The sequence below is a fragment of the Caballeronia jiangsuensis genome (genome assembly GCF_046030135.1).
GTDB classification, from domain to species: Bacteria; Pseudomonadota; Gammaproteobacteria; order Burkholderiales; family Burkholderiaceae; genus Caballeronia; species Caballeronia jiangsuensis.
Genome location: NZ_JAQQDB010000001.1, coordinates 1 through 442,321 on the forward strand (window position 1 = coordinate 1; position 442,321 = coordinate 442,321).

Genomic DNA, 442,321 nt, shown 5'->3' on the forward strand with positions numbered 1-442,321 from the left:
GCTATCCCCAGCCTAAGCACTTCACGCCGGCCGCGGCACAGACGATTGGCCTAATGGCCCGGCAGTAGCGCGTGCCCTCGAAGGTCTCGCGGGGTTTGGACCGCGCACGGTCTGACTCATCGCGCCACACAAGAAACTGGTTCAGCACCAAATGGCTCCGGCCCGCTACGCGGCCGATGGGTCAATCGGGTTTGCGCGCGCTCCTTCTTCGATGGTTTCCCTCGCATACCCGACGGCAGCGCGAAGCGCTGTGCCGAAGCTCTTTTGTGCTGAACCAGCGCGCTAAAACATTTGGGGTGGCAGACCGTGCGCGAGCCAAGCCCGGTTGGTCCTTCGAGGGCGACACTTAGGCGAGTGCCATTGTCGGCTGGCAAGCATGGCCAACGTGCGTGTGACCGCGGGCGGTGAGAAGCTGCTTTCTTTGGTTACTTTCTTTGCAGCAGCAAAGAAAGTGACCCCCGCCCCGGGGAGGGGCAGTGCCAATAGACCACCGCGAATACGGGATCCAGCGAAAAGCCAGAAGCGCGTCACGCGCTCTCTCCAAGAATCCTGCATTTCTTAGAAAAAGCACATAACACGCGCCAGCGTTCAGTTCGACGTCTGACCGTCCGCTGCTCCGCCGTAACCCGTTGCCGCAGCATGCGCTTGCTCTCGCGCCTGAAAGGCGGCCTTGTTCCGTGCGATGGCGCCCGCGTTCGGCGGATAGTCGACGCCGTTCGCAGGCAACAGACCCTGCGCTTCGGCTTGAACCAGTTGTTGCTTGACTTCGGCGCGCGTGATTCCGCTGGTCTGCGCGGACGCCTGCCCCGCCACACCGATAGCCAATGAAGCGAGAAGAAGCAAAACAGTCTTTTTCATGATCTTAATCCTTAAGGAGTGCGTGAATATAAGCCTATGACTCGACTAATGTGATTCGATTGAATGAGTTTCGCGGCGATGCCGCTTCACAAGTCATTGCGCGCCTGCGCTACCCACTTGATGCGCGCCGCCCTGATCGCCGCCATACGCGGCGTTGTGGCCTTGCATCGCTGCGACTTTCGCCTCGGCGGACATGAGCGCATTGGGATAATCCGCGTCATGCGTGCTCGGCCGATATCCGACCGCTTCAAGTTGCGCGAGATCGGCCCACACTTCGGCGCGTGTCACCTGCCCGCCCGTGGTTTGCGCGAAAGCGCTGAACGGCAGCAGCGTTGTTACTGCCAGCACGACACATGCGATAGCTTTCATGGTGTTCCCTCTCCGAAATAGAAGACGAGGGTCTTGCCCGAGTGCAATTTACCCTCGCGACACCGGCTTCAATGAATGCCGACGTTGAAGTTATTCTGGATTCGGAGCACTGCCGAAAGTCTGACGGTGACGTTACAAGTTTGAAATCTGAGATCGTGAAATGCTGCCGCCTTCGGGCAGATCAGACGCTTCCACGACCGGGAAGGTCAGTATGAACCGCGTGCTGCGCGCATCGCTTTCGGCGTGCGCACGGCCACCATGCAGGTCCATGATGGTGCGAACGATTGCAAGTCCGAGCCCCGCCGATCCCGCAGTCGTTCCCGATGCACCGCGCGACGGATCCGCCCGATAGAAGCGATCGAAGATCCGTTCGAGCAAGGAAGGATCAATGGGCGCGCCTTCGTTCTCGACGCATACGCGGACCCGGTCTTCCGCGCTGTGGATCGACAGCGTGATCATGCCTTGCGCCGGCGTGAATCGCATCGCGTTGGCAAGCAGGTTGCTGACCGCGCGCCTGAAGAGTTCCACATCGACCCGCAACATCGCGGACCCGCACGCGACGATGTGAACACCGGCATCGTCCGCCAATCCCTCGAAGTAGTCGGCGATATGCTGCAATTCCTTGCCGCCATCGATGATGCGCATGTTCTTCGCAAACTGCGGATGCTCGGCGCGCGCGAGGAACAGCACGTTCTCGATCATCCGCGAAAGCCGCTCGCATTCTTCGAGGCCGGACTCGAGTGTCGCCTGATACTCCTCGACCGGGCGTGGCCGCGCGAGCGCCACCTCCATCGCGCCGCGCATGTTGGAAAGCGGCGTGCGCATGTCGTGCGCGAGATCGGCGGTGAACTGCGAGAGTCGTTGAAAGCTGCTCTCCAGTCGGGCGAGCATCCCGTTCAGCGAGACGACGAGCGGTTCGAGTTCAATGGGGACGCGCGACGCTTCGATCCGGGTATCGAGCTTGTCCGAGGTGATGCTGGCTGCGTTGACCGCCATTTCACGCACCGGCTGCATCGCGCGGCGCACGAGAAAATAGCCGATGCAGAATGCCAGCAGAACGCCGAGCACGCCCGCCAGTTGCAGCTTGTCGCGGTATCGATCCAGCAGCAGCCAGCGATCGTGCATGTCGCGCATGACGACGATGGTCGCGATCGTTCCGTTCTGCAGCGCGGCATCGACGGCGAGCGCGCGAATCGGCGCACCGGTGGCGATGGCGAGCGGCGCGATGGCACGCTCCGTGATCTGGGCGTTGGCAGGCACCGCGGCGGTGGGCATCTCGAGCGTGCCGATCGCCGGATCGACGTTGTGTTGCACAAGCGTCTTTCCGGCCGAGTCCGAGATTCGCAGCGATAGTGCTTCGTTGCCGAGCACCTGGCTTTCAAGTCGTTCACGATGCCGCAGAATATCGCCGTAGTCGGTCAACTCGTCGGCGAGGCGGCGTGTATGCCGGGCCGCGAGCACGATATCGAGATCGTCCTGAACCTTGACCTGTTGCTCCAGCGCAAGGTAGACGAATGTGCCGACAAGCCCGAATACCGCCAGTGTGGTCGCCGCGAACGCCAGAGCAAGTGTGGTGGTCAGCGAACGCGGCCTGATCACGCGGAGTCTTCCAGCGCGATGACGTAACCCACACCGCGAACGGTCTGAATCAGTTTGGTGGCGAATTCGTCGTCGATCTTCGCGCGGAGTCTTCGTATCGCGACTTCCACCACGTTGGTGTCGCTGTCGAAGTTCATGTCCCAGACGTATGACGCAATCTGCGTGCGGCTCAATACTTCGCCGTGCCGCCTCGCGAGCAGTTGAAGCAGGGCGAATTCGCGCGGCGTGAGGTCGATGCGCTTGCCGGCGCGCTTGACGCGCCGCCGCGTGATGTCGATTTCCAGATCGCCGAGAACGATGAGGTCGCTCTCCCGAGGCGGACCGCGACGCGCAAGTGAGCGCACCCGGGCGAGCAGTTCGACAAAGGCGAACGGCTTGACCAGATAGTCGTCGGCGCCCAGCTCCAGGCCGCGCACGCGGTCCGCCACGTCATCGCGCGCGGTCAGAAAGAGAACGGGCGTCGACTTTGACTCGCGCAGGTTCTTGACGATGGACCAGCCGTCCATCGACGGCAGCATGACATCGAGAACGATCACATCGTAGTTCTCTTCCTTCGCGAGAATGAGGCCCTCGGCGCCGTCGCCGACGACGTCGACAAAGTAACCCGCTTCCTCGAGGCCCTTTTTTATATAGGCGCCCGCCTTTTGCTCGTCTTCGACAATGAGTACCCGCATTCTGGCAGTCCCGTTTGCTCCAGTTCGTCTGCAAGCAATTCTACGCGCGCCTTACGCAGGCTGAATTACAAATCTGTTATCTGGGGATGATTCAGTCAGACGATATTCCTGCGAATCTCGATGGAGAACAAAATCCGGGCAACCGCCGCGCGGCCATTTCTTACTCCCGCGAAGCACAACACTCCTTATGAAATCCTTAACAACGACCACATCCGACGAAAAATAAAGTACGCAGAAGACAGTCAAACGAAAGCCCTTGTTCATGGACACGCCGCAATTGCACCGCACATTGATAGGCCTCTGCGAAAGCTTCATCAATTGACAACAAGGTGAGACATGAAGAAGACGAACAGACGCACCCTCAGGCACAGCCCTCTCGTCGTCGCGATTCTCGCGGCGGCTACATTCAACGCGTCGCATGCAAGGGCGGACGACCGCGATCATCGCCGTCCGGATCATGATGACCGCGCCGTCGCGAAGCATGTGATTCTTATCAGCTTCGACGGTCTGCACGAACAGGATGTCGCGCGCTGCGTGGCATCCAATGCGTGTCCCAACATCGCGCTGCTCGCCAGGGACGGGGTCACTTACACCAACGCTCACACGCCGGGGCTGTCCGATTCCTTTCCCGGTCTCGCCGCACTCGTGACCGGCGGTTCGCCCAAGACGACCGGACTCTTTTACGACGTGTCGTACGACCGCACCCTGTACGCCCCGTCCGATACCAGCTGCAGCGGCGCGCAAGGCTGGAACGTGGTCTTCGATGAAACCACCGGCATCGATGCCCAGAATGGCGGCGCACTCGTGCATCTCGACGGCGGCAATGCATTCAATCCGCAAGCGATTCCCCATGCGAAAGTCGATGGCGTCTGCAAGCCCGTTTATCCGCACGATTATGTGAAGACCAACACCGTCTTCGAAGTTATCAAGGCGCGCGTGCCGCAGGCGCGCACGGCGTGGGCCGACAAACATGCGTGGGGTTACGACTGGCTGAACGGACCGTCGGGCACGGGCGTCGACGACCTCATGCGCACCGAGATCAACGCGATCGACCCGAAGACGAACACGAACTACACCGACATCTACACGCATACCGAAGTCTTCGACGATCTCCATGTGCAGGCGCTCATCAACCAGATCGACGGCAAGAGTTCGGCAGGCGACGCCGCGCCCGGCGTTCCGACCATCTTCGGCGCGAACTTCCAGACGCTGAGCGTCGCGCAGAAGGCCACGGTGGCAACGAACGGCGGCTATCTCGACGCGAGCTTCACGCCGGGTCCGCAGGTGAGCGCAGCCATCGCTTATGTCGATGCATCGCTCGGGCGCATCGTGTCGGAACTGAAGCAGCGCGGCCTGTATCGGTCCACGGCGATCATCGTGACGGCCAAGCACGGCCAGTCGCCGACCGATCACAGCAAGCTCGTGAAGAATGGCGATACGGTCGCGGCGCTGCTTCAGGCGAACAACTATCTCGATCCGAAGGGCAACTACGGCCAGAATGCGACGAAGACCAGCAACCTGAACGATGGTAGCGGCCTCGTCGACACCGGCTTCGTGCAAAGCGACGATGTCAGTCTCATCTGGCTGCGCGATCAGCATCAACTGGCGCAAGCCGTCAAGTCGCTCAAGGACAATCTGAGCTGTAACGCGCCGGGCATCTGCGCGGACGGGCCCCATGCCTATCTGCTTTACGGTCCGCGCATCGCAGCCGCATTCGGCGATCCGCGCGAGGGGCGCACGCCGGACATCATCGTGCAGCCGAATCCGGGTGTGATCTATACGTCGAGCGGATCGAAGGATGAAGAGCACGGCGGCAACGCACCCGACGACGGTCACCTCGGCCTGATCGTGTACGCGCCGGGCGTGAAGCACGCGGGCCGCACGGTCGATGACCGGGTGCTGACGACGCAGGTCGCGCCGACCATGCTGAGACTTCTGGGCGTCGATGCAAGGCGTCTGCATTCGGTCGAGATCGAAGGGACGCAGGCGTTGCCCGGTTTCGAAGGCGACCGCTTCTAGTTGAGCGCACGCGCCGGCTTGCTAGGGTCGTAGCATGTTCGCTCCGAGGACAGCCAGTAACGCACTCAACGTTACCGGCTTTCCAATATGCGCATCGAAGCCGGCGCGCATCGCACGCGCAGCATCCTGATCGCGCCCGAACCCCGTCAGCGCTATGGCTGGAACTTTCGCGGTATTGGGTTGCTCGCGCAGTGTTTCGATCAATTCGTACCCGTTCATGTCGGGCATGGCGATGTCCGACAGGATCAGATCGAACTGACCATCCATCGCCAGAGCAACCGCTTTTCGCGCACTCGACTCGGCGGTGACTTCGGCGCCTTCGAGTTCGAGCAGCGCGCCGAACGCTTCGATCCCTTCGATCGAATCGTCCACGAGCAAGACCCTCAGCCCCCTGAGGATGCTCGGATCGGCGACGCCCCTCATCTTCGCGCGTGTGGCAAAAGGCGAATTCTTGGGCAACCACAACCGGAAACAAGCGCCTCGACCGATCCCGGCCGATTCCCCTTCGATCCTTCCGCCATGCATTTCCGCCAGTTGCTTCGTGAGCGACAGACCGATCCCGAGTCCGCCGCTGTCACGTTTGACGCTCCCTTCTGCCTGACTGAACATGTCGAAGACCTTGGGCAGGAACTCCGGCGCTCCGGTCACCTGCGAAACCGGCATGCGCGTGACGCGCCGCAGTACGATGTCGGCCTGACTTTCGTGCGAAGGAGAGAGGTGAAGCACGACCACGAACGTCATGCCCGGATCCCGTGGCATGTGTTCGAAGAACCGGATCAAGGCCTGAATGCCGCCTGCCGAGGCACCAATGCCGACAACCGGAAAGTCGAGCGCAGGCCTCGCGCGGTGCGCTGCGATCTGGTTGCCCGCGGCGTGATTCGGGTTTTCCATCTGACGAAGAAATTGAGGTAGGTCTGAAGGTAGTTTAAGCCGATCCGGCGTGCGTGGGAGCAGACGCGGGTTCGTCGCGCTGTGGCCGGATATCGGCGGCGCCTCAGAGACCGCGCATGCGTGAAGCATGCGAATCGAACGCGCCGGTAAACGAAAAGCGCGCGCACATGGCGTGCGCGCGCATCGATAAGCCGTAGCGGCAGGCTTTGAACTCTGCGCTAGGGCGCCCCGCCCGGCTACCCGGCCGCGGCGGCTTGTGACGCGCGATACGGACGTGCGATACCAATGCGGGATCGTGTGCGAATCGGGGCGCGGCGCTCGGTTGCTTCTGCGCCTTCTGTTGCGTCCTCTGTACGTCAGATCTCCTCGCGCAAAAGCCCGTCTCTCGCACATTACTTCGATATCCGAACTACCTAACGCACGAAGAGACGGGCCGCGCGGCGAAACTTACGGATTGATGACGAGAATATCGGTCGATACCCGAAGCGGCGAATTCCATCCGATATTGATGCGGAACTCGGTACGGCCCGGCTTCACCACGATGTTTTGCACGGTGTAGATGGCAGAACCCATGAAGCGGTTGCCGCCGTTATCGCATTCGCTGACGGACACGAACACGTGTGATCCTGCCTGGATCGGGCCTGCGTTGAACCCGAAGGAGACCTCGCCGTGCAGCGAGGGCCACGCATCGTAGCGATACGCCACGCCAGTCATGGTGCCGGACAGACGAGTCTGAACGACGCCGTGATGGTCGGCGCTCACTTCATGAGTGACCGCTTGTTCCGGGGACGGATCGTGCGCTTTCATTTCCATGCTTCGCTCCTTCATTGCTGGTGGATTGCGCGTGCCGAATATCGAGGTCAGTCGACGAGCACGCTCGATATCGCACATCTTCGTTCAAGGCGACACCGCTTGCGTGCCACGCCGAATTTCGTGCGATTGCATGAGCCTACAATCCGCGGGATATCGAACCTATCGGCTAGACGGTGTACGTCGAAGGTCGCAGGGAATCTTGATCGACAGGGATCGAATAACCACGTCCCAGCCGTAAACCGCGTATAAAGTTATTCGAGTACCGTCAGGGAGACGATGCGATGCGCGTGCTGCTCGTCGATGATCACGAGCTCTTCAGAGCCGGTTTTGCACTGCTCATCAAGGAGCTTTTTCCGCATGTCGAACTGCTTCATGCGAGCACGCTGTCGCATGGCGTCGATTCGGCGATGATCGATCATCCGGACATCGTGTTTCTGGACCTCGAACTTCCCGACGGGCACGGTTGCGACGCGCTGGTCCGCCTGAAAGACGCACGACCGTCCCTGCCTGTGGTCGTGGTATCGGCCGATGAGCGCATGGAGACAGTCAGTCGATGCCTTGCACTGCGCGCGATGGGCTACGTGCCGAAATCGTCGTCGCCCGAAGCGCTCCATGCCGCGATCGTCGCCGTGCTTTCGGGCGGCGTCTACCTGCCCGCGGCGAGCATCGCCGGATTGAGGCGCACGATCGACATGGCCGAGGCGCCGGCACGCGAATCAGGGCATGCACAGCCGACGCACGATGGCGCGGCACGTTGGGACGCGCCGGATCTCGGACTCACACCCCGCGAATACGAAACGCTCGCGTGGCTCGTGCGCGGCCTCCCGTCCAAAGCCATCGCGTCGAAGATGGGGCTCGAAGACATCACGGTGCGCAAGTACATCAGTCATCTGCTCGCGCACTTCAATCTGCGGCGGCGCACCGAACTGATCGTGATGCTGGCCGACAAGGGCATCAAGCTCGGGACACTGCCGGCGACAGATCCGTCGCGAGATCGGGATTCATCTGCCGATGGGCGGCAACGAAGCGGCTGATCTCCGCCAGCAAGTCTTCCGGCGCCGACGACTTGCGCAGCAGCACGAACGGCTCGGGGAAGTCGCGCAACACCTGAACGGACAGCAACTCGCCGGTGATAAACGCGACGGGAATCACGCCGGCCCACGCGAAGTGACGCCTGATACGGTCTGCGACTTCCTTGCCGGAGACGCCATCGCGCAGCCGGATATCGGTCACGATGAGATCGGGAATGCGGCTGTCATCGGCAAGAATGGCCTCGAACCCGGCCAGCGATTCGGCGGCCTGCACGAGCGCGCCCGCGCTCGAAAAGAGGCGTCGCAGGCCTTCGAGGACCATCGGTTCGTCGTCGCACAGCAGCATGAAAGTGCCGTCGAGATCGGGGCTGTGGCGCTCGCCATGCTGGATCGTCGCGCCAGCCGGCTTCGATGCCGAAGTGCTCGCGTAGAGCGAAAAGCGCGATCCGCGCCCTTCGACCGACGCGAAACTCATGGCGTGTCCCGGAAGAATACGAACCACCCGCTGTACGATCGACAGCCCCAGTCCCAGCCCTTTGGAACGATCGCGTCCCGGATTGTTGATCTGGTAGTACTCGGCGAAAATAGCTTCCCGATAGGCCGGTGCAATGCCGATTCCCGTGTCCCATACATCGACTCTCAACCGGTCATCCACCTGCACCCAGCCGAGCACGACGCCGCCCGACGACGTGTTCTTGATCGCGTTCGATACGAGATTGGATACGGCCCGCTTGAAGAGCGACCGGTCGGTCTCGATGGACGGCGGCTCGACTCGACGCCTCGCGAGTCTCAGATCGATTCCCCGCGACTGGGCCGTCTCCCGATATTGCTGGAAGACTTCGGTCAGCAGGTCGAACGTATTGACCGGCACAAGGCGGGGAACCTGCGAGCCCAGCTCGCTGTAGTCCTGGATCTCCTTGAACATGTCGAGAATCTCGGAAGCGGTCTCTTCGATCACGTCGAGATCGCGATCCACCGCGTGTCCGTCCCTGATCCTAGTCCGGGCGCTGCGGATGAAGAGGTTGATCGCGGCGAGCGGCTGCTGGATGTCGTGATACGCCGACGAAAAGAACCGCTCCTTCTCCTTGACGAGCTCCTGCATGCGTTTGTTCTGCTCGTTGATCGCACGCGACGTGGCTTCGACGCGCGCCTTGGCCGCGCGCAAGGTGCGCCGGTACATGAATTCGCGCCGTGCCGAACGTTCCAGCGGAATACTGACGAGCAGGCCGATGGCATACGTCAGCGGCAGACTCGTGCCATGCGCAATCACCGACGACAGGTGCATACCGAACTTCTCGCCCGGAGGCTGGAGGAACAGCATCAGCAGATAACTCGCAATGCACAGCCCGACCAGCCACGCCGTGGTGACCACACGTAGCCGGAACGCCATGAAGATCGTGAACAGCGTGAGCGTCAGGATCGAATAGTGTTCGTGCCACGGCAGGTCCACGATCTGCAGCAATCTCAAGGTGGCGAGCCACGCACTGAGCGTCCACAGGCAGAGCAGCCCGACGGCCCAGCGTTCATCGAGTGCGCGCGGCGTCCACAGCACGACGGCCACGCTCATGCCGATGGCCGCTGCGCTTCTCGCGAAGATGATTTCGTGGTGGTGCAGATGGGCGGGATCGAGTATGTCGATCCGCCCGAAGTCACGGATCGAAAAAACGATCCACAACGCGGTGAAGATCGCGATGGCGAGTCTTCGCTGTCCGGACATGCGCTGCGCGTAGTCCCTCAGAAACGCCCGTTCCTGAGCCGCCGATCTGAACCTGCGCACCCAGAGGTCTGACGATCTCATCGCGATGCCCGATCCGGAAATGTCGCCGTCCGCGAATACGGCAGCATGACATCCAGACAGAATAGCAGGACCGCATTCGAATGCGGATATACAAATGTAGCGGTACGAATGTATCTGTCCGCTTAAGAATAGCTACATCTTCGCGGCGCGATTTCGGGCGCTCGCCTACCTACGTGGGTGTCGAGGGCGTCGGCACTGGCCGACAATCGATACGACGGTGCAGAGAGCCGAGACTTGACCTGTGTTTAGTAACGGCCGCTTTGCACCTGAATCTACTGCCCGGCATTTACGAGGAGGTTGTCATGAAATCAGTCGTTATCGCGGTCGCCGCAGCGTCGGCGCTTTCCTTGCCTCTCGCTGCGTTCTCTCAGACGGATCCGGCATTGACGCGTGCCCAGGTGCGTGCAGAGCTGCAACAGCTCGAACAGGTCGGCTATGATCCGGCCAAAAGCGCGGATGCAAGTTATCCGGGCGACATCCAGGCGGCTGAGGCACGAGTATCGACCGATCACGCGACAGAGTATGGCGGCATGCCATCCGGCTCATCGACGTCCGGATCGCGCACCGTCGTTCGCCCCGCCTCCGACGAAGACATGAAGCACCTCTATTCTGGCGGCCAGTAGCATCCCGTAATCGTCGAGCGCTCAGTTCTCTATGCCGGCGAGCAGCTCCATGAACTGCTTCATCCGCCTTAATGCAAGCTCTGGACGGATCAGCACGCCGGAAGCATCGGCTTTACGAAAGACGTCCGCGTAATGAAGTGCCGATCGCGCCGATTGCATTGCGCCTGCCATCGAGAAATGGTTCTGGTGTCCGTTGAGCCATGCAAGGAATACGACGCCAGCCTTGTAGTATTGAGTCGGCGCGACGAAGAGTTCGCGAGACAGCGTGACCGTCGGCGCCATTAGCGCGTGATAGGTGTCGAGGTCGTTTCGGGCCAGCGATGCCAGCGCCTTCGACGCAACCGGCGCGATCGGATCGAAAATGCCGAGCAATGCATGTGACTTGCCTGTGCTGTCACCGGCGATGAGTTCGCCATAGTTGTAGTCGTCGCCGGTGAACATGACGACACCTTCGGGCAGCTTCGAGCGCAACTGCCGTTCATACTCCGCGTTGAGCAGAGAGATCTTGATTCCTTCGATCCTCTCCTTTTGATGACCGATGATGTCGAGCACCGTGGCCATCGCGGTATCGACATCGCTGCTGCCCCAGTAACCGGCGAGCGCCGAATCGAACGCATCTCCGAGCCAGTGCAGCACGACCTTTTCGCGCGACGCGGAGATGACTTTTTCGTAGACGTACTTGTAGTCGTCGGCGGAGCGGGCAGCGGCGCAGAGCGCGCGGCTCGCCATCATGATCGGACGGCCGCCCGCAGATTCGACAACCTCGAACTGGTCGTTGTAAGCGGCAACGATGTCGTCGAGAGAATGCGCTTTCTTGCTATCGAGATGATCGGTGCCCGCACCGCAGGCGAGATCGGCGCCGGGAATCGACTTCGCGTGAGCGATGCTGCGTCGGATCAATTCGGCCGCGACAGGCCAGCCGATGCCCATGCCGCGCTGGGCAGTGTCCATCGCTTCGGCGACCTTGAATCCGAGACTATAAAGGTACGTACGGAATGCCAACGTGGCGTCCCAATCGACAGCGGGTGCATCACCCGACGGCTCGTAAGCAGAACGCGGATCAATGACGACGTGCGCGGCGGCATACGCGATCCGGTTGAACGTCGGTGCACTCGATCCGGGAAGCTGGTTTTCCATATTTTGTAGCGAGTACGCCCGGACGGTCCCGTCCTGCAGTGGCAAATTGATGTTCATGTTGTACCTCTCAGTGTCTGGAAGGAATGGCGAAGTCGGGCAGGTGCGTGACAGGTGCAACCGTAGGCGCGGCGATGCTCGCAGACGCAGATTGAATGATCATGTCCGCTGCTTTCTCGGCGACCATGATGGTCGGCGCATTGGTATTGCAGGAAGGCACGAAAGGCATCACGGACGCATCGACGACTCGCAGCCCATCGAGACCGATCAGCCGCAAGTCGGGCGTGACCACCGCGTCCGGATCGTTTGCCTGTCCCATGCGGCATGTCCCCACCGGATGATGGTCGGTCTTCGCATTTGCGCACGCGTACTCGAATAGCTCCTGATCGCTGTTGGCCCGCGATCCCGGAAGAACTTCGTTCTGCACGAAGCGACGCATGGCGGGCGCGCTGAGAATATCGCGTGCCAAACGCAAGCCCTTGATTGCCATATCCCTGTCGTGCGGGTCCGACCAGTAGTTAGGATCAAGCAGCGGCGCATCGGCGGGATCACTGCTCGCGAGACGAACCGTGCCGCGCGACCGTGGCCGAAGATAAGCCGTGTTCAGCGTCACGCCCGCGTTTTGCAGCCTGGCCATACCCGCCTCGATTCCCGAACCGAGCCCCAGATGGAACTGGATATCGGGCGAACGGCCGCGGTTGGGCGCGTCACGGTCTGCGTACCAGAACCCGCCGGTTTCGAAGAGACTCGACGCCACCGGGCCTTTTTTCAGAACGAGGTATTGCAACGCGGCCCACGCGGCGTGATGCAGCTTGTTGTATTTGTCGTAGGTGTGATCGCCCGTGCATTCAGAAATGACGAACAGATCGAGGTGATCCTGAAGGTTTTCGCCGACGCCGCGCAGATCATGGACTGGTTTGATCCCGACAGACCGGACATGCGACGCAGGTCCGATGCCCGATTGCAGCAGTAGCTTCGGCGAGCCGATCGCGCCGGAAGACACGATCACTTCTCGCGCGGCTCGAATGATTTGCGTATCGCGGCTGTCGCCGACGACTACCTCGACACCCACCGCGCGATGGCCTTCAACGATGACGCGCAACGTGCGCGTGGCCATTTGCACGGTGAGGTTACGCCGTCCGAGAACCGGCTTGATGAAGCTCGTCGCTGCCGACGAACGACGCGCGTCAAGTTGCGTCAGTTGATAGTACCCAAGTCCCTCTTGCGAAGCGCCGTTGAAATCGGGGTTGAACGGAATGCCTAACTCCTGCCCGGCCTGGAAGAACGCTTCGCAGATCGGAAGCGGGCTGATCGGATTCGAGACGCCCAACGGACCGCCGTAGGCGTGGAACTCATTCGCGAAGCGCTGATTGTTTTCGGAGCGCTTGAAATACGGCAATACCTCGCGATAGGACCAACCCGTCGCTCCGGCCTTGCTGACCCATTCGTCATAGTCGGCGGGCACACCACGCGTATAGAGTTGCGCGTTGATCGACGATCCGCCGCCGATAACCTTCGCTTGCGTGAAGCGCAGCACACGATTGTTGAGATGCTTCTGCGGCACGGTATGCCAGCCCCACGACCCGATGCCTTTTGTCATCTTCGCGAAGCCCGCCGGCATCGCAAAGAACGGGTGACGATCCGAACCGCCCGCTTCCAGGAGAAGCACGTTCACCGCGGGGTCCACGCTCAACCGATTCGCCAGCACGCATCCGGCCGAGCCGCCGCCCACGATCACGTAGTCATATGTCGTCGTATTCATGTCCGTCACACTCAAAATGCAGGGATCGAAAGGCCGCCGTCGACGTGCAACACGCTGCCAGTGCAGAACGGGAGAGATCCATCGGCGAGAGTAGCGACCGCGCGAGCCACTTCCTCGCATTCGCCCCAACGAGCCGCGGGGACCAGCCCTTCCTCGAATCGGGCCTCGTACTTCTGTGCGACGCCTGCCGTCATCGGCGTGCGGATGATTCCGGGCCGTACTTCGAAGACGCCTATGTTCGACTTCGCCAGTCGCAACGCGAAAAGCTGCGTAAGCATCGGCAAGGCGGATTTCGACAGGCAGTATTCCGCTCGCTCCGTCGAGGCCATCTGCGCCGAGACCGACGAGACCGTCACGATCGAGCGCGCACGTTTCGATGGCGTCGCGATCATGTGCCGCGCGACAGCTTGCGTCATGAAGAACGTGCCGCGAAGGTTGATGCCGAGCACGGTGTCGAACGCGTCTGAACGAACGTCGAGGAGGTCGCCGCGACTTGGCGAGCCCACGCCCGCGTTATTCACGAGGCACTCCACACTGCCTTTGAAACCGATGGCGGCGTTCAGTACCTCCGCACGCGATTCGATATCGCTCAGGTCGCTGCGAACGAAAAGCGCATCTTGTCCCGCGTCGCGGATAAGGTCGCACGTCGCGTGCGCGTCTTGGTCGTCGGTCACGTCGGTCAGCACGACATCGAAACCGCGCCGTGCCAGTTCGACACAGATCGATCGGCCGATTCCTCTGCGTCCGCCCGTAACCAGCGCGGTCGGGCATGGTCCATTCGACTTGCTCATAAGTCCACCGTCCCAGTCATCGATCAATGAATGCGTGCTTCCGTGTCTTTATCGAACAGCACCAGCTTCGACAGATCGACACGCAAGTCGCAACGTTCACCCGACTCGTGCGGCATGTCCGGACCGAGCCGCGCGGACACTTCCATGCCGCCGAAATCGAGGACAGCGAGCGTGTCCGGTCCGGTGGGCTCAAGCACGTTGATCCTGACGGGCACAGTTCGAATAGCAGACGCCGCGCGCTCGTTCTCTACCCCAATCGCCTCCGGCCGCAACCCTGCGATGACTTCCTTGCCGTCGTAGCGATCCACGGCTTGAGATTGCGGCGGAAGTTCGAGATCCAGCGCGTCATTGCCCTGACCGATTTTCAGATGCAGTGAACCGTCCCTCCCCTCGATGCGCGCGGGAATGAGGTTCATCGACGGCGACCCCATGAACGTCGCCACGAACGTGTTTGCGGGCGTGTTATAGACCTCGGCCGGCGTGCCGAGCTGCTGGAGAATGCCGCCTTTCATCACCGCGATGCGGGTTGCAAGCGTCATCGCTTCGATCTGATCGTGCGTCACGTAGACGATGGTTGCGCCCAGCCGCTGGTGCAGCTTCTTGATTTCCGTGCGCATGTCCACGCGCAGCTTCGCGTCGAGGTTGGAGAGCGGCTCGTCGAACAGGAAGATCTTGGGGTGGCGCACGAGCGCACGGCCCATCGCGACGCGCTGGCGCTGACCGCCCGAAAGCTGACCCGGACGACGATCGAGCAGATGTTCGATCTGAAGAAGACGCGCCGCATCCTGTACGGCCTTCTCGCGATCGGCCTTCGAGACTTTCCGCATCTCAAGCCCGAAGCTGATGTTTTGTCCCACGGTCATGTTCGGGTACAGCGCATAGCTCTGAAAAACCATGGCGATATCGCGCTCGCTCGGATGCAGGTCGTTGACCTTGTCGTCACCGATGCGGATTTCGCCGCCCGACAGCGTATCGAGTCCGGCAATGAGCGAGAGCAACGTCGATTTGCCGCAACCCGACGGGCCGACGAGCACGAGGAAGTCGCCATCGTCCACGTCGATATTGATCTCGCGAAGAATTTCCGTAGAGCCGTAGGCCTTGCGCACGTTGCTGACATGAAGTGAAGACATGATGATTACCCCTTGACCGAACCAGCCATCAAACCGCGGACGAAATAACGACCTCCAACGACGTAGACGAGCAGCGTGGGCAGCGCCGCGATCATCGCGGTGGCCATCTGCACGTTGTATTCCTTGACGCCGGTAGAAGTGTTGACGATGTTGTTGAGCGCTACCGTGATCGGTGCCGATGCGCCCGTCGTGAACGATGCGCCGAACAGGAAGTCATTCCAGATGTTCGTGAACTGCCAGATCACGGTGACGGTGATGATGGGCACCGAGTTCGGCAGGAGGATCCGAAAGAAGATGCGGAAGAAGCGCGCGCCGTCGATCATCGCGGCCTTCACGAGTTCATCGGGAAACGCGATGTAGTAGTTGCGGAAGTACAGCGTCGTGAAGCACAGACCGTAGACCACATGCACGAAGACGAGGCCGGTGATCGATTGAGCGAGACCGATCTTGCCGAGAAACGTCGCCATCGGGATCAGCACGATCTGGAACGGGATGAAGCAGCCGAACAGGACGAGCGCAAACAAAACGTTGTCGCCCTTGAAGCGCCACTTCGTCAACACATAGCCATTCAGCGCGCCGATCAGCGTCGAAAGGAACACTGCTGAAAAGACCATGCGGAACGAGTTCCAGAAGAAGCCTTTCACGCCGGAGCAGTCGAGACCGACACAGGCCGAGCCCCAGGCTTTCTCCCATGCAGCGAGCGTCCATTCGTGCGGGAGCGCGAGAATATTGCCCGCATACACTTCCTGAAGCGGTTTGAACGAGGTGAGCAACATCACCACGAGCGGCACGAGATATACGAGCGCGACGATCAACAACATCGAATAGATGACGATGCGCGATACGTTGTTATGCTTTCCCACCACCATTTGCGGCGAGTCCCAGGTCTTGGCAGCCATGCTTGTCTCCTTCAGGCTACGTGGATAGGTACGGATTGCTTCAGTGACCGCCGCCGGAACGACGGGGGCGCATTTCCGAGTAGAGGTAGGGCACCATGATTGCGGCAACGGTGCAGAGCATCATCACGGCGCTCGCGGCTCCCATACCCAGCTCGTTACGTGTGAACGTGAACGAGTACATGAACGTCGAAGGCAGTTCGGTCGAATAACCGGGGCCCGCACCCGTCAAGGCGATTACCAGCTCGTAGCTCTTCACGGCCAGGTGAACCAGAATCACGAGTGCCGAGATGAAGACCGGGCGCAGTTGCGGAATGATGATGCGGCGATAGATCGAGGGCATGCGCGCGCCGTCGATCGACGCTGCCTTGATCTGCTCCTGGTCGATGCCGCGCAAGCCCGCAAGGAACATCGCCATGACGAAGCCGGACGCTTGCCAGACCGCCGCGATGACGACGGTGTAGATCGCCATGTCGTCGCTGATGATCCAGTCGAACTGGAAGCTCGTCCATCCCCAATCGTGGAAGAGCTTCGTCAGGCCGAGCCCCGGATTGAGAATCCACTTCCACGCGGTGCCGGTGACGATGAAGGACAACGCCATCGGGTACAGGAAGATCGCGCGCAAATAGCCTTCCGCCCGAATGCGCTGATCCAGAAGGATCGCGAGCGCGAGGCCGATTGCAAGACACAGGACCACATACAGCGACGCATAGATGCCGAGGTTCTCCACGGCGACGTGCCAGCGAGGGTGTTCCCACACGCGCGCAAACTGTGTGAATCCAGCCCATTTGAACGTGGCGAATGCGCGGGAACGTGTGAACGAGAGCACCGTCGTCCAGACGATGAAGCCGTAGACGAACACCAGCGTGATGATGAGTGTCGGGCTGAGCACGAGCTTCGGGAGAAGCGCTTCGAACGCGTTGCGCGCAGAACGCTTTTTCCCGACTTTCTCCACTCGGGCGGGGGACTTGGCCGGGTCTATGGACTGGGCACGAGAGTGTAAGAGCATGATTTCACCTGCACGTCGAGAACATCGAACACGAGAGCGGAGCGGACGCTTGCGGTCCGCCTGAGCGGTCAGATCGTCACTTCGAATTCTGGATAGCCGTGACGAGCGCCTTAACAGCGTCGGCCGACGACTGATTCGAATTGAAGAAGTGCGTGACGACGTCATAGAGCGCTGTCTTCGATGCTTCGGGCATCGCCTGGCCGTGGGCGAAGCTGCCGACCATCGTCCCGTTCTTGAGCGCCGTGCGCATGTCGGCCATCGACTTCTGACCACACTCGTCGAAGCCATCGGCGGGCACATCGAGTCGTGCCGGCACCGCGCCCTTGATCTGATTGAACTGGGCCTGAACCTTGGGGTCCATCACGGCTTCCGCGAACGCGTACTGTCCGGCCTGCCGGTCGCTGCCCGCCTTGAAGGTGGCGAACTGGTCGGTTACGAAGATGAAGTCGCCCTGCGTGCCGGGGTATCGCATGCAAAGATAGTCCACGCCCGGCTTCTTGCCCGCGTTGGCGAATTCGCCTTTCGCCCAGTCGCCCATGATCTGCATCGCGGCCTTGCCATTGATGACCATCGAGGTAGCGAGATTCCAGTCCCGGCCGGGGAAATTCGGATCGACCATGCCACGCAACGCACGCAACTGGTCGAACGCCTTTTCCATCGTCTTCGAGCCGAGCGCCTTGGCATCGAGCTTGACCAACGCATCGTTATAGAACTTGGGGCCACCCGCCGACATCACTGCACTGTCGAAAATCGTAGCTTCCTGCCACGCCTGTCCGCCGTGAGCCAGCGGGATATAACCCGCCTTCCGAATCTTGTCCGCGTCGGCGACGAGCTCTTCGAAGGTTTGCGGCGGCGTGAGCTTGAGTTCATCGAAAATCTTCTTGTTGGCCCAGATCCAGTTGTCGCTATGCACGTCGATGGGCACGCCATACCAGTGTCCATCCGACTTGGAGAAACGCTGCAGCGGAGCAGGCACCTGCTTGTCCCAGTCGCCCTTCTTGGCGATGCTGTCGAGGTTCGTGAGCAGGTCCTGCTCCGCGTAATCCAGCACGCTGAACCCAAGCATCTGCACCGCGTCGGGCGGATTGTTCGAAGCTATGCGCGCGCGCAACACCGTGCGCGCCGCTTCGCCGCCGCCGCCCGCGATCGGGCTGTCTTTCCACGCATAGCCTCGCTGCTTCAGGTTGTCTTTCAGCACGCCCAGCGCTTTGGCCTCGCCGCCGGAGGTCCACCAGTGCATCACTTCCACTTGCTTGTCGGCGGCGATCGCCGAGAGTGCGTGGCACGCGAACAATCCAGCCGCGACGGCGGCAATACGCTTCTTGAACATCTTCGTCTCCTTGTTGATCGCCCCGCGACGGGAGCGTTCGTATATGACTGTCACTTGGTGGACTGCGGCAGCCACCAGTTCTTGCGTGCGCCGATGTGCAGCTGGATGGTTTTGGTTTCGGTGTAGTCCTCGACCGCCTGCTTGCCGAGTTCGCGACCGACGCCGCTGGACTTGAAGCCGCCGAAGGGCAGTTCCGGGTAGCCGTCGAGGAACGTGTTGACCCATACAGTCCCTGCGTCTACGCCGCGTGCGACCGTGAGGCACGTGTTGATGTCGTTGCTCCAGACGGCGGCCGACAGTCCATACGCCGAGTCGTTGGCGATCTCGATCGCTTCTTCGACGTCCTTGAACGTCACGATCGAGAGAACGGGACCGAAGATCTCGTCGCGCGCGATGCTCATCTCGGGCGTGACATCGCTGATGATGGTCGGCTCGAGGTAAAGACCCTTGGCGTCGTAGCGCTTGCCGCCCAGACGAAGGCGCGCGCCGGCGGCTACGCCCTTGTCGATGTTCGCGAGAATTTCCCCAAGCTGCGTTTCGCTGACGATGGCGCCGATCTTGGTATCGGGGTGCAGAGGATCGCCCACCGGAACCTGTCGCGCGCGCTCGACGACAGCCTGCGCGAACTGCTCTGCTACCGACTCGTGAACCAGAACACGGCTGCCGCTATTGCAGCATTCGCCCGCATTGAAATAGACGCCGAAGACAACGGCATCGACCATCGCGTCCCAATCGCAATCGGGGAAGACGATCTGCGGATTCTTGCCGCCGAGTTCGAGCGCCACCTTCTTCAACTGCTTCGACGCGATGCCGCCAAGCAGTCCGCCCACGCGCGTCGAACCGGTGAAAGAAAGCATGCCGATGGCCGGGTGTTCGGCAAGCGGCTGGCCGACCGTAGGCCCCTTGCCGGTGACAACGTTCACGACGCCCTTCGGAACGCCTGCTTGCTCGATAATTTCCGCGAGGATGACCGTCGTGCTCGAAGTCAGTTCGCTCGGCTTGATGACGCACGTGCAGCCCGCGGCAAGGGCAAACGGAAGCTTCTGCGAAAGAATCCAGATAGGGAAATTCCAGGGCGTGATAAGCCCGACCACGCCGATCGGCTGACGCAGGACGATCCCCAGCATGTCTTCGCCGAGCGAGTCGTAGGCGTCGCCGCTCGTCGTACGGGCGAGGCTCGCGGCGTACTGCCAGAGATCGACGCAGCCCGAGACTTCGCCGCGCGCTTGCGTGAGGGGCTTGCCGGTCTCCAGCGATTCGAGCAAGGACATCTCTTCGACCCGCGCCTTGATGCCCTCGGCCACGGCGAGCAGCACGCGGGCACGCTCGACACCCTTCATCCGGGGCCACGGGCCTTTCCTGAAAGCGACATCAGCGGCCTGGATCGCGGCTTCGACATCTGCGCCCGTGGCTTCGGGAAAAGAACTCACCACTTGACCGTGAGCCGGGCTGCTGCGCTCGAAGCGCTCGCCGCTTGCGGCCTCCTTCCATTGGCCATCGATGAACATCTTTCCGGCGAACGCCTCGTGTTGCAGCGGCTTTGCGTTCTCAAGCAGCGCCGTTGCGGTGGGAACAGCAATCTGACTCGTCATTTCATTGACCCTCGTATTGCGCCTTGCGGCGTTCGCGGAAACTGGCCATACCCTCGCGGGCGTCTTGCGTCGTGGCGGACAGCGCGCCGGCCATCGCTTCCAGCGTGGCGCCGGTATTGAAGCCTGCGGCTGCGTTGATCAGTTGCTTCGTGAGTTGCGCGGACACGGGCGCAAGCGTCGCGATCTGCCCGGCGACGGCGATCGCCGCATCGAGCGACTTGCCCGCTTCGGACACTTCGTCGACGAGGCCGATTGCATAGGCGCGCTGCGCGTCGATGCGTCGTGCGGTGAGCGCCATCGACTTCACGTGACTGGGTCCGATGAGGGACACGAGCCGCTGCGTTCCTGACCAGCCAGGACAGGTCGCGATGCTCGCTTCGGGCAGCGCGAAGGTCGCGGCCGGATCGGTCACGCGAACGTCGGCGACTGCGGCGAGTTCCAGACCGCCGCCGAACGCATGACCGTTGATCGCAGCGATCACGGGCAGGCGCAGTGCAGCCCAACGATCGAAGATGCGATGTCCGCGCGTGACCCAGACACGCCACATATCCAGCGGCGCGAGGGCGGACCATTCATTGATATCCGCACCGACACAGAAGGCACGTTCACCAGCGCCTGTCAGCACGACGGCGCGCAGACTGCTGTCCGCTTCGAGTTGCGCGGCGGCATCTTCGAGTTGTCCAAGCATCGACGGCGTGAGCGAGTTGAGCTTGTCGGGCCGATCGAGCGTGACGACCGCAACCGGACCGCGCTTCTCGATGCGGATAAGGGCTTGATCAGCCATGACGCGCCTCCTTGAGCTTGAGTCCGAACGGCGCGTCCGTGAAAATCGCGGGGTCCATCGGCTTGAGCGAGGACGACACCTTCAACTCGACATCGCACTGATCCAGCACGTCCCTTTGCAGATCGATACCGGGAGCGATCTCGATGACTTCAAGCCCGTCTTTGCCGAGCCTGATCACGCATCGTTCGGTGATGTACAGGACTTCCTGATCGCGGGCTTGCCCCATGCGACCGCTGAAGGTCACGTGATCGACATCGGCAACAAACTTCTTCTTGCCTTCCTTGACGATCGAAAGTCTTCCGTTGCCGACTTCGAATTGCGCGCCAGCCGTAAAGTAGCCGCTGAAGACGAGGCGCTTCGCGTGCGTCGTGATGTCGATGAAGCCGCCGCACCCTGCCGTCAGATACGGCTTGCTCGGGAGCCTCGACACGTTCACGTTGCCGAAGCGATCGACCTGCATGAACGAGAGCAGAGACACATCGAAACCGCCGCCCTGGAAATAGACGAACTGGGACGGCGACGGCATGATGGCGTCGGCATTGCCCGAACAGCCGAACGCGAATCCCAGCAATGGCACACCGCCCACCGCGCCTTGCTCGATGGCCCACGTCACATCGTTCGGATAGCCTTCTTCGAGCAAGACGCGAGGCACATTCGCGGAGATCCCGAAGCCAAGGTTCACTGCGTCGTTCTGCGCCAGCTCCATCGCGGCGCGCCGGGCGATGATCTTGTCCGGATGCCATTGCGCAAACTCGAACGCGCTTTCGGGCAACTTGATTTCGCCGCTGATCTCCGGGTCGTATTCAATCTGCGTGGTCTGCTTTTGAGCCGGATCGACCACGACGTAATCGACCAGATTGCAGGGAATGTGCACCGATTGCGTGTGCAGCGATCCCGCTTTCACGACACGCTTGACCTGCGCGATAACGATGCCGCCGTTGTTGCGCACCGCAAGCGCCTGATCGCGCCCGCCCAGCAGCGCGCCTTCGTGTTCGAACGACAGGTTGCCGCGCTCGTCCGCCGTCGTGGCGCGAACGATGGCAACGCGCGGGACGAAGTTCCGGTAGTGCAGCCACTCGTCGCCGGCGAAAGTCACCTTCTCCACAATGGGGTGTTCGGCCGCGCTGGCGTTCATTGCGCCGCCCTGGCGCGACGGATCGACAAACGTGTCCAGTCCGACCTTGGTCAACACGCCGGGACGCTTGGCGGCCGCCTCGCGGTGCATATCGAACATCACGCCGCTCGGCAGGTTGTACGCACGAATCTCGTTATCGACGATCAGATGCCAGATATCCGGCATCGGCAGGCTCGACGGACCGCTGGGGAACGAGCCGGCTATGACCGTTTTGATGAGCCCTTTCTTTGCGATGTGATCGATGCCCTTGATCCCGTACATGTCGCCGGCGGCGATAGGATGGAGCATCGTCAGATTGCGCGGATGCGCTTGCGCGTCAAAGCGCGCGCCGATCGCGGCGAGCATCGCGTCCGGACAGCCCAGGCCGCTCGACGAACTGACGGTGACGACATCGTCATCGTTGATGAGGCTGGCGGCTTGTGCGAGGGTGATGACCTTGCTGGAACTCACGGTGAGTCTCCTGATAATGCGGTTCTGGCTGATTTATTCGGCGTAGCGACGCGACACATCGACATGTCCGCGGGCTTCTGCTGCCTGTGCGACCGCGAGGGCCGTGATCAGCGAGCGATATCCGTCCACGCCGCTGGCGGCGGGGCTTTGGCCTTCGCGGATGGCACGGTGAAACTGGGCAACGCCGGTGTGGTAGAGGTTTGCGTGTTCCACCTCGATCGATCGCACGCCGTTCGCATCGCGAAGTTCGATCTCGCCGACTGCGCGCTGGGTCATCACGTCTTTTGCGATCAGCGAACCGTCCGAACCATGCACTTCGAGTCCGGTCGCCGCGAATGGCACGGTGAAGGCGTCGTGGAGTTGCGCGAGAACGCCATTGTCGAAACGCACGATCGCCATGACGCCGTCGGTGAGACCCGCGTTGCTCATCGTGCCGGTGGTCGTCATTGCACTGACTTCGATCGGCTCCGCGTTCAGCACGAAGCGCAGCGTGTCGACGTCATGAACGGTGATGTCGAGCACGACACCGCCGCCAGCGTCCTGCTTTTCGATGCGCCACCCGCGCAGATGCGGCGGTAGCGACACCGCATGAAAGACGCGGGCAAAGAGCGGCGTTCCGATCGCGCCTTCGATGATGAGTTCGCGCAGCTTGCGGTGCGTGGCAGCATTCCGGAGATGGTGGTTCGTTCCGAGAACGACGCCGTGTTCAGCGCAGGCCTCGATCATCCGGGCTGCGTCTGCTTCGGAGAGAGCAAGCGGCTTCTCGCAGAGAACATGTTTGCCGGCGCGCGCCGCGGCCAGAACTTGCGGGAGATGTTTCTCGTTGGTGCTGCTGATGTACACCGCGTGGACTGCCGGATCGGCGAGCACGGCATCGAGATCGGTGGAATGCCTGGCGATGTCGTGCTTCGCGGCGAATTCCTGTGCGCGCGCTGCATTGCCGCTGACGACGGTTTCGATCGTGGCGTGAGCCTGGACCCGGATGGCGTCGACCATCCACTCGTCTGCGATCGTGCTGGCGCCAACGAGCGCCCATCCAATACGTGCCGCCATGTTTGTCTCCAGTGTCGGTCAAGTAGAACGTTCCACTAGCGGCGGGAAAGAAAACGCGCTTTGCGCGTTCCTGGCTATCGTGGCCGCTGGTGGATCGTTCCACTAAGCTGCTGAAAAATTCGGCGTCTTGCGCCGTTCTTTGTGGTGGATCGTTCCACTTAATGTAGTTCGCAGGCTTGGGTGAGTCAACTAGAGACGAACCCTGATCCCTTCGATAACCGGGCACGCAAAACATCCGACTATTCAAAAATTCAGTGGAACGTTCTAGCGGCGGTGATAATCTTCCGGTGAGCAAGCCGTTCCCGAGCCCCGTCCCACATGAAAAGCAATCCAACCATCCTCGACATCGCCAGAACCGCGGGCGTGTCGAAATCGACTGTGTCGCTGGTGTTGCAGGAGAACCCGCGTATCCCGGCAGACACCGCGGAAAAGGTGCGGCAGGCCGCGCGCCAGCTCGGATACGTGTACAACCGGGGCGCGGCGGCGTTGCGCGGTCGACGCAGCGCCACGATCGGCATGGTCATCAACGACCTGACGAACCCCTTTTTCGTCGAGTTGCTGGTGGCCATCGAGCGCGTGCTTGCCGAGGCGGGTTACACCACGTTGATGGCGCATACGGCCGAAAGCGTCGCGACGCAAACTCGTGTGCTGCGCTCGATGCGGGAACAGAATGTTGCCGGCTTGATCATGTCGCCCGCACTCGGGACGGACGATGCGCTTCCGGCGGAGATTCGATCGTGGGGCATTCCGCTCGTGCTGGTGATGCGTCCGATGGGCGACGACGTCGATACCATAGGCGTCGATAACGCTTTCGGCTTCGCGCTCGCTACTGAGCACCTGATCGCCCAGGGACATACGCGCATCGCGTTCGCCGGCAATCGCAAAGGCTACGCGGTGGCTAGTCAGCGTCGCGAGGGTTATCTCTCGACGATGAAACAGCACGAACTTCCTGTTGCCGACGAGTGGACGATCGACGTCGAACTCACGCCACAGGGCGGCCAGAAAGCGGTGCGCGCGATCTTTGACATGGCGCTCCGTCCCACGGCCGTGCTCTGCTACAACGACCAGGTCGCGATCGGCGTGCTGCATGAACTCGATCGGATGGGCAAACGTGCAGGCAAGGATCTGGCGGTTGTGGGTTGCGACAACATCGTGGCGGCCGAACATACGAATCCACCGCTTACGACGCTCTCGGCAGGCTCCGACAAACTCGGCGCGCTTGCAAGCGAGACCCTTCTTTCGAGGTTGGTCGAAGGCGCCGTGACGGATGGTCCGGCAAAGCAATTCTTTGCGGTGCCGGAACTCATCATCCGTGAATCAAGCGAGCATGCGATCGAAACAGAGGACGCCACGCACGGCGTCCGAGGCAAGCAGCCCGGCCGCAAGCGTGTAGCCCGGGCTTCTTGAACGAACCGATGCGCGCGCTGCATTGCTTTCGATTCCGCTCGTTCCAACTCACACAGGCGCGCAGTGGATGTCGAACTTGATCAGCTTGGTCGGACCGAAGGTATTGCTGATGGCGACATCGGCGGCATCGCGACCTCGCGCCATCAGCACGCGGCCAATACGCGCCACGTTGTTGCGCGGGTCGAAGGTCTGCCATGAATCGCCCACATAAGCTTCGAACCAGGCAGCGAAATCCATCGCGCTATAGGGCGGCGGCACGCCGACATCGCTGATATAGCCGGTGCAATAGCGCGCCGGAATATTCATCGCGCGGCACAGCGCCACGGCCAGATGAGCGAAGTCGCGACAAACGCCCTGTCGTTCCTCAAACGCCTCGAACGCGGTCTTGGTCGGTCGTGCGAATCCGTATCCGAACTTGATGTGGCCATGCACGTAGTCGCAGATCGCCTGCACCCGGTCACGCCCTGGGGCAGTCGCGGCGAACAGTTTCCACGCGATGGCGGACAACAGATCGGTTTCGCAATATCGGCTGCCGAGCAGAAACACCAGACATTCATCCGGCAGCGTCTCGACGGGATGCTGATGCCCGAGCGGTTCGCGCGTCTCGGGTTGGTCGGAGATTTCGAGTAGTGCGCTGGTGGACAGCGAGATCAGCCCCGCCGGTGCGACGATGCGGCTGCACAGATTACCGAAGCTGTCGCGATACTGCGTGATCGGCACGGGTGGATCGACCACTAGCAGATCACCCGACAGCACGTCTTGCGCGCGGGAGAAGTGCGTGTTCAACATCAGCATCATCGGGGTCGGCTGCGGACACTCGTAGATCAGTTCATAGCCCACGCGGAGTTTCATCGAATCATCCTTGCATTGAGAAGTCATTGGCGCGGGGCGCAAAGATGTTTCCATCAGCTGTCTTCGGTGACGCTCACGTCTACGTCGAGGCTCCGGAACGAATGCATCGCGCCGTGCCAGGTTCCCCACAGCGGCAGCGCCTGATCTGAATTCCAGGCTACGGCGACACGAATCAGATGCCGGTTTCCGATGATGCTGTTGGTCGGATCGAAATCGACCCAGCCGGCACCGGGCAGATAGATCTGCAACCATGCGTGCGTCGCACCGCCGCCCAGCGTGGTGTCGTGGTTCGGCACGAAGATATAGCCGCTGACAAACCGGGCTGCGAGGCCCAGCGAGCGGACCGCATCCATCATGAGCACCGCGAAATCCCGGCAACTGCCGCTGCCCAGCCGTAGCGTCTCGGCGGGTTGATTGACGCCCTTCTCGACTCGTCGCACGTACGTGAAGCTGTTCTTGATCTCGAGCGTCATGCTGCGTAGCAAGGTCATCGTTTCGGTCGAACCGCCCGGTCCGATGAAACGTCGCGCCCATGCGTCCACATCGCCGGTAAGAATCGGCCGGCTTCGCGCGTTCACGAGATTCGACGCCTCCTCGCTGGTGTACGCGAAAGGCCACTTCGATGCATACCCTTCCAGCGAATAATCGGGCAACGGCGCTTCGTAGTGTTCGAGCGTCACCTCGCTTCTGAAGATCAATTCGGACGCCTCGCCCGAGAACGTCGCAATTGCGACCGAATTGTCGAATACGTCATGCAGCCAGTGCAGGCGATCGGGCGTCGGGCTAATCATCAACTGCGTACTCAGAAGACGCAGATCATGACTCGCACGCGGACGGAACATCATGCGATGCTCTCCGAAGCGCACCGGCTCCGAATAGCGATATGCACTTTGATGTCGCACGGTAAGACGTTGCGGGCCGCTCATTGCGGCACGCAGCGGAGAGACTGGATCACTATTTCGCTCCCAAAGGGTTAATCCGCGCGGAAATGCGCGAATGAATCAACCGAGACTCGGAAGCGTGTCAAATAATCCGAACATCGAATGAAAAGCCAGGCATGAAGTAAGACTGACTCACGTACACGACCATGCAAGGCATGGCGGCAATCGGCTATTTCTTTTTGGCGGCGCTGGTTGACCCCGTAGTCTTGGGAACCGGGATCTTGAACGGATCGGCGACTGGCGCCGACAATTTTTTGGCTTGTTTGGGCTTCTTTGCCTCGCGATTACTTCGCATTTGACCCTTTGCCATTTTGCGCCCCTGTGTGGCGGCCACGGAATGGGCCGCTAATTATCCTATTCTGAGCGCATTTTTAATTGCTGTCGCGATCTATTTAACTGGCTCGACGACGAGCGTTGAGAGGCGCGTCCGCAGCTTTCCTCGATGCATCGCCCCGTCGAAGTCTGACGATTGTTCTTGCTTTGTTTCGCCATGCGGCGCACGCTCGCGTGGCTAACGTTCATCGACCTTCCTTTTTTGCGGACATCAACATGCTGAAGCGAATCCCGACCGACCCCGCTGCACCGTTTCGAAAGCAGGACCTTACGGCAACTCAAAAGGCGCGCGTGGAAGCATTGCGGCAGGCAGAGTCCGACCGCGCCGAAAAGCGACTCGAGAACGATGCGCGCATCGACGTCAACGCTGCGAAGTGGCGTTATGTATCACCGACGAACTAGTTCGCCTCGAAGTTTCCCTCTGACGGGGTATCGCGGCATGGCGTTTGATTCGGATTTCTGACTATTCTGGCGAGATGCGCGGCTGGCATTTGAACACGTATCAGATGAGCCCGAAGTCGGCGCAAAGCACTTTGATCGGTGAGCGGGAGCCATCCCTTTGTTTCTGAGTCGCTATCCCGACGATGTGATTCAGGTTCACACGCAGGACTTCGCTGTCCTGCGACACCGACCCGTCCGAGCCGAAACACGGTCGAGGCATTCGCGCGTGACCTGCACCTGCAAGCGCTTGTTCTGGATCGTCTGGCTGAAGAAAAGATCGCCGTCTGACCGAAGGAAAGGACGATTTAAAGACAGAGCCTCGGAAGCAGCGGCTTGCTGCAAACGAACGCCGCCTCTTTTTGATCCGGTCAACGGATTACGTTCGAAGCAGCCCGGGCATACGAAATAAATTCCGAGGCTATCGATGGCTGGATGCGCGTTGTGCCGGGATACATCGACTTTGCAGTGCTTGCAGTTCCACATGGCGACCTCCGCGTCGTCGATGCAAGCAAACAGGTTACGCGTCGTCTCGTGCGCTTGCGAGACTTCATTTGTAAAAGCAAGTCCGGCCCTTTTGATTTGTCGCGCAAGAGCTAACGCCTTATTCTCACCGCCTGGCGTCGCGCGTGAGCCGAGCCGCCTTCATAGGCCTCGTCCTCGGTCTCGAAGCGAAGATGACTGTCGTAACGGATCTCGCTGACGTTCGAACTACTCAAATCCACATCGACACATGCGTAGGTGAAGCCACCGGCAGGAAGCGGTTGAACCACAACATGGAATTCATGGTTTCCAACTTTCAACATGCGTGACATCGAGAACTCCAGTAGTGGTGAGCCATCGTACCACGCGATGAAGAACGAACCCGCGCTCGTGTCGCTGGGGCTCGGGCATTTGTGTTCACTGCATCAAAATGATCAGGCGTGCTATTCATTTCGATGGTAATACCAGGATGAAATTTAATTACCCCAGATACGAAACTGCCGGTTCCGCATGCGGAACCGGCAGGAAGGCTACTCAGATCGGCGTGATGTTCGCGGCCTGTAGACCCTTGGGGCCGCTCTTCGTCTCATAGCTGACTTTCTGATTTTCCGCGAGCGTCTTGAACCCTTCGGCGCGAATCTCCGAGAAATGCGCGAACAGGTCATCGCCGCCGCTGTCGGGTGTGATAAACCCAAAACCCTTACTGTCGTTGAACCACTTGACGGTGCCGGTATCCATGAAACTCTCCAGAAGATGAACGAACAAATGGGACCGCGAGAGGGGTCCCGGAACAAAGGATCAAGGAGGGAGAGGACAACGAACACCGCAGGCTGCGGTCAATGATGAGCAGCAATCGCGCTTCTTGAAGACTTCATTAAGAAAATTACGCCTCGCCTCGAAAACCGTCAAGATCTTTCGGCCCGCGGCACGGCAAGCGATTTGTCTAACTGCTCGTCTCGCCCCGACGGGCCTGCGTGTCCGGAATAACGCAAACCGTTTACCGCGCGACCCCGGCGGGCTTTACGGGTATAGTGGATCTTCATTCTCGAGGAGACGTTCATGCCAGCATTCCCGCCACTTTACAAGGGCTTCGAACTCCATCCTCTCGTGTTCTCGCGCGCATTCAGCCGCTTCGACAGGCATTCTCGCTACGACGAAGGCTACGATGTCGCGATTCGCATCTGTCGCCCGGAGATATCGGGCGAGGCCGGCACGAGCCGCGTATTCAAGCTCGATCGGCAAGATGTGTTTGTGGACTTCGGAATTGCCCGGCGCGCCGCTCGTCAACGCGGTGAAGATATCGTCGATGGAAAGGTGGAAGGCTCGTCTGTCGCCGATATGTGAGCCTTATTCCTGGTGTACCTGGTGTAAGCAGCTATTCGATTGGCTCGTTCACCAAGGTGGTCGTCACGCCACTGCAATTGCTGGCGAATTTCTTTATGCCGCGTGAGCCGCGCAGGGGACTGCAAACTTTCCATCTTCCCGGCTCGCATAGCGCGACGCCGGCCTGGCGAGACCGAGATGATCGCGTAGCGTGCGGCCTTCGTATTCGCTTCGAAAGCGTCCGCGCCGCCGCAACTCGGGCAGCACCAGTTCGATGAAATCGTTCAGCGAATCGGGCAGCAACGCGGGCATCACGTTGAATCCGTCCGCGCCGTAATGCACGAAGCGCTCTTCCAGCGCATCCGCGATCTGCGCAGGCGTGCCGACCAGTTGCCAGTGTCCGCGCGCGCCCGCAATGCGACGATAAAGCTCGCGAATCGTGAGATTTTCCCGGCGCGCAAGCTCGATCATCAGCGTCTGACGGCTTTTGCTTGCGTTGGTCTCGGGCAGTTCTGGAATCGGTCCATCGAGCGGATAAGCCGACAGATCGAAGCCGCCCGTCAGCATCGAAACCATCGCGAGACCCACGACCGGATCGATGAGCGCCTGCAGTTCGTCGAACTTCGCACGCGCCTCGGCTTCCGTGCGGCCGACGATCGGCATCACGCCCGGCATGATCTTGAGCGAGTCCGGATGACGGCCGTGGCGCGCCATGCGGCCTTTGACATCGGCGTAGAACGCGACGGCGTCGTCGAGCGTCTGTTGCGCCGTGAAAATCACCTCCGCGGTGCGGGCGGCGAGTTCCTTGCCCGCCTCGGACGAGCCCGCCTGCACGGTCACCGGGTGTCCCTGCGGCGAGCGCGCGACGTTCAATGGCCCACGCACGTTGAAGAACGCGCCGCGATGATCGAGCACGTGGCGCTTGTCCGGATCGAAGTATCGCCCTGACGACTTGTCGCGCAGGAACGCATCTTCGTCGAAGCTATCCCAGAGGCCCGACACGACATCCGCGAATTCGTCCGCGCGCTCATAGCGCGTCGCGTGCGCGAGATGCTCGTCGAAGCCGAAGTTGCGCGCCTCATGCTCGCTCGATGATGTCACCAGATTCCATCCCGCACGGCCGCCGCTGATGTGATCGAGCGACGCGAACTTGCGCGCGATGTGATAAGGCTCGTTGAACGAGGTCGATGCCGTGCCGACGAGACCGATGCGCCGCGTGATTGCCGCAAGCGCCGAAAGAAGCGTGATCGGTTCGAACTGCGCGACGTAGCTGTGGGCGGTGCGGCTCAGGAACTGCGCATCGTCGCCGCGCGTGCCGGAGCCATCGGCGAGAAAGATCAGATCGAACTTCGCCGCTTCCGCCGCCTGCGCGAGCTGAACGTAATGGGCGAAACTGCTGCCCGCATCGGCGCTCGCATGAGGATGCCGCCATGCGGCGATGTGATGGCCCGTGGGATAGAGAAACGCGCCGAGATGCAGATGTCCGTTCCGTTGAGTCATGTCCGATGGTTTCTCGTTGTGCGTGCGGTGCAGGTTATGCCTTGCCCGCTCAGTGGCAATACAGATCGTTCTGGGCGTTGAACATATCGAAGGCGAGACGCGTCGCCTGATCTTCGCGCACCGTCGAGAGCCAGCGTTGCCGTCGCCAGCCCTCGACGATCCGTTCGATGAACGCCGTGCTCGCGACATCGCCAGTGCGTGTCGCGATGAAGGCAGGCGCAGGCGCAACCGTGCCGGGCAGACTCCGGTAATAGGCCCAGTCGGGCTGCTTCAGCAACTGGCGGATCACATACTCGTCCTCCACGAGCGCGGCGCATTCGCCCGCCTGAAACGCCAGCAACGCATCGAGCGGACGGTCGAACGCCTGTATGTCCGCATGCGCGCGGCGGGCGGCCTCGGTCGCGAACGGACTGCCGCGCGATGCGCAGATCAGGCCGCCCGCGAGATCGCTCCAGTCGCGCACCGCGCCGCGCCGAAGCACGAGCGCCATGCCGCGCCCGGACGTATAGGCGCTCGGCGCATAGGCGATCGACGGTTCAGCGCCGAAGCCCAAGCCCGCGACAGCGACATCCGCGCGGCCCGATCGCAGCGCGTCGGCGGCTTCGCGCGGTCCGGCGAGCAACAGGGTAACGGGCACTCCCGCGCGCCGTCCGATGTCTTCGGCCAGCGCCGCGGCAAAGCCGTCCGCCACGCGCGCGAAGTGATCGACCCGGCCGACGTTGAGTGTCGGCGCAGGTCGCGACGGCACCGCGACGATCAGCGTTCCGCGTGCGCGCGCGGCGGCGAAAGGCCGGTCATCGTCCGGACGATTGCGCCATGCATCGCGCAGCGGCAACGACGAGAGCGCCACCATCGCCATGACTGCAAGGGCAAGCCAGCGCAGCCGTTTGCCGTGACCCGGAGGCGCCGCGAACGCGCTCCTAGCCATTTTGCGCGAGCCCCACGCGCCAGCGCAGCAGACGCCGTTCGAGCAGGGAAAGACTCTTGTTGATCAGCAAACCGAACAGCGCGAGCAGCACGATGCCCGCATACATGTCGGGAATCTGGAACGTCTCCTGCGAATTGAGCGTGTAGAAGCCGAGACCCGAGCGCGCGCCGATCATCTCCGCCGCCACCAGCGCCGTGATGCTGTACGCGCCTGCGAGCCGGATGCCGGTGAGGATCTCGGGCAACGCGGCGGGCAGCACCACCTTGGCGAAGATGAAGCCTTGCGAAGCGCCCATCGAGCGCGCGCAATCGATGAACACGCGCTCGACCTGCTTGACGCCCGAAATGGTATTGAGCAGCACCGGCCAGAACGCGGCCCACACGATGATCGCGATCTTTGACGACTCGCCGATGCCGAGGAACAGCATGAACACCGGGAACAGCGCGAACGCGGACACCTGGCGCAGCAGTTGATAGAGCGGATCGATGATGCGTTCGGCGCGACGAAACCATCCCAGCGCGAAGCCCGACAGGACGCCGCCCGCGATGGCCAGCAAGAGGCCAACGATGGAGCGCAGCGCGCTCGCGCCGAGGTGCTTCCACACGTCGCCGCTATCGAACAGGCGCGCGATGGCGAGCGCCACTTGCGAGGGCGGGCTCAGATACGCCGGGTTCACGATGCCCGCGCGCGGCAGCACTTCCCACAGCAACGCAAAAACGATCAGCGCGATCGAACGCTCGAACGCGTAAGAGACGTTCATGCCGCGCCCGCGCTTTGCCTTACGCGCAACGTCCCGCTTCGCGCCGATCAGCACGGACAGCTTGTTCAAGGTCTCTTGCTCGGCCACTTCTCATGCCCCCGTCAGTGTTTCGGCTTCAAGCACACGCGGTGCGCCGCGCGCGTCGTCCAGTTCATGACTCAGGCTCGCCCACGCGCGCTGCCGCAGCGCGACGAACGCGGCGCTGTGTCGTATCGATGCGGAACGCGGACGCGGCAGATCGACATCGATGATCTCCTTGACGCGCCCCGGCCCGCGCCCGACGATAGCCACGCGATCCGCCAGGAAAATCGCTTCGTCGATGCTGTGCGTGACGAACACGACCGTCTTCGCGCTCTGCTCCCAGATGCCCAGCAACTCCTGCTGCAAGGACTCGCGCGTCTGCGCATCGAGCGCGCCGAAGGGCTCGTCCATCAGCAGGATTTCGGGGCCGTAGGCGAGCACCCGCGCGATCGCCACGCGCTGCCGCATGCCGCCCGAAAGCTGATGCGGATAGTGATCGGCGAAATCGAGCAGGCCGACCAGACGCAAGAACCGTTCGGCCTCGCTGCGGCGTTGCGCCCGTTTCACGCCGCGAATCTCCAGTCCTGTTTCGACGTTCTTGCGCACCGTGCGCCACGGAAACAGCGCATAGCCCTGAAACACGAAGCCGAGTTTGTTGCGCGCCGCGCCGACAGGCTCGCCGTCCACGCTGATGCGGCCCGAGGTCGGCGCGGTCAGGCCTGCGAGAAGGTTGAGCAGGGTCGACTTGCCGCAGCCGCTCGGACCGAGCACGGCGAGGAACTCGCCCTCGCGCACGCGCAGGTCGAAGTGTTCGAGCACGGTATGGCTCGACGCCGTCGCCTCGTTGACGTAAGCGAGCGACAGATCGCGAACGACGATCTTGTCGGGTGCCGTGCGTGTCGCGCTCATGATGGTCTGCCGTTCGCGACCGGCGTGGCGTTTGCCTGCGACTGCTTCGCGGCCAACGGGTTGTACTCGTTCGTGTAGACGTCCTTCACCTGCACCTTGCCCTTCGGAATCTTGCCGGCCTGTTCGAGGATATCGATGTAGTACTGGATCGGCGGCTCGGTCACCACGAGATCTTTCACGTAGGCATAGCGCTCGACCAGCTTCACGTCGATACCGAGCCGCTCCGCCGTGAGCTGGCGCGCTTCGTCCGGATGCGCGTTGACCCAGTTGCCGGCCTTCGCGATGGCCGTCACGAAATCCTTCACCGCTTGCGGATGCGCGCGCGCGAACGCGCCGTTCACGCTGTAGGGCGCCATGCCGCCCAGTCCGCCGTCCTCGTCCCAGTCGCTCCACAGCTTGTGCAGTTGCGGATCGGCCTCGGCAGCGCCGGAGAAAGGCGGATGAATGATGGCGATATCCACGTTCTTCGTGACGAGCGCCTGCTGCGACTGGTTGTCGGGCACGACGAGCCAGTTGACCTTCGACACGTCCACGCCGTGCTGCGACAGATACTTCTTCGTCACGAATTCCGCACACGCGCCGAAGCTGTTGAACGCCACAGTCTTGCCCTCGAAGTCCTTCGGCCCGCGAATGCCCGAATCCTTGCGCGTGAAGTACTTCATATGCGGCGCATCGGGCAGCGTCTCGCCGCCCGCGGAGACGACCTTGATATCCGCGCCGCTCGCGATCGCGGAGATGACGAGCGGCACCATGCGCGTACCGAAATCGATCTCCCCTGTGCCGACGAGCGGAATGATCTGCGGCGCGGATATCTTGCCGACATACTTCGGACGCGTGCTCGTGCCTTCGAAATAGCCGAGCTTGTCGGCGAGATAGACGAGATCGAACGCCGGGTTGTCGGGATACTTGAAGTACGTCACTTCCTGCCGGCTGCTCTGCGCGACCGGCGACGCCGACGATTGCGCCTGCTCTTCATGAGGCTTGCAGCCGCCCAGCAAAACAAGCGCGGCGGCCGCGCAGGCCGCCAGAGTGAGCTTTCCGGCAACGTATGGCCGGCGATGCGAATTGGACGCCTTCATGGGATCGGAATGAGAAGAGCAGCAAAGGGAAATGGTCAGGCACAGCGCGACCGGCCATGCGGTGCTCAGGCATTCTCACGCCGCGAGCGACACGCGCGAACGAAGGAAATATGCATAGCTCTTGCGATGAAAACTGAAATGCAATTCAGCCGATGCGCGATGGCATTAGCGGCATCGGCAGATATGAACACTGCAAAGCAAAGAACAATAAAACGTTTGTCGACGCGCCATTCGGCGGCTTCTAATAAGCAGCTCTCCTTCTCGACTCGCGGATAACTTTTATCGCAGCGCCCATCCTTCATGGCTGATACGGAAATGAAATGGCTGACCTGACTTCCACCCGCAACAGCTATGTGTCTTCGCATGCACCTCGCGCGGGCATATCGAAAGTCGTGCTCTATCGATGGCTTTCGTGGACCATTCCCGCGATCGTCGTGCTCGTGTGGGAAGCGGCATCGCGCATCGGGCTGATCGCGCCTCAAGTGCTTCCCGCCCCGAGCCGCGTCTTCGACACCGCCGTGAGTCTCGCAAGGAACGGCGAGCTTTTCGTTCATCTCGGCGTGTCGCTGTTGCGTGCCGCGGGAGGCTTCGTCATCGGTGGGACGATCGGGCTCGCGCTGGGCGTCGCCGTCGGCTTCTCGCCGTTCGCGCTGGCGCTCTTCGATCGCTCGATCCAGATGGTGCGCGCAGTTCCTTTTCTGGCGATGCTGCCGCTCGTGATCGTCTGGTTCGGCGTCGGCGAAGTCGCGAAGATCTTTCTGGTCGCGCTCGCGGTGCTCTTCCCCATCTACATCAACACGATGCTCGGCATCCGGCAGATCGATCCGAAGCTGATGGAACTCGCACGCGTGATCGGCATGGACCGGCTCGCGATCGTGCGGCGAATCATTCTTCCCGGCGCGATGCCTTCCATCCTGACAGGCGTGCGCTATGCGCTCGCGCATGCATGGCTCGCGCTCGTCATCGCCGAGACGCTCGCGACGACGAAAGGCATCGGCTTTCTCGCGATGGATGCCCGCGAATTCCTGAACACCAACGTCATCCTGCTGACCGTGATCATCTACGCGATCATCGGCGTCGTTGCGGATGCGCTCGTGCGCCTGCTCGAAGCCCGTTTCCTCTCGTGGCACGCGAACTATGCCAAAGGAGCGCGCAAGTGACGCAGAGCACTGTGTTGTCGCACGAGCGCGTGAGTTCGTCATCGGCGCTGGCCGTATCGGTGCGCGGACTGCAACGGCGCTATGGCAGCCGTGTCGTCATCGATGCACTCGACCTCGACATCCGCAAAGGCGAATTCGTCGCGCTGCTGGGTGAAAGCGGATGCGGCAAGACCACGCTGCTGCGCGCGCTGGCGGGGCTCGATCTGCCCGACGCCGGAAACATACGCGCGCCGGAGCGCCCTTCCGTCGTGTTCCAGGAGCATCGGCTGCTGCCCTGGGCGACGTTATGGCAGAACGTCGCGCTCGGTCACGAGAACACGATCGGCCGCGAAGGCGCGGCGCGCGCGCTTACCGAAGTCGGACTCGCCGGACGTGAGGACGACTGGCCGCGCAATCTGTCGGGCGGTCAGGCGCAGCGGGTGGCGCTGGCGCGCGCGCTCATTCACGACCCCGCGCTGCTGTTGCTCGACGAGCCCTTCGCGGCCCTCGATGCGCTCACTCGCATCCGGATGCACGGCCTCGTCAAGGAACTCGTCGCGCTGCATCAGCCCGGCGTGCTGATCGTGACGCATGACGTCGACGAAGCGCTCACGCTCGCCGACAGGATTCTCGTGATGCGCGCCGGCCGCATCGCGGCCGCGTTCCAACCCAAGGACCACGCGCCGCTGGCGCTGCGGCCCATCCTGCTCGCGGAGCTGGGCGTTCGAACGCACTGACCTCTCACTGACCTTTTTCCCGCACAACCAGAAGGACCTCAAAGGATGACCGATTCTTCGCTGACCCGCCGCCAGTTGTTACGCGCGGCAGGAGGCCTGCTGGCCGGCGTCGCCACCAGCGGACTATTACCCGCGCGAGCCGCCGAGCCGCGCAAGCTCACGCGCAATACCGACACGGTGCGCATCGGCTGGGGCTACGGCAGCCTTCCCGACATCGCCAGGCAACGCGGCGTGTTCGAAAAGACGCTCGCCGCCAAAGGCATCAAGGTCGAATGGATCGGCCCGTTTCCGAACCATGCGCCTTCGATTCAGGCGGTGGTCGGCGGCAGCGCCGACTTCGGCTTCTGGGGATCGACGACCCCCGCGCTCGCCGCGATGCTCGCCGGCTCGCCGATCGTCTTCAACGCGTTCGATATCTATTCGCCCCGCTCGACGGCCATCATCGCGAAGAAGTCGAGCGGCATCGATTCGGTCGCCGATCTGGCGGGCCGCAAGGTCGCCGTCAACCGTTCGGGGCTCGGCGAATTCCTGCTGATCGCGGCGCTGGAAAAGCATCGCGTCGATCGCGACAAGGTCCAGTTCGTCTATCTGAATCCGCCCGACGCCGCGCCGGCTTTCGCGCAAGGCAAGGTCGATGCATGGTCGATGTGGTCGCCCGGCGTGGACATCTCGCGCTTCTCGAATGACGCGAAGGACATCTTCAACGAAGGCCGCGATCTGGATTTCCTGATCGACTACAGCTCGCTCGTGACGCGCCGGAAGTTCACCGAAGAGAACTCCGAGCTGATCCGCGCGGTGATCGATGCGTACCGCGTAGAAGGCGCATGGCAGTCCGCGCATTCCGCCGACGCCGAGCTTCTCGTGCAACGCGAAGGCAAGTATCCGGACCAGGTGCGCGACTATCTCGCGAGCCTCAAGCGCGTGAATCAGTTTCACGAGCCCGACGATGCCGCTTTCATTGCGCAATTTCAACGCGCCGCCGACTGGCTCGCGGAACGCAAGATCATCAATTCGCGCATCAGGGTCGCGGATTACAGCGTCAAGGTCTGATTCGAGGAAATGCAAGATCATGTCTGAACTCACCAACCTTTCCAGCGCCGGGCCCGCGCTCGTATCGCCGCTGTCGGCAAGCCTCGGCTTCGCGCAGATCATCGACGATATCGCCACGAGCGCCGCCGAGCGTGAACGCGATCATCGCCTTCCGCGCGAGGAGATCGCAAGTCTCAAGGCGCTCGGCTTCGGCGCGCTGCGTCTTCCCGTCGATGCCGGCGGACGCGGCGTGTCGCTGCGCGAATTGCTCGTCATCGCGCGCGATGTGGCCGCGGCGGACTCGAACATCGCCCATGCGTTCCGCAATCATCTGTGGCAAGTGGAAGCCGCGCTCAGAAGGCGCGAGCATCCCTTTCATGCACGCGTGCTGGAACTCGCCGGGCAGAAGAAGACCATCGGTCTGAGCTTCGTCGATAGCGACGTGACGGCGGCAGGCGCGCGCCCGACGAAGGTGCTGAGCCGGCTCGAATGGGACGCGTCCCGCGATGTCTACGTCGGCTCGGGCGACAAGGTGTACGCGACGGGCAATCTGTACAACGACGCGTTCATCGGACTCGCGGTGGAAAGCCGCGCGGGCCGCACCGTGCAATACGTGCTGGATCGCGGCGAAGGCGTAAGCGATGACGACGACTGGCAAGGTTTCGGGCAGCGCCTGACCGGCTCGGGCACAGCGCGGTTCCGCGACGTGACGGTGCCCGCCGCGCATCTCTATCCGACGGACCCGCCGAAGTCCGATGAAGCGGCGCCGTGGGGCTATACCTTCCATCAGGTCTATCTGACCAACTGCATCGCGGGCATCGTGCGTCGCGTGGCGCTGGACGCCGTAGACGTGCTGCGCGCGCGCGGGCGCAATTTCTATCACGGCGAAGCGGCGCATCCCGCTGATGAACCCGCGCTGCAATCGCTGCTCGGCCGTATTCGCGCGTACGCGGCGAGCGTCGAGGCGACCGCGGACCGCGCGGTCGTTGCCTTGCAGCGCGTGTGGGATGCGCAGGGCACGCGCGACGAGTACGAGACCACGCTCGCCGCCACCTTCGCGGCTTCCGAAGCCAAAGTCGTGATCGACGATCTCGCTCCGCAGATCGCGAGCTGGCTGATCGATCTCGGCTCGGGCTCGGTCGTCTCGCGCATCGGCGCACTGGACCGGCACTGGCGCAACATCAAGGTGATCGCCTCGCACAATCCGCGGCTCTACAAAGAGCGCCTGCTCGGGCAGAACCTGCTGACCGGGCAACTGCCGCCCACGGGCGCGTTCTTCTGATCATGCGTAACGGGTCCGCTCGCGCGCCGCTGAAGGCTTGGCGCGACGAGCGGACCGCGTGCTCAGCCGCCCAGCAGACGGCGCACGCGCGGCATCACTTCCTGCGCGAAGCGGCCCATGTCGGCCTCGAATGGCTGGAACTGCAGCATGAACAGTTCGATGCCTGCCCTATGAAATTCCGCGATGCGTCGCGCCACCGTATCGTAATCGCCGACGAGATCCGCCGCCGTGCCGCCATTCGATCCGACACGCGCCGAGCGCGCGAAGGTCTGGTGCATCACCGCTTTCGGATCGGTATTGGCCTTCTGCCGTTCGCGCAGCGGCTTGTCGAGTTCCGCCAGCGCGAAGAGACGTTCGAGATGCGCCTGCGCTTCATCCTGCGTCTCGCGTGCGATCACGAACGCCGACAAGCCGAAGCGCAACGCCTCGCGTCCGGCCGGTCGCGCGCGGGCGGAGACATCGGCGATCAGGGCGGCCACGTCGTCGTGCGGCTGGCCGTTGATGAACCACACGTCGCCATGCGCCGCCACCAGCGAACGCGCCGGCTCCGATTCGCCGCCGACATAGATGCGCGGACGCGCGCGGAACGGATCGGCGGGACGTAGTCGATAGTCATCGATACGGAAGTGGTCGCCGCGATGCGTGACGGCTTCGCCGCGCAGCAACGCCTCGACGACCGCGATCCACTCACGGCCATAGGCATAGCGCTCGTCGTGCTCGGCAAAGCCGATGCCGGCGCGTTCGAGCTCCGGACGGTTCCACGCGTTCACGAGGTTGATCGCGAAGCGCCCGCCGCTGATGTGCTCGATCTGCTGCGCCATCTTCGCGAGCACGACCGGATGATAGAGATAAGGCTTGATGGCCGCGATGATCTCTATGCGTGAAGTGAGCGCCGCCAGTGCCGCCGACGCCGTCCACGCTTCGAGCTGATCGAGCGAGGGATCGTGCGGATTGATCGTATGCTGCGCGACGAGCACGGAATCGTAACCGAGGCGTTCGGCCTCCAGCACGAGCGCCTTGTTGCGCGTCCACGAGGCGTCGTACGGCTCCTCGGGATCCTGCAGCGCCGCGCGGCTGCCATGCACGAGCGCCCAGACGCCGAAGCGGGGAAATTTGGACATCGCTTGAATGAACCGATAGACAGAGTGGGAAGGATGCTCATGCTAACGCCGGGCGATCACATGGCGATCCAATTTCTATCGATAAGGAATTGCCATATCGGCATTAGGCGCGCGCGGACTTGCTGCGCTGATCGATCCAGAGCCGGGCCCAGCGCGCCGCATATGCGATGGCGTGATCGGGCTCAAAGAAGTAGTCGAGCGCATCGAAGGTGAAGGATGCGCCGCTCGTCGCCGTGGGGCTTTCGATAATCAGGTTCGCCGCATACAGGCCGCTCGGCAATGCATGTGCGGACGGTGCCACGTCATATCCCTTGTATCGCATGAAGTTTTCCTGGAAAGCGCCGGAGCGTGAAAATCATCTCTGGCGCCCGATGCTAAAGCTCGATGCCCGCATCGCCAACGAATGCTTTGAAGAAAGCAAATCAGCGCTGGCCTCAGTTGCATCGCGCGAATGCTTTGGATTGCCAATTACATTGACGAGGCGATGAACGCTCGATCAAAACCGCGACAGTTAATTAACCGCTGCAATATGATCCGTCGGCTTGGATATCCCGCCGCATCGCCTATACTGAAAGTGAGCCGCGCGGAAGCCGGCCCCTGACGAAAGACGAACGAGAAACCGTTCATTGGGGCGCGGTAGCGGGGCCACGGAAACGCCTGCGTTCAGCGCGGGCGTTTTCTTTTGCGGGCCTCGGCCGCACTCACTCACGCCTGCTTTCGAATGTCGGTGCACAACTCGATTACATCGAGCAGGGCGCGCTTGATCGCATTTTCCGGGCCGCACGAGGCAAGCCCGATGCCCGACGTGTGATCACGCAGTTCGAGCGGCCGGGCCACGACCTTCGGCGGCAGCGCCATCGCCGCGGCAGCCGGAATCACGCCGATGCCGAGCCCTGCTGAAACCAGCGCGAGCATCGTCGAGAATTCGCCGAGTTCCTGCGCGATGTTCAGATCCACGCCCTCGCGCTTGAGCGCCACCAGCATGTCGTCGTGAAAACCCGGCGCGTAACGGCGCGCCAGGACGAAAGCCGGAAAACCCCGGAGATCGGGCGGATGAATCGACGTTTGCGCGGCGAGCGCGTGATCGTCGGGGAGCGCGACAACGAACGGTTCTTCGAGCACCACGCGGATGTCGAGGCCGCTGACACTCACCGGCAGGCGGATCAGGCCGAAGTCGAGCTGATTTTCCCGGAGCGCGGCGATCTGATCCGGCGTCGGCATATCCTTCAGTTCGAGCGTGATGAGCGGATAGCGCGTGTGCATTTCGCGGATGAGCGACGGCAGCAGCTTCGGCAGCACCGACGACACGAACGCGATGCGCAACGTGCCGATCTCGCCGCGCGCCGACAGCCGCGCGATCTGCTCCGCGCGACCCGCCTGATGCAGCGTGGCGCGCGCCTCGGGCAGAAAAAGCCTGCCGGTCGCGTTCAGAACGACCTTGTGACGGTCGCGCTCGAACAGGCGCACGTCGAGTTCCTCTTCGAGCGCCTTGATCTGCATGCTCAACGCCGGCTGCACGATGCACAGGCGCTGGGCGGCCCGGCCGAAGTGCAATTCCTCGGCGAGCGCAACGAACGCGCGCAGATGCTTCAGCTCCATGAAAACCCCCGGCTCGCGGGCGTACGGCGCCCGTCATCACGATTCATGATAACAGCGTCATGAAAGACTATTGGCGCGACGGGCGTTCTTCGGGTGAACTAGGCGCATTCGGAGACAAACCGCATCCATCAACGAATGGGGCGCTAAAAAATGGACGAGACACTCAAACTCTTCAGCCTGCACGGCAGGCGCGCGCTGATCACCGGTTCCGGGCGCGGCATCGGGCTGGCGCTGGCGCGAGGGCTCGCGGGCGCCGGCGCCGCGATCGTCATCAACGATCGCAATGAGCAAAAGGCAGCCGGTGTCGCAGCAAGCCTGCGCGACGAAGGCTTCGACGCCGCTTACGCGGTCTTCGACGTGACCGAGCGCGAGCAGGTCGTCGCGGCGATCGATCGCGTCGAGAAAGATATCGGCGCGATCGACATTCTCGTCAACAACGCGGGCATCCAGCGCCGCGCGCCGCTCGAAGACTTCAGCGAGCGCGACTGGCACGACCTTCTGCGCGTGAATCTCGACGGCGTGTTCCAGGTCTCGCAGGCCGTCGCGCGGCACATGCTGGCGCGCGGGCGCGGCAAGATCGTCAATATCGGTTCGGTGCAGAGCGAGCTGGCGCGGCCGGGCATCGCGCCCTACGCCGCGACCAAGGGCGCCGTCCGCATGCTGACCAAGGGCATGTGCGCGGAATGGGCGCGCCACGGCATTCAGGCCAACGCCATCGCGCCCGGCTACTTCGAGACCGATCTCAATCGCGCGCTCGTCGATGATCCGGCGTTCTCCGAGTGGCTCTGCAAGCGCACGCCTGCGGGCCGCTGGGGCCGCGTCGAGGAGCTGTGCGGCGCGGCGGTGTTTCTTGCGTCGGCGGCGTCGGATTTCGTGAACGGCCAGACGCTTTTCGTCGATGGCGGATTGACCAGCGTGGTCTGAGCCCAAAGGAGACAACAAGATGCTTGATTCACTGGCAAACCGAAGCCGCCGCGTCCGGGCGCTCGCCGGTCTGACGATGGCCCTCGCGGCATGCGCTGCACAGGCGTCCGACTGGATCGTATCGGGCAACGACGCCAAGTATCAGCGCGTCGAAGGCCGCGACACGTACCCGGACAACCCCGCGGCGGACACGCTGACGCTGCTGGACGCGAGCGTCTTTCCCCCGCGGGTCAGGATGCAAGTGGAAGTCGAGAACGGCATCCAGGGACCACCGCAGGCGGTCGCCATCACGCCCGACGCGAAGCTTGCGCTGGTCGGCGCACCCACGCGCTACGACTACGCCGCGAAGAAACTGCTGATGGATTCGTTCGTGCAGATCGTCGATTTGCAGGCGACGCCGCCCGCCGTGACCCGGCTCGATATCGGCAGCCATCCGCAGGGCATCGCCATCGACCGGAGCGGCACGCTCGCGCTCGTCCCGTGCGTCGATGGCAGCGTGGCGGTGCTCGGCATCGACGGCAAGCGCGTGACGCTTCTGGACACGCTGAAGATCGCGCAGAAGCGGCTTGCCGGCGTGAGCTTCACGCATGACGGCGCGCATGCGCTCGTCGCGCTGCGTGACGAACAGGGCGTCGCCGTGCTCGACGTCGCCAATGATCACGTGACCGATAGCGGCACGCGGCTTTCGAGCGGCGTCGCGCCCTACACGATCGACGTATCGAGCGACGGCAAGTGGGCCGTCGTCAGCGATGTCGGGCTGGCCGGCCTGCCCGGCTATCCGGGCAAGCTCGCGGGCGATGCCGATACGGTGACGCTCATCGACGTCTCGCGCACGCCGTTTCGCGCGGTTCAGCACGTGAGCGTGCCGTCGCTGCCCGAGGGTGTGGCGATCTCGCCCGACGGCAAATGGATCGGCGTGCAGGCGATGGACGGCTCCAACCTGACGCCGGACAACCCCGGACGCCACGCGCGCGGCAAGGTGCTGCTGTTCGCGATCCGCGATGGGCAGGCCGTGAAGGTCGCCGAAGCGCCGGGCGGCGAAGCGGCGCAGGGCATCGTCTTCACCGCCGACAGCAAGCATCTGATCGTGCAGTTCAACGTCGAGAAGCAGCTCGCCTTCTACGCCGTGAACGGCGGCCATCTGCGCGACACCGGACAACGCATTTCACTGACGGGCGGACCTTCGTCCTTGCGCACTACGCCGCGCTGACGCGCCAGTCTTTCACGCAACGAACATCAGGAGAGAAGCATGCGTACGCCCAGCGCCGAACGCAGGAACGTGGTCGTCTTTCGAAAACTGCCGGACGATCTGCTCGACCGGATTCAGACGAGACACGACGTGACCGTCGCCGACCCGCGACGCGCCGATGAACTGCCGCGCTTTCGCGAAGCCTTGGGCGACGCCGACGGCCTGATCGGCTCCAGCTTCAAAATCGGCGCGGACGACCTCGCGCGCGCCCCGCGGCTGAAGGTGATTTCGAGCATATCGGTCGGCGTCGACAATTACGATCTCGCGCATCTGAAACAACGCGGCATCACGCTCTGCCATACGCCCGGCGTCCTGACCGAAACCACCGCCGACACGGTGTTCGCGCTGATCATCGCGAGTTCGCGCCGCCTGGTCGAGTTGTCGAATCATGTGCGCGAAGGGCGCTGGACGCGCAACATCGGCGAAGACCTGTTCGGCTGGGACGTGCACGGCAAGACGCTCGGCGTGCTCGGTTTCGGCCGTATCGGGCAGGCGGTGGCGCGGCGCGCGGCGCTCGGCTTCGGCATGCCGGTGCTCTTTCACGATCCGTTCGATGTGCCGGTTCCCGCGATGCTCGCCGGGCATGCAACGCGCGCATCGTTCGACGAGGTGCTCGCACGCGCGGACATCGTCGCGCTGACGCTGCCGCTCTCGGACGACACGCGCGGCCTGATGGACGCGCAGGCGTTCGCCGCGATGAAGCCCGGCGCGATCTTCGTGAACGGTTCGCGTGGCGCGATCGTGCGCGAGGACGCGCTATTCGCCGCGCTCGAAAGCGGCCATTTGCGTGCGGCCGGGCTCGACGTGTTCGCCGTCGAACCGCTCGCGCAGGATTCGCCGCTGCGCACGCATCCGAAGGTCACGCCGTTTCCGCATATCGGATCGGCGACGCACGAAACGCGCCGCGCGATGGCCGAACTCGCCACCGACAATCTGCTGCGCGCGCTCGATGGCGTTGCGCCCGTCGCCGCGTTCGATCTCTCGAAGCACTGACCGAGCATTCCGACCATGCCTCATTCGATTCCTTCCCTGTGCGGCTCGCTCGCGGGCCAGCCCTTCACCTTCAACGTCAAGGTGCATAACGCGGCCTATCGGGCGCTCGGCGTGGACTACACGTTCGTCAGCTTCGGTGTGGAAGATGCAGCCGGCGCGATCGACGCGATGCGCACGCTCGGCATCCGCGGACTGAACGTGACGATGCCGCACAAGCAGGCGGTGATACCGCATCTCGACGCGCTCGACGAAACCGCTCGCGAGATCGGCGCGGTCAATACCATCGACAACCGCGACGGGCATCTCACGGGCTACAACACGGACTGCGTCGGCGCCGTGCGTGCGCTCGAAGAAGCGACGCCGCTCGACGGAAGGCGCATCGCTTTGCTCGGCGCGGGCGGCGCTGCCCGCGCGATCGCGTGGGGCCTGCGGCGCGCCGGCGCGCGGGTCACCGTGTTCAACCGCACCGCGTCGCGCGGGCAGGCGCTCGCGCACGACTTCGGTCTCATATACGGCGGCGATCTCGGCGACTTCGATCCGAACGCGTTCGATGTCGTCGTGAACGCGACCGCCGCCGGATTCCGCGCGCCGGACGTGAATCCATTGCGTGCCGGACAGCTCGCGCCGCATCTCGTCGTGATGGATGCGGCCTTCATCCCGGTTCGCACGAAGCTGATCCGCGATGCCGCCGAACTCGGCTGCCGGGTGATCGACGGAACGCGCATGTTGCTGCATCAGTTCTGCGGCCAGGTCGAGCTTTACACGGGCAAGGAGGCGCCGCTCGAAGCGATGAGCGCCGCCCTGCTCGACGAAATCGCCCGGGTGGGCTAGCGCCCATTCGCTTATCAGGAAGAGCCGGCGGTCCCGCATTTCGCGCGAAGACGAAGACGGGACGGCTGCCAGTAGTCGCAGGAACGGAGAGAGACACCATGAAACACCAGCCAACCATCGCGGCCGCCGACGGCGGACTCGCGCGCAACGCCAGCGCCGGCACGAACCGCGACGAGGTCACGACAGGCGACCTGTATCGCGCCGCGTGGGCCGCATCGCTCGGCAGCGCGCTCGAATACTACGACTTCGCGCTCTACAACCTCGCGTCGGCGCTGATTTTCGGGCCACTGTTCTTTCCGTCGGCCGATCCCGCCATCGGGCTGATCGCGAGCTTCGGCGCGTACTTCCTCGGCTTTGCGATCCGGCCGGTGGGCGGCATCGTCTTCGGTACGCTCGGCGACCGCTACGGCCGCAAGTTCGTGCTGATGGCGACGATCCTGCTGATGGGCGTCGCCAGCACGCTCATCGGCGTATTGCCGACGTATGCGAGCGCCGGCATCTGGGCGCCGATCCTGCTGGTCGGCTGTCGCCTGCTGCAAGGTCTCGGCGCGGGCGCGGAACAGGCCGGCGCCGCTGTGCTGATGGCCGAATACGCGCCCGCGAAAAGACGCGGCTACTTCGCCGCGCTCCCCTTCATGGGCGTGCTGCTCGGCACGGTGATGGCGGCCGCGATCTACTTCGCGCTGGTGCGCGTCGAAGATATCTCGCAGAGCTGGCTGTGGCGCGTGCCGTTCCTGCTGAGCGTGCTCATCATCGCGGTGGCGATCTGGATCCGGCTGAAGCTCAAGGAATCGCCGTCGTTCGCGAAACTCGAAGCGCGTCATCAGATCAATGACAGCCCGCTCAAACATCTCATCAAGCATTCGAAGCCGACGCTGCTCAAGGTCATCGGCATGCGTATGGCGGAAAACGGCGGCTCGTCGATCTATCAGTCGCTCGCCATCAGCTACATGGCGACCGCGACGGGACTCAAAGGTCCCATCGGACCGATCGCGCTGCTGCTTGCCGGCGTATCGGGCGCGGTGATCATTCCGCTCACCGGCAAGCTCAGCGATCGCTTCGGGCGCGTGCCCGTGTATCGCGCCTTCGCGCTGTATCAGTTGCTGCTCGCCTATCCGACGTGGTGGGTGCTGAGCCAGGGCAATGCGGCGGCCAGCATCGCGATGCTGTGCGTCGCGCTCGCGGGCGTCTGGGGCATGTTCGCCACGCAAGGCGCGCTGTTGCCCGAACTCTTCGGCGCGCAGCATCGCTATGCGGGCGTCGCCGTGGGCCGCGAGGTGTCCGCGGTGATCGCGGGCGGGGTCGCGCCGCTGATCGGAGCGTCGATCATCGCGTGGGCGACTGCGCACTGGGGCGGCAGCGAAGGACGCATCCTCGCGTGGATTCCGCTTGCCAGTTATGTCGCCATTCTGAGCCTGATCGGTGTCGTGACGACGTACTACACGCCTGAGACGCGTGGCCGGGATCTCGATGATTTGCGCGATGCGGCCGATGCTGTTTAGTCGGCGACGTCGTCACGAACCAGGTCGAACGATCGTTAGACGGCAGGCCGCGCACCTTCCCAGGCACGCTGCAACAGTGCTCGAAGCGGCTTTTCCTCCACCGGTCTCGGGTTCCAGTACGGGTTCGACAGCGCCACCTCGCAGGCATGATCGAGATCGGCTTCTTTCAAACCGATCTCGCGGAGACCTTGCGGCACACCAAGCTCCTTGTTCAGTTTATAGAGTCCGTCAGGTGCGGATTGCACGTTCAGTGCGCGTGCAATCCGCTCCATAGCATCGCCCGCGACTGAGCTGTTGTACGCGAGCGCGTGGGGCAGGACGATCGCGTGCGTCTCGGCGTGCGGCAGGTTGAACGTGCCACCCAGCGTATGGCAGAGCTTATGATGCAGCGCCATGCCGACATTGCCGAGCACCATCCCGCACAGCCACGCGCCGTAAAGACACTCGCTTCGCGCCGCCTTGTCCTTTTCGTTTTTCTTCACGCCACGCAGACCCGTGGCAAGAGCGCGAATGCCCTCCTCCGCCATCAGCGACATGACGGGATTACCGTCCTTCGCATACAAGCCTTCGGCAGCATGGGCGATTGCGTTGAGTCCGCTCACGATCGAAAGCCTGACGGGCAAGCCCATCGTCAGTTCCGGGTCGTACAGAACCGTCTTCGGGATGACCCTGGCGTCGCGGCCTGTCTTTTTCAAGCCCTTCTCGGTTATCCCGTAGATGGGCGTCATCTCCGACCCGGCATACGTCGTCGGTATTGCGATGATCGGCAGCGAAGATTCCAGCGCGATCGCCTTCCCGAGTCCGATCGTCGAACCTCCGCCGATGGCCACCGCGCAGTCGGCATCCACTTCCTTCGCATGTTCGCGTGCGCGCCGAGCGTTCTCAATCGGAACATGCATCTGGGCGCCATCGAAGACGCCCGCGCTCGAAGGACCGAGGAGGGACGAAACGACTTCCGCCTGAGCCTTCTGCTCCGGCGTACATAGCACCAGCGCGCGCCGTGCGCCCAGAGCCTCGACTTCCTGTTGAATAAGCTTCATGCTCCCTGCACCGAATACGACTCGGGCTGAAGGCGTGGTATAGGTGAATTCATACATGAGAGTGGCTTCCTCGCTCGTCAATCGTCAAACTCGCTCAGATGTAATCGACCTGATGACGAGCGATACGCACATCACCGACGACTTCCTTCACCCGCAGATGCTCCGGATGCGAGGCGTACGCGTCGAGCAATTCCTGGGTTTCGAACTCCGTGTATAAGACGACATCGCACGCGTAGTCGACAGCGCTGACATCGAGGCCAACTTCGAGCTTCGTAAGCCCGGGGATCTTTCCGCTCAGACTTTCAAATGCGGACTTCACGAGCATCGCGGATTCCTTCTTCTGCTCGGGCGTGTTGCCGCGAACGTCCCACATCACGATATGCTTGACCATAATCATTTCCATTGATGATGCTGAAAAACAGGCCAAATGTTCGAGATGCAATCTCGTGATTCAAGTCTGCATGTCGGCGGAACCTCACCACGCAACCGGTCCCGCCGACTTCTGAATCTGGTCTGCTGTCGAAACTGGGCTTTATGCCTTGTTCTTGTTGTAGACATCGACGAACACGGCGGCGAGCAGCACGATGCCCTTGATGACCTGCTGATAGTCCACGCCGATACCCATGATGGACATGCCGTTGTTCATCACGCCCATGATGAAAGCGCCCACTACCGCGCCGACAACCTTTCCGACACCGCCAGAGGCCGATGCGCCGCCGATAAAGCACGCTGCGATCACATCGAGTTCGAATCCAGTGCCGGCCTTGGGCGTACCGCTATTCAAACGCGCGGCGAAAATCAGGCCCGCGAGCGCAGCGAGAATGCCCATGTTCACGAATGTCAGGAAACTCACTGCCGGCACGCTGACGCCTGACAGACGTGCAGCCTTTGCATTCCCGCCAACTGCATAGATGCGACGTCCAATGGTCGTGCGGTTCATGAGGAACGTGTACACGCCGATCAGCACGCCCATGATGACCAACACCGTCGGCAAGCCGCGATAAGATGCGAGCAGGTAGCAGAACCCCACGATGAGCGCTGTGAGCACGACGTTCTTCGTAACGAACATCGTGAACGAGCCACTCTCGACGCCATGTTTCGCCGCACCAGCGCGATGTCGAAGCTCGATCACGAAAAAGAGCACTCCGACGAATACGCCGAGAAGGATGGAGGTGAGGTGAAGGGCCTGGCCGTGAAAGACGTCCGGGATAAAACCCGAGCTCACCGTGCCGAACCCTTCGGGAAACGGTCCAATGGACTGTCCCTGGAGCACGAGATTCGTCATGCCGCGGAACACCAGCATGCCGGCTAGCGTTACGATGAACGACGGCATCCGCCAGAAAGCAATCCAGTAACCTTGCATAGCGCCAATGAGCGCGCCGGCGGCGATACAGATGATGGTCGCCCACACGTAGTTGACTTCATACTGCACCATCAATACGGCGGCCAATGCGCCCACGAGCCCGGCCGTCGAGCCGACAGAGAGGTCGATATGACCCGAAACAATCACCATCAGCATGCCGAGCGCCATGATGACGATATAGCTGTTCTGCAGCACAAGGTTGGTCAGATTGAGCGGCTGCATCAGCACGCCGTTCGTTGCGACCTGGAAAAACACCATGATGATGACGAGCGACAGCAGCAGCCCATATTCGCTACCGATACGCTTGACCATTCCGAATACTTCGCTTTTCTTGACCTCGGCGCCTTCGGCGGCTACCGGAGAGAGTGCCTTACGCATTTTGAATGTCTCCATTTCGCATGATCGCTCGCATGATGCTTTCCTGCGAGGCTTCTTCCGCGGTTAATTCGCCGACGAACCGGCCTTCGTTCATGACATAGATGCGGTCGCACATTCCAAGTAGCTCGGGCATTTCCGAAGAAATCATGACCACGCATTTGCCCGCTGCAACCGCCTGATTGATGATGTTGTAGATCTCGTACTTCGCTCCGACGTCGATGCCTCGCGTGGGCTCGTCGAGAATCAGCACCTCGGGTTCGGAAAACAGCCACTTGCTGATGACGACTTTCTGCTGATTTCCGCCTGACAGGTTTCCTACTACATGCGTCACGCCTTGCGCACGAATTCGAAGCTTCTTGAGAAACTCGGTCGCGACCTTGATCTCCTCATGCTCATCGACGACACCGAGCTTCGAAACACCGGACAGGTTGGCCAGCGTAATGTTTCGCTTGATGTTGTCGTCGAGCAAAAGGCCATTGCCTTTGCGGTCCTCGGTGACATAGGCGATGCCCACATTGATCGCCTTCTTCACCGATGATGTGTCGACCTGCTTTCCGTGCATCAGCACCTGGCCTGTGATGTCCTGACCATACGTGCCCCCGAAAACACTCATCGCAAGCTCGGTGCGCCCGGAACCCATCAGGCCGGCGATACCCACGATTTCGCCCTTGCGTGCCGTCAGATTCACGCCTTTGAGGACCGCGCGGTCGCGCTGCGTGGGATGCTTTACGCGCCAGTCCTTCACTTCAAAAATCACGTCGCCGATATTCGGCGTACGCGGCGGATAGCGGTCGGACATCTCGCGGCCTACCATCGCCTTGATGATGCGGTCTTCACTCACGGCTTCAGTGCTGCAGTCGAGAACATCGACCGTCGATCCATCGCGAATCACGGTGATGCCGTCCGCGACACGCGAGATTTCGTTCAGCTTGTGCGAGATGATGATCGACGTTACGCCGTTCGCCTTCAATTCGAGCAGCAGCGTAAGAAGCGTGTCGCTGTCTTTCTCGTTCAAGCTCGCTGTCGGTTCGTCGAGGATGAGCAGACGAACTTCCTTCGACAGCGCCTTCGCGATTTCCACAAGCTGTTGCTTGCCGATCCCGAGCGTGCCAACTGCAGCGTCGGGAGAATCCGTGAGGCCGACTTTCGCCAGCAGTTCTTTGGCTTTCGCACGCGAGATCTGCCAGTCGATAACCCCGCGCCTGGATTGTTCGTTACCGAGAAAGATGTTCTCGGTAATCGATAGCATCGGTACGAGGGCGAGTTCCTGATGAATGATGATGATGCCGACCGCCTCGCTATCGGATATATCGGCGAAGGCTCGCTCCTGGCCGTCGTAAAGGACGTCGCCACTGTACGAGCCGTGCGGATAGACGCCACTGAGAATTTTCATCAGGGTCGATTTTCCTGCGCCATTCTCTCCGCAAATGGCGTGAATCTCGCCCTGGCGCACCCTCATATTCACGTTATTCAGCGCTTTGACAGGGCCAAAGCTTTTCTGAATGCCGCGCATCTCCAGAATGGTATCCATGGTCAAACTTTCTCCGATTGGTCACGCTCCGAGGCGTACCCGCGTGGCGGGGCCTTGCCACACACTCCGCGCCACGCTGACGTTCAGGCGCCTTACTTGACCTGGGCCTGCGTGTAGTAGCCGCTCGTGACCAGTTCCGACTGATAGTTGGCCTTGTCGACCAGAACGGGCTTCACGAGATAAGTGGGAACAACCTTCGCGCCGTTGTTGTAGCTCTTCGTGTCGTTGACGGGCACCTGTTTGCCGGCGAGCGCGTCGTTGACCATATCGGCTGCGACGCCGGCGAGCTTGCGCGTGTCCTTGAACACAGTGGAAGTCTGGTCGCCGCGAACGATGTTCTTCACGTTCTGAACATCCGCGTCCTGTCCCGTGATAATCGGCATTGCTTGTTGAGCCGAACCGTATCCCACGCCTTTGAGCGACGAGATGATGCCGATCGCCAGCGCGTCGTTCGGCGCCCAGACCGCATCCAGATGGTCCTTGCCGTAAAACGCGCTCAGCAGGTTATCCATGCGGGACTGCGCGGTCGCCCCATCCCAGTTGCGCGTCGCGACTTTCTCGAAGGCAATCTGCTTGCTGCGAATCACGAACTTGCCGCTGTCGATGTACGGCTTGAGAACCGACATGCCGCCCGCGTAGACCATGTGAGCGTTGTTGTCATCGCTTGAGCCGCCGAACACTTCGATGTTGAACGGCGTCTTGCTGCCCGCTTTCTGCCATGCACTGACGATGCTCTGCGCCTGCAGAACGCCCACGCCGTAGTTGTCGAACGTCGCGTAGTAGTCGACGTCCTTCGTCTGGCTGATCAGACGATCGTAGGAGATAACCTTGATGCCCTTCTTCTGGGCGAGAGCCAACGCGTCAGAGAACGTCTTTCCGTCGATGGGCGCGATGACCAGCGCCTTGACGCCCTTCGCGAGCATGTTCTCGACCTGGTTGACCTGCGTGGGAACATCGTAGTTCGCGTACTGAAGGTCCGACGAGTAGCCCTTCGCTTTCAGCGCGTCGACCATGCTCTTCCCGTCGGTAATCCAGCGGGATTCCGTCTTGTCCGGCAGCGAGATGCCGACGACGCCCTTATCTTCTGCAAAAGCGGCATCCGAAGCTGCTGCGAAAGCAGCCGAAGCTGCGAGAACCACCACGACACTCTTCAAAATCTTCATGACACTGTCTCCTGATTAGGAATACGAATTTACGTTCCCGATTTATGATCTACGGATTCTTTGACTGACGCTATTGAGCGTCAGTCTTGCAAGCAGTTATCGGATAAAGACCTCTGCGCCGGCTTCTTTCGAGGAGGCGAACATGGCCTCGATAACTCGGCTGATGTTGTACGCCTGCGTCGCCGGCACGACCGAAGGCGTGCCATTGCGCAATGCGTCGACGAATGCGTTCGACTCGCGGTCGAAGTACACCGGATTGCCGATTTCAGCGATGTCCGGCGAATACTCCGTCTTCTTCGTCGCCCAGATTTCGGGGAAGCTGGTCTCCTGCCACTCGGTCCAGCCTTCCGGATAGTCGCCTTTGCCCGCGTCATAAATCTTGTAGCTAGAGGGCAGCGAGCGGGATGACATGATGCCTTCGGTGCCGTAGGCCGTGATGTCCCAGCTTTCCGTCCACGGCAAAACGTCCCAGGACATGAAGTCGACGCTGACGATCTTGTCTTCGTAGTTCAGCACCGCACCTGCCGCGTCTTCGCGCGATTCATCGCCGTGGAAGTTCGGGAACTTCGTGATGCGCGCGTTCACCGAGCGCGGCAAACCGAAGTGCAGAAGAATGCGGTCGATAAGATGGCAGCCGATAACGAACACGGCACCGCCGATGTCGCCGGGCTGGGTCATATGCGGCGTGCCCGCCTCGTCGTGCGAGCATCCGCCGTGAGCGCGCACCTGAACGACTTTCCCGAGACGGCCGCTCTTGAGCGCCGCCTGCATGGCGTCCACGGAAGGCGCGAAGCGCCAGCAATAGCCGACCTGCACAAGTCCGCCGGTACGCTCCACCGCGTCGACGATGCGCTTCGCATCCGCCGAGCTGCGTCCGGCCGGCTTTTCGCACAACACAGCCTTGCCGGCTTCGAGTGCTTCGATGGTCAGGTCGGCCATCTTCTCGCTCTTTGAATGAACCAGCACGACATGAACATTCTTGTCCGCCAGAATGTCTTCCTTCGAGCGGGCTTCGAGGCCGAGTGCATCGACGAACGGCGTGAGCAGCGGGCTCGTATCCCACGCACCGAGCATCTTCGCGTCGGAACGGCGGGCAATCGCCTTGACTCGCCCGGACGTGTGCGGGTGAGTGATGCCAAGACATGCCACACCGAGCGTTTCGTTGGGACCAATCTTTCGTGTCATGACGTATCTCCTCCCGATTCTCGGTTACACCTTGACGGCTTTGCCCGTCAGCGCGGACTCGAGTGCGGCATCCGCCAGGCGCAGCGCCTTCAGCCCGTCCTGAACCGACGTCGGCAACGGGGACTTCGTGTTCAGCGCATCGACGAAGGCTTCGAGTTCGGCCTTGTACGCTTCAACGTAGCGTTCGAGGAAGAAGTTGAGGAGTGGCTCGCGCGCATCGGTGACGTCCTTCGACCAGCGCCGAACCGTCGACGGCCTGAGATTCTCTTGCAGAAGCATGCCTTTGGAACCGGACACTTCCATGCGCTGGTCGTATCCATAGACAGCCTCACGACAGCAGTTGATGTGGCATTGCTTGCCCGAAGCGGTGCGCAACTGAACCATCACCGTATCGAAGTCGGTCAGCTTTTCCAGCGACTCGTCGATGAGGCGGCTGGCCATGGCCATCACTTCGACCGGTTCTTCGCCCAGCAGCCAGCGAGCCATGTCCAGGTCGTGGATGACCATGTCGCGGAAGATGCCGCCCGAGTGCTCGACGTAATCGCGCGGCGGCATGCCGGGGTCGCGGCTCGAGATGATGACCTGACGCACTTCGCCAACATCACCCGCATCGATCGCCTTGCGGAACGCCTGGGACGTCGGATCGAAACGGCGATTGAAAGCGAGCATGACGCGGCCGCCCTGGCGTTCGACTTCGTTCGCGGCGGCGAGCGACTTTGCCATGTCGAGATCGATGGGCTTTTCGCAAAGCACCGCCTTGCCGCGCTTCACGGCTTCGAGCATGAACGTGATGTGCGTGTCCGTGGGCGTGCCGATGACCACCGCGTCGATGTCATTGCGCTCCAGCACGCCTGCCGGGTCCGTCGACGCTTCGCAACCGAGCTTGGTCGCCAGCGACTGTGCCGCGCTTTCGATCGGGTCCGCGACCACGACGAGTTTCGCGTTGGGGCTAGCGGCGACGTTGCCAGCGTGAATGCGACCAATGCGGCCTGCACCGAGTACGGCGATTCGAATCATGTGAGTCTCCAAAAGTACTTTGTCGTTTAGGGTGGGAAGCGCTTAGGCGGTAGTGGCGGGCTTCGCAGAGAACTGTGCGACGGTGGTGTCGTAGGCGCGCTTTGCCATCTCGTCGAGCGGGAATTTCCGGTGAACTTCGGAGATGAGCTCGACGCCGTAGTAAGGCAAAGTGCAGCCTGCTTGCTCCAGCGCATCGACGAAGGCAACGCAGTCGCCGGCACCTTCGCCGCAGAGCTGGCGGTTGAAGGTCGAGTCGTCGAAGAGCGTTCCCTTCACGTGTGCGGCAACGTCGTCCATCTCAACGCCTTTGATGAAGCGCGCCGGGATTTGCGCGACCTCGCTATACGGCGTATTGGCGCGGGCCACGTGCCAGTGGTCGACCATCAGTCCACCGTTGGGCTGTGCGGCCCCTTCCGCAACCTTCAGCGCCTCTGCGACGTTTCGGATTGGGGAGAAAGGCATGAACTCGATTGCGACCGTCGCGCCGACCGTCGCCACGTCCTGGCAAAGCTTTGCGAACTCGTCCGCCATGCGGGGGAAGTCGGGCGGATTCTTGTCGAACGGGCTCGCACCGATCTTCAGATTGCGCATGCCGAGTTCACCGCCTAATTCGATGAAGCGGCGGCGAGAGTGGTCCGACTTCGCACGCGCCTCACCGTCGAAGTACCAGTCCATCAGAATTTCGAGCTCGAAGTACTTCATGCCCGTGTCTTCCAGAATGTTCTTGACACCCGACAGGCCGTACTTCTCGATGCTGTATTCGAGGTCATCGAGGATGAGGCCGACGCCGCTCCATCCCGCCCGCATCGCCGCTTCGCAGCGGTCGCGCAGCGGGAACGGACTGATTTCATTTGCAGCACACGGATAGACGTCGCCGGCGAGGGTCCAGTACGCGGCCAGCAGTTCTTTCTTCGCATTCATGTGTAGTACTCCTGTGTCTCTCGATATCATCTGTGTTCATGCAGCACGTGCTGACGTGCCAAACGATTACGTGCTTCGCCGATGCAGGTTGCCGGATGTCGCGAGCGTGAAGTCCCACGACACTGACCAGAAGGGCGACGAGAACCCGACGCGCTTCGCCGCATCCGTGTCGTCGATCTTGTTGAATTCAGCGATAAGCTCACGCTTGACGCCGAAGACCGCATCCTCGGGCAAGTACGGGCAGTCCGGCGTAAAGATGTGAGTGATGACCGGGTCGAATCCGGGCGCAGTCACGATGAAGTGCAAATGCGCGGCCCGGTTGGGGTGCCGCCCCATCGCGCCGAGAAGCTTTCCGACCGGACCATCCGAGGGAATCGGATAGTGGCGCGGCTTGACGGACTTGAACCAGTAGCGGCCATCGGCATCCGACGTGAAAACGCCGCGCATATTCGAGTCAGGCTGAACGCCCTTTTGCTGTACATCGTAGAAGCCGTCATCGTTGGTCTGCCACACTTCGAGCTTCGCGTTCGGAATCGGATTGCCCTCGATGTCTGTCACGCGGCCTTCAACGACCATGGGCTCACCCTTTTCGTCCAGGCAAATGTTCGTGCCGTTCGAATATTCGGGTGCATCGGCAACATAGAAGGGTCCGAGAATCGTGTTCGGCGTGGCGCCGCTCGGACGACGGTGATTGATCGCGTCGACCAGCATCGAAACGCCGAGGATGTCCGAGAGCAGGATGTACTCTTGCCGCCAGTCGGTGCACATTTGACCGGTCTCGGTCAGGAAGCGGATGGCAGCAAACCACTCTTCGTGAGTCGGTTCGATTTCCTTGATGGCGGCATGAAGATGCCTGACCAGTACCGACATCACTTGCGTCAGACGAGGGTCGGCGTCGTCGCTCATGCGAGCGTTGACCACGTCTGCCGAGCGTGCTTCATCGAAATACGGCGAGGCGGAATGAACTGCGGGGAATGCGCTTTGCATTACTTGTCTCCATCGATCTCTTGTGTAGCTTTGAGACCAGTCTATATTCGCCCTGGCTGGCAAAACAGAGCTAGAAAGGGAAAGTCTTTCGCGCTGAGTGGGAATACGCCTCAAGGGCAGCGCGAACCGGGCTCACGCCGTCCAGTGACGTTCGTAGTCGTTCTGCTGGAAGCGCTCCAGAAGCGCATCGATGAACAGTCGCACTTTCACGGGCAGATGCGCGCGGGTCTGAAACGCGATGTTCATGGTGAGCCGCGGAAGATCCCAATCGTCCAGCACCGGGATCAGACGGCCGGCCTTGAGGTCGTCGTAGACGATGTATTTCGGCTGCACAAGGATGCCCATGTTGTCGAGCGCGGCGACGCGGAGTATCTGACCGTCATTCGACTCGACCAATGGCTTCACTTTGACCACCACGTTCTCGCCGCCGCGGGTGAATGAGAGCTCGCGTGCATTGTCGGCGAGTTGATAGTTCAGCAACCTGTGCTTCACGAGTTCCGTCGGGAACCGGGGGCGCCCGTTCGCCTCGATGTAGCCCGGAGAAGCGGCGAGAATCCGGCGTGTCGATGCGAGCCGTCTGATCGTGATGTTGCTATCCGGTTCGAGCACTTTGGTTCGAATCGCGACGTCGATGCCGTTCTCGATAATGTCGTAGTAGCGGTTGGCCGCGACCACATCGACAGCGATGTCCGGATAACGCGCGGTGAACTCGGGAAGCATCGGCGCGATGTGCAGCATGCAGAAGGACAATGAAGCGGTGACTCGAAGCACGCCGCTCGGACGTACGACGGCTTCCTTGATGACGGCTTCGGCTTCGCCGAGGTCGGACAGTATGGATTTGCAGCGCCGATGAAATTCGGCGCCCGCCTCGGTCAGATAGAGGTTACGCGTCGTCCGGCGAACCAGTTGGACTCCGAGTCTCGCCTCCAGCGAGATCAGATACCGGCTCGCCGCGGAAATGGACAGGTCGACTGATTCCGCAGCGCGACTGATGCTGCCCGACTCGGCTACTTCCACGAATAACTGAAGTTCCTTGAACTGGTCCATGCCCTTGCACCATCACGCCTTTTGTTTCCGCCCGCATTCCGATGAAATGAGGAATCACGCGCGATCTCGTCGAATCATTATTTGGGTATCGCGCATGCATCATCATAGTGCGGCAGATCTATCTTGATGCTACAAAAACGCATCAATAATCTATCAGTTCGCGTTCAAGGTTATCGCGCTCTCATACGGGAATACCCGTGACCCTAGACAGCGCAATGCCTCTTTTTTTCGATGTAGGATAGCCCGGCATAGCTTTTCTGAAGTCTCATAAACACATCAAGAATCTATCTGTAGCGGAGGGTCGCAGTGGCTCACCGGTTTTTGATCAAGGAAATCGCCCTACAGGCAGGGCTCGGTGTGGCGACCGTAGACCGCGTATTGAACGGGCGTGCCAACGTCCGCGAGCACACTCGCCGGCGGGTCGAGCAAGCCATCAAGGAGCTGGAGAAGCAGGAGTTGAATCTCGCGACTACGGGACGAAAACTCATCGTCGATGTTGTCGTCGAGGCGCCTTTGCGGTTCAGCGATGAGATCAAGCATGCCCTCGAAGGTGAACTCGCTCTGATGCACCCCGCGGTCGTTCGACCGCGCTTTATGTTGCAGGAGACGATGACGACTTCGGAAGTCGTGGAGGCGCTTCGGTCGATTATTCGACGCGGAAGTCACGGTGTTTTCCTGAAGGCCCGGGACGTTCCCGAGATTGCAGAGGCGGTGGCGGAGCTTCAGCGCCACGGCATTCCGGTCGTCACGATCGTCACCGACATACCGCTGTCGGGGCGCATCGCCTATGCGGGGCTCGATAATCGCGCTGCCGGTGCCACGGCCGCGTATCTTCTTGGCCTGTTGCTGGGAACGCAGCCCGCCAATGTGTTGATAACGATGAGTGACGAGCATTTCCGGGGCGAAGAGGAGCGCGAGATTAGCTTTCGCCGCGCATTGCGCAAGCATCATCCGCGTCTGAAGCTGGTCGATGCGAGCGGTGGACATGGCCTCGATATGCCGACCGAGGACCGAGTCCGCAGCGCGCTCGGCGACGATACCCATGTCACAGCCGTCTATTCGATGGGCGGCGGCAATATCGCCATTCTTCGCGCGCTGGAGGCGCAGCAGCAAGCGCCGGTCTTCTTCATCGGACACGACCTCGACAGAGACAATGTGCAGTTGCTGCGCGATGGACGGATACAGGCCATTCTGCATCACGACCTGCGACAGGACATGCGCTCTGCCTGCCATCACATCATGCACTATCACAAGCTTCTTCCAGCATCATCCGTCGCGACTTCTTCTTCGGTCGTTGTCGTCACTCCGGAAAATGTCCCGGATTACATTGCCAGCCGCTTTCGCGACTGACTCGACCGCTCGCGGCTCGCTTCGTGAGCGTGCCATCAGAACCTCGTCGCCAGACCCGCAATCACGCCAAACTGGCTCTTCCCATAGTTGGGGTTAGTGCTCGACGGGTTTCCGTTGACCGGATCGTCATTCGTATTCGCACCGTACAGACTGCCGTCGAGGCCCAGGTTGGACGTCGAGCTGTTGCGCACGTAGGCGAGTTCAGTGTAGAGGAGCGTTCGTTTCGAGAGCGAGTAATTTGCGCCCAGCGTGTACAGCGTTGCGTTCCCGTTCCCTTTGTTCGCGTTGGCGTGATACACCGCGCCGGTGATAGCGAGCGCAGGCGTTGTCTGCCAGATCGCGCCGATCCATTCGTGATTGACGGTTGTTGGCAGGCCGGTACCCGATGGCAATGCCGACGGCGCCGCCGCACCGAAATACCCCGCGTTGGATGCATCGGGAGCACTCAGGTGCTGATAACCGAGATACGCGGTCACAGGACCGAATGCATAGGTCAAGCCAGTGAGAATCGAGCGCGACGTCAGATACACGTTGCTGAACTGGCCATTCGGGTCGCGGACTTCGTCGTAGGTCGCTTGCCAGAAGAGACCGCGATTCGCGTACGACAGTTTGATGCCATCGGAACGTCCCTGAGCGCTTCCAAGCCCGGTGGACGTGCCCAGTTGACCAGGCGCGCTGCCCGGGTTGCCGGCATTCCACGTCGGTGCGTTGGTCAGGTCATACTGGCCTTGCAACGTAAAGCCCGCGATTGTCGGTGATAGATACTCGACGCCATTGGCTGCCTGCGAGAAGATGCGTCCGCGAACCAGTGTTCCGATCGCGTACTTCTTCGTCTGCTGCGGATCGACATCGCCCGAATACTGGCTAATCTCCGCCGAGCCCATGTTTCCGAACTTGATTTGCCCCCACGTGTCGTTCTGCAGGCCCACGGTCGCCTGTCCTTCGAAGAAGCTCCCGTTCGCGAGGCTGCCGTTCATCGTGTTCAGCCGTGACTCGAGCTGGAAGATTGCATGCGTGCCGCCTCCGAGATCCTCTGCACCCTTGAGGCCAAATCTGGATTGCGCCCAGCCTCCGCTCTGCGCTCCGAATACATGACCCTTCGGCTGATTTGTCTCGTAGACGATACCGTTATCCACGATGCCGTATAGCGTGACGTTGCTCTGAGCCGTGGCTGTCGCCGTAGCTGACAACGCGAACACGCCGAACAAGAGCTTCTTCATTATCCGTCTCCATTCATTTAGTTATGCTACATACATACTTTGTTATCGCGGGCTAACTTGTGCCGCCATTTACGCGTGAACTGCTGACGCTCGCTTCTTTCGCGCCCGTCTATCGATCATCGAGCGTGGGGGACGATACTTCCGCATGTCGCCTTCTCCCGCACTGCTCTTGTGTATTTTTGGCGAGTCTATCTTCCCTATTCACTCGAACAAAGAGCAGAAGGGGGAATCTCTTTCGCGGAATCAGGGAAAGTGTCGTTTGAAGCTCGCGCGCAAAAGCACTTCAGCGCTATGCTGTGTTTATCCTCGCGGTTAACCCCCGTATCCCTTGCGACGCCTCATCGTTTACGGTTCGGGCGTTCCGATCAGGAACCAGTCAATTAGCGTTGAAGCAGTCTTCCGTCGCCAACCTACCCTATGCGGAGATACGTATGAACCTCAAGAAACTGTCCGTTTTTGCTGGCTCGGCAGGTATGGCTCTGAGCCTCGTCCTGATCCCGGCACTTCAGGCTCACGCCGCCGCCAGCGACGCGGACGCATCCGGCGCTACGATGTCGAAGCAGGAACTCAAGGCGCAAAAGAAAGCGGAAAGCAAAGCGCGGCGCGCAAAGAAAAACGCCGAGCTGAGCACGCTGGAAAAGAATGGGTACAACCCAGGAGGAAGCCAGACCAACTATCCGCAGAATCTCCAGAATGCCCAGCAGAAGGCGGCTGGACAGAAGCCAACGAACGCACCGGCAGTAGCGCCGTGATGCCGGGTCTACACGCTGACGCACATTGAGAGAAGATCGGCAAAGCGGCCGCTCAACGCGACTTGCCGGTCGCACGAGCGCGTCGCGATTTCGCTTTCTCGTTTCCCTGCAATTGTTCCGCGTCGCTTTGAAGCGCCATCGGCCGTTCCGCCTTCGGCAGTTCGATTGCGTGGCCCGCGAGATCTGCCACGGCCTTCGGCTTTGCGGCTTGGCGAAGTTAAATCGATATGTATGTCTAACTAAATAAAAGCGGCGCCACAGCAAGTGGCGCCTGCTTTCAGAACTGCTCAATCCCGATGTCCATCGCTCCAGCCGCTCCACGCAGAATCATCTCGCGAAGCGCGTGCGTCTTCGGCAGAATCTTCTCCATATAGAAACGCGCGGTAGCGACCTTGGTCCGGTGAAACTCCTGATCCTCTCCCGCTTCCTCGTTCGCCGATGCAATCAGCGCGGCGCGCGCCATCTGCCATCCGCCGCAGACATAGCCCGTCATCATCAGAAAGTCGACGGAACTCGCGAGCGCTTCATCGACGTGCGTGCTCGCTGCGCTGCACATCCACTTCGTGACGTCTTCGAGCGCTTGCACGCTCGCGGCGAAGGCGGGCGCCATCGGCGCGAGCCGCGCGTCGGCGTTGCGCTCCAGTTCGTGCGCGACGCTTCGCATCTCGGCGAGCAGCGCGGACATGGCGGCGGCGCCGTCCGATGCGAGCTTGCGTCCCACCAGATCCGCCGCCTGAATGCCCGTCGTGCCCTCGTAGATCGGAGCGATACGCGCATCCCGCAGATACTGGCACGCGCCGGTTTCCTCGATGAAGCCCATCCCGCCATGCACCTGTACGCCGAGCGACGCGATGTCGACACCCAGTTCGGTGCACCATCCCTTCACGACCGGAATCAGCAGATCGACCCGCGCCTGACGCAGCGCGCGTTGTGCGGCGTCAGGATGCCGATGCGCGCGATCCATGTCGGCGGCCATCACGTAGGCGAACGCACGCATCGCTTCGATCTGCGATTTCATCGTCAGCAACATGCGGCGCACGTCCGGATGCTGAATGATCGCGACCGCTCCGCCCGTACGGCTCGCCGCAAGACGTCCCTGCACGCGCTCCTTCGCATAGTCGCGGGCCTGCTGATACGCGCGCTCCGCGATCGCGAGGCCCTGAATGCCGACTTTCTGGCGCGCTTCGTTCATCATCGTGAACATATGAGCGAGGCCCTTGTTTTCCTGTCCGACGAGATAGCCGATCGCGCCTTCCTTGTCGCCGAAGCTCATCACGCAGGTCGGGCTCGCGTGGATGCCGAGCTTGTGTTCGAGCGACACGCAATGCACGTCGTTGCGTTGCCCCGGCGATCCATCGGCGTTCGGCAGGAACTTGGGCACGAGAAAGAGCGAGATGCCGCGCACGCCTTCGGGCGCATCCGGCGTGCGCGCGAGTACGAGATGGATCACGTTGTCGGTCATGTCGTGATCGCCCCACGTGATGAAAATCTTCTGACCGTGCAGCCGATAGTGATCGCCCTCGGGCACGGCCTTCGTGCGCACGGCGGCGAGGTCGGAACCGGCCTGCGGCTCGGTGAGATTCATCGTGCCGGTCCACGCGCCGCAGACGAGCTTCGGCAGATAGCGTTGCTTGAGATCGTCCGAACCGTGGTGCCGCAATGCCTCGGTGGCGCCCGCGTTCAAGAGCGGACACAGCGCGAAGGCCATGTTCGACGAATTCCACATCTCCACCGCCGCCGCGTGCAACAGTTCCGGCAATCCCTGTCCGCCGAATTCGGGATCGCCGCCGAGGCCGGTCCATCCACCTTCCGCGAATTGCCGGTAAGCCTGCGCGAAACCGTCGGCGGCGATCACGCCACCGTCGGTGAGACGCGCGCCCTGTGCATCGCCCGTCTTGTTGAGCGGCGCGAGCACTTCGGTGGCGAATCTCGCGGCTTCTTCGAGTACCGCGTCGGCCAGTTCTGGTGTGGCTTCTTCGAAACCGGGCAGCGACGATAGCGCGTCGAGGTCCGCAAGTTCGGTCATCACGAAGCGCATGTCGCGCACGGGTGCAATGTAAGTGCTCATTGTTTGTCTCTAGTCTGTTTGGTTTTAAGTTCAGTACATACGGCGGACACGGATCGCGTCGTATCGTCCGGTGAGATCGATTTGTGCGTTGCAATGCGATGCACGCGATCGAGACTCGCGTATCATCGGGTGAGCAGTGCCTCGCACTGCGCCGTTGCCAGGCTGCACGCCGATCTCCCCTATGGGAATCCATGGTCTCCCAGCGTGGTGCCGCGCGATATCCCCCGTACAGGGGAGCGCGATTCGCATAGGCGGGAGATGGCAGCCGGGTGTCACCCGAGGACCGCAGCCGCCGACGCATATGACCGAAGTCATCGAGCCGATCAGGCCCACCCTTCTGCTCGCCACGAAGCTCCTTCCGCCACGTCTCCCCGCCGGGCTGATCGATAGGCCGCGGCTCGTCGATCTGGCGGCGCAGGCCGAAAACAGGCGTCTCACAGTCATCAAGGCGCCCGCGGGCTTCGGCAAGACTTCGCTTGCGCTCACGTGGCTCGGCTGGCTGCGCGAGCGCGGCGCGCTCGTCGCGTGGATTTCCATCGACGCGGACGACGACGAACCCGCCCGCTTCCTTCACCATCTCGCGCAGGCGTTGCGGCAGGCGTGCGGCAACATCGGTGCGTCCGCGATCGCGCTGACCGCCGATGCGTCGCTCGTGCCCGCGCAATCAATCGTCGCGACGCTGATCAACGAGCTGATCGAAGTCGAGGACGAGCTTTATCTCTTTCTCGACGACTATCATCTGATCGGCCTGCCGGTCGTGCGCGAGGTCGTCGCGTTTTTCATCGAGCATGCGCCGTCGCATGTCCACGTCGTGGTCTGCACCCGCGACGACGCAACGCTGCCGCTCGCGCGCCTGCGGGCGCGCAACGAGCTGCTGGAAATCGATGCATCGGCGTTGCGCTTCAACTTCGACGAAACGCGTTCCTTCGTCGAGCGCGAATGTCCGGGCAAGCTGAACGCGTCCACGCTCCGCTCGCTCTTCGCGAACACCGAAGGCTGGGCCGCCGCGCTGCGCATTTCCGCGGCGGTGCTGGCGCGCGAGGAATCTCGCGCGGACGCCGAATCGCCGATGCCGTCCGGCGCGTCCCGGCCGTTCGCGGCCTATCTGCAGGAGATGCTGAAGCGCCTGCCCGCCGAGGTGGTCGAGTTCATGCTGCGCACGTCGATCGTCGAGGGGCTGAACGCGTCGCTGTGCGAGGCGATCACCGGCGTCGCGGACAGCCAGGGCATGCTGGAGACGATCGCCGCGCGCCAGCTCCTGCTGGAACCGATGGACCTCGAAGGGCGCTCGTTCCGTTATCACCATCTGATGCGCGACTATCTGCGCCAGCGGCTCGACACGCTGTATCGCCGTCAGGTGGCGGACCTGCACCTGCGCGCGTGCCGATGGTACGCACGCGAGACGCAATGGACCGACGCCGTCAGGCACGCCCTCGCCGCGGGCGCGACCGACGAGGCGCTCGCGCTGATGAGCCGTTGCGCGATGACGCTGGTGATGAAAGGCGATCTGCTCACGCTGCTCGGCTGGCAGCGCGAGTTCCCGGCGAATCTGATGCAGGCACAGTTGCAGGTGAGGCTGGCGATCGCGTGGGGCATGGCGCTCGCGCTGCGTTTCGACGATGCCCTCGCGATGATCGACGCTCTGGAGCGCGATGCCGACGGCGTCGCCATCGCCGCCGAGGCGGAGCAACTGCGCCGGGAATGTCTGGCGATCCGCTCCGTGCTGGCGGGCCTGCAGGACGACCCGCAACGCGCGCTCGAGCTCGCGCAGACCTGTCTCGAACGGCCGTCGAGCGATCTCTGGACGGTCAACGTCGTCTCCAATGTCGTACGCTTCGCGCACTGGAGAGCGGGCAATCTCGAGGCGCTGTATGCGACGCCCTGGATTCCCTGCGCCATCGAGGACGATCAGCGCAATGTGGTTACGCCGGTCTATCGGCTGTGCCTGCTCGGCCATACGGAAATGCAGCAGTTGCACTTCCCGCTGGCCGAGCAGTACTTCACGGAGGCGATGCACATGGCCCGGCGCTACGCCGGCCCGCAGTCCGTCTCCGCGGCGTTGTGCGCGCCGATGATCGCGCAGTTGCGCTACGAGCAGGGACGCCTCGACGAAGCCGAAGCGCTGCTCCTCGACCTGATGCCCGTCGTCGATCTGGCGGCCATGCTGGACAGCGTGCTGAGCGCCTATCGCGTGCTGATCCGGATCGCGATCGCCCGTTCGACCCCGGCGCATGCCTACGCGCTGCTCGACCGCGCGCAGACGCTCGGGCACAAGCGCGGCTGGCAACGCCTTCTTGCCGCGGGGCTCGTCGAACGCACGCGGCTGCATCTGCGGGAAGGCAGAACGATGGAAGCGTCGGCATGCGTGGCCCAGCTCGATGCGCTCGCCGCGCACGGCGCCGGGCCGGGCGCGCCCGTGTCGGCGGAGATCGAGAATTATCGCGCGCTCGCGGCAGCCTGCGTCGCGATGAGCCAGAACCGCAGCCTCGAAGCCGTCGATCTACTAGAGGAGGCGCGGCAAAGCGCCGGGCGCCGGCACAACCATTACCTGGGCTTGCGCTTGCGCACCATGCAGGCGCTTGCGTGGATGAGCGCTGGCATGCGCGGCGAGGCGGTTGAGGTCATCGGCGAAGTCGTGAGGATGGCCGCGCCCGCGGGGCTCCATCAGTCGCTGCTCGATCAGGGCGAGCAGATCGGACCATTGCTGCAGGCGCTTCGCGACGACACGCGCAACTCGGCGCAGACCCGCGACGTGCTGAGCTATATCGACCGTCTGCTCGATGGCTGGCGCGCGCAATACCAGCCCGACGGCGCATCGCGCCGTGACGCAGGACGCGAACCGCTGAGCGCGAGGGAGCGCAACATCGTCGAGCTGATCGCGCAGGGATTGTCGAACAAGGAGATTGCGCGCGACCTGGGCGTGACGCCCGAGACGATCAAATCGCACGTCAAGAACATCTTCGTGAAGCTGGCGGTCGACAAGCGCGCACACGCCGTCGCGCGCGCGCAGGCTTTGGGGCTCGTGCGCCACGGCTGACTAGATCGCGTAATGCGCCACGGCGAGCGTGCCAGCGTGAAGCAGCACGCCCGCGATGCCGCCGACCAGCGTCCCGTTGACGCGCACGAACTGCAGATCGCGGCCGATTTCCGCCTCGATCTTCCGGCTGACCTCGGTTGCGTCCCAACCCTTGACGACCTCGGTGATCAGTTCCGTCAACCGGCTTCGGTAGCGCACGACGAGTGCGCGCGCCACTTCCAGCCACCACGCGTTGAGCGTGTGCTGAAGCGCGGGCGAGCGCGCCACGCCGTCGCCGAGCGAGACCAGCATGGAAGTCGCGATGGCGCGTGTGACGGAGCGCTCGCGGGCGGCATCGTCGGCGACATGGCGGCGAATGCGCCTGAGCACGATGCGCGCATGCCCCGCTCGCCTGACCTGACGAATGCAGTCGCGCAGCAACGACTTGCCGAAGCGGCGATGCGTATCCGATGTCTGCAACTGCTCGATGAAAGTCAGGAAGGCGCGGTCGATCTCGCGGCGCAGCGCGTGATCCGGCGTGGCGGCCACTTCCTGCACCAGCGCGACGATGCCCGCGACGAAACGGTCGACGACATAGGCGTCGAAGCGCGCGGGCGTGTATCGCGAAGCCTCGCTGAACTTCGCATTCAGCACGCCCGCATGACGCACGAGCCAGCGTTCGAGCGCGCGAAGTCCGTGTTCCACGAGCGGCCGATGCCGGTCGCCCTCGGCGAGCATGCTCAGTACGCGGCCGGCCGCGCGCGACGCGTCGAAGCTGCGCAGACGCGGCAGCAGCATCCATTCGATGAAGCGCGCGGCTTCATTCTCGTCGATGGTGTCCAGCACGCTGGGAAGCGATTCGACGAGCGCCGCCGCGATGATCTCGCTGTTCGCGCGATTCGACAGCGATTGCGCCAGCGCCTTCGCGGCATTGTGACCGCCGAGTTTCGCGACGATCAGTTCGGGCTCCAGGAAATTCTCTTCGACGAACCTGCCGAGACTCTCCGCGATGCGTGGCTGATTCCGCGCGATGATCGCCGTATGCGGCAACGGCAACGCGAACGGATGCCGGAAGAGCGCGACCACCGCATACCAGTCCGCGATTGCGCCGACGGTTCCCGCTTCGGCGAACGATCGCAGCCACGCGAGCCACGGATACCGCTCCTCGAGAACGACGCATGCGAACAGCAGCACGGCCATGCATCCGAGCAGACCGGTCGCCGCGCGTCGCATGCGGGTCATCCGGCGTTCCTTCTCGCTTTCCGTCGCGGCGGACGCGTTCGCGGCCGCCCCTCGCCCGTCGCGAAACGGCAAGCTCAACCCGGCTCCTGACGCAGGAACCTGCGCACGACCGGCGCGACGTCCTTCGCGCGCGTGATCAGAAACAGATGACCGTCGTCGATCACATACAGCACCGATTGCCGGATGCGCGCAGCCAGAATCTTCGCGTTGGACAAAGGCACGATCGGATCGTCGTTGCCGTGCATGACGAGCGTCGTCTGCGGCAACGTGCCCAGCCAGTGCAGGCTGGTCCAGCCCCAGGCGGCCATCAGTTGATAGAGATATCCGCGGCCGCGCGGCGGCTGGATATGGCGGCTGTGCTCCTTGAGAAGCTCCGGATCGCGCCGGTACGCGCCGCCATAGATTTCCGGCCCGACCTGCTGAAGATACGCCGGATCGGTGTAACGGCGCGGGCCGATCAGCTTCGACAGAACGGAAAGCCGCGCCGGTATCATGAGCACGCCCGCCGATGTCGAGGCGAGAATCAATCGGCGGCAGCGCTCGGGATATTGCCGCGCGAACTGCTGCGCGAGCGCGCCGCCCCACGATACGCCGAGCACGTCGACGGGCCCATCGTGTCCCAGCCGCTTCAGGAGCTTGTCGGTCAACACGCAGAGCGTCGAGAAGCGATAAGGCGCGATTGGCACGGGCGAACCGCCGACGCCGGGAACATCGAAAATGATGACGCCGACATCCCCCAGCGCCTCGACGAACGGCTCGACGAGTTCCAGATTCGCGCCGATGCCGTTGAAGATCAGAAGCGGCGGCGATGCGTCGCTTCCATGCCGCACGCCGACGCGCACGAGCTGACCGTCGAGATCGACGGTCTGGGTTTCCATGATGCCGACAGACTCGGAAGTGTTATTCATTGCTCTCATCCAGACCTGATCTCGTTGATGCGCCGCGCGGGACGCGTTACTTGCGCGGTTGCAGCAGCGCCCTCAACTCCTCGACGTTCTCCGCGACGCGCTTCGAAATGACCGCGTAGCTGTCGGAGTGGGCGCGATACGCCGTGCCGAAGAGTTCCCGCACGTCGGAAAGCGTCGTGTAGAACGCCTGCTGCACCGCTTCGCTCGCGGCGGCCGGCCGGGCCTCCTGGCCGGGTTGCTTGCCGGACAGCGCGCGGACCCGCGTCATCGTTCCGGAGAGGATTTCAATCTGCTTCTGGCCGAGCGACTGGATGCCCGTCAGCGCGGTGGTGCCGACGGTCGCGAGCGCTTCGACGTCCTTGCGGCGCGAATCCAGAATGGCGTTGGCATTGAAGCCGGACACGCGCAAAGGCTTGATGAACTTGAGGCATCCGTCGAAGAAATTGCTTTGATTGGTCGATTCCATGATCCGTTTTCCTTTCGATGAAAATAAGTCGATGCCAGCCGCGACGCGGCCGGCGCATCGAAGTCAGTCCTGCAGGACGTAAGTGCCCGGCGCGGCCGCGAGCGACGGATGCCGTTCGTTGCCGAGCGCGGCGGGCGCCGCGCGGCGTTTGCCGGAGCGCGCGGCGAGCCACACGCTCCAGTCGTTCCACCACGAATCCGCTTTCGGCTCGGCAGCGTCGAGCCAGGCGTCGGCGCTCGCGGACAGCTCGGGGTTGAGATAGAACTTCGCCTTGGGATTGCCCGGAGGATTGATCAGGCTCTGGATGTGACCACTCGAACTCAGCACGAAGCGCGTCTCGCCGCCGAAGAGACGCGCCGTGTCGTAGACGCCCTTCCACGGCGTGATGTGGTCCGTGATGCCCGCCACCATGTATTTGTCGCAGGTCACGTCGTTCAGGTCGATCGGCGTGCCCAGCACGCTCAGCGCGCCGGGCTTCGTGAACAGATTGTCCGTGAAGATGTCGAGCAACTGGCCGTGCAGCTTCGCCGGCAGACGCGTCGTGTCGTTGTTCCAGTAGAGGATGTCGAACACGGGCGGCGTGTTGCCCATCAGGTAGTTGTTGACCCAGTAATTCCAGACGAGATCGTTGGGCCGCATCCATGCGAACACGCGTCCCATCTCCTCGCCGGCGAGCACGCCGCGCGATGTGCTCGCATGCTTCGCCGCCGCGATGGCCTCGGGCGTCGCGAAGAGCCCGAGCTGCGAGTCCGCCGTGTTGTCGAGCACGGCCACCATCAGCGTCGCGGCGTGAACGGATTTATCGCCACGGCTTGCCAGAAGCCCGAGCAAAGCCGAGATGGTCATGGCGCCCGAGCATGCGCCGTGCAGGTTGACATCGTCGCTGCCGGTGATGTCGCGCACGGCCGCGATCGCTTCGAGAAGCGCCGTCACGTAGGTGTCGAGATCCCAGCCGGATTGCGCCGCGGTCGGATTGCGCCAGCTCACGACGAACACCTGAAACTCGCTCTTCAACAGATGCTCGACGATGCTCTTGCCAGATGAAAGATCGAACACGTAGAACTTGTTGATCTGCGGCGGCACGATCAGTTGCGGCCGGCTATGCACGTTCGCGGTCGCCGGCGCGTACTGGATCAGCTCCAGCACTTCGTTGCGAAACACGACAGCGCCCTTCGACGTGCCGAGATTCTTGCCGACCTCGAATGCGGTCCGGTCGACCTGGGCGGGCATGCCCTGATTCTTCACCATGTCCGTCACGGCGTTCTTCAGGCCGCCGATCAGGCTCGCGCCGCCCGAATCGACGGCTTTCTTGAGCGCGGCCGGGTTGCCGAGCAGGGTGTTGGTCGGCGACATCGCGTCGGTGAAGAGGGACATCACGAACTGCGCGCGCTCCTTGCTCTTCGGGTCGAGCGCGGAGCGGTCGACGAAGCCGGAGAGCGCATCGCGCCACGCGAAATAGCCCTGCATCGTCATGCGATAGAGCGCGTTGTCGCGCCACGCGACATCGGCGAAACGCTTGTCGCTCTGCGGCGCGCCCGGCGCGTCGCCGCTCAGCGCGGCGATCAGATCGCGGACCAGCGCGGCTTCCTGTTCTACGATCAGCGCGGGTTGCCGCCAAGCCTGCGCGCCGATATGACGCGCGGTCGCGACGACGTCGCAAGGACGCAATCCGACGAACGGATTCGGGCCCGACATGCCTTCCGTCGCCGAATGCACGAGGTCGTTCGCTGCCGCTCCGCGCGCCAGTCTTTTAGTGCTTACCGCCATTTTGATGCTCCTCCGACTTGCTCTCAGGTTCTTCGTTATGTTTGCTTACGCGATCAGCATCGCCAGCGTCTCGGCGATGAGCGCCGGCTTGTCCTCACCTTCTATCTCCAGCTCGTTCTTCGTCTTGACGATGACCCGGCCTCCGCTCTTTCGCTCCACTGACAACAAGCTCACGCGGTTGCGCACGCGCGCGCCGGCCTTCACCGGCGTCATGAAGCGCACCTTGTCCAGCCCGTAGTTGAGACCGGCGGACGCGTCCTCGGGAATGACGCCGATCTCCATTGCGAGCGGCGCCAGCAGCGACAGCGTCAGATAGCCGTGCGCGATGGTTCCGCCGAACGGACTTTCACGCTTCGCGCGTTCCACATCGACGTGGATCCACTGCGTGTCGCCGGTGCAGCGCGCGAAGTCGTCGATGCGCGCCTGATCCACGACCGTCCAGTCCGACACGCCCAGCTCCCGACCCACGAAATCCTCGATCGATGCCACGCGGTATTCCTTGATGCTCGACATTGCCTGGCTCCTTGTGACCGATCAGACGAACTGGGCGCGCAGCCACTTCTTGTTCACCTTGCCGACGCTCGTCTTCTCCAGTCCTTCGACGAACCTGACGACTTGCGGCACCGCGTACTTCGAGATGCGTCCCGATGCGCTGAACGTCAGCACGTGACGCTTGATCTCATCCTCGGTGATGACCGCGTCCGCGCGGACCACGACGAGCGCGACCGGCCGCTCGCCCCACTTCTCGTCGCTGACGCCGATCACGGCGACTTCGGCGACGCCGGGATGCATCGAGATCAGGCTCTCGACTTCGAGCGACGAGATCCATTCGCCACCCGACTTGATCACATCCTTCATGCGATCCGTGATCAGAAGGCTGCCGTTCGCGCCGATGCTCGCGATGTCCTGCGTATGCAGATAGCCGCCGTCCCAGAGCTGTCCGGATGCCTCGGGGTTGTTCAGATAGCCTTGCGTGAGCCACGGCGCGCGGACGACGATTTCGCCGTTGGCCTTGCCGTCGTGCGCGACGTCTTCCATGTTCGCGTTGACGATGCGCAGATCGACGAGCGGAATCGGCGAACCGGTTCGGCAGCGCAGGCGCACTTGCTCGTCGAGATCGAGAGATTCGTCGCCGGGTTTCAGTTGCGCGAGGCTCAGCACCGGGCACGTCTCCGACATGCCGTAGCCCGTGAAGACATCGATGCCGCGATCGAGCGCGGCGCGCGCCAGCCCGTGCGTCAGCGCGCCGCCGCCGATGACCACCTTCCATCTGCTGAGGTCGGCCGATTTCGCTTCGCCGCAGGTGAGCAGCATATGCAGGATCGTGCCGACGCAATGCGAGAACGTCACGCCTTCATCGTGCAGCAGCCGCACCAGCCGGTCCGGCACGTAGCGTCCCGGATAGACCTGCTTCACGCCGAGCATGGTGGCGATGTACGGCATGCCCCACGCATGCACATGGAACATCGGCGTGAGCGGCATATACACGTCGCCGCGATGAAAGCGCTGACCCGTTTCGGGGCTCGCCAGCGCGGCCATCACGGTGATGGTGTGCAGCACGATCTGACGATGCGAGAAGTAGACGCCCTTCGGCAGACCCGTCGTGCCGGTCGTGTAGAAGGTCGTGGCGCGCGTGTTTTCGTCGAAGTCCGGGAAATCGTAGTGATCGGCAGCGGCGGCGAGCATCGCCTCGTATTCGGTCGCGAACGACATGGCGTGCTCGCAGGTCTCGCCGTCCTGTTCGTCGATCAGGATGAAGGTGCGCACGGTTTCGAGCTGATCCCTGATCGCCGCCAGCACCGGGAGGAAATCGGTATGGACAAGCAGAACTTCCGCGCCCGCGTGATTGATCGTGTACGCGATCTCCGCATTCGAGAGACGCACGTTGACGGTCTGCAGGACGGCGCCCATCATCGGCACCGCGAAGTAGCATTCCAGATAGCGGTGGCTGTCCCAGTCCATCACGGCGACGGTGCTGCCGTGCTGTACGCCGAGCTGGCTCAGGCCACCGGCGAGCCGCGCGATGCGCTCGCGCAGGCCCGTGTAGGTCATGCGCGTCCGGCCCCGGTAGACGATCTCCTGGTCGGGCGCCTGAAGGAATGGCGTGTGCAGCAGTTGCTTGATCAGCAACGGATAGGCGTAGGCCGAGGGCGCGGCGGCCTGGAGGTCGTCCCGCATCTGTGTCTCCTTGTCTCATTCTGTTAGAGGGGCGGACATCGCCGGCTGGCGGCGGTGTCGTTTCCGGTAAGTGAATGATCGAAGGGAACAGGATTCGGAACCATCCCCTGAACGGGGGAGCGTGCCGTGATAGAGCCCGCTCAGTCCTGAGACTTCAGGGGTTTGTACGTAAGGGAAACCCCGCTCGCTTCGCGAGACGCGAGCGGCGAGCGGTCCTTTGGGTCATCGAACGCGGCATCGCGGCCGCGATGCCTTCACTTGACCTCTTTTCTCTCAATGTTCTTGCCGGTCTCCTTGTTGTAGCGCTCGACATACTCGTCGGTGAGCTTGCGGATCGCGCGTCCGATCTTCCGATAGTCGGACTCGTTGAGATTCGCGAGCGACACGCGCCCCGACGGATGCTTCGTGCCGAAGCCCATGCCCGGCAGCAGCACGACACGCGCATCGGTGGCGAGACGGAACAGCAGCTCCGACGCCTCCGTGTGCTTGAGCAGCCAGTCGACGAACTCGCGCCCGTACGCGCGCTCCCCGAAATATTCCATGTCGATGATCGAGTAGTAATCGACCTGGTTCGCGTCCTTCTCGTCGAACGCAATGCCGATCTCTTCATAGAGCGCGCGCTTGCGGCTGCGGATCAGGCGCTTGAGCGCGTCCTTGTAGGCATCCGGCGTATCCATCAGCGAGAACAGCGAGAAGAGCACCATCTGCACCTGTTGCGGCGTCGACAGGCCCGCCGTGTGATTCAGCGCGACGGTGCGGCTGTCCGCAACCAGCCGGTCGATGAACTTCAGCTTGTCGGGCTCGGTCGTGATCGACTCGTAGCGATGATGCAGGAGCTTCTTCGTGTCCTTCGGCAACTCGGAAATCAGCTTGTCGAGGACGTTGTCCTTGTGCGTCGCGATCGTGCCCAGACGCCAGCCCGTCGCGCCGAAATACTTCGAGTACGAGTACACGAGAATCGTGTTCTTCGGCGCGAGCGCGAACAGCGACACGAAGTCGTCGGCGAAGGTGCCGTACACGTCGTCCGTCAGCAGGATCAGATCAGGGCGTTCCTTGACGATCTGCGCGATGTATTCGAGGCTCTCGTCGCTGATCCTCACGGAAGGCGGATTGCTCGGGTTCACGAGGAAAAACGCCTTCACCTTCGGATCGCGCAGCTTGTCGAGTTCGGCCTTCGAGTATTGCCAGTTGTTCTCGACGTCGGCATCCAGATTCACGACATTCAGGTCGTACTCGCCGAGCGTCGGAATCTCGATGTACGGCGTGAAAATCGGACGGCCGAGCGCGATCGTGTCGCCCGCCTTGATCAGGTGGTTCTGCTTCATCGTGTTGAAGATGTACGTCATCGCGGCCGTGCCGCCTTCGACAGCGAAGATGTCGAATTCGCCGACGAACGGATACTTGCCGATCATCTCGCGCCGCAGGTATTGCCCGACGATGGTCTCCGAGAGCTTCAGCATCCGGTCCGGCACCGGATAGTTCGACGCGAGAATGCCTTCGCACATCTCATAGAGGAAATCGTTGCCCGACAGGCCGAGCTGATCGCGCACATACGACACGGCGCCCGCGAGAAAGGCGATGCCCGGCACGCCCTTGTTTTCGCGCAGGAACAATTCGAAGCGCTCGGACAGCCCTTCGCGCTTCGGAAAGCCGCCCACGCCCTCGGGCATGTACGCGAACGAGCGCTCCGATTCGCGCATCGCAAAGAGCCCGAGCTGCCAGAAGCCGTGGCGCGGGATCGTCGCGAGAAAGTTCGGGTTGCCGCGCCCGGCGTTGAGCATCGAGATGTTGGCCGGACGTTCGACTGCTCCGCCGCCCGCCGCCTTGATCAGCTCGTCTTTCAGTTCGAACGGACTCAATGCCTGCAGCGCTGCCTGATCCTTGCTCTTGTTGGCCTTTGCCATGATGCGTTCTCCAGTGAAAGATTCAAACCAGGCCGACGACGAGCGGCCCCAGTAATGTGAGCAGCACGTTCGCGATCGCATAGGTGATCGCGAACGGCACGGTCGGCACGGCGCTTTCGGCCTTGTCCAGCACGCCGCCGAACGCGGGGTTCGCGCTGCGCGAGCCGGACAGCGCGCCCGCCAGGATCGCCGCGTTGTCGTACTTCAGCACGTAGCGGCCGAACAGCATCGTGAGCAGCAGCGGCAGCATCGTCACGACCACGCCGAGCAGGAAGATCGTGACGCCGAGTTCCTTGATCGTCGTCACCGCCTGCAGTCCCGAGTTCAGACCGACCACCGAGACGAACGCCGCCAGCCCGAAGTCCTGCAACAGGCGCGATGCGGCGGGCGGCATCACGCCGTACATCGGATGCTTGCCGCGCATCCAGCCGAACACGAGGCCCGCGAGCAGGCAGCCGCCCCCCGACCCGAGCGTGAGCGGCACGCCGCCGATATTGACGACGACCAGCCCGATCAACAAACCCACGACCATGCCGACGCCCATATAGATGAAGTCGGTCTTGATCGAGTAAGGCAGCTCGTAGCCTGTCGCCGCCACCGCGCGCTTCGTATCTTTCGCGGAGCCGAAGTAGGTGAGCACGTCGCCGTGTTCGAGCTTGGTTTCGGGCAGGATCGGCACCGGTTGCCCGACGCGCGTGATGCTTTCGAGGAAGACGCCGTGACGCAAGTCGCGGTCGACGGTCTCGCGCACCTTCTGGATCGTCGTATGGTTCAGGCCCTTCGCCGTGAATACGGCCTGGCGCGTCTGCATGACCGCGCTGACATCCGTCACGTCCGACACTTCGGTGCCGATCTTCGGCGCGATGGGCACCATGCCTTCGCGCCGCCCGACCACGAGCACGACGTCATCGGCGGCGAGCACGACATCGGGCCCCGGCTCGACCTCCTTGCCCGCGCGCCGTATCTTCTCGACCGACACGAAGTCCTGCGCCGCCATTTCAATCTCGGAGACCTTGCGCCCCGCCGCCGCCCCGACCCTGAACGCCCGCCCGACCAGTTCGGGCAGCGCCGCCAGTTGCCCCGGCGCGCGCGACGGCGTGCCGCCCGCGAGCTTCGCTTCGGCGTCGAGCGCGGCCGAGCGCAGATCGCGTCCCATGAATTTCGGCAGGATGTTCACGCACACGATGATCGCGCCGAGCGAGCCGAACACGTACGTCACCGCATACGCAATGGCCACGTCCGACTGCAGCGACTTCACTTCTTCCGCTGGCAGGCCGAGCCGCGCGATCGCATCGCCCGCCGTGCCGATGATCGCCGATTGCGTGAGCGCGCCGCCCGCGAGCCCGGCGGCAAGGCCCTTGTTCAGATGGAAGATCTTCGCGCAAATGATGACGGTGACGAGCGCCGACACCGCGAGAAACACCGCCATCGCGATTTCACGCAGCGTCTTGCGGTTCAGCGAGTTGAAGAAGCCCGGCCCCGAGTCGTAGCCGACCGCGTAGATGAACACGGCAAACATCACGGCTTTCACGCCGTTGTCGATCGACACGCCCGCCTGGCTGATCACGACGGCCGCCAGCAGCGAGCCGCCGACGCCGCCGAGCTGGAACTTGCCGAAGTTGATCTGGCCGATGAAATACCCCACGGCCAGCGACAGGAACAACGCTATCTCGGGTGACTTGTGAAAGATGTTGTGTATCCAGTCCATCGTGCCCTCTCATTGAAAACGCGCTTGGGGTCCGCCACGAAACGCGGCGGACGACATGGCACTACCTTCCCTTGCCCGATCGCAAATCGGCGCCTGCAACGCGATCGACGCGGTTGCGTCCATTGCGCATGACGCCCTTCAGCCCTTGAACTGCGCGGCGAGGCCGACCACCACGGGCCCCATCAGCGGCAGCAGAATGTTCGAAAGCGCGTAGGTGATCGTGTAGCCGATGACCGGCGTCGAATTGCCCGTCACGCCGACGAGCGCGCTGATCGCAGGCGTGCTGCACTGCTGGCCGGCGATCGCGCCGAGCAGCATCGGCGGATCGAGCTTGAGAAACGCCCGGCCGATCCACAGCGACAACAGCCCCGGCACCAGCACCAGAAGAATCCCGGCGACGGGCAACGCGAGACCGTACTGATGCACGAGCTTGATCGCGTCCGGCCCCGCCGATAGCCCCACGGCCGCGATGAACGTCGCGAGCCCGAAGTCCTTGAGGATTTGCGCGGCCGCCGGCGGCAGCGAACCGACGATCGGATGGAACGAGCGCAGCCACCCGAACAGCAGCCCCGACAGCAGACACCCGCCGCCCGTGCCGAGCGCGAGCGTGACGCCTCCAAAGGTGCCCGACAGCCGGCCGATCGCCATGCCGACGAGCACGCCCAGGCCGAGATACACGAAGTCGGTTTTCAGGGTCGCCGGCAGCAGGTAGCCGAGCCGCTTCGCGCCGCGCAGCACGTCGGCCTTCGCGCCGACCAGCGTCAGCACGTCGCCGCGATTGAGTTCGGTGCCCGGAAGCGCGGGTATGCGGTTCTCCAGCCGCGTAACGGCCGCGATGTAGATGCCGCGTCCCTGCTCGGGGTCCGCGCGCTCGCGCAGTTGACGGATCGTCGCGCCGTGCGCGTCCTTGCGCGTGAGCACGACATCGACCATGTCGGCGAGCGCCGTCGAAAAATGATGGCCCGACGCGACCTCCTCGCCGAGCGCGGGCGCGGCCTCGATCAGCGCCTCGCGCCGTCCGCCGACCAGCACGAGATCGTCCGCGGCGAGCACCAGGCCGGGCGCGAGGGCTAGCGTCGCGCCGCCGCGTTCGATCTCCTCGATGGTCAGGTTGTGGCCGTATTGCGCTTCGAATGCGCCGACGCTCAGGCCCGCCGCCCGGCCGACGCGAAACGCGCGTCCCACCAGCGCGGGCGCGGCGAGCCGCTCGCCTTCGCCCAGCGAATCGCCGCCGCCGAGCTTGCGCCACACGCGCTCGGCTTCTTCGCGCAGATTCACGCGCAATAGCAGCGCCGCGAACTGACTCGTGAAGAGCACGATGGTGATAAGTCCGAACAGATAGCTGACGCTGTACGCGGTGACGATATTCGCCTGCAGGCGCACCGTGTCCGCGTCGGGCAAGCCGAGCTTCGCGACGGCTTCCGACGCCGTGCCGATCACCGCCGATTCGGTCGCCGCGCCCGCCAGCAGTCCCGCTGCCGTGCCGGGATCGAGATGCAGCACGGCGACGGCGATCATCACGAGCGTGAGCACCGAAACGATTTCGACGATCGACAGCACCCCGTAACGCCAGCCGCGCCCGACATTGGCGAAGAACTGCGGGCCGCCCGTGAAGCCGAGCGCGAAGATGAAGAGCGCGAACGCGATGTTCTTGAGGTCGGGCGACAGACGCGCGCCTGTCTGGCCGAGCAGCAGCGAAACGATCAGCGTGCCGCACACGCCGCCTAGCTGGATCGGGCCGATCTTGAAAGAACCGATCAGATAGCCGAATGCGAGACTCGCGAACAACGCAATTTCCGGCTGAGATCTGAACAATTCGGCAATCATCTACGCATCCCCGGAAATTGCGCCGCTTCGTATGGATTGCTCTGAATCTCGAACGGATAATTCAGCCGTTTAAAGAGAAACTTCCGACAAGTCGCGCTGGCGAAGGGTCGTGGCTTAGACCGATAATATAAATCGCCGCTTTGGGTAGTCGATTAAATTTATGAGAAATGCTTTTCTGATAGATCCCTATGTCTTTCAAGAAAGCATTCGCCGTGCGGAGAGGTCCAAAGGCGCTATCTGAAAGCTTCCCGGCGTGGCTCCGGCAGAACCTGCGCTTGCGCTGTCGCGCCAAATGAGTCGAGTTTTATACCGATTCATTCGATCGATTGCGCTTTGGCAATACGAAACTGATCCCTGAGTTTCTCGCGCTGATGGCGCCAATATCGTAATCGGGATTACCGGTTTTTACCTCGAATTGACGAAACACCATCGATGAAGTTTCGTATTGACCGAATACGAAACCCGCGTCGCCGACCGGTCAGCAAATAACGGCGCCACGCGGACATCGCCACAACCGAATCCGAAAAACCTACGGGTCAACCCCGAGTTGAGCTTTCCTCAACGCCGGCCTGAAAAAACGTCGGTTCCTGCTCGCGCGAGCGCCGCCGCAGAATGCCCTTCATCCACCGCGGCGGTGGCGCAACCGATTCTCTCTGACGAAAAAACAGGAACGTGGCAATGGAAAAGACTCTCTTCATCGGCGAAGGCTTCGAAGGACCGGGCGTGAACCTTGCCCACATCAACGTGCTGGTCGGACCGCGCAACGGCCCGGCCGGTCAGGCATTCTCGACCGCGCTCGCGACACCCTCGGCCGGTCACGCGCCGTTCGTCGTGATCGCACAGCCGGGCGTGCCGACCAAGCCGCTCACGCTGTATGTCAACAAGGCGCAGATCGACGGCGACTTCCACGGCAACGCGACGTGGGGCGCATCGCAGGCGGGCATCGCGAAGGCGGTCGCGGAATCGCTGGAAAACGGCACGCTGCCGCCGGAAGCGGAGAACGACTGGGTCGTCGTGTCGGCGAACTGGGTCAACCCGAAGACCGACGATCTCGACGCCGTCTACGAGAACAACTATCGCGCGTGCAAGAACGCGATCATCGCCGCGATGGAAGGTCTGCCGCGCAAGGAAGCGGTGTTCAAGGCCGCGCGCGAAGTGTCGAACCCGTTCTACACGCCGAAGAAAAGCTGAGGAGTTCTCGCAAATGGAATACGTGCGTCTCGGCCAGTCCGGCCTCAAGGTTTCGCGTCTGTGCCTCGGCACGATGAACATGGGCACGCCGCAATGGAAGCCCTGGATTTTCGATGAAGCGCAAAGCGAGCCGATCGTGAAGCACGCGCTCGATCATGGCGTGAACTTCATCGATCTGGCCGATTTCTATTCGACGGGCGTCGGCGAGGAAGTCGTCGGCCGCATTTTGAAGCGTCTCGTGAAGCGCGACGAAATCGTCGTCACGACGAAGGTCGGCTACGACATGGCGAGCCACGCGAACGCGGGCGGCCATTCGCGCAAGCACATCATGGACGGCATCGACGCGTCGCTCAAACGTCTCGACATGGATTACGTCGATGTCTACATGCTGCATTTCTTCGACGTGAACACGCCCGTCGAGGAAACCATGTGCGCGCTCGACGACATCGTGCGCGCGGGCAAGGCGCGTTATATCGGCGTATCGACGATGTACACCTGGCAGTTCGCCAAGATCATGCAGGCATGCGAGCGCCACGGCTGGCACAAGCCGGTCAACATGCAGTTGCAGCTCAATCTCGCGTATCGCGAGGAAGAGCGCGAGATGATTCCGTACTGCATCGATCAGGGCGTCGGCGTCTCGGTGTTCAGCCCGCTCGCACGCGGCCTTCTGACCTGCGATGCGAAGTCCAACCGCAATCAGACCGACTTCTTCACCGCGCAAATGTACGGCGACCATGCCTCGCACGAAGTCTCGGCGTCGGTGGCGCGCGTGGCGGCGCGGCGCGGCGTACCGGCGGCGCAGATCGCGCAGGCGTGGGTGCTGAGCCGTCCGGGCATCGCGAGCATGCTGGTCGGCGCGGACTCGGCTGCGCAGTTCGACAGCGCGCTCGCCGCGCTCGACACGCGCCTCGACGCCGACGAACTGCACGAGCTGGAGCGCAACTACACGCCGTGCGATCTCATCAACGACTACACGGCGGGACGGCGCATCGCGCGCGAGGCGCGTGCCGCGCAAGGCGTGTTCGACGACACCTTGGAGCGCGCAGCATGAAGACCCTGTTGCAGACGAATCACTATATCGACGGCCAGTGGCGCGAGAGCGCGAGCACCTATGCCGTGCGCAATCCGGCGACGGGCGAAGTCATCGCGAACGTCGCGCGCGGCGGCAGCGCGGAAACCCGCCAGGCGATCGACGCCGCCCGGCGCGCCTTCCCGGCCTGGCGCGCGCTGACCGCGAAGGAACGCGGCGCTCGCGTGAAGCGCTGGGGCGAACTGATGCTCGCCAATCGCGACACGCTCGCCGAACTGCTGACGCGCGAACAGGGCAAGCCGCTTGCCGAAGCTCTCGGTGAAGTCGCGTATGCGGCCAGCTTTTTCGAATGGTTCGCGGAAGAAGCCAAGCGCAGCTACGGCGACGTGATTCCGAGCCCGAAGCCGAATTCGAAGATCATCGTGACGCGCGAGCCGGTCGGCGTCGTCGCGGCGATCACGCCGTGGAATTTTCCGCTGGCGATGATCACCCGCAAGGCCGGTCCGGCGCTCGCGGCGGGCTGCACGATGGTGCTGAAGCCGTCGGAGGAGACGCCGCTGTCCGCGTTCGCGCTCGGCGTGCTCGCAGAGGAAGCCGGCATTCCGCCGGGCGTGTTCAATATCGTGTCCGGCGACGCCGTGGCTATCGGTCAGACGCTGACGGAATCGCGCGATGTGCGCAAGCTGTCGTTCACCGGCTCGACGCGCGTCGGCAAGCTGCTGGCGAAGCAATCGTCGGATACGCTCAAGAAGCTGTCGCTGGAACTCGGCGGCAATGCGCCCTTCATCGTTTTCGACGACGCCGATATCGACGCCGCCGTGCAGGGCGCGATCGCATCGAAGTTCCGCAACACCGGACAGACGTGCGTCTGCGTGAACCGCTTCTACGTGCAGGACGGCGTCTACGACGCGTTCACGCAGGCGCTCGCGCGCGCCGTGCATGCCTTGCGCGTCGGCAACGGTCTGGCAGGCGAGTTCGATCAGGGTCCGCTCATCAACGAAGCGGCGCTCGCGAAGGTGCAGGTGCATGTCGCCGATGCCGTGAGCCACGGCGCGAAGATTCTCACCGGCGGCAAGCCGCACGCGCTCGGCGGCACCTTCTACGAACCGACGGTGCTCGCGGACGCAAAGCCATCGATGCTGATCGCCGGTGAAGAGACCTTCGGTCCGGTAGCCGCATGCTTCCGCTTCGAGACGGAAGAGGAAGTCATCGCCGCGGCGAACGACACGCCCTACGGCCTGTCCGCGTATTTCTACACGCGCGATCTGGGCCGCGCATGGCGCGTCTGCGAAGCGCTGGAAAGCGGCATGGTCGGCATCAACGAAGGCATCATCTCGACGGAAGTCGCGCCCTTCGGCGGCGTGAAAGAGTCGGGACTGGGCCGCGAAGGATCGAAGTACGGGCTCGATGAATACATGGAGCTCAAGTACATGATGATGGCCGGCCTCGGTCGCTGAGGCATCACCCCCGCCGCGCACGCACGAACGATAAAACCATCGCGTGCGCGGTTTTCATGCGGTGCGATCCGCACCGCTGCACTCCGAATGGAGGAGATACTCTTGGATACTCGAAGCATGAGCGCGGACGCGCTCGCTGTGCATGCCGCCGCGCCTTTCGCCGGCACCCCCGATCGCGTCGCGCTCGACGACGTTCCGCTGAACCGCTTTCACGTCAAGATCGCGGGTCTGACCTTCGGTGCGCACTTCACGGAAGGCTATGCGCTCGGCACGATCGGCTATGCGCTGACGTCGCTGAACAAGCAGATTCCGCTCGATGCATTCTGGATGGGCCTGCTCGGCTCGTCCGCATTGATCGGCATCTTCATCGGCAGTCTCGTGTTCGGCTGGCTTTCCGACAAGCTCGGACGGCAGAAGATCTGTCCACGAGTATAATAGTTCGCACCGAATAGGCTCGCAAGTGTTTGATTCTTAGAGCACCGGAATGGCACCACGAACAATAGTTTGTACCAAACCCGCCATCCTAGGCGTCGCTCGCGGGGATAATAGTTTGTACGAGCCCACTGCTATTGGGCTAGCGAGGGCTTAGGAACGTTCCCGGAATTTCAAGGCTGCTCGGCAGTCAGGAAAGCGCCCTATTCAGACTGCTAGATGGTCGCGGCTGGTATATCGACACGGAAAGTGGTGTTTGAGGATGTGGCTGCCAAGCCAACGACGAAGTACCGCACAGCCTAGACCCTACGGCAACGCTTCCTGCGTGCGAAACAGACTCCGTCTCGGCTATGCCTCGTCGTCTACCAAGATGTCGGCAGCAGCAACTCGTGTTCTTCCTGGACACGATAGACGCGCTCGACGTGCAACCACTTCTCGGTGACAGCGTGAACTTGAGGGTTGTTCATCCGACAAGCTGGGCAACGAATTTTGCAACGTCTGGCGCAATTTTGTTCGTCGCAATCGCAGCCTTCGCTAATAGCTTGGCCCGCGTAACAACGTCACCGGCGTGTCGCATCTCCGCAACAGCGTGTCGGAGACGGCGGCATTGGAACGATTCGACCGACTCCTCGTATTGCTTTAGCTTGGATTCGAAGGTCTTCATTTGACGAATTTCGCGTCCGTCGACAGTAACGGGGAGTTTGGCCATATGCAGAAGTTCAGTCTTGCTAGCGCGCGCTAGGGGAACCCGCTTTAAGATGACGTCTTTTGCGGCGGGAAGCAATTTCGCCCATGCATTGGAGCGCTTCTCCCCGTCAATCCGCCCCTCCTTCACAGCCCCATCACATGGTTGCACATGCAATCGACGGGAAGTCCGTTGCCCTGACGCTCGAAGCCAATCATGGTCATGTATATTAAGCTGCCGATAGAGCTTATTGTTCAAGGATTTTGCTGCTCTGTGACCGGCCGGATAGACCTTCTTGAGCAGTCCCTCCCATTCCCTTCGCATTCGTTGAACATCAACCTTTGTCGGCGGAGGAATCGCGGGCTCGCGATGCTCTGCGCTTCTTCCGATTGCTTTGACAGCGTTAAGTGATAGCCCCATCTGATTCGCAATTTGCCTCTCGGTCAACCCGGTTCTTCGATGTTTGAGGTAGACCGCAAAAAAGGAGTTTCCATAGCGAATCACTCTCTCGACCTTCAGGTAGTCTTTTTCATCTGCCTCAGTTGCTTTGAACCTGAACCCGCATGAGCAACTACATGAGGCAACGAACGCCCCGTCCGTTACCGAAAACGCGACCTTCTCAATCGCATGACCGGCGCCATGCGATGCTAAAAAATTTGGACAAAGATACTTGCAGTCCGGACGCAACGAAGCGCCACCTCGATGAATCAACTCATCGTCCTTCCCATCATCGCGGGAGTTTGGGCTTGGGCGAGTTCCGCCTCCGCCGCCTTGCAAAACCAAACCTAACATCAAGTATTGCGCGGGTTGGAACACGGTATGTTCAGAATAGAACATCTTGCGAATCCACGACTCATGTTGCCCGTCTTCTATAACGAGCCCCAGTCTCTTTATGACTTCCTCGCCAAACAGCTCGATAACAGCTTCATAGACCGACTGCACATCAACCTTTCCTGAAGGCAGGCAAAATCCCGCCTCCCATGCTTTGGCTTGCAAGTTAAGCGAACCGTCAGCACGATAAAGACTTTCACTTGAGTTGAGAACATTTGCCGCGGCGCCCGACAGCGCCCTTATTGCTATTTCTTGAACCGACGAAGTCGTCGACAGCTTCATCTCCGTCCCGCTAGTGACAAAGTCACCGGCATCGTGCCACTCAGAGTCACGGCGAGAACGGTAGAGAGCATTAGACTCATACAGGGGACATCCATGAAGGGGACAAGTGAACGCGCCGGCCAGTTGATGAGAACGTCGCCAATAGGCTCTTCCTGTACGCCTCTTATCTGTCAAAATACACTCCGGACAGTAGCGAAGATAGTCTGGCTCTTTTACCAATGAAGCAGCTAGCCCCAGCCTGGCGTTGAACCCTGACGTGCCTCCTTGGAGGCAATCCTTTGCGACCTCCGCCACGACCACTGGAGGGCGAAAGGCAGCGTAATAGGGAAAGACGGTAAGACGCGTCAGTATCTCTCGACCAGTCATCTCCCAGCATATTTGCGTGGAGCGCGCAACCCCATCCAGCGAAACAGGAATGCCTGCTGTCGCATGCACATGCTGGCCGAAGAGATTTCGAATCGCAATGGTGGGGTTGGGACAACACGTATCGGCCAAGTAGTATGCAATCACGCTGTAGAGGAGCTCGTCATCATTTGGCAAATCAAGCAGCACGTTCATGGCGACCTCCGCGTGCGTTCAGCGCCGTCAGACCTTTGTCCAGAAGAGCGGACTTCACGCCCCTCCCGTTCCGGTGACGTTCGCTCACAACTGTCGAAAGCGGTTCGACCGTCGGCGGCGAAGTCCGTTGAGCTTGACTTTCTGTTCCTATGAGTTCAAGCGCCAATCTGACCGTGGTTGCGACGGACGCCCCAGGGTTCTCAAAGAGGACCTGAGATACGGCATTGGAAGCCGCAAGTTGCGGGACATCGAGGGAAACTATAGTGGACACAGCCGAATTCTCGACCGCGTTGATTCTCTTCGTCGCTGCAGCGGCATCAATCACTGCGCGCTTCCCTGCGGTGTCTACCGCGTTCGCTGCTGAATTCAGCGTCTCCGCAAGCAAGTCGTCGAATTCGAGAATCTTCTTTGTATTGTTAGAGCGTAGTGCGGCGAGCATAGGTGCAATCGGAGAAAATCTCTCTTTTACAACCTCTCGGAGGAGATTCTCTGTGATTGTCTCCTTGCCAGTCCGAATAGCAGAAATCTGTGTAAGTTGAAACAACCTAATCACAACTGCTGGTACGCCTTGGCTAAGGTCGTACATCACCTGATAAAAATCCTTCGCCTTCACAGGGTGAGTTACCCACTGATATTCGAACATTTCATCCATAAACAACTTCCACTCATCCCCGAAAATCAGCCTCCTGAAAATCGACACACCTTGGTCACATATACGACGCGAGACTCGAAATATTTTCGAGAAAAGCTGCAACGCCTTTGGATTGCCAATTGTGAAAACCGGAACCTGAACGACGTTCGAGAAAGTTAGAAAGAAGTCGATTGCTGAATCACCAGCGCGGTTGACCGCCTTGATAACGTTTTGGATTTCGTCGACAACGATGAGACCGGTGTGATAACGGACGCACAGCGCTGCCACGGAGTTCATCAACTCCTCCGTCGTAGCTCGCTTGCCCACTTCGTCCTCGTGCTTTGTACCTAGTATGTGGTCGAACTCGGCCACTATCCACCGACACATTTGCTTCAAGCTCCCATTTGGTGGGCAATCTACCTTGAGCCACACGACTTGGAACCGGCTTCCGATGCCTGAGCGATGGCGAACAACTTGTGGAACAAATGAAAGTGCGCGGTTAACCGCAACGGTCTTGCCTGTTCCTGACGTGCCATAGATTCCAAACCACTCTGCATGACCTGGCTTCATCGGTACAATTGGAACGAGTTTCCCAGCCATACTGGTCTTATAGTGCTTGTGTCCGTCTTGCTGCCGCATTTTCACAGGCGGGCGACGCATATATCCTTGTGCAATGACTCGTGGTATCGCTTCCAGTACTTCCACGTGATTTGACATTAGATGCGTATAGAGAGACAGCTTTCCCACCGAGAGTATTCTCGCAGCCTTGCTAAGACTTCTCTCTTTTGTCGAAAAGTTCGGTGTGCAAGCAAAAGAGCGTGCGAAAGCTTCTGTGTCGAAAAGCTTTGCGGGTAGACAATTTATGCGGTCGTTCCCGGAATGCTCCGGAATCAACGGCTCACGGATAATCGCGTCGAGAATTACCACCTCGGCTTTTCTTTCGGTATCCTCTGCAATTTCTATCATTTTCCGCTCCTACGTTTATACAGTCTTTTGACTAGGTTCAGCGCGTACTCGTCAGTGTCGCGTGAAGCTTTGCCTGCTTCGGTTGATTCGTCGGGTCCGTTCTGAACATCCTGCGCGTTCGCGGGACGCGATGAGCTTTCAGCAATTGCGTAGCTCTCCGTCTTGGTGACAGTTGGGGGAAACGACTCGCCCTCTCTATTTGCCGCCACCTCCTCGCCGCGCGCTCCTCTAATGTTGTCACGCTCAGGGTATTCCCTCCCTGCGGCTTCTAAGGCCGCACGGGTCTTTTTCTTCCCTTCCTGCGTGATGCGCTGCATTTGGAGGTCTGCGTTGACGCGGACCTTCGTATGTTCCTTTTCTTCTTCGCGCTTATTTTCTGAATCGGTTTCCTCAATTTGCAAGAGTTCAGCCAGCGTCTTGCCAGCTACATTGCGTTCAATGGGGTTGGTTTCTCTTAATTTACATAACTCAAACTTATTTCCATCACATAGATAAATGGTTTCTAAGTCACGAACATCATACGCAATCCAGACTTTCCATTGCTTCACTCTTGCCCTTATGAACCAGTCATCCTTTAGCGCTCGCTCGTTTTCATAGAATCCGCCGTTGGGCATATAGATTCCCTTCGGCGTAACAGTCGCCATCATTCGCGGCAAAACATTCCTCTTGACTTCTTCAACCGTAAATTGCCGTGGGGTTCCGCCTCTGTTGCGTACGCCCCAATCCCAAAGCTCCACGGGCGAAGGTGCCTTCCCCTCTGCGACCATCCCAGGCGCAGTCTTGTATGTCTCAAGCGGAGCCTTGTTCGCAACGATTACCGCGAGGATGAGCAGACGAGTAAATTCAGTCAAAGTGAGCGCTGCATCTTTTCTGTAGTCTCGCGAACCCCTAACGAGATAGTCTTTATCGACGTACCCGGGAGCCCACTTCTTCCAGATGTGAGGAACCATCCCGAATCTTCTTTCGACGACAGCCTTCAACTCCGGCCTAGAGGCGCCGGTGTTCTCGATTTGGATGACCAATCCTTCCGTAACCCCTTTGCCCTGCCTGACGTTGAGAAGCTCACCGCGGTCGGCCAAGATTCTTGCTGGCATGAAGTGGCACGGCCATTCCCACTCCTCGATATCGATTCCGTACTGCTTGCAGAATGAAACTTTCGGCGTCGCAACGTTGACCAGGACCATCATTGCTGCGACCCAAGAAGGTGGTTCGAAGCCAACATAAATTCCAACGATGAGCCGGCTATACACGTCAACGGCAAAATAGACTGTTGGTCGTCCAACGAGAAGCGTTCGGTCGAATTCTGATACAAGATAGATATCTGCGATGGTCGCATCAATCGCATAGCAGGCACCTGGGCCGCCGACGTGTCTATCGGCCACACCACGCATATCTCGTGCAGTCAGTAAAAAAGGCTTGTCTCCAAGTCGTCGCCTTCTTTTGATTGCGTAAGGACGTTGAGTTCTCAAGTAGTGCTTCAGCTGGTGAATCGTCAGTACTTCTTCCGAGGTTGCTTTCTTTTTCGTTGTTCGCTTGCTTGGCGGAACTCGCGCCATTTTGTCGGGAAAGAAAAGCCCCAAAATGTAATCTAGAGCTTGCTGAACGGTAACCCTAGGGCGGTGCTTGACGTAGTAGTCGGCGGCGATTCCGAGGAATCCGCGGAATGCATCCGACATCTCCAGTCCTTCACGCGAAAGCTTTACTTCCTTGCCAGAGTGTTTCCAGTTTTTTGTCTTCCCCGGATTACCGACTCCACTGTAGTCCCTCGCTACAGCCGATGAAGTCATTCCTCTTTTCCAGTAAGCCTTAACGAGTCGCGTCAAGCGTTGGCGCGAACTGCCTACCTCTTTCGCTCGTCTCACAAGCGCCTGGTTCCGCGTCTTGTCGTTTAAGATTTCCCGAGGATTCGATACGAGTGGTTCGATGTCTTTCCAGTTCTGCTGGGTTACGAGGTCTTCTTCCTCCGTATGGCCGTCCGACTCCCCCGGCTGAACCTTCGGAGGCACCCGTGTCAAGCGGTCGGGCGCTTGACGATTGAGATACGGATGCTCTGACACAAACGCTAGTCCATCTGGTCCGTTGTAATCGGAAGCAAGTCGTTGACATAAGCTGTCGGTCAACTGAGGGAACGGCCAAGACTTAGGGTCATTGACATCGCAGAGAAATGTGAACGCGCTACCAGCGCCAGTCGCCACTACGCAGAACGTCTGCTCGCTTTGGCAACTGCGAATGAGCATGCGTTCCGCCAGGAAAGTGGGATTGCGGAAGTAATTGTCATTGCCCTCAATAGAATCCGCGACTGCAGTGTCGACCGTTGCTGTGCCCATGACGTTGCCCGTCCTGTCACTCAGCTCGAGAATCAAGAATCTGGAAAGATTCGACCGGCAAATCTAGTATCTGCCAGACCTCCAAATCGCACGCGACACGCTGCGTGAGAAGTAGTTGGCGCAACGCCCTAATACCGTCTCCTCCACGTAAAGCCCGACGCCGCTCAACCTCCTTACACGCTGTTAAGATTGCCTCAGCACCACCGCGGTCAATCCTAACGAGGAGCGCGTTCGCGGCGTCGACTTCTCTGTCCGTGAGCTCCCGACAGCCGATGTCATTCTCTGTTTCGAGAAGCATCATTAAATTCTTGCTCGTGTTTGCGTTTAAGCCCTCATTGGTGGCCAGTCCCCAATGTATGCCCTGCTCTTCCCAGTACACCCTTTCAATTTCTAGTTTTTCAAGTACTCGGTCTTTGAGCAGTTCCTTTTCGTCTTTGGCAGCCACTGGATGAACAAGGGTCTTACCATCCAGCTTTTTAATAACAACCAAGTCCGTTGTTTGAACTAAGAGGACCCCACTTCGGGAGTCTCTCGGATGCTTGACCCCGAGGCGCGCAGCGATGGAGACCGTCTCTTTCAACGGCAATGGGTACTGTTCTTTTACGTCTCGCGTGTTGATATCCCACCACGCCTCTAGAAATGCCGCGCATTCGTTGTCGGAAAGAAGATGATGCGTACGCCACCCGGTAAGCGCACAGGCCAAGCGATGACTTCGTCCACGCGATGGCACATCGGATACCGTGAAGTACGGGCGGTAGTTCGGCCCATCGCCTTGACCTCGCTTCTCACGCTCGAAACGACGTTGCTTCGCTTCGGTCATCGTGTAACGGCCATGTGCCATGACGCCTACTCCAAGTCGCCGCCTTCCATCATTCACTCGCGCAACGGAAGAACGTGGTGGCGTCGGCGGAGTATGTCTGCGCCGACTTGCCCGTGACGGCCTAAACTTTTCGCACCTTGCGTGTCTAACGGTCTCGTTGTTCACCCACCTAAAATTTTCTGCATATGTTTTTCTAAAATTTTCCTTGCTTTTCTCTAGCAATGTTTTAGACTAAAAGCAAATAGGAGAAGTGGAATTTCATTGAGTAAACCTTACTCAATGGGTAGACGTTTTTCAAAGGTTCGTTAGTAATACTTGAGCGCGTTACGTGCTCAAGCTAGTTATTAAAACGACCGATTTATTTAACAGCTTTATTACCGCGATTTGCGATATTGCGCGTTCTCAGACGGCGCTTTGCTATGTCTCTTAGAAGTAGACAGAGGACGCGCTTGTGCCGAACCCGAAAGCCGCTTCGGCGATTCATGAGGTGAGACGTCGCGTCACTTTCAGTCTATCGATTGACTTCATCGGACAGTTGCCCAGTCATCGTCGGCATCGTCTGTGTATCCCTCAGCACCCTCTTTTAATTGCCGGCGTGGGTCGACGTGATTGGGCCCGCGGTCAGTTGCCCGCCATCTGTAGCAGGTCGCTCGGTCATCCCTGCTGCCAGTGGCTCGTCGGGCTATTCCCCTCGATGAAGAATGTCCCAGGCACCCGCACCTTAACGGCGTGCGCCCCGCACTCCTCTATCCGTCACGATGTCGTGACGCAACAATACGGCAGTTATACTTATACGTTTAGTTGGGCATGCACGAGCGCCCCGAGGCGCTATGCCGACGTCGGATAGCGGCTCAGGGTCAATAAATATGCGATTTATTTCGCACAATCACTGTACGCGATGTTAGCTAGAAGTGCAAGAGGTGTATGTGACTGACGCGGAGAGAGCCTGGGCCGACCTCGCGTCTCGTGTTGCACGCGTCGCCCTTACCCGCAAGGACATCTCTTACGCCGCTTTGGTAGAAGCACTTGCGACCATCGGGATTGCGGAGAGCGAGCGGGCAATTGTGTCGCGGGTCTCGCGCGGGACTCTTCGGCTGAGCATGCTTCTTCAGATTCTGTCGGTGGGCGGCAACCGCCTCCCGAGGCTTTGGCTTCAGGCATTCACAGCAGTCGACGACTGGCCATCAGCGGCGCAAGCCGTTATCCGCGCCGAGCTCTCGCAGCGCTCGGATGCTGTAGGCCCACCCATTGTGACCACGAAAGAGCTTGTACATCGACTGCAGAGCTTCGGCGCCCCCGTGACCCTGCCTACCCTAAGCGCTCACGTAGCATCAGGGACGATGCCTCTGGCCCTATTTCTCCAGTGCATCACTGCGCTCAATAGCCGTTCGCTCGACGACTTCATTGATTTCGAAGACTTGCTCGCCGTTGCACAGTCCAAAAAGTGATTCGACGCGCGGTGCATGCAGTGGTTTACCCTGCTCTCGTACGCCCTCACTTGCCAATCTTCTCTCAGGCACTATCTTAGAGAAAATGCGATTTAAATCGCATTTCTTCCGGCTACCCTCCGTGGGGTTCGCCGGATGATTGCCCCTTGACCTCAGCGGGAGACGACTGCCATGACGACCCCAGAAGAGCGCATCCGGGCCCTAACGGAAACTCGGAGCTTCCTCGAAACTTTGGTCGACGGTCGGAACATTGATGTTCGACCTAATCAGGCGGTCGCCGCAGGGTTGCTGCGCTATTGCCCGAATTGCGATGATTCGGCCGCGTTAGCCGCGAAGTTGTGTCCGACGTTTGGGCTTCGCCCTTGGAGAAGGCGCATTTCTCCCGGACGCTGCCCTGAGTTGCTGAGCCAACGGAAGTCGCCTTAAATCATGCCCACATGGCCTACCACCCCCGCAACGATTGAGCCGCGAATTTTTCTTGAGCAGTGGTTTGTCTTCGAGACCGAGCCCGCGCGAGGCGAGCGGCATCTTCTTGGCATGAAACAGGATGCGGGATATGCCCGCATCAGCTCACCAATCAAAAATTTTGACCGCAGCACCATGCGCGGCGTCACGTCAACCGGCCGCTGCTATCAACTCGTTGGCCCCCCAGGTTGGACTTCGGACATGTCCTACCTGTTGCTCAGCTGGTGCGAAAAGCATCGTGTGACGCAAATGACCAACGTCACAGCGGAGTATGCTCCCGCAACTGCGAGCTCATGAAGTACCACGGAGGCAACTAGCGATGACGCATCCTCAACAGAGGGAAAAGGCGCTCGCTGATGCGCGCCGATTTCTCGAGGCGCTGTACGAGTCCGAGCAACCGTTGATGTGGGACCTAGTACGCACCGTAGCGATGAATGTGCTTCGCCACTATCCGCGAGACGATGGCATCGCCGAACCTGCGGCTGGCGAGACGCCTGTGCTACCGAGCGTCCTCGTCGCTGGCACCCCCTGCCCACAAATCGATTCGGCTCGCGTCGGTAAAGCGACGGCTCTGAGCCCAGTGAGCGACCTACCGCCGCCGGTCTCGCCGCATTTACTACAGGCGTACTCGCTCCTATTGTCGCCACAATGGCGCGGCATGCCGCCAATCTTGAGCGCGCTCCATGCGTTGGATTGCATCTGTCTCTGTTGCATAGCGCTGGCCGCGCCTATGGGTCTCGCGGTGGATGCGCTCGACGATGTCGACAAAGAGGTCGCTCAAGCGACGATGTCTGCCGCGAAGATGCCGCTTGACGATATCGATAAGGTGCTCGCGGTCGTTGGATGGTGTTATTCGCCGGGTGCCCCCGAAGCGCTGCCGTGCGAGCAATTCGTCCTTTGGGACATCGCTGAGCGGATGTATCTGAGGGCGCTTGCGTGTGCGGCCGGTCATCGAAATGACGGAGGAAGCCGTGGTCACAACCTCGCTCGATGAGTACGCCGACGAGCCCGCGCGGCGCGCCGAACCCTACTCAAATCCGGACGACGACGAGTTTGATTCGCCTCCGCTCGTCATAGTCGACATGTTTCAGGGCAGCGTAACAGACGCGCTTCCAAGCCTGCTATCGATTTGCAAGGTGGAGGGCAGAGTCGACTGCTGCAATCATCCTCGGCTTGCGCTCCTCGAAGAGGCAGCGAAGTTGCTTGAAATATGCGCTGAGAAATACTGCTCGACGCCGATGCCAAACGGGCACATGACGGCCACGATTGGGCGATATCAACGCAGACTGGCCTTTCCTCTCTATCGAATCGACGCTGCCGCCGATAACGGACTCCTCTTTGCAACACTTTATTCAATCGACGATACCGAACAAAGCGTCCGCCGAATTCGAGTTCCGATGGATGATGACGACGTCATCCGCTTGCTCGAGCGAGTCCTGCGCGTCTTCGCGACGACACAACTGTGACAGGCTCGCATGCATCACCGCAACTCAGCACAACCGAGATGACGATGGAGGTTTTCGTGCTCTTGGTCACACTCGAACTCCTGCCGCTTGGTAGCGAAGAGCACCGAAAGACCATCGGGCAGATACGCATCATCAACATTCGCCGTGGCCCGGCTTACGGCAACTACTCTATCGAGCTCACGGAAGACCGAGTCAACGCGGTTAGAACGGCCAGCGTCATTGATTATGCGAGGCACGCAGGCAGCACCTGGGACCTGGTCGCCAGAGCAATAGCTTTAGTGCTTGCCGGCAGTGAGGAACTGCCGCCGCGACCTGTACATTCGTGGAGGCAGGGACTGGGAGTGACTCGCTGTTGCTGCCACGCCGTTGTTGCCATATTGGTCGTGTAACAGACAGGTGACCCGGATGTACGAATGTTCGCCGGACTTCGATATGCCCCCACCACGCTCTCGCGGCGGAAAGGTTGTCTTTCTTGATTTCGATGGTTGTACCCATCCGTCGGAGGTCTACTGGCGCCCCGGAATCGGGCCGTTTCTTTTCAACTATCCCGGCCACACCTTGTTCGAGAACGTTCCCGTTATTGAGCACGAGCTAGCACCCTATCCCGAGGTTCGCATCGTACTGTCAACCAGTTGGGTCGTGCGATACCACGGCAGTCTGCGCCGTCTCGCCGCCAAGCTCGGCCCCTTGTTGTGCAAAAGAGTAGTGGGCGCAACATACCACTCACGCATGCGCGAACTCGAGTTTCGGCAGATGTCACGTGGTCAGCAAGTTTGTGCCGATGTCGCTCGGCGAAGGCCTGAGAATTGGATGGCGCTCGATGACGACGAACTCGGGTGGCCTCTTTGGTGCGAACGCCGGCTCGTACTGACTGACCCCGTGTTCGGTATTGCGGCGCCGGCAGCGCTAGCCAAGTTTCGAATCCGACTTCAGGAAATGCACGGCACGCTTCCTTAGTGGACTGTTTGCATCCAAAGAGACTCGCTCCTCATGCCATGAATATCGACCAAGTATTACGTCGTTTGCGCCGCGCACCCGACGATGCAACCGTCCTCCTCCTTCCGGCATACGGCGTGGTGAGCGAATGCGAAATCGTCCGCGCGGTTTCAATCCCAAGACGCCCTTGGGTACATGAGCAACACCGCCGCGCTGATGGTCAGGTCGACCACCTTTTTCACCCATGGGCCGAGGCGTGGACGGAGGGCTTCGACGGACCGGCTGACCAAGCGTCGCTCGAGCGGGTCGTAATACTGGTTGCAGATGAGGAGAGCCTGAAGCATGGAATAGCGGACGCCGCTCCCAAGGGGCGCATCTCAATGGAAGAGCTCCGAGCAGCCGAAGCTCAAAACCACCATGAGATGCGGGCAAGTAGTCAGCTGCTGACCGAGGAGGACTTTCGAGCACGGCTGGGTGTGAGCAGAAAGCGTCTCGCCAATATGCTCGAAGAGGGCAGCGTGTTCGCTCTCAATGTCGACCGTGCGAGCGCTTTTCCAGCGTTCCTCTGCAACAAAACCCTTGATTTGAAACGTCTGTGGGCGGTCGCAAGAATCCTGGTGCCAGCGCCCCCGACATCCCGCCTCGACTTGCTAACACGCCAATGCGGCGCGCTCGGCGGCCGCGTCCCGCTCGAACTGCTCGAAGACGACCGCGACTACCGAAGCCTGCGAAGGTTTGCGAAGGGATGGGCGAGCGAGTTCAGCCGGACCGTCGTGAAGTGCTACGACGCCGAGCAGTCCGACAGCACACCTCAGGTTGACCCGCTTTATACGTGCGCCACTGAAATAGACCCGCGACGTCTCCTTTGGAAGCGTGCGCTTGACGCGGTTAAGTCGCCGGGCTATCGATTTCCGCATGAGATTCCGCGTGCACCATTAACGCTACTCATTTGCGTCGAACGAGCAACCGCCGGCGAAAGCGGCGATGTCCTTGAGGCGCGACTTGTGTGCGAGCTCAGCGGTCGAAATCTGCGGGCGTCGGTGACGACAGCGGACGGCGACGAGCCAGCAATTGTTCACAAACTCAAGCTGGCGACAAAACGCCCGAGCGTGACCGACCTATGCGATGCGGTCTTCAGCATGCTAAAGAAGCTGGCGCGGGGGCAAACAACATGAGAAGCGCTCGGATACACGGCGACCTATTGAACACCGATGAACGAGATGCGATGCGCGAAGTCCGGCGAGCACGGCTCCGGATAGTTGAGAAGGGATTCCTGCTGACTGCGGAGGAATTTTGCCGTCGCTCCGGCATCTCCCGCGCTCGGCTCTCGAGGCGGCTGAAGCAGAGAACCATCTTTGCAACCAAAATCGGCCGCGACTACTTCTACCCCGCGCTCTTCATCCGACGAGACCGGCTTGGGTCGAGATTAGCTCGGGTGACGCGCGCGATGAGCGCGATGAATGATGCATGGGCCATGTTTTTCGAACTCGCCTACCCGTTTGAGAGTCTCGGAAATCGAACTTTGCCACAGGTGATGCGGCGCGCAGTAGGTTTTCGCGCGGCGATGCGGTACGCCCGGCAACTGGCAGCAGAATAACGGGGGCTCCCATGGAAGCCGATACAGTGTGTCATCTGTGCGTGTTTGCAAACATGGATTCGTTGTGGCTCGCTTGCGGCGACCTCTCGCTCGTCGAGGACGGCACCGACCTGATGGCATCGAGCTTCCAATATGACCGTGCGTATGTGCGAAAACCCGGAACCTTTTCGATTGACCCCGTGAGCCTCCCGATTGCCGGCAGACACTCTGCGGTTGGACGGCGCGCATCTCCGGCAAGCGACCTTCCATATTTCGGTGCGATTCGCGATGCCACCCCTGATTCATGGGGACGGCGTGTTATCGAATCGAAGCTGGGTGCGCCACTGAACGGCCTGCCCGAATTGCAATATATCTTGAACGCGGGAAGCGACCGTGTTGGGGCGCTCGACGTTCGCTCCGATGCATCTTCGCTGCCGTTGCGTGGCAAAGACTCCTGGGACATTCTCCCCAATCTCGCAGAGGCCGCCGGATTGATTGAACGTGGACTTCCCATTCCACAAGAGTTCGCGAACATATTCGTGCAAGGCGCGGGCCTTGGTGGCGCTCGGCCCAAAGCCAGTGTTCGCGATGAACGAGGAACGCTGCACCTCGCCAAGTTCTCGAGCGAAGGCGACCGGTTCGACGTACCCGCGGTTGAGTATGCGACGCTTCGCCTCGCACGAATGGCCGGCCTGCGTGTGCCAGAAGTGCGTCTTGAGCTCATCGAGGGCCGCAATGTCCTGCTCGTTCGCCGTTTTGACCGCTACTGGGCAATCCCCGGCGACACAGCGCCACAAGGCGATGGCAGATTCGTGCGCGGCAACGCCCCAGCCGGTTCGGTTGAGCACCGCATCCCCTTCGTCAGTGCGCTCACGCTTGCCGCGTGTGACGAGATGGACTCGCGGCATTCGTCGTACGGGAATCTCGCCGGCTGCCTCGAGAGGTACTGCCGCACACTCCTCGCCTACGACGGAGCAGCGGAGCTATACAAGCGGATGATTTTCAACGTGTTTGTGAGCAACTGCGACGACCATCTTCGAAATCACGGCTTCTTGTGGGACGCTGAACTCAAGAGTTGGCCCTGAGCCCTGTCTATGACGTACTGCCAAGTCCGTCGCATGCATACGAGCGCTACCTACATCTTGCCGTCGGGCAAGAGGGTCGACTGGCGACATTGAACAACGCCGTTAGCCGCTGCAGCGAGTTTTGCTTGAACCGGCGAGAGGCCTGCGATTTGATTGCGGAACTGTGGGCCGTCGTGCGTGACTGGAAAACCCACTTCCGAAACAGCGGTGTTAATGCCGTGGACGTGGACAAGGTCGCGAGCGCATTCAGGCACATCGATGACATCTCGAGCGAGGAACTCCGTCGCGAGATGCCTTGAACCTCGCGATGCAGAATCACAGTGACCTGCCTACAAAGAGGGGGATACGTACCCGGGGACGCTTGAGAGCGATGTTGAAAAACAGGCCAAAGTTCTCCTCGAACGCTTTATGCTGCCGCGCAAGCAATAATCCTCCATCCCGCACCAAAGTACGACGCGCCTCGCAAAAGAATCAGCGGTCAGTTGCAGCCGTAGCCTGTACGACGATTCCACCAGCATATTGCTTCACCTTCGGTGCAAAAACGAACATGCTGCCAACTGTGTCACATTGAACAGTTGTCTGCCGACGACCATTTGACGTCGGACTATCTCTTGTCAGCTCCGAGTCTGATGACGCGACTGCGCTCTCTATCGCTGCGCGAACCTTCGCGGTCCCCTCGGTTGGCTTCTTTGTCGCAGGCGCGACGGTACACGCAGACATGAGGGACGTCAGACAAATCGACACGAGCAAGCGGTTCGCCCTCATCGAAACCATGGTCTCCTCCCACTCCTTTGCAGACGCCCGTTGCGACTCACATTCTGAACGCCAAAACTGCCATAGCGGACATGGAACGATTCTATCCCCGCGTCTGTGATGCAGTTCCAAAAGACCGTTCGAAGATGCTAGGGAAACACCCTATCCGTCCGCACTTCACTCCCTTAGGAGCGTTTTTGAACCGCTCTGTCCTTTGCGACCAGCGCTTCGCTGAGGCTGTGAGTAGAGCAGCGATAGAGCGGCCGATACGGCGCTGCAACAACAATTCCTATGGACTGACGTCAACGTCACAGCTCTCCGGGCGTTAATCAAGCAAGGCGCACAGCCTTACTCTTCCCGGAGAATAGCTATGAACAAGATTATCGCAGTCGCTGTCGCAGCATGTTTCTCGGTCGGAATCGCGTGCGCCCAAACGACCGCGCCTTCTGCCGCGACAGCCAAACCTGCGCCGACGGCGGCAGGGTCGAGCTGTGAGTCCCAGGCAATCGATAAGAACGGAAAACCGCTGGCCGGCGCAGCAAAGACTTCCTTCATCAAGAAGTGCGAAGCTGGCAACAAGAGCAATGTCTCCGCTGCATGTGCGAGCAAAGCGGTCGGAAAAGACGGCAAGCCACTCGCGGGCGCTGCGAAATCGTCGTTTATGAAAAAGTGCGAGGCGGACGCCAGCAAATAGTCTTTGAGCTGAAGAAGGCTGGTCTGATTGCCGTTGCGTGTGCGTCCGGCTTTGAGCTCGCCAGCCTTCTTCGCCGTGTGTCGGCTTATGGAAGTCGAATACCGACGCCCCTTCTCCGTGGCTTCCGCCCCCGTTCCCGTATCTCGCTCCTCAAAAATCTCCTCTCGCCCCCGCGAATAAACTGATTGAGCTCCCGATACAAGCAAAGGTATTTCGGTACTCTTTTCAAGAATGCTGTGTCATAGTTCCTTGTGCTACCACACGGAGGAGAACATGACTACCCTTGAGAACATTCAGGCCCGTATGAAAAAGCTTCAGGCGCAAGCGGAGACCATTCTTGCAAAGCAAGCACAAGCCGCCGTCGACCAAATCCGCGAATTGATGCTCAAACACGGGCTTACTACCGCAGACATCGAAGCCAGAGCAAAAGCAAAAAGAGACGCCAAGGCCAACGGTCGCGTTGCGGTCGGTCGAGGCTCCAAGGCGCCAATCGCCACCAAAGGAAAGTTGCCCGCGAAATACTTGAATCCAAAAACCGGTGAGACGTGGAGCGGCCATGCTCGACCGCCCGCTTGGATTAAAGACGTGAAAGACCGGACGAAATTCTTCATCGACGGAGTCGGTACCGCGTCTTCAGGAGGACCCGTCGGAGCGTCCAGCGGAAAGACTCCCGCTAGCAAAGTGCAATCAAAAGGTGCGCTGCCTGCAAAATACAGAGACCCAAAATCGGGAGCAACCTGGAGCGGTCGTGGTCCTGCTCCTCAGTGGTTGGCGTCGGTAAAGGACCGAACCAAGTTTCTGATTGAACAGGCTCCTGCCGCCAAGTCGGATTTGACAGCGACTCGCAAGGCGACCACGTCGAAAGCTGCGCCGAAGGCCCGTGCTGCGAGCAAAAAGGTCGGCGCCAAGAAGGTCGCGGTATCGAAAAAGCCTGCGGGGGTAAAGAAGGCTGCGACGAAGCCTTCGGCAACGTCAACCGTCACTCCAACGAAGGTCTCTGCTCGCAAAACAACGTCCCGGAGAGTTACGCCCACGACGACGGCGGCGACAACGCCGACGCCTGAAGCAGCGCCTATCGTTTCGACGTAAGACCAGAGTCAATGTGCGGCGTCAGCCACTAAGCACGGCCATAGGTGAACCTGAGCCGCATCCCGTAGCGTCGTGGTGTCGCCGTCGACGCCGCGCATGCGCTTGTGAGAGCATGGCGGCTCGAACGCCGGCCGCGGCGTCGGCTAGACCGACTCAAAGTACGCAAAACTGCATTTCATCGATGACATCATCACCCTGCCCCTTCTGCGAGATTTCGGAGTCACGCATCGTTGGTCAGAACGAGCACGCCTTCTGGATATACGATGGCTTTCCGGTTTCGCCGGGACATAGCCTCGTTATACCGAAGCGCCATATTGGCTCATTCTTCGATGCAACTAAAGACGAGCGCGAGTGCTTATTCGCCCTCCTCGATGACGCAAGGGCTGCAGCGAACTCCTTTTATAGGCCGGACGGACTCAACATCGGCATCAACGATGGTCCCGCGGCTGGGCAGACGGTGCCTCACCTTCACATTCATCTAATACCGCGCTTTGTGGACGACGTTGCAGACCCTCGCGGCGGGATTCGGTGGGTAATACCCGCGAAGGCAGACTACTGGAGCCAGCGCGATTGAGCACAAGCCTACCGCCACCATCCCCGGAAGCGCAGTTAGCTTTCCTCGCGAAGCTTCAACGACTGTTCGCGGAAGGCGACTTCACTGCGACCTACAAACTCGCGCTCCTGATTGCATTTGCAGAGCTGGCGGTCGAACATGGAACCGATGACGGAGCAGAGCTCGACTTGACCGTTCGGCAGATTGCTGAACGGTTCATATACCTATATTGGAAACAAACGACGCCATACGGGACAGGCCGTGTAGGATGCGAGCCCGGAATTCTGATTCAAAACCTGGGCGTCCAGGCCGCTGTAGTAAGCGCTATCGCGGAATTCCGCGCCAGCTCGCCTTACTCCTCTGCTTTGCAAGCCTCCAGTCTGCCCCAATATGCCTCGTTGGTTTCAAAGGTCGCTGCGGTAGTTTCTGCGCAACCTCTGAAATACCTGCAAAACTTTGCCGGCGCGACTGATTCGTTTCTGTATGAGAGACAGTCGCGTGGTCTGGTCACATTGAAGCCTGGCGTAAGCTATTGTCTGCGCCGCTTTTACACCCTCGTTGAACAGATGGCACGGACGAAGTGGGTCGCGCATATCAAGTCGAACCGCCGCAACCATCCGATTCTCGGGAGCTCCGACGACCTCGCTGACTTCCTATTCTCGTCGTCTCGACAGTCGCTTGCCATCATCGGTGCCGAATTGCGCATGCTCGATGGACCGAAGTGCTTCTACTGTGGGGAGGGTCTGAACGAAGCCGATGTCGACCACTTCGTACCGTTCTCGCTCTACTCGCGTGACCTTGCTCACAACTTCGTTCTGGCGCACGCCGCTTGCAATCGAAGCAAGTCAGATACGCTTGCGGCGAAGCCGCACCTCGAACGTTGGCTCGAAAGGCTCGTGCACAAACAACAGCAACTCGCTGAAATTGGACTGCTAGCCGGTGTTTCAGGCGACAAACGGATTGTCCAACGCGTAGCAACGTGGGGTTACACGGTCGCGAGCGATACGGGCGGACGGGCATGGTTATCCCCTGCCACATACGAAGACGTCGATTCGCTCTATCTCACTTTGCTCTTAGAGGCCTAGACGATGTGTAGGTCCGATGCAGGTGCTCTACGCTCCCCTGTCTGGCACGGTAAGCGCCTCTGACGACCCGTTCGCTGCAAATAGCTGCGTCGAACGCTTTGCGTGCTGACTGCAACTAAGACATTATTGCTGCGAGGAGCAAGAAACCTACGCACACGTCTCGAGTGTTCTGGCAAGTGACGGAGCAATCAAGCCGCTTAAGCTGCTCAAGCGTGACAGTGACCGAGAAAGTGCCTCCCCGAAGCACTTCGGCTATTGGTAGTCGAACCAGCTTACTACCCGTTCCGTGGAAATTTCATCCAATTCCTGTCGCCCGCAGTCTCGCGCGATGATGACCGCGCCCACTGGCGCAGACGTGCTGGCTGACAGACGACGCGGGGCGGAGAACGTAGTTCCTACGCTTTGGAGCAGAATCCGGTCGCTGCGATTTTCTCCAGGCACAATTGCTTTGACACGGAGCAACCGCTCCCCGAGTGCGCCGGCAATGTTTTCCAGCCAATCGAGCGCCCCATCCCATGACACTTCTTTATGAAGCTTTGCGCGGAAGACGCGGACTCTCGGATGGAGCAAGCGGCGGCGCCCAGAAGTGCTGTTCGACACATCGCCGGTGACCGGAGCACCGTTGCTTTGTGGCTGAAACGCTCCGCGGGCACGGACCGTCGCTGAGAATTCGTTGACAACATGAGCCATCGGATTAACGGCAGCAACTGCTCGCAATGCTTCGTCGCGTTTCCCGCTAGGAACGAGGTCGACTTTTGTAAGCACGATTGTGTTGGCACCGACAAGCTGGGCAACAGCGTCTTCAAAGTCGCCGGTCTGCATCGCGGGACGACTGCAGTCATACGTTGTTATTAGGTGCAGCTTGAGCCGGAGTTCAGCGAGTTCCTGCAACGACGAGACGATTGGACCTGGCCGCGAGAGACCGCTGCACTCCAATACAATACGAGAAAAAAGTTTTTTGCCCGCGGCCCTACGAAATTGAACCAGGTCCTGAACGGTCGTGACGAGGTCACTCGTCATCGAACAACAGACGCAGCCGTTGCTGAGCGTGGCCATCGACATGCCACGCCCCGATTCGGAGAGTACTGCTCCGTCGATATTTATCTCGCCGGCTTCATTGACGATGACGGCTGTGTCGGAAGCGTCCTCGCAAGCGAGCAAAGCCTCGAGAAGCGAGGTCTTCCCGCTGCCGAGCGCCCCGGAGACAATAACAAATTGAGGCCCAGATTGCATAATGACCTCACTTTGTGCGCGAATTCTTGGACGCTTCCGGCCAGGTCCCTGCCACCATCTCGCGAACGTCTGAAAGCAGCTCGTCGACGTCGTACACCATCCCTCCTCGAATCGTCTTTTGAAGGCACCGCTTGAATTCAGGACCGTTCGTCTCCTCATTCAGTCGGACCGCACCGGTGCCATACAGCAGCTTAAAGTCGGTGAGCGGATTCTGGTCGTGAACCAGGATGTCCGCACGTTTGCCGACTTCCAGCGTGCCGGCTTCGTCCTCAATACCAAGGAGCTCCGAGGCGTGTGACGTCGCCGCGCGCAAGACTTCGAGCGAAGAGAAGCCGGCCTCTTGGAATAACTCAAGCTCACGAACAAAGCCGAAGCCGTAAACCTGATACATGAATCCTGAGTCGCTCCCCGCGCAAACGCGCCCGCCGCGATTCTTGTACTCATTGAGGAACGTCATGAGAATGCTGAAGCTTTCCTTCCATTCGACTTCGTTCTTCACCGACCAGCGATAGAAGTACGCACCGTGTCCGCCGCGTTGGGGCTGAAAGTACTTCCACGTCGTGCTGTCCGTGTACTCGTCGTGCCAGTCGGCGCGACGTGCACGCATCAGGTCACGATTGCTGTCGTACACGTTCATCGTCGGGACAAATGTGTGGCTTGCTTCCAAGAATGCTTCGATGACCTCGTTCCACTTGGCGCTTCCTGGTCGCGCTGCTTGCAGGAAGGTCTGCCCGGCGGTCGCAAACCGCATGTACTCGTCGTTGTAGTTGTAGTCGTCAGCGACGCTCTGAAGTGTGCGACCATCGAACAACGCTTCAGGGATGCCGTACGCGTGCTCGGTACTCGTGAGGCCCCAGCGAGCCGTGCGTAGCGAGTTCATGCGACCAACTGAAAGCTGCGCATGGTGACAACACGTCCGCAACCCGAGCTTCTTACTTTCGTCGAGTGCCGCTTGCATGATTGCCGGCGGTGCTCCGAAGAATTTCACGCCCCGCGCGCCTTTCGCATGGGCCTTGCGCAGCCATTCGCGACCCTGCTCCGGCGTGTAGATGGTCTTGAGATAGTCGTTGACCGCCGGGAAGTAGACATACGGATAGAGCGTCGGCGCGGCAATCCTGCCTTCATCCGCAGCGACAGCCTGCTGCTGCGTCCACGCGAGGCCGTTCATCGTCCCGGCTTCGCGCACGCTCGTCACACCGTGCGCGAGCCAAAGCTTGTAGATATAGTCAGCCGGCAGCATCTCGCCGTTCTCGGCATGGAACGGCGTACCGATATGCGCGTGGCAATCGATGAAGCCAGGCGTGACGAACTTGCCGGTGCAGTCGATTTCGTGGGCACCCGCTGCTGGTCGACGCGCCGAGTTGATGGGTAGTCCAGGGACACCGACCGCCGCGACCTGAGTAATGCGCCCGCTTTCAACGACGATGTCGGCCGGTCCCCACGGCGGCGCACCGGTGCCGTCGATGACCATCGCGCCACGCAGCACGAGCCGCTTGAAGGGGCCAATGCCGCGGTCTCGCGTCGTTGCTGCCTGCACTTGTCCCAGTCCCTTCTTGGCGAAACCTGCCACCATTTCTTCGCCAACTTCAATCTCTGCTGCGGGCGTGCTCATGCCGTCTCCATCAATAAGGTGCCCTGTGCGGGCGTTTGATGTTCCTTAAAACACCTTCGTGCCAGGCGCCACGTCGCGCTCGGGCTTCAGGTACACGACCGCGCCTTCTGCGTTCTCGACACCGAGCATCAGCACCTCAGACTTGAAGCCGCCAATGCGGCGACTTCCGAGATTGACTGCGCAAACGACCATCTGGCCTACGAGCTCTTCAGCCTGGTACAACGCTGTGTATTGTCCGCTCGTCGCCAGCTCGCCGAGTTCGCCAAAATCAATCCAGATTTTGTACGCAGGCTTGCGTGCTTCCGTATTCAATTCGACTCGCGCGATACGGCCGGCGCGCATGTCAACCATTGAAAACGCTTCGTAAGGGGATGTCTCGCTCATGTTGTGACTATTCAAAAAAGTTTGCAATCTAGCGCGCGCTTACCGGCTGAGCGGCTAGGGTTCGAACCTCTCACCCGTATCTGACAGATTCAGCGAATCAACGGTCAAACACGTTGTGTTGGGAAGTTCTGAAAACTGGTGGAACCGCACGACAGGCAGAAGTGGCCCCTCAAGCTCCTCGACGCATACACGCATCGATGGCTTCGCATGGTCTATGACGATTGGTCGAAGCAGACGCCCATCAGGGTGGGGTTTTCCACACCGAAGCATCGCACCCTCGAACAGGGCGTCTTCGACCTGCTCTGATATCAATGCAGTCGCAATGTCATCTATGACCGGTCCAATGTCCGTTTCATCATCAAGCGGGTCACCGACGCGCAGACAGCTCAGCTTGTCGACAAGCGCTGAGATAAAAGAATCTGCCACGGAATCGTGTATGTACAGACACGATATGCGGCCAGCGCAAGATTGCAGCCGTCGCAGGAACACGCAATTGACTAACGCATCGCATGTTGCTTGGATGTCGGCTCCGGCGTGGACTACAAGGGGAAGTCGTTCGCTGCTAGAAATACTCACAGGTACCACTGCCTCGTAGCATGCATTCGACACGAACGCTCCGACCTCGCGGCTCCCTTTGAAGCGGACCTCGGTAACTTGCCAACTCATCAGGGCCGCGCGGAGCATTCCGACAGCGTCAGTAGAAGGTACAACGCACAGGAGCGCGTCCACCTCGTCACCCTCGTGCCAAAGCTCCGCGAGTGCTCGCGCCGCTAACGGCGCTCGGGACGAAGGCTTGATGACTAGAGCTCGCCCGGAGCTCAGGACCGTCGTGACTCCTCGCACAGTTGAGAGCAAAGGGTCACACCAGCTCGCTATGGAGAATGCTGAATGCGCCGCGACCCAGTCGCGCACGAGCGATATCGGCGGACAGAAGATGCAGGTGTCCAGCGCCGCCAGGGCCGAAGTTAGCTCCAGACGGGCGAATCGTATGGGCTTTCCCGTCTCGAGGCTGATGATGCGAGCCAGCTCATCGCGCCGCGCATCAATCTTTGTTGCCCATTTCCGAAATCGCTGTTGAACGGGCAGAGTGTTTCGGAGCGCTCGCGCCGCTCGCGAGCCCTCATCAAATCTTAATGCGAGGGTGCTGAAGTCGACATCGAGTGCGCGACCAACGACGGTCTCATCGTAGGGGCTCAAAACGTCGAAACAACGCACGGCCCTCGACGCCGCCCTGCCTACCGCAGCGGGCGCATTAAGTTCCAGTGCGTCGTTCGGTCCATCGGACATGCTTAAGCTGCTTTCTTTGCGGCGGCAACCGCACGCCCGAACATGCCCAGTGCATCGGAGACGTCTTGGTCAGAGACGGTCAGGGGCGACAGGAAGCGAACAACATTTCGCTCGACGCCGCACTTGATGATGAGCAACCCTTCTTCGCGTGCGGCGTCGACGATACGTTGGACAAGGGCGCCGTCGGGCGTCTTCGTTTGAGCATCGGAGACGAACTCGACAGCAACCATTGCGCCTGTCTGACGGATTTCGCCCATTTCCGGGTAATCCGCCTTCAGCGCTTCGAGGCCGGCGCGCAGCTGCTCGCCAATCTTGACGCTACGCTCAAGCAGGTTTTCCTGTTCGAAGATGTCGAGTACGGCGTTCGCTGCGGCACAACCAAGCGGGTTACCGCCATACGTGCCGCCGAGGCCGCCCGGCTGCGGCGCGTCGACGATTTCAGCGCGACCGACCACGCCCGAGATAGGCAAACCGCCGGCAAGGCTCTTCGCCACCGTCACGAGGTCCGGCTGAATGCCCGAATGCTGGAAGCCAAACATCTTGCCGGTGCGACCGAAACCGGTCTGAATTTCGTCGCAAATGAGGACGATGCCGTGCTTTTTCGTCAGTTCGCGCAGGGCCTGCATGAACTCGGCCGGTGCAGCGAGGAAGCCACCATCGCCTTGAACCGGTTCGAGAATGATTGCAGCGACTCGGTCAGGCTGAATCTGAGTGCTGAAGATTGTCTGCAACGCTTTCAGGGCGTCGTCCGAGCTGATGCCGTGGTACGCGTTCGGATACGGCGCATGGTAGACGTCCGGGGCGAATGGTCCGAAGTTCTGCTTGTAGGGGGCGCTCATACCCGTAAGCGACATGCCGAGGAGCGTGCGGCCGTGGAAACCACCGCGGAACGCAATCACCCCCGGGCGGTTCGTGTACCCGCGTGCAATCTTGATTGCGTTCTCAACCGCCTCAGCGCCCGTCGTCAGGAAGACCGACTTGTAACCTTGGCCAGGAGCAACCAGTTCCGACAGGCGGGCTGCAAGGCGAATGTATGGCTCGTAGCCGACGACCTGGAAGCAGACGTGCGAGAACGATTCGAGTTGCTGCTGAACAGCCGCAACGACCGCCGGATGGTTATGGCCCACATTCAGCACGCCAATGCCGCCGACGAAATCGAGATACTTCCGACCCTTGTCGTCCCACAGGTAGGCACCGGCAGCACGAGTCGCAACGATGGGGTGCGCCGTCGCCACTCCACGGGCGACGTAGGTTTCACGAAGCGCAGCGGCGCTCTGGTTGTTGTCGAGTTCCTTGTTCATTCAATCGCCTCCTGAGATGAAGGCCATAGTAGGAAGCCAGAAAACTGGCCGATACCTACTAAACATAGGAATTCGACGACTCCTTTTCGCTTTCTTTGACGCAATTCGTACTCGATGTACTAATCTGAAAGCATCCGTTCCTACGAAACATGGGTAGTTAAGCGATTTCTGGCTGAGTTCAATGGGATACGGCTGGTTCCTGACCGGGGGCCACACCGACCTTTTGAAAAGGCCTTAGGCACGTATCGGGAGCGGAGATGAACACAGTAAATCTGGCAGAAAACTACGTAGACGAGAAATCTGCACGACGGCGCGCCATTGTGGCAACCGTTCTGGGGAATGGCTTTGAGTGGTTCGACTTCATGGTGTACGGCTTCTTCGCCATCACCATCGCGAAGCTGTTCTTCCCGACCGGCAACGACCTGACTTCGCTGATGCTTTCGGTCGCGACGTTCGGCGTCGGCTTCCTCGTGCGTCCCTTCGGCGGGATTCTCATTGGCATCTACTCGGACCGCGCAGGCCGCAAAGCTGCCTTGTCGCTGACCATTCTTTTGATGTGTGCCGGTACGGCAATCATCGGTCTGGCTCCCACTTACTCGCAGATTGGCATCGCCGCGCCTTGCCTGATTGTCTTCGCGCGTCTGTTGCAGGGCTTCTCAGCGGGCGGCGAGATGGGTACGGCGACTGCGTTCCTGACGGAACATGCGCCCAAAGGCAAGAAGGCCTATTACTCGAGCTGGATTCAGACCAGCATCGGATTCGCTGTGCTCTTGGGTGCCTGCTTCGGCACGGGCATCACACTGGGCCTCTCCACTGCAGACATGGAAGGCTGGGGCTGGCGCATCCCGTTCCTGTCTGGCCTGCTCATCGGACCCATTGGCTTCTTCATTCGTCGCAACCTGGAAGAAACGCCCGTCTTCCTGGATGCCGAAAAGTCTAAGACGCCGTTGGCTGACGTTCTTCGTGACTATCCGTGGCAAGCCTTCGCAAGTTTCGCGATGGTCGTGCTCTGGACGGTGTGTATCTATGTGATTCTGTTCTACATGCCGACGTTTTCAGTGAAGGTCCTGAAGCTTCCGCAGTCCGCGTCCTTCATTGCGGCAATGGTGGGCGGCGGCGTCATCACGGTCTGCTCCCCATTCACTGGCTGGTATTCGGACAAAGTCGGCCGCAAGTGGCTCTTGGGCGGTGCGTCGGCCGCGATGCTTGTTCTTGCGTGGCCGCTGTTTGCAATGATTGTTAAGTCGCCGTCCGTCGCAACGTTGTGCGTATTCCAAGGTGTGTTCGGCGTGCTCATCGCGATTTACACGGGCCCCATCCTGGCCGCACTTTCGGAAACTTTCCCGACCAAGGTGCTTTCGACCGGTCTGTCGGTTGCCTACAATCTCGCGGTCATGACGTTCGGCGGCTTTGCATCGCTCATCCTGACGTGGCTTATCAGCACGACGGGAACGCCCATGGCACCGGCGCTCTACGTCATCTTCGCCGCCGCGTTCAGCTTGCTCGGCGTGCTGTTTGGTTATCGCCAGCCCAAAGAGGCTTAATTGCTGCCGCGGTGTCACGCTGATGCCGCGGCGAAACTATTCGCCGCTATGAAGCTAGACACCGCTATTCGTGAAACTGTTCTACGCGAAGCAGAAGTCGTCGCTGGTGAGGAAAATCTCCAGCGCGAAATCACCTGGGTTCACATGGTTGACCACCCGGACATCGTCAACTGGGTGAAGCCTGGTGAGCTGCTATTGACAACCGGCTACAACTGGCCGAACGATGCCGAAACTTCGCGACGCCTCGTTCGTGACTTGAGCCAGGTCGGACTCGCTGGCGTTGTGCTGGCCGTCCCTCACTTTCGAGACCACTTTCCTGAAGAAGCAATCGACGAAGCGCGAAGTGTCGGCTTTCCGCTTCTTGAACTGCCGTGGGCCGTGCAGTTCAGCGAAGTCACTCACGAAATTCTCGCAAAGATAATCAATTTCCAAGCGCAGATTATCGAGCGCTCGGAGCAATTACATCGAGCGTTGACTAATGCTGCGGTAACAGCAAGCAGCCTGAGCGACATCGCAATCACGCTGAGAAAGCTTGTAGGCCGTGAGGTCTCGTTCACCAATGTGTCCGGCGAGTTGCTCGGCACTTCCGCACCGGAACCTGAAGCGCAGGCACTCGAAGCCCAATTCGTCGCCTCTCTATCAGAGTCACCCGTCAACTCCAGCGACTCACCGAGACCCACCCGCGTGAGCTTTAAGCTCGCCGGCCGGGCAGTCTACCGATTGCGGCTCTCCGTTCGCCTGCATGACTCGCTCGTTGCTGTCATCTGGCTCGACTTAGAAGGAGCGGAAGTAGACGAACTTGACGCTCGAGCGATGGAACACGCGAGCGTCGTTGCAGCGCTACACCTGATGCATCAGCAGCAGCTCGCGCAACAGGAAGACCGCTTAGGTTACGCGCTTGTCGCTGGTCTGCTCGATGGCGAATTCACCGCAACGCCGAGCGCGCTGGAGCGCGCGCGAGTGTGTGGCTGGAGCCAAACGAATCAATATCGCATCTGCCTTGTGCTTCTTGACGAGCCCATACCGCTCACCACGGAAGGACTGAACCGTCGCGAACGATGGGTAGAGGCGCTCAAGCATCAACTTCGAGTCACCGAGCAGCCTGAATTGCTCGCAATATGGTTGAACCAGATTAAAGTTATTCTGCCTGCGGAAGCTTCGCCTGAAGCCTTATGGGAATCGGTCACAGACCAACGTGCGGCGATCGCAGTCAGTCGCGTGCATTCAGGTATCGAGGGCATGGCGACAGGTTCGAAGGATGTCGACGCATTGCTACCGACCTTGCGCCCCGGAAGGCTGCATCGATTCGACGAGATTCTCTTTCCCCGTGCACTCTTGGGCGACGCCAATGCCCGCGACATGCTTATCGAACGGCTCGTGACGCCTCTCGTCTCACGACCGCGCGGTGAGTCACTATTAGAGACCCTTTGTACGCTGGCCGACGAAGGTTTTCAGTTGGTCAATGCGGCTCGCTCGCTTGGCATACACATCAGCACGATGCGCTATCGACTCGAGCGAATCGAGGAAATTCTCAAGGTCACATTGGAAGACCCCAAGATTCGTTTCCAAGTTCAAGTAGCAATGGCGCTCTACCGCCTTCGCGAAGATTGACCCTATCTTTCCTACTTTAAGTAGGAAGACTTCAGCATTGTGTCGCGTTTTAATTTGGAATGACGCGGGACGTTTTGGCCAACGCGCAGTTCGCGCCCAGCCACGGTCCCGCCGCTTTTTCCGGATTTCGCGACCACATGAATTCGAACTCGTCCTCCACACGCCCCGACCTCAACAAGCTTCTTGCACTTCAGCGCCAGCTCGCTCAGACGACGGATGCGGAGATTAGGTTCGATGCTGGGTCTCGAGCGGCGTATGCCTCGGAGGCCTCGAACTATCGGCAGGTTCCGATTGGCGTTGTCCTGCCGCGAACGGTCGAAGACGTCGTGTCCGTAATGCGTGCGTGTCATGACGCGAACGTACCGGTGCTCACCCGTGGCGCCGGCACTTCGATGTGCGGGCAGGCGGTGAACGTCGCGGTCATTATCGACACGTCTCGTCATCTGACACGCATCGAGCAACTCGATGCCGCATGCCGCACTGCGGTTGTTCAGCCGGGAGTCATCTGCGACCAGTTGAAGAGCGCCGCTGCTCTCAAGGGGTTGACGTTCGGTCCCGACCCTGCCACGCATAGCCGTTGCACGATTGGCGGCATGGTCGGCAACAACTCGTGCGGCGCACACTCGGTGATGGCTGGCAAGACGGCCGAAAACATCGAGTCGATGGAAATCCTGACCTACGACGGGGAGCGATTCTGGGTTGGGCCGACCGACGAAGAAGCGTTTCAGGCTCATCTGACTGCAGGCGGCCGGCGCGCCGAGATTGTTCAAGCGCTTCGCGACTTGGTAGACCGTCATGCCGACGAGATTCGCGCAGGTTTTCCCAAGCTGAAACGTCGCGTCTCGGGCTACAGCCTCGACCAGCTGCTGCCAGAGAATGGCTTCAACATTGCTCGGGCGCTCGTCGGCTCGGAGGGCACATGCGTGTCGGTCTTGCGAGCGACCACGACCCTCGTGCGCAATCCGACCGCACGAGTTGTTACGGTTTTCGGCTTTCCCACGATTTTTGATGCGGCCGACTGCGTTCCGCAACTGCTCCCGCTCGAGCCCATTGCAATGGAAGGGCTTGACACCGGCATCGTTGGAGGTTTGCGTGAACGCGGGCTGGCGCTTGCTGACATCGCTGAATTGCCTGATGGCAACGCGTGGCTCATGGTCGAGTTCGGCACCGACAATCTCGAATCGTCCCTGAAGCGGGCACAAGCTGCTGCAGACATGGCCGACTCGTTGCCTGGTCGCCCGAACGCACGAGTGGTTTCGGATGCGGCGATGACGAAGCGTCTTTGGTCAATTCGAGAGACCGGTGCCTCAGCTACGTCTATCGGCGACGACCCGTCGAAGCCGGACCCGGTTGTCGGCTGGGAAGACGCCGCAGTCGAACCTCGCCTGCTTGGCGCTTATCTGCGCGAGTTCTCCGCGTTGGTCGAACGATATGGCTACACGACCAACATGTACGGCCATTTTGGCGATGGTTGCATCCACTCCCGTATCAACTTCGACCTTCGGAATAGCCAAGGCATCCATACGTGGCGCAACTTCCTGGAGGAAGCGGCGAAGCTCGTCGTCAAGTATGAGGGCTCGCTCTCGGGTGAGCACGGCGACGGCCAGGCCAAAGGCGAACTGCTCTCGCTCATGTACTCGCCCGAGCTCATGGACGCGTTCCGTGAGTTCAAGACCATCTGGGACCCGAAGAACCGCATGAATCCCGGCAAGCTCATCGACGCAATGCCTGTCGATGAGAATCTTCGCCTTGGACCCACGTACCGCCGCGTGGAGGTCCCCAGTCACTTCTCGTTCGGCAACCTGCAGAGTCCGGACACATTCGCGCGCGCCACTGAACGATGCATCGGCATGGGCAAGTGCCGGTCTCTGGACGGTGGAACCATGTGCCCAAGCTACCGCGCGACGCGCGAAGAGAAATACTCGACGCGCGGACGCAGCCGCCTGCTCTTCGAAATGCTCAAGGGCGAGGTCATCACTGACGGCTGGGACAACAAGGAAGTCAAGGACTCGCTGGATAACTGTCTGGCATGCAAGGGCTGCCGTAGCGATTGCCCAACCCATGTCGACCTGGCCAAGTACAAAAGTCACTTCTTGTACGAGCACTACCAGAAAGCCAAGCGTCCCCTAATGGACACGATGATTGGACACATCGGAACATGGCTGCCAATCGCCACTCGGGTCAGCGGCGTGGTCAACACTGCCATGAAGTTGCGGCCGTTCCGTGTGGTGGCAGAGAAGTTCGGCCTCGCATCTCACGTGAAGTTTCCTGCCGTTGCATCAACGGCCTTCCGAAAGGGAGCGACCTGCAGGGGCCTCTTGGACGACACGAGCAAGCTGGATGCTCAATCTGCGCGTGCAAAAACAGTCTTTCTGTGGACGGACACATTCAACAACGGATTCTCGCCCGAAGTTCTCGAAGCGTCCGTCCGCGTCCTGCAATCTTACGGCGTCACTGTACGGCTCATGAGCAAGCAGATTTGCTGCGGGCGTCCCTACTACGACGCTGGGATGCTGGACCACGCCAAGCGCAACTTGGTTGACATCATGGCTGAGCTGAAAGACGTCATCGCACTGAAGCAGCCGGTGGTTGTGCTCGAACCTAGTTGCCTCTCCGTATTCCGCGACGAACTCCGTTCACTCTTCCCGACCGACGAAAAGGCCGCGGCGCTTGCCGGGTCGGTGAAAACGTTAGCCGAATACCTCGAATCGGAAGGCTTCGATGTGCCGAAGCTGGATGAAAGCGTCTTCGTTCACGGGCACTGTCACCAGAAAGCCTGTGGCGGGGTGCAAGCAGAGTCACGACTGGTCGGCAAAGCGGCGCGGTCAGGGGCCGTGCTGCAAACAGGATGTTGCGGTATGGCTGGAGCGTTTGGCTATCACACGAAAACGGCGGACGTCGCACGCTCGGTTGCTGAGTCCGAGCTTGTTCCCAAGATTCAGCCGCTTGATGAAAACGCAGTGCTGGTGAGCGACGGATTCAGCTGTCGCTCACAAATTCGAAACACCACGGGACGCTCGGCGATACATCTCGCGCAGTGGCTCGATGGCAGAGCAAAAACAAATCCGGCGCGTCGCCGGGCCAAATCGTCCAAACAGGAGGAAACCGTATGAATCGCAGAGATTTCGCCAGTCTTGCCGCGGTCGGCGCTTCCGCATTGTTCCTTTCGCGGGCCGGCAATGCCGCAACGAGCGCGAATGGCAGTGACTTGTCGACAACTCTTGCCCAAGGTCAAGCCGCGATTCGCCAAGGAACCTCGCGAGACGAAGCGATTCAGGCATGGCTGGAAGTGGTGAAGCCGAACCTCTCATTCGTTCAGGTGACCGCCCTAGTCTCTCGTCCGAAGCCTGACGCACCGAAAGAACTTGGCGCCGTCCGGCGCATTTACTCTACGGTGCCAAGCTCCTATCCGGTGGGCGGCTGGAAGCAACTTTCCGGCTCTGACTGGGCTCGGAAAGTACTCGAACGTGGCGAAGTCCTCGTGGCGAACAACGACTCCGAGCTCGAACGCTACTTTCCTGACCACAAGCTGCTGAAGTCTCTCGGCACGACAACGCTCGTCAACATCCCAGTCGTTGTTTGCAAGCGGACCGTCGGAGCATTTGCCTTCCTGTGCGCCGACGTGGTTCCGGAAAGCGCCGTCACGGAGGAGATTCGGCTGTTGACCGCCCTCACGGCTCCGCTGTTCTCTGACGACCTTGTACCGGCCGCCTGATGTAACCAGCAGAAGATGCGGCGCTAAGCCCCAATTCGGTGGGACTACGCCGCTACAAGCATGTCGAGCAAAACCAAATGCCGCAAGCTCCAGATACTCTAAGGATAGGCCGAACCCTATCAAGGATTGTGAAATGTCTCTAGCAACGCTTATCGATTCCGACCGGAAGCACCTCATCCATCCCGTCGCAAACTACCGCGCACACGAGAAGCGTGGGGTAACGGTACTGGAGCGGGGCAAAGGCGCATGGCTTTACGACGCACAAGGCAATGAACTGCTCGACGCGTTCGCTGGTCTTTGGTGCGTGAACACCGGCTATGGCCATGAAAGCATCGTCAAGGTGGCGGCTGAGCAGATGTCGAAGTTGCCGTATGCAACCGGCTATTTCCATTTTGGCTCCCAGCCTGCTATCGAACTCGCCGAGCGGCTCGTCGAGCTCTCGCCAAAAAATCTGCAGCACGTCTACTTCTCGTTGGGCGGGTCGGACGCAGTGGATTCTGCATTGCGCTTCATCACGCACTATTACAACGCTATCGGGCGGCCGAGCAAGAAGCACTTCATTGCTTTGGAGCGTGGATATCATGGTTCGTCCTCTGTGGGCTCGGGCCTGACTGCTATCGCGAGCTTCCATCGCAATTTCGACGTGCCGCTCCCCACTCAGCATCACATCCCCTCGCCCTATCCGTATCGGAGCGAGACGCCCGACGATGCACAGGCCATCATCGCGGCATCAGTCAAGGCGCTTGAGAACAAGGTCGCCGAGCTCGGCGCGGACAATGTCGCTGCGTTTTTCTGCGAACCTGTTCAAGGTTCGGGTGGCGTCATCGTGCCGCCAGCCGGATGGCTCAAAGCGATGCGCGATGCGTGCCGACGTCTGGATATTCTCTTCGTCGCGGATGAGGTGATTACCGCGTTCGGCCGGACTGGTCCGATGTTCGCATGCGAAACAGAGTCCGTAGAGCCGGACCTCATGACCATTGCGAAGGGTTTGACTGCAGGCTACGCCCCCATGGGCGCCGTATTGATGTCTGACGCTGTGTACCAGGGCATCGCTGACGGAAGCAAACCTGGCGAAGCGATTGGCCACGGACAAACATACTCCGCGCACCCGGTGAGCGCTGCTATCGGTCTCGAAGTACTTCGTCTTTACACGGAAGGCGGTCTTCTGGCGAATGGCCAAGCCCAGGCACCTAAGTTCGCGCAGGGTCTGGACAGTTTGCTCGACCATCCGCTCGTTGGCGACTCAAGACATGCAGGTCTTCTGGGCGCGGTGGAACTGGTGGCAAATAAGTCCACGCGAGCGCGCTTCGACCCGGCGTTGCATCTTGCTGACCGCATCTTCGATGCAGCAGCCCGCAACAAAATTATCTTCCGCGCGTTCGGCGACAACATCCTTGGCTTTGCCCCGGCGCTCTGCTACACAGCAGCCGAGGTCGAGACGATGGTGGAGCGTGTGCGCAAAACGCTCGACGACGTCCTGGAAAGCGCCGATGTGCGCCGCGCGATTAAGGCTTAAGCCCGTTTATGTGGGTTGAACGGGAAACGAGTGACGAATCCTTCGAAGGTATCGAGCATGGAACTGAAACTGAAACGTGAAGAGCTTCTGCGTCGGCAGAATCTGATTGGTGGCGAATGGACTGATGCCGTGAACGGCGCGCGCTATCCCATCACCAACCCGGCTACCGGGGGCACCATCGCTGAAGTTGCAAACAGTAGCAAAGCAGACGCGCGCGCCGCAACGGATGCGGCAGCGAAAGCGGCAAATGCATGGAGTAAGCGCCTGCCGAGAGAGCGCGCAGAAATTCTCAAGCGCTGGCACGCACTGATTCTCGCCAACACCGGCGACCTCGCTGCAATCATGTCGATGGAACAAGGAAAGCCGCTAGCGGAGGCCAAAGGCGAAGTTGCTTACGGTGCGTCCTACGTCGCGTGGTTTGCCGATGAGGCGGCTCGCATCTACGGTGACCTCATCCCGCAGCAGCAACGCGGCAAACAGATGCGCGCCATCAAGGAGCCGGTCGGGATTGTGGCGGCAATCACCCCGTGGAACTTTCCGCTTGCGATGATTGCCCGCAAGATTGCTCCGGCGCTGGCTGCAGGCTGCACCGTTGTCGGCAAACCCGCGGAAGACACTCCCCTGACGGCACTCGCACTGGCGGCTCTGGCCCAAGAGGCGGGTGTTCCTGCCGGCGTGCTCAACATGCTGAGCGCGTCGCGCGACCATGGTATTGAAGCTGTCGGCGACTGGCTTGCCGATGAGCGCGTCCGCAAAATTACTTTCACCGGCTCCACAGCGGTCGGCAAATACCTAGCCCGCGAGTCGGCCGGTACATTGAAGAAGCTGTCGCTCGAGTTGGGCGGCAATGCTCCGTTCATCGTATTCGACGATGCCGACCTGGATGCGGCCGTAGTTGGTCTCATGGCCGCCAAGTTCCGCAATGGCGGTCAGACCTGCGTCTGCCCGAACCGCATCTACGTGCAGGCTGGTGTGTTCGACAAATTCGCGGAACTACTCGCCGCGCGAGTGGACGCACTAAAGGTTGCTCCGGCGACTGACCCGCAAGCGCAAATTGGGCCGATGATTAACGCCAAGGCCATCGACAAGATTGACCGACATGTCAATGATGCTGTGTCGAAGGGTGCAACCGTCTTGACTGGCGGCAAACGCCTGACGGAAATGGGGCCGAACTACTATGCCCCGACGGTACTCGCGCACGCGACCAACGAAATGCTCGTCACCTGCGAAGAGACCTTCGGTCCTGTGGCACCGCTGTACCGATTCGAATCCGAGGAAGAGGCGATTCGCTTGGCCAATGACACGCCGTTTGGCCTCGCCGCTTACTTCTATACGCAGAACATGGGACGGGCCGAGCGCGTGTCGCGGGCCCTTGAGGCAGGGGTCGTAGGTCTGAACGAAGGCGCAGTAGCGAGCGAAGCCGCACCATTCGGTGGGGTGAAGGAGTCCGGTTACGGTCGGGAAGGTTCGAAGTACGGCCTCGACGACTATCTGTCCATTAAGTACATCTGCCAGGGCAATCTCGACTAAGTCATCAAGCTCAGTCGTGAGACCATCGTCCCAAAAGGACGATGGCCTTTTTCTTCCACATTCAGAAGGATTGGCGCACACCTACGCGCACGACGACCTGATTACTTGTGCTCGACGGCGTGACGAAGGCCATGGCCGCAACTGCCGGTTTGCCCGTCGAATCTGTGCCAATCGCATGCTCCCACGCAGCGATTGCATACAGCATCGTCCGTTTCGACAGGTCGTACTCCGCTCCGACGTTGACCTGGCTGTATTTCGCCGTCTCGGCCTTCGTATAGTTATAGGCCGCACCCACCATGACCGCGGGCGTGATTCGGTACGTGGCGTTGGCCTCAATACTGTTGAATGTAGCCGTGCCGGAGAACGGTGTTGAACTTGTGGGAACCACATCCTCGAATCGGGTATTCGTATAGAGGACCCCGATGACGGCGTTGCCGACGGAATAGTTCAGACCGCCGCCGGCAATCTGCAGCGTATGGGCCGAGACGTAGCCGCTGAAGGTTGGATTAGTAATCGGATTCGCGAACGTGGCGCCAGCCTGAGGTGTTTCCGTCGCATCGTACAGTGAGGTAGCCGGGTTGTTCAGTCGAAGCAGCGCCGCCGATGCCGTGATTGGACCACCGGCATAGGTCAAACTCAGTCCCTCACCACGACCTTGTGAGAAGTTTCCCGCGACGCCCCCGAGACTATATAACGCCCCAAGTTTAAAGCCTGCGAAATCCGGCGTGTAGTACTTGATGGTGTTGCTGACCGAGTAGTCACCCCAAACATTGTCTACATCACCCGCTCGAGTCGTGAGAACACCACCGAACTTCAGCGACGATGCGAGCGGCATCAGCGAGTCAGCAATGAGGTCGTACTGGCGGCCCAATCGCAGGCTACCGAACGGCCCGTTCAACGCGACATAGGATTGACGTCCAAACAGGCGACCGCCGTTTCCGAGCTTGCCGCTGTTGATATCGAAGCCGTTCTCGAGCACAGCTACGGCATTGAACCCGCCCCCGAGGTCCTCGACTGTGCGAAAGCCCCATTTGCTGCTGCCGCGTCCACCGTTCACCATCTGGTAGTTTTGAGACCCCGCCTGATTGTTCGTGAACGAGAAACTGTCGTCTATGGCCCCGTAGAGAGTGACAGAGCTTTGAGCCATACAGTTTGCACTACCAACGAGCATAGCAGCACACAATACTTCCTTTTTCATTTATCCCCTCCTGCCTATCGAAAATACGTGACCCACCCGGACATGCCGTCCCCGTAGCACGTTCGACGATAGAACGGTCGCACGATGCGATAACGGGAGACATCCGCCTTTACGGAGGTCAGTATTCACTCAATGGCTTTTGACACCAATCGACGAAAGGTAGGAAAGAGGTTCCTTCGCTTCGAAGGTTAAGTACAGGGGACGGATTGATGCGGGTGCCGGAAGGACTGACGTACCGGGTCCGGGCATAGACGAATTGACGAGCTGAACGATGTGAGATGCAGATGCGAGCTTGATTCAGCTTCGCAATACCACAGGCGCCGAAGCACACCACTTCCGGAAAGCGGTCGCGCGACCGTAGTCCACGTGGTACCCGACAGACAGGACGGCTCTGTGGCTCAAAAGGCACTGTTTGCAATCAGACCACCGGACATCGCGCTCGGTGTCAATCTCCCCGGTGGCACCAACCTGCCAGAGCAGCTTTGTTGCCTTGTCGAGCCGCGTTCCAAATAGATGCGCAACTTGTTTCATGTCGAACCAAGCCGCATCCTGGTCCATCCTACCGTGGAGAGTTCTGCTGGTCGTCGCACAGACGTACTGTACCGTCGTCATTGTTCCAATACTCCATTAGTCGTCTTCCGACAGCAACTTGTCGAGCGGCACCGATTGCTTGACGAAAGGTGACCGAATAACGATATAGCTGAAGTACTTCTCGATTCCGATGTTGCGGTCAACGAGCTTTTCGATGACATCCTGATAGTGACCGATATTCTTGACAATCGACTTCAGCAAGTAGTCGTACCCGCCGCTGACCAAGTGGCATTCCGTGATTTCGTCGAAGTCGCGCAGGTTTGCTTCGAAGCGTGTGAAGTCCTCGCGGCGATGGTCGTGAAGCATGATTTCGGTGAACACCGTTACCGTACTGGTCAGCTTGGCCAAGTTGAGGTGGGCCCCATAGCCCGAGATGATGCCCGCAGCTTCGAGCCGTTTAACGCGTTGCAGGCATGGACTCGCGGACAGGCCGACGGAATTCGCGAGGTTCGCGTTCGTCATGTTGCCGTTTTTCTGCAACTCGGCAAGAATCTTGATATCGGTCCGGTCAAGCTTCTGTCGCATATCGTGCGTGTTCGAATTGGCTGATGTCTCAATCAAAGGCGACTGCCCTAGCCGCGAGCAGGTCTTCGTGATGCGCTTTGACCAGCTGGGCCATGCTCGTGAACTTGTAGTCAACCGAAGGTTCGACGGAGTACCTCAAGTTCGCGCCCGAGCCACGCTGCTCATAGCGGCGCTGAATCCAGCACGAGCGGAGGCCGAGCTCGCTGGCAGGTTCATGGTCGTGGTACACGCTATCCGCGACATGCAGTGTATCGTCCTTCGTGATGCCCATCCCAGACAACGTAGAGAATAGATACTCGAAGTTGTTCCGCGACGGCTTGTATGAGCCCACATCTTCCGCGGTCACGATTGCGTCGAAGTCGACGGCCAGCTTCTCATTGGTTTTGCGAAAGCTGCGGTTGTCCACGTTGGACACGACAACAATCTTGAAATACTTCTTCAGGTACTGAAGGGTGCTCGCCGAGTCCGGAAACGCGGGCCAGTCGCCGACCGATGCGCCATATGCTATCGCTTCGTCCCACTCATACTGCACGTTCCACTCTTCAGCGAGTCGTTTGAAGACGACTTGAAGGAGCCGGTCGTAAGGCATCGCCGGTGTGACCTTCTGCTGATGCGCTTCATGGCGAGCGTGGGCCTCGAGGATTTCATCCCGTGCCAGCGGGACCGTCGCTCGAGAGGCCAACTCCGACAAATTTGATGCGATACCGGATTCCCAGTCAATGAGCGTCCCATAGCAATCAAATGTGAGTGCCTTGAAATCCGTCAAAGCCACAACGCCCCCTTTGTTCAGTCATGTGATACTCGAATTCATCCGGAGCAATGGTCTCGTCCGCACCGGACTGTCGCGACCGACAGCGCCGCCGATGCCGACGAGACACCGTTGTCTTACTTCTTCGCCAAAGCTTCCTGATGCGCCTTCGCGAGGTCCATCATGCTGTTGAAGCGGAAGTCGATGTTCGGCTGCGAACCCGGGTCCATCGTTGCGCCAAACCCCGGTTGAGCATGGCGGCGATAAATCCAGCACGACGCCAGGCCGTGCTCGTTCGCGGGCTTGTGGTCATGGAACAGGCTTTCGGCCGTGTGAAGGATGTTTTCCTTTTTGATGCCACGTGCGCCGAGTTTCTCGAGCATGTATTCGAAGTTGCGCGGCGACGGCTTGTACGAGCCCACGTCTTCAGCCGTGATGATGGCGTCGAACTCGACATTCAGCTTGGCGTTGCTGTAGGTGAAGCTCTCGTTGTCGATGTTCGACAGGATGACGAGCTTGAAATGCTTCTTCAGGTATTGCAGGGCTTCGGCGCTGTCCTGAAATGCCGGCCAGTTCTGCACCGAGCGGCCGTAGGCCACGCACTCTTCGTGGGTGAACGACAGACCCCATTCTTCCGCCAGACGCTTGTAGACGATGGGCAGCAAGTCCTGGTAACGCTTTGCCGGAGTGTACTTCTGTTGCGACGACTCGTGACGAGCATGAGCCTCGAGAACCTGGTCACGGGTGAACGGTGTCTTCGCGCGCTCAAGCAACGGCTTGAGTCCTTGGAAAATGCCGGTTTCCCAATCAATCAAAGTGCCGTAGCAGTCGAAGGTAAGCGTATTGAAGTCGGTCAGTTCCACAGTAGCTCCTCTGAGATGTCCATGATGGAGAACACAGTGTATTGAGGGCGAGCGGCAATCAGAACTTTTCTCCGCCGACCCGGCAGCAGCTTTTGCCGCATCGTTCGGCTTTCGCAGCAGTTTCTGCGGACGGCTCCGGACACCCTCCCCTGTCAAGGGTTTTCCCGGACTTTTCGAATTGGTTTCGCCAAGTAGTTTGCGCCGGGGCGTCCTGTGTCGATACATCCGCCATACGGCGGGTTTCGCGCTTTCCCTGTTAGAAAAGTACGAAATTATGGCCCTTCACTTCTACCTTGCGCAGGAAGACAGCCAATAGTTGGCGGCCTGAACATCTAAGCATTTCGAGGGAGAGCACCGATGGCCGTACTTGGCGTCGCACTGACGGTCTTAATGTGGAGCACGCTCGCCACGAGCGTCGACCTTCTGCATGGGACGCCAACCCTGTTCGTGAATGGAGTAGCGTTGACGCTCGGAGGTCTGCTCGGACTGCCTTGGGCAAAGAACTGGAAATTGCCGATTCGTCTCCTGCTCTTGGGTGGCGGGCTGATGTTCATCTACCACGTCATTTACTTCTTCGCGCTTCAGCTGGGAGACCCGATTGGCGTTAGCCTGGTGCATTACCTATGGCCCGTTATTATTGTGTGTCTTTCTGGGAGCTTGTCCGCTGGAGGTAGCGAGCGCAGGACTATGCTTCTCAGTGCGCTTCTCGGTTTCGGAGGTGCAGCGGCCGCCTGCTGGTCAGTTCAGCAGCCGTCAACAGCGAGCGCCGTTATCGGCGTCGTCGAACGACATCTGTTCAATGAAGTCGTTGCCTATCTCCTTGCGCTCGTCTCTGCGTTCGCATGGGCTGCGTACTCGGTCCTCGGCAAACGCTACCGCGAGGTCTCAAGCCTCTCTGTTGGAGCGTTTTCGCTTCCTGCGGGACTGGCGTGTCTCGCCCTGCACTTCGTTTCAGGAAGAGCACCTGCACTGAACGTCCAAGACTGGGCGGTTCTCATCTATATGGGTCTCGGACCAATGGGGATGGCTTTTTATCTTTGGGATTTCGGCATGAAGCGAGCGAACACAGGATTGACGACCGCATTGAGCTACGCAACGCCTGTCCTATCCACTGTGTTCCTTGCGCTCAATACGACTCAGCCTTTACCGGCCACGCTATGGGTAGGCGTTGCAATGGTCGCTGCCTCGGTAGGCGTGGCACGCGCTGGAAGGAAGAAAGTCACCTCCGCTGCAGCGGGCGATGATGCTCCGGTAGGGGTCTGAGCTAGGTTGCCGGAATCTCTGCGGAGTGGTCCGCAGCATCAAAGCCTTGCGTGGTGCAAGCGAAGCCATTGCTGGCGCTTTCAATGATGCATTCTCGCCGCCGCTTAACTTCGAGAGTGAAGCGTTCCCTGTGGCCCGAGCAGAGGGGTGTCCGCCACAAGCTGACCAAGCCACAAGCAGCCGAACCTAATGTGAGCGCCCGGCGCCGCGCATCAAACGCATCACCGGCCGCTGAACCCTCGAATCCATATCTGTGCCATTGAAAGTGTTGACAGCTCTTGCGGACGGAGCGGACGCACGGCGCGCTCCGCCGCTCGAACATCAGAAATCAATTAGTGGTTGACTCGCTTCGCGAAGGTCGATATTGCGTCGGCCATTGCTTTCGGCTGCTCCGGCGCCATGGCATGACCTGCGTTTGGTAGCACCACAACAGTCACTCGGTCTCCGAGCATGTTCTTGAGCACTTGCGAGAACCGGCGAGGCGCCACCGCATCGTTCTCTCCTTGCAGGTCGAGAATCGGTGCAGTGCCGGCTGCAAAGTAGTCGTCGACGGGAGTAGTGTTACGCGCATGTCCCTCTGCTTCGTGGGTCTCGGGGTGCCAGCCACCAAGCCACACGCTGGGGTCGTTCCCAGGTGCGAAGAACGCTTCCTTCAAATACTGCAGCCGTTGGGCTTCGGGAAGCGTAAGGTCTCCTGCACCGTCAATCGCCTTGCGCATTTCAGCGCTGATAGGCTTTTCTGTCGAACCCGGCGGAACTTTGCCTGCCGAGGCGGCGGCCACCACGACCCCCTTCACAAGGTCCGGGCGGTCTGCAGCCAATTGACGTGCGGCGAAATTACCCCACGCGTGCCCGACCACGACGACCGGGCCAGCCTTCTTTTCGTCGATGACCATCGCAACATCGGACGCAAAATCGTGAACGCTGAGATTCTCCATCGGTCCGTTGCTCTTACCAACACCGCGAGGTTCCGGGCGCAGCACACGGAACCCATCGGCGACGAGATATTGCGCCACTTGGTCGTAGTCGCGCGCCGAGCGTCCCAAGGACGGAAGAATGACGACGGTCGGCCCCTTGCCTTGGCTCAGGACTTCAATCTGAACATTCCCATGTTTGACAACGTCGTCAGTGATTTTTGCACCGCCGGCTGCCGCAAAGGCGCTTGCGGACACAAAGAGAATGATTGCTGCCAGACCACATTTCGAGAATTTCATTAGGGCGATTCCTTGACTTAGTTCACAGAGTTGATTCGTAGGCGCCAGCTGCCGCTTACTGCATGTACATCCGGTGCGCAAAGCGCGCGATGGCGTCGCTCATAGCCTTCGGTTGCTCAGGGGCCATCGCGTGGCCTGCATTCGAAACCACCTCCACTGTTACGCGGTCCCCCAACATCGGCTTGAAAACATTGGCAACAACAACAGCGTCGTACTGACCTTGAAGGTCAAGAATCGGAACCGTCCCACCCGCGAAATACGCATCGACCGCGGTGACATTTCTCGCGTGCGCTTCGGCTTCATGAGTCGCGGGGTACCAACCGCTCAACCAAGGCCGCGCATCATGCCCCGGCGCGAAGAACGCTTGCTGCAGATATTTGAGCCGCTGCGCCTCCGGTAGTGAGAGATTTCCGGAGCCGTCAATCGCGTCCCGAAGCCTACCGTACGGTTTCTCGTTTGAACCGGGAGGTAGTTTTCCAGCCGACGCGGCCGCCATGACTAATCCCCGAACGAGGTCCGGACGGTCCACGGCCAACATGCGTGCTGGTTGACTTCCCCACGCATGCCCGACAACGACGACTGCGCCTGTCTTTTGCTCATCCAGCACCGAGGCGACGTCGCCAGCAAAGTCGTGCATATCGACGTCAGTGAGAGGACCTATGCTCGCGCCGATACCTCTCGGCTGAGGCCTCAGCACCGTAAACCCGTCACGCTCGAGGTATGCAGCGACTTCATCAAAGTCTGCCGCTCCCCTTCCAAGGGATGGGAGAAGGACAATTACCGGCCCCTTACCTTGACGGATAGTCTCGATTGTTACGGTGCCGTGCGTAGTTACCAGATGCTCGGGCGCAGCGCTCGACGGCAAGTGAGAAGCGCACCCGAATGCAAGACACGTACACGCAAGAGCAATGAAATGCCCACTTACATTCATCAGGTTATCTCCCATTTCTAGTAGTTGTACTTATATTGTTACGTGGCTTCCTATCGGCTCGTTGCTCTGTCTCTCTAGTTCGCCGTTGCCTGTGCTTGCGACTGTGGCTGCTCAAGTCCGGTGCTGTCGAAGATAGCCACCGCATTCTTCGACTTCAAATACCCAATGAAGGCTTTTGCGGCTTCAGCCTGTTGGGCGTTCTTCGCGATTGCGGCAGAAATGACACTGACCTTCTGAACTTCGCGCGGGAGAGGGCCGACGAATTGAATCTCCTTGAATGCTTTCAGTTCGCTGATTTGCTGAAGTCCCAGGTCGGCATCTCCTCGCTGAAGCGCTGCCCCAACAAGTTCGCGCCCTTTGATAAGTACACTCTTCTGCTTCATCTGCTCAGCGATACCGAGCTTTGGAAAGAGCGTTCCCGTAATGTAGGTTCCACTCGCACCCTCAGAAAAGGCGACAGACTTGGCCGACAGCAGAGCCTGCTTCAGCTTCTCCGGCGTCGATACGTCCGGCTTTGGAATGCCGGCACGTACAGCGACCCCGACTGCTGATTCGGCAATATCAGCCTTCGTGTCCGGAACGAACACTCCCTGTTTGATTTGCTCGTCGAGCGCGGCGCCAATCATGAAGCAGACATCCATCGGCTCTCCGCTCTTGATTCTCATGGGCAGAGCGTCTGGTGAGGTTCCATAGGAGGGACCCCACGAGATTAGAAGGTGATTCCCAGTATCGCGTTCGAACGCGGGTACAAGTTGCTTGAAGGCGGCGGAAAGTGCGCCCGTTGCAAGCACGTGTATATCCTCGGCGTGTGCTGTACCGCTCAACGTGGCCGCGCAAGCCAGCGCCAGCATTGATGCACGGATAGCCCATTTTTTTGTTTCGATTGCCATTGCTTGTCTCCTTACCTTGTGGATTTTCGATTCAATACTGCTCAGACGGCGCCACGCGTATTCACGAACAGTGCGTACACGGAGGTCGTCGATGCCATAAACAGGCGATTGTTGTCTCTGCCGCCGAAGCATAGATTTGCGCAGCGCTCAGGCAGCGCAATGTGTCCGATGGGCGTACCGTCGGGCGCGAAGACTCGTACGCCGTCAAGCTCATCGCTGCCGGTACCCCATCCGCACCAGAGGTTGCCGTCAACGTCGACTCTGAAGCCATCCGGAGTGCCGTCCTTCGCATCGATAAGGACCCGACCGCGCCCGAGCTTGCGGTTATCAATAACGTCGAACGCCATAATTGTTCGCGGCCGAGCTCGTGATGCGACGACATACAGCGTTCGCTCGTCCGGCGAGAAAGCTAGCCCGTTCGGACCTTCGATGTCGTCTGCGACGCACTCAATCTGACCGCTCTGCGCGTCAATCCGATAGACACAAGCCGGCAAATCAGGCGTCCCCTGTTTCCCCATGTAGTCGCTCACAAGGCCAAACGGTGGGTCGGTGAACCAGACGGAGCCGTCACGTGTCACGACGACATCATTTGGCGAGTTGAACTGCTTCCCTTCGAACGTATCGGCGAGCACGGTGACGCGCCCGCCGTATTCAGTGCGAGTGACGCGCCTTGTCCCATGTTCACAAACGATGAGTCGGCCTTGACGGTCGCGAGTCATGCCATTCGCTTTGCTTGACGGCGCCCGCCACGTGGAAGCCTGCTCCGTGGCTTCGTCCCACTTCAGGATTCGGTCATTCGGCAGGTCAGTCCAATAAAGGACGCCAGCGTCACCGAACCACACGGGTCCCTCTGCCCAGCGACACCCTGTCCACAGGCGCTCAACCTTTGCATGCGCCAGGCGGTAATGTTCGAATCGCTTGTCCAGGATGCGAATTGCTGGGTCGGGGGTCCTCAAACTTGGCTGCCACGTATTCATCTTGCGTCCTTCCTCTTCATAATCACCAGCAGAACAACAGTCAGAAAGGTCGCCAGGACAAGCATCGCGCCCATTCCGATGAGACCAGCCTTGAAAGAACCCGTGGTGTCCTTCAGCCAGCCGACCATGTAGGGGCCAACCAGGCCGCCAAGGCTACCGACCGAATTGATGAACGCCAGCCCTCCGGCTGCTGCTTCTTTTCCTAGAAACGTCGCCGGAATGCTGTAGAAGCACGTACGCACCGATGAGAGGCCAATCAGTGCGATGGTCAAGCCGACCATCGCAGGCACCAGTTCATCGGAGACCACTGAACAGAAGAAGCCAATTGCAGCCAGTCCGCAGGTCAGGGCGAGATGCTTGACGTAGCGTTGCGAGCGCGCCAAAACCCTCCCCCAGAGAAGCATCCCCACGCTCCCGACAATATAGGGAAGTGCGGTCAACAACCCGATTTGCGTGTCGCTGAGATGGTGTGTCTTCAAAATCGTCGGCAACCAAACGCCAATGCCGAGAATTCCGATGATGTAGCTGAAAAGGATGGCAGTGAGCAGCCACACGCGCCAATCCAGTAGCGAGCGCATGAAGTGCTTCTCTGCGTTCGCCGGGCGTTCTCGCTCGACAGCGGTCTGCAGAGCCAAGCGCTCTTCAGGTGTCAGCCACTTCGCCTTGTCGGGCGAGTCACTCAAAACTTTGAGACAAAGGACGCCCAGCACGCACGCCGGAAGACCCTGGAGGATGAATAGCCACTGCCAGCCATGCAGTCCGAGCCACCCCTCAAGCTTCAACATCGAAACGGACAACGGGCCGCTGAATACCGACGACAGCGGCACTGCTGCCAGGAACCACGCCATCATCTGCGTGCGATAGCTCGCCGGAAACCACAGAGTCAGGAAGAAGATGACGCCGGGAAAGAATCCTGCCTCGCCGATGCCTGCGAGCAGGCGAAGCAGGGAGTAACTCACCGCACCGGTCGCAAAGCTGGTTGCAGCGGCGAACAAGCCCCACGTAATCATGATTCGAGCCAGCCATCTCCGCGCACCGAACCGGTAGAGCGCGAGATTGCTGGGGACCTCGAAGAAGCAGTAACCGACGTAGAAGATACCGGCAGCTAATCCGAACTGGGACGCCGTCAATCCGAGGTCGCGATTCATCGCTAGCGCGGCGAAGCCGACGTTCGTCCTGTCCAGGTAGTTGATAAAGTAGGCAAACGCCAGCAGCGGAACGATACGCAAAGCCGCCTTCCTGCACGCAACTTGCTCGACGCTGCGCGCTGTCTCCTGAGTAATTGTCGTTGTGCGCATGGTGTTCCTTACAGATAAAGCCGTCGCGGATTGTGGACAAGCACCGAATCCGCCGCCTCGGGGTCGCCGCAGACCTCTTCGACAAAGGCGAGAAGCTTTGAATCATCCGGCACGTCGCCTTGAATGTTCGGATGAGGCCAGTCACTGCCCCAGATAGCCCGGTCCGGCGCTGCCGCGAGCAACTCTCTAACTTGAGGAAGCGCTCGGGACCACGGCTCGTTCGACCCACTCATCATGCGGTCGATACCGGAGAGCTTTATCCAACGGCGCTCGCTATCAAGGTATCTGTGCAGAGCCACAAGCCCCTCTCTGTCCGTCTCGAGAGCAGGGTCGGGACGTGACATATGGTCAATTACCAACGTGGTGCGCAAACTCCGCCAACTGTCGAGAATGGGCAGAATCTGCCCGAGCTTGCCGTGGAGCAGGACGTGCCAACCTAATGAGCCCACACGCTCCGCCAGCGCCTTGAGTTCGCTTATGTTCTGCCCTTCGGCGAGGTGTCCCATGAAATTGAATCGGATACCGCGAACCCCTCCGGCGTCGAGCGCCTCCAACTGAGTGTCGCTTTCAGAGCCGTTGAGCAGCGCTACGCCTTTATATCGCCCCCCCGTGCCGGCAATCGCGTCGAGTAACGCGGAATGGTCTGTCCCGTAGCAGGCTGCTTGCACCAGGACACCGTGGGAAATGTCCAACTTTCGATGCATTTCGAGAAGTGCAGCCATCGGCGCTGCTGCAGGCCGATACACTGCGCTTTCTGGAAGCGGAAAATCTTCCCAAGGTCCATAGATATGTGTGTGGCAATCCCAGCGGCCACCGTTCACGTGGAGGCTGTCCATCAGTCGCACCGTGCCGTCATGCCGCCATCTACGATGATTTCCGTGCCGGTGACAAACCGAGCCTCGTCGGAAGCAAGGAACAACGCGGCGTTTGCCGTATCGCGGCCGTCACCCATGAAGCCCAACGGAATGCGCGCGACCCGGGTCTCCAACAACTTGTCGACGTCGCCGCCTGTCCGCTGACCCGCCAGCCGCGCTTCTACCATCGGCGTGTGCAGTTGGCCCGGGACCACGGTGTTGACGCGGATGCCCTTCTTCGCATACTCGACTGCGACCACCTTGCCCAGTTGAATCACGCCAGCTTTGCAGGCTGCATAGGCAACTTGCGCCGAGCCCGTCCAGCGGATACCGGAGGTCGATGCGGTGTTGACGATTGAACCGCTGCCTTGCGCTTCCATAACGGGAAGGACGTGCTTGCAAGTGAGATAGACACTCTTGAGATTGAAGGCAACCTGAGCGTCCCAGGCCTCTTCAGAAAGGGCCACGGGTCCGCCGGCCGCCGAGCCGCCAACGTTGTTCACCAGAACGTCGACGCGACCGTACTTCTCGCGACATGCCTCGACCATATCCTTAACTGCGTCCGAGTCCGTGACGTCACAACCGTACGCCGTGATGTCGCCACCGACTTCGCGCACGCGCCGTACGGTTTCTTCCATCGCGTCCGGATTTTTGTCGACAGCGAAGATGCGGGCGCCTGCCTGGGCGAAGAGCACCGCAACCGCGCGGCCGTTTCCCCATCCAGAGCCGACGCAGCCCGCGCCCGTGACAATGGCGACCTTTCCATTTAGGCGTCCTGAATTCACGCCATTTACGAGATTTTGTGAAGTTTCCACTTGATGTTCCTCAGTTCGATTCTTGGGGGAGTTCCGGTGTGGCGCCTTCCGGGGGCGGCACTTCGAACACTTTGATGGTCATCGAAATCAACGTGTAGTAGCCGGCAACGCCAACGAGGTCGACTACGCCATCCTTCCCGATTTCATTCACCAGCTCTTGGTATAGAGAGTCGGGCACTTTGCGCTGTTCATGCAGTTCGGTGAGAAAGGCGAACACCAGTTCCTCATCCCGTTTCGCGAAGGGAGGCGCCTTTCCATCCCGGATTGCGTCGATGACTTCGTTCGAAACGCCGGCCTCGAGAGCGAAAGGCTTGTGCGCGGCCCATTCGTATTCCGCGAGCCAGTACCGGCCCATGAACATGATGGCAAGCTCCGAGAGACGGGCCGGGATGCTGCTGTCATACCGGCAATAGCGACCCAAGGCTTGGGAGCGGTCGGCAAGTTGCGGTCGGTGCAGCCAGATTGCGAGCGGGCCTCTGACGCCTTTTCGTGGACCGCTTGCGATTGCGTCGTAGACGGCGCGTTGCTCAGGGTCAAGTTGCGCCGGGTCGATGGGTGAAAGACGTGTCATTTGGGTCGATTCTCGGTAGTTCAATGAGACTGGGCAGTCGCAGTGGTTGCAGCGCTCTTGTCTTGCTGCAGGCAGAACCGACGGGGCCTTGCACCAGTCTCCTGTTCGAAAGCCTCTGCGTCGAAAGCACCTTCCCAGCGGGCGATGGTGAATACCGCGAGGGTGTTACCAACCACATTCACAAGCGCAGTAGCCGTGGCCATTACGCGGTCGATGCCGAACAAGAGACCCAGGCCGCTCAGAGGGAGCGTTCGGACCGATTGGAGCGTTGCTGCAAGCTTCACGAAGGCACCGCCTGCGACCGTGGTACCGCCCTTCGAGGTGAGGCTCAGAATGGCCAACAGTCCAAGCTGCTGCCACAGGGAAAACGGGGTGTCGGTTGCCTGAGCAATGAAGCCGATGGCAATCGCCATGTAAATCGACGTACCGTCGAGGTTAAAGCTGTAGCCGGCTGGGAGAACGAAGCCAACCACCGCTTCGTCGCAACCAGAACGCTGCAGTTTCTCGATAAGGCGAGGCAGTGCAACTTCGCTGGACGCCGTTCCAAAAATCAGCAGCAGTTCGTCGCGAATGAGCCGCAGGATGCTAAAGAACGGCAGACCAATCACCCAACTAATGCTGCCAAGCACACCGAACACGAACAGCAGAGAAGCGGCGTAGTACAACACGATGACCTTCAGAAGGTACATAAGCGTCACACTACCGTAGCTACCAATCGCTGCTGCCATTGCACCAAAAGCTCCCAGCGGCGCAAGTCTCATGATGAAAGCGAGCATGCGAAAGAGAACCGATTGCGCTTCGTCGATACCTCGAAGAAGGACCGAATCGGGACCGACCGCCATGTTGAGTGCGAGACCGGCCAGCAGCGAAATGATGAGAACCTGGACGATGTCGCCCTTTGCGAACGCGTCGACCAGAGTATGGGGAATCAGGCTTAACAGATAGTCGACAGCAGAGATTCCGCCAGCGCTCGCAGTTGCCTTGACGGCTGCTTGGCTTTCGGCGATGTTCGTCGCATGGAGACCTGCACCCGGCTGGAACACGTTCACCATCACAAATCCGAGAATCATTGCGACAGTGCTGACCACCTCGAAATAGACGAGCGATTTGACGCCCATCCGTCCCAGCATGCGCAGGTCTTTGACGTGTGCGATGCCCTGAACCAGCGTGCAGAAAATGATGGGCGCCAGCATCATCTTGAGCAAGGCAATGAACCCCACTCCAAGAGGCTTCATTGCCACCGCCCAGTCAGGCTTTGCCATCCCTAACACGATTGCGCAAGCCAAGCCGATAAGGACTTGCACATGTAGTTGCTGTAACCGCCTCATCTCGTCTCCTACGTTCGAATCGAATGTACCTTGGAGATGACGCGTGACCGCGTCATCTGCCCTCGGACCAGTACCGAAGTTTTGTCTTGAAACTGGAAGAAGCGGAGAAGTCCTGGTCCGCGACAGCGCCGGCGATACGGCCACATCGCGAACAACGCCGGTTCAGGTTGAGTTGCCCAAAAGCAACTTAGCCACGCCGGTGAGGGGAACGTCACACTTGCGTCTCCGTTCAATTTTTTAGTTCTGTTCGTTAATCCAGAGCATAGGTGAGCGGAGATTGCTTGACAAAGGCCGAGTTTTGATACCAAGCTATGCTCCAACGGCATAGGACTTGAGCATGGACATTCGCGAGCTGCGCAGCTTTATCTATGTTGCTCGCGCGGGCAGTTTCAGCCGGGCGGCAGCTGAGTTGTACATCGCCCAGCCCGCGTTAAGCAGGCAAATAGCGAAGCTGGAAGAGGAAATTGGGGTCGAATTGCTGGCACGCCATGGTCGAGGTGTTCGGCTCACGGCGGCCGGCGCTCGCCTGCTCGAACGAGCAGAGATGATTTCCAACATGGTGAGTGAAACCGGGGAACACGTCCGCGCGACTGCCGACGAGGAGCGCGGCTACCTAGCCGTCGGATTGCCGCCGACGATGGGAGCCCTCATTGGCGCTGAGCTCGTGCGGGATTTTCGCGAAGTGTATCCGCGTGTCGCGCTTCACATCCGAGAGGGACAAAGCAGTTCGTTGCAAGAATGGGTCGCCGACCGCCGTGTCGACTTAGCAGTCGTCTATAACCAACCACCCTTGGACGCCTTTCAGGTTCGGCCGCTTTACAGCGAGCCAATGATTCTAATCGCTCCGCCAGGAACGCCGATTCCCAAGGATGGGTTTCAGATAAGAGACCTCGCCAGCCTCCCCCTCATTCTTCCCGGGATGCCGCACAGTAATCGGCGAGTCATCGAACACGCCGCAGTGCAGAACAGCATTCGTCTTCGCGTGGAGCTCGAGGTCGACAGTGTCGCGCTCACGAAGAAACTCGTCAAAGCAGGTGTTGGATATTCCATTCTCACGTCAATCGCGATTCGTGATGAAGTGGCAAGCGGCGACCTGGTTGCGGAAGCCATCACGCGCCCGTCTATACGGTCCACCGTCGCAATAACTACCCTGCGTGAAAACCCGCTATCGAGGTTTGCAACCGACTGGATGGCGATGCTTCGAGAGAAATTAACGGGGTTTGTGGGTAGCGAGAAATGGAAAGAAGATATTGTCTGGCTCGATAGCGACATAGCCAGCCAGCCGCACTAGCAACACGCTCCGACATCCAGCACAGCCCACCGATGCGCCTGCAACGAAACAATCAAAGGAACTATGCGGCGCAGAGTCCCTCGGCTTCAGCGGCGGGAACGTTCAAAGACATCTTCCGCGGAACACCTGGTCGCGGCTCCGCCAAACCTCTGAAACTCTGGCGTGTCCCCAAAAAAGCACCCGCTCAGTAGCGGGCTGAATCCATGTCAGTGGAGACATGGCGGAGACGAGGTCAGTATAAACCCTGATTCGCGATTTGCAACCACCTCCGTCGCCTGGCCGCTCCACGGCTGAATATACAGATGCAAAACCTGCTTACTCTCGTGATGAGTTCAATCAGTTAAGAGTCCAACCAACAACTATAAGAAATTTCTTTTGCTTCCTGGGTTTGCAAAAGGGCTTCACTGGCGTGTGAGTCTTTTTAGAAGCATAAATAACAAGTCTAAACGAGCGGCGACCACAAAGTAGTTCGACGCTAACTCGGCACGTGCTGCCAACGCAACGAGTGTAACTTTTGCGTTTGCGAGGTGATGCTCGAAGTCCAAATTCGTTGACCTCAATACAACGTCGCGATTGTTCAGGCCGCACTCTCGGGTCAGCGCAAGCGGAATGGCGCCAGCCACTTCGCTCCGCTAAACCGAACCGCCCGCTTCCCTCGCTTCTGCCAGATTTGCTTCCGGCCAAGTCTGTCAGCAATGCGCAAGTCACTGGGCCCGGGGGAAATGCCGGAACGACCTGTCAGACTTGTGCGCGGAAACAGTTGAATCGTCCTATACGGGAGCGCCCATCTCGGACTATTTCTTTGACTCCACGAGGGAAAACAACAATTATGTCCGAAGAACTCAACTTTAGGCGTATCCGTAGGAACGAGCTTGCGCGCGCACACCAGCTATCTGCAAGTCTTGGCTGGCCACATCGGATAGAAGAATGGCGCTTCGCCGCGGAGACAGGACATGTGCATGTGGCGGAGCATTCCGGACGCGTTGTCGGAACTGCCGTTCATTGGGATTGCGGCGCTAGCGCGGCAACGGTCGGACTGGTAACTGGGTCAACCGAGCTGAACAAATCGAAGGTGGAACGTCGCCTGATGGAACATATAGCTGGCGCGACGCTGGGAAAGACCGTAGTTCTCAACGCCCCGGAGGCAAAGGTGCGGGACTACGAACAGCTGGGCTTTCGGGAAATTGGTCACGTTGAGCAATATCAGGGTGCAGTTCATCACGCGCCAGAATGCTTTCCGACGAAGGGTCTTCGGTTCCGGCCGCTGTGTGCCAGCGACGCCGCGCGTCTTGCTGAACTATCATCGCAAGCGAGCGGGCTCGACCGGCGCCAACTGCTTCCTTCGGTGCTTAAGACCGCTAATGGCATAGCGCTAGACAGTGACGGCGTTCTAATCGGCTTCGCCTTAATTCGACGTTTTGGTCGGGGGTTCGCGATTGGGCCAGTCATTACGTCCACCAGTTGTGACTCGACGAACGGTATGATGCTAATCAACTACCTGCTTCGGCGTTACACGAGTAAGCTTGTCCGTATCGACATACCTGGTATCCAAACTCTCGCTGACCAGGTGAGAGGCCTCGGTTTGGAACATGTCGATACTGTTATCAAGATGTCGAGGAACGGCTTGCTTCCGTCCGACCCGCAAGTAACGCAAGTCGCAATTATTAGTCATTCCCTTTGCTAAGGAGCAAATCCTATTATTCTGCGTCGGGCAAATCGACATATGCGGCATCCATATCCGACGCTCTGCCTCCGTGAGGCGTGAAGCAAGCGGTGGACAACGCCGCGCTCTTGACCTGCGGTCCCGTCTTGACATCCTGAGTCGTCGAGCAACCGGAGAGGAGAACCAAGCTCGATACCGCAACTGCCAAGGAGATAAACGCGCGCATTTTTTTGTTCTGAAGTTGAAGGCGCTCTGAATTACGGCGGTTGAACGACCAACTTTAATCGGCTAAGGGTTCGCGTTAGGATGCCGCCTTCTCTGAAGTGCGCCGCGACCGGGCCCGACAGCTGCCCATAGAGCCACGACTGTCGCACCATATTTTCTTCCTAGGAAGTGGGTTGCGAGGTTAACCGTGCTGGTTACACATTTCGTTTTGTGAATGCCCCTTGGTGAAGTAGAGCCCAGCATTATCCTAAGCCAGGCCTTCAGACACGTTCCAAAGCATCGTGAGATGCCCCTCGGAGCCAGCGTCGCCCGTCAGCCGTTCGTCTCAGGGCGCTAACTTCGCCACCCTGTCCGGTGTCTCAAGACTATCCCACAGTACCGGTTGTCCCATGACCGCTGCCGTTGATGTCCGACCAGCCATGCGGCAGCTGACCAAAGAGGTAGGCTGCCTAACGTATACGTCGCTGGAGGGGGCATCATTCGGTCGCGCGACTACTCGCTTCGAGAAACTGCGACCCTGCCCGCGAGATTTTCAACGAAATATTTTTTGAGCAGCAGAGCAATACGAGCAGTGGGTACGGGCCAGAGCCCGCCTCGTCGAATTTCGACCGTTGCCCATCGGCTCGAGGTCGCTTCGGAACAGGACCTCAACGAACAAATGCGCATTCGATAGCGGGTTACCGCACCGGAATAGCAATGAGCCCGCGCGATTGCTCAGACGGGCTCATCAACATAACCGCTTGTGGTTGAGAGGCATTTAAGCGCCAGGCGCGACCTGCCGTATGCTAGCCACCGACGCCGCGAATGTCCAGCGCCGACGACCTTGGTAATCAGACAGGTTTGATATTCGAGGCTTGCTTGCCCTTCGGACCCATCTTCACCTCGAAGCTCACTTTCTGGTTTTCTTGCAGCGACTTGAACCCCTCGGCCTTGATTTCGGAGAAGTGCGCAAACAGGTCTTCCCCACCGTCGTCCGGGCTGATAAAGCCAAACCCCCTTCGCATCGTTGAACCACTTCACTGTGCCGGTTGCCATTTGTAACCTCTTCAGATTAAGCACTAACTCGCAGCGATTTGAGGCTGCGGCTCACCCCGCGACGCAGCAAATCGCGCGAAATCACGCCGTGAATGACTGCCGCATCTGCGTGTCAGCAAGGAGCATGCAAGGTCATAGTTGAGTCGGGCATGGGCCTCTCGCGACGCTCTGACTTCTGCGGACGGACTGCTCCGACACCGGCGAAGCGGTCTTCCAACAACTGGTATCGCTCGGCAAGCGGCACGTCGATGTTCGCGTTGAACCGCTGCATCCACGCTCGGGCCTCGCCCTGGTCTGCCTGTATCTCCGGCGAATTGGCCGTGTACAACTCCCCTGCCAGCATCTTCTCTTTCTCCGTTCGGACCATACGTACCTCGCCTTCAAGGCTCGCCGTTCGCGACCGCGGCGTCATTGGCATAACGCCAACGAAACGCTTGGAACCTCACAGTGAAACTGAAGCCTGCGGCGTGGCGTGCAACGCTGACGCTATCGTCCAGGTCCCCAAAAAAACGACTCCGAAAAAAGAAAAGCCTGCGCGAACGCAGGCTTGAATCCAAGTCGGTTGAGACATGGAGGAGACAAAACCAGTATAAACCCTTATAGGTGGTTTGCAAGCCTGTCAGATGTCGACATCGTTCGGCGTCGCGCCCCAGTACTGTTATCCCGTCGCGGGGCCGTTGCGCGGCAGCATCGGAATACCATCAATACAGCATCATGTCCACTCGCGTGGGTTGTGGTCCGAAGGTGAACGAACGGCGGCAACGTACCGACTATCGGCAGCATGACAAACGGCAATCGCACTTTTGTATGCCGCGCGTCATGAACGGTCAGCACGGTGTTAATCACGATGAACCTGCCAGGCTCCGCAGAGCCAGTAACGCGAATCGCGTGTTACGAGCGCTACTGGCACAATTCACGCACATCCGGTCGAGGGACACTGCGCTAATTCGCGTCCACAGCCGATGCCGGTTTTTGCTTTTTATGAAAGAACGAAGATTTCCCAGCGCCTGAGGCGGGACGATGGGTATTGGCCTTACGGGAAGGCGGAAGCGGCGCGCCTGGCGTCCATCCTTGCGTGTCGCTGTGGGCTGCGCTAGCTCCAGCTTGTCGGGGCGGTTTCGGGTTCTGCTGCGGCTGCGCATTTGCTAATGTCGAGCAAATCACAAACGCCGCTCCCGCAGCCAAAATCTTCTTGCTCATCAACGTCTCCTCGTTGTCGTTCAAAAACTGCGCCACAAGGGCGCTACACCCCTAGGTTGGGGAAATGGCCCGCCAGAGCGGGCTAAGGGTTTTCATCGCATGTATATCCAACACTGTCGTCGCTATGCCACGAGCTAGTTCCCGAGCAATAGGTCTTGCGTGATAGCCGCAGCAGTCGCAGAACTTCTCGAGCAGGTCGGCCTCAGTCATCGGACTCTCGACGCTGCCACGCGGTCGTTCTACTGTCACGCTCCTGGTTCGTCCGTCCTTGGTCGCAAGACTCACCGTTCCGCTAAGGGCTGCCTTGAAATCTGCGCCCGTATCAATCTTGTAGCTCATTCTTTCTGTGAGCGAGAGGACGAGCGGGTCCGCAAGCCGTTCTGCTGAAAAGCTATCGAGGCCGACGCGCCGATGAACCATCGCTGATGCCGTGACAAACGGGATGCTGAATTTGGCGTCAATCGCGGCTACGGGACGTTGCTTTTGCTGAAACGGCTCGCAGAGCATTCGGGTCAACGAATTAGCGGTCAGCTCCACGCCTACAACATTGTCGAGGGCGAGGTCGTCGTTGCGGACAAGTTCAAGCGCCGCCTCAATGAAAGGGTGGGTACCTCGACATGACGGCCAGGGCTTGTAGCTCACAAACGCCCCTTCGAATCGTTGCCCAATGTCCTTAACGATGCGGTCCCTGTCGAAACGCCCTTCTGCATACATCGCGAACCAGCCCGCGCGTCCCTCCAGGGGTTGGGCAAAACCATTGACACTATCCCGAGCGAGGAGCGCGGCGACAACACCGGCTTGCGCCGCGAAGCCATCCCTTACGGCCCGAATGGAGGACTGTGCGTCGTCCTCGAATTGAGCCGTGAGAACTGACTGGCTCATTGCGAGTGAAAGCGCCGCGACAGTCTGTTCTTCCGTCAGCCGAAGCAAGCTCGCCGCGGCGGCGGCGGCACCAAACGCGCCCAGCATTGGCGGGTGGTACCAGCCCCGGTCATGTGGGTTTGCCTGCAATGCAAGACCAAGACGACAAACTAGGTCCGCGCCCACTGCGATTGCGGTTAGCAAGTCCTCCCCGGTTGTTGCTTCCGACATCTGCGCTACTGCCAGAGCCGCGGGAATTACCGCAGCATTAGGATGCAGCACCGCACCGTCGTGGGTATCCTCGAAGTCGACCGCGTGTGCCAGCGCCCCGTTGGCCAACGCCGCTAACGGCGCTGGGACACGCTCGCCGGTGGCAAGCAGGAGACAATCCTGCCGACCACCCAAAGTACGAGCGAGATTGAGAAATGGTCCGCAGGCATCAGTTAGGCCAGTTGCTGCAAACATCACGCCGAGTGCATCCAAAAGACTGAGTTCGGCCGCTCGGACGGCCTCCAGCGGAAGATTCGCGAAGCGCGTATTTGTGACGTTTCGCGCAAGCACTCGCGACTCATCCATTGATGGACTCCCTTTGCTGCGCCAATCGGGCCTCGGATAGGGTCGTCAATAACACACGACCTTCAGACAGTGTGAAGCCCGTCTCAAATCCGGCATACGCGTTAGCCTGCTCTAAATAGTCGACGACTCTATGGAATCGAGGGTCAGCAGCCACAAGCAGTGTTGGCCGTGAATGTTGGCTAATGAATGTTGGCAGCAACGAGACTTCGGCCACTTCTCCCTCGCTAATGACCATGCGAACTACGACAGTCATCTGTGAATCGGGCGGGAAGGTGTATGAAGCGTCCGGGTCCGGGTGCCATTCGGGGTTAAGTGACTGAATCTCCTTGAACGCCTTGCTCGCCATCATTTTTGGGCTTAGCGGCACATCCAGCGCGAAATTGCAGAGGCTGTAGAAGATGGGCTTCCCGCGGTATAGCTCTACTCCTTTCAGGATATGCGCGTGGTGGCCAAGAATGACGTCGGCTCCTTCGTCGATTGCCGCCCGCGCGACTTCTCGCTGATAGTCCGCAATGGCAAAAGGAATAAAGTGGATGCCCCAGTGCATGGACACTATGACTACGTCAGCCGTCTCACGCGCTGCCCGAATGTCGCGCCGCATTGCTTCCAGGTCGTCGCGGTTTGGGTAGGTATGAATTCGCGGAGGCGTTCCAGGTTGGTCCTTTTCGACCTGCTCGTAGACCGTCCATGCACGCATCGGCACGCAACCCGCCCGGTTCTCGTCGGCCCAGAAGCCCTCGGGGAGAATACTGCAGTATGCGAGGAGCGCGACCTTGGTTCCCTTGCAATCGACGAACACTGGCTTCCGCGCCTGTTCTATGTCTGCGCCCGCGCCGACCGGAGAGATACCTGCGTCCCCCAATGCAGAGAGCGTGTCGTCGAACGCATCTCGGCCCCAGTCCATGCAGTGATTGCCAGCGACCGATACGACGTTGAAGCCACATTCCCGGATGGCGTCGGCCGTTTCGCGTGGCGCCTTTGTGGTATGGCGAACCTGCGGAAGCCTTTGACCCCGCTCGGAGAGGTTCACTTCGAGCTGGCAGAACCCAATGTCGGCTCGACGCATTTCTTCGCGCACGTCTTCGAATATCGAACGAGGGTCGGCCCTGCATGGGCCAACGTCTCCGACGGCCAGGAGCACAATGTCGTTATCGTTTTTCATCGTGGTTGTCTCAAATTCACCGGCCGGCTTCAACTACGGCGACAGCACCGATGACTTTGCGCAAGGGGAGAAGAAGGACGAAGCCCACAGCCATCGCGGCAGCGAGAAAAAGTGTCGGTTGCACGAATGACCCGCTCGCCTGACGCAGCCAGCCGATAACGTTCGGGCCGACGAGGCCGGCGCTATTTCCGACAAGGTTAATGAGCGCCAACCCGGCAGCAACGGCTGAACCACTCAGGAAACCAAGCGGTATTGTCCAAAAGATGCCTTGCGCTGCGCCAATCCCGCACCCTGCAATCAGAAGACCGAGCATGTTGTATGGTGCCGGTGCTCCTGCGCCGATGACCAGGCCGACAGCGGCGGCGAACATTCCTCCGCCCACGTGCCATAGTCGCTCCTGGTGCCGGTCTGAGTGCCGGGCATTGAAGTACATACCCAAGCCCATCGCCACCCACGGAATCGCACTGAGGACGCTGACGCCAAAGTCCGTTTGCTTCGAAACCTGTTTGAGGACAAGCGGCAGCCAGTAGAGCATCCCGGTGAAGCCGAGAATAAGCGAGAACAGTGCGCCAGCGGCGGCCCAAACGCGTGGGCTGAAGAACACCGAACGCAGTGACTCGATGCCGCCTGCGGACCGAACAGAACTGTGTTCACGTTCGATTTCCGCGGTCAACCAGCCTCGTTCGTCGTCGGTGAGCCATCGCGCGGCCGCAGGACTATCAGAAATATAGAAAAGGGATACAACGCCAAGCAAGATGGTCGGCAACCCTTCAAGAAGGAACATCCACTGCCAACCGGCAAGTCCCGCCCCGGAAAATGAGAGGAACCAGCCTGACAGGGGTGCGCCGATAACTACAGACACAGGCGCGGCGAGGAACGTGCTGGAGATGGCCGTACCACGGTAGCGCTTCGGAAACCAGTTGTTCAGGTAGTAGATGATGGCCGTACCGAAACCGGCTTCCGCTGCGCCGAGAACGAAGCGCAAGACGAAGAACATCTCTTTGCTGTTTGTGAACGCTAACCCTGCGGACGGCAGACCCCAGAGAACAAGGGAGCCCCCGAGCCATACCTTGATACCGAGCTTCCGGATAAGCATGGCGCTCGGCAGCTGGAGGGCGAGATAACTCACGTAAAAGAGACTGACGCCCATGCCATAGGTCTTCGCATCAAAGCCCAGGTGGTTGTTCATCTGGAGCGCTGCGAAGCTGATGTTCACACGGTCGAGGGCGAAAAGCATGTACAGCACGAACACAAAGTAGATGATGCGAAGTCTCAGTTTGCGTAACGTAGATGCTTCGAGTGTCATTCCTGTCTCCTGTCCAACTAGCATTCAGACCGAGGCCGTCTTTCCAATGGCCCGCAAAATATCCGCCTAACAAAATCAGAACCGCGTTCTCAAGCCGACGCGAACGGCCGTCTGATTTCCGGAAGACGATGGCCCCAGCATCCCAATGATGTACGCATTGGCCAGGCCGTCGCCACTTGCGTGTTGATAGAGGACGCTCGCGTACACGCCCGTACGGGGTGAAATTGAATAGTCGAGCGTGGCGCCGACCTGATGAGCCTTGTTCTCGTCGAGCACCTTGTTTCCCTGCATAAACTGATATTCGACGTGAAGATTCAACGCCGCGCCAATGGGAAACAACGCGCCGATTTCGTATACATCGATACGAGCGCCGTTGTCAGTGTTTGCCGTGTTGGTGTAAAGCGCGTCCACGAAATTCTTTCCGATGGCGTATCGACCACCGAAGCCGTAGTTCCGAATACCCTTGCTGCCATTCGCGATGGTCGGGTACTTCTGGTAGGTGTAAGCGGCGTCGAGCGCGAGCGGACCGTTCGCGTAATCGATGCCGAAGCTCTGCGAACTGTTCAGACCGAACGACCCCGGTTGACCGCCAAAGCCATACATGGCACCGGCTGTCAGGCCGTTGATGACCGGACTTTGATACAGCACCGAGTTGTTCATCCGAACAGTTCCTGCGGTTCGGTCAAAGTCAAACATCCCAAACGGCCCTGGAGCATTCAGCTTCGAGAACGGACCCGCTTGCGTCATGAAAGGCGACACGTAGAGAATCATCGGCCCCCAACGCCGCGACGCAAGCGAAGTGAGCATGAAGTCATACTGGTTGCCCGCGGTGACCGTACCCCAATTGTCGTTCTGGATTCCGACCCACGCCTGGTGCGCGAAGATGCCACCGCCATTCATGGAACCCGTTCCCAGGTTGTAGTAGCCCTCAAGTTTGAAAAGCGCTTTCGTCCCGCCTCCCAGGTCTTCAACGCCCTTCAAGCCCCATGGGTCTGGATTGTTCACGCCCGACTGGAAGAACGTATTGCTATGGCCGCCCTGGTTCGACGTGTAGGTGATGCCGGCATCAATCGCTCCGTACAGCGTCACGCTGCTCTGCGCATGAGCAGCGCCGCCAGTCAACGCACAAGCCAGGAACGCCATCGCTTTCTTTCTCATTGAGTGTCTCCACAAGCTGTTTTTCTAGTCATCCAAACGGAAATCCGCGAAGCTCCCGGGCCGATACGTAGCCGCTGAGAACCTCGGCAATCGCTGCAAATAAATTCGTTAACATTCTTAACGATTGCTATACTAGGACCAACGGCAGGTGCTTAGCTAATGTCGAAACTGGATGACGAGAATCCGTTTTTGACATATCCGGGAAGCCCCTGACGCAGTAGCCGCGTGGTGGAGCGCGACGGACGCGCTCAGCTGATTGCGAAACGAACACTGACTGGAGGGTGGCGCGAACGGCTGCCATCCACGGTACGCTCAGACTCGGAGGGATGTCGTGCAAGAAGGGAAGACAGAATCGGAATTCAATCCTCTTTACGAAGAGACGTTTGACAACTCGCACGCGTACTACACGGAGATGCGTGCCAAGTGCCCAGTGGCGCATAGCAACGAGTTCGGTGGCTTTTGGGCGTTGTTCAAATACGACGATGTCATCCGTCTTCAGGAGGACACTGAGTCGTTCAGTACGGCCGAGCAGAACATCGTCCCACGCGTAACGCGCAAGGACGGACCTCGACCGCCTCTCCACTTCGACCCGCCGGAACACAGCACCTTCCGAGACCCTATCAATCGCATTTTTCGAAAGTCGCGTATCGACAAGCTGGAGTCTTCGCTCCAAAGCTACGCACAAGAGTTGCTGGTTCCCTTGGTTGAGCGAGGACATGCAGATTTCACCAAGGACTTCGCTGAATATTTTGCAGCGCATGCTTTCGGCGAGATATTGTCTCTGCCGCTTGAGATGATGCTGCGCGCACGGGCGGTGGGCGTGCGCTACTATCGCGCGACGACGTCGATGAATCAGGACGAGATGATTCAGGCGAGCACCGACCTTTACGCTATCGCGCGCGAAATCGTCGACGCTCGGAAGCACGCCTTGTTGAACCCAGATGAAGACTTGGTTTCCGCGCTTTTACTCGCTGGCGAGCGAGGCACGGCCATTCCTGAGCAACTCGTTGTCGCCAGCATTCGACAGTTCTTGTCGGCAGCTCAAGCTGCTCCCGGCGCAGTTCTCGGCAGCATTGCCGTCCACTTGGCGCGCGACCAGGAACTCCAAACAAACCTGCGGACTAATCCAGAGTTACTTCCGCGCGCCATTGAAGAGTTTCTTCGGATGTATGCGCCGTACCGGGTATTTGCTCGAACCGCAAAGCAGGACGTCGAAATCGGTGGGCGCCGCATAAAGGCAGGCGAAGCGATAACGATGATTTTTCCATCTGCGAATCGTGACGAGGACGTGTTCCCAAACCCACACGAGTTCGACATGTTCCGACAGCCGAATCGTCACATCGCCTTCGGCCGCGGAGCACATCAATGTCCTGCGTCGTCGCTCGCGCGCCTTGAACTGAGAATCGGCATTGGAGCCTTGCTGCGTATGACCGATGGTTTTGACCTCGGCGGCGAAGTCAAGATGACTGACTGGGTCGAGTTCGGACCCTCGTCGACTCCGCTGCGGCTTACGTCAAAAGCCTAATCAGAGAAAGAGGAGCCCGTGCATGCACGGCTCGCTTGATTAGTCAGCATCTGGCGCTGCTACGTCGCCCGGCATGCTGCGCGTCTCGAATCCACCAATGATTTTGTCGAAGAGCTGGTTGAGCGCGCGCCTTTCTCCGTCTGAGAGCGGAGAAAGAATGAGCTCGTTATGCTGGTCGATGCGTTCGCGAAGCTTCTCCCACAGCTTCTCGCCCTTTTTCGTCAAGCGCAGAGTGTTAATGCGTCGGTCCTCCGCAGACTCTTTGCGGACGAGCAGCCCTTGCTCGGACATTCCGCGAAGAATCACAGCGAGTTGCGACTTCTTCAGCAACAGCGAGTCGCAAAGCTTTGTTTGCGTAATTCCGGGGTTAAGCGCGAGAATTGCTACCACGCTCGCGTCGCCGGGGAGGATGCCCACTTCATCGAAGATTCGTTGACTCTCACGTCGCACGAAGCCGCGAAGCAAACGAATTGAGAAAGGAAAATTGGACCGGAGAAAGCCGTAGTTCACCTGCCGCTCAGCTTCCGACGCCACTCTTGTTTCAGAGGACGCCCGCGTTGCACTCGTACCGCTCATGTCGCTCCTTTTCATGCGGTCGACTGGCGCCGACCGTCAACTGCCTCTCGTAGCTGAATATATCAGAGAGCAGCTGTCAGAGAAGAGCTAGCAACGCATAAGACTCAGAAAAGTCCAGCAATTCCGCCGCCCATGTGGGGTTTAAGGCAGGCATATGCGAAATCGTGGAAAGGTGTAGCTATTCCATGAACACGTCCTTTCCGGCAAACCAACCCGCTCAGTCCATCCAGTTCGAGACGACGGCCAGACACGAGGTCGTGGTGCATCGATGCAACCATGTCATCGTCGTGGTCGCGGCCTTCGCAGCAGCACAACCAGGAGATGAAGATACGACCAGGATACTTACGTTCTGGTCGAGGACCTCTCGCACCAACGCGGGCATCCGCGCCATGTCTCCGTCAGCCGTTCGGAACACGACGTCAAGCTTGCCGCCGTTCGAGTAGCCCGCCTCGGCTAGGGTGTCGAAAAACGCCTGATTTGTGACGGCCATCTTCTGGAATCCGCCCGCACCAGCCACGAAGCCGATGCGAGCCGGTGCTGAGCTTGCCGCCGGTTTGGTGCTTGAACAGGACAATAGACCGATGATTGTTGCGACCAGGACCGCGCATGTAATAAATGATTTCACGATAGGACCGCTATGCGAAGTTTGTCGGGGGACTACAGTCAGGGCTGAAGCCGCCGGCAATCGAGACAGCGAAATAAGCATCGCGCTCGACTGCCATAGCGACTTATTGCGACTTAGAACTTATGTCTGATGCCCGCGCGGACCGTCGTCTGGCGGTCGCTAGTGGAAGGCGTCAGGTTGTTAATCGCCGCAACTGCGGTGGCACCCGTTGAATCGGTGCCGGAGGCCTTTTGATAGACGCCGATTACATAGACGTCCGTTCGCTTCGACAGGAAGTAGTCGACCCCGAGGGCGCCTTGGTAATACTTTGCTCCTCCAGTCGAGCTCGTAGCGGTGGAAACACTGCCACCCTTCGTGTAATCGAATGCAGCTCCCAGCACCAACGCCGGCGTGGCCTGGTACTTGAAGCTCACTTCCGCATTGTTAAACGTTGCGTTCCCGGTGTACCCGCGAGGATTCGGGCCTGACGTGACTGTGTCGCCTAAGCTTTTAAACTGCACGTTAGAGTAGGTTGCGCCGATTGTTGCGGCACCGAACGTGTACGCCCCGCCAGCGCCGATGACTTGATAGGTGTGCGCGGACGCGTAGCCACTGTAGACGGGCGACGAGATGAAGTTCGCATTCGCCGCAGGCGCAGTACTTGCCCCATTGTCGCCAAAGAAGCCCACGTTCGGGTTCCGCGCGTTCAAGTAAGCTGCGCCGAGGACGAGCGGGCCACGCGTGTATCCTGCCCCAACGGACCACACTTGATTCCGCGTCGTCTCTCCTGCAATGCCGCCAAGGCTGTACACGCCGCCGAATCGGAGGCCGCTGTAGTCCGCGCTGGTGAATTTGATAGCGTTATTGACGCGGTAGGCATTGTTGAAGTTGTCGAGGTCGCCAGGGTGCGCGGCGATGTACCCGCCCCACTGCGTTCCAACTTCGAGCGGACCGACATAATCCACGACGGAATCGTACTGACGGCCAAGGGTCATCGTGCCATAGGGGCTCGAGAGACCGACATATGCCTGACGCCCGAACATCAATCCCTGAGTGCTTCCGCGATTCTTCTGGCCGAGCGAGCCGTTGTTGACGTCAAAGCCGTTCTCGAGCACGAAAATCGCCTTCAGTCCACCACCCAGGTCTTCCGCCCCACGCAAGCCCCACCGGCTACCTTGCATGACGCCGCTTGAGAGGTTGTATAGGCTTTTACCGCCAGAATTGGACGTCCAGTTAAATCCCTCATCGATAATGCCGTACAGCGTGACGCTGCTCTGAGCATGAGCGCAAGTGGTGAACGCGGCAAGGCAACCCGCGGCAAAGACGGTCTTCTTCATGACTTAGAGTCTCCAAAATACTTCTTATAGTTAGTCCAGCCTTCAAAAGGGTCTGGATGTGATTTCAAACACTATCGGTCTAGTCGACGTGGAATCTACTTGACCGAGACTTCCAATGACCTAACGCAAATGAGCCCACGACTGCATCGGGCAGCCGTGGTGATGGAAGGGGCCAGAGGAACCAAAGGTTTCGAAATGCGGAGTCGGCGACCAGGTCTTCTGCGAGAACACCGGGCTTGGAACGCCGATATCAGTTCGCGAAGAAGTCGGACACCATGCGGTTGAATTTATCCGCGTGTTCCCACTGCGCCCAGTGCCCGCAGCGGCTGAACACATGCAGGTCGGCGTTCGGCAGGCCCCAAACCAGACGCAGACCTACGTCCAGCGGAACGAATCGGTCGTCGCGGCCCCAAATCACCAGCGTCGGCGCTTTGATTTCGGAGAGACGATGGCCCACGTCCGGGAACTGCTTCGGATTCGCATCGAGGCTCTTCGCGAAGTTTTCGAGGTGTTCCTTGCGCGAAAGCATGTTGTCCAGGCGGGTTTTGAACAGGTCCTCGGTAAGGTTGCTCGTGTCGAACACGAACACATTCATCATGCGCTTCAGATTTTCGATGGTCGGCTCACGATAAAGCCCGTTCAGCAGCTTGATGCCTTCTGTCGGCATCGGCACAAACTGGCTCGGGCCGCCGGTGCCGCCACCCATCAAGACGAGCTTGCCAACGCGGCTCGGGTTTGCCAAAGCAAACGCGACGGCGCTGTGTCCGCCCATCGAGTTGCCGATGATATGGACCGGGCTCTGGATGTCGAGCACGTCGAGCAGGCCTTTTAGTGCCTTGGCGTTCAGCTCGGAGCGCGAGCCTTTGCTCACAATCGGGTCGCTCTTGCTCCAGCCCGGGCAGTCCATCAGGATGACACGATAGCCTTCTCCAACCAGCGGCTCAAGATTGCGGTTGAAGTTCGCCCAGCCGCTCGCGCCGGGGCCTGACCCGTGCAGCATCACCACGGTCTGGGGACCTTTGCCCATGTCGTTGTAGTGAATCTGAAGGTCGAGGTCACCCTCCTTGATTCGGGTGAACTTGCTCGTACCTGCTTCGGTCAATTCGGTTTGCGTGCTCATTCTCGTTTCCTCTGCATTACAGGATTTGTGGAGTCGGGAACGTGAAGCGCCAGCTTGCGCGTCACAATCTCGAGTTGAAGACTTACGCTTTGCCCAGAACCGTCTCGAGAGCAGTGCGCAGCAACTGCGACGCTTCAGCGTTATCGAAGACGTTCCCGCTTTGACGCCAGGCAACATATCCGTCCGGACGCACCAGCAGCGCTCCAGCTTCCTCGATATCGCGCTGACGCTGCCAATCGCAGTACGGGTCCTGGTAGCGTTCAGAGCCGACGACGACGGTCTTGAGGAAGGGAAGGTCCAACTTCGCAACAGCGTCAGCCCATGCCGTGCCGCCAAGGCCAGTCACAAGGGTGAACTTTCCTTTGCCCACGACATCGAGGGTCGAGATACGGTCGCCAGCCTTATTCACCAGCCATGCATGCGGCAACTTCGCGCCCGGGCGCGTCGTCGGCTGCAGATAAAGCTCGGGGTCTCGCGCCCACGCCTCCGGTGCTGACCCATCGTCGACAACGGCGCTCGACGAATACCGTTGGTTCATCTCGACTCCTTGAGCGTTGAATTCTTTGTTCTTCAATTCGAGCGCCTCCTGTGCGGCAGCGCGCGCTTTCATGCCCTCAGGACCAGGGTCTTTGAATCGGGCGATACCCGCAGCGACCGGGTTCTCTGCTCCTTCGACGCTGAATACTGCTTTGATGGGGGCGTAGTCCTTCCGGGACTGATTGGCTCGGAGCACAATTTGCTTTCCGACCGGTGTTCGCTCATCCGAGTAGGTCTCAAGCAACTGCGGAGTGGCGTAGCCGTTCAAAACATAGGCCAACTTCCACGCCAAGTTGAAGGCGTCTTGCACGCAGGTGTTCAGGCCAAGGCCGCTTGAGGGCGGATGCCGGTGGGTAGCATCGCCGCCGCAAAATGCGCGGCCACGCGAATAGGAAGTGGCATATGCTTGATTGACGTACCAGACCGACTTTCGAACAATTTCGACTTCCACGTCAGGGTCACCGACGAGGACTCGAATCTTTTCGAGGACAGTTTCCTCGCTCAAATCCGGGTCGCCCTTCGAAATATCGAACCCCCAACCAGCAATCCATTGCGTCCAGGGCTTGACCGCGCGCAGGAGCCCCAGACCGATTTCGCCGAAGCTGGCGTGCGGGCTGACAATCCAGTGAAGAATGCTCGGGCGATGCTTCACATACTGCGAGAGGTCTGCATTGAAGATGACGTACGCCGTGCCGGCACGCGCCATCTCGCCTTCAACTTTCAGGTCCAGCTCTTCTAGCACCCTAGAGCGCGCACCGTCGGCACCGACCAGATACTTCGCCCGCATCGAGTATTGGCGACCAGTGAGCCGGTCCTCGAGCTGCACGGTTACACCGTCAGAGTCTTGGGTGTGACTCAGGTACTCGGTGTTTGACGAGAACACTGCGCCTCGCTTTGCAGCATTGTTAAGCAGGATAGGCTCCATGTTCGGCTGGGTGATGTCGACCAGCGGACACGGACTACCTTTAACGTAGTCACCGTGACGCTCCTCTCCGGTTCCCCAAGCGCGGTGGCGGATGAGTTCCTCGCCTGCCAGCGACGTGGTAAAGAGGCTGTCGCCCATTTGGTCCCATGGCGTCGAATTGCGAGATACGTCCTCTTCAATGCCAAGGTCGCGGTAGACCTCCATCGTGCGCTGGTTGGTGATATGAGCGCGGGGGGTATCAGCCAGCCAGTTCCAGCGGGAAATGATGTGCGAGCGGATGCCGTAGGTCGCTAAAGCTAAAGCGGTCGTCGCGCCCATCGGGCCAGAGCCAACGACGACAACGTCGGTATCGAAATCAGTGGAGGTGTCCATAGTCTCTTCCTGTCCTAAAAGTTCTTTAACCGGCATCCATGGCCACTTGCCACTGGTTGCACGCACGCTTACAGAGCGGATGTGCCGTCTTCAGCTTTAGTCGAAGTTGAATTGCGCTGCCGTTCTTCGGCAACGTCGTGACATCAGGCCTGTTCAAGCCCATCAAGGTGTTTGTCTCGCACTCGCACAGCGCGCTCAGGGAAGGCGAAGGCAATGCAGAGAGCACCGATTGCGGACAAGACAGCGATGGCAATCACGCCTCCGTAGAGACTTCCCGTCACGGTCTTGATGTAGCCGAGCAAAGGAGGGCTCGCGAAGGCGCCGATGTTTCCGAGAGTGCTGATGAACGCCAACGCTACGGGTGCTGCCTTCTGGCTGAGATATCCCGGAGGAATGGACCAAATCAGTGGGCCGCTCGCGCCGGTCGCGAAGCTCGTTACGGCGAAAGCCGTCAGCATCAGAACGAGATTCTGAGTTGACATCGCTGCAATCAGTCCGAGGGAAATCAAGCAGAAGCAGAGTGCAAGGTGCCAGCGGCGCTCCTTCAGCTTGTCGGAACTCCAGCTGAGTACGACGGCGCCAACGAAACCCATGCCAAGCGGAATCGCCGTGAGCAAACCGATGTTGACCATCGATGCGACGCCACTCTCCTTGACAATCGTCGGGAGCCAGAAGAACAGCAGATAGTTGCTGCAGATAGCAGTAAAGAAAAGGAAAGCGACCAGATAGTTGAGTGGGTTTGCCAGAATCTGACGGACAAGACCTGCCGAATGGTCGGCCTGCACCGACACTTCCGATGCCAGGTCAGACTTGACCGCCGCTTTCTCTTCGTCGCTGAGCCACTCGGCGTCGTCCGGCCGGTCGCGCAGAACAATGAAAGTGATGACGCCCAGAACGCATGCCGGCAGACCTTCAACAATGAATACCCATTTCCAGCCGGCGAGACCCAAGAAACCGTTCAGTCCAGAGAGAATCCAGCCTGTAATCGGCGCAGCAATGGCGCCTGCAGCAGCGTTCGCGACGAAGATGACCGCTGTAACGCGTGCACGCATGGCCGCCGGAAACCAGTACGTGAGGTACAGGACGATGCCGGGCAGGAATCCAGCTTCAAACGCACCGACCAACAACCGCAGCGTGATGAGATGCCCGACGCTCGAGATAAAAGCCGTTGCGGCGGTCGCCAGTCCCCATAGGAACATGATGCGAACAAAGGTCTTGCGCGCGCCCCACTTGGCCAGGAACAGATTGCTCGGAATTTCGCAGAGTGCGTAGGTGATGAAGAACGCTCCCGCCGCGATGCCGTACCAAGTGGCATTGATGTGCAGGGCTTCACTCATCTGCAGCTTCGTAAACCCGATGTTGATGCGGTCGATGAACGCGACTCCGTAGCAAACAAAAAGCAACGGAATGATGTGCCACCAGATTTTTCGGTAGGCCCTGCGCTTCACGCCATCGGGCTCGTACTTGGGACTCAGTGTGCTGCTCATGTCTTCCTCCAAACAGGTATCTTTAGTTCTTGTTGTCCTTATCCTTGCGCCTGGCCTCACTAGGCCAGGCGTTCCTTTCAGTGCATGACCTCTCAGGCGGCGGCTTCTTGCTTTTGGCGCACGAGGTCAAGTGCAACGTCGACAATCATGTCTTCTTGACCGCCAACCATCTTTCGCCTGCCGAGCTCAATCAGGATGGTGCGAGTATCGAGGCCGTATTCTTTGGCGGCCGCTTCGGCGTGGCGGAGGAAGCTCGAGTACACACCGGCATAGCCCAAGCTGAGGGTTTCGCGGTCCACACGAACCGGGCGGTCCTGAAGCGGACGCACCAGTTCCTCGGCGGCATCCATGAGGCCATAGAGGTCCGTGCCGTGATTCCAGCCATGGGCGTCGGCTGCCGCAATGAACACTTCCAGCGGAGCGTTGCCGGCGCCCGCACCCATGCCCGTCAGGCTCGCGTCGACGCGAATCGCTCCGTTCTGGACGGCAACGATAGAGTTGGCGACGCCGAGCGACAGGTTGTGGTGTGCGTGGATGCCACGCTGGGTCTCGGGCTTCAGCACCTTGTCGTACGCCTGGAAGCGAGCGACCGTGTCGTCCATGGTCATTGCGCCGCCCGAGTCCGTGACATAGACGCAATGGGCGCCATACGACTCCATCAGCTTCGCCTGCTCTGCCAGCTTTTCCGGAGCCACCATGTGGGACATCATGAGGAATCCGGAGACGTCCATGCCCAAGGAGCGCGCGTATTCGATGTGCTGCCTCGACACGTCCGCTTCAGTGCAGTGCGTCGCGACCCGGACCGAACGAACGCCGATTTCGTATGCGTGCTTCAAGTCATGCGCGGTGCCGATTCCGGGAATCAGCAGAGTCGTGAGCTTGGCGTGCGTGATGACTTCCGCGACCGCCTCAATCCATGCCCAATCCGTGTTGGAACCAAAGCCGTAGTTGAAGCTGGAACCTGAGAGCCCATCGCCATGCGCAACCTCGATTGCGTCGACTTTTGCCAAGTCCAGAGCCTTCGCGATTGTGCGAATTTGGTCCAGGCTGTATTGATGGCGGATGGCATGCATGCCATCGCGCAACGTCACGTCCTGGATATACAGCTTTGTATTGGTATCGTTGCTCACAGCGCCTCCGCTTTGCTGTTTTCATGCGTCTGACGGCGCACGATGCGCTCTGCGGTCGACATTGCCGCAGAGGTCATGATGTCGAGATTGCCCGCGTAAGCCGGCAGGTAATGGGCAGCGCCTTCGACTTCGAGGAACACGGTGACTTTCATGCCGATGAAGGTCTGGTCCATCTCGGGAATGAAAAGCGGGTTGTCCTTCGTGTAACGGTGGAATTGAACGCGCTGCTTCAGGCGATAACCCGGCACGTATGCGCGCACCTTTTCGACCGTGGCTTGAATTGACGCTTCAATCGTGTCTTCGTCCGCGCCTTCGCACAGACAATAGACGGTGTCGCGCATGATGAGCGGCGGCTCGGCAGGATTCAGGACGATGACTGCCTTACCGCGCTTCGCACCACCCACGCGCTCGATTGCCTGCGAGGTCGTTTCGGTGAATTCATCGATGTTCGCGCGCGTGCCCGGGCCCGCTGAGCGCGAAGAAATGGAAGCGACGATTTCCGCGTAGTGAAGCGTCGCGACGGCGCTGACTGCGGCAACGATAGGAATTGTTGCCTGGCCGCCGCACGTCACCATGTTGACATTAGGCGCGTCGAGATTGGCCTCACCGTTCACGCACGGCACCGTGTAGGGGCCGATGGCAGCAGGCGTCAAATCGATAACGCGCTTGCCGTGTGCTTGCAAGATTGCGTCGTGCTTTTTGTGGGCGCCAGCGGAGGTCGCGTCGAATACGACCTGAATCTCACTGAAGTTTGGCATCTTCACGAGGCCGTCGATGCCCTCAGCGGTAGTTGGAACCCCCATGCGCGCAGCGCGCTTCAGGCCGTCCGACTCCGGGTCAATGCCGACGAAAGCGCCCATTTCGAGCACATCGGAAAGGCGAAGAACTTTAATCATCAAATCGGTGCCGATGTTGCCGGAACCGATGATGGCTACTTTGGTTTTTGACATGAGCAAACCTCGTTAAACGAATTTCGCCGTGACTTGGCCGAGTCCCGACATCTGGGCGACAAAGGTGTCGCCGGCGGTAACTGGAACCATGGGTCCCAGGGCGCCGGTAAGCACGACATCACCGGCTTTCAGCGGGCGGCCACGGCGAGCGACTTCGCCCGCGAGCCACACTGCTGCATTGAGAGGGTGGCCGAGGCATGCAGCGCCACTGCCGGTCGAGACGATATTCGGACCAGTGCTTGAACCGTCATCCGCGCGCTCGCGCGTCATCGTCATTTGGAGACCACGAAGGTCCAGGCTTTCGATTCGACGCGCAGGCCCTCCGAGCACATACATCCCGGATGAGGCGTTGTCCGCGACAGTGTCAAAGATGCGGATGTCCCATTTCGAAACGCGGCTGCCGACAATCTCGAGAGCCGGAACGACATACTGCGTGGCGCGAATAAGGTCAGCCACTGTCGGCGATTCCAGATTGAGGTCTTCGTCCAAAATGAGGGCAATCTCTGCCTCCACCTTCGGCTGGTGAAGCCGACTGACTTCAATCGGCTCGCCTTCGCCGGCCGCCATGTCGGCAAACAGCATGCCGAAATCCGGTTGGTCGACGCCGAGTTGCGCTTGAACAACCTTCGACGTCAGGCCGATTTTTCGTCCGACGAGGCGACGCCCCTGAGACTCGTAGAAACGCGTGTTCGCGTTCTGGATGGCGTAGGCGGTATCGACGTCGTTGTTTGCGACACGGTCACGCAGCGGTGCAATGGTCTCACCAGTTTCGAAGCATCGGCGGAGTTCCGCCGCAAGAGCTTCTACGTCCGCAGCACCAGCGACGGGCTGCTCAAGAGTTGCGTCAGACATGATGTTCCTTCGTGAAATTCGCTACGACTCAGGACACTGCGTCCACCTCAAGCGGGTGGTATGCCCCGCGCCAATGAAGTAACGGTGACTTATTCGACACTCGTGCGTTGAGCACGCGACCAATAAAAATCGTGTGGTCGCCGGCTTCGACTTGCCGCTCCAAACTGCACTCAATCCAGCCGAGGCAGCCAGACACGAGAGGCAGGCGCTCGACACCTTCGTAGGACTCGACAAGCGCGAAGCGGTCAACAGGCCGACAAAACGTACGCGAGACTTCTTCTTGGTCTGACGCCAGAATGTTCACCGCGAAGTGACTGGCCTGACTGAAGATGGGATACGAAAACGAACGAGTCGTCAGGCTCCATTGAATGAGCGGCGGGTCAAGCGACAACGACGAAAACGAACTGACCGTTGCGCCGTAGGGCCTTCCATCCACGTCTCGCGTCGACATCACGGTAATGCCCGTCGCAAAGTGCCCGAGCGCGCGGCGGAACGCAGTGCCATCCGCCTCCGTGAGACTCAGCACGCCCGCCTGATTGCTGGATTCCGACATGGTTTTCTCCTGTATCGCGCCGGCGTGTGCCGGCCGATTCGAAGTCAGTTCACTTCGACTTCAAGCTCAGCGCTTGATGGCGCCTGTTCATCGAACGTCTCAGCGGGGTCGCCTGCCAGTGCGAGAGCTTTGTCGACGAGGCGCTGCATGTCAGAATCACGGCTACCCGCGAAGTAGTTCATTGCGAGATTGCGGACCGGGTCGCCGGCGTAGTAGCGCTCGTACTGCACCAGACGTTGACCAAACGCTTCGCCGGCCAGGTCCCAGGCAAGTTTGAAGAGCTTCACACGCTCGACCGACGGCATGCCGCCGGCGCCTTGGTAATACAGCGCCATGTCATCAGCGAGTTCGGGTGCGCGGAAGTCGGCACCGCTCGGCATCAGCATGAAGCCACCAGCACCGATGGTCTGAAGCACCTCGACGACTCGCGGGTACGCGAACGGCAGCATCGTGCGAATGGCTTGCAGCGGCGCCAGCGAAGGACGCACCGTGCCAACGTCGGACGGCTCCGCTTCATATTCCGAGCGCACGAGCGCACTCTTCACCTGCTCGACGTAGCCGAGCAACTCGCCTAGCATCTGTTGCACGTGCAAGAACTGGTCGGCTTTGATGGACTTCGCAACTGCGATAGCGAGACCCACCGAGAACTGCATCTTGACGAGGGCACGCGTATTCGTCTGATGCGCAGTGTGGTTGCGCAGTGCCGTGTGCGAGTAGAGCTGATTCGATAACTCGACCTGGCGATAGCAGAAGACACGTTCCCAAGGGACAAACACGTTGTCGAAAATGAGAAGAGAGTCGTTCTCTTCAAATCGCGTAGACAGCGGGTGGTCGTAACTATCGTGGTGCTCGACGTAGTACGGGTCTCGAGCAATCTGGCGCAACCCCTTGATGTCCGTCGGAACGGCGAAGATGAGTGCGTGGTCTTCATCGCCTGCCTTGAACTGCGGCAGGTTGTACATAATCATCTCGTCCGATACGGGGCCGAGCGTCGCAATCATGCGCGCGCCGCTCACGTAGATACCGTCCTCGGCTTCCTTCACTACGCGTAGGTGCATGCTGGCCTGCTCGGAGGATTGCTTCGAGCGGTCGTTTTGCGGCGTAATCAGCGCGTGGCTCAAAAACAGGTCGTTGTCGCGAATGTACTCGTAATACTTCACGATGTTTTCGCCGAACTGCTCGCCGCCCTTCGCAAAATCCTTATGTGCTTCCCAGAACGCCAACAGCGTGACGTTCATGAAGTCCGGCGAGCGACCCATCAGGCCGAAGTTGGTCTCTGCCCAGAGGCGGTAAGCCTCGCGGCGTTTGCGCAGGTCGTCCGCAGACCTCGCGGGCATGAACGCCAAACCTGCGCGCTCTCCCGTTTCCGGGACGACATAGGTCACCTTGTCTTGCAGTTCCGGGTCGTGCTGGGTGTCGTAGAGCGCCGCAAGTTGCTCAACTGCTCCCTTGAACGCTGGGTGCGTCGTGACGTCAGTGACGCGCTCTCCACGAACCCAGACGTCACGCGGACTGTTCTTCAATCCGTCGATGAACTGCTGACCTGTACGAATGCCCATGTCGTAATCTCCTGAATATGTGCTCGCGCTATGCGCGGTCTGCTTTCGGTTCTGCGAACATCATTGCCATGCCCGCAATCCATCCCTGGATGGCCTCGTAATAAACGAGGTCAGCCTGATATTTGCCCTGCGTAGAGAGCGCGGCAAAAGCCGCAACCCATGCGAGAACCTCGGGACCGCCACGCCCAGCTTTTGCTCGGACGTCTTTCATGGCAATTGCGTCGAACGCCTCGAGGTCTCCGCTCTGGAGCTTCTCGATGAATGCGGCGTCCCAGTCGGGGTCGACAGGCAGTATCTCGGGCGTGCCATTCACGGCACGGGCCCCCGCTGCCAACACACGCTCAACCCGAGCACGCTGGACTTCCTCGGACGGATATCGACCGCTGATAAGGCGCTCTTTGACCTCGTCGGGTGCAGTGAGGATGCTTGGCGTGGGTGGGTCATGGGAGAGGCCACCAGACGCTGAAATCAAAACCCGCTTGCCGGATGCCGCAGCCCAGCGGCCGACTGCCTCGCCGAGCAAACGCGCCCGCTTAAACGTAGGCAACGGAGGCGCGGCGCTGTTAATGAAAATCGGAATCGTCGGGAAGCGGCTGAAATTCCCAAACATGCGTTCCCAGATTTGCACAAAGCCGTGGTCGACTTCCATGCGATAGGAAACCGCGACGTCCACACCCTCATGGAGGAGCATCTCGCTCAACTGAAGCGCGTCGTCGGAAACAACGGGAAGTGGACCCGTCGATGTGTCCCAGTCGCCGAGGGAAGTCGCGTTAATACCAACGCAGAAGCTGGGCATGACTTCATAGAAGAAGCCGTTGAAATGGTCTGGAGCAAACTGAATGAGAAGGTCCGGCGCGAAGTCTTCCGCCCGCTTCGCGAGGGATTCGAAACCCTGTTTAACGCTGGAGCGAACTTCGTCGTCAGCGATTCCGTCCTTCATCAACGGAGTGTGAGATGCACACAGCACAGCCAATGTCACGGCTCGTCTCCTTGTTCATGTCTGTAACCAAGCCAACTCGATGGTTGGCTGTTCGAGCGCTTGTCTGATGTCGCGGTGCGCTCGAAGACGTTGAACAAATAGTAGCGAGACGACTGTTATCCGAATAATGCGACTTTTCTATAAGGTCCATCCGAAACTCGGTTATCCGCGTTTTCCCTTATTTTTCGGCAAATATCTGCTTATATTCAGATAGTTACGTTGAGCACCTTTCGGTAATTCACCCCAATCTATTGATTCGGGCAAACCCCTATTCGGGGGCCAGCGGGGCTCGGACCTATAATCGTTTGGTGGATAACATGGCCCAAGGTTGGTCATAATGGGCCTAACGGAGACAAACGTGGACTCGCGTCTGATTGAGTATTTCTTGCGAGTTGCCGAGCTTGGAAGCATCAACAAAGCGGCGACGGACCTCAGGCTTTCCCAGCCAGCGCTATCGCGACACATTGCACTTCTCGAGCACCAGGTCCGAGCCAAGCTGTTTACTCGAACACAAGGCGGGGTGCTGCTCACGGAAGCAGGAACGTTACTGCTTGAACGCGCTCGCCCGATACTTCGCCAATTGACCAAGCTCGTCGAACAGGTTGGCGACCGCGCCGCAGGACAGCTTTCAATTGGTGTCGCACCGTCATGGCGGTATCTTTTCACCTCGAAGTTCATACCCCGTTTAGTCGCCGAGTATCCTGGTGTTTCCCTGCGCGTGCATGAAGGCGCAAGTCACGAACTGCGGGAAGTGATGCACTCTGGCATGCTGGACCTCGCAATCGTGCCGTTCGAGGGGTCACCGCCGCAGGGATATGCCCACACGCCGCTCATTCGTGAGCCGCTCATACTCGTCGGGAAAAAGGCAGATGAGCTGCAGCCGGACAAGCCCGTCGCCTTGTCGAAGCTGGACAATCTCCAGCTAGCCCTGCCTGGAAGGCCGAACGTCATCCGCACAACGATTGAGAATTCGATGTCGCGTCGAGGCTTCGAATTCAAGACGCTCTTCGAAATCGATGCGATGCACCTGTCGATGGAACTTGCGCGCCAGGGAGTGGCCGATACGATTACTCCATGTTGTGCGGTCAGCGGCAACCCCTACTGGGAAGAGTCGCTTTCCTGGAGTCCCATTCGTGGGGCATTCATGACTTGGGCTCTGTGCGAGAACACAGCACGGTCGCACTCACAAGCGGTCCGTGAAGGCCAGCGGCTGGTGCTTCAGGTCGTCAACGAAATCGTGGAAAGTGGTATCTGGCTTGGCGCGGAAAGACTCAAGAAGACAGCGGAGGCGCCTGCCATCGAGCTTTACGAAGAAACGTAAGAGCGAGGGTCTAGTACCCAACGATTACAGGCTGGCCGATGTTTCAGGGAATCGACCAGCCGCGAAAAAGTTAGAACAAAGTGCGCATACCCAATCGAAGTACGGTTTGATTTTGGCTGGACGATGTGGCAAATGTGCCGTTGACTGAGGCCACCGCACCGGCCCCGCTAGCCCGTTGGTAGATTGCGTTCACGTAGACGTCGGTGCGTTTGGACAGCAAGTAGTCGAAGGTCAGACCGCCCTGATTGGAGTGGCTGTTGTCCAGTTGGTCGTTACCCTTCGCGTAGATGTAGTTCGCGTAGAGGAAAGTGTCGGGCGCAAACTTAACCAACCAACCTGCTTCGTAGCTGTCGACGTGGCCATTCGTGAATGTATTGCGCGTGTTCGTATAAAGCACGTCCAAGGCAAGCATACCGAAGTCATAGCGACCACCGAACCCGTAGTTCCGAATGCCATGATGCCCATCGTCAATGCCGTCTTCCTTCGAATATGTATAGGCCGCATTCAGGCGTAACGGTCCATTATTGTAATTGGCACCGAAACTCATCAAGTTATTGCTGCCGGTCTGCCCGGCGATATTGCTAAAGCCGTACATCGCGCCGAAGTCAAAGCCTGCGTACGTCTTCGAGGTATATTTGATGGCGTTCGGTGTCGCTTCACCGCCTGCGATGCGCGTATAGTCAAAAGTGCCAAGCGGAGCTCCGAGCTTGGCAAATGGTCCGCCGGGCAGCTGGTAGAGGCTGACATAAGGAATCTGATGTCCCCAGCGCGCAATCGAGAGATTGTCGAACATATAGTCGAACTGGCGGCCCAGCGTCAGCGTCCCGTACGGCGACGCGATACCAACGTAGGACTCTCGGCCGGTGAAGGCGCCGCCGTTCTGCTTCCCGGTATTGATGTCAGGCATTGAGTCCATCACGAAGAACGCTTGAAGACCTCCTCCGAGGTCTTCAGTGCCGCGGATGCCCAGAAGATTCGGAGCCTGAATGCCCGAGGCCATCTGCACGAGAGAGTGGCCACTAGCATTACTGACGTAGGTTACGCCTTCGTCGAGCAGCCCAAAAAGCGTGACCGAACTCTGGGCGTAGCTCTGAAGCGGGATTGCCGCAAGCGCGACGGTGAGCAGTTTTTTTTTCATGCTCGTTCCTTATTTGGGCACACGGGTGCCTTTGCCCGAACTCCAAGGAGCTGGGCGTAGTTTTTGACTGGTTGGGATTGCGCGGGCGCGACGGCAGACGACCGCCTCACGGACAGCGAGGTCCGTGAGGCTCGTCCCTTAGCTTTCGTTACTTCGAGCCCAGGAGCACGAACAAAACCGTCGCTGGCTCTGCGCTGAGGTTGCGCCAAGCGTGGCGCGTGGCACGTTGCACGACGAAGTCTTTTGGTTTCAGCTTTCGCATCTGACCGTTATCCAACTCGAGGTGGATTTCGCCTGAAAGGACAACACCGTAATCGAGCGTCTGAGTCGTGTGCATGCCAGGGTTGTCGCCCTCAAACGCCTCGGCAAGACCCGGCAATTTCTCCATCTGCTCGCGATGTGCCGCCATGCCATCGAAACCGTCTGAAGCGAAGACGGCGTCGGGCGGGAACGTGACGAGCAGTACGCGACTTTCATCGGCCGCTGGTACCCAAGATTCTGGCCACTTTCCCGATTCCTCAAGATGTTCGATGGAAGGGGCGACAGCTCCGCCCGTCGCCCAAAGCATTGAAACTTCGAATCCGGGCACAGAAGCGAAAGACGCACACCACGGGGCGGGACCGTCACTAGCGAAGGTCGAGGCGCCACTTCCGTCGTGGCCAGTTACGACACGTCGAGTCATTTTGGCCTCCGGCTCAAACCAGCGTCGGATTTATGACGACGTTCGTGAAGCCACCATGCCGGTGGTTGACCGCCTCCAGTGCCTCGTTGATTTTTTCGAGCGGGAAAACTTCATGTTCGAACACGGAAAGGTCGAGGGTGCCCGAATCGGCCATGGCAGCCATATTCTCGCCTTCGGCCGGCGTGAACCAGAGCGAACCGATAAGCGACTTTTGTTGGCACATGAGCGGGAATGGCTCCAGCGGAATCGGGTCCGACACCCCGCCGACCGAGACCATTTTTCCGCCGCGTCGCATCGCAGAGAAGGAATCCAGTACGTTCGACACCGGTGCATTCGGTCCGAGGCATTGCAGCACTGCATCGACGCCGAACCCGTCCGTTGCCTCCATCACAACGTCGTGTACGGGACGCTCCCCGAGTGGCACGGGGTGGATTCGTTCAGGCGCGAGCTCTTTCAATTGAGCCAGGAGCTCCCGGTTCCGACCGGTCGCGAAAATCTTGCGTGCGCCAATGCCAAGGGCGCAGAGGGTGCCGCCCAACCCGAGCGTTCCGGTGGCACCGTCAATGACAAGAGTCTGCCCTGCCTCGAGCGAAGCCCGACGCAGTCCGGCATAAGCCGTACCGATGTAACCGAAGCGTGCTCCTTGTTCGAAGGAAATCGACTCCGGGAGCTGCACCAGATTGGTCGCCGGCGCAGTCAGATATTCGCCGAAGCCGCCGTAGGGGTAATCCTCGAAGAGGCGTTGTGAACCAGCGCCGAATCCGAAATAGCCCTGGAACGTGTAAGCGGGGCAGTTTGTGTTGTCGCGTCTACGGCATGCCGGGCAGCTGCCGCAAGAAAGACCCGGGTTGACGTATACGCGGTCGCCGGGCTTTACGCCTACGACGTGGCTGCCGACTTGTTCAACGACACCAGCCGCGTCAAGACCGTAGATTGCCGGCAGCTTGGGCAGAGGGAGGAAAGGGAACCATTCAGGATAGTGAGCAACAACGTTATGCAGATTCGGGACTACGCCACATGCCTGAACTTTGACGAGAACGTCCGTTGGGCGGGGCTCAGGAACAGGAATTTCATCGACACGAAAAGGGTCTCCGACCTTGTGCAACCGCGCAGCACGCATGGTTTTCATACATCGTCTCCGTTGAATATTCTATGTACAACTGATTGGATAGCGAGGTTCTTCAGCTTCGCTCCGAAACACGCCCGTGAATACGGACGTTGCCGGATGGGACTACCAACCGTTTCTATAAGCCAACTCAAACAACTGAGAATGACAGGCTGGCCGAACGCTTCGCATATCTCCGTCGAGATTAAGGTACCGCAGGCTTGATTGCTTCAGTTATGCAATCCGCCTATACCAGTTATTCAACGGGGTTCCTCAGTCGGTTCTGAAGTGCAAATAGGTGAAACTGAACACCAACGAAACGTTGCGTGCGAGCGATGAGCCCCGCATCGCTATCCGAGCTGCTTACTGAGAGATTACGACGTTCACAAATCCGCCTACACGACGTTCTGCGTCCGCAAGAGCCTCGTTAGCCTGCTCAAGAGCGTATGTGTGATGCTCGAATACGCTCAGGTCCAGCGTGCCCGCCGCGACCATGGCGGCCAAGTCCTGGCCTTCCGCCACCGAAAACCAAAGCGAGCCAATGAGGCTTACCCGCGCGCACATGAGTTCGTGCATGTTGACCGGCATCGGGTCAGACATCGCGCCAATCTCAACTAGACTTCCGCCACGTCGCAGTGAAGAGATGCAGTCAAGCGTGATTTGGTGCGACGCACCAGGACCGATGGCGTCCACCACTGCGTCAACCCCGGACCCTTCTGTCTCCGCAAGCACCCAGTCCTTTAATGTCCCAGAGCCATACGAGAAAGTGCGGACTCTCGTTGGGTCCAACGCCCGCACACGAGCAAGGTTCGCTTCGTTGCGCGCGACGCAAAGAATCTTCGTGGCGCCCATTGCACGAGCAATCTGAACGGCGCAAAGGCCGAGCGTGCCGGTGCCACCGCAAACCAACAGCGTCCGCCCGGCGGCCACGCCTGCCTTCCGCAAGCCTGAATAGGCCGTCCCTAGATAACCGAAGCGTGCGGCTTGCTCGAAGCTGACCTGTTCTGGCAATTTCACCAACCCGTCGGCGGGAGCCGTTGCGTACTGGCACAGGCCACCGTATGGATAACGCCGGTAAATCTCCTTCGAACGCGGGCCGAAACCAAAGTACCCTTGAAACGTGAAGGCTTGGCAGCTGATTCGGTCCCCAATCCGACAGGCGTGACACGTACCACACGAGCGTCCTGGATTGATATACACGCGGTCGCCGACGGCAAAGCCTGTGACATCGCTGCCAATCTCCGCGACGACACCAGCGGTGTCTAATCCGTAAATTGCGGGCAAATCGGGCACGGTGAGGTAGGCGCGTTCGCCGTAGCTGCGCATGACATTGCGCAGGTTCGGAACGATTCCCGATGCTTTCACTTGCACGACCACATCGGTCGCTCGTTCAACTCGCGGCCTTGCAATCTCGTCGAGCCGAAAGCTTCCACCGGATTCGTGTAATCGCATCGCGTGCATAGTGGCAGTGTTTTGCATAATCAGTCTCCGAAAATTGATTGCGGGTCGCACAGGCGACATCCGCATCGAACAAGTGCTACGAATAGCGTGTTCTCGGTCACGCCCGAATCACCTCGAACGAGAACATGCAAGAAAATAGGTGTACTAATGCTATGCGGCACGCGGGCTGGCTATCTGCCCACGCTTAGCTGAATCAGTTAGCGGTGTCGCTACCGCCCAGCTCGACCTGCAATTCGGCTTTTAGTTTGAGCAAGCGTTCCGCCATTTTCTGCTTTTGAGGAAGAGCACGGGCCGTGGGAGCCACAACCGCTACAGCATAATGACCGTGGACCGTATCGATTGCGACGGCCATGGACGAAACGCCTGCCATTGATTCTTCCGACTCCCATCCGAATCCAGCGTCGCGGGTTTCAGCTACGATGCGCCTAAACTCGGCGGCATCGGTCACCGTGGCCTCCGTCATCTTTTCCAAATCTGCGCCGAGCAGAGTTTCATCATCGACCTCCGGGTGCAGAGCCAATAGTGCGCGGCCGCCACTTGTGCAATGAAGTGGAAGGTCGCCACCCACACCTGGCGTTACCCTTAAAACGTGTTCCGCGACAACGACATGTACGTAGGCTAGACGCCGGCCACTCATGCGGCAGAGGACGACTGTCTCCTGCAGTTGCTTTGAGAGTAGTTCGAGATGAGGCCTCGTTATCGCAACGACGTCGGTGTGGACTCGTCCAATCATCCGCATTAGAGCAGGTCCCAGCTTCACACCCTCGCCACGGTCAGCCCGGACGAGTTCTTCTTGGCAAAGGGCAGACACGATACGCTGAACGGTTGAACGCGGAAGATTGACTATCCGCGAAATGTCTGCCAAACGCATACCTTCTGGTTCGTCGCTCAAGACGTTCAAAATCCTGGCTGCCCTCGCTATTACCTGAATCGAATTGGACTTGTCGTCGCTTAGTTCGTCGCTCATTGCGTTTACTTGCATCAAAGAGAAGTCAGGCTCTCGGCACATGCCTCAGGACCTATCCTAACTTTTAGTTTAAATTGAGGAAGCTCGGAATAACCCGCATCTCGGAACATGCGCCCGCATCGCGGGTTTTCCTCAACGCGGCGGCCCATCTGGGTGTTGCGACGTCGCGGCAATATCAAACGGTGAGAACGCATGTCGTTCGCCGACCTTCATAGCGACGTGGCACGCCTCCTTCCAAAAGCGCCCGCGTTTATTCTCGACGTCGGAGCTGGCAGCGGCAGAGACGCTGCATCGCTAGCCGAGATGGGCCATAGCATTGCTGCGGTCGAGCCCGTGGATGAGCTTCGCAACTGCGGCTCAACGCGCATAGGTCGAGTCGAATCGAGTGGGTCGACTTCAGGACGGTAGCCGAGCGATAAGCCACAACGGTCCGCGGGTTTTCCCTCTTCAAATCGCCTTGACAATGACGACTCTGAACTTGATTATTTGCTCTTCCACTGAGCATTTGTTCGTATGGCTGTTCTCGCCGGATAGCTGAGGCTGGGCGGCCAAGGCGCGTGGCGCGCCCCTAGCCGGAAAATCGACGGCGGCGTTGCACGGGTCGCTATAAGAGGCAAAGTCATTGGAACATTTGCAACCCTTAGCAAATTCGCATGCGAGCAACTTGGAGGGCATTCTCATGGCTGGAGAATTAAAGGGCAAGGTAGCGGTGGTAACTGGCGCCGGTTCAGGGATAGGTCTAGCAAGTACGCAGGCGATGTTGACTGCAGGTGCTCGGGTCGTGCTGGTTGACCGCGATGAGGCGGCACTGACTTCAATCTGCGGCGCGCACGGCGACCCGGCTATTCCTTTAGTCGTCGACTTGCTCGACCCGGCAGCGTGCTCGTCCCTTATACCCCGTGTGCTGGACATCACTGGGCAAATCGACATCCTGCACGCGAACGCTGGTACGTATGTAGGCGGCGAGCTAGTCGAAGCAGACACGGCTGCAATAGACCGGATGCTGAATCTCAACGTGAATGTCGTGATGAAAAACGTTCACGACGTGCTGCCGCACATGATTGCTCGGCGGACCGGCGATATTGTGGTGACCAGTTCCTTGGCGGCTCACTTTCCGACGCCTTGGGAGCCGGTCTATGCATCGTCCAAGTGGGCGATTAACTGCTTCGTCCAGACAGTGCGGCGCCAGGTATTTAAGCACGGAATCCGCGTCGGCTCTGTATCGCCCGGCCCAGTTATCAGCGCGCTACTGGCCGATTGGCCAGAGGAGAAACTGAAAGAAGCCAAAGAATCCGGGAGTCTGATTGAGGCTAGCGAGGTGGCGGATGCAATCATGTTCATGCTGACACGGCAACGCGGCCTAACGATACGAGACGTGGTCTTGATGCCTACCAATTTTGACCTGTAAGTTATTCTAGGCAGACCTCAATCGAGCTTCAGCGATGTTTCTCGGCATTGACCTCGGCACGACCGAGTTGAAAGTCCTCTTGCTCTCAACCGACGGAAGTATCGTCGGTACCGCTCGTCATCCGTTGGAAATCTCACGGCCGCGACATCGGTGGTCAGAGCAAGACCCCGACGACTGGTGGCAAGCCACGAGAATTGCGCTTTCAACGCTACGCAATAACCATCCCGATGCGTTTGCTAGCATACAGGCCATTGGCCTGTCAGGTCAGATGCACGGTGCTGTTCTGCTGGGCGCAAATGACCAACCGTTGCGCCCCGCGATACTGTGGAACGATATGCGGAGCGCCAGCGAATGCGCCGAACTCGAAGCACGCGCGCCGAGACTGCGCGAGATAGCAGGCAATTGCGCGATGCCTGGACTCACTGCACCGAAGCTGCTCTGGCTGGCGCGTCACGAGCCTGAATGTTTTCGAAAGTTGTCGTGCGTGCTGCTACCGAAGGATTACATTCGCCTGCGCTTAACCGGTGACAAGCTTACTGATGCGTCTGATGCGTCGGGAACGCTTTGGCTAGACGTTGAACGGCGACAGTGGTCCGACGAGCTTCTACATGCTTGTGACATCACACAGACGCAGGTTCCTCCGATTCTGGAGGGATGCCAAGCATGCGGCGGCGTCCTTTCAAGCGTTGCTAGCGAACTCGGCTTGCCGCCAAACGTATTGGTTGCAACGGGCGGAGGCGACACGGCGACAAGCGCGCTCGGTGTCGGAGCGACGGAGCCGGGAGAGGGCTTCTTGTCTCTGGGTACGTCCGGCGTCCTTTCCGTCGTCACCGAGCGTTTCCGACCGAGCCCGGAACTGGGATTGCACGCACTTTGCCACGCTATTCCAGATAGATGGCACCGAACAAGCGTCGTGCTATCCGCGGCTAGCTGCATTCGTTGGATTTGCAAACTCACTTCCGCTGACGAACTATGTTTGCTAGCTGAGGTCGAAACTCTCTGCGCAAACGCTCGGGCAAAAGCGCCCTTGTTTCTGCCGTACCTTTCCGGCGAAAGGACGCCTCACAATGACCCATACGCCCAAGGCGTGTTCTTAGGACTTTGCGATTCGACCGACCGAGCCACTCTTGCTTATTCGGTTCTCGAGGGCGTGACGTTTGCTTTGACGGACGGCCTCGATGCTCTCCGTGCGGACGGCACCCGCGAAACCTCAATCAGTCTCATCGGTGGCGGTGCACGCAGCACATTCTGGACGCAATTGATTGCTGACGCGTTTGGAGTTCCGATACGTCGTGTGCCTGATGCCCAGTGCATCGCTGCGCTCGGAGCGGCACGCCTCGGATGGTTAGCAGCTGACGGCGATTTCTCGGTCGTGGTCAGTCCGCCAACCGCATCGCAGGAATTCGTTCCGGACGTTGAGCGGCATTCGATACTTTCGGACCGGCTAGCGTCGTTCCGAACTCTATATCAGCAACTGCAGCCAGTATTCTCGACGCGAACTTGAAGCGTTTTGGTGGAGTCCTGCATTGCAAGGCCCGCCTGCACCTGCCTCCGGAGACGATACAGTACAGGAGACTCGCCCGACAGGTGGGTACGCGCCATCTTCAGCCCGGACACTTCAAAGCAGCTTACTCAGCGCCGTGAAAACATCCCTAGACCGAGCTGACTCTCCCTCTCACGCGCGCGTAAAGAGGCTTCTTTCCTTTCTTGTTTAGGAAGAAGCTTCCTCGTGGGTGCGAGCTCTTTATAAGTTCTAGCGAGACGCATTTATACAAGGGAGGCCGACCTACATACCAGCCGCAGCGAGTTCGCGGATGCCGGCCTCCCTGCGCAGCCACACGGATGCAATTTTCCGTCCGAGCGAACGGTTGCTGACATCAAAAGCTAGACGGCGCTTCAGACGTTTGGCGCCGCTAACACGCCGAGCAGCTTTTCAACAGCCATGCCAATGGAGAGCAGCCTCTTATCGCTCCCAACGGGGCCGTCGAGAGCCAATCCGACGGGCAGGCCTGAGGCGGTGCGGCCAGCCGGGACCGTGACACCCGGTATGCCGGTGATGCTGCCGGGGTCGGCATTTCTGATGAACGTGCCGAATTCGTCGACCGGAGGTCCGCCATTGACGCTGACGGTCGACGAACCGTTGACGGGGTCGATGGGCACAGCGGGGAGCGGTGTCATCGGGGCGAAGATAGCGTCGATTCGGTTCGACGCGAAATAGGCATCGAAGAGCGCACGCATCTGCGGACGATAGACGTTCACTGCGTCTGAGTAAGCCGCTGCGGATTCGGCGGACCCAACGTTCGCAAACCCGCCTTTGACGTCGGGACTAGCAATCGCGGCGGAGATTTGAGCGAGCGTGATATCGCTGCCACCACTAGCTGCCAAGTAACTCGGAATCTCGAGCGAGGCCTCGTGAAACACCACGGTGAAACCAACCTTCGCGCCCAGGTCGCGAATGGTGGGCGGGTCGACAGGGACGAATGTCACGCCAGCAGCCTGAAGTTTCGCTTTTGCTGCATTCATTATTTGCAGCACCTCGTCGTCCATTACGTCCCAGTACGTCGCCGGGATGCCGAATCGCAATCCGCTCAGCGAAGTCGCCGTCGGCACCTCGGTGCCGGTGATGACAGCGTCGAGAAGCGCGACGTCTTCGAGGGTGCGACCCATAGGCCCAACCGTGTCACGCGTATGGCTGAGCGGAAGCACACCAGTGCCGTCATAACGGCGCTCTGCGCCGCCATTGCCAACGGAGGGACGCAATCCCGCGATGCCGTTTAACGCCGCGGGGATACGAACAGAGCCGCCCGTATCTGTGCCCAACCCTACCGGTGCCATTCGGGCCGCGATTGCAACGCCCGTCCCACCTGAAGAGCCGCCCACCATCCGGTTCGTGTCATAGGGATTGCGCGCGAAGCCAGCGAATGGCGAGAAGTTGGTGGTTGTTATGCCGAACGCGAGCTCGTGCATGTTGGCTTTGCCAAGGACGATAGCGCCCGCCGCGAGCAGTCGCTGAAGAACGACCGCATCGTTGTTTGGCTGGAAGTTCTGCAAACGCGGCGTGCCGCCCGTCGTGGGAAGGTTCTTCGTGTTGATGTTGTCTTTGACAACGATGGGCAGGCCAGCCAATGGCGGCAGCTTTTGCCCGGCCGCACGTGCCGCATCGACCGCGCGTGCAGAAGCGATGGCACCTTGGTTGAGCGTGATGAAAGCGTGAAGGTTGGACAGCGAGCTTGCTCGTCCCAGCAGTGTACGGACATACGTCTCAGCCGACAGCTGGCCGGATGCCATCGCGGAAACGGCCTGCGTTGCCGTCAGCGACAACTGCTGTGACTGGTCGGTCGACAAGGGTGAGGATGAGTCGCTTCCTCCACCGCATGCCGAGAAGCCCGCCCCGACGGCGGGTGCTAAAGCGAGGGAACCTACGCGAGTAACGAAGGTACGTCGACTCATCGATTTGGGCTTATTCATTGACCGTCTCCAAGTCTACAGCTTTCCAGCCGTGTTGTTTAACCCGCTGCCGGCGCTGAGCCCTTAACAGGTAACGTTGCTTATATGTGGGTTAGAACGGATATTGGATGGGCTTGTCGGTGAGGCTGACCCATTGCGTTTGGGTGAACTCGTGCACGTTTGCAGGGCCACCGAAGCGACCACCGTTGCCCGACGCCCCCATCCCGCCAAAAGGAACGTGGAATTCGTTGTTCACCGTCTGGTCATTGACGTGCACCATGCCGGCGCGTATCCGCGCGGAGAGAGCAAGGCCACGCGACATCGATTGCGTGTGAATGGCGGCGGCCAGCCCGTACTGGGACGAGTTGACGAGTTCCACGGCTTCTTCATCGCTATCGAAGACAGTGATGGGCGCGATGGGACCGAAGATTTCCTGCTCGTACGCGGGCATCCCGGGTTTGACGCCTGCAAGGACCGTCGGCTCGTAGAAGAGGCCGCTATAACGCCCACCAGCCAGAACGGTTGCGCCGGCGCTCACGCTCGTTTGCACGATGTTGTCGATTCGGTCCCGCTGCTTCTGGTTAATCAGCGGCCCCAGATGCACCTGCTCTTTGGCGGGATTGCCGACCGCCAGACTACGAGCACGCTCGGCGAGCCGCTGTGCGTACTTCTCGGCGATAGAGCGATGCACAAGGTGACGACCGGTCTGCATGCAGATTTGGCCCTGATGCAGGAACGAACCCCATGCGCCGCTGGACGTTGCCGCTTCGACGTCCGCATCTTCCAGAACGACGAGGGCGTTATTGCCGCCGAGTTCGAGCGCGACTTTCCTCAGCATGCGACCGCAGATTTCGCCGATGGAGCGGCCCACCGCTGTCGAGCCCGTGAACGAAATCATGCCCACCTTCGGGTGACGCACGAGCGCGTCGCCTGCAGCCGGACCACCCGGAATCACGTGCAGCACACCTGCAGGCAAGCCCGCATCCTCGAAGACCTTGGCAAGCAATAGGCCACCTGCGACACCGCTCTGCGGGTCTGGCTTCAGGATGACGGCGTTGCCGAGCGCAAGAGCGGGCGCCACCGAGCGCATCCCGAGAAGAATCGGGAAATTCCAGGGCGCGATAACGCCCACTACACCCACCGGTACGTGGCGGCAGATATTCATGCGACCAGGAATCGAGGATGGGTAAAGCGCTCCCTCGGGCTGCATGGGAATCGCAGCCGACATCTGCAATTGCTCATACGTGGCGTGCAGTTCCCATTCAGCCTTCGGCCGCGTCGAACCGCATTCGCGAACGTTCCATTCGTTGATTTCCGGTGCACGCTCTTTCAAAAGTCGCGCTGCCTCTCGCATAACGGCCGCACGTTGGTCGAACGGCATTGCCGCCCAAGCCTCCTGAGCCTTCTTTGCCGAAACGACTGCGCTATCGATGTCTTCGGGCGAACCGACGCCAATCAATCCGATGTTCTCTCCAGTCGCCGGTTCGACGACTGCCTGCGTTCCGCCCGCCGCAGTCTTCCATCCGTCGGAAAAGATGCGCCCGTTCCAAGCTTGCGACTCGCCAATATTGCTCATGCTATTTCTCCGTGATGCATGTTGATGCTTTACCCTGGAAGCTCACTTCGCCTGCGACGCAAGCGTATGCACCGGAATCTCAGCGCGCACGCGGCGGCTTGAAATCAGTAAGACTGCGATGGCGGCAACGACTCCGGGCGCCGCAAATACGAGGAAGCTGAAGCTGATGGCGAATTTCTGGCTCAGGAGATATCCGCCAAGAGCGGGGCCAGCCATAGCGCCGAAGCGTCCAGCAGCTGCGGCCCAACCCACGCCAGTCGAACGGATGCCTGCCGGATAGAGCTGCGCGGCAAATGCATGAGCGATGCAGAGCGTTCCGATAGTCGTTGCGCCGGCTGCCATCAGCAGAATGTTCAAGACAATGGGCGACTGCCTGTAACCCAACAGCCCAATGGAAACGGCAGCTACTGCGAAAAAGAGAATCAACGTCGGCCTGCCACCGTAGCGGTCCGCCAGCCAGCCACTGCAGAGACCACCCAGGACCGCACCGATGTTCAGCGTAATCAGGAACGAGAGGCTCGAGCCCAAGGAGTAGCCGTTTGCAGCCATGAGCTTGGGCAACCACGTGTTAAGCCCATAGACCATCAACATGCACATTCCGAACGCGACCCACAGAAACAGCGTGTCCAAGAGTCGACCATGGGAGAACAGTTCGACTGCACGCACACGCGTTTGCTCCACGTCCTCTTCCCCAGCTGCCAGACTCGCAGCACTGCCTTGAAAGTCCGGGGCGTATCGGCGCAGAATCGGTTCTGCTTGTGCGAAGCGCTTTTGAGAAATCAGATAGCTGATTGACTCCGGCAGCCACTTGTAGAAGACCGGGAAGAACAGCAGCGGGATGCCAGCAATAAGGAAGTTGGCGCGCCAGCCGAATTCGGGTGTGATGGCTTTTCCGGTAAGAGCGGCAATGACACCACCCACCGAGAAAAAGCTCAACATGACGGTAACCATGATGTTGCGCTTGCTGTGCGGCGACATCTCGGTGACCAGTGCCACGATATTCGGCACCATGCCGCCAAGGCCTACGCCAGTCATAAATCGGCAGAGGGCAAATTCCGTCGTGTTGGTGCAGAAGGCGTTCCCGAAAGCCGCAATTCCAAACAGCACCAGGCAAAGGAGGATGATACGGCGGCGGCCGAATCTGTCAGAAGAGCTGCCCAATGTCAGGGCGCCCACCATCATGCCAAAGAGCGCGCTACTGCCGATGAAGCCTGCAGTGACCGGAGACAGCTCCCAATCATGCATGAGTTGAGGAAGGATTGACCCATAAATGACGAGGTCGTATCCGTCGAAAAGCATAAGCATCGAACACCAGAACATCACCATGAGATGGCGAGAGTTCAGGCGCGTGTTGAACAACGCGTCACCAGAGGGGGCGGGATGGTCCATCTTTGTCTCCAAATGAGTATTAGTTCTTAGCGGCTTATGATTAGTACAACGAATAGGTTAAAATTTATGCTAGTCCGACAAGGTGGTGCTCTTTTTAAACTAGGAAACGACTTACGGCGTCCTCGTTCCAGCGGATTCCAGCGCCGGCCTCGTTGCCAAAGTGGGCCTCGCCATCTTTGAAATGAAGGTCCGGCTGGAGAACGGGCCCCGCCATGTCCATCTTTTCGAGCAGATGGGCGGTTGGGCTCACCGCGAGAACGTGCGCGCTAAATTCCTGGAAGATGTGGCTCGACATCGGCAAGCCATGCTGCTCGGCGATGGCACTCGCCTTCACCCAGCCAGTCACGCCTCCGATTTTCATGAGGTCCGGCATGCAGAAGTCGCATGCGCCACTGTCAACGGCTTTTTGCATCTCGTCAGGGCCGAACCAGTTCTCACCCATTTGAATCGGAATATTCAGCGCCTCGCGGATTGACGCGTGGCCTGCATAATCTTGCTGCAGCGTCGGCTCTTCAATCCAAGATATGCTTTCAGCTTCCAAGGCTCGGCCACGACGCTTCGCCTCCGGTACCGACAGGCCCTGGTTGTAGTCGACCATCAACTGCGCGGCTTCACCTGTAACCGCCTTCAGCGCGCGCACGACTTTCAAGTCGTATTCGAGCGTCGCGTATCCGATTTTGGTCTTGACCGCCTTGAAGCCAGCTTCCACGGCGTCACGGGCGCGCCTTGTGCCCAGTTCCAGGTCGTCCATGCTGTGGCTGTCGTATGAAGGCAGCGGCCGTGCTTTACCGCCGAGCAATTCCACGAGTGGCAAGCGGTGGGCCTTGGCCTTCGCGTCCCACACGGCCATGTCGATGCCTGCGGTGGCAATACGCACGATGCCCGTGTTGCCGATGAGGCGGAAGCGAGCATTGAAGGCACGGTCGATGTCATGAGGTGACAGCGGCATGCCCTTAATCAGCGTCTCCAACTCGTCGACCATCTGAAGCGTAGGCTTCAGTGCAAGAGGGGTGTATGTGAACACGTACGCGTGTCCGGTGACGTTCGCGTTCGTGAGCAGGTCAATCAGTACCAGCGGGGACGTAGCGACAGTGCCGACTGCCGTCTTGACCGGGTATTGAAGCGGCACGTTGACAGCGCGCGCACGCAGGCCAGTGATTTGAATATCTTCCATGACGACAACCTTCTAAGCAGAGATGGAATCAGCGGTGCTGAAGTCACCGACTTTGCACTGACCGCCGTTCCATAAGAAATCAGAGTTCAACTGGCTTGCCGATGGGCAGCCGACTTGCGCCAGCGTCGTGTCGATTTCGACCTTGAGGAGCGAGAGGACTGCGTCCACGCCGGCTTCTCCACTCGCTGCAAGCCCGTACAGCGTTGCACGTCCAAGAAGAACGGCATCTGCACCCAACGCAACTGCCTTCACCACATCCGAACCCCGACGAATGCCGCTATCAATGAAAACTGGAGCGGAAATGGCCTTCGCGGTTTCCTGCAGCACTTCAACTGGTGCGATGGCGCTATCCAGTTGTCGGCCGCCGTGATTGGACAGAATCACACCGTCTGCCCCGAGCTCGATGCAGCGGCGCGCGTCATCAGCACGGCTGATGCCCTTAATCAGCAACTTGTGAGGCCATAGGTCGCGGAGCCACTTCAGGTCATTCCACGCAAAACTCGCGTCCATCTGCCGGCTCATCAGCGCTGCTTGCAGCTCAGTGTCCTGCACATCCTGGCTTGCAAAGTTCGCCAGTTGCGGCATGCCGTGTCTAACGAGGTCCAGCGACCAACGCGGATGAAGCACGCCGTCAAGGATGGTCTTCGCTGAATACTTCATGGGCATCCCGAAGCCGTTCCTCATGTCGCGCTCGCGTTTGCCGTTCACCCCAACGTCGGTGGTCAGAATGAGCGTCGTGTAACCCGCATTCAGCGCGCGCTTGACGAGCAACTCGGCGAGCTTCCTGTGAACTACATACAACTGGAACCAGATTTCGCCGGTCGCTGCCTTAGCCACTTCTTCGATTGAAGCCGTCGATGCGGTCGACAACGCAAACGGAATGCCGAACTTGCCAGCAGCGCGCGCGAGCGCGAGGTCCCCCTGCGGCCAAAAAATCCCGTTCAAGCCAGTCGGTGCAATAGCAAGCGGCGCGCTCGCCGCCTTACCGAGGATGTTCACCTGCGTGTTGCGGGTACTGACGTCAACAAGACGGCGCGGCTGAAACTTGATTGTCTCGAAAGCATCTCGGTTGTGACGAAGACCAATTTCGTCTTCGGCTCCTCCTTCGAGGTAGTCGAACACCATCCTGGGGAGGCGGGCCTTGGCGCTCGCGCGAAAATCTGCCACATTCACTAGCTTTTTCATGACAGGCTACCTCTGCGCCTTAAGCACGAGTCTCAACCTCGATAAGCACAGGCTTGTTTGAGGCAAGTGCTTGTCGAAGGGCAGAAGTGAGCGACTCAGCCGAATCTGCGTGGAGCGCCTCAACGCCGTAGCCACGTGCGAGCGCGCAGAAGTCCAGTCCAGGCACGTCCAGCCCCGGTACGTTCTCGGCCTGCAGCACGCCAGCGAACCAGCGCAACGCTCCGTAGGTGCCGTTCTTCATGATGAGGAAGATAGTCGGGATGTTGTATTGGGCAGCCGTCCACAGAGCCTGGATGCCATAGTTTGCAGAGCCATCGCCAATCACGCCAATCACGCGACGCTCGGGCTTTGCCAACTGGATACCGACCGCTGCCGGGAGAGCGAAGCCAAGACCGCCTGCAGCGGCGAAGTAGTAGCTGCCTTGTTCCGTCATGCGCAGGCGCTGCCAGAGGATGTTCGTGGTCGACGTCGACTCGTTCACGTAGATTGCGTCGCGCGGCGCTATTTCGTCGATGATGTCGAACACCCGCTCCGGAGCCAAACGCCCTGCTTCGGCAGGCGCCGGTTCCGGCCGGCGAACAGCTGCAGGCATCGGGCGAGACGTCTTCGTGACCGCGTTGTTCAGCGCTTCAAGGGTCGGTGCGATTTCCGCGATGATGGCATCGCCCATAGGAGCACGCGTTGCCTCGTTGATGTCACATGTGATTGCGATGAGGCGCGTGTTCTGGGGCAGAAACTCTCCAGGCTCGTACTGGTGATAGCGGAACACGGGCGCCCCGACCACGAGCACCAGGTCGTGACCTTCGAGCAGTCGACTGATACTCGCGATTCCTGCCGGCATTAAGCCACGGAAGCAAGCGTGGGTCGTCGGGAAAGAACAGCGTGGCGCCGAGGGGGCCATCCACACGTGCATGGCGAGTTTCTCAGCGAGCGCCACCGCGAGGCCATTGGCTTCAGCGGCGTCGACGTCCGGCCCGACAATCATCGCTGGGTTCTTCGCCTCCTCAAGCTGCTGTGCCAGGTTTTGAATAGTTGCGGGCGTAGGAACACCTGCCATCTCGACGCGACGCGTCGCGAGGTAGTCGACGCCCGGAGCCGCCTCTTGTTCCCAGTCGTCGTAAGGGACCGACAGGTAGACCGGCCCCTTTGCGCCGGTGCCGGCCGTGTGAATCGCGCGGCTCAGCGCCAGCGGCACCTCTTGAGCGCAGGACGGCTCCGAACTCCACTTGACGAGCGGCCGCGGCAGCGACGCGGCATCTACGTTCGCCAGGAGGGCTTCCACGCCGACCATGGCGCGAACTTGCTGACCTGCCGTCACGACGAGCGGTGTGTGCGAATTCCAGGCATTGGCGAGCGCGCCCATTGCGTTACCGGTCCCCGCGGCCGAATGCAGGTTGACCAACGTCGGTCGTCCGGTCGCCTGCGCGTATCCGTCCGCCATCCCGACGACTGCACCCTCGTGCAAGCCGAGAATGTAGTTGAAGTCGCTCGGGAAATCCTTGAGAAACGGCAGCTCATTCGAGCCGGGATTCCCGAAAAAGGTGGTCAGGCCTTGGTTGCGGAGGATTTCGTAGCAGGCTTGGTGAATGGTCTTCATGGCGTTAGTTCCGTTCGATGCACCTATGCTATGGGCGCAGACGGAATAAGACCAATCATCTCTTTTTTGTTCTTAAAATAGATAGCATCTATATAGGTCGTAACTATGAGCATTGACTTGAACCTAATTCGGACGTTCGTCGCAATCTATGAGACACAGAGCGTTAGCGGCGCAGCGAAACGTCTGAGCATTACGCAGCCGTCAGTCAGTTACTCGTTGAATCGACTGCGGGACCTCCTTCACGACCCGCTATTCACCCGTAGCCGGGACGGCATGGTCCCAACATTCAACGCGACGCAGCTGTTCAGCTCGTTTAAAGCCGCACTGAACAGCATTGAATCGGCCATCTCAGCAACGCGACAGTTCGACCCGTCGAGGTCGGAACGCACCTTCAGACTGGCACTCTCCGACCTGGGCGAGCTGTATTTCCTGCCCATCCTCGTTCGCGAGTTTCAGGCCATCGCGCCTTTCATCGGGCTTGAAATCGTACAGATTGACAGTAACCTTGTTGCTGAGTGGCTGCAGACCGGATATGTAGACGCTGTAATAGGAAACCTGCAGTTTGTTGGCGGCGAGGCGAGAAAAGCGACTCTGTTCAAAGAAAGCTATTCTTGCCTGTTGAGCGCATCGCATCCGAGCATCGGCGATACCCTGACCTTAGAGCAGTTCGTGGCGGCAAATCACGTTGTGGTGGCACCTTTCACGGGCCATCATCTCGTCGAAGATGTGCTCAGCGAGATGGGACTCAAACGAAGGATTGTCCTCCGGGTTCCCCACTTCACCAGCCTCTTTTCCTCGATTGCAACGACGGACCTGGTGCTCGCGCTGCCAACGCGAGTCGCCAGAGCATTCGCAAGCGAAGGACGCGTGAAGGTCCTACCGCTTCCGTTCCAAATACAGCCCTTCGAGGTGAACTTGTACTGGTACCCGCACGCCGAGGACTCGGGCGCTCAGCAGTGGTTCTGCGACACCGTAAGGGGTGCATTGAGTGACGTGTGAACCAGGGGAAGCCCACCTGAACAACAAGCCGTATTCAGGAGCAAACCGCCACGAAGGAGGGTCATTGCAGTCCCACACGCGACGCCGACGACTGTCTCGTCAACGAAGTACCCCTGAGCCTACAGAAGTCGAACGGGCGCGGCGGGCTACTCTTAAGAGCCGGAACTGATATGTCGAGCAATGTCTTAGGTACTGAAGGCTACGCTGAATACGCCGCTCAAATGATTGAGCGCTGGGAAAGAACTCCATTCTCCGACCTTCATGGCGACGTGGCACACCTCCTTCCAGAAGTGCCCTCGCTTATTCTCGACGTCGGAGCCGGCAGCGGAAGGGACGCGTCAGCGCTGGCCGAAATGGGCCACAGCATTGTTGCGGTTGAGCCCGTAGATGCGCTTCGCAATTTCGGGTCGACGCGCCATAGGTCGAGCCGAATCGAGTGGGTCGACGACAGTCTTCCGGACCTCAACGTTGTGCGCTCGATGAACCTCGCATTCGACGTGGCCATGCTGACCGCCGTCTGGATGCACATCGACGCGTCAGAGCGTGTGCGCGCAATGCGCCACCTGAGCTCACTTTTACTTCACGGAGGACATGTCCTGATGACGATACGGCACGGCCCGGCCCCCACCGGACGTCGAATGTTCGAGGTAGCTCACGAGGAAACCGTGCAGCTAGCTGCAGTTTGCGGCCTACGTTGTGTGCACAGCGACACGACCGGTTCCATTCAAGAGTCGAATCGAAACCAAGGTGTCACCTGGACGCGTCTCGCATTCAGACGAAACTGAAGCCCGCTCCGGTACAGGAGCTCAACGAACAAACGCGAATTCGATGGCGGGTCACTGCTTGTCTTTCTGTCGTCAACTCACGATTTATCGTGTTTCGCCCGTACGAATTCGAGCCGGATTACCTACCGCCGTCATCCCTGCCGGAACGTCGCGAGTAACGATGCTGCCGGCCCCAATCAAGGCGTCGTCACCGATGGTGACTCCCGGAAGAATGATGGCGCCTGCGCCTATCCAAACGTTCCGTCCAATCCGAATGGGACGACCGAATTCCAAGCCACCTGCTCGGACCGCTGGGTCGCGCGGATGGTCAGCGGTCAGAATTTGCACACCGGTAGCAATCTGCGTCATGTCGCCGATTTCCACTGCCACGACATCAAGAATTGTGCAGCCATAGTTCAGAAATACACCAGCCCCCAGCGTGATGTTGTAGCCGTAGTCACAGAAAAACGGCGGGCGGACCATCGAGTCCGCTCCGACATTGGCGAAGCGGTCTTTCAACAGCTGGTATCGCTCGGCAAGCGGCATGTCGATGTTTGCGTTGAACCGCTGCAACCACGCTCGGGCCTCAGCCTGGTCAGCCTGTATCTCTGGAGAGCTGGCCGTGTACAACTCGCCTGCCAGCATCTTCTCTTTCTCTGTTCGGACCATATGTACCTCGCATTCAAGGCTGGCCGTTGGCGACCGCGTCGTCAGGTAGCATAACTCCAACGAGACGCTTCGAACCTGACGGCGAAATTGAAACCTGCGTGACGGAGTGAAGCGCAACGCTGACGTCAAAGTCAGGGCCTCGAAAAACGACATCGAAAAAGAAAAAGCCTGCGTGACCGCAGGCTTGAGTCCAAGTCGGTTGAGACATGGAGGAGACGAACCCAGTATAAACCCTTACCAAGGGTTTGCAAGCGACGATTACTCACCGTTCCCGAGCAAACAACGCCGCTTGAACTTTGGCTCGAGTGGCTGCCTGCGTATCGACCAGGAACTCGTTACGGTCCTTGCCAGCAAGCCAGCCGGGTGCGCGCCCCCGTCCGCTCCAAGTTGACCCGGTCACCGGGTCTCGATACTTAGCTGAATGCTCATCAGACAGAGAGTTCGCCTTGCGGCCCATCAGTTCGTTGATGGAGATGCCGTACTCGCGCATCTTTGCCACGATTTCATTCAACGCTTGGCGCGTCTCGCGCTCTTTTAATTCAGCCAATTGTTTGTCTAATGCTTCCTGCTGGGCACGAAGCTGTGCGATTTCAGAACTTTGATATGCCATGGGTTCGGAGAACTGTCGGATTTCGATTGAAACGAGACCAATTAGTGGGATTGGAGATTATAGACCGCCATGCTTCGTGGTCCCTTTAGGCGGTGTAAGGTTGCGTACCAAATCACATCAATACGCGAAACCTCTCGTTCAAACGGTCAGTTACGGTGTTTGCCAAGGACCAGGCTCACAGCCGCGACACTCGATGCCTGCGGCATATGCTGAAAGACAGGACAAACAACCACGTGACGACAGCGGAAGCGGCCTCATCGTTTAAGAGCGTACGTCTCAGATTCAAATCTGCGTCGACGCTTATCGGAACTTTGATGCCCGCCGCCGGGGCTTCGATTCAACGCCTATGCGCGAATCACGCGAAAGAACGAGCGATGTGACACGGCGGGCGGCGTCCTCAAACGCCGGGTCGTTTTGCTTTACGCAAAGCCATTTCCCGAGGACCTGATGTGGCCGCAGTGCCGGAATTTCCCGTATTAAGGTTGCATGTCGTTCCTGGGATGTACATACCAGCAAACCGTTCCAAGGTTCATCCCGGTCAGCAACGACCAGGCATAGTAACCCATCGACATATGCCGCGTCACAGCCGAACATTTGCTTTCGGAAATACGTCTCGTCATCCTCGAGAGGTTCGAGAATCCAGAGCAACGAGCTTCTGACCTTGGACGGCATTGGATACTCAGCGCAAGAAGTTGCTGGTTCAGGCTCAACATCTCGTTGATATGTCGGAACAGTCCCGTTGACTCCCGTTCTCATGCCCCAACGCCAGGGGAGGCCGGGCGGCCGGTGCGTCATGCGCACCCCAGCTAATAGCCGCCACGACGCCGGTGCGTCCACGGCAACAAACACCCCTTGTATCAAGCTTATACCGGGGAGGTAACCGGGGCAGCGTACGATGCTAGGTAGTTCGCAGCTGCCCTTGTCGATGCCCTTAGAGACCGCTACGACCCAAGTTTGACATTGGCCAGAATGGCGTTGCGGACATTCGTTTCGTAGTCGGACGGGACTGCTCAACACTCAATTTTAAACAGGTCCTTGTGAGCCTTCCGCCGAGACGCGCTCAGCTTGTCCACGAGAAATTCGTCGCGCCCTATTTTCCGCTATCCAGCGGGATGCACGTCGAAGCCCATCATGAACAATCACAACGCCGCGCTCCCAGATTTTGTCACCGCGGCGAGACTCGCATTGTCAGTTCGAGGCCTTACGCGACATGCCCTTGTCGTCTGACGTCGTTTGTTGAAGGGACGTGGCCGATGCGTCGGTAGTTCGAGTTAAATCACCTGGAACCCGGTTCCATGGGCTCGAAACCGGCTCACTGTGAAAAGTCATCCCAGACGTCGCTGCGCCATGGGACCCGCCGCTGCCGTTTCCTCCGTTCCCGTTGCCACCCGCCAGAACGGGCGATGAATGCAATACAAAAAGGAGAGAAGCCGACAAACAGCTCACTCGGACATACTTCATAAACTTGACCATTTCGAATCTCCCGATGCACAGCATCAGATGTTGAGTCATCCGCGTTCGATTTGTCGGACAAATCGAGTTGGCGAACGTGACCCGCTCATCAATTTGTGGGTCACTGTGTATGCAAATACGACGCGGGTCGGTTTCTGGATGCAGAGATTGAAATTGCGCGAATGACGGTGCGTCGAAGTTCTCGTAGCCGACCTCGCCGATACCCGATTGACGAGGAGACACCCACGACCGACCTTAATTGCTCAATCGTCGATAGGCGTTCAAATGTCTGATTAAACCGCGGCGGTCGCCGCCCTTGTCTAACAAGATGGCGAGATTGTGATGGGCGTCGGCGTAGTCCGGATTTAGCGCCAGGCACTGCTCATAGCTCGTCCTGGCCTCATCAAGTCGCCCCATCGTGTCGAGCGCCACCGCTCGATTGAAGTGCAGCACTGCATCGTCTGGAAAATGCTCTAGCGCTTCGTCGAACACGCGCAGCGCCTCACCGCATTGATGTTCGTCCTCGCACAACAAGGCGCCGAGGTCGACGTACGCAGCGTAAAAGGGCTCGGGAGACAGCTCGATGGCGCGCCTGTAGTTCCGCTCAGCAGCGCCTGGGTCAGCCGGCAGCAACTGTTCAGCCAATTCGTATCGTTCCTGTGCCTGCGCAGCTGCTGTGCTCTTGCGCTCAGGCGTCGCGTCGAAGAGCACGACGTCGCCTCCGACCGTGGCCACTTCGAAGTCGAGCAGCATCTGACCTGTCACCGCGTCCCAGCGCGACGGTCCTGTCTTGACTACAATCGCGTCTCCCTCGGCAGCGATGCGGATGCCTGACAACGGAAGCTCGTCAGGAAGGTCGCGCTTGAGTCGAGCGAGCGCCTCTCGCAGCTTACGCGGCGTGGTCTTCGCCGTCCGCAACTGCAATGCCGTGCGCAAAAGGACGACATCCTGGAACGTGAAGCGCATGGCGTTGCGCGGTCCTCGTGTAGGCGTCACGAGACCTAACCCGATGAGGCCATCGACGACGCCGCGCGACACGCCAAGCATCGATTGAAGTTTGGCGAGTGACACGTAGTGCGATACGTCGCGCTTGCTCACTTTCGGGCGCGCACCTTCGCCGGAGTTTCGACGGCAACCTTTGGCGCTCGAGCGGCGGGTTTGCGAGTTTTTGGAACGACCGGCTCCTCCGCCGCTTTCGACGCGGTCTTCCGCTTGTCTGCCGGCTTCGCCTTCTCGCCGCTCTTCGCGAGACTAGCGCGCAGCGCTTCCATCAAGTCAATCACTTCGCCAGTTGGCGCAGCTTCGCCAGCCTCGGGCGCAACAATTTGTTTGCCTTCAATTTTGCGGTCGATGGCAGCCAGGACGCGCTTTTTCTCTTCGTCTTCATACGCTGATGCGTCGTAGTTGTCCTCGGCACCCTGCTCGATGATTTGGACTGCAAGCTTCAGTTCCGATTCAGACACCGCGGCATGTTCGATATCGAGGTCTCTAAGAGAGCGGACTTCGTCTGCAAACAGAAGCTGCTGGAAGACCATGCCGTCCGGGGTCGGACGAACTTGGACAATGCGAGTCTTTCCCTTGTACGCCCACTTCGCCAACGCGCAGCGGCCAGTTCGGGAAAGCGCCTCCTGTAGAAGGCTGTATGGCTTGCCACCGCGCTTGTCGGGAGCGATGAAGTACGCCTTGTCGTAGAAGAGTGGGTCGACGGACTTTTCAGGAACGAACGACACGATTTCTACAACGTGGCTCGCGCCTTCCTCCAGCGCCTTGAGTTCATCACCGGTGAAGACGACGTATCGGTCTTTCTCGAATTGGTACCCCTTCTGCATCGAGCTTCGCTCGACCACTTTGCCCGTGCTCTCGGAAACGTATTGTTGCTTCACACGCGAGCCGTCTGGCGCAAGCATGTTGAACCGCACTTCGGATGAGCTCTCCGTCGCTGAGTAGAGTCGGACCGGAATCGAGACCAGACCGAAAGAAAGAGAGAGCGACGCAATCGAACGGGCGACCATGGGCTTCTCCTAGACGGCGGCATTATTCGCCTGACGTAACCACATGAGCGAATCGTCGACCGCGACTTGCGGGCGGCGGGATGGTCAGAATAGCACTACACGTGCCGGGCCACGTCCGCGCACCGAGCCATGGGTTTTGGTTAACTTGACGTCAGTATCGTAGACGGAATGGCGGCGACATACCCCAAAGCGCGGTCAGCCGCTCGACGCGTCGCTTTGGCGGCACGCGATTTGCAGTAATCAGCCCATCGAAACGAGGGAAACCGCGATGGTTTCATCCCGCAAAAATGCAGCGGCTACGCCACTCGAGCGCTATCGGAATAAGCGCGACTTTGCCGCCACGCCTGAGCCGTCCCCATCGAATGCGAGTACGGCAAACCGAACGCCACCCCATGGCTGCAGCTTTGTTGTGCAAAAGCATTGGGCCAGTCGCCTCCACTATGACTTCCGGCTCGAACACAACGGCGTGCTGCTCTCATGGGCTGTTCCCAAAGGGCCGTGCTATGACCCGGCCAAGAAGCAGATGGCAGTGCACGTCGAGGACCATCCCGTCGATTACGCTAGCTTCGAGGGCACTATCCCTCCCAAGCAATATGGCGCAGGGACCGTCATTGTGTGGGACCGTGGAACGTGGGAGCCGGTCGGAGATGCTGACAAGGGTATGGAAGCAGGAAAATTGATTTTTCGCCTGCACGGTGAAAAGCTCGCCGGTTTGTGGGAGCTGGTACGGATATCAAAGCCTGGAGACAAGGCCGACCAGTGGATGATGTTCAAGAAACGCGATGCGTGGGCGCGTCCGCTCGCCGAATACGACGTCATCAAGGCACTCCCCGACAGCGTCATCGCGAATCCCCTTGGACCTGTCGAAGAACGCGAACCGCGCACTCCCCGAAGTCCGCGCGCCGAAGCTCCGGAGATTGACCTCTCAGCTGCAGTGACGGCGTCACTGCCGGCTAAGCTTGAACCGCAACTTGCGACGCTCGCGCCCTCACTGCCAGCAGGCGGCGAGTGGATAGTGGAGTCCAAGCTCGATGGGTACCGCCTGTTAGCGCGAGTCGACAAGAAGAGAGTGAAGCTCCTTACCCGCAACGGTCATGATTGGACGACTCGATTCCCGCTGCTCGTAGCCGAACTCAAAGAATTACAGCTATCCAGCGCATGGATGGATGGCGAAATCGTCGTGTTGAAAAACGGTATCCCGAGTTTCTCCGCTCTCCAGAACGCGGTTGATGGGCAATCGAACAAGGACATCCTCTACTTTCTTTTCGACGTGATGTTTCTCGACGGCAAAGACCTGCGAAAAGTGCCGCTGTGGTCAAGGCGTGCGTTGCTTGCACCGATTGTTGAAAACGCAGGAGAGCGGCTGCTGTACAGCCAGGACTTTGACGCTCCGCCAGCGCAGATATTCGAAGCTGCGACAGGCCTTGGTTTGGAAGGACTGATGCTCAAGCGGCGCAATGCAGTCTATGAGTCGGGGCGTACGCAAACTTGGCTGAAAGCGAAAGCTCGGCTGAGACAGGAACTCGTTATCTGTGGCATGACGGCGCGTGGCGGCGACGACGGAGAGGTCGGCAGCTTGCTGCTCGGCTATTACGTGGGAAGCAAGCTTCATGACGCAGGGAGTGTCGGAACTGGTTGGGATTCGAAGACTGCGCGCGACCTCTGGAAGCAACTTACGCCGCTCGAAGTCGACGCAACACCCTTTAACACGCCCCTCAAGAAACCGGGTCGATGGTCAAAGCGCGCAGCGGGGAGTGAGAGATGGGTAAAGCCTATCCTAGTCGCGGAGGTCGAGTTCACTGAGTGGACCGCCGATGAAGTGATTCGTCAAGCGTCGTTCATAGGCTTGCGTCTCGATAAGGACGCTCGTGGCGTAGTCCGAGAAGGCGGAACGACGCAGGCCTCTGAGCCTTTTCCTCAACTGAAGATAACGCACCCTGAGCGCGTGATTGACGCGTCAGCGTCGGTCACGAAGGCTGACCTTGTTCGGTTCTACGCCAGCGTCGCAGAGCGGATATTGCCCCACCTGAAAGACAGGCCCGTTGCCCTCGTGCGCGCGCCTGATGGTGTCGCCGGCAATCTGTTCTTCCAGAAGCACGCTGAACGCACCGCGATGCCTGGGCTTAAGGCGCACGACCGAGAATTGTGGCCAAAGCATCCGCCATTGCTGACGGTCGATACTGTCGACGCGCTGCTGTCCGCCGCGCAGATGAATACCATCGAATTTCATACATGGAACTCGGTAGTCCGACGCCTTGATGCGCCCGACCGGGTCATCTTCGACCTCGACCCTGGCGAAGGCGTTAAATGGAGTCACGTCCAGGAAGCCGCTCAACTTGTCCGCTTGCTGCTGTCGGAGTTGGGCTTGCGCGCGTGGTTGAAAACAAGCGGCGGTAAGGGCCTACATGTGGTCGTGCCGCTTGCTGCGCGGTTGGACTATACGACAGTCAAGGCATTCTCAAAGACATTCGTTGTGCATCTCGCGAAGACGATTCCCAAACGCTTCTCTGCGATTTCTGGACCGTCGAATCGGCTTGGAAGAATCTATGTCGACTACTTGCGCAACGGGAAGGGGCAGACAACTGCTGCAGCCTTCTCTGCTCGCGCTCGACCAGGTATGGGGGTCTCGATGCCAGTTGCTTGGGAACAACTTGCTGACCTCAAGAGCGGCGCTCAGTGGACTGTGCAAACGGCACGCGAGTATCTGAGCTTCCAATCTGGCGACCCATGGGCCGAATACTGGTCGACAAAACAGTTGCTGACCCGAGCGATGAAGCGACTGCCGTAGACTTGATTCAGCTGGTCGCTTCAAATCTACAACGGCACTTCAGTCGTCCACGCGAAACCCTGCTTTCAGGGTTACCTGCCAATGTGCAATCCTGCCGCCTTCCATATGACCTCGGGTTTCCGTCACCTGAAACCACTCGATGTTCTTCACGGTCTCCGATGCTTTCTGAAGCGCAACCTCGACTGCTTTATCGGATGACTCGGGTGAGGAGCCAGTGATTTCGATAAGTTTGTAAACATGGCCAGACATACGTGCTCCCAAGACACTACGTGCCTTAACAGTTGGTGGTTGTGCTGACTTCGATATAGAACTGGGCCTTGGACCGTCACTGCATGCGGTCAAACGGAGAGGCGCCGAAGCCCTTTGTCGAGCTAGCTGCGAGCTTCCGTGCCCTTCAGCTCGTCGTGCTTGTGCGAGTGAGTCGCGGCGTACTTCAACTCGAAATGCGCTCCCTTGCCGCTGCGGGTCGGTGGGAAGTGTTCGCCCTCTACGCAGGTCACCTCGAACGTATCTTTGCCATCGTCATGGACGACAGAATAGATACCGGATACTTTCACGCGCTCGCCTGGTTTGTATGCAGTATCGCCAGCCATAGTTTGCTCCTTGAGTAGATGACGAACGCTGGACAGCAACTACCGTACCTTTGCTGCGGGGGTTGGATTCAGATTCTTGCAGAGTGGCCACTGACGTTCCTATCGAAGCGGCCGCGGCACCGCCTGGTCCTCGAGTTTGCAGTAGCAGATGGCGTGGTATCGAGTGTCAAAAGAGGGCACAAGCGCGCCACGACGAGTAGCATGCAACACGTCCCGCCGAGGCGAAACGCGTCTTAATCAACGAGTTGTACTTCCATCCCTTGGCGCAGCCGGGCCGCGAGCCATACGGCCTCTTCCTCATCCTTCGCGAAGGTGATGAAATGGTCGGCTGGCCGTTCGGCGTGAGGCAACGCGATGCTCCAGACGCCGTCGCTCTCTTTGCGGACAACGACGCACGGGAAGACTTGCTGATTTTTTGTGGCCATTGTGCGCCCTCAAAAAGCGCCCTACGCCGTCGCGATGTTCGACGGGTCTGCCAGTGATTCGGCCTATTCGGATGGAAGGACGGAATTTCTTTCGCGGCCCAGGCCCGTAGTCGCATCTTCCTTGGAAAAGCGCCATAGCCCCTGTCGCTGCTCACCTGACTTACTGCGCTACCAGACGGACGCGAGTATGTTCGGAAGACTGTAGCCGCCGGGCACGTTTCAACGCGATAAGTTTCGGGCTAGTGACGGCAGCCGATGCCCCCGGGCATTGCGAGGAGATTTGATACGCCAGCCGCCGATATCGCTAGTGCGAATGACTTGCAACGTCGTGCGCGCCCTTAGTGTTCGCACGATTTCTACGCTCTCGACCTGGATGCCGGCTCCGTGTGTTCATTGTTGCACGCAAACCCTCGCCCACACGAGTTTTAAAAATCATTTCCATACTTTCCGACCAAGGCCGGTGTATTTGACCGAAAGTCTAAAAAGCAAATCCTTGGATTCGGCACTTGTGCTGGCATTGCACTCGGAGCCACGTCAGGTGCCGTCCGAAAAAGAGAAACCTAGAATCTCCCACTGACAGGTGTCTGTGGCTCTCTTCTTGCTGATTGACGGGAACAACCGCCACTGGACATTCGCATGACATCTGCTTCCCTAACTGTGCTCGTTCAACGAGAAGGCATATGGTCCTACGACGGGCGTGTGCTACTCGACGAGATGGCGGCAATGCAAGCCCTCTATTTGGGCGCCAGCGCAAAGTCACGCTTCTCGCAAAGTGAAATAAGCTCCGCCCGAGGGCGTTTCCTTATTGCTCGAACCGTGAAGGGTGAGGCTATTGGTTGTGGGGCGTACAGGCGCCTCGATTTCGATGTCGCTGAGCTCGTCTGCATATATAGTCGAATGCCAAACGCTGGCATCGGAAGAGCTGTGTTGGCGGGACTGGAGTCGAATGCCGCAAAAGCCGGCTACCATACTCTCATGGTCGAAATGTCGAGAACGAACCAGTCGGGAAAGCGGTTCTTCTGGCGCACGGGATTCGAGCCGGCGATTTCCACCAGCGCGGACCTCCGCCTGGAACAGCGCCTTTTTCTGGGGAAAAACGTGGTGTAGCCGCGCTAGCATCCCGTGCAGCAGTTTCAAGCACAGGTCCTCGACCAAGCGAACCGGCAAGAGTCGGCTAACGGCCTTCGAAGCGAGCGCCAATCAGGGTTCCGTATTCACTCTCTGATGTCGCGACAATTCTCCGCATCATCGCGTCCAGCCCCGTGTGGTTGGCTAGTTCGCGGACGAACACGCGAGCAGTGCGCAGAGTGATGGAGTCCGTTCGAGCCTCGGTACCGTCGTCCTCTACGAGAAAGTGGAAACGGTGCGACTCTTTGTCCCCACTCTCCGCGGCAGTGTGGGCTGTAATAGTTATTTTCATGGTCAGCCTTCGAGAATGAGAGCTAACCACATTCAGCATGATGCGAGCCTGATGCCATAGAAAACCTTTCATGCGGTTCTTCTAGGCAAAATCATCAGTTCCTCGTCGCTTGTTCGGGAGGGGCAACTCATCATGCAGCGTTTCTGAGGACTCTTCCGCAGGCAGGAGACGAATTTGAGCCTTCGGGCTTAATTGTCGTGCAAGCGACAACGCTTCGTCCTGGTCGTTTGCTTCCCTGACAAAGACGCCGCCTTTACGAGGAACCTCTACACGCCAGACCCCACCCGCGGCAGGTCGAATGATGATTTCGGCGTCATCAGCGCCCTCATTCGTCAACATGTTAACCCCGCCTTCTCCATCCCACCAGTAGTGCTATTTTCCCATGCCAAAAGGTAAAGCTGATGACTTTCCGCAGCAAGGTGATGTCTGAGATATACAAAGCAAGTTTGACCGACTTTCGTCGATTGCGCCGGCGCACTTAGCGCGCGCGGGAGCTTGCTAGCACAATCTTGCTCGGCAGCTCAAAAATTTAGGAAGAGGCGCAGCTGGGCGCAGTCGGGCGTTGCCCAGTTGCCATAAACCGCTTGATTACGCCAATATGTATCAGCAGAAATTGCGGCTCACCGTAGTGAGCCCGCCGAGCAAGTGAGACATGTCGACGAGTCTCTGCGCAACTAGATTTCGTACTTCGCCTTCGCACTGCCACGTCCCGTACACCGCAAGTAGCGCCGCACCAAGCGCTTCACGCCGAAACTTCTCAAGAAGTGAAGGCCAAACGATTACGTTCACATTTCCTGTCTCGTCTTCGATAGTCACGAACATAACGCCCTTTGCAGTACCTGGCCGTTGACGCACAGTCACGAGTCCGCATCCGCGAGCGAGCCTGCCATTCGGATAGGTCATAAGCGTTGACGCAGGCATAAGACGTTGCTCAAGAAGGATTGGCCGCAAGAGCGAAAGCGGGTGGCGGCCGAGCGTAAGACTCATGGAGTTGAAGTCAGCAATGATGTCTTCCGCTTCGGACGGTGCGCCGAGCGCGGGCGTTCCATCATCTACGCGCGCATCGAAGAGAAGGTCGCGGTCTGGCACAGCGGCGACCGACTGCCAGAGCGCTTCGCGGCGATTGCCGGCCAGTGATGAAAGCGCATTCGCGGCCGCAAGAACCTGGAGGTCTTTCCTGTCCAGTTGAGCGCGTTTTGCCAAATCACTGACGCTTGAGAACACCTGAACTGCTCTTGCGGCTTCGATGCGTTCGGCGGCGCCATCCTTCATTCCCTTTAGCAGAGACAGACCGAGTCTAACTGCTGGCTTCGCTCGGGCATCTTGGCACTCGAGAAATGAGTCCCAGCCGCAAATTGTGACGTCTGCCGGAAGGACCTTTACACCGTGTCGTTGCGCATCCTGGATGAGCTGCGAAGCCGAGTAAAAACCAAGCGGCATGCTGTTCAGCATCGCGGCGAGAAATGCCTCCGGCTCGTGGCATTTCAACCAACTGCTCGCATAGACGAGCAACGCGAAAGACGCTGCATGACTCTCAGGGAAGCCATACTCACCGAAGCCATGAATCTGCTGAAAGATTGACTCAGCAAAATCGCGCTCGTACCCTCGGTCCATCATGCCGTTGACGATGCGGTCGTAGTAGCGGTCGAGGCCACCCTTGCGTTTCCACGCTGCCATCGCTCGGCGCAGTTGGTCCGCTTCGCCCGGAGTAAAGCCAGCAGCCAGGATGGCGACTTGCATGACCTGCTCTTGAAAGATGGGCACTCCGAGTGTTCGACCGAGGGCGACCTTTAACGCGTCGCTTGGGTATGTGACAGGTTCGATTCCTTGGCGGCGTCGCAAATATGGATGCACTGCGCCGCCCTGGATTGGGCCTGGTCTCACGATGGCCACTTCGATGACGAGGTCGTAGAACTCCCGTGGCTTCATGCGGGGGAGCATGCTCATCTGCGCGCGCGACTCAATCTGGAAAACGCCCATCGTGTCTGCGCGAGAAATCATCTCGTATGTGGCGTCGTCCTCAGACGGGATGTCCTGCATCTCGAAGCGTTCGCCGCGTTGCTCTGAGATGATGTCAAGGGTGCGGCGAATCGCTGACAGCATGCCCAGCGCGAGCACGTCAATCTTCAGAAGACCAAGTGCCTCCAGGTCATCCTTGTCCCATTGAATCGCCGACCTGTCCGCCATCGCCGCATTCTCGACGGGTACAAGACGCGTGAGCTTTCCGCGACTGATGACGAAGCCACCAGAGTGTTGCGACAGGTGGCGCGGAAAATTGAGGATTTGCGCTGCTAACGACGCCCACAAACCGATGAGCGGATTCTCGGGGTCCAAGCCAGACTCCGCGAACCGTCGAAGCAGGTCCTGCGAATGGTCGAACCACTGATGTGACTTGGCGACTTTATCGACGATTTGCGGGTCGATGCCGAGCGCCTTGCCAGTTTCGCGAAGCGCGCCGCGCGGACGATACGTCGAAACAGCTGCTGCAATCGCCGCTCGGTCCCGCCCGTACTTCCGATAGATGTACTGGATGACCTCTTCACGCCGCTGATGCTCGAAATCCACGTCGATGTCCGGCGGTTCACCGCGCTCTTTCGAGATAAATCGCTCGAACAGCATGTTGCCGCGCGACGGGTCGACCTCGGTTACGCCAAGGCAATAACAGACCGCACTATTCGCAGCTGACCCGCGGCCTTGACACAGGATGTGCTGACTACGCGCAAAACGGACAATGTCGTAGACCGTCAGGAAGTAGGCCTCATACTGGAGCTCCCGAATAAGCTGTAGCTCATGCTCGATTTGCTCTTGAACCGCGTGCGGAATGCCAGCCGGAAATCGACGATGTGCACCGATATAGGTTTCCTGCCGTAGGTAAGCTTCATGCGTGAAGCCTTCTGGCACGAGCTCATTCGGATACTCGTATCGAAGTTCGTCCAGGGAAAAGTTGCATCGCTCAAGGATGTTGAGCGTCTCCGACAGGGTATGCGGTGGATAGAGGTTCGCCAGACGCAGTCGCGACCGCAGGTGGCCCTCGGCGTTCGGCGCAAGGTCGTAGCCGCAATCTGCGACGGGCTTCCCCATTCGGATTGCCGTCATCGTATCCTGCAGTGGCTTCCTTGAGCGAACGTGCATGACGACGTTTCCTGTCGCTACGACGGGCACCCGGTATTGGTCCGCCACGAACTCAACGGCACCGCGATGAATGTCGTCCATCGCGCGCTGGTGAAGCGTGAGCCCTACCCAGGCGCGTTCAGCAAAAACGTCGTTCATCCACTCGAGTTGCACAGCGAGCGCGTCTTCTTTTGCAGGGAAGTCGGGCACCAGGATAGCGAGGCAGTCCGGCATGCCTCTCAAGTGCGCATATTCTCTCTCGGGCCTTGAGATGTCATGCGGCGTCAGAAGGTACTCGCCCTTGGCTGCGCGCATGCGCCCTAACGTGATGAGCTCGGAAAGATTGCCGTAGCCGTTGCGATTCTGGGCAAGCAGGATGAGACCGAACGCTGGACTCTTGTCTGCGTTCACAAGCTGAAAGAATGACCCGATGACGAGCGGAAGCTTTTCCTCCTTCGCCTGGACATGAGCACGGACTACGCCGGCGAGCGAACACTCATCGGTGACGGCGAGCCCGGAGTAGCCAAGCTGCGAAGCACGCAACACCAGTTCCTCGCCATGGGACGCACCACGGAGAAAGGAAAAATTAGTGAACGCGAATAGCTCCGCGTAGTCAGGCAACGCCAACGATGGGAAGTCCACGACGACACCTGCTTACCCAAACAGACCGTGGAGGAACCAGCGCGTTTCGTCCGACGTCACGCTTGGTCGCTCGCGGTAAATCCAGTAGCAACTCTTGTCGGCCGCTTCGGCGACGTAATAGTCGCGGGTAACCAGTTCGCGGTCGTGCCATCCTGCTTCAATGCGCTCGCCTGTGGAAACAAGCTTGAGCGGTGAACCGTAGAACGGTCGATGATTCTTCACCATGAGGCGAACCGGTTCGTCGAGCAACCAGGTCGGCCGCGGCAGTCCTACCGGCGGGACGGTCGGCTTCGTCTCGTCCTGAACCGGCACCCATCGATTCGCGTGTTCGGGCCTATGGTCAGAAGTCGGCGCCGGCCGCAACACGTTCTCGGCACCGAGTCTTGCAACGAGGAGTTCGATGAGGCGGTTGTGGTCTTCGGAAGACCCGCCTGGGTCAGGAAACAGTGAGTCGCTCGGCGGCTCGGCCGGCTCTACTTTGGAGGCCGTCAGTCGAACGGCAAGCACAGCAGCCGGCAGTTCAGTGCGTCCGAGCCGCTCCTTGAGCAAGCGCACGAGATGCTCTTCATGCCAGGTCGGCTCAGCAAGAGCGATTTCAAGAGTGGTGGGCTCAACGGCTTGTCGGCCGCGTTCGTGCTCGAGGGATACAGTGGCGTGTGTCAGCGCGAGTTGCTGCGCGCTCAACCAGCCACAAAGCTGCACGATGAGACGTCGCGCGGAGAAAAGCACGGCTTCGGCGTGTTCGACGCGGTCGGGCAGTTCGGTTCGGGCGCTGAAGGTTGGAGGCACATCGAGCCACTGATACAGCTCTGGCGAAAGACCGTAGGCGCGGTCGAGAGAATCAAGCAAATCCACACCGCACCTCTTCTTTAGCCCTGCGCGCGGAAGGCGCCGGATGTCACTCAATGCTCGGCAACCGAGACCTTGAAACCAATCCGCAAACGCGCGGACCTCTTGCACGACCATGAAAGGAAGCGCATCGAGATTTCGTTCGAGCGTGCGCATCTTGAGCACGCGGCATCGGCCACGCTTTGCAAGCAGCCATGCACCTTGTCCTGTTGGTGCAACGCTCATGCGAGCCGTCACGCCTATCGACTTGACGACGTTTCGCAGCTGCGAACAGATACTGCGGATGCCGCCAAACAGACGCAGGCTCGCCGTCACGTCGACTACGATAGTTTCTTCGTCGCAAACGGCAACCTGCGGCGAGAAGCGCAATAAGCCGAAAGCGACTTCGCGCTGCATCTCCCGCTCGCGTTCTACACTTCTGTCGTAGACCGCCGCGTCAGGCGAGAGCGTGGTCACTCCGCCTCGCTTCATTCCTGGGAGCACCCCAGCTTCTCGCGCTGCTGAGTCCATCACAATCACCTTGTCGCGCTCCAGCACGACGCACCCGTGCTCAGTCGGCGGTGACCACCGCGGACGGAACACTTCCAGCGAAAGCCGGGGCAGGAAGATGGCGACGAACACGGCCATAAGGGCTGAGCAGAATCGGTGACGGTTGCAGGGCGACGGACAATGTTTCGGTTCGTGTCGGGCCTCGTCGCTTTACAACATCGACGACGAGGCCGCCGTCAGCCGGTCTGACTCCCAGCCGGAGCGTCGCCGGCGATGCGTCTTGGGCGCTGGCCAGTGGTCGGATTAGCACCAGCAAGGTTTCCGTTGCCTGCGCCGCAAGGTGAAGCCGTCTCAGTGCCTCAGCCCGGATGTGCTGCTGCCAGAACACGAGGGCGCCGCAGGTTTTGGCCTGAAGCACGCGCTCGGCGCACCAGAGCGCGTCCGCAGTCTTCGGCGCTCGCAGTCTCATCAACCTGTTCATTGGCAGCCCGAGAAACGAGAACGCCAACGCGTTAGGAACGTGCGGTGCCTGCAAAAGCACCACTGGTCGTGCGCTCAATTCGGAGAGCGCTGGCCTCAACAACCGCATCTCGCCTATCCCTGGCTGCTGGACGAGCAACTCCACCAACGCTCCAAGTGGCCAGCCGCCGCCAGGCAGCTCGGCGCTTAAAGCCGCATACCCCGTATCGACCGTCTTGCCGTACGCACGGGCGAGCTGAGACCCGCGCCAGAGGCTCGGATGAATCGACTCGATGTGTTGGGGCAAGGCAGCCATTTCGCGAAAGCACTGTATATTTATACAGTATCGTAACTCAAAATCCGAAGCAGTGAATTGCCCCTTTTTGGTCGTCAGAGCAGACGCGTTTGGATATGCTTGTGCGAAAGCACCCGATGCCGGAAATTGCGGATTTCGTGTCGAAGCTGCGTGACGCCTTCGGTGATGCGACCATTGACGAGGCCGTCGCACGTGGCAAGGCCGGAGAGCCGACCTTTTTCGCGCAGCAGGCTGGCCGAACGGTCGGCATGAAACCTGTTGACGATTTCAATCGCTGGGCAGTCGACGGCAGCGTGCGCGACCGACACTACTGCAAGAGTTGCGACGGCTCATGCGTCGGAACAGGTGTGCGATGCAGCAGCGCAGACGACGGGGCAGGCGCGATACGGTTGAATCTCGCCGCGTCGTCTGCAACTGTATTCAGATGAACCAAAGCCTCGAACGAAACAATGGAAAAACTCGATATTGATGACCTTCCAGGCGCGCGCGCCGACCTTCTATGCTTTTTGGTCGCAACAGTCGCTGCGTCACACACGCTGACGTATGAGTGGCGAATCGACCATCTTGTCGAGAGCTGTCGCATTTGGCTCGCGCGAAACGCCGCGGCGATGGACTGGCTCGACCGAGTGCTCCTCGGGCAGCTTGCGCTGAAGATTGCAAAGCGCGAGTTGCAGGACGCCGGCATCGCGGTTCGGCAGTGCGACGTGCCGGCACTGTTCACCCGCGAGATGACGCTCAATCGAGCAAGCACGGTGGTCCAGAAGATGATGAAGCTGTGCAAGGAATCGCTCTGAGCTGGCCAGCCAGCTAATCAACCAAGGAAGACCACGCATGTGTTATTCGGCCCAAATTCAAGCGGACTATCGCAAGTACGTGAAGACCTTCGGCGCGCACATGGACATCGAAGAATTTGCGCGACTCTACTTCGAACGAGCCGAGGGCAGCAGAGCAAAGATTCCGAAGGCGGTCGACGACAGTTTTCGCGACCCGCAAACAGATGAAGAGCGACAAATCAAAGCGTCTATCGACCGGTTCAACGCGGAGCAAACGACCAAGCTTGAGCAGGAGCTTTTCAAACAACGGACCCGCCTCGCGGACGCTGAGCGAACGCTGCAGACCAAGGTGACCAAGGCCGCAACGGAGAGTAAGCGCATCGCGGCAGACAAAATTGACACGTCGCTGCGCCGCCTCGAGGACATCAACCGAACCGAGGCGAAGCCACGCGACTCACGAATTTTTCCTGGAACCTACGCACCTGTGCTTGTCATGGTGAACGGCAAGTACGTGGTCAAGCCGATGCGTTACCAGTGCCGAATTGCTGGCAAACCGGCGAACTACGACGTGAAGTATCCAGGCACCTACAACGCACGACGCGACAACCTCGAAGGATTCTGGAAGCCGTGTTTCGGCTACACGCATGGCGTGATACTTGTTGATGTCTTCTACGAGAACGTCAGCAAAGCAAAGATGGAAGGCACGTTGCTGGAGACTCATGAGAAAGACGAGAATGTCGTCCTCGAGTTTCGTCCGAACAACGGCCAACTGATGCACGTTGCTTGCCTCTGGTCGAGATGGACCGCGCCAGGGCAACCCGACCTGCTATCGTTCGCTGCCATCACTGATGAGCCGCCGCCAGAAGTCGAGGCTGCCGGCCACGACAGGTGCATTGTGCCAATCAAGACTGAAAACATCGACGCGTGGTTGAACCCAGAAGCTTCGGATTTGAAGGCAATGTATGCGATTCTTGATGATAGAGACAGGCCGTACTATGAGCACCGGCTTGCAGCGTAACGACGCATCGGGCGAACGAAGGTGTTGGTATCGGTGCCAGCGCATCAAGGTCGAGCCATTGGCAGCCTCGACACCGTAATTCCCGCGCTTTGATTTGGCGATGCTCCCTGACCCACTAATCGAGCGATTTCTGAAGGCAAGCCGCATATCGACCCTGGGTCGCGGAACACCCCCAATGCGCTAGACTGGCTTAGATTCTCGACAGGAGACTCGGGTGATACGCAAGACGCTTAATGCTTCGCGGCTTCAGCAAGAGGTCGACCGTCGAATTCATCGACTGCAAGAAGTCGTCGAGGATGGAGTGAAGATTCGTGTGCCGCGGCCCCTGTTGCAAGAGCCGGATAAAACAGGCTGCAACTGGAACATGACCAACTTCGGGAACGCAGTCGGCTTCGAGCGTGACATCGAGCGCGTGCTCAAAGCTGCGCGCGCGGAGTACAACCTCAGTACCGAAACGAAAGACGCTAGCAACCCGTTTGAGGACTAGCCACAAAGGCCATCGGCTCCTAAATTTGCCGATTTCATGTTTTTCCCCGGGTTCATGCCTTCGCCGTGCAACTTCGCGTGCGAGCGCCACGTGACGTAGCGGTGCAGACGCTACGCCACGCGGGACGCATTTCCTCGAAGAAATAGGCCCATGCCTTCTCGAGGCTCGATAGTTACAGTTTCATCGACACGTGACCGGGAGCCGGGTCGGGCGTGTTCTCCAAAGTGTTCATCGAGTTGATAACGCCGTAGAGTTCAACGAGCGCTTTTTCTTTTTCCACATCATGCCCACCGACAACGCGGGCCATCTCAGTACGAGACAGTTCTTCCTCGTGATGCAGGTCAACAATAGTCAGTGTGCTCATTTCGATTCACCCTAAAAGTAGTGTGGGGCAAGGGACGGATTTTGATTGAGCGGTTCGAATTTTCGCTCGCTTAACCATATCCACGTTCTGTGCCAAGCGCAGCTCCGACACTACCGAGGGCCTAACTTTATGTTTACATGGAACAATTCCGGATTTCTCCTTTCTAGGATGTCGAGTCGCGGCGGCGACGTGTGTGATTGATTGCGACACACGACAAAGCTTCTGTTGGTCACGTTGAAACATTCCGGCCGTGTCTGTCAGACAGTGAGAGCCGCCCCACCCAGCGAGTCGCCGGGCACGGTCTGCACGCTAATCTCGGGTATGCGTGACGAATCTGAAATCTCCTCGTCGGGCTCGCAGCACGCTGTTGGTACCATTACGTCGTCGCATATGACTACAACCGACGAGGGTGGACGGGCAAGGAATGGATATTTTCTACTACTGGCAAAAACTCGAGCAAGACTTGAAAAGTAGTCGCGTCGGCTACTTTGCTTTCAACAGCCCCAAGATTGGTGAACTCAAGCAGCGGTTGCCCAAGCGCCTATGGGTTTTCAAAACGCCAAAGGGCATGAAGGGCTCGGTTCAACTGCTTGGCGCATTGCTGGTCAGTGATGAGCCCAAGGTTGCCGTGAACAGCGAGTATTCTCATCTGCTTTACTACGACCCGTTTTCACCGCAGTCGACGATGTTCACCGATTCGGACACGCGAGAGCGAATCGAGGGCGTAACCCGCCTCCTTCAGCATCGTCTCCTCCACGCATTCAAATCGAATTTTCAAGGTGACGCGGGACTGCAGGCACTGGAATCAAACGTCGTGCGCGAGCTGGAAGCAATGACGGCAGATTGGGCGAAGGTTCAGATGCTCGAGCGGGTAAAGGACCGAAAGAAGGTTCAGCCAATCAATCCATTCGCGCAACCGTCACGTTGATTTCAGTGAATATCGTCGCAGCCTTTAGAAGTCCGGCTGAAGTAGTAGCCTGACACCGTCAAGAAGGTTTGCGGTCAACTGAGCCCACGGCCTGGCGCAGCAGGCGCCGGAGCTATTGACGCTGGGGCACCGTGCGGGTCCGACGGGCTAACCGGGTCATTGAAGGACCAGTTGAAGGCCAACCCTATTGCCAACAGTTGCTGCAGGCACACTGGCGAAGGCGACTTCGGCTTGATAGCGCGGGTGTCAGACCTGCATCCTCAGCCACCTCGGGATGACTTAGAGACGACCGCTATCGGGATATCGCAGCGGCCTGACGGTAGCGCTTGCTTCGCCTAAAGTTTATGGCCACTCCTGCCGTAATCCTCGATGCCAACAATAAGATGGACACCGAGGAATCATGGCCTTATTTGGGAACAAGATTGCAGCACTGGGCAGCGGACTGAAGGATTCGTTGTCGGAGGCTAAGGCAAAAGCGGCTGCGCTCGCCGAGCGTGTGGAAATTCCCGCCGCGCTGAGTGACGTTACACAAGCAGCATCCAACAAAGCTAGAGACTACGCAGCGGCTAGTCGCGAGCACGCCGGAAAGCTTGTCGAAAAGGTGAGTGACCGTCTCGGCGACCTCGACTATGAGGAACTTCGTCGCCGCGAAACACGGGCGCCGGAAGGCCTCCGACTCCGCACATCGCTCCGCGGTAATTGACCGAACAGCCTCGCACTCGAGCCTCGCTCGTGATGCGTAGTTGATGGTGACTTCAGCGAGTGTTTAAAAAATTGCGAAGAAGATGCACAATGTCACCCGCTCGTCGTAGGGCTTCCTTTCTAATGTATCCCTTTATGTATTGGGCGCCCTCCACCTTCGCAGTTAAAAATTGAATCGACCGATTTATGCCGAATGTCGTCGAATTTATCGTCCCCAAAGCAAAAAAAGCTGCATTGGATTTCACGCTGAAGCCGGCCGATTTCCGTGCTCAGTTTGGACCAGCCGCTCCGCCGACTTTGCCATTGCCTAGCCCATCTCTTAGCAAGCCGCAACTATTAGCTGACGCTTTGGATTGTGGATACGGTAGAAACATTCCTCCAATGCCCAGCCTTTCTGCTGCTGAGCAAAGCGCGCTTCAGAAGCACCTCCGAACTCAGCTGAATTTGACACTCACGCTTTTAAAGCAGTCTCAGCCACCTCTCGGCGATTGGGTACTTCGACCGTTCGCGCCGATACTCGAAAAGACCGCTAAAACGACGGACTCTTTTGCACTGGGGATGCTGTATGCGCGAGTCGCTACGCGGCTGTGGGGCCAAGCTCGCGGCTTTGGCAGTATCGTAGAGTTCTGGCACTACGGTGTACTGGCCAGTAATGCGGCAAATTTTATGTCGGGAGTTCTGTGGGAGGAAGAAAACCCAGACTTTCTGGTTAAGTTCGCCAACGGACTCTGGGCTTGCGTAGAAGCGAAGGGGGCGCTGAGCGACAAAGACAACGCCGTTTTGAAGAAGGGGTTATCCCAAGCTTGCAAGTTAGCAGCAGTAAAGTGGCAGCATGGTAGTGCAGCGACTCCATCAATCGTTTATCCGGCGGAGCATGCCTGCTCGATGACGTACTTTGAGCCCACAAGCAATGCCCTGCAGGTCATGTTCATGGACCCTCCCGCAGAAGCCGTCGACGCACCGCCGGAGGAGCCCAAGGGTCCGCGGTTATTCAAAGACGGAGGTGATTTTCTGCGCTGGGCACAAGCTCTAGAGCAGTTTGAAGATTTGGCAAGCTCGTCTGACGCACCAGTTCCCGTGGAGCTGCAGCGATTGGGGGCGCACCGATTCGATTGGGCATCCTTCCCAGGTGAGCAAGACATGTGGGTCGGAATCCCCAGAAACATGCGTCAACATTCGGAGCAGTTGAATTCAGCTTTAGTCATCCTTGAATGGCTTGTTCCCTATCTAACTCGATGGAGGCGGGAACCAAGCGTTACGGTCAGGGGCGTCAATAGAAGGCTTTTGAACATGGCGCGTTACGCAGCCAGTCGAGCGAATGCTCCCACGCCGGGATGGTCAGACTCCGAGGCATACTTGTGGAGCCGCTTGGCGTTGTTCCTTAACGGATACAGAGAAGGAAATGGGGAGGTCTTCCAATGGTCGGACGTTCTCCGCGATATCTGGCGATGCGACTTGCTCCCGGGCTTAGATGCGGATTTGGACGTACCTGCCGACAAAAAAGGAACGTTTAATCGCCTCTGGAACGTGTTTGACCGAACAGCCCGGCGCGAACGCAGATACTGGCAAGGTCGAAGCAACCTGGAGCGTAGAGACGCGGCGAGCGCTCCTTTCGCTCAGACCTCTCACGGGCTACTCATCGTTAGCAGACGTTGGGCCTTGGTGGCAAATGAGAGTCCTCCTCGCGGAAGAAATCGTTCGTTGAATCGACTAGATGAGTAGATTGTGAGATAAAGAGCTGATAGCAAACGTCTGGCAAGTGGTCAGCCACTGGCGCGGAGACTTCGAGGAACACCGTTTGGCCCCATATGATATCGAGGTGGTCTCAAGCGCGTTTCGGCACATTGACGACCTGGCAAGTCGTGCGTTGCGTCGAAAGCTGCCATGATTCCCAGCAACATCTCCGTGTACCCGTGCTATCGATGTCACCAATGCGCTACACGCGGGGCTCTCGCACGAGGCACCACCACTCTGCAAAATGACCTATGTGGAAAAGTCGCCCGTGAAGTGCGCGTCACGCCGCTGAGGGAGCGGTGTCGAAACCGCAGTGCCTGAAAATTGCGGAGCGAGCGTCATCCATGATTCCGCTCTCCTGGACATCCTCCGGAAACGCAGAAAGGTCCACACGTTTGTGGCCGCACAATATACTGTGCGTAATGTTTGCGACGAGCGACCAGAAGATTAGGCAGTGGGACGCCGCATGATTCAGATGGAAGTAGATGTGCTTTTCTTCATCGGACCACAACGGCGGAAGGACGATGGAACTTCTGTCTCTGTCGTTGCGCAGTTCAGTAAGCCAACCGCGGTCGAGAAGGTATTGCGGAGAAGGTAAAACGAACAACGCTGGCAGTGATTTGCGCAACTCCATTGCGTTGTTTTGCCACGTCCTCTCCACGTCGGCCAAAGTGTATTTGGCCAGAATCTCGCCCTTGTATGTCAGGTCGTGAATGGACGGCAGGCCGTCGCAGGCTTGGAACTGTTCGTTCGCGATGGTCATCCCGGCACGACGCAGCACCTCCGCTTGAAACTCTCCAATCTCTTCGTGCTTCGCATTAACGGATAGCTGCGGAAGACCATCGGCCGCTTCACAGAGCACAACGAACCGCGACGGCGGATACACTCGCTCAAAAGCGTTGGCAATAGGCCCTCCGCTTAAAGCTGCATCATGGATTTCTTCGAAGGACGGATGTAGCGATAAATCGGCGATTGCGCAAAAGACAGCCATGCCGCGAATCATGTCGCGCTTCGCAGATGAGGACACGGAAGCTAAATGCCTAATCCCAGCTCCGTAGTGTGTGGTGGAGATTGACTGGATGGTCTGGCTGATGCGCTGCTGCAGCCAATCGCCTTGGTCAATCTTCTGGTAAAGGCCGTAATAAAGAAGCTGGTTGGCGGATGCGAATCCTTCAAGCAAGTCGTTGGTCTTGATTTTCTGGGACATGATTTTTCGGAGCGTCGCTTCTTCATCGTCGGAGCTAATTGGCACAGACTGCCGCCACTCATCAACGGGAGAGTCACTGAATGCCACTCTGAGAGCTTCGCCAGTGCGCAGCCGTTTCTTCACAACTTCGTCGGGCTGCTCAAATACAGATTGTCCGAGCTGCAGATTCCACCATTGGCTTCTAAAGCCTAGGAAGACCTCTTGCCGGCTGTATTCCGGCTCTTCCGCTAGCACAGACTTGGACGTCCTGATGAGAGGCAGCGCAGAAACGCTCGCAAAGCGTCGACTGAAAAGTTGCTGTATCAGCTCGGCACCAGCGGCTCGAGGAAAACGCTTGAACAGGTCCAGTTGTCGGCCGCGCAGTCTTGCGAGAAACGCGCCGATACTGGTTCCATGGCCTTGAATCCAGTGAGCGAGCTCGTGCTGGATGACGGATTCAACTTCTCGCACATCAGAAGGTTGGTCTTGCAATCCATCCTTCGCGTTCTGCGCCCAAGGACGGATGCGCTCCTTATTGAAGCCAAGATACTGCGAATGCGGCGAATAGAAGCCGTCTCCTGCAGCGGACCGAAGCGAGACTCTGGCGACGAGCGGCGACGGTTTGTATGCCATAGCGTGCCGCGCGTTGACGCGCTCGCTCCCTGAGTCGTCGTTCAATCGAAGACGAGCCCGCCAACGTGCCTATGAATCCGTGGGGAGTCGTCTACCCAGGCTACCCTTCTAGCCTTCCTCTTCGTCGGTTTTCTGCTCGACCTCTATCGACCTGTCTCGCGCAAGCTCCTTCAGCTTGTTGTACGCAAAGAGTAGGGTTTCCTGGGCAGCTTTCGTGATAACGGCTGTGATGATGATGTCCACCACATTGATGTCACGGAGAGGCTTGCGTGAGACCAGCGCTTCCTCGTCCTCATCCTCGGCAGGCTCAGCCTCGAGATGAACGTCCGGATAGGCCTCGCGAAGCGCCTCGAGGACGGCCTGCACGTCGATTTCAGCTCCCTTCAGCTGCCATTTTTCCGACACAGTGGCTTCATCATCGCTCATGCTGCAACTCCGCTGTTTAGTCGAACCGTCCAGCAATCCTGAACGAGACTTCTCGGATTTGCAAGCGACCGCCGATGAGAAATTTGGTCACCATTACGGGAGCGAGCTCCGGCGGCTGCGGAAAGAAATGGCAATTCATCGGTTGCCCGGGTGTATCTTTAAACACAGACCGACTGCCAATCAGCAGATGTTTGCGGCCCCAACTGTACGCAGCTGCCGAAAAGTCTCGAATTCAGCTTGACACAGCATCGACGGGCGCGTCTTCGGTGGTCGTGCCCTTGCGTACGCGACGTCCTGACGCCACGCCCCAGCCCGGGAAGTTGCTCTGTGCCGCCGCCTGCCTAGGCGAAGTCCTGCAAGTTCTCAATGACTCCAGCCAAGTCGCGAAGGTACGACGGTAATGCTTTGTCCGTGAATCGAGCGCTCAATTCTTGGAGGTGCCTGTCGGCCAGGCGCATCCTGCGTGTGGCCAGCGCCAACATGAATTCCGGAAGAGCTCCACCGCCGCCTTCGCCCCACGCTTCAAGCTCAGCGTCGATAACGTTGAACACTGCGGTACTGCACTCGTCGTCCACCGAGTACAGAAGTTCGGACGGACTCGCGGCACGTAGGAAAGCGGCGCGAAGAACCGCATCGTTGTAGTTCTCGAAGTTGGACGGACAGACCAGAACGTGACCGTACACACTGGACGTACCCAGTGCGCTACCCAACGGATTCGTCTTCTTCGCGCCCAAGCCTTGGTTATCCGCACGAACGCACGCAAGCATGTTCGACACGACAGCGTATATGTCAGCCTGCGAGATGCACTCGCGACGGTCTTCTGTATCCAAGTAGACGAAATCGCGGGCGATTGCCAACGCAGGTCTGCAGCCACTGAAGAACAATCCGTCTTTACTTGTTGCCGACGCATCGAGTTCTTGCAATCGAGCATCTAGCTCTGCCGGCAGCGCTTTCTCTTCGCTCATGCGCTGCAGTAGGTTGTACTCGTCCTCCCATGCGGTTGCCGACGGCGCAAGCACTGGAAGCATGAAATTGAGCGCGGAACGCACGGTGAACGTGTCGCGGCCTCTTTCGCCGTAGCTCAAGAACATCTCGAGTTCATCCAGTGCTTGACGAGTCTGGGCAACGGTAATGGCCGAGAGGTAGGCAACAGCGCCGCCTGGGACCAGCGTACGCATGCGTGCGTTGATTTCACGAGCGTGCGCGTGATTGCTCAAACAGCCGAAGACGACTAGCGCACCTCCCCCTGAAACGCTCGGCAGGCCCTCGAGGGAGCGAGTCACCGTAGCGGCTCCGACGACGGCTTCCAGCCTCGCTTCCGCGACCAGCTTCGCGAATCCGTCATCGGAGATGCCGACGAGCATGACGTAATCCAGAGGAGCAGGCGAAAATCTGCGCATCATGCGGACAAAATCCGTTCGGAGCAACTTGTCCGCTTCGAGGAGCCGCTCACCGTCGATTTCAGTTCCCGCAGACCAGACGGAAGGTCTGAAGCGTGTTACATCCAGGCGGCCTGTTCGGGCGAGTCGCTCTATGGCCTTTCTCGCATCCGGCGGTTGCGATGAACTGCGAACTGCCAGTCGCCTCACAGCCCGCTTTTCAAGCAGGAATTGGTCGCCCTCGAGTTGGGCAAGAAAATACCCGGCATTGCAATACGGGCAATTCGCCGCCTGATGGTTGCTGATTGGCGTATAGCCGTACAGACCGTCGTTCCGATAGGTCAGGTTACAGACAATTATGCCGTTGTACTCCGTAGCGCCCGCCTCAAGATAGAAAAGCGTGACAATGCGGTCCTCGCCGGCCTTGATGCCGGTGAGCCGTTGCGCCAGCCCACCTGAGGTCGAGGCAGAAACGAGGAACAAATCCGTCGGCCGCGTGCGCGGCAGGTTCTCGACCCCACCGTAAGAACTGAACGACTTCACGGGCGGCTGCTTCTCCCACAGTTCGTGCGTGATGGCCATGCGCGCCATCGCAAACGCCACGGCGATGATGGGGGCCGTGTCGACAAGAATGCGTGAAGGTGCCTTTCCGGTTGTCGCAGCAAGGGCGAAGAACGCGACTACGGCGCACGCCTCTGACGTCAGAAGCGGCGCACTTGCTCGCAAAAATTTGTTGGAGTGCCGGCCCGACAGCTTCCCGAAATGCACGCCGGGCGGTGCCTCCACCAAACCCCCTCCGCGGTGAAACAGGTCAAACAACCATCCGCTCGACAGTTTCGAGTTGAGCACTTCGGGCTCGCCCGGCGTCGCCTCTTCGTCGCTGTATTCGAACGGTGTCGCCAGAACTTGAAACTTTCCTGCAGGCTCCTCGCGGATAGACAGAAGACGAATCTTCCCTCCAATCCCTTCGAAGTAGCGACGGGCGCGCGCCACTGCTACGCCGCCCGCAATCAATCGAACTATCTCATCCGTCGCAACGAATGGCGCAAGCACGTAAATGTCTGCGGTCGCCGGATGCCGGTCGAAGATATTCCGAACGTCCTCGCTCAGCGTCGATTCGGTGAAGTCATACTCGTCATAGACCAGAAGGCTGGCTTCGCCCTCATATGCGTCTCGACGAAATCTTGTTGTTAGACGAAGCGCGCTCATGCTTTCAATGCAGGGGAACGATTACTCGGATAGACGAACCCACCAACAGCTCATGCCTTGTCGGGACCGTGACGATGCGCCGCTCAACGTCGAGGAGTTGCGGCTTGGGCATGCCGGGGCGTGTGAGCGATGTGGCGGGCTCCATCTTGAATTTAAGGTCGCCCTCCATGAAAGTGCGATACCCGAAGATTCTTCCTGTACGAACTTCGATTGCGCCTCGCAGCAACTGCAGTGCACGCAGAACCTCGTAGAGTCCCATGCCACGGTGCCCTGGCCTAAGGTCTGTGATACCCGGTTCGTAGTGGCGTTCAAGGCAGGCATGAACCACTTTCCATTCAAGGTCGAGCGGAACATCGTCCTGAATCGGTTTCCGTAGAAACGACGCGAAAAAGCCTGGGCCGGAATCGAAGATGGACAGCTCGAATGCGTCTATCTTTGCGGCTTCCTCGCCAGTGGCCTTCTTCGCAGGTTTATCGAGCTCTATCCGCTTCAAGACGATGCCTCGAATGCCGTTCTTCCGAATAGGAAGACCGGATAGCTCTGTTTTGCCATGTGTGTCGGAGTTCTCAAAGAGCTCCGACACAACCGTGGCCAGAGCAGAACTCCATTTGACTGCGGTCGACGTTGAAAAGTCTGTGCCTGCCTGCAGGGCGACCAGCTCTTCAAGTAAGGATTCGAAGTCATCACGGGCAATCATCCGGCCGCCATTGCCGTATAAATCCGGCGGCGTGCCACGCCCCCGACTGTCGGCGCAAACCACGACCTGCGTATCGGAAAACATGTCCGTCTTCAGGCGCTGTTTGAAGAGTCTACGACGTGCAGTCTCTATATCGGCGCTCGCCTGTTCCACATCCATCCCTTCAATCGAGTGATGGGCGTCTTCCAGCGTAATTGCTACCGCCAGCAGAGGAAAAAGGGACGGCGACGCGAGTACCCGCTTTGCAATCTGCGCCCCCCAGCGGAAATGGATATCGGCGTGGCGACTCAGAGTGAGCAGACGTTGAATGGCCAGCACCTCCGACCGCGCGACATCGTCGGCCATATCGGATTCGAAGCTGTCGGGTACGGTAATCTCCGCGGTCGTGTCGTGAAGGACGACGTCGCGCTCAAATCGTTCGCCAACTAGGTCGAACGGCAATCGAAAAGCTAGCAATCGAGGCTCAGCCATAGTGGACTTACTTGTGAAGAAGATTTCGCAAGTCGGACGTTGCGTTTGCGGTCTGACGGAGCTCTGTGAAGCCTCTCGGCGTCTTCGCCGTCATTCAGACCTTGATGGTAATCGCTTTCACCAGCGAGATGTGGGTTTCCGTGCCAAGCATGAATCTGCGAGTCACGGGACTTGCTTCGCCCGACAGCGGCCTCGCCATCCATAGCGAGCGAGCATGGGGACCGCAGTCGATATGTCCGAGCCGGCTACTCTGTACGTTGGACTAGCGCGATGGGCGACGAAGTCGAGAGGTCAGCCGTAACGGATTCTGGTCAACGCAGTTCGCATAGCGACGATTGCCGCCTTGCACGCCTTCGCATCGTTTCCGAACAACGCAAGAGCTACAAACGGTGACTTACCTCCGAGCGTCGTAAGGCTCTCTTCGATTTCACCAAAAATCCGCTCACGGTTTTTTGCGCTGTTGATATAGCGACCGGGCGGAAACCACCCGCCGAACTCGATATCACCTCTCTCCGCGCGGGTGTGCTGACAAGCCAAGCCCGCCAGAATTTCCACGACGTCGAAGTGCATATCGAACTCCGACTGAGATGTGAATTCGTGACCCACCTCGGTCCAAAGGGTTCGATGCATCCAGAGGCTGACCGGGACACGATGGCGTGCGAAATCCTTGAGCAGCTTCGCCGAGTCTTCCTCGGCAAAGAAACTTGGAGGCAATGCAACTGTGACGGGGGTGTCGTAGCCTCTTACTTTCACCTCGCCGTCAAATAGGGGGCGCATTGCGACCATGTTGTCGCCTAGCGATGCGCCAAGGAGCGCGGCGTAGGTAAGCAGGGTCGTAGGATAGTGCTGGAAGTCTATCCACGCGGGATATCCATCATGTCGTCGTATTGCCTCTATGCGCTCGCGTGCGCGCCGCAGCACGAGGGCGTTATCGCTGGTTCCCCATCGACCAACGACCGTCGCCACACCGACCAAGACTGAGCAAAGCGAGTCATAAGAACGGACTCTGGCCGTCACCGAGTCGACGTTCGGCATGGTATTCGTGTCCGCAAACGGGCCGTCTCGCAGTTTGGCCGCGAGGTCGTTCGCCAGCCCATCGACGAGGTCAGAGTAGCGGATTCGATGCTGCGGCTCGCTCAGGAAGCGCTTTGCCGACGCAACAGCGATGTCCTTAGAGAGTGGATGCGGTTTGTCGAACTCTTCGATGGACTCGATTTTCGAATGCAAGTCGTCGAAGAAGCTGTCCGCATCGCTAATCGGTAGAACTTGGCCGTAGCGCCCAGCAATCAGGTCACGTGCGGCCTGACCCGGTTCGCCTCTAGATGCCCAGTACATTGAGTAGCGGCGCGAGGGAGCGCGCTCGATACTTGCCCGCAAAGCTGTATCCCAATCGGCTGACCAACCGCAGGTCAGGACGCCGAACTCGTCGAATACTCGGTCCAGGAATCTGTTCATCTCCGCCGCATACTCTTCGAGCTCGGTCGGGGTGTTTCTGATGCGTGTGTCGAGGTAATCGCCATGCACCTTTACCACGCAACACCCGAGGTGAGCGAAAGGCGGAAGCCCTGCCAATTGGTCCGGTCCGCTCACAACGATGGGAGCAATGCCCTCGTCCTGGAGCGCGCGCTCGGTGAGCCGGTCGAAGTTCGTCGTGACGATAAGCCTCACGTAGCCAGCGCGCACGAGTTTCGCGATAGCTCGATGAGCCTTGGTCGGCATCTTCGCGCCGTCTTCGCGCTCTTGCTCGGTCGGCTCGAAGTAGCTCCGCAGGAGCGCTTGACGCTCGTTGGGTGTCTTCGCAACAGCGTCGAGCAACTCACCGTAGTCGGGCTGGCGTCCAAATCTCTCGACGTACCACGCAGCGGGGTCCGGCTCACAATTCGCGTTTTCCAGCCGTGCAACCTTTCTCACCAATTCGAGGACGATTTCCCAGCCGGTTGGGATACGCGATGAGCGCGAGACTCCTGAACCGAGTAGAAGCGCGTAGACGCCTCTGTTGGACTGCATGGAGAACGCGAGCGAGATGATTGGGTCGAGCAAAGCTGCTCTCCTTTGCCGTGGACGGAAATTTGAAGTTTACAGGGAGCTCGATGACAGCGCACCTGGTCTACGAGGTAAGCGGCAGGCGCCGAAAGCTGATTTTGGAACTCGGCGATTTAATCGTAGCCATCCACCTCGTCACAGTTCGTTGCGTTCGCTTTTGTACAGTAAACCTATATAGTCGTTTGCGACATAAACCTGTATCCGAGCAGAAATCGGGCGGAGACACCGAAGTGCATATTGCATCCATCTACATCAAGAACTTTCGAGGAATCAGCGAGTTGTTGTGGACGCCCCAGCCCGGCGTCAATTGCCTCATCGGTCCAGGGGATAGCGGGAAGACGACGATTCTCGATGCCATCGATTTGCTGTTCACGGAACGGCATAACGTCTCCATCGACGACCTCGACTTTTTGGACGCGTCGCCCGTCAACCACATCAGCATCTCTGCCGTCATCGTGAACCTTCCCGATGAGCTCCTGCGTGATAACAAGTATGGGCTCATGCTCGGCGGGTGGAATTCTGAGGCGAACGAGTGGCGGTCGGAACCGGGGGAGGCCGAAGGGTTCCGACCGGCGCTGACGCTCAAGTTGGACGTTGACGAAACCCTTGAGCCGGTCTGGTATATCCCAAACCATCACGACCCGGACGACAAGACGAGACGCGTGCGATATTCCGACCGCAAGCAGATGGCCCCCGCCCGCCTTGGTGTCTACGCGGACCGCCATCTGTCATGGGGGCGTGGTTCGGCTTTGTCACGGGTCGGGGAGCATCCGGAGCGCCTCCCAGCCGACCTGAACGAGCTGCTACGCGCCGCGCGCGATACGTTCGCCGAGCGCAGCTCGCATACTTTCGCAGACGTGATTGAGGTTGTCGTACCTGATATTGCGCGCTTGGGCGTGGAGATGAGGAATCGGCTCGCCGCGAACCTTGACCACACGAGCTTCTCCACCAACGCCAGCGGAGTTGTGCTGCATGACGGCAACGTTCCTCTCCGATGCATGGGTACCGGTTCTTCACGCCTTGCCGTTGCGGCGCTTCAGAGTGCCGAGTCAGCAGGCCGCAGCATCTTTCTAGTCGACGAACTGGAATTCGGCCTCGAACCGCACCGCATCTCCCTGCTCGTTAGCCACCTTCGAAAGCGCGTAGAGAGTAGCGGTCAGGTCTTTTTAACGACCCATTCGACGACGACCTTGCGCGAAGTCCGGTTCGACGAGGTGTTCGTGTGCCGCCGAGACGCCCGGAATGGAAAGGTCACGATGGTCGCGGTCAGCAGCAGCGTCACCCCGGTGCTATCCGCGAAACAGTACGTCCGCGACAAGGGCGAGGCGCTTCTTGCTCGGTCCATTCTCGTGTGCGAGGGGCAGACCGAAATTGCGTTGTTAAAGGGATACGCCGAAGGCACAGACAGGCCATTCCAAGCGAACAACGTCGCGCTCGTCGACGGCGGAGGCTCATCGGCCGCAGATGTGGCTGTGCACTTTCGCCACCTTGGTTATCGCACCGGTCTGCTCACAGACAGTGACATCCCGCCGAGTGCCGCACAACAGGCTGCTCTCGACAAGGCTGGTGTTCACCGCTTCGAGTGGGGTGACAACCGTTGCACTGAACAGGAACTGCTCCTCGGCACGCCCGTCGAGACTCGTCGGTTGCTGCTCCGGCTGCTGGCGCGCGAGAACGGCGAAGCACGAGTCATCGGTGAGATTTCCACGATAGCGAAGATGAAATTCGAATCGCTGGAGCAGATTGAAGGTTACCTTGGTGACGCAGAGAAGCTGCGCCAGATAGGGAAGCTTGCACATGCATCGAAATGGATGAAGCGCGACTACGACCTTTGCTTCGAGATTGGGAAGTCGTTGCTTGCGCCTTGGAGTCTTATCGGCGGTGGTGATACGGACGACCACATCACGCATATTTTCAGCTGGTTCGACGGCAATGCTTGAGGCCACCGTAGCACAGATGATGGCGTCGCGCGGCGGAGCCATTGAGGCGCCAGCCGGCACCGGCAAGACCGAGCAGATTGCGCTGGTCGCACGACATGTGCCGGGCCGATGGCTCATCCTGACGCATACCGTGGCGGGAGTCGACGCAATCCGCAGGCGACTTCGCCGTCTTAGCGTCCCCGCCGACAAATGGCAAGTTGATACACTGTCGGCATGGGCTCATCGGTACGCGATGGCATATCCGGATGGCTCGGGCCTTGCTCGGACGTGGAGTGCCCGCGACCGCGATTGGCCGGCGGTCATTCGTGCGGCCGCAACTCTTATTGAACGTGGGGCCATCAATAGCGTCCTTCGTGCGTCGTACACGGGCGTACTCGTCGATGAGTATCAGGACTGCACGCGCGACCATCATCGCCTCGTCTGTGCTTTGGCAGGGGTCCTTCGGTGCTACGTGTTCGGAGACCCGCTGCAGGCCATATTCGGTTTTCGCGCCGAAGAGATGGCTGACTGGGACAAGGACACTCTCACCCGGTTTCCGCTGGCTGGCCGACTCGAGACACCCCATCGATGGATAGCGGCAGGAAACGCGGAGTTGGGGAATTGGCTCATCGCAGGCCGCGCTGATTTCCGCGCCGGTCGATTCGACTTTACCCGTGCTCCCGAGTCGGTATCGTGGACACGGTCCGAGCAGAAAGCAGGGGCGAACGAACTCGCCCAGCATTGCTCCGTCCGGATGGAGGATGGGCATACGTTGAGCGTGCTTCACTCCAGCGTGAGCGACACACGACGCGCCGACCTGGCAAAGCTCATCCGTGCCACCACTGTCGAGCCGGTGGGCGGTCAATCTGAGCGTGAGTTTTATCGAGCACTCCGAGACCTTCAGGGCATGAATCGCATGGAGGCGGTGCTCACGCTCGCGGGGACCGTCTACAGCGGCGCGGATGTCTCGGGTAAGCGAAAGCGGGTTGACACCCTGCTCAAGAATACAAACCGTATGCGAATTCCAGCGTCTCCGGCCGAGTTGGCACTTCGAGCCGTCGCACAAGGCAACTCGCTGCGCAGCGTCGCCGACTTCTTCTCCTGTTTGGAGCGGGAGTTCGGGGTCACGGTGGTTCGGCCCGAACTGTCTTATTGCGTCGGCGCCGCGCTCCGGCATTGCATCGAGCATCCCGATGTCCACCTCGACGACGCCGCCTTTCAAATTGCGAATGCCCGTCGTGAGCGAGGCCGCATCATCCGAAATCGCTCGGTCGGCAGCACGCTGCTTGTGAAGGGCCTAGAGTTTGACCACGTCGTCATCACGCCAGATGCCTGCACCTCTCGGCAAAACTGGTACGTGGCGCTGACCCGCGCGAGTCGTTCCGTGAAAGTGCTATCGCCGAAGGCACGCTTCACCATCTGAGCTGTCAAAGAGACTTCTTCTTGGGTTACGGATAAGGCCTTGTAGTCGGGAAGAAGCTCTTTTCTCCTCTATAGCGTAAGAGATTTAAATGTGACCGTTTGCTTGCGGAGATGCCATCGCCTTCATTTGCGTACCTGAAGAGTGAGGGGCCGTTAGTCCAATCGACCTTGTTCGCCCAGTTCGACGAGCGTGTCGACCACATGACGTACCTTTGGCCGCAAATGCGCCACCTTCGGCCAAACGGCATGCACGTCAATGAGTTCGCTCGAGATGTCGTCGAGCACGGAGCGCAGCGCTCCAGATTCTAGGTGCGGTCGGAGTAGTGACATCGGCATCTGGCAGAGGCCCAGGCCAGCAAGTGCCGCCTCGACAATGGAGTCGCCATCACTTATCTGATGGGTTCCTGGGGGTGAGATGCGCTTCCCCTCACCGTTGACGTGTACTCGCCATGACAGAGGTTGCCCACGTCGGTATCCGACGATACACGAATGGGCCTCGATATCTTCAAGCCGGTTCGGTGTCCCGTGCTGTCCGAGGTAGGCAGGCGACGCCGCAATCACCATGCGCTGCCTGGACAATCGGCGCGCGACGAGGCCGCTTGAGCTTTGAAGTTCACCAAAACGGACAACAAGGTCGACGCCTTCCTCAATCGGGTCGATGAGATGGTCCGAAAACGTCATCGTGAACTGCAGGTCGGGATTCTTCCTCGCGATGTCCAGCAAGATTGGAACGAGTATGCGGCGCCCAAACGCTGCCGGCATGTCGATGCGTAGCCGACCGACAGGACGATGAAGTTCCGGTCCGAGCGCGGTTTCTGCCGTGGAAATTTCGTCGAGCGCGGAGGCGCACGCGGCGAAGTAGGCCTCGCCATCGGCGGTGAGCGAAATGCTTCGGGTTGTGCGGTGGAACAGCTGAGCGCCCAGGCGCTCCTCCAGCTTCGCTATCGCTTTCCCTACAGCGGATTTTGTCAGCCCAAGTTGCTCGGCGGCGTCCGTGAAACTGCGCGAACGTGCCGCCGTGACGAAGATAACAATCCCACTGAAACTATCGACCTGCGCCATGACCAGCCCTATTGAAGAGTTTGATTCCTCATATAAGGCGGCAAGCCGGCCATTGTCAACCGGGAGTGACCAAGCGGAGCACGAGGTGCCTGTGCCATCAGATTTTGACCGCGCAACCCGAATTGGCCGCCTCGATGGCCGCGTTTGCGATGCGCAGTGCGCGGATACCGTCCCTAGGCGTTGCCGGCATTGGTGCGTTCTGCTCGAGCGCCGTCAGGAAACGGTCGAGCTCGACTCTGTACGAGTCAGCGTGTCGCTCGAGGAAAAAGTTGAGGAGCGGCTCGCGCGCCTCCGTCCTTTCGCTCGTCCAGCGACGCAGGCTCGATGGGCGATGATTCTCGTTCAGTAGCATGCCCTTCGAACCGAAGACTTCAACACGCTGGTCGAAGCCGTACACAGCCTGACGCGAACCGTTGATATGGCACTGCTTGCCCGACGCCGTACGAAGCAACACCATCACGCTGTCGTAATCCGGAAGCTCTTCAAGGCCCGGGTCGACCAGACGGTTACCCATTGCCATCACCTCGACTGGGTCCTCGCCGAGCATCCAGCGAGCCGTATCGAAATCGTGGATGGTCATGTCGCGGAAGATGCCGCCGGAGTGGCGAAGATATTCGCGCGGAGCAAGACCCGGGTCGCGGCTGGTAATGATGACCTGGCGGACGTCACCGACTTCGCCTTCATCGATAGCCTGCTTCAGGCGCATTGCGTCCGGGTCAAATCGGCGGTTGAAGGCGAGCATGACCCGGCCATCGAGGCGCTCAATTTCCTCGACAGCCGCCAGTGCGCGGTTGATATCGAGGTCGATGGGCTTCTCGCAAAGCACGGGCTTGCCCAGCCGGACGGCCTGCAATGTCAGGTCGATATGGGTGTCGGTGGGGGTCCCCACAATGACGGCATCGACGTCCTCGCGGTCAACGACGGACTTGCAATCGAGCGAAGCATCGCAACCGAGGTCAGCCGCAAGTGCCTCGACAGCATCCTTGTACGGGTCTGCAACGGCGACGAGCTTCGCTCGACGGTCGGCAGCAACGTTGGCGGCGTGGATTTTTCCGATGCGGCCTGCACCGAGAACGGCAATTCGTAGCATTTGAGTCTCCAATTATTCGTCGACGCATCAACGTGCGTCGACTGTTCAAACCTGCTTTAAGAAGCCTAGGACGTCCGTCGTCGACTTGTATTTGCCCGTGTCTTCACCGGTGCCGGTGCTCCCAACCAACTCTCGTGTGGGTCAGAACCAGCGCCGTCAGCGAGTTGTCTGCTTAGACGTAGGATGTCGTCGAGGCCGAAGTCCTGGACATCGGGAAGCCGGTCGCCGCGCGCCGCGGCCACCGCTATTGCAATGCGCAACGCGTTGGAGCGCTCACGCATCAACAATTCCAGCGCTTCAACGAGAAACGCTCGCTCTTTGGACGACACATTAGAAGCAAGGAAGCGGTCATGAGCCGACATGCGCTGGTCCTCTGGGCAGTTCGTACGAGAAAGCCGTTCGCTATCCGGCCCGTTCAAATAAGGCTGCGGATACTGCCGCCGTCGACACCCCACACCGCAGAAGTGACGAAGGACGCGAGGTCTGAGGCCATGAACACAATCACGTTGGCCACTTCATCGGGCTGCCCCAGACGGTTGAGCGGCAAGTGCCGCAAGGACAGTTCATGCTCGACAGCGTCCTTGGGCGCCATGCCGTGGAACTTGCCCATGGTGTCAGCGAAGCCGCCTTCTTTCGTCCAGAACGGCGTCCAGACCGGTCCTGGTGCGACAGCATTCACGCGAATCTTCGGGGCCTCGGCACGAGCAAGACCTTTCGTCAGCGCAAGCACCGCAGCCTTCGATGCTGAATAGTCAATCGGCACCGGCTCAGGCTGCCGTGCCAAGTCCGACGCGTTGTTGATAATGACCGCCTTCTCACGGTTTCGCAGCACGGGCAGCAAGTAACGACACGTCCGCACGTAGCTCATGAAGTTGAGATTCATCGTGAAATCCCATTCTTCATCCGAGAGCTCGTCGAATGTGCGGACCTTCCCGGCGCCGACATTGTTGACGAGCACGTCGACCTGGCCGTTGTAGGACTTCAGGGCCGTATCGATACCGCCTTTGACCCCCTCTGCGGTCGATAAGTCCGCCTGTGCAATCGTAACGTTCGTGCCGAGCGCGCGGAGTTCGGACTCGGCTTCTTTTAGCGCGTTGCCGTCGATATCGATGAGGCAAAGCCGTGCGCCTTCGCGCGCAAACCCGAGTGCAGTAGCTCGTCCGATGCCTTGCGCGGCACCCGTGATGAGCACAATCTTCCCGTCAAGTCCTGTCTGCATGATGTCTCCGTTCTGATGTTATGTGTCGGTGCGAACTCTAGAAGTTGAAAGCGTCGCTATCCGGTTTGCCCTTCTTCGAGGACGAACGCTCCCCGCTCCTGGCTTACGGCGAGGAGCACTTTGAAACGCAATGAAGCAATGGTCTTAGCGGTTGTCTACCCGCTTGATGAATGGCCTGATATCGACCGAGGCCCAGATTCTTGCTTTGTTGAACGGGTCTGTATCGACGAAATTCTGGATTTCTTCGATGCCATCGGCCTCGTAAAGGAAGAAGCTGCCAATCATCGTTTGCCCATCCGACTTCGTCAGCGGACCGGAGATGAGTGTCTTCACCGGCGCTGTCTGCAGATACGCCTTGTGGGCATCGTAATTTTCAAGGCGACGCTCGACCATATTCGGATGGTCGAGGCAATAGACGGTGAAATGCATGTTGTCTCCTTGCTTCGGTTCTTGGGTCAGGCCGATGTCGCACTCGGAGCGACACCGTCAAACGCATCTTGCAATAGACCGAGCAGCGCGTCGTGCTCAATCGGCCGCGGATTCCAATACGGGTTTGAGCTGGCTATGTCTGCGGCCTTCGAAACGTCCTCAGCCGACAAGCCTACATCTTTGAGCGCGAGCGGTGCGCCGCAGCGTTTCGCGAGTTCGTAGATACCCGTCGCGGCGTCGTCTGAACCCAGCGCGCGTGCAATGCGTTTCATTGCTTCGGGTGCCGCTTGCCGGTTGTACGCGAGCGCGTGCGGCAGGACGATAGTGTGCGTCGGCGCGTGAGGAAGGTTGAAGCTGCCACCGAGTGTGTGACACAACTTGTGATGAAGGGCCATGCCAACGCTGCCCAATACCGTTCCACAGAGCCAGGCACCAAATTGCGCGTCGGCGCGAGCTTCAACGTCTCGCGAGTCGGCGACGATTGCCGGCAACGCGCGGGCAAGAGCGGCAATGCCTTCTTCTGCCATCAAGCTGGTCACGGGGTTTGCATCACGGGAATACAACGCTTCGGCTGCGTGAGCGATTGCGTTGATTCCACTGGTGACCGACAGGGCGACCGGGAGCGACATTGTCAGGTCGGCATCGTAAATCACGGTCTTCGGTAGAACCCTCAGGTCTGTACCGGTTTTCTTTAATCCTCCGTCGGTGATGCCATAGATGGGCGTCATCTCGCTGCCGGCGTAGGTCGTCGGCACCGCAAGAATTGGCAGGTCGGACTCCAACGCGATTGCCTTGCCAAGCCCAATGGTCGAGCCGCCACCAACAGCGATTGCGCAATCTGCCTTTAGTTCGCGCGCCAGCGCGCGAGCTTCCTTTGCCAACTCGAGCGGCACGTGCATGACCGCCCGGTCGAATACTCCAGCGGCCCGTGCACCTAGACGAGCCGCCACGGCTTCGCCAGTTTCTTTCTGCTCCGGGCTACACAATATGAGCGCCCGCTCCGATTTCAGCTCCAGCACCTCACGCTCAAGGTGCTGCAAACTGCCCGGTCCGAATACCACTCGACCGGCTCGTGCTTGATAAATAAACTCACGCTTTTGCATGAAAAAACTCCGCTGTACGCTCACCGCTCAGGCCAGCGTCTGCTTGGTAGTCAACCTGGAATCGCGCGGTGCGCAAATCGCCGAGTTCATTGCGTACGCGCAGATGCTCTGGATGAGACGCATATGCTTCTAACGATTCTTGGGAATCGAACTCGGTGACGAGAACGGCATCGCAGGCGTAATCGACTCGGCTATGGTCAAGGCCGACTTCGAGGTAGAGCATTCCTGGGATGCGACCGCGCAAATCTTCAAATTTGGTTTTGACCAGATTTGACGCGGCGAGCCGTTCCGCCTGCGTGTCACCAGCAACACGCCACATGACGATGTGCCGAATCATGCACGCACCTCCGAAGGGTTGAGCACGAAGTCATAATCGAGCGAGTACCACGGAACATCAATCCGCCGCCCGTCGGGGGCTAGGCCAGGCTCATGACGCTTCCACTCTGATATCAGCGACGAGCGCACTCCGAACACGACGTCCGAATCGAGATACTGGTCACCGTCCCGGAACACGTGAGTGATGAGCGTCTCGTAGCCGGGCGCTTCAATCATGAAATGCAGATGCGCAGGGCGCCAAGGATGGCGACCGACCGCCGACAGCATGCGGCCGACAGGCCCATCATGAGGAATGGGATACGCCTCAGCCAGAATCGAACGAAAGTTGAAGAAGCCTTCCGCGTCCGTTCTCAACCGACCTCGCGCGCTATGGACTACATTGCCAGCTTCATCTTGGTTCTGCACGTCATAGAAGCCGTCTTCGTCCGATTGCCAAACATCGAGAAGCGCGTTTCCAATGGCTTCGCCACCTGCGCCACGCACCTGGCCGCTTACATAGCAGGGAGCGCCTTTCGCTCCGTTCGAGATGTCGTCGCCGTTACTGTAGAGCGGCGCGCCCTCGACGAAGAAAGGCCCGAAGACCGTCGCTTCCGTGCAGTTCGCAGGCTTGCGATTGTTCTGGGACATGACGAGCATTGAGAGTCCCAACGTGTCGGACAACAGGATGAACTCCTGCCTCTTGTCGTCGGTGATATGACCGACTTCTGTCAGAAATTTGATTGCTTTGAACCACTCGTCCTCGGTGAGTTGGACGTCGCGGGCAAAGGCATGGAGATGTTGAACCAGACTCGTCATGACGGTCCTCAGCCTTCCGTTTTTGCAGTCGGCGAATGAGGCGATAACGGCTTGGGTAATGGTGTCTTCGTTGATGTTGCGCATCGTGCGTGTCTCCGTTGTGCGCTCAGGCGTATGAAGACGAAAGGTAAAGCGTCACCCGCGTAAATAAAATGCCCCCAAGTGAAATGACATTTCCTCTTGCCGGAAGAATAGGCGCGTCACGTGTCTGACGCGCCTCGTGGTCGCACTCTGCACTGCACGAATTGTAGAAATTGACTCTACAAACTGGCGATTTCGCGTCGGTTTATCTATTCAAGTCCGTGGGGCATATTGACCCGCAACGGGTGGAAGAATCCTGTTCGATTCTTCCACCAGCACCGGACGAGAGAGATACGATGGACCGCTGGACGCAATTGCAGCTGTTTGTGCTCACCGCTGACCTAGGTAGCCTGTCGAAAGCTGCCGAGCAGCTCGACATGTCTAATGCCGCAGCCAGCAGAACCTTAAGCTCGTTGGAGGAACATCTCGGAGCCCGGTTGATTGAACGCACGACACGGCGCATGTGGCTTACCGATGCGGGCCGCGAATACCATCGTCGATGCACGGCCGTTATATCTGAGCTCGCTGAAGCTGACTCAATCGCGTCCGAAGAGGCCGTCAGCCCAAGAGGAGTCCTGCGGGTCACCAGCTCCGTGTCGTTCGCGATGATGCACATCGCACCGGCGCTTCCCGAGTTCCTCAAGCGATATCCGAATCTGTCGGTGCAAATCGTCGCGGCGAACCAGTATCAAAACTTCATCGAAGCCGGAATAGACATCGCGATTCGCACAAAGGAGCACGAGGGAGACTCGGGCATTACCATTCGGCGGCTCGCTGAGACGCGACGAATATTGGCGGCCTCACCAGCCTATCTCGCCGAGTACGGTCGCCCTCAGAACCCCGAGGAGCTCGAGCAGCACAAGATGCTCGTCTACAACTTGGCCGTCGACCCGTATCTGCTCCATCTGCGTCGCAGAGGGGAAGAACGCAATATAGCCATCACCAGTGCCTTGGATTCAAACGAAGGCCAAGTCATCGTCGCGGCAGGTCGTGCGGGACTTGGCATCGTTGTACAGCCCCTCTACATCATTCACGACGACATCGTGTCAGGGCGTCTCGTTCCAGTGCTCGAGGATTGGCAGCTACCACGTCTGACCATCAATTTGGCGTATCAGAGCCGGCGTTACCAGCCTGCAAAAATTAGAGTTTTCACTGACTTCCTTATTGAGCGCGTGAAAAGCCTCAATCTTGAGGAACGCTGGATGACCTTTTCAACTTGAAGGAGGCTCACCGCGTGGGGTTCGGCGCATCACCGCCGAATCGCGTTCGACGATATTTCCGCCCAGCGGAAATATGATTTCGGCCCCAAGCATGTTTCTCGGCGGAAACCGGCCATACCCTATAAGCACAAAATCCCACTCAGGGAACCGGCGCCAATGATGCCCCAGGAGACACCGATGAATCATTCGCACTTCCTCGCCTCGCAACCGAGCGCTTCCTTTTTACCCGCCCGCTCCTAGTCAGTCGGCGCGGTAGGCACATCCACAACGCTTTCCATGTGCGGTAGACCCTTCGGTCTCTTCCGCCTAGGGCCTTGTTGTCTTCATTTTGAGGAAAAGATGAAAGCCGTTCGTTTCCATGGCAAGCACGACCTTCGTATTGACGACGTAGAAGAACCCGGCGAGCTCGCACCTGACCAGGTGCTTGTCCGTCCGACGTTTTGCGGCATCTGTGGCACGGACCTGCACGAGTTTGACCACGGTCCTACTTGGACGTCCGTAAGTTCGAACCCCTACAGCGGCGCCACGCTCCCACAGATTCTCGGACACGAATTCTCCGGCGAAGTACTGGCGGTCGGAAGCGCCGTGACGAGCGTCTCAAAAGGCGACCGTGTGTCCATCCAGCCTCAGATTGGTCCGCGCGAGGTTATTTCGGGCGTCGTAACCTGCCTTTCCTCGGCCCCAATGCCTCCGTTGTCGGTCTGAGTTGGCCCTGGGGTGGGATGGCTGAGAAGGCCATCGTCCAAGAGTCGAACGCAATTGCGTTACCTCCGGATATCACGGACCAGCAAGGTGCGCTGGTCGAACCTGCAGCGGTAGGCGTGCACGCGGTCGACCGTGCGGGTGTCAAGGCAGGGGACAGCATCCTGATTACGGGTGCCGGGACCATTGGCGCGATGGCGGCCCTCGCTGCGCGCGCGTCTGGCGTGACGACCATCTTTGTGAGCGAGCCCAACGCAAACCGTCGCGAGCGACTTGAGCGCATGGACATTGGAGTGACGGTCGTTGACCCTCTGTCCACAGATATCGCCGCACATATTCGCAGAACGACTCTTGAAGGTGTCGGCGTGGACGCGGCCATCGAATGCTCGGGCAATGGCCGCGCGTTCGATACCTGCATCGATTCGGTTCGTGCGCAAGGCGTCGTTGTTCAAGTCGGCCTGATGTCAGGAAGGGTTGAGGCCGACCCGTTCCGCTGGACGGTTAAGGACCTGACCATCAGGGGCTCGCTGAACTACCCACTCACCATCTGGCCGCGCATCTTCTCAATGATGCGCAGCGGACTCTTCCCCGTCGAAAAGGTCATTGATGCAGAAGTCGGCATGTACGACGTGAAGGAGCAAGGATTCGACGCGCTGCTGGCTCCTGGCAGCGCGAAGCTGAAGATTCTGGTCAGCGTGAATACATGACGGACGCGCAAGCGTCTACAGCGAGCAAACACAAGACATATTCCATAGGAGACAGACATGAAAGTGTTCATTGCAACGATGGCGGCATTTGCAGCCGTGGCGCTGTCATCGAACTCGATGGCGGCCTCAACCATGACCATCCCCGTGATTGTGAAGAATACGAGCGTGCCGTTCTGGCAGGCCGTCTTTGCAGGGGCATGCACTGCCGGAAAGAAGTATGGCGTGACGGTGCCCAGACTCGGCGCCAGTAGCGAAGCCGACATGTCCGGCCAAATCGGGATTTTTGAGAACGCCGTCTCTGGCAAACCGGCGGCGGTGGTCATCACCCCGGTTTCCGCCGAAGCACTTGGCCCGGCAATCGATGAAGCCGCGACCAAGATTCCGGTGGTCGTCGCGGACACGCCGTCCAACTCAAAGCAGGTCGCCGCTACGGTGATGACGGACAACGTCGCTGCAGGTCGGCTTGGTGCGGACACCCTTGCCCAAGAGATACAAAAGAAATACGGCAAAGCTGAGGGTCAAGTTGCGATTCTGCAGTTTCTTCCGGGCGTCAAGTCTGTTCAGGACCGTGTCGACGGATTTAAAGACCAGGTCGCCAAGAAGTACCCCGGTCTGAAGGTGGTCACAACCCGCATCGGTGACGGCTCCGTCACCGGGTCACTCAATACGACTCTCGACGTGCTTTCGACCTTTCCTCAACTTCGGGGAATCTTCGGGGATACCTTCTACAGCGGCCTCGGCGTAGGTCAAGGCATCGCAGAAACGAAGGCAAAAGACCGCGTAATGGGGGTCACCGTCGACTCGACCGATGAACTCGTCAAGCTCGTTCGAAGCGGTGACATGAAAGCAATGATTGTTCAAGACCCGTTCCAAATGGGCTACCTGTCTATCGAAACGGCTGTCAAGAAGGTCAAGGGCGAGAAGGTCAACACCTTCGTCGACACGGGAGTACATGTCATCCGCAGTGCCGACCTCGACACGCCTGATGGTAAGCGCCTGCTCAATCCGGACCTCAGCTGCCATTGACGCATGTCAGCGAACACAGGGAGATGCGACATGAACGAACCTCTGTTCACGCTACGCGGGTTGAGCAAAGTCTATCCAGGCACGACTGCGCCGAAATCGTTAGACCTCGAACTCCGCAAAGGCGAAGTCCATGCAATCGCAGGTGAGAACGGAGCTGGGAAATCGACACTCATCAAGATACTTACTGGCGCCGTGCAGAAGACGACCGGCTCGCTCGTCTGGGACGGCACGCCGGTCGAGTTCGCGGGTCCGCTCGACGCGCTAAAGCTCGGCATCGCTGCCATCCATCAAGAGGTGGTGCTGTGCCCGCATCTGAGCGTTGCTGCAAATCTCTACCTCGGCCATGAGGAAACAAACTTCGGCATGATGCGCCGCCGAAAGATGCTCGCAGACGGCCGTGCTTTGCTCAAGCGTGTCGGCTTCGAAATCGATGCTTCGAGGCGCCTCGGAGATTTGACAATCGGCCAGCAGCAACTTGTGGCTACAGCACGGGCCGCCTCCGGTGACACACGACTCATCATCTTCGACGAGCCGACGGCCTACCTCACACGAAGTGAGACTGACCAACTCTTCAAGCTCATCCGTGAGCTCAATGCGCGTGGCGTCACGATTGTTTATATCAGCCACCGGATGGAGGAGATTCTCGAACTGGCTGACCGCGCCAGTGTCATGCGGGACGGAAGCCTCATCTCGACGCACCAGGTCAAAGGTGTTGAAGCAGAGCCGTTGACGTCTCGATTGGTCAAGGACATGGTCGCTCGTGAGGTCGCGGATGTCCATTTTAAGGCCGAAGTACCCATCGGCGAGGAACTCATCCGAGTCGAAGGATTGTCTGGCGCAGGCTTCGAAGATATCTCGCTGACTGTTCGACGTGGCGAAATCGTCGGCCTCTACGGGCTGATTGGCTCCGGGCGCAGCGAATTCGTAGAAACGCTCTTCGGTCGCCGGAAACGAACTGCAGGCTCGGTCACATGGTGTGGGACGCCTCTTCGCATCCGGTCGGAGCGAGATGCAGTCAAGGCGGGTATCGCGCTCCTGCCCGAAAGCCGTCGGGACCAAGGGCTTTGTCTCAATCTGCCGGTTCGGCTGAATCTCAACCTGGCCAGCTACCCGTCGATTTCGCTCGGAGGGCTCTTGCGTCGTGGCGATGAACGCAAGAATGCCAACGCCCAAGTCAAGGCGCTCTCAATTCGTACGTCTGGCATCGAAGCAAACGCCTCGTCTCTTTCCGGCGGAAACCAACAAAAAATTGTCCTCGGGAAGTGGCTGATTCCTGGCGCAGACCTCTTCATCGTAGATGAGCCAACGGTGGGCGTCGACGTCGGCGCGAAGAGCGAAATTTACAAGCTCTTCGCAAAACTGCTGGAGGAAGGCGCCGGAATCATTTTGATTTCGTCCTATCTGCCCGAGGTCTACGACCTCGCCGACAAGTTGCACGTCTTTCGCAAAGGAAGGCTTGCGGCCAGCGATGTTCCGAGTGCCACGTCCCACGAAGCCATTCTCGCTGCCGCAATCGGCGCTTGATGCTTTCGTATCCAAACGTCTAGATTCAATCGAGGATGAAAATGTCGACCCTTCAAACCCCCGCGACCATGTCCCGGCTCGGTCGAATGACCTGGCTGCTGGACCTCACGCTGTTTCTTGTTCTCATTCTTCTGTGGGTCGCGTTGTCGGTCGCAACGCGGAACTTTCTCACTGAAGAGAACATCACGAACCTGATGCGGCAAGTCTCGTTCTGGGCCATCATCGCCATCGGGCAGACATTCGTGATGATTACCGCTGGTATCGACCTTTCCGTTGGTGCCGTCGTCGGCCTTTCGTCTGTCGTGGTCTCGATGCTGATTAAGAGCGGCATGCCTATCAGCGCCGCGATTGTCTTGACGCTGATGATTGGAGTCGTGATTGGCGCGTTTCACGGCTTTTGCACCACCAAGCTCGGTCTTCCGCCGTTCATCACGACACTGGCAACCCTTACGTCCTTGCGTGGATTCACGCTTCTCATCACCCGGGGCGAGCCGGTGGCGGGATTACCGATGGCCTTCACCTCGTTCGCCCGTGGCTCATTCCTCGGGGTGCCGACGTTGTTCTGGACCGTGCTGGTTGTTGCTGTTCCGGGGTATTTCCTTCTGCATCGTTCCAAGTGGGGGCGCTATCTTTTCGCCGTCGGCTCAAATAAGGAGGCCGTTCGACTCTCCGGTGTCAACGTCACGCTCGTTATTTACGTGGCCTATATCGTTTCCGCGGTATGCGCGGCGCTTGTCGGCATCCTGGTCGCGAGCCGACTCAGCATTGGGATGGCGACCACCGGCGAAGGATGGGAATTGCAGTCCATCGCTTCGGCGGTCATCGGTGGCGCAAGTCTCTTCGGCGCAGTCGGCAACATTCAAGGCCCGATTATCGGCGCAGCGCTCCTGACCACGCTCTCGCAAGGCGCGAACCTTCTGAACATCGACCCATTCTGGCAACGAATCGTAACGGGTATGCTGATTATCGGCATTGTCTTCCTCGACCAGATGCGCCGCAAAGGCCGCTAGAACCTCACGGCGGGCGCGAACGGCGTCCGCCTACCTCGATGCAAACAGCTAAGGCTATGTTTTCGGAGAACAAGATGAACCGACTGGAAGGGAAAGTCGCCCTTGTCACGGGTGGAGCGCAAGGAATCGGCCTCGCCGTGGCACAGGCGTTTGCTAGAGAGGGCGCGACGGTAGTCGCGGGCGACGTCAAAGCTGGAACAGAGACTGATGACATCGAACATGTGATGCTCGATGTGTCGTTAAATGGAGATTGGACTCGAGTGGTCGAGGAAATTCTTGCGAAGCACGGGCGTATCGACGTGCTCGTCAACAACGCCGGTATCGTCGCGTGCTACGAGCCTGTCCATGGAACCGACAGAGAAAGTTGGGACCGTGTCCTCGGGGTCAATCTCACGGGAAGCTTTCTGGGTATGCAAGCCGTGCTGCCGTCAATGCGGGCTGCCAAGCGTGGCTCAATTATTAACTTCGCTTCTATTTGGGGAAACGTGGGCGTACCTGGCGCGGCAGCGTACAACGCAGCCAAGGGCGGCGTTCGGAATATGACGAAGAATGCCGCTGTAACTTACGCACCTGAGAACATCCGTGTGAATTCCGTTCATCCTGGACTCATTCGGACGCCCCTCGTTGAAGCGCAGTCGGATGACATGAATGCTGGAATCATCAAGAGCACGCCGATGGGTCGGATGGGTACGCCGGAAGAGGTTGCTGCGGGTTGCATCTTCCTCGCGAGCGACGAGTCTTCGTTCGTAACCGGTAGTGAACTGGTCATCGATGGCGGATACCTCGCCCAGTAGTCGTAGGAGTTCGGCGAGAACGCGATATCGCGTTCCAGTTCCGATGCAGACGACGGGCATCGCAGTGCCACGACAAGACCGAATGCGTAGTCTCGCTTCATAAGACGAAGGGTCACCCTCGAGTGACCCATTTTTTTCTCTCATCGACCTCGAATCGGGTCTCGTCGAGCAACAAAGAGTCTCCTCGGCGAAGCATTTGACTCGCTTGACCTGAGCGGTTTGACGATAGCAAGGAGCGCGATTCCGGCCGCTCCGCACGCAATATGCTTAAGCGAGTGACCAGCCAAGACATGGTCCGTCGCCACCCAAATTGACGAATCGAACATTTCAAGCAGCTTCGCAACGCCGTAGCAGCAAATGAGGGCCCACCATCCGCTCGGGTTGGCGACCTTCCGCGAGATAGTGAATCCGACGACGGCGGCGAGGCCTCCATACTGAAGAAGCGCGTACGGCCACAGTTCTCCGAACCGAGCCCAGATGAGCGCCGTCAGCATGGCTGGCGCGACCAACGATGCCAACTGCGACCAGGGAACTCTTCGTCCTGTGATGGAGGTATAAAGCATAGCAAGGATGCCCGCGAAAATGACTGTCATCGGCAAGCGGTCCCATACTAATGTCGCATCTGTCGGACGGAGGTGATAGACCGCAGAACCGGCCGCGGCCATGACGAACCCCAGCGAGACCATTAGCATGCCGGGCATTTGAACAGCGTCAGAGGCCCGACGTCGCCAGCACCAACACAGATTCACTAGGCCCGCGGCGAGGATGGCAAGGTTGGAGAGAACATCCGCGCCGTTATGCACGCCACAAATAAGCCGAGTGTCGGCAAAATGATGATAATCCGCTGGCTGTACTAGCGGATACGCGAAGTGTAGTAAGCCGCCCAATACGAACGGTGCGGATAACGCCGCGAGAAATCGCGAGTTGTTCACGGCTGATTTGCCTAGCCGAGGAGTACGTAGGCGCCCCGCGCCTGATTCACTAGATAGTATTGCTCCCGCTTACACTGCGCAACGGCGAACCACCTCAACCCTTTCGACCGAGTTGCTGCCGCAAACTGGAAACTGTCCTGTGCGTGTTCTGCACCCGTCCCCGTTGCCTCTCGAACAGCCTGGTTATGAACGGAGAAATAGAAACGGCCGACGCGTCGAAAGCACGTCGGCCGTACAGGAGTATTGAAAGCGTTACGCGGCGGTAGTCGTCTTTCTCCGCGCGAATCGTTCGATTGAGGAAGCCAAGACTGCGCCCAGGCGGCCATCGAGCAGGACCACAATCAGAAGCAAGAGGCCGTTGACGAGGAGAATCTGTGTAGACGTCGCGTTCAACAAACCAAGCCCGTTGTTCAAGATGGTGAGAATTAGGACGCCCATTGCGACACCGAGTGGCGAACCGATACCGCCGCCCAGAGCCACCCCACCGACGATGGCCGCCGAGGCCGCCTGGAGCAGGATGTTGCTACCCATCGTCGCGGAGGCGGTCGCGAGGCTCAGTGAGAGCAAACCCCCGCCCAGAGCCGACAATCCACCCGAGATGACAAAGCCGACCGTCAGAGCCTTACCGACTCGAGCACCGCTCTGAATCGCCGCCTTTCGGTGTCCGCCGGATGCGTAAATGTCGCGACCGAGAGTGGTAAAGCGGAGGAACAGCGAAACCACGACAAAGCAGGCGATTGTGATGAGGCTTCGCGGCGAGAAGATGCCTGCCACGCTTTGGTCGAGAAAGTCGCTGACGTCGAGATTGCCGTAGCTCAAGACACGTCCCCCTGCGAGCCAGTACCCCACGCCGGTCAAAAACATCATCGAGCCAACGGTTGTCACCAGCGAGGAGACGCCGAGCCATGGCAACAAGGCTGCGTTCGCAACGCCCACCACCACGCCAAAGATAAGCGCGTACAGAATGCCCAGCAAAGCACTATCGCCGCCGAACTTCACAGTGATGAGCCCGGCCACCGTCGAGATGGCCGCCACGCTCAGGTCGAATTCGCCAGCAACCATCGTGACCGAAAGACCGAGTGCGATAATTCCAAGGAACGCAAACGCCTGAAAAATCGCGTACAGGTTGGCCTGCGAAAAGTAGTGATTGACGCTCAGGCCGAAGATGACGGGCATGCCGACGAGCAGGACGAGCCGAATCGCCAGATTGAGAAGTCGTTGAGATTGGTCCATTTCCGAGTCTCCTGTTATTTCCGTCCCGGACCGAGCCGGGCGAGCAAGGCGCCGAACACCACCGCCGCGAGAACCACGATGCCTTTTGCGACCAGTTGGTATTCGTAGCTCACGCCGCTGACCAACAGGATGTTGCTGATGACCGCGAGGAAGATGGCACCGGTGACTGCGTCCGAAATCTGTCCACGACCACCTCGAATCGAAATGCCACCGACCAGCACGGCGGCAATCGCGTTAAAGTCGAGGTCGATGCCATACGTCAAATTGCCTTGGGCCGACGACGAGGCAATCAATGAGCCGGCGAGTGCAGCTGCTGCCCCAGCGAATGCGTAACAAACGAGTATCGCGGCCATCGTCCGAAGTCCGGCAATGCGCGCAACTTCGGCTCGCATTCCGAGCAAGCGGATTTCACGCCCAATGCGCGACTTCTGGAGAATGAAGCTCGCGATTGCAGCAAAAACGACCAGCACCAGGATTTGAGTCGGCAGCCAGCCAAACAGCTTGCCTTGACCAAGCCAGGTGGCGTCGCCTTTACCGATGACCGTCAGGCCGCCGGTGTAGATGACACCTGCGCCGATGATGATTGACGAGGTGGCAATCGTCGTGATGATGGGGTTCGCTTTCCCTAGAGCGATGATTCCGCCCTGAACGGCACCCATCAGCAGGCCGCTCAATACGACAAGCAGCAGCGTCGCTCCCAAGCCCAAGTGAATGAGCGCGGCGAACATGACGGTCGAGACCGCTGCTGTCGCGCCCATCGACAACATGAACAGATTGCCGCTGAGGGTGACGAGCGCCATACCGATAGCCCCGATACCGACCGCCGCTACCGAATACATCAGCGACTGCAGGTTCCCGAACTCCGTGAAGTGCGGCACGATGGCCGCAGCGACGACGATGAGGACGAGCGTCGCGATTCGAATCGACGCGGCATGAATGCTCGTCGTTCCAAAAAGTGCAGATGCCCACCGTCGCAACGCAGTTGGCGACACTTGTGCAGTGGGCTCCAGAGCGGTCTTATGCATTACCCACCTCCGCAGGTTGGTTTCGGAAAGAGATATGTCCGTGAGATGTGTCGCTATCGCCCGCGACGATGTCGTGGAGCAGCGTGTCACCATCGATTTCAAATCGAGGTTTATGGCGGACCATCCGACCACGGAATACAGTGAGAACGGTGTCTGCGAGTTCCAGAATTTCTTCGAGGTCTGTCGAGTAGAAGACAATCGCCAAGCCCTCGTCCGCCATCGCGCGAAGCGTCGAATAGATTTCCGCGCGAGCGCCAATGTCGACGCCTCGTGTGGGTTCGTTCAAGAGCAGCAGGCGAGGCGCGAGCGCGACGGCTTTGGCGAGCGACACCTTCTGCTGATTGCCACCGCTGAGCGTCGACACTTCATGCGGAAGGCGCTTCGGGTCGATGGCGAACATCGACGCTAGCCGTCGAGCTTCTTTCTGCTCGCCAGCACGTCGCATGATTCCGGCCTTGCTGAACTTCGCCATGACGGAGGCCGTGATGTTGATAGCAATCGGCGCATCCAGAAACACGCCTTTATCGGCACGGTCCTCCGCGACGTATGCGATACCTGCCTTCAGGGAACTACGGATGCTGTCGAGCTTGTTGGGCTGTCCATCGACCTTGACAGCGTCGGAGATGTCGCCGCGCAGTCCGGCGAGCGCCTCGACAAGGACTTCGGCTCCAGAACCAAGCTGGCCGACGACTGCCAGGATTTCACCAGGCGCTACATCGACCGACAGGTCTTTGACCTTATCTGCAACCGTCAGGTTGGACACCGACAGCCGCGGCGCGACATCAGCGCGGCTCTCGGGCGGCTTGACCTTGCTATGCACAAGTTCACGCCCAATCATCGCCTTGACTACTTCAGCGGTCGTCATGTCGGAGGTACGTTGCGTCAGGACGTGCTGGCCGTTGCGGAAAACCGTGACCCGGTCCGTCAGCGCAAAAACCTCATCGAGCCTGTGGCTCACGAATATCATTGCGGTGCCTTGGTCGCGCAGCTTGCGCGCGACGTCAAAGACTCGAACAATCTCCGCGTCCGACAACGTGGCGGTCGGCTCGTCGAGCAGGAGCACCTTCGCCTGCCGCGACATGCCCCGTGCGATTTCTACGAGCTGACATTCGGCGAGGCTGAGTCGGGACGCCGGAGCGTCGAGCTTGACGTGTGACAACCCGACCGAGTCGAGATGCTCGCGGACGGAGTCGCGATATTGACTGCGTCGGTAGATTTCGCTCTGGTCCGCGCCACCGAGAAGAATGTTGTCGAGCACCGAGAGCGTCGGAACAATCGCGAGCTCTTGGTGAACGATGGAGATGAGTCGAGGGTCCGTGCGACTCCCGAGTTTCAGGTTGTGGCCATCGACGGTGATTTCGCCGTCGTCAGGCTGAACGAGGCCGCCGAGAATCTTGATGAACGTGCTTTTGCCAGCGCCGTTCTCTCCACAGAGCGCGTGAATCTCACCTGGCGCCAGTTCGAGGCTGACACCTGTCAGCGCCTTGACGCCGCCATAATGTTTTGTGAGATTACGAGCGCAGAGCAGACTCTGAGCAGCTACCGGCTCGGCGCCGGAATTCGCGTCTTGCAGCATTGTCTTCCTCCAAACGCGGAGACTCTTCGGTCCTCCGCTGTCAAGGGCTGATGCCTGTCACAGTCACCCAATTCCTGCGCGTAGCTGGCCGCGTGTGGGTGACGGCATACATCTCGAATAACGATGTCCTGCGACGATGCTGGGCAGTTTGTTTGCCACGGCTCCGAACGAGCCGAAAGAGGCTGCGGCATCAGCGACGCTGCTGCTGGTTGTCTTTGAGGAGAGGATTTGCAGGTAATCGCTGCGTGCGCAGGAATGCGCGTCGTCTCCAGCAGAAACTCGCGTCAGCGGCTTCGTTATCGTTGAGTCACAGGTTATTAGTTCGCCTGGGAAAGAAAAATGCGCTGCGGCGAAATGATATTTCCGGTAGAAGGAAATATCCGCGCTAACTATGGTCCACAAAAAAACGCGCGGAGGCGGAGCGTGATGCTCGACCAACCGCGCGTAACCTGAGCCTGTTGCTCTCTTAGAGAGTGATTCGCTTTCCCTGTGTTGACGACCGAATCGCCGCGTCGACGATGCGTTGGATTTCTTATGCCTCACGGAAATCCGGGAACGTGGGCGTGCCGTGCTCGATAGCTGCGATGAACTCGGCCATCTCGATGGTTTTCAAATCATTGAACCCCAGCTGGTGCCCGCCGGCGACGGTGAAATTTTCGTAGGGAGGATGAGCCGGACCCGCTTCGATACGGGTGAAGCCCGATGTCCGAGGGTCGCCACCGGCCTTGAAATACTGAAGCTCATTGAAGCGCTCTTGCGAGAAGCACAGTGCCCCTTTCGTTCCGTAGACCTCGAACTCGAGCTGCATCTTGCGGCCGGTCGCTGCCCAATTCGCTTCGATAGACCCTGAGCATCCTCGCTCAAACGTCACCATCAGTCGGGCGATGTCGTCGACCTTGACTTCACGCCGCTCGAACGACCCTGGCGCCACCGGTCGAGTTTTGTTGACGGTCTCGAGCTGCGCGTTGACCTGGGTGACGGTCCCGAGGAGGAATCGAGACATGCCGACGATATGGTTACCAATTTCAGCCAGCGCGCCAGCCCCGTTCTGAGGGTCAACTCGCCATCCATACGGAATCTCCGGGTCGGCCATGTAATCTTCAGCGTGGACGCCGCGAAAGCTTGTGATTTCGCCAAGCTCACCAGATGCAATCATCTGCCGCGCCAGCTTGAGTACGGGGTTTTTGATGTAGTTGTAGCCAACCTGCGTAACCATCTTCGCAGCCTCGGCAGCCTTCATCATCTCGAGTGCATCGGCGGCCGACGGAGCAATCGGCTTTTCGCAATGTACGTGCTTGCCGGCGGCAATCGCCGCCAGAGCCATTTCCCGATGTAGGCTGCATGGAGTCGTAATTGAGATGACCTGCACACCGGGGTCGTCCAGCAACGTGCGCCAGTCAGCCGTCGCTCGTTCGAAGCCGAAGTGCTCAGCCGCTTGCTGGGCACCTGCCTCATTCACGTCGGCCACTGCCACCATTCGCGGCTTTAGCGAATTCGGAAAGGCGTTTGGCACGGCACGATACGCCAGCGCGTGTGCCTTTCCCATGAAACCCGTGCCAATCACAGCTACGCCAATCTCTCGTCTCATCGTTGTCTCCGTTCATAAAACGAACGCGACCCCGTAGGGTCGCGAAAAACGTCCCGCCGCCTGTGCGACGGTCAACGCTGCAGCGCGCGTTACTTTTTCAGCGAATAGCAGACGTTGAGCGTCGCCTTGGTCGCAGCAGGGTTCGGCAGATACTGGATGGCTTGCGGCGCCTTGCCCGCCGCGAGGTCTTTGGCCGCCCGCGCAGCGTAAGCACCGTCGTCAAACGGGGACTGCTCGACCGTGGCGTATGCCTTTCCAGCAGCGATGGCTTCCACCGCACCGGAGTCGCAGCCGTGGCCGACGATTACAAGCTTCGACGGGTCGAGCCCAAGGCGCTGTGCGGCGGTCACAACGCCGCGAAGTTGCGAGTCGTTTTCCGTGTAGACGCCTTTCACGTCCTTGAATTGAGTGAAGAGCGCCGACGCTGCGGCTTCTGCCTTCACAGCGTCCCAATCGGCCGGTTGGGAACCGACGACTTCGATTCCAGGCGCATTCTTCTTGAGACCGTCCACGAAGCCTTGATAGCGCTGAACTTGAGGCGGCGTACCCATCGGTCCGTTGATGACGATGACTTTGCCTTTGTCGCCATATCCTTTTTCCTTGAAGCCCTGAATCATGGTCTTCGCGGCGACTTCGCCGTTGCTGATGTCGTTGGGGCCCGTGAAGACCTTCCAGTACTTGGAATACTTCTGGTCGGGCATCGAGTTCGAGACGACCAGGGGAATCTTGGCTTGGTCAATCTTGCGAATCGACGGGACCATGGCGCTCGAGTCCACAGGGATGAGAACGATGACATCGGGCTTCTGAGCAAGCGTCTGGTCGACCACAGTGGCTTGTTCGTTTGCGTCGTAGTTGCTTACCTTAACGTCGAGCTTGAGGCCCTGAGCGGCCGCTTCCTTCTCGAAGCCCTTCGCATAAAGCGCCCAATACTCGACGCTCTGCGTCGGCATCAGCAACGCAACACGGGGCTGCTCAGCAGCCTGAACGCCGGAGGCAAATGCGCTCGCGATGGCCGCGAGAGCAAGACAAGAGATGACGGATTTGCGGAAGTTCATGTTGGTGTCTCCAAATGGCCCATGAGGTGGAAGAGCCGGGTTTTGATGTTTTGTTGGAGGCACAGTAAAGCCTGGGGTCGGAAAGAAAAATGCAACCGAACGAAAAGTTATTTCCTCCCACCGGAAAAATCGCATTGACCACGCGGCGATTCGCGACGGGCCCTGAAGAATCGCCCGCAGAGGCCACCGCAGCGATGTTGGTAGGCAGCGCGGGGCATGCGATGGCCGATTGTGTACTTTCGCTCTACGGAAAGACGATTTGAGGGCTGTTTATCCCGTGCGCGTTCTACGTGATAGTTCGAGACATGAATTCAACGCGACGGCGCCACACAGCGCGGCGCCGTTACTTCCAAGAGGTTTCAAATGTCCAAATCCAAAGTCGAACTCGTTGCCGCTTACTTCACGCTCTCAGGTGACGTTTATCCGTTCGGTCCGACCGAAATCAGCCCTTTCAGCTTCAAGGACCGCGTTGAAGCCGCCGCAAAGGCGGGCTGGGACGGTATCGGTTTGATTCACTCGGATATCTACGCCACCGCCGACAAAATTGGATTCCCGGAGATGCGCCGTATCCTCGAAGCCAACGGTATGAAGCACGTCGAATTCGAGTTTCTTGTCGACTGGTATCAAACCGGCGAGCGTCGCCGCACCTCCGATAGCCAGCGCTACTACTACCTGAAGGCCGCCGAGGAACTCCGTGCGCGTATCGTGAAGGTTGGCCCCGGCATCGGCGACGACACCGCCAACGTCCCGCTCATGGTCGAAGAGTTCGGCAAGTTGGCTGAGGACGCTGAGAAGCGCGGCACGCAGGTCATGCTGGAAATCATGCCGTTCAGCAACGTTCGCACGATTGAAACGGGCAAGGCCATCGTCGAAGGTGCGAACAAGGCGAATGCCGGCTTGCTGCTCGACATTTGGCATCTGAGTCGCGGAAACGTCGACTTCAAGGAAATCGCCACGATTAAGCCCGAGTTCATCAAAGGTATCGAACTCGACGACGCAGACCGCTATGCAATCGAGCCGTTGTGGATGGACACGTGCCACAAGCGCCGCCTGCCGGGCGAAGGCGTGCTCGACGTGAAAGGTTTCATCAAGGCAGTCCAGGCAACGGGCTTTGATGGTCCCTGGGGCGTTGAAATCCTGTCCGAAGTTGAGCGCAAGCTCCCTCTGGAGGAGATGGCCACGCGTGCGTACAACGCGACGATTCGCCAGTTCGACAACTAATCGGCATCCAACGGACTGAACCGCCGGTCGGCCGCAGCCATGCTTTGCGGCCGTTCTCCTTTCGGGTTCGGGGCGTCGCTCGCTTGAAGAGATGCTGCTGAACGGCCCGCGTGCCCGTCGCAAATCAAAAGGACCACTCCCATGCTTTCCCTCTGCGTACGCTTCAGGCTCGTCCCCTCGACTAAGCTCTTGTTCATACCGCATCTAACTGAGCTAATGAAGACCATGGCAAAGGAGGCAACCTTTGTCAGCGCGGTGCTCAGCGAAGACGAAAAGTCAGAGGACGAGTTGGTTCTCTTCGAGGTGTGGAATGGTTCGAAAGACGAATGGCTCCGCGAGCAGCCCGAGAAGCCATACCGCGCCGACTATGACAATGCCACCAAGGATTTCATTGCCGACAAGGAAGTACGATTCCTTTCACCTGTCGCTGTCCAGAATTAGCCCAATGTGTAGTCGACTGCGTACGTGCCTTCAGTTGCAGTTCGTACTGACCGTGTTTCCGCTTCGCACCGACGTGCAATGCGTGCCCGTGCTGACCGTCGTGAGCGTCACCGTTTGCGGCTGACGCGCATTGACGGCTTGCATATAAGTCGCCCATGCGCTCACTGTGTTCGCAAACTGTTGATTCGCCACATGCTGCGCCTGAAGTTGGCGTTCTTGGTCCTGCAGCAATCGAGCTTCGCGGTATTGTCGGGAAGCATCTACGGCAGCCTTCCCGATTACATATCTCCGCTGTGCAAACTCACCGAACGTGAGCTTCTGTTGGTACAACGCCAGGATAAGCTCTCCGACCTTGGCTTCAGCTTCTTGACCGAAAGCACGCTCCTGCTTGATACGCGTCACATCTAGCGGCGTCGCATCCGCAGGGATGATATCAATGGCATTCTCACGCTGGATACAACCGTCTCGAATCGTGGCCCACTTCGCAATTAGCGGTCGGTCGGCGGCCGACGGGAAGGCGTCTAGGGAAGCGTACTGAAATGGTGGGGCGTCGTCGAACTTGCGGGAGAATTGAATCTTCGCTCGCAACGGGTCGAGCTCGGGCGTTGTCATGCCTGCCTCACACTGTTTCAACGCATCATCGAACTTCGCCGTCAATGCATCTCGCTGCGCTTTCCCAGCTTCGCGGTGGTAACTGCCACCTCCGTTCGCGTACCCTCGCGTTCCAGGCAGGCAATCGGCCCAGGGGATTCCAATCGCACAGTCAGCCGGGTGATTTGCGAGGCCCGGACCCACGCTGCTGCATCCCACCAGCCATGTTGTGACTGCGATACCGGCCAAAACTCGGACCTTCATATACTGCCTTCCCTCGTGTCCAATACGTCCTAGGATGGCTGCGACGCAACTCATCCTCAGGTCGATGCTGATTTGTGGCTGTAACTCTACGTGGCTAGGCGGCTTGCACTTCGGCCTCTCCAGCTTCCTCGTCCGCAATCGCGGCATCCAGGGCAATCTGTCGTCGGAACCACTTGTCGCGTTGGGCCGGGTCGGCTTCAATCTGGCGAGCAATGACGAGACTCTCGCGATATTCAGCCGCTGCCGCTGTCATCGTCCACGAAACGTTGAGACCCATTTCCTCAACCGTTGCTCGCAGGTCTGCCAAGCCGACACGGAAGAACTCCTTCCGCGGATTTACTTTATTGACCTGCGCTTCCAAGAACTTCTGGTGAAGCGTATGTTCAAGTTCGGGAGCGTTGTCCGACCAAATCATTGCATGCACGTCGAACGAGAACGGAACGCTCGCATCACCCAATTCGCGGACACGGTCCATGGGCTCAAGGCGTCGGGTGAGGCCGACCTTGTAAACATGGTCACCGAACGAGCCAATGTTCGAAATGATGTAAACGTGGCCTGCCCTGGTCTGCTGGGCCATGGACAGTGCACGTTGATTCTTCTCTTCCGCCTGTTGAAGTCTCCCAGCAAGTTCGGCGAGCTGAGCCTCGAACTGCGCCTTTTGCTCTTCGCTGGCCCGCGCTATCTGACCCTGCGCCTTCTCCATCGCTTTGCGAATCAGCTCCTCCTCCTTCGCGGCGTCACGCATTGCGCGTTCGTATTCGCGGCGAGCCTTCTCTTCTTCGCGCATCTGCTCACGAATCGCTCGCTGCTCTTCCTTTTCTCGCTCGCGGAGTTCGTTAGTCCGGACCGCCCAGACCAGCTCTTCAATTCGCGCGTCGACGTACTCTTTTAGAATGCGAGCGCTCCTAAACGCGGCGCCGTTGTGATTCACGAGAGCGGATGCGTCTTTGATTTCTTGCTGCAGCGTGCCGAAATTGTCCACCTTAGCTCTCGAGAGAATCGAATCGGTCTTCCCGTTGAACGCGTCGACAACGAACCGGATTGCGGTCTCCCTGCGTTGCTTTTCCACGTAATCGCAGTCAGCCGCGCGATTTTGCGCGGCCATAAGCTTGGAGTAGTCGCGAGCGAGCTTGAGTTGCTTGCCGGCCTCTGTGTGCGAATAGCTGTCTGCGAGTTCGTCCAGGAGGCTGTGAGCAGGAACCATGTACGCGTCTCCGTAACCTTCGATGACGTTTTTCATGGCGGCAGCAGTAGCGGAAAGTCGGTCAGCGTCTTCTACGGCGCGCAATGCGTCGCCGGCAATTTCCTCTGCGCGTTTGCGAGCGTCATCTATGACTTTCGCCGCTTGGGCACTCGCCCGCGAAACCATCTGGTCAGCCTCGGCGCGCTTTTGTTTCGTGTCGGCGGTGGCCTCGGTCGCCAAACGTTGGACGTCCGTTTGCGCAGCGGAAAGTAACGCTGCGCCTTCGCTCTGAGCGGCAGCCAGGGCTGCGGCAGCATCGGACTTGATGCGTTCGGCCTCGGCGGCGGTATCCCGAATGTGAACAAATCGCGCGAGCGAGTATCTATCAGCTTCCGCCGCCGACAGCTTCTCGTTTAAGGTGCTTATCTGATGCGCACTCGACGCATCGCTTTCGCGCTTTTCCGTCTGGAGGGTTGCAAGCTGCAGCGTCAGGCTGTCTCTCTCCGTCCGGAGAACGGACGCAGCCTTGCGAGCCACGATGTAACGCCACAGCAGCAACGTTACGGCGACGAGGAGAACCACCAAAGTCAATTTCATTTTTGATTTTTAGCGAGGCGTGGCTGGGCAGCCAGACGAGTTACGTGGACGGTCAAGTCGAGCAATGAGGCGGGGCGCCGTCAGACCCAACGGGCGGTCGACGTTGCACAGCTCATCTCACGCTGAATATCCGCATTTGCGGCGGGCTGCTTTAGGTCGTAGCTGACCAAAGTCCCACAGAAGAGAACGACCAGTGCGGCAGCGAGCCGTCTGTCGTGGTGCCGTGTCCAAGAGTTGGAGTCGCACGAAAGAAAAAGCCCGCTCATCGGCGGGCTGAATCCATATCAGTGGAGACATGGAGGAGACGAGGTGAGTATAAACCCTTAATGAACATTTGCAAGCGTCCAGTTGCCGCCGGTCGCCGGCGAAAGCCGTCACGACTACGGCCGTCCTCGGGCGCATCCGGGCCTACGGCGCGCGTGCCGACTCTGCATGAAAAATATCAAACAGCGCTGGCTGGCGGGCCGGTCAGCTCTTGATTCATTGAGCTTTTAGAGTCCACGGGGCTGTTTGCATCAAAAAACACATGCACACAATGGCGAACATGCGGTTTCGCCACGACGTGCATCGCCCTAATATTGAGCAACCTCGCACCGAAATGACGAGGTAACACCACGCGCTTCTGTTGGACGATGCCGGGGTGAAGATGGCAGAAGCCCAACGCAGTATCTGAGGAACCACGCATCATGGCCTCCGCGCTTGTCGGGGAGGCGGTGGTGAGGGACGACCCCGAAAGCAAAGCACACACGTCAGGCCTTCTCTACCGAATTGGTAACATCGTGGGGCACGTCAATCAATCGTATCTGCGGGCCCTGTTGAATGGACATCTTTTACTACTGGCAGAAGCTGGAAAGCAACCTGAAAAATCGAGAGCTCGGTTACTTCGGTTCCAACAATTCAAAGCTCACGGAGGTCGCCGAACGATTGCCCAAGCGCATCTGGGTCTTCAAGACGCCAAGAGGCATGAAAGGCTCAATTCAGCTTATGGGGTCGCTGTTGGTGTGCGAAGAGCCGCGCGTTGCCATCAAAACGGACTACCCGAACGTAGTCTACTACGACCTGTTCTCGCCCGAGTCTGTCATCTACACAGATTCAAATACGCCCGAGCGCATCGCAGAGGTTTCAGGTTACTTCCAGTACCGATTCCACACGGCGTTCAGCGCCAATTTCCAGGGTGACTCAGGACTCCAGGCACTGGAATCAAATGTGGTGCGAGGCCTGGAGTCAATAGTGGCGGGCTGGGACAAGGTGCAGATGCTTGAGAAAGTGGAGGAGCGCGAGAAAGTGCAGCCCATAAACCCGTTTAACCAGCAGACGCGGTAAGTGCATGCCCTCTGGCACAGAAAAAAGACCCGTCGCAAGGACGGGTCAAGATGAACCGCGCTCCATGCATGGGCGCTGAAGGGATGTTGGACTATCGGCCCTTTGCGTTCAAGTCGAAGGGTGAAGCAGTGCGTTTCGCCAATGTGAGCAATGGAAATCTGCGGCTTAGCGCTGAGAGACCAGCTTGGCTACAGAGGACTCACCGGACGTCGTTCAGTGAACGGACCTTCGAGCGAGCAGTTGGTCAAGGTCGTCGCGGGCGGCTTGCAGCTCATTGATTGCTGCGGTGAGACGGGCGAGCGGCAAGGTTGGCGGCGCCGTCTCGTCGGGGGCACTGAAGCGCTCCTCCAGTGCCACGGAGGCAGCCTGCACTTCCCGGGCAGCGCTCGCAACGCGTTCGATGGCAGCCGCTTCTTCGTTTTTGCTGTTGGTTTGTTCCATGCGCAGCGCCGCTTCTACTCGAAGGTCCCATTAGGTCAGTCCTTGCGGACTGGTGCGTTGCTAGCATAGTCCCACCGAAGTCCCTCTTGCACCACTGGTGACCACTTGCGCCAGCTGAAAAAGCTGCTCGGATGTCGCACGAAGAGCAGTTTCACAGGGCGCCCGGTCGCTGTGTGGACTGAACCGGAGCGCGCGCAGAACCGACCGACCTCTGTTGGATGGCGTCTCACCTTGCAGCTAATTCCATTTCGGCCTGCTATGAGCCGAAGTACGCTCGCAGACTCCACCCCGAACACAAGGCATTGTTCGATGCCTAATACATCAAACAGGTCCAACGCTGCGGCCCATCCCTTCTCGTAGTGGTGCGATTCTGGGCGATGCTTGGCCGAAGCCATGGCTTCGAGCACAAGATTGTGATAACAAACGGAAGACCATAGTGTCTGCTTCTGGGCGTCGCTCGGATTGCGCCGTTGAAATATCGCACGCTCAATATTTCGTACATAGCGAGATTTTTTATCGAAATCGAGTGCGTGATTACTGTGCGTGACGCGCAGACCAGAAGTCAGTGCATATCGCTTGTCGAACGCCTCGCCTTTGGACCAGCGGTACACGCTCTCACCGAGAAGCATCGTTTTGACGGCAGACCTTGAGAATTCGCTGCCCACCCAAGGCCACCATTTAATTTGCTGGCGGGTTTCAAAAAGGTGGTCAAACGACAAATCGAGGTGGTCCATGAGGTGCTAGTTATTTGTTTTGTTTGAGTACAAGGCGTTCGATTGCCATTACGCCTGCTTCCATCTTTGCGCGCGCGGCGCTGTTTGCAGAGTGTACGAAGATTTTTGGCGGCCGGAAACCTCTAAGCGCGACAGCTTCCTCTATCCAGAGGATGACGTCGTAGCCCGTTCCTCGCGAGTCGTCGCCGAGGTCGTGGTCGAGGCTTAGTTCTTCGACGGTCCCTGTTTCAAGCAGCCTGATTGCCTCCTGCGGCCAATACACGCGCGTCCAACCTTGCGGTGTGACGCGCTCGTCGTCCAGGAAGACTTTCATACAGCCACGCCCAGCTCCGACATATCGAATGCTTCCGATGTGCGTCGAGGCTCTGCGCAGCTACGGCAATACACAGCCAGCTCGCGCTCGTCGACAACTCGCGCAGAAACGAGCCACGGCTCTGACGCATCTTCAAACTGCGACATGCTCACGGAAACGTGCGGCGCATTTCTGTCGACAGCGCGCAAGCAAAGCGAACAAGGCACCGTCTTGGCGGTCGTAGGATACGCGGACGTCAGCGTCGAGGAAATGGCCGCTTCGGCGTAGTCGGCGCATTCCTGTCCGCAGAAGTCTGTCAGCACGTTGTCGTCTGAAACCAAGACGACACCAGGCTCGCTGCCCGTTACAGTTTGGCTGCGCTTCGTCAGGCTGAAGAAGCCGTGCGAGAGTTCGTGGTCACAAACGCCGCAGTAACGACCTTGGTATGAATTGCCCATGCTTGTCTCTCCGTCAATTGCCGAGCAGATGGAAGGGGCTCGTCTGATGGAGGGGAGTCTATCCACCGACTGAGACAAGCGACGTCTCGATTTCCCTCATGCGACTTTCCATTCCTCGAGAATCTGCTGGGCCAGATATTCACATGGGGGTCGTGCGGAACGGGCACTGCGGACAAGCACGACCTCGACCTCGTTCATCGCGGGAACGCCGTCGTTCTCGGAAAGTTGAACGAGATGCGCCGGGATGCTGCATTTGGCGAGAGGTGCAATGGCAAGGCCGGCCTCCACCATGCTGAGCAGGCCGAGAAAACTCGGGCTTTCAAACGACATCCGGAATGTGATGTTTTCTCTACGGAGCGCCCGTACAGCATGGTCGCGCGCCGTGCTGCCATCGGCAAAGACGGCGATTGGTAACGGACGCTCCAACCAAATCTTCCGCTTCGACGACCCAGTCCACACCATCTGCTCATGTCTGATGAACTCGCCCGCGATTCCCTTTCCTTTCGTGAGGCACGCAAGGTCGATGGTGCTGTCCTTGACCATAGGCATGAGCGCGGCGCTCGGTAGGCCAATGACGCGAATGTCCACCCGTGGGTGCATCAACGCAAACTTTGCTAGCACCTGTGGCAGCAACGAGGAAACATAGTCATCGGGGACTCCAATCGTCACCTGTCCTTCTACTTCGGGACGAACTATGGAGGCCCACGCCTCATCTCGCATCTCGAGCATCCGACGGCCATAGTCCGCCAGCCTCTTGCCTTCCGCGGTTGCTGAGACATTGCGCGTGTCCCGGACGAACAGTTGCTTTCCGAGCGCGTCCTCGATTGTCTTGATTTGCATACTGACGGCAGAGGGTGACCGAAACACGGTCTGAGCCGCCTTGGCAAACGAGCCCGAGTCCGCAACCGCCACAACCATTTCGAGCACATCAAAATCGAGCTTCTTCATATTATTCAGAAAATCTGACGAGTGCGCTCAGTTTAATTCGTTTCTCTTCATGGTCGCATGGTCCGACAATCGGTTCATCAAGATTTTTTGAAGGTGAAGCGCAATGCAAGACGCTGGGTCGATGTACCAATTCCTCGCGGTGGGCGGGATGCTCGCCATTACGCCTGGTCCGAATATGGTCTACGTGATGTCGCGTTCGGTCGCGCAAGGGCGCGCCGCCGGCCTGATTTCGCTTGCCGGCGTAATGCTGGGATACCTCTTCTACATGTTCAGTGCCGCGTTCGGAATCACGGCGCTGGTACTCAAAGTGCCAGATGCGAGTGCAGTTCTTGGCGCAGCAGGGTCGATGTACCTCATTTATCTTGCGTGGCAAGCAGTGAAGCCCGGAGGGCGTTCACCGTTTCAGGTACGTCAGTTGACGCAGGAGCCGCCGCTACGTCTGCTTGCGATGGGGGCGACAACGAGCCTGCTGAACCCGAAGTTGGCGATGCTCTTCATTTCGCTGCTGCCGCAGTTCATCGACCACACGCGAAATGATGTGATGGGCCAATCCCTCATGCTCGGCTCGTTGCTGATTGCGGCCTTCGCCCTCGCGAATGGTCTTGTCGCCGTCGGCTCCAGCGGGATGGCCAAATTTCTCAACGTTCGACCCACGCTACTGCTCGCACAGCGATGGGTCATGGGAGCAATGTTGACGGGCCTTGGAATCAGCCTGGGTGTGGATTCCGTGAGGTCTTTCCTCAATTCCTGGCCGCAGTGCGCGTTTGCTTGACGTCGGCGGTAGAAGCGCGACATTTCGAGTTAGCGCTTCTATTTTCGTTTGCCACAGTACTACCTGGCAGTTCGCGCATGCTTCTCTCCGGAATTCGCCAGTGCAATTGCGCGCTCGACCCGCTCCTCCACCGTCTCATCTCCTTCGAGCCGAATCACTCGGCACTGCCGGTCTGAAAGCCATGCCTCGTGAAGCGCAAGGCTTCTGCACGTGATGTCGCCCTCATCATATCGAGCAGCCCAGTCAAGGAACTTGGGTTCACAGTGCCCGTATAGCGCGATGTCGCGTCTCTCAATTCGCTCCAACCGAAGCTTGGTCGGGAGGGCAAGAAAAATTACAAGGTCGAAGCTGTCTTCGATGTCTCGCCCCCAGCCGCACAGAGAACCAGACACAACGGCCTCGAAGGCAGAAGTCATGCCTTTCTTGAGCATTGAGGCACGTTCGGCAGCGCTTCGCTTCATCGAGAACGGTGGAACTGTAGGCATCCAGTAAAAATCGTCCGCATCGAAGAAGGTGGAGCCGAGCCTCGCTGCAAGCGCCCTGCCAAGCGTCGTGGTGCCAGACCCGGACGCTCCCACAACGTTGATGTACTTGTAGGGTATCTCGCCCATCTTTTCGATGATTTGCCTTGTCTAGTGCCAGCGGTACGAAACCGGACTCTACGCGATTCGGAGGACCAATATACAGTCATTTTTCGCTGACTTAGGGCGACAGGTCAAGCGCCGGCAGTTGAGGCCCCCCACCAACTTGAGCATTCCCACTTGGCGTCGTCGTGACGCTCTTTCCTAGAGCTTCGCACCTGGCGTTCTCAAGCCACACGATGAAACAGTGCATTTCAGAGAGTGGTGCGTGCCGAGAAGCGAGATAAACAACCTTGTCGTTTTATTCGTCGTCATGCCCTCAGCGGGTGCTACGCGAGTGTCCGATGGTCACTTTAGGGGGTTTGCGAGGGCCCTTTCGCCGTAAGCAGGACATCGAATGCTTCGCGTGCCGACTGCAGCTCAGACATTCCTGCTGCCAACCTTGCGAGCAACAAGGTCAGAGCTGCACCATCTCCTGCGTCATGGAAGTGCTTCTCAAGGTCGGCCGATGCAGTCTGGACTGCCCGAGCCGCTTCGGCGACACGCAAGACCGCTGCGGCCTCCGCGGTCCTTCTCTCACTTGTCTCCATGTGTTCTGTCTGCAAGGTCGTGTGCAGGCGTCGAACGACGCAATTTCGTAGATGCTACGCCAGCCTGCGAGCGCTTGCTCGAAGAGGAATTGCAGCATAGACACGGATGCTTGCGCCGACCGTTGGATGCCGCGCACGCAGGAGCGAAATCTCTCGATATGCGCGCATGTACAAGTCGTCCGCTTATCGATTGCCCTTTGTAAGCACCCGAACACAACTCCGTGCTCTCAACCAAGGGACTAGCGAATAAATGGGCTTGCCTACAAGGATGCATGAACCAACCCGAAAACCGTGCCAAGCCGGCCAGCAGGCTCCCGTTCGCATCTACTCTGGAGGTTGGCCAGCTTCTCGACCTCCTCTTGGCCGACGCGATGAGCGATGTCGAAGTGGTCGCAAGAGAACTCAGCTTGCGAGACGAGATGCTAGAACGACTTCAGCGGTCGTTCGACCGATTGGTTTGCGCGCAGAGCCTCGCGGGAACTCTGTTCGATGATATTGCTGTCGATGCCCTAGACGACGGCACTTCGGACGAGGTCGACCCGATGGAGAGCGTCAGGGCTGCAATGGAAATCCTCGCGACCAGTTGGCCTCAAAACTACGGTGCAGACGCCGCCGAATGGCTCATGCTCGGCGAGCGCCGCTATTGAATTGCGATTCCGAGCTTGAGGTCATCCGTGCCGCCTACTTTCGAGAGATAGACCCTCTCACCCTCCCTCACTCGACTGCATTCCTCCGAAACCTGAGGTCTTGGCGTTGTATTTTGAGAGCAAATGCGGAAAGTGCCCTGTTTTAAGGCCGCTGGCGATTGCACATTGCCATAACGGTTGCTACGCTAGCCGCCAGCTTACGACGACGCATGTGCCGAGGGCTTGATGCTCCGGGGTGCTTCGTCTTAAGCAGAGTTCAACTTCAGGAGAGCCTCAATGGCAACGAAGAAAGCTGCTGCTACAAAAACTGCCGCACCGGCCAAGAAGGCCGTAGTCGCGAAGAAGGCTGTGGCTGCAAAGAAAGCCACCGCACCCAAGAAGGTCGCTGTAACCAAGACCGCCCCAGCGAAGAAGGCTGTGGCGGGCGCTACGCTCAAGCCGGTCAAAGACACGTTCACAAAGGCGTCGCTCGTCACTCATGTGGCTACGCAAGCCGGCGTCGAGCCGAAGCAAGCGAAGGCTGTGCTGGCAGCGCTCGAGGACACGATTCTGGGTTCTGTGAACAAGAAGGGCCTCGGCGAATTCACGCTGTCCGGGCTGCTGAAAATCAACGTCCAGAAGGTGGAAGCAAAGAAGCGGCGTTTCGGTAAGGACCCGTTCACAGGTCAGGACAGGTGGTTTGATGCCAAGCCGGCCACGGTGAAGCTTAAGGTGCGTGCGCTCAAGAAGCTGAAGGACGCAGCGGCTTAACGCTCACTCTTTGTCTTGACCGGAAGCCCGCTTCGTGCGGGCTTCTTCACCTCTGATAAAGCGGGCGGGTTCGAGCACGGTTCACCTAATGCCCTTCGTCCGTAAAGCACGGTGTCGTTTTGGGCGCGCTATCCATCGCCAAACGGAACACGGTCGAAACTAGCGGGTCCGGCAAGACCGGCCTTTCATTGGCAAATTCTCAAGAGCCGTAGCGCGCACAGTATATGGCAGCGCAAAGGTCTGCTCGTACCAAGCCTTCCGCGAGTTGAAGGAATTGGCCCTCATTGGCAATAGCGGCCACCGCTGCAGGGAACCAGGTTAATCGTCAAAGTGCCCATGGACTTGACATTTGCATCCTGGAACGACGTAGCGCTTCCTTTGAGCTGTATCGTGCCGCCGACTGTTGTCCCCTGATACTGGCCGACGGTTGCAGGACAGAGATGCACGGATGAGCCATTTGTTGGATTGAAGTTGTATGCAGTGTCCGCGATGAGGACAAGCGGGATACTGTTCAAAAAGTCACGCGATGGAAGCTGCGCGTCATATGTGCGTTCACCGGAAATCACCCGGGCCACAGTTCCGCTATGTGGGCTGGAAACATACTGGATGTGACCACACTCTACTTGTTGTAGCTGTCCTCCCACTTGCACGTCGCCGGCTCCGCTGGGCGCCAATGCTTCCAGTAGCACATCGACGTTGTGCTTCCCTACCATTGTCACCGTACCGTTTGCTCCTGAGGTGGAGTGCTCCGTGCCTGTGTTCCAGTCATGGATGACCCACCAAATGGTCGGCGCGACGGGTGTTGCATCGGTATCGGCCACTTCAGGTCGCCCAGTGGCGCAGGCTGTCAACAATAGGCAGAGCGAAAGGAACGCGCGCGCGAGGAAATTGGTTTCAAGCATCTCAGTGTCTCCGAGGGAACAACGGACAACTTGAGAATCGACGGCAAGTCGGTGCGCCACCGAGACCTGTCACTTAAGACCGAACGTACGTACCCTACACGTTCGTTGTCACTGCACCTCTCGAACGTGTGCGAGTTGCATCTTACGTCCGATAAGACCGCAACGGCGAACGGCGACGCATGTTCGACCATCGCCGCTCACATCGAACGTCAGCCATCCCAACGCAGAAATGCTGCCAGAAAAGCGGCTTGACGACGTCCAGATTGAGCGACTTCGGCGCTTGGAACGCGCATTCCGACGGCTGTGCTCCAACAAGGGGCGAGATGGCCAAGGCAGAGGAAGCAACGAGTGCAAGACAGAGAAGCTTTTCCGACCGCGTCGCGGGCGGACTGGTTTGGCCATCCACGTCTCCCCAAAGGACCAATTCTGATTAGTTGGCGGACTTCCAGAAACCTTTTAGTAATAGAAGGTTTTCTTCGCCGCAACACACGGCCGGGAAAAAATCTCGACGTAATAGCGAGCTGTAAAAATCAAGCAGACTTGTTAGAGGCTCTATGTCCTTTAAAGCCGAGGCGGCCCCATACGCGCCGTGAAAATCTCCGCCGACACCGTCAACCGCTATTGGCCCGAGGCCGGCCGCTGCGCTGCAAGCGGCGACGCAATCAACACCCGACTGCAAAAAGGGAATTCCCGCGCAAATCGTCTCGGCGTGGGTGACCTGTCCAACGCATCGCCAGATTGCTCAGGCTCTCCGAAATCGCCCGGGTGCGGCCGTACGCACATCGCGCTGTCGTAGACGTCGCCGCCCGTTAAGCACCGCTTCGGCAAAGACCCGTTCACGGGCCAAGAGTGTTGGTTTTATGCCAAGCCAGCAACGGTGAAGCGTAAATTCGCGCGCTCAAGAAGTTGAAAGACGCGGCGGCTCGAATCGTCAATACTTCTTCATGACGTGCCCGCGTTTGCCGGCCCTCTCTAACTCTGCCAACGATGACGCCCTCATCTTCGCTCGAGATACATCCTTCAGGTCGTACCGCTTCGTGCTCGAACGCCTTGCTTGAACTGGAACTCTTCTCTTGCCAAAGCAATTTCCTTATCAACACCAGACAGAAGTTGCTCTGAGCTTCCGTCGAAGCGACGTGTCGGTGCATTCGTCACAGGCCACCGTAGTTGGACGCCCGTCACCAGTGGTCTCGCACGAAGGATGCGCCTCTCGCTCTTGCCGTCGGCGTGAAGGAGCCACCACGTCTCGCACCCGTCGGTCCTGTCGGCTCTATGAGAAAGATACGGCCGTTGGTCAAGAAGGATTTGTCGAACTTGTTCCAGAGTCATTGCGTGAAGACAAAATATTGCTTTCTTTCGTCAGGCTCAGAAATCCAAAAGCACGCAGCGACAATTGCTCACCTTTCTCGTGGACAGAGGAGTAGTGCACTTTGAAGTCTGAGCGCAGCTGATAGGGGTGTTCCTGCACTCGCTAGTTACGAGTCGCCCGCGCACACACGCAGCATGTGTCTCGCTAGTCGATTCCGGCAGTGCCCGTAATCATGACGCGGGCGTCGTTGTTTTCAACCAGTGCACTGTCAACAATGATGGATTGTTCATCCTCATTCGCCAACTCAACGAGAGCCGCTGGGAGGACTTTCGACGGTTTGACGCCCAATTCGCGAAGCATTTCGGCCTGTCGAATCACATTTCCCTTACCAGAGACGAACTTGCCGTGCGCCGACTCGTACGAGGACTGGGCCTGTTTGAGCCGATTCCCCAAGCTTTCAAAGTCTCCGACGAAGCCGTAAAGCTTGTCGTACAGTTCGGCTCCCCGCCGCGCGATGTCCTGAGCATTTCGATTTTGTGCTTCCTGCCTCCAAAGATGCGCCACAGTGCGGACGACGAACAACAGAGTGGATGGACTCACCAGTAGAACGTCACGACTCAGGGCTTCCATGAAAATATCTTTGTCGTTCGTGATAGCCAACATGAATGCTGGCTCGATGGGCACGAACGCCAAGACAAAATCAAGCGATTTGCCGTAGAGCGCGTGGTATTTCTTGTCCGAAAGAGACTTAATATGGCTGCGAATCGACTCGACATGTTGCCGTAGGCTGATGGACCGTTGCTCTTCGGTCTCTGCCGATGCATACGCCTCGTAGGCGACCAACGATACCTTCGAATCAACCACCAGCTTTCGTTCTTCCGGCAAAAGAATCACGACATCAGGCTGAGCGCGGCTGCCGTCTTCCCAAGTCCGACTATCCTGTACAAGGTATTCATGCCCCTTCCGTAAACCAGACGATTCAAGGACACGCTCGAGAATCAATTCTCCCCAGTTGCCTTGAGTCTTCGATGACCCTTTCAACGCCGAGGTTAAGTTCCTCGCATCGTCGCTCAGTGCCTGATTCAGCGCATGCAATTGCCTCACCTGTTCCGCAAGGGCGCTCCGGTCCTTGGTTTCCTGAACATAAACTTCCTCGACCTTACCCTGAAATTCCTTGAGTCGGACTTTCAGCGGTTCAAGCAATTGGCCTAGACTGGTCTGATTCTGTTCGGCGAATCGTTTGGACTTCTCTTCTAGAATCTCCGTCGCCAAGGCCTTGAACTGCGCGCTCAGTTCCTCTTTGGCCTGTGTCAGCAACTTGAGCTTCTCATCTGCATGCTTGCGTTCTGCGTCGTAGCTTGTACGGAGCTCAGTCAATTCGGAACTCAAGCGCGCTACCTCGCCTTCCGCTAGCACCCGAGCGTCAGCCTCGGCAGTACGCTGTTCGCGGGCTAACGCGTGCGCGCCCTGCTCAGCTGCAAGTTCTGCTGTCAACTTGCCGTTGGAGCGCCCGCTAGACTCTCTCAAGTCGCTAAGCTGCTTGCTCGCTTCCTCTAACTGGGTTTCTGTTACTCTGAGCTTATCTTCAAGCGTCGGAATGAGTGCCGCTTGCTCTTCCAATGCAGCCTTCCGCTCATTAGCTTCATTTAGCGCGTGCCTGCATTGAGAAGCTTCTCGGTCCAGTCCCTCAACATCTTTAGAAAGCTCTGCGACTTTGGCTTCAAGGGAGGTTGCCAATTGTCGCTTCTGCGCCTCGCTTGTCGCGAGAGCGCGGCTCTCGTCTTCGCCCTCTTGAATTCGTTCAAGTAATCGCTTCAAGTCTGCCTCAAGCTGAGGGACGCGAGATGACCTCTCGGACAATCGCGCCTGCTCATTTCGACTCTGGTCCAGTTCAGAGCGAAGCTCACTGAATTCCTTCGCTGCAAGGTCTCGCGCGACGCGTAGTTTCGCGATTTCTTCGAGCGTCGCCCTGAGCCGCTCCTCTTTTTGTGCGAGGTCTATTTGCGATGCACTTTGTATCCGAACCACTGCAGCTTGGATTTGAAGCTGGATGCGCCCACGCATCAACAGCCATGAGATTACTGCGCCGACCATAACCCCGACAACGAGGAAGCCGAGATATACGAAAGAATTCATTCCATCCCCGCGAAACACGAAATTCTTGGAGCTTTGTACAAGGGCGAGACGTCTCGACCCACCTCATGGGCTCACTGGCTGACCGCCGGCGGCTTAGCCATCGTTCCTATACCGGCCACGCAAATCGGAGACTCTGGCGTCAAAGGCGTTTGTCAGGCACGGCATATCCGAGCAACCCTTCACGACCTGCTCAAGCCATTTCTCCTGTTCAATTCGCACACCGACGTCTTTCCCTCCAATCCGGGCCTGCGCCGACTCATACTCCCTGACTTCGAGGTCATACGCGGCCGCCAGAGTAACGCTTCTGCAAACATTGGCGCCAAAAAAAGACCCATCATCTACACATCCCACGCTTGAACTACTCATTTGCAGTGTCTTGTCGCGGGACTGCGCCGAGGCCACGCTCGGAGGAGCACTCGCGACTATCTGCGTGTCGACCGGAGCCACCGCACGTTCATTCGACCCGAGGGTCACGCCACTGTCGTTCTTTTGCGCTGCCGCAGGCGCGGGGTCCAATTGAACTAGCTCGCTAGATGCGGGCAAGGCTTCGCTGGCGAGCGCCGGCCGGGACGGAGTGACTCCAACAGCGCTTGTTGACGACGCTGGTTGTTCGGACGGAGAGGACAAGCTTAATATCGCTGACCCGACAATACAGATACCAATTCCGTACATCACGCGTTTCGCGGAACGTCTGAAATCACGGGTGTCAGGCTCGTTGTTTCGGTATCCGGTCTTGAACCGACGGTCAACCTTTCTGGTGTCGAAGAATCCACCAAAACCCACTAAGCCCATCAAAATTCCGCCCAGAAATAAGCCGCCCCCAAGCATTCCCATCTTTTTCGCAACGACAATTCCGTCGGCGCGCCCCGATAATTGATTGTGATTTATTGGTATCGCTCAAGCTAGTTAGCCGAGGCCACGAATCGCTGTCCGGTTCGGCCGTTCAGCGTCGCCGCACCATTCGGCTGCCTTCACCCGACGACTCGTTCTTTGGCACTATCTTCCTTGACGTCACGTAGACAAAAAACTTTAGCCGCCCGGCGAAACTATTTTTCTTCGCTTACCGAAGGGATGAAAGACGCGTCGCTGCGAAGCCTTCGAAACACTGAAAACGTTCCTGCGAAATCAATGGGTACTTTCCGCACTCGTCGCCTACAGATTGTTCGTAGGCCTGTTCCGAATTCGCAAGTTCAGGTGCAGCAGTTGGTCCGCCAGCAGCTTTAAGGTGTTTCAGATAGAGGCTGTGCTCCGCCGCCTGCGCGCTTCCACGTTTGAATTCGCTCGAAGGGTTGAGCTTTGACAAAGAAGACACGATTTTTTGCGCACCAGCGAGCGATTCGTCGTCGGTCGTCGCGCAGTAGAGCAGAGTCGTTGGACGGTTCGCCGCCAGAATAAAGGCGTATACACACGACTGCATTGCGGCGGACGATGATTGAGATATCCCTGCTGCGGCACCTCGAATCGCAAGCGCGCCGGACAGTTGCATCGGAGTGAGCAAAGCCGCGTTAGCGAATCCTGCTTTGGTGACCGCGTTGGCGTCACCCCCCAATTGGCGAATAACATCGTCCGGTTGCAACGCCCGGAGAGATTGAAGCGTGTTGTCAAACCACGACACCGGAACAAACCGGTCTCGCTGCGTAACCACACGAATTTGCCACGCGCTGTCCCCGCCAGCGACCACCGATTGACAGATACCGACCTCATCATCGGCTGCCCCAGGCATCGTGCAAGACGGGCTGTCGCCCGTCCACGGAAGCGTTGCTTTGAAGCGCAACGAGCCGAATCCTAACGTTTGCGCCTTCCACACCACCGCAGGCGGGGGCTTTGTCTCGGCCACTTGGGGCGCCGAGGCGGCCGGCGCGCTCGGACTCTCGAGAGACGAACTCCGGCCTGACGGGTTGTTCTGTTAGCCCCGGATATGAGCACGCCCGCCGCGACAGCAACCGCCAAACTGAAATACGCTGGTGCTTTACTTGCGGACATGATTCTACGATTATTATCATCTTAAGATGAATACTAACGCGCGGTCCTGAGGTTAGCCAGCACCGCATAGCGAGAAGACCATGAGTGAACACAACGACTTCGCCACCCAAGTGGCTTTTGGCACGGACAACTTCGCGGAGAACCCGGAACAAAGGTGTCCGTGCGTACTGGTACTCGACCGGTCCGGCTCGATGAGTGGCGAACCGATTTCTGCACTGAACGCAGGTCTCGTAACATTCAAAGACGAGCTCGCGGCAGACTCGCTGGCGATGAAGCGCGTCGACACCGCAATCGTCACGTTCGGCCCGGCAACCCTCGAAATGCCGTTTCATACGGCCTCGAATTTTTATCCACCGACGTTGACCCCTCAAGGTGACACGCCGATGGGCTCGGCCATCAACCTGGCACTCGACACTCTCGAAGCCCGCAAAGCCGAGTACAAAGCGAACGGCATCTCCTATTACCGGCCATGGGTGTTCCTTATCACTGATGGAGGTCCGACGGACGCTTGGCAGTCCGCTGCCGCCCGTGTACGTGAAGGTGAGGCGTCGAAGAAATTCGCATTCTTCGCTGTCGGAGTAGAAGGTGCCAACATGGACACGTTGGCGCAGATTTCGACGAGACAGCCGCTCTCATTGAAGGGCCTGAAATTTCGAGAGCTCTTCCAGTGGCTCTCCGCGTCGATGGCTGCGGTCTCGCGCTCTACCCCTGGGACAGAGGTACCTCTCGCTGCTCCGACTGGCTGGGCGTCGGTGTGAGCTGGAAGGTCATTGGAGCGTCTGCAGTAGGCACCTCGCACACTTCGAACTCGTCGCCCTGCCAAGACAGCTGCTTCTATCACGTTGCGTCAGACGCGACGGGAGCGAGCCTTTTGGTTGCTCTTGTTTCTGATGGAGCGGGAAGCGCACAGTTCGGCGAGGTCGGTTCCGAGCTTGCGTGTGAGGCCGCCGGAAAAATGCTTCTCGAAATCGCCGAAACGACTGGAGAAGACGGGTTGAAAGCGCACCTCGCGAGCGAACTGCTCGAGGTCGTCAGAGCGCGGATAAGCGAGGCTGCGCAAGCGCGAAGTGTCACCATGCGCGCGCTTGCCTGTACCTTGCTCGGCGCGGTTATTGGGCCGACCCGGGCGTTCTACTTCCAAGTCGGCGACGGCGCAATCGTGGCGCGCGACGCAGGAGCACTGGCGCCCGTTTTTTGGCCTGAATCGGGCGAGTACGCCAACATGACGTATTTCGTCACAGATGCGAACGCTGCAGAACATCTGAGAGTCGAGATTCGCGACACGTCGGACGAAGTATCGCTTTTCAGCGATGGAATCCAGCGGTTGGCCTTAGTGTTTGCTACCGAGACCGCTTACGAGCCTTTCTTCGAGCCAATGTTCAAGGCGTTACGTGCGTCGTCGGACGACCAGACGGACTCGCTTTGTGCAGCCCTTGAGCGCTTCCTAAATAGCGATGCAATCAATGACCGAACCGACGACGACAAGACTTTGATTCTCGCAACGCGTTCGCTGGGGGAAAGCAGTGTCAGTAGCGTTTGATGAACTCGGAAATCAGCTCCAGCTGGGCAAGAAGCTAGGTGAAGGTGGTGAGGGTGCCGTATTCGATACAACGCACAACGGCGAAAGCGTCGCCGCCAAAATTTACTCGCACGCTCTCCCCCCTGAACGACAAGCGAAGCTACGGGCAATGGCGCAGGTAGGTGATACCTACCTCAAGCAAATAGCTGCATGGCCCATCAGTGTATTACTGACAAAGCGACCAGGGCCCGTCGCCGGCTTCACCATGCCGAAGTTCTCTGGTTATCACGCGGTACACGAACTCTACGGTGTAGGGAGTCGTCGTCAGACTTTCCCGAAAGCGGATTTTGCCTTCTTGGTGGGAACCGCACGAAATATCGCAGCTGCATTTGATGCCATACATGCGCACGGCCACGCCATCGGTGACGTCAATGAGAACAACATCATTGTCAGTCATCAAGGAACGGTTAAGTTGCTTGACTGCGATTCATTCCATGTCAACACTTCGGCCGCCAGCTTTCCGTGCACGGTGGGTGTACCGCACTACACACCTCCCGAGCTACAAGGGCTGGGTTCTTTCCACGGCGTCACGCGGACGGCAAATCACGACAACTTTGGGCTGGCCGTTCTCGTCTTTCAATTGTTGTTCATGGCAAGGCACCCGTTCTCCGGAATCCCGAAGACCACCGGAGATTTGCCATTGGAGCGCTCTATCAAGGAGTTCCGATTCGCCTATGGAGCGGACCGCCTCGCGCGACTGATTGATATGCCACCGAAGGCTTTGAGCCTGGATTATCTACCCGCCGGTTTCGGAGACCTGTTCTGGCGCGCGTTCACTGAAACGGGTGTAAAACACGGCCGACCCAAGGCAAAGGAATGGGTTGCCGCCCTAGACGGTCTCCTTCGTTCGTTGCGTTCGTGCAGCGCCGAACCACGACATAAATTTCCAGGCCAGCTACACACCTGCATTTGGTGCGAGCGCGACAAGCAAGGAACGCCCTACTTCACTCCAGCCTCCGCGACCGGACCAACCATAAACTTTCAGGCCGCGAGTGCGAATATCGCCGCGCTCTGGTCACAAATTCAGGCCCTCAGCGCAGTACCACAGATGCCTGCGTTCGCGGCCCCGTCCTTAGCTTTGTCGGGACGCCCCGCCCCCGCGTCTAACGGCTTATCCGTAACCAAGATGCGCTTAATGTACGCCGGCATCTGCTTCGTCGCTTTCTTGTTGTCAATCAGTGAACCCAAACTCTGGTGGCTATGGCTAACTGTTGGGGGCTTTGCCACGCATGCCGTCAAGGCGGAATCGCCTGTCGAATTGAATACGCGCAAAAGCGCGGTTGCCGTCGCGCAGCGCGGCTACGATGCCGCACTGTCCGAATATGACAGGGTGCGCGGGGAGCACCCAGTTACCGATGCGTTCCGCAATCTTGGGCAAATCAAAGCCCAGTTGGACGACCTTCCTCAGGTCCTTGCGCTCGAGATGAAGCAACTGCAAGCCACGCTAGTCGCGCGTCAAATGCACGATTTCCTCGACCGGCACTTCATTCACGACTCGAAGATTTCTGGTGTCGGGGCGCAACGCAAACAGACCCTGGCGTCCTTCGGCGTCGAAACCGCCGCAGATATCACGTCCTCGGCCATCGGCGCCATCCCCGGTTTCGGTGAGGGTCTCACAAACAACCTTCTGGCTTGGAAGAGGTCTATCGAGCGAAAGTTCGTGCCGTCCGCCAACATTACCCCCTCCCCTCAAGACGTCAACTCGGTGAACGCGAGGGTCGCATCGATGCGAGCGAAACTTGAGCAGCAACTTCGGGATGGAGCGACATATTTTCAGACCGTCAGAAACGAGTTTCTGCTCCGTCAGAACAATGCGAAGGGAGCACTGGAAGCTGCCCATCACCATCTGGCCCAAGCACAAGCCGACTTGGCCGCCATGCAGAGGAAGCCGTGACAAGACTTCCCCAAATTCTTTCAACAGCGGTCATCACGGGTTGCTTCGCTGTTATCCTGGGCAGTTTCTCGATGTCAGGTCATGCGCAAGAAGCGCCGAATCCGGTGGGAGAATTTCTCAATGCCTTTCGAGGCAAACCTGTGGGGCCAGTAGCCCCCCCTCCGCCTAGCTCTATGCAAACTTCCGGCGGTCTATCTTCCGCCACGACGAGTGCTCCACTGACGCCAACGACAGCTCCCCAAGCACCCGTGCCAGCGCGTGAGCCTTCGTGCCCTCCGGGTGTCGACCGATTAGGTTGCCCACGGCCGCTTCGTCAGCAGTCGCAAAGCAATTGCCCAGCGGGCATGACCGCCGGTCCAACGGGCTGTGTTCCGATGGCGATGCCTCCAAATGCCCACCGAGTCTCCACAGACGGGCAATGGCAGTGCGACGATGGCTACATGAGGTTCGGTGCTGTCTGCATGGCACTTCAATCGACCCCCGCCAACGCACACCTAACTGGCACTGGTGGCGACTGGGAGTGTAATTCGGGATTCAGACGGGTTGGAAACACATGCGAAGCCGTAAGCCTTCCACCCAATGCTCATCTGGCCAATGCGGGGGACGGGTGGGAATGCGACGCCGGATTCCGGATGGTCGGTAACTTCTGCGTAGGACACTGAAGAGAGTCTAGAGGACATGAGGCTGAGCTATAGGAAGTCGATTTCCGCAGGACCGTTTCGCTTCAATGTTTCAGGAAGCGGCATTGGAGTTTCAGTGGGTGTCCCGGGATTCCGTGTCGGAACCGGTCCACGCGGGAACTACGTCTCGATATCGAAAGCAGGGTTCACCTATCGTGCGACCTTACCGTCTCCCGGAGGCAAGCCACAGGCTTACTCGCAGCCTCGGTCCAATTCGCCGGCAGTTCGCCCTGCGATTACTTCTCCTGGAACTGCAACCGTTGGCCCCATGACCAGCGCTGCATCAGCGACCGCTACTCTGCTAGCCTCGTCCACCGCCGACTCCGTGGTTAATGAAATCAATCGCAAAGCGGAGATGGCGCCACTTTGGCCATGGTGCGCAGCGCTCGCGTTCATTGGGGTCGTCTTCGCGGCACTCTCGTCAGATGGAGAGACACTCGTCGCCATCGTAAGCGGTGCCATCGCTGTCATTCTATCTGCCGCCGCGCTGTGGGTGTACTACTGGGATACAGCTCGCCGGGCAACCGTCCTCTTCTATGACCTCGACCCGACATCCGAACAAGCGTTCTCCTCTGCGGTCAACGGACTGATGCAACTTGCAGCTTCCGCAGGAAAGTGGAAGATTGATGCGTCCGGCACAGTGCTGAACAGAAAATATCATGCTGGTGCTTCGAACGTCGTTCAACGCAAGCCATTACAGATGGGTGTCGGACGATTCTGGAAGGTGAGGTGCAATCTCGATGTTCCGTACATCGTCGCGGGGACGAGCGCTCTCTACTTCTGTCCTGACCGCCTTTTCGTTATCACTGGACGGAAGGTCGCGGCCGTGCATTACGCCGACCTGCATATGAGCGATGGCTTGACCCAATTCATTGAAGAAGACTTCGTCCCGACTGATGCAGTCCGAATCGGCCGCACGTGGAGGTATGTCAACAAATCGGGCGGCCCTGACCGAAGATTCAAGGACAACAGAGAACTACCTATTGTCCGCTACGAAGAACTCTCGCTCACCTCAGCCTCTGGCTTAAATGAGCTCTTTCAGTTTTCCAAACCTGGTGCCGCAGCAGCGTTCCGTCAATCCGCCAAGGACCTAATGACCTTGCGTCCTGCGGCAAAACCATAGCACGGCTATGAGCCACGGTCTGACATGCGAGTATGTGACATCGAAAATGGCTCCGACGAGCAAGGGTGGGGGCTTCGACGGACCTTCGGAGGTTTCTCGTCGACTATCAGCGAATGCCTGACGGTGAGGTAAGACTCGAGTAGCGAAAGCCCGCTTTCGCGGGCGTGTCGAAACGACATCAGTTAGGAGCAGTAGCCGCCATTGTGATGCGAACCAGTCCCACCGTGGGGATGCTCACCCTTAGGACAAGCGTGGGCGACATTGACAACGCACAGCAGTGCGACAACGACAGCAGCGATTTTTTTCACGGAGTCTCCCAGTTTTAGTGCGCCGGCACTTTCGTTTCGACGGTCACAGTGTGACAAACCCGTTAACGGCAGCCTCCGTTTTCGCTTGAATCGTAGCCGCGCTGGAGCTGCTCTACGTTTGTTGCGCCCGTCTCCGTGCTCATATCGGGCGCGCAGAGCCATATTTGCCCATCATGAGATAGCAATCCTTGATTGCCCTCAAAGGAAGTCTTGCACTGACAAGCAACAGGGGAAATTCTCAACAGTTCCTGCTACTCGTGATAACGACGAGTTGCGGATAAGCTAGTTCGCCTCATCGCAGAGCGTTCTGCAGTCTAGGGTGAGACAACGCGGACCTACCCTCAAGTTTTCGAAGTCGCTGCCGTTAGAGCCAACGTACGGGCTGCAGTGGGAAAACCGCTGGCATCGAGAACACCAACTAAATTAAGACGAAGCGAGGGCATTGATGAAGGTCATTCTGGCGTTGTTAGCAGTGGCGAGCTTGGCAGGTTGCTCCACGTATGCGGTTCCGCGATATTCCATTAACGCGGACAACGTCGTTGCGATGAAGACCACCGTCGTCAACGGGGTGGGGGTTGGCCAATTCACTCAAGCGCCGATTCCAAACGAGAGCCCGAACCAAATCATGTGTCGTGCGGTCGGCCCAATCAAGACCCCCGACGGGGAGTCTTTCGCCGAGTTCGTGAAAGCCGGTTTCATCTCTGAACTCAAAATCGCCGGCGTGTATGCTCCGACCGCCCCCGTTCAGCTGACCGGCCAACTTGAAAACATTGGATTCTCGTCCGTCAGCGGCACATGGAATCTGGGCCTCACCATCAAGTCATCGAACGGGCGCAGCATGAGTATTGCCGAGGCCTACTCGTACACGTCCAGCTATTATGGTGAGACTGCATGCAACCAGACTGCACAGGCGCTCATGCCGGCGGTGCAGGACCTTCTCGCGAAGGTCGTCCAGTCGCCCGAGTTTCCCACGCTATTGAAGTAATGCGCCGCACCAAAGTTGGGTCCGGTGGCTCCTAGCGCACGGCCACACTCGGCCGCCGCGCGTCGAACCCCCGCGGATGTGATTGGTCGGTTCAGCGGCACTGTAAGCAAGCGCCGCTGGACCTTAGCTCTCTGTACCCGCTATTTGTTGCCGGCAGTTGGTGCGTTGCCGCGGCCGCCGCCGGATGGATTTCCCGTTGTGCTTGGCCAGTTTCCACCTGGGAACCCCGTCGGTGGTCTGCCGCGCCCGCTCGAGCTGCCCTGCGAGGCTCCGCTGCGCGCTCCGCTGGATTTGCTACCAGCAGTGCCTGCCTTGCCGCCACCGCTCCTGCCGCCATTGCTCATGATTGGCACCTCCAATTTCGGCAAGTCGCCGACCACTCCAGTATGGGCCGGCGCTTGCTCGCTCCTTGCACAGAGGGCATATTGTGCGCAATATCGCAAGCTAGGGAAACTCAGGCGGTCTCCGCATGCGTAGCGAAAGAAAAGAAGCGCCGCTTCGGCAACGACTCTTTTAGCAGGCTGTTGAAATACCCTCTGCGCTGGTCATCCGGGTTGGAGAGGCAAACGTTGATTGAAGGAATCGAACGACACTGAGACCGAAGCGATGCGCGGAGCGGACGGCTATACCGAATCGATGTTCACGATGTCCAGGCTGGACGATTTTGTGCCAGCTAATCACCCGTTGCGACCGATTCGACTGTGGTTGAACGATGCGCTCGCTCGCATGGACGCGGTCTTCTCGCGGATGTATGAGAGCGAGCTCAAGGGCGGTCGTCCGAGCATCGCGCCAGAGAAACTGATTCGCGCATTGCTGTTGCAGGTGCTGTATTCGATAAGAAGCGAGCGCATGTTGATGGAGCAAATCTCCTACAACATGCTGTTTCGCTGGTTCGTCGGACTCGCGATGGACGATGCGGTCTGGGACCACTCCACTTTCAGTAAGAACCGTGACCGACTGGTGGTTCACGATGTCATTGTCAGTCTGTTTAACGAGACGGTGGAGACCGCCCGCGTGCGCGGTCATCTGTCCGGAGAGCATTTCAGTGTCGATGGCACGCTCATTCAGGCTTGGGCTGGGCACAAAAGCTTCGTGCCCAAGACGAAGTCGAACGACGACTCGCCGCCCGACGGCGGTGCCGGTTCTCAAGAGAACTGGCATGGCCAGAAGCGTAGCAACGACACACATGAATCCAGTACGGACGCTCAGGCGCGTTTGTTTCGCAAGAGTCGTGGCACGGGCGCGATGCTTTGCTACATGGGTCACGTGCTGACCGATAATCGGCATGGCCTGGTCGTGAACGCACAGGTCACGCAGGCCAACGGCACGGCCGAGCGAGACACGGCGGCGCAGATGCTTGCAGACGCCGCGCGAGCCGCCGGTACGTCCATTACCGTCGGCGCGGATAAGAACTACGACACGTCGGGATTCGTGGCCACGTGCCGCGCAAATAATGTGACGCCGCACGTGGCACAAAACGTCGGCCGCGCAGGCGGCTCCGCCATCGATGCTCGAACGACACGATGGCCCGGCTACGCTATCAGTCAGCGCAAACGCAAATGCATTGAGCAGGTGTTTGGTTGGAGCAAGACAGTCGGGAGGATTCGGCAGGTGATGTATCGAGGTCTGAAGCGCGTCGACCAACTCTTTGTGCTGACTCAGACCGCCTACAACCTGACGCGCATGCGAACGCTGGCCGCTCGGGCGGAATGAGCGCGAACGCGCAGAAGAATGCGACATTAGCAGCACCTGAATCAACGAAGTTCGGCATCGAATTGGTTGGGACTCTACGCCGCGTTGGCTCTTTCGAGTGAACGAGCGCCCGTTCAAGAAGGGATATTTCAACAGCCTGTTAGAGGTCGAGAGCGCAGGTTTGATGTCAAGCCGGCAACCGTGTGTCTCAAGCTGCGCGCGTTGAAGAAGCTGATGGACACGGCGGCGTAAGCGTTCGCGTGCGGGCTTCTTCGCCTCTGCTTCTCGGACTGAGCGCTGGAGCGGCGTATTGACGCACGGCGTCTGTGTCTTAGAGACGACACAGGCTGGATGGTGCTCGCCAGTTCGTCAATGCGGTTCTCACTAGAAGCGGGCGTCAACGCCTAGAAGCTTCAAGGCCCGTTCCAGAACGGCAATCTCCCGCGCAAAAGACGGACTGGTGGCCTGGGTCACCTGCCCGTCCTTCTCCGCATTTTTCAGAGATTGAAGCACTTGCGCGATTTGCTGGGCAACTTGCTCCTCGCGCGTCAACGGCTGCAGCGTCACGGGCGCAGGCCGCGGGGGCTGAGCTACGAAAAGCGATGCGCTGGGAAACTGGTTCAGAAAAGCCGCGGCTTCTCGAAGTACAGCAAGAATGGCCTCACGATTTCCTGGTCGTGTATTGAGGACCTTCGGACTCGGGTGAGCACACGCGACCAACCTCAAATCAGGCCGGAGAGCGGCGACCTGCGGCTGCGCCTGTTGAGCGTTTTTGCCCATGAAGACAACCGCCCGAAGCTTCGGCAACATCTGAATGAGACGTGGAAGCGGCTTGAGCCCTTGTTCCAAGTCTTGCGGCGTCGCAGCGCGAATTCGAGCCCCGTCGCCTATGTACCACGGCACCACGTTCCAGAGAAGTGAGCGGGTGCGAGGGATATCCGCATCCTCGTGAAGGAGAAACATGTTCTTTGCCGTCTCGTCAGGATTATTGCGGGAGACGAACGTGGACGCTACGGCGCGAGCACCCGGTGCCTCCAGAAGGAACAAAATCTCGGCGCCCACTCCGGCATCCCATGGGTCGAAGTCTGGTACTTGTGCCCCGGGGCCTGCCTCTAGACGTAATTCTTCGACGTATGCAGTGAGAGGTGCGACGTGAGGTTCACGCAACTGCCGGATGCGGGCACCTTTGACCGCGGGGTCTCCGAGAGATTTTAGTCGGTCGACGCTTTCCCAGAGTTGTTCCATCGCGCGTTCCTCGTCGTGTTGTTGTTCGAAGCCGTCCGCTATTAGGCCATAGTGCTGCGCCGGTATGTGTGCCAGTCGATGACCACCACACGACTCTGCGCTTGCCAGTCGCAGGAGTCGGCACGTGCCGTAATCCGTGGGACCTCCAGACGCGCCCTCCCTCGTAAGCCACGCTTCATTTGCATTTCATTGCGGCAAACCCACTGCGAAGCGGAGATTGAGCGAAGAGGCTTCCGAGCCAGAAGTGCGTCGAGTGCATCGCGCGCTGCCTAAAGTTCAAAGATAGCTGCAGTCAGATGAGCAAGCAGCAATGTTCGGCTGGCAGTGTCCGTCCCGGCATCGAACTGCTCTTTGAGAGCCTGCGATGCCAACTGGACTTCTCGAGCCGCGTTCGCAACGCGCTCGACAGAAGCACCCTCGCTGCTCTTCTGCTCGGCCTTTCCCATCTGATTTTTGCCTACCGTTGTTTCGAGGACGTTCCGAGCTGCCCTCGCCACAGCTTGACCTACGCGGCCGACTTCAGCGCAACTGTATCTGGGACGTGTGCCTCGGGAAGTGGCCTGGCTTCGGCAAACTCCCAGTCGAGCCCATCTCGCACTACCGGTGCCCACTTCCGCCAGCTGAAGAAGCTGCTCGGATGCCGAACGAACAAAAGCTTCACCGCCCTTCCGCTCTTCGTGTGGACCAATGCAGAGCGAGCACAGAATCGGCCAACTTTCGTCGGATGTCGCTCGCAGTTAAAGTGCAGCCGTTCTTCGCGCGAGGCCAGCCGAAGTGCGTTGAGTGACTCTACTCCGAAAACCAAGCACTGCTCCACGCCCATAACGTCGAACAAGTCTAACGCGGCGGTCCATCCCGCTTGATATTGCTCCTCCGTCGGCCGACGCTTTACCGATTTCATAAAATCGAGCACTAGGTTATGGTAAGCAACGGATAACCAAAGCGATTGCTTCTGGGTATCGCTTGGGTTGCGCCTCTGGAATATTGCGCGTTCAATGTTGCGGACGTAGCGTGAGTCCCGGTCGAACTTCAGTGCATGGTTCTTATGAGTAACGCGCAGACCCGAAGTTAGTGCGTAACGCTTGTCGAACGCTTCGCCTTCGTTCCATCGGTACACGCTCTCGCCAAGTATCATTGTTTTGACAGCAGACTTTGAGAATTCGCTGCCCACCCAAGGCCACCATTTGATTTGCTGGCGGGTTTCAAACAGGTGGTCAAACGACAAATCGAGGTGGTCCATAGCAGTAGTTGTTATCTGTTTTGTTTGAGTACAAGGCGTTCGATGGCGAGTACGCCTGATTCCATTTTCGTCCGCGCCGAACTGTTCGCAGAGTGTACGAAGATTTTGGGCGGCTGGAAACCCGAAGCGCGACGGCCTCTTCAACCCACAGAATGACATCATAGCCCGTGCCGCGTTCATCGTCGCCGAGGTCGCGGTCAAGGCTAATCTCTTCGACGGTGCCTAACTCCAAGAGTCGGATTGCTTCGTGCGGCCAGTGAACACGCGTCCAACCGTCCGGCGTGACGCGCTCGTCGTCGAGGAAGACTTTCATACAGCAACGCCTAGTTCCGACTCATCGAATGCTGATGTGCGACGTGGTTCCGCACAGCCCGGGCAGTAGACGGCTAGCTCGCGTTCATCGACGACTCGAGCTGAGACCAACCAAGGCTGCGACTCGTCTTCAAATTGCGTCATGCTGACAGAAACGCGTGGCGACGTTCGGTCGACCGGCCTAAGGCAAAGCGAACAGGGCACAGTCATGTCGGCAGTCGGATACGGGGAAGTCAGTGTGGAACAGGCTATCCCCGTCGGGCGGAGGGGAGTCCGAGCGGGCCTTTGCCTCCGTCTTCCTTTTAAGGGGCTGGATGTGTGCATCTAGCGCCTCCAATGGGGCCGCGCGGCCAATCGTTGAATCACTGTCAGTGGCACTCTAGTTCGAAAACGAAGGATGGTAAGCTGATTTTTCGCGATGCAGCGTCCACGGTTGCGTCGCGCATCGCTGCGTAGTCAGTAGAGTCAGCCATGCATCGACACGCACGCACTCGCGAAGGCCCGACCTCATTGCGAATGTCTTTTCTATACAACTGTCAGTCGTCGGAATGACGTGCTACAAATCGGCTGTCGTCGTGACTAACATTGCCACCGACATATCTCTCCGCCATAGGCACGTCAACCGCATGCGCGACGTCGCGAGCGCCCCCCTCTCTCGTGGGTCCCTGAAAAGCTTCCGCTTCTCGGTTTTGCTGCGTCGCTCCTGCTATAGGCGAGCTTGATGGCTAGTCTCGCGCAGCAAACATTCTTTTGCATTTGAGGGCTCGGAACTCTCGAAATCAAACTTTGTATCGAGAAGCGCGTCTATCCACTCAGCGCCTCGGCCCTCTTCCATCCGAAACAACATGTCGACAAATGTCGCAATTATTGCTCTTGGAAATTTGCACAATTCTTCGCCGGACTCCCGGGACGCTACCCATAAGAACGCCTTCACGGCCACTTCGGGGATAGCCCGTTGTTCGTCTCCGAACGCATGCAACACGCGCAGCTTATTCAAGACTTGATGGAGCTCATCGGACCTCATCAAATCAAGCGACATGCATGGACGGAAGCAGTCGAAATACCGTCTCAATGGAAGGCTGGTCTCCCACGTGTGTACGCCATACTGGGGCGGAATGGCTAAGAAGATTCCGAGCGCGTCTATGGATTTATCGAAGGGCTCATGAAAAACTCTCGATATCTGGTTTTGATTCGAATCCTCGGCGTCGGTTGGGTCCGCGATTCGGTCGAGGTGACCTGCATCATCAAGACATACAATCATCCCAGCGAAACCAGCAAGCCCAACAAATCGTGCGAGGACTTGCACATGATTGAAGAGAGAAGTTTCGTCAGCGAAGGAAACGACGCCCAGAGCGGCTCGCGCATCCTTCGTTGACACCGTCTCTCCACGCATCCAACGCATTGAGTCGAACCGCTGTCGTTCGTTTCCGCGGATGCATCCTCGGCAATAGCACTCAATTACGCTCACGAAGATATGCCCATCTGGCATCGCCGTTAGTGGGTGCAGTTGGGCGTGGATGACGTCCTCGACCAACCTGCCCGACCCTTCGGCATCCGTCTTAGCGTGACTGATGAATTTGTCGACTATATCGACCAGTGCTTCCCCTTCCCGTGCTTCTTGGGTTGAGATATTTTTATATAATCTCGAGGCTAGCGAACTATCAACTTCAATCGACGAATCAGTGGCACCGCGTGTAGCGACGTCCATCTTCGCGACGACTAACCCGTGGCGAAGTGCGAATTCACGCACCAGATTGAGGCAGTATGTTTTTCCCGCCCCGGGAGGCGCGAGAATCACGCTCAGACAAGGGTGTCTACCGCGGACGCTTTGGACGTCGCGCCACAATGACCTCACCGCATGTCCTCTACAACAAAAGTGTTGAAGGCCGACCTCCGGTACTTTACCCAAACGAAGATATCGAAGGACCATATCGCGGTCGGCAGCGCTGATTGATTGCACAATTTTTCTCTCAAAAACGTCGACGGAGCGTCGATAACATCCGAACAGTGCGATTGGCGCACTGCTGCAGCACGGCGTTAAAGTCATTTTCTTTTTTCGCGCAGTCTCATATGCGTACTCGATGCGTTGGCTCCTCTCCACTTTAGTTCTGCCCCCCAAAAATACCAAGTTGATAGATAGATTTAAAAAAATCAATGACGCCGGCATTGACGGCCCATGAGCCTGCCAGTCTCCCGAATGAACGCTTCCGTATAAACTTTTATCCTCTTCAAGCATTTGGCCAAGGCTATAGTGGGTGCGACAAAAACTCAGCTTTTACCTGAACAAATAGAGGCGGCGCAAAAAGTAAGGGATTTCTACTATTGAGTTGGGCGAATCCGCAAACTGCATTCGGTAATCTGAACATGATGAATAAAGGCTGGTTCCGGTACAACCTTTTATCCTCTTAGGCGTTTTGGTACAGACTATTACCCTCACGTACAGACTATTATCCTCACGTACAAGATCTTCCTGCTGAGCTTCGTCATCATCACGGCGGCCGCCTTCGCGCAGTTCTACGCGACGACGCCCGCGATGCTCGTCGGCTTGCGCGTGTTGATCGGCTTCGGCATGGGCGGGGACTTCGCCGTCGGTCATGCGATTCTCGCGGAGTTTTCGCCGCGCAAGCATCGCGGCACGTTGCTCGGCTCGTTCAGTGTGATCTGGACGATCGGCTATGTGATCGCGAACGTGCTCGGCATGCATTACGCCGACGCCTCGCCGGACGCGTGGCGCTGGCTGCTCGCGTCGGCTGGCGTGCCGGCGTTTCTCGTGCTGATCCTGCGCATCGGCACGCCCGAGTCGCCGCGCTGGCTGCTCGGCCAGGGACGCAAGGACGAAGCGTTGCGCATCGTGCGCAAGCACTTCGGTCCGAATGTCACGCTCGGCGCCGATGCCGGCGGACACCACGCACCCGCGGGCGGTTTCGCGCGACTCTTCAAGCCCGATCTGATCCGGCGCACGATCTTCAACTGCGCATTCTTCGTGTGTCTCGTGATTCCGTATTTCGCGATCTACACGTTCCTGCCGAGCATTCTCACGGCGATCCGCGTGCCCGAAGGCTCGGGCGCCGATCTGCTGCTGAATGCGTTTCTCGTGCTCGGCGCGCTGCTCGGCATCTGGCTGACCATCAAGCTGTCGCGCCGCTCGTTCCTGATCGGTTCGTTCGCGGTGTGCTGCGCGTCGCTGCTTGCGCTGGCGGTGCTGCCGGCTTCGGCGAATCTCGGGATGATCGTCGCGTTCGGCATCTTCACGCTGACGATGTCGGCGTTCTCGAATCTCGTCGGCGTGTTTCCGCCGGAGTGCTTTCCGACCGAGGCGCGTGCTTGCGGCGTGGGGCTGTCGATTGCGTGCAGCCGGCTGGGATCGGCAGTCGGGACGTTTCTGCTGCCTGTCGGCATTGCGCAGGCCGGCATCCAGATGACGATGCTCGCGCTGGCCGCGGTGCTGCTGGTCGGCATGATCGTGTCGATTGCCTGGGCGCCGGAAACGAAGCATCTGACGTTGAACCAGGCAAGCGGCAACTGATCGCCCGCTCAGAGCTGCGCGGCCTTCGCCCCCTCGCCGCGCAGCCATTCCGCAAACGCCTGCACGCAATCCAGTCCCGCGTGCGACGGCGCGATATCCAGCCAGTAGCCATAAGGCCCGCTCGATTCCACCGGCGACAACTGCACGAGCGCGCCGTCATGCAAATCATCGACGATCATATTGCGGTCCACCACCGCGAGGCCCGAGCCCGCGCGCGCGGCATGGATCGCCTGATCGAGCGTGGAAAACTCGATGCCGTTCTCCGCACAAGCGCGCGGCAAACCGGCCGCATCGAGCCAGTTGGGCCAGAGCGTCAAGCGCACGTCGTTGTGCAGCACATGCAGCGTCGGCGTGCGTTCGAGCAGCGTTTCGACCGGCAGCCCGGCATATTTCTTCGCACCGACAAGCACATGCCGTTCGATGAACAGCAACTCCGAGCGATGGTCCGCGCGCGCCTCGTATCCAAAGCGAATGCTGCAATGACGATCGTCGGCGGCATCGGTGCGCACGGAAAGGTCGATATCGGGCACGGCGTCCATCAGCGCGCCGAGCCGCGGCGACAGCCAGCGCGACGCAAAGGTCGGCGGCGCGGTGACGGTCAGCCGCTTGCGTTCGCCGGGTTTCGCGCTGGACAGCGATCGCGTCACGCGCTCGATCGAATCGAACGCTTGCGCCAGGCACTGAAGCAGTTCCTCGCCTTGCCGCGTCAGGCGAATGCCTTTGTGATCGCGGTCGAACAGCTTCGTGCCGAGCGCATCCTCGAGCAGGCGAATCTGCCGGCTGACCGCGCCCGGCGTCACGCACAGCGCGGCCGCCGACTTGTTGAAGCTCATATGCCGCGCGCTTTCTTCGAAGAAGCGCAATGCGGTCAGGGATGGCAGACGGCGCACGGTTGTCTCCTGGTTTTTTTATTCGCGGCGGCGCTCCGGCCGCCCTTCTATTCTCTCGCGCGCAACGGCCAGCCGCGCTCCTGTTCTTCGATCTCCCGACGCAGCCAGTCACGGAACACGGCGACCGGCGGCGCGTCGTCCTGGCCGGTGCGCGTCACGAGCCAGTAGGACTGATGCCCGTCCACTTCGACGTCGCTCAGCGGCACGAGCGTCCCCTGCCGCAACTCGGATGAAATCATGTGGCGGTCGGCCATCGTGACGCCGAGCCCGTCCACTGCCGCGCGGATCGCGTGATCGAGCAGATCGAATTCGTGGCCGCCGCCAAGATCGACATCGTCGATATGCGCGGCCTTCAGCCAGTGCTGCCACGTCAGGTAACGCTGATCGCTGCTCGCCAGAACGTGCAGCAGCGTGAACGCGCCGAAATTCTCCGCCGCGCCCGTGCTTCCGCCGAGCAGCGACGGCGCACACACGGCGAGATGCCGCTCGTTCATCAACAACTGATTGTCGAGGCCGTCCCACTCGCCGTCGCCGAAACGCACTGCGCAGTCGAGCGAGCCCGATTCGACGAGATCGTCCTTCACGCTGGATGTCACGGTAAGTTCGAGCTCGGGCGCCGCCGCGCGCAGGGATTGCAGGCGCGGCATCAGCCAGCGGCTGCAAAACGTGGGCGGAACATTGACGCGCAGGCGCTTCAAGTGCGTCTTCTCCTGAATGCTGCGTACCGTCAGTTCGATGCGGTCGAATGACAACTTGAGCGCCTGCAACAACAGGCGCCCCGTCGCGGAGAGTTCGAGATGATGATGGCGGCGCACCAGCAGCGTCTCGCCGAGTTGCGTTTCGAGCTGGCGGACCTGCCGGCTCACCGCGCTTTGCGTGACGTGCAGCACTTCCGCGGCACGTGTGAAGTTGCCGGTGTGTCCGGCTACCTCGAAAGCCCTCAGCGCATTGAGGGCGGGCATTTTTCGCTTCAAGACGATCTCCTTTTCGCCGCCGGAGGCGGCTCCGGCACGCGACGCGCATTCGACACGCAAGTGCACCGGAGCATGCCGTTCTTTGACGGCATTTTACGAATCGAGGCAAATTATGCAGCTTCGGCGACGCGTACTCGCGCCGCGAAGCTCACACCGGCACGAGTTCCGCCGGCGTGGACGCCTGCGCGGGGTCGGCCTGCGCGTCTTCGAGGATCATGTCTGCGCCTTTTTCGGCGACCATCATCGTCGGGGCATTGAGGTTGCCGGACGTGATGTTCGGGAACACCGACGCATCGACGATCCGCAGCCCGTCGATGCCATGCACGCGCAGCCGCGCATCGACGACGGATGTGGCCGCATCCGCGCCCATCGCGCACGATCCGCACAGATGGTAGATCGAGCCGGACTGATCGCGAAAATAATGGAGCAGGGCTTCGTCGCTTTGCACGTCCGGTCCGGGCGAAATCTCCTCGGCCGTGATGCCGCGCAGCGCTTTCGAATTCATGATCTTGCGGATCAGCTTGCTGCCCTGCACGGCTTCATGCAGATCCTTTTCGGTCGTCAGCGCGTTGACGCGGATCGCCGCGGCATCTTCGACGCGGTTCGACGTGATTTCGATGCTTCCCCGGCTCGTCGGCCGGCACGGATTGAAGCACAGCAGAAAGCCCGAATACGGTTCCGGTTCGAGCTGCGCCTTGCTGCTTTTGGGAATACGGTACGACAGCGGATTGAAGTAAAGCTGCAGGTTCGGTTCCGCTTCCTGCGCGTCGCCCTTGAAGAAGCCGCCCGACTGGTTGACGCTCATCGACAGCGGCCCCTTGCGCGAGAGCAGATAGCGCAGCGCCGCCTTCGCCTTGCCCGCCAGCGAACGGAGTTCGTCGTTCAGCGTCTTGACCGTCGCGCGGTAGTAGAAGCTCACGCACAGATGGTCCTGCAGATTCCGGCCCACCGCAGGCATCGCGTGCTGCACGGCAATGCCATGCTTCGCGAGCAGCGCCGGTTCGCCGACGCCGGACAGTTGCAACAGCTTCGGCGTATCGACCGCGCCCGCCGAGAGAATGACTTCGCGCTTCGCACGGAACGTCAGCGGCTCGCCCTTGCGCGATGCCTCGATGCCCGTCGCGCGCTTGCCGTCGAACATCACGCGGCGCACGGTGACATTGCGCTCGACGCGCAGGTTCTTGCGCGACAACGCGGGATGCAGATACTCGAAGCTGCTCGACGAGCGCTCGCCGTTGCGCGCGTTGAGGTCATAGATGGCGGCGCCTTCGTAGTCCGGGCCGTTGATGTCGCCGGTAACCGGATAGCCCGCCTGACGCGCGCCTTCCAGGAACGTGCCGCAGATGGCATGCGCGCCGTCCTTCATCGACGTAATGGCGATCTTGCCGTCCGCGCCGTGATATTCGGTGTTGCCCGCCCAGTGCGATTCGACCCGCCGGAAGTACGGCAGCACGTCGCGAAAGCTCCAGCCGGGGTTGCCCGCGCGCGCCCAGTCGTCGAAATCGTGGGGCTGGCCGCGCACGTAGATCATCGCGTTGATCGAGCCCGAGCCGCCCTGCACCTTGCCGCGCGGACAATAAAGCTGGCGGCCGTTGAGCTGCGCTTCCGGCTCGCTGTAGTACATCCAGTTGTATTCCGGGTTGTAGTAGGTCTTGGTGAACCCGACCGGAACCCTGAACCAGAATGAACTGTCCGCGCCGCCCGCCTCCAGCAGCAAAACCGAATGCTGTCCCGACTCGGAGAGCCGGTCTGCGAGAATGCAGCCCGCCGATCCGGCGCCCACGATGATGTAATCGAATTCCATGATTCTGTCGCCTTCAGTGCCTTCGGTTCAGCCCCTTGCGGGCGCGAGGTCCTTTACGTCGAACGGCTTCGCCGCCATCTGCAGATGCAGCCGCTCGCCGGTGTACGGCGTGTGCGCGCGCACGACGTCCATGTTCAGTTCCACGCCGAGACCCGGCTCGTTCGACGGAATGATGTAGCCATCTTCCCAGCGAATGCCCGACTTGAGCACGTCGGCGTGGAAGCCGTCCCATGTGCCGATGCTTTCCTGGATCAGGAAATTCGGCGAACACGCCGCGATCTGGATGCTCGCCGCCGCGCCGACCGGCCCGTTGTAGAGGTGCGGCGCGATCTGCGCGTAATGGACTTCGGCGAGACTTGCGATCTTCTTCGCTTCGAGCAGACCGCCCACGCGTCCGACGTTGAACTGCAGAATCGACGCCGCGCGTGCTTCGAGCAGCTTGAAGAATTCGTACTTGGTCGTGAGACGCTCGCCCGCCGCGATCGGGATGCTGGTCTTCGCGGCGACCTGCGCCATCGCGTCTTCCTGTCCCGGCGGCACCGGCTCTTCGAACCACAGCGGATCGTACTTTTCCAGACGCTGCGCGAGACGGATCGCCGACGACGGCACCATCTGGCCGTGAGTGCCGAACAGCAGATCGGCCTTGCTGCCGACCGCCTCGCGCACCTTGCGGCAGAACAGTTCGCAACGGTCCATCACGTCGAGCGACACCTGATGTCCGGAATACGCGGTGTACGGGCCGGCCGGATCGAACTTGACGGCCGTGAAGCCGAGTTCCACGTTATGCGCGGCGCATTCGGCGGCGAGATCGGGATCGTCGTAATCGTATTCGCCGCGCGCGTTCTTCGGATAGAGATACGTGTACGAACGCAGACGCTCGTGCACGCGGCCGCCGAGCAGTTCGTACACCGGCTTGTTCGCCGCCTTGCCGATGATGTCCCAGCACGCCATTTCCAGGCCGCTGACAACGCCCATCATCGTGAGATCGGGGCGCTGCGTGAAGCCGCTCGAATAGCACTCGCGATAGAAGCGCTCGACATGATGCGGATCGTGTCCGAGCAGATAGCGTTCGAACACGTCCTCGATGATCGGCGTCATCGCTTTCGGATGGAACGTCGCGGAGTAGATCTCGCCCACGCCCTCGATGCCGCAATCGGTACGCAGCTTGACGAAGATCCAGTACATGCCGCCCACATGCGGCGGCGGCACGGCGACGATATGAGTTTCCAGCGCGGCGATTTTCATGCTTGAGCTTCCTGCTTGTCGAGACGATGCTTGAAGACGAGACCGGCGACACCGCCCAGCACGGACATGCAGGCGATATAGCCGAAGTAGAGTTGATAGCCATGCACGCCCGGATAGTTCTGCGTGAGATAGCCGTTGATGAGCGGCAGCACCGCATCCGGCGAATAGCCGATCACGGAGACGAGGCCGATGGCGAGGCCCATGGTTTCGGGCGGCACCTTGCACTGATCGAGCAGCGACCAGTAGAGGCCGCGAATCGCGTAGGTCATCACGCCGATGAACAGCACGACCACGGCGATGACCGCATGGCTGCCGATGGACGGCGCGGCCATCAGCACGAGCAGCGCGGCCGCCGCCGCGAACAGCGCGAACACGAGCACCGAGGTCTTCGAGAAGCGGTCGCCGAGAAAGCCGCCGCCGATGCCGCCGATCGGGCGCATCCACAGCTTGAGCGTCGTGATGAAGCCGGCCGCCACCACCGACAGGCCGATTTCCTGCTCATGCAGATACGCGGAGAAGCTGTAAGTCGCCCAGAACACCTGATAGCCGCAGAACACGATCGCGGCGAGCAGCCACAGTTGCGGGTTCTTCAGCAGCACGGCGAGATCGCGCATGACGTTGCTGTCGCGGCGCTTCGTTTCCTTCGCCTCGACAGCGGCCGGATCGCGCACGAGACCGAGCACGACGCCGAGCCCGATGCATAGAAACGCGTACATGTAGACGACGAGCCGGAAGCCCGCCGCCGTCGATTCGCCGTGCGTCTGCGTGGCCCACGCGAAGAGCGATATCGCGATGGTCGCGAGCAGCGCTTCGATCAGACCGCGCCCGCCATCGAGAAAGCCGAAGAAGCGGCCTTGTTCGTCGGTGCCGGCGATCATCTGCACGCGCTTGATGATCGCGGCCCAGAACGTGAGGCCCGTCGTCAGGCCCCAGCAACCGAAGATCACGATCAGCGAGCCGAATGCCGGCGCGGTGGAGTACCACAGGCCCAGCGCGCCCGTCGCGATCAGCGAGAAGCTGATGAGCACGCGCGGCGCGATGCGGTCCGCGAGCCAGCCGCTCGGCAGATAGCAGACGAGAAAGATCGTGCCGAGCGCGGAATACAGATAACCGAGTTGCGATTCGGTGATGTGAAAGACTTCGAGCATCGTCGGCTGATAAACCTGCCGCAGATACAGAATCGGATAAATGGCGCCGGCGGCCAGAACGAGCAAAGTGAGCTGGATATAGCGGTCGGCGCGCGAGCCTTCGCGTGACGCGGCGACGCTCCGGCTGGATTGAGCGGGATTCGATGACACGTTTGTACTCCTGAAAGGACAGCGGCGCGCGGCATGTGGACGCCGCGCGGCTGGCCTTCGATATGTTTTTATGGATGGACTTGTTGCTGCGAAACGGCCGGTTGCGTTTTGACAACCGGCCGCGAAACTCAGTACTTCATGACGACGAGACGCGTCTGCGTGAACTCCAGCATGCCGTGCTTGCCATCGTCGCCGCCGATGCCGGAGCGCTTCCATCCGGCGTGAAAGCCCTGATACGGATCGGCAGGCGTGCGATTGATATAAAGCTCGCCCGCTTCGATCGAATTGGCGACCTTCATCGCGTTGCGATAGTTCTCGGTGTACAGCACCGAAGAAAGCCCGAACTGATGATCGTTCGCCATCCCGATGGCTTCATCGAGCGTCGAATATTTCAGCACCGCGAGCACCGGACCGAAGGTCTCTTCCTGCACGATTTCCATGTCCTGACGACAGTTCGACAGCAGCGTCGGCGGATAGAAAAAGCCCTTGCGGTCCGGCACTTCGCCGCCGGTTTCGAGCCGGGCGCCGGCCTCGATCGCGCGGCGCACCATCGCATGGATGCCGTCGCGCGACGCCGCATTGACGAGCGGTCCCATGAAGCCCGCATCTTCGCTGCGATCGCCGATGCGCTTCGCCCGCATCTCGTCGCGCAGCATGCCGACGAACGCGTCGTGAATGCTTTCGTGCACATAGACGCGCTCGATCGCCGTGCAGAGCTGCCCGCAATGCGTGAGCTTCGATGCGACCAGTTCGCGCGCCGCCTTCTGCAAATCGGCGTCCGGCTCGACGATGGCAGGCGTCTTGCCGCCGAGTTCGAGCGACGGTTTCGCGATATTCGCCTTGCAGTAGTCCAGCACCTTGCGGCCCGCGTTGACGCTGCCCGTCAGCGTGATCATGCCGACCTTCGGATGCGTGCAGACGGCTTCGGCGGTGGCGTGATCCATCGCCAGGATGTTGACGACGCCCGCGGGCAACGCCGCGCGCTCGACGGCACGCGCGAGTGCGAAGGCCGACAGCGGCGTGTTGTTGCTCGGCCGCACGACCACGGTGTTACCCGCGATCAGCGCCGGCGCGATCTTGCGCATCAGCGTGTAGATCGGGAAGTTGAACGGGATCAGGCACGCGACCACGCCGATCGGCTCGCGATGCAGCACGAGGTTTTCGTCGGGCGTATCGCTCGGAATGACTTCGCCTTCGATGCGGCGCGCCCATTCCGCGTGATAGCGCGTGATTTGCGCGGCGTAGACGGCTTCGTTGCCCGCATCGGCGACGCTCTTGCCGGATTCCATCGCGAGCGCAGCGCCGATTTCGGCGGACGCGCTGGTGATCTCATCCGCGAGGCGCTGCATGTGCGCGCCGCGTTCGACGGCGGGCAGCGCGCGCCACAGACGTTGCGCGGCGGCGGCCTGCTCGACGGCCAGCAACGCCTGATCGCGCGACGCGTTTTGGACGTGACCCGCGATTGCTTCGGTCGCGGGATTCAGGATCGCGACGACGTCATCGCTCAAAGGGGCGATGAAACGCCCGTTCACAAAATTCCGTTCTGGCTTCATTGGCAGCGCTGTCCCGTGAGTATTTGCGGCTCATTCTTTCGCGCTTCGCAGTGCAGCAACAAGCGAAGAATTCGCGGGCGAAACATTCGAAAAACTCACGTTTGTCCTTCAACTTAATCCTTTGGCAGCCCTCGCTTGCGTGCCGCACAATCGCTCGCTCGCGGTCCCGGCGACGCTTGATGGCCGGGACTTTTGACGAAAATTAAAAGACTTGAGACTTTCATGAGAATCACAGCCATCTCGTTGGCGGCATTCGCCTGCATCGCAACTTCAGCGCATGCTCAAAGCAGCGTCACGCTCTACGGCATCCTCGACGAAGGATTCGATTTCACCAGCAATGTCGGCTCGAACCGGGCCTACGAACTGACCAGCGGCTATGCGTCGGGGAGCCGCTGGGGCATGCGCGGCGTCGAGGATCTGGGCGGCGGAACGCAGGCCGTGTTCCAGTTGGAGAGCGGCGTCAACATCAGCAATGGTGCGGCCGGACAAGGCGGCCGCATGTTCGGACGGCAGGCTTATGTCGGCGTGGCGAACGATCGCCTGGGTTCGGTCAAGCTCGGCCGTCAGTACGATTCCGTGGTCGACTATCTCGCGCCTACCACCGCCAACGGCAATTTCGCGGGCTACCTGTTCGCGCATCCGTTCGACAACGACAACACGGACAACTCATTTCGCGTGAACAACACGGTGAAGTACACGAGCCCGGCGCTCGGCGGCTTCCGGTTCGGCGGCACGTACAGCTTCAGCAACGACACGAACTTCGCCAACAACCGCCAGTACAGCTTCGGCGCGTCGTATGCGAACGACGGCCTGCTGCTCGGTGCCGCCTATCTGCGCGCCGACGGCACGGGCCTCAACGCCAATGGCGCGATCGCGACGAACGATGCGAGCTTCATCGCGCAACGTATGCAGATTTTCGGCGCGGGCGTGAACTACACCTTCGACAAGGCCACGGTCGGCTTCGCGTACACGAATTCCAGCTATCGCGATCCGGTCACGAACGGCTACATCGGCGTGCCGCTCGCGTCGGCGGGCAACACGCTCAAGAATCTCCGCTATCAGAACTTCGAAGTGAACGGCAAGTATCAGTTCACGCCGGCGTTCTTCATCGGCGCGCAGTATGTCTATTCGATCGAAACCTACGACTCGACCGCCGGCACCGTGAAGCCGCGTATCCATTCGGCCGGTCTGATGGCGGATTACTTCCTGTCCAAACGCACCGACGTGTACGTGCAAAGCGCGTATCAGAAGATCGCCGGCGCATCGACCGGTTCGGTTCTGGATCAGGCGTACATTCCGGGCGCGCAGGGTGTGTCGTCGAATGCGGAGCAGTTCATCGCGCGCGTGGCCGTGCGGCACGCGTTCTGAGGCTGCCAGGCACGCTTATCCTTTTTGCGACGGTATCCGCCATTGCACGTTCAATAGATGGTCGCGCATGCGCGCGGCGGCCGTCGCGCCGTCGCGTTTGATCATCGCCTTCACGACAGCCTGATGCTGCTCCGCAAAATGCCGCCGCGTATCCTGATCGGCGGTTTTTTCGCGTGCGGTGGGCTTCATGCGCATGCCGTTCACCACTTCCATCAGCGCGATGATCGCCGGATTGCGCGTGGCCTGCGCGATCAGCAAATGAAAGCGGTGATCCCACTGCTGCCACTCGTCATCGTCCTTCGCCGTGGCGTTGCGCCGCGCGCATTTCTCCAGTTCCGCGAGATCGTCCGGGCTCGCCTTGCTCGTCGCCAGTTCGACGAACGCCGGTTCGAGCACCAGCCGCATTTCCGCGATATCCGCCGGGCTCGACCCCGCGCGCAGACTGCTTAGCGACGCCGAAAACTTAAGCGGACGCGTGCCCAGATACGTGCCGCGCCCGACGCCGCGCCACACGCGTCCCGCCGCTTCCAGCGATGCCAGCGCCCCGCGCAATTCGCGCCGGCTCAGGCCGAGCGCCTCGGCGAGGCTGCGCTCCGACGGCAACGCGTCGCCGTCCTTCAGATTGTGTTGCGCGACGTAGTCGAGCAGTCTGTCGAGCGTGGGCTTTTCCATGATCTTTTTTGAACCAATGTGCATTGGTTCAGATTAGCAGATTGCCGGCTGAATCACACGGATTGCTTTACTTTTTATGATGATTTACGCTACGTGAAGCGCTTTCCATTTCGCATCACGATACGCGCATCGGCATTGAAAAACCGAACCACTCGACAATGGTTCAATCAACGGACGACAGTAATGAGCTTCACGACACGACCCGAACTGATCGGCACTTTCGGCATGGTGGCGTCGACGCACTGGCTGGCCAGCGCGTCCGCGATGGCGGTCCTCGAAAAAGGCGGCAACGCGTTCGACGCGGCAGCGGCAGCCGGCTTCGTGCTGCAGATCGTCGAGCCGCATCTGAACGGGCCGGGCGGCGAATTGCCCGCCGTGTTCTACAGCGCGAAGGAAGACCGCGTGCGCGTGTTGTGCGGCCAGGGCGTGACGCCCGCCGCCATGACCATCGAGCGCATGAAGGAGCTGGGCCTCACCGTGATGCCCGGCACGGGCCTCTTGCCCGCCGTCGTGCCGGGCGCGTTCGGCGGCTGGATGACCTTGCTGCGCGACTACGGGCAGTTACCGCTGGAAGACGTGCTGAGCTATGCCATCGGCTACGCGGAACATGGCTATCCGGTGCTGCCGCGCATGGCGTCGTCGATCCTCGCGATCCAGGATTTCTTCAAGCGCGAATGGCGCACGTCCGCCGAGCAATGGCTGCGCGACGGCGAAGCGCCGCGACCCAATCATCTGTTCGCGAATTCGGCCATCGCGGAAACCTACAAGCGCATTCTGCGCGAAGCGAACACGCGCGGCGACCGCGCGGAGCAGTGCGAGCGCGCGCGACTTGCGTTCTATCGCGGCTTCGTCGCGGATGCGATCGATCAGTACTTCGTCTCGACCGACGTGCTGGATACGTCGGGCCAGCGTAATCGCGGGCTGCTGGATGCATCCGATCTCGCGCGCTGGGAGGCGACCTACGAAGACGCCGTCTCTTACGAATACGAAGGCTTCATGGTTCACAAGACGGGACCGTGGGGCCAGGGCCCGATGTTCCTGCAGCAACTGGCTTTGCTGAAGGGCTTCGATCTCGCGGGCATGGACCCGCTGGGACCGGACTTCGTCCACACGGTCATCGAATGCGCGAAGCTCGCGTTCGCGGACCGCGACGTCTTCTACGGCGACCCGAACTTCTCCGACGTGCCGATGGACACGCTCCTGAGCGACGCCTACAACGACGCACGCCGCCGGCAAATCGATCCGCGCCGCGCATCGTTCGAATTCCGTCCAGGCAATCTGCTCGACAGCGAGGCGCGCGCCGCGAAAATCCTCGCCAACGCGGGCCGCCAGCAACCGGGCGGCTTCGGTCAGGGCGAACCCACGTTCGCACCGCTGCCCGAGTTGCGCGGCGACACCGTGCATCTCGATGTCGTCGATCGCTGGGGCAACATGGTGTCGGCGACGCCGTCGGGCGGCTGGCTCCAGGCATCGCCCGCGGTGCCCGGACTGGGCTTCAACGTGACCACGCGCGGCCAGATGTTCTGGATGGAAGAAGGACTGCCCTCGTCGCTCGGACCGGGACGCCGTCCGCGCACCACGCTCTCGCCGACGCTTGTCACGCGCGACGGCAAGCCGTATGCCGCGCTCGGCACGCCGGGCGGCGATCAGCAGGATCAATGGTCGCTGCAACTGCTGTTGCGGCACGTGCACTTCGGCCTGAATCTGCAAGCCGCCGTGGATTCGCCTTCGTTCCAGACCGCGCACTTTCCCGGCTCGTTTTATCCGCGCGACATTCAGCTCGGCAAGATGTCGGCGGAAGGCACCTTTCCGCAAGCCACGCTCGACGAACTGCGCGCGCGCGGCCACGAGCTCACGGTCGCCGAACCCTGGTCGCTCGGGCGCGTGTGCGCCGTGGGCATCCGCCACGGCCTGATGCGCGGCGCGGCCACGCCACGCCAGATGCAGGCTTACGCCATCGGGCGTTGACGCAGCATCCATCGGAAAACATCGATCATGTCCGCTGTCGCCGCCCGCCTCGAACGGCTGCCGCTATCCGGCTTTCATCGCAAGCTGCTGATCATCGGCGGAATGGGCTATATGTTCGACGGCCTCGATTCGTCGTCGCTCGCGTTCCTGCTTCCGGTCGTCAGCAAGCTGTGGAACCTGACGAGCGCGCAGACCGGACTCGTCGCGAGCAGCACGTATATCGGCTATTTCTTCGGCGCGTTCCTGTCCGGCGTGCTCGCGGACATCATCGGCCGGCGCCGCATCATGATGAGCGCGCTCGCGATCTATTGCGTCGCGTCGCTCGCGAGCGCCACCGCCAACGACTGGCATACCTTCTTCGCGCTGCGCATCGTCGCGGGCTTCGGTTCGGGCGCCGAAACCGTCGTGATCGCGCCGTTTCTCGCCGAATTCGTGCCGCGCCGCTATCGCGGCATGTTCTGCGGCGCATTGGTCGGCTTCATGTCGTTCGGCTATCTGAGCTCGTCCATTCTCGGCTATACCGTCGTGCGCAATTTCCCGGACGGCTGGCGCTATCTCGCGGTCATCACCGCCCTGCCCGTCGTCATGCTGCTGTGGTGGCGCCGCACGCTGCCCGAATCGCCGCGCTGGATGGAAAGCCAGGGCCGCGTCGCCGAGGCCGGCAGCATCGTCGACGATATCGAGGCATGGTATGCGCAACGCGGCATCGCGCTCGCGCCGCTGTCCGCCGTGGGCGCGATTCCGTCCGCCGCAAAGAGCAGCGGCAGCGCCTGGCAAAACGTGAAGACGCTGTGGTCGAAGCGCCTCGCGGGTACGACCGCCGTCAGCTGGCTGATGTGGTTCGCCGTGGCCTTCGCGTACTACTCGTTCTTCTCGTGGATCCCGAGCCTGCTCGTCAAGGAAGGGCTCACGATCACGAAGAGCTTCGGCTTCTCCATCGCCATCTACGGCGCGCAGATTCCGGGCTATTTCTCGGCGGCGTGGCTCAACGAGAAGATCGGCCGCAAGGGCGTGGTGGCGTCGTACATGACGCTCGGCGGCATCGCGGCGATCATGCTGTCGCTGTCGCATACCGGCGTGCAGATCATGGCGGCGGGCATCTGCCTGTCATTCTTCATGAACGGCGCGTTCGCGGGCGTCTATGCGTACACGCCGGAAATTTTCCCGACCGCCGTGCGCACCACAGGCACCGGATCGTCGTCCTCGTTCGGGCGCATCGGCTCGGTGAGCGCGCCGATTCTCGTCGGCATCGTGTATCCGTCGTTCGGCTTCTTCGGCGTCTTTGCAATGACGACCGCCGTGCTGCTCGCGGGCGCGTGCGTCGTGTTCTTCCTCGGCATCGAGACGCGCAATCGCTCGCTCGAAGACATCGAGATCAACGGCGCGATCGAGGACGATGCGCGCGATCGTCTCGCCTCCACCCATCTGCGCGGCTGAGCGCCTACACCGACAACGACATCATGCGCGACACCGAAGCACACACCACGCGCCCGTTGCAACTGAACGACCTGCAACGGCTCGCACACGCGATGCGCGAGCGAGCCCAGCCCGCGACGCTCTTCGACGCTGTCGCGGCGGTCGCCGCCGAGACCATCGGCTTCCGGCTCTTCACCATCATGGCCTACGATGCGCGCAATCACGAAGTGGAGCGCGTCTTCACCAACATGCCCGAGGTCTATCCGACCGGGGGCCGCAAGAAGAAGCGCGGCACCGCTTGGGCGACGCAAATCCTCCACGATTTGCGGCCGTTTCGCGGCGAGACCGCGCACGACATCCGCCGCGCGTTCGACGATCACATGACGATGGCGAACATGGGCCTCGGCTCGATCCTCAACATCCCGATCGCCTATGACGGCGAATGCATCGGCACGATGAATCTCACGCACGTCGAGCACTGGTACAAGCGCGAGCACGAAGACACGGGCGTGCTGCTCGGCTCGTTTCTCGCGCCCGCGCTGGTCGCCCGCATGCCGCTCTTCGCCGACGAGGAACCGCGCTCATGAATCGCGCTTCTCCCGAAACCGGGCGCTGGCTGATGGTGTTCGCGCTCGGCTATCTCGCGCTGCTCGTCGATGGCGCCGACGTGATGATGTACGGCCTCACGCTCACCCGCATCAAAAGCGAATTCGGCCTCACCAATGTCGAGGCGGGCGCGCTGGGCAGCCTCACGCTCGTCGGGATGGCGGTGGGCGGCATCCTCGGCGGCTGGGCAAGCGATACGCTCGGGCGCGTGCGCGTCGTCGTGTGGGCGCTCGCGCTCTTCTCGCTCGGCGCAGGCCTGCTCGGACTCACGCACACCTTCGCGCAATTCGCGCTCGTGCGCTTCATCAGCTCGCTCGGGATCGGCTGCATGGTGCTCGTGAGCACGCTCGTCGCCGAATATGTTCCGACCGAGCGGCGCTCGCTGATTCTCGGCATGTTGCAGACGGGTGTGTCGGCGGGCTATATCGTCGTGATCTCGCTCGCCAACTGGATTCTGCCGCTCTACGGCTGGCGCATGCTCTTTTACGTCGCGACGATTCCCGTCGTGCTGGCGCTGGCGATTCACTGGTCCGTGCCCGAGCCGCCCGGCTGGCGCGCCAGCGTGGCGAAGCGGCAAGGCGCGCCGCGCGTGCGCCGCCCTTGGCGCGAGAACCGCTATTACCTGATCTTCTCGGATCGCGAGGCACGCAGGATATTCATCCTGTGGGCGCTCGCATCCGTGTTTGCGCTTTCGGGCTTCTACGGGCTGAACAACTGGCTGCCGACCTATCTGGAGAAGGAACTGCACGTGCGCTTCGGCTCGATGGCGGGCTATATGATCGGCACGTACGTCGTCGCGTTCGTGGGCAAGATCGTCGCGGGCTGGGTCGGCGATCTTTGGAGCCGACGCGGCGTGTATGTGCTCGGCTGCATCGGCGCGGCCTTGTTTCTGCCGGTCATCGTGTTTCTTCACACGCGCGAGAACATCGTCTGGCTGATGCTGTTCTTCGGCTTCCTCTACGGCGTGCCGCTCGGAACGATGGGCGCGTTCATGTCCGAGAGCTTCGCCACGCGCATTCGCGGCACGGCTGTCGGCGGTTCGTATAACGTGGGACGCTTCTGCTCCGGCGCGGCGCCGGTCGTGATCGGCTATGTCGCCACGCAATTCACGTTCGGCGTGAGCTTTCTGATGGTCGGCGCGGTGTTCTTCCTGAGCGGCGTCTGCGCGTTCTTCATTCCCGACCGCCTGTACGATACGAGCGCGCAGGAACCGAACGATCCCGGCCTTGCGACGCCCTCGCGCGATGCAAAGGCCAATGAAGCCGCAGCAGAAGCATTGACGCCGCGTTGATGTGATCGCCGGGAAGCCGTCGCCTAGATGCGCTTCGCTTCCCGAATGCTTCTGAGAAACGCGCGGGTTCTGTCGCGCACGGGGTCGCCGAAAATCTGCTCCGGTGGTCCTTCTTCATACACCGCGCCGTCGCACAAAAAACAGACCTTCGACGATACCTCCCGCGCGAAGCCCATTTCGTGTGTGGCGAGCAGCATGGTCATGCCTTCGCTCGCGAGATCGCGCACGATGTTGAGCACTTCCGAGACGAGTTCGGGGTCCAGTGCGGAAGTGATTTCGTCGAGCAGCAGCACCATCGGGTCCATCGCCAGCGCGCGGACGATCGCCACGCGCTGCTGCTGCCCGCCCGAGAGCCGGTCGGGATATTCCTTCGCCTTGTGCGCGAGACCCACGCGCCCGAGCAGCGCCATCGCGCGTTCTTCGGCCTCGGCCCTGGATTGCCTGAGCACGCGGATCGGCGCGAGCGTCACGTTCTCCAGCACGCTCATATGCGGGAACAGGTTATAGCCCTGAAACACGATGCCGATGTCCCGGCGCAATGCATCCACGTCCACGCCGGGGCCGGTGATCGGGTCGCCGTGGACCAGAATCTCGCCGTCGTCGATCAGTTCCAGACCGTTGATACAACGCAGCAGCGTCGATTTGCCCGATCCGGACGGCCCGATCAGGCACACGACTTCATGCTCTTCCACCGTCATCGCGAGACGCTGGATAACCGGTACCTTGCCATACGACTTCGATATGTCACGGATGTCGATGAACGACATGGGCTCGTCTCCTCAGGCTTCGCCGGCACGCATACGTGCCCGGTCGCGTCGCATCATCCGCTCGACGAAGCGCGTCTGCGGGATCGATATCACAATGAACAGCAGCGCCACGGTGCTGACCGCGGACAGGTTGTAGTAGTTCGACGCGATCAGCATGGACTGATTGAACGAATCGATCACGCCGACCACCGACACCAGCGCGGTATCTTTCTGCAGGGAGATGAACGAATTGAGCAGCGGCGGAATGATCTGCCGCACGCCTTGCGGCACGATCACGAATCGCAGGGTCTGGAAGTGCGACAGGCCGAGCGAGCGCGCGGCCGCGCTCTGACTCCAGTGGATGCTCAGAATCCCGGCGCGGTAAATTTCCGCGACGTACGCGCCCACCGTCAACGTCAGCGCGACGATGACGAAGATCGTCAGCGAAAGGTCCTTGAGCACGGGGATGCCGGTCAGCGGAATGCCGAAGCCGACCAGATAGATCACGAGCACCGCGGGCACGGCGCGGAAGATGTCGACATACGCCGTCGCGATCAGACGCACCGGCTTGCCCGCCGCGCCCGGCGCGAACATCGCGAGGGCCACGATCAAGCCCCAGACCAGAACGAGTATCTCCGTGATGACGGCGATCTTGACGTTCATCCAGAAGGCGGCGAGCACCAGCGGAAACGTCTTGATCATCAACGGCACGGCGAAGAACGTCTTCGCCACCGCCTGATGATTGATCAGGAAAAACTGCAGCACGATGACCAGAACCAGTTGCGCCAGCGCATAACCCAGCGCGATGAAGCACTGATCCCTCGTGGCCGAGCGGGCGCCGCGCGCCTTCGCCAGATCGCGGCGCGCGGCGGCATCGCGGATGGCATTGGCGAAACGCAGCGCCCTGACGAGCGGCACGACGATCGCCAGGGAGAGCAACGCCAGCACGACAGCGAGCGCATTGACCGCCGCGCTGTCGAGCTGAGCGGCCAGCAGGGAGCTTCGCATCACGGCAATCGTGTACCAGCTTGCCAGGACGACGGCCACCACCGTCACGATCGACGTGCTCAGCAGGGACGTCGGCACGCACGGCATGCCGCCCGTCTTCAGGCGGCGGCCGTTCGTCACCGGAGCCTGCGCCGGTGACGGCGCCACCTCGCTCGTGTGTCGCGTTGCGTTGCTCATGGTTCACGCTCGCTCAGGGGTTCAGCACGGGCACTTTGGTCGGATCGGTGCCGAGCTCCGGCGTCAGGTACTTGGCGCTCAGCCGTTCGAGCGTGCCGTCCTTCTTGAGACCTTCGATCAACTGGTTGAAAGCCGCGAGATTCGGCGAATCCTTGTTGACCACACCGCCCCACTTCTCGCCCGTATCGAAGCGTCCGACCACCTGCAGTGCGCCATTCGAGTTCTTCGCGCGCAACAGCACGTTCGGCGTGTCGTAGATCACGGCGTCCACCTGTCCGGCTGCCAGCGCGGTGTACATCGACGGAGGATCGTTGAACACCTTGGGCTGCTCCGCGGGCTTGATTTTCTCCATGATGTAATCGTAGGCCGTCGTGCCGCGCTCGACGGCATAACGAAGGCTGCTCAGGTTGCTCTTGTCGACCTTGGTGCCCGCCTTCACGAGCACGCCCTGATCGGAACTGAAGTAAGGCTCGGTGAAGTTGACCACCTTCTTGCGCGCGTCCGTGATGGTGATCTCGCTCAGCGCGATATCGAATCCCTGCGATTGTCCCGTGAGGACCTGCTGAAACGATCGGCTCACCAGGACGACGCGATCGAGACCCGCACGATAAGCCATGTTGGCGGCCATGCAGTACTCGAAGCCATCCTTGATGGTCTCCAGCGAGTCGCCGTTCCACCAGCCGGGCACGCCGAGCACGGGGCGCACCGAGAGCGCGCCGGGAGTGACGGTCGTCAGTTTGACGGAGCCCTTGTCGCCCTTGACTTCGCAATTCCCATAGTCCGTCGCGGCGCTCGCCGCGACAGCGAACGCGCTCATCGCGATGGAAACGATCGCTCGTTGAAGCCGGAGTGCACCTGTTGTTGCGCGAGGCATACTGCTTTGCATCACGTTAGTCTCCTCTTGGTGGAATGAAGCACGCCTTCTACCGGCAACACGCTCAGTTCATGCACGGCGTCGCCGGTTGCGCGATGCCGCCATGAGGCATGCCGCCCGACACATCGCCCCAGAGGATCGCATGATCTTCAGGCAGCGCGCGCGAGTTGGGCACCGAAAGCCAGAGACGCATCAGCATCCTGTCCTGGCCGGTGCTCACGTCGTCCTTGAACGCGGTGCGTCCGTGATAGATGACGTGGTTGTTGAGTAGCTGGATATCGCCGGGCGCGAAGCGCATCTCGAAGCAGTGCTCCTGCGCAAGCTGCAGCAGCAGGCGAATCGCTTCGTGCTCGGCATCGGTCAATTTGCGCACGCCGGGAAGCAGTTGCGCGTTCTCGATGTACGTCAGCGAAAAGTGGCTCGTCAGCTTGCCGTCGCGCACGCCGAACACCGGCAGATCGTAGGCGACGTGTTCGCCGCCCGCTTCCTCGCCGAAGCGGCTTCGCGGAATGGGCCTGCAAAGCAGCGCGTGCAGGTCCGGGCGGCGTCTGAGCATTTCGTTGTAGATCGTCGCGCTGCTCGCGAGCTTGCTCACGCCGCCCTCCGACGCCTGGCGCACACAAAGCAATCCGACGACATCGCAGCGGTCCGTATGGAAACGCAACTCACCCGGCGACAGTGTCCGCGCACCCGACGAAAGAAACTCCTTCCCCGATGCGTCCACCGTCGAGCCATACAGCTTCGCACCGACGCCCGCGCCTTCGTCCCTGATCTCGCGCATCAGCTCGCCGCGGCGATTCTGGAACATCGGCGTGCCGAGATGCCGGCCCAATGCGTACCAGATGCGGCGTAGTTGTTCCGCGTCGTAGCGGCCGACATCGAGGCCACGGATCTTGACCATCCCGGAGCCGTCTTCCAGTTCGGCGCGCACGTCGTCGAAGAACGCAGCGGCGCCCGGCAGCGGGAAGTTATCGCGCGTGATGTCACGCCAGCCGGTATTAGCCGTCCTGGCGACAGCCGCGTCGATCTCGTCGAGCACGGCAGAAGGAATCTGTTTGATCCATCGCTGATTCTCCCGCATTTCGACGCCATTCCACACACACGCACCTTGCAGATATTCGGCGGAAGACATTTGCGCTCCAGTGATTTGGGACCTTGGGCTCGATGCATGCCGCGACGCGCCAGCGAATGCGCGCCTTAGGCAAATTGCACGCTTGTATATACAAGATTTGCAATCTAAACCCGCTCGGGTTTTCCATCAAGAAGATGTGACGGCCATGCGGGCAAACACCTACGCCGGTTTTATCGCGGCGGGTAGCGGTTCGGGATGGAGAAGAGGCGTATCTGGAACGATGCTCGACGGCCGCGCGGAGCGTGCGCGGCCGGTTCTATTCTTGCGAATTCTATGAATCGTCGAGTCTTGTCTAGACAAATTACCCGATCACGCGAGATTGCCAACGAAGAAACGGGCGCCACGCACGACGCCCGAATCAGAGACATTTCCTGACGCGACGATGCCCGCGCTCAGCATGGCTCCGTTGCGATACGTCGCTCGTATCGCCGCACGCCGCCGAGCCACGCCGATAGCAACACGATCAGCACGAACACCGCGGCGAGATTGAAGAACAGTTGCGCGACCGGCAGATGCATCGACAGCAGCACGCCGCCGAGCATCGATCCCGCGACCGAACCAAGCTTGCCGATACCGATCGCCGTGCCGACGCCGGTCGAGCGCAGCGTGGTCGGATACACCATGCCCGACACCGCATAGAGCGCGAACTGGCTGCCGATCACGCACACGCCGCTCGCGAACACGGCCGCGAAGAGCCACGCCGTCGGCATCTGCATGCCGAGCAATGCGGCGATGGGACAACCGGCCAGCGCAAGCAGCAGAATCACGCGCACGCCATAGCGATCCACGCAGCGGCTCAGCGCAAGGGCGCCGACGGTGCCGCCGACCGGAAACATCATCGCCGCCTGAGCCGCGCGGGCGGGCGCGAGCGTGCTCATGCTGAACAGGATCGGCAGCCAGTTCTGCAGGAAGTGCAGCGCGAGCGAATTGAGGATGAAGATCGCCCAGAGCAATGGCGTCACCTTGACGAGGCCATCTTGGAACAGCGCGGCCGGCCGCACGCGCACGCGGGTTTCATCATCCACGACATAGCGCACGCCTTCGCCCTCGGCCGTTGCGCCGAGACGCGCCGCGATGCGTCGAATCCTGCGAACGTCGCGCCCGTTCATGATGAGAAAGCGGATCGATTCGGGCAACAGCGCGAAGGACGCCAGCGCCACCACGACCGCCGCGACGCCGCCCAGCGTGAACAGTACGGGCCAGCCGAAGCGCGGCAGCAGCCACGAGGCGACCGCTCCGCCACCGCCCGCGCCGATCGAGAAACCGGAAAACATCAGCGTGATCCACGTCGCGCGGCGCGCTTTCGGCGCGTACTCGGAAACGAGCGCGACCGTGTTCGGCACGACCCCGCCCATGCCGATGCCCGCGAGAAAGCGCAGCAGCGTGAGTTGCCCGAGCGAGTCCGCATAGCCACACATGAAGGTCAGGATGCCGAACCAGAGCGAGCCGTAGATGATCGTGAGGCGGCGTCCGAAGCGGTCGCCGCTGAAGCCGAGCAAGAGCGAGCCGACGAGCACGCCGAACAGTCCCACGCCGAACACGCGTCCGAAGCCGGCCGCATTCGTGTGCCAGGCATGCATCAGCGCAGGCGCGGCGAAGGCCGCCGCGACCTGATCGTAACCGTCGATCAACACGATCAGGAAGCACCACATGATCAGGAAGAGCGCGAAGCCGCCGAGCTTCTGGCGCTCGATCAGCGCCGAAACGTTGATGGTGGTCTCCGGGGCGGCGACGTTGCTCATCGTCGTGATCCTAAGTGGGCTTCATGTCGCGGCGACATGCCGTCTCGGTGCATCTCTGTCTCCTTTATTTTTGCCGACGCACTTATGTTTCGGTATCCGAACTTATTCACAAAGCGCGGCGTCGATACGACATGCCTCGCTTTGGAAATTACGCGTCCTGCACCAGTGAACCCCGGCCCGTTTCAGCGCCGGCCCCAACGCCCGGCGTTTCGCCGAAGCGCTTGCGGTACAGCAGCGCGAGGATCGTCGAGAACACGGCGGCAATGAGGAACAGCACCGACGCCGCGTAGAAAAGCTGCGTGATCGGCAGATGCATCGAGAGCAGAAGACCGCCGATCACCGGCCCCGACACCGAGCCGATCTTGCCCACCGAAATCGCGCTGCCGACACCGGCCGAACGGAACGAGGTCGGATAGATCATGCCCGCCACGGCATACAAGCCGTACTGCGCGCCCACCACGCAGAAGCCGGTGGCGAAGACAGCGAGCATGAGCCAGCCCTGCGAGGAGCCGTGACCGAGCGCCGCGACGACCGGAAGACCGATGACGGGCAGCGAGATGATCGCCGCGACGCCGTGACGATCGACGAATCGGCACAGCACGAGTCCGCCGATCACGCCGCCGACAGAGAACATCATCGTGATGAGACCCGCGCCGCGCGGATCGATGCCCATGCCTTCCATCAGGATCGGCAGCCAGTTCTGAAGGAAATAGAGCGCCATCGAGTTCGCGATGAACACGATCCACAGCAAGGGCGTGATCGCGGCGAGGCCGTCGGAGAAAATCAGCTTGAGCACGAAGCGCTGCTTTTCGCGCACTTCGCCGGCGACGAACTGCGCATCGGCGGGAATCTTCAGATCGGGACGCAGGCGCGTGATGAGCTTGCGCAGCATCTGCGGATCGCGTTGCCGGATGGCGAGCAGCTTCGCGGATTCGGGCAGCGTGAAGATCAGCAGCAGCGCGACGAGCAAGGAGCCGACGCCGCCGACCGCGAACATGACAGGCCAGCCGAACCGGTGAATCAGCGACGACGACACCAGACCGCCCGAGCCCGCGCCGATCGAGAAGCCCGAAAACATCAGCGTGACCCATGTGGCGCGCAAACGCTTCGGCGCATATTCCGCGACCAGCGCGACCGAGTTCGGCACCACGCCGCCCATGCCGATGCCGGCCAGGAAGCGCAGCAGCATCAGTTCCTGCAGCGAGGTCACCCACACCGAGGCGTAGGTCAGCGCGCCGAAGAAAAGACTGCCGATGATGATCGCCCGCTTGCGGCCGAGCCGGTCTCCCAGGTAGCCGAAGATGAACGAGCCGATCAGCGTGCCGAACAGGCCCGCGCCGAAGACGGGGCCGAATCCGCCGCGCGCGACGTGCCAGTCCTTGATGATGGCGGGCGCCGCGAACGACACGGCCGTCTGGTCGTAGCCGTCCATCAGCATGATCAGGAAACACCAGAAGAGCAGACCGGCGGCGAAGCGTCCCGTCTTCTGCTCTTCTATCAATGTCGCGATGTTGAAAGTCCGGTCTGCTTGCATGTATGTCCCATTTACCTCGTGCCAAGGGACGCACCCGAGGGGCGCGCCCGCTTGCACTGCTGCTGAATGTCTCTCATGACGGCGCCGTGGCCCGAGCCACAATATAAGAGTCGGCCCCGCGCGGCTCAATCAAAAAGAAACGATGATGCGATCGAAATAAGTGATGAATCCGCCTCGCGCGCTCATTCGCACCCCGTTTGCACTATGTTTCACCGCACGATGGCCGCCCTCCGTGTCCTCAGAACATATGGTTGACGCCGATGCGCGCGACCGTCTGGCTGCCGCTCGACGAAGGCTGATAGCCGAACTGCGCGGCGCGCGCGCCGGGACCCGAAGCGCGCTGCAGGCCCACGCCGGCATAGACCTGCGTGCGCTTCGACAGATAATCGGTCAGGAACAGGTTGTACTGGTTGATCGTGAGTCCCTGAAACAGGGAGTGATCCGCGGACAGGCCGAGAACGAAAAAGCCCAGATTGCCGACCAGCTCCGTGTTCACGCCGGCCTGATAGTTGTTGAGCGTGGTCGAGCCCTGCGCGTTCTGGAGCTTCACGCCGGTGTACGTCACGTGCGGCGTGAAGATGCCGAACTTCACCGAGGCACCCGCGGCGAGCGTGCTGTAACGGCTCGCATTGAACATCGTGCCCTGTCTCAACGGCTGGCCGAGCAGCGAGTTGAGGCTGAAGGTGCCGAAGATGTCGGCGGTGCGGTTATGCGACATCGTGTACGCGACGCCGAAATTCACGGTGTCGCTCGAATACTGCGCGCCGACGCTGTACTGGCGTCCCGCGCTGAAGTCGCCTGCCTGATTGCCGAACGCGTTCATCGCGCCGGCCTGGAAGCCGTGGAAGTTGATCGTCTCGTACTTGACGGCGTTGTTCAGCGCATGCGTGTTCGCGAGGCCGTCGAGGTTGCCGGGCGTGTAGTACGACGAGATGCCCGGCACCGAGTTGTTCAGCCGCCCGACGTACTGGTAGATGTAGTCGTTGATGTTGCCGAAGCTCAGCGAGCCCCAGGTATCGTTCGAGAGCCCGACGTAGGCATTGCGGTTGAAGAAGCTCGTCGGGTTGATCTGCGCGCCGGTGTTGGTCAGGAAACCGGATTCCAGCCGCGCGAACGCGGAATTGCCGCCGCCCAGATCCTCCTTGATCAAAAGGCCCCAGCGATCCGGCGTGCGCTTGCCGGACGATTCCTGATACAGACGCTTGCCCTGGGAGTTCGATACGAAATCGACGCCAACATCGACGCTCCCATACAGCGTCACAGACGACTGCGCCCACGCGGGGCCAGCCAGGATCGCGGCGCAACCGCCGACCAGCAGACAAGTTCTCAACCGAAGTCTCCAATGTTTTTATCGTTGGCCGGTCGCTCGTCGGCACCGGCTTCTTGCATCGCGCAGTGCTGCTCTGCCCGATGCGGAACCGAGTTTAACTACTTCAATTCGGCTTTTGAATCACGAGTTATTTATCAATCAATCGAACATCCCGAATACTCGATCAAGGTATTTACTCATCGATTCCAAAAATGCCGATAACCTCATCGACAGATTGAATCGCCGTGCTAACATCCGCGACGTTTAATTCATCACCGATAAAACGGAGAGCACAGATGCATTTCAGCGCAGTACAGCCCAGGCGCATGATCGTGGGCATCAGCGGCGCATCGGGCGTCGTCTACGGTGTCCGCCTGTTGCAATTGCTCAGGCAACTCGAGATCGAATCGCATCTGGTGATGAGCCGCTCCGCGCAGGTCACGCTCGCGCACGAGTCGCCCTACAGCGTCGCCGATGTCCGCGCGCTCGCCACGGTCACGTATCCGAACACGGACATCGGCGCGGCGATTTCGAGCGGCTCGTTCCCCGTGATGGGCATGATCGTCGCGCCCTGCTCGATCCGCACCCTCTCGGAAGTCGCCACGGGCGTGACGAGCGGGCTGCTCACGCGCGCCGCCGACGTCACGCTCAAGGAGCGCCGCCGGCTCGTGCTGATGGTTCGGGAAACGCCGCTGCATCTGGGCCACTTGCGCAGCATGACGAGCGTGACCGAGGCCGGAGCAATCGTCTATCCGCCGGTGCCGGCATTCTACGCGAACCCCGAATCGCTCGACGAAATGGTCGATCACACCATCGGGCGCGTGCTCGATCTCTTCGGCATCGAATCCTCCGTGGTGCATCGCTGGGGCATGTGAGATTCACGCGCGCGCTCTCTCGCATTATCAATTTTCACTGATAACTCGTTCGAATTCTTTTGCTTCTTTAGCGGCTGACGTTCATTTAAAGTGGTTTTGTTTCAGAACGAAACCCCATTTAAAAGATTTATCGATCGAATCATAAATCTTCTCGATAAGAGACAGCGTTAATACGAAAGAGGTCGAATGAAGATCGTCATTGCAGGGGCCGGTATCGGCGGCCTGACGGCGGGAGCCGCATTATTGAAAGCAGGCTTTCACGTCACCATTCTCGAACAGGCCAAGGCCCTCGGGGAAATCGGCGCGGGCGTGCAGCTGAGTCCGAACGCGACGCGCGTGCTTTACGGAATCGGCGTCGGCGAGCGTCTCGAAAGCCTCGCGTGCGAACCGCCCGGCAAGCGCGTGCGTCTCTGGAACACGGGGCAGACCTGGCCGCTCTTCGATCTCGGCGCGGCATCGCGCGAAGTGTACGGCTTCCCCTATCTGACCATGCACCGCGCGGATCTCCACGAAGCGCTCGTCGATGCGGTGCGTGCGTTCAGCCCTGATGCGATCAGGCTCGATCACAAGGTCGAGTCGATCGTTCAGCACGATGACCACGTCGAAGTGCAGACCGTCTCGGGCGCGACGTTCGAAGCGGACCTGCTGATCGGCGCGGACGGCGTGCACTCGCGCGTGCGCCGTGCGCTCTTCGGCGCCGACGAGCCGGTCTATTCGGGCGTGATGGCCTGGCGCGGCGTGATCGACGCCACCAAGCTGCCCGAGCATCTGCGCACGCCCTACGGCACCAACTGGGTCGGGCCGGGCGCACACGTGATCCACTATCCGCTGCGCGGCCACAAGCTCATCAACTTCGTCGGCGCGGTGGAGCGCGATGGCTGGCAGGTCGAGTCGTGGTCGGAGCGCGGCACCATCGACGAATGTCTCGCCGATTTCGACGGCTGGCATGAAGACGTGCGCACGATGATCTCGGCCATCGACATCCCGTACAAGTGGGCGCTCATGATCCGCGAGCCCATGACGCGCTGGACATCGGGCAACGCCACGCTGCTCGGCGACGCCTGTCACCCCACGCTGCCGTTCCTCGCGCAAGGCGCGGGCATGGCGCTCGAAGACGGTTATCTGATCGCGCGCTGCCTCGCGCGCCACGCGAACGATCTGCCGCAGGCGCTCGAACGTTACGAGGCGCTGCGCGTAGAACGCACGGCGCGCATCGTGCGCGGCTCGGCGGCGAACACGCAGCGCTTCCACAACCCTGCTCTCGCGCATGCGGAAGGCGCGGCGGAATACGTCGATCGCGAGTGGAGCGAGGAGCGCGTGAAGGAACGCTACAACTGGCTGTTCGAATACGACGTCGACGCCATAGAAGTCTGAGCGCACAAAGCTCGCTTCATCAAGCCGCATCAAGGAGACACAGCATGTCCGACCATCTGCCGCCCGTGCGCGGCCTGCATCACTTCGCCTGGCGCTGCCGCAATGCCGAAGAAACGCGTCATTTCTACGAGGACATTCTCGGCCTGCCGCTGGTTCATCTGATCCGCCTCGACCGCGTGCCGAGCACCGGCGAGCATTGCCCCTATGTGCATCTGTTCTTCGAGATGGCGGACGGCTCGAACATCGCGTTTTTCGATCTCGGCGACGACACGGCCGCCGAGCCCTCGCCCAACACGCCGCCGTGGGTGAACCACATCGCGCTGCGGCTCGGCACGCTCGACGAGCTCGAAACGATGAAGCAGCGTCTCGTCGATCACGGCATCGAGGTGCTGGGCGTCGTCGATCATCACTTCGTGCGCTCAATCTATTTCTTCGATCCGAACGGCCTGCGGCTCGAACTGACGGTGCCCGTCGCGTCGCTCGAAACGCTCGCTGCCTATCGACGACAGGCGCGGCCCGCACTCGACGCGTGGGCAGGCGAAGGCAAGAGCGCCATCGCGGAGACGCCTCACGCATGACCGCGCTCAACTCCACTCACGATCCGGCCCGGCGTAGCTGGATCGACTCGGCGAACCTGCCTGAAGCAGACTTCCCGATCCAGAACCTGCCGTTGGGCGCGTTCGTGCGCGACGGCATCGCACGCGCCGCCGTCGCCATCGGCGAACATGCGGTGGACTTGCACGCGCTCGCGGACAGCGGCCTGCTCGACGCGGGCAGCGATGCGGCGATCGCCTGCGAAGCCACGCGCGGCGGCACGCTGAACCGACTGATGGCGATGCCGCCTCGCCATGCGAGCGCCCTGCGCGCCGCGCTGTCCGACCTGCTGAAGAGCGATGCGCCGCAGCGCGCGCGCATGCAGGCGCAAGCCGACGCCCTGCTACCGCGCATCGATACGCTCGAACTGCGGCTGCCCTGCGAAGTCGGCGACTACACGGACTTCCTCACGTCGCTGCATCACACCGAGCGGCACGGGCGCTACAAGGGTCTCGCCGATCCGCTTCCGCCCGCGTTCAAGTCGCTGCCGATCGCCTATCACGGCCGCGCATCGTCGTTGCGCGTGAGCGGCGGCGACGTGCGCCGCCCGCACGGCCAGTATCGCGATACGAACGGACAGATCGTGTTCGGCCCCGCGCCCGCGCTCGATTTCGAGCTGGAACTGGCGGCGTGGATCGGCGAAGGCAATGCGCTCACGCAACCGATTTCCGTCGACGATGCGCACGCGCACATCTTCGGCTATTCGCTGCTCAACGACTGGTCCGCGAAAAGCATTCAGTGGTTCGAACAGGTGCTCGGCCCGTTTCTCGGCAAGAGCTTTCATTCGAGCGTGTCGCCGTGGATCGTCACGTCCGAGGCGCTCGCGCCGTTCCGCAAGGCGCCCGTTGCGCGCGCCGCGGACGATCCGCCGCTCATGGCGCATCTGCATGGCGCGCGCGACCGGCAAGAAGGCGGGCTGCATCTGGAACTGCACGCCGATCTGTCGACGCGGCAATTGCGCGAAGCCGGACATGACGCCGTGCGCATCACGCACACGCATCTGGACAACCTGTACTGGACCTTCGCGCAGATGGTCGCGCATCACACGAGCAACGGCTGCAATCTGCGCAGCGGCGATCTGCTCGGCAGCGGCACGATTTCCGGCGCGACCGACGCGGCGCGCGCCTGCCTCACCGAGCTGACGAACGCGGGCCGCGATCCGCTGCGCCTGCCGAACGGCGAAACACGAACCGCGCTCGAAGACGGCGACGAAATCGTGTTGAGCGCGCGCGCGTCGAAGGCGGGCGCGGTATCGATCGGCTTCGGCGAATGCCGTGGCCGCATCGCGCCGGCGTTCGCATTCGCGTCGCGCGAAGCGGGAGTGGCGGCATGACGCAGACGCTCAACGGCTACGTGCAGGTCGGCCACGGTCCGCGCAAGGTGCTCGCGATGAGCGGCTGGTTCGGCAGCGCCGCCGACTGGCAGCCGCTCGTCCCCGCACTCGACACCGATGCCTTCACCTACGTGTTCTTCGACTATCGGGGATACGGCCGCTCACGCGAGCGCGACGGCGCCTTCACCTTCGACGAAGCCGCCGGCGACGTGCTCGCGCTCGCCGATCATCTCGGCTGGGGCACCTTCAGTCTGATCGGCCATTCGATGGGCGGCGTCGCGATCCAGCGTGTGCTGCTCGCCGCGAACGGGCGCATCGATCGCATGGCGGGCGTGTGCGCCGTGCCCGCGTGCGGTTCGCGCATGGATGAGACGCGCCTCGCCGGATTTCGCGCGGCGGTGGACGACATCGAGCGGCGCGCGGCGATCATCGCGTTCTCGACCGGCAATCGCCTCGCGCCGCGTTTCACCGCGCATCTCGCGCGCGAATCGCAGCGGCAAGCGCGCGCCGATGCGTTCGCGGGCTATCTGCCGCACTGGGCCGCGAACGATTTCTCGTCCGAGGTGATGGGCAACGCGACGCCGGTGAAGCTTTTCATCGGCGAACACGACCCGACGCTCACCGCCGACGTGATGAATCGCACCTGGCTCGCGTGGTATCCGCACGCGAGCGTCGAAACGATCGCGAACGCGGGACATTACCCGATGTACGAAGTGCCGGTCGCGCTCGCGACAACACTCGAAAACTGGCTGAAACAGGCCTGACGGCCACCGGCCGCGGGAGACTTCATGTACGAAACCCTTTACCTGCGCCCGTCCTCGCTCGACGAAGCGCTCGGCCTGCTGCGCGAACACGAGGAGGCCCGGCCGCTCTCGGGCGGCATGACGCTGATTCCGACGCTCAAGCAGCGCCTCGCCGCGCCGTCGCATCTGATCGACCTCACGCGCATCGAAGCGATGCGCGGCGTGAGCGTCGAAGGCGGTGTGCTGCGCGTCGGCGCGCTGACGAAACACGCGGAAGTGGCCGCATCGAAAGTGATCGCCACGGCGATCCCCGCGCTCGCGCAGCTTGCGAACGTGATCGCCGATCCGCAGGTGCGCAATCGCGGCACGATGGGCGGCTCGGTCGCGAACAACGATCCCGCCGCCGATTATCCGAGCGCGGTGCTCGCGCTGAACGCACGCGTGCTCACTTCACAACGCCGCATCGGCGCGGACGACTTCTTCGTCGATACCTTCGAGACTGCGCTCGAACCCGGCGAACTCGTGACGGGATTCGAGTATCCGCTTCCCTTGCGCGCCGCCTATGCGAAGTTCCGCCAGCCGGCGTCGGGCTATGCCGTGGTCGGCGTGTTCATCGCGCAATTCGACGATGCGATTCGTGTCGCGGTGACGGGCGCGGGCGCGTCGGTGTTCCGTTGGCTCGATGCCGAAGCCGCGCTGGCCGCCGATCTGTCCGAAGCCGCGCTCGCCCCGCTGAAGATGGACGCCGCCGCACTGCCCGACGACGCCAACGGTTCGTCAGCCTATCGCGCCCATCTGATCGAAACCTACACGCGCCGCGCATTGCGGGCGCTGCTGGCGCAGCCGCTGCGCCAGCCTGCCTAAACCGTCTTCAGGAGACAAAGAATGGAATTCACCGGATCGCAGACCATCGCCGCCACGCGCGAACAGGTATGGAAAGGCTTGAACGATGCCGCAGTGTTGCAGGCATGCGTGCCCGGCTGCGAGGAGTTCATCGGCGAAAGCGACGACGAATACAAGGCCGTGGTGGTCGCCAAGGTCGGCCCCGTGAAGGCGCGCTTCAAAGGCACGCTCGTGATTTCGGATCGCGACGGCCCGAACGGCTACCGGATTCTGGGCCAGGGCGAAGGCGGCATCGCGGGTTTCGGCAAGATGAACGCGACGGTCACGCTCGCGGACGCCGACGAGGGCGGCACGCTCCTCACCTACGTCGCCGATGCGCAAGTGGGCGGCAAGCTCGCGCAGATCGGTTCGCGCCTCGTCACGTCGGTCGCGAACAAGCTCGCGGCGGAATTCTTCACGCGCTTCAACGCGACGATGAGCGCGGAAGCCAGCGCCGCCGCCGCGCAGTAAGCACGCAGCAAGACGAACGAGGTGAATCATGGCTGAAATCCAACTACGGGTGAACGGCGTCGACGTGAAGCGCGAGGTGCCGGACCAGACGCTTTTGGTCGAGTTCCTGCGCGAAACCCTGCGCCTGACGGGCACGCACGTCGGCTGCGACACGAGCCAGTGCGGCGCGTGCACGGTGCATCTCGACGGCGCCTCGGTGAAGTCGTGCACGGTGCTCGCCGCGCAGGCGAGCGGCGGCACGGTCACGACGGTCGAAGGACTGCGCGACAACGAGAGCGCGCCGCTGCATCCGGTGCAGAACGCGTTCGTGCAGTGTCACGGTTTGCAGTGCGGCTTCTGCACGCCGGGCATGATCATGGCGTCGAGCTACTATCTGCGCCAGCAGCCGTCGCTCGATGAAGAAAGCATCTGCCATGCGCTCGAAGGCAACATCTGCCGATGCACGGGCTACGTGAACATCATCGAGGCCGTGCGGCATGCGGCGCGCGAGATGTATCCGTCACCCGGCGACGCCGCGACGGAGGAAGCCACGCGATGATCGGCCAACCCATCCCGCGCCTCGAAGACCGGCGCTTCGTCACCGGCAACGGCCAGTACACCGACGATCTTCACGTCGAAGGCCAGGTGCACGCCGCCTTCCTGCGCTCGCCGCACGCGCATGCCGCGCTGCGCTCGGTCGACGTATCGGCTGCGCGCGAAGCGCCCGGCGTGATCGCGGTGCTCGTCGGCCAGGATTATCTCGATGACGGCTTCCAGGGCGTCGATCACGTGCCGAATCCCATCGACGCCGTCGATGCCACGAAGAAAGCCTTCCTTAGCTCGCTGACCGGCGAGATCTTCAACCAGCCGCATGTTCCGCTGCCGATCGACCGCGTGCGATACGTCGGCGAACCGATCGCGATGGTGATCGCCGAAACCGCGCTCGCCGCGCGCAACGCGACGGAGATGATCGACGTCGACTACGACGAGCTCGACGCCGTCGTCAACGCGGCGGATGCGATGCAGGACGGCGCGCCGCAACTGTGGGACGGCGCGGCGAACAATCTGTGCTTTCAGACGCAGATCGGCGATCGCGAGGAAGCGCGCCGCATCATCGCCGATGCGCCGTTCGTGCTCACGCGCGAATTCCATCACAGCCGCGTCGTGAACTGCCAGATGGAGCCGCGCGGCGCGATCGGCGTGTTCGACGGCGAAAGCGGCGTCTATACGCTGATCTCGGGCAGCCAGGGCGCGGTGCGGCAGAAGCTCTGTCTCGCCGCCGCGCTGAAGGTGCCGCCCGCGCAGGTGCGCGTGGTCTGCCCCGATACCGGCGGCGGCTTCGGTCCGCGTTCGTTCATCTACGTCGAGCAGCTTGCCGTGGTGTGGGCCGCGCGCCGCATCGGCCGGCCGGTGAAATGGACGAGCGATCGCAGCGAAGCATTCCTCTCGGACTATCAGGGCCGCGACCAGATCGTGCGCGCCACGTTCGGCTTCTCGCGCGACGGCCGCATTCTCGCCATCGACAACGCGTGGATCGGCAATGTCGGCGCGCATACGGTGTCCTATGTGCCGATGTCGAACGGCACGCGCATCATGACGACCGTCTACGACGTGCCGCTCGCCGCCGTGCACATCAGCGCCGTGCTGACGAACACGGTGCCGACCGCGCCCTATCGCGGCGCGGGCCGCCCCGAAGCGACGCACGTGATCGAACGCATGCTCGATCTCGCGGCGGCGGAACTGGGCATCGAGCGCGCGGAGATTCGCCGCCGCAACCTGGTCGCTCACGAGAAGCTGCCGTATCACAGCCCGATGGGCCTCACCTACGACAGCGGCGAATTCGCGCGCAACATGGCCCGCGCGCTGGAACTCGCCGAATGGGACGGTTTCGAGGCGCGTCGCGCGGCTTCGCGTGCGAAAGGCATGCTGCGCGGCATCGGGCTTGCCAACTACATCGAGTCGCCGGTGGGCGCGCCGCGCGAACGCATCGAGCTGACGGTGCTGCCGGAAGGCCGCATCGATATCGTGTCCGGCACGCAGTCCACCGGTCAGGGCCACGAAACGACCTTCGCACAGGTCATCGCGCAGCATCTGGGCGTGCCGATCGCATCGATCGCGCTGCGCACCGGCGACACGGCGTTCGTGAGCGTCGGCGGCGGCAGCCATTCGGACCGCTCGATGCGCCTCGGCGGCATGCTGCTCGTCGATACCGCCGCGCAGATCGTCGCGCAGGGCAAGCGCGTGGCCGCCGAGTTGTTCGATGTCTCGCCGGAACGCGTGAGCTTCGCGAACGGCGTGTTCGCCGATGCGGCTTCATCGCGCGAGATCGCCCTCTTCGACGTGGCCGCGCACATCGCCCGCGACGGCATGCCCGGCGAGCGCGCCACGCGCAAGCTCTACGCGGAAGCGGAAGTGAACACGCGCGTGCCCGCGCATCCCACGGGCGCGGCCGTCTGCGAACTCGAAGTGGACCCGGACACGGGCGTCGTGAAGCTCGTCAACTACACGTCCGTCGATGATGTCGGCCAGCCGATCAATCCGCTGATCGTCGAAGGTCAGGTGCATGGCGGTCTCGCGCAGGGCATCGGGCAGGCGCTCTCTGAAACCTGTTATCTCGATCGCGACACGGGGCAGGTGCTGACCGGCTCGTACATGGACTACGGCATGCCGCGCGCCGGCGTGATTCCACGGCTCAATCTCGAACTCACCGAAGACCCGACGCACGGCAACCCGCTGCGTGTGAAGGGCGGCGGCGAGAGCGGCATCACGCCTGCCACGGCGACGATCTTCAACGCGCTCGCCGACGCCCTGAAGGAATACGGCACCGAAGAACTCGCGATGCCCGCCACGCCGAAAGTCGTGTGGGAATTCATCCACCGCGACGCATGAATACGCTCACCAAGGAGACCAGCATGACCAGCCCTCACGTTGCGATTCGACGCAACGGCCCGCTCGTGGACGTGGTGCTCGACCATCCCGGGAACGGCAACCTGATCGATGCATCGATGAGCGAAACGATCATCGAAGCCGTCACGACGCTCGACGACGAAGTGAAGCTCGTGCGCATCCTTTCGAGCGGCCCCGACTTCTGCAAGGGCCGCCTCTCGCCGATGCCGCCGAAGGATGCAAAGCCGTCCGCCGAAACGCTGCGCCGCGTGGTCGCCGCGCCGCCGCTCGCACTGTACGACGCGCTCAAGGCGGTGCGCGTGCCGGTGCTGTCGGTAGTGCGCGGCGATGCGCTCGGCGTGGGCTGCGCGCTCGCGGGCGTGTGCGACATCGCGCTCGCATCCGACGACGCCGTGTTCCAGATTCCCGAAATGGAACGCGACATTCCACCGACGCTCGTGATGTCGGCGCTGATCGGCCGCGTGCCGGTGAAGACCGTCGCGCACATGGTGCTGAGCCGCGTGCGGCTGTCCGCGAGCGAAGCGCTCCAGGCGGGTCTCGTGAGCCGCGTCGTCCCGGCCGCAAGCCTCGACGCCGAAGCGGACGCGCTCGTCGAAACCCTGCTCGGCTGCAGCGCCGTCACGCTGCGCGCGGTGAAGCAGTTCCTGCATCTCGCGCCTGAAATGCCGGCGAGCGGCGCGAGCGGCTTCGCCGCCCATCTCGCGGCGACGGCGCTTTCCGCGCGCTTCTAAGACACGCATCAAGGAACCCAGATTGAGACCCAAGACCGCCATTCCCTCGACCGCAGACGGCACGCCCGCGCCCGACCTCGAACGCTTCCGTCTGCGGCGCTTTCTCGAATCGCTCGACGAGACCGAACTCGAACGCCATGACGCGAGCGTCGATCTCGCCGATATCGCCAGCATCATGGAAGGCAATCCGCGCGCCGTGTGGTTCAGCCGCCCGTCCGGCGGCGCGATCTCGCTCGCGGGCAGCGTCGCCGCGAGCCGCTCGCGCCTCGCGAAAGCCTTCGACACGACACCGCAACGCCTGCTCGACACCGTGCGCGAACGCCTGCGCGCGAAGGGCCGGCTCGTCGAAGTGAGCCGCGAGGAAGCGCCCGTGCAGCAGGTCGTGCTGACCGGCGACGACTGCGATTTCACCGCCCTGCCCGTGCATCTCCAGCACGAACTGGATGGCGCGCCGTACATCTCGGCGTCGATCGACTTCGCGGTCGATCCCGAAATGGGCTGGACCAACGTCGGCATTCGCAGGCTGATGCTGCGCGGGCGTCGCACGGCCGGCATCGATCTCGTCGCGCCATCGGATCTGCGCGCGATCGCCATCGGCCATGCGAAGCGCGGCGAGCGCACGCCGATCGCGTTCGCGGTGGGCACGCATCCCATCGATCACGTCGGCGCGACCATGCGCATTCCCGCCGATGAACTCGAACTCGTCGCCGCACTGCGCGGCGCGCCGATGGGCGTGGTCAAGTGCGTGACGAACGATCTGCTCGTGCCCGCCGACGCCGAGTTCATCCTCGAAGGCTATCTCGACGAACGCGGGCACGCCGAGCCCGAAGGCCCGTACGGCGAATTCCTCGGCTACTACGGCGGCGTGAAGACGAATCCGCTGTTCCATCTGACCGCGATCACGCATCGGCGCGACGCGGTGTTTCAGACCTGCACGATCGGCGGCCGCTCGATGGCGCGCACCGACACCGCGCAGCTCGCCGCGCTGCGCACGGAAGTGACGGTCTGGCGCGCGCTCGAAACCGCCGTGCGCGAAGTGAAGTCCGTCTATGCGAACCCGGCCACCGGCGGCATGTTCAACGTGCGCGTCGCCATGCAGCAACGCGTGCCGGGCGAGGCGCGCAACGCGATCGCGGCGGTGTTCGCGTCGCTCGCGAACGTGAAGCATGTGTTCGTGGTCGATCCGGACATCGACGTGTTCTCCGACGAACAGATGGACTGGGCGCTCGCCACGCGTTTCCAGGCCGATCGCGATCTGGTGCTTCAGGACAGCCTGCGCGCGATGCCGCTCGACCCGTCGCTGCTCGGCGCGACGAAGACCGCGAAGGCCGGCTTCGATCTCACGTTGCCGCTGCTCGCGCCGGGCGCCGAGCGCGACCTTGAGCATCGCGTGCCGACGCCGCCTGCGTATCGCGGCGCGCGCTTCGAATCGCTCGACGCGGCGCTCGAAGACGGACCGAAGCGCTTTTCCGAGCTGATGGCCGCGACGGGCACGCGCGACGGCCGCGAAGTCGTGCGCTGGCTCGAAGACACGGCGCAACGCCGTGGGATCGCGCGGGACGAAGAAGGCCGCTACGTCCTCGCGTAACGCCCCGGCGGCTGCCGAACCGGAGTTCCAGGGTACGGCAGCCGCTGCAACGGACGGGATAGAATCGGGCTCCACGCGCGAAAAAGAAACGGCTGTCGTCAATGAACCTGTCCCTCAAACAACTCAAGGTTTTTCTTGGTGTCGCGAACGCGTCGAGCTTCACGAAGACCGCGCAGAGCATGCATCTGAGCCAGGCGGCGCTCTCCGCGATCATTCGGGAACTGGAAACGCAGCTCGATTGCCGGCTGCTGGAACGCACCACGCGCACGGTCTCGCTGACCGAAGCGGGCCGCCTTTTCTATCCCACCGCAATGGCGATCGTCGAGTCGCTGGAGAAGTCGGTCATCGAGCTCAATGAGCTGGGGCGTCAGAAGCAATCGTCGCTGCTGCTCGGCTGCACGCCGATGATCGCCGCGAGCCTCATGCCCTCGGTGCTCGCGCGCTTTTCGAGCGTGTATCCGAATGCGCAGATCGAACTCGTCGATCGCAATCCGACCGAGCTCGTGCAGATGGTCGAGGAAGGCCATCTCGATGCGGCGTTCGGCGTGTTCTTCTCGCAGCTTTCCGGCATCGACCGCACGCCGATTTTTCCGACGCGGCTCGTCGCGGTGTCGCCCGCGCAGGCCGGCACGCCGCTGCGCGGTCCCGGCATCCGCTGGACCGCGCTGGAGAATCAGCCGCTCATCACGCTTCCGAAGGACAATCCGCTGCAACGGCTGATCGAGGCCACGCTGTCGAAGGAGGAAGTGACGGTCAGCCGCCGCATCGTCGTGGGTCATCTTCAGACGGCCATCGCGATGGCGCAGGAAGGGCTCGGCACGGCGGTCATGCCGTCCTTCAGCGAACATATCTGCTACCGCTACAACGTGCGCGTCGATGCGTTGCGACCCGAGGTGCCGCTCTCGTTCTATCGCATCACGCGAACCGGCCGCGACACGCTCGCCACGCTCGATCAGTTCACGACTATGTTCACCGAAGCCGCGAAGGAAGACCCCATCGGCGTGGGTGACAACGACATCGACGAGGACGAGGACTGACACTCGCGCGAGGCGGATCGGCGCATCGGTCCTGCCGCTGCCGTGGCTTTGCACTTGCAACTGCCCGCGTGCATACTCTCTGCACTGAAGCAACACTGCCGTTGGGAGACGGCTTCCCGGAGAGTCGATGCGTTTCGATCTGCAATCGCTGAAATTGTTCGTCGCTGTCTGCGAGCAGGGCAGCATTGCCCGCGCGGCGGAGGCCGAGAATATCGCGCCTTCGGCTCTCAGCAAGCGCATGTCGCATCTCGAAGACACGCTCAAGACCGCCCTCTTCGTGCGCAGCAACAAGGGGCTGGAACTGACCGCGGCGGCAGCCGCCCTCTTGCAGCATGCCCGCGTGCTCCTGCGCGATATCCAGCAGATGGAAAGCGAACTGCTCGATCATGCCGAGGGCGTGCGCGGCCAGATCCGGCTGCATGCCAGCCTCTCGACCATCGTGCAGTACATCGCCAACGACATCCGCGAGTTCCTGGAGCTGCACCCGGGGCTGCGCATCGATCTTCAGGAAAGCCTCAGCCCCGCGGTGGTCCGCGCGGTGGCGGAAAACACGGCCGACATCGGCGTGTTCGGCGGCACGACCGTGACCACCGGACTACAAGTCTTTCCCTATCGCAGCGACCGGCTGGTGGTCATCATGCCGCCCGATCATCCGCTCAGCCACGCCGGTCGGGTGAAGTTCCGCGAAGTGGCGAAGTACCCGCTGGTGGGACCGCAAGCGGGCAGCTATCTGAACTCGCTGGTGTTGCGCGCGGCGGCGGACCTGGACCATCCGCTCAAGCTGTCGATCCGGGTCAACGGCTTCGAGCCGGTGCGCAGCATGGTGGAGGCGCGCCTCGGTATCGGCCTCGTGCCCGAGCATCATGCCGAACGCTATGTCAGCTCGGCGCCATTGGTCGCCGTGACGCTCGACGAACCGTGGGCCGAGCGGCACTGGAAGATCTGCGTGCGCGAGGCGGAATCGCTTCCCGCGCCGGTTCAGCTCTTTCTCAAGCATCTGCTCGCGAGCCAGAATGCGCACCCGGCATCGGGCGATCACGCGTAAGCCAGCTTCAGGCCGGCCTGCGGCCAGGGCAGAGTTCCGAGCCGCCCCGTGCCCGAGAGCGTGACGTAAGCCGTCTTCATGTCGGCGCCGCCGAAGCAGATGTTGGTCACCATGCCGTCCGGCACCATCACCTGCCGCAGCACCTCGCCCGTGGGCGCGACCACCGTGATGCAGCCGGTGACGAGCGTCGCCACGCAGATGTTGCCCTCCGCGTCCACGGCCAGGCTGTCGAAGCGCTGATAACCCGGCAAGCCGCACACCAGACGCCCGCCGTGCGGCGACGGATACGGATGCTTGCGCGCCCGGCCAGGCGCCTCCAGATCGAACGCCCACAGGCGCGCGGTTTCGGTCTCCGCCACATAGACGACGCTGTCGTCCGGCGACAGGCCCACGCCGTTGGCCGTCGTCAGCGGATAGGCGACTTCGACGATCATCGAACCATCGGCGCGCCCGTAATAGAGACCCGCATGATCGCGATCGCGCAGCCTGTTCTTGCCGAAGTCGGTGAAGTAGAAGCCGCCGTCGTGATCGAAGACGATGTCGTTGGGACCGCACAGAGGATGGTCGCCGCAGCGGTCGTACAGCGTCGTCAGCGCGCCTGTGCGCGGATCGAATCGCTCGATGCGTCCGCTGGTATAACCCGGATGCACGCCCGGCCTGGTGCGATTCAGCCCGGCTACCGTGCGGAACAGAAAACCTCCGTTGTTGCAGATGTAGAAGACACCTTCCGGTCCCATCGCGAGACCGTTGGGGCCGCCGCTCACCTGTGCGATCACGCTCACCGTGGCGTCGGCGGCCACGCGGCTGATGGTCTCGCGCTCGATCTCGACCAGCACGATGGAGCCGTCGGCCATCGCCACCGGTCCCTCGGGAAATTTCAGGCCTTCGGCCAGAATGCGGATGCCGCTCTCCATCGTCGCTCCCTCGCCAGGTCAGTGCTTGCCGGCGTTCTCGACAAAGCGATTGTCGTACGTGGCCTTCAGATCGATCGACGCCTTGCCGATGTCGGGATCGAAGGCGGCCAGCACATCGTGTACGGTATGCGCGGCGGCGTCCGTCATCAGGCCGTCGCGCGAAATGCAGCTTCGCATGTTGCCGTAGGCCCGGGCGAAGACATCCTTGTCGGCCAGCGCGTATTGCTGCGGCACGGCTGCCGCGACCTGCTCGGGCGTCGCCTGCGCCATCCAGCGTTCGGCTTCGAGTATCGCGTTGGTCACCGCCTGCACAGTGTTCGGATTTTTGGCGGCGAACGCTTTCGTCGTGTAGATGGCCGCTTCCGGATAGTCGCCGCCCAGCGTGGCGCGGGTGCCGGCCGGATCACGCATCACGGCAAGCGGAAAGAGATCGCCGCTGCTCTGAAGCACGGTCGCGACCGGATCGTTGCTCATCAATGCATCGATTTGCCCGCTGCGTGCCGCTGCAATCGCACCGGCGGACGATCCCACGCCGATGATCGACACATCGCCCGGCTTCACGCCCGACTTGCTCAGCAGGTAATTCACGCCCATGTGAAAGCTCGAACCGGGCGAGCTCACGCCGATGCGCATGCCCTTGAGATCGGCATACGTCTTGACCTTGCCGTGGCTCGCGCGAGTCACGCCGAACACCCAGCCGGGACAGGAGGCCAGCGTCACGAACGAGACCAGTTGCTGGCCTTTGGCGGCCATCGTGATCGTGTTGGAATAGGCGCCCGCCACGATATCGGCGCTGCCGCCCATCAGCGCCTGAAGTGCCTTCGCGCCGCCGCTGAACACGCCGATCTCGACATCGAGCCCGGCCTGTTTGAAATAGCCGCGGCTGTCCGCGATGACGAAAGGCAGATAAGGGAATCCCACGCCCGCGGCAGCCAGATGAAGTTTCGGTTTCTCCGGCACAGGCGCGGCGCCGGCGGCCGACGCATTCACGACGACCGCGCAGGTGGCCAGCACCGGCAACACCAGACGCCAAAGCGCTTTCACGATGGTTTGTCTCCCGGCTTCATGTACAGGCTCGTCTCAGTAGGTCGCGCGTCCGCCGGACAGGTCGAAGACCGCGCCGGTGGTGAACGAATTCTCTTCGCTGGCAAGCCACGCGATCATCGCGGCTGCTTCGTCGAGTTCGAGGAAACGGCCGCGCGGGATCTTGCCCAGCATGTAGCGGATATGCTCGGGCGACTGCTCCATCGCGCCGGGCGTGCGCGCCACGGCGGGCGTGACGCAGTTGACGGCGATGTCGTGGCTCGCCAGCTCCTTGCCGAGCGACTTGGTCATCGCGATGACCGCAGCCTTGGCCGAACTGTAGGCCGCCGCATTCGGGTTGCCCTCCTTGCCCGCGACCGAAGCGAGATTGACGATGCGGCCGTAGTTCTGGCCGATCATGCCCGGCACCACCGCGCGGCAGCAGTGGAACGTGCCGTTGACGTCGATATCGAGCACCTGCTTCCACACGTCGACCGGATAGTCGATCAACGTGGCATTCGGACCGACGATCGCCGCGTTGTTGATCAGGATATCGATGCGCCCGCAGGCTTTCAGCGTCCCCGAGACCGCGGCTTGCACGCTCTCGTAATCGGCGATATCGACACGTTCAAAATGGACATCGTGCCCGCCCAGTTCGGCACGGGCCTGCTCCATGCCCGCGGGATTGATGTCCCAGATCGCGAGCCGCGCGCCGGAGGCGAGCAGCCGCTGCCCGACCGCGAGGCCGATGCCCTGTGCGCCGCCGGTCACGACGGCGATGCGGTCCTTCAGATTGATCGCGTTGGTCTGCAAGATGGTTTCCTCGAAGTTCAGGCGCCCGCGGCTACGGTCTGGCCGGCGACGGGGCGCCAGCGCAGCAGATGGTCCTCGACCATCGACACCGCCGTATCGAGCAGAAGGGCGAACACGGTCAGCACCAGAATGCCCGCGATCACCGAGTTGATATCGAATACGCCTTCGGCCAGCAGAATCAGATATCCGACGCCCTTTTCCGATCCCAGGTACTCGCCGACGACGCTGCCCACGAAGGCGATGCCGATCGCGTTATGCAGGCTGGAAAAGACCCAGCTCGTCGCCGAAGGCAGATACACATGCCGCAATAGCTGGCGCGAATTGGCGCCCAGCATGCGGGTGTTGGACAACACCGTCGGGCTGACCTCGCGCACGCCCTGATAGACGTTGAAGAACACCACGAAGAACACCAGCGTGACGCCCAGCGCCACCTTCGACCATATGCCGAGGCCGAACCAGAGCGCGAAGATCGGCGCGAAGATCAGGCGCGGCATCGAATTCATGGCCTTGATGAACGGATCGAACACCACCGCGAGAAACGGGTTGAGCGCCAGCCACAGACCGAACGCCAGGCCGAACGCCGTCCCGATCGCGAACGCCAGCATGGTTTCGACCAGCGTCGTGTAGAGATGGCGAAACACCGAACCCGTCACGAACCAGTCGACGATGCGCAGCGCCACGCCGACCGGATCCCCGAAGAAAAACGGCGACAGCCATTTCTGACCGGTGCCGAGCCACCACAGGAACAGGACACCGAACAGGATGGCCAGCCGGGCGACCAGCACCGTGAATCGATTGTTGGGGTCAAACACGGTTGCGCGCATAGCTTTTCAGTACCTCGCCTCGAAGCACGTCCCAGATCTGGGTGTGCAGTTGCAGGAAACGCTGCGTCATGCGGATCTCCGACATTTCGCGCGGCCGCTCGAGATCGATCTCGAACTCGGCGATAGGCCGCGTACCGGGCCCCGCCGACAGCACGATGACGCGGTCCGACAACGAGATCGCCTCTTCCAGATCGTGAGTGACGAACATCACCGACTTGCGATCGTAGGACCACAGTTGCAGCAGCTCGTTTTCCATCAGATGCCGGGTCTGGATATCGAGCGCGCTGAATGGCTCGTCCATCAGGATGATGCGAGGGTTCAGCGCCAGCGCCTGCGCGAGACCCGCACGCTTGCGCATGCCTCCGGAGAGCTGGTGCGGGTATTTCTTGCCGTGCCCGTGCAGACCCACGCGCTTTAACCAGTCGTGTGCCACGCTCAGGGCCTCTTCGCGTGGCGTGCCGCGAAAGATCAAACCCATCGCGATGTTTTCTTCGGCCGTCTTCCACGGCATGAGCGCGTCGACCTGGAACAGATAGGCGGCCTGCCTGTTCAGGCCGTTCGTCAATTTCTCGCCGAACACGCTCAGGCTGCCGGAAGAAGGCCGGGTCAGTCCCGCCGCGACATTCAGCAGCGTGGACTTGCCGCAGCCCGTGGGCCCGACGATCGAGACGAACTCTCCATCGCCGATCGTCAGGTTCCCCCCAGCAATGGCGGTGTAGGTCTGCGCGTTCTTGCCATTGCCCGCGAAGGTGCATGTCACATTGTCGAAGCGCAGGGCTTCGCGCCGCGCGGCTTGTCCGCTATCGATCGGGATGCTGCAGGTCGCGGTGCTCATGGCTGGATCTCCGCGGCCTTCCTGACGAACCGGTTGTCATAGGTCGAGGCGAGGTCGATCTTGGCCGATGCCACGGTCGGATCGAACGCCGCCAGCACGTCGCGCACGGTCTGCGCGCCCTTGGCCGTGATCTCTCCGTTCTGCGCGATACAGCGGCGGCTGTTCGTGAAGGCCTCGGCATAGAGCGCCTTGTTGTCGCCCAGAAACTCGGGAGGCACGTTGTCCGCGACCTGCTCCGGCGTGGCCTTCGCGATCCACTTCTCGGCCCGCACGATCGCATTGGCGACGGCCTGCACCGTCTTCGGGTTCTTGTTGACGAAGTCCTGCGTCGCGAACAGGCTCGATTCGGGGTAGTCGGAGCCGAACACCTTGACGTTGCCGTCGGCGGTGCGCATGTTCTCCAGCGGCTTGAGGCTGCCGTCCTTGACGAGAATCGTGGCGCTCGGATCATTGACGATCAGCGCATCGATCTGTCCCGCCCGCACCGCCGCCACCGCTCCCGCCGCCTGCCCCACGCCGATGATCGACACGTCCGAAGACTGAAGTCCCGCCTTGTGCAGGATGTAGTTGACCGCCATGTGCGTGCTGGAACCCGGCGCGCTCACACCGATGCGCATGCCCTTCAGATCCTTCGGCGATTTGACCTCGGCCTGGCGTTTCTGGGAAACGCCGAAGATCCAGCCGGGACAGATGACCTGCGCCGCCACCACCACCAGATGCTGGCCCTTGGTCGCCATCGTGATCGTGTTCGAATAGGCGCCCGCCACCATGTCGGAGCTGCCGCCAAGAAGCGCCTCCAGCGTCTTCGAGCCGCCGGAGAAGGCGGCGATGGTCACATCGAGCCCTTCGTCCTTGAAGTAGCCGCGCGTCTTGGCGACGAGCATGGGCAGATAGGTGATGCCTGTCGAAGCCGCCGCGATGTGCAGGTCGGGCTTCTCGGGCACATCCTTGGCCACGGCCGTGGCGGAACCGAAGGCAAGCCCGAACGCTGCGCACAGCGCAATGCCAAGTTTCAGCTTCATGATCGTCTCCTCCCTTTCGCGGGATTTTCTGGTGCAACGAACTGCCTGGGATGACCGGGCCTCATGCCGAACCCGGTCCGCCTGATGCAATCCGACTAGGCCGCCTGCCTGTGAAGCGCCTCGACCACCGCATCGCCCATGTCGCGGGTGCCGACGCATTGCGTGCCGTCCTGGCGGATATCGGCGGTGCGGTAGCCTGCGGCCAGCACCGCGCGTACAGCCTGTTCGACGCGGCTCGCCGCATCGTCCATCTCGAAGCTCTCGCGCAGCATCATCGCGAGCGACAGGATGGCCGCGAGCGGATTGGCCACGTCCTTGCCGGCGATGTCCGGCGCCGAACCGTGCACCGGCTCGTACAGCCCCTTGCGCTCGTAACCCAGCGAAGCCGAAGGCAGCATGCCGATCGAACCGGTCAGCATCGCGGCGGCGTCCGAGAGAATATCGCCGAACAGGTTGCCCGTGACGATCACGTCGAACTGTTTGGGCCGGCGCATCAGCATCATCGCGGCGGCGTCCACGAAGAGATGGCTCAGCTCGACGTCCGGGTAATCCTGCCCGACACGCGTGACAACCTCGCGCCACAACTGGCTCGCCTCCAGCACGTTCGCCTTGTCCACCGAGCACAGCTTGTGATGACGACGGCGCGCCGCCCGGAACGCGGCATGCGCGACCCGCTCGACCTCGGATTCGGAATAACGCATCGTGTTGAAACCGACCCGCTCGCCCGCCTGATTGATCTCGAAGCCGCGCGGCTGGCCGAAATAGGCGTCGCCGTTCAACTCGCGCACGATCACGATGTCCAGCCCGTCGACCACTTCGGGCCGCAAGGTCGAAGCGCCGATGAGTTCCGGGAACATGTAGGCCGGGCGGAAGTTGGCGTAAAGGGTCAACGCTTCGCGCAATTGCAGCAAGCCGGTACCGGGACGGCGTTTGCGCTCGATCGCGGCTTCATCGGCCACGCCAACCGCGCCGAACAGGATGGCGTCGGCCTTGCGCGCCATCGCGAGCGTGGGCTCGGGCAGCGGCACGCCATGCGCCTGAATGCCCGCCTCGCCGATGGGCGCCTCCTGAGTCTCGGCCTGAGGCGCCACGACCCGCAGCACCTTGAGCGCCTGCGCCACCACTTCGGGACCGATACCATCACCGGGCATGACTGCAATCTTCATCTGTACTTCTCCTTGGTCGATTTCAGGAAGCGCGCGCCTTCAAAAGTCTCCGGCACGATTGCGCTCGAAAGCATCGATGCGGTCCCGATGCGAAAGCGTGTAGTCGATCTCGTCCATCCCGCGCAGCAGACACTCCTTTGCGAAGGGCTCCATGTCGAAGGCATGGGACGAACCGTCGGGCAAGGTCGCGGTCTGCGCGGGCAGATCGATGGCGATGCGGCTGCCGGGACTGGCCGACAGCGCCTCCAAGAGCGGCAGGACCACGGCCTCCGGCAACACGATGGGCAGCAGTCCGTTCTTCAGGCAGTTGATGAAAAAGATATCGCCGAAGCTCGGGGCGATCGCCGCGCGAAAACCGTAGTCGTAGAGCGCCCACACCGCGTGTTCGCGCGACGAGCCGCAACCGAAGTTATGGTTGGCGACGACGATGCGCGACTCGCGAAAAGGCGTCCTGTTGAGCACGAAGTCCGGCTGTTCCGCGCCGTCCGGGCCGAAGCGCAGCGCGCGAAACAGGAACTGGCCGAAATCGTCGGAGCGGGGTTTTTGCAGGTAGCGCGCGGGCAGGATCTGATCGGTATCGCAGTTGATGGCGACGATCGGCGCCGCCACTGCGTCGAGGTGCGTGAGGCTTTCCATGTCAGGCTCCCAGGAGGCGGCGCACATCGGTCAGGCGGCCGGTCACCGCAGCGGCCGCCGCCATCGCCGGGCTCATCAGATGCGTGCGCACGCCGGGCCCCTGACGGCCCACGAAATTGCGGTTCGACGTGGACGCGCAGCGCTGCCCGGGCGCGGCGATATCGCCGTTGGTCGCGAGGCACATCGAACAGCCGGGGAAACGCCACTGAAAGCCCGCGTCCTTGAACACGCGGTCGAGCCCTTCGGCCTCTGCCTGCGTGCGCACCTCGTGCGAGCCCGGCACCACCCACGCCTCGACGCCGGGCGCGATGTGGCGGCCACGCGCGACCGCCGCCGCGCTGCGCATGTCCTCGATGCGCCCGTTGGTGCACGAGCCGATGAACACCCTGTCGATCGCCACGCCTTCCAGCGCTTCGTCCGGGGCCAGTCCCATGTAGTCGAGCGCCCGCGACATCGCGGCGCGCAGATCGGGATCGGGCTGCATCGCGGGATCGGGCACGCGGCGGTCGATGGCGCAGGCATATTCGGGCGTCGTGCCCCAGGTCACCATCGGGGCGATGCCGGCCACGTCGATGTGCACTTCGCGATCGAACGTCGCGCCGGGGTCGGTGAACAAGGTGCGCCAGTGCGCCATTGCCCGGTTCCATTCGTCGCCCGAAGGCGCGTAGGGACGCCCGTCGAGATAGGCGAACGTGGTTTCGTCCGGCGCGATCATGCCCGCGCGACCGCCAGCCTCGATGGTCATGTTGCACAGCGTGAGCCGCCCTTCCATCGACAAGCCCGCGATCGCGGAGCCGGCATATTCGATCACGTGTCCCACCGCCCCGGCCACGCCGATCCGCGCGATCACGGCGAGGATCAGGTCTTTCGCGGTGACGCCCGCACCCGGCTCGCCGTCGAGGGTGACGCGCATGTTTCGCGACTTGCGCTGCCACAGGCATTGCGTGGCGAGCACGTGGGCCACTTCCGTCGCACCGATGCCGAATGCCAGCGCGCCCATTGCTCCGTGCGTCGACGTGTGGCTATCGGCGCAGACGACGGTCATGCCCGGCAGGCTCAGCCCCTGCTCGGGTCCGACGACATGCACGATGCCGCGTCGCGGGTCGTTCATGTCGAACAGGGTGATACGCGACTCGGCCGTGTCGCGTTGCAGCGCTTCGATCATGGCGCGCCGTTCGGGATCGGCGACTGCCGCGATGTCGTTTGCCGTGCTGGAAACGTAGTGGTCCGCCGTGCCGAAGATGCGCTCGGGCGAGCGAGGTTTGAGCCCGCGCTGGCGCATCAGGTCGAACGACTGCGCGGTGACGTCGTGGATGAAATGCCGGTCGATGAATAGCAGATCCTGTCCATCGTCGCGGGACATCACGCGGTGACTGTCCCAGATCTTGTCGTAAAGCGTCCGCGGACCATCGCTTTTCTGGTCGAGTTGCATTGCTTCGTCTCGCTCCATCGATCTGCCGGCTGCGGCAAGCGCGGGTATGCGCTATCGCAATCGGTTGTGGTTTGCGAGCATCATGGACCAGGCGAGCGCGGTTGTTCGTGGTCTTTTGGAAAGGCACCATCGCCGATCGCGATGACCATGCATCGCGCCGCGCATGCGCTGTCGCCTTCACATTATTCTCGAAGCGAGAATTGTGGTTTGCGCTATCGGGCCATTCCCCTATCCCGTCGGATTGGTCATGATCCTTCTATCGCATCGCAGCATGCGGTGCACGACATCAATCCCCATACGCGGAGAAGGAAGCATGACAAAGCAGGCGCTTATCGCGGTCGATATTCAGAACGACTACTTTCCGGGAGGCAAGTGGATTCTCAACGGAGTCGATGCTGCCGCGGACAATGCAGCCGCCGTGCTCGCGCAGGCGCGAAAGAACGGCGACCTCGTCGTTCATATTCGACATGAGACTCTGGCGAAGGACGCGCCGTTCTTCGTGCCGGATACCGAAGGCGCGCAGCTTCATCCGAAGGCGGCGAGTCTTCCGGGCGAGCGAGTGATCCTGAAACACCACATGAATCCGTTTCGCGAGACCGACCTTCAGCACGTGTTGAAGGCGAATGGTATCGAAACCGTTGTCGTCGTCGGGAACATGAGCCACATGTGCATCGACGCGGTCACGCGTCATTCGGTGGACCTCGGCTACGCGACCACCGTGATCCACGATGCCTGCGCGACGCACGATCTCGAATTCGATGGCGTGCATGTCCCGGCAGCGCACGTGCATGCGGCCTTCATGGCGGCGCTGCGTTTCGGGTATGCGAAATTGATGTCGGCGAAAGAGTTCACGCGCTGACCGATCCGGCGTGGCACTTCAGGCTGCGGGCGCACGCAAGGGCGCGGCAGGAACGACCGTCTCGATACGGCCGGTCTTGACGTCGTAGACGAGCCCCGACACGATCAGGCTGTCCGGCAAGTCCTTGTTCGCCCTGAGTGCTGCAACGTCGAGCGCGACTGCTTCGTAGGGCTTAGTAATGGCAAGCTCGTCGAGCGCGTCCGTTTCGACGCCGAGATGCTTCGCCAGCAAGGCCGGCGCATGCCTGTGACAACCGATGATCCCGCAGTCCGTATGCTGGAGCAGAACCAGATTGCGGGCGCCGTCCGGACGTCCGGCCGCTTTCGCGACGACGGCCAGCACCGCCAGCGTTTCGAGCAGCGGCTTGTTGACCCGGCCGCCGACATTGCGAATCACTGCCGCTTCGCCTTGCTTCAAACCCAGCACGTGCACCGGATCGACGCGAGGATCGACGCAGCCGACGATCACGGTTCCGGTCGACGGCATCATCTTGAGTTCGGCCGAGAAAGCCGTATCAGCGAATTCGGCATTGCGCTCGAGCATGACATCGTTGAAGTCCATTCTGCTCACTCCACGTTGTTCGGGCGAAGCCGCCCGATTGATTTCGTTTCGGCCATCGATACGCGCTCGCAGGAGCGCATGGCGCGTCAGGCGGAAACTTCCAGGTCCACGGGCGACGCCTCTGCCGGCGCGTGCAATGAACGTTCGATGACGTGCGTCTTCGGCGCCCGGTCGATCACGAGTCCGAGCACGTCGGGGCGGCTGTAATGGCCGCGCGAATCCATCATGCGTTTGCGCTTGTCGATCTGCCAGAAATCCAGATCCGCGATGATCTCGCCCTCTCCTTCACGCAGCGGCGCGCCGCCCATGAACTCGCCGTCCGGCGACACGATCGCGGTGAAACAGCCGCTCGATATCGGGCCGATCTGCGACGTGTTCGTATCGAGCAGAATCTGCTGTTGCTGTTCGGGCGTCAGCCACGCCGTCGCGTTGACCACGAACGCGCCTGCTTCGAGCGCGTGCTGACGAATGTTGACGGAGATCTGCTCCGAGAACAGATCGCCGGCGAATGAGCCGGGATACATGGCCGAATGGATTTCCTCGCCGTCCGCCATCAGCGCGTAACGCGCGAGCGGATTGTAGTGTTCCCAGCAGGCGAGCTGGCCTACGCGGCCGACGGCGGTATCGACCGCGCGCAAGCCCGAGCCGTCGCCCATCCCCCAGACCATGCGCTCGTGATAAGTCGGCGAGAGTTTGCGACGTCGCTGCACCAGCGTGCCATCGGCATCGAACAGCAACTGCGTGTTGTAGAGCGTGCGCCCGTCGCGCTCGTTGACGCCGATCGACACCACCATCCCCGCCTGTCGCGCTGCTTCGCCGATCGCGCGGGTCGTCTCAGACGGGACCGTCACGGCCTGATCGAGCAGCTTGTAATGCTCGGCGCCCATGGCGAAAGGAGATTCGATGAACGAGAAATACGGGTAGTAGGGAACGACGGTTTCGGGGAAGGTCGCGAACTGGACGCCCTGCCGGCCGAGTTCCAGAATTTTCTGGACGACCTTGGCGACGGTGCCTTCGCGGCTATAGAGGACGGGGGCGATCTGCACGGCTGCGGCCCGGATGATTTTCGACATGACGTCGTTCCTTGGCGGTTGAAGAAGTGCCTATACCTTAGCGCCGCGAGCCATTAGCATGTATGTCGTTGTTGCCACCATTCGTGCCATCCGTCGCGTGGGCGCGAGTCGCGATCGGGCTCGCTGGCAACCGCGTCCGGATCACGAAAGGCAGGAGTGGATATGCATCGGATCGGCTTCATCGTGCCGCAAAGATTTCAGCTGATGAGTCTCGCCGCGCTCACCACGTTCGAGCTTGCGAACATGCCGCCGCGAGGCCCGTGCTATGACATTCGCCTGCTGTCCGAACACGGCGGACCCGTCGTATCGTCCGGCGGAATGACGCTGCAAACCACGGCATTCGAAGAGACGGCATTCGATACGGTCATCGTGGGCTCGATCACCGAGATGCGGATTCCGCCATTCGATCCGGCTGTGATCGCGTTCGTGAAAGAGGCCGCGAAAGCGTCGAGACGCGTGGCCTCCATCTGTAGCGGCGCATTCGTGCTTGCGGAGGCGGGACTTCTGAACGGCCGGCGCGCGACGATGCACTGGGCGCATGCGTCGGAGTTCAGGGCACGTTTCCCCGATGTCGTCACGGAAGAGGACCGCATCTTCATCAACGACGGTCCGATATGGACCTCCGCGGGCATGACAGCCGGTATCGACCTTGCGCTGGCCCTGCTCGATAACGACCTCGGTCCCGATGCCGCGAAGCTGGTCGCGAGGCTCCTCGTCATGAATCAGCGCCGGCTGGGCGGGCAGATGCAACACTCGGCTTTGCTCGACATGACGCCGAAGTCGGATCGAATCGAACTGGTCCTGGCGCACATACGGCGCAACCTGCGCAATCCGCTCACCATCGACGAACTCGCGGATGTGGCCAACCTCAGCCCCCGGCAGTTCAGCCGCGCGTTTCTGGCCGAAACCGGTCAATCGCCGGCGAAGGCGGTCGAACAGCTTCGGCTGGAAGCGGCAAGATTCATGATCGAGCAAGGCCGGCATACGATCAACGTCGTTGCTCAGGAGACGGGCTTTGCGGACAGGGAGCGCATGCGTCGCGCGTTCGTTCGAACTTACGGTGTGCCCGCCGATGTGCTGCGCAGAAACGCGCGACGCGAAATAGTCGCGGACGCCTGAATCCGGACGCGCTCAGCCTCGAAGATTTTCCTCGCAATCGTCCCAGTATCGAAGCGGGTCATGATGGTCCGGATAGCGTTGGTCGAGCCACGCTTCAAGTCTGGGCCAATCCGGATGATTGACACCCGTGCGCGCCGACCAGGTCGAAGAGCGCTCGAGAATCCGGCCGTTCCCGCGATCGCGAATCAGCACGCTGCCGAGTCCGTTCGAGCTGTTTGCCTGCGATTCGATGAGATAGCGCGGCAGGATTCTGAGCTCGGCGTCCTTGGCCCAGCCGAATACGCCGCGGACCACGCCGGACGGATCCCGCAACTCGATGGGGCCGCTTTTCGGGCGAACAGCGGTCCATCCGTCGGGAAAATCGGCGACGACCTCGTCTTTGGTCTCCCTCACCCACTTCACGCGCCACGCTCGCGTGACCGCTTCGCGCAGGCGAGCCACCGACGCGTAGCCCGCAGGCAACTCGATGGCGATCGGGAGCGTAATCAGGCTGTCCTTCCAGAGGGCGGATTCGTCCTCGACGCGTTTGACGACGTCGGACGCCGCCGGTCCGAAAGGATTCTCGGGCCGGCTCGACACTTTCGCATTCGACGGGGGCAGCCCCTCGAAAAGGCGCTCGGCATCCTGACGCGTCAGTTTCGTCTTTCCCTTATTCATGGTCGTTTGGTGGCAAGGTTGGATCTGCTCGAACGTGCACGCGTCTCTTTGCTGTAAAGCGGTCTGTTCGAGCGATGGATGATGGCGCGCGTTTATCAATCATCTCACGATCCCCCTCGGACCGAACACCTGCGCGCGGCTTGTTCCGCCGGTGACGAGCCAAATCGAAATCTTTCGTTGCCTCTTCCTTGAAATCAGCCTATAACCATCCATATGGATGGTATCCGGAAGGCAAGAGGACTATATGGCAAAAGAACCGGTCGATCGCTCCCGAGGCAGCGATACCGAAAAAATCACGATCAATCTCGGCCCGATCGACCTGGGCCAGATCGATTTGCTCGTGGAGGAAGGCTTTTACTCGAACCGGACCGATCTCATCCGGACGGCAATCCGCAACCAGTTGTCCATTCACGCGCCGGTGGTCAAGGACACCGTGACGCGACGCGAACTGGTGCTGGGCCTCCAGTACTTTTCCAAGCAGGACCTCGAAGCGGCGCGCGCCGCCAATCAGCGGCTCAAGATCCAGGTGCTGGGTCTTGCCAGCATCGCCAGCGACGTATCGCCCGAACTCGCGCTGGCAACGATCGACTCGATCCTGGTTCGCGGCGCGCTGCACGCATCACCGGCAGTCAAGGCTGCGCTGGCGGATCGCATCCGATAGCGGCCTCACCCAATACTCGGCAATGGAAAACATGAAACTCAACGAAGGCTTTCTCGACTCGATGAAAGAGGCGTTTGCGCTCTTTCGCAAGAATGATCCCGCCGCGGCGGCTGAAATCGTGAAGCGCGCCATGCACGGCGAGCAGACGAACGTGGCACGCACGCACAACGACGCCGATATCGGTATCGACATCGACAAGGCGCGAACGCGCTTCACCGATGTCTTTCGCGCCCGGCGCCCCTCGCAGCCCGCTCGAACAGACGCCGACGTGCAGGATCGCGGGCACTTCAGCACCCGACACTATGCGAACGGCGCGGGTCAACGCAGCTACAAGCTTTACGTACCGAGCAGCTATCGCGACGAGCCGCTGCCGCTCGTCGTCATGTTGCACGGATGCACGCAGGACGCCGACGATTTCGCAGCAGGCACGCAGATGAACGCACTCGCCGAAACTCACGGCTTCATGGTCGCGTATCCGATTCAACCGCAAGGCGCGAATCCGTCCAGGTGCTGGAACTGGTTCAAGCCGTCGGATCAGCAACGCGATCAGGGCGAGCCTTCGCTGATAGCGGGCATCACGCGCGAGATCATGACGCAACACAACGTGGACCCGAAGCGTGTGTATGTGGCGGGCCTGTCGGCCGGTGGCGCGATGGCGGCAGTCATGGCGCAGCGCTACCCGGATCTGTACGCGGCGGCGGGCGTCCACTCGGGCCTGCCTGTCGGATGCGCACACGATCTGCCGTCCGCGCTCGCGGCCATGCGCGGCGGCAAGGCCAAGCCGAAGGCCGCAACATCGACATCCCGATGCCCGCTGATCGTCTTTCACGGCGATGCCGACGCGACAGTGCATCCCGTCAACGCGACCGAACTGTTGCGCGGATTCACGCCGAGCGAAGCCGAAGCGGGACATCGCTCATCCACCGACACCGGCGCACGCAAGCACGCAGTCCAGCGCATGAAATCGCCTGAAGGCACGCCCGCGGAATTGTGGACCATTCACGGCGCGCCTCATGCGTGGTCGGGCGGTTCCTCGAACGGCAGTTATACGGACCCCACCGGACCGAATGCCAGCGCGGAGATGGTGCGCTTCTTCCTTGCGCATCCTCGCGGTCACTGAGGCACGAGCGCCGGATCGGCATTGATAACTGGCGCACATCAATCGTTCCAAAAATAGCACTTATCGTGTCGCGAGGTTCGGGCGAGTATTCGGCAAACAATAAATCGCCCGAACACCGCAAGCCAAGAATATCTGGAGACACTTCGATGCACCCTTCCCCTACGCCCCTCGCTTCCACTCAATCGAAGGCATCCGCCGTGCTGCGCGTGACAGCAGGCAACTTCCTCGAACAATTCGACTTCTTCCTGTTCGGCTTCTACGCCACGCAGATAGCCTCCGTCTTTTTCCCGGCGGGAAGCGAGTTCGCCTCGCTGATGATGACCTTCGCGGTATTCGGCGCCGGCTTCCTGATGCGGCCGCTGGGCGCGATCATCCTCGGCGCGTATATCGACGAGGTCGGCCGGCGCAAGGGCCTGATCGTCACCCTGTCGATCATGGCGGCCGGCACCATCCTGATCGCGATCGTCCCCGGTTATGCGTCGATCGGACTCTTTGCGCCGGCGCTGGTTCTGATCGGCCGCCTGCTGCAGGGCTTCTCGGCGGGCGCGGAACTGGGCGGCGTATCGGTCTACCTTGCCGAGATGGCGACGCCCGGACGCAAGGGCTTCTTCACGAGCTGGCAATCCGCCAGCCAGCAAGTGGCGATCGTGGTCGCGGCGGCGCTCGGTTTCGCGCTCAACCAATGGCTCGACACGGCGACGATCGCCGCGTGGGGATGGCGCGTGCCGTTCTTCGTCGGCTGCATGATCGTGCCGTTCATTTTCATTCTGCGGCGCAATCTCGAGGAAACGCGAGAATTCAAGCAGCGCCAGCATCGTCCGGGCATGAAGGAAGTCTTCGCCACGCTCGTGCAAAACTGGACTGTCGTGATCGCCGGCGTCCTGATGGTCGCGATGACCACCACGAGCTTCTATCTGATCACGGTGTACGCCCCGACCTTCGGCAAGACGGTCCTGCATCTGAGCACCGCCGACAGCCTGCTCGTCACGCTGTGCGTGGGTATCTCCAACTTCATCTGGCTGCCGATCGGCGGTGCGCTGTCGGACCGGATCGGTCGCCGCCCGCTCCTTCTCGCGATGACGATTCTGGCGATCGCGACCGCCTATCCCGCGCTGTCGCTGCTTGCCCACGCGCCGAGCTTCGTCAACATGCTGCTCGTGCTGTTGTGGCTCTCGTTCATGTACGGCATGTACAACGGCGCGATGGTCGTCGCGCTCACCGAAGTGATGCCGGTCGAAGTGCGGGTCGCCGGATTCTCGCTCGCCTACAGCCTCGCGACGGCGGTCTTCGGCGGATTCACGCCTGTCATCTCGACCGCGCTGATTCACATGACCGGCGACAAGGCCGCGCCCGGCTACTGGATGAGCTTCGCGGCCGTGTGCGGGCTCGCTGCGACGCTGATGCTGTTTCGGCGCCGTCCTGTGGCGTTGCAAGTGGCGTCCTGACATATCGGATGCGTTCGAACATGAAATCCATCCTGCTGAAATGCTGCACCGCCGCGCTGCTCGGCTGCGCCGTCGCGGCGGCAAACGTACAGGCCGCCGATCTGCATGTGATGAGCTCCGGCGGGTTCACCGCAGCGTACAAATTGCTCGGCCCGAAGTTCGCGGCATCGACGGGCAATACGCTCGACACCGCGCTCGGCCCGTCGATGGGCAAGTCGCCGGAAGCCATTCCGAACCGTCTTCAGCGCGGTGAGCCTGCCGATGTCGTGATCATGGTCGGCTACGCGCTCGACGACCTGATCAAGCAAGGCAAGGTGATGCCCGATTCACGCGTCGAACTCGCGGATTCGCGCATCGGCATGGTGGTGCGCGACGGAGCGCCCAAGGCCGATATCGGGTCCGAGGCGGCGCTCAGGGAGACGTTGCTGCATGCCCGGTCGATCGCTTACTCGGACAGCGCGAGCGGCCTCTATATCGAGCGCGAGTTGTTCAGGCGGCTCGGCATCGAGGACCAGGTGAAGGCCAAGGCGAAAATGATTCCGAAGATCCCGGTGGCGTCGGTGGTTGCGACCGGCGACTGCGAAGTGGGCTTTCAGCAGGTGAGCGAACTGCTGCCGGTGAAGGGCGCGGCGTACGTCGGCAAGATTCCGGAGTCGGTGCAATCCGTCACGCGTTTTGCGGCGGGCATACCGGTCGGCGCACAGCATCCGAAGGAGGCGAAAGCGCTGCTCGACTATCTCGCGTCGCCCGCCGTTCAGCCCGAGGTGACATCGACCGGGCTCGATTCCGTCGCCACGCATTGAGGCGACGGCAACGATTCAGCCCGGCAGGTCGGCGGGCTGATCGAGCGGTTCTTCCGGCTCGCGCGCAACGCTCAACGCTTTCTTCAGGCGCGCCCGGTCACAGGCGCGCTCCCACGTCGATACGAAGATCACCGCGCAGGCGTTGCTGATCACGCTCGTCAGAGCGCGCGCCTCGGACATGAAGCGATCGATGCCGACCAGGAGCGCGACACCCGCCAGCGGCAGATCGGGGATGACGGCGAGCGTCGCGACGAGCGCGACCAGCCCGCTGCCGGATACGCCCGCCGCGCCCTTCGACGTGAACAGCATGACCGCGAGCATCGTCGCGATCTGGCCGGCGGAGAGTTGGACGTCGCACGCCTGGGCGATGAACATCGTAGCGAGCGTCAGGTAGATCGCCGTGCCGTCGAGGTTGAACGAATAGCCGGCCGGCAGCACGAGACCGACGATCCCTTTGTCGCAGCCCAGCGCTTCCAGCTTGACGATGAGGCGCGGCAACACCGGTGTCGTCGACGACGTCGCGAGCACGATGACGAGTTCCTCGCGAATGTAGCGCAGCAGCCGCCAGAGCGAGAAGCCATGCAGGCGCGCGAGCGGCCCGAGCACGCATACGATGAACAGCAGGCATGCCGCATAGAACGTCACCATCAGCATGCCGAGCGAGCCGATCGATCGGATTCCGAAGCGGCCTACCGTGAACGCCATCGCGCCGAATGCGCCGCCGGGCGCGAGCCGCATGATCAGCGCGAGAATGCGAAACAGCACGTGCGCGATGCCGTCGATGAATTCCTGTACCCGCTGCCCGGCGCTCTGGCTGGCGTTCAACGCGAAGCCGAACAGCAGCGCGAGCAACAGGACCGGCAGCACTTCGCCTTTCTCGAAAGCGCCGACGAACGTCTTCGGAATCACATGCAGCGCGAATTCGACGAACCCGCGCGGCTGCGTGCGCGGCGAATACTGCGCCAGAACGGCCGCGTCGAGATGGCGTGGATCGATGTGCAGTCCGGCGCCGGGTTGCAGCGCGAACGCCGTCGCGAGGCCCAGAACGAGCGCGGCGATGGTGAGGAAGTAGAACAACGCCAGCGCTTTCAGGATGGTCCGGCCGATTGTCGAGCCGCTCGACAGCGACGTGATGCCGGTGACGATCGTGCAGAAGACGATCGGCGCGATCATCATGCGTACCAGTGCGACGAACGCATCGCCGAGCGGTTTGAGCGCCGCACCGGTCTGTGGCCAGAAGTGGCCGACGGTCATGCCGAGCCCCATGCCGAGCAGTACCTGTACGTACAGCAGATTGAAGGGCCTTGGCAGGTTCACTTCGAGGTCTTCTTCGCCGCACGGCCCATGCCGCTGCGTTTCGCTTCGAGGATCATCTGATAGAACTGTTGCGCAGCCGGCGCGAGCGGGCGTCCCCGCCGCCTGACGATGCCAACCCGCCGCGTCACGACCGGATCGACGAGCGGCACGCTCGTGAGAATCGGATGGTCACGCATGGGCATCGCCATCGACGGCACGGCCGCTACACCCAGTCCCGCTTCGATCAGGCCGAGCATGGTGGTGACATGGCGAGTCTCGCACACGCTCGGCGCGGCCGGCGACACGCTGGTCAACGCCTGATCCAGCAGCAGACGATTGCCGGAAGTCTTGTCGACGGAAACGTATTCGTGTTCATAAAGCTCATTCCAGGACACGCGCGTCTTTCTTGCCAGCGGATGATCGCGACGGCACGCGGCGACGAACCGTTCCTGCAGCAGGACCTTGAACTCGACCTCGGTTTCCTGGCTGCCCATGAAGCTGACGCCGAAATCGGCTTCACCGCTGATCACCGAGCCGAGCACTTCGTTGGCGCTCGAATCGAGCAGCTTGATCCGGATCCGCGGATAGCGGCTGTGATAGGCGGCCACGACGCTCGGCAGAAAATAGTAGGCAACCGACGGCACGCAAGCGATGGTCACGTGACCGAGGCGGCTGCTGGAGACGTCGCGGATGCCGAGCAATGCGACATCGAGATCGTCGAGAAGCTGTTCCGCGCTGTGGGCGAACACTCGGCCCACGGTGGTGAGCATTACGCTGCGAGTGGTCCGATCGAAGAGCCGCACGCCGAGCGCCGCCTCGAGCTTCTCGATGCGCCGGCTTAGCGCCGGTTGAGAAATGCTGACAGCCTCCGCTGCCTTGCGAAAGCTGCCTGTCTCCACGACGGCTCGAAACGCCTGCAAATCGTTCAGGTCGAAATTAACGCCCACAAGCCATCCTCGCAATTGACGTGCGCGTATTTTGCATCATGCCGACGGGCGTGCCTATCGAAGCGGCAGCGCTCAAGCGTTAGCCCGCGATTTGGCGGCACAATGGTCGTCACGTCAGCCGCGGGTCGCTTTCGTTAGAATCTGTTTCTGAACGTCGAATTCGTAATTCAAAGGAGGCAAACGTGCCAGGGTTACTTCCCGATGTGGACCGCGAGGGGCTCCTCGAATATTCGGTCGTCTACACAGACCGATCGATCAATCACATGTCGCAGCTCTTTCAAGGCGTCATGCGCGACATCTCCGATGCCCTGAAAAAAGTCTACAACGCGAAGTCGGCCGTTGTCGTCCCGGGCAGCGGGACTTTTGGCATGGAAGCCGTCGCCCGTCAGTTCGCGACGAACAAGAAGTGCCTGGTCATCCGCAATGGCTGGTTCAGTTTCCGCTGGTCGCAGATTTTCGACATGGGCGGCATTCCGGCGGAATCGATCGTTCTGAAAGCGCGTCCGGTTGCTGAAGGAAGGCAGGCCGCCTATGCACCGCCTCCGGTCGAAGAAGTGGTCGCGGCGATCAGGGAAAACAGGCCGGATCTGGTGTTTGCGCCGCATGTCGAAACCGCATCCGGGATGATGCTGCCCGATGCCTACTTGCGCGCGGTGGCCGACGCGGTTCATGAAGTGGGTGGAATGTTCGTGCTGGATTGCATCGCTTCCGGCACGGTATGGGTCGATATGCAGGCGAGTGGCATCGATATCCTGATCAGCGCACCGCAAAAAGGATGGAGCGCGTCACCCTGCTGCGCACTCGTCATGCTCGGCCCGCTCGCCCGCGAGAGAATCGATTCGACAACCAGCACCAGCTTCGCCTGCGACCTTCGCAAGTGGCTCCAAATCATGGAAGCATACGAGAACAACGGCTTCGCGTATCACGCCACGATGCCCACGGACGGCCTCACGATTCTGCGTGACGTCATGAAGGAGACGGAAGCATACGGCTTCGACAAAGTGAGAGCGGAGCAGCTCGAACTCGGCAAGCGCATTCGCTCACTGCTGGCCGAGAAAGGTTTCAAGAGCGTGGCAGCCGATGGTTTCGAGGCTCCGGGCGTGGTGGTCTGCTACACGGACGATGACGGCATCCGTTCCGGCAAGAAGTTTGCGGATGCCGGCTTGCAGATCGCGGCCGGCGTTCCCCTTCAATGCGACGAGCCCGCGGATTTCAAGACCTTCCGCATCGGACTGTTCGGGCTGGACAAACTGCATGACGTCGAAGGTTCCGTGGACAGGCTTGCCAAGGCACTGGACCGTATTCTTTAACCTGCTGGACAAGAGACGGTTCTCGACCGAGAACCGTCCGGTCAGACGACCTACTTCGCTAGAACGATGTGTGTGGCTCGCTCCGTCGGAACATGCTCGATCGTCCGATATCCCAGCGCGCGCAGATCGAGTCCGCTGAAAAGCGATTCCCCCTGGCCGAGCGCCACCGGCGCGAACGCGAGGTGAATTTCATCCACGTGGCCGGCCTGAATGTATTGCCTCACCGTTTCGGCGCCGCCGCCAATCTTGATGTCCTTTTCGCCTGCCGCTTCGCGCGCCTTTTGCAGCGCAACCTCGATGCCTTCCGAGACGAAATGAAATGTCGTGCCGCCCAGCATCTCGATCGGCGCACGCGGGTAATGAGTCAGCACGAAGGTCGGCGCATGATAAGGCGGATTATCGCCCCACCATCCTTTCCATTCCTCGTCCGGCCATTCGCCGCGAACGGGTCCGAACATGTTGCGGCCGAGAATGAAGGCACCGAAGCCATCCATTGCGCGTCGCGCGAAGCTGTCATCTAGGCCCGTGTCGCCATCGTCTTTTCCCTGCATCTGACGAAACGTCCGCGTCGGGAAAAACCATTGAAAGAGCTCCGCGCCTCGCACACCCAGCGGATTATCCAGGCTCTGATCGGTGCCCGCCGCGAAGCCATCGAGCGAAACACTGAAGCCGGCCACTTTTACCTTGGTCATTCTTATCTCCGTAGCTGCTTTGAATCTTCATGACACGAAATCCGCACCGGCGGATTTTCCTACACGCGCTCACTTTACTACCGACGCTCCCTCGTTTTCTCACAACGAATAGTGAACCCCGGTTGCGGGTAAACGCCCATTTGACCGCCCGATCCGATGACTTACTGTATCGATACACTAAATCGATACAGTCGCGCCGCCTCGTGGTGTCGCACTGAACCCGTCCGCCCGCGCTCGGAGCGGCATCCAGGAGACAACACCATGCATTCGATTTCCCGGCGACGATTCCTTCAAACGGCCTCGGCGGCCTCGCTCGCGGCGGCGGGAGCCGGTTTTCCCGCGATCGTGCGCGCCCAGCCCACTGTCGCATTGCGGCTCTCGTCATCGATGCCGCCCAACGAAAACGCCGCGCACTACGTGTGGTATCAGAACCTCGCCGCGAACCTGAAGGCCAGCGTCGGCGACCAGATTCGCATCGACTATTTCCCGAACAATCAGCTCGGCAAGGAAAGCGACGTCGTCCAGCAGGTGAAGGTCGGCGCGGTCGACATGATGGTCACCGGCTCGTCGATCTGGGCGACCGTGCTGCCTGAACTCGGCATGCTCGATCTCGGCTACGTGTTCGACAACTTCGACCATGTCGGCCGCGCGATGGATGGCACCGTCGGCAAGTCGTTCGACACCATGCTGCAACAGCGCGCGGGCTGCTCGGTGCTCACGTGGGGCTATTCGTTCGGCGCGCGCAACGTGTTCACGAAGAAGCCCACGCAATCGCTCGCCGATATCAAGGGCGTGAAGCTGCGCGTGCTGCCCACGCCCGCCTTCATGGAGACCTTCAAGCTGATGGGCGCGGTGCCGACGCCGATTCCCATCGGCGAGCTGTATATGGCCGCGCAAACAGGTGTCGTCGATGGCTTCGAGCACGACTGCGCGACCGTGCTCGCGAGCAAGTACGACGAAGTCGTGAAGTCGTGCTGGCAGACGCAGCACGTCTTCAGCCCGCTCGTCGTCGCGATGGGCCGCCGCGCGCTCGCGAAGATTCCGGAGAACCTGCGCCCCGCGTTTCAGAAGGCGGCGCAGGACGCGACCGCGAAGCAGCGCGTCGCAGCCATCCAGACGGCTGCCAGCGCCGAGCAGGAGCTGAAAAAGCGCGGCATGACCTTCTATCCGATGTCGAAGGCCGACCGCGACACCGCGCGCGGCGAGATGCAGTCGCAGTTGTATGCGAGCTTCTCGAAGCAGTATCCCGCGACCGCGCCGCTCTTCACCGCCATCGCCGCCACGCGCGGCTAACGAGGCAGGCACACCATGACCACTTTCTCCGCGACGCCCGGGCCGGAGGCGCAGCTCGCCGCGCCGGGCTTCGGCCATGAGACCGTGCTCGCGCGCGGCCTCGTGCGCCTCATGCACTGGATCGAATACTTGTGCGCGGCCGTGCTGGCGGCCGACGTGCTCGTCGTGTTCCTCTCCGTGATCTACCGCTATTTTCTGCACGATCCGTTCGACTGGGCCGAGGAAGTCGCCGGCGCGCTGATGATCGTGCTGGTGTTCTTCGGCGCCGCCACGGTGCTCGGGCGCAGCCAGCATGTCGGCGTCGATCTGTTTCGCGGCATGCTGCCCAGACGCTGGCAGACCCCGCTCGTGCATGTCGGACACTGGGTGATCGCGGGCGTCGCGGGGAATCTGTGCGTGTCGTCGTGTCTGCTGCTGATCGATTCCTACGGACAGATGACGCCGAGCGGCCTGCCCGCGTGGATCAACGTCTATCCGCTCGTGATCGGCAGCGTCTTCATGACGGTGTTCGCGCTCGCCAATGCCGTCAACGGCGCGCGCAAGACCGTGCTCGGCACGCTGATCGGCTGCGTGCTGCTCGCCGCGGCCGTGTTCGCGTGGAACGCGTTCGTGCCCGGTCACGCGCTCAGGCCGGGCTTCCTGCTGATGGCCGGCTTCATAGGCGGACTCGTGCTCGGCGTGCCGATCGGCTTCGTGCTCGCGTTTTCGGCGCTGCTGTACTTCCTTGCTGAGCCGTCCCTGCCGATGCTCGTCTATTCGCAGCAGGTGATGGCCGGCACCGATCACTTCGTGCTGCTCGCGATTCCGTTCTTCGTGCTCGCCGGCCTGCTGATGGAAACCAACGGCATGTCCTCGCGCCTGATCGAACTCCTGCTGCGGATGTTCGGACGCGTGCGCGGCGGTCTCGGCCTCATCACGATCATGGCGACCGCGTTCTTCTCGGGCGTGTCCGGTTCGAAGCTCGCGGATATCGCGGCGGTCGGCGGTGTCGTGATGCCGGCCGTGCGCCAGAGCAAGGAAGACCCGAACGAAGCCGCCGCGTTGCTGGCCTGCAGCGCCGTGATGGCGGAAACCATTCCGCCATGCGTGAACATGATCATCATGGGCTTCGTCGCGAACATCTCGATCGCGGGGCTGTTTCTCGCGGGCGTCGTGCCGGCTGCGGTGCTGGCGGTGGCGCTGGCGATCGTCGCGGTGATCTTCGGGCGCCGCATCAATCTCGCCGATGCGCTCACCAACCCGCGCGCGTGGATGCCGCTTGCCGGCGGCGCGCTGGTCGCGCTCGTCATGATCACGATGATCGGCAAGGGCGTGACCTCGGGTATCGCGACATCGACGGAAGTGTCCGCGTTCGCCGTGGTCTATGCGCTCGTCGTAGGCTGGCTGGCGTTTCGCGAACTCACGCCGAAATCGGTCGCGCGCGTGTTCGTGCGCTCGGCGTCGATGGCGAGCAGCATTCTGTTCATCGTGGCGGCGGCGTCGAGCGTGTCGTTCGCGCTGACCATCGAGCAGATTCCCGCGCTCGTGTCCGATTCGATGATCGCCTTCGCGCATCAATACGGCCCGACGATGTTCCTGCTGCTGTCCGTGCTGATCATGATCGTGTTCGGCGCGGTGCTGGAAGGCGCGCCCGCGCTCATCATCTTCGGGCCGCTGCTCACGCCGATCGCGACGCAGCTCGGCATCAACCCGCTGCATTTCGGCACGGTGATCGTCGTCGCGATGGGCCTCGGCCTGTTCGCGCCGCCGGTCGGCCTCGGCCTGTTCGCGACCTGCGCGATCACGGGCACGGAAATGAAAGCGGTGGCGCGTCCTATGCTCAAATACCTCCTGGTGCTGTGCGTCGCACTGGTGGTGCTGATTCTGGTGCCGTCGTTTTCGTTGTGGTTGCCGACCCGGCTCGGCCTGTAGCCGGCAGAAGCAAAACCTTATGAGCACCATTCAGGATGTCGCCCGCGAGGCCGGTGTGTCCGTCAGCACGGTATCCAACGTGCTCAACGGCCGCACCGACCAGATGCGCCAGGAAACGCTCGCGCGCGTGCAGGCCGCGATGAGCGCGCTGCAATACCGGCCGAGCACGCTCGCGCGTCAGTTGAAGACGGGGCAGACGCCGCTGATCGGACTTCTGGTGCCGTCGATCGCCAATCCGATGTACGGCTATATCGCGCGCGAAGTCGAAACCTGCGCGCAGGAGCGCTACGGCTATCGCGTGATGATCGGCAATACGTATCGCGATCCGGCGAAGGAAGCGTCGTTCTTCGAAGACCTGCTTTCGCAGGGTGTGCGGCGCGTGATCGTGATCTCGTCGCTCGCGAACGAGCGCCATCTGGAAACCGCCGTCGAGCGCGGCATGGTCGTCGTCAGTTACGACCGCCGCGCGACCGAAGGCGAGACCACGCGCGTCGAGCACGTCACGCCGGACAATTTCGAGGCGGCGAGAATCGCGACCCGGCATCTGATCGCGCACGGCCACACGCGGCTCGCTTTCGCCACGCTGACCGGCATGACGATGAGCCGCCGCGACAAGATCGACGGCTTTCTCTCGGCGGCGAAGGAAGCCGGCCTGTCGAAAGACGCGCGCGTGCTCGACAGCGGCCCGGTGAACGAATACGGCGATTCGATGATCGCCGAGAACGGCCGCGCGCTCGCGCGTCTGCTCGCCAGAGACGATGCGCGTCCGACGGGCGTCGTCGCCGTCAACGATCTGATGGCGCTCGGCCTGATGGCGGGCTTGCGCGAATGCGGCTTGCGCGTGCCCGAAGACGTGTCGATCGTCGGCATGGACGGGCATTTCCTCGCGGCGATCTCGAACCCGGCGCTGACCACCGTCCAGCTTCCGGTGCCCGCGATGGCAGCCGCGATGGTCGAACGCGCGATGCGTCCGCACGACGAACCGATGCCCGCATCGGAACAAGCGCTTTTCACGGATATCACGCTGGTCGAGCGCGAGTCGGTCGCGCGGCCCGCGAAGCAATTCAGGACGAGGATATGAACAAGGTTTTCGTGAGTCATCCCCGGCACATGCTGGACCATTACTTCGGCGCGCGCGCATCGGCTGCGCTCGCGCGGTTTGCGGACGTCGCGTACAACGCCGAAGACCGCGAACTGACGAGCGCCGAACTCGCCGACGCCGCGCGCGATGCCGATGTCATCATCGCGTACCGGCAGACGCCCGCGCCGCGCGCATTGTTCGACGCGCTGCCCAAGCTCGCCGCCTTCGTGCGCTGCGCGGTGGATATCCGCACCGTCGATGTCGATGCCGCCAGCGAAATGGGCGTGCTCGTCACGCAGGCGAGCGCGGGCTTCGTGCCCTCCGTATCCGAATGGGTGGTCGGCGCGATGCTCGATCTCGCACGCGGCACGACCGCGTATGCCGAGGCGTATCACCGCCACGAAGCGCCCGTGCCGAAGATGGGCCGCGAGTTGCGCGGCAGCACGTTCGGCGTGATCGGCTACGGGCAGATTGCGCGCTATCTGTGCGATCTCGCGCTGGCATTCGGCATGCGCGTGCTCGTGTCCGATCCGTACGCGACCGTCGACGATGCCCGCGTGCATCACGTGCGCTTCGACGACTTGCTCGCGCAGTCCGACTTCGTCGTGTGTCTCGCGCCCGCCAACGCGCAGACCGCGAATCTCATGAACGCGCAAACCTTCGCCGCGATGAAACCCGGCGCGTACTTCATCAACGCCGCGCGAGGCGAGCTCGTCGACGATGACGCGTTGCTCGCCGCGCTGGAGCGTGGTCATCTGGCGGGCTGCGCGCTCGATGTGGGCCGCGCCGCCGATCAGATGCCCGCGCCGAAGCTCGCCGCGCATCCGCGCGTGATCGCCGCGCCGCATATCGGCGGACTGACGCCGGGCGCGATCGAGCATCAGTCGATGGAAACGGTCGCGCAGACCGAAGCGCTGTTTCAGGGCCGCGTGCCGGCCGGCGCGGTGAATGCGGCGCACGCGTTCCGCCTTTCGGGTTTCCACTTGCAGGCGGCCGCGCGATGAACATCGAAGGCGCGTGCGATTGCCACATCCACGTCTACGAGAAGGCTTATCCGCTGGCCGCGAGCGCGACGTTCACGCCGCCGCCCGCGCCTGCCTCGGCATATCGGGACGTGCAGCGCGCGCTGGGTTTCTCGCGCGCGATCGTCGTGCAGCCGACCGGATACGGTTTCGATAACCGCTGCACGCTCGCGGCCATCGCGCAGCTCGGCGACGGCGCGCGCGGCATCGCGGTCGTGCCGCCCGACGTCGGCGATGACGAACTCCAGCGTCTGCACGATGCGGGCATACGCGGCGTGCGATTCATGATGCTTCCAGGCGGCGTGTTGCCGTGGGACGCGCTCGTGGATATGTCGGCGCGCATCGCGCCGCTCGGCTGGAATGTGAATCTTCAACTCGACGGCCACACGCTGCCGCAACACGAAGCGATGCTCGCGCGCTTGCCGTCGAAGCTCGTGATCGATCATCTCGGCAAGTTTCTCGCGCCGGTCACGCCGGAAAGCCCCGGGTTCGCGTCGTTGTGCCGTCTGCTCGACGGGCCGCGTTGCTGGATCAAGCTGTCCGCGCCGTACGAAAGTTCGCGCGACGGCGCGCCCGGTTTCGATGACGTGTCGTGGCTCGTTCGCACGATTTCGACACGATTTCCCGAGCGCGGCGTGTGGGCATCGAATTGGCCGCACCCCAACGTCAAGCCCGTTCCCGACAACACGCGCATGCTCGACTGGGCGATGCGGCTCGTGGAAACGGACGAGACTCGCCGCAGGATACTCGTCGATAATCCGGCGGCGTTGTACGGGTTCTGATCGAATTCCTTTACTTCACCTTCGCCGCGGCGGCGAGCTTGCGCACGCCCTCCTTCGCGTCCTCGTTCGAGTTCATGAAATTCGTCACGACATCGGTGATTGCGCCGGCCGTCACCGGGGATTGAAGTTCACCGAAGGCCAGTGAAGGAAAGAATCCGCCCGACTTGATCGTCGCCTGTTCGTCCGCCCGCGATTTCTTCGCGCAGCTATCGAACTTGTCCATCGGCACATCGAGCCTGACGGGTATCGAGCCCTTGTTGAGACTGAACTGCTCCTGAAACTCGGGGGACATGATCGTCTTGGCCATCGCGAGCTGTCCCGGCGTCGCGTCCTTCTTGCCGTTCTGCTGAAAGAACACGAATGCATCCGCCGTGTACGTGTAGGCGTTCGATGTGCCCGGCGCGGGCGCGCAGATGAAATCGACATCGGCCTTCTTGTTCGCGTTGGCGAACTCTCCTTTTGCCCAGTCGCCCATGAACTGCATGCCGCCCGTTCCGGAGATCACCATCGCGGTGGCGAGATTCCAGTCGCGGCCGTGATAGGCCTTGTCGAAGTAAGTCCGGATCGTCTGCACGGTCTCGAAGACCTGCACCATCTTCGGCGACGTCAGCGTTTTCTGATCGAGATCGACGAGCGCCTTGCGATAAAACTCCGTGCCTTGCGACAACACCACCGTCTCCCAGATCGTCATGTCCTGCCAGGGCTGACCGCCGTGCGCGACAGGCGTGATGCCCGCCGCGCGAAACTTGTCGGCGAGCGCGAAAAACTCCGGCCATGTCGTGGGCGGCGCACCGCCCACCTTGTCGAGGTCCGCCTTGTTGATCCATAGCCAGTTGATCCGATGCACCGAAAAAGGCGCCGCCACATAGTGCCCGCCCGCCTTCACGTCTTTGTCGATCTGCGCGGGCGTATGGCTTTTCCAGTCCGATGCCGCCTGATCGATCGTGACGAGCACGCCCTGGTCGGCCCAGTCCTGAATCAGCGGCCCCTTGATCTGCGCAGCCGATGGCGCATTGCCCGAAATCACCTGCGTCTTGAGTGCCGTCATGGCCGCCGTGCCCGAGCCGCCCGCGACAGCGAAGTCCTTCCATTCGTAGCCCTGTTTGCTCATATCGTCCTTGAGCACGCGGATGGCTTTCGATTCGCCGCCGGACGTCCACCAGTGCAGGACCGAAATCTGTTCGGCGGCGAGTGCCGCATGCGTACCGGCGATGACGAGCGCGACGGCCGCTGCCGCCGACGTCAGTGAGTGATTCATTGCAGTCTCCGATTTTGTCTTTATGAGTGATGCGACGCGTTCTTTGCCGGCTACAGGTCGAGCCCGAGTTGCGCGCGTCCGAGCGGCGACAGATCGTCGACAGTCGCGCGGCCCGTGAAATCGGTTTCGAAATGATCGGCCGGAAAGTCGGGCGGGCTTTCGCCTTTCAGGAAACTCGGCGACTGCCGTTTGAGATAGGCATCGTTCTTGGCGCATGCGGGCGCGGAGGCGATATACATCACGTTGCTGTAGCCCGCGCCCTTGTGCTCGTCTTCGACTGCGTGGATGACGTCGCTGTGCCAGAACACCGTATCGCCCGCTTCCATCTTCGGGATCGACGACAGCGCTTCGAACAGCGGCGCGTGAAATTCCGGCTTGATCGAGAGCGCGCGTCCCGGCATCGCGCCGCACAGATCGTCGTCGGCGACATCGTCCTGCAGGGCGCGCAGGAGGATGTACACCATCGCGTTGGCGATGGGCACGAGTTGCAGCGTGCCGTCGCCGGGGCCTTGCGGCGTCAATGCGGTCCAGCCCTGGAACGTGCGGAACATCGAGCAGACGGCAGGCGATGCGATCTCTTCCACATCGGGGCGGAAGGCGGCATCGAACGGATCGTAATCGCGCCAGTCGCCCGCGAACACATGGCGATACACCTTGCGGAAATTGCCTTCGATCCAGCGTTCGACCGAGCCGCCATCGCAATGCGCCGACAGGCCGAGCGACGCCGAGCCGGGCGGCCGGCGGCGCAGACGGTCGGCATAAACGGGCACGCGTTCCGGATCGAAGTGAACGCGCCCGTCGCTTTCGTTGCGCCAGAGCTTGTTGAGAAAGACACGCGCGGCCGTGAGCGACGCCGACTGACGCGCCAGCACTTGCGGCTTCGACCAGTACACGCCGTAAATCTGCGGCTTGCTCGATGCCAGTTGCCCGAAGTATTTGTCTTCGGCGCGGTTCTCGAGGCGCTTGTCGAGATGGTTAAGCTCGACGTACTGCGCGATATCGTCGTCCCAGCTTTGCACCTGCTCGCGAGGAAAGACATTGCGGATCACGCACGCGCCGCGCGATTTGACGAGCGCGATTTCATCGGCGCTCACACGTTGTCCGGCGATGTCGGAGAACTGAATCTCGGGAATGACATTCTCTCCGCGACCGCGTTGCGCGGCGATTCGCTTCGCTTCTTCACCGATCGATGCTTCGACTTCGGCGAAGACTTCCCGGTAATTCGGCAGCGCCGCGCGCAGTTCCTTTTTCGCCTGCCGGATCGCGCTCGACAAGTCATCGATTTTCAGCGCCATGATCGTCTCCACGTAAATTTCTGTGCGAAAAGCATATGACGCCGGCGCAGGCGCGAGTGATACTATTCAGGCAATTCATTCGCACTTTCGGCCATGAAACCAGCGTACGAACATGTCGAGTTCGGCGAGGATTGTTCGGTGCGGGTTTACCATCGGCGGCTTCCGCGCATTCCGTTCGAATGGCATCACCACCCGGAATACGAGCTGACGCTGACGATGAACAGCCAGGGCAAGCGCTACATCGGCGACTCGGTCAACGACTATCAGGCCGAGGATCTCGTGCTCGTGCCACCGGATTTGCCGCATACATGGTCATCGAACCGGTCGATCGATTCCGGCTTGCCGCAGGTCGCCATCGTCATCTGGTTCGACGGCGAGTGGGCGCGGCGCATGGCGGATTGCTGCCGCGAATACGAGCCGCTTCGCAAGCTCTTGCGCCGTGCGGCGTGCGGACTCGCTTTCGAGCCGGCTGTGGGGGAATGGATGCGCGGCCGCCTCGGGCCCTTGCTCTCGAACGCGCCGCGCGAACGCCTGAGCGCGGCGCTCGATATTCTGTGCACGCTCGGCGAAGCGCCCGGCCATCCGCTCGCGTCGCCGAGCGCGTTCAATCAGACGAACGCGGGCCCATCCGGTCACGAACCGGAGAGGATCAATCGTGTTCTTTCGATGATCGATGCCCGCTTCGCCGAACCGCTTCGGCTCGCGGAGCTCTGCGCGGCGGCCAGCCTGTCGGAACGCACGCTGACGCGCTATTTCGTGCAGCATATCGGCGAGAGCGTCGGTCGGTATATCGCCCGGGTTCGCATCGGCCATGCGTGCCGGATGCTGGGCGACACGTCCTTGCCCATTTCCGTCATCGCTGCCCGCTCGGGCTTTGCGAATGTCGCCAATTTCAATCGGCAGTTCAAGGCCGCGAAGCACACGACGCCGGTTGAGTATCGGCGTCGGTTTCTGGCTGCGGGCATCGCGGAGAAGGACACGGCGACCAGCCTGACCGAACGGTCTCCGTCGCTGCAACGAAAAACGAAAGCCGCGCGGCGGCGAAACGGCGAAGCGGGCGCCGCCTAGCCGGTGTCAGCCATGTCGGCTGCAAACGAGCGTCTATGCACTCTGTGCGATGTAACTGATCTCGCGCTTCGCAGGCGTAAGCACGCGGACGGGCGTACCGCCTATCCAGGCTCGAATGTTTTCAACCGACTCGCCATAGTAGATGCGATAAGACTCATCGGTGACGTAACCGATGTGCGACGTCGCTATCACATTGTCCAGAGAGCGGAACGGATGCGTTGCCGGCAAGGGCTCCTGATCGAAAACGTCGAGCGCCGCGCCCGCGATTCGTTTCGCTCGCAAGGCATCGATCAGGGCTTGCTCGTTGACGATCGGTCCGCGCGCGGTGTTCACCAGCAAGGCGTGCGGTTGCATCGTGGCCAGCTCGGCTTCGCCGACCAGATCCCGCGTTCGGTCCGATAGCCGTACATGAACCGAGAGGATATCGCTGGAGGCGAACAGCTCCTCCTTCGGCACGTAAAGCGCGCCATGCTTCGCGGCCGACTCCCGGGTCATGTTCTGGCTCCAGGCGATCGTGCGCATCCCGAAAGCCTGCGCCACCCGCGCGGTCGCGCCGCCGGTGTAGCCGAGGCCCAGAAGTCCGATCGTCTTGCCATGCAGGTCGCCACCGACCGATACTTGCCAGCCTCCCTTGCGGAACGAAGCGACTTCGCTCGGGATGTGCCGCGTCGCCGCGAGGATGAGCGCCCAGGCAAGTTCCGCCGCGGCCGTTGGCGACGACGCGGTCCCGCAAACCGTGATGCCGAGTTCATGCGCGGCTTCGATATCGATGGCTGCGTTCCACGGCCCCGTGCTTGCCAGCAGCTTCAGATTCGGCAACCTGGACAGGATGCGTTGCGTGAACCAGGTGCGCTCGCGCATCACGCAAAGAATGTCGTAGGGTTGCAGGCGCTCGACCAGATCGTCCTCGTCACTGATCGTGTTCGTGAAGACGGTGATGTTGGCGTGTTCGCGCAAGCTGTCCCAGTCTCCGAATCGAAGCGCGGTGTTCTGGAAATCATCGAGAATGGCAATGTTGTGCATATGTCTCAGTCTGTTCCTGTCGAATCGAATTCGGCCGATACGTCCGTCATCCTGTGCATCGGTCCTCTCGTTGCAGATCATGCCTGCGCTTCGCCCCGGCCTCTGAAACCGAGCAACATGACGAGAATGCCCGCCACGAGTATTGCCGTCATCACGTAAAGGCCGCTGACGAGCGTGCCCGTCGCGGTCTTGAGCCATCCGATGACGAACGGACTGCAAAAACCACTCAGCAAGCCGATGCAATTGACGAAAGCGATGCTCGTCGCGGCCGCCGGAGAGCCATTCAGATAGTCCGCTGCGAGCGACCAGATGAGCACGTTCGTGGCGAAGATGCCGACGCAGGCAACCGTCAACAGCCCGACGGTCAGCGCGGGAGAATTAGTCGGATGCGACACGAGCAATAACGCGACGGCGCCTATGAAGCCCGCGATGGCCGCATGCCACCGGCGTTCGAGCATCCGATCCGAGCTTCGGCTTATCGCGACCATGCCGATCGCGCCCATGCCGTACGGTATGACGGAAAGCCATCCGAGCAGGGAAAGATTCGAAATGCCCGCGTCTTTCATGACGGTCGGGAGCCAGAACGTCACCGAATAGGTTCCGCAGACAAAGGCGAAATCGATGAACGCCAGCATATAGACTTTCGGATCCGAAAGCGCCTCGGCGAGCTTCGCATGACCATGCTGCCCGGCACTGCGCTTTCGCTCCATCTCCACTTCGAAGCCCTGACGAAGCACGTTCTTCTCCGCTTCGGTGAGCCATCTTGCTTTTTCGATGTTGTCGTCCAGCAGGAACAGCGTGACGAGACCCAGCACGACCGCGGGCAATGCCTCGACGATGTAGAGCCATTGCCATCCGGCGAGGTTGGCGACGTGCGCAAGACTCGTCATCGCCCATCCCGACACCGGTCCGCCGACGAGCCCCGCGACCGGGAAGCCGACCATGAAGCACGCGATGATCACGCCGCGCCTTCTCTCCGGAAACCATGAACTCAGGTAGAAGATCACGCCTGGGAAGAAGCCTGCTTCAAAGACGCCGAGGAGCAGACGGACGACATAGAACTGAGGGACATTCGTCACGAACGCGGAGCACGCTCCGACGATTCCCCAGCAGATCATGATGCGCGCGATGGTCTTCTTCGCGCCCATGCGCCTGAGCAGCATTGCGCTCGGCACTTCCAGCAGGCAGTACGAGAGAAAGAAGATGCCGGCGCCCAGACCATAGACGCTATCGCTGAAGCCGAGCGCATCCTGCATCTGCAGCTTCGCAAAGCCGACATTGATGCGGTCCAGGAACGCGACGACATAACACACGAAGAGCAGCGGCACGATGCGAAGCGTGACTCGCAAATAGAGCGCGCGCTCACGCGCGCTTGCGCTCGAGCCGGACTCGAGAGAATCGGCTGATGTCGGATCGGACTCTAGAACGGACTGGTTCACTCGCTGTCTCCATGTCTTGCGGCTTGGGCTAATGTGATCGGCTCGAGAATCCGGCAATCAGGTCAGTCTAAGAAACATCGATGCGCGAAGATAATGAAAAGTACCGATCAGGTGAGACGCCCGGGTTATATCGGTGATAACCAGTAACCGGCTATGCTCGAAGCACCCGTCGATCGGTTGCGTAGCGGCTCTATCTCTGCGACGATTCACCGTGCCTTCATGCACGCATGCATCGATCAGGAGACCGGCTTGAACGACACCCCACGGAACGACTCGCCCGATACCCCGCTTCGCTTCAACTTCGTCCTGGTCCACGGCGCCTGGCACGGCGGCTGGGTCTGGCGATCCGTCATGGACGAACTCACCGGGCGCGGCCATCGCGTAATGGCGCCGACGATGACCGGACTCGGCGAGCGCCATCACTTGATCGCATCGGCGACGTCGCTCGATGTGAACATCGCCGATATCGTCAACGTCATCGAAGCAGAGGAACTGAACGATGTCGTGCTCGTGGGTCATAGCTATGGCGGTCTCGTTGCATCGGGCGTCGCCGATCGTATTCCCCACGCGCTGCGCACCATCGTATTCCTCGACAGCCTGCTCGTGGAAAGCGGACAGTGCGCGTTCGATGTCCTGCCCGCAAGCGTGGTCGACGAGCGTCGTGAATCGGTGAGGGGAAGCGGCCAGTCACTCGGCATGCCGGTCAGCGGCTTGAAGGGCACCGGCATTCCGGACGATCATCCGCTTGCCGGCTGGGTTCTCCGGCGGCTCACGCCGCATCCGCTGGCGACCTATACCACGCCGCTTCTGCTCGAACATCCGCCCGGCAATGCGCTGCCTTGCACCTACGTGCATTGCGCGAATCCTTCGTACGACACGCTGGCGCACGTGCGCGAACACGTTCGGTCGCGGCAGCCGGACTGGGGCTGGGAGAGCATCGACACAGGCCACGATGCGATGGTACTCGCGCCCGGCCTGCTGGCCGATCTGCTCGAACGGCTCGCGACGGCGTCCTAAGCCTTCGAGCGACTCACGCGGTGATCGCCTCCCGATGCACGAAGGTCTTCGGCAATCCCGCGCGGGCGATCGCGCCCGTGAACGGCTCGCCCGGCAGCCATGCGGCGATCGTCTCGCGAATCGCCAGCAGTTCGTCTATATCGATACCTGTGCGCAGACCTTGCGCTTCGAGCATGAACACCGTGTCCTCGGTGTTGATGTTGCCCGTCGCGTTGGGCGCGAACGGACAGCCGCCCAGCCCGCCGAGCGAGGCATCGAACGCACGCACGCCCGCATCGAGCGCGGCCATGACGTTGGCGAGACCCAGACCGCGCGTGTCGTGAAAGTGACAGGCGACGGGCACCTGCCCCGCAAGCGCCAGCACCTGCCGCATGAGCGCACGCACCTGCGCGGGATTCGCATAGCCGACCGTGTCGGCGATGGTGATCTCCTGCGCGCCGGCTTCGATGAGCGTTTCGACGAGTCCCAACACGATGCTTTCGTCCACCTTGCCCGCGATCGTGCAGCCGAACGCGGTCGCCACGCCCGCGCCGAGCACGATATCGCGGCCCAGTTCGTCGCGCGCCGCCGCGATGCGCACGAAGTCGTCCACCGACTCCGCCGTGCTGCGCCGCACGTTCTTCAGGTTGTGCTCGTTGCTCGCGGACAGCACGTAATGCACCTTGGCGAGGCCCACGTCGAATGCCCGCTGCGCGCCCTTCAGGTTCGGCACCAGCGCGGCGGCATGAAGGCCGTTGATGGCAAGTGCGCCTGCCGCGACCTCGACCGCGTCCGCGAACTGCGGCACGATTTTCGGCGGCACGAAGGACGTCACTTCGATATCGGTCACGCCCGCATCGACGAGGCGCGCGCACCATTCGAGCTTCTGCTCGCTCGTGAGGATGGTGCGCACCATCTGCAAGCCGTCGCGCAAGCCGACTTCGCGAATCTGCACTTCTCTATCGTTCATGTGAGCTCCTGTTCAGATCGTCGCATCGGCGACCGCATCGCTGCTTTCATCGGTATGTCCGGCGGTCGCCGCGGCGGTCGATGTCGCAGGCGCGAGCACCACGGCGGCGATGGCGCCGAGCACCATCAGCAGCGCGATCGCGCCGAGACCGCCCGCCATGCTGTTCGTCATGGTCTTGATCGAGCCGATGATCATCGGACTGACGAAGCCGCCGAGCAGGCCGACACAATTGATCACCGCGACGCCGCCCGCCGCGCCGCTGCCGCGAATGTAATCGGTCGAGATCGCCCAGATGAGCGGATTGGGCGCGAGGATGCCCGCCGTCGCCACCGACAGCGCCGCCAGCGACAGCGCGAGGTTGCCCGTCGTGAACGCCGCGACGACGAGGCCTGCCGCGCCGAACACCATCGCGATGGCGCAATGCCAGCGCCGCTCCATGGTGCGGTCGGAATGACGGTTCAGCATGATGAGCGCGATCCAGCTCACGAAATACGGAATCGCCGAATAGCAGCCGATCTGCAATGCGCTCGACACGCCCGCGCTCTTGATGAGCGTCGGCAGCCAGAAGCCGATTGCGAACACGCCGGCGATCTGCGTGAACCACACGAAGCCCATCACGTAGACGCGGAAGTCCCTAAGCGCGCGGCCGAAGGTGTGCTCCGTGTGGGTCGTCGAAACGCTCGAACTCCGGCGAATGTCGTGAATCACGACGGCCTTCTCGCGCTCGGTGAGCCACTTCGCCTGCTGCGGACCGTCATCGAGAAAGAAGAACGCGATCACGCCGAGCACGCTCGCCGGCAAGCCCTGCACGATGAACATCCACTGCCAGCCATGCAGGCCGAAGTAGCCGTTGAAGTAGGTCATCAGCGCGCCCGACAGCGGCCCGCCGAAAAGACCCGCGATGCCGGTCGCGCAGGTGAAGATGGCGATCACCTTGGCGCGCCGCTCGACCGGATACCAGCGCGTCAGATAGAAAATCACGCCGGGATAAAGCCCCGCCTCCGCGAGCCCGAGAAAGAAGCGCACGGTGTAGAGATGCGAAGGCAGCGTGACGAAGGCCGTGCCCGCCGCGATCAAGCCCCACAGGATCATGATGCGCGAGAACGTGCGCTTCACGCCGATGCGCGCGAGCAGCAGATTGCTGGGCACTTCCATCAGCACATAGCCGAGAAAGAAGATGCCCGCGCCGATGCTGTAGGTGAGATCGCTGAAGCCCACGTCGTGCTTCATGTCGAGCTGCGCGATGCCGATGTTGATGCGATCGAGAAACGCGAACACGTAGCACAGGAACAGGAACGGTATGAGCCTGCGCGTGATCTTGCCGTAGGTCGCTTCGGCGTCCGGCCTGTCGAAGCTGCCGATGTCGGGTGTCATGTCTGTCTCCTCCGGTGAATCCGGGTTTCGGGTCGGCCGTGCCGTTATGGTCTAGCGGCCTTTGAATCGGGGTGAGCGTTTCTCGTTGTAGGCGCTGATGCCTTCGAGACGATCCTCGGTCGGAATCAGCCGGTTGTACGCTTCGATTTCCAGATACAGCCCGGTGCGCAGGTCGCCCTGCATGCCGAGGTCGATCGCCTTCTTCGCCTGCGCGACCGACAGCGGCGCGCTCGTGCAGATGTCGCGCGCCGCGTCGATGGCATCGGCCAGCACACGTCCCGGTTCGCACAGACGGTTGACGACGCCCCACGCGAGCGCTTCCTGCGCCGTGAACTTCGCGCCGCGCAGGATCAGCTCCTTCGCCCGCCGCACACCGATGGTCCGCGGCAATTGTTGCGTGCCGCCGCCGCCCGGCATGATGCCGCGCTTCACTTCCGTGAAGCCGAACATCGCGTTCGCCGTTGCATAGGCGAAGTCGCAGGCGAGCAGCAGTTCCAGCCCGCCCGCGACCGCCGAACCGTTGGCCGCACAGATGATCGGCACCGGGCAATAAGTGATCGCGCGGTTCATGCGCTCGAACAGATAGTGCTGCACGCCGAATTGCTCGTCGGTCATGCCTTCGCGTTGCTTGAGGTCCGCGCCGCCGCAGAACGCGCGCTCGCCCGCGCCCGTCAGGATCACGCAGCGATACAGCGCCGGGTTCGCTTCGAGCGCGCCGAATACGCGGATGATTTCGTCGCCCATCGCCGTGCTGATCGCATTCGAGACTTCCGGACGGTTCAGTTTGACGATGAGGATCTGTTCGTCGATTTCTTCGAGCGTCAGCGCGTCGAGCGCGCCAGCCAGTTGCGATGCAAGTTTCAAGATGTCTCCAGTGGCGTCTTCGCCAGCAGATGATTGTGTTCGCCGAGCTTCGGCGTGACGCCCGTGTGCGCGGGCCGCGCGCCGCCGAACGAGATCGGCACGCCGACGATCGTCGCCGCGCCGTCGTCGGTGGTGCGCAGCAGGTCGAGCGCCTTGGTCTGCTCGTGCTGCACCACCTGATCGATGGTCTGGATCGGTCCGCACGGAATGCCGGCTCGATCGAGCGCATCGAGCCAGTGCGCGGCGCCGCGCTTGGCGAATTCGACATGCAGCAGATCGATCAGCTCGACCCGGTTGCTCACGCGCGCGCCGTTGGTGACGAAGCGCGCGTCGTCGGCGATCGCGGGAATCGCGAGCACGTCGCACAGGCGGCGGAACAGGCGGTCGTTGCCGGCGGCGACCATGATGGTGCCGTCCGCGCATTCGAAGGCCTGATGCGGCACGATCGCGGCCGTCCCCGATCCCCAGCGTCCCGGCAACACGCCCGAGGCGAGATAGTCGGCGATCTGGATGCCTGCCCAACTGATCGCGGTCTCGTACAGCGACACCGACACGACTTCGCCCGCGCCCGTCGCCTGGCGTCTGAAGAGCGCGGCGAGCACGCCGATCGCGGCCCACAGCCCCGTGCCCATGTCGTTCACCGACACCGGGATGCGCGACAGCGGTTCGCCCGGCTGGCCGAGAAAGCTCATCAGACCGGACAACGCCTGCACGAGCGGATCGTAGCCGGGTTTGTCGCGCAGCGGCCCGGCCGTGCCGAACGCGCCGAGGTTGCAATAAACGAGCGACGGCTTCATGCCCAACATCTGTTCGCCGCCGAGACCGTACTTCTCCGTGCCGCCCGCCTTCAGGTTCTGCAGCACGACGTCGGCGCGGCGCGCGATCAGTTCGCGCAACGCCTGCGCTTCATCCGGATTCGACAGCGACATCGCGATGCTCTGCTTGCCGTGGTTCACCGCATGAAACAGCGCGGCCGCGCCATCGACGAAGGGCGGGCCCCAGTCGCGCGCGTAGTCGCCGTGCTCCGCGCTCTCGATCTTGATCACCTCCGCGCCCAGCGAACCGAGGATCATGCCCGCGTACGGCGCGGCGAGGCTGTGGCCGATCTCGATCACGCACACGCCCGCGAGCGGCAGTGTCCGGTTCATGGTTTCGTGCGTGCTCATGGCGCCGCCACTTCCATCGGCGCGTCGGCTGCCTGCTCCGGTGCCGCATGGTGACGCTGCCCATAGAGTTGCGCCGCCGCGTCCGCGCTGATGTAGCCATCGGCGACATCGGCGTCGATACGCGTCTGCTCGCGTTCGCCCGGATCGCCATAGCCGCCGCTGCCCGCGGGCTGCACCGTCACGCGATCGCCGCGATACACGACCGTCTGCCCGCCCTTCGCCGCGACCTTGTGCTCGCTGCCGTCCGCGCGCTCGACTACGCACTGAAAACGCGTGCCGGGCTGGCCGCCGAAGTGGCCTTCGGGCGCCGATCGTCCGCGCTCGCCGGAAACGGTGAAAGTGGCTTCGTCATACTCGACTCGATACACGCGCCGCGAGGTCAGCCCGCCACGCCGGCGACCCGCGCCGCCGCTGTCGGTGACGAGCGACCATTCCTCGACGAGCAGCGGCGAAGTCGCTTCGATCATCTCGACCGACTGGCTGCCCGCGTTGCCCACATAGACGCGCACGCCGCTCACGCCGTCCTTGCCCGCGCGCGCGCCCATGCCGCCCGCGTGGACGTCGTGCATCGTGACGAATTCCTGGCCGGTGCGGGCGACGCGCACCTCATCGGTATCGCGTCCGCTGAAAATCCCCGCGCACGACGCGCAGTTGCTTTGTCCCGTGATGCGCTCCGGCACCGCGGGCGCGAGCGCCTTGAGCAGCAGATCGATCACGCGCGGCGAGGTTTCCGTGTTGCCCGACACGACCGACGCCGGATAGCGGCAGTTCAGCACGCTGCCCTCGGGCGCGATGATCGTCACCGGCCGATAGCAGCCCTGGTTGATCGGGATGCCGGGATCGGTCAGCGCCTTCACGGTGAACCAGGTGCTGTTGCAGGTGACCGACAGCGGACAGTTGATGCCGCCGCGCGCCTGCGTGCCGGTGCCGGTGTAATCGAAAGTGATCTGGTCGCCGGTCTTGGTGATCTTCACCTTGAGCAGCGGGCGCTCCTGTTTCCAGCCCGGCGCTTCGATCGGATCGAGATACTCCTGCGCTTCATAGACGCCATCGGGAATGCGCGCGATCTCCGCGCGGATCAGCTTTTCCGAGTGATCGAGGCTCTGGCTCATCACGTCGCGCAGCGCATCGGCGCCGTACTTCGCCACCAGTTCGCCGATGCGGCGGTCGCCCACGAAGGTGCCCGCGTATTGCGCCTGGATGTCGAGCAGCAGTTCGTGCGCGTTGCGGCTGTTTCTCGTGAGCAGGTTGAGCATGTCCTGCACCGGCTCGTCGTTGCGATAGAGAAACACCGGCGGAATGCGGATGCCTTCGGCAAACACGTCCCAGGTCGTGACGGTATAGCTGCCCGGCGACTGCCCGCCGATATCGGTCCAGTGGCCGCGCGTCATCACGAACGCGACGATCCTGCCGTTTGCGAACACGGGCCGCGTGAACTGCACGTCCGGCTGATGATTGCCGCCGCCCACGTAGGCGTCGTTGCTGACGATGACATCGCCGGGGCGCAGGTTCTCGCGCCCGACCGCTTCGACCGACACGCGCGTCGAGATGACGGCCGAGCCGAGCATCGTCGGAATGTCGTTGCCTTGCGCGACGAGTTGCATGTCGGCGTCGAAGATGGCGGCCGACGAATCGCCGCTCGCGTGCATGAGCGGGCTGCCGGCGGTGCGCATCATCGCGATCTTCATTTCACGCGCGACCGCGAAGAGACTGCTGCGGATGATTTCGTAAGTAACGATGTCCATTATTCAGGCTGCCAGTTCGATGACGAGATTGAGATCGGGATCGACGCGCGCGACATGCGACGCCTTCAGCACCGCGCAACTGCTGTGCTCCTCGATGACCGCCGGCCCTTCGATGATCGCGCCGACCGGAATCTGCGTGCGCGCGAACACCGGCAATGTGCGCACGCCGCCATCGAAATACACCTCGCGGGTGCGTACCGGCTTCGGCAGTTCGCCGCCATCGGCGCTCGCGACACCGCCGCGCCAGCCGGTCGTCGTCACGAGTTGCAGGCGCACGTTGGCGACCACCACCGGCTTGTCCTTGCTGATGAAATTCCATTGCCGCAGATGCGCGTCTTCGAAGGCGCGCACGAGCGCCTCGCGGATGCCCTGCGCCTCGCCCTGCACTTCGACGGTGATGACGTCGGGCTGGCCCGCGTAGCGGCAATCGGCTAGGCGTACGGCTTTCACGCCCTGCGCTTCGACGCCGTGCCGCCGCAGCTCGTCCATGCCTTGCGCGGTCAGTTCGTCGAGCGCGGCGTGCAGGGTTGCGTCGTCGATCCTCGCGAGATCGCTTTCGAGCGGCCGCTGATAGTCGTATTGCTGGTCCGCGACCGTCATGCCGAACGCGCTGAAGAGACCCGGCAGCGGCGGGATCACCACGCGGCGGATGCCCATTTCGTGCGCCAGATCGACCGCGTGCACCGGCCCCGCGCCGCCGTAGCAGATGTAAGAGAACTCGCGCGGATCGTAGCCGCGCTCGACCGTCATGATGCGGATGGCCTGCGCCATCAGCGCGTTGGCGACCGAGCGCACGACTTGCGCGGCTTCGGGCACGGAGACGCCGAGCGGCCTCGCGATGACTTCCTCGACCACGCGCCATGCCGCCTGCGCATCGAGCTTGAATTCGCCGCCCAGAAAGCTGTCGGGATCGATATAGCCGAGCACCAGATTGCAGTCGGTGACGGTCGGGCGCGTGCCGCCGCGTCCATAGCACGCGGGACCGGGGTCCGCGCCCGCGCTCTCCGGCCCGATGCGCACGCCGCCGCCCGCGTCGATCCACACGATCGAGCCGCCGCCCGCGCCGACCGAATCGATGTCGATGCTGGGCGAGCGCACGGTATAGGTATGCAGCAGGCTCTTGTTGCGCAGTTCGGGCCGGAAGTCGCGGATCAGCGAGACATCGAAGGTCGTGCCGCCCATGTCGCCGAGGATCGCGTTCCTGAGTTCGCTCTTCTCGCAGTTGCGGATCGCCGCCGAGACGCCGCCCGCCGGCCCCGATTCGAGCAGCACGATGGGCTTGTCCGCGACCATCGCCGGGCTCGCGAGACCGCCGTTCGACTGCATGAAGAGGAACTTGCCCGCGAAGCCGTGTTGCGCCAGCGCGCTGATGAGCCGGCCGATGTAGCGTCCGCACACCGGCCCGAGCATCGCGTTGATGACGGTCGAGCTTGCGCGCTCGTATTCCATCGATTCGGGATTCACTTCGTGCGATGCGCAAATGAAGTGGTCCGGCAACAGACGGCGCAGCGTGTCGACGGCTTCGCGTTCATGGCTTGGATTGACATGCGCGTGCAGGAAGCACACGGCGACGGCTTCGATATCCGACGCCCGGATCTGATCGGCGAGCGTTTCGAGCTGCGCGTGATCGAGCGGCGTTTCGATGCTGCCGTCGTGGCGCAGACGCTCGTTCACTTCGAGCCGCCAGCGGCGCTCGACGAGCGGACGCGGGTTGTCGAACAGCAGATCGTACAGATCGGCACGATCGTGACGCGACACGCGCCTCAATTCGAGGATGTCGCGAAAGCCGCGCGTGGTGACGAGCGCGGTCTTCGCGCCGGTGCCTTCGACGACCATGTTGGTCGCCATCGTCGTGCCGTGGCCGAGGAACGAGACGTCCGCGCTGTCGGTGCCCGACAGTTCGAGAATCCTGCGGAAGCCTTCGATGGTGCCGATGACGCGATCCTTCGGCGTCGTCGGCACCTTGGTCGACCAGATGCGCCCAGTCTCATCGTCCACCATCACGACATCGGTGAAGGTGCCGCCGACATCGAGTCCGATTCTTTTCAATTTGCTTCTCTCCTGTGGATGCGTGATTTCTGGTTCGCTTGCTCATGCCGCGTGTGTTCCGGCTATGATCGAGCCGCGCCGCCGGGCGCCGCGCCGTGACGAACATCGACCGGGCCAGTTTAAAGAGGCATCGACGCGGCCAGATAATGAAACCTTCCGATCAGGTGAGACGTTGGAGTTATATCGGTGATAACCAGTATCGATGCGATATTGAGGCGGCTGCGCGGCAATCATGTCGCGCTGCTGATCGCGCTGGACGACCAAGGCTCGCTGCGCAAGGCGGCGCAGCAGGTGTCGCTCTCGCAGCCCGCGACGACCAAGTCGCTGCGCGAAATCGAGTCGATGTTCGGCACGGAGCTGTTCGCGCGTTCGCCACGCGGCATCGTGCCGAACGAACTCGGACGCTGCGTGATCCGCCATGCGCGCGCCGTGCGATCCGAGATCGGTGCGCTGCGCGACGAGCTTGCGGCCATCATGCGCGGCGGCGGCGGCATGCTCGCCATCGGCGCCGTGATGGGCTCGATGCCCGAATGGCTGGCGCCCATACTGCGCTCGTTGAGGGAAGTTCAGCCGGACGTGTCCGTCGAGGTCTGGGAGGACAACAGCGCGCGTTTGTTATCGATGCTCGATCAGCGTCTGCTGGATCTCGTGATCGGGCGGCCGAGCATCAGCGTGCATCCTGAAGCTTACGACTTCATTCCGCTCGAGGTGGAGGAAGTGTGTCTGGTCGTGGACGGCGCCGATCCGCTGGCGAGCGTGCAGCGTATGACGCTCGCGGAACTTGCCGACAATCCCTGGATCGTGCCGCAGGCAGCCCTGCCGATGCGCTCCCTGCTCGAACAGCTTTTCGACGACGCCGAGGTGCCCTTTCCGCGTTACGCCATCGAAACGTCTTCGACGTTCGCCACGTTGTCGTTGCTGCGAGCCAGCGCGGGGACCGTCGCACTGATGCCGTTGAAAGTCGCCCAGTACTTTCAGGTGCACGGAATGATGGCGGTGTTGCCGATCCGCATCGAGCGGCGCGGCGCGCCCTATGGAATCGCGACGCGTCGCGGGGCCACGGCGACCGCTCCGGTACAGCGATTCATCGAGCTGTGCAAGCAAAAGCGGGACGAACAGCTTCGCTAGGGCGTGCATCCTCCGACGACGCGTCGTGAAGCGTTCGAAATACCGCGTCCACCATCGTCCTTATCTGTGACGAGCGTAGATGTCGTCCTGACGCTCCGGCTCCGATGAATCCGGCCGGTCGTACAGCACCGCATTGCCCCTCTACGACTTTCGATGTAGGTCGTCCGGCTGATTTCGCCCCCCTCCTCCTGCCACTAATTTGTAAGCGCCGACTCGCAGGAACGGCTGCAAAGCCGAAGCGCCTCGGGCCACTCGCTTGGCAGCGAACCGGTCTCCCCAGGAGGGGCCATGTTCAAGAAACTCGACTTCACGGCGATGCATACGGCGCGCCGCGCCCCGGTTCCACACGATGCGGTGCCGTCATGGACGCACTGACCCATCAGGACGCCGGCGCCTTCGCGCGGGAGGGTTATTCGCTCGCCGACCTCTGGCATCGCCGCGCAAGCCTCTCGGACATCGAGATCGGGCATATCTACCGGCTGGTGCTGTCGACGCTCCGGTCCTACTACCCGCCCGAACTGCGCGGCCTGCACGAGGACAAGGAAGAACTGATCTCGCAGTTCTTTTTCTCGCGCGTGTTGCGGCTCGACTCGGAGCAGCGTCCGTCGCACGCGTCGGCGGAGAGCGCGCCGTCCACCGCGTATGCGCTGTGCGCGTACTTTCGCCGCTTTCTGATCGATTGCCTGCGCAGCGCGAGCCTGCAGCGCAATCTGTCGCTGGAAGTCGAAGGCGTGCAGGACGAAGTCGACTCCCGCGCACACGCACCCGACGATCCAGTCGAAGCCACGCTCGCCGACTTCGGGCTGAACGAGGCGCGTGTGCGGGCATTCGCACGGGTGTTCATCACGATGTGCGACGCGCCGGACCGGCTCATCCTCGCGGGCAGCCTCGGCGCGAGCAGCGAACGCAAGGGCGGCCTCAAGGGCGTCGCCGAGCAATACGACGTGCCTTCGTATCACTATCGCGCGCGCAAGCTCGGCGTGACGATGAAGAAGGACGCGACGCCGACGTGCTTCGCCGCGACGAAAATCGGCCGATGGATGGTGCAGACGCTCGGCATCGAGATCACGCCGGAGAATCGCGACGCAATCCTGATCGTGCTGAACTTGCTCGCGCTGGAAGCGCACGAATGAACGACGCGCAGCGATGCTTCGGGTCACGAAACGCCTATGCGCCCCGTTCCTTGTCGGCCTGCAGGCGGCCCGCGATGAGCTGCACGAGATAGAGCGCGAATTCGGGCTCCTGATAGTAGAGCCGAATCGCGTCGGCGGCCGAAACGGTGCGCATTTCGCAGTCGGTCTTGCATATCACCGTGGACGTGCGCCGGCGCTCCGGCGAGAAGAGCCCGATCTCGCCGAGCACCGTGCCCGCGCCCAGTTCGATGCCGAGCTCCGAGAGCCGCACGACGCCCGTCTCGACGTAGAACATCTGGCCGCTCGGGTCGCCCTTGCGAAAGAGCACTTCGCCGGCGCGAAACCGCTGGCTCTCCATCCTTCCGAGCAGGCGCGCGACCGGCAAGAGGCCGTTGACCGCATGATTGACCTGGGTATCGCGGATCTTTTCCATGCGCGCCGCGACCGCGCTCGCTTCGCCGCGGCTCGATACGTTCAGCGCCTTGAAGATCGTCGTCAGATGCGTCTTGACGGTGGCTTCGGCGCAATCGAGCTCGCGCGCGATCATCTTGTTGGAGCGTCCGCGCGCGAGAAGCGCGAGCACTTCGATCTGGCGCGGCGTCAGATGCAGGTCCGGACCGGGCTCGGCCGCGGTGCGCGGCGCGGCCCTTTCCGATGACGCGGACGGCGCGTCGCGCCCCGCTACGAGAAGCGAACGCGGCAGCGACACGCCGCCCGCCAGCACGAGACTCAGCGCACCGGTAAGCAGCTCCGCCGACGCGGATTTCTCGACGCATCCCGCGACGCCCGCCGCGATCAGTTCATCGACAAGTTCGCGCTTCGCTCTGGCGAGCAGCACGATGACGGGCGTGGTGCGTGCATGGCCGCGCACGACATCGAGCGCTTCGCTCGACTCGCTCATGGAGTCGCCGTCCATCACGACGCAATCGGGCTTGCGGCCCTCCGGCCATTCGGCGCCGAGACGCTCGCATCCCTGCACGTCGGCATCCGGCACGAACGCGCGCAGGAGCGCCGCAACGCCGTCGCGAAACAGTCCCGCCGGTCCGATAAGCAGTATGTACATGCGATGCATGCTATACCGACTCGCGCGGCCATGCCCGATATCTCGATGCGGTGGTGAGGGGCGTGGAGTTCGCGCGCCGTCGTGCGCCGCGAAATGAATCCGGGCGACGCGGCCGCGGTCGTCGATTCGCGCTTACGCGTGTTCGGCACGACCGGCCTGAGAGTGGTGGACGCGTCCATTTTTCCGCGCATTCCGGGATTCTTCATCGTCACGCCCGTGTACATGATCAGCGAGAAAGCCAGCGACGTGATCCTCGAAGACGCGCGACGCGGATGATCGCGGCACACGCCCCACGCGTCGTCTCCCTGACGTGACCGATCGTTCGCCGCGCGCGTGAAGGGTGCGTCGTCGGACCGGCAAGCGGCACATTTGTAGCGTCCGCTTCATCGTCGTCTGTCGCGCCTGCGCAAATCATTTCGATACAGCCCACTTAGGGCTAATTAAAAGCGCGCATATCCACGATAATCTAATAGGCCAGAGGAACGCTGGCGTCATGTAGTCCTGCCGATTCGACCCGTCGCCGATGCACGCGCGAGTCGCAGCGTGCCGATGTTGCGCACGCACGTCGGCACAGAGGAGTCGCTCGATGGATCCGCTTTCGACATGGCTTGGCGAGCTTGGCCTCGAACGTTACGCGACGGTATTCGAGGCCAATGGCGTGGACCTGGAATCGCTGCCGCTCCTGACCGATCGCGATCTCGCCGAACTGGGCATGCTGCTCGGTCACCGCCGGCGTCTGCTCGATGCCTTGTCGCACCCTCAACCCCAGCGCGAAGCCGCGCGGCAGGCGCCGCTGCCCTCCCGTGGTCATCGTGCGCCGGGCGAGCGGCGTCAGCTCACGGTGCTGTTCTGCGATCTCGCCGGCTCGACCGAACTCGCGCAGCGCCTGGACGCCGAAGAACTGCACGAAGTGATGCGGATCTATCAGGAGACCTGCGCACGGGTCGTCACGCGTTACGAGGGGCACGTCGCGCAATATCTCGGCGACGGCGTTCTCGTTTATTTCGGATTCCCGCAGGCGCGCGAAGATGCCGCCGAACGCGCGGTGCGCGCCGCGCTCGAAATCGTCGCCGAAGTCGGGCGGCTTTCCGCCAGCGCGCCGCTGCGCGTGCATATCGGCGTCGCGACGGGTGCGGTCGTCGTCGGCGAGCTGGAAGGCCACGAATCCTCGCCTTTCGATACCGCCGTCGGCGCGACGCCGAACCTCGCCGCGCGCCTGTGCGCCCACGCCGGCCCCGACGAAATCGTGATCGCCCCGAGCACGCGCCGCCTGCTCGGCAGCACGTTCGAACTCGAAGAGCTCGGCGAGCACGAACTCAAGGGCATCAGCGTGCCCGTCAACCTGTCGCGCGTCGCGGGCCTCGCGTACCGCGAAAGCCGCTACAGCGCATTCCGACCGATTCGTGCGACGCCGTTCGTCGGCCGCGAACACGAAGTCAATCTGCTCGTGTCGCGCTGGCGCACCGCCCGCGACGGCGAAGGCCAGGCCGTCTTGCTCATGGGCGAGCCTGGCATCGGCAAGAGCCGCATCGCCCATGTGCTGCGCGAACGGCTGAGCGGCGAGCAGCATCTGACCCTGCTCTACCAGTGCTCGCCGTTTCAGACCAGCTCGTCGTTTCACCCGATCATCGGGCATCTGTCGGAAACCAGCGGCTTCCAGCGCCAGGACTCGCCCGAAACGCGCCTCGACAAGCTGGAAGCGGCGCTGCGGCTCGAACCCGGCGAGCGCGCCGAGGTCGCGCCGCTGTTCGCCGCGCTGCTCTCGCTGCCGACCGACCGCTATCCGCCGCGCATGGATTCCCCGCAGCGGCTGCGCGAAGTGACCATCGAAGCGCTCGTCGAGCAGCCTATCCGGCTGTCGAGCGGTCAGCCGCTCCTGATCATTTTCGAGGATGCGCAGTGGGCCGACGCCGACACGCTCGAAACCATCGCGCGCTTCATCGAACGAATCCGCCACTGGCCGATCCTGATGCTGATCACCTGCCGCCCCGAGTTCACGCCCGCGTGGACCGCGCACGGCAACGTGACGCTCCTGCATCTGAATCGCCTCGCGAGGCGCCAGGGTGCGCAGATCGCGGCGGAGCTGACCGCCGTCAAGCCGCTTCCGCCCGACGTCCTGGAACAGATTCTCGAACGCGCCGACGGCGTGCCGCTCTTTGTCGAGGAACTGACGCAGACCGTGCTCGAAGCCGGGCTGCTGCGCGACGCCGGCGATCACTGGGAAACGAACGGGCCCGCCGCGCCGCTCGCGATTCCGTTCACGCTGCACGACTCGCTGATGGCGCGGCTCGATCACCTCGCGCCGGTCAAGACCATCGCGCAGATCGGCGCGTGCATCGGGCGCGAGTTCGATCACGCGCTTCTGGCCGCGATCGCGCCCGTCGACGATGTGCGGCTCGCCGAAGCGCTCGCGTCGCTCGAAGCGAGCGGGCTGGTCTTCCGGCGCGGAGGCGGCGACGACGCGATCTACCGCTTCAAGCACGCGCTCGTCGGCGATGTCGCCTATGACAGTCTCCTGAAGAGCCAGCGCGTGCGCATCCATGCGCGCATCGCGAAGGCGCTCGCGGACGTGTTCGCCGATCGCGTCAAGGTGAGTCCCGAACTGCTCGCGCTGCACCTGACGCGCGCGGGCCTGACCGACGAAGCGCTTGCACAATGGATCGCGGCCACGCGGGTCGCGATGGCGCGGTATCGTCATCGCGAGGCGCTCGCGCATGTCGATTCGGGGCTCGCGCTCGTCGCACACTCGAATCCGGCCCGGCGCGCCGACTGCGAGGTCGCGCTGCTGGTGATGGGCGCGGCGTGCCATTGGGCGCTCAAGGGTTACGCGTGCGAGGAATGCGCCGCGCTGTGGACGCGCGCCGAAGCGCTCCTCGACGGCGTGACGCAGGAACGGCTGCGCGTGCTGGCGCTCGTCGGCATCAACAATTTCGCCTATGCCGCCGCGGATTCGCCCAAGTGCGTCGCGACCTCGGAACGGCTGATCGAGCTTGCTTCCGGCACGCAGGATACCGACAGCAAGATCGTGGCCTATGCAGCGGTCGGGCCGATCCTCTATCAGCAAGCCCAGTTCGAGCGCTGCGCGACGCTCCTGCAATATGTGATCGATACTTACGACCTCGCGCATTCGACCGGCTACGGGCGTTTCAACGACGCGAAGGTGACCGCGTGCTGCTGGCTCGGCTATTGCGAGCTGTCGGCGGGCCGCTTCGGCCGCGCCCGCTGGCTCGCGCGCATGGCGATCGATCACGCCGACGCGCTCGCTCAGCCGTTCGTGCTGTCGCAGGCGCTGGCCGTCGGGGCGCGGCCGTTCGTCGAGATCGGCGATATCGGCGCGGCGCGCGAGCTGTGCCGCCGCTGCATCGACCTGTGCGATACGCAGCGTCTGCCGTTCTGGAAAGGCTGGGCGATGGTATATGAGGGCGTCGCGTCCGCGCGCGAAGGACAGCACGCGAGCGCGCTTGCACGGCTGGAGGAGGCGGTCGAGCATCTCGCGGGCAACGGCGGGCGCAACGACCTCGCCTATGTGCACGCGTGGCGCGCGCAGGCGCTCACGCATCTCGGACGCCACGACGACGCGCGGCAGTGCATTGCTGCGGCGCGCGCCGATTGCCTGCGCACGGGCCAGCGGACCGGCCTCGTCGATCTCTCTTACGCGGCGGGCGTCGTCGAGAAAGCCGATCCGCGCGCCGAGCCGGGTCGCGCGCTCACGCTGCTGCGCGCAGCGGCTGCCGACGCACGCGCGCAGAACCTGCGGCTGCTCGAACTGCGCGCCAGCATCGAGATTGCCGGCGTGCTGCGCATCGAAGGACGCGGCAACGAAGCGAGCGAGTGTCTCGAAGCGCTCGTCGCCAGCTTCGCCGAAGAGCAGGATTGCGCGCTTGTGACAGAAGCGCGGCAGTTGCTGTCGACATGCGCGACGCCGGAGTAGACGCCGTCGCGCGCTATCGCGGCACCGGCGTGTTCTGCACGATTGCGTTCGCGGCCGGCAACGCCGTCGAGCACGGCAAGCTCTGCCCGACGAGCTTACGCGTGCGGTCGTCCATCACCTGCGAGACGATCACCTGCGCGCAGCCGAGGTTGTTGGGGTAGAAACGGCCTTTGTCGAAGCCTATCGGGGCGACTGCGTCGTTGACGTACAGAAAGAGCCGCCCGCTCGACTTCGCGGTGATCTGCGACACGAGCACCTTGCGGCCGGCGGGCGTCGGATCGCCGCCCACGACACACGCGGCCTGCTGCGCGCCGAGCGGTTCCAGATGTCCGCCGCCGACGTCGCACAGCGGCGGCTTCGAGCCCGCGGCAATCACGCCGCTCGCGCGATGATTGTTCGCATATCGATACGATGCGAACGGCGCTTCGGGTTCGAGCACATATTCGTCGTGCCCTTTCTCGCCGATCCGCGCGATCGGCTTGAACCAGTCTTCGAACCACCAGCGCTTGAGCCCGGCTGCGGCGAAGTGAGCGGCCGTATCTGTCGGAAAACCGCCCACGTCCGCGCGCTCGCTCCGGTCGAGCCAGTCGCCGTCGGTCACGAGCCGGATTTCGTAGCGCGCGTCCTTGTCCAGCGTCACGCCCGAATCCCAGCACAGGTCCTTCGTGTGGAACGCGACGCCGGTCGGCTTGGCGGGATCGGCAGCCGTATCGCCGGCCTTCTGGATTGCGCAAACCTTGCCGACCGCGCTCAGCCCGTCGAACAGCGCGCGGTTCGCCACGGCGATGCCGAGCAGCCCGACAAACGCCAGGCACAGGCCCGGCAGAATCACGCATTCGATCTTCTTGCAGACATACCCGAATGCGCCGTTGTCACGCAGCCTGCGCGCGAGGCTCAGCGCGAATCCGCCTTTCATGGCCTGCGCAATCGCCGCTGGCGTGGCATCGCGCTGGTTCACCGCCCTATGGTTCCGGTCGAGCCGCCGCACGCGCACTTGTCGCCACAACGCGAGGGCGCATAGCGCGACGGCGGCCCCCGTCAGCTCCCAGCTGGTGCGCTGGTTCTTCAGCGTGCCCCACGCGAAGGCCGCGAGCAGTGCGAACAACGCCGCGCCCGCCAGCGTCATGTTGCGGCTGCCCGCCTCCGACAGCCGGCGCCATTCGAGATAGGTGAGGCAAAGCTTCGGATGCCACGCGAGAAATGCGCGGTCATGCACGCGCTTTCTCAGCACGCCGCCGAACTGGAGCGAGCCCAGCCAGACGAGCAGCGTCAGCACGAAGACGCTCGAATGTGCGCCGAATGCGCTCGTCCACGGAGAACTCCACGACGGAAGCATGCCCTTGATGAAGGTCAGCGCCGTGTTGAACATGTCGTCTTCGAGTTGCGCCGGATTCGAAACGCTCAGCGCGCCGTTGTGCCACTTCTCCAGCCATTCGATGCCGATCGTGAACCAGGGAAAGAGGATCAGCAGCGCCGATAGGATGAGCGTCGCGAGATACGCTGCGCGGCGCCAGAACACCGTGTCCCAGGCGAGGCCCATCGCCGCGGTGTCACGCTCCTTGAGCGAGGCGAGAGCCTGACGGAGCGTCGTTTCGTTCTCCTTTAGCCTGGCGGCGGCTTCGCCCGTAGGCCTCGTCGCGGCCTGCGCCGGACGCAGCAACGGCGGCGCGGCGATGCCCGGATTCGCGGGAACCGGTTCGAGCGTGCCGTCCGGCCTGAGCACCTGAAAGCTCTCGCGCAGCGCGACGGGCGCATAGCGGTCGGTGCCGAACGCGACGCGCACCGGCACGCTCCAGTGCACGATCGGCCAGAACGGTTTCCCATCCTTCGTCACGCAGGGCAACGCCAGCCTCGGCAGATAGGGATAACCGCCCGCGAGCCCCTTGCGCGAATCGTAGACGCGCGCGAAGGGCGACTGTGTCGCGACGATATCGGAGAGCGCCGAAGGCAGCACGCGAATCCCCACCGCGATCGCCTCGTTCAGGATCCAGTGCAGCGAGACGAGCGAAAGCTGATCTTCGGGATAGCCTCCGCCGACGTTGCAGTGCACGCCGGGAAACCATACCTGCGTGATGCGCCCCGGCTGGATGCCGCCGTGCGCGTCGCCGGTCTGCGGTTCGCCGGTTTCATCCCACGGCAGCGGATGGAAGGTCGAGCGCTCGTCGTCGAGCGACAGCGCGTGGCACGCGCGCTTCACATGCGGCGACAGCTTGAGATCGCCGAACATCATCGGCCAGATGGTCGCGTCGATCGCGCGCTTGAGCGGCAGGATCGGCACGCCGTACGCGGAGACCGTGTCCCACAGACCGAGGAATCGAATCGGTATCTGTTTCCGCTTCGCGACCTGCGCATAGAGCGGCCGCCGCCGCACCCGGTCCGATGCCCACAGCAAGCCGTCGCGCAATGCGCGCAGTCCCCAGACCAGCGGACTCTTCGACGGAAAGCGCGCGGAGCGGTAGTGACGATAAGCCCTGCGGGCATCGCGATCGAGATCTTCCTCGGAGGTCGGCTCGAGCAGACCTTCGGAGTCGATCAGGCCGACGAGCACGCGGATCGTGAAGGCGCCGCGGCTGAAGCCGAAACCGCTGATGTCGTCGCCCGGCCGATAGTTGCGGCAGACGAACTTGTAGAGATCGATGACGTTGCGCTTGAGGCCCCAGCCGAACGCACCGCCGACGAGCGCGAGATACTTGTTGGCCGATGTGCCGACGCCGTCGTCGTAGAACGCGATCTGATCGCTCGCCGATTGATCGAGCGCCTGGAACATGCGCCACACGTTGGTCTTCTGCGCTTTGGCGGAGCTGTTTCCGGTGCCGTCCGAAAGTACCACGATACTGGTCATCGCCGAGCTCCCGTCGATTGGGCAGGCACACGTGTCACGGTGTCTCGCGCCGATTCACTATGTGACAGACGCAGCATGTCCTCCCGACAGACGTTAGGAATGCTACGCCATCCGTCCGTGCTATTTCGGGCGGATCATGCCGACAAGACGAAGCGCGCGTGCCCGGTTTGAAAAGCCGGGCTGCCTTTCCGCATCAGAACCGATAGCCGACGCGCAGCGAGAAAACGATGGGATCGAGCGTGAGCTTGGCCTCGGAGCGCCGGGTGACGGGCCCGAGAGGCGTCTGGCTCGTGGTCGTGAAGTGTCCGGTCGTATGCAGCGGAATGTAGGACAGCGACATCACGCCAAACCAGTGCTCGTTGACGGCGTAGTTGAAGCCGATGTTGAAGATGGGCGCCCAGGTGGAGTCCGCGTCGGCGGTGGTCGTGCCGCCGAGCGCGCGCATTTCGAACGCCGTGTTGGTGATTTCCGCGTCGCTGAAGGAAGTGCGCGTGACGCCCACGCCGATATACGGCCTGAATTTCGCTTGCGGCTCGAAGAACACGTACTTGAAGATCAGCGCCGGGCTCCATTGCTTGACGGTGCCGAGCTTGCCGAAGCTTTCGAGCGACCCGGTGCCGGTGATATCGAATTTCGGCGGGATGCCGATTTCGAGCTCCGCCGTGATGTGACTGGTCACGAAGTAACCGATCGTGCCGCCGAACGTGTCGGCGCTCGACGCGCCCGCTCCCGTGTTGGGCTGCACGATGTTGACGGGCCGGCCGTTGACCGAGGTCACCGTGAACGGGCCGCTGCTGTCCTGCGGCGCCAGATGGAACCAGCCGGCGGTGACGTAGAGATTCTGCAGGGATTGCGCGTGACTGGTCATGGGAGACGAGGCAAGCGCGGCGCAGAGGACCATCAAACGGGATGCTTTCACTGGATGTGTCTCCCTGCATCGCATTCGCTCAGGAATATTGATCGTACGCGAGGGCATGTTGGATACGATTGGGATGACTATCGATTGCTTAGTGGGGCGCGGCGTGGTAACGCGTGGTGGGGGTGGGTGTTTGGGAAATAAGGGCACGCGATTTTGTAAATGATCGGGTGCCTGGTTTCGGGTACGCGGATCTTCCATCCTTCAATTCTGCAAAATCTTCGACCCTTTCATCGTGATATCCCCATCCGCCTTCACATTGATCTTCCCGCTTCCAATCACCGTAATATCCTTCCCCTTGATCTGAATCGTCCCATCCTTCTTCATGCTGAAACTCGCATCGCCAGTCTTGATGACCACCGACTCTCCCGCCTCGATGACGAGATTCTTCCCGACCTTGAGCGCATCGTCCTCGCCCACCTCCGTGGTGCGCCCCTTCCCCACCTTGCTCGCCTGCGCGCCGTCGATCGACTCGCTCGCGTCCTTGGCGACCGACACCGTCTGCCCGCCGCTCACGCTCAACGACTGATCCCCGCCCACGGTCGTCGCCTGCTTCCCGCCGACATTCACCGTCTGATCCGAACCCACCGTCACGCTCTGACTCGATCCGACACTCACCGTCTGACTCGCGCCGACGGTTTCAGTGTGATAAGCCCCGACCGTCACCGCCTGATAAGCGCCAACCGTCACCGCCTGAAACGCGCCGATCGTCACTTCCTGCGCCGCTCCGACGGTAATCGTCTCGTTGATGCCCACGCTATGCGTGCGTTGCAGCAACACCGTCGCGGTCTCGCTCGCCTTCACGGTCTTGGTCCGGTTCGCACCGATCGTGATGCTCTCGTTGACGCCCACGGTCTCCGTGCGGTTCATCGTCACGTCGATCTTCTCGTTGTTCCCGACCGTCTCCGTGCGATCGTGCTTTACGACGGTCGTCTCGTCGTGATCGATATTCTTCTTGCGGTCGTGCCCGACCCAGTGCGTCTCATCCTTCTCGACTTCGATATCCTGATTGCGCTCGGCATGCAGCAACACCTGCTCCGCGCCCTTCTTGTCCTCGAAGCGCAACTCGTTGCAGTTCGCGGCGCTGCCGCCCTTGCTCGAACGGCTCTTGATGCCGGTCTGCGTCATGTTGCCGGGCAAGTCGTACGGCGGCATCTGCTCGGCGTTGTAGACGCGCCCCGTGATGATCGGCCGGTCCGGATCGCCCTCCAGAAAATCGACGATCACTTCCTGCCCCATGCGCGGTATCGCCACCGCGCCGAAGCCCTTGCCCGCCCACGGCTGCGACACGCGAATCCAGCAGGAACTGTTCTCGTCGCGCTTGCCCTGACGGTCCCAGAAGAACTGGACTTTCACGCGCCCATATTGATCCGTATGAATCTCGTCGCCGCCGGGCCCGACGACCACCGCCGTCTGCGGCCCCTGCACGAAGGGCCTGCGCGTCACGCGCGCGGGGGTGAAGTGCTGCTTGGCGTCGATCGCGGAGAACCAGCACTCGCAGCGGTTCGACTGCGCGCCGTCGAAGGCTTCGTAGTCGGCGAGATCGATCTCGTAGCTCGTGCGCGTGACGAGGTACTGCGCGTTCTGATCGGCGCGCGGATGGCGCGTGAGCTTCAGCAGCGTGCCCGCGCGCACGCTCCTGCCGTTGCTGCGCGCATCGACCTGATGCCAGTTGATGGCGGGATCGTCGGTCACGCTGGCCTCGACGAGCCCTTCGTCCGCGCGCGACTTCGCCCGGCTCTCGCCGTGATCGGCCTCGACATAGCCGCCGGGATAATCGAAATGTTCGAGCCCGGAAAACGCGTCGAAGCCCGGCATCTGCTTGACGGCCTGCTTCTGCAAGGGCCGCGACGGATGCTTGAAGTCGTAATCGGTGAGCACCCAGTTGCGCGTCTCGATCATGTGATTCACGCGCCACTCGCTCACGTATTCCATGCCGGGCGCGGCGCTCATCACCGTGCCGTACGGCAGCGATTCGCAGCCCGCGACGCTTTCGTGCGCGGCGAGCGTGTCGGTGAGAATCAGCGATTCCTTGCCGTCCTTGTCCTGAAACCAGTAGTAGATGCCTTCGTCTTCGAGCAGCCGGCTCACGAAATTGAAGTCCGACTCGCGATACTGCACGCAGTACTCACGCGGCCGGTGCGCGCGGGAATTGGCCTTCCATTTGATCTCGCCCAGTTCGAGCTGCTTGTAGACCGGATCGGCGAAGACCGCCTTCACGATCTCCTCGACCGTCTTGTTCTGAAAGATGCGGCAGGTGCTGCGCCGCGTGAGCAGCCACAGCCACGGACGCACCGCCGCTTCATAGGCGTACAGACGTCCGCGCATGCCGGTCTGCCGGAAGCTCACCACATAGCCGCCGAACACACGCGGCTTCGCGCCGTCCACGCGCAGCGATACCTTCACGTGCTTGCCGAGTATCTTGCTGAAGTCGATATCGGCGCGCTTCGACACGAGCGTGAGTTCACAGCGCGGCATGCGCCCGAGCTCGGCGCTCGCGCGCAGCGAGAGAAAGCGCAAGTCGTCGGCGAGCGGCGTCTCGACGCTTGCGAGCGGCTGCGCCGTTGCGACATCGGTGGTGGACATCGGCGCACCCGCGTCTTGAGAGTCGGTTGCGAAGGTCAGCGCACTTCGGTCGTCAAGGCGTCGTAGCCGAACTTGACGGCGCCGCCCAGCGCGCCCTTGTCATCCTGCGGCTTGTATTCGAACTCGATGTCCGCATAGAGCAGGCTCACGTTCTCATGCAACTCGCCGCCCATGCCGCCGCCCATGCCGACGTGCGTCACGGTCACCTGTTTCATCGTGACGGTGAGGAATTCCTTCTGCCCTTCGCCCGACTTGCTCACGGTGAGCTTCGCGTTCGCGAGGTGCTTGCCGCTCACGCAGCTCTTCGCGAGCGTGGGCGAAGCCTTGTCGTAGAAGTGCGCGAACGTGAACATCCCGGGCTTCGCCTTGCCTTGACCGCTGCCGCCGCCGACCGCCGGACTGCCGGCGTTGGTCACGTCCCAGTCGAAGGACTGCACCTCGATCTGATTCTCCGCGCCCTTGTGCTTCGATTCACCTTCGATTCCGTCAATCTTCAGATAGCAGTCGATCGTTGCCATGTGGTCCTCCGTAGTGGTCCGGTTTGCGTCGCGCGAATTCGCGCTTGCAGGTAGGACGAACATCGGCGGAAAATTTTCAATATCGATCGCGTTCAAAATCGCAGCGCAGCCGCCGTCTTATGTTCGATGACCGTTTCCCGGACCAGGACGATGCCAAGCTCCGACACGCGCGAGCCGCGCCCGCACGACTGCCTCTCGCTCGATGCCCTTCGCCAGTTCGACGAGCTCGCGCTGCCCGAATCCAACGACATGCTGTTGCAGGTCGTGCCCAAGCGCAGCAACACGCCCGTGAAGGGCGAAGCGAGCAAGCGCGGCGACTGGGACACGCCGATGCAGATCCACGGCTGGCGCTGGGCGCAGGGCTACGACGCGGTACAGCACACCGCCGCGCTCAACGCGAGCGACTTGCGCGTGAGCTCGCTCGGCCTGATCCGCACGGTGGATTCGGCCTCGCCCGTCATCGCCAAACTGTGCGCGCAGGCCGAATTGCTCGCGCTCGCGCACATCCGCTGCTTCAAGTCGGCAGGCACCGATCACGGCGTGCAGATCGAGTTCCTGTCGATGAAGCTCGAACAGGCGTATCTGCGCAACTATCAGATTTTCACGAGCCCGCGTTTCGGCCGCCTGTGCGAGATCTTCGAGCTGTCGGCCCAGCAACTCACGATGACCTGCGCGCCGCAGACCGAAACCGGCGCGCGCGGCGCCGACGTGACCTTCGCACTCGACGTGTCCACGCGGCGCATCGGCTGAGCATCATGTCGATGAACGCACCCAGCGCCGCCGATCGCCTCCAGCCCACGCTGCTCGACCGGCTGATCGACGACGATCCCGCATCGCGCACCGATCCCGCCGGCGAGCGCTTCCTCTCGCATCGCGGGCTGCGCGCGGCGGTGCTACGCGACGTCTCGTGGCTCTTCAACACGACCAATCTCGGCAGCGAGATCGACGAGGACCAGTTCGCGCACGCGTTCGCGTCGGTGCTCAACTACGGTCTGCCGTGCCTGTCGGGGCGCTTCGCATCGACGGTCGATCCCGTCGTGCTCGAACAGGCGATCCGCACCGCGATCGAGCGTTTCGAGCCGCGCATCGATCCATCGACGCTGGAGATCGAACCCGTCCTCGACCGCTCCGTGCTCGACATGCACAACCAGATCGCGCTCGTCATTCGCGGTCTCCTGTGGGCGCAGCCGGTGCCGCTCGAATTCGCGCTGCGCACGCAGATCGATCTCGAGGAAGGCGGCATCACGGTGATGGAACTGCCGCGCTGATCGCGCGCAAAGGACGAAAGCACACTCATGGACCCGCGCCTGCTGCGTCACTACAACACCGAGCTCGCGCATCTGCGCGAGATGGGCGCGGAGTTCGCGCAGCAGTTTCCGAAGATCGCGGCGCGGCTCGGCATGAGCGGCATCGACGTCGCCGATCCATACGTCGAACGGCTGCTCGAAGGCACGGCGTTTCTCGCCGCGCGCGTCCAGTTGAAGCTCGAAGAAGAGTTTCCGCGCTTCACGCAGCAGCTCACGCACGTCGTGCTGCCGCAGGCCGCGTGTCCCACGCCCGCGATGCTGATCGCGCGTCTTGCGCCCGATCTCGCCAATCCCAATCTCGCCGATGGCTTCACCGTGCCGCGTCACACCGCGCTGTTTTCGCTGCGCACGCCCGCGCAGACGACGCCGTGCGAGTTCCGCACCGGCGCCGCGCTCACGCTCTGGCCCGTCGAGCTGACCGATGCGCGCTATCACGTGCAGACGCCCGATCTGCCGCTCGCCACGCTGCCCGCGACGCGCGCGCTCGCGCCGCATGTGAAGGGCGCGCTGCGCATCCGGCTCGCGACGCCGGAAGGCCTGTCGTTCGATGCGCTGCGTCTCGATGCGCTGAGCCTCTACTTCGCCGGCGGGGACGACATCGCGTTCCGGCTGCACGAACTCGTGCTCGGCCATACGCTCGCGATCGTAGTATCGACGCCCGAACGTCCGGCCACAACGCTCGCCGTGCTGCCGGGCGATGCCGTCGCGCCCGCGGGCTTCGCCGACGACGAAGCGCTGCTGCCCGTCACGCCCAACGCGTTCCAGGGTTATCGGCTGCTGCATGAGTATTTCGCGCTGCCGCAGCGCCTGCGCTTCGCGCGCATCGAAGGGCTCGCGGACGTGCTGCCCGCCTTCGCCGCGCGCGACATCGAACTCACGTTGCTCTTCGATGCGGGCGATGCCACGCTCGAACGCATCGTCACGAAGGAGAACGTGCTGCTCGACTGCGTGCCCGCCGTCAATCTCTTTCCGAGGCACGCGGATCGCGCGCTCGTCACCGATTCCAGCGCGCGCTTTCATGTGGTGCCCGACCGCACGCATCCGCTCGACTTCGAAGTGCATTCGGTCACGGGCGTCTCCGGCTACGGCGCGCACGACGACAGCGAGCAGACCTTCCATCCGTTCTACGCGGACTATCTCGCCGACCGCCCCGCCGAGGCCGCGTACTTCACGACCGAGCGCGAGCCGCGCCTCGTGCCCGCCGCGCGGCGCAAGAGCGGCGCGCGCACCGATTACGTCGGCAGCGAGACGTATGTGTCGATCGTCGATCCGCGCGCCGCGCCGTATCGCGGCTCGCTGCGGCAACTGTCGTTCGAAACGCTTTGCAGCAACCGCGACCTGCCGATGATGATGGCGGCAAGCGGTCCGGGCAGCGACTTCTCGCTCGACATCGCGGCGCCCGTCGCGGCCGTGAAATGCGTGAGCGGACCGTCGCGCCCCGCGCCCGCGCCGCTCGACGCCGCGCAGACCTGGCGTCTGATCGATCAGTTGTCGCTGCACTATCTGTCGCTCTGCAACGGTCCGCGCGAAGCGGCGGCGGCGTTGCGCGCCCTCCTGGCGCTGCATGTCGCGCCCGCCGATCACACCGGCCGCAATCAGGTCGCGGGCGTGGTCGCGGTCGATGCGAAGCCCGTCGTGCGCCGCCTGCCGATGCCTGGCCCGATCGCCTTCGGGCGCGGCCTCTCGATCGATGTCACCGTCGACGATCTCGCGTTTCAGGGCGGCAGCGCGTGGCTCTTCGGCTGCGTGCTCGACCGCTTTTTCGCGCGCTACGTGTCGATCAATTCGTTCGTGCAGACGGTGCTGCGCACCGGCGCGCGCGGCGAAATCCTGAGCCTGCCCGCGCGATGCGGCACGCGAGCGATCTTCTAGCCGTGGCGCGGCCAGCGCCCGCCGAAGCGCCCGCGCATACGCGCGCGCTGCTGGAGCTGTTCGACGCCGTCGCCGCCGAGCCGCATCGCCACGACTTCTATCGGCTGATGCGGCACATCGAGGCGCTCACGCCGGAGCTGCCGCGTCTCGGCGCGGGCGCGCGGCCCGCCGACGAACCGTTGCGGCTCGCGCAAGATGTTTCGCTCACCTTCGCGCCCGCGCCGCTCGCCGCGCTGGCACGCGACGACGGCGGTCATGCGCCGCGTCTCGCGCAGCGCTTCTTCGGCTTTCTCGGACCGAACGGGCCGCTGCCCTTGCATCTGACCGACTTCGCCCGCGAGCGCGCGCTGCATCATGGCGACACGGCCTTCGCGCGGCTGCTCGACACGCTGCTGCATCGCTTTCTGCTGCTGTTCTATCGCGCGTGGGCGCAGGGCCGCCCGGTCAACGGTCTGGACCGTCCGGCGCAGGATCGTTTCGCGTTCTATGCCGGCGCGCTGATCGGTCATGCCGATCCGGCGACGCATGCGCGCGACGCCGTTTCCGATCACGCGAAGCTGCATTTCGCGGGCCTCCTGAACATGCAGACACGTCCGGCCGACGTGCTCGAAGGCATCGCGTCCGCGCTGTTGCGGGTGCCGGTGCGCATCGAGCCGTATCGCGGGCACTGGATGACGCTGCCGCGCGCCGAGCGCACCGCGTTGCGATCGCGTGCGGCGCGCTTCTCATCGCGTTCGGCGGGTTTCGCGCAACTCGGCCACGGCGCGGTGCTCGGTGCGCGCGTGTGGGACCGTCAGCACGCATTCCGGCTCGTGCTCGGGCCGCTCACGCTCGCGCAGTACGAATCGTTCCTGCCGGGCGGCGCGGCGCTATCGACGCTCGTTGCGCTGGTTCGCCGGCATCTGAACGGCGAGCTTGCATGGGATGCGCAGCTCGTGCTCGCCGCCAAGGAAGTGCCGACCGCGCGGCCGGGGCGCTACGGTCGCCTCGGCTATTCGGCGTGGCTCGGCACGCTCGCGCGCAAGACCGATCGCGCCGATCTCGCGCTCGACGCCGATGCGCATGTCGCCTGAATCGATGCGCTTTGCAAAAACACCGCACGAGCGCCGTCTTATCGGATGAAGCCGCGCCTCCGGTCGGCGCGCGCGCGTTCAAAGGAGTCGGACGATGGCGGAGATCAGTCGTGTGGCGCTGTTCGGCAAGCTGGACAGGCTCGGCTACAAAACCGTGGAGAGCGCGACGGTGTACTGCAAGATGCGCGGCAATCCCTACGTGGAACTCGCGCACTGGCTCATGCAGATGCTGGAGACGCCGCGCTCCGATCTGCAGCGGATCATCGCGCACTACGACGTGGACGCCGCCGCGCTCGCCCGCGAGCTGACCGCCGCGCTCGACCGGCTGCCGCGCGGCGCGACGTCCATCTCCGACATCTCCGAGCACATCACCGACGCGATCGAGCGCGGCTGGGTCTACGGCACGCTGCTGTATGGCGCGAGCAAAGTGCGCACGGGCCATCTGCTCGTCGGCATGCTGAAGACACCGCGTTTGCGCGGCGTGCTCGTCGGCATCTCGCGGCAGTTCGAGCGCATCAGGCCGGAAGATCTTTCGGACAACTTCGCGCGCATCGTCGCCGATTCCGTCGAGGAAAGCGCCGATGAACCGCGCACGCAAGCGAGCGCGCCCGAAGGCGAGACCGCGCCTGCGAGCATGGGCAAGCAGGAAGCCCTGCACAAATACGCCACCGATCTGACGGACAAGGCGCGTCGCGGCGCGCTCGATCCCGTTACCGGCCGCGACGAGGAAATCCGCCAGCTCGTCGATATCCTCATGCGCCGGCGTCAGAACAATCCGCTTCTGACCGGCGAGGCGGGCGTGGGCAAGACCGCCGTCGTCGAAGGCTTCGCGCAGCGTCTCGTGCGCGGCGACGTGCCGCCGCCGTTACGCGAAGTCGCGCTCTGGTCGCTCGATCTCGGTCTGTTGCAGGCGGGCGCGAGCATGAAGGGCGAATTCGAGCAGCGGCTGCGGCAAGTCGTCGAGGACGTGCAGGCGAGCCCGAAGCCGGTGATCCTGTTCATCGACGAAGTGCATACCATCGTCGGCGCGGGCGGCGCGGCGGGCACCGGCGACGCGGCCAATCTGCTCAAGCCGGCGCTGGCGCGCGGCGACCTGCGCACCATCGGCGCGACGACGTGGGCGGAGTACAAGAAACACATCGAGAAGGACCCGGCGCTCACGCGGCGCTTTCAGGTCGTGCAGGTCCACGAACCCGATGAAACCAAAGCGGTGCGCATGCTGCGCGGCGTGGCGGCGGTGCTCGAAGGCCATCATCGCGTGCAGTTGCTCGACGAGGCGATCGAGGCGGCCGTGCGGCTGTCGCATCGCTACATTCCGGCGCGGCAGTTGCCCGACAAGGCGGTGTCGCTGCTCGATACCGCGTGCGCGCGCGTCGCGGTCAGCCAGCACGCGACGCCGCCGCAGGTCGACGATTGCCAGCGGCGCATCGAGTCGCTCGACGTGGAAGCGCAGATCATCGCGCGCGAGTCGAACGTGGGCGTCGATGTCGGCACGCGCGCGGCGGATGTCGAAGCGGCGCTCGCGCGCGAACGCGACACGCTCGCTGGCCTGGAAGCGCGCTGGAAGGACGAGAAGCAGGTCGTCGACGAATTGCTGGCGTTGCGGGCCGCGTTGCGCGAAAGCGGCGCGGCCGTGGATACCCCGGCGGAAGGCGAAGCGCCGCCCTCGCGCGATGAACGCCTCGCGCGTCTCGCCGAACTCAAGGCGCGGCTCGTCGAACTGCAGGGCGACGCGCCGCTGATTCTGCCGAGCGTCGATGCGAGTGTGGTCGCGGGCGTGGTCGCGGACTGGACCGGCATTCCCGTCGGCAGGATGCTGAAGAACGAGCTGGCCGCCGTGCTCAATCTCGCCGATGCGCTCGATCGCCGCGTGATCGGCCAGCGCCACGCGCTGGAGATGATCGCGAAGCGCATCCAGACGTCGCGCGCGCGGCTCGACAATCCCGACAAGCCGGTCGGCGTTTTCCTGCTTGCCGGCACCTCGGGCGTCGGCAAGACGGAAACCGCGCTCGCGCTCGCCGAAACGCTCTACGGCGGCGAGCAGAACGTCATCACCATCAACATGAGCGAGTTCCAGGAAGCGCACACGGTCTCGACGCTCAAGGGCGCGCCGCCCGGCTATGTGGGCTACGGCGAAGGCGGCATCCTCACCGAAGCCGTGCGCCGCCGCCCGTACAGCGTCGTGCTGCTCGACGAAGTGGAGAAGGCGCATCCCGACGTGCACGAGATCTTCTTCCAGGTTTTCGACAAGGGCTGGATGGAGGACGGCGAGGGACGCTACATCGACTTCAAGAACACGATCATCCTGCTGACGTCGAATGTCGGCTCGGAGCTGATCATGTCGATGTGCCGCGACCCCGCGAACGCGCCCGCGCCGGACGCGCTCGCCGCCGCGCTGCGCCGTCCGTTGCTCGACGTGTTTCCCGCCGCGCTGCTGGGGCGGCTCGTCACGGTGCCCTACTATCCGCTCTCCGACGCGATGATGGCCGATATCGTGCGTCTGCAACTGGAGCGCATCCGCAGGCGCGTGTCGGACAATCACGGCATTCCGTTCGACTACGACGACGACGCCGTGCGGCTGATCGTGTCGCGCTGCACGGAGGCCGAATCGGGCGGACGCGTGATCGACGCGCTGCTCACCAACACCGTGCTGCCGCGCATTTCCACCGAGTACCTGACGCGGCTCACCGAAGGCGGCGCGCTCGGGCGCATCCGGCTGTCGGCGAGCGCGAACGACTTCGTCTACGCGTTCGACTGAACCATGCTCACACTCACGGTGACCCGTCACAACGGCCAGCCGCCGCGCACGCCCCTCGCGGCGAGCTTCAGCGCCGAGGGCGGCACCATCGGGCGCGCGGTGACGAACCGGCTCGTGCTCGACGACGCCGAGCGCACCGTCTCGCGCATGCACGCGCAGATCGCGTGGCGCGACGGCGCGTACCGGCTGACCGATCGCGGCAGCAATCCCGCGCTCGTCAACGGCGTGCCGCTCGACCCCGGTCAGGAAGTGCCGCTCGCGCACGGCGACGAAGTGCAGATCGGCGGCTATCAGTTGCGCGCGCAAGTGTGCGACGAGGATCGCACGGAGACGTCGTTCGAGACGCCGTACGTGAACGCCGCCGCGACTCCGGACGATCCGTTCGCGGGCCTCTTCGATGCGCCCGCCGCAGCCGAACCGCTCGCCGCGCCCGAGTCCGGCGCGCCGCATGAGCGCTTCGACTTCGAGTTCGACGATCCGGCTTCGAAGCGTTCCATCGACGAGCTTTTCGGTCTCGCGCCGGGGGCGTCGAGTCCGCTGACGGAACCGCTTATCGATCCCATCACGCAACCGAACACCGCCCACGACGACGACCCGTTCGCGAGTCTGACCGGCGCGGCGCGGCCGGTCGCGCCGCCCGCCACGTTGTCCGACGCCGGCTCGGAGTTGCACAGCGCGTTCACGCCACCGTCCGCGCGCGCCACGCCAGCGCAGGTAGCCGCGCCTTCGCCCGCGCCTGCGGTGCAGGGCGATCAGCGCGCCCTCATCGCAGCCTTATTGCAAGGCCTCGACGCCCCCGGCGTGCGGATCGAAGCGCTCACGCCCGCGCTGATGCAGCTCATCGGCACGTTGTTGCGCGAATCGATCCAGGGCACGCTCGAACTGCTCGCCGCGCGCGCCGCGTTCAAGCGCGAAATGCGCACGGAGGCGACGATCATCGCGGCAGCGGACAACAATCCGCTCAAGTTCTCGCCGAACGTGGACGCCGCGCTCGCGCATCTGCTCAGCGGGCCCACGCGCGGCTTCATGCCGCCCGCCGCTGCGCTCGCCGATGCCTGCGCCGATTTGCGCGCGCATCAGGTCGGCATGGTCGCCGGCATGCGCGCGGCGCTCGACGGCGTGTTCGAGCGCTTCGAGCCGCAACGCATCGAGGCGCGTCTGCCCGGGCGCTCGCGGTTCGACGATCTCATGTCCGGCAAGAAGCGCCGCGCACGCTGCTGGGATCTCTTCACCGAGCTTTACGGCCAGTTGTCGAGCGAGGCGACCGAAGATTTCCACATGCTGTTCGGCCGGGCGTTCGTCGCCGCCTACGAAGCGCAGATCAGCGAATTGAAACGCCGCGGCCGCCCGTGACGCGCGCCGGAGAACCAACATGCAACTTCAAACCGCAAGCGTGAGCGATGTGGGCGGACGCTCGCGCAACGAGGACGCTTACGGGCAATGGCGGCACGCGGCGCTGTTCGCGAGCGTGGTCGCGGACGGCGCGGGCGGTCACGGCGGCGGCGACACGGCCTCGCGCATCGCGGTCGATACCGTGCTCGCCGAACTCGCGCGCGTCGCGCAGGCGGGCGTCGCGCTCACCGGGCCGAACCTGTTGCGCGTGCTGCTGCGCGCGAACGACGCCATCATCGATGCGCAGGAGCACGACGGCGATCTGGCGCAGATGCGCTCGACGGCCGTGCTGCTCGGCATCGACGAAGCGGCGGGCCTCGCGTCGTGGGCGCATTGCGGCGACACGCGGCTCTACTGCTTCCGGCGCGGCGCGACGGTCGTGCAGACGCAGGATCACAGTCTCGTGCAGAGCATGATCGATGCGAACCTGCTCGAAGCACGCGACGTGCGCAGCTATCCGCGCCGCAACGTGCTGTTCTCGGCGCTCGGCACGGCGGACGATCTCGATATCGCGGCGTCCGGAGAGCCGTTCCCGATCGCCGATGGCGACGCGTTCCTGCTCTGCACCGACGGCTTCTGGGAATATCTCGACGAATCCATGATGATCGAGGCGATCGGACAGGCGCAGACGCCTGCCGCATGGCTCGATCTGATGGTGACGCGTCTGCGCGGCAGCGCGCGGCCCAGACACGACAATTTCACCGCGAGCGCGGTGTGGGTCGGCGATGCGTCGGAAACCACGGTGTTGCGGATGCCCGCGTGAGGCGGGCATCGGCGATACGAAACATCTGAGCCGTTCAGGCCGCTTCCTTCTGCGAAGGCAGGCGCGAGACCAGCCGCAGCGACACCGTCAGCCCTTCGAGCTGATAGTGCGGACGCAGAAAGAACTGCGACGTGTAGTAGCCCGGCGCGCCCGGCACTTCCTGCACCTTCACCTCGGCGGCGGCGAGCGGCTTCTGCGCCTTGGTGTGCTCGGAGGAATTGGCCGGATCGCCGTCCACGTACTGCGTGATCCACTTGTTGAGCCAGATCTCCATGTCGGAACGTTCCTTGAAGCTGCCGACCTTGTCGCGCACGATGCACTTCAGGTAATGCGCGAAGCGGTTGCAGGCGAAAAGATACGGCAGGCGCGCGGCGAGCGCGGCGTTCGCGGTGGCGTCGGGGTCTTCGTACTCGAAGGGCTTCTGCAGCGATTGTGCGCCGATGAACGCCGCGAAATCCGAGTTCTTGCGATGGATCAGCGGCATGAAGCCATTCTTCGCGAGTTCGGCCTCGCGGCGGTCCGAGATGGCGATTTCCGTCGGGCACTTCATGTCGACGCCGCCGTCGTCGGTCGGGAAACTGTGCACGGGCAGCCCTTCGACCGCGCCGCCCGACTCCACACCGCGAATGCGCGAGCACCAGCTATAGAGCTTGAATGAACGCGTGATGTTCACGCCCATCGCATAGGCCGAATTGGCCCATGTGTACTTGGAGTGATCGGCGGAACCCGTTTCTTCCTCGAAGTCGAATTCATCGACGGGCTCGGTTTTCGCGCCGTACGGCACGCGCGCGAGAAAACGCGGCATCGCGAGGCCGATATAGCGTGAATCTTCCGACGTGCGCAGCGAACGCCAGCTCGCATATTCCGGTGTACCGAATATTTTCGTGAGATCGCGCGGGTTGGCGAGTTCCTGCCACGAATCCATCTGCAGGAGACTCGGATCGGCTGCGGCGATGAAAGGCGAGTGCGCCGCGGCGGCGATCTTCGACATCTCCCCGAGCAGTTCGACATCGGGCGGCGTCTGATTGAAGTAATAGTCGCCGATGAACGCGCCGAACGGCTCGCCGCCGAGCTGACCGTACTCGTGCTCGTAGATCTGCTTGAACAGCGGGCTCTGGTCCCACGCGACGCCCTTGAAACGCTTGAGCGTCTTGCCGAGGTCCTTCTTCGAGATGTTCATCACGCGAATCTTGAGCATCTCGTCGGTTTCGGTATTGTTGATGAGGTAGTACAGCCCGCGCCACGAGCCTTCCAGCTTCTGGAAGTCCGCATGATGCATCACTTCGTTCACCTGCTCGGTGAGCTTCTTGTCGATCTCGGCGATCATCGCCTGAATCGAGCGGATGGCGTCGCCGGAAATGATCTGCGTCTGCGAGAGCGCCTGCTGCGCGAGCGTCTGCACCGCCGTCTGCACCGCGGTCTTCGCCTCGTCGCTCTTGGGGCGGAACTCGCGGTTCAGCAGCGAGGCGAGGTCGTTGCCTTCGAGCGTCGCGCCCTGCAGTTCGGGTGCGGCTTCCGCCGTTTGAGGAATGTCGGACATGGTCGTTACCTTTCAGGGCTCGTTCGTGATGGCTTGCGCGATGTGCTCACTCGGCGGCGGGCGCGGCGGCTGGGGTCGAAGCGTCGTTGGCGGCGGCCTTGTCGGGCGTCGCGGTCGCGAGCGTCTTGAGCAGCGCGGGATCGTCGAGCACGCGCGCGATCAGTTCCTCCGCGCCGTTCTTGCCATCCATGAAGATGACGAGATTGGCGAGTTGCGTGCGCGCCTCCAGCAGCTTCGAGAGCGAGTCGACCTTGCGCGCGACGGCGGCGGGAGAAAAATCGTCGAGCGTATCGAAGGTGATATCGACGCTCAGATTGCCCTCGCCCGTCAGCTTGTTGGGCACCTGGAACGCGACGCGCGGCTGCATCGCCTTCATGCGGCTGTCGAAGTTGTCGATGTCGATTTCCTGGAACTTGCGCTGCTCGACGGGCGGCAGCGCTTCGGCGGGCTTGCCGGAGAGGTCGGCCATGACGCCCATCACGAACGGAAGCTGGATCTTCTTCTCGCTGCCGTAAGTCTCGACGTCGTATTCGATCTGCACGCGCGGCGCGCGATTGCGGGCGATGAACTTCTGACTGCTGGTTGCCATGAGGCCTCCTGTGCATGTGCATGAGCCACGCCTGGAAGACGATTCACGCGTGGCTTGTTTTAAAGCGGGTTGCGGCCCGCGCGGTCAACGCGGCCTGGTTCCCGCGATCAGATGAATCTGCGTGAGGCTCTCCGGCGCCAGGTCCTGCATCACGGAGAGGAAGTCCTTGCCGAGCCACCCGCGCGCGCGCCGGATCAAAAGCGGCGCGGGATGCGCAGGCTCGGTGCGTTCGAGAAACGCGCAGACCGCGTCGAGCAGTGCGATGGCGTCCTCGCGCGTCGCGATCTCGCCGGGACGCGCCGCCACGCGGGGCGCGCTTGCCGACGTAGTAGCCATCGCGCCGAGAGGAGCCGCATCGGCCGGCTCCGACGCATCCGGCTGCGCCGCCGCGCGCAACTGCGTGGCGATCCAGCGCGCCGTGTCCATCATCTTTTCGATGAGCGGCGTACGCTCCGCGCCGAGCCGCCCGGTCATGACGATGCCGAGCGTCTGCACCACGCGCGGCAGATCGATGCCCGCGGCGAAGACGTCGCGATCCTGCGCGAGCGCATCGGCGAGCATGCCTTCGACCCGCGCGGGCGTCGCGGCGCTCGCCCCTTCGGCCGCCATGAGCCTGCCCTGCGCGATCAGGATGTCGCGCACCGTCAGCCGCTCGCCGCGCGCGCGGCACACTTCGGTCTCGCGCAGGTCGTGCAGCAGGGTTTCGGCTTCCGCGAAGGGCGTGTAGGCGTCCGCGAGAGGCGCGAGCGCGTTGACGCGCAGCACGGGATCGTTGTCGTCGTCGGCATCGAGCGGCGGATAGAGGTTGTCCCAGTAGCGCTCGAACAAGCCCGTCAGAAGCCGCAGCCCCGCATGAAAACCCGCGAGGCCGTGCACGCGCGCGGCCGCCCGCGCGTAGACCACGGCGATGCGCAGATCCTTCGACTTCGCGAGCAGCGCCCGCGACTCTTCGAGCACATCGGGCCACGCGGTCGGTTCGGCGAGCGCCTCGAACTGGCGCTCGGGATTGCCGCGCGCGAGCGCCTCGAACGCGAGGAACGCCGGATCGTATTCGAGATCGACGCCGGCGGGCGGCATCGTTTCGGCTGGCGCGAGCAGCGGTTCTACATCGATCATCACGGCTCCGTTCTCAGAATTCGCCGCAGCCGTGCTGGCCGTTCACGACCAGACAGTTGTTCAGGTTCGGCCGCGAGCGCACGCGCTTCCATTCGGAGGCGAGCGAATCGGCGGGTCCTTCGGACTGCTGCAAGGCAAGGATCGGCTCGCTCGTGCCGACGCAGACATTGACGCCGCCGAGGTTGCTCTCGTAGACGAAGCTCTGCTCCTGCGCGGTGAAGAGCGGTTGCAGGCCGGTGCGGTTGAAGACCGCGCCTTCGAGAGGCGGGGGCGGCGGTGGAGGCGGCGGCGGGGGCGGGGGCGGCGCCATCACCGTGAGCGTGCCGGGAACGACGGTCACGTCGTAGCCCACGGCCGACGAGAACGTGCCGTTGATCGCGTATGTTCCGGGGGCCGAATTGCGGTTCGCCGGCGAACTCATCGAACCGGCGAGCACGTTGCCCTGCTGATCGCCGCTCAGAAAGCGCTGCCCTGACGAGTAGCTGAACGGCTGGTTATCCTGCCCGGCGTAACGATCCTGATTGCCGATATCGACGGTGATCGCCGGCCGCTGCGTGTACACGAAATGATTGCCGTTGCCCGACACGACATCCATCGACTGCCGGCCGTTCCAGCCGCACACGCCGCCGTAGACGCAGCCATAGAAGTTCGGCAGCGGGCCGCGCGGATCGATGCCATTGCGGTTCTCCCCTTGCCACGTCATGGCCCACACGCGCCACGCGTTGCCCGCGCCCAGCGTGCTCCCGTACGGATTGGCGAAGAATGCGTTCTCCATCACGAGGTCGATGCTCCCGCCCGCCTGCAGATTCAGCGGCGCGTTCGGCGCGCCGAGCGTGACCTGGCCGTTGTCGGAAATCGCGACGAGATTGCCCGTGAGCGTGCCCGGCTGGCCGCCGATCGGCACGACGCGGCCGTTCGCATCGACGCCGTTCGCGCTGCCGGCGCCGATCGTGAAGCTGCCCGCGTTCCTGAAGTTCACGGTGCCCGCGCCCGCGATGACAAGCGTATCGACGTCGTTCGGATCGAGCAGATTGAAGACGCCGCCGCCCGCGAGCACCAGCGTGCCGGCCTGAACGCCGCCCGGATCGCTGACCGTGCCGGTCGTGTCGAGCGCGAGCGTGGCGTTGGCCGGCAGCGCGATGCCGGAAGGCAGGTCGATGCCCTGACTGCCGGCGCCCGTGTTTTCGAGCGTGAGGCTCGTCGCGACCGCCGGACGCGTGGCGCAGCCCGCGCCGCCCGCGCACGGTCCCGCGACCGTGATGCGCTCCGTCTGCGTCGGCGAGCCGAGCACGAGAGTTTGCAGGCTGGTCGAGAAGGTCTGATACGTGGCGTTGTCGATGGAGAGGCCCGGCGTCGCGCTCGTGCCGAAGAGCGTGATCGGCACGCCATTCAGCGCGGTCACGTTGAAGCTCGACGGATCGACCGATCCAGCCGAGATCGCGAGCGTGCCGCCCTTCGGATCGATCGAGCCCGCGCCGACGCGGCCCAAGAGACTCGTGGCCGTGCCGTTGTTGGACGCCCGCAGCGAGATGACGCCGCCCTCACCCGTCGTGATCGAGAACGGCCCGGCCGTCAGCGGCGGGAAGCCCGGCAGCGGCACGGCGCCGTATGCGATGCCCGCATCGGCGCTGGGCGTCGAGCCGGCGATCGAAACCGTGCCGGACGGCGCGCTCGCGTTGATCGAGCCGTTCAACAGCAGCACCCCATAAGTAGGCGAAGACGCGCTCGCGCCGGTGATGTCGTAGACGCTCGCGCTGCTGCCGCGTATGTCGATGAGACCGCCCGCGCTCGTGATCGACGCGCCGTCCGTCACGGTCACGCCGGCATAGCCGGGGCCGCTGCCGGTGCCGTAAATGCGGATCGCGCCGGTGCCCGTGGTGATGCGCGCGGGACCGCCCGGCCCGGACTTGAACTGCGCGGCATCGCCCAGCACCACGCCGCCGCCCGGATTCACTCCGGGATTCAGGCTCTGCCCGACGAGGGTGACGTCGCCGCTGCCGGTCGCGATCGTCGCGTCGTTGACTTCGATGCCCGCGCGCGTGCCCAGGAACGATCCGGCGGCGCCGGCTGGCGCGGGCATGGTGCCGTGGATCGTCACGCCGCCGCCTGTTGCCGTCGGCGTGTCGTTCGCCGCGCCCGTGCGCGTATCGATGTCGGCCAGACGCAGCACGACGCCCGCGCCGGTGGTGCTGGCCGGGCCGTCCGACGTGGTCACGGTGGCGCCATGCCCGGTCAGCGTCACGTTGCCGCCGTTGGTCTGGATGGCGACGCGCGAAGCCGTGCCGTCGCCGCTCGCGAAACCGCCGACGAACACTTCGTTCAGCGCGTCGGCGACGAGGTTGAGCGCGCCGAGCGTCGAGGTGATGTTCGAGCCGATGGTGACGGAATCGGCGCTGTGCAGATCGAGCGTGATGTCGTGGCCCGATGCGTTCTGGAGCGGCGTTCCGATCTCGATATCGCCGCTCGTCGATGTGAGCGTCAGGTTGCCCGCGAGCGTCGAGCGGGTTGTGCCGTCGATCGTCCTGAAGGCGTTGGTGGCCGCATCGAATTCAGTTCCGCTGCCACTGTCGAGCGTCAGGCTCGTGCCGCTGAGAGACGTATTGCCGGTGCCGACGAGCGTGACCGGCCCGAAGACGTTGTTCGCGTTGGTCAGGGTGAACGTGCCCGGCCCGGTGAGCAGGAGCCCGACCGCGCCAATCGGCGCCGCTTGCGTCACGGGTCCGGCGGAATCGAGCGTGAGCTTCCCGCCCAGCGAAATGCCCGAGAGCAAGGAAATGCCCTGGCTGCCCGCGCCGCCGTTGGCGACCGTCAGATTGCCGAAGGTCGGCAGGCCCGCGCACGGCGCGGCGGCGCACGTGGCGCCGACCGCGATATGCCCGGTGTGCGACGCCGAGCCGATATAGATGTTGTCGACGCTCGTCGTGAAGCGGGTGCCCAGCGTGCTGTCGATGGTGAAGCCGCGCCCGGTCGCGCCCGCCACGCCGATGCTGATCGGCGCGGCATCGTCGGCGGCGATGTCGAACGCGGTCGCCGACACGCTGCCCGGCGCGAGCACGAGCGTGCCTTGGGGCGCGGCCAGCGTCGAGCGTGCATCGAGCGAGGTCGAGCCGGTATCGAACGCAATGGACGACGTGTTCGCGGGAGTGTTCGACGCGCGCAGCGTGAGCGTCTTCGTGGCCGTCGAGCCCACGCTGGAATCGATGATCTGCAGCCCCGCCAGTTCCACCGTCGCGCCGCCGGAGATGGAGCCGGCGAGCGTGATGTCCGAGCCGTCGAGGCTCGCGTTGACGAGCTTCACGCCCGAATGAAAGCGCGCATCGGCGCCCGACGCGGTGATTTCCGTGCCGTTGGTCACGCCGCGAATGTCGATCGGGCCACCGGTGCCGTTGCCGTTGGACGCGACGAAGAAGACGCCCCGGCCGCTGTCCACGCCGCCCGCCGAGGTCGAGACGCCTTCGTAGCCGTTGCCGCTGCCGTAGACGCGGATGCCGGGCAGGCCCGAACGCAGCGTGATGTTGCCCTCGCCCGCTCCCTCGATGGTCACGCCGCCGCCAAGCGGGCCATCGAGTGCGGCGTGGCCGCGAATGGTGATGCCGCCCGTCGTGGTGATCGGCATCCCGGAGAGCGAGACCCCGTCCGCGCGTGCGACCGATCCGGAGGCGAGCGCGGTGCCGTCGATCGTGACGTTGCCGGAACCCGGCTCGATGCTGCCCGATTGCGCCGAGACGCCGCCCGCGCCGCCGTGTCCCGTCAGCGAGAACGCGCCGCTGCGGGACGTAAGCGTCGCCTGATCGAGCGCGACGCCGATGCCGTCCGCGGAGGTGCCGTCGATGGTCACATTGCCCGTCACCGAGCCGACGTCCGTGCTCGAGAGCGTGACGCCGCCTGCGAGGCCGGTGCCCGTTACCGAGATTGCGCCGGCGGACGTGGAGAGGGTCGCGTCGCTGATGGAGACGGCGTTGCCCGCCGCCGAGTTGCCGATGACCGAGAGATTGCCGGTGGCGGATCTGAGCGCGCCGTCGGAAAGCGCCACGCCTTGCGAGGAGCCCGTGCCCGAAACCGTGATCGCGCCGCCGGTCGCATCGACGGTTGCGCCGTTGATCGCGACTCCGACGCCCGTGGACGAGTTGCCGGTGAGCGTGACGTTGCCCGTCGTCGTCGAGAGGCTGCCGCCGCTCATGGCCACGCCGGTGCTCGCGCCGCTGGTCCCGCCCGTGCCCGTCACCGTGATCGCGCCGGCGCCCGAACTCACGTTCGCGCCGGTGAGAACCACGCCGGTTCCTGCCGATGATCCCGTGCCGTTCAGGCTGATTTCGCCCGTCGTCGAAGTGATGCTGGAGGCGCGCGTGCTGTTGCCGGCGCTGCCGCCGACCTTCACGCCGCCCGTCACGCCGTCGCCGGTCAGCGCGATCGCGCCGGTCGTCGTTTGCAGCGTGGACCCGCCTTCGACATTCACGCCGTAGCCAAGGCCGCGCGCGTCGCCGACCGCGTCCACCGGGGCAGAACCATTGATCGAGATCCGGCCGCTCGGCGCATCCGTGCCGATCTGGACGGCTCCGTCCCCCGACAGCGTATCCGTGCGCGTGCGCGTGTCCATGTTGACGTTGTCGACCACGACGCGCGGCGCGACGCCGCCCGCCTGCCCGCCTATGGTGACGTCGCCGCCATTGGTGAAGAACTGCAGCGGCGCATTGCCTTCCGATCCGCGCAGCAGGACTTGCGCGGTGCCGTCGGTGTGACCCGCGGTGTTCGCCGTCAGCACGACCGACAGCGGGCTGGCCGGCGCGGTGCTTGCCTGCGACGAGATGATCCCCGCCCCGCCGCTTCCCTCCGCCGTGCTGTCGATGATGATCGAGCGCGCGGCGAGCAAAGTCAGCGTCGCCGCGTTGCCCTGAAACTTGTCGATCATGCCTTGCAGCGTGATATCGCCGCTCTGCGTGCCGCCCGTCCCGGTATTGATGGTGACCGACGTCCCCGCGTTCAAACGGTTGTTGATCGTGCCGACCGAGATCGTCGAGAGGTCCGACGACGCGGAAAAATTCGGCCCGCCGCCGCTGTCGATGCTGGTCGACGTGATCGTCACGTCGTACGGATCGAGCAGCCACGTCCCGCCTATGCCATGCAGTGACGATGCATCGATATTCGCGCCCGCCACATCCAGAAACCGCCCCGACGTCTCGATCAGACCGCCGTTGCCCGCCACGTTCCCGCCGCGCGCCGTGAGCGTGCCGTACACGCGCGCCGCGTTCGTGCCGTAGACCACGACGTTGCCGCCGTCGCCGCTGTCGAGCGCATCCGCGTGGATTTGCGCGCCCGGCCCCATCCACACGGCATCGGCGTTGTGGATATCGGTGGCCTTTCCCGCGGAGCCGCCGCCCACGCGCACGCGCCCGCCGCCCGCGCCGCCGCTCGCGTCGATGGTCGCGCCCTGCTGCAGCAATTTGCCCTCGTCATCGAACACGGGGCTCTTCAGTTCGACGTGATGCCCGGTGATATCGATCCTGCCGCCGGCAAGGCCCGCGCCGCCGGTCGCATCGACGCTGCCCCTCACTTCCGTCAGGCCCGCGTTGCCGCCATCGAGCACGATGCGCCCGTTGCGCTCCGCCACACTCCGCGCCCGCACCGTGCCGGTCTGGTTCAGCACGGTGGAGGCGAGCGCATCGGCGGTCTGCACCGACATCATCACCTGGCCGCCGTCGGCCTGAAGCACGCCCGAGTTGCTCGCGAGCGCCTGCGCCGCCGGGCCGTCGATCTTGAGCATGGTGAGGCCGTCGCCCGCGAAATCGAGCGTGATGTCGCTGCCCGCGCCCATCGCGACGGTGCCGAGCTTCGCGCTCACCGTGCCGCTGTTGTCCACTTGCGCGCCGAGCAGCGCGACCGTGCCGCGCTCGCTCGCCGTGATCGTGCCTTCGTTGCGCACGAGCCCGCCCGCGTTCTGCGCGCTCGTGAAGCGATACTTGCCCGCGAGAAAATCGCTGTCCGAAATGCCGAGCGTCGAGGCGACGATCGAACCCACGTTCACCGACGCGCCGCGCGTGAACAGCACGCCCGCCGGATTGACGAGAAACACCCGCCCGTTCGCGTTGAGATGCCCGGCAATGTTGCTCGCCTCGCCGCCCGTCACGCGATTGAGCAGCACCGCCTGCGGCGAGGGCTGCGCTATGTTCACCGTCTCGTTCCCGCCGATCGAAAACGAATTCCAGTTGACGATGCCCTTCTGCATGCCCTGCGTGATCGTCATCGTGTGCGGATCGGGCTGGCTGATGCTCACGTTGCCGGTCACCACCTGCCCGCCGCCTGGCAGCGCGAGTACGCCGGGCGCGGCCACCAGCGCGATCAGCGGCAACAGCGCGGCCGGCTTGACGTCGATGCCCGCATGGCGCGCCGCGCGCCTGGCAAGCCGCCGGATCGCTCGCTCCCACTCCCGGCGATGCCGGCGGGTCCGAAGGCTGATGTCGTCGCTCATGTCGAACTCCTGTCTGACCGCTCCGATGCGGCGTTGATCAGCTAAAACGATTTGGAAACCTGAACATATACGCGCGGCACCTTGTCATCGCCGGTGCTGTCGGCGCGGGTGGTGCGCCACGCCACGCTGGCGTCCACGGTGATGCCGTAAGGCGCGTTCCAGAAGAGGCCCAGGCCCGCCCCGCTGCGCGTGACGGTGTTGGCGCCCTGTCCCGGGACCGAGCGCGCGTTGTAGCGGCCCACGCCGATATCGAAGAAGGCGGAGAGCGTCAGCGTCGGAATCACGGCGTAGCGCAACGAGGCCGTCGCGACCAGTCCTTCGTCGACGATCGCCTCCGACGGCGAGTACGCGCGCACCGCCTTCGGCCCGCCGAGCGCGAAGCGCGACGAGCTGTCGAGGTTCTGGTTGGCCCACTGCCCCGACACGCCGACGAAGAAGCTCGTCTTCGGCGTGATCGCATTGAGGCGGTTGGCCTGCATGATCATGCGCACGCTGTTGCCCGCGGTATCGCGGCCTCCCGGACCCTGATCGATCAGCTGCCCGGCCGTCGAATCGATATTCAGGTGTGCGAAGGCCAGTTGCAGGTCGGCGCTGTTGAAGCCGCCGCCAAGAAAGCTGTCGCGGCTCTCGTACGACAGCCCGACGCTCGCCACATACAGCTTCTGCGGATTGTCGAAGTTGACGGTATCGATCTTGTCCGTGAGCGAGCGATACTCCAGCGCGCCGCGCAACAGCAGGTTCTGGCTGCGCGAGCGGATCAGCGGATGCGTGACCGACGCCGTGACCACATCGGCGTTGCCGTGCGCCTGCAGCGCCGAGAAGTCCTGCCCGAGGTAGTAATAGAGATGCGAGTACGCGATCCCGAGACGCGTGCCGTTGGCGTCGACCGGCGCGTCATAGCCGACGCGCCCGTAGAGCGTGTCCGCGCGCTCGGCGGCGAGCAGGTTCACGTCGAGGTTGTCGCCTATGCCGAACGGCGACGCCAGCCGGCCGACCGCGCCCAGACGCCAGCGTCCGGCGGGCGCGGAGCCGTAGTTGTCGCCGGCGAGCGCGAAGTCGTAGCGGCGCGCGGCCTCGACGGTCACGTTCAGATCGACGGTGCCGGGCGCGCTGCCCGACTCCAGCGCCGAGCTCACCTTGATGCCGGGCACGTCCGAGAGCAGCAGCATCGTGCGTTCGAGCTCGCCTTGCCTGAGCGGCTTGCCCGGCTCGATCGCGGCGAGCCGCGCGCGCACGAGCGACTCCTTGATCGGCGCGCCCGGCGCCAAGGTCAGCCGCACGCGCCCGATCTTGCCTTCGAGCACCGTGAAGGTGACATCGCCTTCGGTCACGTCCTGCGGCGGAATCACGACCTGCGCGAGCGGATAGCCGCGATCGCGATACACCTGCGCGACGCGCGCGGCCATCGCGTTGAGATCGTTGATGGACACTTCCTGACCGATCCTGTCGGCGACGGGCGCGAGCAGTGTCTCGGCGGGCAAGGTCTCGTTGCCCGCGAGGCGGATGCTCTTGAGCACGAACTTCTTGCCCTCGGGCACGGGCTCGGGCGGCGCGATCGGCGCGGGGAGCGCGTTGGCCCCGCCGCCGGGCGGCGGCGCGGTGACGGGCGGGCGCGGCTGCTCGTTGAGCAGCGTGCCCGCGCTCGGCACCTGCGCCGTGCCGGGCAGCGGCACCTGCTGCGCCCACGCCGTGATCGCGCTCGCGCAGGCGAGGCTCGCGCCCGCCATGCGCACGAGACGGCGCGGACGCAGACGCGAAGGCAAACGCCGGGCGGGAAGTTCGGTTTTCATGGCATGGTTCACGGCGACATCCTCATCGGGACCGGCGCGGCACGGCGTCGGACGAAACTCAGCGGGCGACCGAAAGCCGCCAGTTGCCCATCAGATCGAACGGCGCCCAGTAGAACGGATGGGCGAAACGGCTGTTGGCGAGCACCGCGAGCTGGGCGTCGCGCATCGCGTCGATCGCCTGCTCGCCCTTCGTGAGCGAGCCATAGAAGGTGCGCATCGTGAGTTCGGTCGATTCGTCGGCGACCGGCCACATCGACACCAGCAGCGCCGATGCGCCCGCATAGAAGAACGCGCGCGTGAAGCCCATGATTTCGTCGCCGCGCCCGACGCGCCCGAGCGCCGTCTCGCACGCGGACAGCGTGACGAGCGCCACCGTGTCGAGCTTGAGGTTGTAGATGTCGGCGGCGAGCAGCGGGTCGGGGCCATCGGCGGGCTGGCTCGAAGGCGCGAGCAGCACGCGCGAGTGCAGCGGATCGATGGTGTCCGCCTGCGCGTGCGTCGCCACATGCACGATGCGGCCGGCCGGCGCGTTGTCGTCGAACGCCTTGCGCGTCACGTCGCTGCGCAGGAAGGTCTCGTTGCGCGCGAACAGCGGGCCGATGGCGCGCACTTCCGCCTCCGCCGACGGCAGTTCGTACTCCGGCCCGATACGCGGATTGCCGAACGCGACGAGATTGCTCGCGATGTGCTGCTGGCGGCGCACGAGCTGCACCGCGACGCTCGCCGAAGGCGCGAGCGAGATCGCGTGACGCTGGATCAGAAAGCCCTGCGCATTTTTGAGCGCCTGGAACGGCATGTAGTGCAGCGCCCCGTTCGGCACGATGATGAGCCGCTCGTCGGCACGCAGGTCAAGCGGCTCGATCAGCAGCGCATCGAGCTTCGTGCCGTAGGCGATCGCTTGCGGCTTGCCGCGAATGATCGCGTTGCGGAAGTCGCTCACGGCGAGCGTCATGTCGTGGCGCTTGATCGGCAGCGTGAAGCCCGTGATGCCATCGGCGCGCACGACCCACGCGATCATCCGGTCGGGCAGCCCGTGATATTCGACGATCGCCTCGCCGGGCGCGAGCGTGGCGCGCACGTCGGCGAGCGAAAGCGTGCGGCCGTTGAGCTGCGTTTCATCGACGTTCTTGTCGAGCCGGTTGCGCACCACGTCGAGCAGCGCGCGGCTGCGGCTGCGTTCCGACAGCGTCCACGCGAGCGGATAGTCGCCGTCCTCCACGACCAGCGCGATGGTTTCCTCGAAGACCGTCTGCGTGTCGGAGAAGAGGCCGGTCTTGAACTCGTCGCTGCGAAAGCGCGCGCGGATCGATTCGGAATCGTCGAGCGCGGCGAGCCACGCATCGCGGGCTTCCTTGCGCTTGCCGAGCGCGAGATACGCGCGACCCATGCCTTCGTGCGCCCACAGATTGTCGTAGCTGGCATCCGAACCGCCGCCCTTCGCTGCGCTCGCGGAGAACGCGGCGAGCGCCTGCTCGGGCTTGTTCTCGGCGAGCAGCAGATTGCCTTCGATACGTTTCCTGAGCGGCGCGAGCAGCGTGCCATCGACATCGCCGGTCTGCTCGAAGGTCGCGCGCGCGCCCGCCGCATCGCCGCCCGCGATCTGCGCATTGGTGATCGACAGCAGCACCAGCGGCCGATAGCGCGGCGACGCCGCATCCAGCGCCGCGCGATATTCGGCAAGCGCCGCCGCCGCATCGCCGCGCCGCGCCGCGATGTCGCCGAGCACCTTGTGCGCGGGCGCGAGCACTTGCTGCGGATTCTTCTCGCCCGCGGCGAGCGCTTCTTTCGCGTAGCGCGCGGCGTCGTCGAGATCGCCCGCGTAGCTGTAGGCGATCGCGAGATCGCGGCGCGACAGCGCGGCGAGATTGGCGTTGTCCGTCTCCTTCGCGACGACGAGCGCGCGCGACGCCGCCTCGATGCTCTCGCGGAAGTCGCCGCGCTCCGCCGCCGCCACCGACATGCTGCAGTACGCATAGCCGTCGAGCTTGACCTGATCGCGCGCGAGCAGCAGTTGGCCTTCCTTCGAAAGCGTCGCGATAGTTTCGGCGTCGCGCACGCGGGCTTCGGCGTCGCGCGCCGCGCTCGTGAGCGGCGCGCCTTGCGCGGCATCCGATGAGGACGCGGCGTGCGTTTCCTTCGTGTCCGGCGCGTTGCGCGCACCTCGCGCGGGTTGTCCGGCAGGCGCGTCGTTCTGCGCGAGCTGCATGCTCGGTTCGTGCAGATCGTTCGACGCGAGCTGAAAGCTGGCGGCATCCGGCGCGCATGCCGATCCGGATACGCCCGGCGCGGCCTGCGCATGAACGGCGGGCGCACTCAGCGCCAGCATCGTAAGCAGCGCGAACAAAATGTCGACCCGTTTGGCCGCGCCGCTCATGGGCGCGTGTGCATCGGCCTCGATACAGGCCGACGCGATCCGCTCGATCGGTTTCACAGATGCGCTCCTCGATGGACCCCGGCTTTTGTTTCGACGCGAGCGGCAAACGTTCGCGGCGGTGTCACGAGTAGACGATCCATTGCGGCCGGTTTGAAAAATGCAGCGGCGCCGTTCGTCTGCTGCTGTGTTGGCAGGCATACGGACGAACCATGAGCAACGTCGAGCCGATTTCACGCTTCGGGCGCTTCATGCGCTTCATTGCCGCGCGCGCCGTCGCGCCCGTCGTCCTGATGTGCACATTGGCCGTCACGGCGTGCAAGTCGCCGCCGCCGCCTCCTCCCCCGCCGCCGACGATCGTGCATATCGACGTGAACGCCATCGAAAAGGTCAATCCGGATCGCAGCGGCCGTCCCTCGCCCGTGCTCGTGCGCGTGTACGAGTTGAAGGCGACCGCCGCCTTCGACAGCGCCGACTTCTTCACGCTCTACGGCAAGGATCAGGCGACCCTGGGCGCGGATCTCAATGCGAAGAACGAGTTCCTGCTCAAGCCCGGCGATAAGCAGAGCGTCGAGCAGCCAGTGCAGCCGGGCACGAAGTTCATCGCGGTCGTGGCGGCGTATCGCGATATCGAGCGCTCGCGCTGGCGGGCGACCGCGCCCGTGCCGCCGAACCAGACGACGATCATGAGCGTGAGCATCGACGCCGCCGATGTGTCGATCGCAGCGAAGCCCGCTCCCCCGCCGCCGCCGTCGAAGAAGAAGGCGAAGTGAATCCGCCCCGCGCCGCTTTGCAAATTCGCGCCGCTGGATCGTTCTATGAGCGGAGCGCTCGCGCCATGCAGCGGCAATGCGCGAGCGGAACGCCGAACCCACGCGAAGCGGATACGCCACCATGACCTGGCACCAACGCATGATCTGGTCCGAGGGGCTGTTTCTCGAACCTCAGCATTTCCAGCAGCACGACCGCTTCATCGAGCATCTCGTGCGCTCGCATGCGCGTGCGACCGAGGCGTGGTCGTGGGGCTGGGCGTCGGTCATGCTCGATGAAGTCGCGCTCGGGCTCGGCAAGATCGCGCTCGCGCAGGCGTTCGGCGTGTTGCCCGACGGCACCGCGTTCTCCTTTCCCGACGACTTCCCCGCGCCGCCGCCGCTCGACATTCCCGCCGGCGCGCGCGACGAAACCGTGCTGCTCGCGCTGCCGCTGGAACGCTCCGGCGCGAAGGAGTTCGATCCCGACGGCACGGCCCCGGCGCTCAACGGTCACGCCGACGCATTGCGCTATCGCACGACCGACACCGCCGTCGCCGATGTCACGACCAGCACCGACCGCGTCGCCGAGATGCGCGTCGGCGCGCCGAACCTGCGGCTCATGCTCGCCCGCGACGCCACCGACGCCTTCGCGACCATCGGCATTGCGCGCGTGCTGGAACGGCGCGCGGACAATCGCGTGATGCTCGACGCGCGCTATGTCCCGCCGATGCTCCACGCGCTCGCCGATGCGCGTTTGCTCGGCCATGCACAGGAAATCGCGGGGCTGCTGCATCAGCATGCGGACCGGCTCGCGCGGCACATCGCCAATCCGGGTCGCGGCGGCGTCTCCGAGATCGCGGACTTCCTGCTGCTGCAGACGCTGAACCGCTTCGAGCCGCAGTTCGCGCATCTGCTCCAGGTGCCGCTCCTGCATCCCGAACGCCTGTATCAGACGACGCTCGCGCTCGCGGGCGATCTCGCCGCCTTCGACGAGCGCCGCCGCGTGCTCGCCTATCCGCCGTACCGCCACGACGATCTCGCCAGTTCCTTCGAACCGCTCATGCGCGACGTGCGGCAACTGCTCGCGCAGGTGCCGGAGCCGAACGCCATCGCGATCGAATTGCAGAGCAGGAAGCCCGGCGTGCGTGTCGCCGTCATCAACGATCTCGAACTGCTGCGCACCGCCGGCTTCGTGCTCGCCGCGAGCGCGCAGATGCCGGGCGAGGCGCTGCGCACGCGCTTCCCGACGCAGGTCAAGGTCGCGCCCGCCGAAAAGCTGCGCGATCTGGTGAATCTCGCGCTGCCGGGCATCGAATTGCGCGCGATGCCGGTCGCGCCGCGTCAGATTCCGTTTCACGCGGGCTATTCGTACTTCGAACTGGATCGCGGCGGCGAACTGTGGAAGGAGCTGGAGCAGACCGGCAATCTGGCGATGTACATCGCGGGCGAGTTTCCGGCGCTGGAACTGGAGTGCTGGGCGATCCGCCACTGATCATTAGGTTTCCCGACGACATGACGAACGACGACGATCCCTTCGCCGGATTCGAATCCGACCAGACGATGATCAAGCCCAATCCCGGCGCGCGCCGCCGCACCGGGAACACGCAGGGGCCGTTCACGCCCGGCGCGGCATCGCCCGATGCAAACGCGCATGCCTTCGACGCGGCCTTCGCGCAGGGCGGCGCGGTCAATCCGCTGGTCGCCGCGTGCGCGCCGCTGTTGCAGCTCGCGCCGCGCATCCGCACGATGAGCGCGTGCGCCGATCCCGCCGCGCTGCGCGATTCGCTCGCGGCCGGCGTGCGCCGCTTCGAAGGGCAGGCGCGCGTGAACGGCGTCGCGGCGGAACAGGTGACGGCGGCGCGCTACATCGTCTGCACGATGCTCGACGAAGCCGCGTCGTGCACGCCGTGGGGCGCGGGCGTGTGGGCGCGTCAGAGCCTGCTCGTCACCTTCCATAACGAGGCGTGGGGCGGCGAGAAAGTGTTCCAGTTGCTCGCGCGGCTCGCGCAGAAGCCCGCGCAACATCTGCATCTGCTGGAACTGGCGAGCATGGTGCTCGCGCTCGGCTTCGAGGGACGCTATCGCGTGGCGGCGCAAGGCAGGCAGGCGCTCGATGCGATCCGCGCGCGGCTCTATCAACTGATCCGCAAGGAGCGCGGCGAGCCGGAACGCGCGCTCTCGCCGCACTGGGAAGGCGTACCCGCGGCCCGGCGCCGCACGACCGACGTGCTGCCGGTGTGGGTCGCCGGCGCGTTCGCGCTGCTGGTGCTCACGCTCGCGTATCTGGCGATGAGCTTTCGCCTGGGGCAACTGTCCGATCCGGCGTTCAACACGCTCGCGTCGATCCGCGCGGGCGCGCAACGGCCGCTCGTCGTCACGCAGGCGGCGCGGCCGCGTCTCGCCGAATTTCTCGCGCAGGAAATCCGCGATGGCCAGCTCGCCGTCGATGATCGCGTGGACCGTTCGGTGGTCACGCTGCACGGCGACAACGTCTTCAGGCCCGGCAACGCGGAAGTGTCGGACGCGGTGCGGCCGCTCATCGAACGGATCGCGGCGGCGCTCAAGGCGGTGCCGGGCAACGTGCTCGTCACCGGCCACACCGACGACCGGCCGATCCGCTCGGCGCGCTATCCGTCGAACTGGGAACTGTCGCAGGAGCGCGCCGCGAACGTGCGCGACCTGCTCGCGGCCACGGTACCGGCGGCGCGTCTGAAGGCGGAAGGCAAGGGCGAAGCCGATCCCGTCGCGCCGAACGATTCGCTCGCCGGCCGCGCGCGCAACCGGCGCGTGGAAGTCACGCTGTTCGCGAAGCCCGGGTCCTGACCATGAAGAAGCTTCTGAAGATCGTCTTCCATCCGCTGCTGCTGCTCGTCATCGGACTTCTGCTCGTTTCGGGCGCGATATGGATCGCCGGGCCGCTCGTGTCGATCGCCGGCAAGTATCCGCTCGAAACGCGCGATGCGCGCTTCATCGCGATGGGCTGCGTCGTGCTGCTGCTCGTGCTGCGCCATGCCTGGGTCGCGTGGCGCGCGCGACGCACGCAGGCCGCGCTCTGCGCCGGACTCGCCGCGCCGCCCGAGATCGCGCGAACCAATGCCGCGCCCACGCCCGGCGAAGCGGAAGTCGCGACGCTCGCCAGGCGCTTCGATGAAGCGCTCGGCGCGCTGCGCGATGCGCGCATCACCGCGTCGGGAAGAAAGCCGGGCTGGCGCGACTGGATCACGCTCTCGGGCAGACAGTATCTGTATCAGTTGCCTTGGTACATGTTCATCGGCGCGCCGGGCGCGGGCAAGACCACGGCGCTGGTGCATTCCGGCCTGCGCTTCCCGCTGGCCGAGCGCTTCGGCACCGACAAGATTCGCGGCGTCGGCGGCACGCGCAACTGCGACTGGTGGTTCACCGACGACGCCGTACTGATCGACACCGCCGGCCGCTACACCACGCATGAAAGCGACCGCGACACCGATCAGGCCGCATGGCAAGGCTTTCTCGCGCTGCTGCGCAAGACGCGTCCGCGCCAGCCGATCAACGGCGTGCTGATGACGCTCGCCGTGCCCGATCTTCTCGCCGCGACGCCCGCGAGCGCCGGCGACATGGCGGCGACGCTGCGCGCGCGCATGCGCGAGCTGATGCAGGCATTCCGCACGCGCTTTCCGGTCTACGTGCTCGTCACCAAGACGGACCTGCTGGCGGGCTTCACGGAGTTTTTCGCGGATCTTTCGAAGGATGAGCGCGCGCAGGTCTTCGGCTTCACCTTTCCGTACGATCCGAAGCGCCCGCTCAGCGAAGCCGACTTCGCCGCGCGCGTCGATGCCGAGCTGGATGCGCTCGAAGCACGCCTCGTCGCGCGTCTGCCCGAGCGCCTGAACACGGAGACCGGCATCGCGCAGCGCGCCGCGATCATGGGCTTTCCGCAGCAGTTCGCCGCGCTGAAACCGGTGCTCGCCGAGGCATTGCGCGCGACCTTCGTGCAGTCGAAACACGACGACATCCCGCTCGTGCGCGGCGTCTATTTCACGAGCGGCACGCAGGAAGGCACGCCCATCGACCGCGTGATGGGGTCTCTCACGCGCGCGTTCGGCATCGAGCGCGGCGTGCAGCCGGCGCGTGCATCGAGCGGGCGCAGCTTCTTTCTCGAACGGCTGCTCACGCGGGTCGTGTTCACGGAACAGGGCCTCGCCGGATCGAATCTGCAATGGGCGCGGCGGCGGCATCTGTGGCGGCTTTCGGCCTACGCGGCGATCGCGGCTGTGAGCGCGTGCGCGCTCACGCTCTGGGGCACGAGCTATCTGCGCAACCGTTCCTACGTGGCGAGCGTCGATCAGACCGCGCAGCTCGCAAAGCAGGCGGCGGCGGGCACGACGGCCGCGAACGCGAATGTGGTCGCGCTGCTGCCGCTGCTCTCGGCGGTACGCAGTCTTGCATCGACTCCGCAGGTCGATGCCGCGCATCCGCCGCTCGCGATGAAGCTCGGCCTGTGGCAAGGCGCGAAGCTCGACGCCGCCGCGAACGACGCCTACGAGCGCCTTCTCGACGATCTTTTCCTGCCGAAGCTCGCGGCGCGCATCGAGGAACAGGCGCGCGGCGCGAACCCGTCGAACCCGGGCTACGCGTATGAATCGCTGAAGGCGTATCTGATGATGAACCAGCCCGATCATCAGAACGCCGATGCGCTCAAGACCTGGATCGTCACCGACTGGGACCGCACCCTGCCGCGCGAAGTCGGCAACGAGGAGCGCGCCACCCTCGCCGCGCATCTCGATACGCTGTTCGCGCGCGGCGTGGTGCATCCGAACCTGCCGTTCGACGAGCGCCTCGTCGCGCATGTGCGTGCGATGCTCGCCACCAGCACGCTCGCGCAGCGCGTGTACGGGCGCGTGAAGCAGCAAGGCGTCGGCGCGGACTTTCCCGAATTCACCGTGGCGCGCGCGGCGGGGCCGAACGCGTCGCTCGTGTTCGTGCGTTCGAGCGGCAAGCCGCTGACGAGCGGCGTGCCCGGCCTGTATTCGTTCGATGGCTATCACAAGGCGTTTCTGAAGGCCGTCGATCAGGTCTCGGTGCAGCTCGCCGCCGAAGAGCCGTGGGTGCTCGGCATCCGCGACCAGAGCGGCCTGCCTCGCGGCGATCCCGCGGCGATGCAGCGTCTGACCGAAGACGTGCGGCTGCTCTATCTTCAGGACTACGTGCGCGTCTGGACCGAGTTCCTGAACGACGTGCGCATCGTGCGCTCGGACAATCTGACTCAGTCGGTGCAGATCGCGCGCATCCTGTCCGCGCCGGATTCGCCGCTCGCGATGCTGATCAAGGCCGCCTCGCGCGAGACCACGCTCGGCGCGAAGCCCGACAGCGAAACCACGGTCGTCGATAAAGCCACCGACAAGATCAGCGCGGCGCGCCAGCAATTGCTGAACATCATCGGCGGGCCGGACCCGACGCGCATCGCGCCGGTCGCGCCGGGCACGCGGCTGGAGAGCATCGTCGATGACCGCTTCACCGGGCTGCGCGCGCTCGTGACGAGCCCGGGCGGAGGTCAGCCGCCGCCCGTCACGCAGATGCTCGCGTTGATCAACGACGTCTACACATACCTGAGCGCGACCGACGAAGCCCTGCAGCAGAAAACCGCGCCGCCGCCCTCGGACGCGCCCGCGAAGCTGCGCACGCAGGCGGCGCGCATGCCCGAGCCGATCCGCACGGCGCTGCTCGATCTCGGCAGTCAGGGCGCCGCGCAGACGCAGCAGGTGCGGCGCGCCAACATGACGGGCGATCTGAAGGAGTCGATTTCCGCGTACTGCGTGAGCGCGGTGGGCGGGCGCTATCCGTTCAATCCCGGCTCGACGCGCGACGTGCTGCCCGAGGATTTCGGCGCACTGTTCGCGCCGGGCGGCAAGTTCGACGACTTCTTCCAGAAGAACCTCGCGCAGGACGTCGATGTTTCCGCGAAGCCGTGGGCCTTCAAGAAATCGGATTCGTCGGCGACGCAAGTGAGCCCCGCAGGACTCGCGCAGTTCGAGCGCGCCGCGACCATCCGCGGCGTGTTCTTCGCGGCGGGCGGCAAGACGCCCGCACTCACGCTCAAGTTCAAGCCGCTCGACATGGACCCGACGATTCTCTCCTTCACGCTCGATGTCGACGGGCAAGTGCTCAACTACGCGCACGGCCCGCAGATCGCGACGACGATCCAGTGGCCCGGCGCGCGCGGCTCGGGACGCGTGAGCCTGCAACTGACGCCGCCGCCGTCGAGCGGCGCGAGCAACGTGATGTTCGAAGGCCCGTGGGCGCTGTTCCGCATGTTCGACCGCCTCGACGTAGAGCCGACCGATCAGCCCGAGCGCTTCATCGTGACCTTCGATGTGGAAGGCCGCAAGGCGCGCTTCGAAGTGACGGCGAACAGTGTCGAAAATCCGTTCCGCCTCGCGGATCTGCGCAAGTTTTCCTGTCCGGAACGCCTATGAGCGACGATCTCGGCGCGACGCTCGTCGATGGCGGCGCGGGCATCGCCGGCTGGTACGGCAAGCTGCCCTCGCTCGGCGATTTCGCCGCGCGGCGTCTGTCCGACGCGTTCGTCGCGCCGTGGGACGCGTGGCTCGCGCAGCGCGTCGCGGAAACGCAGCACGCGCTCGGCGCGGACTGGCTCGAGCTCTATCTCACCTGCCCGGTATGGCGCTTCTTCGCGATGCCCGGCGCGATCGCGCCGACGCTCGCCTCGTGCTGGACGGGCGTCGTGATGGCGTCGGTGGACCGCGTCGGACGGCATTTCCCGCTGACCATCGCGGCGGCGCTGCCGTGCGCGCCGTCCACGGGCGCGGAGGTCGCCGCGCTGTGGCAATGGCTTTCGGCGATCGAAGGGGTCGCGCTCGTCGCGCTCGATTTCGATCACAGCATCGAGCGCCTCGACGAGCAACTCGCCGCGCTGCCCGTGCCGGTGCTGAGCGCGCCGGCCGCCGCCACGCGCTCGGCCGTGCTCGACGAGCCGTGGATCGTGCAGTCGCCCGAGGCGCTGCCCGAAACGCTCGCGCGCAGCTTCGCGCCGGCGTGGCAGAGCGAGGTCTACGGCATGAGCATGTGGACCTCGGCGCAGGCCGCGAGCGCCGCCGATCCGCCCGACGACGCGCCGCGCCCGTTCACCGTATGGCCGGTCTACGGGCTGCCGGACACGGCGCTCTTCACCACCCTGTTGCGGGATTGCGGATCATGAATGCGACTGGCCGCGCGCCCGAAGACGACCGCGACGACGGCAGGACCGAGAACAACGCCGGGGACGACCGGACGGTGATCGTGAGCGGCTTTCGGCAACAGGACGCGCAGGGCGCGACACAAGCCTTCGAGCAGGCCGCCACGCACAACGTCCTGCCGCCGGGCACGCGGCTCGGCGAATTCGAGATTCTCGGGCTGATCGGCGAAGGCGGCTTCGGCATCGTCTATCTGGCTTTCGATACCTCGCTCGACCGACATGTCGCGCTCAAGGAGTACATGCCGTCGGCGCTCGCCGCGCGGGTCGGGGCAACGCAGGTGCAGGTCCGCTCCGCGCGCTACGAGAGCATGTTCCGCGCGGGTCTGAAAAGCTTCATCAACGACGAGGCCCGGCTGCTCGCGCGCTTCGATCATCAGTCGCTCGTGAAGGTGTACCGCTTCTGGGAAGCCAACGGCACCGCGTACATGGCGATGCCGTACTACAAGGGCGTGACGCTCAGGGACGCGCTCAAGGCCAGAAAAACGCCGCCCGACGAAGCCTGGCTGCGCGCGCTGCTCACACCGCTCGTCGATGCGCTCGCCGTGCTGCATGCGGCGAACTGTTTTCATCGCGATATCGCGCCGGACAACATCATTTTGCTGGAGGAGAGTCATCGGCCCGTGCTGCTCGATTTCGGCGCGGCGCGGCGCGTGATCGGCGACATGACGCAGGCGCTCACCGTGATCCTGAAGCCGGGCTATGCGCCGATCGAGCAGTACGCCGAAGTGCCGTCGCTCAGGCAGGGACCGTGGACCGATCACTACGCGCTCGCCGCGCTGGTCTACTTCGCGATCACCGGGAAGACGCCGCCGCCGTCCGTCGGGCGCATGGTGAAGGACAGCTATCAGCCGCTCGCGAAGCTCGCAGCCGGGCGCTATTCGGAGCGCTTCCTGAAGGCGATCGATCACGCGCTCAGCGTCCAGCCCGCGAACCGGCCGCAGACGGACCGGCAGTTCGCCGCCGAACTCGGCATTTCCCTCGATGAAGACGCGGCAGGCGGCGGCGCGAACGGCATGACGCCCGGCGCGCGGCGACGCGCCGGCTGGTTCCTCGGTGCGGCGTGCGGACTCGCGACGGCGGCGGCGCTCGGCTTCTTCGTGCCGAAGCTGCTGTCGCACGCGCCTTCCGCCGCTGTCGATCGCGCGGCGAATGTTGCGAGCGCGCCGGTTCCGGCTTCCGCCGCGCCTGTCGTGGCATCGGCTGCATCCGACGCAAAGCCGCCGCCCGCGCCGCCGCCCGCGTTGCCACCCTTCACGCCCGCCGATGAATTCGCGCGCATCGTCTCGCTCGCGGACCCGTCCATCGTCGTGAAGGCGGAAGTGCCGCAGCCGCGCGCCGTGATCGGGCATGACCGGCTGCGCTTCTCGATCACGAGCAATCGCGATGGCTATCTCTACGTGTTCGTCGTCGATCCGGCGAACCAGTATCTGCAACTGTTCCCGAACGAGCTCGACCGCGACAACCGCATCGGCGCGAAGAAACGCCTCGTGCTGCCGCGCCCGAGCTGGCCGATGGAAGCGGGCGAGCCCGTCGGCGCGAATCATTTCATCGCGATCGTGTCGAGCGCGCCGCGCGATTTCGCGGCGCTCGACATGACGCACGATTCCGTGTTCGCGAACCTCTCGCCCGTGGCTCAGAACGCGGCGGCGGCGCAGCGCACGCTCACGGCGTCGCCGTTCGCGGGCGTGCCGTCGTGCGGCAGCGGGACGCCCTCGTGCCCGGTCGCGTTCGGCGCGGCCGCCTTCAAAATCGATGTCGTCCATTCGTCTAAATAGCGCAACGCGCCTCACGCCCGATGACGCGCGGCACGGCAAGTCGAAAGCCACTGCGGCTGGACGAGGACATCATGGCACCACGAACGCGCGGCCGAGCCGCGAAGTCGGGACGCACGCCCGGCGTTTCTCCTTTAGCCGCGCGCGCCGCGCTTTCCCTGCTTTGCACGATGCTCGCGGGCGCGCTCGCCGCGTGCGCGAATTCGCCGACATCGACGCCCGCGCAAGTCGCGCAGGCGCGCGACACGGCTTCGACCAGCGCCGCTTCCGACGAGCCGGTCGAACAGGCGCCGATCGTCAGCGCGGCGGCATCGGGACGCGAACCGGGGATCGTCAATCCGTTGCCCGCGAGTCCCACGGCCGCGCTGTCCGGAACCGCGACGCCCTTCGCCACGAAGAACGCGCTCTACACACCCGTGCCCTTTTCCAGCGTGCCCGGCTGGTCGGGCGACGACGTCGCGCAATCGTGGGACGCCTTCCGGCGCGGCTGCTCGGTGCTGTCGGGCAAGGCCGCGTGGGCGGCGCCCTGTGCGGCGGCGCGCGGCATCGCCGCCAGCGACAACGCCGCGGTGCGCCGCTTCTTCGAGGACAACTTCACGGTCTACCAGATCCGCAACGTCGACAGGAGTTCGCGCGGCGTGCTGACCGGCTACTACGAGCCGGTCCTGCGCGGCAGCCGCAAATACGGCTCGCCCTATGTCTTTCCCGTCTACGGCGTGCCGCGCGACATGCTGTTCCTCGATGCGCGCCGCCTGCCGCCGAATGCGCGCAGCGAAGCGGTCATGGCGCGCGTCGAAGGACGCACGGTGGTGCCGCTCGCGGCGATCGCGACCGGCAATGCGAAAGGCGTCTACGCGCTCGACCTCGGCAACAGCGTGCCCGACATCCGCGACAAGAAGCTGCGGCTGCGTCGCGAGGGCAACCGCATCGTGCCGTACTATTCGCGCGCGCAGATCGAGCGCGGGCGCATCGACGCGCCGGTGCTCGCCTGGGTCGCGGACCCCGCGATGCTCTATGCGATGCAGTTGCAGGGCGCCGGCAAGATCGTGCTGCCCGACGGCGCGGGCGTCATCCGGCTCGCGTACGCCGAGCAGAACGGGCTCGCGTTCAATCCTCCGGTCGCGAGTGCGTCGAGCCAGGGCCGCAAGGTGCTCGTGCGCGGCGTCGAGATCGATCTGGACGAACGCGACGTGAGCACGCAGGAAACGCCCGGCCATATCGACGCGTCCAATTCCGACGAGGCGCCGAAGTCCGTGCTGCTGCGCGGCGCCGCCGACGCCGATCCGCCCGACGACACGGCGGCACGCCCCGAAGGTCCGCCCGAATCGCCGCTGTTGCGCGGCTTCAGTCTCGCGAAGGGCGCGACGCCCGCCGTGCGGCCGGCGCGCGTGAGCACTTCGCCGTCGGCGGTGCACACGGCGGTTCAATCCGCCGCGCCCGCCGCCGATACCACCGGCACATCCGACGCGCCCGCGCCATCGCTCGCCTATGCCTTCGCATCCTCGGACCCGAGCTACGTTTTCTTCCGGGCCATCCCCGATTCCGCCGCCGGGCCGATCGGCGCGCTCGGCGTGCCGCTCTCGGCGGAACGCTCCGCGGCCGTCGATCCACGCACGACGCCGCTCGGCGCGCCGGTGTTCATCAACGCGACGGAAGCGGCGAACGGTTCGCAGGTCTCGCGCCTCCTGATGGCGCAGGACGCGGGCGGCGCGATTCGCGGCGCGGTGCGCGCCGACTACTTCTTCGGCACCGGCGAGAAGGCGCAACAGAAGGCGAGCCGCATGAAGCAGCCGGCGCAGATGTGGGTGCTGCTGCCCAAGGGCCTGCGCATCTCGGCGAAGGAATCGGCGGTGCGCGTGCGCGGCGGCCCGGCGATGCCGAGCGCCGATTGCGTCGTGAGCGACCCGGACCTGTGCGTCGACGATACGCCATCGAGCGCGCCATGAAGCACACGCTGGAGCGAGCATGAAATTCCTCGTCGCCGACGATCATGAACTGATCCGCCATGCGGTGAAGTCGCTGTTGCGCGGTCTGGATCGGGAAGCGCAGTTCGACGAAGCGGATAGCTGGGACACGCTCGCCGCCGCCGCGCATCCCGACGCGAATCACGATCTCGCGATCGTCGATCTGCACATGTCGGGCATGGCGAGCGCGTCGTCGCTGACGGCGCTGCTGAAGGCCAATCCCGCGCTGCCGCTCGTCGTGCTGTCGGCGGAAGAATCCGTCGATGAGATGCGCGCCGTGCTTGCCGCCGGCGCGCTCGGCTTCGTGCCCAAGCGCGAGCCCGCCAACGTGATGCTCAAGGCCATCGAGCTGGTGCTTTCGGGCGGCGCCTACGTGCCGATCGAAGCGCTCTGCCTCGTCGATGCGGACGCCGTCGCGCCGCACCCCGCCGACGCGACGCAACCGCTCAGGAACGCGCCCGGCGCGCCGCTCGCGTCGCATCACCGGCATCTGATGGAGAATCTCTCGCCGCGTCAACGCGAGATCATGCGGCTCGTGCATCGCGGCTGCACGAACAAGATGATCGCGCGCGAACTGCAACTCGCCGAAGGCACGGTCAAGGTCCATCTTTCGGTGATCTTCCGGGCGCTCGGCGTGCATAGCCGGTCGGCTGCGATCGCCGTCATCAACGACTGGCTGCGCACGGGACGCGAGCTATGACCGCGCCCAACGTGCTCATCTGCCTGCCGACCCATCACGACGACGTGCACATCAACTTCGCCTTCTCGCTCATGGAAACCGCCCGCGCGCTCACCGACGCGGGCTGCGGTTTCCAGACGATGCATGTGGGCTCGTCGCACGTCATCCGCGCGCGCAACTTCTTCGCGAGCTATTTCGTCGCGCATCCGGAGTTCTCGCATCTGCTCTTTCTGGACACCGACATGCGCTTCGCGCCGCAAGCGGTCATGAAGCTGCTCGCCGCCGGCAAGTGCGTGGCGGGCGTCGCGTATCCGTACCGGCGCGTGAACCTCGACAAGTGCATCGGCGAGGCGGATCAGGGGCTGACGCTGCGCGCATGGCTCGAAAAGCATGCGGACTACACGGTGCGTCTCATGACTTCCGGCGATGGCCACGCGCGCGTGACCGATGGTTTCGTGGAAGCGGAGCACGTCGGGACCGGCATCTTTCTCGCGCGCCGCGATGCGTTCGACGTCACGCTGCCGTTCACGCAATGCTATGCGCCGCCCGAGCAATATCGCGACGCGCTGCCGGACGGCCGCTTCTACGGCTTCTTCGACACCATCGAGGAACAGGGACATTACCTGTCCGAAGACCTTTCGTTCTGCCGGCGCGTGCGGCTCGCGGGCGCGCAAGTGTGGGCGCTCGTCGATGAGACCGTCGTGCATTACGGCGCATCGGAAGTGGCCGGGCAGTATCTGCGGGCGCTGCGCATGCGCGGCAACGTCGCGTGACGCGCGGCAAGCGCAAGCCCGCGAATCACGCCGCCTCGTGCCCCTGCCCGTGCGGTTGAAGCAGCGCGTCGAGCGTGCGGCGCAGGCGCGTCGGCGTGACCGGCTTGTGCAGCACCGGCACGCCTTCGGCCGCCAGCGCCGCGAGTTCGGGCGATGTCATGTCGCCCGTGATCATCACGCGTGCGAGACCGTTGTGGCCGCGACGGCGCAACGCCTCGCGCACCGCCTGCATCGCTTCGATGCCCGTCTGATGACGGTCGATCCGATAGTCGCAGAACAGCACCTCCGGCACGAAGCCTTCGGAGATCGCGCGCACCGCGGCGAGCTCGTCGCGGCAGCCGCGCACGACGCAGCCCCAGCGCGCGAGCAAGGCGCCGAGCGCATCGAGATTCGCGGGATCGTCATCGACGCACAGCACGCGGCGGCCGTCGATGAACGCGCTCATCGCGGGCGACGCGACGAGGCTCGCGGTGACGAGGCTCGCATCGCCTGTTTCCACCGGCACGCGCATGGTCGTGCCGCGGCCGGGCGCGGAGCGCAGCATCGGCTCGCAGCCGAGCAGGTGCGTGAGGCTGCGCACCGTCGAAAGCCCGAGACCGTGGCCCTGGCGGCCGTCGCGATGCGCGAGCGGCGCCTGATAGAACTCCTCGAACACGAGCGCATGCTCCTGCGGCGCAATGCCGATGCCCGAATCGCGCACTTCGACGAAGCAGCGCTCGCGGCTCGCGGCCCGGCGCACACCGACCCACACGGCGCCGCGCTCGGTATAGCGCACCGCGTTCGCGACGAGATTGACCAGCACGCGTTCGAGCAGCACGGGATCGGTGAACGCGACGCAGGTCGTCGGCGCGATGCGCAACGCCAGCCCCTTCGCGGCCGCGGCGGGCCGAAACTGCCGCTCGATGCGTGCGAGCACGTCGGACAGATGGAAGTGCTGCGGCATCACCTGCGTCACGCCGCTTTCGATGCGCGCCAGATCGAGCACCTGATTGAAGAGATGATTCAACGCTTCGACATTGCCGACGATGTGCTGTGCGGTGTCCTCGCGCTCGGCTTCGCTCGCGCGGCGATCGGTGAGCGACTGCGCGAGCAGGCCGATCGCATGCAGCGGCTGACGCAGATCGTGACTCGCCGCCGCGAAGAAACGCGTCCTCGCGATGCTCGCCTCCTCGATCACGCTCTTTTGCCGCGCGATGGTTTCGGCGAGCCGCTGCTGATCGACGCGCGCCTCGACGATGCCGCGAAAGAGTCCGCGATATTGCGATGCGAGCCGATCCACGGCGGCGATGAAAATGACGAGCGCGATGCCCAGTTCGAGCCGGCCATGTTCCGGTTGCAGAAGATGCAGCGCGGCAGCGGGCAGAAGCAGCGGCATCACCGCGCTGCGAAGGTTGAGCAGGTTCAGGCCATTCGCGCCATAGGCGAGCGCCGCGAGCGCGACGAGCAGCACGATATGCGCGGCGGCGAGTCCCGCGGACGCATGCTGGAACGCGAACCAGACGGACAGGCCCGGCGCGCTGTGAAGCGCGACGTTCCTCAACGCGTGCAGTTCGATCCACCGGCGCGCGCCGAACCGCAAGGGCCGACGCCGCCGCCACGTCCACAAGCCGATGGAAAGCCAGATCGCCGCGCCATAGAGCAGCACGCAAACGAGAGGCATGGGCCCTTCGCCTGCGCGCCCACCATAAACGACGACGAGAAGCACGATCGCACAGGCGTGCGTCGCGAAGGAGGCGGGGTCGGAGGCATAGAGCGCGCTTGCGACATCGTGGTCGATATCGGCGTCGAGCTCGCGCTTTCGTTGATCGCCATGCATTCTGTCATCCCCTTGGCCGGTTTACCCAGGCGTTTAGACGACGGCTATTACCAACGGCATATTGGTCGGTTGGTAGGAAAAAACCATACTCGATTCGTGGCCACCTGAATGGGGGGATGACGAGATGGAAACCCTGACCTTGGACGTCGCGCAGGCAAGCGGCGCGACTCCGATGCTCACCGATCTGTGGCGGCGGCGCACGAACCTGTCGCACGACGAGATGCTGTCGATCTATAACCTCGTGCAAGGCGCGCTGCGCACGTATCATCCGCCCGAGCTGCACGCGTTGCGCGAGGACAAGGAAGAGCTGATCGCTCAGTTCATCTATGCCAAGGTGTTGCGCCTCGAACCCGGCCACGGCGCTTCGCATGCAGGCGAGCACAGCGCGCCATCGAGCGGTTATGCGGTGTGCGCGTATTTCAGGCGCTTTCTGATCGATCACCTGCGCAGCGCGAGCCATCAGCGCGACGTGTCGATGGAAGTGGATGGCGTCGAAGAGCAGATGGACGAACACGCGCACGCGGTGGACGATCCGATCCGCTCGGTTCTGATTCAACATGGACTCGATGAAGCGCGCGTGCGGCATCTTGCGCGCGAGTTCATCGGCGGACTCGACAGGTACGAGCAACTGGTGCTCGCCGGCACCTTCGGCTGGTGCTCGGGCGACAAGGGCGGCCTCTTCGGCCTCGCGTCACGGCATCACATTCCTTCGTACCACTATCGGGCGCTGAAGCTCGGCGTGACGCTCAAAAAGTCCGCGCAAAGCGAGGATTTCGCGGCGACCAAGATCGGTCGATGGATCGGCGGCACGCTCGGCATCTCGATCAGCGCGGATAATCAGTCCGCCATTCTGCTCGTGCTGAATCTGCTCGCGCTGGAGTCCAGTCAGTGCGCGCCGTGATGGTTTCCTGAGCGCGTCGCGCGCGCGATTTCATACGAGCGCGGCGTGCAGATAGTCCGCCGCGCAACGCGCCCGCATCTGCGCGAAACCGTCGCGCGCGAGCCGCTCGCGCTCCGTGTACGAGGCGAGCAGTTCGGCGGCGCGTGCGGGCAATGCATCGTAATCGGCGAAGGCGATGGCGCGCGCGAGCGGCGCTTCATCCTGCGGGTTCGCGCAACGCTCGCTCAGCACCGCGCATCCGTTGGCGAGCAAGTATGAAAGCCGCACGATCTCCAGTACGCCGTCGGCGCGGCTGTGCACGTTGAGCAGCAGCTTCGCGCGCGCGATGAGACGGTCGCGCGCGCGTCCGTAGAGGCCGAACACGGCGATCGCATCGATGCCTGCCGCGCGCATCCTGTCGATGATGTTCACGCGTCTCGGACATAGCGAACCGAAGAACAGCACGTCGATATCGCGCGACTCGGCGAAGCGGATGCGCGTGAGTTCCGGCACGTAACCGATCGGCACCACGCGCCCGACATGCACGCCGAGCGCCGCGAAAGCGCATGCGTTCGCGGCGCTGTAATCCCACACGACATGACGGCGCAGCAGCGCGAGCAGACCGGGCGTGATCCATGCCGATCCCGCGTGGACCTGTTCGAGGTTGTAGAGAATCGCGTCCGGCGCGAGCGTCAGTCCGCAATGCGGCAGAAGGTTCGAGCCGAGCACGATATGCCGCCGTCCGTCGAGCTTTGCCTCGCATGTCATCACGCTGTCGTGACCGAGCGAGCAGAGCGCATGATGAAGCGTTTCGGCCACTTCGTGAAATGCGGCGGAATGCGCATAGCCCGGCGGCGAGACCACGGTGACGGCGAATTTCATCGGCCTTCGATCATCGCCGATGTGAGGCAGAGCGTGCTGAACGGTCCGGTGATGTAGCCACGCTCGCGCGGTCCGATCGACAGGATCAGTTGAATGGAGCCGCCCGCGTAGAACTTCGCGGTGGGTTGAGCGAGGCTCTTCGCCGCCTCTTCGGAGACTCGTGACTGCGGCTTAGTGAAGCCCCAGTAGGCGTTGAGCTCGGCGCCTTGCGGCAGGCGCAGCACCCAGCAGTTTCGCAGATCGCCCCAGTCGTTGGAGATGGCCCAGCGACGCCGGACATCGCGGATCAGGCGATCGATCGTGCGCTGCGCCAGGGCTTCGAGCACTTCCGAGCCGTACATCCAGTACTTGCCATATGCGCCCTGCTCGTGGCGGTTCGAGTCCGAGAAGCGCACCACGGTGAGCGGCCCTTCCAGAACGGTGTGTCGAACGGTTGTGAGAAACGAAGCTTCCTCCTGCACGCCCAGATCGAAGAAACCCATGATGTCTTCCCGTCGGATGATTGTTCGATTGTTCCTTGCGTATAGACGAGCGGAGACGATGCGGTTTGAATGAGCCGGAACGGTTGCGATGAAATGAAAATGCGCCGAAGACTCGAGAATCCGCGGCGCACATGTTCTCCTGCGATCGAAGCGGTTATTGTCCGCCGAAATAGATCTGCTTTAACTCTTCGGATGAAGCGGGCTGAACGACAGTGCGGGAACCCGATGTCGATGCGCCGGATGTCACGCCTCCATAGCCGGTTGCGCCGCTCTGGGCCGATACGCGCGCCTGAGCCGTCTGAATGTCCACCGGATAGTTTGGATCGTCTTTTGCCGGGTTATAACCCGCTTGCTCGAGTTTTTCCAGTTCGGCGCGCACCTGGGCACGCGTCGGTGACGCATCGGTTTGACAGAACGCGGAAAGCGGCACGGCGAGCGCCGACGCAGCAGCAACCGCAATAACGAACGTTTTCATGGCGACCTCCTCATGAATGCCAGCGAGCAGGATTCGAAAAAGGAGACCCGTAGCTGGCCATCAGAGTTTAGGCGGCGAAGCCTTCAACTTCGATACGACCGGACACGGCCCGTCCGACATGACGGGATACGGCTGACACCTGTTCGCAGCTATCAAACGAACGACGGGCTGGAAAATTGGAATGCCGCTGCAGCCTGGTCACTCGATGCCCGTGCAACCGTGCAGCAGCTCCTGAAGCGTCTTCCCCTTCTCGAACATTTTCCCGAATAACTTCTTCTGCAAGCGGCAACCTATCAGGTATCCCAACTTTCTATAGCTCTCGAATTGAGCTTCGTCGAACCATTGGTCGAGCGTGGTCTGCTGCGGAAAAGTATCGTTGGTCAGCGCGTAATTCACGAGGTCCGATGCGGTCGAGATGACGTCCTTGGTCAAGGTGGGTTTGACCAGAATCAGCGTGCCGCAGAACGGTTTTATCGTGCGATCCGTCTTGCTCGCCGGATATTTGATGATGCCGTCCACCACGTACGCTTTGCTCTGCGGCGGCGGCCTCTTGCTGCCCTTTTCCAGATGCCGCAGCGGATCCACGTCGATGACGATATCGACGCCGAAGTCGGCCGAGCACTTGCGGATCGTGTCGGCGAGATCGTCGAAATGCAGCGGCGCGTCCTCGCCGCAATCGCAGACCACGATCAGCTCGGTGCGCCGGCGCACGAGTTCGTAGAGGCCGAGATTGTCGAAGTGACCGCCATCGGAGAGATAGAGATAGTCGGATTTCGCGTCCGCGTGACCGAACAGCTCGTTGAGATACAGTTTGCCGCTGAACGCCGGACTCGGCGGAACCGGCCCTTCCGGTGTCTCGCGGACCGGGTTCGGACACCATCTGCCCAGCCGCACGTTGAAGAGCGTCAGCAGGAACGCCACGCCCGGATCGGTATGGAAACCCCAGTTCGGGCTCGCCGCCGCGCCCGAGATCGCCACCGCGCCGCCGAGCATCGGACCGACGTCGCGAAGGGTGCCGGACTTGCGCGACGGAGCGCGCACGGATCCGGATCTGGACCCGGTGCGCATATAGTCCGCGGTCCGCACGAACTTGCCCGCCCCTTCCTGCCTGGAAACGTAGGCCTGCGGCAGGCCAAAGCCGCAATAGAGCGGCGAGAAGAAAAACGAGCCGGCCTTGCGCTGCTGCCACGCGAGGCTCTGGCCTTCGGTCAGATTCACCGACGTATTCAGAAGGTGATAAGGCCGCTGCACATAGGCGCCCTCGTCCCCCTGCGGCGGCGCGCACTGCGCGGTCGCGCCGCCGTCCTTTTCCGGCTCGGGCTTGCACGCAGCCAGCCGGTCGAGCGGGATATCGTCGGCGGGATCGAAACCCGTGAACGGATCGGGCTCGCGCTTCCGATTCCCGTCGCCGCAGCGCGACGCGCCGAGATAGCAACGGGTCAGCCGGTTACGATAGAAGTTGTGCAGCGAGAACAGATTGACGTCCACGCGCCACGCCAGCAACGCCCACGCGGCTGCCGTGCCGAGCAGGACCACCAAGCCCATGTGCGCCCACGGCTTGACGACCGGAACACTGGTCTGTGCCGTCATCTGCGCGAGCGTCGTGTCGAGCACGCACAGGTACGGGTGCGAATCGCCCTTGTGCGGCGTGCTGCATGCGGACAAAACGTCGGACGGATCGAGCGCCGCCTGCCAGATCGCGTGAATCGCGTACGAGAGCAGGATCAGCAGCCCGATGATGAACACATGCGGCACCACGACCAGGAGACGCTCGGTCCACGACGGCCCCGGGCCGCCCGTCTTGTTCGACGCCCCCTTCAGCACGCCCCAGAGCGACGCCAGCAGCCACGCCGCGCCGCCCGCGCGCGCCCAGTTCGAGCCGAAGACGACGAGCGCCGGCCCATACACCGACACGACGAAAATCCCGCCTACGAAAACGATGATGGACATCAGCCAGCCGCCGTAGCGCGCCCACCACTCCTGCACTTCGTATTCGAAGATGCGGCCCACGAGTCCGAGATGCACGACGATGATCAACGAGAGCACGCCCAGAATCAGGAACGGCGCGACCGATATCGCGATCCATATCACGGACTGGACATCCGGCGCGCCGGAAGCCGCCCTGCCGAACGTCGCGTGCGCAACGCCGAGCAGGCTTCGGACGAGCCACAGCCCGAATCCGCCTGTCGCGCCGGCGAACAGGCCGAAGAACACGATCCAGCAGCGATTGCGCCAGCGCGCGCGGTTACTGGACACCGACGGCGGCGCGGGACCGGTCTGCGGCTTGTTCGCGGGCGCATCGAACTCGACGTTCCTGCGCTCGGCCGGAAGCATGGTCGAGCCGACGCCGAAGATGATCACGAAGACGACTATCCAGGTCAGAACGCCGTCACGGGGGAGTGGATGGTCGAGCGTTGCCAGAATCGTCATCGCCGCCGTGAGGATGAACGAGGCGAGAATGCCGGGGCCGAGAATCCGCACGAGCACGAAGCTCGTGCAGGCGGTCTTTGCGTTCCCGTTCGAGTTCATGTTGCGCTCGATATTCCGGATGCTCACCCACAGCAGCACGGCCACGATCCCGATCATCCCGGCGACCGGCCATTGGGCATCCTGCCCGACGAGCGACTGCGTCCAGCGCATCAGCAGAAACAGGACTCTCGGCACCAGAAGCAGGAAGCTGAGCATCAGGATCAGCATGCTCTGGATCAGCGTGAGATTGCGCAGATAGGCGGCGATCGCGGCAAGGGTATCTGTGCTCAGCAGGCCGAGTCTCGGCGTCAGATAGTTGCTGTACTCGCGCAGAAAGACGATCGACGGATCTTCACGGTCCTTCTGGACGCCGTTCTCTGTCGGACTGAGTTTCGCCTCCAGCTCCCTCGGCGTGCCGTCGGGACACCTTCGGTAGATCTGCGCCGAAAGCCATGCGCCGATATAGCCGCCACCGGAAACGGTCGAAAGATAATCGAAATGACGCAGCAGCTCTTTCTCGCACAGCGACTGAATCATGCCCAGGCAAAACGTCGCGCTGCGAATGCCGCCGCCCGAGAGCGCGAGCCCGGTGAGCGACGTTCCTTTTCCGGTCATCACGTCGCGCGCTGAAGGAAAGACCACCTTTCTCGTGCGATTGATCTGCCTGAGCTCGTCGGCCATCACCTTTTTGAAAGGATCTTCCGCTGAGCTGTTCGTGTCCGCCTGACCATCGGGATTCGCCATCGCCAGCCTCGCTCGATTCGGATCATTCGAGGCGACGCATACGCCGCCGCCCGCTCGGGACACATCCTTTCAAGGCGCGGGGCAATGTCACACTGACGATCGGTGATCCTGATCGATGCACGCTCCGTTCGAGCGCGTACCCCGAATTCTTCGCATGCATCGAAGCATAGAATAAGCAGCAACCCTTATCAATTGCGTTACAGAAAATAGTATGACTGTTTTCGAGTTTGTCGCGAAAGGCTTGCTCTACCGTTCAATATCGCCTATGCATGACAGAGCGGGTCATCGATGCTCGAAGAAGCGGTTGCCGGGCCTCGGCAGACCGAGATGCTCCCGCAACGTCGTACCCTCGTAAACCCGCCGAAAGATGCCACGCCGCTGCAACTCGGGGACCACTTTCGCAACGAAGTCATCGAGACCGGCGGGCAGATACGGAAACATCACGTTGAAACCGTCGCTGCCTTCTTCGACGAGCCACTGCTCCATCTTGTCCGCGATATCCGTCGCGGTCCCGACCATCTGCAAGCCCGAATAGCCGCCGACACGCTGCGCCAGTTGACGCACGGTGAGCCCTTCGGCGCGCGCCATGTCGATCACGCGTTCGCGCGCGCTTTTGCTCGCGTTGGTCTCCGGAATCTCGGGCAGGAGGCCATCCGGATCGAACGACGAGACATCGTGACCGAGCGCGATCGAGAGCGACGCGAAGCCGCTGTCGTCATGCACGAAGGTATCGAGCAGCGCGCGCTTCTCCTGCGCTTCGTCGCGCGAGTCGCCCACCACGACGAACGCGCCCGGCAGGATCTTCAGATGCTCGCGCGCGCGGCCGACGCGTTCCATGCGGCCTTTGACATCGGCATAGAAACGCTTGCCCGCTGCGAGATTCGGCTGCGCGGTGAAGACCGCATCGGCGGTTTCGGCGGCGAGCTGCCTGCCCGCTTCCGACGATCCCGCCTGCACCACCACCGGCCAGCCCTGCACCGGCCGCGCGATGTTCAACGGGCCACGCACCGACAGATACGCGCCCTTGTGATCGAGAACGTGCAGCTTATCGGGATCGAAGAACAGGCCGCTTTCGGTGTCGCGCACGAAGGCGTCGTCGGCCCAGCTATCCCAGAGGCCCGTGACGACATCGTAGAACTCGTGCGCACGGCGATAGCGCTCGTCGTGCTCCATGTGTTCGTCGCGGCCGAAGTTGCGCGCGGCGTCGGGATTCGATGTGGTGACGAGATTCCAGCCCGCGCGCCCATCGCTCAGATGATCGAGCGACGCGAAGCGCCGCGCGATGTGATACGGCTCGTCGAACGTGGTCGAAGCCGTCGCGATCAGCCCGATACGTTCGGTCACGGAGGCGAGCGCGGAAAGCAGCGTGAACGGCTCGAACGATGTCGCGGTATGGCTACGCTTCAACGCATCCACCGGCATGTTGAGCACGGCGAGATGATCGGCCATGAAGAACGCATCGAAGCAGGCGCTTTCGAGCGTCTGCACGAATCGCTTGATATGCCTGAAGTTGAAATTGGCGTCGGGCCACGCGCCCGGAAATCGCCATGCGCCCGTGTGCAGGCTGACCGGCCGCATGAACGCGCCGAGGTGGAGTTGTCGGGTAGGTGGCATCGCGTCGGTTGATGAACGAGTGGCGGATCGCGCCAAGTTACTGCAACTCGCCAAAACGCGCTGAGATGGAAATGACCGCTCGCCGTTCGACAGAACCGTATATGCGAAGCACGCGCCGCGTCATTTGCTACGCATAATTGATTCGTAGCGGCGGCATGCAAAGTGCCTATAGTCGGAGGCTTCTTCACATCACTCCGTCCGCGCCATGAAACATTCGACCCTTCGCCGCACGCTGATCGCCGGCGCCGCTTCCTTCATGCTCGCAGCCGTCGCGCTCGCACCCGTTCACGCCAGGGCCGAAACGCGCGAGGTCGTCATCGGCTATCAGGACATGGTGGTGCCGTGGCGCTACGCGCAGGCAAGCGGCGCCGTCGAGAAGGCCACGGGATACAAGGTCACCTATCGCAAGCTCGGCAGCGGCGCGGACGTCATCCGCGCGCTCGCATCGGGCTCCATACAGCTGGGCGAAGCGGGCTCCAGTCCGATCGCGGCGGGACTCTCGCAAGGCGTCGATCTGTCGCTCTTCTGGATTCTCGACAACATCAACGACGCCGAAGCGCTCGTCGCGCGCAATGGCTCCGGCGTGAGCAAGCTCGCCGATCTGAAGGGCAAGACGCTCGGCGTGCCTTATGTATCGACGTCGCACTTCCATGCGCTCGTCGCCTTGCAGCAGGCGGGCGTCGATCCGTCGACGGTCAAGATCGTCAATCTGCGTCCGCCCGAAGTCGCGGCGGCGTGGGAGCGCGGCAACATCGACGCGACCTACATCTGGGACCCGGTGCTCGCCAAGGCCAAGCAGAGCGGCCGCGTGCTCATCACGTCGGGCGAAGTGGCGAAGGAATCGGGCAAGGCGACGTTCGACGGCTTCGTCGCGTCGCGCAAGTTCGCGCAGGACAATCCCGCGTTCCTGAACGGCCTCGTGAAGGTGCTCGCCGATACCGATGCGCAATACCGCGACCACAAGGCCGACTGGACCGCCGCATCGAAACAGGTGCAGGCCGTCGCGCAGGAATCCGGCGCGAACGCCGCCGACGTGCCCGCGAGTCTCGCGCTCTACGCCTTCCCGAGCGCGGGCGAACAGGCGTCGCCGACCTGGCTCGGCGGCGGACCGCAGTCCGGCGCGGCGAAGTCGCTCGCCGCCACCGCGCAGTTCCTGAGGCAGCAGGGCACGATCCAGAACGTGCTCGCGGATTACTCCACGGGCGTCGATCCGCGCTTCGTGCAGCAAGCCGCGAAGTGACGTCGCTTTCTATCCGCCGCTGAATCGCCTCCGAATACATCGAATACCTGTCATGTCCAAACGTAAATCCATCTTCGACCGTCGTGCCTTCTTGTCCCTGTCCGCGCGTGCCGCGGCGAGCGCCGCCGCGTTCGCCGCGATGCCCGCATCCTTCGCCCAGCAGAGCGCGCAAGGACAGCCGCGCGTGCTTCGCATCGGCAACCAGAAAGGCTATCTGAACCTGCTCAAGGGTCGCGCGACGCTCGAAAAGCGGCTCGCTCCGCTCAACGTATCCGTGACCTGGACGGAGTTTTCCGCCGGCCCCGTGCAACTGGAAGCGCTCAATGTCGGCTCGATCGATTTCGGCGATGTCGGCGAAGCGCCGCCCATCTTCGCGCAGGCTGCCGGTGCGCCGCTCGCCTATGTCGCCGCGACGCCGGCGCGTCCGCGATCCGAAGCCGTGATCGTCCCGGCGCATTCGCCGGTCAGAACGGTGGCGGATCTGAAGGGCAAGCGCGTGGCGCTGAACAAAGGCAGCAACGTCCATTACTTTCTCGTGAAGCTGCTGCGTCAGCACGGTCTTCAGTATGGCGACGTCGAACTGGCCTTCCTCGCCCCCGCCGACGCGCGCGCCGCGTTCGAGCGCGGCTCCATCGATGCGTGGGTCATCTGGGACCCGTTCTTCGCCGCGGCACAGAAGACGCTGAATGCGCGCATCGTGGCGGACGCGAGCGGCGTCGTAGGCAACCGTGCGTACTACTTCTCGTCGCAGAGTTATGTCGCGAAGAATGCAGATGTGATCCGTATCGTCATCGAGGAAATCAGGGCGGTCGATCAATGGGGCAAGCAGCATCCCGATGAACTCGCGACCGAGCTCGCGCGGCTATGGGGCTTGCCGAAACCCGTCGTCGATCTTGCGGTGAGCCGGCAGGTGTTCGGCACCGAGTCGATTACGCGGAACATCATCGGCGAGCAGCAGCAGATCGCCGATACCTTCGTCGAACTCGGCCTCATACCGAAGCACGTCGATGTGCTCAGGGCCGCGCCGCCCGATCTCGCCTGAGCGACGCGAACGCGTTCATGAAACGACTGCCGTGCGCCGGCGTTCGAAGTCCCTTGGGCGACCGTGCGCTTCGAACCCGAAGATATGCCGCGTGATCGCGGCATTGACTTCGTCAGCGTGCGTGAGCGGTCCCATGTGGCCGGCACGCGGGACGATTGCAAGCCGCGCCGACGAGAGCAGGATCGGCAAGCGCTCGGCCAGCGCCCGCGTGGGCAGCGGTGCGTGTTCGCCGCGCATCACGAGTACGGGCATACGAAGGCTCGCGTATGCCGTGGCGGACGTGGGCTCATCGAGCAGCGCGCGGAAATCCAGCGGCGCTTTGGGCGCCCAGCGGGTGAGCGCGGCCTTGACCGAGGGCCGAAGCGCTTCCCACGCACCTTCGCCGCCCCAGTAATCGACAAACGATGCCGCCGCGCCCCGATAGTCGCCGCAACTCACGCTGTCGGCGGTGCGCTTCGATATCGCGTCGATTTCAGCCAGCGCGTGGGCGCCGTGCTTGCCCATCGTCCTCAGGAGATGGAACGCCGAAGGCTCGTAAAGCGACAGTGTCGCGATACGCTCCGGCCGTTCCATCGCCACCCGCAGCGCCACGCCGCCTCCATACGAGTGCCCGACGAGATGCACCTTCCCTCGCGCGGCATCGATGATATCGACGGTTCTTCCGGCCTCGTCGGCGAGCGTGAACGCGCGTTCGCCGCTCCACGGTCCCGTGCTGTCGCAACCGTAGTGCTCGGGCGCGACGAACGACACGCGTGAGCCGAGCGCCTCGCCCAGCTTGCGCCACTGCGACGCGCCCGAGCCGGAACAATGCAATGCGATCACCGTCGATGGAGCCGGCACGGGCTCGATAGGGAGAGGGTTATTCATATCGTCGATCCGTTTCCATCGCACGCATGCGACGTTCGAGTTCTTCCATATCAACAGCCGATGAGAGATAAGCGTCGCGCCGGCTGTTTTCCGCGCGATCGAGCGCCTTTTCGAGGCACAAGAGAAGATAGACGAACATGTTCCCCTTCCTTCGAGCGGACATGCCGCTCCTTCGCTTTACAACCGCTCAAAACGAAGGAGCAAGCGGGTCCGCCTCAAACCGGCACTCCGAGCCGCGACAGCGCGAATCGAAAAGCAAAGAAGCACACCGACGACAACAGCGGCAAAGTCATGACCACCGACCCGTACCGAAGCCCTGTAAAACACAGCAGCGATTGCAGGCGCGACCCGATCTCCAGGGCAGCGTCGACCATATGTTTGAATCGGATCATTTTCGTTCCACCACGACTTCGAGATACTCGCTGGGCAACACGAGCGTTTGATCGCCCGACCGGTTGCGACTCTCGATGAGCGCCATCAGATCACCGTGAAACGCGGCTTGCCGATCGCCTTCGAGCGCCGCGAACGCCTTGTTCATCGGACCGTAGTACGCGCGAAATACTTCGACGAAATGCGCGGGCGAGCGGTATCGGAAGACGAAGTCGCGCTTCTTCGCTTCGATACGTTTGGCTCCGCTGCCGAGCAGTTCCGCGAGACGCGCCTCCGTGCCCCATAGCGCGGGCGACTTCACGCCAGCAGGCGGCGCGATGTATTTGCCGATCGTCTTGAAGACCTGTCCGATGAAACTCTCCGGCGTCCAGTTCGCGAGACCGATCCTTCCGCCCGGCCTGCACACGCGCATGAGTTCGCTTGCCGCCAGTTCCTGATTCGGCGTGAACATCACGCCGAAGGTCGAGAGCACGGCGTCGAACGAGGCGTCCGCAAAAGGCAGCGCTTCGGCATCGGCTTCCTGGAACTGCACGGCAAGTCCTTCGGCGCTGGCGCGTGCGCGGCCCGCGTCGAGGAGCGAAGAAACGTAATCGGTGGAGACGACATCGCAATAGCGGCGCGCGGCCGCGAGCGTCGCATTGCCATTGCCCGCCGCAACGTCGAGAACACGGCTGCCGGAGCGCAGATCGAGCGCCTCGCAAAGATTTTCTCCGACGATCTGCAGCGTGGTGCCGACGACGGCATAGTTGCCCGTCGACCAGGCGGCTTGCTGACGGACCTTGACGGCGGCGAGATCGGCGGCGGGCGAGATGGCGGTATCGACTGCGGACATAACATGGCTCCTGATAGACGAGATGGCGGCGTTGCGAGACCGTTGGTTCGCACTGCCTGTTTCGATTGCGCCGCGAAAAGACCCACTTCGAGCACGCCGACGCGACGCACCGGCATGCCGATCAAACGACTCGAACTATTCGGCGACGCTCACGCCCGAACCGCCCATTTCCTTCGGCAAGTCCTTCATCTTGGGCAGACCGTCCCTCATCGGCAATTTCGACTCCGAGTAATGAACGTGCACGCACGGGTCGTACTGGAAGTCGGAAATGACAGCGGCGTAGACATCGGTCAGCCCGAGACCCGGATGCTCGGTGAAGAGATGGCCGCCGCAGTCCCTGCACCATTTCCGATAGCTGTGCTCAGTATTGTTGTAAGTGCCGATATGGTCGGTCCCGTGCGTGATGGTCACGGCATCGGGCTTCCAGAGCGTGAACGCATTGACCGGCCCCGCCGACCAGCGCCGGCACGATTCGCAATGGCAGTACCCCATGCCTTCGGGCTTGCCGGTCACCGTGAACTTCACTGCACCGCAAAAACATTGGCAATGGTAAGTATCTGCGTCATTCATTTACGCATCCCTCGTTAATGTGGGTTGGCGATTGGTCGAACTGCGCTTAACCTTGCGTCAGTGATGTTTCGCGTGATGCCAGTATCGGCGCGCGAATCGCTTCTTTGAATGACCGAGCGTCCAGATGTTTTGCGCGGGACGCCGAAACTTGGGGCCTGCGATGGATGCGCTTTCCGACGTTCTTCGTCTCCTGCGTCTTAGCGGCGCGGTGTATCTGAACGGCGATTTCACGGCGCCGTGGTGCGTGGTCGGTCAGGTTTCGCCCGCGATGTGCGCGACGTTTCTGCCGCGCGCCGAGCGCGTCGTCTCCTATCACCTGATTCTGGAAGGAAGCTGCTGGGCGGCGCTGACCGATGATCCGGCCTCGGCCATTCGCGTCGATGCGGGAGAGTTGCTCGTCGTGCCGCAAGGCGAGGCGCATCTGATGGGCAGCTCGCTCGAACTCACGCCGACGCCATCCGACGAAATGGTGTCCAGATATCTGGCGACGTCTCCCGGCGACGTGATGCGCCTGAGCGTCGGAGCCGAAGGCGCGAGCCAGGAAGCCGGCCGCACGCGCATCGTCTGCGGCTTTCTCGCTTGCGACGACATGCTCGCGAATCCGGTGCTGTCGTCGCTGCCGCGCCTCTTCAAGGTGGACATGCGTGACGATCCGCAATCCGCGTGGCTCGAATCGTCGTTGAGGTTTGCGGTGACCGAGGCGGCCGAGTGGCGCCCCGGCAGCGCGACCGTGCTCGCACGACTCTCGGAATTGCTCTTCGTCGAGGCTGTGCGGCGGTGCATCGGGTCCATGCCCGAGGATCGCCGCGGCTGGCTCGCGGGCGTCGCCGACCGGTTCGTCGGCAAGGCGCTCGCATTGCTGCACGCGCAGCCCGCGCACGGCTGGACCGTCGACGAACTCGCGCGCCGTGTCGGTCTCTCGCGTTCCGCGCTGGCTCAACGCTTCACGCAGTTGCTCGGTCACGCGCCGATGCAATATCTCGCAAGCTGGCGATTGCAGGTTGCAGCGCAGGATCTGCTCTCCGGGCCGCGCTCGATCGCAGCGGTGGCCGAGCGTGTCGGCTATGAATCGGAGGCAGCGTTCAATCGGGCGTTCAAGCGCCAGTTCGGGATGCCGCCTGCGAGCTGGCGGCGCAGCCAGGGACGCGTCGCGAGCGACGAAGCATCGTCCGATGAGGTCTTCGCTGGAGCCGATGCGAACGAAGACGCTTGCGCGCCATTTTCCGCGCCGACGCCTTTGAATGTTCGTCCTGAACGCCGCCTCAACGACGCTGCGTGATGTCCGCCCGCTATCTGATGCCGACGAGCCTGTAGCCCACGGCCGTCTCCGTAAGAATGTGCTCGGGCTGCGCCGGATCCTTCTCCAGCTTCTGGCGAAGATGTCCCATATAGACGCGCAGGTAATGCGCATTGTCGACCTGCTCCGGTCCCCACACATCGCGCAGCAACTGCCGATGCGTGAGCACGCGCCCGGCGTGCCGCATGAGAACCGTGAGTAAGCGATACTCCGTGGGCGTAAGGCGAACCGGCCGGCCTGCTCGCGTCACTTCCCGTTTTGCGAGGTCCACGGCAACCTCGCCGAACGATACCGCGGGCGCTTCCTCCAGCGCGCGTATGCTGCGGCGCAACTGCGCGCGAACGCGTGCAAGCAGCTCGGACACGCCGAAAGGCTTCGTGAGATAGTCGTCGGCGCCGGCGTCGAGGGCTTCGACCTTCACGGCTTCGCTCGTGCGCGCCGAGAGCACGATCACCGGCACCTGCGTCCAGCCGCGCAACTCGCGGATCACGTCGATGCCGTCGGTATCGGGCAGGCCGAGATCGATCACGACGATATCGGGTTGCCTCGTGGCGACCTCGCGCAATCCCGCCTTGCCCGTCTCCGCTTCGACGACCGCGAGTTCATGCGACTCCAGCGTCGATCGCACGAAGCGTCTGATCTGCGGATCGTCTTCGATTATCAGCACCGTGTGCCCGGTTTCGCTCATGGTCTCGTCTCGCCGGTTCCGTGGTCCAGCGCGGGCTGCTCGTCCACCGGTACGTCGAGCGTCGGCGGCGTGCCGTCCGCGGGCAGCGTGAACCAGAATCGCGATCCCGCGACACGGCCATCCTCGATGCGATTCTCGACGCCGATCTGCCCGCCATGCGCTTCGACGATCGCGCGGCAAATCGCAAGGCCCAGCCCCACGCCGGACTGCGCCGACTCCTTCTGTCCCCGCGTGAACTTTTCGAAAAGACGCGTCTCGATGCCGGGCGGAATGCCCGGCCCGCGATCGTCGATGCAAACGCGCACGCATCGCTGTCCCGAAAGCTGTTCCTCGCGCGCGGATATCTCGATCTCGGTGCCTTTGGGCGTGTACTTCGCGACGTTCTCCAGAAGATTGGCGAAGAGCCGGTCCATCAGCACGGCGTCGAGTTGCAAGAGCGGCAAGTCCGGCGGAATGCGGGTCTGCACGCGGCGGCCCGCGAGCGTCCGCTTGAGTCCCGCGAGCGCCGCGCCTACGGTTTCTTCCAGCATCGACCACTGCCGGTTCAGCCGGATCGCGCCCGCTTGCAGCCGCGCCATATCGAGGAGATTGGTGACGAGACCGCTCATGCGCAGCGCTTCCTCGTGAATCGCATGAACGAGCTCCTGAGCGCGGCCGACGCCCGGCTCGGCGGCATCGACCTGTTCTTCGAGAATCGAAGCGAAGCCGACGATCGACGTGAGCGGCGTGCGCAGATCGTGCGAAATGGCGGACAGAAGCGCATTGCGCATGCGCTCCGACTCCATGTTGACGAGCGCGTCCTGCGCGATTTCGACATAGTGGACGCGCTCGATGGCGAGCGCGATCTGCGCTGCGAAGGTCTCGATCATCCGGTGCTGCTCGGGGATGGCAAGATCGGCTATGCGCTGCGGCGCGAAGGCCAGGACGCCGCGCGTGCGCATCGGCGCCTTGAGCGGCAGATACAGCGCCTGCGCGGCAGGCAAGGTGTCGGTGCTGAGTCCCGCGGGCTTCTGCTGGTCGTAGACCCACTGCGCGATATCGAGGTCCAGCGCCGATTTGTCGATCGTCGTCTCCGGACTCGCCTCCGCCACCTTCTGCTGCACCTTCTCCGCGCTGTCGGGCAGAAGAATGGCCGCGCGCGCCTGGAATACTTCCGCGATGTGCCGCGTGCCGATCTCGATGATCTGCTCGGTCATCAGCGCGGCGGCGAGTTCCTTGGTCATCGCGTACATGGCGCCGGTGCGCCGCTCGCGTTGCGAGGCGATGCGCGCCTCGCGCCGCAGGCTCGAAGTCAGATGGCTGATCGTGAGCGAAGTCAGCAGCATGACCGCGAACGTCAGAAGGTATTGCGTATCGCCGACCGAGAACGACATGACCGGCGCGACGAAAAAGAAATCGAACGCGGCGACCGACAGGAACGAGAGCATCACGCCCGGTCCGCGGCCGAGGCGCACGGCAGTGAAAATCACGCCGAGCAGATAGAGCATCACGAGATTGGTCACCGCGAACCGCTGCGCGGCGAGCGCGCTCGCGACGAGCGTGATCCCTGCGCCGATCGCGAGTGCGAAGACGTAGGCGCGCGGCGGGGAATGCGTGCCGTCCCGCAGCGCGCTGAACGTGAGCGGCGGACGTTGCGGACCTTCGCGCGTGCCGGTGGACACGAGCGTCACGTCGATATCCGCGGCCTGCCGGATGATGCGCTCGCTCACCGGCCGCGCGAAGTAGCGCCGCCAGCCTTGCGTCATCGATGCGCTCGCCACCAGCTTCGACACATTGCGCATGCGCGCATAGTCGATGAGCGTCGCGGCTGCGTCGGCGCCATCGAGCGTGACGGTTTCCGCGCCGAGCTCGGACGCGAGCTTGAGCGCATCGAGCGTGCGGCGCCGCTGTTCGTCGGAGAGCCGCTGGAGCTTCGGCGTCTCCACATAGACGGCGAGCCAGTCGGCCTTGAGCGCCGCCGCGAGCCGCGCGGCCGCGCGCACGAGCGCCGCGCTTTCCGGACCGGGACCGACGCACGCGATCAGGCGCTCGCGCGCCCGCCAGATGCGCTCGATCGACTGATCGGCGCGGTATTCGCGCATCTGCGCATCGACGCGGTCGGCGGTGCGCCGCAGCGCGAGTTCGCGCAACGCGATCAGATTGCCCTTGCGGAAGAAATTGCGCACCGCGTGCTCGGCCTGCGTCGGCAGATAGACCTTCCCGTCGCGCAGGCGGTCGAGCAGTTCCTCCGGCGGAAGATCGACGAGCGTGACTTCATCGGCGAGATCGAACACGCGATCCGGCACCGTCTCCCAGACGCGAATGCCGGTGATGCGCCCGACGATGTCGTTCAGGCTTTCGAGATGCTGGACGTTGACGGTCGTGTAGACGTCGATGCCCGCATCGAGCAGTTCCTGAACGTCCTGCCAGCGCTTCATGTGGCGCGAGCCCTGCACGTTCGAATGCGCGAGCTCGTCGACGAGAATCAGCTCCGGCTTGCGCGCGAGCGCCGTATCGAGATCGAACTCCGCGAGCAGGCGTCCGCGATATTCGATGCGCGCCACGGGCAGCGTGTCGAGCCCGTCGAGCAGTGCGAGCGTCTCCTTGCGGCCATGCGTTTCGACGACGCCGACGACCACATCCGCGCCTTCGTCGAGGCGGCGGCGCGCGGCCTGCAGCATCGCGAAGGTCTTGCCGACGCCCGCGGAGGCGCCGAAGAACACCTTCAGCCGCCCGCGCTGGCGCTTCTCCTCTTCTCGCTGAAGCTTGTCGAGCAGTTCGTCGGGATCGGGCCGCGTCATCGTTGTCGTCTCTTTTCAAGGGCGCACTGTATCAGCCGCGCGCCGCGTCCAGCGCCAGATTGAGCTTCAGCACGTTCACGCGCGGCTCGCCGAGCACGCCGAACTGGCGCGCGCTCGTGGCCTCTCCGACGAGCGCCTCGACCTGCGCCGAGGTCATCCCGCGCGCCTTCGCCACGCGCGCGACCTGATAAGCCGCGGCCGCCGGACTGATCGCCGGATCGAGGCCGCTGCCGGAGGATGTCACGAGATCGACGGGCAACGGCGAGCGGTTGTCCGGATCGGCGGCGTGGAGCGCGTCGATGCGCCCCTTGATCTCATCGGCGAGCGCAGGGTTGGTCGGCCCGAGATTCGAGCCGCTCGAACTGCCCGCGTTGTACGGATTCGGCGTCGTCGCCGACAGACGTCCCCAGAAGTACTGCGGCGCATCGAACTGCTGTCCGATGATCTCCGAGCCGACCGTCTTGCCGTCGCGCTCGATCAGGCTGCCGTTCGCCTGATGCGGGAACGCCGCCTGCCCGATCGCGGTGACGACAGCAGGATAAACCAGTCCCGTGAGCACCGTCAGCGCGACGAACAACACGATCGCCGGACGCAAAATTGTCTTCATCATGTTTAACTCCAGCCAAGTGCGGTAATGACCATGTCGATGAGCTTGATGAACGGGAACGGCAGGATGATGCCGCCGAGGCCGTAGATCAGCAGGTTGCGGCGCAGGAGCGAGGCGGCACCCAGCGCGCGATACTTCACGCCCTTGAGCGCGAGCGGAATCAGGAACACGATGATCAGCGCGTTGAAGATCACCGCCGACAAGATAGCCGACGAAGGCGACGCCAGATGCATCACGTCCAGCACCCGAAGTTGCGGATACGTCGTCGCGAACGCCGCCGGGATGATCGCGAAGTACTTGGCGACGTCGTTGGCAATCGAGAACGTCGTGAGCGAGCCGCGCGTCATCAGCATCTGCTTGCCGATCTCGACGATCTCGATCAGCTTGGTCGGGTTCGAGTCCAGATCGACCATGTTGCCCGCTTCCTTCGCGGCCTGCGTGCCCGTGTTCATCGCCACCGCGACATCGGCCTGCGCGAGCGCAGGGGCGTCGTTGGTGCCGTCGCCGGTCATCGCGACCAGACGTCCCTCGGCCTGATGCGCGCGGATCGTCGAGAGCTTCGCTTCGGGCGTCGCTTCGGCGAGGAAGTCGTCGACGCCCGCTTCCGCCGCGATCGCCGCGGCCGTGAGGCGGTTGTCTCCGGTCACCATCACCGTCTTGATGCCCATCTTGCGCAGTTCCGCGAAGCGCTCCTTGATGCCGCCCTTCACGATGTCCTTCAGCTCGATCACGCCGAGCGCGCGCGCCGTTTCGTTCACGCGCTCCGCCACGACGAGCGGCGTGCTGCCGCGCCGCGCGATGTCATCGACGGCGCTCTGCACTTCCTGCGGAAAGCGCCCGCCGCGCTCCTCGACGTACTTCCTCACCGCGTCGGCCGCGCCCTTGCGAATCTCGCGGCCGGGAAGATCGACGCCGCTCATGCGCGTCTGCGCCGTGAACGCGAGGAACGTCGCGTGCAGTGTCGCCATGTCGCGCTCGCGGATATTGAAGCGCTGCTTCGCCAGCACGACGATGCTGCGCCCTTCCGGCGTTTCATCGGCGAGCGATGCGAGTTGCGCGGCATCGGCGAGATCGCGTTCGGCGATGCCCGGCGCCGCGACGAACATCGACGCCTGACGATTGCCGAGCGTGATCGTGCCGGTCTTGTCGAGCAGCAGCACGTCGACGTCGCCCGCCGCTTCGACCGCGCGGCCCGACGTGGCGATCACGTTCGCCTGCATCATGCGGCTCATGCCCGCGACGCCGATGGCCGAAAGCAGGCCGCCGATGGTCGTCGGAATCAGGCACACGAGCAGCGCGACGAGCGCGGTGATCGTCACCACATGGCCCTGCTTCGCCGCTTCCACGGAGAACATCGAGAACGGCAGCAGCGTGGCCGTGGCGAAGAGCAGCACGAGCGTCAGCGCGACGAGCAGGATCGTCAGCGCGATTTCGTTCGGCGTCTTCTGACGCTTGGCGCCCTCGACCATTGCGATCATGCGGTCGAGAAAGGCCTCGCCGGGATTCACGCCCACGCGCACGACGATCCAGTCGGAGAGCACGCGCGTGCCGCCCGTCACCGATGAAAAGTCGCCGCCCGACTCGCGGATCACCGGCGCGGATTCGCCCGTGATCGCGGATTCGTCCACGGACGCGACGCCTTCGATCACGTCGCCGTCGGCGGGAATCACATCGCCTGCTTCGACGAGCACCACGTCGCCTTTGCGCAGATCGGTGGATGTCGTGATGCGGATCGGCGACTTCGGATGCGGCTCGTTGAGCTTCTTCGCCATCACGTTGTGCTTCGCCTGGCGCAGCGATGCGGCCTGCGCCTTCGAGCGCCCTTCCGCGAGCGCTTCCGCGAAGTTCGCGAAGAGCACCGTGAACCACAGCCACAGCGCGATCGCGAGGATAAAGCCCGCGGGCGCTTCGGCCTGGCCTGCAAGCGCGGCGAAGAAGAGCACCGTCGTCAGAATGCTGCCGACATAGACGCAGAACATCACCGGGTTGCGCAACTGCGTGCGCGGCGCGAGCTTCTTGAACGAATCGACGATCGCCGGCTTGACCAGCGCCGGGTCGAACATCGAACGTACGGCCGTGCGTGCCTGCCCCAGATTCTCGGGGCGGTGCATCGGCGGTTGATTCATTTGAGTCATGCTGTCCTCGACTTCAATGGCCTGCGATCATGGTGATGTGCTCGACGATGGGTCCGAGCGCGAGCGCGGGCACGTAGGTGAGCGCGCCGACGAGCAGCAGCGTGCCGAGCAAAAGGACCACGAAAAGCGGACCGTGGGTCGGCAAGGTGCCCGCCGTCACGGCAAGACGCTTCTTCGCGGCGAGCGAACCGGCGATCGCGAGAATCGGGATAAGCGAGCCGAAGCGGCCGAACCACATCGCGATGCCGAGCATCGAGTTATAGAAGGGCGTATTCACCGAAAGACCCCCGAACGCGCTGCCGTTGTTGTTGGCGGCCGAGCTGAACGCATAGAGGATTTCGGAGAAGCCGTGCGCGCCCGGATTCGCGATGCCCGCCGTGCCCGCCGCGCTCAGAACGGCGACCGACGTGCCCACGAGCACCAAGAGCGGCGTCAGCAGAATGACGATGGACACCATCTTCATTTCGAACGATTCGATCTTCTTGCCGACGTACTCGGGCGTGCGGCCGATCATCAGCCCGGCGACGAACACCGCCAGCAACGCGAACGCGAGCATGCCGTAGAGCCCGGAACCGACGCCGCCGAAGATCACTTCGCCGAGCTGGATCAGGAGCATCGGCACGAGGCCGCCGAGCGGGGTGAGCGAATCGTGCGTGTTGCTGACCGCGCCGCAGGAAGCCGAGGTCGTCGCGACCGTGAAGATGCCCGACTGCGCGATGCCCAGACGCGTTTCCTTGCCTTCCATGTTGCCGCCCGCCTGCAACGCGGACGCCTGCGTATCGACGTGCAGCGACGCATAGACCGGATTGCCCGCCTGCTCCGCCGAGATCTCGAACAAGCATGCGGCGGCGAACGCGATGGTCATCGCCGCGAGCACGGCATAGCCCTGGCGCCTGTCGCCGACCGTGCGTCCGAACACCACGCACAGCGCCGCCGGAATGATCAGCATGGCGAGCATCTGCATGAAGTTCGAGAACGGCGTCGGGTTCTCGTACGGGTGCGCGGAGTTGGCGTTGAAGAAGCCGCCGCCGTTGGTGCCGAGCATCTTGATCGCTTCTTGCGAGGCGACCGGGCCCATCGGCAGAGTCTGCTTGTCGGCCTTGAGCGTTTGCGTGACGGACTTGCCCTGCGCGTCGGTCGATTGCGTCTGATAGCTCGTGACCTGCAGCGTCGATACGTCCTGATATGCCCTGAAGTTCTGGATCGCGCCCTGGCTCACGAAGACGAGCGCGAAGACGACGGCGAGCGGCGCGAGAATGTAGAGCGTCGTGCGCGTCAGATCGACCCAGAAATTGCCGATGGTCTGCGCGGAATGGCGCTTGAAGCCGCGGATCAGCGCGATGACCACCGCAATGCCGGTCGCCGCCGACAGGAAGTTCTGCACGGTGAGGCCGAGCATCTGCGCGAGATAGCCGAGCGTGCTCTCGCCGCCGTAATCCTGCCAGTTCGTGTTGGTCACGAAGCTGACGGCGGTGTTGAACGCGGCGTCCGGCGACATCGCGGCGAAGCCTTGCGGATTGGCCGGCAGCATGCCTTGCAGACGCAGGATGGCATACAGCACGAGCGCGCCGAGCACGTTGAAGAGCATCACGGCGAGCGCGTAGTGCTTCCACGACATTTCGGCATCGGGATCGACGCCGGCGATGCGATACAGCACGTTCTCGACCGGACGCCCGATCCTGCGCACGACGACGGACGATCCATCGAGCACGTTCGAGATATAGCGGCCGAGCGGAATCGCGAGTGCGATCAGAACGACGATGAAAATCGCCGTCTGCATGAAGGTATTGGCGTTCATTCGAGATCCTCCGCACGCAAAAGCGCGTACACGAGGTACACGAAGAGCAGCAGCGTGGAAGCCGCCGCGAGCCACAACATCCAGGCGCTCATGGACGGCCTCCCGTCGCGCGGCGGCTCAGTCGCTCGCAGCCGCGTGTGAGCGCCACGCAAAGTCCCCAGAACAGGACGATGCCGGCGAGATAAATGAAGTCCATTTTGGTGTTCTCCCCTTATGCGGTTCAGGACAGGGTGGAGAATACGAAAACGGACGTAAACGACTTAACAAGAGGTCGGGAGAAGGTATAAAAATGGTGTAAAGATGTGGACTGCCATTCTCGCGAGGCGATTTTTATGACAGACGATCCCGATCCCGAGCAGCTGAAAGGCCCAGGTGGAATGACATTGCGGGAGATTCACGAACAGGTGCGGAAATCGGTCGAGCGCGACCGCGAAGCGCAGGCCGCGCATAAATCAGTTGCGCCGAAATCCCGATGGCAAAGATGGGTGCGCTACGTGTGGGGACGCAGCGGGCGACGCTGATCGCGGTGTTGCGGGTCAGCGGTTCGAACTGGTCTTCAGGCGGTGGCTTTTGCCTCCAGCTCCGCGATGCGCTTGCGTAACGCGCGATCTTCCTGAAAGCGCGCCGTCTCATCGCGGATGATCGCGACGATGCCGGTCACTTCGCCTTGCGATTGCAAAAGCGCGACCGTGAACGCAATCGACATCGTGCGTCCGGCTTTATCGACGGCGGGCACCTTGAGCAGATCGTGTCCGTAGCGCGTCTCGCCGGTCGCCATCGTCTTGTGATAGCCGTCCCAGTGACGGCCGCGCAGGCGCTCAGGGATGATGATGTCCAGCGACTGTCCCAATGCTTCGCTCTGGGTAAAGCCGAACATGCGTTCGGCCGCCGGATTCCATAACGTGATCGCGCCGCTCGCGTCCGAAATGATCACGGCATCGCCGATCGCATTGACGAGCTGTTCGTAGTCGATGGTGGGGGTCATGGTGTCGTCCGGATCGATATAGTATTTTTGAAGGGCGCTGCCATTCTGCCGCAAAAAGGCCGGACAGCAGAAGGCAGCGATTTCCCTTTTCCTTCTGAAACTACTGCATCAAACGGCGCGCAACTCCTGCATGCGTGCAACCTGCTCCGGGCTATAGCCAAGCTCGAGCAACACTTCCTCGGTGTGCTCGCCCAGAAGCGGCGAGCCCGTGATTTCCGGCTTCAGATCCGAGAACTTGATCGGGCTGCCGACCGTGAGGTACTTGCCGCGCACCTTGTGATCCACTTCGACGATCGAGCCGCTCGCGCGCAAGGATTCATCGTTCGCGAGTTCTTTCATCGTCAGCACCGGCGCGCACGGGATATCGAACTTGCGCAGGATATCGACGGCTTCGAACTTGGTCTTGTCGGCGAGCCATGCTTCGATCGTATTGAAGATATCGAAGATATGCGGCTGGCGCGCTTCGGCCGTCATGTAGTTCGGGTCCTGAATCCATTCCGGCTTGCCGATTGCGCGGCAGATCGGCGCCCACGCGTGACCCTGAATCGTGAAGTAGATATACGCGTTCGGATCGGTTTCCCAGCCCTTGCACTTGAGCACCCAGCCCGGCTGTCCGCCGCCGCCCGCATTGCCGCCGCGCGGCACCACATCGCTGAACGTGCCGTGCGGATATTGCGGATATTCCTCGAGATAGCCGATGCGGTCCAGACGCTGCTGATCGCGCAGCTTCACGCGGCACAGGTTGAGCACGCTGTCCTGCATCGACACGGCGACTTTCTGCCCCTTGCCCGTTTGCTGGCGGCCGATGATCGCCGTGAGAATGCCGATCGCCAGATGCATGCCGGTGTTGCTGTCGCCGAGCGCGGCCGCGCTGATGGTCGGCGGACCATCCCAGAAGCCCGTCGTCGATGCCGCGCCACCCGCGCATTGCGCGACGTTTTCATAGACCTTCAGGTCATCGTAATGGTGGCCGTCGCTGAAGCCCTTGACGGATGCCACGATCAACTTCTTGTTCAGTTCGTGGATGTTTTCCCACGAGAAGCCCATCCGGTCCAGTGCGCCCGGACCGAAGTTCTCGACCAGCACGTCCGATTCGCGGATCAGCTTGGTCAGCACTTCCTTGCCTTCGTCCGTTTTCGTATCGAGCGTCAACGAGCGCTTGTTGCTGTTGAGCATCGTGAAATACAGCGCATCGGCGTCCGGAATGTCGCGCAACTGGTTGCGCGTGACGTCGCCCGACCCGGGACGTTCGACCTTGATCACATCCGCACCGAACCAGGCCAGCATCTGAGTGCATGCGGGACCGGCTTGCACGTGCGTGAAGTCGATGATCTTGATGCCTTTGAGTGGTTTGTCGCTCAATTGAGTTCTCCTGGGTGGCTTTGTCGTCGTTACTTTTTCATCGCCGCGCTTTGCGGATTCAGATTCGTCAGGCGTCCGCTCTCCGTGCCGGCCGCTTCATCGATCACTGCGTTGATCAGCGTCGGCTTGCCGGACCTGATCGCCTCTTCCAGTGCGTGCGTCAACTCTTCCGGCGTCGTCGCGTTGAAGCCGATCCCGCCGAATGCCTCGATCATCTTGTCGTAGCGCGCGTTCTTCACGAACACGGTCGGCGCGACGTCCTTGCCACCCGTAGGATTCACATCGGTGCCGCGATACACGCCGTTGTTGTTGAAGACGATGGTGCAGACCGGCAGGTCGTATCGGCAGATGGTTTCGAGTTCCATGCCGCTGAAGCCGAACGCGCTGTCGCCTTCGATCGCCACGACCTGCTTGCCGCTCGTCACCGCCGCGCCGATCGAGAAGCCCATGCCGATGCCCATGATTCCCCACGTGCCCGAATCGAAACGCTTGCGCGGCTCGTACATGTCGATGATGCTGCGCGCATAGTCGAGCGTGTTCGCGCCTTCGTTCACGACGTTGATGTCGGGGCGCGTCTTGAGTACGTCGCGGATCGCGCGCAGCGCGCTGTGGAAGTTCATCGGCGACGGATTCTTCGCAAGCGTCGCCGCCATCTTTTCGAGGTTCTTGTTTTTGCGCTCGTTGATCGCGCCCGTCCATTCGCTCGAAGGCTTCGGGAAGCCCGCGCCGATGCCCGCGACGAGCGCCGACACGCACGAGCCGATGTCGCCGATCACCGGCGCGGCGATCGCGACGTTGCTGTCGATTTCGGTCGGCGAGATGTCGATCTGCACGAATTGCTTGGGCGCCGCGCCCCAGGTCTTGCCCTTGCCGTGCGCAAGCAGCCAGTTCAGACGCGCGCCGATCAGCACGACGCAATCCGCTTCCTGCAGCACGAACGAGCGCGCCGCCGACGCCGACTGCTCATGCGTGTCGGGCAACAGGCCCTTCGCCATCGACATCGGCAGATACGGAATGCCGCTCTTCTCGACCAGCTCGCGAATCTGCGCGTCGGCCTGCGCGTAGGCCGCGCCCTTGCCGAGCAGGATCAGCGGACGCTTCGCGCTCTTGATCACGTCGAGCGCGCGCTTCACCGAATCCGGCGACGGCAACTGACGCGGCGCGGCGTCCACGACCTTGATGAGCGATTGCTGGCCCTTGAGGGCGTCCATCGTCTGCGAGAGCAGCTTGGCGGGCAGATCGAGATACACGCCGCCCGGACGTCCCGACACGGCGGCGCGGATCGCACGCGCGATGCCGACGCCGATGTCCTCCGCGTGCAGCACGCGATACGCGGCCTTCGCATAGGGCTTCGCCGCGTTCAACTGGTCCATCTCTTCGTAGTCGCCCTGCTGCAGATCGACGATCTCGCGCTCGCTGGAGCCGCTGATCAGGATCATCGGAAAGCAATTGGTGGTCGCGTTGGCGAGTGCGGTCAGTCCGTTCAGGAAGCCGGGCGCCGACACAGTCAGGCAGATACCCGGCTTCTGCGTCATGTAGCCCGCGATCGCGGCCGCATTGCCCGCGTGCTGCTCATGCCGAAAGCCGATGAAGCGCATGCCTTCCGCCTGCGCGAGGCGCGCCAGGTCGGTAATCGGAATACCGACGAGACCGAAGATCGTGTCGATGTCGTTCAGCTTCAGCGCATCGATGACGAGGTGAAAGCCATCGGTCACTTGCGGCGCCTTCGTTTCAACGGGCGCCTGCGTTGTTGCCTCGAGTACGTCTGCCATTTGTCTCCTCCTGAGGGCCGGTTATGTGCTGATATACTAGATATCAGATACTGCATTTGTCAAAGCTTTATTTTGAGTTTCGTGCGAAAAACTGAAGGAGAGATACGGCGCACGCTCTGGTGCATTGCGGCATGGCTCAAGGGCCGCGGACATTGCTGTCGCGCGGCCCCTCGCCGACCCTATGAAGCACGCGTGCCGGACGTCGTCATCGGGTTGAAGACTTGCTCGGCGCTTCCGTCCAGTCAGGCTGAAAAGCCATGCCGATGACCGGCTGCGGCGAAGCCTCCGCGAGCGTGTTCTCGATCCAGCGCCGGCGCATCGGCGCGAGGACGAACTTGGCGCAGATGCCCGCCGCGATCGATGTGATCGCCGTAGCGATGAACACGGTGTTCCACGAGCCGAGCGAAGCCAGCACCGATGCAAGCGGCACCATCATCGAGGCCGTGCCCTTCGCGGTGTAGAGCGTCCCCGCGTTGGCGGCGGCGTATTTGCTGCCGAACGTGTCGGCGCAGGTCGCGGGGAAGATCGAGAAGATTTCGCCCCAGCACAGGAACGTCAACGCCGCGAACAGCATGAACATGTAGGGACTCTGCCCGAACTGCATCAACCCGAGCAGCGCGACGCCTTCGCCCAGGAAGATGATGAACATGGTGTTTTCGCGGCCGATCTTGTCCGAGATGAAGCCGCATAGCGGGCGCGTGAAGCCGTTGCAGAGGTTATCGATGGACAGCGTCATCGCGAGCAGCGGCAACGTCGCGCCGAGGAGACTCACCGGCATGTTCGCGAAGCCGTATTCCTTGGCGATCGGCCCGAACTGCGCGGTGGCGATCACGCCGCCCGCCGCCACCGCGACGAACATCAGATACAGCACCCAGAAGATGGGCGCTCGCACCATCTGCCCGGTCGTATAGTCGATCTTGGTTGCGACGACACGTTTGGCCGGCACGATGTTCGCAGGCGGTTTCGGCCGCACGAGCAACAGCGCGAGCACGAAAATGACCGCGCCTTGCAGGCTGCCGAAGAACATGAAGGCGCTTTCGTAGCCGGAGTGCTGGATCATGTTGGAGATCGGGATCACGGTGACGGCCGCGCCCGCCCCGAAGCCCGCCGCCGTCAGACCGGCTGCGAGACCGCGCTTGTCCGGAAACCACTTGAGCGCCGTGCCGACGCACGTGCCATACACGCAACCCGCGCCGATACCCGCGACCACGGCGGCGATGTACAGATGCATGAGCGTGGTGGCATGGGCATCGATGATCCAGCCGATCGCCGCGCAGATCGCGCCGCCCATCACCACGGGCCGTGGTCCGAACTTGTCGACGAGCCAGCCTTCGACGGGCACGAGCCACGTCTCCGTGACGATGAAGATCGTGAACGCGGTCTGAATCGCCGCCTGCCCCCAGTGATGCTTCGCGTCCATCGGAATCACGAACAACGTCCACGCGTACTGGAAATTGGCCACGAGCCCCATGCAGACGATACCGATCACCAACTGCACCCACCTGTTATGACGACGTCCGTGCCACTGCCCGGCGACCGCCGTATCTGCGCTTGCCATGTCTGTCTCCGTTATGTGTCATTGCGCTCGTTCGGCGCCTGAGGTACTGCGAAAACCGACGCGATGCATCGGTGGCGAGACACGCGGCCCCGATGCAAAGGGGATCGGGGAAATACACGAGGCCATCGTGCGGCAGAAAAACGATAGGGGAAAGTTATAAAAAATTTCGATATCGATTCACGATCGTGAATGGATGACGACGCACGACGGCATCGGCAGCAATCGCGAACTTGTTACACCTCTTACCGACGGGGGCGGATCGCGTTACTAAAGCCTTTCAGCGCTGCGGTTATACTCGGCGTCGTCTCAAAATCAAACGTCCGAACAATGTCGAAACGAATCATCAAACTTCTTGCTGTCGCAGCCCTCACGGCGGCGGCCTCGGTGCCGGCCCTGGCTGGCGATATGAACAATGCGCTCGGCGGCGCGCTCGGCGGTGTGGCCGGAGCGGCGCTCGGCGGCGCTGTCGGCGGCAGCACGGGCGCGGTGCTCGGCGGAGCGGTGGGCGGCGGCGCTGGCGGCGCGGTCACGTCGAACCGGCGCGAGCGCACGGGCGCGATCGTCGGCGGCGCGCTGGGCGGCGGCGCGGGCACAGCGGCAGGCAACGCGATGGGCGGCCGTGGCGGTGGCCTGATGGGCGCGGCGCTGGGCGGTGGCGCCGGCGCAGCGCTGGGCGGCAACGTCTCGCGCTCGAACTCGTACGAGGACGACTACAGCCGCGGTCATCACGGCAAGCACCACAAGCATCACCGTCACGACTGAGCGGCAAGCGCTTCAAAGCTGGAAAACGGACGCCACGTGGTCGATGAACGCACGGACGACGGGCGGCAATCCTCGGCGCGTGGTGAATACGAGATGGACGATGCCACTCTCCGTTTTCCATTCCGGAAACACATGAACGAGCGCGCCGCTCGCAAGTTGCTCCCGGCACGCGTGATCGGGCAGCAACGCGACGCCGAGTCCCGCCATCGCGCTATCGCGCAGTGAGACGTAGTCCACGCACGTCATCCGCGGCTCGCTCCGGATCGTATGCGATGCATCGTCCGGTCCGGTGAAGGTCCACTCGATCTCGCCCATCTGATCCGTGGTCGCGAGCGTCGGCAACGCGGAGAGCGCCGCAATGTCGCCGCTCATGCAAAGCGACGCGACCGAGGGCGCAGCCACCAGGATGCGGCTCGAATGCCCCAGCGTGCGCACGATCAGCGACGCGTCCGTATCCAGCCGCACGCGCACGCGAATGGCGATGTCGATGCGTTCCTCGATCAGATCGACCGGGCGATCCACGGCGATGACCTGCAGGCGCGCCTTCGGGAAGCGCGTGAGGAACGTGCTGTACGCCTTCGAGAGTGTCGGCATGAGCCCGAGCGGACAACTGCAGCGGATGACCCCGCGAGGTTCGCTCAGCGCCTCGGAGATGACGGAGTCGGCCTGCTGCACGTCGAGCATGATCGTCCTGCAACGCTCATGGAAGGCGTGCCCGATCTCGGTCACGCGAAAGCGGCGCGTCGAGCGCTCGATCAGACGCACCCCGAGCCGCGCTTCCAGTGCGGCGATCCGGCGGCTGATGGTCGATTTGGGCGTGCGCAGCGCGCGGCTCGCCGCGGCGAACCCGCCATGCCCGACCACTTCAGCGAACAGCACGTAATCGTTGATGTCGGCCATGCCTATTGACCCATTTTTGGAACTATCAAACCCGGTTTCACAGTCTACCGCGCCGATTGTCTCATTGGCATGATGCTCTCAACGCGACGCAGCCTGCGCCGCCAAACCAGACGGAGAGTTGAAAATGACTGGCAAATTCGAGAACAAGGTCGTGGTCGTGACGGGCGGTACGAGCGGAATCGGCTTTGCGACCGCGAAGCGCTTCGCCGCGGAAGGCGCATCGGTGTTCATCACCGGTCGTCGTCAGAAAGAGCTGGATGCGGCTGTCGAAGCGATGAACGGACGTGTCGTGGGCATCCGGGCGGACATGTCGAAACTCGCGGATATCGACCGGCTCTACGATGCCGTGCAGCAGAAGCATTCGAGCATCGACGTGCTGTTCGCCAATGCTGGCGGCGGCTCCATGCTGCCGCTGGGCGCCATCACCGAGGAACACTACGAAGACACCTTTGGGCGCAACGTGAAAGGCGTGATCTTCACCGTTCAGAAAGCGATCCCGCTTCTGCGCGACGGCGCTTCCGTGATCCTCACTGGCTCGACGGCAGGCAGCACCGGCACCGCCGCGTTCAGCGTCTACAGCGCGTCGAAGGCCGCGGTGCGCAGCCTCGCGCGTAGCTGGACGCTGGACCTGAAGGAGCGTGGGATTCGTGTGAATGTCGTCAGCCCGGGACCGGTGAAGACGCCGGGTCTTGTCGAGCTGGCAGGCCCGGATGCGGCGCAGCAGCAAGGTATGCTCGACTACATGGCGTCGAACGTGCCGCTCGGACGCGTCGGCGATCCGGACGAGGTCGCCAAGGTCGTGCTGTTCCTGGGATCGGAAGAGTCCAGCTTCGTCGCCGGAGCCGAGTTTTTTGTCGACGGCGGGCTGGCCCAGGTCTGATTGACCACTCGCGTGCCGGACAAGCTCGCAGTTTCGAGCCTGTCCGGGACGTCGTTAGTGAACCTGAGCGCCTTATCCCTTTTTGGACGACGCGCCGATCGAACGATCGAGAAAGCTCAGCAGCAGCGGAGCGATTTCGTCGAGCTTGTCCTCCAGCGCGAAATGCCCCGTGTCGAGAATGTGCATCTCCGCATCGGGCAGATCGCGCAGATACGGGTGCGCGCCTTCTTCCGGGAAGATCTTGTCGTTCTTGCCCCACACGATGATCGTCGGCGGCTGGTGCTCGCGGAAGAACGCCTGAAACTGCGGGTAAAGCGGGACGTTCGTACCGTAATCGAGAAACAGATCCATCTGGATCTCGCGGTTGCCCGGACGGTCGAGCAGCGCCTGATCGTGCAGCCAGTTATCGGGGCTGATTCTCGACACATCGGAGACGCCGTCCGTGTATTGGAAGATCGTCGTGTCGAGCGTGACGAGGCCGTGCAACGCTTCGCGATTCTTCACCGACTCATCGGCCCAATAGGCCTTGATCGGATCCCAGAACTCGCGCAGACCTTCGGTATAGGCATTGCCGTTCTGAACGATCATGCCTGTCACGCGCGACGGATTCTTGAGCGCAAGCCGATAGCCCACCGGCGCACCGTAATCCATCACGTACATCGCGAAGCGATCGATATTCAGCCGGCCGAGCAACGCGTCGATCATGTCGGCGTATCGTTGAAAGCCGTAGCTGAACGCGGCGCGATCGGGAGAGTCGCTTTCACCGAAGCCGGGATAGTCGGGTGCGACGACGCGGTACTTCTGCGCGAGGATCGGGATCAGATTCCGAAACATGTGCGACGACGTCGGAAAGCCGTGAAGCAGAAGAACAACCGGCGCGTCCGATGGGCCGGCTTCTCTGTAGAACACATTGACGCCATCGATGGTTTCGGACTGGTAGCGAACGACGGGAATCGAAGTCATGACGAGAATTCCTGTGAAAGATGATCGAGTGCCGCATCCGCTTCAAACCGGTCCTGATGCAGCGTTGAATGCATGGTGCACCGGTCGCCAATCCGACGGAATCCTCATCGTGCAGAATGCACTCTTCTTTCATCGAGAAGAGTTGCCCTTCCTCGAACTCCGGCGCCTGCCTTCGAACAGATCACGCTGTTGCGCGAGCCCTTCTCCCACCACATCGAAAAACGCTCGCACGCGCGCGGTCTTTCGCAGATCGGCATGCGTGACGATCCATAGTTCGCCTTCCAGTTCGGCGACCGGGTTCGCGGCGACACGCGTGACGCCGATATCGCCGTCGCCAAGATAGCATGGCAGCAGCGCGAGGCCGATGCCCGCGCGCGCCGCGGTCAACTGATTCACCAGACTGTTCGTCCGGTACACGAACGACGACGGCGACGCATTGAGCGCAAGCCATTGCGCCGCGCGAATGCCCGACGCCGTTTCATCCCAGCCGATCAACGCGTGATCGTCGGGCTTCCAGTTGCGGCGGAAGCCGCCTGCATCCGCGACATACGACGGCGCGGCGTACCACGCCCACGCGACGCCCGCGAGCTTCTTGCCCCATAGCTCACCCTCTTTCGGCCGAACCGGACGCAACGCGATATCCGCTTCGCGCCGCGACAGACTGAGCACGCGATTTTCGATCGACAGTTCGACGACGATGCCAGGATGCGCGAAACGGAACGCGGCGAGATGCGTGGTGAGCTGGCTATAAGCGAGCGTTTCCGACGACGTGACGCGCAAGCGTCCGCTGAGCCGATGATCGCCGCCGACGACATCGCGCCCCAGCGCAAGGAATTCATCTTCCATGCGCTCGGCGCCCGCCGCAATGCGCGCGCCGGCCTCGGTCGGCTGATACACGCCGCCCGGCAAGCGCTCGAACAGACGCGCGCCGAGCTGCGTTTCGAGCGCCTTCAGACGGCGATACGCCGTCGAATGATCGATGCCGAGCGCTTCCGATGCGGCATTGAGACTGCCGCCACGCTGAATCGCGAGCACGAGTCGAAGTTCGTTCCAGTCTTCCATGCATGGAGGCTAATCCAGTGCTTGCATCGATGCAAGCGCGGCTTTCGCGCTGACAATGGACTTGCATCATCGCAACCACTACTCTGCCGTTGTGCAGACACACATCAACGGGAGGCAGGTCATGAAACCAATCGAAGCGCCGACGCTCACGCTCGTCAGTCATCCGCTTTGTCCATACGTGCAACGCGCAGCGATCGTGCTGGCGGAAAGAGGCGTCGGTTTCGAGAAGCGTTACGTCGATCTGGCCAACAGGCCCGCATGGTTCGAAACGCTTTCGCCGCTCGGGAAAGTGCCCTTGCTGATGATCGCGCGTGACGGCCGCGAAGATGCCGTGATTTTCGAAAGCGCCGTGATCTGCGAGTATCTCGACGAAACGCAGCAGGGCCGCACGCTGCTTCCGCAGGATGCGCTCGAACGCGCGCAGCATCGCGGATGGATCGAGTTCGGATCGTCGATACTCGCCGAGATATGGAGGCTGGAAATCGCCACCGATGCATCGGCGTATCACGCCCAGCGTAAAGCGCTCGCGGAGCGGTTCGCGACGGTCGAGCGTGTATTGAACGCCGGGCCGTGGTTTGCGGGCCGCGAGTTCGGCATGGTCGATGCCGTGTTCGCACCGATCTTCCGCTATTTCGATGTATTCGACGAACTCGCGGACCTTCAGGTGTTCACCGATACGCCGAAGGTCATCGCATGGCGACGCGCGCTCGCTGCGCGCCCGAGCGTGATCGGCGCGGCGCCTGCGGACTACGCACAGCGCTTGCGCGCTTTCCTGCACGAACGCGATGCGTATCTGCTTCGCGCCGACGCGGGAAAGCAGCGATGAGCCAGAGTGCGGCGTGGCTGCTGCTCGTCCTGTCCGGATTGCTCGATGTAGAGTGGGCCGTCTCGATGAAGTTGACGCAGGGCTATACGCGCCCCGGATGGACGGCGCTGTCGATCGTGCTGCTCGCGGCCTTCGTCTATCTGCTCGGCAAGGTGCTGGCGCTATTGCCCGTGGGCAGCGCGTATGCGGTATGGACCGGCATCGGCGCGCTGGGAACCGTGGTGCTCGGCGTCGTGCTGTTCGGCGAAACCGTGAGCGCGCTGAGGGTTATCGGCGCGGTGCTGGTCATCGCGGGAATTGCGGCGCTGAAGCAGGCGCCGGTCTGACGCAAGCATTTATCCCTTGCCGAGCGGCGGCCGGCCGGGAAACCCGGCCATATTGCTCAACTGCGCCAGTTCATTGGCCGCCTCGCGCAGCAGTACCGAGTACTCGTGAATCTTCTCGACCGTCAGCCGCACGCGCGGACCGGCCAGGCTGATGACGCCGACGCATCGCGAGCCGCTCACCGCGGGCACCGCCACCGCCGACATGCGCGGGGCGAACACTTCATCGATCATCGCGTAGCCGCGCACGCGTGCCGCATGCAGAAAACCCAGAAGCGCCTTCAGCGTCGTCGGCGCGTTGGGTCCGAACTCGTTCGGCTGTCCGAAGCCCTGTTTCAACACGAGCGCGACCGCCTGCTCGTCGGTCATCGTCATGAGCCATGCGTGCCCCGTCGACGTGCATGAAAGCCGTGCCGCCTGCCCCATGTCCGGATCGTAGCGAAAACCTGTGCGCTGTCCGTCCGCCTTGCCCACCCAGATGATCGCCTCGCCGTCCACGAGCGACAGCCGCGCCAGTTCGCCGGTCCGCGCGGCGACGCGTTCGATGATCGGCTGGGCGATATCCGCGATGCCCGTCAGGCTCAGAAATTCCAGCCCGTTCGACGTCATGCGCATGGTGAGGATGTAGCGGCCGTGATCGACCAGTTGCCGGACATATCCGCTTTCGACGAGATCGACGAGCAACCGGTGACAGGTGCTGCGCGGCAAAGCCAGAGCATCGGCGATGGCGAGAAGCCCCGCGCCTTCGCCCTGCGACGCGAGGAAATCGAGAATCTTCAGGCCGTTTCTAAGCGACATGTCCCGTCTGTTTTCGTGATATGAAATGCAGTTCCGGTGCGGAACGTCCCGCCTTTGCAGCGCAAACAATAGCACTTGTTCGTGGCCGGAAACGAACGCTTCACCATATCGAACAAAGGGGAGACACCATGTCAGTTCTAGCTGACTCAGACATCGCCGCGGGCGAACAAACCGCACAGACTCACTTGATGGCGCGTCGCGCGGTGGCGGGCGCCACCGTCGGCACGGCGCTGGAATGGTTCGACTTCGCGTTGTACGGCGTGGTCGCGGCAACCATTTTTCCGAAGCTGTTTTTCCCGTCGCTGGACCCGACCGCATCGCTGCTCGCGTCTCTCGCGAGCTTCTGGGCGGGGCTGGCCGCACGCCCGCTCGGCGCGGTGATCTGCGGCATGCTCGGCGACCGCTGGGGACGCCGCAACCTGATGCTGGTCACTGTCTCGGTGATGGGCGTGTCGTCATTCCTGATGGGATTGCTGCCCACCTATCAGCAGGTCGGCATTCTCGCGCCGACGCTGCTGGTCTCGCTGCGCATCATTCAGGGCTTCGCGCTCGGCGGTGAATCGACGGGCGCGCAACTGATGGCGGTGGAACATGCATCCGCGACGAAACGCGGGCTGTATTCGGGCCTGCTCGGCATCTGTTCGCCGCTCAGCCAGATACTCGCCAATCTGGCGCTGTTCGCGCTGGCCGGTCTGCTTTCCGCCGATGACTTCGAATCGTTCGGATGGAGAATCCCGTTTCTCGCGAGCTTCGTGCTCGTGCTGCTGGGCATCTATATCCGCATGAAGGTCAGCGAGACACCGGCCTTCGAAGCGCTCAAGAAGAACAAGGGCGAGCGCGTGCGCACTGCGAATCCGCTCGGCGTCGTCTTCAAATTTCACTGGCGCACCGCGCTGCGCCTGACGCTGTTTTTCTGCGGCCCGGCTGCGCTGTTCTACCTGATCGTGGTCTTCTCGCTCAGCTATCTGACCAAGAATCTCGGCGTTCCGAAGCAGACCGGCTTCATGCTTCTGATGGTCGCGAATGTCTGCGCTATTGGCGGCGCGCTGGCGGGCGGCTATCTGAGCGACCGGATCGGGCGCAAACGCGCGCTGCTCATCGGCTCGTTCTGCACGCTGGTCTGCTGCCTGATCTATTTTCCGATCCTCAACCTGCACTCCATCGGCATGACGATGGCCGTGATGGGCGCGTTCCTCGGCTTCACGCAGTTCCAGAGCGGCATCCAGCCGGTGTGGTTCGCCGAATCGTTTCCGACCGAGGCGCGCTACACGGGCTCCGCGCTGTCGTACTCGGGCGCCAACCTGCTCACCGGCGGGCCGATGCCGATCGTGGCCGTGGCGCTGCTCAACGCCTTTCACGGTTCGCCGTGGGCGATCGTCGCGGTTTGCGGCTCGCTGAACCTCCTCTCCTTCCTCATGATCGCGACGTCCCGGGAAACCAAAGGCACCGCCCTCGAACGCAGCGCTACACACTGAAACCATGACCCGCAAGCTCTATATCCTCAATGGCTCGAACCTGAACATGCTGGGCGTCAGGGAACCTCACCTCTACGGCAGCACGACGCTGAAGGACATCGAACAGAACTGCCTCGCGCTGGCCGATACGCTCGAATTCGACTGCGTGTTCCGTCAGACCAACAGCGAAAGCCAGTTGATCGACTGGATTCAGGAAGCGTTTCTGCAGGACGCCGCGCTGATCATCAACCCGGCCGGCTTTTCGTTCGGACGGGTTCCGGTGCTCGACGCGGTGAAGCTCGTGCGCCGGCCGGTGGTGGAAGTGCATATCACGAACATCCATCGGCGCTCCGAGGAATATCGTCACTCCACCATCTCCGTGGCGGCGACGGCGGTGATCTGCGGCGCTGGCGCGAATGGCTACTTGCTGGCGATTCGCGCGGCTGACGATCTCTGGGACGTTCAGAGTTGAACCCGGCGCACGCGGGCTCCATGATGAGTCCGCGTGCGCCCGCTGTTCGAATCGAACTTGACTGGCGACTCGCGTCAGAACTTGTGCCGCAGGCCGATATGCACGCTGGTCTGCGCATCGCTCGTGGACGCCGTCAGGCTGTTGATCGCCGCGACCGCCGGCCGGTTGCGCGAGTCCGTTCCGGACGCATGCTGATACACGCCCATTACATAGACATCGGTGCGCTTGGACAGATAGTAATCCGCGCTCAACACGCCCTGATGATAGGTCGCTCCGCCGTTCTCTCCCGTCGTCGATGCGATGCTGCTGCCCTTCATGTAGTCGTATGCGGCGGTCATCTGTAACGCCGGCGTGAACCAGTACTGCACGTTCACTTCCGCGTTGTTGAAGTGCACCGACCCGCGATAACCCGACGGATTCGGCCCGGAGTTCGCCGTGTCGCCGAGATTGCTGAACTGGATATTCGAGTACGTCGCGCCCAGAATCGCGTTGCCGATCTTGTACGAGCCGCCCGCCGCGATCACCTCGTACGTATGCGCCGATGCAAAGCCGCTGTACACCGGCGATGCGATATTCGTCGCGGCGGCGCTGGGCGTTCCCGTCGTGCTGTTGCCGAAGAAGCTCACGTTCGGATTGCGCACGTTCATGTACGCGGCCGCGAACGAGAACGGCCCGCGATCATAGCCCGCGCCGACGGACCAGGTCTGATTGCGCGTGAAATCGCCCGCGACGCCGCCCACGCCATACATGCCGCCAAAATGCAGCCCGGCATAATTCGGGCTCTCGTACTTGATCGAGTTGTTGGTGCGATATCCGTTGTTGAAGTTATCGATATCCCCCGGATGCGCCGCCAGATAGCCGCCGCCGAATGCGCGATCCGAGTACACGCCCGGATAGTCCACCACCATGTCGTACTGACGGCCGAGCGTCACCGTGCCGAGTCGCGCATCGGTCAGGCCGACGTATGCGCGGCGGCCGAACTCGAGGCCGCCTTGCGTGAACTTGCCGGTGCTCGCATCGAAGCCGCTTTCAAGCAGGAAGATCGCCTTCAGTCCGCCGCCGAGATCCTCGGAACCGCGCAAGCCCCAGCGGCTGCCCTGCAATACGCCGCCCGCCATGCTCCACTGACTTTTCCCGCCCGCGTTGCTCGTATAGCTCAAGCCCTGATCGATGACGCCGAACAACGTCACCGCGCTTTGCGCGTGCGCGGCAGTCGCCGCCAGGCCGAGCAGGCCGATGGGAATCAAACGGCTATGTCTCACTCTTCTTCTCCATGGTTCATCGCGCGAGCGTGGACGATGCATCCACGGCTCGCGCTGAGGTCATTGCGGCTTGTTTCAGCCGCGTCGGGACACGCGCCATCGATGCGGCGATCGATGGTAGCGTTATCATTTCGATGCGAAAAAATGCGGGGTTGTGCTGCGGGGAGGCTGGTTTGCAGCGCTTGAACAGCCCTGCGTGATGGCGAGGGGCCGGCGACTCCAGGCTTTCAATGCGTGCTTGCGAGTTCCGTGTCGATGACCAATCCGCTGCGCGGGCTCTCGATGCCGAAATGCCTGGCGAGCGCATCGACGACGTTCTCGGCCATCGCGCGGCGCGTCTCCTCCGTTCCCGAGCCGATATGAGGCGTAAGCACCAGCCTGCGATCGCGTATGAGCGCTTCGGGCACGGCGGGCTCATGCTCGAACACATCGAGCGCGGCGCCCGCGAGCCTGTCCGATGCGAGCGCCGCGATGAGCGCCTGTTCGTCGACCACCGGACCACGCGCGATGTTCACGAGAAAGCCATGGGGGCCGAGCGCATCGATCACGGTCGCATCGATGAGATGATGCGTCGCCGACGAGAGCGGACACGTGAGGATGAGCATGTCGCAGTCACGCGCGAGCCGGGTGACGTCGTCGTAGTACGGAATATCGACGGGCTTGCGGCTCGGTCCGAAATACGCGAGCTTCGAACCGAACGCATTTAAACGATGCGCGATCGCCGATCCAATCGTCCCCAGTCCGACGATGCCGACTTTCATGCGCGAGATGGAACGTCCGAGCCGGTATTGACCTTGCACGGGCCATTGCCCAGAGCGCACGTAAGCGTCCGCGTTCACGAAGTCGCGCGTGACTGCGAGCGCGAGGCCGACGGCCGCATTCGACACGTCTTCCGCCAGGATATGCGACGTGTTCTCGATGCGAATGCCGCGCGCGCGCGTCGCGCCGATGTCCACGTTATCCAGTCCCGCGCTATAGCTCGAAATGATTTCGAGTGCGGGGAGCGTATCGAGGAATGCGGTATCGATCTTAGTTTTGCGCAGCGCGATCCCGCGCACCTTGCCGCCGTGCTCTTTCAGGAACGCGCTCGCGGATTCGGGCTCTTGCGGCAGATCGAGCACGGTGAAAAGCGCTCGCAATTCCGCGTGAGTCCATTCGGGCAGTTCTGCCGCGTTGAGGATGATCGGCTTGGTCATGGTTCTAATTCGATGATGTATGCAATTGATGCAGGGCGAAGCGCGCAACGAAGCTTCAGCTCATCTTCACGCGCTCGATCTTGCCCATGAAGAACAGATAGACGATGGCCGCGATCAGGCAGTGCGCAGCGACGAAGTACAGTCCGACCGTATAGCCGCCAGTCGCCTGCACGAGGTAGCCGAAGACGATCGGCGTGACGATGCCGCCGATGTTGCCGATGCAGTTGAAGATCGCGCCCGCAAGACCCACTGCCTCGCGCGGAGCCGTGTCGCTCACGATGGCCCACGTTCCCGCGCCCGCCGCCGCGCCCTTGCCGAAGAAGGCCAGCGCCATCAGCAGGACGATCACGACATTGCTTTCGGTGACGGCCGAGAGCACGATGCTGCAGCCCACTGCCATGCCGACGATATACGGCGTCTTGCGCGCCCACGACACGCTCCATCCGCGACGAATGAGCCAGTCGGAGATCGTGCCGCCCGCAATGCCGCCGACGAAGCCCGCGACAGCCGGAACCATCGTCGCGAAGCCGGCCTGCATCACATTCATGCCGCGCGCCTGAACGAGGTAGATCGGAAACCAGGTGATGAAGAAGTAGCTCAGCGCGATGGTGCAATACTGGCCGATATACGCGCACCACAACATGCGATTGCCGAGCAGCGCGCGAATCGCGCCGGGCGCCAGCACGGGACGTGATTTGAGTTCCTGCTTCGAATCGATATCGATCATCGCGCCGCCCGCGATGATGTGTTCGAGTTCGGCGCTGGAGACGCGCGGATGCTTGCGCGGCTCATGCATGACGACCGCCCACACGCCCGCCGCCGCGATACCGATCAAACCCAGCGCGATGAACGGCGCAGGCCAGCCGAAGCGCGACGTGAGCCATCCCGCGAACGGCGAGAAAATGGCCACCGCGAAATACGATGCCGATGCGAACAGCGACGTGGCAAGACCCCGCTCTTCCTTGGGGAACCACATGACCGCGACGCGGCCATTGGCGGGAAAGCTCGGCGCTTCGATCAGTCCGAGTGCGAAGCGCAGCGCGAACAACAGCCCGAGCGCGACCGACAGATCCGACGTGAAGTTGCCGATGAAGCCGACGAGCATGGTCGCGATGGACCAGAGAATGAGCGTGGCGCCGTACATCGTCTTGGTGCCGAGCCGATCGAGCAGCAGGCCGCCGGGTATCTGACCGACGACATACGCCCAGCTGAACGCCGACAACACATAGCCGAGCTGCACATGATTCAGGCCGAATTCCTTCGATATGCCGGGACCGGCGATCGACAGAATGGCGCGGTCCGCATAAGCCACGGTCGCCAGCAGCAGTATCATCGCGAGGATCGAGTAACGCGTGCGGGTCGTGCGGGCCGCCGTGCCCGCTATATACTGGGTCGTTCGCTCTGTAGCCACCGATATCTCCTCTTCATGCCCCTGAACGGTTAGCGATGTCGCGCGATGCGAGCGCCTGGTCCGGGGTTGGTTTATGTTTCGCATTAGACCGATGCCGTGGATGACCGTCAATCTTGATTGATTCGATCAACGTGAAGAACTGGATGACGCAGGAAGAAGCCTGCGAGGCCCTCGGCGTGCGCAAGCAAACGCTCTATGCGTATGTCAGCCGCGGTCAGATCGAAGTCCAGGGCGATCCGAAGCACGCAAACCGCAACCTGTATCGCGCAGCGGATATCACGACGCTTCTCAAGAAACGCAGCCTCGGGCGGGCGCGCAAAAACATCGCCGCGAGCACGATGGCCTGGGGCGAGCCGATCATCGATACGAGCATCTCCACGATCACGCGCGGCAGGCTCTACTATCGCGGCCAGGATGCCGTGCAACTGGCTGCATCGGCGACGCTCGAAGATGTCGCGCGCCTGCTCTGGAACGTGACCGAAGCGCCGCACTTCGCGTCGTTCGAACCGGTTGCGTTCGACGGCCCCATCGGTGCGCGTGTTTTCACCGCCCTGGCCCGCGACGCCGCGCATGATCGAATCGAGTCGGCGCGCAATCTGGCGGACGAGGTGCAACAGGCTGCGGCGCTGGTCGGCCGCCTCGCGAGCAATTTCGTCGAGTTGCGATCGGATGAAGGACCATTGCATCTGCGCATCGCGAATGCGTGGGATGTTCCGCGTCACGCGGATCTGCTTCGCCGCGTGCTCGTCCTGCTGGCCGATCAGGAACTGACGAGTTCTTCATTCGCCGCGCGCGTGGCCGCATCGACGGGAGCGTCGCTCGGGGCGAGCATGATCGCGGGACTCGCCGTGTTCTCCGGACCCATGCATGGCAATGCAATCGTGCGCGTCCGTCAATTGATGGAAGATGCCAAACGAGGCGGAACCGAGACCGCCATCCGGCGAAGGATCGCGCAAGACGAACCGTTGCCGGGCTTCGGTCACGAGCTATATCCGCAGGGCGATCCGCGCGCCGCCGATCTCCTGTCCGCTTTCGAAGCGCCCGACGATGCACGCGAGCTGATCGATTGCGTCGAACGCTTGACGGGCAAGCTGCCCGCGATCGACATGGCGCTTGCCGCGCTCGTCGAGCATTGCCCGCTTCCCGACGAAGCGGCGTTCGCGTTGTTTTCCATCGCGCGCAGTGTCGGCTGGATGGCGCACTCGATCGAGCACGTGATGGAAGGAAGTTTGTTGCGGCCGCGCGCGCGTTATGTCGGGCTGGCTGTCGGTGAATGAAAGCGGCCGGGACGCTTCGATGATTCGAACTCCGAAACGATGGCTGGTACGAATGGCGGCGATCATGGTCACCGCGTCAGTGCTTTGCGCGTGCGCTGCGGGCGGTGCCGACAATCGAGCGAGCCACGCGGCTTCGTTCGAGACTACGCCTTGCCCGCAGCCGAACATCGCCGGATTCCCCGATCTCGATTTCCCATCGACCGTTCAATGCGGCTATCTCACCGTCCCTGAAAATCGCGCGCTGCCCGACGGACGGCATATCCGCATCTTCGTCATGCGCGCACCCGCTGTCGCGGACAAACCGCGGCGCGATCCGCTCGTCTACCTGTCGGGCGGTCCGGGTGGCGCGGGCTCGTTCGAAGCGGCGTTCATGATGAAGCAGGGAATCAATGCCGGGCGCGAGGTCATTTTCGTCGATCAACGTGGCACGCACCGCGCCGATCCGCTCCTTGCGTGCCCCGCGTGGGAGCAGTATGTGTTCGATTCCGTCAGCAGCCGCTTCACGACTCGATCCGGCACGCTGGCGGATGCATCGGCTCTCAAGTCGTGTCGCGATGCGATGGCCGCCGCCGGCGTCGATCTCGCCGCCTACAACACCACCGAAAACGCCGCCGACATCGCCGATCTACGCGTCGCTCTCGGCATCGACCGATGGGACGTCTACGGCGTCTCGTATGGATCGCGGCTCGCACTGACTTTGCTGCGCGATCATCCACAAGGCATCCGAAGCGTGGTGCTCGATTCGGTATCGCCACCCACGGTCAATATCGTCGAGGACTGGTGGACGGCTCCGGCGAGTTCGTTCAGGGCGATCTCCGCCGCGTGCGCCGCCGACGCGTCTTGCGCCCGGGCCTACCCGCATCTGCAAGCCGACCTGAACCTCGCAGTGAAGCGACTCGATCGGAAGCCGTTTACGACACGAGTCAAGGACGACTCGGGTGCTTCAGTGAATGTGGTCATCGACGGCTTCGCGTTCGCCTATACGCTCATCATGTCGAGCGAGCGCGGCACTGCGTCAGACGTCCCGAGGATGATCTCCGATACGGCGCGAGGCGACGCGCGCGCGGTCGCCGCCCGCTATCTCGCGTTGCGCGGTCCGCAGCAGTTCGTCGGTTTGGGCGGCATGGGTCTCGCCCTCGGTGTGTTCTGCGAAGAAAGCGCCAATCTGACGACCGAGGCAGCGACGCTCGCAAAAGCGAAAGCGGCCCTTCCCGGTTTTCCCGAACGCGTGCTCCGGATTCAGCCCAAGCAAGGGCGGCTCTACACGGAGTGTCCGGTCTGGAACGTCGGCAAGGCGCCTCCTTCGGTCAGTGCCCGAACCGTGAGCGATGTGCCCGTGCTGATACTCGAAGGCGCATTCGATGCCGCGACCGCGCCGGCGTGGGTCGGCGCGATCACGCCGGATCTCGGCCGCGCGCAGGTCGTGTCGTTTCCGTACACGGGGCATTCGGTGCTCGGCAAATCCGGTTGCGCGCAATCGATCATGGCCGCCTTCCTCGATGATCCGACGCATCCTGTCGATGGCTCGTGCGCCGCGAGGCAAACGCTGAAATTCGATACCGGTCGATAGCCGGCCGTTCCGGTGCTTCCCGACCCCGGCATGCGTTTTGCGCGTCGATGCTATCCGTCGCGGGTGATTGCTTCTCACCCGGACGTCAAAAGGAGCATCGCGTCATGTCCAATCCTACTGTCGGCGATTTTCTTATCGAACGTTTGCATGCCTGGGGCGTACGCCGTATTTACGGCTATCCCGGCGACGGCATCAATGGCGTATTCGGCGCGCTCAATCGCGCGAAAGGCAAGATCGAGTTCATTCAGGCACGGCACGAAGAGATGGCGGCCTTCATGGCCTCCGCGCATGCGAAGTTCACCGGCGAACTCGGCGTGTGCATCGCGACATCGGGACCGGGCGCGACGCATCTGATCACCGGCCTTTACGATGCGCGCCTCGATCACATGCCGGTCCTCGCAATCGCAGGACAGCAAGCGCGTGCGGCTCTGGGCGGCCACTATCAGCAGGAAGTCGATCTCGCCTCAATGTTCAAGGACGTGGCCGGCGCCTTCGTGCAGCAGGCGAGCGTGCCGTCGCAGATTCGCCATCTCGTTGATCGCGCGGTGCGTATCGCGCTGTCGGAACGCAAGGTGACGGCGCTGATTCTGCCGAACGACTTGCAGGACCTCGAATACGAACCGCCGGGCCGCAAGCACGGCACGCTGCATTCGGGCGTCGGCTATCGCGCGCCGAAGATCGTGCCGTATGGCGACGACCTGCAGCACGCCGCCGATGTCCTCAACGCGGGCAAGAAGGTCGCGATTCTCGTCGGCGCGGGCGCGTTGCAGGCCACCGACGAAGTCATCGCTGTCGCGGACAAACTCGGCGCGGGCGTCGCGAAGGCGCTGCTCGGCAAGGCCGCGTTGCCCGACGATCTGCCGTTCGTCACGGGCTCGATCGGTTTGCTCGGCACCGAGCCCAGCTACAAGATGATGAACGGATGCGACACGCTGCTCATGATCGGCTCGGGCTTTCCGTACGCCGAGTTTCTGCCGAAGGAAGGCGCGGCGCGCGGCGTGCAGATCGACCTCAAGGCGGACATGCTCTCGATCCGCTATCCGATGGAAGTGAATCTCGTCGGCGACAGCGCCGAGACCTTGCGCGCGCTCCTGCCCTTGCTGCAACAGAAGACGGACCTAGCGTGGCGCAAGGACATCGAAGGCTGGGTCGGAGACTGGTGGAAGACATTGGAGAAACGCGCGATAACGCCCGCGAAAGGCGGCGTGAATCCGCAGCGCACCGTGTGGGAGTTGTCGCCGCGCGTGCCCGCGAACGCGATCGTCACGAGCGATTCGGGATCGGTCGCGAACTGGTACGCGCGCGATCTGAAGGTGAAACGCGGCATGATGTGCTCGCTGTCGGGCGGGCTTGCATCGATGGGCGCGGCCGTGCCGTATGCGATCGCCGCGAAGTTCGCGTATCCGGAGCGGCCGGTGATCGCGCTCGTCGGCGATGGCGCGATGCAGATGAACAACATGGCCGAACTCATCACGGTCGCGAAGTACTGGAAGCAATGGTCGAATCCGAGCTGGATCTGCATGGTGCTCAATAACGAGGACCTGAATCAGGTCACGTGGGAGCAGCGCGTGATGGAAGGCGATCCGAAGTTCGAGGCGTCGCAGGACATTCCGTCGGTGCCTTATCACAAGTTCGCGGAAATGATCGGTTTGAAGGGCTTTTACGTCGACGATGCGGAGCGCATGGCGGCTGTGTGGGACGAGGCGCTGGCGGCGGATCGTCCGGTGGTGATCGAGGTGAAGGCCGATCCGAACGTGCCGCCGTTGCCGCCGCACATCACGCTGCAGCAGGCGAAGGCGTTCGCGACCACGCTCATGAAGGGTGATCCGAGTCAGGCGAACGTGATCGTCGATACGGCGAAGCAGGTGCTTGGTGCGGTGTTGCCGGGGCATAAGGAGAAGTAAGGCGCGGCTCGATGGTAGCTGCGGCTTCACGACTACAGCGAGGCGAGCTTTAGTGCCTGCTCGCTGGCAGCTGCATCACCTTATGTGAATGTCTATAGGCAATTAGTCTCGCGGTTGTGGTCTCATCGCGCTCAGCGCTCGACAAATCTTGACTTCAAGGACTCCAAAACTAGTTCGGCATCCGTTAGCTTTATGCTTTCACACAACTATGAGTCGAGACAATGAAACAAAGCGGGACGATGCATCTTTTCGCAACCGCACTGGTGGCGTAACGCGATGGGCCAATATTTTTCGGCGGTCGAAGGCGATCCACTTTCCGGCAGTTCCGATAGCTATGTCATGTCGTCGGGCGCAAATGCAGTTTTTATCGACGAAGGCAATCGCACGATGGCATTTGTGGGAGGCAGTGCCTACTGCGGCAAGTGCAAGAGCATCGGGACGATCATCGGCGGTTCAGGGTGCAGCGATAGTGGTCGCTTGTACGACGAAATAACGGGTCGTCGGCAGGCGGTCGCGGGTGACTTCGTGCAATGTCAATGCACTACGAGACCGACAATCTTGGCGCGTTATGGAAGGTACTGGATTATTGAGGACATTCCGAGAACGTATGGTTATGCGCAGACTTCAGAGGCATCTTGGTTGTCGGGTAACGATGCTTCAGGCTTCGACGAAATGATCGTGTTGTGTGATGAAGACGGCAACCCGGTTCCGAATCAGCGCTTTCGCATCACGACGGCTGACGGGTCGGCGCAGGATGGGACCACGAATGACGCAGGCGAGACGGTGCGTGTGCGCACGAACGCTCCGATGAGCATTGAAATTGAACTCCTGATTTAAAGATGGCTGATTCATACGTAGACTATTTGAGAAACCGCCGCGCACAGACGAATTGCAATCGGGGAAGCACGCATACCGTGATTGTAGAGACACGGTATATTCGGTTAGCGGAGGATACACATGGATGGGTCGACGTGCGCCTCAAATCCACAGGCGACAGGTACAGCCTTTGTGAGTACACCAAGGTCGGGATGATAAGGGACGAAGATGATCGAACGTACTTTAGGGTGTTGGACGGCCCCATTGCAAAAGGAAAAGTTGTCTGGATGAACAGCTCAGATGCGAAATACTTCTTGCAACGAACGCCAGCTGCTGTGTCTATGGAGACGCTTAGGGTAACGTATAGCCGTATGGGAGAAGAGGACTCTCCGTTCAAAGGTCATCTACGGCAGCAGTGGGCGACACTCTCAGTCGCGGGGCAAAACGTCACAGTAACGCTGAATAGTGTTTGGAATGGAGTATTCACACCCGTCCCGCCCGGCCTACACCGCATAATGACCCCGGACTACTCCCATGCCAAGACATCGACCGAGGGCTATCGGAACAAGTATCCCGGTAAGATAAAGGCCAACGATGTATGGTTTCCAATCGAGCTAGAGGGATCGACGGGAAACTCCTCACGATACATTCACATCGGACACTTATCCGAGGGCTGCGTGACGGTTCATGATATCGCCCGATGGAACATCGTCTATAACTTCCTGATTGCGCACCGACTGCCAAACACGGAAGGCAGATACGCCGCGCTTTTGGAGGTAACAAAGTGAAGTGGTTTGCGATCGTCGGACTGACGTGCTGTGTCGCTGTTGCGTCGATCCATAGTGAGGCAGACACACAGTCGGTGGGAAGGAAACAGGTTGAGAAGCCGCAGCCGCCGCTTTCCTGCGGCGACTACTTGAAGCAGTTCGGACTCGCGAGACCGGAAGTCCAATTTCTCGGCTGTAGGTCTGTGTTGGCCGAAGCTCCAAGAGTCCCCGGCTTCGAAGCGACCTATCGCGTACGTGGCAAGGACATTGATGCGGTAGATAACTGGCTCGCAACTTGGGCAGAATGGGAGCGCCTACGATTTTCCTGCTGCCAATGGGATGCGCCGAGAGGCTTTTACAAAGACAAACAGGGATCGAACTTCGAAGTAAATATGTTTGCCGAAGCATACATCAGTGGGCATATGGTCGATCAACGTAAGGACTTTTCGAAGCTACCGTATGCAACCTTGACGATTTCACACTATTTACAGTAATCAGTTGATGAACCTCTACGGCCCATGACCTGAAGCATTACCCGTTGATGGCAGAACTACTACGAGTTGTCGAGGAAGGCGACCCTTTAGTTATAGCCGAGGGACGGAAAGCGATATTTGATGCTCAGTGCGCCGAATTCTCACTTCAAGTTCACTAAGCAAGAAGATGGAAGCTATATATGACTCACACTTCGCTGTGAACGTCAGAGCACTTTTATCGGGCCGCCGATGAGTAGGGCAGGTACGTGGCAATGCTTGAGGTAACGACGTGAAGTGGCTTCCAACTTGCTTTCTAGCCGTTGCGTTAAGCGGCGCGCATGCAGACGAGCAACTGCCACGCGAGCGACTGGACGCGCCAACGGTATGCGGCGACTTTCTTAAAGCGGAAGGACTTCAGCGCGCGGACGTAAAGTTCGTTGCGTGTAAGCCCGGAGAGTTTGGTGGAATAGACAACCTGAGCGCGGAATACCGTGTACAGGGGAAAGATGTCATGAGCGTCGAGAACTGGCTGGTCAATCTCGCTCACGTTCGACGCCTTAAACGCGCCTGTTGCATTTGGGAGACCAGTAGAGGGAATTTCAAAGGTCGGGAAGGTTCCGAGTATGAAGTCTCCATGGCGGCGGAGACAACGATCCGTTCGCGACGAGACCTTCCAAAAGTTCCGTTTTTCCACTTGACCGTAACTCACTATCTCCGAAATTCCCTGAGTTGCGATCCTAACCCGCTATCGGATGGCCGAAGTTCCTACGGTTGTCGCAGACGCGACCCGCCGCGCGCTGGTCACTATCGCTTCGGTGCGCCCTACAACCGGCGAGAAGCAAATGGGCGTGTCCGGATTGGTCGCACACTTCTCGGCGACCAGTACGCTTCCCGCTTCCCGCTATGCACTCGATGACGCGAAGCACGCGCTGCACCCGTCGTAGTGCTCAGCGCACGTCCCTCGAAGTAATTCTCAACTAAGTCAAGCTAGCGACACTGCGCGGGTGCCCACATCTCCGGCACCCTACCGCCGCTCCCCCACCGGACGAGCGCGCCCCGCTACGCATCCGAGCCGATCAAGCACCATGGTTTTAACCCCCGACACCATCGTCATCATTATCGCTGCCGGCCTGTTTTGCGGCTTTCTCAACGCGGTCGCGTCTTCCGGATCTGCCGTATCCCTTCCGGTTCTGATGTCGGTCGGTCTGCATGCCGTCACCGCCAATGCGACCAACCGCGTTCCGGTTCTCGTCGGCGCCATCGCTGCCACGGTCGGGCTGGCGCGACGCGGGGCCATCCCCTGGAGACGCACGCTGAGCACGGCCGGCCCGATCACGCTGGGCGCGGCAGCAGGAGCGCTACTGAGCGAACGGATTCCCGGTCACGATCTTCGGATGGTGATCGTAGCGGCCGTGGCCGTCGCGCTCGTTCTCATCCTCACCAACCTCAAGAAGCTGTTGAACTCGGCCGCCAAAGGCGACGCGCGAGTCGACTGGAAGGTGATGCTTCTGCTTTTCTGCGTCGGCGTCTGGACAGGCTTCATCGTGCTGGATGCCGGAACGTACATGCTGCTCGTTCTCGTCCTGGCGGCGGACTTCGCGCTGCCCGAGGCGAACGCCCTCAGAAACGTCGCGACCGCCACGGCGACCGCGGTGGCGATGGCAATCTTCGCCGGGCACGAGAGCGTCGACTGGACGACGGGCGGCATCATGGCGCTCGGCAGCGTCGCCGGTGGCCTGCTGGGTGCGCGGCTCGCTATCTCCGACCAGGCGCGGCGCTGGATCGTGGGCCTTCTCATCGTCGTGATCGTGGGCGAGCTGGCTAACCTGTCGATACGTTACTTCGCTCACTTGCTGCACTGATCGAAGACGCGTCTCCCAGTAATTCTGAG

General features: G+C 61.5%; 378 protein-coding genes and 5 pseudogenes. 155 read left to right on the forward strand and 228 right to left on the reverse strand.

From position 1 onward, the window contains the following. Positions 1–588: 588 nt before the first annotated feature. From PQR08_RS00005 to PQR08_RS00020, 4 genes are all read right to left on the reverse strand, one after another. Entirely contained in the window at positions 589–858 is a 270-nt protein-coding gene (locus tag PQR08_RS00005) for a DUF4148 domain-containing protein (RefSeq protein WP_250486965.1), read from the reverse strand. A 93-nt stretch (positions 859–951) separates the two neighbouring features. Then, positions 952–1,227 carry a DUF4148 domain-containing protein gene (locus PQR08_RS00010; protein WP_250486964.1) on the reverse strand — a complete coding sequence of 92 codons (276 nt, stop codon included), beginning with the start codon at positions 1,225–1,227 and terminating at the stop codon, positions 952–954. A 132-nt stretch (positions 1,228–1,359) separates the two neighbouring features. Then, entirely contained in the window at positions 1,360–2,823 is a 1,464-nt protein-coding gene (locus tag PQR08_RS00015) for a heavy metal sensor histidine kinase (RefSeq protein WP_250486974.1), read from the reverse strand. Continuing rightward, positions 2,823–3,500, reverse strand: coding sequence for a heavy metal response regulator transcription factor (locus tag PQR08_RS00020; protein WP_035500116.1), 678 nt, complete (start codon positions 3,498–3,500; stop codon positions 2,823–2,825). Before PQR08_RS00020 ends, PQR08_RS00015 begins: the two co-directional genes overlap by 1 nt. 336 nt (positions 3,501–3,836) lie before the next feature. Here PQR08_RS00020 and PQR08_RS00025 point away from each other — a divergent pair, with 336 nt between their 5' ends. Continuing rightward, the gene (locus PQR08_RS00025; RefSeq protein WP_250486963.1) at positions 3,837–5,519 is read left to right on the forward strand and encodes an alkaline phosphatase family protein; all 1,683 of its coding nucleotides are present in this window, start codon (positions 3,837–3,839) and stop codon (positions 5,517–5,519) included. A 21-nt stretch (positions 5,520–5,540) separates the two neighbouring features. Here the strand turns inward: PQR08_RS00025 and PQR08_RS00030 are convergent, their stop codons facing one another. Together PQR08_RS00030 and PQR08_RS00035 are read right to left on the reverse strand one after the other, a co-directional pair. After that, positions 5,541–6,410, reverse strand: a complete 870-nt coding sequence (locus PQR08_RS00030) for a response regulator (protein ID WP_250486962.1) — start codon at positions 6,408–6,410, stop codon at positions 5,541–5,543. A gap of 447 nt (positions 6,411–6,857) precedes the next feature. Further along, the gene (locus PQR08_RS00035) at positions 6,858–7,223 is read right to left on the reverse strand and encodes a hypothetical protein (protein ID WP_250486961.1); all 366 of its coding nucleotides are present in this window, start codon (positions 7,221–7,223) and stop codon (positions 6,858–6,860) included. 281 nt (positions 7,224–7,504) lie between these two features. Between PQR08_RS00035 and PQR08_RS00040 the strand changes: the two genes are divergently transcribed. Beyond that, on the forward strand, positions 7,505–8,257 hold the full coding sequence (locus tag PQR08_RS00040) for a response regulator (protein ID WP_250486960.1): 753 nt from the start codon (positions 7,505–7,507) through the stop codon (positions 8,255–8,257). Here the strand turns inward: PQR08_RS00040 and PQR08_RS00045 are convergent. Next, on the reverse strand, positions 8,178–10,052 hold the full coding sequence (locus tag PQR08_RS00045) for an ATP-binding response regulator (RefSeq protein ID WP_250486959.1): 1,875 nt from the start codon (positions 10,050–10,052) through the stop codon (positions 8,178–8,180). The two genes, PQR08_RS00040 and PQR08_RS00045, sit on opposite strands and share 80 nt — an antisense overlap. 302 nt (positions 10,053–10,354) lie before the next feature. Between PQR08_RS00045 and PQR08_RS00050 the strand changes: the two genes are divergently transcribed. After that, positions 10,355–10,675, forward strand: coding sequence for a DUF4148 domain-containing protein (locus tag PQR08_RS00050; protein ID WP_238212962.1), 321 nt, complete (start codon positions 10,355–10,357; stop codon positions 10,673–10,675). A gap of 21 nt (positions 10,676–10,696) precedes the next feature. Here PQR08_RS00050 and PQR08_RS00055 read toward each other — a convergent pair whose 3' ends face one another. The 11 genes from PQR08_RS00055 to PQR08_RS00105 all read right to left on the reverse strand — a co-directional run bounded on the left by PQR08_RS00055 (position 10,697) and on the right by PQR08_RS00105 (position 23,741). Beyond that, positions 10,697–11,869 (reverse strand): dihydrodipicolinate synthase family protein, encoded by a 1,173-nt coding sequence (locus PQR08_RS00055; RefSeq protein WP_250486958.1) that lies wholly within the window; start codon positions 11,867–11,869, stop codon positions 10,697–10,699. Between the two features lie 10 nt (positions 11,870–11,879). Beyond that, on the reverse strand, positions 11,880–13,571 hold the full coding sequence (locus tag PQR08_RS00060; RefSeq protein ID WP_250486957.1) for a GMC family oxidoreductase: 1,692 nt from the start codon (positions 13,569–13,571) through the stop codon (positions 11,880–11,882). A gap of 11 nt (positions 13,572–13,582) precedes the next feature. Further along, entirely contained in the window at positions 13,583–14,362 is a 780-nt protein-coding gene (locus PQR08_RS00065) for a 3-ketoacyl-ACP reductase (RefSeq protein ID WP_250486956.1), read from the reverse strand. A 23-nt stretch (positions 14,363–14,385) separates the two neighbouring features. Beyond that, on the reverse strand, positions 14,386–15,492 hold the full coding sequence (locus PQR08_RS00070; protein WP_250486955.1) for an ABC transporter ATP-binding protein: 1,107 nt from the start codon (positions 15,490–15,492) through the stop codon (positions 14,386–14,388). A gap of 5 nt (positions 15,493–15,497) precedes the next feature. Then, positions 15,498–16,391, reverse strand: coding sequence for a carbohydrate ABC transporter permease (locus PQR08_RS00075; RefSeq protein WP_404978582.1), 894 nt, complete (start codon positions 16,389–16,391; stop codon positions 15,498–15,500). 40 nt (positions 16,392–16,431) lie between these two features. Further along, on the reverse strand, positions 16,432–17,397 hold the full coding sequence (locus PQR08_RS00080) for a carbohydrate ABC transporter permease (RefSeq protein ID WP_250486954.1): 966 nt from the start codon (positions 17,395–17,397) through the stop codon (positions 16,432–16,434). A 76-nt stretch (positions 17,398–17,473) separates the two neighbouring features. Further along, the gene (locus PQR08_RS00085; protein WP_250486953.1) at positions 17,474–18,727 is read right to left on the reverse strand and encodes an ABC transporter substrate-binding protein; all 1,254 of its coding nucleotides are present in this window, start codon (positions 18,725–18,727) and stop codon (positions 17,474–17,476) included. A 50-nt stretch (positions 18,728–18,777) separates the two neighbouring features. After that, on the reverse strand, positions 18,778–20,319 hold the full coding sequence (locus tag PQR08_RS00090) for an aldehyde dehydrogenase family protein (protein WP_408160962.1): 1,542 nt from the start codon (positions 20,317–20,319) through the stop codon (positions 18,778–18,780). Position 20,320: 1 nt separating this feature from the next. Next, positions 20,321–21,103 carry an enoyl-CoA hydratase/isomerase family protein gene (locus tag PQR08_RS00095; RefSeq protein WP_250486951.1) on the reverse strand — a complete coding sequence of 261 codons (783 nt, stop codon included), beginning with the start codon at positions 21,101–21,103 and terminating at the stop codon, positions 20,321–20,323. Beyond that, entirely contained in the window at positions 21,096–22,688 is a 1,593-nt protein-coding gene (locus tag PQR08_RS00100) for an acyl CoA:acetate/3-ketoacid CoA transferase (protein ID WP_250486950.1), read from the reverse strand. The genes PQR08_RS00095 and PQR08_RS00100 overlap by 8 nt, the downstream gene beginning before the upstream one ends. A gap of 33 nt (positions 22,689–22,721) precedes the next feature. Further along, entirely contained in the window at positions 22,722–23,741 is a 1,020-nt protein-coding gene (locus PQR08_RS00105; RefSeq protein ID WP_250486949.1) for a Gfo/Idh/MocA family protein, read from the reverse strand. 318 nt (positions 23,742–24,059) lie between these two features. On the opposite strand from PQR08_RS00105, the gene PQR08_RS00110 reads away from it, so the two are divergent. Then, complete coding sequence (locus tag PQR08_RS00110) at positions 24,060–25,148, forward strand: LacI family DNA-binding transcriptional regulator (RefSeq protein WP_250486948.1); 1,089 nt, start codon at positions 24,060–24,062, stop codon at positions 25,146–25,148. 48 nt (positions 25,149–25,196) lie between these two features. On the opposite strand, the gene PQR08_RS00115 is transcribed toward PQR08_RS00110, so the two are convergent. Together PQR08_RS00115 and PQR08_RS00120 are read right to left on the reverse strand one after the other, a co-directional pair. Then, positions 25,197–26,000 (reverse strand): transglutaminase-like domain-containing protein, encoded by an 804-nt coding sequence (locus PQR08_RS00115; RefSeq protein ID WP_250486947.1) that lies wholly within the window; start codon positions 25,998–26,000, stop codon positions 25,197–25,199. Positions 26,001–26,053: 53 nt separating this feature from the next. Next, entirely contained in the window at positions 26,054–26,926 is an 873-nt protein-coding gene (locus PQR08_RS00120) for a transglutaminase family protein (RefSeq protein WP_187603173.1), read from the reverse strand. Positions 26,927–27,448: 522 nt separating this feature from the next. Here PQR08_RS00120 and PQR08_RS00125 point away from each other — a divergent pair. Next, on the forward strand, positions 27,449–27,676 hold the full coding sequence (locus PQR08_RS00125; RefSeq protein ID WP_238287122.1) for a hypothetical protein: 228 nt from the start codon (positions 27,449–27,451) through the stop codon (positions 27,674–27,676). A 632-nt stretch (positions 27,677–28,308) separates the two neighbouring features. Here PQR08_RS00125 and PQR08_RS00130 read toward each other — a convergent pair. Together PQR08_RS00130 and PQR08_RS00135 are read right to left on the reverse strand one after the other, a co-directional pair. Beyond that, positions 28,309–28,527, reverse strand: a complete 219-nt coding sequence (locus tag PQR08_RS00130; RefSeq protein WP_187603170.1) for a hypothetical protein — start codon at positions 28,525–28,527, stop codon at positions 28,309–28,311. A gap of 202 nt (positions 28,528–28,729) precedes the next feature. Further along, positions 28,730–28,933 carry a cold-shock protein gene (locus PQR08_RS00135; RefSeq protein WP_035500078.1) on the reverse strand — a complete coding sequence of 68 codons (204 nt, stop codon included), beginning with the start codon at positions 28,931–28,933 and terminating at the stop codon, positions 28,730–28,732. A 321-nt stretch (positions 28,934–29,254) separates the two neighbouring features. Between PQR08_RS00135 and PQR08_RS00140 the strand changes: the two genes are divergently transcribed. Next, entirely contained in the window at positions 29,255–29,539 is a 285-nt protein-coding gene (locus tag PQR08_RS00140; RefSeq protein WP_035500077.1) for a hypothetical protein, read from the forward strand. 93 nt (positions 29,540–29,632) lie between these two features. Here PQR08_RS00140 and PQR08_RS00145 read toward each other — a convergent pair whose 3' ends face one another. From PQR08_RS00145 to PQR08_RS00165, 5 genes are all read right to left on the reverse strand, one after another. Beyond that, positions 29,633–31,018, reverse strand: a complete 1,386-nt coding sequence (locus PQR08_RS00145; RefSeq protein ID WP_250486946.1) for an LLM class flavin-dependent oxidoreductase — start codon at positions 31,016–31,018, stop codon at positions 29,633–29,635. A gap of 49 nt (positions 31,019–31,067) precedes the next feature. Then, positions 31,068–31,946, reverse strand: a complete 879-nt coding sequence (locus tag PQR08_RS00150) for a type 2 periplasmic-binding domain-containing protein (protein WP_250486945.1) — start codon at positions 31,944–31,946, stop codon at positions 31,068–31,070. Further along, positions 31,939–32,706, reverse strand: coding sequence for an ABC transporter permease (locus PQR08_RS00155; RefSeq protein WP_250486973.1), 768 nt, complete (start codon positions 32,704–32,706; stop codon positions 31,939–31,941). The genes PQR08_RS00150 and PQR08_RS00155 overlap by 8 nt, the downstream gene beginning before the upstream one ends. A 90-nt stretch (positions 32,707–32,796) precedes the next feature. After that, complete coding sequence (locus PQR08_RS00160; RefSeq protein WP_250486944.1) at positions 32,797–33,636, reverse strand: ABC transporter ATP-binding protein; 840 nt, start codon at positions 33,634–33,636, stop codon at positions 32,797–32,799. After that, positions 33,633–34,715, reverse strand: a complete 1,083-nt coding sequence (locus tag PQR08_RS00165) for an ABC transporter substrate-binding protein (protein ID WP_250486943.1) — start codon at positions 34,713–34,715, stop codon at positions 33,633–33,635. The genes PQR08_RS00160 and PQR08_RS00165 overlap by 4 nt, the downstream gene beginning before the upstream one ends. 320 nt (positions 34,716–35,035) lie before the next feature. Between PQR08_RS00165 and PQR08_RS00170 the strand changes: the two genes are divergently transcribed. From PQR08_RS00170 to PQR08_RS00185, 4 genes are read left to right on the forward strand one after another with little or no spacing between them, the layout of a single operon-like run. Then, on the forward strand, positions 35,036–35,875 hold the full coding sequence (locus PQR08_RS00170; protein WP_250486941.1) for an ABC transporter permease subunit: 840 nt from the start codon (positions 35,036–35,038) through the stop codon (positions 35,873–35,875). Then, the gene (locus PQR08_RS00175; protein ID WP_250486940.1) at positions 35,872–36,591 is read left to right on the forward strand and encodes an ABC transporter ATP-binding protein; all 720 of its coding nucleotides are present in this window, start codon (positions 35,872–35,874) and stop codon (positions 36,589–36,591) included. The genes PQR08_RS00170 and PQR08_RS00175 overlap by 4 nt, the downstream gene beginning before the upstream one ends. Before the next feature lie 45 nt (positions 36,592–36,636). Then, positions 36,637–37,641, forward strand: a complete 1,005-nt coding sequence (locus PQR08_RS00180; RefSeq protein WP_250486939.1) for an NrtA/SsuA/CpmA family ABC transporter substrate-binding protein — start codon at positions 36,637–36,639, stop codon at positions 37,639–37,641. A gap of 19 nt (positions 37,642–37,660) precedes the next feature. Continuing rightward, complete coding sequence (locus PQR08_RS00185; protein ID WP_250486938.1) at positions 37,661–38,902, forward strand: acyl-CoA dehydrogenase family protein; 1,242 nt, start codon at positions 37,661–37,663, stop codon at positions 38,900–38,902. A gap of 62 nt (positions 38,903–38,964) precedes the next feature. Here PQR08_RS00185 and PQR08_RS00190 read toward each other — a convergent pair whose 3' ends face one another. The 3 genes from PQR08_RS00190 to PQR08_RS00200 form a co-directional block, all read right to left on the reverse strand. Further along, on the reverse strand, positions 38,965–40,023 hold the full coding sequence (locus tag PQR08_RS00190) for an LLM class flavin-dependent oxidoreductase (RefSeq protein ID WP_187603161.1): 1,059 nt from the start codon (positions 40,021–40,023) through the stop codon (positions 38,965–38,967). Positions 40,024–40,126: 103 nt separating this feature from the next. After that, the gene (locus PQR08_RS00195; RefSeq protein WP_035500061.1) at positions 40,127–40,345 is read right to left on the reverse strand and encodes a hypothetical protein; all 219 of its coding nucleotides are present in this window, start codon (positions 40,343–40,345) and stop codon (positions 40,127–40,129) included. Between the two features lie 383 nt (positions 40,346–40,728). Continuing rightward, complete coding sequence (locus tag PQR08_RS00200; protein ID WP_250486937.1) at positions 40,729–41,622, reverse strand: LysR family transcriptional regulator; 894 nt, start codon at positions 41,620–41,622, stop codon at positions 40,729–40,731. 150 nt (positions 41,623–41,772) lie between these two features. Between PQR08_RS00200 and PQR08_RS00205 the strand changes: the two genes are divergently transcribed. The 5 genes from PQR08_RS00205 (at position 41,773) to PQR08_RS00225 (ending at position 47,121) form a co-directional block, all read left to right on the forward strand. After that, positions 41,773–42,546, forward strand: coding sequence for a glucose 1-dehydrogenase (locus PQR08_RS00205; protein ID WP_250486936.1), 774 nt, complete (start codon positions 41,773–41,775; stop codon positions 42,544–42,546). A gap of 19 nt (positions 42,547–42,565) precedes the next feature. Then, on the forward strand, positions 42,566–43,756 hold the full coding sequence (locus PQR08_RS00210) for a beta-propeller fold lactonase family protein (protein ID WP_250486935.1): 1,191 nt from the start codon (positions 42,566–42,568) through the stop codon (positions 43,754–43,756). A 39-nt stretch (positions 43,757–43,795) separates the two neighbouring features. Beyond that, the gene (locus tag PQR08_RS00215; RefSeq protein WP_238212929.1) at positions 43,796–44,788 is read left to right on the forward strand and encodes a 2-hydroxyacid dehydrogenase; all 993 of its coding nucleotides are present in this window, start codon (positions 43,796–43,798) and stop codon (positions 44,786–44,788) included. Positions 44,789–44,803: 15 nt separating this feature from the next. Then, positions 44,804–45,619 carry a shikimate dehydrogenase gene (gene aroE, locus PQR08_RS00220; protein ID WP_250486934.1) on the forward strand — a complete coding sequence of 272 codons (816 nt, stop codon included), beginning with the start codon at positions 44,804–44,806 and terminating at the stop codon, positions 45,617–45,619. Positions 45,620–45,717: 98 nt separating this feature from the next. Continuing rightward, positions 45,718–47,121, forward strand: a complete 1,404-nt coding sequence (locus PQR08_RS00225) for an MFS transporter (RefSeq protein ID WP_250486933.1) — start codon at positions 45,718–45,720, stop codon at positions 47,119–47,121. Between the two features lie 35 nt (positions 47,122–47,156). Here the strand turns inward: PQR08_RS00225 and PQR08_RS00230 are convergent, their stop codons facing one another. The 10 genes from PQR08_RS00230 to PQR08_RS00275 form a co-directional block, all read right to left on the reverse strand. Next, positions 47,157–48,218, reverse strand: a complete 1,062-nt coding sequence (locus PQR08_RS00230) for a maleylacetate reductase (RefSeq protein ID WP_250486932.1) — start codon at positions 48,216–48,218, stop codon at positions 47,157–47,159. A gap of 37 nt (positions 48,219–48,255) precedes the next feature. Beyond that, a complete protein-coding gene (locus PQR08_RS00235) occupies positions 48,256–48,552 on the reverse strand; it encodes a Dabb family protein (protein WP_250486931.1) in 297 nt (98 codons plus the stop codon). A 141-nt stretch (positions 48,553–48,693) separates the two neighbouring features. Then, positions 48,694–49,917 carry a multiple monosaccharide ABC transporter permease gene (gene mmsB / locus PQR08_RS00240; RefSeq protein WP_375336492.1) on the reverse strand — a complete coding sequence of 408 codons (1,224 nt, stop codon included), beginning with the start codon at positions 49,915–49,917 and terminating at the stop codon, positions 48,694–48,696. Next, entirely contained in the window at positions 49,895–51,433 is a 1,539-nt protein-coding gene (gene mmsA, locus PQR08_RS00245) for a multiple monosaccharide ABC transporter ATP-binding protein (RefSeq protein ID WP_250486930.1), read from the reverse strand. Before mmsA ends, mmsB begins: the two co-directional genes overlap by 23 nt. 92 nt (positions 51,434–51,525) lie before the next feature. After that, on the reverse strand, positions 51,526–52,596 hold the full coding sequence (gene chvE, locus PQR08_RS00250) for a multiple monosaccharide ABC transporter substrate-binding protein (protein WP_284509182.1): 1,071 nt from the start codon (positions 52,594–52,596) through the stop codon (positions 51,526–51,528). Positions 52,597–52,692: 96 nt separating this feature from the next. After that, positions 52,693–53,781 carry a Gfo/Idh/MocA family protein gene (locus PQR08_RS00255; RefSeq protein WP_250486929.1) on the reverse strand — a complete coding sequence of 363 codons (1,089 nt, stop codon included), beginning with the start codon at positions 53,779–53,781 and terminating at the stop codon, positions 52,693–52,695. A 24-nt stretch (positions 53,782–53,805) separates the two neighbouring features. Next, positions 53,806–54,798, reverse strand: a complete 993-nt coding sequence (gene iolG / locus PQR08_RS00260) for an inositol 2-dehydrogenase (RefSeq protein ID WP_035500042.1) — start codon at positions 54,796–54,798, stop codon at positions 53,806–53,808. A gap of 42 nt (positions 54,799–54,840) precedes the next feature. Beyond that, positions 54,841–55,719: a sugar phosphate isomerase/epimerase family protein gene (locus PQR08_RS00265; RefSeq protein WP_250486928.1), complete on the reverse strand. Its 879-nt coding sequence runs from the start codon at positions 55,717–55,719 to the stop codon at positions 54,841–54,843. Positions 55,720–55,785: 66 nt separating this feature from the next. After that, positions 55,786–56,706 (reverse strand): intradiol ring-cleavage dioxygenase, encoded by a 921-nt coding sequence (locus PQR08_RS00270; RefSeq protein WP_408161016.1) that lies wholly within the window; start codon positions 56,704–56,706, stop codon positions 55,786–55,788. 132 nt (positions 56,707–56,838) lie between these two features. Then, the gene (locus PQR08_RS00275) at positions 56,839–57,753 is read right to left on the reverse strand and encodes a LysR family transcriptional regulator (protein ID WP_187603144.1); all 915 of its coding nucleotides are present in this window, start codon (positions 57,751–57,753) and stop codon (positions 56,839–56,841) included. A gap of 306 nt (positions 57,754–58,059) precedes the next feature. Here PQR08_RS00275 and PQR08_RS00280 point away from each other — a divergent pair, with 306 nt between their 5' ends. Next, positions 58,060–59,103 carry a LacI family DNA-binding transcriptional regulator gene (locus tag PQR08_RS00280; RefSeq protein WP_250486926.1) on the forward strand — a complete coding sequence of 348 codons (1,044 nt, stop codon included), beginning with the start codon at positions 58,060–58,062 and terminating at the stop codon, positions 59,101–59,103. 35 nt (positions 59,104–59,138) lie between these two features. Here PQR08_RS00280 and PQR08_RS00285 read toward each other — a convergent pair whose 3' ends face one another. Next, positions 59,139–60,323, reverse strand: a complete 1,185-nt coding sequence (locus tag PQR08_RS00285; protein ID WP_238212913.1) for a porin — start codon at positions 60,321–60,323, stop codon at positions 59,139–59,141. Between the two features lie 431 nt (positions 60,324–60,754). Here PQR08_RS00285 and PQR08_RS00290 point away from each other — a divergent pair, with 431 nt between their 5' ends. Beyond that, positions 60,755–61,075, forward strand: a complete 321-nt coding sequence (locus PQR08_RS00290) for a DUF4148 domain-containing protein (RefSeq protein WP_238212912.1) — start codon at positions 60,755–60,757, stop codon at positions 61,073–61,075. A gap of 277 nt (positions 61,076–61,352) precedes the next feature. Here PQR08_RS00290 and PQR08_RS00295 read toward each other — a convergent pair whose 3' ends face one another. After that, on the reverse strand, positions 61,353–63,143 hold the full coding sequence (locus PQR08_RS00295) for an acyl-CoA dehydrogenase (RefSeq protein WP_250486925.1): 1,791 nt from the start codon (positions 63,141–63,143) through the stop codon (positions 61,353–61,355). 301 nt (positions 63,144–63,444) lie between these two features. Here PQR08_RS00295 and PQR08_RS00300 point away from each other — a divergent pair, with 301 nt between their 5' ends. Beyond that, positions 63,445–66,180 carry a winged helix-turn-helix domain-containing protein gene (locus tag PQR08_RS00300; protein WP_250486924.1) on the forward strand — a complete coding sequence of 912 codons (2,736 nt, stop codon included), beginning with the start codon at positions 63,445–63,447 and terminating at the stop codon, positions 66,178–66,180. On the opposite strand, the gene PQR08_RS00305 is transcribed toward PQR08_RS00300, so the two are convergent. The 9 genes from PQR08_RS00305 to aspT (PQR08_RS00345) form a co-directional block, all read right to left on the reverse strand. Beyond that, complete coding sequence (locus PQR08_RS00305) at positions 66,181–67,401, reverse strand: DUF445 domain-containing protein (protein WP_250486923.1); 1,221 nt, start codon at positions 67,399–67,401, stop codon at positions 66,181–66,183. Positions 67,402–67,475: 74 nt separating this feature from the next. After that, on the reverse strand, positions 67,476–68,309 hold the full coding sequence (gene phaZ, locus PQR08_RS00310) for a poly(3-hydroxyalkanoate) depolymerase (RefSeq protein WP_250486922.1): 834 nt from the start codon (positions 68,307–68,309) through the stop codon (positions 67,476–67,478). A gap of 46 nt (positions 68,310–68,355) precedes the next feature. Continuing rightward, a complete protein-coding gene (locus tag PQR08_RS00315; RefSeq protein ID WP_250486921.1) occupies positions 68,356–68,775 on the reverse strand; it encodes a phasin family protein in 420 nt (139 codons plus the stop codon). Positions 68,776–68,838: 63 nt separating this feature from the next. Continuing rightward, entirely contained in the window at positions 68,839–70,542 is a 1,704-nt protein-coding gene (locus PQR08_RS00320) for an alpha/beta fold hydrolase (RefSeq protein ID WP_250486920.1), read from the reverse strand. A gap of 45 nt (positions 70,543–70,587) precedes the next feature. Further along, positions 70,588–71,055 (reverse strand): MaoC family dehydratase, encoded by a 468-nt coding sequence (locus PQR08_RS00325; protein ID WP_187603130.1) that lies wholly within the window; start codon positions 71,053–71,055, stop codon positions 70,588–70,590. A gap of 21 nt (positions 71,056–71,076) precedes the next feature. After that, positions 71,077–72,720, reverse strand: coding sequence for a fatty acid--CoA ligase (locus PQR08_RS00330; RefSeq protein ID WP_250486919.1), 1,644 nt, complete (start codon positions 72,718–72,720; stop codon positions 71,077–71,079). 254 nt (positions 72,721–72,974) lie between these two features. After that, complete coding sequence (locus PQR08_RS00335) at positions 72,975–74,624, reverse strand: bifunctional aspartate transaminase/aspartate 4-decarboxylase (protein WP_187603128.1); 1,650 nt, start codon at positions 74,622–74,624, stop codon at positions 72,975–72,977. 22 nt (positions 74,625–74,646) lie between these two features. Continuing rightward, positions 74,647–76,332, reverse strand: a complete 1,686-nt coding sequence (gene aspT, locus PQR08_RS00340) for an aspartate-alanine antiporter (RefSeq protein WP_035500016.1) — start codon at positions 76,330–76,332, stop codon at positions 74,647–74,649. A gap of 138 nt (positions 76,333–76,470) precedes the next feature. Then, a complete protein-coding gene (aspT, locus tag PQR08_RS00345; RefSeq protein WP_408160963.1) occupies positions 76,471–78,159 on the reverse strand; it encodes an aspartate-alanine antiporter in 1,689 nt (562 codons plus the stop codon). A gap of 678 nt (positions 78,160–78,837) precedes the next feature. Here aspT (PQR08_RS00345) and fae point away from each other — a divergent pair. The 4 genes and pseudogenes from fae to PQR08_RS00365 all read left to right on the forward strand — a co-directional run. Continuing rightward, positions 78,838–79,350 (forward strand): formaldehyde-activating enzyme, encoded by a 513-nt coding sequence (fae, locus tag PQR08_RS00350; RefSeq protein ID WP_238287008.1) that lies wholly within the window; start codon positions 78,838–78,840, stop codon positions 79,348–79,350. A 13-nt stretch (positions 79,351–79,363) separates the two neighbouring features. Then, positions 79,364–80,401, forward strand: coding sequence for an aldo/keto reductase (locus tag PQR08_RS00355; protein WP_250486917.1), 1,038 nt, complete (start codon positions 79,364–79,366; stop codon positions 80,399–80,401). Beyond that, positions 80,398–81,837 (forward strand): NAD-dependent succinate-semialdehyde dehydrogenase, encoded by a 1,440-nt coding sequence (locus PQR08_RS00360; protein WP_250486916.1) that lies wholly within the window; start codon positions 80,398–80,400, stop codon positions 81,835–81,837. The genes PQR08_RS00355 and PQR08_RS00360 overlap by 4 nt, the downstream gene beginning before the upstream one ends. 117 nt (positions 81,838–81,954) lie before the next feature. Continuing rightward, a pseudogene (locus PQR08_RS00365) lies at positions 81,955–82,257 on the forward strand (MFS transporter); the annotation flags it as partial. A gap of 475 nt (positions 82,258–82,732) precedes the next feature. Here PQR08_RS00365 and PQR08_RS00370 read toward each other — a convergent pair. The 4 genes from PQR08_RS00370 to PQR08_RS00385 are packed head-to-tail and all read right to left on the reverse strand — an operon-like array spanning position 82,733 to position 89,390. Continuing rightward, positions 82,733–84,625, reverse strand: a complete 1,893-nt coding sequence (locus tag PQR08_RS00370; protein ID WP_250486915.1) for a TnsD family Tn7-like transposition protein — start codon at positions 84,623–84,625, stop codon at positions 82,733–82,735. After that, entirely contained in the window at positions 84,609–86,222 is a 1,614-nt protein-coding gene (locus tag PQR08_RS00375) for an ATP-binding protein (protein ID WP_250486914.1), read from the reverse strand. Before PQR08_RS00375 ends, PQR08_RS00370 begins: the two co-directional genes overlap by 17 nt. Beyond that, positions 86,219–88,549, reverse strand: coding sequence for a TnsB C-terminal domain-containing protein (locus PQR08_RS00380; protein ID WP_238212897.1), 2,331 nt, complete (start codon positions 88,547–88,549; stop codon positions 86,219–86,221). Before PQR08_RS00380 ends, PQR08_RS00375 begins: the two co-directional genes overlap by 4 nt. A gap of 16 nt (positions 88,550–88,565) precedes the next feature. After that, entirely contained in the window at positions 88,566–89,390 is an 825-nt protein-coding gene (locus PQR08_RS00385) for a TnsA endonuclease N-terminal domain-containing protein (RefSeq protein WP_250486913.1), read from the reverse strand. A 905-nt stretch (positions 89,391–90,295) separates the two neighbouring features. On the opposite strand from PQR08_RS00385, the gene PQR08_RS00390 reads away from it, so the two are divergent. The 13 genes from PQR08_RS00390 (at position 90,296) to PQR08_RS00450 (ending at position 100,519) form a co-directional block, all read left to right on the forward strand. Next, complete coding sequence (locus PQR08_RS00390; protein ID WP_250486912.1) at positions 90,296–90,817, forward strand: DUF6471 domain-containing protein; 522 nt, start codon at positions 90,296–90,298, stop codon at positions 90,815–90,817. Between the two features lie 171 nt (positions 90,818–90,988). After that, a complete protein-coding gene (locus PQR08_RS00395; RefSeq protein ID WP_284509181.1) occupies positions 90,989–91,243 on the forward strand; it encodes a BPSL0761 family protein in 255 nt (84 codons plus the stop codon). A gap of 3 nt (positions 91,244–91,246) precedes the next feature. Then, a complete protein-coding gene (locus PQR08_RS00400) occupies positions 91,247–91,579 on the forward strand; it encodes a hypothetical protein (RefSeq protein WP_250486911.1) in 333 nt (110 codons plus the stop codon). A 22-nt stretch (positions 91,580–91,601) separates the two neighbouring features. Further along, positions 91,602–92,276: a BPSL0761 family protein gene (locus PQR08_RS00405; RefSeq protein WP_250486910.1), complete on the forward strand. Its 675-nt coding sequence runs from the start codon at positions 91,602–91,604 to the stop codon at positions 92,274–92,276. After that, complete coding sequence (locus PQR08_RS00410) at positions 92,254–92,748, forward strand: hypothetical protein (RefSeq protein ID WP_250486909.1); 495 nt, start codon at positions 92,254–92,256, stop codon at positions 92,746–92,748. The genes PQR08_RS00405 and PQR08_RS00410 overlap by 23 nt, the downstream gene beginning before the upstream one ends. Before the next feature lie 432 nt (positions 92,749–93,180). Continuing rightward, positions 93,181–93,705 (forward strand): HAD domain-containing protein, encoded by a 525-nt coding sequence (locus PQR08_RS00415; RefSeq protein WP_250486970.1) that lies wholly within the window; start codon positions 93,181–93,183, stop codon positions 93,703–93,705. A 38-nt stretch (positions 93,706–93,743) separates the two neighbouring features. Next, the gene (locus tag PQR08_RS00420; RefSeq protein WP_250486908.1) at positions 93,744–94,859 is read left to right on the forward strand and encodes a hypothetical protein; all 1,116 of its coding nucleotides are present in this window, start codon (positions 93,744–93,746) and stop codon (positions 94,857–94,859) included. Between the two features lie 26 nt (positions 94,860–94,885). Further along, positions 94,886–95,281: a hypothetical protein gene (locus tag PQR08_RS00425; RefSeq protein ID WP_250486907.1), complete on the forward strand. Its 396-nt coding sequence runs from the start codon at positions 94,886–94,888 to the stop codon at positions 95,279–95,281. Between the two features lie 11 nt (positions 95,282–95,292). Further along, positions 95,293–96,345, forward strand: a complete 1,053-nt coding sequence (locus PQR08_RS00430) for a type II toxin-antitoxin system HipA family toxin (protein WP_250486906.1) — start codon at positions 95,293–95,295, stop codon at positions 96,343–96,345. Between the two features lie 1,123 nt (positions 96,346–97,468). Then, the gene (locus PQR08_RS00435) at positions 97,469–97,792 is read left to right on the forward strand and encodes a hypothetical protein (protein ID WP_250486904.1); all 324 of its coding nucleotides are present in this window, start codon (positions 97,469–97,471) and stop codon (positions 97,790–97,792) included. A gap of 273 nt (positions 97,793–98,065) precedes the next feature. Next, a complete protein-coding gene (locus PQR08_RS00440; protein WP_250486903.1) occupies positions 98,066–98,881 on the forward strand; it encodes an H-NS histone family protein in 816 nt (271 codons plus the stop codon). A 181-nt stretch (positions 98,882–99,062) separates the two neighbouring features. Further along, positions 99,063–99,455, forward strand: coding sequence for an HIT family protein (locus PQR08_RS00445; protein WP_250486902.1), 393 nt, complete (start codon positions 99,063–99,065; stop codon positions 99,453–99,455). Further along, the gene (locus PQR08_RS00450; RefSeq protein ID WP_250486901.1) at positions 99,452–100,519 is read left to right on the forward strand and encodes an HNH endonuclease; all 1,068 of its coding nucleotides are present in this window, start codon (positions 99,452–99,454) and stop codon (positions 100,517–100,519) included. The genes PQR08_RS00445 and PQR08_RS00450 overlap by 4 nt, the downstream gene beginning before the upstream one ends. Positions 100,520–100,771: 252 nt before the next feature. Here the strand turns inward: PQR08_RS00450 and PQR08_RS00455 are convergent, their stop codons facing one another. From PQR08_RS00455 to gabT, 5 genes are read right to left on the reverse strand one after another with little or no spacing between them, the layout of a single operon-like run. After that, the gene (locus tag PQR08_RS00455) at positions 100,772–101,752 is read right to left on the reverse strand and encodes a CobW family GTP-binding protein (RefSeq protein ID WP_250486900.1); all 981 of its coding nucleotides are present in this window, start codon (positions 101,750–101,752) and stop codon (positions 100,772–100,774) included. Positions 101,753–101,759: 7 nt separating this feature from the next. After that, positions 101,760–103,364: an amidohydrolase family protein gene (locus PQR08_RS00460; protein ID WP_250486899.1), complete on the reverse strand. Its 1,605-nt coding sequence runs from the start codon at positions 103,362–103,364 to the stop codon at positions 101,760–101,762. Between the two features lie 45 nt (positions 103,365–103,409). Beyond that, positions 103,410–103,748 carry a tRNA-binding protein gene (locus PQR08_RS00465; RefSeq protein WP_250486898.1) on the reverse strand — a complete coding sequence of 113 codons (339 nt, stop codon included), beginning with the start codon at positions 103,746–103,748 and terminating at the stop codon, positions 103,410–103,412. A gap of 54 nt (positions 103,749–103,802) precedes the next feature. Next, complete coding sequence (locus PQR08_RS00470) at positions 103,803–105,035, reverse strand: aldehyde dehydrogenase family protein (protein ID WP_408160965.1); 1,233 nt, start codon at positions 105,033–105,035, stop codon at positions 103,803–103,805. Between the two features lie 2 nt (positions 105,036–105,037). Continuing rightward, a complete protein-coding gene (gene gabT / locus PQR08_RS00475; protein WP_250486897.1) occupies positions 105,038–106,336 on the reverse strand; it encodes a 4-aminobutyrate--2-oxoglutarate transaminase in 1,299 nt (432 codons plus the stop codon). A gap of 257 nt (positions 106,337–106,593) precedes the next feature. Between gabT and PQR08_RS00480 the strand changes: the two genes are divergently transcribed. The 6 genes from PQR08_RS00480 to PQR08_RS00505 all read left to right on the forward strand — a co-directional run bounded on the left by PQR08_RS00480 (position 106,594) and on the right by PQR08_RS00505 (position 116,252). After that, the gene (locus tag PQR08_RS00480) at positions 106,594–107,880 is read left to right on the forward strand and encodes an MFS transporter (RefSeq protein ID WP_250486896.1); all 1,287 of its coding nucleotides are present in this window, start codon (positions 106,594–106,596) and stop codon (positions 107,878–107,880) included. A 48-nt stretch (positions 107,881–107,928) separates the two neighbouring features. Then, positions 107,929–109,491: a PucR family transcriptional regulator gene (locus PQR08_RS00485; protein WP_250486895.1), complete on the forward strand. Its 1,563-nt coding sequence runs from the start codon at positions 107,929–107,931 to the stop codon at positions 109,489–109,491. Between the two features lie 74 nt (positions 109,492–109,565). After that, positions 109,566–112,604 carry an FAD-binding and (Fe-S)-binding domain-containing protein gene (locus tag PQR08_RS00490; RefSeq protein ID WP_250486894.1) on the forward strand — a complete coding sequence of 1,013 codons (3,039 nt, stop codon included), beginning with the start codon at positions 109,566–109,568 and terminating at the stop codon, positions 112,602–112,604. After that, complete coding sequence (locus tag PQR08_RS00495) at positions 112,601–113,206, forward strand: hypothetical protein (RefSeq protein WP_250486893.1); 606 nt, start codon at positions 112,601–112,603, stop codon at positions 113,204–113,206. Before PQR08_RS00490 ends, PQR08_RS00495 begins: the two co-directional genes overlap by 4 nt. A gap of 133 nt (positions 113,207–113,339) precedes the next feature. Then, the gene (locus tag PQR08_RS00500; protein WP_250486892.1) at positions 113,340–114,722 is read left to right on the forward strand and encodes an aspartate aminotransferase family protein; all 1,383 of its coding nucleotides are present in this window, start codon (positions 113,340–113,342) and stop codon (positions 114,720–114,722) included. Between the two features lie 57 nt (positions 114,723–114,779). Beyond that, positions 114,780–116,252 (forward strand): NAD-dependent succinate-semialdehyde dehydrogenase, encoded by a 1,473-nt coding sequence (locus PQR08_RS00505; protein ID WP_408160968.1) that lies wholly within the window; start codon positions 114,780–114,782, stop codon positions 116,250–116,252. Between the two features lie 61 nt (positions 116,253–116,313). Here the strand turns inward: PQR08_RS00505 and PQR08_RS00510 are convergent, their stop codons facing one another. The 4 genes from PQR08_RS00510 to PQR08_RS00525 form a co-directional block, all read right to left on the reverse strand. Then, entirely contained in the window at positions 116,314–117,450 is a 1,137-nt protein-coding gene (locus tag PQR08_RS00510; protein ID WP_250486890.1) for a porin, read from the reverse strand. Between the two features lie 627 nt (positions 117,451–118,077). Beyond that, the gene (locus PQR08_RS00515; RefSeq protein WP_213227201.1) at positions 118,078–118,566 is read right to left on the reverse strand and encodes an Lrp/AsnC family transcriptional regulator; all 489 of its coding nucleotides are present in this window, start codon (positions 118,564–118,566) and stop codon (positions 118,078–118,080) included. A 28-nt stretch (positions 118,567–118,594) separates the two neighbouring features. Then, entirely contained in the window at positions 118,595–119,338 is a 744-nt protein-coding gene (locus PQR08_RS00520; protein ID WP_250486889.1) for a haloacid dehalogenase type II, read from the reverse strand. A gap of 113 nt (positions 119,339–119,451) precedes the next feature. Beyond that, positions 119,452–120,177 carry a haloacid dehalogenase type II gene (locus PQR08_RS00525; RefSeq protein ID WP_250486888.1) on the reverse strand — a complete coding sequence of 242 codons (726 nt, stop codon included), beginning with the start codon at positions 120,175–120,177 and terminating at the stop codon, positions 119,452–119,454. Positions 120,178–120,534: 357 nt separating this feature from the next. Between PQR08_RS00525 and PQR08_RS00530 the strand changes: the two genes are divergently transcribed. Next, a complete protein-coding gene (locus tag PQR08_RS00530) occupies positions 120,535–121,440 on the forward strand; it encodes an EamA family transporter (protein ID WP_250486887.1) in 906 nt (301 codons plus the stop codon). A 332-nt stretch (positions 121,441–121,772) separates the two neighbouring features. On the opposite strand, the gene PQR08_RS00535 is transcribed toward PQR08_RS00530, so the two are convergent. The 9 genes from PQR08_RS00535 to PQR08_RS00575 are packed head-to-tail and all read right to left on the reverse strand — an operon-like array spanning position 121,773 to position 130,318. Next, positions 121,773–122,654 carry an alpha/beta fold hydrolase gene (locus PQR08_RS00535; protein ID WP_408160972.1) on the reverse strand — a complete coding sequence of 294 codons (882 nt, stop codon included), beginning with the start codon at positions 122,652–122,654 and terminating at the stop codon, positions 121,773–121,775. Between the two features lie 55 nt (positions 122,655–122,709). Continuing rightward, positions 122,710–123,600, reverse strand: a complete 891-nt coding sequence (locus PQR08_RS00540) for an alpha/beta fold hydrolase (RefSeq protein ID WP_408160973.1) — start codon at positions 123,598–123,600, stop codon at positions 122,710–122,712. Between the two features lie 59 nt (positions 123,601–123,659). Beyond that, entirely contained in the window at positions 123,660–124,475 is an 816-nt protein-coding gene (locus PQR08_RS00545) for a molybdate ABC transporter substrate-binding protein (RefSeq protein ID WP_250486885.1), read from the reverse strand. Between the two features lie 41 nt (positions 124,476–124,516). Next, positions 124,517–125,452, reverse strand: coding sequence for an SMP-30/gluconolactonase/LRE family protein (locus PQR08_RS00550; RefSeq protein ID WP_250486884.1), 936 nt, complete (start codon positions 125,450–125,452; stop codon positions 124,517–124,519). Further along, the gene (locus PQR08_RS00555; RefSeq protein ID WP_250486883.1) at positions 125,449–126,750 is read right to left on the reverse strand and encodes an MFS transporter; all 1,302 of its coding nucleotides are present in this window, start codon (positions 126,748–126,750) and stop codon (positions 125,449–125,451) included. The genes PQR08_RS00550 and PQR08_RS00555 overlap by 4 nt, the downstream gene beginning before the upstream one ends. An 8-nt stretch (positions 126,751–126,758) precedes the next feature. Beyond that, the gene (locus PQR08_RS00560) at positions 126,759–127,586 is read right to left on the reverse strand and encodes an amidohydrolase family protein (protein WP_250486882.1); all 828 of its coding nucleotides are present in this window, start codon (positions 127,584–127,586) and stop codon (positions 126,759–126,761) included. Continuing rightward, positions 127,586–128,419 carry an SDR family NAD(P)-dependent oxidoreductase gene (locus PQR08_RS00565; RefSeq protein WP_250486881.1) on the reverse strand — a complete coding sequence of 278 codons (834 nt, stop codon included), beginning with the start codon at positions 128,417–128,419 and terminating at the stop codon, positions 127,586–127,588. The genes PQR08_RS00560 and PQR08_RS00565 overlap by 1 nt, the downstream gene beginning before the upstream one ends. A 10-nt stretch (positions 128,420–128,429) precedes the next feature. Next, positions 128,430–128,990, reverse strand: a complete 561-nt coding sequence (locus PQR08_RS00570; RefSeq protein ID WP_250486880.1) for a carboxymuconolactone decarboxylase family protein — start codon at positions 128,988–128,990, stop codon at positions 128,430–128,432. A gap of 20 nt (positions 128,991–129,010) precedes the next feature. Next, on the reverse strand, positions 129,011–130,318 hold the full coding sequence (locus PQR08_RS00575) for a cation:dicarboxylate symporter family transporter (protein ID WP_284509180.1): 1,308 nt from the start codon (positions 130,316–130,318) through the stop codon (positions 129,011–129,013). A gap of 337 nt (positions 130,319–130,655) precedes the next feature. Between PQR08_RS00575 and PQR08_RS00580 the strand changes: the two genes are divergently transcribed. Then, on the forward strand, positions 130,656–131,609 hold the full coding sequence (locus PQR08_RS00580) for a LysR family transcriptional regulator (protein ID WP_250486878.1): 954 nt from the start codon (positions 130,656–130,658) through the stop codon (positions 131,607–131,609). Positions 131,610–132,438: 829 nt separating this feature from the next. Beyond that, a complete protein-coding gene (locus PQR08_RS00585; RefSeq protein ID WP_250486877.1) occupies positions 132,439–133,293 on the forward strand; it encodes a GNAT family N-acetyltransferase in 855 nt (284 codons plus the stop codon). A gap of 1,034 nt (positions 133,294–134,327) precedes the next feature. Here the strand turns inward: PQR08_RS00585 and PQR08_RS00590 are convergent. From PQR08_RS00590 to PQR08_RS00620, 7 genes and pseudogenes are all read right to left on the reverse strand, one after another. Further along, positions 134,328–134,532, reverse strand: a pseudogene (locus tag PQR08_RS00590) (cold-shock protein). Between the two features lie 112 nt (positions 134,533–134,644). Further along, the gene (locus tag PQR08_RS00595) at positions 134,645–134,950 is read right to left on the reverse strand and encodes a maltose acetyltransferase domain-containing protein (protein ID WP_408160974.1); all 306 of its coding nucleotides are present in this window, start codon (positions 134,948–134,950) and stop codon (positions 134,645–134,647) included. A 524-nt stretch (positions 134,951–135,474) separates the two neighbouring features. Next, positions 135,475–135,732, reverse strand: a complete 258-nt coding sequence (locus tag PQR08_RS00600; protein ID WP_250486876.1) for a hypothetical protein — start codon at positions 135,730–135,732, stop codon at positions 135,475–135,477. Positions 135,733–135,783: 51 nt separating this feature from the next. Beyond that, on the reverse strand, positions 135,784–137,169 hold the full coding sequence (locus PQR08_RS00605) for an MmgE/PrpD family protein (protein WP_250486875.1): 1,386 nt from the start codon (positions 137,167–137,169) through the stop codon (positions 135,784–135,786). Further along, positions 137,162–138,331 carry a CapA family protein gene (locus tag PQR08_RS00610; RefSeq protein ID WP_250486874.1) on the reverse strand — a complete coding sequence of 390 codons (1,170 nt, stop codon included), beginning with the start codon at positions 138,329–138,331 and terminating at the stop codon, positions 137,162–137,164. Before PQR08_RS00610 ends, PQR08_RS00605 begins: the two co-directional genes overlap by 8 nt. Before the next feature lie 16 nt (positions 138,332–138,347). After that, the gene (locus PQR08_RS00615; protein ID WP_250486873.1) at positions 138,348–139,637 is read right to left on the reverse strand and encodes an MFS transporter; all 1,290 of its coding nucleotides are present in this window, start codon (positions 139,635–139,637) and stop codon (positions 138,348–138,350) included. Between the two features lie 75 nt (positions 139,638–139,712). Further along, on the reverse strand, positions 139,713–140,795 hold the full coding sequence (locus PQR08_RS00620; RefSeq protein WP_250486872.1) for a porin: 1,083 nt from the start codon (positions 140,793–140,795) through the stop codon (positions 139,713–139,715). 331 nt (positions 140,796–141,126) lie between these two features. Between PQR08_RS00620 and PQR08_RS00625 the strand changes: the two genes are divergently transcribed. Next, positions 141,127–142,320, forward strand: a complete 1,194-nt coding sequence (locus tag PQR08_RS00625) for a cytochrome P450 (RefSeq protein WP_062254539.1) — start codon at positions 141,127–141,129, stop codon at positions 142,318–142,320. A gap of 39 nt (positions 142,321–142,359) precedes the next feature. Here the strand turns inward: PQR08_RS00625 and PQR08_RS00630 are convergent, their stop codons facing one another. The 13 genes from PQR08_RS00630 to PQR08_RS00690 all read right to left on the reverse strand — a co-directional run bounded on the left by PQR08_RS00630 (position 142,360) and on the right by PQR08_RS00690 (position 155,301). Then, positions 142,360–142,896, reverse strand: coding sequence for a MarR family winged helix-turn-helix transcriptional regulator (locus PQR08_RS00630; protein ID WP_250486871.1), 537 nt, complete (start codon positions 142,894–142,896; stop codon positions 142,360–142,362). A gap of 104 nt (positions 142,897–143,000) precedes the next feature. Continuing rightward, the gene (locus PQR08_RS00635; protein ID WP_408160976.1) at positions 143,001–143,174 is read right to left on the reverse strand and encodes a ketopantoate reductase family protein; all 174 of its coding nucleotides are present in this window, start codon (positions 143,172–143,174) and stop codon (positions 143,001–143,003) included. After that, on the reverse strand, positions 143,114–143,521 hold the full coding sequence (locus tag PQR08_RS00640; RefSeq protein WP_250486870.1) for a hypothetical protein: 408 nt from the start codon (positions 143,519–143,521) through the stop codon (positions 143,114–143,116). Before PQR08_RS00640 ends, PQR08_RS00635 begins: the two co-directional genes overlap by 61 nt. Before the next feature lie 113 nt (positions 143,522–143,634). Beyond that, a complete protein-coding gene (locus tag PQR08_RS00645) occupies positions 143,635–144,837 on the reverse strand; it encodes a porin (protein WP_062254547.1) in 1,203 nt (400 codons plus the stop codon). Between the two features lie 250 nt (positions 144,838–145,087). Further along, positions 145,088–145,957: an alpha/beta fold hydrolase gene (locus PQR08_RS00650; RefSeq protein WP_250486869.1), complete on the reverse strand. Its 870-nt coding sequence runs from the start codon at positions 145,955–145,957 to the stop codon at positions 145,088–145,090. 82 nt (positions 145,958–146,039) lie between these two features. After that, positions 146,040–147,791, reverse strand: a complete 1,752-nt coding sequence (locus PQR08_RS00655; RefSeq protein ID WP_250486868.1) for an FAD-dependent monooxygenase — start codon at positions 147,789–147,791, stop codon at positions 146,040–146,042. A 143-nt stretch (positions 147,792–147,934) separates the two neighbouring features. Next, positions 147,935–149,278, reverse strand: a complete 1,344-nt coding sequence (locus PQR08_RS00660) for an MFS transporter (RefSeq protein WP_250486867.1) — start codon at positions 149,276–149,278, stop codon at positions 147,935–147,937. A gap of 92 nt (positions 149,279–149,370) precedes the next feature. After that, positions 149,371–150,408 (reverse strand): 4-hydroxy-2-oxovalerate aldolase, encoded by a 1,038-nt coding sequence (gene dmpG / locus PQR08_RS00665; RefSeq protein WP_313761205.1) that lies wholly within the window; start codon positions 150,406–150,408, stop codon positions 149,371–149,373. After that, complete coding sequence (locus PQR08_RS00670) at positions 150,405–151,358, reverse strand: acetaldehyde dehydrogenase (acetylating) (protein WP_062254557.1); 954 nt, start codon at positions 151,356–151,358, stop codon at positions 150,405–150,407. Before PQR08_RS00670 ends, dmpG begins: the two co-directional genes overlap by 4 nt. A gap of 12 nt (positions 151,359–151,370) precedes the next feature. Next, positions 151,371–152,210: a 2-keto-4-pentenoate hydratase gene (gene mhpD / locus PQR08_RS00675; RefSeq protein ID WP_250486866.1), complete on the reverse strand. Its 840-nt coding sequence runs from the start codon at positions 152,208–152,210 to the stop codon at positions 151,371–151,373. 28 nt (positions 152,211–152,238) lie between these two features. Then, entirely contained in the window at positions 152,239–152,763 is a 525-nt protein-coding gene (locus PQR08_RS00680) for a flavin reductase family protein (RefSeq protein WP_250486865.1), read from the reverse strand. A 44-nt stretch (positions 152,764–152,807) separates the two neighbouring features. Beyond that, positions 152,808–154,322 carry a 4-hydroxyphenylacetate 3-hydroxylase family protein gene (locus tag PQR08_RS00685; protein ID WP_062254563.1) on the reverse strand — a complete coding sequence of 505 codons (1,515 nt, stop codon included), beginning with the start codon at positions 154,320–154,322 and terminating at the stop codon, positions 152,808–152,810. 28 nt (positions 154,323–154,350) lie between these two features. After that, positions 154,351–155,301 (reverse strand): 3-carboxyethylcatechol 2,3-dioxygenase, encoded by a 951-nt coding sequence (locus PQR08_RS00690; RefSeq protein ID WP_250486864.1) that lies wholly within the window; start codon positions 155,299–155,301, stop codon positions 154,351–154,353. 358 nt (positions 155,302–155,659) lie between these two features. Between PQR08_RS00690 and PQR08_RS00695 the strand changes: the two genes are divergently transcribed. Then, positions 155,660–156,622 carry a LysR family transcriptional regulator gene (locus PQR08_RS00695; RefSeq protein ID WP_062254616.1) on the forward strand — a complete coding sequence of 321 codons (963 nt, stop codon included), beginning with the start codon at positions 155,660–155,662 and terminating at the stop codon, positions 156,620–156,622. 70 nt (positions 156,623–156,692) lie between these two features. On the opposite strand, the gene PQR08_RS00700 is transcribed toward PQR08_RS00695, so the two are convergent. The 5 genes from PQR08_RS00700 to PQR08_RS00720 all read right to left on the reverse strand — a co-directional run bounded on the left by PQR08_RS00700 (position 156,693) and on the right by PQR08_RS00720 (position 161,975). Further along, positions 156,693–157,760 carry a porin gene (locus PQR08_RS00700; RefSeq protein ID WP_250486863.1) on the reverse strand — a complete coding sequence of 356 codons (1,068 nt, stop codon included), beginning with the start codon at positions 157,758–157,760 and terminating at the stop codon, positions 156,693–156,695. Between the two features lie 148 nt (positions 157,761–157,908). Then, positions 157,909–158,328 (reverse strand): cupin domain-containing protein, encoded by a 420-nt coding sequence (locus PQR08_RS00705; RefSeq protein ID WP_250486862.1) that lies wholly within the window; start codon positions 158,326–158,328, stop codon positions 157,909–157,911. A gap of 127 nt (positions 158,329–158,455) precedes the next feature. After that, positions 158,456–159,571, reverse strand: a complete 1,116-nt coding sequence (locus PQR08_RS00710; RefSeq protein WP_250486861.1) for an alcohol dehydrogenase catalytic domain-containing protein — start codon at positions 159,569–159,571, stop codon at positions 158,456–158,458. 339 nt (positions 159,572–159,910) lie between these two features. Next, a complete protein-coding gene (locus tag PQR08_RS00715; protein ID WP_250486860.1) occupies positions 159,911–161,026 on the reverse strand; it encodes an alcohol dehydrogenase catalytic domain-containing protein in 1,116 nt (371 codons plus the stop codon). Positions 161,027–161,201: 175 nt separating this feature from the next. After that, the gene (locus PQR08_RS00720) at positions 161,202–161,975 is read right to left on the reverse strand and encodes an IclR family transcriptional regulator (RefSeq protein ID WP_250486859.1); all 774 of its coding nucleotides are present in this window, start codon (positions 161,973–161,975) and stop codon (positions 161,202–161,204) included. 679 nt (positions 161,976–162,654) lie between these two features. Between PQR08_RS00720 and PQR08_RS00725 the strand changes: the two genes are divergently transcribed. Next, positions 162,655–163,383: an SDR family oxidoreductase gene (locus PQR08_RS00725; protein ID WP_062254622.1), complete on the forward strand. Its 729-nt coding sequence runs from the start codon at positions 162,655–162,657 to the stop codon at positions 163,381–163,383. Between the two features lie 34 nt (positions 163,384–163,417). Continuing rightward, positions 163,418–164,887, forward strand: a complete 1,470-nt coding sequence (gene xylB / locus PQR08_RS00730) for a xylulokinase (protein WP_250486858.1) — start codon at positions 163,418–163,420, stop codon at positions 164,885–164,887. A gap of 392 nt (positions 164,888–165,279) precedes the next feature. On the opposite strand, the gene iaaH is transcribed toward xylB, so the two are convergent. The 6 genes from iaaH to mdlC all read right to left on the reverse strand — a co-directional run bounded on the left by iaaH (position 165,280) and on the right by mdlC (position 173,751). Next, positions 165,280–166,671, reverse strand: a complete 1,392-nt coding sequence (gene iaaH / locus PQR08_RS00735) for an indoleacetamide hydrolase (protein ID WP_408161017.1) — start codon at positions 166,669–166,671, stop codon at positions 165,280–165,282. Between the two features lie 271 nt (positions 166,672–166,942). Then, the gene (locus PQR08_RS00740) at positions 166,943–168,406 is read right to left on the reverse strand and encodes a benzaldehyde dehydrogenase (RefSeq protein ID WP_250486857.1); all 1,464 of its coding nucleotides are present in this window, start codon (positions 168,404–168,406) and stop codon (positions 166,943–166,945) included. Between the two features lie 42 nt (positions 168,407–168,448). Beyond that, positions 168,449–169,795 carry an MFS transporter gene (locus PQR08_RS00745; RefSeq protein ID WP_062254580.1) on the reverse strand — a complete coding sequence of 449 codons (1,347 nt, stop codon included), beginning with the start codon at positions 169,793–169,795 and terminating at the stop codon, positions 168,449–168,451. A 94-nt stretch (positions 169,796–169,889) separates the two neighbouring features. Beyond that, positions 169,890–170,969 carry an enolase C-terminal domain-like protein gene (locus PQR08_RS00750; protein ID WP_250486856.1) on the reverse strand — a complete coding sequence of 360 codons (1,080 nt, stop codon included), beginning with the start codon at positions 170,967–170,969 and terminating at the stop codon, positions 169,890–169,892. A gap of 12 nt (positions 170,970–170,981) precedes the next feature. Further along, positions 170,982–172,154, reverse strand: a complete 1,173-nt coding sequence (locus tag PQR08_RS00755; RefSeq protein WP_250486855.1) for an alpha-hydroxy-acid oxidizing protein — start codon at positions 172,152–172,154, stop codon at positions 170,982–170,984. A 19-nt stretch (positions 172,155–172,173) separates the two neighbouring features. Then, positions 172,174–173,751: a benzoylformate decarboxylase gene (gene mdlC, locus PQR08_RS00760; protein WP_250486854.1), complete on the reverse strand. Its 1,578-nt coding sequence runs from the start codon at positions 173,749–173,751 to the stop codon at positions 172,174–172,176. A gap of 105 nt (positions 173,752–173,856) precedes the next feature. Here mdlC and PQR08_RS00765 point away from each other — a divergent pair, with 105 nt between their 5' ends. Both PQR08_RS00765 and PQR08_RS00770 read left to right on the forward strand, forming a co-directional pair. Beyond that, positions 173,857–174,750 (forward strand): LysR family transcriptional regulator, encoded by an 894-nt coding sequence (locus tag PQR08_RS00765; protein ID WP_408160979.1) that lies wholly within the window; start codon positions 173,857–173,859, stop codon positions 174,748–174,750. Between the two features lie 170 nt (positions 174,751–174,920). Beyond that, on the forward strand, positions 174,921–175,535 hold the full coding sequence (locus PQR08_RS00770; RefSeq protein ID WP_250486852.1) for a class I SAM-dependent methyltransferase: 615 nt from the start codon (positions 174,921–174,923) through the stop codon (positions 175,533–175,535). A gap of 84 nt (positions 175,536–175,619) precedes the next feature. On the opposite strand, the gene PQR08_RS00775 is transcribed toward PQR08_RS00770, so the two are convergent. The 5 genes from PQR08_RS00775 to ku all read right to left on the reverse strand — a co-directional run bounded on the left by PQR08_RS00775 (position 175,620) and on the right by ku (position 180,257). Then, positions 175,620–176,183, reverse strand: a complete 564-nt coding sequence (locus PQR08_RS00775; protein ID WP_062254591.1) for a sugar O-acetyltransferase — start codon at positions 176,181–176,183, stop codon at positions 175,620–175,622. A 262-nt stretch (positions 176,184–176,445) separates the two neighbouring features. After that, on the reverse strand, positions 176,446–176,793 hold the full coding sequence (locus PQR08_RS00780) for an H-NS histone family protein (protein WP_250486851.1): 348 nt from the start codon (positions 176,791–176,793) through the stop codon (positions 176,446–176,448). A gap of 300 nt (positions 176,794–177,093) precedes the next feature. Next, positions 177,094–177,465: a hypothetical protein gene (locus PQR08_RS00785; RefSeq protein WP_075644451.1), complete on the reverse strand. Its 372-nt coding sequence runs from the start codon at positions 177,463–177,465 to the stop codon at positions 177,094–177,096. Between the two features lie 1,035 nt (positions 177,466–178,500). Further along, positions 178,501–179,343, reverse strand: a complete 843-nt coding sequence (locus tag PQR08_RS00790) for a tetratricopeptide repeat protein (RefSeq protein ID WP_250486850.1) — start codon at positions 179,341–179,343, stop codon at positions 178,501–178,503. Then, entirely contained in the window at positions 179,340–180,257 is a 918-nt protein-coding gene (gene ku / locus PQR08_RS00795; RefSeq protein WP_162070264.1) for a non-homologous end joining protein Ku, read from the reverse strand. The genes PQR08_RS00790 and ku overlap by 4 nt, the downstream gene beginning before the upstream one ends. 268 nt (positions 180,258–180,525) lie before the next feature. Between ku and ligD the strand changes: the two genes are divergently transcribed. Next, positions 180,526–183,045, forward strand: coding sequence for a DNA ligase D (gene ligD, locus PQR08_RS00800; protein ID WP_250486849.1), 2,520 nt, complete (start codon positions 180,526–180,528; stop codon positions 183,043–183,045). A 39-nt stretch (positions 183,046–183,084) separates the two neighbouring features. Here ligD and PQR08_RS00805 read toward each other — a convergent pair whose 3' ends face one another. From PQR08_RS00805 to PQR08_RS00815, 3 genes are all read right to left on the reverse strand, one after another. Next, positions 183,085–183,294, reverse strand: coding sequence for a dodecin (locus tag PQR08_RS00805; protein WP_250486848.1), 210 nt, complete (start codon positions 183,292–183,294; stop codon positions 183,085–183,087). Between the two features lie 122 nt (positions 183,295–183,416). Then, the gene (locus PQR08_RS00810; RefSeq protein ID WP_062254605.1) at positions 183,417–183,638 is read right to left on the reverse strand and encodes a hypothetical protein; all 222 of its coding nucleotides are present in this window, start codon (positions 183,636–183,638) and stop codon (positions 183,417–183,419) included. A gap of 233 nt (positions 183,639–183,871) precedes the next feature. Then, entirely contained in the window at positions 183,872–184,063 is a 192-nt protein-coding gene (locus PQR08_RS00815) for a hypothetical protein (RefSeq protein ID WP_238294231.1), read from the reverse strand. Positions 184,064–184,699: 636 nt separating this feature from the next. On the opposite strand from PQR08_RS00815, the gene PQR08_RS00820 reads away from it, so the two are divergent. Then, a complete protein-coding gene (locus PQR08_RS00820; RefSeq protein ID WP_250486847.1) occupies positions 184,700–185,170 on the forward strand; it encodes a GNAT family N-acetyltransferase in 471 nt (156 codons plus the stop codon). 394 nt (positions 185,171–185,564) lie between these two features. On the opposite strand, the gene PQR08_RS00825 is transcribed toward PQR08_RS00820, so the two are convergent. The 4 genes from PQR08_RS00825 to imuA all read right to left on the reverse strand — a co-directional run bounded on the left by PQR08_RS00825 (position 185,565) and on the right by imuA (position 191,349). After that, positions 185,565–185,822: a hypothetical protein gene (locus PQR08_RS00825; protein ID WP_145944619.1), complete on the reverse strand. Its 258-nt coding sequence runs from the start codon at positions 185,820–185,822 to the stop codon at positions 185,565–185,567. 264 nt (positions 185,823–186,086) lie between these two features. Continuing rightward, positions 186,087–189,236, reverse strand: a complete 3,150-nt coding sequence (locus tag PQR08_RS00830) for an error-prone DNA polymerase (protein WP_408160980.1) — start codon at positions 189,234–189,236, stop codon at positions 186,087–186,089. 12 nt (positions 189,237–189,248) lie between these two features. Next, positions 189,249–190,712: a Y-family DNA polymerase gene (locus tag PQR08_RS00835; RefSeq protein ID WP_250486845.1), complete on the reverse strand. Its 1,464-nt coding sequence runs from the start codon at positions 190,710–190,712 to the stop codon at positions 189,249–189,251. Continuing rightward, entirely contained in the window at positions 190,636–191,349 is a 714-nt protein-coding gene (imuA, locus tag PQR08_RS00840) for a translesion DNA synthesis-associated protein ImuA (protein WP_250486844.1), read from the reverse strand. Before imuA ends, PQR08_RS00835 begins: the two co-directional genes overlap by 77 nt. A gap of 116 nt (positions 191,350–191,465) precedes the next feature. Between imuA and PQR08_RS00845 the strand changes: the two genes are divergently transcribed. The 4 genes from PQR08_RS00845 (at position 191,466) to PQR08_RS00860 (ending at position 193,627) form a co-directional block, all read left to right on the forward strand. Next, the gene (locus PQR08_RS00845; RefSeq protein WP_408160981.1) at positions 191,466–191,777 is read left to right on the forward strand and encodes a hypothetical protein; all 312 of its coding nucleotides are present in this window, start codon (positions 191,466–191,468) and stop codon (positions 191,775–191,777) included. A 21-nt stretch (positions 191,778–191,798) separates the two neighbouring features. Then, positions 191,799–192,143, forward strand: coding sequence for a hypothetical protein (locus PQR08_RS00850; protein WP_250486842.1), 345 nt, complete (start codon positions 191,799–191,801; stop codon positions 192,141–192,143). A 37-nt stretch (positions 192,144–192,180) separates the two neighbouring features. After that, positions 192,181–193,140, forward strand: coding sequence for an SOS response-associated peptidase family protein (locus PQR08_RS00855; protein WP_250486841.1), 960 nt, complete (start codon positions 192,181–192,183; stop codon positions 193,138–193,140). 214 nt (positions 193,141–193,354) lie between these two features. Then, positions 193,355–193,627: a hypothetical protein gene (locus PQR08_RS00860; RefSeq protein ID WP_062253099.1), complete on the forward strand. Its 273-nt coding sequence runs from the start codon at positions 193,355–193,357 to the stop codon at positions 193,625–193,627. 172 nt (positions 193,628–193,799) lie between these two features. Here PQR08_RS00860 and PQR08_RS00865 read toward each other — a convergent pair whose 3' ends face one another. Further along, positions 193,800–193,991: a hypothetical protein gene (locus PQR08_RS00865; protein WP_035505908.1), complete on the reverse strand. Its 192-nt coding sequence runs from the start codon at positions 193,989–193,991 to the stop codon at positions 193,800–193,802. A gap of 424 nt (positions 193,992–194,415) precedes the next feature. Between PQR08_RS00865 and PQR08_RS00870 the strand changes: the two genes are divergently transcribed. From PQR08_RS00870 to PQR08_RS00880, 3 genes are all read left to right on the forward strand, one after another. Further along, positions 194,416–194,919 (forward strand): hypothetical protein, encoded by a 504-nt coding sequence (locus tag PQR08_RS00870; RefSeq protein WP_250486840.1) that lies wholly within the window; start codon positions 194,416–194,418, stop codon positions 194,917–194,919. A 400-nt stretch (positions 194,920–195,319) separates the two neighbouring features. Then, on the forward strand, positions 195,320–195,622 hold the full coding sequence (locus PQR08_RS00875) for a hypothetical protein (RefSeq protein ID WP_238294219.1): 303 nt from the start codon (positions 195,320–195,322) through the stop codon (positions 195,620–195,622). 185 nt (positions 195,623–195,807) lie between these two features. After that, complete coding sequence (locus PQR08_RS00880) at positions 195,808–197,343, forward strand: hypothetical protein (protein ID WP_238294217.1); 1,536 nt, start codon at positions 195,808–195,810, stop codon at positions 197,341–197,343. A 292-nt stretch (positions 197,344–197,635) separates the two neighbouring features. On the opposite strand, the gene PQR08_RS00885 is transcribed toward PQR08_RS00880, so the two are convergent. The 5 genes from PQR08_RS00885 to PQR08_RS00905 form a co-directional block, all read right to left on the reverse strand. Next, complete coding sequence (locus PQR08_RS00885; RefSeq protein WP_250486839.1) at positions 197,636–199,174, reverse strand: hypothetical protein; 1,539 nt, start codon at positions 199,172–199,174, stop codon at positions 197,636–197,638. Between the two features lie 108 nt (positions 199,175–199,282). Next, the gene (locus tag PQR08_RS00890) at positions 199,283–199,600 is read right to left on the reverse strand and encodes a hypothetical protein (RefSeq protein ID WP_238294213.1); all 318 of its coding nucleotides are present in this window, start codon (positions 199,598–199,600) and stop codon (positions 199,283–199,285) included. 341 nt (positions 199,601–199,941) lie between these two features. Then, on the reverse strand, positions 199,942–202,188 hold the full coding sequence (locus PQR08_RS00895) for a hypothetical protein (protein ID WP_250486838.1): 2,247 nt from the start codon (positions 202,186–202,188) through the stop codon (positions 199,942–199,944). A 4-nt stretch (positions 202,189–202,192) separates the two neighbouring features. Then, positions 202,193–203,356, reverse strand: coding sequence for a hypothetical protein (locus PQR08_RS00900; protein WP_238294210.1), 1,164 nt, complete (start codon positions 203,354–203,356; stop codon positions 202,193–202,195). Positions 203,357–203,647: 291 nt separating this feature from the next. Continuing rightward, positions 203,648–205,396: an SIR2 family protein gene (locus PQR08_RS00905; protein WP_250486837.1), complete on the reverse strand. Its 1,749-nt coding sequence runs from the start codon at positions 205,394–205,396 to the stop codon at positions 203,648–203,650. 50 nt (positions 205,397–205,446) lie between these two features. Here PQR08_RS00905 and PQR08_RS00910 point away from each other — a divergent pair, with 50 nt between their 5' ends. Next, the gene (locus PQR08_RS00910) at positions 205,447–207,339 is read left to right on the forward strand and encodes an ATP-dependent nuclease (protein WP_250486836.1); all 1,893 of its coding nucleotides are present in this window, start codon (positions 205,447–205,449) and stop codon (positions 207,337–207,339) included. Continuing rightward, positions 207,332–208,741 (forward strand): UvrD-helicase domain-containing protein, encoded by a 1,410-nt coding sequence (locus PQR08_RS00915; protein ID WP_250486835.1) that lies wholly within the window; start codon positions 207,332–207,334, stop codon positions 208,739–208,741. The genes PQR08_RS00910 and PQR08_RS00915 overlap by 8 nt, the downstream gene beginning before the upstream one ends. 152 nt (positions 208,742–208,893) lie before the next feature. Here the strand turns inward: PQR08_RS00915 and PQR08_RS00920 are convergent, their stop codons facing one another. The 7 genes from PQR08_RS00920 to PQR08_RS00950 all read right to left on the reverse strand — a co-directional run bounded on the left by PQR08_RS00920 (position 208,894) and on the right by PQR08_RS00950 (position 214,858). Further along, a complete protein-coding gene (locus PQR08_RS00920) occupies positions 208,894–209,802 on the reverse strand; it encodes a LysR family transcriptional regulator (protein WP_238294205.1) in 909 nt (302 codons plus the stop codon). Between the two features lie 97 nt (positions 209,803–209,899). After that, the gene (gene iolG, locus PQR08_RS00925; protein WP_238294203.1) at positions 209,900–210,892 is read right to left on the reverse strand and encodes an inositol 2-dehydrogenase; all 993 of its coding nucleotides are present in this window, start codon (positions 210,890–210,892) and stop codon (positions 209,900–209,902) included. A 415-nt stretch (positions 210,893–211,307) separates the two neighbouring features. Continuing rightward, entirely contained in the window at positions 211,308–212,111 is an 804-nt protein-coding gene (locus PQR08_RS00930; protein WP_238294201.1) for an SDR family NAD(P)-dependent oxidoreductase, read from the reverse strand. A gap of 144 nt (positions 212,112–212,255) precedes the next feature. Next, entirely contained in the window at positions 212,256–212,540 is a 285-nt protein-coding gene (locus PQR08_RS00935) for a YciI family protein (protein ID WP_029672618.1), read from the reverse strand. 26 nt (positions 212,541–212,566) lie between these two features. Then, positions 212,567–213,643 carry a maleylacetate reductase gene (locus PQR08_RS00940; protein ID WP_250486834.1) on the reverse strand — a complete coding sequence of 359 codons (1,077 nt, stop codon included), beginning with the start codon at positions 213,641–213,643 and terminating at the stop codon, positions 212,567–212,569. Continuing rightward, a complete protein-coding gene (locus PQR08_RS00945) occupies positions 213,630–213,980 on the reverse strand; it encodes a Dabb family protein (RefSeq protein WP_238294198.1) in 351 nt (116 codons plus the stop codon). The genes PQR08_RS00940 and PQR08_RS00945 overlap by 14 nt, the downstream gene beginning before the upstream one ends. Further along, positions 213,977–214,858 carry an intradiol ring-cleavage dioxygenase gene (locus PQR08_RS00950; RefSeq protein ID WP_238294196.1) on the reverse strand — a complete coding sequence of 294 codons (882 nt, stop codon included), beginning with the start codon at positions 214,856–214,858 and terminating at the stop codon, positions 213,977–213,979. Before PQR08_RS00950 ends, PQR08_RS00945 begins: the two co-directional genes overlap by 4 nt. A gap of 293 nt (positions 214,859–215,151) precedes the next feature. Here PQR08_RS00950 and PQR08_RS00955 point away from each other — a divergent pair, with 293 nt between their 5' ends. From PQR08_RS00955 to PQR08_RS00985, 7 genes are all read left to right on the forward strand, one after another. After that, on the forward strand, positions 215,152–216,075 hold the full coding sequence (locus PQR08_RS00955) for a LysR family transcriptional regulator (RefSeq protein ID WP_238294247.1): 924 nt from the start codon (positions 215,152–215,154) through the stop codon (positions 216,073–216,075). Positions 216,076–216,414: 339 nt separating this feature from the next. Then, positions 216,415–216,780, forward strand: coding sequence for an alcohol dehydrogenase catalytic domain-containing protein (locus PQR08_RS00960; protein ID WP_408160985.1), 366 nt, complete (start codon positions 216,415–216,417; stop codon positions 216,778–216,780). 17 nt (positions 216,781–216,797) lie between these two features. Beyond that, positions 216,798–217,484, forward strand: coding sequence for a zinc-binding dehydrogenase (locus PQR08_RS00965; RefSeq protein WP_250486833.1), 687 nt, complete (start codon positions 216,798–216,800; stop codon positions 217,482–217,484). A 57-nt stretch (positions 217,485–217,541) separates the two neighbouring features. Further along, positions 217,542–218,510, forward strand: a complete 969-nt coding sequence (locus tag PQR08_RS00970; protein ID WP_250486832.1) for an ABC transporter substrate-binding protein — start codon at positions 217,542–217,544, stop codon at positions 218,508–218,510. Positions 218,511–218,540: 30 nt separating this feature from the next. After that, on the forward strand, positions 218,541–220,034 hold the full coding sequence (locus PQR08_RS00975; RefSeq protein WP_408160986.1) for a sugar ABC transporter ATP-binding protein: 1,494 nt from the start codon (positions 218,541–218,543) through the stop codon (positions 220,032–220,034). A gap of 41 nt (positions 220,035–220,075) precedes the next feature. Beyond that, complete coding sequence (locus tag PQR08_RS00980) at positions 220,076–221,044, forward strand: ABC transporter permease (protein ID WP_238294188.1); 969 nt, start codon at positions 220,076–220,078, stop codon at positions 221,042–221,044. Positions 221,045–221,118: 74 nt separating this feature from the next. Further along, entirely contained in the window at positions 221,119–221,838 is a 720-nt protein-coding gene (locus PQR08_RS00985; RefSeq protein ID WP_250486830.1) for an SDR family NAD(P)-dependent oxidoreductase, read from the forward strand. Positions 221,839–223,022: 1,184 nt separating this feature from the next. On the opposite strand, the gene PQR08_RS00990 is transcribed toward PQR08_RS00985, so the two are convergent. The 5 genes from PQR08_RS00990 to PQR08_RS01010 all read right to left on the reverse strand — a co-directional run bounded on the left by PQR08_RS00990 (position 223,023) and on the right by PQR08_RS01010 (position 229,247). Beyond that, the gene (locus tag PQR08_RS00990) at positions 223,023–224,003 is read right to left on the reverse strand and encodes an ABC transporter permease (protein WP_250486829.1); all 981 of its coding nucleotides are present in this window, start codon (positions 224,001–224,003) and stop codon (positions 223,023–223,025) included. A 14-nt stretch (positions 224,004–224,017) separates the two neighbouring features. Next, positions 224,018–225,028 (reverse strand): ABC transporter permease, encoded by a 1,011-nt coding sequence (locus tag PQR08_RS00995; RefSeq protein ID WP_250486828.1) that lies wholly within the window; start codon positions 225,026–225,028, stop codon positions 224,018–224,020. Next, positions 225,021–226,604, reverse strand: a complete 1,584-nt coding sequence (locus PQR08_RS01000; protein ID WP_250486827.1) for a sugar ABC transporter ATP-binding protein — start codon at positions 226,602–226,604, stop codon at positions 225,021–225,023. The genes PQR08_RS00995 and PQR08_RS01000 overlap by 8 nt, the downstream gene beginning before the upstream one ends. A gap of 532 nt (positions 226,605–227,136) precedes the next feature. Beyond that, positions 227,137–228,192 carry a Gfo/Idh/MocA family protein gene (locus PQR08_RS01005; protein ID WP_250486826.1) on the reverse strand — a complete coding sequence of 352 codons (1,056 nt, stop codon included), beginning with the start codon at positions 228,190–228,192 and terminating at the stop codon, positions 227,137–227,139. An 89-nt stretch (positions 228,193–228,281) separates the two neighbouring features. Continuing rightward, on the reverse strand, positions 228,282–229,247 hold the full coding sequence (locus PQR08_RS01010; protein WP_238294172.1) for a sugar ABC transporter substrate-binding protein: 966 nt from the start codon (positions 229,245–229,247) through the stop codon (positions 228,282–228,284). Between the two features lie 89 nt (positions 229,248–229,336). On the opposite strand from PQR08_RS01010, the gene PQR08_RS01015 reads away from it, so the two are divergent. From PQR08_RS01015 to PQR08_RS01025, 3 genes are all read left to right on the forward strand, one after another. Beyond that, the gene (locus tag PQR08_RS01015) at positions 229,337–229,510 is read left to right on the forward strand and encodes a hypothetical protein (RefSeq protein ID WP_238294170.1); all 174 of its coding nucleotides are present in this window, start codon (positions 229,337–229,339) and stop codon (positions 229,508–229,510) included. 100 nt (positions 229,511–229,610) lie between these two features. Next, positions 229,611–230,468 (forward strand): sugar phosphate isomerase/epimerase family protein, encoded by an 858-nt coding sequence (locus PQR08_RS01020; protein ID WP_250486825.1) that lies wholly within the window; start codon positions 229,611–229,613, stop codon positions 230,466–230,468. A gap of 216 nt (positions 230,469–230,684) precedes the next feature. Continuing rightward, on the forward strand, positions 230,685–230,909 hold the full coding sequence (locus tag PQR08_RS01025; protein WP_238294166.1) for an antibiotic biosynthesis monooxygenase: 225 nt from the start codon (positions 230,685–230,687) through the stop codon (positions 230,907–230,909). Positions 230,910–230,939: 30 nt separating this feature from the next. Here PQR08_RS01025 and PQR08_RS01030 read toward each other — a convergent pair whose 3' ends face one another. Together PQR08_RS01030 and PQR08_RS01035 are read right to left on the reverse strand one after the other, a co-directional pair. Continuing rightward, positions 230,940–231,566, reverse strand: a complete 627-nt coding sequence (locus tag PQR08_RS01030; protein WP_238294164.1) for a hypothetical protein — start codon at positions 231,564–231,566, stop codon at positions 230,940–230,942. A 292-nt stretch (positions 231,567–231,858) separates the two neighbouring features. Further along, positions 231,859–233,544, reverse strand: coding sequence for a GIY-YIG nuclease family protein (locus PQR08_RS01035; protein WP_238294162.1), 1,686 nt, complete (start codon positions 233,542–233,544; stop codon positions 231,859–231,861). An 819-nt stretch (positions 233,545–234,363) separates the two neighbouring features. Between PQR08_RS01035 and PQR08_RS01040 the strand changes: the two genes are divergently transcribed. Beyond that, positions 234,364–234,867, forward strand: coding sequence for a hypothetical protein (locus tag PQR08_RS01040; protein WP_250486824.1), 504 nt, complete (start codon positions 234,364–234,366; stop codon positions 234,865–234,867). A gap of 213 nt (positions 234,868–235,080) precedes the next feature. Here PQR08_RS01040 and PQR08_RS01045 read toward each other — a convergent pair whose 3' ends face one another. The 5 genes from PQR08_RS01045 to PQR08_RS01065 all read right to left on the reverse strand — a co-directional run bounded on the left by PQR08_RS01045 (position 235,081) and on the right by PQR08_RS01065 (position 237,740). Beyond that, entirely contained in the window at positions 235,081–235,308 is a 228-nt protein-coding gene (locus PQR08_RS01045) for a hypothetical protein (RefSeq protein WP_238294158.1), read from the reverse strand. A 35-nt stretch (positions 235,309–235,343) separates the two neighbouring features. Then, positions 235,344–236,042 carry a hypothetical protein gene (locus PQR08_RS01050; protein WP_250486823.1) on the reverse strand — a complete coding sequence of 233 codons (699 nt, stop codon included), beginning with the start codon at positions 236,040–236,042 and terminating at the stop codon, positions 235,344–235,346. A 10-nt stretch (positions 236,043–236,052) separates the two neighbouring features. Further along, positions 236,053–236,355: a cyclic-phosphate processing receiver domain-containing protein gene (locus PQR08_RS01055; RefSeq protein WP_238216466.1), complete on the reverse strand. Its 303-nt coding sequence runs from the start codon at positions 236,353–236,355 to the stop codon at positions 236,053–236,055. Then, complete coding sequence (locus tag PQR08_RS01060) at positions 236,352–236,792, reverse strand: hypothetical protein (RefSeq protein ID WP_162070275.1); 441 nt, start codon at positions 236,790–236,792, stop codon at positions 236,352–236,354. Before PQR08_RS01060 ends, PQR08_RS01055 begins: the two co-directional genes overlap by 4 nt. A 96-nt stretch (positions 236,793–236,888) precedes the next feature. Continuing rightward, entirely contained in the window at positions 236,889–237,740 is an 852-nt protein-coding gene (locus PQR08_RS01065; protein ID WP_238294150.1) for a LysR substrate-binding domain-containing protein, read from the reverse strand. Between the two features lie 103 nt (positions 237,741–237,843). Between PQR08_RS01065 and PQR08_RS01070 the strand changes: the two genes are divergently transcribed. Further along, a complete protein-coding gene (locus PQR08_RS01070; RefSeq protein ID WP_238294148.1) occupies positions 237,844–238,512 on the forward strand; it encodes a LysE family translocator in 669 nt (222 codons plus the stop codon). A 59-nt stretch (positions 238,513–238,571) separates the two neighbouring features. On the opposite strand, the gene PQR08_RS01075 is transcribed toward PQR08_RS01070, so the two are convergent. Beyond that, positions 238,572–239,123, reverse strand: a complete 552-nt coding sequence (locus tag PQR08_RS01075; RefSeq protein ID WP_250486822.1) for a P-loop NTPase family protein — start codon at positions 239,121–239,123, stop codon at positions 238,572–238,574. Positions 239,124–239,955: 832 nt separating this feature from the next. Here PQR08_RS01075 and PQR08_RS01080 point away from each other — a divergent pair. After that, positions 239,956–240,330, forward strand: a complete 375-nt coding sequence (locus PQR08_RS01080) for a hypothetical protein (RefSeq protein ID WP_250486821.1) — start codon at positions 239,956–239,958, stop codon at positions 240,328–240,330. A gap of 276 nt (positions 240,331–240,606) precedes the next feature. Continuing rightward, positions 240,607–241,080 (forward strand): HU family DNA-binding protein, encoded by a 474-nt coding sequence (locus tag PQR08_RS01085; RefSeq protein ID WP_250486820.1) that lies wholly within the window; start codon positions 240,607–240,609, stop codon positions 241,078–241,080. Between the two features lie 281 nt (positions 241,081–241,361). Here PQR08_RS01085 and PQR08_RS01090 read toward each other — a convergent pair whose 3' ends face one another. Next, the gene (locus PQR08_RS01090) at positions 241,362–241,982 is read right to left on the reverse strand and encodes a hypothetical protein (RefSeq protein WP_250486819.1); all 621 of its coding nucleotides are present in this window, start codon (positions 241,980–241,982) and stop codon (positions 241,362–241,364) included. A gap of 802 nt (positions 241,983–242,784) precedes the next feature. Here PQR08_RS01090 and PQR08_RS38850 point away from each other — a divergent pair. After that, positions 242,785–242,930: pseudogene (locus tag PQR08_RS38850) on the forward strand (HU family DNA-binding protein); the annotation flags it as partial. Positions 242,931–243,495: 565 nt separating this feature from the next. Here the strand turns inward: PQR08_RS38850 and PQR08_RS01095 are convergent. Next, positions 243,496–245,427: a DNA recombination protein RmuC gene (locus tag PQR08_RS01095; RefSeq protein WP_250486818.1), complete on the reverse strand. Its 1,932-nt coding sequence runs from the start codon at positions 245,425–245,427 to the stop codon at positions 243,496–243,498. 1,060 nt (positions 245,428–246,487) lie between these two features. Continuing rightward, positions 246,488–247,264, reverse strand: coding sequence for a hypothetical protein (locus PQR08_RS01100; RefSeq protein WP_238216449.1), 777 nt, complete (start codon positions 247,262–247,264; stop codon positions 246,488–246,490). A gap of 226 nt (positions 247,265–247,490) precedes the next feature. On the opposite strand from PQR08_RS01100, the gene PQR08_RS01105 reads away from it, so the two are divergent. The 7 genes and pseudogenes from PQR08_RS01105 (at position 247,491) to PQR08_RS01135 (ending at position 255,692) form a co-directional block, all read left to right on the forward strand. Continuing rightward, a complete protein-coding gene (locus tag PQR08_RS01105; protein WP_238216447.1) occupies positions 247,491–248,168 on the forward strand; it encodes a vWA domain-containing protein in 678 nt (225 codons plus the stop codon). Next, a complete protein-coding gene (locus PQR08_RS01110) occupies positions 248,165–248,950 on the forward strand; it encodes a PP2C family serine/threonine-protein phosphatase (protein ID WP_035505892.1) in 786 nt (261 codons plus the stop codon). The genes PQR08_RS01105 and PQR08_RS01110 overlap by 4 nt, the downstream gene beginning before the upstream one ends. Further along, on the forward strand, positions 248,934–250,883 hold the full coding sequence (locus PQR08_RS01115; RefSeq protein WP_035505889.1) for a helix-hairpin-helix domain-containing protein: 1,950 nt from the start codon (positions 248,934–248,936) through the stop codon (positions 250,881–250,883). The genes PQR08_RS01110 and PQR08_RS01115 overlap by 17 nt, the downstream gene beginning before the upstream one ends. Positions 250,884–251,561: 678 nt before the next feature. Further along, positions 251,562–251,708, forward strand: a pseudogene (locus PQR08_RS01120) (DUF4236 domain-containing protein); the annotation flags it as partial. 123 nt (positions 251,709–251,831) lie between these two features. Beyond that, entirely contained in the window at positions 251,832–252,686 is an 855-nt protein-coding gene (locus PQR08_RS01125; protein ID WP_408161020.1) for a hypothetical protein, read from the forward strand. 753 nt (positions 252,687–253,439) lie between these two features. Next, positions 253,440–253,979, forward strand: coding sequence for a hypothetical protein (locus PQR08_RS01130; RefSeq protein ID WP_238216441.1), 540 nt, complete (start codon positions 253,440–253,442; stop codon positions 253,977–253,979). A gap of 606 nt (positions 253,980–254,585) precedes the next feature. After that, a complete protein-coding gene (locus PQR08_RS01135; RefSeq protein ID WP_250486967.1) occupies positions 254,586–255,692 on the forward strand; it encodes an IS5 family transposase in 1,107 nt (368 codons plus the stop codon). A gap of 363 nt (positions 255,693–256,055) precedes the next feature. Here PQR08_RS01135 and PQR08_RS01140 read toward each other — a convergent pair whose 3' ends face one another. From PQR08_RS01140 to PQR08_RS01155, 4 genes are all read right to left on the reverse strand, one after another. Continuing rightward, positions 256,056–256,916, reverse strand: coding sequence for a uracil-DNA glycosylase (locus tag PQR08_RS01140; RefSeq protein WP_250486816.1), 861 nt, complete (start codon positions 256,914–256,916; stop codon positions 256,056–256,058). 505 nt (positions 256,917–257,421) lie between these two features. Continuing rightward, positions 257,422–258,156 (reverse strand): hypothetical protein, encoded by a 735-nt coding sequence (locus PQR08_RS01145; RefSeq protein WP_250486815.1) that lies wholly within the window; start codon positions 258,154–258,156, stop codon positions 257,422–257,424. Continuing rightward, the gene (locus tag PQR08_RS01150; RefSeq protein ID WP_313761204.1) at positions 258,131–258,469 is read right to left on the reverse strand and encodes a cyclic-phosphate processing receiver domain-containing protein; all 339 of its coding nucleotides are present in this window, start codon (positions 258,467–258,469) and stop codon (positions 258,131–258,133) included. The genes PQR08_RS01145 and PQR08_RS01150 overlap by 26 nt, the downstream gene beginning before the upstream one ends. A 705-nt stretch (positions 258,470–259,174) precedes the next feature. Continuing rightward, a complete protein-coding gene (locus tag PQR08_RS01155; protein WP_408160988.1) occupies positions 259,175–260,704 on the reverse strand; it encodes a BREX system ATP-binding domain-containing protein in 1,530 nt (509 codons plus the stop codon). Positions 260,705–260,929: 225 nt separating this feature from the next. On the opposite strand from PQR08_RS01155, the pseudogene PQR08_RS01160 reads away from it, so the two are divergent. Continuing rightward, positions 260,930–261,994: pseudogene (locus PQR08_RS01160) on the forward strand (MFS transporter); the annotation flags it as partial. A gap of 8 nt (positions 261,995–262,002) precedes the next feature. Here PQR08_RS01160 and PQR08_RS01165 read toward each other — a convergent pair. The 6 genes from PQR08_RS01165 to aldA all read right to left on the reverse strand — a co-directional run bounded on the left by PQR08_RS01165 (position 262,003) and on the right by aldA (position 269,758). Further along, the gene (locus PQR08_RS01165) at positions 262,003–262,884 is read right to left on the reverse strand and encodes a LysR substrate-binding domain-containing protein (RefSeq protein ID WP_250486813.1); all 882 of its coding nucleotides are present in this window, start codon (positions 262,882–262,884) and stop codon (positions 262,003–262,005) included. A 47-nt stretch (positions 262,885–262,931) separates the two neighbouring features. Next, positions 262,932–263,846 (reverse strand): LysR substrate-binding domain-containing protein, encoded by a 915-nt coding sequence (locus PQR08_RS01170; protein WP_187603697.1) that lies wholly within the window; start codon positions 263,844–263,846, stop codon positions 262,932–262,934. Between the two features lie 160 nt (positions 263,847–264,006). Then, on the reverse strand, positions 264,007–265,662 hold the full coding sequence (locus tag PQR08_RS01175) for a GMC family oxidoreductase (RefSeq protein WP_250486812.1): 1,656 nt from the start codon (positions 265,660–265,662) through the stop codon (positions 264,007–264,009). Between the two features lie 27 nt (positions 265,663–265,689). Next, a complete protein-coding gene (locus PQR08_RS01180; RefSeq protein WP_250486811.1) occupies positions 265,690–266,907 on the reverse strand; it encodes a mandelate racemase/muconate lactonizing enzyme family protein in 1,218 nt (405 codons plus the stop codon). Then, a complete protein-coding gene (locus PQR08_RS01185; RefSeq protein ID WP_250486810.1) occupies positions 266,904–268,205 on the reverse strand; it encodes an MFS transporter in 1,302 nt (433 codons plus the stop codon). The genes PQR08_RS01180 and PQR08_RS01185 overlap by 4 nt, the downstream gene beginning before the upstream one ends. A 128-nt stretch (positions 268,206–268,333) precedes the next feature. Further along, entirely contained in the window at positions 268,334–269,758 is a 1,425-nt protein-coding gene (aldA, locus tag PQR08_RS01190; protein WP_250486809.1) for an aldehyde dehydrogenase, read from the reverse strand. Between the two features lie 222 nt (positions 269,759–269,980). Between aldA and PQR08_RS01195 the strand changes: the two genes are divergently transcribed. Further along, entirely contained in the window at positions 269,981–271,126 is a 1,146-nt protein-coding gene (locus PQR08_RS01195; protein ID WP_250486808.1) for a porin, read from the forward strand. Positions 271,127–271,141: 15 nt separating this feature from the next. On the opposite strand, the gene PQR08_RS01200 is transcribed toward PQR08_RS01195, so the two are convergent. Then, a complete protein-coding gene (locus tag PQR08_RS01200) occupies positions 271,142–271,798 on the reverse strand; it encodes a FadR/GntR family transcriptional regulator (RefSeq protein ID WP_035500002.1) in 657 nt (218 codons plus the stop codon). A gap of 183 nt (positions 271,799–271,981) precedes the next feature. Between PQR08_RS01200 and PQR08_RS01205 the strand changes: the two genes are divergently transcribed. The 4 genes from PQR08_RS01205 to PQR08_RS01220 are packed head-to-tail and all read left to right on the forward strand — an operon-like array spanning position 271,982 to position 277,079. After that, positions 271,982–273,766, forward strand: a complete 1,785-nt coding sequence (locus tag PQR08_RS01205; RefSeq protein ID WP_250486807.1) for a gamma-glutamyltransferase family protein — start codon at positions 271,982–271,984, stop codon at positions 273,764–273,766. 27 nt (positions 273,767–273,793) lie between these two features. Then, the gene (locus PQR08_RS01210) at positions 273,794–275,203 is read left to right on the forward strand and encodes an MFS transporter (protein WP_250486806.1); all 1,410 of its coding nucleotides are present in this window, start codon (positions 273,794–273,796) and stop codon (positions 275,201–275,203) included. A gap of 23 nt (positions 275,204–275,226) precedes the next feature. After that, complete coding sequence (locus tag PQR08_RS01215) at positions 275,227–275,769, forward strand: GAF domain-containing protein (RefSeq protein WP_035499998.1); 543 nt, start codon at positions 275,227–275,229, stop codon at positions 275,767–275,769. Further along, positions 275,766–277,079, forward strand: coding sequence for an MFS transporter (locus tag PQR08_RS01220; RefSeq protein ID WP_408160989.1), 1,314 nt, complete (start codon positions 275,766–275,768; stop codon positions 277,077–277,079). The genes PQR08_RS01215 and PQR08_RS01220 overlap by 4 nt, the downstream gene beginning before the upstream one ends. A gap of 23 nt (positions 277,080–277,102) precedes the next feature. Here the strand turns inward: PQR08_RS01220 and PQR08_RS01225 are convergent, their stop codons facing one another. From PQR08_RS01225 to PQR08_RS01255, 7 genes are all read right to left on the reverse strand, one after another. Next, positions 277,103–277,846 carry an amino acid ABC transporter ATP-binding protein gene (locus PQR08_RS01225; RefSeq protein WP_035499995.1) on the reverse strand — a complete coding sequence of 248 codons (744 nt, stop codon included), beginning with the start codon at positions 277,844–277,846 and terminating at the stop codon, positions 277,103–277,105. Between the two features lie 12 nt (positions 277,847–277,858). After that, on the reverse strand, positions 277,859–279,010 hold the full coding sequence (locus tag PQR08_RS01230; protein WP_250486804.1) for an amino acid ABC transporter permease: 1,152 nt from the start codon (positions 279,008–279,010) through the stop codon (positions 277,859–277,861). Between the two features lie 13 nt (positions 279,011–279,023). Then, positions 279,024–279,827, reverse strand: a complete 804-nt coding sequence (locus PQR08_RS01235) for an ABC transporter substrate-binding protein (RefSeq protein ID WP_238286930.1) — start codon at positions 279,825–279,827, stop codon at positions 279,024–279,026. A 121-nt stretch (positions 279,828–279,948) separates the two neighbouring features. After that, entirely contained in the window at positions 279,949–281,016 is a 1,068-nt protein-coding gene (locus PQR08_RS01240; RefSeq protein WP_250486803.1) for a TauD/TfdA family dioxygenase, read from the reverse strand. Between the two features lie 392 nt (positions 281,017–281,408). Continuing rightward, positions 281,409–282,758, reverse strand: coding sequence for an MFS transporter (locus tag PQR08_RS01245; protein WP_250486802.1), 1,350 nt, complete (start codon positions 282,756–282,758; stop codon positions 281,409–281,411). A gap of 148 nt (positions 282,759–282,906) precedes the next feature. Then, on the reverse strand, positions 282,907–284,292 hold the full coding sequence (locus PQR08_RS01250) for an MFS transporter (RefSeq protein WP_238216404.1): 1,386 nt from the start codon (positions 284,290–284,292) through the stop codon (positions 282,907–282,909). A 238-nt stretch (positions 284,293–284,530) separates the two neighbouring features. Next, positions 284,531–285,622, reverse strand: coding sequence for a porin (locus PQR08_RS01255; RefSeq protein WP_187603109.1), 1,092 nt, complete (start codon positions 285,620–285,622; stop codon positions 284,531–284,533). Between the two features lie 275 nt (positions 285,623–285,897). Between PQR08_RS01255 and PQR08_RS01260 the strand changes: the two genes are divergently transcribed. The 13 genes from PQR08_RS01260 to PQR08_RS01320 all read left to right on the forward strand — a co-directional run bounded on the left by PQR08_RS01260 (position 285,898) and on the right by PQR08_RS01320 (position 299,160). Further along, complete coding sequence (locus tag PQR08_RS01260; RefSeq protein WP_238286903.1) at positions 285,898–286,476, forward strand: UbiX family flavin prenyltransferase; 579 nt, start codon at positions 285,898–285,900, stop codon at positions 286,474–286,476. 186 nt (positions 286,477–286,662) lie between these two features. Beyond that, entirely contained in the window at positions 286,663–287,850 is a 1,188-nt protein-coding gene (locus PQR08_RS01265; RefSeq protein WP_250486801.1) for an FAD-dependent monooxygenase, read from the forward strand. 44 nt (positions 287,851–287,894) lie between these two features. Next, on the forward strand, positions 287,895–288,428 hold the full coding sequence (locus tag PQR08_RS01270; RefSeq protein ID WP_238286901.1) for a VOC family protein: 534 nt from the start codon (positions 287,895–287,897) through the stop codon (positions 288,426–288,428). Further along, positions 288,425–289,777, forward strand: a complete 1,353-nt coding sequence (gene fahA / locus PQR08_RS01275) for a fumarylacetoacetase (protein WP_250486800.1) — start codon at positions 288,425–288,427, stop codon at positions 289,775–289,777. The genes PQR08_RS01270 and fahA overlap by 4 nt, the downstream gene beginning before the upstream one ends. Further along, entirely contained in the window at positions 289,774–290,541 is a 768-nt protein-coding gene (locus PQR08_RS01280; RefSeq protein WP_250486799.1) for an alpha/beta fold hydrolase, read from the forward strand. The genes fahA and PQR08_RS01280 overlap by 4 nt, the downstream gene beginning before the upstream one ends. Before the next feature lie 24 nt (positions 290,542–290,565). Then, positions 290,566–291,384 carry an FAD binding domain-containing protein gene (locus PQR08_RS01285; RefSeq protein ID WP_250486798.1) on the forward strand — a complete coding sequence of 273 codons (819 nt, stop codon included), beginning with the start codon at positions 290,566–290,568 and terminating at the stop codon, positions 291,382–291,384. Positions 291,385–291,405: 21 nt separating this feature from the next. Next, positions 291,406–291,873 carry an SRPBCC family protein gene (locus tag PQR08_RS01290; protein WP_238216392.1) on the forward strand — a complete coding sequence of 156 codons (468 nt, stop codon included), beginning with the start codon at positions 291,406–291,408 and terminating at the stop codon, positions 291,871–291,873. A 28-nt stretch (positions 291,874–291,901) separates the two neighbouring features. Next, positions 291,902–292,411, forward strand: a complete 510-nt coding sequence (locus PQR08_RS01295) for a (2Fe-2S)-binding protein (protein ID WP_250486797.1) — start codon at positions 291,902–291,904, stop codon at positions 292,409–292,411. Next, the gene (locus PQR08_RS01300; protein WP_250486796.1) at positions 292,408–294,741 is read left to right on the forward strand and encodes a xanthine dehydrogenase family protein molybdopterin-binding subunit; all 2,334 of its coding nucleotides are present in this window, start codon (positions 292,408–292,410) and stop codon (positions 294,739–294,741) included. The genes PQR08_RS01295 and PQR08_RS01300 overlap by 4 nt, the downstream gene beginning before the upstream one ends. Before the next feature lie 23 nt (positions 294,742–294,764). Then, positions 294,765–295,490 carry an enoyl-CoA hydratase/isomerase family protein gene (locus tag PQR08_RS01305; protein ID WP_250486795.1) on the forward strand — a complete coding sequence of 242 codons (726 nt, stop codon included), beginning with the start codon at positions 294,765–294,767 and terminating at the stop codon, positions 295,488–295,490. A gap of 22 nt (positions 295,491–295,512) precedes the next feature. Next, positions 295,513–297,078, forward strand: coding sequence for a UbiD family decarboxylase (locus tag PQR08_RS01310; protein ID WP_250486794.1), 1,566 nt, complete (start codon positions 295,513–295,515; stop codon positions 297,076–297,078). 101 nt (positions 297,079–297,179) lie between these two features. Then, positions 297,180–298,115, forward strand: a complete 936-nt coding sequence (locus PQR08_RS01315) for a LysR family transcriptional regulator (protein ID WP_035499977.1) — start codon at positions 297,180–297,182, stop codon at positions 298,113–298,115. Between the two features lie 127 nt (positions 298,116–298,242). Next, on the forward strand, positions 298,243–299,160 hold the full coding sequence (locus PQR08_RS01320) for a LysR family transcriptional regulator (RefSeq protein WP_250486793.1): 918 nt from the start codon (positions 298,243–298,245) through the stop codon (positions 299,158–299,160). Here PQR08_RS01320 and PQR08_RS01325 read toward each other — a convergent pair. From PQR08_RS01325 to leuC, 9 genes are all read right to left on the reverse strand, one after another. After that, the gene (locus PQR08_RS01325) at positions 299,151–300,074 is read right to left on the reverse strand and encodes an SMP-30/gluconolactonase/LRE family protein (RefSeq protein WP_250486792.1); all 924 of its coding nucleotides are present in this window, start codon (positions 300,072–300,074) and stop codon (positions 299,151–299,153) included. The genes PQR08_RS01320 and PQR08_RS01325 overlap by 10 nt on opposite strands. Before the next feature lie 18 nt (positions 300,075–300,092). Then, positions 300,093–301,118, reverse strand: coding sequence for an ABC transporter substrate-binding protein (locus PQR08_RS01330; RefSeq protein ID WP_250486791.1), 1,026 nt, complete (start codon positions 301,116–301,118; stop codon positions 300,093–300,095). 36 nt (positions 301,119–301,154) lie between these two features. Further along, positions 301,155–301,910: an SDR family NAD(P)-dependent oxidoreductase gene (locus PQR08_RS01335; protein WP_250486790.1), complete on the reverse strand. Its 756-nt coding sequence runs from the start codon at positions 301,908–301,910 to the stop codon at positions 301,155–301,157. A 17-nt stretch (positions 301,911–301,927) separates the two neighbouring features. Continuing rightward, positions 301,928–302,734 (reverse strand): ABC transporter permease, encoded by an 807-nt coding sequence (locus PQR08_RS01340; protein WP_187603094.1) that lies wholly within the window; start codon positions 302,732–302,734, stop codon positions 301,928–301,930. After that, positions 302,715–303,569, reverse strand: coding sequence for an ABC transporter ATP-binding protein (locus PQR08_RS01345; protein WP_035499971.1), 855 nt, complete (start codon positions 303,567–303,569; stop codon positions 302,715–302,717). Before PQR08_RS01345 ends, PQR08_RS01340 begins: the two co-directional genes overlap by 20 nt. Then, complete coding sequence (locus PQR08_RS01350) at positions 303,566–304,591, reverse strand: ABC transporter substrate-binding protein (RefSeq protein ID WP_187603093.1); 1,026 nt, start codon at positions 304,589–304,591, stop codon at positions 303,566–303,568. The genes PQR08_RS01345 and PQR08_RS01350 overlap by 4 nt, the downstream gene beginning before the upstream one ends. Positions 304,592–304,686: 95 nt before the next feature. After that, positions 304,687–305,757 (reverse strand): 3-isopropylmalate dehydrogenase, encoded by a 1,071-nt coding sequence (gene leuB / locus PQR08_RS01355; protein ID WP_250486788.1) that lies wholly within the window; start codon positions 305,755–305,757, stop codon positions 304,687–304,689. A 39-nt stretch (positions 305,758–305,796) separates the two neighbouring features. Further along, complete coding sequence (leuD, locus tag PQR08_RS01360) at positions 305,797–306,393, reverse strand: 3-isopropylmalate dehydratase small subunit (RefSeq protein ID WP_250486787.1); 597 nt, start codon at positions 306,391–306,393, stop codon at positions 305,797–305,799. Position 306,394: 1 nt separating this feature from the next. Further along, the gene (gene leuC, locus PQR08_RS01365; protein ID WP_250486786.1) at positions 306,395–307,825 is read right to left on the reverse strand and encodes a 3-isopropylmalate dehydratase large subunit; all 1,431 of its coding nucleotides are present in this window, start codon (positions 307,823–307,825) and stop codon (positions 306,395–306,397) included. A 313-nt stretch (positions 307,826–308,138) separates the two neighbouring features. Here leuC and PQR08_RS01370 point away from each other — a divergent pair, with 313 nt between their 5' ends. Then, on the forward strand, positions 308,139–308,684 hold the full coding sequence (locus tag PQR08_RS01370; protein ID WP_187603089.1) for a cysteine hydrolase family protein: 546 nt from the start codon (positions 308,139–308,141) through the stop codon (positions 308,682–308,684). Between the two features lie 18 nt (positions 308,685–308,702). Here the strand turns inward: PQR08_RS01370 and PQR08_RS01375 are convergent, their stop codons facing one another. Continuing rightward, the gene (locus tag PQR08_RS01375) at positions 308,703–309,245 is read right to left on the reverse strand and encodes a carbonic anhydrase (protein WP_250486785.1); all 543 of its coding nucleotides are present in this window, start codon (positions 309,243–309,245) and stop codon (positions 308,703–308,705) included. 86 nt (positions 309,246–309,331) lie between these two features. Next, complete coding sequence (locus PQR08_RS01380; protein WP_187603087.1) at positions 309,332–310,318, reverse strand: nitrilase-related carbon-nitrogen hydrolase; 987 nt, start codon at positions 310,316–310,318, stop codon at positions 309,332–309,334. Positions 310,319–310,480: 162 nt separating this feature from the next. On the opposite strand from PQR08_RS01380, the gene PQR08_RS01385 reads away from it, so the two are divergent. Continuing rightward, on the forward strand, positions 310,481–311,437 hold the full coding sequence (locus tag PQR08_RS01385) for a GlxA family transcriptional regulator (protein WP_250486784.1): 957 nt from the start codon (positions 310,481–310,483) through the stop codon (positions 311,435–311,437). 12 nt (positions 311,438–311,449) lie between these two features. Here PQR08_RS01385 and PQR08_RS01390 read toward each other — a convergent pair whose 3' ends face one another. Continuing rightward, a complete protein-coding gene (locus PQR08_RS01390) occupies positions 311,450–312,094 on the reverse strand; it encodes a hypothetical protein (protein WP_250486783.1) in 645 nt (214 codons plus the stop codon). Positions 312,095–312,338: 244 nt separating this feature from the next. Here PQR08_RS01390 and PQR08_RS01395 point away from each other — a divergent pair, with 244 nt between their 5' ends. From PQR08_RS01395 to PQR08_RS01410, 4 genes are all read left to right on the forward strand, one after another. Then, positions 312,339–312,755: a ribbon-helix-helix domain-containing protein gene (locus PQR08_RS01395; protein WP_035499960.1), complete on the forward strand. Its 417-nt coding sequence runs from the start codon at positions 312,339–312,341 to the stop codon at positions 312,753–312,755. A 31-nt stretch (positions 312,756–312,786) separates the two neighbouring features. Continuing rightward, entirely contained in the window at positions 312,787–313,875 is a 1,089-nt protein-coding gene (locus tag PQR08_RS01400; RefSeq protein WP_250486782.1) for an extracellular catalytic domain type 1 short-chain-length polyhydroxyalkanoate depolymerase, read from the forward strand. Between the two features lie 146 nt (positions 313,876–314,021). Then, entirely contained in the window at positions 314,022–315,320 is a 1,299-nt protein-coding gene (locus PQR08_RS01405) for an MFS transporter (RefSeq protein ID WP_238214208.1), read from the forward strand. A 20-nt stretch (positions 315,321–315,340) separates the two neighbouring features. Continuing rightward, positions 315,341–316,123, forward strand: a complete 783-nt coding sequence (locus PQR08_RS01410) for a substrate-binding domain-containing protein (RefSeq protein WP_250486781.1) — start codon at positions 315,341–315,343, stop codon at positions 316,121–316,123. A gap of 15 nt (positions 316,124–316,138) precedes the next feature. Here the strand turns inward: PQR08_RS01410 and dctA are convergent, their stop codons facing one another. Then, positions 316,139–317,440, reverse strand: coding sequence for a C4-dicarboxylate transporter DctA (gene dctA / locus PQR08_RS01415; protein WP_250486780.1), 1,302 nt, complete (start codon positions 317,438–317,440; stop codon positions 316,139–316,141). Continuing rightward, positions 317,437–318,366 (reverse strand): LysR family transcriptional regulator, encoded by a 930-nt coding sequence (locus PQR08_RS01420; RefSeq protein WP_250486779.1) that lies wholly within the window; start codon positions 318,364–318,366, stop codon positions 317,437–317,439. Before PQR08_RS01420 ends, dctA begins: the two co-directional genes overlap by 4 nt. Before the next feature lie 182 nt (positions 318,367–318,548). Here PQR08_RS01420 and PQR08_RS01425 point away from each other — a divergent pair, with 182 nt between their 5' ends. Beyond that, on the forward strand, positions 318,549–319,676 hold the full coding sequence (locus PQR08_RS01425; RefSeq protein WP_408160994.1) for an aminotransferase class V-fold PLP-dependent enzyme: 1,128 nt from the start codon (positions 318,549–318,551) through the stop codon (positions 319,674–319,676). A gap of 50 nt (positions 319,677–319,726) precedes the next feature. Here the strand turns inward: PQR08_RS01425 and PQR08_RS01430 are convergent, their stop codons facing one another. Continuing rightward, a complete protein-coding gene (locus PQR08_RS01430) occupies positions 319,727–320,368 on the reverse strand; it encodes a dihydrofolate reductase family protein (RefSeq protein WP_250486777.1) in 642 nt (213 codons plus the stop codon). 261 nt (positions 320,369–320,629) lie between these two features. Here PQR08_RS01430 and PQR08_RS01435 point away from each other — a divergent pair, with 261 nt between their 5' ends. From PQR08_RS01435 to PQR08_RS01455, 5 genes are read left to right on the forward strand one after another with little or no spacing between them, the layout of a single operon-like run. After that, on the forward strand, positions 320,630–321,661 hold the full coding sequence (locus PQR08_RS01435; protein ID WP_250486776.1) for a TRAP transporter substrate-binding protein: 1,032 nt from the start codon (positions 320,630–320,632) through the stop codon (positions 321,659–321,661). A gap of 15 nt (positions 321,662–321,676) precedes the next feature. Next, complete coding sequence (locus tag PQR08_RS01440) at positions 321,677–323,572, forward strand: TRAP transporter large permease (RefSeq protein WP_250486775.1); 1,896 nt, start codon at positions 321,677–321,679, stop codon at positions 323,570–323,572. A gap of 19 nt (positions 323,573–323,591) precedes the next feature. Next, a complete protein-coding gene (locus PQR08_RS01445; RefSeq protein ID WP_250486774.1) occupies positions 323,592–324,653 on the forward strand; it encodes a LacI family DNA-binding transcriptional regulator in 1,062 nt (353 codons plus the stop codon). Next, positions 324,650–325,657 (forward strand): hydroxyacid dehydrogenase, encoded by a 1,008-nt coding sequence (locus tag PQR08_RS01450; protein ID WP_250486773.1) that lies wholly within the window; start codon positions 324,650–324,652, stop codon positions 325,655–325,657. The genes PQR08_RS01445 and PQR08_RS01450 overlap by 4 nt, the downstream gene beginning before the upstream one ends. Continuing rightward, positions 325,654–326,457, forward strand: a complete 804-nt coding sequence (locus PQR08_RS01455) for an amidohydrolase family protein (protein ID WP_250486772.1) — start codon at positions 325,654–325,656, stop codon at positions 326,455–326,457. The genes PQR08_RS01450 and PQR08_RS01455 overlap by 4 nt, the downstream gene beginning before the upstream one ends. A 10-nt stretch (positions 326,458–326,467) precedes the next feature. Here PQR08_RS01455 and PQR08_RS01460 read toward each other — a convergent pair whose 3' ends face one another. Further along, positions 326,468–327,715 carry an ABC transporter substrate-binding protein gene (locus PQR08_RS01460; RefSeq protein ID WP_408160997.1) on the reverse strand — a complete coding sequence of 416 codons (1,248 nt, stop codon included), beginning with the start codon at positions 327,713–327,715 and terminating at the stop codon, positions 326,468–326,470. Positions 327,716–327,765: 50 nt separating this feature from the next. Further along, positions 327,766–329,010 carry a DUF1479 domain-containing protein gene (locus PQR08_RS01465; protein ID WP_250486770.1) on the reverse strand — a complete coding sequence of 415 codons (1,245 nt, stop codon included), beginning with the start codon at positions 329,008–329,010 and terminating at the stop codon, positions 327,766–327,768. A 93-nt stretch (positions 329,011–329,103) separates the two neighbouring features. Here PQR08_RS01465 and PQR08_RS01470 point away from each other — a divergent pair, with 93 nt between their 5' ends. Continuing rightward, positions 329,104–330,078 (forward strand): helix-turn-helix domain-containing protein, encoded by a 975-nt coding sequence (locus tag PQR08_RS01470; protein WP_250486769.1) that lies wholly within the window; start codon positions 329,104–329,106, stop codon positions 330,076–330,078. A 33-nt stretch (positions 330,079–330,111) separates the two neighbouring features. On the opposite strand, the gene PQR08_RS01475 is transcribed toward PQR08_RS01470, so the two are convergent. Together PQR08_RS01475 and PQR08_RS01480 are read right to left on the reverse strand one after the other, a co-directional pair. Then, the gene (locus tag PQR08_RS01475) at positions 330,112–331,101 is read right to left on the reverse strand and encodes a D-2-hydroxyacid dehydrogenase family protein (RefSeq protein WP_250486966.1); all 990 of its coding nucleotides are present in this window, start codon (positions 331,099–331,101) and stop codon (positions 330,112–330,114) included. A 77-nt stretch (positions 331,102–331,178) separates the two neighbouring features. Next, positions 331,179–332,540: an MFS transporter gene (locus tag PQR08_RS01480; RefSeq protein ID WP_250486768.1), complete on the reverse strand. Its 1,362-nt coding sequence runs from the start codon at positions 332,538–332,540 to the stop codon at positions 331,179–331,181. A 249-nt stretch (positions 332,541–332,789) separates the two neighbouring features. On the opposite strand from PQR08_RS01480, the gene PQR08_RS01485 reads away from it, so the two are divergent. Further along, positions 332,790–333,557, forward strand: a complete 768-nt coding sequence (locus PQR08_RS01485) for an alpha/beta fold hydrolase (protein WP_250486767.1) — start codon at positions 332,790–332,792, stop codon at positions 333,555–333,557. A gap of 13 nt (positions 333,558–333,570) precedes the next feature. On the opposite strand, the gene PQR08_RS01490 is transcribed toward PQR08_RS01485, so the two are convergent. The 6 genes from PQR08_RS01490 to PQR08_RS01515 are packed head-to-tail and all read right to left on the reverse strand — an operon-like array spanning position 333,571 to position 341,704. Further along, positions 333,571–334,506: a hydroxymethylglutaryl-CoA lyase gene (locus PQR08_RS01490; RefSeq protein WP_250486766.1), complete on the reverse strand. Its 936-nt coding sequence runs from the start codon at positions 334,504–334,506 to the stop codon at positions 333,571–333,573. A gap of 12 nt (positions 334,507–334,518) precedes the next feature. Further along, a complete protein-coding gene (locus tag PQR08_RS01495) occupies positions 334,519–335,880 on the reverse strand; it encodes an MFS transporter (RefSeq protein WP_250486765.1) in 1,362 nt (453 codons plus the stop codon). A gap of 51 nt (positions 335,881–335,931) precedes the next feature. Further along, on the reverse strand, positions 335,932–336,744 hold the full coding sequence (locus tag PQR08_RS01500; RefSeq protein WP_250486764.1) for an enoyl-CoA hydratase-related protein: 813 nt from the start codon (positions 336,742–336,744) through the stop codon (positions 335,932–335,934). Beyond that, the gene (locus PQR08_RS01505) at positions 336,741–337,910 is read right to left on the reverse strand and encodes a CaiB/BaiF CoA transferase family protein (RefSeq protein WP_250486763.1); all 1,170 of its coding nucleotides are present in this window, start codon (positions 337,908–337,910) and stop codon (positions 336,741–336,743) included. Before PQR08_RS01505 ends, PQR08_RS01500 begins: the two co-directional genes overlap by 4 nt. Further along, positions 337,907–339,655 carry a hydantoinase B/oxoprolinase family protein gene (locus PQR08_RS01510; protein WP_250486762.1) on the reverse strand — a complete coding sequence of 583 codons (1,749 nt, stop codon included), beginning with the start codon at positions 339,653–339,655 and terminating at the stop codon, positions 337,907–337,909. Before PQR08_RS01510 ends, PQR08_RS01505 begins: the two co-directional genes overlap by 4 nt. A 3-nt stretch (positions 339,656–339,658) precedes the next feature. After that, positions 339,659–341,704 carry a hydantoinase/oxoprolinase family protein gene (locus tag PQR08_RS01515; protein ID WP_250486761.1) on the reverse strand — a complete coding sequence of 682 codons (2,046 nt, stop codon included), beginning with the start codon at positions 341,702–341,704 and terminating at the stop codon, positions 339,659–339,661. Between the two features lie 186 nt (positions 341,705–341,890). On the opposite strand from PQR08_RS01515, the gene PQR08_RS01520 reads away from it, so the two are divergent. Both PQR08_RS01520 and PQR08_RS01525 read left to right on the forward strand, forming a co-directional pair. Further along, on the forward strand, positions 341,891–342,832 hold the full coding sequence (locus PQR08_RS01520; RefSeq protein WP_250486760.1) for a LysR family transcriptional regulator: 942 nt from the start codon (positions 341,891–341,893) through the stop codon (positions 342,830–342,832). A 362-nt stretch (positions 342,833–343,194) separates the two neighbouring features. Then, entirely contained in the window at positions 343,195–343,965 is a 771-nt protein-coding gene (locus PQR08_RS01525) for a hypothetical protein (RefSeq protein ID WP_250486759.1), read from the forward strand. A 34-nt stretch (positions 343,966–343,999) separates the two neighbouring features. Here the strand turns inward: PQR08_RS01525 and PQR08_RS01530 are convergent, their stop codons facing one another. Beyond that, positions 344,000–345,028: a LuxR C-terminal-related transcriptional regulator gene (locus PQR08_RS01530; RefSeq protein ID WP_250486758.1), complete on the reverse strand. Its 1,029-nt coding sequence runs from the start codon at positions 345,026–345,028 to the stop codon at positions 344,000–344,002. Between the two features lie 81 nt (positions 345,029–345,109). Here PQR08_RS01530 and PQR08_RS01535 point away from each other — a divergent pair, with 81 nt between their 5' ends. Then, positions 345,110–345,304, forward strand: a complete 195-nt coding sequence (locus tag PQR08_RS01535) for a GMC oxidoreductase (RefSeq protein ID WP_250486757.1) — start codon at positions 345,110–345,112, stop codon at positions 345,302–345,304. A 310-nt stretch (positions 345,305–345,614) separates the two neighbouring features. Further along, on the forward strand, positions 345,615–348,959 hold the full coding sequence (locus PQR08_RS01540) for an adenylate/guanylate cyclase domain-containing protein (RefSeq protein WP_250486756.1): 3,345 nt from the start codon (positions 345,615–345,617) through the stop codon (positions 348,957–348,959). A gap of 13 nt (positions 348,960–348,972) precedes the next feature. Here the strand turns inward: PQR08_RS01540 and PQR08_RS01545 are convergent, their stop codons facing one another. The 4 genes from PQR08_RS01545 to PQR08_RS01560 form a co-directional block, all read right to left on the reverse strand. Continuing rightward, the gene (locus PQR08_RS01545) at positions 348,973–351,801 is read right to left on the reverse strand and encodes a T6SS phospholipase effector Tle1-like catalytic domain-containing protein (RefSeq protein ID WP_250486755.1); all 2,829 of its coding nucleotides are present in this window, start codon (positions 351,799–351,801) and stop codon (positions 348,973–348,975) included. A gap of 193 nt (positions 351,802–351,994) precedes the next feature. Continuing rightward, positions 351,995–352,702, reverse strand: a complete 708-nt coding sequence (locus tag PQR08_RS01550) for an OmpW/AlkL family protein (protein ID WP_187603694.1) — start codon at positions 352,700–352,702, stop codon at positions 351,995–351,997. Between the two features lie 219 nt (positions 352,703–352,921). Then, positions 352,922–355,303 (reverse strand): type VI secretion system Vgr family protein, encoded by a 2,382-nt coding sequence (locus tag PQR08_RS01555; protein WP_250486754.1) that lies wholly within the window; start codon positions 355,301–355,303, stop codon positions 352,922–352,924. Positions 355,304–355,338: 35 nt separating this feature from the next. Then, positions 355,339–355,821, reverse strand: coding sequence for an Hcp family type VI secretion system effector (locus PQR08_RS01560; RefSeq protein WP_187603056.1), 483 nt, complete (start codon positions 355,819–355,821; stop codon positions 355,339–355,341). A 150-nt stretch (positions 355,822–355,971) separates the two neighbouring features. Here PQR08_RS01560 and PQR08_RS01565 point away from each other — a divergent pair, with 150 nt between their 5' ends. The 7 genes from PQR08_RS01565 to PQR08_RS01595 all read left to right on the forward strand — a co-directional run bounded on the left by PQR08_RS01565 (position 355,972) and on the right by PQR08_RS01595 (position 364,986). After that, a complete protein-coding gene (locus PQR08_RS01565; protein ID WP_187603055.1) occupies positions 355,972–356,571 on the forward strand; it encodes a type VI secretion system tube protein Hcp in 600 nt (199 codons plus the stop codon). A gap of 11 nt (positions 356,572–356,582) precedes the next feature. Next, positions 356,583–357,089, forward strand: coding sequence for a type VI secretion system baseplate subunit TssE (tssE, locus tag PQR08_RS01570; protein WP_238286699.1), 507 nt, complete (start codon positions 356,583–356,585; stop codon positions 357,087–357,089). Between the two features lie 27 nt (positions 357,090–357,116). Beyond that, positions 357,117–359,000 carry a type VI secretion system baseplate subunit TssF gene (gene tssF / locus PQR08_RS01575; protein WP_250486753.1) on the forward strand — a complete coding sequence of 628 codons (1,884 nt, stop codon included), beginning with the start codon at positions 357,117–357,119 and terminating at the stop codon, positions 358,998–359,000. 2 nt (positions 359,001–359,002) lie between these two features. Next, a complete protein-coding gene (tssG, locus tag PQR08_RS01580; protein ID WP_250486752.1) occupies positions 359,003–360,073 on the forward strand; it encodes a type VI secretion system baseplate subunit TssG in 1,071 nt (356 codons plus the stop codon). A gap of 94 nt (positions 360,074–360,167) precedes the next feature. After that, positions 360,168–362,831, forward strand: coding sequence for a type VI secretion system ATPase TssH (gene tssH / locus PQR08_RS01585; protein ID WP_250486751.1), 2,664 nt, complete (start codon positions 360,168–360,170; stop codon positions 362,829–362,831). A 3-nt stretch (positions 362,832–362,834) separates the two neighbouring features. After that, positions 362,835–364,184 carry a type VI secretion system-associated FHA domain protein TagH gene (gene tagH, locus PQR08_RS01590; RefSeq protein ID WP_250486750.1) on the forward strand — a complete coding sequence of 450 codons (1,350 nt, stop codon included), beginning with the start codon at positions 362,835–362,837 and terminating at the stop codon, positions 364,182–364,184. Positions 364,185–364,203: 19 nt separating this feature from the next. Continuing rightward, a complete protein-coding gene (locus PQR08_RS01595; RefSeq protein ID WP_250486749.1) occupies positions 364,204–364,986 on the forward strand; it encodes a PP2C family protein-serine/threonine phosphatase in 783 nt (260 codons plus the stop codon). A 34-nt stretch (positions 364,987–365,020) separates the two neighbouring features. On the opposite strand, the gene tssC is transcribed toward PQR08_RS01595, so the two are convergent. From tssC to PQR08_RS01625, 6 genes are all read right to left on the reverse strand, one after another. Beyond that, entirely contained in the window at positions 365,021–366,526 is a 1,506-nt protein-coding gene (gene tssC, locus PQR08_RS01600; RefSeq protein ID WP_187603048.1) for a type VI secretion system contractile sheath large subunit, read from the reverse strand. 46 nt (positions 366,527–366,572) lie between these two features. Then, a complete protein-coding gene (tssB, locus tag PQR08_RS01605; RefSeq protein ID WP_238286661.1) occupies positions 366,573–367,115 on the reverse strand; it encodes a type VI secretion system contractile sheath small subunit in 543 nt (180 codons plus the stop codon). An 84-nt stretch (positions 367,116–367,199) separates the two neighbouring features. After that, positions 367,200–368,231, reverse strand: coding sequence for a type VI secretion system protein TssA (tssA, locus tag PQR08_RS01610; RefSeq protein WP_250486748.1), 1,032 nt, complete (start codon positions 368,229–368,231; stop codon positions 367,200–367,202). A 13-nt stretch (positions 368,232–368,244) separates the two neighbouring features. Then, on the reverse strand, positions 368,245–374,697 hold the full coding sequence (locus PQR08_RS01615) for a two-partner secretion domain-containing protein (RefSeq protein ID WP_408161001.1): 6,453 nt from the start codon (positions 374,695–374,697) through the stop codon (positions 368,245–368,247). Between the two features lie 41 nt (positions 374,698–374,738). Further along, the gene (locus PQR08_RS01620) at positions 374,739–376,487 is read right to left on the reverse strand and encodes a ShlB/FhaC/HecB family hemolysin secretion/activation protein (protein WP_250486746.1); all 1,749 of its coding nucleotides are present in this window, start codon (positions 376,485–376,487) and stop codon (positions 374,739–374,741) included. Positions 376,488–376,545: 58 nt separating this feature from the next. Next, positions 376,546–378,918: a CHAT domain-containing protein gene (locus tag PQR08_RS01625; protein WP_250486745.1), complete on the reverse strand. Its 2,373-nt coding sequence runs from the start codon at positions 378,916–378,918 to the stop codon at positions 376,546–376,548. 152 nt (positions 378,919–379,070) lie between these two features. Between PQR08_RS01625 and tssJ the strand changes: the two genes are divergently transcribed. The 9 genes from tssJ (at position 379,071) to PQR08_RS01670 (ending at position 392,029) form a co-directional block, all read left to right on the forward strand. After that, the gene (gene tssJ / locus PQR08_RS01630) at positions 379,071–379,631 is read left to right on the forward strand and encodes a type VI secretion system lipoprotein TssJ (protein WP_250486744.1); all 561 of its coding nucleotides are present in this window, start codon (positions 379,071–379,073) and stop codon (positions 379,629–379,631) included. Between the two features lie 121 nt (positions 379,632–379,752). Continuing rightward, positions 379,753–381,102, forward strand: coding sequence for a type VI secretion system baseplate subunit TssK (gene tssK, locus PQR08_RS01635; protein ID WP_238214148.1), 1,350 nt, complete (start codon positions 379,753–379,755; stop codon positions 381,100–381,102). A 20-nt stretch (positions 381,103–381,122) separates the two neighbouring features. Then, a complete protein-coding gene (locus tag PQR08_RS01640) occupies positions 381,123–382,433 on the forward strand; it encodes a DotU family type VI secretion system protein (protein ID WP_250486743.1) in 1,311 nt (436 codons plus the stop codon). 2 nt (positions 382,434–382,435) lie between these two features. Further along, positions 382,436–386,062, forward strand: a complete 3,627-nt coding sequence (gene tssM / locus PQR08_RS01645; protein WP_250486742.1) for a type VI secretion system membrane subunit TssM — start codon at positions 382,436–382,438, stop codon at positions 386,060–386,062. Then, complete coding sequence (tagF, locus tag PQR08_RS01650; RefSeq protein WP_187603041.1) at positions 386,059–386,805, forward strand: type VI secretion system-associated protein TagF; 747 nt, start codon at positions 386,059–386,061, stop codon at positions 386,803–386,805. The genes tssM and tagF overlap by 4 nt, the downstream gene beginning before the upstream one ends. Continuing rightward, the gene (locus PQR08_RS01655; RefSeq protein WP_250486741.1) at positions 386,802–388,616 is read left to right on the forward strand and encodes a serine/threonine-protein kinase; all 1,815 of its coding nucleotides are present in this window, start codon (positions 386,802–386,804) and stop codon (positions 388,614–388,616) included. Before tagF ends, PQR08_RS01655 begins: the two co-directional genes overlap by 4 nt. Before the next feature lie 71 nt (positions 388,617–388,687). Then, on the forward strand, positions 388,688–390,559 hold the full coding sequence (locus tag PQR08_RS01660) for an MltA domain-containing protein (RefSeq protein WP_250486740.1): 1,872 nt from the start codon (positions 388,688–388,690) through the stop codon (positions 390,557–390,559). A 19-nt stretch (positions 390,560–390,578) separates the two neighbouring features. Next, the gene (locus PQR08_RS01665) at positions 390,579–391,277 is read left to right on the forward strand and encodes a LuxR C-terminal-related transcriptional regulator (protein ID WP_250486739.1); all 699 of its coding nucleotides are present in this window, start codon (positions 390,579–390,581) and stop codon (positions 391,275–391,277) included. Beyond that, complete coding sequence (locus PQR08_RS01670) at positions 391,274–392,029, forward strand: glycosyltransferase family 2 protein (RefSeq protein ID WP_250486738.1); 756 nt, start codon at positions 391,274–391,276, stop codon at positions 392,027–392,029. The genes PQR08_RS01665 and PQR08_RS01670 overlap by 4 nt, the downstream gene beginning before the upstream one ends. A gap of 25 nt (positions 392,030–392,054) precedes the next feature. On the opposite strand, the gene PQR08_RS01675 is transcribed toward PQR08_RS01670, so the two are convergent. Then, the gene (locus PQR08_RS01675; protein ID WP_250486737.1) at positions 392,055–393,845 is read right to left on the reverse strand and encodes an ATP-binding response regulator; all 1,791 of its coding nucleotides are present in this window, start codon (positions 393,843–393,845) and stop codon (positions 392,055–392,057) included. Between the two features lie 124 nt (positions 393,846–393,969). Between PQR08_RS01675 and PQR08_RS01680 the strand changes: the two genes are divergently transcribed. Then, positions 393,970–394,746 carry a hypothetical protein gene (locus PQR08_RS01680; protein ID WP_187603036.1) on the forward strand — a complete coding sequence of 259 codons (777 nt, stop codon included), beginning with the start codon at positions 393,970–393,972 and terminating at the stop codon, positions 394,744–394,746. A 30-nt stretch (positions 394,747–394,776) separates the two neighbouring features. On the opposite strand, the gene PQR08_RS01685 is transcribed toward PQR08_RS01680, so the two are convergent. From PQR08_RS01685 to PQR08_RS01705, 5 genes are all read right to left on the reverse strand, one after another. Continuing rightward, the gene (locus PQR08_RS01685; protein WP_408161003.1) at positions 394,777–395,607 is read right to left on the reverse strand and encodes a hypothetical protein; all 831 of its coding nucleotides are present in this window, start codon (positions 395,605–395,607) and stop codon (positions 394,777–394,779) included. Next, positions 395,604–396,089, reverse strand: a complete 486-nt coding sequence (locus tag PQR08_RS01690; protein ID WP_250486734.1) for a hypothetical protein — start codon at positions 396,087–396,089, stop codon at positions 395,604–395,606. The genes PQR08_RS01685 and PQR08_RS01690 overlap by 4 nt, the downstream gene beginning before the upstream one ends. Before the next feature lie 154 nt (positions 396,090–396,243). Then, a complete protein-coding gene (locus tag PQR08_RS01695) occupies positions 396,244–396,564 on the reverse strand; it encodes a DUF4148 domain-containing protein (RefSeq protein WP_250486733.1) in 321 nt (106 codons plus the stop codon). Between the two features lie 198 nt (positions 396,565–396,762). Continuing rightward, positions 396,763–399,777, reverse strand: a complete 3,015-nt coding sequence (locus tag PQR08_RS01700; protein ID WP_250486732.1) for a patatin-like phospholipase family protein — start codon at positions 399,775–399,777, stop codon at positions 396,763–396,765. 282 nt (positions 399,778–400,059) lie between these two features. After that, the gene (locus tag PQR08_RS01705; protein WP_250486731.1) at positions 400,060–401,391 is read right to left on the reverse strand and encodes an LLM class flavin-dependent oxidoreductase; all 1,332 of its coding nucleotides are present in this window, start codon (positions 401,389–401,391) and stop codon (positions 400,060–400,062) included. A 205-nt stretch (positions 401,392–401,596) separates the two neighbouring features. Here PQR08_RS01705 and tauA point away from each other — a divergent pair, with 205 nt between their 5' ends. Then, positions 401,597–402,631: a taurine ABC transporter substrate-binding protein gene (gene tauA, locus PQR08_RS01710; RefSeq protein WP_250486730.1), complete on the forward strand. Its 1,035-nt coding sequence runs from the start codon at positions 401,597–401,599 to the stop codon at positions 402,629–402,631. A 52-nt stretch (positions 402,632–402,683) separates the two neighbouring features. Next, on the forward strand, positions 402,684–403,673 hold the full coding sequence (locus PQR08_RS01715; protein WP_250486729.1) for a sulfonate ABC transporter substrate-binding protein: 990 nt from the start codon (positions 402,684–402,686) through the stop codon (positions 403,671–403,673). Between the two features lie 15 nt (positions 403,674–403,688). Here PQR08_RS01715 and PQR08_RS01720 read toward each other — a convergent pair whose 3' ends face one another. From PQR08_RS01720 to PQR08_RS01740, 5 genes are all read right to left on the reverse strand, one after another. Beyond that, positions 403,689–404,540, reverse strand: coding sequence for an alpha/beta fold hydrolase (locus PQR08_RS01720; RefSeq protein ID WP_250486728.1), 852 nt, complete (start codon positions 404,538–404,540; stop codon positions 403,689–403,691). Further along, positions 404,533–404,679: a DUF3563 family protein gene (locus PQR08_RS01725; RefSeq protein ID WP_187603690.1), complete on the reverse strand. Its 147-nt coding sequence runs from the start codon at positions 404,677–404,679 to the stop codon at positions 404,533–404,535. Before PQR08_RS01725 ends, PQR08_RS01720 begins: the two co-directional genes overlap by 8 nt. A 76-nt stretch (positions 404,680–404,755) precedes the next feature. Continuing rightward, positions 404,756–404,932, reverse strand: a complete 177-nt coding sequence (locus PQR08_RS01730; protein ID WP_187603029.1) for a hypothetical protein — start codon at positions 404,930–404,932, stop codon at positions 404,756–404,758. Further along, positions 404,929–405,762, reverse strand: a complete 834-nt coding sequence (locus PQR08_RS01735; RefSeq protein WP_250486727.1) for a class I SAM-dependent methyltransferase — start codon at positions 405,760–405,762, stop codon at positions 404,929–404,931. The genes PQR08_RS01730 and PQR08_RS01735 overlap by 4 nt, the downstream gene beginning before the upstream one ends. Before the next feature lie 135 nt (positions 405,763–405,897). Beyond that, entirely contained in the window at positions 405,898–406,332 is a 435-nt protein-coding gene (locus PQR08_RS01740; RefSeq protein WP_250486726.1) for a GFA family protein, read from the reverse strand. 160 nt (positions 406,333–406,492) lie between these two features. Here PQR08_RS01740 and PQR08_RS01745 point away from each other — a divergent pair, with 160 nt between their 5' ends. Beyond that, entirely contained in the window at positions 406,493–407,611 is a 1,119-nt protein-coding gene (locus tag PQR08_RS01745; protein ID WP_250486725.1) for an AraC family transcriptional regulator, read from the forward strand. Positions 407,612–407,621: 10 nt separating this feature from the next. Here PQR08_RS01745 and kdpE read toward each other — a convergent pair whose 3' ends face one another. From kdpE to PQR08_RS01780, 7 genes are all read right to left on the reverse strand, one after another. Continuing rightward, positions 407,622–408,317: a two-component system response regulator KdpE gene (gene kdpE / locus PQR08_RS01750; RefSeq protein ID WP_238214119.1), complete on the reverse strand. Its 696-nt coding sequence runs from the start codon at positions 408,315–408,317 to the stop codon at positions 407,622–407,624. Next, a complete protein-coding gene (locus PQR08_RS01755) occupies positions 408,314–411,097 on the reverse strand; it encodes a DUF4118 domain-containing protein (RefSeq protein WP_250486724.1) in 2,784 nt (927 codons plus the stop codon). The genes kdpE and PQR08_RS01755 overlap by 4 nt, the downstream gene beginning before the upstream one ends. Positions 411,098–411,128: 31 nt before the next feature. Next, complete coding sequence (gene kdpC / locus PQR08_RS01760; RefSeq protein ID WP_408161018.1) at positions 411,129–411,704, reverse strand: potassium-transporting ATPase subunit KdpC; 576 nt, start codon at positions 411,702–411,704, stop codon at positions 411,129–411,131. Between the two features lie 5 nt (positions 411,705–411,709). Next, on the reverse strand, positions 411,710–413,767 hold the full coding sequence (gene kdpB, locus PQR08_RS01765; protein WP_238214240.1) for a potassium-transporting ATPase subunit KdpB: 2,058 nt from the start codon (positions 413,765–413,767) through the stop codon (positions 411,710–411,712). An 85-nt stretch (positions 413,768–413,852) separates the two neighbouring features. Further along, the gene (gene kdpA / locus PQR08_RS01770; RefSeq protein WP_187603023.1) at positions 413,853–415,637 is read right to left on the reverse strand and encodes a potassium-transporting ATPase subunit KdpA; all 1,785 of its coding nucleotides are present in this window, start codon (positions 415,635–415,637) and stop codon (positions 413,853–413,855) included. After that, entirely contained in the window at positions 415,634–415,729 is a 96-nt protein-coding gene (gene kdpF / locus PQR08_RS01775; protein ID WP_008350504.1) for a K(+)-transporting ATPase subunit F, read from the reverse strand. Before kdpF ends, kdpA begins: the two co-directional genes overlap by 4 nt. After that, positions 415,726–415,833 carry a potassium ABC transporter ATPase gene (locus PQR08_RS01780; protein WP_222946335.1) on the reverse strand — a complete coding sequence of 36 codons (108 nt, stop codon included), beginning with the start codon at positions 415,831–415,833 and terminating at the stop codon, positions 415,726–415,728. The genes kdpF and PQR08_RS01780 overlap by 4 nt, the downstream gene beginning before the upstream one ends. Before the next feature lie 136 nt (positions 415,834–415,969). Here PQR08_RS01780 and PQR08_RS01785 point away from each other — a divergent pair, with 136 nt between their 5' ends. Then, positions 415,970–416,158: a hypothetical protein gene (locus tag PQR08_RS01785; protein ID WP_075583909.1), complete on the forward strand. Its 189-nt coding sequence runs from the start codon at positions 415,970–415,972 to the stop codon at positions 416,156–416,158. Between the two features lie 35 nt (positions 416,159–416,193). On the opposite strand, the gene PQR08_RS01790 is transcribed toward PQR08_RS01785, so the two are convergent. The 4 genes from PQR08_RS01790 to oxlT form a co-directional block, all read right to left on the reverse strand. After that, positions 416,194–416,622, reverse strand: coding sequence for a PAS domain S-box protein (locus tag PQR08_RS01790; protein ID WP_250486723.1), 429 nt, complete (start codon positions 416,620–416,622; stop codon positions 416,194–416,196). A gap of 108 nt (positions 416,623–416,730) precedes the next feature. Continuing rightward, on the reverse strand, positions 416,731–417,984 hold the full coding sequence (gene frc / locus PQR08_RS01795; protein ID WP_238214115.1) for a formyl-CoA transferase: 1,254 nt from the start codon (positions 417,982–417,984) through the stop codon (positions 416,731–416,733). 29 nt (positions 417,985–418,013) lie between these two features. Then, complete coding sequence (oxc, locus tag PQR08_RS01800; RefSeq protein ID WP_238214114.1) at positions 418,014–419,756, reverse strand: oxalyl-CoA decarboxylase; 1,743 nt, start codon at positions 419,754–419,756, stop codon at positions 418,014–418,016. Positions 419,757–419,961: 205 nt separating this feature from the next. Beyond that, positions 419,962–421,314, reverse strand: coding sequence for an oxalate/formate MFS antiporter (gene oxlT / locus PQR08_RS01805; protein ID WP_238286507.1), 1,353 nt, complete (start codon positions 421,312–421,314; stop codon positions 419,962–419,964). Positions 421,315–421,641: 327 nt separating this feature from the next. Between oxlT and PQR08_RS01810 the strand changes: the two genes are divergently transcribed. After that, positions 421,642–422,076, forward strand: coding sequence for a hypothetical protein (locus PQR08_RS01810; RefSeq protein ID WP_187603020.1), 435 nt, complete (start codon positions 421,642–421,644; stop codon positions 422,074–422,076). 12 nt (positions 422,077–422,088) lie between these two features. Here PQR08_RS01810 and PQR08_RS01815 read toward each other — a convergent pair whose 3' ends face one another. Further along, a complete protein-coding gene (locus tag PQR08_RS01815; protein WP_250486224.1) occupies positions 422,089–422,976 on the reverse strand; it encodes a LysR family transcriptional regulator in 888 nt (295 codons plus the stop codon). 124 nt (positions 422,977–423,100) lie between these two features. Between PQR08_RS01815 and PQR08_RS01820 the strand changes: the two genes are divergently transcribed. Then, positions 423,101–423,856 (forward strand): SDR family NAD(P)-dependent oxidoreductase, encoded by a 756-nt coding sequence (locus PQR08_RS01820; protein WP_250486225.1) that lies wholly within the window; start codon positions 423,101–423,103, stop codon positions 423,854–423,856. A gap of 72 nt (positions 423,857–423,928) precedes the next feature. On the opposite strand, the gene PQR08_RS01825 is transcribed toward PQR08_RS01820, so the two are convergent. Together PQR08_RS01825 and PQR08_RS01830 are read right to left on the reverse strand one after the other, a co-directional pair. Next, complete coding sequence (locus PQR08_RS01825) at positions 423,929–424,819, reverse strand: alpha/beta fold hydrolase (RefSeq protein WP_250486226.1); 891 nt, start codon at positions 424,817–424,819, stop codon at positions 423,929–423,931. A 129-nt stretch (positions 424,820–424,948) separates the two neighbouring features. After that, a complete protein-coding gene (locus PQR08_RS01830) occupies positions 424,949–425,881 on the reverse strand; it encodes a LysR family transcriptional regulator (protein WP_250486227.1) in 933 nt (310 codons plus the stop codon). Positions 425,882–426,002: 121 nt separating this feature from the next. Here PQR08_RS01830 and PQR08_RS01835 point away from each other — a divergent pair, with 121 nt between their 5' ends. Together PQR08_RS01835 and PQR08_RS01840 are read left to right on the forward strand one after the other, a co-directional pair. Beyond that, positions 426,003–426,707 carry a glutathione S-transferase family protein gene (locus PQR08_RS01835; RefSeq protein ID WP_250486228.1) on the forward strand — a complete coding sequence of 235 codons (705 nt, stop codon included), beginning with the start codon at positions 426,003–426,005 and terminating at the stop codon, positions 426,705–426,707. Further along, positions 426,704–427,033, forward strand: a complete 330-nt coding sequence (locus tag PQR08_RS01840; protein ID WP_408161010.1) for a DMT family transporter — start codon at positions 426,704–426,706, stop codon at positions 427,031–427,033. Before PQR08_RS01835 ends, PQR08_RS01840 begins: the two co-directional genes overlap by 4 nt. 9 nt (positions 427,034–427,042) lie before the next feature. On the opposite strand, the gene PQR08_RS01845 is transcribed toward PQR08_RS01840, so the two are convergent. Next, positions 427,043–427,828, reverse strand: coding sequence for an IclR family transcriptional regulator (locus tag PQR08_RS01845; RefSeq protein ID WP_250486229.1), 786 nt, complete (start codon positions 427,826–427,828; stop codon positions 427,043–427,045). Positions 427,829–428,016: 188 nt separating this feature from the next. On the opposite strand from PQR08_RS01845, the gene PQR08_RS01850 reads away from it, so the two are divergent. Beyond that, a complete protein-coding gene (locus PQR08_RS01850) occupies positions 428,017–429,303 on the forward strand; it encodes an MFS transporter (protein WP_250486239.1) in 1,287 nt (428 codons plus the stop codon). 4 nt (positions 429,304–429,307) lie between these two features. Further along, on the forward strand, positions 429,308–429,754 hold the full coding sequence (locus PQR08_RS01855; protein ID WP_250486230.1) for a type II 3-dehydroquinate dehydratase: 447 nt from the start codon (positions 429,308–429,310) through the stop codon (positions 429,752–429,754). Between the two features lie 74 nt (positions 429,755–429,828). Here the strand turns inward: PQR08_RS01855 and PQR08_RS01860 are convergent, their stop codons facing one another. The 3 genes from PQR08_RS01860 to PQR08_RS01870 form a co-directional block, all read right to left on the reverse strand. Further along, the gene (locus tag PQR08_RS01860; RefSeq protein WP_250486231.1) at positions 429,829–431,016 is read right to left on the reverse strand and encodes a porin; all 1,188 of its coding nucleotides are present in this window, start codon (positions 431,014–431,016) and stop codon (positions 429,829–429,831) included. 227 nt (positions 431,017–431,243) lie between these two features. After that, entirely contained in the window at positions 431,244–432,212 is a 969-nt protein-coding gene (locus tag PQR08_RS01865; RefSeq protein ID WP_408161011.1) for a 2-hydroxyacid dehydrogenase, read from the reverse strand. A 55-nt stretch (positions 432,213–432,267) separates the two neighbouring features. Continuing rightward, positions 432,268–433,623, reverse strand: a complete 1,356-nt coding sequence (locus PQR08_RS01870) for an MFS transporter (protein ID WP_238214099.1) — start codon at positions 433,621–433,623, stop codon at positions 432,268–432,270. 113 nt (positions 433,624–433,736) lie between these two features. On the opposite strand from PQR08_RS01870, the gene PQR08_RS01875 reads away from it, so the two are divergent. The 8 genes from PQR08_RS01875 to PQR08_RS01910 all read left to right on the forward strand — a co-directional run bounded on the left by PQR08_RS01875 (position 433,737) and on the right by PQR08_RS01910 (position 442,292). Further along, complete coding sequence (locus PQR08_RS01875; protein WP_284509135.1) at positions 433,737–434,900, forward strand: citrate synthase family protein; 1,164 nt, start codon at positions 433,737–433,739, stop codon at positions 434,898–434,900. Between the two features lie 64 nt (positions 434,901–434,964). Then, positions 434,965–436,470, forward strand: coding sequence for an alpha/beta hydrolase (locus tag PQR08_RS01880; RefSeq protein WP_250486233.1), 1,506 nt, complete (start codon positions 434,965–434,967; stop codon positions 436,468–436,470). 104 nt (positions 436,471–436,574) lie between these two features. After that, the gene (locus PQR08_RS01885) at positions 436,575–438,374 is read left to right on the forward strand and encodes a thiamine pyrophosphate-requiring protein (protein WP_250486234.1); all 1,800 of its coding nucleotides are present in this window, start codon (positions 436,575–436,577) and stop codon (positions 438,372–438,374) included. A 276-nt stretch (positions 438,375–438,650) separates the two neighbouring features. After that, positions 438,651–439,211, forward strand: a complete 561-nt coding sequence (locus tag PQR08_RS01890) for a PAAR domain-containing protein (protein ID WP_250486235.1) — start codon at positions 438,651–438,653, stop codon at positions 439,209–439,211. A gap of 134 nt (positions 439,212–439,345) precedes the next feature. Next, complete coding sequence (locus PQR08_RS01895; RefSeq protein ID WP_250486236.1) at positions 439,346–439,978, forward strand: hypothetical protein; 633 nt, start codon at positions 439,346–439,348, stop codon at positions 439,976–439,978. A 74-nt stretch (positions 439,979–440,052) separates the two neighbouring features. Then, positions 440,053–440,451, forward strand: a complete 399-nt coding sequence (locus PQR08_RS01900; RefSeq protein ID WP_408161019.1) for a DUF4952 domain-containing protein — start codon at positions 440,053–440,055, stop codon at positions 440,449–440,451. A gap of 268 nt (positions 440,452–440,719) precedes the next feature. Further along, positions 440,720–441,346: a DUF4952 domain-containing protein gene (locus PQR08_RS01905; RefSeq protein WP_408161014.1), complete on the forward strand. Its 627-nt coding sequence runs from the start codon at positions 440,720–440,722 to the stop codon at positions 441,344–441,346. Positions 441,347–441,515: 169 nt separating this feature from the next. After that, complete coding sequence (locus PQR08_RS01910; protein ID WP_250486238.1) at positions 441,516–442,292, forward strand: sulfite exporter TauE/SafE family protein; 777 nt, start codon at positions 441,516–441,518, stop codon at positions 442,290–442,292. The last annotated feature ends 29 nt before the right edge of the window (positions 442,293–442,321 follow it).

What these genes read in the sequence shown, in the direction of transcription:
- PQR08_RS00005 (WP_250486965.1), bottom strand. Translation starts at nt 858, where the DNA reads ATGAAAAAGACTGTTTTGCTTCTTCTCGCTTCATTGGCTATCGGTGTG.
- PQR08_RS00010 (WP_250486964.1), bottom strand. Translation starts at nt 1,227, where the DNA reads ATGAAAGCTATCGCATGTGTCGTGCTGGCAGTAACAACGCTGCTGCCG.
- PQR08_RS00020 (WP_035500116.1), bottom strand. Translation starts at nt 3,500, where the DNA reads ATGCGGGTACTCATTGTCGAAGACGAGCAAAAGGCGGGCGCCTATATA.
- PQR08_RS00025 (WP_250486963.1), top strand. Translation starts at nt 3,837, where the DNA reads ATGAAGAAGACGAACAGACGCACCCTCAGGCACAGCCCTCTCGTCGTC.
- PQR08_RS00030 (WP_250486962.1), bottom strand. Translation starts at nt 6,410, where the DNA reads ATGGAAAACCCGAATCACGCCGCGGGCAACCAGATCGCAGCGCACCGC.
- PQR08_RS00035 (WP_250486961.1), bottom strand. Translation starts at nt 7,223, where the DNA reads ATGGAAATGAAAGCGCACGATCCGTCCCCGGAACAAGCGGTCACTCAT.
- PQR08_RS00040 (WP_250486960.1), top strand. Translation starts at nt 7,505, where the DNA reads ATGCGCGTGCTGCTCGTCGATGATCACGAGCTCTTCAGAGCCGGTTTT.
- PQR08_RS00045 (WP_250486959.1), bottom strand. Translation starts at nt 10,052, where the DNA reads ATGAGATCGTCAGACCTCTGGGTGCGCAGGTTCAGATCGGCGGCTCAG.
- PQR08_RS00050 (WP_238212962.1), top strand. Translation starts at nt 10,355, where the DNA reads ATGAAATCAGTCGTTATCGCGGTCGCCGCAGCGTCGGCGCTTTCCTTG.
- PQR08_RS00055 (WP_250486958.1), bottom strand. Translation starts at nt 11,869, where the DNA reads ATGAACATCAATTTGCCACTGCAGGACGGGACCGTCCGGGCGTACTCG.
- PQR08_RS00060 (WP_250486957.1), bottom strand. Translation starts at nt 13,571, where the DNA reads ATGAATACGACGACATATGACTACGTGATCGTGGGCGGCGGCTCGGCC.
- PQR08_RS00065 (WP_250486956.1), bottom strand. Translation starts at nt 14,362, where the DNA reads ATGAGCAAGTCGAATGGACCATGCCCGACCGCGCTGGTTACGGGCGGA.
- PQR08_RS00070 (WP_250486955.1), bottom strand. Translation starts at nt 15,492, where the DNA reads ATGTCTTCACTTCATGTCAGCAACGTGCGCAAGGCCTACGGCTCTACG.
- PQR08_RS00075 (WP_404978582.1), bottom strand. Translation starts at nt 16,391, where the DNA reads ATGGCTGCCAAGACCTGGGACTCGCCGCAAATGGTGGTGGGAAAGCAT.
- PQR08_RS00080 (WP_250486954.1), bottom strand. Translation starts at nt 17,397, where the DNA reads ATGCTCTTACACTCTCGTGCCCAGTCCATAGACCCGGCCAAGTCCCCC.
- PQR08_RS00085 (WP_250486953.1), bottom strand. Translation starts at nt 18,727, where the DNA reads ATGTTCAAGAAGCGTATTGCCGCCGTCGCGGCTGGATTGTTCGCGTGC.
- PQR08_RS00090 (WP_408160962.1), bottom strand. Translation starts at nt 20,319, where the DNA reads ATGACGAGTCAGATTGCTGTTCCCACCGCAACGGCGCTGCTTGAGAAC.
- PQR08_RS00095 (WP_250486951.1), bottom strand. Translation starts at nt 21,103, where the DNA reads ATGGCTGATCAAGCCCTTATCCGCATCGAGAAGCGCGGTCCGGTTGCG.
- PQR08_RS00105 (WP_250486949.1), bottom strand. Translation starts at nt 23,741, where the DNA reads ATGGCGGCACGTATTGGATGGGCGCTCGTTGGCGCCAGCACGATCGCA.
- PQR08_RS00110 (WP_250486948.1), top strand. Translation starts at nt 24,060, where the DNA reads ATGAAAAGCAATCCAACCATCCTCGACATCGCCAGAACCGCGGGCGTG.
- PQR08_RS00115 (WP_250486947.1), bottom strand. Translation starts at nt 26,000, where the DNA reads ATGAAACTCCGCGTGGGCTATGAACTGATCTACGAGTGTCCGCAGCCG.
- PQR08_RS00120 (WP_187603173.1), bottom strand. Translation starts at nt 26,926, where the DNA reads ATGAGCGGCCCGCAACGTCTTACCGTGCGACATCAAAGTGCATATCGC.
- PQR08_RS00130 (WP_187603170.1), bottom strand. Translation starts at nt 28,527, where the DNA reads ATGTCACGCATGTTGAAAGTTGGAAACCATGAATTCCATGTTGTGGTT.
- PQR08_RS00135 (WP_035500078.1), bottom strand. Translation starts at nt 28,933, where the DNA reads ATGGATACCGGCACCGTCAAGTGGTTCAACGACAGTAAGGGTTTTGGG.
- PQR08_RS00140 (WP_035500077.1), top strand. Translation starts at nt 29,255, where the DNA reads ATGCCAGCATTCCCGCCACTTTACAAGGGCTTCGAACTCCATCCTCTC.
- PQR08_RS00145 (WP_250486946.1), bottom strand. Translation starts at nt 31,018, where the DNA reads ATGACTCAACGGAACGGACATCTGCATCTCGGCGCGTTTCTCTATCCC.
- PQR08_RS00150 (WP_250486945.1), bottom strand. Translation starts at nt 31,946, where the DNA reads ATGGCTAGGAGCGCGTTCGCGGCGCCTCCGGGTCACGGCAAACGGCTG.
- PQR08_RS00155 (WP_250486973.1), bottom strand. Translation starts at nt 32,706, where the DNA reads ATGAACGTCTCTTACGCGTTCGAGCGTTCGATCGCGCTGATCGTTTTT.
- PQR08_RS00160 (WP_250486944.1), bottom strand. Translation starts at nt 33,636, where the DNA reads ATGAGCGCGACACGCACGGCACCCGACAAGATCGTCGTTCGCGATCTG.
- PQR08_RS00165 (WP_250486943.1), bottom strand. Translation starts at nt 34,715, where the DNA reads ATGAAGGCGTCCAATTCGCATCGCCGGCCATACGTTGCCGGAAAGCTC.
- PQR08_RS00170 (WP_250486941.1), top strand. Translation starts at nt 35,036, where the DNA reads ATGGCTGACCTGACTTCCACCCGCAACAGCTATGTGTCTTCGCATGCA.
- PQR08_RS00180 (WP_250486939.1), top strand. Translation starts at nt 36,637, where the DNA reads ATGACCGATTCTTCGCTGACCCGCCGCCAGTTGTTACGCGCGGCAGGA.
- PQR08_RS00185 (WP_250486938.1), top strand. Translation starts at nt 37,661, where the DNA reads ATGTCTGAACTCACCAACCTTTCCAGCGCCGGGCCCGCGCTCGTATCG.
- PQR08_RS00190 (WP_187603161.1), bottom strand. Translation starts at nt 40,023, where the DNA reads ATGTCCAAATTTCCCCGCTTCGGCGTCTGGGCGCTCGTGCATGGCAGC.
- PQR08_RS00195 (WP_035500061.1), bottom strand. Translation starts at nt 40,345, where the DNA reads ATGCGATACAAGGGATATGACGTGGCACCGTCCGCACATGCATTGCCG.
- PQR08_RS00200 (WP_250486937.1), bottom strand. Translation starts at nt 41,622, where the DNA reads ATGGAGCTGAAGCATCTGCGCGCGTTCGTTGCGCTCGCCGAGGAATTG.
- PQR08_RS00205 (WP_250486936.1), top strand. Translation starts at nt 41,773, where the DNA reads ATGGACGAGACACTCAAACTCTTCAGCCTGCACGGCAGGCGCGCGCTG.
- PQR08_RS00210 (WP_250486935.1), top strand. Translation starts at nt 42,566, where the DNA reads ATGCTTGATTCACTGGCAAACCGAAGCCGCCGCGTCCGGGCGCTCGCC.
- PQR08_RS00215 (WP_238212929.1), top strand. Translation starts at nt 43,796, where the DNA reads ATGCGTACGCCCAGCGCCGAACGCAGGAACGTGGTCGTCTTTCGAAAA.
- aroE (WP_250486934.1), top strand. Translation starts at nt 44,804, where the DNA reads ATGCCTCATTCGATTCCTTCCCTGTGCGGCTCGCTCGCGGGCCAGCCC.
- PQR08_RS00225 (WP_250486933.1), top strand. Translation starts at nt 45,718, where the DNA reads ATGAAACACCAGCCAACCATCGCGGCCGCCGACGGCGGACTCGCGCGC.
- PQR08_RS00230 (WP_250486932.1), bottom strand. Translation starts at nt 48,218, where the DNA reads ATGTATGAATTCACCTATACCACGCCTTCAGCCCGAGTCGTATTCGGT.
- PQR08_RS00235 (WP_250486931.1), bottom strand. Translation starts at nt 48,552, where the DNA reads ATGGTCAAGCATATCGTGATGTGGGACGTTCGCGGCAACACGCCCGAG.
- mmsB (WP_375336492.1), bottom strand. Translation starts at nt 49,917, where the DNA reads ATGGAGACATTCAAAATGCGTAAGGCACTCTCTCCGGTAGCCGCCGAA.
- mmsA (WP_250486930.1), bottom strand. Translation starts at nt 51,433, where the DNA reads ATGGATACCATTCTGGAGATGCGCGGCATTCAGAAAAGCTTTGGCCCT.
- chvE (WP_284509182.1), bottom strand. Translation starts at nt 52,596, where the DNA reads ATGAAGATTTTGAAGAGTGTCGTGGTGGTTCTCGCAGCTTCGGCTGCT.
- PQR08_RS00255 (WP_250486929.1), bottom strand. Translation starts at nt 53,781, where the DNA reads ATGACACGAAAGATTGGTCCCAACGAAACGCTCGGTGTGGCATGTCTT.
- iolG (WP_035500042.1), bottom strand. Translation starts at nt 54,798, where the DNA reads ATGATTCGAATCGCCGTACTCGGTGCAGGCCGCATTGGTCGCATTCAC.
- PQR08_RS00265 (WP_250486928.1), bottom strand. Translation starts at nt 55,719, where the DNA reads ATGAATGCGAAGAAAGAACTGCTGGCCGCGTACTGGACCCTCGCCGGC.
- PQR08_RS00270 (WP_408161016.1), bottom strand. Translation starts at nt 56,706, where the DNA reads ATGCAAAGCGCATTCCCCGCAGTTCATTCCGCCTCGCCGTATTTCGAT.
- PQR08_RS00275 (WP_187603144.1), bottom strand. Translation starts at nt 57,753, where the DNA reads ATGGACCAGTTCAAGGAACTTCAGTTATTCGTGGAAGTAGCCGAGTCG.
- PQR08_RS00285 (WP_238212913.1), bottom strand. Translation starts at nt 60,323, where the DNA reads ATGAAGAAGCTCTTGTTCGGCGTGTTCGCGTTGTCAGCTACGGCGACA.
- PQR08_RS00290 (WP_238212912.1), top strand. Translation starts at nt 60,755, where the DNA reads ATGAACCTCAAGAAACTGTCCGTTTTTGCTGGCTCGGCAGGTATGGCT.
- PQR08_RS00295 (WP_250486925.1), bottom strand. Translation starts at nt 63,143, where the DNA reads ATGAGCACTTACATTGCACCCGTGCGCGACATGCGCTTCGTGATGACC.
- PQR08_RS00300 (WP_250486924.1), top strand. Translation starts at nt 63,445, where the DNA reads ATGACCGAAGTCATCGAGCCGATCAGGCCCACCCTTCTGCTCGCCACG.
- PQR08_RS00305 (WP_250486923.1), bottom strand. Translation starts at nt 67,401, where the DNA reads ATGACCCGCATGCGACGCGCGGCGACCGGTCTGCTCGGATGCATGGCC.
- phaZ (WP_250486922.1), bottom strand. Translation starts at nt 68,309, where the DNA reads ATGAATAACACTTCCGAGTCTGTCGGCATCATGGAAACCCAGACCGTC.
- PQR08_RS00315 (WP_250486921.1), bottom strand. Translation starts at nt 68,775, where the DNA reads ATGGAATCGACCAATCAAAGCAATTTCTTCGACGGATGCCTCAAGTTC.
- PQR08_RS00320 (WP_250486920.1), bottom strand. Translation starts at nt 70,542, where the DNA reads ATGGCGGTAAGCACTAAAAGACTGGCGCGCGGAGCGGCAGCGAACGAC.
- PQR08_RS00325 (WP_187603130.1), bottom strand. Translation starts at nt 71,055, where the DNA reads ATGTCGAGCATCAAGGAATACCGCGTGGCATCGATCGAGGATTTCGTG.
- PQR08_RS00330 (WP_250486919.1), bottom strand. Translation starts at nt 72,720, where the DNA reads ATGCGGGACGACCTCCAGGCCGCCGCGCCCTCGGCCTACGCCTATCCG.
- PQR08_RS00335 (WP_187603128.1), bottom strand. Translation starts at nt 74,624, where the DNA reads ATGGCAAAGGCCAACAAGAGCAAGGATCAGGCAGCGCTGCAGGCATTG.
- aspT (WP_035500016.1), bottom strand. Translation starts at nt 76,332, where the DNA reads ATGGACTGGATACACAACATCTTTCACAAGTCACCCGAGATAGCGTTG.
- aspT (WP_408160963.1), bottom strand. Translation starts at nt 78,159, where the DNA reads ATGATTGCCGAATTGTTCAGATCTCAGCCGGAAATTGCGTTGTTCGCG.
- fae (WP_238287008.1), top strand. Translation starts at nt 78,838, where the DNA reads ATGGAAAAGACTCTCTTCATCGGCGAAGGCTTCGAAGGACCGGGCGTG.
- PQR08_RS00355 (WP_250486917.1), top strand. Translation starts at nt 79,364, where the DNA reads ATGGAATACGTGCGTCTCGGCCAGTCCGGCCTCAAGGTTTCGCGTCTG.
- PQR08_RS00360 (WP_250486916.1), top strand. Translation starts at nt 80,398, where the DNA reads ATGAAGACCCTGTTGCAGACGAATCACTATATCGACGGCCAGTGGCGC.
- PQR08_RS00370 (WP_250486915.1), bottom strand. Translation starts at nt 84,625, where the DNA reads ATGAACGTGCTGCTTGATTTGCCAAATGATGACGAGCTCCTCTACAGC.
- PQR08_RS00375 (WP_250486914.1), bottom strand. Translation starts at nt 86,222, where the DNA reads ATGATAGAAATTGCAGAGGATACCGAAAGAAAAGCCGAGGTGGTAATT.
- PQR08_RS00380 (WP_238212897.1), bottom strand. Translation starts at nt 88,549, where the DNA reads ATGGGCACAGCAACGGTCGACACTGCAGTCGCGGATTCTATTGAGGGC.
- PQR08_RS00385 (WP_250486913.1), bottom strand. Translation starts at nt 89,390, where the DNA reads ATGGCACATGGCCGTTACACGATGACCGAAGCGAAGCAACGTCGTTTC.
- PQR08_RS00395 (WP_284509181.1), top strand. Translation starts at nt 90,989, where the DNA reads ATGACGACCCCAGAAGAGCGCATCCGGGCCCTAACGGAAACTCGGAGC.
- PQR08_RS00400 (WP_250486911.1), top strand. Translation starts at nt 91,247, where the DNA reads ATGCCCACATGGCCTACCACCCCCGCAACGATTGAGCCGCGAATTTTT.
- PQR08_RS00405 (WP_250486910.1), top strand. Translation starts at nt 91,602, where the DNA reads ATGACGCATCCTCAACAGAGGGAAAAGGCGCTCGCTGATGCGCGCCGA.
- PQR08_RS00415 (WP_250486970.1), top strand. Translation starts at nt 93,181, where the DNA reads ATGCCCCCACCACGCTCTCGCGGCGGAAAGGTTGTCTTTCTTGATTTC.
- PQR08_RS00420 (WP_250486908.1), top strand. Translation starts at nt 93,744, where the DNA reads ATGAATATCGACCAAGTATTACGTCGTTTGCGCCGCGCACCCGACGAT.
- PQR08_RS00430 (WP_250486906.1), top strand. Translation starts at nt 95,293, where the DNA reads ATGGAAGCCGATACAGTGTGTCATCTGTGCGTGTTTGCAAACATGGAT.
- PQR08_RS00435 (WP_250486904.1), top strand. Translation starts at nt 97,469, where the DNA reads ATGAACAAGATTATCGCAGTCGCTGTCGCAGCATGTTTCTCGGTCGGA.
- PQR08_RS00440 (WP_250486903.1), top strand. Translation starts at nt 98,066, where the DNA reads ATGACTACCCTTGAGAACATTCAGGCCCGTATGAAAAAGCTTCAGGCG.
- PQR08_RS00445 (WP_250486902.1), top strand. Translation starts at nt 99,063, where the DNA reads ATGACATCATCACCCTGCCCCTTCTGCGAGATTTCGGAGTCACGCATC.
- PQR08_RS00455 (WP_250486900.1), bottom strand. Translation starts at nt 101,752, where the DNA reads ATGCAATCTGGGCCTCAATTTGTTATTGTCTCCGGGGCGCTCGGCAGC.
- PQR08_RS00460 (WP_250486899.1), bottom strand. Translation starts at nt 103,364, where the DNA reads ATGAGCACGCCCGCAGCAGAGATTGAAGTTGGCGAAGAAATGGTGGCA.
- PQR08_RS00465 (WP_250486898.1), bottom strand. Translation starts at nt 103,748, where the DNA reads ATGAGCGAGACATCCCCTTACGAAGCGTTTTCAATGGTTGACATGCGC.
- PQR08_RS00470 (WP_408160965.1), bottom strand. Translation starts at nt 105,035, where the DNA reads ATGTCCGATGGACCGAACGACGCACTGGAACTTAATGCGCCCGCTGCG.
- gabT (WP_250486897.1), bottom strand. Translation starts at nt 106,336, where the DNA reads ATGAACAAGGAACTCGACAACAACCAGAGCGCCGCTGCGCTTCGTGAA.
- PQR08_RS00480 (WP_250486896.1), top strand. Translation starts at nt 106,594, where the DNA reads ATGAACACAGTAAATCTGGCAGAAAACTACGTAGACGAGAAATCTGCA.
- PQR08_RS00485 (WP_250486895.1), top strand. Translation starts at nt 107,929, where the DNA reads ATGAAGCTAGACACCGCTATTCGTGAAACTGTTCTACGCGAAGCAGAA.
- PQR08_RS00495 (WP_250486893.1), top strand. Translation starts at nt 112,601, where the DNA reads ATGAATCGCAGAGATTTCGCCAGTCTTGCCGCGGTCGGCGCTTCCGCA.
- PQR08_RS00500 (WP_250486892.1), top strand. Translation starts at nt 113,340, where the DNA reads ATGTCTCTAGCAACGCTTATCGATTCCGACCGGAAGCACCTCATCCAT.
- PQR08_RS00505 (WP_408160968.1), top strand. Translation starts at nt 114,780, where the DNA reads ATGGAACTGAAACTGAAACGTGAAGAGCTTCTGCGTCGGCAGAATCTG.
- PQR08_RS00510 (WP_250486890.1), bottom strand. Translation starts at nt 117,450, where the DNA reads ATGAAAAAGGAAGTATTGTGTGCTGCTATGCTCGTTGGTAGTGCAAAC.
- PQR08_RS00515 (WP_213227201.1), bottom strand. Translation starts at nt 118,566, where the DNA reads ATGCGACAGAAGCTTGACCGGACCGATATCAAGATTCTTGCCGAGTTG.
- PQR08_RS00530 (WP_250486887.1), top strand. Translation starts at nt 120,535, where the DNA reads ATGGCCGTACTTGGCGTCGCACTGACGGTCTTAATGTGGAGCACGCTC.
- PQR08_RS00535 (WP_408160972.1), bottom strand. Translation starts at nt 122,654, where the DNA reads ATGAAATTCTCGAAATGTGGTCTGGCAGCAATCATTCTCTTTGTGTCC.
- PQR08_RS00540 (WP_408160973.1), bottom strand. Translation starts at nt 123,600, where the DNA reads ATGGGAGATAACCTGATGAATGTAAGTGGGCATTTCATTGCTCTTGCG.
- PQR08_RS00545 (WP_250486885.1), bottom strand. Translation starts at nt 124,475, where the DNA reads ATGGCAATCGAAACAAAAAAATGGGCTATCCGTGCATCAATGCTGGCG.
- PQR08_RS00550 (WP_250486884.1), bottom strand. Translation starts at nt 125,452, where the DNA reads ATGAATACGTGGCAGCCAAGTTTGAGGACCCCCGACCCAGCAATTCGC.
- PQR08_RS00555 (WP_250486883.1), bottom strand. Translation starts at nt 126,750, where the DNA reads ATGCGCACAACGACAATTACTCAGGAGACAGCGCGCAGCGTCGAGCAA.
- PQR08_RS00560 (WP_250486882.1), bottom strand. Translation starts at nt 127,586, where the DNA reads ATGGACAGCCTCCACGTGAACGGTGGCCGCTGGGATTGCCACACACAT.
- PQR08_RS00570 (WP_250486880.1), bottom strand. Translation starts at nt 128,990, where the DNA reads ATGACACGTCTTTCACCCATCGACCCGGCGCAACTTGACCCTGAGCAA.
- PQR08_RS00575 (WP_284509180.1), bottom strand. Translation starts at nt 130,318, where the DNA reads ATGAGGCGGTTACAGCAACTACATGTGCAAGTCCTTATCGGCTTGGCT.
- PQR08_RS00580 (WP_250486878.1), top strand. Translation starts at nt 130,656, where the DNA reads ATGGACATTCGCGAGCTGCGCAGCTTTATCTATGTTGCTCGCGCGGGC.
- PQR08_RS00585 (WP_250486877.1), top strand. Translation starts at nt 132,439, where the DNA reads ATGTCCGAAGAACTCAACTTTAGGCGTATCCGTAGGAACGAGCTTGCG.
- PQR08_RS00595 (WP_408160974.1), bottom strand. Translation starts at nt 134,950, where the DNA reads ATGCCAATGACGCCGCGGTCGCGAACGGCGAGCCTTGAAGGCGAGGTA.
- PQR08_RS00600 (WP_250486876.1), bottom strand. Translation starts at nt 135,732, where the DNA reads ATGAGCAAGAAGATTTTGGCTGCGGGAGCGGCGTTTGTGATTTGCTCG.
- PQR08_RS00605 (WP_250486875.1), bottom strand. Translation starts at nt 137,169, where the DNA reads ATGGATGAGTCGCGAGTGCTTGCGCGAAACGTCACAAATACGCGCTTC.
- PQR08_RS00610 (WP_250486874.1), bottom strand. Translation starts at nt 138,331, where the DNA reads ATGAAAAACGATAACGACATTGTGCTCCTGGCCGTCGGAGACGTTGGC.
- PQR08_RS00615 (WP_250486873.1), bottom strand. Translation starts at nt 139,637, where the DNA reads ATGACACTCGAAGCATCTACGTTACGCAAACTGAGACTTCGCATCATC.
- PQR08_RS00620 (WP_250486872.1), bottom strand. Translation starts at nt 140,795, where the DNA reads ATGAGAAAGAAAGCGATGGCGTTCCTGGCTTGTGCGTTGACTGGCGGC.
- PQR08_RS00630 (WP_250486871.1), bottom strand. Translation starts at nt 142,896, where the DNA reads ATGAGCGGTACGAGTGCAACGCGGGCGTCCTCTGAAACAAGAGTGGCG.
- PQR08_RS00635 (WP_408160976.1), bottom strand. Translation starts at nt 143,174, where the DNA reads ATGGTTGCATCGATGCACCACGACCTCGTGTCTGGCCGTCGTCTCGAA.
- PQR08_RS00645 (WP_062254547.1), bottom strand. Translation starts at nt 144,837, where the DNA reads ATGAAGAAGACCGTCTTTGCCGCGGGTTGCCTTGCCGCGTTCACCACT.
- PQR08_RS00650 (WP_250486869.1), bottom strand. Translation starts at nt 145,957, where the DNA reads ATGAGCACGCAAACCGAATTGACCGAAGCAGGTACGAGCAAGTTCACC.
- PQR08_RS00655 (WP_250486868.1), bottom strand. Translation starts at nt 147,791, where the DNA reads ATGGACACCTCCACTGATTTCGATACCGACGTTGTCGTCGTTGGCTCT.
- PQR08_RS00660 (WP_250486867.1), bottom strand. Translation starts at nt 149,278, where the DNA reads ATGAGCAGCACACTGAGTCCCAAGTACGAGCCCGATGGCGTGAAGCGC.
- PQR08_RS00670 (WP_062254557.1), bottom strand. Translation starts at nt 151,358, where the DNA reads ATGTCAAAAACCAAAGTAGCCATCATCGGTTCCGGCAACATCGGCACC.
- mhpD (WP_250486866.1), bottom strand. Translation starts at nt 152,210, where the DNA reads ATGTCTGACGCAACTCTTGAGCAGCCCGTCGCTGGTGCTGCGGACGTA.
- PQR08_RS00680 (WP_250486865.1), bottom strand. Translation starts at nt 152,763, where the DNA reads ATGTCGGAATCCAGCAATCAGGCGGGCGTGCTGAGTCTCACGGAGGCG.
- PQR08_RS00685 (WP_062254563.1), bottom strand. Translation starts at nt 154,322, where the DNA reads ATGGGCATTCGTACAGGTCAGCAGTTCATCGACGGATTGAAGAACAGT.
- PQR08_RS00700 (WP_250486863.1), bottom strand. Translation starts at nt 157,760, where the DNA reads ATGAAAAAAAAACTGCTCACCGTCGCGCTTGCGGCAATCCCGCTTCAG.
- PQR08_RS00705 (WP_250486862.1), bottom strand. Translation starts at nt 158,328, where the DNA reads ATGCTTTGGGCGACGGGCGGAGCTGTCGCCCCTTCCATCGAACATCTT.
- PQR08_RS00710 (WP_250486861.1), bottom strand. Translation starts at nt 159,571, where the DNA reads ATGAAAACCATGCGTGCTGCGCGGTTGCACAAGGTCGGAGACCCTTTT.
- PQR08_RS00715 (WP_250486860.1), bottom strand. Translation starts at nt 161,026, where the DNA reads ATGCAAAACACTGCCACTATGCACGCGATGCGATTACACGAATCCGGT.
- PQR08_RS00720 (WP_250486859.1), bottom strand. Translation starts at nt 161,975, where the DNA reads ATGAGCGACGAACTAAGCGACGACAAGTCCAATTCGATTCAGGTAATA.
- PQR08_RS00725 (WP_062254622.1), top strand. Translation starts at nt 162,655, where the DNA reads ATGGCTGGAGAATTAAAGGGCAAGGTAGCGGTGGTAACTGGCGCCGGT.
- xylB (WP_250486858.1), top strand. Translation starts at nt 163,418, where the DNA reads ATGTTTCTCGGCATTGACCTCGGCACGACCGAGTTGAAAGTCCTCTTG.
- iaaH (WP_408161017.1), bottom strand. Translation starts at nt 166,671, where the DNA reads ATGGCATCCGGCCAGCTGTCGGCTGAGACGTATGTCCGTACACTGCTG.
- PQR08_RS00740 (WP_250486857.1), bottom strand. Translation starts at nt 168,406, where the DNA reads ATGAGCAATATTGGCGAGTCGCAAGCTTGGAACGGGCGCATCTTTTCC.
- PQR08_RS00745 (WP_062254580.1), bottom strand. Translation starts at nt 169,795, where the DNA reads ATGGACCATCCCGCCCCCTCTGGTGACGCGTTGTTCAACACGCGCCTG.
- PQR08_RS00750 (WP_250486856.1), bottom strand. Translation starts at nt 170,969, where the DNA reads ATGGAAGATATTCAAATCACTGGCCTGCGTGCGCGCGCTGTCAACGTG.
- PQR08_RS00755 (WP_250486855.1), bottom strand. Translation starts at nt 172,154, where the DNA reads ATGAAAAAGCTAGTGAATGTGGCAGATTTTCGCGCGAGCGCCAAGGCC.
- mdlC (WP_250486854.1), bottom strand. Translation starts at nt 173,751, where the DNA reads ATGAAGACCATTCACCAAGCCTGCTACGAAATCCTCCGCAACCAAGGC.
- PQR08_RS00765 (WP_408160979.1), top strand. Translation starts at nt 173,857, where the DNA reads ATGAGCATTGACTTGAACCTAATTCGGACGTTCGTCGCAATCTATGAG.
- PQR08_RS00770 (WP_250486852.1), top strand. Translation starts at nt 174,921, where the DNA reads ATGTCGAGCAATGTCTTAGGTACTGAAGGCTACGCTGAATACGCCGCT.
- PQR08_RS00775 (WP_062254591.1), bottom strand. Translation starts at nt 176,183, where the DNA reads ATGGTCCGAACAGAGAAAGAGAAGATGCTGGCAGGCGAGTTGTACACG.
- PQR08_RS00780 (WP_250486851.1), bottom strand. Translation starts at nt 176,793, where the DNA reads ATGGCATATCAAAGTTCTGAAATCGCACAGCTTCGTGCCCAGCAGGAA.
- PQR08_RS00785 (WP_075644451.1), bottom strand. Translation starts at nt 177,465, where the DNA reads ATGCCGTCCAAGGTCAGAAGCTCGTTGCTCTGGATTCTCGAACCTCTC.
- ku (WP_162070264.1), bottom strand. Translation starts at nt 180,257, where the DNA reads ATGGTCGCCCGTTCGATTGCGTCGCTCTCTCTTTCTTTCGGTCTGGTC.
- ligD (WP_250486849.1), top strand. Translation starts at nt 180,526, where the DNA reads ATGGTTTCATCCCGCAAAAATGCAGCGGCTACGCCACTCGAGCGCTAT.
- PQR08_RS00805 (WP_250486848.1), bottom strand. Translation starts at nt 183,294, where the DNA reads ATGTCTGGCCATGTTTACAAACTTATCGAAATCACTGGCTCCTCACCC.
- PQR08_RS00810 (WP_062254605.1), bottom strand. Translation starts at nt 183,638, where the DNA reads ATGGCTGGCGATACTGCATACAAACCAGGCGAGCGCGTGAAAGTATCC.
- PQR08_RS00815 (WP_238294231.1), bottom strand. Translation starts at nt 184,063, where the DNA reads ATGGCCACAAAAAATCAGCAAGTCTTCCCGTGCGTCGTTGTCCGCAAA.
- PQR08_RS00820 (WP_250486847.1), top strand. Translation starts at nt 184,700, where the DNA reads ATGACATCTGCTTCCCTAACTGTGCTCGTTCAACGAGAAGGCATATGG.
- PQR08_RS00825 (WP_145944619.1), bottom strand. Translation starts at nt 185,822, where the DNA reads ATGTTGACGAATGAGGGCGCTGATGACGCCGAAATCATCATTCGACCT.
- PQR08_RS00835 (WP_250486845.1), bottom strand. Translation starts at nt 190,712, where the DNA reads ATGGCCGTGTTCGTCGCCATCTTCCTGCCCCGGCTTTCGCTGGAAGTG.
- imuA (WP_250486844.1), bottom strand. Translation starts at nt 191,349, where the DNA reads ATGGCTGCCTTGCCCCAACACATCGAGTCGATTCATCCGAGCCTCTGG.
- PQR08_RS00845 (WP_408160981.1), top strand. Translation starts at nt 191,466, where the DNA reads ATGCCGGAAATTGCGGATTTCGTGTCGAAGCTGCGTGACGCCTTCGGT.
- PQR08_RS00850 (WP_250486842.1), top strand. Translation starts at nt 191,799, where the DNA reads ATGGAAAAACTCGATATTGATGACCTTCCAGGCGCGCGCGCCGACCTT.
- PQR08_RS00855 (WP_250486841.1), top strand. Translation starts at nt 192,181, where the DNA reads ATGTGTTATTCGGCCCAAATTCAAGCGGACTATCGCAAGTACGTGAAG.
- PQR08_RS00865 (WP_035505908.1), bottom strand. Translation starts at nt 193,991, where the DNA reads ATGAGCACACTGACTATTGTTGACCTGCATCACGAGGAAGAACTGTCT.
- PQR08_RS00870 (WP_250486840.1), top strand. Translation starts at nt 194,416, where the DNA reads ATGGATATTTTCTACTACTGGCAAAAACTCGAGCAAGACTTGAAAAGT.
- PQR08_RS00875 (WP_238294219.1), top strand. Translation starts at nt 195,320, where the DNA reads ATGGCCTTATTTGGGAACAAGATTGCAGCACTGGGCAGCGGACTGAAG.
- PQR08_RS00880 (WP_238294217.1), top strand. Translation starts at nt 195,808, where the DNA reads ATGCCGAATGTCGTCGAATTTATCGTCCCCAAAGCAAAAAAAGCTGCA.
- PQR08_RS00885 (WP_250486839.1), bottom strand. Translation starts at nt 199,174, where the DNA reads ATGGCATACAAACCGTCGCCGCTCGTCGCCAGAGTCTCGCTTCGGTCC.
- PQR08_RS00890 (WP_238294213.1), bottom strand. Translation starts at nt 199,600, where the DNA reads ATGAGCGATGATGAAGCCACTGTGTCGGAAAAATGGCAGCTGAAGGGA.
- PQR08_RS00895 (WP_250486838.1), bottom strand. Translation starts at nt 202,188, where the DNA reads ATGAGCGCGCTTCGTCTAACAACAAGATTTCGTCGAGACGCATATGAG.
- PQR08_RS00900 (WP_238294210.1), bottom strand. Translation starts at nt 203,356, where the DNA reads ATGGCTGAGCCTCGATTGCTAGCTTTTCGATTGCCGTTCGACCTAGTT.
- PQR08_RS00910 (WP_250486836.1), top strand. Translation starts at nt 205,447, where the DNA reads ATGACAGCGCACCTGGTCTACGAGGTAAGCGGCAGGCGCCGAAAGCTG.
- PQR08_RS00915 (WP_250486835.1), top strand. Translation starts at nt 207,332, where the DNA reads ATGCTTGAGGCCACCGTAGCACAGATGATGGCGTCGCGCGGCGGAGCC.
- PQR08_RS00920 (WP_238294205.1), bottom strand. Translation starts at nt 209,802, where the DNA reads ATGGCGCAGGTCGATAGTTTCAGTGGGATTGTTATCTTCGTCACGGCG.
- iolG (WP_238294203.1), bottom strand. Translation starts at nt 210,892, where the DNA reads ATGCTACGAATTGCCGTTCTCGGTGCAGGCCGCATCGGAAAAATCCAC.
- PQR08_RS00930 (WP_238294201.1), bottom strand. Translation starts at nt 212,111, where the DNA reads ATGCAGACAGGACTTGACGGGAAGATTGTGCTCATCACGGGTGCCGCG.
- PQR08_RS00935 (WP_029672618.1), bottom strand. Translation starts at nt 212,540, where the DNA reads ATGCATTTCACCGTCTATTGCCTCGACCATCCGAATATGGTCGAGCGT.
- PQR08_RS00940 (WP_250486834.1), bottom strand. Translation starts at nt 213,643, where the DNA reads ATGCAAAAGCGTGAGTTTATTTATCAAGCACGAGCCGGTCGAGTGGTA.
- PQR08_RS00945 (WP_238294198.1), bottom strand. Translation starts at nt 213,980, where the DNA reads ATGATTCGGCACATCGTCATGTGGCGTGTTGCTGGTGACACGCAGGCG.
- PQR08_RS00950 (WP_238294196.1), bottom strand. Translation starts at nt 214,858, where the DNA reads ATGCGCAACATCAACGAAGACACCATTACCCAAGCCGTTATCGCCTCA.
- PQR08_RS00955 (WP_238294247.1), top strand. Translation starts at nt 215,152, where the DNA reads ATGGACCGCTGGACGCAATTGCAGCTGTTTGTGCTCACCGCTGACCTA.
- PQR08_RS00960 (WP_408160985.1), top strand. Translation starts at nt 216,415, where the DNA reads ATGAAAGCCGTTCGTTTCCATGGCAAGCACGACCTTCGTATTGACGAC.
- PQR08_RS00965 (WP_250486833.1), top strand. Translation starts at nt 216,798, where the DNA reads ATGGCTGAGAAGGCCATCGTCCAAGAGTCGAACGCAATTGCGTTACCT.
- PQR08_RS00970 (WP_250486832.1), top strand. Translation starts at nt 217,542, where the DNA reads ATGAAAGTGTTCATTGCAACGATGGCGGCATTTGCAGCCGTGGCGCTG.
- PQR08_RS00975 (WP_408160986.1), top strand. Translation starts at nt 218,541, where the DNA reads ATGAACGAACCTCTGTTCACGCTACGCGGGTTGAGCAAAGTCTATCCA.
- PQR08_RS00980 (WP_238294188.1), top strand. Translation starts at nt 220,076, where the DNA reads ATGTCGACCCTTCAAACCCCCGCGACCATGTCCCGGCTCGGTCGAATG.
- PQR08_RS00985 (WP_250486830.1), top strand. Translation starts at nt 221,119, where the DNA reads ATGAACCGACTGGAAGGGAAAGTCGCCCTTGTCACGGGTGGAGCGCAA.
- PQR08_RS00990 (WP_250486829.1), bottom strand. Translation starts at nt 224,003, where the DNA reads ATGGACCAATCTCAACGACTTCTCAATCTGGCGATTCGGCTCGTCCTG.
- PQR08_RS00995 (WP_250486828.1), bottom strand. Translation starts at nt 225,028, where the DNA reads ATGCATAAGACCGCTCTGGAGCCCACTGCACAAGTGTCGCCAACTGCG.
- PQR08_RS01000 (WP_250486827.1), bottom strand. Translation starts at nt 226,604, where the DNA reads ATGCTGCAAGACGCGAATTCCGGCGCCGAGCCGGTAGCTGCTCAGAGT.
- PQR08_RS01005 (WP_250486826.1), bottom strand. Translation starts at nt 228,192, where the DNA reads ATGAGACGAGAGATTGGCGTAGCTGTGATTGGCACGGGTTTCATGGGA.
- PQR08_RS01010 (WP_238294172.1), bottom strand. Translation starts at nt 229,247, where the DNA reads ATGAACTTCCGCAAATCCGTCATCTCTTGTCTTGCTCTCGCGGCCATC.
- PQR08_RS01015 (WP_238294170.1), top strand. Translation starts at nt 229,337, where the DNA reads ATGCAACCGAACGAAAAGTTATTTCCTCCCACCGGAAAAATCGCATTG.
- PQR08_RS01020 (WP_250486825.1), top strand. Translation starts at nt 229,611, where the DNA reads ATGTCCAAATCCAAAGTCGAACTCGTTGCCGCTTACTTCACGCTCTCA.
- PQR08_RS01025 (WP_238294166.1), top strand. Translation starts at nt 230,685, where the DNA reads ATGAAGACCATGGCAAAGGAGGCAACCTTTGTCAGCGCGGTGCTCAGC.
- PQR08_RS01035 (WP_238294162.1), bottom strand. Translation starts at nt 233,544, where the DNA reads ATGAAATTGACTTTGGTGGTTCTCCTCGTCGCCGTAACGTTGCTGCTG.
- PQR08_RS01040 (WP_250486824.1), top strand. Translation starts at nt 234,364, where the DNA reads ATGGACATCTTTTACTACTGGCAGAAGCTGGAAAGCAACCTGAAAAAT.
- PQR08_RS01045 (WP_238294158.1), bottom strand. Translation starts at nt 235,308, where the DNA reads ATGGAACAAACCAACAGCAAAAACGAAGAAGCGGCTGCCATCGAACGC.
- PQR08_RS01050 (WP_250486823.1), bottom strand. Translation starts at nt 236,042, where the DNA reads ATGGACCACCTCGATTTGTCGTTTGACCACCTTTTTGAAACCCGCCAG.
- PQR08_RS01055 (WP_238216466.1), bottom strand. Translation starts at nt 236,355, where the DNA reads ATGAAAGTCTTCCTGGACGACGAGCGCGTCACACCGCAAGGTTGGACG.
- PQR08_RS01060 (WP_162070275.1), bottom strand. Translation starts at nt 236,792, where the DNA reads ATGGGCAATTCATACCAAGGTCGTTACTGCGGCGTTTGTGACCACGAA.
- PQR08_RS01065 (WP_238294150.1), bottom strand. Translation starts at nt 237,740, where the DNA reads ATGAAGAAGCTCGATTTTGATGTGCTCGAAATGGTTGTGGCGGTTGCG.
- PQR08_RS01070 (WP_238294148.1), top strand. Translation starts at nt 237,844, where the DNA reads ATGCAAGACGCTGGGTCGATGTACCAATTCCTCGCGGTGGGCGGGATG.
- PQR08_RS01075 (WP_250486822.1), bottom strand. Translation starts at nt 239,123, where the DNA reads ATGGGCGAGATACCCTACAAGTACATCAACGTTGTGGGAGCGTCCGGG.
- PQR08_RS01080 (WP_250486821.1), top strand. Translation starts at nt 239,956, where the DNA reads ATGAACCAACCCGAAAACCGTGCCAAGCCGGCCAGCAGGCTCCCGTTC.
- PQR08_RS01085 (WP_250486820.1), top strand. Translation starts at nt 240,607, where the DNA reads ATGGCAACGAAGAAAGCTGCTGCTACAAAAACTGCCGCACCGGCCAAG.
- PQR08_RS01090 (WP_250486819.1), bottom strand. Translation starts at nt 241,982, where the DNA reads ATGCTTGAAACCAATTTCCTCGCGCGCGCGTTCCTTTCGCTCTGCCTA.
- PQR08_RS01095 (WP_250486818.1), bottom strand. Translation starts at nt 245,427, where the DNA reads ATGAATTCTTTCGTATATCTCGGCTTCCTCGTTGTCGGGGTTATGGTC.
- PQR08_RS01105 (WP_238216447.1), top strand. Translation starts at nt 247,491, where the DNA reads ATGAGTGAACACAACGACTTCGCCACCCAAGTGGCTTTTGGCACGGAC.
- PQR08_RS01125 (WP_408161020.1), top strand. Translation starts at nt 251,832, where the DNA reads ATGACCAGCGCTGCATCAGCGACCGCTACTCTGCTAGCCTCGTCCACC.
- PQR08_RS01130 (WP_238216441.1), top strand. Translation starts at nt 253,440, where the DNA reads ATGAAGGTCATTCTGGCGTTGTTAGCAGTGGCGAGCTTGGCAGGTTGC.
- PQR08_RS01135 (WP_250486967.1), top strand. Translation starts at nt 254,586, where the DNA reads ATGCGCGGAGCGGACGGCTATACCGAATCGATGTTCACGATGTCCAGG.
- PQR08_RS01140 (WP_250486816.1), bottom strand. Translation starts at nt 256,916, where the DNA reads ATGGAACAACTCTGGGAAAGCGTCGACCGACTAAAATCTCTCGGAGAC.
- PQR08_RS01145 (WP_250486815.1), bottom strand. Translation starts at nt 258,156, where the DNA reads ATGGACCACCTCGATTTGTCGTTTGACCACCTGTTTGAAACCCGCCAG.
- PQR08_RS01150 (WP_313761204.1), bottom strand. Translation starts at nt 258,469, where the DNA reads ATGAAAGTCTTCCTCGACGACGAGCGCGTCACGCCGGACGGTTGGACG.
- PQR08_RS01155 (WP_408160988.1), bottom strand. Translation starts at nt 260,704, where the DNA reads ATGCTTGAAGAGGATAAAAGTTTATACGGAAGCGTTCATTCGGGAGAC.
- PQR08_RS01170 (WP_187603697.1), bottom strand. Translation starts at nt 263,846, where the DNA reads ATGCCCGCCCTCAATGCGCTGAGGGCTTTCGAGGTAGCCGGACACACC.
- PQR08_RS01175 (WP_250486812.1), bottom strand. Translation starts at nt 265,662, where the DNA reads ATGGAATTCGATTACATCATCGTGGGCGCCGGATCGGCGGGCTGCATT.
- PQR08_RS01180 (WP_250486811.1), bottom strand. Translation starts at nt 266,907, where the DNA reads ATGAAAATCGCCGCGCTGGAAACTCATATCGTCGCCGTGCCGCCGCCG.
- aldA (WP_250486809.1), bottom strand. Translation starts at nt 269,758, where the DNA reads ATGAAGCCAGAACGGAATTTTGTGAACGGGCGTTTCATCGCCCCTTTG.
- PQR08_RS01195 (WP_250486808.1), top strand. Translation starts at nt 269,981, where the DNA reads ATGAGAATCACAGCCATCTCGTTGGCGGCATTCGCCTGCATCGCAACT.
- PQR08_RS01200 (WP_035500002.1), bottom strand. Translation starts at nt 271,798, where the DNA reads ATGGAAAAGCCCACGCTCGACAGACTGCTCGACTACGTCGCGCAACAC.
- PQR08_RS01205 (WP_250486807.1), top strand. Translation starts at nt 271,982, where the DNA reads ATGAGCTTCACGACACGACCCGAACTGATCGGCACTTTCGGCATGGTG.
- PQR08_RS01210 (WP_250486806.1), top strand. Translation starts at nt 273,794, where the DNA reads ATGTCCGCTGTCGCCGCCCGCCTCGAACGGCTGCCGCTATCCGGCTTT.
- PQR08_RS01215 (WP_035499998.1), top strand. Translation starts at nt 275,227, where the DNA reads ATGCGCGACACCGAAGCACACACCACGCGCCCGTTGCAACTGAACGAC.
- PQR08_RS01220 (WP_408160989.1), top strand. Translation starts at nt 275,766, where the DNA reads ATGAATCGCGCTTCTCCCGAAACCGGGCGCTGGCTGATGGTGTTCGCG.
- PQR08_RS01225 (WP_035499995.1), bottom strand. Translation starts at nt 277,846, where the DNA reads ATGTCGTTCATCGACATCCGTGACATATCGAAGTCGTATGGCAAGGTA.
- PQR08_RS01230 (WP_250486804.1), bottom strand. Translation starts at nt 279,010, where the DNA reads ATGAGCAACGCAACGCGACACACGAGCGAGGTGGCGCCGTCACCGGCG.
- PQR08_RS01235 (WP_238286930.1), bottom strand. Translation starts at nt 279,827, where the DNA reads ATGAGCGCGTTCGCTGTCGCGGCGAGCGCCGCGACGGACTATGGGAAT.
- PQR08_RS01240 (WP_250486803.1), bottom strand. Translation starts at nt 281,016, where the DNA reads ATGTCTTCCGCCGAATATCTGCAAGGTGCGTGTGTGTGGAATGGCGTC.
- PQR08_RS01245 (WP_250486802.1), bottom strand. Translation starts at nt 282,758, where the DNA reads ATGAGCAACGTCGCCGCCCCGGAGACCACCATCAACGTTTCGGCGCTG.
- PQR08_RS01250 (WP_238216404.1), bottom strand. Translation starts at nt 284,292, where the DNA reads ATGCAAGCAGACCGGACTTTCAACATCGCGACATTGATAGAAGAGCAG.
- PQR08_RS01260 (WP_238286903.1), top strand. Translation starts at nt 285,898, where the DNA reads ATGCATTTCAGCGCAGTACAGCCCAGGCGCATGATCGTGGGCATCAGC.
- PQR08_RS01265 (WP_250486801.1), top strand. Translation starts at nt 286,663, where the DNA reads ATGAAGATCGTCATTGCAGGGGCCGGTATCGGCGGCCTGACGGCGGGA.
- PQR08_RS01270 (WP_238286901.1), top strand. Translation starts at nt 287,895, where the DNA reads ATGTCCGACCATCTGCCGCCCGTGCGCGGCCTGCATCACTTCGCCTGG.
- fahA (WP_250486800.1), top strand. Translation starts at nt 288,425, where the DNA reads ATGACCGCGCTCAACTCCACTCACGATCCGGCCCGGCGTAGCTGGATC.
- PQR08_RS01280 (WP_250486799.1), top strand. Translation starts at nt 289,774, where the DNA reads ATGACGCAGACGCTCAACGGCTACGTGCAGGTCGGCCACGGTCCGCGC.
- PQR08_RS01285 (WP_250486798.1), top strand. Translation starts at nt 290,566, where the DNA reads ATGTACGAAACCCTTTACCTGCGCCCGTCCTCGCTCGACGAAGCGCTC.
- PQR08_RS01290 (WP_238216392.1), top strand. Translation starts at nt 291,406, where the DNA reads ATGGAATTCACCGGATCGCAGACCATCGCCGCCACGCGCGAACAGGTA.
- PQR08_RS01295 (WP_250486797.1), top strand. Translation starts at nt 291,902, where the DNA reads ATGGCTGAAATCCAACTACGGGTGAACGGCGTCGACGTGAAGCGCGAG.
- PQR08_RS01300 (WP_250486796.1), top strand. Translation starts at nt 292,408, where the DNA reads ATGATCGGCCAACCCATCCCGCGCCTCGAAGACCGGCGCTTCGTCACC.
- PQR08_RS01305 (WP_250486795.1), top strand. Translation starts at nt 294,765, where the DNA reads ATGACCAGCCCTCACGTTGCGATTCGACGCAACGGCCCGCTCGTGGAC.
- PQR08_RS01315 (WP_035499977.1), top strand. Translation starts at nt 297,180, where the DNA reads ATGAACCTGTCCCTCAAACAACTCAAGGTTTTTCTTGGTGTCGCGAAC.
- PQR08_RS01320 (WP_250486793.1), top strand. Translation starts at nt 298,243, where the DNA reads ATGCGTTTCGATCTGCAATCGCTGAAATTGTTCGTCGCTGTCTGCGAG.
- PQR08_RS01325 (WP_250486792.1), bottom strand. Translation starts at nt 300,074, where the DNA reads ATGGAGAGCGGCATCCGCATTCTGGCCGAAGGCCTGAAATTTCCCGAG.
- PQR08_RS01340 (WP_187603094.1), bottom strand. Translation starts at nt 302,734, where the DNA reads ATGCGCGCAACCGTGTTTGACCCCAACAATCGATTCACGGTGCTGGTC.
- PQR08_RS01345 (WP_035499971.1), bottom strand. Translation starts at nt 303,569, where the DNA reads ATGAGCACCGCGACCTGCAGCATCCCGATCGATAGCGGACAAGCCGCG.
- PQR08_RS01350 (WP_187603093.1), bottom strand. Translation starts at nt 304,591, where the DNA reads ATGAAGCTGAAACTTGGCATTGCGCTGTGCGCAGCGTTCGGGCTTGCC.
- leuB (WP_250486788.1), bottom strand. Translation starts at nt 305,757, where the DNA reads ATGAAGATTGCAGTCATGCCCGGTGATGGTATCGGTCCCGAAGTGGTG.
- leuD (WP_250486787.1), bottom strand. Translation starts at nt 306,393, where the DNA reads ATGGAAAGCCTCACGCACCTCGACGCAGTGGCGGCGCCGATCGTCGCC.
- leuC (WP_250486786.1), bottom strand. Translation starts at nt 307,825, where the DNA reads ATGCAACTCGACCAGAAAAGCGATGGTCCGCGGACGCTTTACGACAAG.
- PQR08_RS01370 (WP_187603089.1), top strand. Translation starts at nt 308,139, where the DNA reads ATGACAAAGCAGGCGCTTATCGCGGTCGATATTCAGAACGACTACTTT.
- PQR08_RS01375 (WP_250486785.1), bottom strand. Translation starts at nt 309,245, where the DNA reads ATGGACTTCAACGATGTCATGCTCGAGCGCAATGCCGAATTCGCTGAT.
- PQR08_RS01380 (WP_187603087.1), bottom strand. Translation starts at nt 310,318, where the DNA reads ATGTCGAAAATCATCCGGGCCGCAGCCGTGCAGATCGCCCCCGTCCTC.
- PQR08_RS01385 (WP_250486784.1), top strand. Translation starts at nt 310,481, where the DNA reads ATGCATCGGATCGGCTTCATCGTGCCGCAAAGATTTCAGCTGATGAGT.
- PQR08_RS01390 (WP_250486783.1), bottom strand. Translation starts at nt 312,094, where the DNA reads ATGAATAAGGGAAAGACGAAACTGACGCGTCAGGATGCCGAGCGCCTT.
- PQR08_RS01395 (WP_035499960.1), top strand. Translation starts at nt 312,339, where the DNA reads ATGGCAAAAGAACCGGTCGATCGCTCCCGAGGCAGCGATACCGAAAAA.
- PQR08_RS01400 (WP_250486782.1), top strand. Translation starts at nt 312,787, where the DNA reads ATGAAACTCAACGAAGGCTTTCTCGACTCGATGAAAGAGGCGTTTGCG.
- PQR08_RS01405 (WP_238214208.1), top strand. Translation starts at nt 314,022, where the DNA reads ATGCACCCTTCCCCTACGCCCCTCGCTTCCACTCAATCGAAGGCATCC.
- PQR08_RS01410 (WP_250486781.1), top strand. Translation starts at nt 315,341, where the DNA reads ATGAAATCCATCCTGCTGAAATGCTGCACCGCCGCGCTGCTCGGCTGC.
- PQR08_RS01430 (WP_250486777.1), bottom strand. Translation starts at nt 320,368, where the DNA reads ATGACCAAGGTAAAAGTGGCCGGCTTCAGTGTTTCGCTCGATGGCTTC.
- PQR08_RS01435 (WP_250486776.1), top strand. Translation starts at nt 320,630, where the DNA reads ATGCATTCGATTTCCCGGCGACGATTCCTTCAAACGGCCTCGGCGGCC.
- PQR08_RS01440 (WP_250486775.1), top strand. Translation starts at nt 321,677, where the DNA reads ATGACCACTTTCTCCGCGACGCCCGGGCCGGAGGCGCAGCTCGCCGCG.
- PQR08_RS01445 (WP_250486774.1), top strand. Translation starts at nt 323,592, where the DNA reads ATGAGCACCATTCAGGATGTCGCCCGCGAGGCCGGTGTGTCCGTCAGC.
- PQR08_RS01450 (WP_250486773.1), top strand. Translation starts at nt 324,650, where the DNA reads ATGAACAAGGTTTTCGTGAGTCATCCCCGGCACATGCTGGACCATTAC.
- PQR08_RS01455 (WP_250486772.1), top strand. Translation starts at nt 325,654, where the DNA reads ATGAACATCGAAGGCGCGTGCGATTGCCACATCCACGTCTACGAGAAG.
- PQR08_RS01460 (WP_408160997.1), bottom strand. Translation starts at nt 327,715, where the DNA reads ATGAATCACTCACTGACGTCGGCGGCAGCGGCCGTCGCGCTCGTCATC.
- PQR08_RS01465 (WP_250486770.1), bottom strand. Translation starts at nt 329,010, where the DNA reads ATGGCGCTGAAAATCGATGACTTGTCGAGCGCGATCCGGCAGGCGAAA.
- PQR08_RS01470 (WP_250486769.1), top strand. Translation starts at nt 329,104, where the DNA reads ATGAAACCAGCGTACGAACATGTCGAGTTCGGCGAGGATTGTTCGGTG.
- PQR08_RS01475 (WP_250486966.1), bottom strand. Translation starts at nt 331,101, where the DNA reads ATGCACAACATTGCCATTCTCGATGATTTCCAGAACACCGCGCTTCGA.
- PQR08_RS01490 (WP_250486766.1), bottom strand. Translation starts at nt 334,506, where the DNA reads ATGAACGATAGAGAAGTGCAGATTCGCGAAGTCGGCTTGCGCGACGGC.
- PQR08_RS01495 (WP_250486765.1), bottom strand. Translation starts at nt 335,880, where the DNA reads ATGACACCCGACATCGGCAGCTTCGACAGGCCGGACGCCGAAGCGACC.
- PQR08_RS01505 (WP_250486763.1), bottom strand. Translation starts at nt 337,910, where the DNA reads ATGAGCACGCACGAAACCATGAACCGGACACTGCCGCTCGCGGGCGTG.
- PQR08_RS01510 (WP_250486762.1), bottom strand. Translation starts at nt 339,655, where the DNA reads ATGGACATCGTTACTTACGAAATCATCCGCAGCAGTCTCTTCGCGGTC.
- PQR08_RS01525 (WP_250486759.1), top strand. Translation starts at nt 343,195, where the DNA reads ATGGACGCACTGACCCATCAGGACGCCGGCGCCTTCGCGCGGGAGGGT.
- PQR08_RS01530 (WP_250486758.1), bottom strand. Translation starts at nt 345,028, where the DNA reads ATGTACATACTGCTTATCGGACCGGCGGGACTGTTTCGCGACGGCGTT.
- PQR08_RS01540 (WP_250486756.1), top strand. Translation starts at nt 345,615, where the DNA reads ATGGATCCGCTTTCGACATGGCTTGGCGAGCTTGGCCTCGAACGTTAC.
- PQR08_RS01545 (WP_250486755.1), bottom strand. Translation starts at nt 351,801, where the DNA reads ATGACCAGTATCGTGGTACTTTCGGACGGCACCGGAAACAGCTCCGCC.
- PQR08_RS01550 (WP_187603694.1), bottom strand. Translation starts at nt 352,702, where the DNA reads ATGGTCCTCTGCGCCGCGCTTGCCTCGTCTCCCATGACCAGTCACGCG.
- PQR08_RS01555 (WP_250486754.1), bottom strand. Translation starts at nt 355,303, where the DNA reads ATGTCCACCACCGATGTCGCAACGGCGCAGCCGCTCGCAAGCGTCGAG.
- PQR08_RS01560 (WP_187603056.1), bottom strand. Translation starts at nt 355,821, where the DNA reads ATGGCAACGATCGACTGCTATCTGAAGATTGACGGAATCGAAGGTGAA.
- PQR08_RS01565 (WP_187603055.1), top strand. Translation starts at nt 355,972, where the DNA reads ATGCCAAGCTCCGACACGCGCGAGCCGCGCCCGCACGACTGCCTCTCG.
- tssE (WP_238286699.1), top strand. Translation starts at nt 356,583, where the DNA reads ATGAACGCACCCAGCGCCGCCGATCGCCTCCAGCCCACGCTGCTCGAC.
- tssF (WP_250486753.1), top strand. Translation starts at nt 357,117, where the DNA reads ATGGACCCGCGCCTGCTGCGTCACTACAACACCGAGCTCGCGCATCTG.
- tssH (WP_250486751.1), top strand. Translation starts at nt 360,168, where the DNA reads ATGGCGGAGATCAGTCGTGTGGCGCTGTTCGGCAAGCTGGACAGGCTC.
- tagH (WP_250486750.1), top strand. Translation starts at nt 362,835, where the DNA reads ATGCTCACACTCACGGTGACCCGTCACAACGGCCAGCCGCCGCGCACG.
- PQR08_RS01595 (WP_250486749.1), top strand. Translation starts at nt 364,204, where the DNA reads ATGCAACTTCAAACCGCAAGCGTGAGCGATGTGGGCGGACGCTCGCGC.
- tssC (WP_187603048.1), bottom strand. Translation starts at nt 366,526, where the DNA reads ATGTCCGACATTCCTCAAACGGCGGAAGCCGCACCCGAACTGCAGGGC.
- tssB (WP_238286661.1), bottom strand. Translation starts at nt 367,115, where the DNA reads ATGGCAACCAGCAGTCAGAAGTTCATCGCCCGCAATCGCGCGCCGCGC.
- tssA (WP_250486748.1), bottom strand. Translation starts at nt 368,231, where the DNA reads ATGATCGATGTAGAACCGCTGCTCGCGCCAGCCGAAACGATGCCGCCC.
- PQR08_RS01615 (WP_408161001.1), bottom strand. Translation starts at nt 374,697, where the DNA reads ATGAGCGACGACATCAGCCTTCGGACCCGCCGGCATCGCCGGGAGTGG.
- PQR08_RS01620 (WP_250486746.1), bottom strand. Translation starts at nt 376,487, where the DNA reads ATGAAAACCGAACTTCCCGCCCGGCGTTTGCCTTCGCGTCTGCGTCCG.
- tssJ (WP_250486744.1), top strand. Translation starts at nt 379,071, where the DNA reads ATGAGCAACGTCGAGCCGATTTCACGCTTCGGGCGCTTCATGCGCTTC.
- tssK (WP_238214148.1), top strand. Translation starts at nt 379,753, where the DNA reads ATGACCTGGCACCAACGCATGATCTGGTCCGAGGGGCTGTTTCTCGAA.
- PQR08_RS01640 (WP_250486743.1), top strand. Translation starts at nt 381,123, where the DNA reads ATGACGAACGACGACGATCCCTTCGCCGGATTCGAATCCGACCAGACG.
- tssM (WP_250486742.1), top strand. Translation starts at nt 382,436, where the DNA reads ATGAAGAAGCTTCTGAAGATCGTCTTCCATCCGCTGCTGCTGCTCGTC.
- tagF (WP_187603041.1), top strand. Translation starts at nt 386,059, where the DNA reads ATGAGCGACGATCTCGGCGCGACGCTCGTCGATGGCGGCGCGGGCATC.
- PQR08_RS01655 (WP_250486741.1), top strand. Translation starts at nt 386,802, where the DNA reads ATGAATGCGACTGGCCGCGCGCCCGAAGACGACCGCGACGACGGCAGG.
- PQR08_RS01660 (WP_250486740.1), top strand. Translation starts at nt 388,688, where the DNA reads ATGGCACCACGAACGCGCGGCCGAGCCGCGAAGTCGGGACGCACGCCC.
- PQR08_RS01665 (WP_250486739.1), top strand. Translation starts at nt 390,579, where the DNA reads ATGAAATTCCTCGTCGCCGACGATCATGAACTGATCCGCCATGCGGTG.
- PQR08_RS01670 (WP_250486738.1), top strand. Translation starts at nt 391,274, where the DNA reads ATGACCGCGCCCAACGTGCTCATCTGCCTGCCGACCCATCACGACGAC.
- PQR08_RS01675 (WP_250486737.1), bottom strand. Translation starts at nt 393,845, where the DNA reads ATGCATGGCGATCAACGAAAGCGCGAGCTCGACGCCGATATCGACCAC.
- PQR08_RS01680 (WP_187603036.1), top strand. Translation starts at nt 393,970, where the DNA reads ATGGAAACCCTGACCTTGGACGTCGCGCAGGCAAGCGGCGCGACTCCG.
- PQR08_RS01685 (WP_408161003.1), bottom strand. Translation starts at nt 395,607, where the DNA reads ATGAAATTCGCCGTCACCGTGGTCTCGCCGCCGGGCTATGCGCATTCC.
- PQR08_RS01690 (WP_250486734.1), bottom strand. Translation starts at nt 396,089, where the DNA reads ATGGGTTTCTTCGATCTGGGCGTGCAGGAGGAAGCTTCGTTTCTCACA.
- PQR08_RS01695 (WP_250486733.1), bottom strand. Translation starts at nt 396,564, where the DNA reads ATGAAAACGTTCGTTATTGCGGTTGCTGCTGCGTCGGCGCTCGCCGTG.
- PQR08_RS01700 (WP_250486732.1), bottom strand. Translation starts at nt 399,777, where the DNA reads ATGGCGAATCCCGATGGTCAGGCGGACACGAACAGCTCAGCGGAAGAT.
- PQR08_RS01705 (WP_250486731.1), bottom strand. Translation starts at nt 401,391, where the DNA reads ATGCCACCTACCCGACAACTCCACCTCGGCGCGTTCATGCGGCCGGTC.
- tauA (WP_250486730.1), top strand. Translation starts at nt 401,597, where the DNA reads ATGAAACATTCGACCCTTCGCCGCACGCTGATCGCCGGCGCCGCTTCC.
- PQR08_RS01715 (WP_250486729.1), top strand. Translation starts at nt 402,684, where the DNA reads ATGTCCAAACGTAAATCCATCTTCGACCGTCGTGCCTTCTTGTCCCTG.
- PQR08_RS01720 (WP_250486728.1), bottom strand. Translation starts at nt 404,540, where the DNA reads ATGAATAACCCTCTCCCTATCGAGCCCGTGCCGGCTCCATCGACGGTG.
- PQR08_RS01725 (WP_187603690.1), bottom strand. Translation starts at nt 404,679, where the DNA reads ATGTTCGTCTATCTTCTCTTGTGCCTCGAAAAGGCGCTCGATCGCGCG.
- PQR08_RS01730 (WP_187603029.1), bottom strand. Translation starts at nt 404,932, where the DNA reads ATGATCCGATTCAAACATATGGTCGACGCTGCCCTGGAGATCGGGTCG.
- PQR08_RS01735 (WP_250486727.1), bottom strand. Translation starts at nt 405,762, where the DNA reads ATGTCCGCAGTCGATACCGCCATCTCGCCCGCCGCCGATCTCGCCGCC.
- PQR08_RS01740 (WP_250486726.1), bottom strand. Translation starts at nt 406,332, where the DNA reads ATGAATGACGCAGATACTTACCATTGCCAATGTTTTTGCGGTGCAGTG.
- PQR08_RS01745 (WP_250486725.1), top strand. Translation starts at nt 406,493, where the DNA reads ATGGATGCGCTTTCCGACGTTCTTCGTCTCCTGCGTCTTAGCGGCGCG.
- kdpE (WP_238214119.1), bottom strand. Translation starts at nt 408,317, where the DNA reads ATGAGCGAAACCGGGCACACGGTGCTGATAATCGAAGACGATCCGCAG.
- PQR08_RS01755 (WP_250486724.1), bottom strand. Translation starts at nt 411,097, where the DNA reads ATGACGCGGCCCGATCCCGACGAACTGCTCGACAAGCTTCAGCGAGAA.
- kdpC (WP_408161018.1), bottom strand. Translation starts at nt 411,704, where the DNA reads ATGAAGACAATTTTGCGTCCGGCGATCGTGTTGTTCGTCGCGCTGACG.
- kdpB (WP_238214240.1), bottom strand. Translation starts at nt 413,767, where the DNA reads ATGTTCGACCCGGCGCTGGTCAAGCCGGCGATCGTCGATTCGTTCAAG.
- kdpA (WP_187603023.1), bottom strand. Translation starts at nt 415,637, where the DNA reads ATGAACGCCAATACCTTCATGCAGACGGCGATTTTCATCGTCGTTCTG.
- kdpF (WP_008350504.1), bottom strand. Translation starts at nt 415,729, where the DNA reads ATGAGCGCCTGGATGTTGTGGCTCGCGGCGGCTTCCACGCTGCTGCTC.
- PQR08_RS01780 (WP_222946335.1), bottom strand. Translation starts at nt 415,833, where the DNA reads ATGGACTTCATTTATCTCGCCGGCATCGTCCTGTTCTGGGGACTTTGC.
- PQR08_RS01785 (WP_075583909.1), top strand. Translation starts at nt 415,970, where the DNA reads ATGACAGACGATCCCGATCCCGAGCAGCTGAAAGGCCCAGGTGGAATG.
- PQR08_RS01790 (WP_250486723.1), bottom strand. Translation starts at nt 416,622, where the DNA reads ATGACCCCCACCATCGACTACGAACAGCTCGTCAATGCGATCGGCGAT.
- oxc (WP_238214114.1), bottom strand. Translation starts at nt 419,756, where the DNA reads ATGGCAGACGTACTCGAGGCAACAACGCAGGCGCCCGTTGAAACGAAG.
- oxlT (WP_238286507.1), bottom strand. Translation starts at nt 421,314, where the DNA reads ATGGCAAGCGCAGATACGGCGGTCGCCGGGCAGTGGCACGGACGTCGT.
- PQR08_RS01810 (WP_187603020.1), top strand. Translation starts at nt 421,642, where the DNA reads ATGTCGAAACGAATCATCAAACTTCTTGCTGTCGCAGCCCTCACGGCG.
- PQR08_RS01815 (WP_250486224.1), bottom strand. Translation starts at nt 422,976, where the DNA reads ATGGCCGACATCAACGATTACGTGCTGTTCGCTGAAGTGGTCGGGCAT.
- PQR08_RS01820 (WP_250486225.1), top strand. Translation starts at nt 423,101, where the DNA reads ATGACTGGCAAATTCGAGAACAAGGTCGTGGTCGTGACGGGCGGTACG.
- PQR08_RS01825 (WP_250486226.1), bottom strand. Translation starts at nt 424,819, where the DNA reads ATGACTTCGATTCCCGTCGTTCGCTACCAGTCCGAAACCATCGATGGC.
- PQR08_RS01830 (WP_250486227.1), bottom strand. Translation starts at nt 425,881, where the DNA reads ATGGAAGACTGGAACGAACTTCGACTCGTGCTCGCGATTCAGCGTGGC.
- PQR08_RS01835 (WP_250486228.1), top strand. Translation starts at nt 426,003, where the DNA reads ATGAAACCAATCGAAGCGCCGACGCTCACGCTCGTCAGTCATCCGCTT.
- PQR08_RS01840 (WP_408161010.1), top strand. Translation starts at nt 426,704, where the DNA reads ATGAGCCAGAGTGCGGCGTGGCTGCTGCTCGTCCTGTCCGGATTGCTC.
- PQR08_RS01845 (WP_250486229.1), bottom strand. Translation starts at nt 427,828, where the DNA reads ATGTCGCTTAGAAACGGCCTGAAGATTCTCGATTTCCTCGCGTCGCAG.
- PQR08_RS01850 (WP_250486239.1), top strand. Translation starts at nt 428,017, where the DNA reads ATGGCGCGTCGCGCGGTGGCGGGCGCCACCGTCGGCACGGCGCTGGAA.
- PQR08_RS01855 (WP_250486230.1), top strand. Translation starts at nt 429,308, where the DNA reads ATGACCCGCAAGCTCTATATCCTCAATGGCTCGAACCTGAACATGCTG.
- PQR08_RS01865 (WP_408161011.1), bottom strand. Translation starts at nt 432,212, where the DNA reads ATGACCAAGCCGATCATCCTCAACGCGGCAGAACTGCCCGAATGGACT.
- PQR08_RS01880 (WP_250486233.1), top strand. Translation starts at nt 434,965, where the DNA reads ATGGTCACCGCGTCAGTGCTTTGCGCGTGCGCTGCGGGCGGTGCCGAC.
- PQR08_RS01885 (WP_250486234.1), top strand. Translation starts at nt 436,575, where the DNA reads ATGTCCAATCCTACTGTCGGCGATTTTCTTATCGAACGTTTGCATGCC.
- PQR08_RS01890 (WP_250486235.1), top strand. Translation starts at nt 438,651, where the DNA reads ATGGGCCAATATTTTTCGGCGGTCGAAGGCGATCCACTTTCCGGCAGT.
- PQR08_RS01910 (WP_250486238.1), top strand. Translation starts at nt 441,516, where the DNA reads ATGGTTTTAACCCCCGACACCATCGTCATCATTATCGCTGCCGGCCTG.